This window comes from Bacillus sp. OV166 (genome assembly GCF_900177675.1).
Lineage (GTDB): Bacteria > Bacillota > Bacilli > Bacillales > Cytobacillaceae > Neobacillus.
In genome coordinates this window covers 1,831,444-2,292,816 of the sequence record NZ_FXWM01000001.1, presented here as the reverse complement: position 1 = coordinate 2,292,816, position 461,373 = coordinate 1,831,444, and the positions used below count along the sequence as shown (strand labels likewise).

Below are 461,373 nucleotides of genomic sequence, written 5' to 3'. Positions count from 1 at the left end.
GGTAAAGCCCGAAATCTATGATTTCGGGCTTTTATTTAATGGATTCGAAATGGTAAGGGTTGAATAAAAGTGGGCCTATATGTGATTTTTTAATCTCTTTTCCATCAGTTCTGCCATTTGTTTCGAATTTGAATTTCCTTCATTTTGTAATTTATCTATGATGTTAATATAATCCGTTTCATTTCGGTTCTGACTTAATTTATATGCAGCCTGGATTTCTTCCACTTTAATTTTAAAACCAACAATACCTTTTATTTGATTTTCTAATAGTTTAGGAGAAAGTTTGTCCCATAAAACAGGATTTTTACGATTTTCTTCATATTTTTCCAGCATTATTGTTAATTCTTCTATTAATTCATCTTTCTCTAAAATGCTTGCTTTACCATATACATGGACGGCTTGATAATTCCATGTTGGAACTTCTTCATGCCCATACCAAGAAGAGGAAATGTAAGCGTTCGGTCCCTGAAACATAACAAGCACATCTTCACAGGTTTCAAATGTTCTCCACTGAGGATTTCCATAAGCCATATGCCCAGTAATATAGTAATCATCACCTTTTTTATTTAACCCCAAAGGCAAATGAGTGGCAATTGGTTTCCCTTGTTCTGTTGTGACAATCGTGCCAAAAGAGTTATTTTGAACAAAATCCCAAATTTCATCAACCTTTGTGACCTTAAAATATTTTGGAATATACATAATAATCCGCCCTTCATAAAAAGTTATATGAGTGTTTTGGTCATTATTAAGTCCGTTTGTTCTTCATCACCCATATAAAACGAGTGGGCTCCAGTTTGAACAAACCCCATTTTCTTATAAAAAGCAATAGCATTTTCATTTTTTCCCCATACGCCTAGCCAGATTTTCTTTTTATTACGTTCCATCGCAATCTCCATAGCTTTATTTAGCAGATATTTACCAATCCCATGTTTTTGAAATTTGTTCTTTATATAAATCCTCTCGATTTCAAGTGATTCATCACCCATTTCTTCAGACTGAGCATCATTAGTATTGACCTTTAAATATCCAGCGACTTCATTATTAAAATAAACAAAAAAGAATTGCGAAGAAATATTGGATAATTCTTTTTCTAATTGTTTTAAGTTAAATGCCCTTTCCAAATAGGCATTCATATTTTCGGGTGAATTCTGATGCTTAAATGTCTCATTAAATGTTTCATAACTAATTTCTTGAAGTTTGAGTGAATCTTCAAGGGTACACTTTTTAATATTTATAGTCATTTAAATATGTCGCTCCTTTATATAATCAATAATTTCTCTTGTTTCCCTTTTTTACAAATTCCCAGTCTTTTTCTATATTTTTTCTTACTCTTTGAAGAAGATTGAAAATGGTTTCTACTTCTCTTTCGGAAAATCCCTCTAATGCAACGCTATTGGAATAATCATTTTCTCTTTTTATAAAAGGATAAACATTTTTCCCTTTCTCTGTTGGAAAGAGCTTTTTTATTTTTTTGTTATGTTGATCTTCTTTCTTTTCAATAAAGCCATTCATTTCAAGTTTTTGTATCGCACGAGCTGCTGTTGTTCGATCTACTTTTATCATCTCAGCTAACTTTTCTTGAATGATTCCTGGGTTTTCACATATTCGCACCAGGTACAAATACTGCCCTTTTGTAAGATCATATTCTTTAAATTCTATATTACTTATAGAATCTAATGCCCTTGCTATCATTCCAATTTCACGAAGAATTTCCTTCATAATTAACTCCTTAACCCATTCTTTTTGTTGCATTTACTATAAAATTGATATAAATTAAATTTAACCTAATTTTATTGCATTTGCAACAAAATAACGATAGACAATTTAATTTAAAAGGACTGATAAAAATGAATGCAAAAAGAGCAACGATTGATGAAAATTTAAGGGTAGCATTTGCAATAAGGAAAGAAGTATTTGTGAAAGAACAAGGCGTACCACTAGAGGATGAATTTGATCAATTTGATACACTGAGTGGACTTTGCGAACACATATTAGTCCATTACAAGGAACAACCAGTCGGAACGGGAAGGATAAGGTTTATTGATGGAGTTGGTAAATTGGAAAGAATCTGCATCCTCGAACCTTATCGTAAATTTGGACTTGGAAAAATCATTATTAAAGCGTTAGAAGAAATCGCGGAAGAACGGGGAGCCTCGCAGGTTAAATTACATGGACAAACACAGGCGGAAGGTTTTTATAAAAAACTTGGTTATCGTACTTCATCTAGTATCTTTATGGAAGATAGTATCCCACATATTCTAATGCTCAAAGAATTGTCTAGTAAATAATGATAAAGAGGTCGAGTAAAGTGAAATATGTTTTTTATGTATTAGGAATTTTAATATTAACTCTTGGTATTTCTTTCACTATACAATCAGATCTTGGAACTTCACCTTTTGATGCACTTTTGGTAGGACTGTCCAGAAATGTGGGGCTTTCTGTGGGAAGTTGGGAAATAATAATAGCTTTACTATTGATAGGTTGTAATTCATTTTTAAAAAGACAAAGACCAGAAGTTTTGGGGTTGTTAACAGCTTTTATAACGGGTATTGGTATTGATATGTGGCTTTTTTTATTGCACAATTTGATATCACCTGAACTATGGTACAGCAAAGTTGTTTGTTTTGGAATCGGCTTAGTTGTTATAGGATTAGGAACCGCAACATATTTAAACACAAATTTTGCACCGATTCCAGTTGACCGATTAACCTTAATCATACAAGAATTAACTAGAACAAATATATTTTTTTGAAAACGTTCATTTACCTCGTATTCTTAATGATGGCAATGTTTTTAAATGGACCAATTGGCGTTGGGACTTTATTAACCGTTTGTTTAGGGGGGCTAATACTTAATTACTTTATGCCATTTACTGAAAAAGTATTAGACCGCATATTAACACACTCAAGTACATCACCAAATTATGATAAAGATAAAAACCATTCAATATAGGATGGTTTTTGTTGTTCTTGTTCCACTAACCAGCCCTTTGTTGAATAAAAAATGCCAACCCATACAAGGCTGACTCAATGCATGATGTCCACTTAGTGCAAAACCTTGACTCCGACAACACTATCGAATGTTACCCGCTTAAATTCTCCAGAATTAACCTCTATCCTCAGCTCATACGTTAGCGGATCGACGTAATGAACACGGCCTGTAATGTCGTGAGTATATCTTCATCCCAAACGGTAAGATTTACCGCATGATTGTATTCTGTTGCGTATGCTTTACGCAGGTCGAACTCTTCCGACTGATGTTCGTCTAATAATGGCTTATAAGTCCGGCTTGATCGTTGAACATTTGGCTGGTCATTTCGAATCGGTATGAAAGAGGCCGACTGCCAATTCATTAGCTTTTCCCCCAAAATTCAAAACTCCTCCTAAATTTATATGTGACATATATTCAAATGCTGTTGCTCCATATACGCTTTTAAAGTGTTTGTTCAAATGGGGTAAATCCACAAAACCAAATTCAGTTACTGCTGCATATATATCTCCATTTTTTTCTATTATCTGCTTTGCACGTTCTATCTTACAGTTAAGAAAGAATTGGTATGGTGAAATTCCAGTATGACTCTTTGTGAGCGTGCCTTTTATATGTAAAATCAACCGGAATTTGCATTAGGTGTATATGGCAATTAAAAAAATACTGTTAAACAGTATCTTTTACAATGTAAAAAAGCCAAAATACGCAAGTAGTGCATAAAAACTTGCATATTTTAGGCCCTTTTAATTTTATTCCTTATTATATTAATGCCTCCGATAGTTGAAGAATGGAATCAAAGCCTTCCCCAGGTGTTCCGTTCCAAACTTAAATTTAGCTGTCTGTGAAAATTTAGACCCTTAGCGAGCCACGGAACCCTCTGGCAGCATAGTAAGAGTCCGCACCGTTGTGATACACGAAGACGTGCCCGAAGCGACGATCGCAAAAAAGGGCACCGCCGAGTTCTCTAATATCAGAGGGTGTTTGCACCCAGCTAGACGTTTTCATATCGAAATTTTCAAGTTTTTGCAACGCTCGATATTGTTCTTCCGTTAATAGTTCAATGTCCATGGCAGTTGCCATATCAATAGCGTTATTTTCTGGTTTATGATTTTTCCTTGACTCCAGCGCTTCACGGTCGAAACAAACACTTCTGTGACCTTTAGGACTTTCCGCTGAACAATCATAAAAAATGTATTCGTCCTTCTTTTTATCATAGCCAACAACATCCGGTTCACCGCCAGTTCTTTCCATTTCATTGAGCGACCACCGTTTTTCAGTATTAGCTTCCAGCTTTTCTTGGACTTTAGCCCATTCAAGACCTTTATGGCGGTTCATGTTTTTCTCAAAACGGGCTTTCAATGCTCTGAGTAATTCTTCAGGTTGTTCAGATGCATACTCCTTTTTATTGCTGACTTCATTACTTTTTGTCATGTTAGTTTCCTCCTTATTGTTTTTACCTCATAGTGGTTTAAGTATATATATAAATATTGGTTTATAATAAATCGTTTTCTGAAACTAGTTGGAAGAATCACCATATTAGTGCTGATTATGATTTTCAACTTAATCTAAACTGTACCTTTAGTTTAAGTGTTTTTCTTCACAATCTAAATCTATTTCACAAACTAATCTCTTTTAATAAAATTCAAAAACATTGCCTTTTCCTATTTTTTAGTAATATGTATACCTTCGAATGTCATTAAAAAACCCCCTAAACACAATGAATTTTCCATTGTGTTTAGGGGGTTAAGTCAAGGTAAAAAAACATCAACAATTAATATATTTTTTATCCCCTGCAAAATACTATTTTATTATAATTGACTTCATTTTGCCGGGATATAACTTAACTTCTAATAGTTACTAAACTTCAAAAAATCACCCAAATATCATGTTCAATGCTAATACTCCAAGTATTCCATAAATAGCAACAAGGGTATACATGAAACACACAGTTTTAACTGTTTGTCCAATGGTCAAGTTAAGATATTCTTTAGTCATCCAGAAAGATACATCACTTGGTGGAGCCCAAGCTATGGAAGCACTTCCAATTGCTAGTACCATCAATTCAGGACTAACACCAGTAGCTGTTACAATTGGCAACATAATTCCTGCGGTGGTTAAAACTGTAACTGTTGCAGACCCCACGGCGATCCGTATGATAAGGGCAATAATCCATGCTAATATAAATGGTGAGATATTCCATCCACTTGTAAAATCAGCAATATATTCTGCCATTCCGCTATCAAGAATTACTTGTTTAAATGCACCACCTCCGCCGAGAATGAAAATGATTCCTCCCATGGAGATCAGTGCTCCTTCTACAATTTTCATCAATTGAGGCATCGTCTTTCTTTTTTTATGTAAACCAAAGACGTATACTGCGATAAAAAGCGATATAATCAAAGCCATATCAGCATTACCAATAAAGGTTAAAATTTTATTAATTATAGAAGTTTTAGGTAATGAAAATTCTGCAATTACCCCTATCAAAATCAAAATAACTGGTGACAAAGTGGTTAAAAGGGAAGTTGCAAAGGATGGGACTTCATCCATGTTGAAATCTTTTTTTGATACTAAATGCATTGGAATCTCTATATCCCAATTTTTATATAACTTAGTAAATAGCAGTCCAAAAATAAATGCTGCTGGAATTGCTAGAATCAAGCCATACCCCAGAACAACGCCTAAATTTGCCCCTAAAGCACCTGCAATAGCAGTTGGTCCTGGATGCGGAGGTAAAAAGACGTGTGTTATGGATATTGCTGCTAGAAACGGGATACCCACTTTCAACAGCTTCACCTTTGCTTCAATTGCAACTGTATATACGATTGGAATTATTAGAATGTAACTAACTTCATAGAATAATATGACCCCCATAAGGAATGATGCTATGCAAATGGCCCAATCTACTCTTTTTTCGCCAAATACCTTAATTAGAGTGGTTGCAATTCTATTCGCTCCACCACCTTCAGTTATGATTTTTCCAAAAATGGCACCCAACCCAATAATGATGGCTAAATGTCCTAGAGTACCTCCAAGTCCAGTTTCAATGGATTTGACAATTGCTAATGGTTCCATACCTAGGATAAGGCCTACGGATATAGCTGATATCATTAGAGATAAAAAAGCATTAAGCTTAAAAACTATAATTAAAATAAATAATATAACGATCCCTAAAGCCAATGCTATAAGTGGCATAATATAAACACTCCATTCCTTGATTAATTTATGTATTTTCTTCTCCACTTCCGTGCCTAGAAATAAGTATTTGCAAGGAAAGTCCTGTGGTAAAAATTAATATAAAATGCCAATAAAATCCACAGATTCGAATTCATTTTCATGCTATAGTCCCTGATACCGTTTACCTTACTCCAACCAGTTCTGGCGCAACCTTAAATTGCGCTTCTGTTTTTTCTTTTACTTCATCTAAAGTAACACCGTCTATGGTTTCAACAAGGATCATACCTTCATCTGTAAAATCAAAAACCGCGAGATCTGTAATTAATCGATCTACGACTCCTTTACCCGTTAGCGGTAACGTACATTCGCACTTAATTTTTGATTCACCATGCTTGTTTACATGTTCCATTACAACGATGACCCGTTTTGCTCCATTGACAAGATCCATCGCTCCGCCCATACCCTTTACCATCTTTCCTGGGATCATCCAGTTAGCCAAATCACCATTTACTGCCACTTCCATACCGCCTAAAATAGCTAGATCGATATGACCTCCGCGAATCATGGCAAATGACGTGGCGCTATCAAAGAATGAAGACCCCGGTACGCAAGTAACTGTTTCTTTTCCAGCGTTAATCAGATCCGGATCTTCTTTTCCTTCGACTGGATAAGGTCCAATACCAAGCAATCCATTTTCTGACTGCAAAAAGACGTTAAAATCAGACGGAATCTCATTTGCGATTAGCGTCGGCATACCAATCCCAAGATTAACATTCATGCCATCCTCAATTTCCTTTACTGCGCGTTTAATAATAGTAATTCTTTTATCTATCATCTTGATTTTCTCCTTTATCGTGCGGCCACTACGGTCCGGCGCTCGATTCGTTTTTGATAATCGGTACCCACAAGTAAACGCTGTACAAAAATACCCGGTGTATGAATTTCATCCGGGTCTAGTTCACCCAGCTCAACAATTTCCTCCACTTCTGCAATCGTGATTTTCCCTGCCATCGCTGCAAGTGGATTAAAATTACGAGATGTTTTCCTAAAAACAAGATTTCCGTATGGATCGGCTTTCCACGCTTTTACTAGAGCAAAATCCCCAATAATACCCTCTTCAAGTAAATAGGTTTTTCCATCAAACTCTTTCGTTTCTTTTCCTTCAGCAATTGGTGTACCAACTCCCGTTGCTGTATAAAATCCTGGTATACCTGCGCCACCCGCCCGAATTCGCTCTGCAAGGGTTCCTTGTGGCGTCAATTCTACTTCCAATTCTCCACTTAAATATTGTTGTTCAAAGATCTTATTTTCTCCGACATAGGAAGACACCATTTTTTTTATTTGACGGTTTGCCAGCAAAAGACCAAGGCCCCAGTCATCCACTCCGCAATTGTTGCTGACGACCGTCAACTCTTTTGTCCCTTGCTCTACGAGTGCCTGAATCGTTAACTCTGGTATCCCACATAAGCCGAATCCTCCGACAACTAATGTTGAACCGTCTTTAATATCCTTAACTGCTTCATTAAACGAATTCATCAATTTAGTATTTTTCATAGAAATCACTTCCCTAAGTTTTTTTAAGATATCATCACAGCATCATAGGATTTATTTATCAAGAGTTATACTAAAAAACACGAGACTTTTGGAAAAATGTTAGCTATTTTGACACTACGATGTTAGTAAACAAATAAACTGGAAAAATTCAAATTTTCAAATATGTTTTTTTACATTTATCCCAATAGGGAAGGTCTCCCTATTAGGAATATATATCGCCAACTGTAAAATTTACGGTTGAAGTTTTTTGAACGTTATTTTCACTAAATTTTTTTAACTATTATTTAGTTTATTAATTTGGTACTTCTTCTTTGATGGACGATCTATCGATATAAAACTCAGATGCTTTAAGTTGATGGATCAGCTTTTCAGCAAACCTTTTCTTAACCGCAGATATTTCATCTTTTTTATATTCGTAAAATCCTTCTCCAGATTTCATGCCTAGTTTTCCTTTTGCTACTTTTTGCCTTAACATTTCATTGGCATGTTGAGAATTATCCATAACCTTTAACAAGTTATCACCAACTGTACACCAAATATCTAAACCACCTAAATCGGTAATCTCTAATTGTCCAGTTGTAGCATATCTGAAAGCTGGACCAAACTTTAATGCTTTATCAATATCATCTGGGGTTGCGGCCCCCATTTCAATGAGAGAGAAAACCTCCCGCGCAATGCCTTGTTGAATTCTGTTAGCTATAAGTCCTGGTATATCCTGTAGAACTTTAACAGTTTGCTTTTTTATGGAGTGATATAATTGTTCTACTTCCTTAAATAAATCATCTGGCATATTCCCAAAATATGATAGTTCTACGAGGGGCATCAAGTGACCTGGATTATACCAATGGTTTACGATCATTTGCTCTTTCCGTTTATCACTGATAAGTTCCATCATACTAGTTAAAGGCAGACTCGATGTATTACTTGCAAATATCGTATGTGATGGACAATATTCATCCAATTGCTTAAAAAGATTTTGCTTAAGCTCTAATATTTCAGGGACAGCCTCAATTACATAGTCACGATCTTCAACAGTTTGCTTTAAATCCGTAAATACCGTAATCCGCTCGAGAGTTATCCCTACAGACTGTGACTCGATAAAGTTCGCTTCAACTAACATTTTTAGTTCTTCTTCAATTACTTTTATAGCATCCTTTAATTTATTCTCATCAGTATCATACAGATTAACGTCATATCCATACATCGCAAAAGCCTCTGCAATGCCATGCCCCATGGTCCCTGCACCTAAAACAGCAATTTTATTAATCATGGTCTATCACCGTACTAATAAACTAGGATCAAAATGTTTGATATTAGATGTGAACTCTGGAGGACAACCATTATTCTCAGATTCTTTCACTAATTTTACAACAAGATCATTGTAAGGGGTTTTTATTCCTACTTCCCTTCCCTTTTTACAAACGAAACCGTTGATATAGTCAATTTCTGACTTTCTATTCTTCTCCAGGTCTTGTAGCATGCTCGCTTTGGTATTACTATGTGGTCCCCATACTTCTTGATAAAAATCCATTTTATTCGGTATATCATTTTCGTCTTGGAGTTCAAGAAATTCCATATCTTTTCCTTGCATCACTTCTAATCTAATTCCATGTGCTCGTGCAACCTTTATGGTTTCATCTGCAATATGTGCTAAACTAAACATAGCTGTCTCACTAGATAAAACTTCACCAAAACGACAGCCTAATGCAGCTGACATGCCACTAAATGTTGCATTCATTAATAGTTTTGACCACTTTATACCCATGATGTTATCTGAGATATGACAATGACCAACTAAATCCAAAATCTTTTTTACTTCTTCGAGACGAGAAGTCATCGTTCCATCTAATTCTCCAATGTCAAATGCATAATTTTCTAAAGTATGTTTTTCTGTTGCGAGTTCAGAAACACCCGGTCCTAACCATGTTGCCCCAAATCCTACTACGCCTCCAATGGTTCTTTCGCGTCCTATATAAGAAGAAACAAAATCTTCAGGGATACCATTTTGTAGCGTACAAACGATACTATCGGGATTAAGATGAGGAATCAATTGTTCTAAAGAAGTTTGGTTATATACTTGTTTGGTCAGCAAAAATACCAAATCGTACTTACCAGTCATTTCATTGGGCAACAATGCTTTTACAGGTACACGGAGATCCATAAATCCATTAATTTGTGCACCAGAATGATTTAGTGCCTCTACGTGTTCCTTATTGATATCAATTAAATCTACTTCTTGTCCACCTGCAGTAATCAAAGCCCCTATTATAGTACCTAAGGAACCCGAACCCATTATGGCAATTCTCATATGTATTCCTCCTTTGAATGTGATTGACGGGTTAATAAATCCACAACATTTCCAGATTACTTAACGACACCAGTCACGTTATTCAGTGCTTTAATATTTCTTGATTGAACCAGTCCTAAAATTTCTCTTGCATCGTTTGGTGTCGCAATTTCTCTTCCCAAAGTTCTAGACAAATCTACAATTCTTTCAACAAATTGAGCATTTGTTTTAGCTAATTCACCCCGTCGATAATAAACACTGTCCTCCATTCCTACTCGGACATGTCCCCCCAATAGAATACTCATTGTATTGATAGCTAATTGCTCTTTACTCGCTCCAATTGCTGACCAGGTTGAACCGGGCGGGATATTTTCCGTTAAATACAATAAATTTTTTGGAGTAGCCGGCATCCCGCCATGTATGCCTAATACAAATTGGAAATGAAATGGAGGGTCGATCAGGCCCTTTTTGACAATTCGCATGGTATTTTCAATCATTCCAACATCGAATATTTCAATTTCAGGTTTTATCTGATATTCTTTCATTTTTATGGCCAATCGCTCTAAAAAATTGGGTGTATTGAGAAATACATCGGATCCAAAGTTCATTGAACCAGCATCAAATGTTGCCATCTCAGAGCCCAATTCACATACTCGCAGCCGATCTTCATCGTTCATAGCCACTCCGCCAGCCGTCGTTAAGTTGATAATGATATCACATTTGTCCTGTATACGATTAACTACATCAATATAAGTATCTAAGTTAAGGGTATTGTTACCGTTTTCATCTCTCACGTGAATATGGGCTATGGACGCTCCTGCTTGCCAAGCTTCATAAACGGAATCTGCGATTTCCTTTGGTGAAAGTGGCACATAAGGGGTATGTTTGCGAGTTGTCTGAGCTCCGGTTGGAGCAACTGTAATAATCAATTTTTCCAAAATAATCCCTCCATCTAGTTACCTTAAATTGATTTTCTAGCGAAACGTTTCGTTAGGAATAAAAAATAATAGTTTTTTACAAAGATAAAAAACATCTACTTCTATTGGTCCCAAAGCCCATTTTCCTATACTTCAATAGGTTATCTATTAACTTTTAAAAATTTAAATAGACTCCTAACTTGTAAAAATAGACACCCAAAGTAATGAAACCGTTTTATCGTATCCTTTTATCGAAACGTTTCGCTACAAATATAGTATAAATAGAATTAATTTTAAAATCAATAGTTTCTTTCTGAATATTGTAATAGTATTTTATTAAATTCATCTATCTAATATTTGGAACGAGAAGCGATCACGAAGTCAAATCTTTATCTATTTTTATAGTCTATTTGTTATCTTTTGAAGGTAAAGGAGAACAAAACCTTGAGTAAGTCGGTAAAATACTTTTCTTTTAAATGTACCATTATGAGACAGAAGGTAAAACTTTCCTCTATACCGAGAAATAGTCCATCGAAAGGTTGTCAAAGTAATTAGAATAGACATTACTCAAGCGATTTCAAATAAATTTAACCCCTCTCAATGTTGCTGTCTCACTTTTTACCTGCAGATAATCAATTATTGATCTTATTTCTCGTATACCCGCAACTTTCGCGAACAACTAAAGATGGAGTAAGTATTACTTGTCTAGGCACAGTTTCATTCTTTTCCTTGATCAGTTGTAAAAGCAACTCCATCGATAATTTCCCCATTTCATAAGTAGAGTGATCAACACTCGATAGTGGAACAAGAAAATTTTCGGAAAAAGTGCTATTATCATTTCCGATGACAGCAATATCCTCCGGAACACGAATCCCAGAATCTCTAAGTCCCTTGATAACTCCGAAAGCCACTACGTCGCTTACTGTACAAATTGCGTCTGGTAATTTTTCCACTTGTTCGAGCATCTTTTTCACATTGTTATATCCCGATTCCAAGGTGTATTCCCCTTCAAAGACAAGCTTCGGATCCACATCTAAACCATGAAGAGTCATGCAACTAATAAATCCTGCTTTTCTTTCTCTTGCGGTGTTTATTGCCAAATTACCTCCAAAATATGCAATTCTTTTATATCCCTGTGCAACTAAATGATTAACAGCTATTTCAGAACTGAGTGGATTATTAACTCCAACAAAATTTTTATCATAGAATGGGGGTTTTCTATTTATTAGAACATATTTTAATCCTGATTTTTCAATTTCAATTAAATCATCCGATAAAGCAATATTAGCTAAAAGGAGACCGTCAACTTGTTTTTCCAGCATTAGTTCTAAATAAGCCAAAATTTTATTATGTTCATTTGATGTATTACAAAGGATTACATTGAAATTATTATTAAACGCTACATCTTCAATACCTTTGATCATTAGCGGATAAAAGGGATTTAAAATATCTGTCACGATGAAACCAATGGTGCTAGTGCTCTTCTTTTTCAAACTTCGTGCTACTGCATTTGGTCTGAAATTTAGTTCCTTGATTGCCTGCATCACTCTATTAGTAAGTTCCGGACTGACATATGCTGAATGATTAATTACAGCTGAAACTGTAGAAAGTGAAACATTAGCTTTTTTTGAAACATCTTTCATTGTAGCCATTTAAAAACCTCCACTAAAACGTTTAGATATCTGTAATCTATATTAAATTTAGATCATAAGCAATTCAATAACCTTATCTTTTAGAAACAATAAAATGATTTTCCCCAAAATTTATTAAACTGTCCATTTTTTCTGATATCTTTTCGCATAAAAAAAACCTCCAAATATTATTATTTAATGGCTCTGAACATACCCAGTATATACTTCGCGGTATCCTACAGTGTCGTTCAGAATGAACAAAGGACCGTGGAGGTTGGAAGTTATGTAAATGATTGAAAAAGTTATTTTGGCGGGACTGCGTGGGAATCGAACCCACCAGAGACCTGGCACGCAGGTCTCTAGCAGTTCTGAAGACTGTGGAAGACACCATTGGTCAAATATTCCGTTCAAACGTAATAATATCTCCTACTTTTAATGGCAAATAAATATCCTCCTGAAGGTTTTATACAGTATGGTTAATAATAATCGAATATTACATTTAGTTATGTGAGAAAATCTTGAGGTTTCCAATCTTTCGGCTTTATGTTCTCATTCATCCAATTCTTTTGTGGTGTTTGGTATGGGGTGGAGGCGATGAAATGATTATTGTGCCAGCTTGCTGCTCCGGAACGAATCATTTCATCGAGCAGGATTGGAATAAATTCTTCTGGCTGAAGCTGAAAAGAATAACGTGCAAAATCATGGAACCAACCACACTTTAGTAGGTAGTTATCGATTTCTTCTTTTGCCAATCCATTTTTTATGATTAATGTGAATGAAAAAATCCTCTTGCAGGCATGCCAAGAAATTTTTTCTGGCATCCTGAGCCACTTTTCAAACCGTTTCCTTGCTGCATCAATGGCCGACATAGGATTCTCCATATTAGGTCCATGTCCTGAATATGCCTGCCTGATCCGGAGCATCGACAACCGATCCAAACTTTCCATCGATCGTTGGATAGATGAAACACCCTCTCGAAAGATATTTAACCATCCGATATCATTTTTGTGAAAGAGATCTCCGCAAATTAATATCTCTTCTTCTGGTTCATATAAAGAAATATGCCCTAACGTATGTCCCGGTGTGTGCAAGACTTTCAAGGTTCTACTTCCTGTGTTAATCCCATCGTTATCTCTGAGCTTTGTGTCGACTCGATAAGGTTTTACAGGCTGATCTAACCATTCTGCACTACAGGCTTCAGAGTCACAGGAATTAATTAAATCGGCGTCCCATTTATGAGCAGCAATCGTAATACCATAATTTTTTTGAAGATGAAAATTGCCTCCTACATGGTCACTATGGTAGTGCGTGTTCACAATAAGGTGTAATTCTTCTGGTGAAACGCCGGCTTCTTTAATTAATTGCTCTGTTTCTTTCGCATCACTCCCAAAACCAGTATCAATAAGGATCGGGAGCTGATCCTTGATAAGGATCATATTTGCACTTGGAAATTTTCTTTCAAAGAAAATTGTATTGGATTTTTTCATAGGCTATCCCTCCTTATATTTCAATGACTAAACAAAAGCTTCTTCTCAATTTAGATGTGACATATATTCAAATGCTGTTGTTCCATATACGCTTTTAAAGTGTTTATTCAAATGGGTTAAATCAACAAAACCACATTCAGTTACGGCTGCATATATATCTCTATTTTTTTCTATTAACTGCTTTGCATGGATAATATGACGATATTAGTAGGTCCTGGTGTAAAAGTAACAATAATACAGTAAATTAAAAAAGATGTAATATTCATGACGAAAACTCCTTTCTAGTATTCTCATAGAATTATACATCTAGAAATTAAATCGCTTATAGTATATTATTGCATGATTATATAAAACTCCTGTAAAGTTAACTCTACAAATTTAGCCTTAATTTAAAAATTCTCTTCTTATTAAACCTGACCTGTTTGGGCACTTTAGAAATTAAAGAAGCTTTTCTAATTCAAGTTTATGCCGTGTACATTCCACCTGTTCAGGTTAGACCACAGTATCCTTGAGCAAGTACCTCCCCTTCATCTAGCTTCATAAAAGATCTTTCTCGCCATACTCATCCCTCTTCACCTGCCGTAAGGTCTAGTTTAAATCTACCTGGAATAGGTCTTCCGGCAGGAAACGATTCGGTTGATTGCCTATGCTTTGGTGCGCAATTTTTACTCTCATAAAAGGAATCAATTTCTTCTACGGTCTGTAAGGAGTCATTTACCCAGTTTTTCAGAATCCCAACCACATAACTCAGCTTTCGCTTGTTATTGGCACAAGCAATATTCATCGCTTTTAAAATCACACCTTTCGGTTGTAAAAAGATAGAATGATCTAACCAAGATAGTAACCGTTGTTTGGCATTCACGTTCGAAAAACCAAATCCATTGTTGTCCCAAAACTCAACAATTTCTTTCACATCTTTTTGATTATTCTGTAATGGATTCTCGATGACTGGATTTTCCTCTATATTTGTATGAAAAGGTTCTTGTTGTTGTTTTTTAATTACTTTATTATTATTTCCTTTTTCTTTTTGTCCCCGTATCGTATAACGAGGCGTGAACGGATCATCTAACTCTTCGCACTCAGTATCGATATATGTATCTTTTTCTTCTTCTTCAATCATATCATTGCTGTTAAACATGTCTTCTTGTCCACAAAAAGATTCAAATAAGCTGAGAATTTCCTGTTTATCAATGGATTCCGAAACATAAAGGATAAGCGAGAGATCCTCGATATCTTTTAATTCCGAATAAATACAATCCATAACCGGTTTCCCGCCTTTATGGAGGTTGTATTTCCCCCAGTTTTTAATCGCGAGCTCTCTCGTTTCCGGATTGTAACGAATCACCTTGTGGAGCTCGATGAATCGTTCAATTAACGCATGAACACTTTCAATCGAATACCCCAAGTCAAAAGCCATTTGTTTTTTGGTAATTTAATAGATGCCAATTTGGGTCGTATGTGGATTGGTAAGAAGATACAGATAAAAGTATTTGTCCTCGGGGCTCATCTCTTCTAAAACAACCGGATTCTTCCAAAAATCAGTACGCACCATTCTATATTTTTCCATCCTCGACCACTGCCTTTCTTCTAATAAAATTCCTTCATAATTGATATAGAATGAAATGATGAAAATGGTCATAGGTTTTTCAGATATAATGTGTAGATTTTATGACAAAATAATTTCGTGGTACCGATCACTTCCCTGTTACTATAAAAAGAATGGTATGATGTACTCTTTTCCCCAAACAAAAAAACATTCACAAACATTTAGAAAACAACATTTGTGAATGTTTAGTGTTATTAAAGAAGTATTTCTCCAGTCGAGGTTAAATCAATCGTGAGCAGCGGGACTGCGTGGTAATCGAACCCACCAGACCTGGTACGCAGGTCTCTGGCAGTTTTGAAGTTTGCTGGCTTCTGTTTTTCTAGTATCACTATGTACCCTCAAGTACTGATAAATCAAGCCTTTTTGCTTCCTAGTGTTTTCTGGTGATTTGTAATTTATAAAATTTGGGCACCAAAGCAACTATGCAGGAGGATCTCCAGTGATAATTTGTTGTTTATCAGCAACTAGCAATTGTTAAAGGAGGAAAACCATCCATATCGGGACCATCGTAAAAAGAGCAAGCAGTTTATTCCGCACTGTTTGCCCTTAATAAATATTTTTCTATTATAAAATAAATGAAGATTTGAGCACCTAAAAGTACACAGTGATGATTTAGAAATATCTAAGTAACTCGAATTCTACCAACTCTTCTATTTCGATTACGATCTTTATTATTCAGTGCTATTTGAGATTTAGGAATACCTGGAAATGACATGAGGCCAGCCTTAAACAGGGCATATCCGATAAAGGTAGCAAAGAACGTACTTCCGATCAGAAACCAGATGAGTCTTCTGCCAACATTGCGTAACATGATTTCACCTCTTTAACCTCTCATTGATGATAAATATGATGAAATCATCTTTTTTATGTCGTCTTATTCAACTCTGCCATCATTCTTCCTGCCCGAGAATTCTAGAGTTTTGCTGTAGATTTCTGAGTACTTCTTGAACCTTTTCGCTGAGATTTCCGAACGGACTGCATAAAAAAATCCACCTTTCTTAAGAATTTGGTGGATTTGAAACATTAGTACACCTAAAATCAGTCGCACTAGTACTATGTAATTTTTTAAAAAAATACTGGTGAATTTTTGCTTTCAACTAACTGTTTAAACAGTCGGAAAAACAGAGCTAATAAACAGTGGAAGCCCTTGATATTACTGGGTTTAATTGGCGGGACTGCGTGGGAATCGAACCCACCAGACCTGGCACGCAGTTCTCAGGCAGTTTTGAAGACTGTGGAGGACACCAGTGGTCAAATCAGCTTCAAATTTCCCAGTAATATCAAGGGGCCTCGGCAGTCTCTTGATAGGTTTTTAGACCGTTTTCCCTAAACCTCTACAGTCTTCATTTTAGAATAAATATTTACTTAAGACAATTTAAAATATTATCCAAAAGCTCAATTTATTAATATCTCATGCTGGAGTTTATACTTTTTTAAAAGTCACTAATACGTGATTTAATTATAGTATCTTGTACTTAATTTTATGAACAGACCGCTTTTCTGAACCACATCAGCGGCTGCACTAAACAAGAAAATTTTTTGTAAATTTTTTTAAAATTTTAAAAGACTCGGATGTAAAGATCATTTTCCAGTTGGACCAACATACTGAGCCTAAAACCTTTACAATAGTAGCTATCACAAAGAACTATAGTGGCTTGCCAAAAAGAGAAATCTGAACTTCCGCGAGTTAATTAAGCTTCATAGTTACTACCCCTTCTTCCTTATAATTCGATAACGTTTTCAATCATTTTGTTACTTTGCACTAAATGAAACTTCAGAAAATTTATATTAAATTTCTGAACAACTAAAGTAGTAGAGAAACTTTCTTTGTTGTTCAGTAAGAATTATACAAAAACAGGTTGTTCTTCCTCTTCTAATAGGCGCCTTTTGATTTCTTCTCCATTGACATATTTTTGTGATACTCCTGTTACTATTGCAGCGTTCGCAACAGCTGCTGCTACATTAGCCACTACTCGCCGGTCAAATGGATCTGGAATCACATAATCCGCGTGAAGGTCTTCATCTGAAATCAATCCAGCAATGGCATAAACGGCAGCAAGTTTCATTTCCTCATTAATTGCTTTTGCACGAACGTCTAAAGCACCACGGAAAATGCCAGGGAATGCGAGGACGTTATTCACCTGATTGGGGAAATCAGAGCGTCCAGTTCCTACTACGAGTGCCCCCGCTTTTTTTGCCTCTTCCGGCATAATCTCAGGTATCGGATTGGCCATGGCAAAAATAATAGGATTCTGATTCATAGAACAAACCATTTCCTCCGTAACAATACCTGCAGCAGATACCCCCACAAACACATCAGCCCCAACAAGAGCATCTGCTAATACACCTTGTTTTTGTTCGCTATTGGTGATGCATGCCATTTCCTCTTTAAATTGATTCATTCCAAACGGGCGGCCTTTATAAATGATTCCTTTGGTATCACATAAAATGACATCTTTTACACCCATTTGAAGAAGCAGCTTAACAATCGCCACCCCTGCAGCACCCGCCCCGTTTGCTACAACACGAATGTCTTCAATCTTTTTTTCAGCTAATTTTAAAGCATTGATTAACCCAGCAGCAGTTACAATGGCTGTTCCGTGCTGGTCATCGTGGAAAATAGGGATATTACAAACTTTTCGTAATCGATCTTCAATTTCAAAGCAATGCGGTGCTGCAATGTCTTCTAAGTTCACTCCGCCAAATGTCGGCTCCAATAAAGTAACGACCTCCACAATCTTGTCCGGGTCCGTTGTATCTAAGCAAATCGGGAATGCATCGACACCCGCAAACGATTTAAATAACAAAGCTTTTCCTTCCATGACCGGCATGGCCGCTTTCGGACCTATATTTCCAAGACCGAGTACTGCTGTTCCGTTCGAAACAACAGCTACCAGATTTCCCTTCATGGTATATTCATAGGCTTTGCTTTCATCTTCATAAATGTCCAAGCATGGCTCCGCTACACCTGGAGAATAAGCAAGACTTAAATCTTTTGCATTACGTACGGGAACTTTTGAATGAACACCAAGCTTTCCTCGATTTTCCTTGTGCATCTTTAATGCTTCTTTACGTAAAGTTGACATATAATGTCTCTCCTTAATTTAATAGATGTTTGTTTTAGTAAACAAATAGTTAAAAAATTCTCAGACCTCTGAGTAAGATCTTAAACAGTAGCTAAGCAACATAATGATCATTAAAGTAAACAACCTCGGAAAGAATCTTGCATCCTTGAATATTCTTGAAAGCTTCCCTTGCTTCATTTTCTGTGTCAAATTCAAACATCGAAGTATTTTCCTTTGAATAGACTGTGATTACCCACATATAAAATTCCCCCAATAAAAGATTACTTTTCTCTTTTCCCATAGACTGATTGATAGTTTCTAATACTGTAGGTTTAATTTATATAAGGAACTACATAATCATACGTAAAAATACAACACAAATTAAAATTTTCAAAATATATTTTGCATTACGTACGGGAACTTATGAATGAACATCAAGTTTCCCTTGATTTTCCTTGTCCATCTTTAATGCTTCTTCACGTAGTGTTAACATATCAAAGTCTCTCCTTTTGTAATACCGTGTTCCTTCTATCATATACCCCAGGTAGGTATATTCGTAATATCCTCTATAATTCCGTCAAATAAATAATATCAAAAAGGAAAACGCTTACAACTTGGCGAATATATACTTTGAGTTACTAATAGAAGTACACGGAGGGATGTCTTTTGATGAACTGCAAAAAATGTGAAAAAGAGTTTTATTTCCAAGTTACGGAAATGAATGTCCCTGGAGGCAGAGAGCGTGAGTATATAAATTGCCCCCATTGCGGTGAAACAAATGGTTCAGTTGTAACGAGCGGTGTCGTGTATATTCATAAAATTGAGGAAAACTCTAAGAATTAATTATCGATACTTTACACGACAATTGGGCCCTTGAACATAGGGCTTTCTTTTATTTTTGTACAAATAAAAACGCCACCCGTTAAGGTGACGCAATTGGTAAACGTTATTTAAATACATAATTCAGCGTAGGTGCCCTAATCGGCTTGAAGCTTTTATGTATCGGCTCATAAATCCACGCCTTATCCTCGTAACAATAGCGTAAGAAAGCACGCATAGTCCTGACGCGAATGTTAACAGTCCCTGGCTTATAGTTCATTTCTTCGATCATATACGTAATCCATCCGACGAATAATTCGGTAGTCATTTCCTCCGCAGTATGTTCTTTTCCGATATATGTCTTAAAATATCCGAAATTATTATAGTGCTCTTGAATAGTCCGTTTCGCCAGTCCTTCGCCCTTCTTTACAAGCATATACTCCTCAAACATCTCCGTTATAGTAAGCGAAAATTCAACCGGAACATGCCGTTGTTTTCGTCGAGTTAAACCTTTCCGCATCATAAATAAAAAATCCCCTTCCGCAAATATGGTAGCGTAAGAGGACGAATAGTTTTCGGCAACTATCAAAACAGTTTTACCCGTCAGCCTTAAACAGTCTTATAACGAGACTGGGCGGAAACTGTGAAAGTTAACGGATCAATCAACGGCAACAATCACCGAGTCAATCATCGTCAAACCCTTGCGGGAGTATAATCGTTGGCGGGACTGCGTGGGAATCGAACCCACCAGACCTGGAACGCAGGTCTCAAGCAGTTTTGAAGACTGGACTTTTATTTTATGATTTTTTCTTGTAATTGAAACAGAATAATCCCCGCCATCTAAAGTTAAAATGGGTTTTAAGAGGAAAGTGTCATCAGTATTATTCAATTAAATCACTAGTACTTTTGTCAAATCCATTAATATCATTTTACTTTAATCATTAGTATTTTAAAACAATCTGATTTAAAAAGTCCTCCAACTAAAAGTAAATAGATCATTATGTTTGACCCAATAGTTATCCTCAATTCAACTATAGACCCTGTTCAATAAGAAAAAACGATCAAATAATTTTGAAACATAAAAAAGAAGTAGCATAAATATCTGCCACTTCTCTCCTATTTGTTGTTATTTTAAATAATCAGGTTCACGTTTTTCTAGAAATGCAGAAATCCCTTCTTCTCCCTCGTTACTACATGCTCTTTCAGCAAGAAATAAAGACTCCATACTCATTTGGGACTCAAGTGTTTCTTGTATAGAATGATAAAATAATTTTTTGGTTGCTCCAAATGCGTTCATTGGTCAATTTGCTAGTGTCTCGGCTAAATCAAGGACACCAGCCATTAATTTATCATTAGGAACTACATGATTGACGATTCCCCACTCATTTGCCTCTTTCGCACCCAATAATCGATTTGTATACATTAACTCTAATGCTCGTTTCATCCCGACAATACGAGGTAAAAAATAACTTCCTGATCCATCGGGTGTTAAACCTATTTTATTATAAGCCATTACAAATTTTGAATTTTCCGAAGCATAGACAAGATCACAAGCACATGCAAGACTCATTCCTGCACCAGCAGCTACTCCATTAACGGCTCCAATTAACGGTTTATTCATTCTTACTAAATATGAAATTGCTTGGTGTAAATAAGCAGTCACACTTTTCAGATGTGAGCTAATTTCATCACCTTCATTAGCAAAACTTTTTAAATCCCCACCAACTGAAAACTTATTTCCAGCTCCAGTAATAACCACTGCTCGTATTTTTTCGCTTTCCGAACAAAAGATAGCTACATCCATTAATTCCCTTGCCATTTGCAAATCCAATGCATTCCCTACTTCTGGACGGTTTAAAGTTATAATTCCAACATGATTTTCAATTGATAGATGTACACTGTTATTTTCCATTTGTTTTACCCCTTTTAAAGAAAACCATTAAGCCCTAACTCCCTTCTAAATCTGTTAGTCATCTATATTGACATCTGGCTCTTATATAATCCCCAGTTGTTTTGTTTGCAAAGGTGTCCGTGGGGGTTTAAAGGATTAGCAGAGTTATAAATAGGTAACATTGAAAAAGTGAAGAGAATTAATTATCTGGTCACCTTTTTATCATAATTTTACAAGTGTTCTTCCTCGTGCTTGACCTTTAAGTAGAGTAGGTAGAACATCTGGAAGTTGGTGAAGTGTTACCTCTTGTTGAATGAATTCTTCTAGGTTTGATGGTTTGAAATCTGTAGCTAAACAATTCCATACTTTCAATCGTGTTTCCATCGGGCAATAGACAGAATCGATTCCTAGTAAGTTTACACCCCGTAAAATAAAGGGGAAGATGGTTGTCGAAAGCTTTGTTCCTGCTGTTAACCCACTTACAGCGACTGAACCCCCATATTGTATTTGACTTAATAGAGATGCTAATGGTTCACCACCAACTGGATCGACGGCAGCTGTCCATTTTTGTTTGCCTAATGCTCTAACTTTCCCATCAAAGACCTCATCACGTGAAACAATTGAAGTCGCTCCAAGTTTTTTCAAATACTCTTGTTCAGATTCTTTACCTGTACTTGCTTCAACTTGATAACCGAGAGTTGAGAGAATAGAGACAGCAAAGCTACCAACGCCACCAGTGGCACCTGTGACAAGCACCCTTCCCTTTTCAGGAGAAACATTATTTTCTTTTAGTCTCTGGACGGATAATGCAGCAGTAAAACCAGCTGTTCCGATAATCATTGCTTCCTTTAACGTAAGACCTTTTGGAAGTGGAACAATCCACTTAGCCGGAATACGAGCATACTCACTATAACCTCCGAAATGGGAAACACCGATTTCATAGCTAGTAGCAATAACCTCGTCACCTTCTTGAAATCGAGGATCTTCAGATGAAACAACGACACCAGCTAAATCAATTCCAGGTACAAAAGGATAGGTCTTGACGATGTTACCATTAGGAATAGTAGCGAGACTATCTTTATAGTTCACACCAGAATAACGGACGGAAATCAATACTTCTCCCTCTGGTAGATCTTGAATCGTTAACTTTTGAAGTTCCACAGAAAATTGTTCTTCTTGTTTATTGACTACTAGTGCATCAAATGGGCGCATGATCGTTATTACTCCTTTCGATTTTAAAAAAATCTCATAAAATGATTTATACAAAAAGGGAATCATTATCATAGAATGATTCCCTATAGGATTCAGTAGATGGAGCTTTACTCTTAAAGATCGGGTCTTCTTTTGCTGTAATATTGCTTATACAATATAGAAGTTTTTTTGTGGAAGGAATCCACGTTTGACAGCGTCGAAAGCGAGTTGTTCCCTGAATTTCGGATGGGCAATGTTGATCAGGGCTTCTGTACGCTCCTGCACGGTTTTGCCTTTTAGTTCGGCTTTCCCATACTCAGTCACAATGATGTCAACGTCATTTTTGGACGTAGTCACAACTGCACCATGTGGCAGTGCAGGAACAATTTTTGAGATGGTATCATTTTTCGTTGTAGAATACAGACAAATGATTCCCCGGCCATTTTCGGTAAGGCGAATTCCTTTTGTGAAATCTCCCTGACCCCCTGAAGAAGAATAGTATTTTCCGTTAATCGTTTCAGAGTTGCACTGGCCAAGGAAATCAACCTCAACGGTGGTATTGACAGATACAAGGTTGTCCAGTTGGGCAATATTGCGGACATCGTTGCAGACATCACATGGCAGCATGAGAATATCCTGATTATTGTCCAAGAAATCGTACAATTTCTTGGAACCGAGGGCAAATGTGGCCGTTGTTTTCCCTTTGAAAATCTTTTTATTCGCATTTGTAATGACGCCTTTTTCATATAAGTCGACTACTTTGTCAGGGAGCATTTCTGTATACACCCCAAGGTCACGGTGGTCTTTCAAATACTCCATAACCGCGTTAGGCATCGAACCAAAACCAATTTGGATCGTGTCACCGTTGTTAATTAATTCTGCGATTGTCTGACCAATCTTCATGTCTTTTTCGGTAAGTTTAGGATCAGGAAGGGAAGGCAATTCGAAATCGTTTTCGATTAATGCCGTTACCTGGCTGATATGAATCCGGTTTTGCTCCCCGAATGTCCGCGGCATATTTTTATTCACCTCAACAATGATGGACTTCGCATCTGCGAGTAATGGTCCAACATAGCTGACGCCTGTTCCGAGTGAAAAATATCCTTCTTCATCCATCGGAGAAACCACTGCCATAATGACCGGGTTGGGTGTTTGACGCTTCAATAATGAAGGAATGTCGGAAAAGTGGTTGGGAAGCAAATCGATTGTTCCCTCGCTGAAGCCTTTGCGGTCAAGGCCACTCAGGAAAATGGAAACTTGCTTGATTTTTTCCGGTTCAAGATCAAGAACTGGTAAGGCAGGGAGCATACGGAAAAGTCTGTTCCCTAAAAGTCTTCCGTTAGACGGAAGGGCTTCCAACAAGGCGGGTGGTTCACCAGTAATCGGAATAATGATTCCATCCCCTGGCTCAACAAAACGCACAGCTTCTTCTGCAGAAAAACGCTTAGCTTTATAAACTTCTTGGTAACTCATTACTTTTTCCTCCTTCTTTATATGTAAAAAGATATAAAATCTGTCCATCTATAAGTTTTGCAATCTGCCAATAGTCTTTCACAGACAATTCGGCCAACTTTTCTATTCCTACTCCCCTTTAAACGTAACCTTCCGTTTTTCCAAAAATGCCGACATTCCTTCTTTTTGATCTTTAGTGGAGAAAAGCGAACCGAATAATTCAGCTTCAAGGGATACGGCCCGTTCAATGTCCAGGTTTACTCCCTCATTAACAGCTTTTTTGGTAAAGCAAACTCCGAGCGGTGAATTGGCAGCAATTTTTTGCGCCATTTTTATTGCTTCAGAAAGAACTTCAGACGAATCGACGATACGGTTAACTAGACCAATTTCATTAGCCCGTTCGGCGTTAATCATTTCACCGGTAAACAAGATTTCTTTCGCAATCCCAAAACCTGTAAGACGAGCAAGCCGTTGGGAACCGCCGAATCCTGGCATGATGCCAAGTGTAATTTCAGGCTGGCCAAATTTTGCTTTGTGGCCGGCAATCCGAATGTCACATGCCATTGCCAATTCACAGCCGCCCCCGAGAGCATAACCATTTACAGCCGCAATGACTGGCATTTTTAAATTCTCTAATTTAGAAAATGCCTTATTTCCCAAGGACGAAAATTCACGGGCTTCTAAGACATTTTTATTTTGCATTTCCGAAATGTCTGCGCCGGCAACAAATGCTTTTTCTCCGGCTCCAGTCAAGACGACTGCGCGGATGGATGAATCTGCATCGATGATGTCAACAACTTCCGATATTTCTCTTAGTACATCTGTGTTTAAAGCGTTTAAAAACTTGGGTCTATTGATGGTGATCACAGCTATATTTTCATCAACGGTAAAAAGAAGCGTTTTAAATTCCTTCATAATTGGTCTCCTTTATTCATAGACATAGAATCCGCGTCCGGATTTAACTCCGAGCCATCCTGCTTCCACATACTTTCTAAGGAGCGGGCACGGGCGGTATTTTGGATCCCCGAATCCTTGATACAGCACTTCCATGATTGCAAGGCAAGTGTCCAATCCAATATAATCAGCGAGAGTGATCGGTCCCATCGGGTGATTGGCACCGAGCTTCATTACTTCATCAATGCCTTCCGGGGTGGATATCCCTTCATAAACAGCAAAGATTGCCTCGTTAATCATCGGAACAAGAATCCGGTTTACAGCAAAACCCGGAAAGTCTTTGATGGACACAGGCACCTTTTTCATGCTTTTAGCCAGGTCTTCAATGATGGAAAATGTATCTTCAGATGTAGCCAATCCGCTGATTACTTCCACCAGTTTCATTACCGGAACAGGGTTAAAGAAGTGCATCCCGATGACCTTTTCAGGCCTTTTTGTAACCTTGGCAATTTCTGTAATTGGCAGAGACGATGTATTGGTGGCGAGGATTACATTTTCCGGTGCAATTTCATCCAGCTTACGGAAAATCCCCAGCTTAATCTCCTTGTTTTCTGTTGCTGCTTCAATCACCAATTGGACATCTTTTGTGTCCTCCAGATTGGTCGAAGCCTGGATTCTGGAAAGAAGCGCCGCTTTTTCTTCTTCCGTTTTACGTCCCTTTTGTAGATCACGGTTCAGCTGCTTCGTGATTTTATCCAATCCTCTTTGGACAAATTCTTCTTTTATATCATTCAAGACAACCTGGTAACCTGTTTCTGCCAGCACCTGTGCGATTCCGCTACCCATTTGCCCAGAACCAACTACCATGACTTTTTGAATTTCCATTGATAAACTCCCCCAGTACTTTTACATGAGAATGAAATTCCCTAATCCATCTGAATATAAGGAAATAATATGTAATCGGTCACAATTAAATTATAATAAAATACTAAATTTTCTTGTTTTAAAATTATCTTCTCATTATTTTAATTATTTTGCTTTTTTGTTTTTGGCTGTTTTCGCAAAGATTGTGGTTTTTCGTACGATATGTCTAACCCGCATGAATTAACGGATCATCGACACCTTCAAATTCAGAGCCATTTAATTGCAACAACTCTTTAATAATTAAAATAATCGTTTGAAAAATAATAAGTTTTAAAATTATCTTCTTTTCAATTTCATTTTTCTGCTCGGTTCCCGAGTCTTCATCGTCAAAAAAAGACCGTCCATTCTACGAATCGGTCTCTGAAAACGTACACATATTCCTGTATTCTTTTGGAGTTTGTCCTTCCTTGCGTTTAAAACTTGTTGCAAAATAGGCCGCGCTTCCAAACCCTGTGAGGTTTGCTATGGTTTCAATTGGCATCACTGTAATCTTTAGGAGATGCTTTGACTTCTCCAGACGGTAATCGGTTAATAATTCAACAAAAGTCACTCCCGTTTCTTCTTTGAATAAACGGCTGAAATACGATGGACTGAGGTAGACCAAATCGGCTGCTTCCTTTAGATGAATAGGCTTATGATAATTCAGGTGGATAAATTTAATGGCCGTTTGGATCGGGTTTCCCAGGTCAGTTTCCAATTCTCCTGCATCAGGCTCCTTCTTCGTTTCCAAATAAGGCAATGAATCATGGAGCAGTCGGGCAGTATAAAGGCGGTCAAGGGTCTGCAGCAATTCCCCGTTGGCAATAGGCTTCAGCAAGTAGGCTGAAAAACCAGCATTCATGCAGGACTGGACGGTTTTGAACATTTGCAGGTGCGTAACAACAATAACATGGAGGGTTGGATGGATTTCCTTCGCTTTTTTTCCGAACTCGATTCCGTCCATATCAGGAAGTGACAATTCCATCAATAGAAAAGCAGGACGCTTTTCCTTAATGAGCTCGATCCCCTTATTTGCCATTTCTTCCTTCCAAATGGGAGTGTCCATAAATTGGCTGTTTTCTATGATGGATTGGACAGCCTCCCATGTTTCCCTATCATCATCCACAATTAAGATTCCGTTCAAGAAAACACCTTCCTTTTCTTTAAAAATTTTGTCAACAGAGCAAAATTTTTAAAAAGCTACTTCACCATAATTCCCTTCCTTTAGTTGGCGCCGCAAAATTTTCCCCGCTGAATTTTTAGGGATTTCCTTAATGAATATATAATTTCGCGGCCTTTTGTAATTCGGCAGCCGTTTATGCATTTTGCAAAAATAGTCGAGCGCCTGAGGGGTCAATTCTTTGTCATCCGAAACGATAAAAGCTGTAACAATTTGTCCCCACCGTTCATCATCCTCACCAACCACCACAGCCTCCCTTACACTATGGTGTTCAGCCAAAACTTTCTCGATTTCCTGCGGGTAAATGTTTTCCCCGCTGGAAATGATCATGTCATCAACCCGTCCCACGACATGAAGATCCCCTTCCTCATCTATAAACCCGACATCACCGGTAAAGTACCAGCCATCCTTGATTGCTTTTCTTGTTACGTCAGGCCTGTTCCAATATCCTTTAAAAGCCTCCGGTGAACTTATATCAACAAGGATTTCACCTATTTCACCCTTCTCCGTTAACCAGACAAGCGGTTTTTTCCATTTGCTGTTCGGATTTACCAGCCTGATCCGTTGATGGATCCCTGCTTTCCCAGCGCATCCTGGTTTCTTTCTAACATCTGGAAAGGTGCTGAAAGTATAGATTTCTGTGCTCCCGTATTGGTTAACAAAAAAGTCGGGAGCCATAAGTTCCCCACATTTTTGGATCAGGTGGCTTGGCATCGGACCGCCGGAGTATACAATCGTGTGGATTGTGGAAAAATCAACTGCTTTTGCATATGGGTGAGTGACAATATCATGATACATAGTCGGAGTCAGGAAGAGGCAGCTAATCTTCTCTTCTGGAATCATTTTTAGTGCTTTATAGGCATCAAAATCTGGAAATGGAACATAAACACCATTGAGGAACGTCATTGCCAAAAGGGAACGAAGCCCAATGGTATGGGACAAAGTTGGTATTCCATAGGTCCTCTCAAACGGCTGATAGCTGCACTGAATAATATGGGCCATGGTTGAAGCATATTCATTTATGTGGGAACGTGGAACTCCTTTTGGCTTGCCGGAAGTACCGGATGTATACAAAATAACAGCCAGGTCGTCATCATGTGCAGGATAAGGCTCTACCTCCACGATAACTTTGTTTAACAGCTCCCCGTAACTCATGTCACCCAATGAGTCTTCCAATCCGATCAATAACGGACGCTCAACATACTTTTGGTTTCTTATTAGATGTTTACTTGCGTCTTCAAACACGATGAATTTGGTTTCAAGGTCATTTACACAATAAAGGATTTCTTCTGTTGATGAACGTAGATTAATGGGTGCGAAAACGGCTCCTAATTTTTGTATAGCCCAAAAGACAACGGCCGTTTCCATTCTATTTTTCAAAAGGACCATGACGCGGTCCCCACTCTTTAATCCAAGCCTGTGGAAAGAGGAAGCAACCTGGTTCACTTCTTCTGAAAGCTGGGAATATGTGGTTTTCCTATTTCCATGGATCAAGGCTGGATAGCTTGGATAACGAGCGGCAGAAAAAGAGAATAGTTGGTATAAATTCAAAGCGATCAGGTCCTTTCATTCAATTTTCTACCAGGAACAAGTATTTTTTATTCACAAATAACCATCAATGTAAAGAGTTATGTATTCTTTTTAAAATAAAATGATTGTCTACTACTATATCACACATCTATTTATTTCGATTTAACTTTAAAAATTTCTAATATCAATATTATAAATATTCGAACGTTATATTTGAATCCAATTTTTTGTCCCGGCTATTTAGAACTTCATAAAATGCGCTCACCAGTTCCACGATGCTCGATGTCGTTCATTTTCAAACGAGACCCAATGTATTGTTATTTCTGTAGAATATAGCCTCGCACCTGAACACAAATCAAATTTCTAGTTGGAATGGAAGATGTCTATCTTGCTACCAAATGGTTATTTAGCAAACAAGAGAAAAGAGCCGTCAATCAGTAATCAATTGTGATTCTATTCGTGGATCGGGCCCTAATTTGGTACAAATAGAACAGTTCTAATTATATTCTGATAAAAGAAAACAATAAGAAGGAGTGTAAAGTAGGTGAAAAAAGTTAATGTTAGTTTACGGCCCATTGTTATGCGGTTCCAATTTGATGTACCCACTCTTTAAATCTACATTACTTCTCCTCATATTAAGAAGTTCTGATATTCTTACCATTGTATCTAATAATACATAGATCATGACTTTATCTCGAAACCCAACAAACCTTGAGTCATCAATTTGGTTCAGTAGTGCTTTTATTTCAGCTGGTGTAAAGGATTGTATTTCATCTTCTGGAGTTTTAATCGGCTTAAACTTTTCGTGAATTGGAATTACAATCCATCCTTCTTGATAACAATGTCGTAAGAAAGCTCGATTTGTTCTAATCCGTACATTAAAAGTAGTTGGTTTTAAACCTTGGTCATTGAGCATATAGCCAATATAATTTCGAAACTAATCAACCGTAACTTCTTCATTAGGAACATCCCCTCCCAGGTAATTATTGAGATAATGAAAATGTTCATAATAGCCTTGAATTGTTGGCTTTGCTAAACCCTCAATTTGTTTGAAAACCATAAATCGCTCAAACATTTCAAACAGAGTCATTTTTTGTTCAGTTTGTTTGAACCGTTTAATATTCTGTGTACTTCTTAATAATACTTATTTGAAATAGAAAAAAGCTGACTATTCAAAAATAGCTCTCTTTTTATGATTTTACGCTTATGTATTTTTTCTAAAGATGTATCATTCCACTTTCTAGGGCAACAGCGACCGCTTCTGTTCTAGTGTTAACACCAAGTTTATTGTAAATATTCGTTAAATGTGCCTTAACGGTTCGTTCGGCAATACCCATATCAAAGGCTATATCTTTATTTCGGTATCCTTTGGCTGTTGCTTGTAAAATAAACAGTTGCTTTTCAGTTAGTTTATTGGCTTCAAAGGGAGCTATAACCTTGGATTTCTTTTCTTTAGCTCCAATTAGTTTGGCCATGATTTCTGGTTGTAATAATGTTTCACCCCTGATAGCAGATTCAATCGTTCGAAACAGATCTTCCCGGCCTGTATCGCAAGGGATGTGAAGTTTGCGGAAGACTGTGCAAACTTCATGATTTCCAATGGATGGTTTGAGGAACCGCCAAGTTCCGTTGATCGGCGAGAATTATCTTAGTGAAACTTCACAATAACTGCGATTTTACGAAGTACACAAAACCCCTTGAGCACCAAGGGGTTTTGTGTACTTATCAATTATCCATGCAAGTACATATTGCTGAATTAGCGTCTTAGTGCTAAATTAATTTTCTACACTTTACGAATATTCTAACCATTAAATATAATTTACCTATCTTTTTAAAAAATTATAGAATGTTTCCTCCTATACTTGGAACAATACCATTGTATTTACGTAGAAAGGTGGGTAATTAGAAATGGATATTCAAAAATTAGCCGATCATGAGTCATTGGATCTACATGAAGTTATTAATTTTAAAACCCTTTGCTTAGCGAAATCAAAACTAATGCAAGGACTGGTATTTGATCATGATTTGAGAGCATTAATGCAAAAAGATGTTGAACAATCCATGCAAGCGCTTGGAGAATTACAGGCAATTTATCAACGTGCACCTTTTGAAGCTCCTGTTCCTCAAAACCGGCCAACACCAATAATAAATTGAAAAGGTGGCAAATTCATTGAATCATGACTATTTAGACCCTATAAACTCACTACACGTACCAGAGCTAGCAGATACCACATTTGCGATGGATTTACTTCTTCGTGCCAAAGAAGGTGTTCGCAATATTGCTGTCGCATTAACGGAGTCCGCATCACCTGATGTTAGAACCCTCTTACGAAACCAGTTAATGCAAGGGATTGCCATGCACCAAGAAATTACAGAACTAATGATTAATAAAAAATGGTTCCATCCATACGAACTAAGTGAACAATATCAATTAGACCAACTCTCTGCCAACAATACATTGATGATTGGCAAAATGAATCTATTTCCTGTTGAGACCAATAGAAAGGGTATGTTTGACCGGACACCTGATGAACACTAACACTGGAGGCTGTATAGCATGAAGGCAGTAACGTATCAAGGTATTAAAAATGTTGTAGTCAAAGAAGTTCCAGATCCAAAGATTGAAAAACCAGATGACATGATTATTAAAGTAACGAGTACAGCTATATGTGGGTCTGATTTACATTTAATTCATGGCATGATTCCTAACCTGCAAGAAAACTATGTTATTGGCCATGAACCAATGGGAATCGTCGAAGAAGTTGGTCCAGGTGTGACTAAGCTAAAAAAGGGAGATCGAGTAATTATCCCCTTTAATATAGCATGCGGTGAATGCTATTACTGTAAAAACCAGTTGGAAAGCCAATGTGATAATTCTAATGATAATGGTGATATGGGTGCCTATTTCGGATATTCTGGTACGACGGGTGGCTATCCAGGTGGGCAAGCTGAATATTTAAGAGTGCCGTTTGCCAACTTTACTCATTTCAAAATTCCAGAGACTTGTGAAGAACCAGATGAAAAGTTAGCAGTTATTGCCGATGCGATGTCTACTGGTTTTTGGAGTGTTGACAATGCAGGCGTAAAGGATGGAGATACAGTTATTGTTCTTGGCTGTGGTCCGGTTGGTCTTTTTGCTCAAAAATTCTGTTGGCTAAAAGGAGCAAAGCGTGTCATTGCCGTAGATTATGTAGACTATCGTTTGCAACACGCCAAACGTACCAACAAAGTTGAAATTGTAAATTTCGAACACTTTGAAAATGTGGGAATGCATTTGAAAGAAATGACGAAAGGCGGCGCTGATGTTGTCATTGATGCAGTTGGTATGGACGGTAAAATGACTGATATAGAATTCCTTGCGAGCGGAATGAAGCTTCAAGGCGGAGCATTCGGTGCGTTTATCATGGCTTCACAAGCAGTGCGTAAAGGCGGGACAATCCAAGTTACAGGCGTTTACGGTGGCAGATATAATGGATTCCCAATGGGAGATATTATGAACCGAAACGTCAATATCCGCTCTGGGCAAGCACCTGTGATTCACTATATGCCATATATGTTTGAATTAGTTTCGACCGGAAAAATTGATCCAGGAGATGTCGTGAGTCATGTACTTCCACTTAGTGAAGCAAAGCGTGGGTATGAGATTTTTGACACAAAAATGGATGATTGTATAAAAGTCGTGTTGAAACCTTGAGGAAGGAGGTATAAAAAATGAACTACGCCTTACATGAAGTTCTTGAGGTCCATGAGATGGCTGCATTTAAGACCACTTGTTTGACTAAGTCCAAAACGATGAAAGGGTTAGTTACAGATCAGCAATTAAAAGATATTATGCAGCGAGACATTGATGTATCTACGAGACAATTACAAGAATATGCTTCTATCCTTTCCAACGCTAAGCAGTAAATTAGGAGATGAATGAACATGAATCCAATCATTGAAAATTTAACTGGCATGAACGCACTATCGGATCAAGTGGTTACAATGGATTTATTGATTTCAGCTAAAAGTGGAGTTAGAAATTATGCCATGGCAGTTACGGAAACAGGAACGCCCGAAATTAAAGAAATGCTCACTCGCCATTTAATGGAAGCTCTTGATATGCATGAACAAATTTCCTCATATATGGCAGAAAAAGGATGGTATCATGCTTGGGATACAAACGAACAAATCAATTTAGATTTAAATAATATCAATACAGCATTGAACTTACCCACTCTATAAAAATAAAATAGGAGCAGTTTAGCATTACCAACCTAAACTGTTCCTAATAAACCATTTATATTTAAATGATGTAAATATACGATTTCCCTCCTTTTGCGACCACCATTTTCTTTTACAATTACAAATTTGATGTCTTTTCTTTTATGAATAGAGCTATATTAAGCTAATTAAGACCTATTGGCTCCATGCTTACCAGTTCAAATTTCACAAAAAAATGAACCAACTATTTTTATTATCAAATGGTAGGAGCAGGAAATTCATCAATTTTCATACGAAGTAAACTATAAGGTTTTTGTCGCAGGTCTTTTCCATAATGAAACCTTGCCTGCCGATGTAATTGGTTCACAATGACATATAAGTTTTCATCCGGACCAATCGAAAAAGTATCCGGCCATAAAATTCTCGGATCATGTGCGATGGTTTCCATTGTGCCATTTGGCAATATCTTTCGAATACTATTGTTCTCATAATCTCCAGCATAAACGGCCCCTTTTGCATCTGTAATCATTCCATCAGACGCACCTTTTTCTCCCCAATACTCCACATGATAAAGTAAATCCATGTCCGGTATATTTCTGTCTCTCAGGGCTTCTGTTGAGATCGAGAACAGATGACGACTTGTTAGTGGACAAAAAAATAATACCTTTCCATCAGGAGAAATCGCAATACCGTCAGACGCCAATCTAAATGGAGAAGTCCCGCCATCTTTATTTCGATTCATCAACACTTTTCCTTCTACTTTCGGTATAAAATAGGGATCGGGTGAAGTTGAATTTGCTCCATTTAACCGTCTAAACGCGTTTCCATTTTCTAAATCTACGACGATAATAGCTCCTGGTCCTTTGGAAGAAGAATCCGTTATATAGGCATAACCTGCATTTCCAACACGCAAATCAAATCGGACATCATTCAGGTAAGTTGTTGGCAGGACAACATCTTCTGTAAAGGTATATACTCTTCTAATTGTATTGGTTTTTAAATCAACAGCGACTAATTTTGCCCCACCTTTAATAGGTTCAGAAAAATTGGGTGCCGCTGTATCTAATACCCAAAGCGTTCCCCTTCCATCAGCAACTACACTTTGGACACTGATGAAAGTCATTGTGATATTCTCGGGGTTAACCAAATTGTTTTGTAAATTAGGATAAGGCTGCAATTTATCCTCAACAATTTCCGCCACCGTAAATTTAACATCGTCTCCCCATTTCGGAAAACAAATGAAAATACGACCAGTTTCCGAAACACTAACACCTGTAGGCATAGTACCATAAAATGCATAAACTAGTTCTAACTTACCGAAATATTTTTCAATAGGTAGCATAGGTTTCATGATATCCTCCTCAACCATTTAAACGGGATATCACCTATATATGATTTATATTTTTTCTAGTGCATGTTTCTTAATAAGTTTTTCTATACGAAAAGATGATGGAATTGATTGTTTTCGAAATTTAAAAAGTCTGTCAGGCGAAACTGCGTATGCTTTAAAAGCAAATGACAAGATGAAGAAATTCAGGTATTAAACAGCAGCATCATCTGGTTCCCAGCTTCGCACTAAAGTATATACCCTTTTGATAAATACCACTCCCCCCTGTAAAGAATATCTGTATTTCGATATTTTTTCACCTACAGGAGTGGGGTATTTTCATAGTCAGTAACCCGCATAACCTAAAAGTATATATCCCTCCAACCTGTTTTCGATGGATAATTAAGACCAACAAAAAACATTCCTTCAATGAAAAGTGCTATAAATAAATGTTCTTCCCTTACATATTAGCAGCTTGTACTTAGCTTGATTTACAACATCTTCAACAGCGTTTGGTTTCTTTGTTTAGTTGACAGCCATGTTTGTGGAATATGTCGGACCATCAAATTAAATATTTACCACACTGACCACCCTATCCCTCCCATTCAAAAATTTCCTCTTGTAATAAAAATCCACTTTCCTCGCAATCTAAAACTTTTATATAAAAATAAGGGGAACACCCGTTTAAAATGTACCCTTTGTAAAGGACATTTAAAAAAGGGTTAGGCAGGTATATGGAACTCGAGAAGATCATCAATTTCAATATGACAAGGAAAATGACGAGGTTACATGCCCTGCAGACTTGCATCTTTAAAAGCGTCCCACATCGCAAAAAAGTAAACACATGGATAAAACATAAGCCATTGATATTTTGTATGGTCAATGGCGTTTTCAATTCACCGTTAAAACTAAGCATGATTAATTCATTAAAATGAGAGCGGACATTAATCACAAATTCTAATGAAATAAAAAGAATCCCTTTGAGGTATTTCCCATTAAGTAATTGACCAAACCCTTGAAGGGCTATACTCCATAATAATTTTTCTTTTGGATTCACATTTGTCTAACCTTTTTCTTTTGGATTTTAAAAAATAAATGTTAAATTATTACTGAATTTGGAAAGGGTTACTCATCGTTGGCTAACAAATTTCTATCAACTGCAAATGGTGGTTGTTCCATCCAACCGTTTTCTATCATTATTTTTGCTGCTTCTTCAACAAATTGTGCTATAGTCATTAATGACTTTGTATACATGAGTCCAATATCGTGTCTACCGTCTACAGCCGCAGAGTTTCCATAAGCCCTAATTTTCATGGAAAACATATCCGCCTTATGGTATAACATTATTTTATCCGAAAAAGGAGAAAATGTTGATTTGGTGACCAAATGGTCAAGAAATGATGGTGTAGGTAAATCTTCTTTATGTAGTTTTGCCATGTAGGTTTCAATGTGTTTATGAGTAAAATCCTTGCCTTTTAAAAACAAATTTCGTATCTTTTCAGATTTAACCACTTGACTAAATGCCATTATCAGTGCTTTGCTTGTCACATTATTTTCAATATTATCGTAAAGATGGGTAATTTCTAATGCATGTAAGGGTCTTACATCTCCAAAAAAACCATTTAAAAATTGGTGCTTTACAAATTCAACTTTGTCGGGAACGGGAATAATAGGTGGTTTAATGATTAAACCTTTATTCATTAATATTTCTTTGATTTGTTTCATCAAGGCCATCGTGGAATCCATACAATAAATAAAAAACTCTTCTACATCCCTCCTATAAACAAGTGGTATAGCAACGTTATAAATACTCATTCCCGCTTTTGCAGCATACCTTAAATAGTGTACATAATATTCATCTTGAAATAACCGAGGGGCACCAAGATTAACGTCTTCTTGTTCCGAAAAACCTTTTGGTATTGGGAAATCTTCTTTCTTGAAAATCTCTTCCGTGGTTTTTAAGAACTCTGTGCTTAATTTTAATGCGTTTTCTAATAATGCTTTAATATCTTCATTCTCAACATGTTGAAGGTAATACTTTATAATGCATTTTGCCATGCTGTTTCCCATATAAGTCGCCCACAGTTTCGCCATTTCGGCTGCGGTTAGTTCTTCTTTTAGGTCTGATTTTGTAGAACCAACTTTAATTGGTTTGATCGTGTCCATAGAAAAATCTCCCTTTTATTGTTTTGCATAGTATTTTCCTTCAATCGAAATCATATTCTGCCTAAAATTTTTCGTAAAATTGTCTTTCACTTTATTCAACTAAACCGCCACGTTAGTCGAATAGGAAAAAGGCTGCCGCAACAGCCTTACTTTCTTGAATTCAAGCACCCATTAGCCACCCATGAAGCGCAAAAATAAACGCTTCACCACAGAGAATGAAAATGGTTTTAAACCGTCAATACTGATTCTACGGCTGGGAGATGAAGGTCGATGAACTATGGTGCGTTAGAGCCCATCCGTTAGTCTGACTCCAACGACCACGGTGCACAACTGACTGTCGCTCCCTTACGGGAAGCACACATGGTAGATTAATCCTATTCAGGTTACTGCACCAGCCTCCAATATATTGTGAGCCGTAGAAAGGATGTTTTCAATGGAAGTTGTCATTGAAAGAGCATGCGGTATGGATGTCCATAAGGACAATATTATTGCCTGTATTTCGACACCCGAAGGAAAGGAGATTCAAACGTTCTCTACTAAAACTGTATTTCTTTTACAGTTTGTTGACTGGATTAAACAACATAATTGTACCCATGTCGCCATGGAGAGCACGAGTGTTTATTAAAAGCCTATTGTGAATTTACAAGAAGCTGAGAATATTGAGTTTTTAGTGGTGAATGCCCAACATATGAAGGCAGTTCCAGGACGAAAGACAGATGTGAAGGATGCAGAATGGATTGCCAAACTTCTTCGCCATGGACTACTTAAAGCCCGTTATATCCCTGACCGAAATCATGCGTGAACTCGTTCGCTATCGTAGAAGTATTATTCAAGGAGCGTGATAACCGAATCCAAAAGGTGTTAGAAGGCGCGAATATTAAGTTGGGGTCGGTTGTTTCAGATGTGTTGGGTGTTTCAGCACGAGATATGCTTGATGCCATTGCCGATGGTGAAGAGGACCCTGAAAAACTAGCAAACTTTGCACGCCGCACTATGAAAAAAAAGAAAGAAGAAATAGAACTTGCCCTAAAAGCTATATCAATTCACATCAACGCCTTCATAAAATTGACCGTTTGGCAGATCAACAAGAGACATACCTAATATTGTTCATGAATTACAAGAGAAAAACATCGGTGTTGTATTCATCAAGGAACAGAACCACTTTTCAACTCCGGCTGGAAAGCTCATGTTTACCCATGATGGGGGCTATTGCTGAATTCGAGCGCGATCTCATCAATGAACGGACCAAAGAAGGGCGAGAACGAGCGAAAGCACAAGGGAAACACTTAGGAAGAAAAGGACAGGACACTACAAAGACGGTAGTATTTACGGACCAGGCTTAACGGATTTTCCTTATTAAGAAGGCGACTATGTAACGATTGTTGTCCGCTATTGGACTAATAAAGAAGTTGAAGATGATCTATATTATCATGGACATATAGCACAATTAGAGGACGAAAGAGTAGGTTTTTGGGCTGTTTTAGATGATGACCCCGATCCAGGAAGAATTTTTCCACTTTGGAGATATAGAGGCCGTGTTTGATGGAGATAAAATTCCCTTCTTGGGTGGCTGGACTAAACGTATTAAACTTAAAGAATAGTTGCGTTAAATAACAAAGCCTACTCAATTATGTTGGAGAAAGGCTCTCAGACAAAATTAGATTCAGTTCTTTGGGTAGTTCTGCGAATAAAAAGACAGAGGTGCCCCTGCCACACTTGTTTTAAAAATTGAATAAATCCTATCTGTTTCCTTGGATAGAATTTAACATTCTGATTATGATAAGACTATAGATACTTGTAAGAATGGCACTCCCAATGCCAAACCATGCTATAAATTCTAAGGTTTTTTCCTCTTTTTTAAACAACAGTAATAACCCCCTTTCCATACTTTCTGCAGAAGCAATAAATAACTATGTTCTATTCCCTGGTGAAGTATTCTCGTTTAATAAAGTGGTTGGAAAAAGAACTGCATAAAAACGATATAGACCTGCAACCGTGATTATTAAAGGAGAATTTTCCGAAGATATTGGCGGTGGAATTTGTCAAGTATCTACCCCCTTTTCAATGCTGTCGATAATGCGGGAATAAATGTGATTCAACGCTCCTCACGCAGCAGGGAAGTTTCATACGTTCCTCCTGGACGAGATGCCACAGTGAGCTGGAATGGGCCTGATTTAATTTTTAAAAATAATTACAACCAGCCTATCCTCATTCAGGCGAAAACACTAGAGGACAGATTGTTAGTTAATGTTTATTCTTCTGATGTCATTACTTATAGACCTAAAAATGTTCCATCTCTTCCAAAGGATCGAAATTACATGCCCAAGTGAGGTTACTCACTTGGGTTTTTATAGAAAATTTAATCTTAGAGTGTTAAGAAGGATATCTCACCACTACATGTAACACGGCCTCTTCATCACCGATATTCTTATAAAGATGTTTGCTCGCAGCTTCAAACTTAATGGAATCAAACTGTTTGAGTTGGTATACCCTCTCCTCTACTTTAAAGCTGATATTTCCCCTCATTACCGTCACAAATTCCATTGCTCCTTTATGATGCGGCTCCGGCGAGTACATGGCTTGCGGTTCAAGAAATGCTCGATATATTTCCATTGTTGGTCCATCTGTATTCCGAAAAACTGTCTCTACTCTCCATGTTTGGTCTGGCCCATAAATCATAAAGCCCTCTCCACATCTCGAAAGATCGACATGATCGTCCATTACTAAAATTCTTGTTAAAGGGATCGATAACCCTTCTGTAATTTTCCATACAACTCCTAATGTGGGATTCGTTTCTCCCCTTTCAATCTTTCCTAACGTGAGCTTGCTAACACCTGTTTTTTCGGCAAGCTCCTCGAGGCTCAATTTTTGTTCGCTTCTAATTTTCCGAAGCAGCCCGCCCATTTGTTGAATTAATTTTCTTGTTTGTTCATCCTCTAATCCCTTCATTCGGTCCTCCATATTTTTTGTATATTTTTATATACATTTAATCAGTTTTAATATATTATACTATACTGTAGCCTGTTTTAGGAGTGAGTACTTTGTGGAAGAAGAATATTGTTGAATTTCCCCGATTATTATCGATTGGAAATATTTCAAATGGTTTTGTGGCCTGGCTATTCGGCGCAACTGGACCATTACTGATTGTTTTACAAGCAGCTTCGAAAGGCCACCTATCTGATTCAGGGATTACATCCTGGATCTTTGCTATTTATGGAATTGGAGGATTGCTATCGATTGGTCTCTCCTTTTATTACCGCCAGCCGATTGGATATGCTTTTTCGATTCCTGGTGCAATTCTTGTCGGAGCATCCTTATCTCATTACACATTTAGCCAGGTAGTTGGTGCCTATCTCGTGACAGGCATCGTCATTTTTCTTTTGGGAATATCTGGAATGATCGATAAATTAATGAAGGTCCTTCCTATGCCAGTCATGATGGGAATGGTTTCCGGCGTCCTTCTTCCTTTTGGTACAGATATGTTTCGTTCTGTTCTCAACAATCCCTTGTTAAATGGAATTCCTTTTCTAGTATTTCTTGTTCTTTCTTTTTTCGGAAAGCTGTCAAAAAAATTTCCTCCCATTGTTGGGGCTATTCTCACATCTATTGTTTTATTAAAAGTATTACCAGGAATTCAAGTTCATGGTGTATCATTTTCTTTGGCGGTACCGCACGTGGTCTTTCCTTCCTTTAATCTATCTGTGATGGGAGAACTGGTTATTCCGTTAGTGCTTACGGTCATCGCAATACAAAATGCTCAAGGAATTGCTGTTCTGGAGAGTTCGAATTATCTCCCGCCCATTAATTCTATGACGCGTTGGAGCGGGATTGGATCGATTCTCAATGGATTTATGGGCGGCCATTCTGCTTGTATTGCCGGTCCAATGACTGCCTTATTAGCAAGTAAAGAATCTGGATTGAAAGAAAATCGTTATGCCGCTGCAATCGTATTAGGAATTTTGTCATGTTTATTAGCTGTTTTTGCACCAATGGCGGCAGCCGTTCCCCATTTGATTCCCTCCTCATTAATTAAAATGCTGGGCGGGCTGGCAATGATTAATGTCCTGATTGACTCTTTGAAGACGAGCTTTTCAGGGCGTTTTAAAACAGGTGCTTTATTTTCATTTTTGATTACGATTTCTGGAATTTCTCTCTTTCATATCGGGGCACCTTTTTGGGGATTGGTTGGAGGAACCTTAGCTTCCTTCTTCTTAGATCGAACAGATTTAAAACCTTCTGCTTCACAGGATCAAACAACTCAATCGGTTTAATAGTCACAAAAAATGGCTTGGAGTTTCCTCCAAGCCATTTACCATTATTCCCCTTTTGTAATATCTGCCAAAATTTCATAAGAACAAAGGCGGGCTTGGTGATCATACACCTGGCATCGCCATAATTTCATCGGCCCCGCTTTCCTCTATAAAGTTCTGAAGCTTTTCTTTCACTGTTTTAGGGTGTAAGCGTCAAGTACATTTGAACAATTTTGCTTATTAAATTTGAACACTTTCTTCTTTAAAAATTGTTTCGCGATGTTTCATCCTATAACTTGAATCATTAAAATGAACAATTTCTGCTCGTTGAATGAGACGGTCCAAGATAGCTGTGGCCACACCTACGTCACCCAGTAACTCGGTCCACTCTTTTGGAGAACGATTAGAAGTTAAGATAATCTATGAATTGTTATATAAGTCATTAACCAACTGAAAAAACAAATTAGCTTCCCTTGGATTCATCGCTGTGGTACATCAAATCATCAATGATAACTAAATGTGATTCTTTTATTCGCTTAATCCTAGTTTGGGACTTCCTCGTTATGTCCATGGTTTTTAAGGTATGAACCAAGTCTCCCATTGAAATAAAGGAGACTTGGTAACCTCATTTAATAGCTTCTAATCCCAGTCCAACTTCCATGTGTGTTTTCCCTTTATGCAAAGCTTTACATAAAGGGAATTATCGAAAGTTTTTGTTTATGGTAAGAAATAAAGTATATGCCCTATTTGAATTGAAATATACGTTTATTTCTTTCCATAACACCTCACAATAGATTTATTAAATCTAGGAGGTGCCATATGGAAAATCGAATTCCCATTGAAGAATTAGTTTCAAAAGTTTTATCTGAATTAGATAGGCTAAATTATGCTTATAACACTATTTGTGGATATCGTGCTTTTTACAAAAGAGTTATTTCATTTGCAAAAGCAAGAGGTGAAATCTATTTTTCAGAAGCGTTAGGAAGAGACTTTTTGACGGAAACTTACAATTGTACTGTTAACTATTATCAGGAGGCTATGCCTAAAGGACTCAAAGGCCCCATTAGAAGAATAAGAGTCTAGGTGATTATCAACTCCATTGTGTGATTATCCGAAGAATCGTAAAAAAGCCAGGATATGTTAAACCACTACAGTTTGAATCAGAACTTACTGTAGAGTCTAGTATATTTCGTAATCATTTCTGCGGTAATATCATTCGAATTCTGAACATTTCTCCTGTCAAGATAATCTATGAAAAAGAACACACGCTGCATACGTATACGTAGACCTCTTTTGGAGTACTCGTTATTTTTGCATTCCTTTTCATAGGCACTAAGCAATGGAAAAAAGGCTGGAGGAGGCGGTCTTTCTGCACAATCAGTGAAACACCATCATCGTCTTATTTTTAAGGCTTTAAAAGATGCAGTAAAATGGCATTTAATTGTAAGAAATGTCGCAGAAGCGGTAACTCCACCGAAAACAAGAAAAGTTGAAATGGAAACATGGGATAATGAACAAGTAAAAATCTTTTTGGATGTAAGTAAAGATTCTTCTTATTATCCAATTTTTTTAACAGCAATTAATACTGGAATGCGTCGTGGTGGAGTCCTAGGGTTAAGGTGGCAGGATATTGACTTTGATAATAACATAATTTATGTTCGACAATCCTTACAAGAAGTAAAAAAGGTAGGTTTAACATTTAAGGAGCCTAAATCAGGCAAAAGTAGGTCTATTTCTATAACCCCTTCCCTTGCAAAAGAATTAAAAAAAATATATAAGCAACAATTAACAGACAAGCATTTATTTGGTCAAGGATATCAAGATTTAGATTTAGTTTTTGCTCAAAAAAATGGAAAACCAATTCAACCTACCGAAATGGCAAGAAATTATCGTAAGATGGTAGAAACAAGTGGATTACCATATATACGATTTCATGATTTAAGGCATACACACGCTACTTTAATGCTAAAACAAGGGATACATCCTAAGGTTGTTTCCGAAAGGCTTGGACATTCGACCATAGGGAACACAATGGACACTTACACTCATGTGTTACCAAAGTAAAGATTTTGAGTTGTTCGCGAACAATTTACCACTCATTCTAACTTCTCTGAAACCCTCAAAAACCGTAATATATCAAGGTTGGCGGGACTGCGTGGGAATCGAACCCACCAGACCTGGCACGCAGGTCTCAAGCAGTTTTGAAGACTGGACGCCTTAATTGTAAATTAATTGATGTTTATGAAATCAGGAGAATCCTCTCAAGATCAAACTCAGATGAGTTTGATAAAGATATAATCACAAGTATTTTTCTATTTAAATCACTAGTATATATGTCAAATCCATTAGTTTTATTTTATCATACCTTTTACCCTTTGAAGGGAAAATATCCCATTGTAAAAACATTAAAAGGTTATTAAATTAAAAAACACCGTTGATTTTCAGACTGCGCTTCTTGCAAAAATAGTAAATTTTATTGATAGGCAAATTTAATATATATTGTTGGAACTTTTGGAAAAATATTTTTTCTATGGAAACGCCTACACAATTTATTGAAGCCCCGGTATTATAAAAAATATTTTGGATTTTAGCCGTAAAAAGAAGATTTTATTGATTAGAATTTAACATCATTAAAATCTATAATTAGTTTAAATTATTGGTTAGTTGTAATTTTTACATAAAAATGAAAGCGTATTAATTCAGCCGCACGGAATGTTTTTTTTGATATCATAATATAAAAGGAGCTCATTTTTTTAAATAAGGAAGTGATGTTATGGATGATGAACAACTTTTAACCTTTATTACTGTTTTTGAGTTAAATAATTATTCGCGTACAGCAGAGCACTTGAATTTAACACAGCCCGCGGTAACGGCAAGAATTCAAAAATTAGAAAATGAGCTGGACTGTAAATTATTTTACCGAGAGGGAAAAAAAATCCTATTGACTAAGGAAGGAACTGCCCTCCTTCCATATGCACGTAAAATATTAAACTATGTAAAAGAAGCAAGACAGGTGATTGAAGGTATTAAAATCCCAACAATTACCATTGGATTATCACCTGCCATCTCAGTTTCAATTGTCTTAGAGGTTTTATCACATCTGCGCAGAACAAGTGAGTTTTCTTTTGAACTAGTGGAAGCAGCGGACTCTGTAGAAGTTTCTAAGATGATTAAAGATGGGTCAATCGATTTAGGGCTTGTAAGAGATGTAATCCCATTTACAAATCTAGAATCAGAATATATTTTTCATGAAAAACTTGTTTTTATTGTTGGAAAGAACCATCCATTAGTTGGAAAAGCTGAAATTTTAAAAGACGATCTTATTGACCAAACGATGATTTGCTATCGTAGGGAAACAGCCTTATGGAGAAAAATTGATGAAAGATTAATCGGAGTAAGAAATCTAAAACGAATTGAAGTTGGCGGATTCGAAATGGTAATATCGATGATTAAAAATAACTGGGGTTTTAGTGTCGTACCAGAACTAATTCTAGCTAATCACACAAATAAACACAATAAAGATTTATGTACCGTCCCTTTTGCTGAATTTAAAGATCTCTCTTATAATGTTGCTGGAATATATAAAAAGGATTCTCCAAAATTAGAAAGGATTCTTCTGTTTCTTCATACTTTTGAAGCTATTTTAAAAAATTTAAAATCTATTTAAATAGGTATAAGCTATGGATTAGTAAGAACAAAGGACATTCCATTTAAACAGAAATGTCCTTTGTTATAAATCTATACTGTTTCTTTAATAACACTGTGGCTTTATTTAACCCCAGAAACTCTAAGCATTTTCTCCAAGCATTTTTTCTTTTCCTCATCCAACACGTTTTCTAACATTTCGACTAAATTTCCTGGTGGCGCTTCTCGCAGCAAAAATGTCTAGTCAGTACTCATGATGATGGGATCAGCCCCCAATTTTTCAATCATAAATTTAGGTTGTGCTAGTCATAGACTAGTATATCGTAATAAATTTTCTTCGCATAATTGCTTGGCGGCTGGTCCGTTGTACGGATATGCGGCCATACTTCCCAAGCTTGATCGATCCTTGGTAATAAATAGGGCAGGGTTCCTCCACCATGGGCAAAACAGATTTTTATATCTGGATACTTATTAAAAATGCCGCTGAAGATTAAACTTCCTGAAGCAAGCGCTGTCTCGGAAGGCATCCCGATTGAATATATATTATCTTCAGGCATTCTCTCTTCGCCAACTGTCGCCCAAAGATGGACTAAAATCGGAACATCCATTTTTGCCGATGCTTCTAAAAATCTTTGGAATCTCCGGATCATCAAGACTTTTGCCGTTTGCATTGCTACTGATTTCAATACCAATCAGCCCAAGCTCTTTTATAACTCTTTCCATTTCTGCAATTGCCAAATCGGCATCCTGCAATAGTACCGTTTCAGTGGATTTCTAACGAAATAATCTTTGTTTTTGCGCCTCAATTCAAGATTTTAGTTATATTCATAAGGTTATTAAATGTTACACAAACTTATAAAAAATCAAAAGACCGACAGATATATCTCGACGGTCTTAACATTTAAATTATTTGTTTGAGTTAGTTCGTTTTCAATCTTCTTTGTTATGCTTTTTCCATAATGACTTTGGACTTTGGACTCTGTACTTTGCTATAAATTTTATTATTAATCGTTTTGTTCTCTCACTAAACTATCATTCTCAATTATTAATGGTTTTTCTACAAAATTAATCTTTTTCATTATTTTTTGTATTACTTTCGGAAAAAAGTAAGCTCCAAAAAAAGCGCAAATAAAAGCCTGTGACCAAGTTTTTAACCATGCATGTAAAAATGTTCCATTATAACCCCTATTTATTAAGATTAATATTAATGAAATAAAAAAGGACATACTAAAAGCCATTAAAAATACAAAAATGATATTTTTATATTTAATATTAATATTTATTATTACTCATCTCCTCATCATTTAATTTAACTACATTTTTATCTTACGAATACCTTCATACATATTGTTTCAAGTAAGAACAGAACAAATAACAGATATTTCCTGATCTATAGAACCTATAGGTCAAGATAAAAGAACATTCCTATCAAAATGGAATGTTCTTTTATTTGGCCTATTCCGATTCTTTAATAAAACTCTCTTTATTTAATCCAAGAAACTTAATCGCATTTTCTCCAAGCATTTGTTTCTTTTCCACATCCGAAATATTTTCCAACATTTCAACTATTTTTCCCGGCGGTGCTTCCCGCAACATGAATGGATAATCTGTACCCATGATAATATGATCAGCACCAAATTTTCTAAGCATAAATTGGAGATTGCACGGATCGTAAACGAGCGTATCGTAATAGAGTTTCTTCGCATAATAGCTTGGCGGCTGTTCCGTTGTGCGGATATGCGACCATACTTCCCAGGCTTGGTCGATTCGCGGTAATAAATACGGCAGGGACCCTCCGCCATGAGCAAAGCAGATTTTTAATTTTGGAAATTTATCAAGAATACCGCTGAAGATTAGGCTTCCTGCCGCAAGAGCTGTTTCGGACGGCATTCCGATCGAATACATAAAGTTATGGTTTGGCATTCTCTCTACTCCGACCGTGGCCCATGGATGAACTAAAATGGGTACATCCATTTTTGCCGCTGCTTCCAGAAATCTTTGAATCTCCGGATCATCGAGGGTTTTTCCATTGGCGTTGCTGCCAATTTCAATCCCAATCAGCCCCAGCTCGTTAACTGCTCTTTCCATTTCTGCAATCGCCAAATCCGAATTCTGCAAAGGTACCGTTCCAAGGCCAACAAAACGATCAGGATATTGGGCTACTACCGAAGCTATAAAATCATTTTGTGCTTTCGACAGCTCTAAACACTTTTCTACATCTGCCCAATATGTAAACGTAACCGGAATCGGAGATAAAACTTGGACATTGACACCTTCTGCATCCATTTCAGCGATGCGTTTTTCAGGATTCCAGGCATTCTCGTCAACTTTTCGGAATGACTTTCCATCCTTGTAAATTTCAGCTCCACAGCTGCACGTATGCTTTAAAATCGGAAAACGATCATCCGCATATTTTTCCGCAAAATCAGGAAAATTCTCAGGAATAATATGGGTGTGAAAGTCAACACGGAAATTCTCACCTTTTGACACGATTCTGCCTCCTTAAAGGATAATTATTGATTGATTATTGATTAACTTTTTCCAGGTCTTCCTTTATCAATTTACCAACTTTTCCCCATCCTGGTTTAGGTCTTCCTCCCCATTCATCAAGGGTATGCATGGTTGGTTCTAGACGGCGAGGCTCTCTTGGATTTTCCTCCGGAAATTCTTCCATTCCTTGACTATACTCAATCGTTAAGCCGTCAGGATCCGCAAAATAAAGGAAAATGCTGCCCGATGGGTGATGTTTTCCTGGCCCAAATAGAATCGGAACATTGTTATCCTTTAATCTATTAACTTGAATCCCCACATCATCTACACGTTGAGCTTGATAAGCAAGGTGATTCAATTTATTTTCTTTTCCTTTTGTCAGGGCAAAATTATGGTGAAATGGAGTTCCAGCTGCCCTTAACCAGGCCCATCCCGTTTCCCTTCCTTGGATATCTGAAATGTTGAAGTTCAAAACATTCGTAAAGAAATCAAATAATTCGTCAAATTTATTAGTTTCATAAACGACATGAAGAAGTCTCGTAATTCTGGCCTTCTTAGGAACAAATGGTGTACCCATTTGCATAATTTGCACATAGAATTCATACGTTACCCCTAAATATGGATCTTTAAAACGCAATGTTCTACCTTGGGCCAAATTTTGGCACTCCTCTGCGCTTAATTCGACAGGATTTACACCTTGTTTTGTTAAATGGTCAAACACTGCTTGAAATTGGTCTGCCTTTTCAAGCTCAAATGCTACTCTTTTTAACCCAGGTTCTTCTCCTTGTTCAAGGATTAAATTGTGATGGTCCCCGCTGCATCGAAGGTATGCCGCATCAAGAACCCGTTCAACAAATTCCAAACCAACAATATTTTCATAAAAATCTACCGATTTATTAAGATCAGTCACGCTTAACACAACATATCCCAACTTTTTATAACGAATCATTCAAAAACCTCCTATATTATAGTAGAGGGTCTGACCCTCATAGCTTAACCGCGTTAATGTGTTAATTCGTATGAACCCAATCAAAATCTGACTTCATATTATAAAATGATACTTACTTTTCCGTGCGGGCGGAGACTGTCCAATTTGAGAATGACTTTCTTGGATTGAATCTTTAATTCACCATTTTCTTTTACTAAGATGTATTCGTTGACCCCGACATAATTGTCCAGTACTTCACGTTTCGTACGGTAAGTAGAGAAATTGCATCTGACTTTTACGGCATCCTCTTCATTATTAACGATTCTTACATTTGTCACATTGTGAAGAGTTGTGGAGTGCGGGTATTCTACATGGGCTTCTCTTTTCAGTAATCGTAACGCCCGCTGTTCTAAACGGGGACGATCATCATGAACAAAGAAAAGCGATTTTTTAAAATCCGCATCAGGATTTCCGATGGGCGGAATCACATACGTTCCATTGCTTGCGAATAATGCAGCCCACTCCTTTAACTTAAACTCATCAAGAAGCTCCGCCTCATGAAATAAAAAATCTTCAATTTCCTGACGTGTTATGTTCATACTTCCACCTTCCCAGCTTCTTCTTTTTTGTTTTCTGCTGCTGTCATCCGTTTATCCCATTCACGCCAAAAGGCACGCATTTGTTCTTCATCCGTCGCTTGGGGAATTTCCCTGTTCATTCCTTTGGAAATATCATTCCATCCGACTTCTTTAGTATTTAAAAAGCCTTCCTGGCATAGTTCAAGTGCTTCATTATCATCAGGAGTCGCAAAACCGCCTGGCCCTAAAAACTCTAAGTAGCTGTCATTCCGTACCTCTCTGAAACCGTCTGTTTCATTTATAGGAGATAAAGCATAGGCGGTTACTTGCATATAACCCGGTTCAATCGGATAAAAGGTTCTGATTGCAATCGCCATGATATCATTGATGACCAGGTTAGGGAAAATTAAAATATTACGGTTCTTTTTCGAAATGCGGTGGGCTCTTTCTTCGCCAAATTTTTCTACTAAGCGGGCATTGATTTTATCGATAATTTCTTTCGCTTCTTCACCGTAACCTTCAATCCATTTTCCGATTGGTCTTGGCCACGGGGCATAATATTCCATTACGGCATGTCCATTCCCCAGAGCGCGCGCTTCCCCTGCAAGACTGTCTTTTTCCATTATTCCGCCGCGGGTCGCAACAATATCAAAATAGGTTTTATGGGTTGGTACCCCGTGGTATAAATCAAAACTATTTTCACAAAGTAATTTCCAGTTCGCTCGTACACTATATTCTTGGGGATCCTGCAAAACTTCCATTCCAACTTCTGTTTGATCTGCCACCAAGTCGAGATACTCTTTGGCACCTGCCAGGTATTCCTCTAATGATATGGCGTTGTCATCAAAGTTAACGAATACGAAACCGCGGTAACTTTCAAGTCGTTTGACAGCCAGCATATTTTTGGAACCATCGCAGTTATGGTCTTCCAAGAAACCAAATTTATCAGGTAATCCGACTAATTCCCCTTGCGTATTAAAGCTCCACGCATGATAGAAGCAGCGGAATACTTTTGAGTTTCCTTTTCCTTCACGGCATACGAGCGCACCCCGGTGTGGACAGGAATTATATAATGCCCTTATTACCCCATCACTACCGCGGGTAAATAAAAGGTTTCGTCCACCAACTTTTCTTCTATGAAAATCGCCTTTATTCGGTACTTCTGATTCATGCCCGATATATAACCAGCATTTATCAAAAATTTCATTGCGTTCGCTTTCTAAAATTTCCGGATTAATAAAAACTTCACGATTTACTTTAAATAAACACTTCTGTTGATCATCCTTAAGATAATTGCTCATTGGCTTTCCCCCTAAATAAGTTTTTTTAGTAAACCTGCTCATCATCTGTGTCAGTTCTGAAAGAGGTTATAGAAAACATTAAAATCATTTTTATTGCATCGTGCTTCCGCCATTTACACTAATCACTTGGCCCGTAATAAAAGTCGCCTTATCGGAAGCAAGGAATACGACGGCATCCGCCACCTCTTCCTTTTGGAATGATGTTAATATAGCGATCTACCAACCCCGTATCTCTCTTTCTGATCACATCCAGCAGTTCCCCCTCTACTGCCGGGGGAGCGATGACATTCGCGGTAATATTATTTTTGGCGAATTCTCTTCCTGATCCGGAAACAATGGCATGGACCCCGCCCTTTGCAGCATTATAGGCTGCATGGTCCCATAAACCATTGCGGACAGAATCTGTTATGGCTTTTTCAACCATCTGGATAACGTTTTCATCTTTTGATAGATTAACAATAGAGTAGTCTGTTTCCCGTCCTGTTAATTGGTCCACTTCCTCGGAGACTTTCTTCAAACGTTCGGGATTGGTTCCTGTAACCAATACAGTCGCACCTGCTTGTGATAAACCAATTGCAACCGCTTTCCAAATTCCTGTGAGGAAACTGTTACAACGGCTACTCTCCCTTCCAATAGATAGGCTTGTGATTGACTCGACAAGCTAAAATCTCCTCCTTTCCTTGTAAAAATGGTCTGTTTCCTTTTTGTCGCGCAACTATCCATTGCACAAAAACTAGCATCTATCCGGATACCTCAGCTAAATGTAATCGCATCCAAAACTTAACTCAGTGTGCTTAGGTAAACAGCGTTTAATGCATTTTTCCAGATAATATCTGAACATATTGACACTTAAAATATCAGAATATTATCTTAATTGATTTAATTTTAAATCTTTTTTTTGTGAAAATCTAATCGAAATATTCTTACTTTTAGCGCCTGAATTCAAGATTATATTTATATATAATCATTATGAATACGCTGTTAATTCGCGTGCAAAGAGATGATTTAAGAGGGATAATTAAAAGATTTCGTTTGTCCTGAGTAATTTCTAAAGACATTTAATGGGCATGACATAATAAAAAAAGGGTAAGGGGTGCTCAAAATTATAAAAAGAATAAACTAAAAGAATCTTTATATTTGTTTTTGATAATCTAGATTTGAGGCACTTTTATACGATTTGATCACATAAAAAATGAGCCATATGATTTCCAATTCTATTAACCTCTCTTATGATAGGAAGTGACTAAACTTACTTCATATGAGAGGACGAATAGGATGATCGAAATGGCTAAATTTCAAAATATCAAATTCTTAAAAGAGGTTGAAGGTTTATCGCAAAGGCAAATTGGGGCAAAACTTGGGATTTCACGTAACACTGTTAGCAAATATCTTAAAAATGATACTTTATGATAACTACGAATCTAGAATTTACTGAATGGACGTCTATATTTGGAGCTAAAAAAATGACCGCAGCCCTTCTAGATCGACTAACCAACTCTGATACAATCTATTTTCTAAAATCACTTGAAAACTTTACCATATTAAAAAACCCCTTAAGTTGGATTATTAGTCCAACTTAAGGGGGGCACTTCATTAAGTTGCCTTTTTCTAATGCTAAAATATTGTTTATTACAGTGTTATTTACTGTTAAAAAAGTTACCTTCCCTACGAAAAGAGAACCCGTTACTTTTCCTCCTGGCTCCTTTTTGTTGAAACTGGATGAATTACATAATAGAATCCTAAAATACTTTCAATTTCTCCTATGTCTAAATATTCATCTGATGAATCTTTAAGCACTATCTGTGCATCTTGAATATCCAATTTCTCTAGTTTTTCAATGAGTTCAGATACTGTCATTTTTTATTTTCCTCCATTAAAATGAAAAGCTTCCTTTGGAAATTTGCTGACAATTGGGGATTCTAGCATGATTGGAACTCAAGTTATTATCAACCCTGCCGGGATTTCCGGATTCATTCGGCTTGCGGGGTCCCGCTTCCATTTGTCAGCTACGGGTAAATTTTCTCTAAGTGCGAAACCAATTAAGCAATTCCCACTTGGTTCTATTTCATATTTGTAAAATCTTTTAAAGAAACCTTTACCGATGTCTGCAATGTTTTTATAAGAGTTTGCACCTGGAAAATAGACCTGAAAACAATGGATTATCATGATAAAAAAATTCGTTAATGTAACATTTAAATCAGACAGATATAAAAAATACCAATTCAACAAGATGAATGGGTATGCCTTTAAATCTATTTCTACTATGGCTAATCATAAAGATATGAGTGAATAACAAGAAGAGGTGTAGAACCTCCCTTAGGGGATGTTAGTACCTCAGGTATATCGACAAACCCGAATATTTTCGAATTTGTCGACAGTCTGAACTCCCTTTCAAAAAATATAGGAAGTTATAATTTTTTATTTCTAAGGTTGTGAAAAATTACCTTATAAAAACAACAAATAGTTTGTCAATTTTCTAGAATACAGTTACTAGACTCATGCTTATTCGTTTATTTTCTTTCAGAAACCGGTACACCGGCAACTCCCCAATGTGTTTTTGGCATTTCATTTACCAATACTCGAACGCTAGTTTTTGGTACAACTAGTGTTTCAACAACAGTATCAGTAATATTTTCAATTATTGCTTTTATTTTTTCAGGTGGTCTGCCTTCCATAATATTTACTTGAATAAGTGGCATGATAATTCCCCCTTCATAAATTATATTTTCCTATTGTAATATGTTTTAAAATTGCTCATTTATTCACCAACAGAGAAAGTTACTTCGCCCAGGCCATCAAATTTACCTGAAACAACGTCGCCAACTTTTAACAATATTGCACTTGTTAAGGCTCCCGATAAAATGATTTCGCCTTTTTTAATTTTATCTCCTTTTCTGGCAAGCATGTTTGCCAATACTGCAATGGAATTGGCAGGATGTCCTAAAACGGCAGCGCCAGCGCCCAATTCTTTAATTTGGCCATTAATCGATAAAGTTGCCCCTACTAATTCAAGTTCAAAGTCATTTGGTTTTCGAAGTGTATTACCGAATACGACCCTTGATGTAGATGCATTATCAGCAATTACATCTGTGTGAGTAAAGTTAAAATTTTCATAACGGCTGTCAATAATTTCAAGTGCAGGTAAAACAAACTCTGTTTTAGCTAACACTTGTGAGCCGGTAATTCCAGGTCCTTCAATATCTTCACCAATCAAAAACGCAATTTCTGCTTCCACTTTTGGATGAATCAGATCAGAAAATGGAAGAACACCACCGTTATCGATCAACATATAATCAAACACAAATCCGTAAATTGGCTCAGAAACGCCCATTTGTTCCCACTTCGCCTTACTTGTTAATCCCATCTTAGGGCCAATGATTCTTCGGCCCTCGTCTAATTTTTTTTGAACAAGCAGTTCCTGTACCTGATAAGCTTCCTCAACTGTTAAATCAGGTTTAAACGTCTTAGTTACCTTTACAACTTCACGTTTTTCTACTTCCGCAGCAACTAAGTAATCAGCAATTTGTTTAATAATATCAATTGCCATTCCTTTTCCTCCTTTAATCCAGATTCAGTATCTATTTAAGTCAATTATTTAAAGTTAACGCTTACTTGACCAAGATGAGCAAATCTTGCTGTAAAATTGTCGCCCGGATTAACGACAACCATGCCTGAAAGTGCACCCGAAAGGATTACTTCACCTGCTTTAAGAGTAATATCATAATCTGCTAAACGATTCGCCAGCCATGCAACACAAGTTGCCGGATTTCCTAGTGCAGCGGCTCCAACACCAGTATTCGCAACTTCACCATTTTGCAAAAGTACCATGCCCATTAATTCCAGATTAATATCTTTAATTTTTGTAGGCTTGCCACCCAATACAAATAATCCGGATGAAGCATTATCAGCGACCGTGTCTGGTAGCTTAATTTTCCAATCTTGTATCCGACTATCAACAATTTCTAAAGCAGGAACAACATAATCTGTTGCTTGCAGCACATCAAGAACAGTCACATTCGGACCTTTTAAATCTTTCTTTAAAATAAATGCAATTTCACCTTCTACTTTCGGCTGAAGCATGGTTTCACAAAAAATAGTACCTCCATTTTCAACGACCATGCTGTCTAATAGATGTCCATAGTCAGGCTCATCAACACCCAACATTTTTTGTACGGCAACAGAGGTTAATCCAATTTTTTTGCCAACAATTTTCTGTCCTTCAGCTAGCTTCTTTTTAATATTTTCCAATTGAATATAATATGCCTCATCGACAGTAATTTCTGGATCTACCATAGTTAGCGGATTAATTCCAACGCGTTTTTTTTCAGCTTCTAATAATTTAGCAGCAAACTTTTCAATTTTACTAGTCAATTGAATATATCCTTTCTATAATAAATGTATTTTCACACTGTTTAGTATAAGCTGAGAAACATTCAAAAAAGTTGCACGGTATATCTTATTAAAACCTTGCAACATATCCATGTTAAAAACTAAAATTAAAGTTTAACACAAATATTAGTTATTTCAGTGTAGAATTCCCAACTATGACTTCCGCCAACACGACCTAGTCCACTGTCTTTCGTACCTCCGAATGGAGTTCTAAGATCACGTACAAACCAGCAGTTGATGTAAGATAAACCTGATACAATTTTTTGGGCTACACGGTGTGCACGACGGATATCGTTAGTCCAGATTGTGTTACTTAAGCCCATCCGAGTATCGTTTGCTGCCGCAATAACTTCTTCTTCTGTGTCAAATGGAATAACTGTAACAACCGGTCCAAAGATTTCTTCACGAACACAACGAGATCTGTCATCTAGACCAGTAATGATGGTTGGTTCTATGAAATATCCTTTATCCAAACCATCAGGGCGCTTACCGCCTGTAACGAAATTACCGCCTTCTTCTTCAGCAATTTTCAAGTAGCTCATTACTTTATCATAGTGTATTTTGGCGACTAATGCGCCTTGATCATTACTCATATCAAATGGATCGCCAACTTTTAATTCTCTTGTTTTAGATGCAAATTTTTCTACGAATTCATCAAAAATTTGGCGTTCAACATAGATTCTTGAACCGCAGACACAAACTTCCCCTTGATTTGTAAAACTTGATCTAATGGTTGTTGCCACTACTTCATCAATATCCACATCTGCAAAGATAATGTTAGGGTTTTTACCGCCTAATTCGAAAGAAAGCTTTTTTAGTGTAGGCGCAGCTTCTGCCATGATTTTAGCACCTGTTGATACTTGCCCGATAAAACCGACACCTGCAATGTCAGGGTGTTTGTTGATTGCACTTCCAGCACCAGGTCCAAAACCGTGAACCAAGTTTACAACTCCATCCGGAACACCTGCTTCTTTAAGAATTTCCATTAATCTTGTTGCAGTCATTGGGGTTAATTCAGATGGCTTAATCACTACTGTGCATCCTGCAGCCAAAGCTGGAGCTAATTTCCATGTTAATAAGAATAATGGAAGATTCCATGGCTGGATTAATCCAACTACTCCAATCGGGCGGCGATATCCGTAGTTAAGCGCATTGTGTGTTTCATCTTGGTATGCCTCTGTTCCTATAGAAATCATGTAATCAGCAAAAAAATGGAAGTTTGCTGCTGCACGAGGAGCATCAACGTGACGTGAGAATTTAAGGTGCTTACCAGTATCTAATGATTCTAATTGTGCGATTTCTTCTTGTCTTGCTTCAAGAATGTCACCAACTTTGCGGATAATTCTTGAACGTTCATTTACAGTCATTTTTCCCCATGGGCCTTCTTCAAAAGCACGTTTAGCAGCTTTAACAGCTAAATCAATATCTGCCGCGCTTCCTTCTGCAACTGTACCATAAACTTCCTCAGTTACAGGATTCACGTTATTAAACGTTTTTCCATCTACAGATTCAACAAATTTACCTTCGATATAATGTAAACAATCAAATGGTTTTACGATAGGTTCAACTACTGTTTTAGTTTCGACTTGCACCATTCATAATTCCTCCTTGGTTTTGATTTTAATATTTTCTAAATATAGCGTTAATGCTTACATGTTTTATGTTAATGCTAATTTGTTAGTGGAACTTTCCACTTCACTTAAAAGAGTTAAAAAAGTGTGCGTCTGACCCAACCTAAATTATAAGATAATGCTTACTTTTCTGTGCGGACGGAGACTGTCTAGTTTTAGAGATGACTTTCTTGGATTGAATCTTTAATTCTTCTTTTTCTTTTACCAAGATGTATTCGTTGACTCCGTCGTAATTTTCGAGCACTTCACGTTTTGTGGGAAAGGTTGAGTAAATTCAGCTTACCTTACGGCATCCCCTTCATTACTAACGATTCTTACATTCGTGATATTGTGAAGAGTGGTTGAGTGCTGATATTCTACATGGGCCTCTTTTTTCAATAATCGTAACGCCCCTGTTTTAGACGGGCTCGATTATCATGAACGAAGAAATTTTTAAAAGTCCCCATCAGAATTTCCGATGGTCGGAATCACATACGTTCCATTGCTTGCGAATAATGTAGCTCACTCCTTTAGCTTAAACTCATCAAGAGGTTCCCCCTCATGGACTAAAAGATCCTCAATTTCCTGACGTGTTATGTTCATACTTTCACCTTCCCAGCTTCTTCATTTTTGCTTTCCGCTGCTGTCCTCCGTTTATCCCATTCACCAAAAGGAACGCATTTGTTCTTCATTCGTCGCTTGGAGAATTTCCCTGTTCATTCCTTCTTGTCGTGACTATCAAATGCACGGAAACTAGCATCGAACCCGGGCACCTCAGCCAAATGTAATCGCATTCAAAAGTTAAGCCAATGTGCTAAGGTAATCAGCGTCTAATGTATATTTCAGATAATATCAATATCTAAAAATGTTAATATTTAAATATATCGGAATATTATCTCGATTAATTTAATTTTAAATCTTTTGACCATGTAATTCTAATCGAAATTATCTTTCTTCTAGCGCCCGAATTCAAGATTTTATTTATATATAAACACAATGAATACGCTGTTAATTCTAATGCAAGGAAATGTTTTAATAGGAATAATGACTAGACTTCGTTGTCCTGAGTGAGTTCTAAAAAACATTTAATTAAAAAAGGGTAAGCGGAGTTGGAAATAAAAATAAAACCACGAATAAACAAAAAGACATCTTTCTATTTAAATCATTCCAAATTTATTTTTTACCAAAAAAAAAGCCGTTCTCCCTATAAAATGTACCCTAATAGAGTACTTAAAAAAGTCTACCTAGAGGGTACATTTTTGTATAATAAAGAAATACAACTCAGCGAACTAAACATGGAAACGGAGTAATTATGAGTAAAAAGTTCTTCACAGAGAAAGAGCTCAAGTTGCAATTAGCTAATAATTACGTTAAATCTGTAAGCTCAAAAGGAATCACTTATACTTATCAATTTAAGCATATATTTATTGTGGAAAAAGAGAAGGGCAAATTCGCAAGAGACATTTTGTTGCTGTTTGTAACATCTTGTTTTCTCCTCCTAATATGGCTTAATTTTCTAAATAAGAATTATTAATCAATACAGTAATATTTTCTCCTTATAGATCCCGTTTTTGACTTACAACTATAAAAAATATTTTTAAAAAACCGCCTTTTAATAAATTATATTCTATTAGATATTTCAATAGCTATTAATTACAATATAAACATTCGGAAAATTCCCATATATCTAAAATACTTATTTTCTGAATGTTTAAGACAAAGGGAATTCTTTAAGTTATTGGAAGATTTAGGGTTATTTAAAAAAGGGGGGCAATGAATAAGCCATTATTAATGGTTGCACTTGGAGTTATTCTATTAATTATTTTAATCACGGGCTTCAAATTAAACGCTTTCATATCATTGATTATTGTTTCGTTTGTTGTGGCGCTGGCATTAGGGATGCCGCTAGATGACAAAGTCACTTCAGTAGAAGCTGGATTAGGCGGTACTTTAGGACACATAGCGCTAATCTTAGGTTTCGGAGCGATGATTGGTCGTTTGATCGCTGATGCAGGTGGAGCCTATCGAATTTCAATTACATTAATCGATAAGTTTGGAAGCAGGAATGTGCATTTGCGACATTTACGATTCTTTCATCAGTAGCATCAATTGTTGGAATTATTCTTTCTTAATGGATACTTCTTACATATTAGCTGGTGTAACCATTGCAGCTATCCTAGTTGCTGCAGTTGATATTCACATGATTGAAGGGTCTGGAAGCAAGAAGAAGCAAATTAAAAATATTTCTGTTTAATCTTTATATATTTACATAACACCAAGAGAAAGCTATCTGATAAATTCCTTTCACAATGAAGTTACTACTATAAAAATAATTAGCAAGATGCTTCCTATTTTTAATAGACTTTCTATTCTAATTATGAAAAGTGAAGAAAATATAATACGAAATGGGGTTTTTAAATGAAGATCATCACAGTACTTGGTGCAGGTATTATGGGTCATGGCGTTGCTCAATTACTTGCTCAAGCAGGATATATTGTACGTATTCAAGCTAGACGCGATACATCATTGGAAACAGCAAAAAAAATGATTACGAACAGCTTAAAAATTATGGTTAATAAAGGAATGCTGTCACAAGAAAAAATGGAGCAGACTTTGGTTAATATTATATATACAACAGATTTACTTGAAGCGATCCAGGATACTGATTTTATTCTAGAATCTATTCCAGAAGTGCTTGAGACAAAATTAGATACTTACGAGATTATTGAAAGCATTGTCTCTGAAAAAACGATTATTGCATCTAATACATCTACTTTCCCATTAAAAGAATTAACACAAAGAGCAAAACATCCAGGAAGATTTATCATTACACACTACTTTAACCCTCCACAACTTGTACCAATTGTAGAAATTGCTAAATTTGAGAAGACAGATGAAAATGTCGTAAAAGTAACTTATGACCTAATGAAAGAAATCGGTAAAACTCCAGTGGTACTGAAAAAAGAGATTACCGGTTTTATCGTTAACCGCATACAAGTAGCTTTTCTACGGGAATGCTTCAACTTAATTGAATTGGGAGTCTGTACGGCAGAAGATATTGACATCGCTGTAAGAGGATCCATGGGCTTTAAATGGGCTTTTTGCGGACCAATGGAAAGTCAGGATTTAGCAGGTCTGCAAACAACACAAGCTATGGTATACAACATCGAGCAGGATTTATCGAATACAAGAGAAGTTCCTAAATTCTTAAATGAAATGGTCGAAAAAAGTGAACATGGTATTCGTTCAAATAAAGGTTTCTATGAATACGATGATAATGGGGCAAAAGCAATTTATACACGTGATGATAATTTCCTAGATCTTCTAAAATTAATTCAAGATAAAGAAGCAAAGAAGGAAAAAACAGCATCAGCAGTTAAATAAGCAATGTGACAGTTTAAAAATAGTGAGAAAGAAGTTGGTTTAGCCGGCTTCTTTTTTTTGCTCCGTACAGCGTCTCCTATTCTGGGATAGAAAAAGCTTTTGTTGATTAACTTAGATTTACCCCCTCGGACCCAAGAAACAATTATTTTAAGTTCAACTCTACTGTTACTTGAAGAAGAAAAAGGCTACTGAAGAATCATTTCCTTCAAAGGCGAATTCCCTTCTTAGTTCAAAAGCTATTTATTATTTAGCGTTTTCTTTAGTCCTTCTAGTTCTGCCAATGCACCTGTTGCTCAATAAAATTTAATCTTATTTTCTAATATCTCTTTTTCCTCTTCTAAACTTAATTCCTCCACTGTATTAGTTACTCCCTTTAACAATAAGGGCAAGAACCAAAATGAAAGTGTGTATAACCCGCGATTAAATTTTCTTTCATATTGCCCTCTTTTTTAATCCTTGCATGCCCTTCGTATAGTAAGCATACGGAATTTCCGTTTTTGGAACAAAGGTGGAATAGTGAAATTCATGCCCTTTCACTTTTAGGTTTTTAGCTAATAGAAAATTTCCTTCTATTGCTGTAATTTCCCGATATCCCAAAATTGCACTTGATATTAAATCATCTTTGCTCTTGATCATCAGTATTTAAGACGTTACTTGGAACAGCAAAGACAAAGACTTAAACAAAAAAGAAAAACAACATATTGAATATCAAGAAAACAAGGACTCTAATTCAAGGAGTCCTTTTTAAAATGGAGGAGGAATTTGATAATGAATAAGAAAAATGACTGGTTCGTTAAAAAACAAGAGAAGTTCTTTTTCTGTTACTCAGAGAAAATTGCTTCATTTCTGATTGAGGAAAAAGGTCTAAGTTTCATTACTGAAGCTTTTAGTCTTCATGGTCACAAGTTCGTTCTTTTTGAAACGAGTGAACAGCTTGACAAGGCTCTTAAAGAATATCAGCAAATGAAAAATTAGTTACTTAAAGGAGTTATGTAGGTTATGAACAACAAATTTCACCTAATGTTTCCATTCAAAATGTTCTCTTACAGTGACAAAAGCTGTTTCATTTAGAACTCCGACGCTTTGGAGAGCAACCTGGTCAAGTGCACTAATACTATATTGATGCATAAACGGACGGGCTTTCACTCCAATGAAACTAATACGAATATTTGCTGTTGTAGGCTGTAGCCCTTTTTCATTTATCATAAAGCCTATCCTTTCAAGGAAAACCTCAAGAATCTTTTCTTCTCTAGACAAATCTTGCTCCAAATAATCTAGAAACCATTTAAAATGAAGATGATATTCTTCCAGTGTCCTAGGGATAAACCTTCCGACTGCAAGTACCAAATAAATCGCTCAAACATTTCCGTCATTGTTATTTACTTTAGTAACCTTTTTAGTTGCTGTCACTCTACCATACTTTCTGACACATTTACGCAAACAAAAAACCTCCAAATTTTAGTAATTTGAAGGCTCTGAACATACCCAGTCTTCACTTCTTGGTCTCCCACAGATTCGCTAAAAAAACAAACACTGTGGAAGTGATAAGTTATGTAAATGATTGAAAATCTCATTTTTTGTTATTCATCTCAATTGCTCCATTAAATTATTGAATAATAGTTATTATGATAAACTCATTGGTTCGTTCCCCTTTCAAGGTAGAAGGTCTTCACCCAATTAAAATAATTACAAAAGACCGATGTCCTTTATAGAAATCGTTCTTTACAGTCTTTATTCTGTTTCAATATTCAAGCAATATTATACTGTAACAAGTTCTTTTTGACTTTGCTCTTCGTACCGACTAATTATTTGCCATATTGGCAAAAGACAACCTAAGAAGTAGACGTCCTATTTTGACGCCTCTTCTGTTAAATAAAAGATATCGTTTACTGGTCGCTTTATCTTTTCGCTGATCTGTAAAGCCACCTCGAGCGTAGGCTGCCTGGTACCTCGCTCGTAACGATTGTATTGGTAAATGCTAATCCCGAGAAGTTCAGCAAACTCCGTTTGTTTCATACGGTGATCGTGACGCAAGTCTTTTAGTCTGTTGCTAACTGGCATAGAAGTCACCTCGTCCATGAAGAAAAAGGCAATGAGAATGAAAACGTAATATATTACGGTTTCTGATTTGCTGGAGGTTGTGTATGTTAGAGGGAATTTTCTACGTGAATTATCAATTGGATAGAATAAAGGAACTCCAGTAACTGAAAAATAATCACCAAGAATGTGAAACAAATACCCAAGGCTTATACCTAGTGTGAATGGATTAGGAACCAATAATAGTAAAATAAATAATAGGGCCAGCCAAATGCTAAGTGAATGTGTAATACCTCTATGACCGAACCTTCTTTTAATGACCTTTGCTAAGCCAAATGATGGCTGCCAATAAAAGATTGAGGTTCATCAATGTCTGGCAATTAACTCCCTAATGACACACCAGCAAAAAAACTAATTGTAAAAGGATAAGAAACAGCCGAGACTATTGTGGAGCTTAGGGCAATAGATGTTGCAAGATGTGTTTTATACATCATAAGGAACACCCACTTATCTTATTGAAGATGCCTGTCTATTTAACATAATAGATATGCTTGATTCTAGAGATTCATACCACTGGGAAAAGTGTAAAAAAATCCGAGTTCCCCAACAATAAGGACTATTGAGGACGAAATCACCTTAAAAACCAGAAAAAAATGTCCTCAATAAGCGCTATTGAGGACAAAACCCACATCGAAGTGGTTTATTGCCAGCCATCGGCCAGGTTTAGATCTAATGAACTTACTTCATTGCCATCTACAAAAAGTTTCCCATCTGAGATGGTAAACTGTTTATTTAAGTAATAAGTACCATTTTGGAAATCTTCCACTGCTGAAATCTCGTATTGCCCATCCGGCAGGCGACCTTGATAAAGGCCGTTTTGGATCCAGCTAGGATAACCGGCTGTCCAGTTTCCATCCAAAGAAGTGATTGCAACGTAACCATCGGGAACAAGGTTTTCCCCATTATACACAGTACCTGATAAGGTTACAGGGGCAACGGCAATGTCAAGCTGCTCCGCTTGTTCACCATTTACATATAATTGTCCTGATTCGATAGTGAACTCTGTGCCAGGACTGTAAGCTGTGCCATCATTAAGATAGATATCATAGACTTTGTATGTGCCATCTGGCAGGCGGAATTGGAATCTGCCATCCTCAGTGGTTAAGCCCCCCGCTTGGACAGGATTATCTGCATCGCCAGTTTCCATGATGTACATGTTCCCCATGATCGGATTTCCATTTTCCGTTAACGTTCCTGTCACCGTGACCGCAGGTACAGTAACCTCAAGCAAATCCGTTACCTGACCATTCACATATGTCTTCCCGTCCACAACTGAAAAAGCGAAATCCATAGACGCAGCGGTTCCATCATCTAAACTAATTTCTTTTACTGAATAATCTCCATCTGCTAAACGCAGGGAGAAGGTTCCATCCGGGTTTAGGTTTTTCCCATTAGAGTAGCTTCCGTCTGCTGAACTAATCCACATGAAGCCATATGATACAGCAGCATCTCCATCTTTCACTAATCCATGCACAGTAACTGGCGGAATCTGCAACTCTAGTAAGGATTGCTCATTACCATCGATGAATAGCTTGCCGTTAACAATTTCAAACTTCTTATTAAACTGAAGGTTTTCGCCTTCATCAAATAGAAACGTGTTGGTGACTTGATAGCTGCCATCCTTCAAGCGCATCGAGTAGATTCCACTTTCATCTGTTACGCCATCATAGTACTCCGTCGTTCCGTCTTCAGAAATTTTTTCAACATTAATCGCACCTTGAAGGGCAGTCCCTGATTCGACAAGCTTCCCTTGGAAGGAAACAGTCGGCAGGTTAATGTCTAAAGTTGAAGCTGGCTCTCCATTTTGAAGGAGTTTTCCATCACGTATTTCAAATGGAATGTCAACCCTATTAAATCGGTTTTGTTCATCAATAGTCCTAATGGTATACTGGCCGTCCGGGAATCGATACTCAAAGTTCCCATTTGCGTCAACAGGTGTCCCGAACATATAAAAATCTGTCTCGGACTTCTGCCATTCAAAATTGACATACGCATTCGTCAGGGACTGCACACCATCAGAGACTGTTCCTTTTACGTTAATATCGGGAACAGTAATGGTAAGTAATGAAGTCTTCTTCCCATCGATATAAATAGCTCCGTCTACGATTTCAACGGTGATAGGATCTACTGAAATATAGGTTGGGTGATAAACACTAATGCTATAGGTTCCATCCGCTAATTCCCTTAACGAAAATTCCCCTTTTTTGTTTGTTAACACACTTTGAATAAATTGAATATCATCTTCCAGGCGTTTTTCTACAAGAATCGTAGCCTCAGTTAATGGAGTAGTAGAGTCTGCTGCCTTCCCTGCTATTTTGTTGACAGGGATGGTGATGGATATACTCGTTTGCTGTTCATCTCCAACATATACCTTGCCATCATTGACTGTGAATGCTAACTGATAGCGATAAGAGCCATGATCCACTTCTATGTCAAACAGGAAATATTGCCCATCTGGTAATGAAGCTGAAAAGCTTCCATTGCCTTTTGAGGATACTGTATAAATATCTTCTTGATATTCATTATATTTTGAGATAATTAAATCTGCTTTTAAGCCCTTTTTTCCTTCCTTTAAAACACCGTTGAAGTTACCGGATGTTTCTGAAGGAGTTTTTCCCTTTTTCGTATTGGAAAGGTTGATTTCCCCTCCGGTTGAACCTTGAATCTTACCTTTACTTACGACAAAACTTTGGTTTGTACTATACCAGGAATTACTTTTGTCCTTGATCCCTTTTACCGTATATGTACCGTCAGCCAACTTTGTTTTAAAGGCTCCGTTTGTGTCTGTAATCGTCTGAATCCACTTTAACGTTCCTTGTTCCTTAATCATAACTTGGGTATTCTTTAACGGTTGGCCGTGCTCTTTAATCGTCCCCTTCACCACATCAGCTTTGGCTTTGGTTGGTGCAGCGGCGTTTACAGGACCGTTTGATACACCCAGGATACATACAATTATTAATAGCATGTACATTAGTTTTTTTCTCATTTCTAATCCCCCTCTTAAAGTATTTTAAAAATATAGTCTCTTCTTGGAAACTATCATTTTTTTCCAACTAAATTAATTCGATTTTTTCTAAATAACTCCTCTAGGTATTTTGGCATATATTTTATACTTGATGGAAATTTTCGAGGAAATCAATTAAAAGGAGCTTTTCGTTCATAAAGTTGTCGAAAGGAATAAAATGAAACCTGTCGAAAATTCCCTAATAAGGAGGTGAATTTATGGCAACAAAACTAATAACTGTTCCAAGACGCAAGCTGAGATAAGAAGGCTTCAACAGTACATAACTTTGGTAGAGGAATATCAAGCAGATACCACTTTCTTCTTAAATGACAAATGCTATTCCAATTACATAATGTAGATCATTCATTTTAATATAAAATAGAAAGAAATAATATATTCAAAAAGGCTTTAGATCAACATTTTCAGGAGATTTAACTTAAATATTTTAAATATGATATAAAACATCGGAGGACAAATAGGAGGACACTTGAGGACAATTTAGATGTAATAAAGTATAAAGCCCTTCTCAATTGAGTGGGCTTTTTCTTGTTCAGTAGACCATCCTTCTTCAACTAACGCTACCCGTTTGTTTAAGTAGAAATCTTCACAATCTAATTAAGACCTACTTTTGTAAGAAGTAACAACTGTACCAAATAGCCCTCCAACTAATATAGGGACTAAATTATCCCACTCAAAATTCCCTTTAAACAAACTAATAATAAAAAAAGTTACTATCGCACCTAAGCAAAACTTAATAAAAAAATTAATATTCACTGAGAAACCACCTTAAAGGAAATATTTTACTTAAAGTTATTCTTCATTTTTCGGTTAATTTCCTTCTTCCACTAAAATGCCCCTTTAGTTTAAGTAAAAATCTTCACAATCTACTTTGAAAAGTATTCTAATTCCACCTGATCTCTTTAATAATATAGCCGTATGTCCAAAAAGCCTCCCGGAATAGACACTCTATTTCAAACACAAAAAGGCTCTAGGGATCATACCTTAGAGCCAATTCTTTAAGAACTATACAAACTTATTTAACAGCTTCTTTTAATTCCTTGCCTGGTTTAAAAGCTGGAACTTTAGAAGCAGAAATCTGAATTTCTTCACCAGTTTGTGGATTACGACCTGTTCGAGCTGCACGCTCACGCACCTCAAATGTGCCAAATCCAAATCAACTGGATTTTCTCTTCTTTTGCAAGAGTATTAGAGATGGTTTCAAACAATGCATCGACCGCATTTGCAGCATCTTTCTTTGTTAACTCTGTTTGTGGTTACAACAGCATTCACTAATTCTGTTTTATTCATATTCAAACACCTCTTCTGTTTATTTTTAAATTATGTAGGGATAAAAACATAACATATGTTCTACATGTTTGTCATTAAGTTTGTCATTAAATAAGATTAGATAAAAGAAAGGTATATTCCTGCTTTTTCATGAAGATTAATATTAAAACTGGCTTTTTGGCGAAATAAAATGCATTATTCTCTTTTTTTTCAAATAATTCTCCTTTAACTAAACTGCTTCGTTAGTGGACCAAAAAAAGGGCTGACTTAGCAGCCAAATATTGTTGAACTCAAGCACCCGTTAGTTTAAGTGCAAAATTTCACAATCTTTGTTTAAGATAATAAATAAGCCAATTGAAAGTTTTCGATCAGCCTCCATTAATTCTTATTGATTAGCTTTTTTCACCCATTCTGCAACTGTAACTGTACGTTTGGCTTGATGTTTTACAGTTGCTTGAACAGCTAAAACGTCTTCAGCCATTTTTCCATCTTGATTAACAGTAACACTTGTGCCGTATGGGTTACCACCTGCTCCAAAAATAACTGGGTCTGTATATCCTGGAGTTGCAACTATCGCCCCCCAATGATACATGGTTGTATAAAGAGATAAGATTGTTGCTTCTTGTCCACCATGAGGATTTTCTGCTGAAGTCATAGCACTTACGACCTTATTCACAAGTTTTCCATTAAACCAAAGACCACCTGTGAGATCAAGGAATTGTTTCATTTGGGATGGCATATTGCCAAATCGAGTTGGAACGCTTTAAATGATCGCATCTGCCCATTCTAGATCACTTAATGTAACCTCTGGTTCATCTTTTGTAGCCTCAAAATGGGACTTCCAGATTGAATTTCTTTCAATCTTGTATTGATAATCAATCCCTCTGTATCCTAATTTATCGTATACATCAAGATAAACAGGTACTTTTAATATTTTTGCTTCGGCTCCATTTTCTCTTCCACCCTCTGCTGCCCATTTAGATAAATAAGAAAAGGCAGCCGTAGCGACCCTAGGGGAAGAATTTGACTGGCTTTGCTTACGATAAACACTATTAGTGTTATCCAATGATGTACAACTAAGTAATATATGTTCAGTTTTTTATGTACAGTTTTACGGTGAAAAAATGTACATTTATCGTATTTATGTACATCGCCGAATATATGTACAGGGACATATAGTTGGTTGATATGCATATTAATACTACGTTTTGATGAAGAAAAATCAATATGTACATAAATAGAGAAGGAGATATATCCGTCCTGGAACAATGATGGGGAAGCTGTAACAGGACTTGACCTTTGTTTCCTTCCAATGGATGGGGAAATCAACGAGCTTGGAACAGATATAATTGTGAAATTTCTAAAATGATATTATACTGTTTTATCGAATAAACCGGAGTCTTGGTACTCGATGATTGAAAACTTGGAAGCAAAAGAAAAAGTGGCATTATTATATTTTTAATCATTGTGCCCATACAAGTAGGGTTATCCTAGAGTATTAACAATAGAGCCTGGCATAAGAGGAACATGTGTGTTCCTTACTTTTGCTGGGTTCTTTTTTATTTAGGAAATTTAATATTTTCCTCATTTTATATATTTTTAAATTAATTATTCATAAAAATTCTGTTTTATCCATCTATTATTCTCTTTCATCCTCAAATAGAATGTTATATCCAAAAATTCAGACAAGTGCAATAAATCTATTATAAAATAATCTCAAATAATCAGTCTGTTATAAGACAATAGTTCAGAAAGGCGGACATTGATTAGGAACAAGTCATATCAAAAGATTTCTAGTTTGATTTAAGTTGAACCCTTAGTGATTTTGGATAGTTTACTGCAAATAGAAAAGTATCTTTTGAAGTAACAATATAAAAGATAAGGAAGACTTATTATGAGCGAACAAGAAATGAAGGAACTGAAAGCTTCTAATCATAAAAACTATCAAAAACTATTTCCGCCAAGTGTTTGCTTCTATTGTGGTTCCATTATAGAAGATGAACATGAATCGTCCATGACGAAGTGCCAAAATTGTTTAAGTAAGGAGAAGAGTAGATAAAGGAAAAACACTAACTTGTTTTGAAAGCGCTTGATTTAACAAAACTATAGAGATGTTTCCTTAGAGAAAGGTTAGTACATTTAATAAATTCAACTAAAGGAGATGAATTGAATGTCCAAAATTCTTGTAGTTAATGCTGGAAGTTCCTCATTGAAATATCAACTATTGCACATGCCAGAAGAATTTATAATAACAAAAGGTATGGTGGATCGGATTGGTTTAAAAGATTCAATGTTTACTATTGATGTTCACAACAAGAAAATGAAATTAGTTCAAACGATTAATGACCATCTGGAGGCAGTTAAAATCCTATTGCATAAGCTGATCAATTTAGAAATTATTTCATCGCTTGATGAGATCGATGGGATTGGTCATCGAGTTGTTCATGGGGGCGAAAAATTCAGTGAATCGGTACTGATCAACGATGATATATTAAGAGAAATTGAGGAAGTATCGGAGCTCGCGCCGCTTCACAATCCTGCCAACCTTATCGTGATAAATGCGTTTCGTGAAATATTGCCTGATGTACCTTCAGTAGCAGTATTTGATACTGCTTTTCATCAAACGATGCCAGAACAATCTTTTCTTTACAGTTTGCCATACGAGTATTATCAACAATATGGCATTCGTAAATATGGATTCCACGGGACAAGCCATCAATATGTATCACAACGTTCCGCAGAGTTGTTAAAACGTCCAATAAGAGAGCTTCGTCTAATTTCCTGCCATCTCGGAAATGGAGCAAGCCTTACAGCGATAGATGGAGGTAAATCAATTGACACGTCGATGGGATTTACGCCGTTGGCAGGGGTGACCATGGGAACACGTTCAGGTAATATTGATCCAGCACTGATCACCTATATCATGGAGAAAACAGGTCAGAGCGCTGAGAAAGTGGTGAGCATTTTAAATAAGGAAAGTGGCTTGCTCGGGATATCTGGTTATTCAAGTGATCTCCGAGATATTCAGGAGGCAGCAGAGAAGGGACACAAACGGGCAGAGCTTGCGCTGCAAGTGTTTGCAACAAGAATTCAGGAATATATCGGGATGTACGCGGTAAGGATGAAGGGTCTTGATGCGATTATCTTTACTGCTGGTATTGGAGAAAACAGTGACCTTATCCGCGCTCGTGTTTTGGAAGGTCTAGAATTTATGGGAGTGTATTGGGATCCTAGCCTTAATAAAGTAAGCGGCAGAGAAACGTTCATTAGTTATCAGCATTCACCGGTCAAAGTGATGGTCATTCCGACTAATGAAGAAATCATGATTGCAAGGGATACGTCTCGTTTAGGTATTCGTGAAAGTTTACTGGTTGTATAGAATTTTATAATATAAAAATATTTTTTATCTTGTTTTCGGTAAACTTGTAATCTACCAGATGAAAAAGCTAGCGTAAAGGATTTCCAATTCATCAGTTCATACAAGGAGGATTATGATGGTAAAAACGAAGGGCTTAGAAGGCGTCGTTGCAACAACTTCTTCTGTCAGTTCGATTGTCGATGATGTGTTAACGTATAGGGGGTATTCAATTGATGAACTAGCCGAATATACCGATTTTGAAGAAGTTATTTTTTTATTGTGGTATGGCAATCTTCCAACATTGAAGCAGTTAGAGGCATTTCGAAAAGAACTAAATGAAAATGCATTACTTCCAGCCGAATTAATTACACAATTGAAAAGTTATCCTGCCAAAAATATTCATCCTATGGCAGTCTTAAGGACTTGCGTATCGGCACTCGCACTGTATGATGATGAAGCCGATGACAACGATGAACAAGCGGACATTCATAAAGCAATCCGTATACAAGCGAAAGTACCGTCGATTATCGCGGCTTATGCTCGAATTTGTGAAGGGAAAGAACCTATTTTACCAGATATTTCACTGAGTTTTGCTGCCAACTTTCTGTATATGTTAAAGGGGTCAATACCTGATCCAACGTCGGAGGTAGCTTTTAACAAAGCACTTGTTCTTCATGCTGACCATGAACTAAACGCCTCAACCTTTACTGCTCGTGTATGCGTTGCCACATTGGCAGATATGTATTCAGGGATTACGGCTGCAATTGGAGCACTGAAAGGACCGCTTCATGGAGGAGCTAATGAGCATGTAATGAAAATGCTGGCTGCAATTGATGACATCGATTCTGTTGAGCTTTATCTGCACCGAGCATTTGCAAACAAAGAGAAAATTATGGGTTTCGGGCATAGGGTTTATAAAAATGGCGATCCGCGTGCGAAACATTTACGGGAAATGTCGCGGCTTTTATCCAAGGTGACAGATGAAGATAAGTGGTATAACATGTCGATAAAGATTGAAGAAATCATCATAAGAGAAAAGGGATTGTTGCCAAACGTTGATTTCTATTCTGCGTCGGTTTATCACTGCTTAGGGATAAAACAAAACCTTTTCACACCTATTTTTGCGATGAGCCGCACATCAGGCTGGATCGCTCATATTTTGGAACAGTATGAAAACAATCGCTTAATTCGCCCTCGTGCTGAATATATCGGATTGAAACACCAAGCATATGTCCCGATTGCGGAACGTTAGTTGACATGGCTTGACTATAAAACAGTCAATCTATAAAATTCTGGAAATAAGCATGAAGATTCTTTCTTTCGAGCTTCAATTAATACTAGCTAATCTTTAAGAACGGAGGACTTTCTGTGAGTGAGCAAGAAGAAACGTTGATTTTTAAAACTTCTATCATTCTGGGAAAAGATACTAGTCAAATGCCGTTAAACGATATTATTCAAGAACTGGTTCATGTTATCAAGACAGAAATGAACGACGATTAATAATAATAAATAAGATTATAAATAAGCTAGATAAGACATTTTTTAATAATGTGTTTTGTCTAGCTTTCTTTTGTCTAGTTTGATTATCTTAAATTTTATAATATACCCGTTAAAAATTGAGCTTTAGTGAGAGCTTTTTAGTTGAAGAAAATTATTTTCTAATAATCTTCCTTTAATTGTAAAAAATGTGAGAAAGTCTTTAAAAAGGACTTTCACACATTTTTTTTGGACTATAAACTACCCTTAATCTTAGCTACTTCATTGAAGACATGGATGACGATTTATGAAGTAAAGGATTTACCTTAATTATGCTTAATTGGACAAAAAACCAGCCATACAATATGTATACCTAGAATCGCTAAAAGAATGGCTGAACAAATACTAGCTGAAGTGGGAACCGATGTTAAAAATACAATTCCAAACTGCACCAGAATTATGTTCATGGGCAGCTCTTGTACCTGGACATAACGAAAGTGCAGGAAAAAGGAAATCGACAAAATCAAAAAAAGGCAACAAGTATTTAAAATCTGCTTTAACAGAAGCAGCTCATTTAGTAGGTGCATCAAAAAACTACCTTGGTGCATTGTATAGACGAACACTAGCACGAAAAGGTAGAAAAAGAGCAGCCATTGTCGTCGCACATGCCATGTTAAGATTTGCTTTTTATCTTCTGACGAGAAAAGAAATGTATGTAGACTTAGGCGAAGACTACTTTGACAAACAAAAGCAAGTATCCATTGTACGACATTCGGTTTGCAGACTGGAAAGTCTAGGGTATACCGTGACAATTACAGAGTCTTCTTGATCCATCAATCTCATTAAATATCATAGGAATCAGGCGCTGCCACTTTTTTAAAAAATGAATGAGCTACGTCTTCTTTAGTATTGCCATTTTCCAACATTTCAGAAGTTAGTTTTCATGGTAGTTTTAATCCTTCTTATTCCACTAAACTGCTTCGTTAGCTGAACAAGCAAAAAGACCGCCGCAGCCATCCCATCTTTAACATAAGCACCCGTTAGCTTAATAAGGTATCTATTTTATTTCATTTTTTGGTCTCAAAAATAACGATTTATCAAGAACTAAAGATAAATCTATTTGTGGAAATTCACGTTGTATTAGTTCGTACATTTCCTTTATTATTACTTCTAATTCTCTTACAGAAACCTTTGGGTCTTCAAGAAAAATAGACTCTAAGCGGCTTGTTATATTTTTAGGAGTGATTTCCATTGAACTAAGTGTATGTCTTTGCCACTTAAAGGCTGGATGGTGTACGAATTGACGGTTTAAACCGAATAAAACTCCCATTATATTGGTTTGAACGTCTACCATTACTTTATAAAGCATTAACCAATCTTTTCGCTCAAGTAAAGCTTCACGATTATTCCATCTATTACCTAAAAAAATATTCTCCTTTACCATAGCCACACTTAATTCATAAGGGTATTTACTTACTTTCTCTTTCATACTATTAATAACTAAATCACCGCTAAGTGTAACTCCGTTATAAACCGTTGCTACAATACATTGCTTATCTAAATCCGTATCATAAGATATAATCACATCACTTATAACTTTGTTTATTGTTTCTGTTAAAAAATTGCTTATTTCTAATTTTACACCTTGAGTTATGTATGTTTCTGACCATTCCTCATCTTCATATGGGTGAAAGTCGATAATATTACCATTTAATTCTATGATTGGAGCCTTCCTTTCCTCGTCAGTAGGAGCTCCTTTCCAAAAAACAAATAGTTCAATATCCGAATGTTCATCTTGCCAATTTCGTGATACAGAACCTCCTAATAAAACGGCTTCAACTTTTGGATTTTGTTGATAGATATTTGCTATTTCTGATGCTAATATTTTTAAATCCACATAACCTCTACCTTTCGAAAACTTCTTTGATTATTCCGCTAGTCGAGTAGAAAGGAACCTCTCTACCTTACGGTAGATTGTGTTCCTCTCCCTCACAGAACCGTGCTTGCGATATTAACGCACACGGCTCCTCCTAGTTACCATTCACAAAACCTTGCTAATCTCTTAGGTTTAGATTTTGCTAATTCTGCTATCCTTACTAGTTTTGTCTCCATTTATTATTCCTACCTCTGTGTGTAGGAAATGGGTCCCTAGCAAGGGTGATAACTGGTAGCTAGCCTTTCCTCCATCGGCATTACCCAACTTCATTGGTACTACGCTGCTATCCGACTCCCTACACCGGCATTTGGTTTCCTTACTTTTTATCGCTTGTACACCATACTCTTCTAACAAGAAAAGACCGGTAGGGTCTCCCGAGTTGCCGTATCATATCAATGTGTAACGTGCCAAGGTCTCTGACTCCAGAGAGGTTTTACCCATCTTGCCTTAAACGAAGGATAAAATGTAGCTTTCTGCTGCAGGTAAAGCATCAGCCCTCTCGATTTACTAACATTATGGAGCTCAATCCCTTCAACCATTTGGCTTTCGGCCCGCCACCTAACTGTCTACGCTTAAAGACTAAAGTTACCTTTAGCCCTCCAAGACTCGCTACGAGCGAATGGCTAGTTCTTACTCGACGGGAATCCCACCCGCTATATGATACGACCTATGCTCGGCCGCACACGCACCCGTTACTTTAAGTGCATTTTATCACAAAGTGCCTTTTCAAGTTTTTATCGATTCTACCCTTCTTTGCAGATGAATATCTTTGTTATAATTGAAAAAATGACAAAAATATATAAGGAGTGGGAGGATGGAGAAGGAAGAGATCCTAGAAGACATGGTTTCCATGCAAGTTAGTTGCGCCCTATTAACAGTTTTAGGGTACTTTCCACACGTGATAACCAGCTGGAGTGATAGTGACGAAATCTTTATTCCTGAGTATTTACTTTTCTATTCATATCATGGCTTTATTCTGACATTTGTAGTAAGCGCCATAACCTCATGGATATGTTATGGAATAGGTAAATATAAGATCATCAGATGGATAATTCTGATTCCCTTCTTTTGGATCTTCTGGGGCGCCTTCTGGTTTATTATTGTGGAATCTTATTACTGATACTTCGAGGGTAGCCAATTTGTAATGGTTTCTGTTGTCATCAGCATTTCAAAAAAGGGTGAACCACTATTTCCTAAACCATGTAAACAAACAATTGTTGGTTTACTTTTTTTCTCCCCATTCATCAAAAGTAAACACTATTATCGATAATTTAGACATAATTCCTTCATTTTGCCCTCCCAGTTTGCTTCTTTTTTAACTTGTTTATTTCTTTAAAAGTGTGATATTCCTTATTAAACTCCCTCAGCTTAATACGATTTTCTCCCGAATACTCGCTTATTCGCAGGATTTCATAACCATTGATTAGGAATAACAAATGAATCGAATGAGCTCAGATTATTATGGCTTCGTGAAGGCATAGTTAAATAGAGGAGTATAGTTCAACTCCACAATTTACCATATAATGTACATGCTCCACGCCGCCCCTGGAGGCTTTCCCAGTGGCCTTTCACTTTGGAATCAGTCTATTAAAAAAGGACATTGGATAGTTCACACTAGCGACATTTTAGATGGCTTATTTCCTTATTCCCAACAACATATTATAAAGCCAACCTATAATCTAACCCACACATTAAGAAGCCATGCAGCAATCGAGTGGCATAAGTGGGTAGAAGATCTATTTCAATGTCATTTTTCAGACTTAAAGGAGTCAACTTCGTTTGTCATACAGAATGGATTAAATCTTTATGTAACACGCAGCGTAGAAAAAGCACGGACAATGGTTCAAAGTGTATATCAAGATACCACAAAACAGTATGGTAACTTAGTTTCATCAAAGGGATTTCGAAGAGGAACACTTCCTATTCTGGAAGATAAATCGCATTATGTATGCTTATTTCAATCATCCCGATTCAGCTTATTTTTCGTCAAGATTGAATCACTATGCTACAGAATTCCAAACACAGAGGCTTGAGTTAGATTTAGGGATTCTTCTATGGGGATATGATTTCCGTATTGAAAATGGACAATGGGTGAACTATTATCAAGACCGCCGATTGAAAAACCCTTATCAAATTCGAAAAAATAGTTATCGTGTCCTGCTTACACGAGGAAGAGACGGCACTATATTAGTCATTCCAAATGACCCAAGATTAGATGATACATACGATCTATTTGTTTCTCTTGGAGTTCCTGTACTTAAGTAAAATCTTCAATTAAACAAATTCTATAGTAAAGCCAATACCTAAAAGCATTGGCTTTTCTTTTTCTTCATTGCTCCAGAAGTATGAATGACTTCCCTCTAATAGGGTTGCTTTATAATGTCAAGTTGGTGGCAAAAACTTAATCATATTTCCACCAACTACATCTGTTTAAACTATACATAGGAAAAAAGAAGTCTATTATAATGTTTGGCCTTTTTTAGGTGTACACTTTTATTTTCTGTCTCAAGCAGTTTTGAAGACCCCTTTTATGGTATTGATATGCCGACAAAAGAGGAGTTATTTGCTAACAGACATGAACATGAACATGAACGAGCAATTGGAGAAGTAATTGGCGCGGATTCATTAGCGTTTTTAAGCACTGAAGGTTTATTGGAGGCGGTTGATGTAAATCTTGCAGAAACCAGCAGCCGTTGTGTTTCCTGTTTTAGCGGAGCTTATCCAACTAAATTATATTTGAAATGAATAGTATCACACACCTTATATGAAACAAACTGCCCCCCAATTGTTAGACAACCTAACAATTGGAGGAGCAGTTTTTCTATGGGCGGAAATAAGCAATTCCGAAGAACTGCTTATCTTGATTTTTTCTATTCAAGAAATAATTTCTTTGACCAGCAGATTTATTCGATCGTTTTCAGCCTATTCCTTGATTACTTTTTATTTGCTCGTAAACTTTTTGGTATGTAGCTGCTTCTTTTACCATTCCTTTATGTTGATACATACGACTTATTTTCTGTACAGGATTAGGGTCCTGTGGTTGAAGTTCCATTTCCCAGAAAAAGCAATCAATAGCTTTATCAAATTGTTTAAACTCTGCATAATAATCCCCCAATTCCATCATCTGATCAGGGTCCTCTAATAATGCTAACATATTATTCATTTTTCGAATCACCGCTGAATAGGGGTGTATTTTTTGAATAGGTAAAAGTTTTTCGTGAACCTCTTTGAGATCATGCTCTTCAAGCAGGATAACAGCGAGTTGAAAGATTTTTTGTTCCAATAGTTTAGAGTGATCTTCGGGGACTAGCTGTTGAAACATAAAGATGAAATCGTCTAGGTGAGATCCTACAAATCCAGCATTCAAATTCCCCCATAATGAATTCAGGATAGCATCATAGGAAGTTGGCAGATCATGGATGAAATTTAATAAAAATAAGGCCGCTGTCTCGTAATTATCTTCTTGAATCATTTTTTCAATAATGGACTTTGCCTCAGGTAAAACTCGATACGGATTGATATTTACCTCTCCTAGTATGAATATCCATTCTTTCATCGTAACAAGTTATAGAGCAAAATCTGTGTACTTTTTAATCGATTCAGCCTTTGGAGATTCAATCCAGAGCACTAACAACTCCAGTACAGTAAACAATCCTGTTTTGTAAATATATCTTCTAAAAAAACACGCATTTCTGGATTTGATCTATTTTGGAAGCAAAGTAGTTCAACAAATAGTGGATCCTTTTTTAGGATGGAAGGTAAACTCGAGGATTTGTAAAAATCATGATATGAATTGAATTCTTGTGAATTTTGACGTTCATTTGCTGATTTTAATGAAGGTACAAAATCATGTAAAATTTGAATAATCTGAAATGACTTCATAAATTTTCCGCTTCTTCTATAGTGAAAAAAGACCTTGTCAATAATTTTTACAAGCTCATCCTTATCAAAAAATGAGTCAAGTGTTGTCGCAATATAGGCTATTTCCTTTAAAGAATAATGAATTTGGAGTTGAGTGAAGAGTTTATTTTTATTTTGAATAGAAACGGATTGATTGGGGATTAATGCATTTAATATTGGATGAGGAGATTCAATCACAATACCTTCATGAAATGCTTTATTGATAAATGATCCTTCTTCCACCTTATCTAGTTTATCACCATATATTAATGAATTTTTAAAGTATATAAAATAAAATCTTTCGTTATCTGCTGTTAAAACTTCGATTACATTGGTTCTTGCAAACACCGCAGCCCGGATAACATTACCTTTTACTTTATACTTTTTATCTTTTATGGATATTTCAGTTGGTCTTATAAGCTCTTTATACATTCAACTTAGCCTCCTTGCATAATGTATACACTGATTTTCTAGCTTTCGTGGTTAATTATTAACATACTTCCCAAAAAAGCTACTGTTCACAGTGATCCCAAAGTTTTCCCTCCGGAAGTAAAACAAATAAAGGTGCCAATCACCAAATCCAAGTCTGGTGCTTGACACCCTAAGTTATAAACAACTTAATCCTGCTTTATGCTAATCCAATCCATTCCATTCAATTCGATACAAATCATGTCGTCGATCGCGTAATTGGCGCAGCGAACCAGAATTCCGAGAACGTCTCAGCTTCTCAAGGTCTACGTCACCAACAACTACGGTGTCAATGTTAGCATCACATTCCCCTACAATCCCATCCCTTGCAAACTCAAAATCGGAAGGCGAGAAAATTCCAGATTGTGCGTACTGAATATCCATATTCTCAACATGCGTTAAGTTGCCCACGGTTCCAGCAATACAGGTATATACTTGGTTCTCAATCGCACGTGCCTGGGCACAGTAGCGAACACGGAGGTACCCCTGACGATCCTCCGTACAAAAAGGTACAAATATAATGTTTGCACCCTTATCAACAGCAATCCTTGCGAGTTCCGGAAACTCGATGTCGTAAGAAATGTGGATAGCAATCTTTCCGCAATCCGTGTCAAACACATGAATTTCGTTTCCTTCTGAAATGCCCCACCACTTTTTCTCGTTTGGTGTGGCGTGAATTTTGGACTGTTTTTCTATCGTGCCGTCGCGACGGAATAAAAAACCAACATTGTAGACATCCCCATTTTCTTCAACAAAATGTGATCCACCAACAATGTTGATGTTATATCGTACTGCGAGTTGCGTAAACAGTTCAATATATTGATCTGTATAGGTTGCCAGTCGTCGAACTGCCTGATCCGGCCGTTTTTCTTCCAGAAATGACATCATTGGGTTGTAAATATCTCCGGAAATACAACAAAATCAGATCCGAAATCAGCCGCGACGTCGACATAGTACTCAATTTGACGATTAAAATCCTGAAACGAGTCAATTTTTTTCATCATGTACTGAACCGCACAGATTCTAACCGGGAACGATGTGCGATAAATTCGCTTATTCTTTGGACGATAATCGATGTTGTTCCATTCTATCAAGGTAGCCATAGAATCAGATGCTTTGTCATCTGGCAGGTAGCTTGTGTTGATACGTTTAATAGTAAACCCCTGCAGGAGCTGAAAGGACAAAACTGGGTCATAAATACTGTGCTTCTCAACTGCAGCAACATACTCACGAGCCGTCATTTCATTCTTGTATTTGTGGTAATTTGGGATTCGTCCGCCGATAATGATGCTTTGAAGATTTAATCGAACAGCGAGTTCCTTGCGCGCCTCGTAAAGACGGGCACCTAGTTTCATGCGCCGGTATCCTGGATCGACCATCACTTCAATCCCGTACAAATTTTTCCCGTTGTGGTCGTGATTCGTGATATACCCGTTGTCCGTAATAACGTCCCATGTGTGCTGGTCGTCATATTCTTCAAAATTGACGATTAAACTTGAACAGGAACCTACAATCTTGTCCTCATATTCCACGCAAAATTGACCCTCTGGGAAAATTCGAATGTGACTAACCAATTGCTCCCGCTTCCATGGGTCCATGTTAGGGAAGCAAACTTTCCCTAACTCTATAATTTCATCAATGTCTTCGATTTGTATGTTGCGAATGATTATTTTCTTCTCGTATTTCGACATATCTGTCTCTGACACGTTCTCACACCCTCGTTCTAGTTGTAAAGCTATGTAGTTTCCTTGAAAATATCCTAGCTTCTATTAAAATGCCATTATTCATTTATGATTCCCTTTAATTACATAATTAATGATGCATATAAAAAGTTATTCTGAGTCAAAATTTCCATTTTCCCCTTAACTTTGCGAATGATTGATTTTTATAATAACTCCGTCTACTAATACCTCACACTTGGTGACATCATCTCCTTAGCAAAAGCAGTAGGTTGGTGCTTATTCCACCGCTTATGTCATTCCAATTGTAATGAATAGATACGTTATTAAGAGTAATCCTGTTTTAATTCTTTGTCACGTTAAACGAAAGACTGTAAGTTAAGCCATTCCACAGCATGGTTGAATTTCAAGATTTAATGAACGCAATTGAACCGATACGGATTGCTTGCTCAAGCAGTCTCCAGACCCGCTCTAGTACGCTCTGAGATTATGTTACGTTTCATCTCAGCTAGGACAAATAATTGAAAAAAACGACAAAAAAAGAAAAAAATGGATTAATTTTTCTTTTATATTTTCATAATTAGAAGTATAATAGTTTTCCTCATCAAGTGATCCATGACTAAAAACTCTCATAAGATTCATTTTATATAGCAGTGAGGGGAGGAGAACCCTTGAATAATCGATTATTCGTTTTACGCAATTATGAAACAATCGTAAGTTAGTTTGTTTGTTGTATCTGCTTACCTTGTGTTTTATTTAAATATGAATGGAGTGTATTTCATGATTTTCAGCCAACAGGATTTCAATGTAAAAAAATTAAACTACTCGATTTGATCTGCTATTAAAAGAGACGCAAAATATTTGTCTAAATTAATATTACAGATTAATGGAGAAACCAAAAATATGGACCTTGAACAGGGAGAGGCGTTCATAGACCATAACTTTATCTCGGAACAACGAAGGTCGACTCGTCAAATTCGTTGAACGGAGTTTTAATTTCAGTAACAGTTTAAGATTCAATAGTGTCTTCTTCTGTCTTCATTGGCTTAAACTTATCATGAATTGAAATATGAAAAAGGTTTTCAAGATAACACCAACGCAGAATACTCTCAGGTTCTTACACCAATATTGACTGTTATAGGTTGAAGACCTTTATCGTTGAGCATAAAGTCAACTCACTCAAGGAACACTTCAAGAGTCATTTGCTCTCTTCATAAGTCTTCACCAAGATAATCTAGTAACCATTGAAAGTGAATCTGAAAATCTTCAATAGTACGAGGAGCTAAACCCTCCGTCTGTTTGAACCACATGAATCGCTCAAACATTCAGTCATAGTCAAGATCTCAGTAACCTTTCTTATGCCTGTGACTCTTCCTTGTTTTCTCAATCCTTACGCATACAAAAAACCTCCAAATAATATATCTGAAGGCTCTGAACACAAATGGTTTTGGCTTCTCGGTTTCACACAGTGTCGTATAAACTTAACAAAAGACTGTAGTGGTAAGATGTTATGTAATGGATTGAAAAGTCATTATTGGCGGGACTGCGTGGGAATCGAACCCACCAGACCTGGCACGCAGGTCTCAGGCAGTTTTGAAGACTGTGGAGGACACCAGTACCCCATTCAGCCCCATGGATGTTAAAATATCTAAGATGTTTGGACTACAGTAACACAGTCTTTTGGCGAAAGAAACAAATTCCTTCGCTTCCCTATCATTTGATATCATATTACTATGGAATATGGTGATAATCAATAGAATCAGCGTATTTGTCTTTTTTTCGACAAGCTTTTCATCAGTAAACTACGGAACCATTACCTGTTTAGTGCATTCACTATGATTCGATTCTTGATTAAAATCTTAAGTATAATTTCATTCAATTTTGTCCAATACTTGTCTTAATTCATAAAATCAGACTATAATAAGAAGAAAAATAGTTATCTTGTAGGTGAATAGATATGCTTCATGGTTGGTTTCTATGGTTTATCCTGTTCTGGGTATTTTTCCTAGTTGGGTCATTTGCCATCGGAGGATTTTTTATGTTCCGTAAGTTTTTGAAGAAGATGCCGAAAGAAGACGGAAAGTCAGTTATGGATTGGGAAGAACATTATGTAAATGAATCGCGACACTTGTGGGGGCCTGAGGAGAAAGAACTCCTAGAGGATTTAGTCAGTCCTGTTCCCGAATTATTCCGTGATGTTGCCAGACATAAGATTGCCGGAAAGATTGGCGAAATCGCCCTTCGAGAAAAAGCTCCAAAAATTACTCAGGACCTCGTTATTCGTGGATATATTCAAGCCACACCAAAAAGAGATCATAAATTTTTACGAAAAAAGCTCTTTGAAAATAGAATTGATGTTGCTCCTTTTGAGCACTTATTTTAACCATCTAGCTAATAGATGGTTTTTTTATTTTGTCATCAACGGACACCATTGGATACATTTTTCATAGTTCTTTCCTAAAATTTGTCGTCAATAGCCCTCATTGGCGACACTTTTCTCTGATTTTCACTGACTTTTGTCGCCAATAGCCCGGAACTATGCAAACATTTTCGACCAATATTTCAAACTCATTATTTAACAAATCCTAAAAAGAAAAACTGATCCAATAAAGGACCAGTCTATCACATAATTATAATTGCTTATCACCATGAAGTTGCCTAAACAGCTTTTTGTAGTCCATATACATCGCAATCCGCCAGGGGACAATCATACAATAGGCAAGGAAAAAGAACATCCCACTTAATTCTCCCAAATCAATGCTTGCACTTAGTACCGACTTCATAACAAGGCGAACAACTAATAGACCAATTAAAATAAAGAAAAATGCCTTGGATCGCTTTAGATAAATATCGTTATCGCGGATCTCAAACTTTGAGGTTTTAATTAGTAAGATAGAGAATAGCATCCCAACAATCGCTGCCTCGATCATTTCTGCTCCAGTTAGTCTAAATTGCGGATCTATATACATTAAAGCCCCACTCGACATGAAAAATGGAGGTAGAATTATTTTACGAGCATTCGTGGGTTTCTTTGCAGCTTTCATACGGACAACCAAGGCAAGGCTGCCCATAAAAACCGCTCCAATTGAAGAAGCAAGAACTATGTTCATTAGATTCATTCCTTATCTAATTTATTTACTAACCCATTATATCGCAAATAAATTCATTTGAAAAAAATTAACTCATGATAAAATGTTCCCATTTCTAACACACAGGTGATCGATACAAAAAAAGGAAAAAACCTCCTAAGGAAGTTCCCTTTCAAAAAATATAATATTTTTATATATTTATCATTTTCGAGTTTAAATTAGAACCCCGTAAAGCCACCAAACATTCCTGAAAAAATAGTAATGATTTTAGTCATCCAGTCAAAGAAGAGGACAACCCCCATTACAATCATTATGTAACCGCCAATTTTAACAATTTTTCCGCTGTTCTTCTTAATCCAAGTCATGCGTCCAAGGAAGAACGAAAGGATAAAGAATGGTATGGCAAAGCCTAGACAATAGGCAATCATATACATCATACCTGAACCTGGATTTGTGGCTGCCAGGGAAATAACAAACGATAGAATCGGACCTGTACAAGGCGTCCAACCAGCTGCAAATGCCATCCCAATTAAGACAGAACCAAAATAACCTGAAGGACGATTTTTAAATTCAATGCGGCGATCCTTCATCAAAAACTTCGGATTTAATATTCCTACGATCACTATACCAAAGAAAACAATAAAAATTCCGCCTAGTTGACGAATAAGATCTTTATACTGTAAGAAAAAGCTTCCTAGAAACGAAGTTCCAAATCCAATCGCAATAAAAATAATTGAAAAGCCTAAAAGGAAAAATAATGTGTGGAGTAAACTCCGCTTTTGAAGCATGGCATTTTCACTTTTTAGTTCCCCAACAGACATACCTGTGATGTACGAGAGAAATGCAGGATAAAGCGGTAAACAACAAGGAGAAATAAAGCTTAAAAATCCTGCCCCTAAGGCTAAAAATATATTTACATCTGACATATTAACACTCCCACTATAGTCGATACGTTTATATTCTAACAAATGTTTGATATAAATGATAATGGTTAAATTGAATATTTTATGTCGCCGCCTTTTTTTGTTCCACTGAAATGCCTCTTCCATAAAATATATACATAAATTCGTTGGATATTTATTTACAAATGCCTTTGTAAAAATTTACATCATAGGTTATACTAGTAAAACCAATGTCATTTTGATATATTAGTAGTCTATTTGCACCATAATTTAGGGGTTACTCCGGAAAGGACATCGGCCGTGACAAAAAATGATTTAGTTACATTAATTGAAGAAAAACGAGCTGAATTAATTCAAGTCGCCATCACCAACGGCTTGACATCCTCCGTTGCAATTCGTTACAGCCAGGAACTTGATCATCTCTTAAATGAATATCATAGAATATATATAAACAAGATGCCTTCATCAGCTAGTTAAAAGAAAGTCCTTGTATGTCGTCATCATTAGAAATAGACAATAGACCTATATAATGGAAAAAAGCCTGGCGACTCCGCCAGGCTTTTTTCCATTAATTCACAACATCCTCAAGTCGTTCTACCCCTCCGTTTTGCAAAAGGAACATTTTATGGTACAAGCCACCCAGAGCAAGCAGTTCTTGATGGGTTCCCCTTTCAACAATTTCCCCCTGATGCAATACTAAGATTAAATCAGCATCCTGAATGGTGGACAGGCGATGCGCAATGGCAATAGTCGTTCTACCTTTTCGCATTTTGGCGAGTGCGGTTTGAATGGCTTCTTCTGTTTCTGTATCAATGTTGGCGGTCGCTTCGTCGAGAACCAATATTTTGGGATTAGCGGCGATCGTTCGGGCAAAAGCGATTAGTTGCCTTTGACCGCTTGAAAATGTGGTACCACGTTCGACAACCTTATGTTCAAAGCCATCCTCCAACTTTTCAATAAAGGTGTGGGCTTGGACAAACTTTGCTGCTTCTTCGACTTGTTCATCCCTCATGTCATTCGAATGAAGACGGATATTATCCTTCACCGTGCCGAAGAACAAGAATGGATCCTGTAAGACTAAGCCCATTTTCTCCCTGAGTTCTGTCTTTGTGAAGTTCCGAATCGATTGACCATCAATCAAAATGTCCCCCCGTTCATATTCATAAAAACGCATTAACAAATTGATAATCGAGCTTTTTCCACTTCCAGTATGGCCAACCAGTGCGACTGTCTCACCAGGATTTGCCTTAAAGGAAATAGATTTTAGCACATCCCGTTTTCCATCATAGGAAAAACTTAAATTCTTAAACTCAATCATTCCTTTTTCAATGGAATTGGTCCGCTCTTCTTTTTGTATTGGTGCTAATTCTTCCTCATCCAGCAGTTTAAAAACACGGGAGCCAGCGACAATCGCTTGTTGGTACAAGGATAGCCTCATCATCATCTGATTAACCGGTTCGAAAAAACGATCCAAATAATTTATGAAGGCATATAACACGCCGATTTCCACCACATGGTTAAAAGACGTTATTCCAAAATAACTTAATACAATGATTAAGCCCAAAATATAAATTAAATCAATCGCTGGTCTTAACAGAAGGCCATCTATTTTGATATTTTTCATTCCTGCCTGATAGTGTTGGTCATTAATAGCTCCGAATTCTGTCCGGAGTCTTTTTTCCTGCCGAAACACTTGAATAATCCCCATTCCTGATAAAGATTCACTGAGCTTGGCATTCAATTGGCTCAGCCGTTCGCTCATATCAAGGTAAAATCGTGAACTTAATTTTCTGTATAGGTTCATGACAAACAATAATAACGGAAGGATCACGACACATAATAAGCCAAGTTTGATGTCCAGAATAAACATCGCAATAAAAATACCTAGTAATAAAAATCCACCTTGGATAAACGTTGCAATAACGGTAACAAACATGTCTTTAATGGCTTCGGTATCATTGGTCACCCTTGAAACGATACTTCCTGCTGGGGTCTTATCAAAATACTTTAACCCGAGCGACTGTACTTTAGAAAAAACATCAATGCGCAGCTGTTGGATAATTTTCAAAGCCAGTTCCTGGAATTTAACCAATTGAAAAAACATGAGAATCGCTTTAATGATTTGGATTGACATGTATGTGGAACCTAGGATCAATAGTGGCTGAAACTCTAGCTGCCCAGGAGTTAAATAATCATCGATAAATATTTTTACGATAATCGGTAAAACAATATCGCCAATCGTTGTTAATAGTAAGAAGATAAATGCTGTGACAATCGTTTTTTTATGTGGTTTCGTATAAGAAAGCAAACGGAATAAAATATTTCTTTGTTCACGATCTGTAAGCTGAAATTTCTCATCCATCTTAATGCCCTCCATGCTCAACCAACTCTTCTAGCTGCTGGCGTAAATACATTTCCTTATACCATCCACCCGACTCCATCAATACTTCATGTGTACCTCTTTCCACAATCTTTCCATCCTCAAGAACGAGAATGAGATTTGCATGTTGAATGGCACTTAATCGGTGTGAAGTGATGATGGTTGTTTTTCCTTCCCTATTCTGTTTCAATGCTGAAAGAATGGCTTCCTCTGTTTTTGCATCTACTGCAGATAAGGAATCATCGAGTACTAACACTTCTGGCTTCATCAAAATAGCCCGGGCAATCGAAATCCTTTGCTTCTGCCCGCCCGATAAGGATACCCCACGCTCTCCAACAACCGTTTGATAGCCTTCAGTAAATTGAAGGATATCAGTATGGATATTGGCAAGCTTAGCTGCATTCTCGACTTCCTCTATTGATCCCCCGGAGTTCGTAAAGGCGATATTTTCACTAACAGAGGCTGAAAACAAGAAATGATCTTGCGGTACATAACCAATGGCCTCGCGTAATTTTTCAAGCTTGTATTCCTGCAGAGATTTCCCTCCAAATCTAATTTCACCTTGATAACTATCAAACTCACGAATGAGCAATTTTAAAAGCGTGGTTTTACCAGCACCTGTTTTACCAACAATGCCCACCGTCTCGCCGGTATATATCGAAAAATATATATCCTTTAAAACCGGTGTGGTTTCTCCAGGATAAGTAAAGCTAGAAAGATTGTATTCAATATCACCCGCGGGCACCACGTTTATGGCCCCTTCCTTATCGGTTATATCTTCTTTTGCTTGAAGGAGCATGGAAACTCGGTCATAGGAAGCACTGCCTCGCTCAACAATATTAAATAACCAGCCAAATGCAAGCATCGGCCAGATGAGTAAACCTAAATATGTAGTAAACGAGAGTAATTGCCCGATTGTTAGTTCCCCATTAATCACGTATTTTGCACCAAACACAATCGATAAGAAAAAGGAAATACCAACAATAATCGAAATCGTCGGATCGAAAAGAGAATCAATTTTTGCGACGGTGATATTTTTTTGGACGACATCTTCTGATTGCTTCCGAAAATCCTCGATATCTTCATTTTCCTGGCCAAATGTCTTAATCACTTTAATCCCAGTAATACTTTCCTGAGTTTTATCATTTAATGATGAAAATGCTTCCTGTGCCTGATAAAAGGTTCGATGGAGCATTGTTCCAAACCAGCTCGTAAGGATTACCATAAAGGGCATCGGAATTAAACAGATTAATGTTAATTTCCAGCTAATCGTAAATGCCATGGCACAGATGACAAACCCACCAGTTGAAAGAGAATCAACGAAGGTTAACACGCCGACGCCCGCTGTTTGTTGAATGGCTGACAGATCGTTTGTGGCATGTGCCATTAAATCCCCAATCCGACGTTTTTGGTAAAATGATGGCGACATATTTGTAAAATGATGATATAGCCGATTTCTAAGCAACTTACTTAACTTAACTGATGATCCAAAAATCATAATTCTCCAGTAGTACCTAAGGAAATACATTGCAAGGGCAACAATAACTAATACGGCCATCCACTGCAAGAGAATTCCCGTTGTCATAGTCCCATTCTTAATTTGGTCAGCAATGATTCCTATGATCTTAGGCGGCACTAGTTGCAATATTGCTACAAGCATTAGGAGGAAAATCCCGGATATATACGCTTTTTTCTCCTGTTTAAAATACCAGCCTAATTCTAAAAATACTTTCATTAAACCGCCTCCAAATACGAGTAATCGATCTACCAAAAATTGAATACGTTGATAATTGAAGTTATTCGGAAAAATAATCCAACGGACTGAGGTTTAATTTTACCAAATTTTTATAAAATAATAAAGATTTAGAATATTTTTATCAGCACGAAAAAAGCACCCATCTATATGAGTGCTAGTCCGTTTTATTTTGATTGTTGTTTGTTCATGGCAGCCATCATTTGGTTGATCTTCTTTTGTGATGGTTTTTGTCCCATTTGCATCATCATCATTTTTAACATTTGTTCATTGATTGGCGGATTTTTCTTTAAGTAGCTCATCATATATTTACGAGCAATGAAAAATCCTAGTGCTACACCAGCTGCTAATGCTAGTATACCAACTAGAATGTAATAACCCATATTCAACTTCCTCCTTCATGTTGTCTACCATACAGTGTACTAAATAAAACACGATTAGACAATATCTGCAATTAGATAAATTTTCTTTCCTTTATCGGCTTTAACCAACCGTATCGCTGATGTTCAAGGTCTAGTGCCAAAAAGGAAGACTCACATTTTCTTAGAACTTCAAAAAAAGCCGTCTCTGCTTCATAGCTGCCTTGTGCCTCGATTGTAATTAAGTCTTGAAAAACCTCTAATTTTGCCGTACTTAGTTTTCCACTTAATTCAATTGAATATGCACCATGCTCAGCTTTAAATCCCTTGATTTTTCCAAGCTGCTTTTGGGTAAGTTGATGGATCTTTAGAACCTCAACCTTTTTTGTTATATAGGAAATTTGTTTTTGTGTAATAAATTTAAATTCGCCGTTTGCTTTTCGATGTTCCTGAAAAAGCTGAAAAAACAATCGTTCTCTTCCGAAGTAATGGGTCGCAAATTCATCTTCTATTAAATATAGCTGATATTTTCTCACCACTGTTCTCTCCTTCGTTGATTACCCTTTTTACTATTATAAAAAAAGATTAACGAAACATATGTCTTACGGCGGCAAAAACTTTCACTATTTTTGTCGATTAGCAGGAATCTAAACTATTCTTCTATAAATTCTGTAAATTTGTTGAATTTTCCTGCAAATATTAACCTTGTGCATAATATTGTTGAAATTTGTACTCTTTGAACCATCAAAAAAGGAGAACGGATGATTTCCGCTCTCCCTAAAATTTCATTATTTTATTTTTGCAAAAGTGCTTTTATACGTGCAACTACGTTGTTTACAGTGAACCCGAATTCTTCCATAATCTTTTCTCCTGGTGCTGAAGCTCCGAAATGATCAATAGCAAGAACATCGCCTTCGTCACCAGTGTATTTATGCCAGCCAAATGATGCTCCCACTTCAATTCCAAGACGCTTTTTCACACTTTTTGGCAGAACAGAGTCTTTGTACTCTTGAGATTGCTGCTCGAATCGATCCCATGAAGGCATACTTACAACCGAAACATGAACACCTTCTCCAGCAAGGGCTTTTTGAGCTTCCACTGCAAGGCTTACTTCTGATCCAGTTGCTAATAACAACGCATCTGGAGTTTCTCTTTCTGAAGGAGACACTACATATGCCCCTTTAGAAACTCCCTCGTACGCATTGGTATCGGTTCCTTTTAATGTAGGTAAATCTTGACGAGTTAAAACAAGTGCAGTTGGTTTGTTGGTAGACTCCACTGCAAGTTTCCAAGCAGCTGCCGTTTCATTACCATCTGCAGGACGAATGATTGATAATCCTGACATGGCACGTAATGCTGCAAGCTGTTCAACTGGCTCATGTGTTGGTCCATCTTCCCCTACAGCAATACTGTCATGGGTAAAGACATAAGTGACAGGTAATCCCATTAAAGCTGCTAGACGAATGGCAGGACGCAAGTAGTCAGAGAAGACAAAGAATGTTCCGCCAAATACTTTTACACCGCCATGAAGAGCAATACCATTCATTGCCGCACCCATCGCAAATTCACGCACACCAAACCAGATATTGCGGCCTTCATACGAACCAGGCATAAAGTCTTTTGTATCTTTAATCATTGTTTTATTCGAACCAGCAAGGTCTGCGGATCCACCGATAAAAATAGGTAGATTCTTAGCAATACCATTTAATACTTCCCCTGAAGAAGCACGGCTTGCCAGGCTTTTCCCTTCAGGGTATACAGGGATATCTTTATCCCATCCTTCAGGAAGTTCATTATTTAATGCTTGTTCAAGCTGAGTAGCTAATTCAGGGTACTCTTTTTTATATTGAGCGAACAAATCATTCCACTCTTTTTCCTTTTTCTCACCATTTTCAACTATAAGTTTCTGGAAGTTATCATAGACTTCTTGCGGCACATGGAAATCTTCTTCAAATGTCCATTTATAAGCCTCTTTTGTAAGTTTTAATTCATTCGCTCCAAGTGGTGAACCATGAACACCTGAAGTTCCCGCACGGTTTGGTGAACCGTATCCAATTACTGTTCTTACTTCAATCATCGTTGGTCTGTCTAAATCATTTTTAGCTTCTTCAAGAGCTTTTGCAATTTCTTCTAAATTATTGCCGTCTTCGACACGGACATATTGCCATCCGTATGATAGGAAGCGATCTTTGACACTTTCTGAGAACGACTTATCTAAGTCTCCATCAAGTGAGATATCGTTTGAATCATAAAGGACTACCAATCGCCCTAATTTCAAGTGTCCTGCTAGCGACGCTGCCTCAGCAGATACACCCTCCATCAAATCTCCATCTCCACAGATACTGTATGTAAAATGGTTCACAAGTTCATATTTATCTTTATTATAAACACTTGCAACATGGCGTTCTGCCATTGCCATTCCTACTGCCATTGCAATCCCCTGTCCAAGTGGACCAGTAGTTGCTTCTACACCTTCAGTGTGGCCATACTCTGGGTGTCCAGGCGTTTTAGAGCCCCATTGGCGGAATTGCTTTAAGTCATCCATTGTTAAGTTGAAACCAGACAAGTGAAGCATGCTGTATAACAACGCTGAACCATGACCTGCTGACAAGACAAAACGATCACGGTTAAACCACTGTGGATTCTTTGGATTTTGGTTCAAGAAACGAGTCCATAAAGTATAGGTCATTGGCGCTGCACCCATCGGCATTCCTGGATGTCCTGAGGTTGCTTTTTCGATCGCATCAATGGAAAGCGTTCGAATGGAGGTAACAGATAAATCATCAATAGTATTAAACATGAATTACATCCTTTCCTAATCACAAGGTTACTAAATACATTTTCAATTTTATATCGCTACCGTTTTTTATTCAACAAATAGCATAATAATAAGAAACAAAAGTCACTATTTTTTATATTTTTACACAAAAATAGTCAGTATATGTAAAATAGGAATACAAAAAATGTATTCCTGAACTTTTAGTGAAGTGTATTTTTTTTCCTAGCCTTGATTTTTTCCGGTGTAACGTCATTTCCTTCCGGATCAATAAACTTGGTGTTGGTAAGGGTATCAAGCATATTCGAACGAAAAGTAGCCAAATATTCACTTCTTAATTTAGTTTGCTCTTTCGCTTCTGTTTCAGTCAATCCTGTTGCTTTTGCTTTTCGTGCCAGCTCATTAATTCTAGCCATCTTTTCTTTTGAAAGCATTTAAACACCTTCCTTTCAAACTATTTACATGACACCTGATTTTACTAAAAAAAAAACCTAATGACAAGGCAAAAGGTCTACTCTTCTTGTGATTCAATGTATTCCTGGAATCTTCTATGAACCGTGGCTTTAGAAATGTTATAGCCAAAACCTCTAAGTGTAGCAGCTATTTCTGAAAAAATTAATCCATTTTTTCTTAATCGGACAATTTCTCCAATTGGAACCTCAATTTTCTCGCGTCCAGAGGATTCTCCGAGATTTTTTAAGTTTTTTTCTGGTTTATATCCATTCTGGACTGCTCGCTTCATTCCACGTTTGATTTTTGCATTATGTAGTTTTCGTTGGTACTCTTCAACCATACTTACGATGTTCAAAACCATGGAATCCGATTCTGAAAGCTGTAATTCTCCACTATGGGAGATACTATAAAGTTTAATATTTTCTTTTAATATGCAATGCAAGAGTGCAATTTTGGCGTTACCTCTACCGAGTCGTGTTTCATCCTGAATTAAGAGGGCTTGTACCTGCTTATCTCTAATTCGTTCTAATAATTGAAAAATCCCCTCACGATTGAAATCATAACCACTAGCCTTTTCTTTAATTACCCTATCAATCTCAAAGTGATAGGTGTTAGCTAGTTGCGTTAATTCCTCTTCCTGGCGCTTTAACGAAGATTCTTGTGTTTCCTTATTTGTGCTGACACGGCAGTATATAATTGCTTTCATAAAAATTCCTTTCTATTCACTAACGGCGCTAGCAAATTCATTCGTAGATGAGACTTCTTTACTCACCGGAATGATAATTTCTTCACCAGGAAAAATTTGATCATCATCTAATTCATTATGCTTTTTTATCCAAGCAACAAATTCCTTGTTTGATAATGAATGTTGACCCGAGAATTGATCAGAGATTTCCCATAGTGAATCTCCTTCTGTGATTGTAACCTTTAAATAATCATCTTGCGCGTTCGAATGATGTTGGAATGATAATATGATTGAAAGTGAACAACTTAAAATAATAAGAGTAATAGCATAGGAGTATTTGTTCCATAATTTTTTCATAAATAACACCTCTATAAGAATGTACGTTCGATTTGATATTTTCATTATAAACCGAACGTTTGTTTGTTGTCAATCATATTTTCGAACTTATGTTTGTATAAAAAATGCGAACATGTTATAATAAAGTCAACATTAACCAGGCGAGGTGGATTTTATCATGGCTAAAATATCAAAGAGGCAGCAAGATATCTTAGACTTCATTAAAAGTGAGGTTAAGAGTAAAGGATATCCCCCTTCAGTAAGGGAAATTGGAGAAGCGGTTGGACTCGCATCCAGCTCTACTGTTCACGGACATCTAGCAAGATTGGAAAGTAAAGGACTTATTAGACGAGATCCTACAAAACCAAGAGCAATTGAAATATTAGAAGCAGATGTTTCTGCACATATACCAAGAAATACAGTTGTCAATGTTCCAGTGGTTGGGAAAGTAACGGCAGGACTCCCAATTACAGCGATTGAAAATGTGGAAGAGTATTTTCCACTTCCAGAAAGTCTTGCACCTGCAGATGAACAAGTGTTCATGTTAGAAATCATGGGTGAGAGTATGATAGAAGCTGGGATCCTAGACGGGGATTATGTAATTGTGAAACAGCAGCCAAACGCTAATAACGGGGATATTGTTGTAGCAATGACCGAGGAAGATGAAGCCACCTGTAAAAGATTTTTCAAGGAAAAAGATTACATACGCCTGCAGCCGGAAAATTCTACAATGGACCCTATTATATTAAGGAATGTTTCGATTTTAGGTAAAGTTATTGGGGTTTACCGACATATTCATTAAGTTTAAGAGAGTTGGCATATACGTGCCGACTCTTTTTTTGTTGTGCAAATTAACCTCAAGCTGAAGGAATTACAGAAGCCGGGGTAGAGGCGGCCTACGTGACCGTTCCAGAAGAATCTCTGCGAGTTGGGGCACGTAGAGGCGGTCTACGTGACCGTTCCAGAAGAATTCCTACGAGTTGGGGCACGTAGAGGCGGCCTACGTGACCGTTCCAGAACAATTTCACAGAGTTGGGGCACGTAGAGACGGCCTACGTGACCTTTCCGGAAGAATCTCTACGAGTTGGGGCACGTAGAGACGGCCTACGTGACCTTTCCGGAAAAATTCCTACGAGTTGGGGCACGTAGAGACGGCCTACGTGACCTTTCCGGAAAAATTCCTACGAGTTGGGGCACATAGAGACGGCCTACGTGACCTTTCCGGAAAAATTCCTACGAGTTGGGGCACGTAGAGGCGGCCTACGTGACCGTTACAGAACAATTTCACAGAGTTGGGGCACGTAGAGACGGTCTATGTCACCGTTCCAAAGAAATAACAATGAGGTCGTTTCCTATTGTCTCTATGACAGAAGAGCTGCATTATTCAAACTAAAAAGGAGCAGCCATACGCCACTCCTTTATCTTCCTAATTCACTATTCTTGCTTGTATTTCAGATAGTTTCACCTTAAAAAGCACTTTATATACTTTCGTGTCCCCTTCATTAAAACTGGAATGTGTAACATACGTTCCTTTCAAGGTCTTGCGCTGTTCATCAAATAGAAAACATTCCTGACCTTTTGTTCCTGATTCTATCAAACTTAAAATAAGATCAGGCTTCTTATACGTCTTTTCTCGTAGTATTTCTTGGGTTAGAGCATTACAAATTTGCAGTTTATACAATTTAGAGCACCTCCCAAATGTTTACAACTTAAGCATATATTATTTAGGATTAAGTAAACCGTAAAAATTGTGAATTTTTAAAGAACATCAAGCACCTCTTCCTTTCTATTCTATTCCTATTAATTTTATTTAGAATGATCGAAGATGCCTAATTGGAAAAAGAGCCATTGTATGTATTGACGTCCGAGGTCGTTGAGAAAGAGCAATTTGGGTCGTCAATCGGGCTTATTGGCTACCGTAATTGTTGTAATGGAACAAACCTGGTAGCCAATGGGATAGCATTTTTCACTGAGAGAATTTTAGAAAAGAAGCGCGACATAGAAAAACCCTGACGCTAGGCGCCAGGGCTTTGATGAGATTAATACATGCTCATATATTGATCGCGTTCCCATTGGTGAACGACTGTGCGGAACATATCCCACTCGATTTCTTTTGCTTCAACAAAGTGTTCCATAATATGCTCTCCAAGACCTGACACAATTACTTCGTCAGATTTTAGTTGATCTAATGCTTGAGCTAATGTTGCAGGAAGATCGACGATACCTTCTTCGATTCTCTCTTCTTTACTCATTACATAGATGTTTCTGTCAACTGGTGCCGGCGGAGTTAACTTGTTTTTAATTCCGTCTAAGCCAGCCTTAAGAAGAACAGCCATTGCAAGGTATGGATTAGCAGATGGGTCTACACTTCTTACTTCCACACGTGTACTTAATCCACGAGAAGCAGGAATACGAATTAATGGTGAACGGTTTCTAGCTGACCAAGCCACATAGCATGGTGCTTCATAGCCAGGAACAAGACGCTTATATGAGTTTACAGTTGGGTTTGTTACCGCTGTAAAGGCTGGAGCATGTTTTAGAATTCCAGCGATAAATTGACGAGCATTATCACTCATTTCTAGATCACCAGATGGTTCGTAGAATGAATTAACTCCATCCTTAAACAATGAAAGATTCATGTGCATTCCAGATCCATTGACACCATACAATGGTTTTGGCATGAATGTCGCGTGCAAACCATGCTTACGTGCAATTGTTTTTACAACTAGCTTGAATGTTTGAATTTGGTCACAAGCTGTTAGTGCATCTGCATATTTAAAGTCGATTTCATGCTGACCTGGTGCAACTTCATGGTGGGAAGCTTCGATTTCAAAGCCCATTTCTTCTAATTCAAGCACGATATCACGGCGGCAGTTTTCGCCAAGATCGATAGGGGCTAAATCAAAATATCCGCCTTTGTCGTTTAGGTCTAATGATGGTTCGCCTTGTTCGTCTAATTTAAATAAGAAGAATTCTGGCTCAGGCCCTAAGTTAAAGCTAGTGAATCCAAGGTCTTCCATTTCTTTTAATACTCTTCTTAAGTTATTACGAGGGTCACCTTCAAATGGTTTTCCTTCTGGAGTATAAATATCACAAATTAAGCGGGCAACTTTCCCTTTTTCTGCTGTCCAAGGGAATACAACCCATGTGTTAAGGTCAGGATATAGTAACATATCAGATTCTTCAATACGTACAAAACCTTCAATTGAAGAACCGTCAAACATCATTTTGTTATCAAGTGCTTTTTCTAATTGGCTAATTGGAATCTCCACGTTTTTGATAGTTCCAAGGATGTCTGTGAATTGCAAACGAATAAATTTCACGTTTTCTTCGACCGCTAATCTTTTAATATCTTCTCTTGAATACTTTGCCATTTTCTTACCCCCTATTTTTTAAAAAGAAACTTCCACATTAATGAAAGAATCTTGACATATCTCCTTGACGTAAAGAGGATCGATTGTTTCGACCTAAATGCATCATTTCGTTGCGTAGCAACTTTCTAAGCTGTTCATCTGTTAATTCGCGCTTAGTTTTTTCTGTTTGTTGCTCAAGAATGTTTGATTGTTGCTCTTTTACTAGGAACAATTGTTTAATGCCTGCCATATTGACACCTTGATCAATTAAATCCTTAATTTCTAGAAGCCTATCAATATCATTTAAACAATATAGCCGTCTATTCCCCTCGGTTCTTGCTGGAGAAATCAATTGGTGTTCTTCGTAGTAACGAATTTGCCTGGCTGTAAGTTCCGTTAGTTGCATGACTGTTCCGATTGGAAACAGTGGCATGGAACGGCGAATTTCCTTTCCACTCATCTAATTCCTCCTCCCCTCGGGTTATTTATAATACTATTATATTTCGTGTTAGAAAAGTTGTCAATGATATGTTAGGTTTTCTTACATTAAAATTTTTAAAATAATTGGACACTTAGCTGTTCTCCTAAAACAATTCGATTAATCCTTTATCCGTTAATTGGTCTATGGCCAGACAAACAGCCATCTTTACATGTGCATAGGTTAATCCACCTTGTACATAGGCAACATATGGTGGTCTAATCGGTCCATCTGCGGTGAGTTCAATGCTCGCCCCCTGAATAAAAGTACCTGCTGCCATAATCACATCGTCCTCATACCCTGGCATATAGCTGGCATGGGGTGTGACATAAGAATTAATCGGTGATGCAAATTGAATGGCCTGACAAAAAGCAATCATTTTATCTCGGTCATCAAACTGGACAGACTGAATTAAGTCAGTCCTTTTAGCATTCCATTTCGGAGAAGAATTCATGCCTAATTTCTCCAACATCGCTGCTGTGAAAACGGCCCCTTTTAATGCCTGGCCAACCACATGGGGAGCAAGAAAAAAACCTTGATACATTTCTTGCAGACTATAGAGGGACGCTCCTGCTTCGGCTCCTATCCCTGGTGAAGTCATTCGATATGAACATGCCTCCACCCACTGTTTTTTACCAACAATATAGCCGCCAGTCTTCACAATCCCTCCGCCTGGATTTTTGATAAGTGACCCTGCGATTAGGTCCGCACCAACATGACAAGGCTCGATCTCCTCAACAAATTCCCCATAGCAATTATCTACAAATACGATCACATCTTGTTTAATTTCTTTGACAAACCTGATCATTTCTCCAATTTCTGCAACCGTAAATGATGGTCTTGTCGCATAGCCCTTGGAACGCTGAATGCCAATCATTTTTGTATTCGGTTTTATTTTCTTTGAGACAGCCTCCCAATCAATTCCACCTTGATTCGTCAGAGCTACACTATCATAGGAAATTCCAAATTCCTTTAATGAGCCAACCCCGTTCCCACGAAGTCCAACAATTTCTTCAAGCGTATCATAGGGTTTGCCCGTTATATATAGAAGTTCATCCCCAGGTCGAAGAACGCCAAATAAGGCAATGGAAATGGCATGTGTGCCCGAGATTATTTGCGGACGAACAAGTCCTGCTTCTCCCCCAAATACATCTGCATAGACCATTTCAAGTGTATCTCTGCCATGATCGTCATAGCCATAGCCGGTCGACGGATTAAAATGTGAATCACTCACTCTTTTGTTTTGAAAGCTTTTTAATACCCGAAATTGATTTGTTTCGATTCTATTGTCTATTTCTTTATGTACTTTAGTGATTTGTTGTTCAACTTCCTCAACCATCGGCTGAAGCTTTTCCCCATTTTTTAACTGTTGAAACATGTTGTGACTCCTATCTATATTGTGAATTTCTTTAATTGTCCTGTAATTTGATGATCCTGAAGTGTATATCCTTTGCATCGATAGAATTGATCTTCTTCATCAAATACAAGCTCTCTTAATATTGTCTCATTTTTTAATAAAGAAAGCAGCTTTCCTTCAGTGGACGGAATCTGAACTTCGTAAGAATCCATCATTTCCATAACTACCTTCTCCATTTGCTGCTTCAAGGCTTGACGGTCCTCTGCATCAAATGCGCTAATAAACGCGGTCGGTGTATCAGCGGTTGGGACAAAATCTGAATGCTGTATATCTTTTTTATTATATACTGTTATTTGCGGGATATCTTTAACTTCCAAGTCTTCAAGCAGCTTTTTAACTGTTTTTTCGTGATGGAAATAATCTGGGTTGGACATATCGACCACATGAAGAAGCAAATCAGCTTCCTTGACTTCCTCAAGCGTCGATCGAAATGCAGCAATAAGTGTTGTCGGTAAATCTTGTATAAACCCAACCGTATCGGTAATCAAGGCTAGGAAACCACTTGGTAAAATCAATTTTCGTGTCATTGGATCTAGTGTTGCAAACAATTGATTTTCCTCGTACGACTCTGCTTCGGATAAACGATTGAAAAGACTGGATTTACCGGCATTGGTATAACCGACAATCGCGACCTGAAAGGTTTTATTTTTCTTTCTTCTTTCTCTGTATCGATCCCTGTGCTGAACGATGACGGAAAGTTGGGTTTTAATTTCATCGATTCTGCGACGGATATGCCGGCGGTCTGATTCTAACTTTGTTTCACCAGGTCCTCTTGTTCCTATCCCAGCACCCAAACGTGATAATGCAGTTCCCTGACCAGCAAGACGAGGAAGCATGTATTGCAATTGGGCAAGTTCAACCTGTAATTTACCTTCTTTGGAGCGAGCTCTTTGTGCAAAAATGTCTAAGATGAGCTGGGTTCTGTCGATTATACGAGCATTTAGGTCCGTAGAGAGATTTCTTTTTTGACTTGGTGAAAGCTCGTCATTAAAAATGACTATATCTGCCTCCAATTCATCCACCAGGACATTAAGTTCCTCCACTTTCCCTTTACCTATATAGGTAGCTGGGTGGCGCCGGTCCCTTTTTTGAACGACTGACATCAATACTTCACCCTGAGCGGTTTCTGTTAGTGCACCTAACTCTTCCATTGAATAATGAAAGCGCAAATCAGTATCCCCATTGGTCTGACAGCCAACGAGGATCGCCTTCTCTTTCGTGTCTTTTTGTTCCATAAGGCATCGTTCCTTCCGTAATCTTCTATCTCCCATCATAACAAAAAAAGGTTGTATACTCTAATTTGCCCAACATTAGAAAAAACTTATTGTAATTTCCCCATATCTTGATATAATCTTACTGTTTTCTAATAACATTTTTATTACTATTTTCATAGAGTTAAATAAAATAAAGATTTCAAGGAGAATTCGGATAGATGACATGGGAAGTTTTAAGTATGATCGGAACAATCGCCTTCACCGTTAGTGGGGCCATTGTTGCGATGGAAGAGGAATATGATATTTTTGGCGTATACATTTTAGGTATTGTCACCGCTTTTGGCGGTGGGGCGATTCGAAACCTATTAATCGGTGTACCTGTATCAGCACTTTGGGAACAAGGGTTATTTTTTCAAATTGCCTTATTATCCATAACTGCTGTGTTTTTATTTCCAAGCAACCTTTTAAAACACTGGCAAAAATGGGGGAACCTATTTGATGCGATTGGCCTTTCAGCCTTTGCAATCCAAGGTGCTCTTTACGCCGTTAAAATGAATCACCCGCTTAGTGCTGTTATTGTTGCAGCTGTGCTAACCGGAATCGGTGGCGGGATTATTCGTGATTTATTGGCAGGAAGAAAACCAATCGTCTTACGATCGGAAATCTATGCAATATGGGCAATATTGACTGGCCTTTTCATCGGACTTAAGATCGTGACGGATTCTTGGGAATTGTATTCTCTCTTTTTCATTGTGACGGTTTTACGCGTCCTTTCCTATACCTTTGATTGGAAGCTCCCGATACGTAAATTTGAGGCCAATTAATAACTAATCCAAATAGAAACGGCAGATTGCTTAGAATCTGCCGTTTTTTTGTCTCTAATCTTCTTCAAACACAAGATCATTACTTCTAATTGTCATTAATTCATGCCTGTCATAACTATTTAACATGAGCAGCCTCATGGCCTGGGCGCGGATCGATTTTTCAATGATATTTCGTACATACCTTCCATTTGAAAAACTATTTGGACTTAATACCGCTTTAACCCATATTAAATGTTCTTTTAACTTTTTTTCCGCCTCATGGCTAAACGTGTATTCTCTTTCGATTAACATCCTTGCCGAAATTTCCATTAGTTGATTTATATTGTAGTCAGGAAAATCAATAACTAATGGAAAGCGTGAATGGAGCCCAGGATTAAGTGTCAAGAAATACTCCATTTCACGAGAATATCCAGCAAGGATAAGAATAAACTCATGCTGCTTATCTTCCATATGCTTAACCAGTGTATCGATTGCTTCTTTGCCGAAATCCTTCTCACCGCCGCGCCCCAATGAGTATGCCTCATCGATGAACAAAATTCCCCCTTGGGCCTTCTTGATTAAATCCCTTGTCTTCTGTGCTGTATGACCAATATACTCCCCCACGAGGTCCGCACGTTCCGCCTCAATTAAGTGTCCTTTAGTTAAAACGCTCATTTTTTGAAATAACTTACCTATTAATCTAGCGACTGTCGTTTTACCTGTTCCAGGATTTCCTTTAAACATCATATGGAGGGCTTGTTTTCTTGCTTTCAAACCCATTTCCTCACGTTTTTTATTCACGTAAATCCATGCATAAATTTCCTTTATCATCTTCTTCATTTCTTCCATGCCAACAAGAGCCCCTAACTCCTCTTCAATTTCCTTTAGAGCCGAATGCTCAGGTGGAATGTCCTTTGGAACCACCTGAAAGTCAGGTAACTCTTTTGTCATCGTTTTCCCTATTTGCGAATTGAGAACTACTCTTATTTGGCCGTTACTTTTCATTCTGATGGGTTGGTCCAAAGCTTTCACCTCTCATTTTTACCAACAGTTTATATGATGCGTTTTTATGGCCACTCAGAATTTACATTCTGAACTGATTATTTGTACAAAGGAATGCATAATCCTTCATTTTATATGTATTCAAACTCCCTGAATTTCATTAAAAAAGTTTTTTAAAATAAATAGCAATGTTAAATTTCCATGTTGATTTCAGCTTCAGGCGCTTCGATTTCATCTCCAATCAACATGGTGCCAATATCAACAATGAGCTTTAACAGAGCAATATAAATAAAAAAAGCCCAATGTTTGGGCTTCTAAAAATGACTTATTGGTTATCCAGTTCAAGCTGCACGTTTCTTTGCGGTGCAAAAGTTGAAATTGCATGCTTATATACTAATTGTTGCTTTCCTTCTGATTCAAAAAGAACTGTAAAATTATCAAAGCCCTTAATTTGGCCTCTTAATTGAAAACCGTTAAGTAAAAAGACGGTAACATGTATGTTATCTTTGCGGCACTGGTTTAAAAATTGGTCCTGAATATTGATTGTTGTTTTCATTTAAATTTCCTCCTCTTTTATCTCTACTAATATGTATTCGATTTTACTTTAAGCTTTCCTTCAACACAACGTGAAATTTCCGTTATTTTTTTTGAGGTGTCCTCCACATTGGTCATATCAAACCATGATACCTCCATTTTGTTCCGAAACCAAGTTAATTGCCGTTTTGCGTATCTTCTTGAATTTTGTTTTAAATTCTCAATAGCCGCTTCTAAAGGTACAATACCTTCTAAATAGGCATACATTTCTTTGTAGCCAATTGCTTGGATCGATTGACAATCGCGCAAACCCCTTTGATACAAACCTTTTACTTCCTCGATAAGCCCTTCCTGCATCATTAAATCCACTCGATAATTAATGCGCTCATAAAGTTTCTCGCGTTCCATCGATAAACCAACCATTGCTGTATTGTACAAAAGATCTGGTTGTTGAGTGCTTTGGAATTCTTGCATCGTCTTACCTGTAAGATGGAAGATTTCAAGTGCGCGAATGACTCTTCTTACATTATTTGGATGGATTTGTGAAGCACTACCTGGATCCACCTCCACCAATTCTTTATAAAGTGCCTCATTCCCTATTTTCTTGGCTCTTTCCTCTAGCTTAAGACGATAAGTCTCATCGCCTGATACATCAGAAAATTGATAATCATAAATGACGGACTGTATATACAACCCTGTTCCACCGACAATAATGGGCAGCTTTCCCTTTTTAGCAATCTCACCTATTTTAGCCCGAACAAGGAGTTGAAATTCAGCAACGGAAAAATTTTCAAAAGGCTCTTTAATATCAATCAGATAGTGAGGAATACCTTCCATTTCATCTTTTTTGATTTTTGCCGTCCCAATATCCATGCCACGATAGATTTGCATAGAATCTCCGCTGATAATTTCACCATTATAGCGTTTAGCCATTTCGATACTTAACTTTGTTTTTCCGACGGCGGTTGGTCCAATGATCACTAATAATTTTTGTTTTGAATCCAATATTTTCACACTGCCTTATCCCATTTTCAGTGAAAGCAGGTTTATGATTCCACTTCCACCCCTTTATCGTAACATAATTTTTAAAAGCAGTAGAACATCAAACTAGTATATACATAAAAGTTCATTTCTATGCCGTTAATTGGACATGAATTTATTTTATCCATTTTTCTTCCCAAATAGGAATATTTTTCATGTTAATTTACAAAAGGATAACGGTTCATTTACAAAAGGCTTTCTACCCCCAAATTTATGGTAGACTAACGCGTAGCTTATTTTGAATGAAAAATAGGGAAATTAGGTGAAATAATATGTTATCTACTTTTGATATTGGTATTGATTTAGGAACTGCAAATATACTAGTTTATAGTAAAAATAAAGGAATCGTTATTAATGAGCCTTCTGTTGTGGCGATTGATACAGTAACAAAAAATGTTGTAGCTGTTGGTACAGAAGCAAAGGAAATGATAGGAAAGACACCTGAAAAAATCGTCGCCATTCGTCCCATGAAGGATGGGGTAATAGCAGATTATGATGTAACCACTGAATTGCTAAAACACATTATGCGCAATGCATCCAAAAAGATTGGTTTTGCTGTGCGTAAACCAAATGTCGTTGTTAGTATTCCATCTGGTTCCACAAGTGTTGAGAGAAGAGCGATCCAAGATGCAGTAAGACAGGCTGGGGCAAAAAAAATCAGCTTAATTGAGGAACCAGTTGCTGCCGCAATTGGTGCTGGATTACCTGTCGATGAGCCGGTTGCCAATGTGGTAGTGGATATTGGCGGCGGCAATACTGAAGTAGCGATTATTTCCTTTGGCGGGGTAGTTGCATGCCATTCGATTAAAATTGGCGGTGACCGCCTCGATGAAGACATTATTCAACATGTTCGGAAAGAATATAATATCCTAATTGGTGAAAGAACTGCGGAAAACATCAAAATGGAAATTGGTTTTGCTCTCATTGACCATGAAGAACGTTTCATGGATGTCCGCGGACGCGACCTTTTAACTGGACTGCCAAAAACGATTAAACTTTCATCCTATGAAATTCGTGTGGCGATCAAGGAAGCACTATTGCATATTTTAGAAGCCATTCGTGCAACCCTAGAGGATTGCCCAGCAGAGCTCAGTGGAGACATTGTCGACAGGGGCGTAATTCTGACTGGCGGTGGAGCATTATTGAATGGCATGGAGGCATGGCTAAGTGAAGAGATAGTTGTTCCTGTCCAGCTTGCCCCAAACCCTCTAGAATCGGTAGCCATTGGAACTGGAAAGGCCCTAATGTATATGAGCAAGCTCCCAGTAGCTGTGAAATAAGCAACTTTGGCGGCAAGATCATTTCCAGAGATTGCACTCAAATTAATAGTAATATCAAAGCTGCAGAAAAATCCTTTTCTGCAGCTTTTTTCTTTTGGGTTGTCATGAATAGCATGTCTACGTTACCCGATTCTTTATTTCCCCTCGGTTTCGGGCACGTAGAGCCTCTCTACGTTACCGGGTTCATTGGTTATCCTCGGTTTCGGGCACGTAGGGCCTCTCTACGTTACCATATTCAATGTTTACCCTCGGTTTCGGGCACGTAGAGCCATCCATCTTTTCAATAAAATCACTTAACCAACACTCAAAATAAAAGAACGCTCCTAATAAAATAGGAACGTTCTTCTTAGTTACATAACCCGTTTAAACATTTTCTCCATTTCATAAACCGAATAATGCACAATAATCGGTCTGCCGTGCGGACAAGTAAATGGATCAGATGCTTTCCTCAAATCATCAAGGAGTGCTTGAATCTCATCATTTCTTAAATGCCGATTTGCTTTTATGGATGCCTTGCAGCTCATCATAATCGCTGCTTCTTCACGTAGTTTCTTAATATCCACCTTTTTCATCAATAAAAGCTGTTCAATCATGTCTTCTATGATTTGTTTTTCTTCCCCTTTTGGGAACCACTGTGGATGAGAACGGACAATAAAACTATTTAGTCCAAATTCCTCAAGAAACACCCCGACCTTTTCAAGCTCACTTTGGTATTCATTTATTTTCAAAAATTCATCCGTCGAGTATTCAAAGGTTAATGGCACAAGCATTTCCTGCAGTTCTGATTGGACTTGCCCAACTTTCTCACGGAAATACTCATACTTCAACCGTTCCTGGGCCGCATGCTGATCAATGATATAAAGGCCATTTTCATTTTGAGCAAAAATGTAAGTTCCGTGCATTTGTCCAATCGGATATAACCGTGGAACTCTGCTCTCGACCGAGACATTTCCTGTCTCAACAGTATCCACATTAAGTTCAATCGTTTGATTACTAACATCAGGTTCGTCATCTGATTCACTAAATGGATTAATAGATTGCCAACTGTCTCTTCCACCTGTCGCTTCATCACGCTGGAAACTAGGTAATTTTTTTACAGGTGTCTCAACAGGCACTTCCAGCCATGGACGGTTCTCCAGGATAGTTGCTGCTGCAACTGGTTGATTCCATTCAAACTCTTTCTCATCAGGTGCTGGTCTTGTACCTTCATCCAGAACCAAAGAAGTTTGTTCTTCCTTCGGTACATCCTTTTTCACCGCTGTATATGCTGTTGGGATAAGGATCTTTGATTTAAACGCTTCTTTTATAATCGAAGTGACAAGCTCATTCAGTTCCGCTTCTTTACTAATGCGGACCTCCATTTTCGAGGGGTGAACATTGACATCAACGAGTAAAGGGTCCATTTCAATATTAAGGAGCACAATCGGGAACCTGCCAATCGGAAGCAAGGTATGATAGCCTTCTTGAATTGCCTTGGCTAATGGATAGTTCTTTATAAATCGGCCATTAATCATCGTCGAAATATAGTTTCTTGAGGCTCTCGTTACCTCAGGCATCGATGCAAATCCACTAATTTTGTAATCAAGTGATTGACCGGTGATTGGAACTAACTGCTTGGCGATCCCCATACCGTAGATCGATGCCAGCACCTGACGAACATCCCCGTTACCATTCGTTTGCAGCAGTTTGCGATCATTATGAATGAGGCGGAAGGCCACCTCTGGATGTGAAAGGGCCAGTCGATTCACGACATCTGTAATATTTCCAAGCTCAGTATGAATCGTCTTCATATATTTTAAACGGGCAGGTGTGTTGAAAAATAAATCAGTAATCGAGATATCAGTCCCGCGCCTGCTTGAAGCTTTTTCAAACGTTTCAACTTTGCCGCCTTCAATCACCAATCGATTTCCGGCACCTTCACCTGTAGAAGTCTTCATCTCGAGCCGTGAAACCGAGGCAACACTTGGCAGGGCTTCTCCACGGAACCCGAGAGTCCGGATGCGGAACAAATCATTTTCATTTTTAATTTTGGATGTGGCATGACGTTGAAAGGCGAGTAAAACATCCTCTTCCTCGATGCCATTTCCATTATCAGTAATGCGGATTTTGGCGAGTCCCGCTTCTTCTACCTCAATTTCAATCACGGTGCTTCCGGCATCAATCGAATTTTCAACCAACTCTTTTACAACAGAGGCAGGCCGTTCGACTACTTCCCCGGCCGCGATTTTATTAGATAAGGCATCATCTAATTGAATAATTTTACCCATTCGGATTCACCCCCTACTTTAACTTTTTCTGGAGCTCGTACAACAGGTTGATGGCCTGAAGTGGTGTTAAATCCAATATATCAAGTTCCTTCATTTTCTCTATGACTCTTTTCTCCTTCGAAGAGAGATCTTGCTTTTTCACTTCTTTTGGTTCATCAAAGAAAGATAGTTGGGCAGGTTGTTCTTGTACCTCCACTACTTCCACTACTTCCACTACTTTTACCACATCTTTTTTTGGCTTGTCTGGTTGGATATCAGACTGCTCGAGTGCGGTTAATATTTCATTGGCACGGCTGATTAATTCTGAAGGCAGGCCTGCAAGCTGGGCAACATGAATCCCGTAGCTCTTATCAGCCGGTCCTTCTTTAATTTTATGAAGGAAAACAACTTTTCCATTATGTTCAATCGCACTGACGTGAATGTTTTTTAACTTATCCAGTTCTTCCTCTAAAACCGTTAATTCATGATAATGGGTGGAGAATAGAGTCTTTGCCCCAATCTGGGTGTGAATATATTCAATGATGGCTTGAGCAAGTGCCATTCCATCATAAGTAGATGTACCGCGCCCAATTTCATCAAACAAAATTAAGCTGTTTTGTGTCGCATTTGAAATCGCATTTTTGGCTTCCAACATTTCAACCATAAAGGTACTTTGTCCTGAGATCAAATCGTCAGCGGCACCGATGCGGGTAAATATTTGGTCAAAAATCGGCAGAACCGCTTCTGTGGCCGGAACATTACAGCCAATTTGGGCTAATATAGAGATTAACGCGATTTGGCGCATGTACGTACTTTTCCCTGACATGTTCGGACCCGTTATCAACAAGACTTCGCGCTCGCCGTCCATGAAGCAATCATTCGGAACATATTCTTGGGCGTTTAATACCTTTTCAACGACTGGATGGCGGCCTTCCTTTACAACGACCCGGCCTTCCATAGAAAACTGCGGTTTTATATAGTGCCGGTCTTCACTTACTTGAGCAAAACACTGCAAGACATCAAGCTCACTAATCGTTTTTGCCAAGGACTGTAGGCGCGGGATTTGTTCCTTCACAATTTCGCGAATTTCGGTAAACAACTCATATTCAAGCTCACCGCATTTTTCTTCAGCTTGTAAAATTAATGCTTCTTTTTCCTTTAAATCTGGAGTGATAAACCGTTCTGCATTCGATAAGGTTTGCTTCCGTTCATACTGACCCTCTGTTAAAAGATGCAGATTCGCCCGGGTAATCTCAATATAGTAACCAAATACACGATTATAGCCTACTTTCAACGATTTAATACCGGTTTTCTCGCGCTCTTCACGTTCGAGTTGGGCAATCCACGTTTTCCCGTTCCGGCTGGCATCACGATATTGATCGAGCTGAGCATTGTATCCATCACGAATCATATTGCCTTCTTTTAAGGAAAGCGGTGGATTTTCAACAATCGACTGCTCCAATAGATCTGTGATCTCTTCACACGGGTCAAGAAGATCGGCAATTTGGCTCACCTTTTCATTTTGCATGCCTGAAAGGATTTGTTTCAAGTAAGGGACCTGCATTAATGAACGCTTTAATTGGACCAAATCACGGGCATTAATATTGCCAAAGGCTACTCTTCCCGCTAATCGTTCTAAATCGTAAACTTCTTTCAGCTTTTCACGAAGTTCCTGACGCTCGAAATAATAAGACATCAGGACTTCAACGATGGTTTGACGTGATTCAATTTCATTCTGATTGATTAACGGTCGGTCGATCCAGTGTTTTAACATCCTGCCGCCCATTGCGGTCATCGTCTCATCCAGGAGCCATAATAATGAACCTTTCTTTCCTTTGGAACGAATCGTTTCCGTAAGTTCAAGATTGCGCTTTGAATAGTAATCAATTTTCATATATTGATGGATTTGATAGGTAGTGACTGGCTGTAGATGGTCCAAACTTCTTTTTTGTGACCGGTATAAATAGTTAAAAAGTCTTGCGATGGATTGCTTTAATTTTTCTTGATTCAAATCTTGAAGTAAATGCGAATAATTGATATCTATTGAACTATTATCTTCAAACGAAATCGCTAATACATCGCGTTCACGAAGTTTTTTTTGTAGTTCTCCGTCAAAACTGCTAGAGACAACGACTTCCTTTGCACTTAATACGGCTAACTCATTTAAAACTTCGTCAAAATTATTTGATAATAACGTAACCCGGCTTTCGCCGGTTGAGATATCATTGTAGGCAAAACCATAGGTTTGGTCATCAAAGCTTGTGATCGAGGCAATATAGTTATTCTCTTTATCATTTAATCCCTTGCCCTCCATCACTGTACCCGGTGTGATCAATTGGACAACTTCCCTTTTTACCATCCCTTTGGTCAGTTTCGGGTCTTCAACTTGCTCACAAATGGCCACTTTATAGCCTTTTGAAATAAGTTGTTCAATATAGTTCGGTGCCGCATGGTAGGGAACGCCGCACATCGGAATCCGGTCATCGCTGCCACCTTGTCTGCTCGTTAAAGTTATTTCTAATTCTTGCGAAGCTCTAATCGCATCGTCAAAAAACATTTCATAAAAATCGCCTAAACGAAAAAATAAAAAGGCATCTTGGTAATCTGCCTTAACTGTTAAGTATTGCTGTATCATCGGCGTATATGCAGCCATAATGACCTCCACTAAATAAAGTCTTTCGATTTTCTTCGACAAATTATTATACCATAATTGGAGAAGACTTTATTAGGAAGAAAAAACCTAATCATAATCAAAAAGGAAATAATAAAAATTTCTTAAGAGGAGTAAAAGCAAATCCCATAGAATATAATTATTAAAGTAAAACTAGCATTAATTTACAATTGATAATTGTTTTGATTATTGTCTACAGGGGTGGTGGTAATATGGATGGAGTGTTTGGCCGCAGTAACAAAAACTTTGATTTTGAGATGTTTTCTGCAAGTCACTTTGTTATTATCTCTATCTTACTCTTAGTTTCAGTCTGCCTGTTCCTGTTTAGAGATAAATTGAAGGCTAATGAATGGAGACGGACTGAAATCGGGGTCGCTATTTCACTAATCATTATGGAATTGACTTATCATTTTTGGATGATTGTGAATGGAAGTTGGGATGTGAGTCACGCCATCCCTTTAGAATTGTGCAGCATCAGTCTGATATTAACCGTCATTTTATTGCTAACTAAGAAAAAAATAATCTATGAGATTTTATTATTCACTGTATTATTAGGCGCATCTCAGGCGTTATTAACCCCATCATTAAATTATGACTTCCCGCATTTTCGGTTTTTCCATTTCTTTTATACACATTTGATGGAAATCTGGGTGCCGCTTTATTGTACATGGGTAAAGGGATACCGACCGACGATATGGTCAGTATTAAAATTATGTATCTTTTTGAATGTGTTAATGCCGATTATTATGTTGATCAATAAGCTGGTGGACGGAAATTATATGTTCTTAAGTCATAAACCGGACAGTGCGAGTTTATTAGATGTTTTAGGACCTTATCCATGGTACATTTTATCGCTAGAAGGTCTATTAATTGGGCTTAGTATAATCGTCTGGTTGATTTTCCGTGAGAAGGCTGCAAAAAAAACCGAAATGGCGAGAGACCTGCCAATTCAATAATCTCAACTTTTTATTGACCTTTTAGAATTAACAAATTATAATAAATAACGTTCCTATTTGATTTGTCTCAGTAGCTCAGTAGGATAGAGCAACAGTTTCCTAAACTGTAGGTCGGAGGTTCGAATCCTCTCTGGGACATCTTCGTTATTAAAGCGCTATGTATCGCGGTTTGTCATCCGTCAATCAATACGGTGACAATGCGGTGACATAGCGTTTTTTTGTAGTCTGTAGGACGTGGTTTTTGACGCTGTAGGACATCGAATGGTGAACGTAGGACACTTGCGGCTGAATTACAGAAGGAGTTAAAACCGTATGAAACGTAAGTTTATTGGCGAAAGAGGAGCAACAGTAGCGCCCCAAGTCCAAAAGCCTCGGGAAGTCTTATATACCATTGAGGAAGCCATCGAAATCTTTATTCGCGCTAAAACAGCGGAATGAGTTCGGCCGGGAACTCTCACCGGATACCATGATATTTTCCGTTACTTTCGGCAATGGTTAGACGAGCACATCACGAATGTCAATGATATTACCGCGGACAATATTCGCAATTATATTAATTACCTTCGCACGGAAAGGACGCCTTATGCCGAGGACCCTCAACGGAAACGTAGCGGTAAAGGATTATCGGTACACACTATTAATATACGGATTCGCGGACTAAGTACGATGTTTCGTTTTCTATTTAACGAAGGTATGATTCCGAATAATCCAATGCAGAATATTTCGCAAGTACGCGACGATGCCCATGAAGAAGTTCCAGGCATTCCGGACGAGCAAATCGATGCCATTCTCACCTCTTATGACGATCGGCAATTTGCACAATGGCGTGATAAGACTCTTATTCTATTGTTATTGGATACCGGCCTACGAATCGGTGAGGCATTGTCATTAACCGCAGCTCAAATTGATTTCAAAGATTTAACGGTCACTGTGCCGTCTCAGATTGCAAAGAGTCGGAAGTCTCGCGAGATACCTATTAGCCGAGAGGTCGCTAAGAGAATGCGACATCTTTTATAATTCCGTCAAATGAATAACATTAAGAAAGAAAACGCTTACAACTTGGCAAATGTATACTTTGAGTTACTAATAAAAGTACACGGAGGGATGTCTTTTGATGAACTGCAAAAAATGTGAAAAAGAGTTTTATTTCCAAGTTACGGAAATGAATGTCCCTGGAGGCAGAGAGCGTGAGTATATAAATTGCCCCCATTGCGGTGAAACAAATGGTTCAGTTGTAACGAGCGGTGTCGTGTATATTCATAAAATTGAGGAAAACTCTAAGAATTAATTATCGATACTTTACACGACAATTAGGCCCTTGAACATAGGGCTTTCTTTAATTTTTGTACAAATAAAAACGCCACCGGTTAAGGTGACGCAAAGCAATCAATCAACGACCTTAACTCCGACAACACTATCGAACGCCACCCGCTCAAACTCTCCGTCTTTAAATTCAATGCGTAGCTGATGGTAATAGGATCCACGTGATGTATATGTCCGGTCATCTCCGTAGTAAAGCCGTCCTCCCATACCGTAAGCCTCACCGCTAATTTGAACTCTATCGCGTAGTCTATCCGCTGGTCAAACTCCTCCGTATCGAATTCGCTTAGCAACGGCCATGGCTGGCGTTCTTGATCCTTGAACATTTCGCGCTGCTGCTCGAATACTTGCGGCATAAAGGACGCTGCATTCCATTTAATTAAACCGCGATCTTTTATCGTCATTACGGTCAACTCCTTCGCTATTATTATACGCGAACTAACGTTCTGTATGTAGATAAAAAAAATCTATTGTAAATCTTTTCAGCATATTAATTCAAAATTGCGTATATTGTCGAAATTTTCTCATTCTTAATAATAAACAAATATGGTACTATTTTCTTATAAGCTTTAAAGCTTTAATACAGTAAAGGAAAATATCTAGATCGGGCTTCAAAGCTTCATGCCTAAGGTTCTTCACTATGGTAGCTTAGCTATCAAAATATTTCAGGAGGATAGATGGATACAAATTTACCTAATGAAAAAGAACTAGATAGTGAATGGATAGACCTGATTTTGGAAGCCCGAAATATAGGGATTTCTATCGAAAAAATTAGAGATTTCCTAATGCATTCTGCTTAGACCGTCAAGGGTCTTTTTTTTCTAAGCTATCTAATTTAGATTTGTTTAGTACGATCGTAAAACAATTATTCACTTACTTTTTTATTTATTGTCGTATATGACATAAAAAATGACCAACACACTGCAAAGAGAACCCTTATGTACACTGTGATTGTGAACATTTTAGTGAGAATGAGAAGTACACAAAATGTCAGATTTTAGACAAAAAAGCAGCTAACAACTTTATTTACATGTAAACTCTGGAATTATTCATGAACGTGCTTTCTAACCATTGTCAGCTTAGGGATTGTGTATATTAATAGACTTTGCTTAAGGAACATTTGCTCGACAAATTGTATACATTCTGTCATAAAAAGCTCAATAATTCCGCTGCTAATTACTTACGGACAGAGCTTAAAAAATTGCTGTGTACAGTGAACCAATGACTTAGGCAAAAAAAGAAGGTCAACCAATTTGGTTAACCTTTTTCAGAACGTTCCTTCAGCATACTATAAAGTTCTTCTTCGCTGACTCCAGTCATTTTAGTGATTCCTTCAATTTCCCAATCCCAGTCGTATAAATCCAATGCACTTGGATGGTCTTCTGGATTTACCTCTATCCTTCCTCTGGCTTTCTCAAGATCAGTTTTTGTTCCTTCCAGTTCTGCGATAACTCCAATCATATTGAACATAGCCTTTCCAACTGGAGTTGTTGTGTCGATTGAGTCACAAATGCTCACCAGATTGACTCCAAGCTCCTCTAGTTTCTCACTAAGCTCAATTAAGTGTTTGATATTACTTACAAGTCTATCGAGCTTGTAAACAATGAGTATATCTCCAGAGCGTAACACGTCTAGACAACGGTCTAGTTCTGGAAGGGCTTTCTTTGTTCCAGACACTTTCTCTGTAAAGAGTCTTTCAACTCCAACTTTCTCTAGAGCCTCCAATTGTAAGTCCAAGTTCTGTTCCATTGTTGAACCACGAGCATACCCAATTTTCATTCCAAGCCCTCCACTTATTGGGGTTTTGTAAACAGTTAATAAAGGTATATGCTGACACATTAATTTAGAGACCACTGCTTATCTTAGTAATTTTCGTAAATTCAACTAATGTAACAGAATGTAAATTATGTTACATTCAGAACCTTATCAGACCAACATTCTCTTTATACAAATTCTTATACATTTCACAAACTTTGGATTCTAATTGATTCCAAAATGACCTTTTGAATAAAACCAACCGTGATAAGTGTTGGTTTAGAAACATTCTTACTGTATGACATTGAATAAAAATACAATAGAAAATTACGTAAAATGTCGATTATCTGTAATTTTGTAACCATATCTGTAAAAAACTCCTTCATTCCGACCTGCCTTTTTATAACGATATCAACAAAGTTTTCCATCTTTCAAGAATTTTTAGTTAAACCTAATTTAGTTGCAATAATATCGCCAAACCCCTTTCTCCATTTCCTTTTTAATTTCCCCTTGTATTTCCAGATAATCTAGATATCCAATAATTTCTGACATCACATTGAAAAACTGCTTTTCATACTTTTCTTTATATCGAAATTGGGCTATTTCACTTGCGGTTGAAATTCCAGATATGATCATGTTTTGGTATTGGTTGGCTTTTTCATCTATCTCTTTTAATCTTTCATTTATTAAATCAACAGGATTGTCTATGATCATACCATGACCTGAAAAAACGAGTTCAACATTCAATGATAAACATTTCTCTAGTGACTGCTTTTGTTGTACTAGGGATTTTATACGGGTCCCATCATAATTTGGTTCAATGAAGGCATTGCTTGTTATATGTTCAATTAATAAATCTCCAGTAAATAGCCACTTACACTCTTTCTGATAGAAGGCAACCTGGTCTGGTGCATGCCCTGGGATTTCCAAAATATCAAAGCCAAAAAGTTGGTTGTTGGTTATTTCTTGGATTTCGCAATGGATTTTCTTATCCTCATCTAAAATTATTGGATGATGTAAATTAGCTGCTTGCTTCTTACCAATTTCACCACATCCCATCTCTTCGTACAGCTTCCTGAAAAAATCTACCCTCATTTTTATATATTCAGTGTCTCTTTTCAGCACCTTTATGGCATAAGGATGCGCGTATACTGGAATGGAATGGATGGAGGCAATTCGGTTGAGTAAGCCAATATGGTCTGTGTGATGATGCGTTAGTAAAATCCCTCTGATATCAGAAAGTGTATAATCATGATCACTTAATGTCTTTTGTAAGGCATTCCAGCAGCCATCCGAGTTCAATCCGGTGTCAATTAACGTTATGGAATTCTCCTGTTTTACTAAGAAAAAGTTAAAACTCTTCAATTTATTGGAAGCCGGAACGATCACAGGAAAAACTTCCACTTTGCTTTTATTAATCAAAGACAAAGAATCCCCCTCCTTCTATTTCAAGATAGTGAATTTTTGAAAAAAACTTGTAACTTTGGTATAACAATTTATACTTAACAATAGGAGGATTATGAAAACCTATTAAAAGAATGTTAGTAGGTTTTCATAATCGTAGGAAATTCAGAAGAGAGTACAAGCCCCCACACAATACATCCAGAGTATTCGACTATCTTGAATGAAGGAGGACAAAAAATGCAGGACAAAAAACATACGATTGATCGCAGCTCTGGGATTCCCATTTATAAACAAATCAAGCAAATCTTGATTGAGGAACTGCAGGCTTCTGAAGGTGAGACGAGTCGACCCTTCAGTACTGAGCAGGAGCTAGTTCAGCGCTTCCACGTGAGTCGGGCACCTGTTCGCCAGGCATTAAAGGAACTCACCACTGAGGGATATGTGTACCGGGAGCGTGCGAAGGGCACCTTCCCAGTTCAGGGGATACCCGTTCGCCCTCCAGGTCTTGAACTAGGCGGGCTGGTCGACTACTTTCGCAAACAGGGAATGGAGGTTAACTCGAAAGTCTTGGACGTCGATCGGGTCCCTCCCCCGAAGAATCAGCGTTCTTTACTTGGCTACGAGCCTAACGACGAGGTACTGCGCATCTCTCGTCTGATCTGGTTCAAAGATAAGCCGCTTGTATGGACGCAGACCTATCTAAGTGTCCCGGAAGACTTCCAACCAGGCGCTCGGGAACTTGAGGAAGTCGGGAATGTCTTCTTTCTCCTCGAACGCGATCTGGGGATCTCCCTGTCCCGAGGTGAACATCAAATTTGGGCAACAAGCGCAAGTCATGAGGAGGCGCAGGTCCTGGGCGTTACACCCGGGGATCCGATCCTCGTAATGGAGACAACTATGTACACACGGAATGACATCCTTATTGGCTGGAGAAAAGCTGTTCACAGGGCCGAAGACTACAAGTACGCCTTCATGGTCAATCGATAATCGTTAAAAATCGTTTGATTTATGATTAACTGCCATCGTATTCAAAAATTTTAGAAGGTTTAACTATAAAACGGAAGTGACCAAACGCAACGTTTTTGGTTTTCGTCGCTAGGCTCACTTCCGTGGAAATACTATTAACCTATTGAAATGAATAGTTTAAGCTCATGTTAGAGTAGGTTAACATCCTCGCATCCTTCCAAGAAGAGTTGTTAATGAACAACTAAAACTAAACTTGGACACTACTTTTGATTTCTGGTCCCTTGGTTAATTGTACTTTAGATGGTGCTGTTTCTTTGAAGAAGAATGAGAATAGTAATGCCAACACAGCAGCACCGGCAGCTACGAATAATGGTGTTTGAATACCATATATATCTGCTAAAGCACCATTCACCATTGGATTTAAGAATCCACCGATTAATTCACCAATACCGATTGTTAAACCGATTGCTAGACCTGAGTATTGTAAAGGAACAGACTCAACCGGAATAACTGACATCGACATACCAATTACACCTGAACCAGCCGAACCAATGAATAAAAGCAGCATCATTAATGGAATGGAATCCACAAAAACGATAGCTAGTGGTATGAGAATTAACAACAAGCCGGAAACTAAAGAAGCCGGTTTACGTCCGGTACGCTCTGAAATGGCTGGGATTAAGAAACCGAAGATTGCAAATCCAACTCCAAATGTAGCCATGACGAAACTCATTTTTGTTTCAGATAAACCTTTTGCTTGGACTAAATAGGTTGGCCCAAAAATTTGGAATGCCATAAGTGTGGTCATAACTAAACTGAAAACAACAACTGATAACCAAATATTACGGTGCTTAAGGACATCTTTCACTTTCACTTTTTCAGACGATTTTGTCGCATGCATAGCATGGAATTTCGCTGGGTCTGGATTTTTAACGGTTTTGAGGATGACAAAGCTTAAAATAATCCCAGGAATAATCGTTAAATAGAAGGCAGTGTGCCAGTCAAAATTTGTTGCTAACGCAACGATGACTACAGGTGCTAAAATACTGCCGAATAATGCGTTACTTGTGTTCATGGTAAAGCCTAAGTTAAATCCTTTACGACGCTCCGAAGATTCCATTGCTAAAATCGATTGTGTTTGCGGAATCAGTGGACCTTCTACAATACCCATTAATAGACGTAGGACGAATAACATGGCAAATGATTGTGCTAAACCGTGCGCTAATGAAATAAGCGAGAATGCGAGTACTAAAATTGCTAACATTGATTTCTTACTCTTAACTTTATCTGAAATGAATCCACCTAATGGACCGGATACTGACCAAGTTAACGCAAGAGCTGCTCCAAGTAAACCTAATTGCGTGTAGTTTAGTCCTAAATCAACAGAAATCATTGGGAATAGGTAGTTTATCGCTAAACGGTCAAAGAAAACGAACCCGATTGTGAAGAAGACGATTACCACTAACTTATTTTCATAAGTCCAAAACTTTTTATTTTCCATAAAATTAAACACCCCTTTAAATTTTAATTATAGTTCTGAATATTTTGAATATTTTTGACAGTCCTATTCCATCCACCCCGATGTTTAGATTTCCAGTCATCCTTTTAACCGTCCATTTTCACCCCCTTTAAGCTATTAACAACAAAGGTTAAAGACTTACACGCTAAAACGGAAGTGATCAAACGCTTTTGCCTTTGGACCGCCGCGATGACCACTTCCTGGAAATGTCTGTTAACCTATCAATATTCTCTACTTGGTACTCAAAAATTCCGCTGTACGTTTATAAATGTCTTTATATTCATCAAGATGTGTGAATTTACCTAAGAACCCATGAGTAGCGCCTTCATATCGTTTTCTTTCAACAGGGACACCACATTTTTTTAAATTCCCCGCAAATAGTTCCCCCTCATCTCGCATTGGATCATATTCGGCTGTAATGACTAGTGCTGCCGGAAGATTTTCTAAATTTTCTTCTCGTATTGGTGAAACAAGCGGATGATCCGTATCTACATTTCCAACTAAATAGAAGGAGTTATATTCAGCTAATTGATCACTTTCTACGAAATAGCCCTTTCCATTTTCCACCTGTGATGGGTAACGAAATTCACTGACATCAAGGTCCAAGGATGGATAATAAAGTACTTGTTTCGTAATGGCAAATTCCTTTTTGTCACGGGCCATAAGTGAGACAGCTGCAACTAAGTTACCGCCCGCGCTATCACCTGCAAGAGCGAGATTCTTGCCATCCCATTGCAATTCATCCTTATGTTCTGTTGCCCATTTTGTTACGTTATAGCAATCTTCTAATGGAGCTGGAAATGGGTGTTCAGGAGCAAGACGGTAACCTACTGAAATGACTTTGTATCCAGATTCCAAGCAAATCGGGCGAACAATTTCATCATGACTTTCTAAATTTCCCGAGAAAAATGCGCCACCGTGAAAATACATGAGAATTGGATAAGAATCTGCTTCCTTCGGTGTATAAATTCTTACTGGGATATCCGCTTCAGCAGTAGGAATAGATCTTTCTTCAACAGAATAAACTTGGACACGTTGTTCAACCGGTAAAATAGGTGCATCAAACATTTTCCTATGTTCTTCTGGTATTATTTTTGTTTTAGTATCGGACGATGGAATAAAATCCAATATTTTTTTTATCTCGGGATGTACAGGCATCTATTCAACCTCCTTTTTATTCATTACTCAGTTACATTCTCAAGGAATTCTTTTTCAGGGAAAGCCGTTTCTTCCTTGTCAGTATGGAACTGGCGAGATAAATTTTGAAATAATGTTCCAAGTGGTTTTCTTAGAGACTCATATTTTTGTAAGGCACTTTCAACGCTATCAGCTTCAAGTAAACATTCAGCCATTACCCCTGCATCTTGGATCGCCATATTTGCACCTTGACCTTGGTTATGAAGCATAGAATGGGCGGCATCCCCAAGCAGGGCGATACAATTATTTGTCCACTGTTCGACTGGATCGATATCGTATAGTGCTCGAACATCAAAGTTATTGATATCTTCAGCAATCTTCTGAAGGTTAGGATGGAAATTCTTTAATTGGTTAAGCATATCTTCTTTCGGTACGTTTGGTCTGCCTGATCGGTCTTGGTGTGGGACTGTAATATCAACTGAAACTTGTTTCCGATATTTTAACGGCAGTAAATAGTAATTGACTTTATCATCACAGAAAATTCTCAAAGTGTCTTCAGATGCTAAACCATAGGTTTCATCCTCATTCACAAGAGCCCGATAGGCATGGTAACCGTGGAAAACCGGCTCAGCATGACTGAAAAATAGCGACCGAGTAAGGGAACGAATACCATCGGCAGCAATAACTAAATCGGCTTCGACTTTGACACCATTTTCAAACTCAATTTTTGCATAATCTTCATGGCGAACGATATTTTTACATTTGTGATTCAAATGGATGAACTCAGAAGGTATGGCATTAATTAACGTGTCTAAACAGTCTGCACGATGAATTAATCTCGCCCATCTTTCATTTGGGTCATCTGTTAGCGCAGGCCATTTTTCCTCAAGTACTACTTCTGCTTTATCTGTAAGGATTTCCATTAAAACGCTTTTATGGGTTACTCTTTCAATTTCATCCAAAAGCCCCCATTTCTTGAAATAACGGATCGATGGCGGACGCAAACCGATACCTGCCCCTACCTCAGTTATAGCTGATGCTTGCTCATAGACGCCCACATTGAATCCCGCATGCCGTAAAGCCACCGCCGTTGCTGCCCCTCCAATTCCACTACCGATAATAGCAATTCTTAAAGACTCTGATTTCATATACCTTTCCTCCTAAGCTATTAATTTGATCTCTACACCTAATATTTTCGAAGTCCACTTTATCCCTTGATCGCGAAGGAAGCCAACTAGTCCTCCTAACTCTACCCCTGGAGGTCGTACGGGGAGTTCCTGAACGGGGAAGGTCCCCTGCTCACCGATGAACTGCGTTCAATGGCTGGTTTTTTCGAGTGCTTAATCATTAATTTGCAAAGTCTCTGATTCAATGTCATTGGTCGCATGATTCTTAAGCGGAGCTGCTGTGCGTTCCTGCAAGTATTCAAACGTTACACCAGGAGCCAGTTCTTGGACGACAAGGCCGTCATCTGTTACGTCAATCACTGCAAGATCTGTATAGATACGATCTACACAGCGAGGCGCAGTCAATGGATAGGTACATTCTTCCACAATTTTCGGCGTTCCCTTACTCGTATGCTGCATACAAAGGAAGATACGCTTGCTCCCAACTGTCAAATCCATGGCTCCTCCAACACGTCCAAGGGTTGTGTTAGGAAGCTTCCAACTAGCAAGATCCCCGTACATCGAGACTTGGAATGCTCCGAGCACTGCGGCATCGAGGTGACCGCCACGGATCATGGCAAAAGAGTCTGATTGTGAGAAGAAGCTCCCACCCGGCTTTAATGTGATCGGTTCCTTACCTGCATTGACAAGATCCATATCTTCTTCACCTGGTTCAGGTTTTGGCCCCAGCCCAAGAAGACCATTCTCACTATGCAGAATAATTTCTCGTTCTTCAGGAATCACATCGGCCACAAGAGTAGGAATACCAATACCTAAATTCACGAACCAGCCATCTTCTAGGTCTTGAGCTACTCGAGTAGCTAACTCGATCTTTGACCATCCAACCTTTTGTTGATCTTTACCCATTTACTAACACCGTCCCTTCACGCTGCGGCTCTAATTTGACTAAACGATGTACGAATACGCTCGGTGTGACAATGATCTCTGGATCAATTTCTCCGACTTCCACGATTTCATCTACTTCGGCAATGGTTATTTTCGCTGCTGTCGCCATTACCGGGTTAAAATTACGCTGCGTCTTATTGTAAACAAGATTCCCCCAGCGATCTGCTCGATGTCCCTTGATGAAAGCGTAGTCACCTGTGATGGCTTGCTCTAAGAGATGCAGACGATCATTGAACACACGTGATTCCTTGCCCTCTCCAAGTTCAGTGTGCGCTGCCGTCGGTGTATAAAAGGCTGGAATGCCCGCGCCGCCTGCACGGATACGCTCTGCTAATGTTCCTTGCGGGACGATTTCTAACTCGATCGTGCCGTTCTGAAGACGCTCAATCAGCTCGTCAGCGTGTGGACCGACAGGGAAAGAGCAGATAATTCTCCGTACCTGATTGTTGCTGATCAGTGCGGCAACACCATCGCTTACCGCTCCAATATTATTTGATACAACTGTCAGATTCTTCGCTCCTTGCTCAACTAAAGCAGCCACAAGCTGGGACGGTAGTCCGCTTCCCCCAAATCCTCCGACAAGCAACGTTGCTCCATCCTTAATATCTGCAACAGCTTGTGCTGCATTTTCAAACTTCTTCTGAATCATTTAGAATTTCCTCCTCTCATTTATTGTCAGTATCAATAAGTTCTTCTTTATAAGCATGCATCGTCACAAAGAACGCACAAGGTAAGTTCCGAGGATCCCCTGTATAGCCAATTTCAGCAGCAACCCAGCCAAATGGTCCAAAGAGTTCATGCTCTTCAGTAGGAAGTCCATTCGTTAAATGGCGCCGCACGACATCACGTAATTGGGCATCCCGATCAAGACTTGCTTGTAACACAGCTGCTACTTGTTCCCCTTCAAGTTGTGCACTTTGCATATCGCCATTGCTATTGCGGAATGGATGACCTAAGAATAATCGTTTAGGACGAACTTCATCTAACAAGCGTCGTACACTCTTGCGATATAGAGATGAGTCTTCAATCGTTGGTAAGCCGCCTGCACCGCCATACATTTGAACTGCATCCGCTGCAAACGCCCAGTCTTGCCCATCCAATACAAAGGTTACAGAACCAATGGAATGACCCGGAGTTTCAATCACTTTTAAAATGATATCGCCGCCAAGATGGATAGTATCACCATCAACTACTTCTGAGTATGGTTCGATATTGCCGCCAATATCTGTTTTTAACATGGTGATATGTTTTTCTTGGATGGCTGGATCAGTGATGTATTTACCTTGCAGTGATTTGTAATCAAAGATATGTTCATTCTTATCACGCAAGAGGCGAGCTTCTTTTTTGGGAATGACTACTTTTGCCTCCCGTCCTGTTTTTTCCCATACTTCATATGCACCACCGAGATGATCCACATGACCATGCGTCAATAAAATCCAACGAATATCTTCGATTTGGATCCCATGTTCAGCTAAGGTTGGTTCAATGTCTTGGCTTGCCGAGACATTCACACCGGTATCGATAATTGCTGGTTCTGGTCCATCCACATAATATGCAAATGCAGAGATTGGACCAAATTTACATTCAATCGGGATAACACGTACTGCATTTGCCATGTTGTTCACTCCTATAATCTAGTAAATTAGCAGATTATTTATTGGTAACATCGAATTGTTTTGGAATAACTGGTAAAACTAAACGTGATGGATGATCTGCATCACGATAGATTTTGTGAGTTGTTGCACGCCCGCTTGGTAAATGGTAGCTATCTGGCGGCAATAATTTTGCATCTTCTCCATCAAGTGGTTCGTTACATGCAAGTTCTAATTCAATCCGATTTCCTGGTTTAATTAAAAATGAGAATGGATATAAGCGAATCGCATACTCCTTGATTTCACCAGGTGTGACTGGTACCACACGGTTATGCGGGTGCCATGGCTCACCGTATGTTGATTTCTCTTCATTTAATTCACGATGAGATGCTTTTAAATAACCGGATGTCATTAATGTACGTTTGCCGCTTGGATCTACATCATAAAGCTTGGCAATGAAGTTTGTATCATCCGTATCGATTTCTGCATGAATGTACAATGCCCCTGTACCTGTCATTTCTACAGCCTCCAGGAATTTATCACTAGTCCATTTGATCTTTTCTGATGTTGTTGTTACGGTTAATGGTGCTTGGTAGAAGCCATCCGGATGTGCATATTCAGATGTTAACGGCTCGCTTTTTTCGCTAATTTTGTGGCGAGGACGTAAATAGAACGCTTTCTTTTCTTCATAGGGCAATGGCCAGTGATCTTCATTGCGCCATTTGTAAGAACCTTCTACAGAGAACTGCACGGTTGGTTCATCCATAATGCCATTATCAATGCCTTTTAACCAGTAATCATACCAACGGAACATTTCGTCATGACTTTCATGGAATGGACGCTCTAACATTGGCGGCAGCGCTTGGATATCAAGCTTTTTAATTCCTGATACTTTGTGGAAGCATTCGATTGTGCCTTCAACGTTCCAGCCGCGGCCCCATTTTGCTTGGAAGTATGTTGGGATAGTTACTTTATGTGCCACATCTATCGCGCTGTCTTTTTGCCAGAACGGGCCATCAAGTGGATTCAATAAGTAATCCATCCATAATTCGTGACGGTCTTGATAATGTAACAGGTGAACAAAGTCGGACCAATGGGCAATATCTGGGTCATTTAAGCGTTCTTGCGTCTTCTCTTTAAGCTCTCCTGGTGAGAATACTTTTGAGCTCTTACTTGCTACGTTATTGAAGGCGTTTCCGCTATCGCCGCCGCGTCCTTCGCGAGAAGCACGAGGCATTAACCACATAATTCCGCCGTGATAACAAAGTTCATAAAGATCGAAATGCCCGCCGTTCGCAAAGATGGCTTTTAAGTGTGGCGGCTGCTCCGCTGCACCTAAAATTTGAACCGATGCAAAGTACGAAATACCGATCATCCCGATGTTGCCATCACACCAATCTTGCTCAGCCATCCATTCAACAAGATCATAGATATCTTTACCGTCGCCATGACCGCCTGAGTTATAGTTGCCGCACATTTGACCTTCTGAACCACCTGTACCGCGTACATCTGCGATAATATGTGCATACCCGCGAGATACTACTTCACGAATATCACCTGCTTCAATTGCTCCGTTCCAAAGATGGCTTGGGCGAGCTTGTGGAGGTAATGTTAGCGCTTGTGCTTGCAGTTCCTTACCATACGGGCTCAGCGCAAGTAATGCCGGTACTTTGACTGCTCCATCAGGAAGATAGATATCAGCAGCAATATGTACTCCATCACGCATAGGAATCCGTACGTCCTTAATGATTCTCATTTTTATTCGCTCCTCTCTTTAGTCCTTCTAAGTATGTTAAAAGTTCTTACTCACCATCAACAGGTGTAAAGCAAGGTATAAAAGAACCCGGATTATCTTGATCGCCGCTTTGCTTAAATACCACTTTTACTCTTTGATCAATGTGCACTGCATCGAGATCACAATCTACGATATTTGTCATCATCCTCGGACCTTCATCGAGCGTAACAAAGGCGATCGCATACGGAACTCCTTTTCGCATGACACTATATGTGTAGATACGTCCAGTGCCTTTCGCTTCTTTCCATGTCGTCTTATCGTTCATACAATACGGACATAGTACTCGTGGGTAATAATGATACTCACCACAGGATTCGCACTGCTTGATCAGAAGCTTTCCTTCTGCAGCGGCCTGCCAAAACTCTTGATGTTCCGGATGAGGTTCAGGAATCGTCATCTTTCTTGATTGATACAGAGTTGCCATTATCTACACCCTCTCCAAGATCAATGTTGCACTGCCATGACGACTTGCCAGCCCGCCGCCCGTACCATGAACTAGTGCTAGATCACAATTTTCCACTTGTACCTGCGGTTGTGCCTCCCCGCGCAGTTGGCGCACAGCCTCTAGCACTTTAACCATACCGCCTCGGCTCGCCGGGTGATTGTTATTCAACCCGCCGCCATCGGTATTGACTGGAAGTTTTCCGACTCCTGAAATCAAGTTTCCATCAGCAACGAACTTCCCGCCTTCGCCTTTCTTACAGAAACCTAAATCCTCGAGCTGCATTAATACCGTAATGGTAAAGCTATCATAGATTGATGCGTATTTTATATCATTTGGTGTAACCCCGGCTTCCTCAAAGGCTGCTGCCCCGGACCATACCGCACCACTATATGTAAGATCTACTTTACCGCCCATTAAACCTTTAGGAGATTCTCCGGCCCCCATGACTCGGACAAGCGGTCGTTTTAGACTTTTTGCGATTTCAGGGCTTACCACTACGAGAGCACCGCCCCCATCACTTACTACACAGCAATCCAAACGGTGTAAGGGATCAGCAATCATTGGAGACTCAAGTACGTCCTGAACCGTCACTACATCACGCAGCATCGCGTTTGGATTGTACTGTGCATGATGAGAAGCTGCGACTTTAATCCAAGCTAGTTGTTCATTTGTTGTACCGTATTCATGCATATGGCGCATCGCAGCCATTGCATATTCATTTACAGCTGTTGGTCCATAAGGAAGTTCAAACGGTGTATCAGGAACATTGGCACCAACCAGCTTCTGTTTCACACCGCTTCTGCCTTCGGAACGCGGGCGGCCTCCCATTGTGATCAACGCTACATTACATTTCCCTGCTACAACTGCCTGTGCGGCATGTGAAACGTGAGCAATGTAAGAAGAACCACCTGTATCAGTACCATCGACATGGCGTACATTAAGTCCTAAATAATCGACCATAGATAGTACGCCGCCCGGTGCATCACCGGCACAGAAGTAGCCATCTACATCTTTAAATGAAAGCCCGGCGTCTGCCAATGCACCCCTGGCACATTCAGCATGGATAACTGCAACAGACTTGTCCAGGGCCTTACGTGTTGGGTGCTCAAACGCACCCGCAATATAGGCCATTCCTTTAATACTCATATCACTTAACCTCCCGTTAATGTTGTCAACCATTTTCCGAAATCACATTCTTCCGTTTTTTCGAATTAACGAGGTTCTTGCAAAGTTAGGAAATTCGCAGGAGTATGGAGTAAAAGTTGCTCAAATACTTCTTCACCGACACCTGCTTTTCGAAGATCCGGAATAAACTCTTCAAATAGATAATTGACAGAATGCCCCTTTAATCCTGGCCAGCCTAGAGCACAGCAGTTAGCATCTGCTGAAATAACGGCGCGGTCTAGAAAACCTTTGTCAAGGAAGCGAAGGAAATGATCCACACGGTCTTGCCGAGGACGTGACCAATATGGTGCGTTTTCCATCTCTGTGTCATATCCAATTGTATCGAATCCTACGTAACCGCCTCGGCTCGCGATCAATGCATCACGTTCATCATCAGCGTCTTGCCCAACATCGGCATGACCCATTAATACGCGGTCAAGAGGCAGGCCTTCTTCTTCAAAAATTTCAAGAGCAGTCATTGGATCCGTTGATAAGTGTGTAATAATCGGAGCACCCGTTTTTACAGCAGCCCTTGCGGCAGCACGATAGATTCTTTTATCTAGTTCACTTAATTGACCACCGCGGCTTACACCTACTTTAAGGGCACCTGCTTTTGCACCTGTACCGTCAATACCCACTGTAATTTCATGGACGAATAAATCTGTAAGATACTCAACTGATTTGTTTCGGAAATATGGCAGTGCTGAGTCTCCAGCCACAAAGCCTGTAACCGCAACTATATGAACACCCGTTCTACGTGATAGTACTTGGAAATATTCGATATCGCGCCCGTTTCCAATCCCTGTACAGTCTACGAATGTTTTACCGCCGTGTTCACGGAAGCGGCGTAACTTTTGAATGGTAACTTCAAACGCTTCTTCAGGTTTTTTCCACCATTGTGTATCTAAGTCACATCCCGGCAGACCGAAACCAATATGTTCATGCATTGCTGTGATTCCCAAATCTTCTGTCGCAACTGGGCCTAGAACTGTATTAACCTTACCCATCATTCATTCACTCCTCACCATTACTTTTGGTCTGCTCCTCCAACTGATTCCTTATCTGTAACTACTCGGCATCAACAGCAAGTACACGTTGTGGATTTTCTTCTAATAAAATACAAATTTGTTTCTCCGTCACACCTGCTCTACGCATGATTGGTACGAACTTTTCTAGTAAGTAATCAAAGTTAAGATCTTTTGCTTCATGACCTTTTGCACAACCAACGGCATTCGTTGAAATCAGTACACGTTCACCAAGACCTTTTTCAAATAGATCTACAATTAACTGAGCACGGTCTGTATCATTTACGTAGCCTTCAGTTGTAGACCAGCCAACATGATCTAATGCAACATACGCACCGCGTCCTGCAACAGCGAATGCTTCTTTTCGTTCTACAGCATCTAATCGGTCAAGACCTCCGATGATCACACGGTTTGGTTCAAGGCCTTCACCTAGTATGACTTCTAGATCGTTTACAGCATCTGCACCGTATTGTACTGATACAGGTACGCCTGTAGCTAGAGCTGTTTGTGCAGACCCACGGAAAAGGTTCTCTTCGATTTCTGCAATACCGCTTTGAGTAGCGATTGACGTTACCAGGCCAGCTTGACCTGAACGTTCAACACGTGGTACAACAATTCCTTCAGTTGCCTCTTTTATGAACAAACGAGCAAATTGTTCTGCTGGCCACGGGGTAGGCGGATGCGTTTGCGGGGTAGTAAAGTACCCGCTTAACATCTTCTCAGGTCCTAAGCCTGTTGAAGCTACAATATGTACACCAGTTGTTTTAGAAAGTGTTTCGTAAAGCCATATATCACGACCATGGAACATCCCGCTGTGGTCGACGATGGTCTTACCGCCTAGTCGGCGGAAATCAGTAAGCTTTCTTTTTAGGACCTCAAAGATCTCGCTCTTATCCATATTAATCTCAGGTGCAAATTCCGCACCAGGCACTACAGAAAGTAGTGATTCATGAATGAGCACAACACCTAAATCTTGAGCTGCCACTGGTCCAAGAACAGTACGAACAACACCTGAACTTTTTTCTTGTTTTTTATCTGGCATTGTAAAACCCCCTATCATTTAATAGTTCCTCATCTTAGAGATGGGGAAGACGTTGACTTAGTTAAATAGAGAATTGTCTAAACAGACTGGTTGGTTTGTAAAGTAGAAAATTGTCTAAACAGACCGGTTGGTTTAGAGATTTCAAAAATTAATACAACATACCCTTTTGCATTCCTCAACTAAGTAAAAAACTGACATGGAAAAGTAAGGGGGTTGAATTTTCCTTACCTTCCCCAGAATGCACTTTTTTCGATGTAATCGCTTACTCTTTCAATAAAGCAGTGATGCATCTCTATGTTGTTAGTTTTATATTATAATATTGTTATACCAAAGTCAAACATTTCTTAGTTTTCTAAATAAATATAATATTAATATTATAGATTAAAAAAGAGCTGCCCACAAAGTCAGGAAGACTTTGTGACAGCTCTGCCTTTAATACAGAAATTATGAAACGATCATGTTATGATTAATTGTTTTTCGCCTGTTTTCTAACTTCTTCTTCATCAAATTTGTTGATCTCATCGAGAAGTGAGTAATCAAAAAGTTTTGTCACGTCTGGAATTTTAGCTGATAAGCCATTATTAGCAACAAATTTCTTCCAGCGTTCTTCCGAAATAAAGCCCCATTTACCATCTGACGCCGGACTAAAATTACTTACTGTTACACCTAACGAAACTTTAGCTTCCTTTTTAGCCTGCTCTTCTGATTTATCGGTAGGCTTAGATGCAGGATACATCTCCCAGTTTACATCCACTGCCTTATCCGGATTTTCTTGAGCGAAAATCGCTGATTTTACAACAGCACGAATATATCGAGAAATCGCATCTTTTTTCGCTCCATCCGTATCCTTCCGCATAACAAATCCTGCTGCAAAGCCCTCTTCAATTTCTGATGGGAAAGGTAAAATTTTTGTCTCTTTACCAGTTACTAGCGAAGAAATAGCTATGTCACCTTGATTTCCTACATAGGCATCTATATCTCCTTTTCCTAACGCCTCCATTGCCGCGGCCCCACTGCCAATCGTAACAGAATCAATTGTTGAAGGGTCCCCTCCATCTGCCTTTACATTTGCCTTCAAGAAAGTTTCAAATGGTGCACCTAACGCAGTCATGGCAACTGTTTTGTTTTCAAGTTGCTTTGGAGACGAAATATCACTGGATTTTTGTACAGCAATACCGAACACCGGTTTTTGATAAGGTGTGAAAATCCAACTTAGTCCCTGATCATTTCCCTGTGCCAAAGGAAAAACAAGAGCGTCAGGTTGAGAAATGGCGATATCAGCCTTGCCGGCAACGACAAGTCCAATCGCCTCTGCCGGTTTTCCGGCCAATGCGACAATTTCAACATCTAATCCTTCCTCTTCAAAAAACCCTAATCCTTCCCCAAGCCACAAATATGCTCCACTCGGTGCTCCCGGAACAAACGGAATAGCTACTGTAACTTTATCTTTTGACTTACTTTCAGAACCTGATTTTTTGTCTGATGATCCATTGCTTGAAGAACCATTACTACTTTCAGAACATGCACTAAAGACTAGTAACACCGCTAGCAACAAGGTAAACATGAATATTTTTTTAAAATTCAGAATTTTAGACATATCAACTACCCCTTTTCCTTCATTGATATTTAGATTCCTTTTTATATCTACAGCTGAGTTTTTCATCTCGCTTATTTCCTGCTTCGCTCTGCATCAGACCAGAACACTAACTTTTTTCGTATATGGTTCAGGATCATTGTTAAAAGCCAGCCAAGTATAGCAAGAACGGTTAGGACACCGAAAATGCCACCAGTATTCAACACTTGTTCCATTTGAATGATGAGAACCCCCAGCCCTTGTCGACCAGCAAGAAACTCTGCAACAATGGCTGCTGTCATTGCTTGAACTAACGCAACTTCAAGCCCCGCAAACAAGAATGGCAGCGACCCTGGCAATACCAGTTTGCTAAAGATTTTCCATTGCGAAGCACCAAGTGAACGCATTACCGCTAAACGCTCTGGTTCCACCGATTTGAAACCGCTTAAACCGTTTACTAGTACTGGGAAAAAGACAATTAGAATGACAAGAGCAATTTTTGAACCTACCCCAAAACCAAACCAAATGATAATTAGGGGCGCAATGGCAATTTTAGGAATACTTTGAAATGCCACAATAAACGGTTTAAATACACGTTCAAGTAGTGGAATTTGAGATAACATTAAAGCAAGGATGATACCAACAATTGCACCAATTACGTATCCAGAAAGAACTTCATAAAGGGTACTAAGGATATGAGCATAATAATTTAGAGGACTTTCTGGGTTTAAACCACTTATAAAATTTTGCCACACGGCTAATGGTCTTGGAAGAATCACTGACCGAATGTCAAAAATAGTAATAAACAAGTCCCATACAGCTATAAACGCAACAAACACAGCAGGTATCAATAAATAATCAGGACGAAAGCGACGCAATTTCATATCAGTAGATTTTTTTTGAGAAGTTACTACTAAGGGTTTTTCCAATGGTATTTCTCCTTTCTCATTTTCATGCTAGTCCCCAATTGTTGCTCCAAGCAAATGACGAAGATGCCCGGCCGCCTCACTGAATCCCGGCGTTGACATGACGTCAAGATCTCGAGGACGTGGAAGATTAACTTTGAAGTCTTCTGCTACTCTTCCTGGGCGAGGTGACATAACTAACACACGATCTGCCAAGAAAAGGGCCTCAGTCACACTATGCGTTATGAATACAACTGTTTTGCGTTTCATCTCCCAAATACGCAAGAGCTCTAACCCCATGGTTTCTCGTGTTAAAGCATCCAAAGCGCCAAATGGTTCATCCATAAATAGAATCTCAGGGTCGTGCATGAGAGCCCGAGCGATACTAACACGTTGCTGCATCCCGCCGGATAATTCATACGGATATAGTTTTCCTGAATCTCCTAAACCCACTAATTCTAGTAATTCTTGTGCACGTACCTTCGCTTGAGACTTTTCCAAACCTAGTACTTCAGCGCTCAACATGACATTATCTACTACCAATCTCCATGGAAAAAGCGCTGGTCGCTGAAACACGATGCCGATGTCACGGTTCGGACCTTTCACATCTTTCCCCTTTAATTGTACTTGTCCTGATGTTGGTTTAACCAAACCCGCCATAATCTGCATCAATGTACTTTTACCACAGCCGCTTGGTCCGAGAATTGCCAGAAATTCGGTATCACCTATACTGACATTAACATCATCAAGTGCCACAACTGTGTTGCCAGAAGTAGTCTTAAATCTTTGGTCTAGATTACATACTTCAATGATCGGTTCCCGCACTGACAACGTTTTTTCTAGAACGTTGCTATTTAAGGCATTAGTAGTCATCGTCATTCATTCCTCCTATCCATCATTGAATGCCATATTTTTCATTGTAATCGCTTTCTTTTTTTAAAAAAAGTAATGTAGTCTCTAAGTTGATAACAAAATATTATAATATTGTTATACCAAAGTCAAACACTTTTCTGATTTTTCAAAATAAAATGGATATTCAATTTAAAAATTTAATAGTTACATAATACGATACAACTACTTATGATGATGTTCTGTATGATTTTGATCTGTATTATAAAGGTTAGAGTGAGTCTTATAGAATGAACCCACCACAATAAACGAACACAACGCCACAGTGAGCAAGGCAATTAGAACAGATAAGCTTTTAATTTGCCCTTCATTAGACTCCGTTTGTTTTAAGCTGCCTGTTTCTTGTTTAATAGCATTACTAAGCAGGCTAATAGAAAATAAAAATAGAGCGATTAAAATGAAGCTTAAGATAACAATAAAATTGGGGTCTAACATTTCACCCAACATTGCTCCCATCAACCCTCCCATAACCCCTGCCATCATACCTTCCAGAACAGTCAATGGATTAAAAGGTAATCCCATAATAATCCCTATACCGATCCCAATAATCATCGCTACGATTGTATTGATAGAAAAGCTAAGATTAACAGCCAGAACAGTCCCCGTTAATAGACCTCCCATCGACCCCATCATCATGGCAGCCATCATAGCAGTTGAACAGGAAAGTTCTTTGCGTACTGTAAAGACTAAACGATATACCTTTACCGTGCCAATACTGATTACGAAAAATACAATGGCTTGTGTAAGCAAAGATACCATGATTTTCCCCTCCTTTTCTGAAGCATAATGTAACTTTTGATAAGCTATGAAACAACATGGCCGATTATATTATCCATTTAGTTGATTAGCTTGGTCTTTTTCCAAGAAAGCCGGTTCAGCATCTTGTGTTGGTGCCATCCGGGATAATTCTTGATATCTATCGGTAATTGGCTTTCTGATTGCCTGATAGTTTTGTAACGCTTCCGAAATGGAACCAGCTTCACTTAAACATTCAGCCAAAACTCCTGCATCTTGGATAGCCATATTTGCTCCTTGACCTAGATGATGTTGCATGGCATGGGCAGCATCCCCTAGCAGTGTGATACAATTTGAATGCCAACGATCGATTGGATCGATATCATAAATGGATCGGCAAGTGTACACTTCTACACTTTTTGCCGTCTTCCGGATGTTAGAGTCAAAGTTTGCTAAATGTTTTAAGATATCTTTTTTCTCTACAATCGGCCTCCATGCTGAGTCTTCTGATTGTAACGTAACATCAAAAGAAACTTCCTTTCTATGGTGTAACGGTAATACATATATTTGGGTACTGCCATCTACGAAAACTTTAAATGTGTCATCAGGAACCAAATCAAATGCCTCTTTGTTATTCACAACCGCTCGGTAAGCATGGGTTCCAGAATAAATAGGCCCTTTATCGCTAAATAACTGCGACCGAATTGAGGAACGAATACCATCTGCTCCAATTACTAAATCCGCTTCAATTGAATGACCGTTCTCAAAATGGATTTCCGCATGATTTCCATGATCGATTATCTTTTCCAGCCTGTGACTTAAATGTATCGAGTCAGGTGGTAATTGATTCAGAAAAGTCTCGATTAAGTCTGCACGATGAATTAATCTTGCCCATGTTTCATCCGGATTATCAGTTAAAAGAGGCCATTTTTCATTTACTATGACATGCCCATCAGCTGTCACCACTTGCATCCAATTACTCTCCAAACTCTTACTCTTTAATTCTTCATAAATCCCCCAATTTTCGAAAAAGTACACGGTTGATGGACGCATACCAACACCTGCACCAACCTCTTTTATAACCGGGGCTTGCTCATACAGATCTGCACGAATGCCTTCACGTCGTAAAGCAACCGCAGCTGCCGCACCACCAATACCTCCACCAATTATAGCCACTCTTAATTCTGATTTTGATTTCACAAATATTTCCCCCTTATTTTTTTGGTAATAGTTTCTCACCTATTTTGGTATAGTGATGCTTTTTTTTCTATCTGAGTCATGTTTTTTACTTATTTTTCAACAAATTTGGACGTTCCATTGACTTAATATTATTTAAATTTAGATTATTTGTAAAATATATATTTCATTACTTATTTATATCTATCACATATAAATGATTTCTATTACAATAGAACTAGTAAAATAAAATACGTATGAAAGGGATGTTCAATAATGGATATTCGACACTTAAAATATTTCATTACGATTGTAGAAGAAGGGAAAATCTCACAAGCTGCCAAACGCTTGAATATGGCACAGCCCCCTCTAAGTCAACAGCTAAAGCAATTGGAAGATGAACTGGGTGTTACCCTTTTTGAAAGACATACCCGAAAAATGATAATAACGGAAGAAGGAATGCTCTTTTATCAACGCGCTAAAGAAATAATGGAATTAATAACCGGAACGATTGAAGAAGTGAAAGAATTTTCACAGGGTACAAGAGGGACATTATCGATTGGGACAATATCCGCACTCGGTGCCCAAATTTTACCTGAGAAAATACGTGATTTTCAAATCCACTATCCCGATGTTCAATTTCAAGTATGGGAAGGAGATCCCAATCGGATTATGGAGTTAGTAGAAAACCGTATTATAGAATTGGGGATTGTTAGATTACCAATTGATAACAGTATTTTCGACATGATTCATTTACCTGATGAACCGATTGTTGTTGCGATGAGTAATAAATGGAATTGTGACGATGATAGGCCTTTTATTATGCTATCTGAACTTGAAGAGAAGCCATTGATGTTACTTAGAAGACAGCAAGGCACATCGATGTATAACCAAGATATGTATACAGGAGACGTTGTGAAGACCGCATGCTTAAACGCAGGATTTGAACCTAAAATTATTTGTGAAAGCAGTGATATCATGACGCTATTAACATGGGCTAATCATGACATTGGGATTGCCTTAGTACCAAAATCCGCATTAAATCTGATCCCGAACACTCAGCTTATTATTAAAGAAATTATCCAACCTTCCATCATGGCGAGACCGTCAGCCTTAATCTGGTTGAAGGGAAGATATCTTTCTTCTATATCCAGAAAGTTTATGGAATATTTCTCGGATGAACGGACACCTATTAAAAGTTAATTTCGAGTCACTTCCAAACATAAAATTGGATGCATACGAAAAGGAGCTGTATGTATCACAACTCCTTTTTAAGTAAATCTACAATTCTACAACACTTCAGCATTTCAGATTAACGAGGATCTTGCATCGTTAAGATTTTTGCAGGATTTTGTACTAAAAGTTGTTCAAACACTTCTTCCTCTACACCGGCTTTACGAAGGTCCGGTAAGAATTCTTCAAACAAGTAGTTTACAGAATGCTCTTTTAATCCCGGCCAGCCCAGAGCACAACAGTTCGCATCAGCTGAAATCAGTGCACGGTGGGCAAAACCTTTATCAAGAAAACGAAGGAAATGATCCACGCGTTCTTGACGAGGACGTGACCAATAGGGTGCACCTTCCATCTCACTGTCATAGCCAATTGTATCAAAGCCTACCCATCCGCCTAATTCTGCAATCATCGTATCGCGGTCTTCATCAAGAGAAAAGCCATCATCAGCATGACCCATCAGTACACGATCAAGTGGTAAACCTTCTTCGTTGAAAATGTCAATCGCCGTTTTTGCATCTACAGATAAATGGGTAATGATTGGAACACCCGTTTTTACTGCAGCTCGTGCAGCTGCGCGATAGATACGTTTATCGAGTTCACTAAGTTTACCACCGCGGCTAACACCTACTTTAAGCGCACCTGCTTTTGCGCTCGTACCGTCAATTCCCACCGTTACTTCATGTATGAATAAATCGGTAAGATACTCGACTGGTTTATTACGGAAATATGGAAGAGCTGAATCACCTGCTACAAAGCCTGAAACAGCAACAATTTGAACACCTGTTTTTCGTGAAAGTACCTGAAAGTACTCGACATCCCGTCCGTTCCCGATTCCTGTACAGTCTACAAATGTTTTGCCGCCATGTTCGCGGAAGCGGCGCAACTTTTGAACGGTCACTTCAAACGCTTCTTCTGGTTTTTTCCACCAATGGGTATCTAAGTCACAACCTGGCAGACCGAATCCGATATGCTCATGCATTGCTGTGATTCCTAAGTTTTCTGTTGCGATAGGACCTAATACCGTATTTACCTTACCCATAAAAATTTTCGCTCCTCTCCTTTAATTTTGCTCTGCCTTTAAAGCAAAGGAGTCAGACCCCACAATTAACTATCTAGTAAAGATCTATATCTATCTTTACTAGATTGCGAATTATTTGTGGTGTCAGACCCCTTATGAGACTGATTGCATAAAAAGTTTCTTACTTTACCTGAGTTTGTTTAAAGGTGATGCCCTCCGCATGAACATGCATCGCTAATGTTTGGCACCTTCCAGAGCGGATTATTACAATATTTTGGATCAGCTCCTACCATACTCATAAACATCGGATGATAGTTTTCACAAATATTTAATTCCGAAAGTACCCATTTCTCAGGATCTTCCGCATAATGTTTCCAGTAGTCTCCAGTCATGTTCAGACCGGGAACTGCCGGAATCCAAGATTCAGATAATAATAGATCCGGGTCTCCATATTTTGCGGCAATTTTACGAATCTCCGGATCATCCAATGCCATTAGATGTCCATCCTTTATAAGGGTTTCCGTTCCTCCGCCGATCATTTCACATGTCATCGTTGGAAAATACAGATGAACATGCCAGTGACCAACAGGCAATCCCATATTTGCAGCCTGACGCTCTGCAGAACTTGAAATAACCGTTCCAAACCCTATATGAATAACACCACTGCGCATACGCTCATAAAGACAGTTTAACCATCCATTAAGGAAACCTTTTCTTGGACGATGAATATGAGGGTTTGTACCAACGGAAGCCTCCCACCAACGGAAAAGTCCTTTATCCGGGAAACCGGGATACTGTAGGTGATCCGTCTCGGCTTTTAACTTTCGGAGTTTTTCTCCAAATTCTCCACCCTCATGGATTTCCGATATTTTCCCATTATCAACCTTCAACCCAATCCAAGGAACAGGTCCGATATGGTTGGAAGTACCTGCGATATAACCCGTTGCGTCTTCTTTCGGAAGATACATCCATGGCCGGCCTAATATGTGGCCCGGCAAGTATGTTTTTCCAAACTCTTCATTCCCTTTATAAAATATATCCACCAAATCCGGGTTATAAAACTCTCGTTTTGAATCCCAATATTCATCATGATTCGTATAGCTTAAATCCGTTCCCTCCGGGTCTGTAATGTGAACCCTGCGGGAATTGCGAATTCGATCCCATGTCCATTTATCAAGTGCTTCAATAATTTCATAAGGAATCGTGTGAGCCGGGGTGGCTGTGAGTTCAGGTGTAATAAATGGCATCCGTTGAATCTTTATGTTTGCAGATCTTAATACGGGACCGCCATATCCCATTAAAATCTTATCGTAGTTACCATCCTTCTCCATTTGCTCCCATTCATCCATCCACTCAGCCAACTCTTTAGTACGAGCTAAATAATATTCAACTTCGTCGTGGCCCTTCCATTTAATGATAGGCCCCTTATCAACGTACTTTATTTCATATTTTGTATTGTACTTTTCGAGTATGAGCTTACAAGCATCAATTACCATTGGATCATGCCAGTTATCTACGCGAAGAAGTACCCGTTCACCTGGTTGTAAGTCCCACCCTGCATGTAAGCCATGATTATATGGTCGTTTGGCTACTGCATCTAAATAGGGAATCAATTCCTCCGCACTTTTAATATCAACCATTGGCGGGCAGCGAGGTGTTTGTTTTTCGATTAACGGCGGACTTGTAAAGTTTGGTTTTTGTGGTAAAGTTGTGCTTTTTTCTATCTGAGTCATGTTTTTTACTCCTTTTTCTACAAATTTGAATGTCTCAATATCTTAATATTATTTAAATTTAGATTATTTGTAAAATATATATTTCATTGCTAATTTATATTTACTTCATATAAATCATTACTCCACTCGATGCTTCATTAAACTTGATTCAATCCATTTGACCGAACTTTTAATTAAGATTCCCATAATAATTATGACAATGATGCCTACAAAAACACGGTCAACAGTAATATTGGCTGATGATTGTGCCACAAAATAACCAATTCCTCCGGTAGAAACGAACATTTCAGCGGCAATAACCCCAACAACCTGAAAAGGTTAGTCAGCTTGAGGATGATTGCGGTCTCTTACAAGAGAAAGAAATTGCCTTTGCAAGGGAACCACTGGTTTCATCCTTGTCATCTGTATCCATCCCAATATTAAACTATAAGAAAAAACTGCTTGGAGCCGTAACAGTAGTGGGCTTTTCAGAGTTTATCCCTCAAAATGAAGATAACGAACTAGCTCATTATTTAATCCAAATCAGCAAAGATATTTCAGGTAGTTTCGGGTATATTTCACCTGTGGAATAGGAACTAGGATATATCAGTAAAAAAAGAGGAATAAATCTGATGAGGGACAAAACGAGGTTCGATTATAGAAGAAATGTCCTTCATCAAGCCGATGAAAGACAAAACTTGATTCGATCGCAGTAGAAATGTCCTTCATCATGCCGATGAAGGACAAAACTTGGTTCGACTATAGAAGAAATGTCCTTCATCAAGCCGATGAAAGACGAAACTTGATTCGATCGCAGAAGAAATGTCCTTCATCATACCCCTGAAAGACAAAATTAGTTAGATAGTAGAAAAAGTGTCCTTCATATCGACTATGAAGGACTTTTCCAACAAACGGTTAAGCTTATTTCATCATTTGTTTAACCAATTCTCTATTGCGCTTCTTAAAGAGATCATTGTGGGAAGAGACCATCCCGATTTTACTTGCGTCAGGCTGAATAAATTGTTTTGCTTTATTTACTGCGTTCGCTGCATCTTGGAAGGCACCCCGTTATTAAATTTACCTTACCATCATACATAAGGATATCACCGGCAGCATAAAGCCCCTCAATGGATGATTCACTCACTGAATTACCAGCAATATAATAATTGTCTGCTAGCTTTATATTTAAACTACTGTTTTCCAGTAATGCAGCGTCTTGTTCATATCCATGATTAATAATCACTTCATCAATTGGCAAATAAGAAACCTCTCCTGAAACATGGTTTGTCAGTTCCACCATTTCAATGGCTTCATGATTGCTGCTGGCAATCAGTTTGGTAATCGAGGTGTGAAATAAACAAACAGCCGAACTTTTCATTAACTGAGTTGCTTGTGCCTCGTGACCTTTTAATGCATCTTTTCTATAGGTTACATAAACTTTTTTGGCAATCGACTCTAACTCATTCGCCCAATCAATGGCTGTATTTCCACCACCTGAAATGATGACAGTCTTATCTTTGAAATGTTTTAATGACTTGACTGTGTAATTTAAATTAGATACCTCAAATCTTTCAGCCCCTTCAATGTCCAGCTTTTGTGGGTTCAAGATTCCACTGCCGATTGCGACTATAACCGTTTTCGAAAAATGCATCTGGCCGGAAGCTGCTTGCAATACAAAAATACCATCTTCATTACGTGTAATCGACTCAACCTTTTCGTTTAACACTACGGTTGGATTAAACGTTAATCCCTGTGCAACCAATTGTTCTATTAATTTGGCTCCAGGAATGGGCATTTGCCCGCCAACATCCCAGATCATTTTCTCTGGATAAACATGAATTTTCCCACCTAATTGCGGCTGGAATTCGATGATCTTAGTTTTCATTTCTCTAAGGCCGCTATAAAAAGTAGAATAAAGCCCTGCTGGTCCCCCGCCAATTACGGTCACATCAAATAATTCCTGCTGCTCCATCTTTAAACACTCCCTGCCAAGAAAATCTTTTTATGAATAATATGTAGTAGATTCATTACCATTTCGCGAATCACGTTCACAGACATGTTCAAAAGGACAAGATTCACAATCTTTTTCATTGTATACCTCATTAAATCTTGAAGAATTACCTAGTAAATGATTCATTAATTGCAAATAACGGATGCCTTCATCAATTCTTTCAGGTGTAGGAAAATAGGTATGCTTCCTTCCATCCAATAAAGTTGTCACTTCAATTCTACTAGGGATTTTATTAAATACCTTTTTTGAAAATACTGCGATTAAATAGTTATATATTATATAGCATTAGCATGTCTTTTTCTGCGTCAACCAAGTATTTTTTAACAACAAAGGAGGAATTGGACCATTCCGCCACATCAATAGTTAACGAGAGATCCATATCTAGTTCTTGTATAGTGGATGTAAATTTTTCAAATAAAAACAAAGGCGGGGCTGAATCTGTTTCTGCGGTCAAATTTTGCATTAAGTAATCGGTAATTTTAGCTGTCACCGTATAATATTGAATTCGAGACTCAAATATTTGAGGAGAAATGTTGGACCAATATCGTTCAACCAATGAAAGTATCTTCGTTGCTGACCGCTGTTCAATTGGGAGTCGAAAATAGGAAAAAACGACATGATTTACCACCTGTTGCACCATATGTCTCCAGTCCTTTGGTCGTTTTTTCTTCTCAATATATTCATAATAAAATTTATAAGGACAAGTAATGAACACTTTTAAATTTTCTTCTGTCAAATATTTCATTACGTTCAGCTGGCTCTTCATGTCAAAGCCCCTCCCCAAAATCAATCCCACTCTGCTAATTGATAAATATTATCACTTAATCCTATTTTAATTGATAACGATTATCAATATCAAATGTTTTTTTTATTTTTTTGAATTTTTTTATTAAATTATAAACATCCACTCCGTCCTATCAACGATTTCCCACTCTTTTCACAACGATTCTCTGAAAAACTAAAAAAATAGTTATTGACAAGAAATAAATCGACCGAATATAGTTAAGCGTGAAAATGATAATCATTATCAACAACATGTTGTTACTAACTCTTGTTTAAAAGGAGGTCAATAATGGTTCGGTTATATACAGAGGATTTAAACATTAGCTATGATGAACAATTGATTGTTAAAAATCTCAGTGTGAAAATACCCGATCGTAAAATTACAACCATCATCGGATCTAATGGCTGCGGGAAGTCTACATTATTGAAAGCAATCACACGGATTATTTCGCAGCAATCTGGAACCGTTTTGTTAGATGGGAAAGATATCTCAAAGGAAAATACAAAGATTCTTGCAAAAAAAATGGCCATTCTCCCGCAATCACCTGAAAGTGCCGGTGGATTGTCAGTGGGTGAGCTCGTTTCCTATGGCCGCTTTCCCTATCAAAAAGGCTTTGGACGCTTAACGAAAAAAGATTATGAAGTTATTGACTGGGCACTTGAAGTCACAGGTTTACTAGACTTTAAGTTTCGTTCAGTCGATTCCTTATCTGGAGGCCAACGCCAACGAGTTTGGATTGCCATGGCTCTTGCTCAAGAAACGGACATCATCTTTCTGGATGAACCAACCACCTATTTAGATATGGCCCATCAACTGGAAGTACTAGAGCTTCTTCAACGGCTGAACATTGAACAGGAACGTACAATTGTTATGGTCCTTCACGATTTAAATCATGCTGCGCGTTTCGCTGACTATATAATTGCTCTGAAAGAGGGCCATATCATCAAGGCAGGAGATTGCGAGGAAGTTATGAATCCTGAAGTGTTGAAAAAAGTTTTCCAAATTGATGCCCAAATTGGACGAGATCCACGAACAAATAAGCCCATGTGTATTACTTACAACTTATTAAAAGGAGAAATTAATAATGAAAAAGCTACTATTTCCGTTTATCCTGCTCTTAGTGTTAATTATTAGTGCCTGCAGTAACGAGACCTCAGGAAAAGAAGAGAGTTCCAGTAAAAAAGAAGAACAACCAAAAACCATTACATATCAATCAGAAAATGGACCAATAGAAGTCCCTGCCAACCCAAAACGTGTCATTTTGCTATCAGGATTCACCGGTAATGTCATTGATTTAGGTGTAAATATCGTTGGTGTAGATGTTTGGTCTAAAAATAATCCCACTTTTAAAGAAGAATTAAAAGATGTCGCAGAAGTATCTGATGAAAACCTAGAAAAAATTATCGAATTAGAACCAGATTTAATCATTGGGTTATCCAATATTAAAAACCTTGATAAATTAAAAGAAATTGCTCCAACCGTAACTTATACTTGGGGGAAAGCCGATTATTTAACTCAACACCTAGAAATCGGAAAATTGTTAAATAAAGAGAAAGAAGCCCAAGCTTGGATTGATGACTTCAAAACACGGGCCAAAACAGCGGGAGACGAAATTCGTTCAAAAATTGGTGAAGATACAACGGTTTCAGTCATCGAAGCTTATGATAAGGATCTATATGTATTCGGCAATAACTGGGCAAGAGGAACGGAAATCTTATATCAGGCCATGAATTTGAAAATGCCTGATAAGGTGAAGGAAATGGCATTGAAATCTGGTTACTATGCGATTTCAGCAGAGGTACTTCCTGAGTATGCTGGGGACTATGTGATCCTTAGTAAATACGCTGATGCGGATCACTCATTCCAAGAAACAGAAACATACAAGAATATTCCAGCCGTTAAAAACAATCGTGTCTTTGAACTAAATGGAAAAGGTGCTTCCTTTAGTGACCCAGTTACATTAGATAAGCAATTAGACTTTTTTAAGAAGTCATTTCTCGGAAATTAATAATCTATGAGGGATTCTTATTCAAGAATTCCCTCTTCCCTTATTCTAGGAAAGAAAAGATGAGAGACTGATGACAAAAGAAAATTTCCCCTTTGTATATAAAATTATCGCTGCTTTCCTTGTTTTTGCTGGTATGACCATTGCTGCCTGTATTTTTGGAGCGGCAGATACTACTGTCAAGGATGTATGGCAAGCCTTAACTTCAAATGTAAGTGATAATGCCACTTCGATGCTCCGTGAAATCCGATTTCCAAGAGCAGCGGCAGCCATTTTTGTTGGTGCTGCTCTTGCTGTTTCAGGAGCAATCATGCAAGGACTGACGAGAAATCCACTAGCAGATCCTGGTTTACTTGGATTAACAGCTGGTGCGAATGCGGCACTTGCCATAACCATTGCGTTTATCCCTTCTGCCAATTATTTCAGCTTGACGATCGCTTGTTTTGTGGGAGCTGCTGTTGGAACATTGATGGTTTTTGGTATCGGTTCCATAAAAAAAGGGGGCTTTTCTCCGCTTAGAATTGTTATAGCTGGAGCAGCGGTCTCTGCCTTCCTTTATGCAGTTGCAGAAGGAATTGGGATTTATTTCAAAGTTTCCAAAAATGTTTCTATGTGGACTTCTGGAGGGATGATTGGGACTTCGTGGAAACAGCTTCAAATCATCGTCCCATTTATTATTATTGGAATTCTTGTGTCACTTTTTCTCTCCAGACAGCTTACCATTTTAAGCTTAAATGAAGAAGTTGCCGTTGGACTAGGTCAAAAAACAACTCAAATAAAGACGATTCTATTTATAGTGATCATTCTATTAGCTGGTGCTTCGGTGGCACTTGTCGGGAATATGGCTTTCATCGGCTTAATGGTTCCCCATTTGGTTCGCGCAATCGTCGGAACGGATTACCGTTTCATCATTCCAATGTCCGCTGTTTTTGGAGCCACTTTAATGCTTTTTGCTGATACCCTTGGCCGAACAATTAATGCTCCTTACGAAACACCTATCATTGCAATAATGGCTGTAATGGGGTTGCCCTTCTTCCTTGTTATTATTCGTAAAGGAGGAAGAGTATTTTCATGATTCAACCTTCTTTATTAAAAAAACAGCGATTGCTTTTATCTATTTTATTAGTACTCATATTGATTTCAAGTATTATTGCCATGGGTTTGGGCTACTCCTCCCTATCCTATGACAGACTCATACCAACCCTTCTCGGACATGGAAAGTTTAAAGAAGATTTTGTTTTATTTTCTATCCGCTTACCAAGAATGATTATTACATTGTTAGCAGGGATGGCCTTGGCCTTATCTGGTTCTATTTTACAAGGAATCACACGAAATGATCTTGCTGACCCTGGTATTATTGGGATAAACTCTGGAGCAGGTGTTGCTATTACCGTTTTCTTTTTGTTTTTCCCGATCGAAGCAGGTTCATTTATCTACGTGCTTCCCCTTGTTGCTTTTTGCGGTGCGATACTAACTGCCGCACTAATCTACCTATTTTCATATAAAAGAAGTACTGGCATGCAGCCGGTTAGATTAGTTCTAGTTGGGATTGGTTTTTCGATGGCACTTTCTGGGGTAATGATTGTCCTGATTTCATCTGCCGAACGGGAAAAGGTAGATTTTATTGCTAAATGGTTAGCGGGGAATATTTGGGGAACGGATTGGCCATTTATTTGGTCATTCTTACCTTGGTTATTGATTCTAATCCCCTACACATTATTCAAGGCTAATCGATTGAATCTTCTCGGACTAAGTGAACCTGTAGCCATCTGTGTGGGTGTTTCGATTGAAAAGGAACGGATCGTTTTACTAGTAACAGCCGTGGCACTTGCTGCTTCTGCCGTTTCAGTTACGGGAGGAACTTCCTTTATCGGATTGATGGCTCCCCATATAGCAAAAGCGTTGGTAGGACCTAGAAATCAACTATTTATTCCCTTAGCCATTCTAATAGGCGGTTGGCTCCTACTCATTGCTGATACAATTGGACGGAATTTGATTGAACCCAATGGTATTCCAGCTGGTATAATGGTTGCCTTAATCGGTGCTCCGTACTTTATGTATTTGTTATTGAAAAAATAAGAAACAATGAATCCCAATATTTGAGGGATTCATTGTTTCTTTATACTTCCTTGCTCATGCTCGAATTGTCCTCTTTCTGAATTCCTTCGGTGTCAGTCCATATTTCCCTTTAAAAATCCGGTAAAAATAACTGATATTATCATAGCCAACCTGCTCCACAATTGAAGCAATCGCCATGTCGGTTCCTTCCAATAATTCTTTCGCTTTGATAAGTCGCCTCTCTTGCAGAAGCTCTTTGAATGTGTGGGAGGTAGCCTTTTTTATGGTTTTACTTAAACCATAGTGAGATTGTTTCAATCGATCGGCTAATTCATATAACGAGGCGTCCTTAAACTGTTCTTCAATATAATTAAGTGACTCTACTACCAAATAGTGATTGATAGATGCCTCTTCTTTTCTCTCCACCTTATCAGAATTTTTAATCAGTTCAATCAAGAAAAGCCCCATATACAGTTTAATGGTTGACTCTGAGAAAGCAGAAGGATGCATGATTTCCTCAATCATTTTTCCAATCATATCCTGAATAGCAGGTACATCAGCCACTTTAAAATAAAGGAATTGACCGTTCTGCGTGTTGTTATATAAGCTATTAAGCAGAAAATCACTGATTATATTTTCCGAACTTAAAAAGGAAAAAATAAAGTCGAAGAAAGAAGGACGAATGATAAAATTAATGACAATGTCTTCTTTGGCACAGGCATTGATCTCATGTTCAATATGCTGATTTAATAAGAGAAGCTCTCCCTTTTTCAGGGTTAATTGTCTGCCGCCAACTGTTTGATTCAATTCCCCGTTATAAACATAATTGACTTCTATATAGTCATGTTTATGTAAGGGGAAATCGACAAATCTAGTGTGCTTTCGAACCATGATCATTTTGTCTTTGCTAAGGAATTTTTCGCTTTCAATAATAAAATTTGTCTTACTTGTGTAGATTTCTTTACTTACTTCCGTTTTTTGCTCAAGGATGCTTTTCTCTTCATCCGTAATCTGTAAAAGTTCATTTAGAAGGTCATAGTTCATACAACTCACCTTTTTCCTGTGTTCTCTCCCAGCGTTGCATTCGTTAAGTCAAATCATATCATATTTCTCTTCACTCCATAGAACAAAAGACATGTTCCTTATTTCAGGAACACACCTTTTGTTTACTTCTGATTAAATAAACAAAAACAGACCTCAAAGGTCTGTTTTTGTTTGGTCTTTTAGAATTAAACTAGCAAATCAATAAGATTTATCCTTCTAATAATAAAGAGTGCGGATCTTCCAACAATTCTTTCACTGCAACTAGGAAGCTAACAGCCTCTTTTCCGTCGACAATTCGATGATCGTATGACAGGGCAATATACATCATTGGTCGGTTTTCCATTCGTTCACTGTCAATCGCTACAGGTCTTGTTTGGATTTTATGCATACCGAGAATCCCCACTTGCGGGCTATTCAAGATTGGCGTTGACATTAATGAACCGAAAACTCCGCCGTTTGTAATCGTAAATGTTCCACCTTGTAAATCATTTAAAGTAAGGGCATTATCACGAGCTTTTTTACCGAGATTACTGATTTCTTGTTCGATTTCAGCAAAGTTTTTCTGGTTAGCATTGCGTACAACCGGTACGACCAACCCCTCTGGTGCTGCCACGGCAATTCCGATATCATAGAACTTCTTCAAAATCAATTCATCGCCTTGAATTTCAGCATTTAAAAGCGGGAATTGCTTCAAAGCTGAAACCACGGCTTTTGTAAAGAACGACATGAACCCAAGACGAACCCCATGTTTTTCGAAAAAGGCATCTTTCCGCTTCGTGCGTAAATCCATAACAGCAGACATATCCACTTCGTTAAATGTGGTCAACATCGCCGCTGTATGCTGGACTTCTACTAAGCGCTTAGCGATGGTTTGACGCCGGCGGGACATTTTCACACGTTCTACTGGTTTGTCAAACTCTTCATCTATTTGTTGTACGACAGGTTTTGGGCTGGTCTTTTCCAACTTTGGTTCTTCTTTAACCGCAGGTGTATGTGTATATGCTTTTACATCCTCTGTTCTAATTCTGCCAAGTGGATCACGGCTGCTTACTTGGTGTAAATCGATTCCCCGTTCTCTTGCCAATTTTCTTGCTGCTGGTGAAGCAATTGGACGTGCGGCTATCGAAAGTTCTGGCTCAGGTTGGTTGCTTTGTTGATTAAAAGTTTCTTCTGCCGGTCTTTCCGGAGCTGCATCTGGAACAGTTGGAGTGCCTGGAGTGGCTCCTGCAGCCGTATTCTCTTCGATAATCGCAATTACATCGCCTACTTCGACGATATCGCCCGTCTCTTTTAATAATTTTGAAACTATACCTGAGTATTCGGTATTTAATTCGATATTCACTTTGTCTGTTTCCAGTTCAACAACACTATCTCCTTTGGTCACTTTATCACCAATGTTAATGAGCCATTGTGAAATGGTACCTTCTGTAATGGATTCTGCCAGTTCTGGTACTTTTATTTCTATCATGTGGTGTATCCTCCTAGGTATGATGGTAAGTCTCCTATTATGCAAGTATTTCAACTATCGTAATTTGTGAGTGATGATGGTTAGTTAGAACTAAACTCTCTTTCTTGTTTCTGAGTATCTTCCAGACTCTATATAGTTCAAAGCCTGTTGGATAATGCGTTCTTGTTCCTTTTTATGAACGATTGGATCGCCGCCTGCCGTACTTGAACGCTCCTGACGTCCAATGTAACCAACTGTCAGGCTGCCGGAAGCAAGATCAAAGAGAATTGGGGCGATATAGTGCCACGCACCCATATTTCTCGGTTCTTCCTGTACCCAAATGATTTCCTTCAAGTTTGGGTAACGCTTCAAGATTGCTTCTACTTTTTCCTGAGGAAATGGATACAACTGTTCGATTCGAACGATGTGTAACTCTTCTAAGTTTTGATCTTCTTTCTTTGATTCGATCTCTACAGCAAGATCGATGGCCATCTTACCAGTTGTTAATACTAAACGCTTTACCTTGTCTGTCTCTTTTCCGAGCTGAGGCTGTTCCACTACTGTTTGGAAATGGCCTTCGCTTAGCGCAGTACCTGTAGAAGCAACCAACGGGTGACGAAGCAGACTCTTTGGTGTCATAATAACCAATGGCCGAACAAACTCTGTACCTAAGATGGAAGCTTGACGGCGTAAAATATGAAAATATTGGGCCGCACTTGTCAGGTTGGCAACTGTCCAGTTGTTTTCAGCTGCTAACTGTAAAAAGCGTTCCGGACGGGCACTTGAATGCTCTGGACCTTGGCCTTCATACCCGTGAGGCAACAGGAGAATAAGCCCTGATTTTTGCCCCCATTTCGCTCTTGCGGATGAAACAAATTGATCATAGAGGGGTTGTGCTGTGTTGGCAAAGTCGCCATATTGTGCTTCCCACATGACAAGTGTTTCAGGAGCAAATACATTATATCCATATTCAAAACCTACAACCGCTGCTTCCGACAGCGGACTATTATGAACCGCAAACGAAGCCTGTGCTTGCGGAAGCTGGTGCAGTGGTGAATAGGTATCGTTTGTTTCGGAGTCGTGTAGCACAATGTGTCGCTGCGCAAACGTTCCACGCTCAGAATCTTGGCCGGTTAGACGAATCGGCGTACCATCTTTTAACATCGACGCAAATGCCAACACTTCTGCTACCGCCCATTCTACTTTCCCGTTCTCTTCTAGTGCCGAATTACGGCGCTCCAGAATTCGTTTTAACTTTGGATATACATGAAAACCTTCCGGCCATTTCAATAAATCTTGGTTTAATTCACGAAGGGTACCAAGGGGCACGCTTGTTTCTACCGGTGGAATTCCTTTGGCGATCACCCTCGGAACCTCTACTTCTGCAAGGGGTTCACTCTGCTTCTTCTCGGACGCTTTTTCAAACTCAGCCTGCAACAGTTCTTGCACGCTGCGGTTAATGTGCTCAACTTCTTCTTGTTTGAGAATGCCACTATTTTGCAACTGTTTGGAATACACCGCTCTTACCGTTGGATGGTTCGCGATTTTTTTGTAAACCTGTGGCTGGGTGACTGCTGCATCGTCCATTTCATTGTGGCCAAATCGCCGGTACCCAACTAAATCAATCAAAAAGTCCTTTTGGAACCGAGTTCGGTATTGATAAGCCAGACGAACGGCGACCAGACATGCTTCTGGATCGTCCGCATTTACATGTACAATCGGAATCTCAAATCCTTTTGCTAAGTCACTCGAATATCTCGTTGAACGAGAATCGTGGCTATCTGTCGTAAAGCCGACCATGTTGTTGGCAATGATGTGGATGGTTCCACCTGTTCGATATCCTTTTAACCCGCTTAAATTCAAGGTCTCCGCTACAATCCCCTGGCCCGGAAAGGCTGCATCACCATGGACCAAAATCGCAAACGCCCTCTTAACATCCTGCTTAGGGTAACCGGCAGACTTTCGTTCTTCTTGGGCAGCTCTTGCAAAACCTTCGACTACCGGATCTACAAATTCAAGATGACTCGGATTATTGGCTAAAGTAATACGTGCGCGAACGTTTCCGGGGCCTTCCATGAATCGATTTCGGCCTAAATGGTATTTCACATCTCCAGTCCAGCCCTCACTTATGTCGACCAAATCTTCTGACGGACCCTGTTGTTTGGCAGACGAGTGCTGAAATTCAGAGAACATTTTTCTGTATGGTTTGTTTAACACATGCGCAAGAACACTTAGGCGGCCGCGATGCGCCATTCCAATCACTACATTACGTGCTCCATCCCCGACACCTTCGTGCACGGCTTCATTCAGCATGGGGACAAGCATGTCAACGCCTTCAATAGAAAATCGCTTTTGACCGACAAAGGTCTTATGCAAAAATTGTTCAAATCCTTCAACCTCTGTCAGACTCTGTAACAAGTTCGTTTGTTCTTCTTTAGATAAGGAGCGATGCAAAGAACCTGTTTCCACCATTTGAGTTAACCATGCTCGTTCATCCATATGTTGCACATGGTTAAATTCATAGGCCAGTGTGGAGGTATAACTACGCTTTAAATGGTTGATAGCATCCCATGCGGTTTGAATACTTGCTGGTGCCTCCTCCCAAACAAGTTTGGATGGAATCGCTTTCAGGGCTTGCTCACTTACCCCATGTTTTTCTGGATTAAACAACTCTTGATTTTGTGGATTCCCCTCTAATGGGTTCATGTTTGCCGCTAAATGACCGTTTGAACGAATATCTTCAAGCAGTTTTACCACTTTAAGTACTTTCTGTATATTTATGGAATTATCAGGATTAACAGATTCATTATTGATGGTTTCTTCGGTATGACTTGATTCAAAAGACAAAGGGGAGCCCCATTTAATAAAAAGCTCTTTTAATTTTGGATCAAGGGTGTCTTCACCGTTCGTGTACCGCTCATATTGTTCGATTACATAGCCCAGGTTTGGACCATTAAATTTCCGCCATGGATTATGTTCGTTTTTTTGTACTCCCATTCCCAATTCCCCCATTGTTGTGTTACTTTATATGTTTTGTTTCGGATTATTTAGTGAAGTAATTATCAATTGCTTTAGGATAAGGATAATGTAATAATTGAAATAAATAAAATGCTAAAAAATTATATTAATCTATAAAAAATATTTATATCAGATAGATAGGTGGAAAAATGGATTACCGTGACTGGGAAATACTAAAGGTGCTTTATCATCAAAAGAATCTAACAAAAACAGCTCGCCTCTTATTTCTTACTCAACCCGCGTTAACGACTCGATTAAAGCATATGCAGGAAGAACTAGGCGTTAAAATCGTAACTCGTGAAAGCAGAGGAGTGCATTTTACCCCACAAGGAGAATATCTTGTTCATTGTGCTGAGGAGGCCCTTGCTCATTATGAAAAGATTAAAGAAAATGTCCAAAATATGAGTAATAACGAAAGTGACGAAGTGGTAGGTACGTTGAAATTGGGGGTATCCAATTTTTTCGCGAATTATGAACTTCCCTATGTTTTGAAATTATTTAAAATGCAATATCCACATGTGGAATTCAAAGTGGTTACAGGGTGGAGCAGAGACGTAACTCAACTTATACACAATAAGGATGTTCATATCAGCTTTGTTCGAGGAGACTATGGTTGGCGGGGATTATCAAAACATCAATTATTTGAGGAAGACATATGCATTGCGTCAATGGATGAGATTGATATAATGGATCTCCCTCGTCTTCCTAGAATCGAATATAGAGGAGATTATTTATTAAAATCAGTAATTGATCATTGGTGGGGTGAAAATTATTCGCAAGCGCCCTTTATTAGTATAGAAGTTGACCAAGTTGATACGTGTAAGGAAATGGTTATAAATGGTTTAGGCTATGGCATCCTGTCCAGCAGGGTACTTACCGGTATAGAAGATTTACATAAAATCCACCTACTTGATCAAGAAGGAAATCCTATATTGCGAAGAACGTGGATGTATTATCATAAGGAATCTCTGGAATGGAATGTTGTTAAGGCATTTGTACGCTTTATTGAAAACTTTGATTGGAAGGACAATTGAATTTAACAAGCTCAGTGGAGAATTTATTGAGCAAACAGGTTCCTAAATGTCAATATCGCTGACAATGCAAAAAAAAGAGTATATCGACAAAAAAAACCAGCCGGAAACGCTTCCTGGCTGATTTTTGTTTCGTAACTATATTAAAATATATAATATTTTCAAACTTTCAAGGGAAGATAACTGTATAGATTAGATCCTTGACATCCTGACTGCCATGTATTGTCTGCCAGGGAGCTCGATTCGGAATTTTCCTTCATAGATTTCTTCCAATTCGTTAATTGTCATATTCCACGTATCAATTACTTCTACTTTATACTTCGTCCCTGGCTTCATCCGATATTCTCTGAAGCGAGGCTGGTTAAAGCCGTAATAGAAAAGATAATATTCGTCCGGTATTCCTGCCGCAGGTGCATCCCATGACATTTGCAAAGGATTCAATCCATCTTTTGGACCTTCTTCCATGATGCCCCTTAAGAATGCAATACGATCGGGACTGCTTCCATACAGTTTGCCGCCTTTAGACCACCATAAAACCTCATCTGGACGCAGGTATGTTTCACCATGCCCAACATATCCTCCTCTTAAGGCACCTTCCCAGAATCGGCGTGTCATTTCTTCACCAGGAATGTTGCCCCAGCCTTGATCAATGTCTCCTTCATATGCACATTCGTCTATAACAATTGGCTTATTCCATTGTTTCCGCCACTCATCAGTGCTCTCGGCCGTCTTGTACACATCAACGCGTTGAACGCTGCAATGAGTAATCCATGGCCGGTTGTAATCATAAAATTGTAAACAGTTGTGGATAGAGATCAAATGATTATAAGGGTCATTTTCCGTAATAATTTTTGCAAAACGTTCCCAATCATCTATTTCCTTTGACCACATTAAATCGTACTCATTGGCCAAAGACCACCAAACATGCCGATAGGCGGAAAGACGGGCAACGATGTATCGCAAATACCGATCGTCAGCGCCCTTTTTCATATCCGCAAATCCCCATCGATCATATGGGTGGAACAAAATCAAATCTGCTTCGATACCAAGCTTTCCGAGATCGATAATTCTTTGTTCCAAATGTTGAAAGAACAATGGATTGAATCGAGCATTATCCCAACCTTCCTCAATCGATCCCTCATACGGGTAAAAGGGAGGTTCGTTGGTATTGAAAGAATACGATTTCGGAAAAACACACATACGCATTTTGTTGAAGGGAGATGTTCCAAGCGTTTCCAGTGTTTGCTTAATCAAATTTTCCTCCTGATGGACCCAGGCATAACAAGTCGTACCGACCGGAATATACCTTGTTCCGTCCTCATGAGCAAAATGAAAGGTGTTTTGTACACGAACCGGACCCTGATTCCCTTCCAATGCTTCCTTACAGACAAATTGACCTTCAATGCTATCAAGTGATCTGGCGGAGCTTTTCGTCCGGAATGCCCAGCTGCCTTCAGTGTCAGGCATAAATCGAATCCGGTAAACGCCTTCTCCGTCATAGAAACCTAGTGTTTCCAGTGTTCTATCTTCAAAACTAAATTCAGCACTTAGAGCTACGTCGACAAACGGATTTCCGTGATCCGGGCCCTGCAATTTCAACTCGAATACGCCCCACTTGTCGACATGATCAGGCAGTGTAATCGCCGCCGAACCTCTAGGCACCGATTCATTTTCATAATCAGTAGCCGGTGTAATCTCACCGCTGTCCTCCGACTCCTCCGAGACCTTTGCCAAATCCTGCTGCAGTGCTGTTACAATTTCCGACGTCAGTGTTAATTCTGGAATATACGAAGCAAGCTGTGGTAAATCAGCTAACCTAATAAATGTACCTAGACTTGGATCAAGCATTAAATCAAAAAGTTGAGGAATATGTTTTTCCAATATGCCCCTAGCTTCTTTATTAGACAAAACACTACCTAGTTTCGTTTTTTCTGTAAATTCCAAAATGATAACCTCCAGCTGGTAGAATTATTTAATATACTAAAACACCATTTACTGACTGCTTCCACCCTTGATAATACTTATCTCTTACATCACTTGTCATCAAAGGGCGATACAATTCATGATCCTGATTAAGTTTATTTATTTCATCTTTAGATTTCCAAATTCCGACTCCTAAACCCGCTAAATAAACAGAACCCATTGAAGATAGTTCGGCTACTTCTGAAGCAATAACATCGCTATCCAACATATCTGCTTGATATTGCATTAAGAAGCGGTTGCTTGTTGCGCCTCCATCCACTTTTACACTTTTTATTTGAATATTGGATTCTGATTGCATCAGTTCAATAATATCCTTAACCTGATAAGCGATACTTTCTAATGCTGCACGCACGATATGTGGTTTTCCGGTATTGCGGCTCATTCCCATAATTGCGGCACGAGTGTACGGTTTCCAGTAAGGAGCTCCTAAGCCTACAAAAGCTGGTACAAGATAGACACCCTGATTATCTGATATAGAACTTGCCAACTGCTCAGCCTCATCAATTTCATCAATCAATTCGAGCTGATCCTTCAGCCATTTAATCGTGTCACCGGTACTATTAATAATCCCTTCCAGTGCATAACTTACTTTCCCATTCATTCCCCATGCAATGGAAGTGACTAAACCATTGGTACCATCCACCAATTCATCAGTTTGCATCAGTACGGAAGTGCCTGTACCATATGTCGCTTTGGCCATGCCCGGCTCAAAACATTTCTGCCCAAATAAAGCACCTTGAGAATCTCCAATTATCCCTGAGATAGGAAGTTGTGTGAACGGAAGAGCGGGATCCTCGGTAACACCAAATAGTTCATTGGAATCTTTTACTTCAGGAAGCATTTCTTTTGGGATACAAAAAAGTTCCAACAACTCATCATCCCACTGAAGGGTATGAATATTAAATAGAAGTGTTCGGCTTGCATTCGAATAATCGGTTGCATGGACTTTCCCGCCTGTTAATTTCCAGATGAGCCAGCTATCAATCGTTCCAAGTAGGAGCTCGCCTTCTCTTGCTCTTTCTTTGACGCCATCTACATGATCCATTATCCATTTTACCTTAGATGCAGAAAAATATGGATCTGCCTTTAACCCAGTTTTTGATTGTATAAGATGTTCATATCCCTGCTCTTTTAACTCTTGGCATTTGTCAGACGTTCTTCGACATTGCCAAACGATAGCATTATAAACTGGGATTCCTGTTTCTTTATCCCAAACGACTATCGTTTCTCGTTGATTTGTAATCGCTAAAACAACTAAATTTTCTTGTGAGACGACAGATGTTTGAACCATCTCTTCCAACAGTGTTTTAACATTTTCATAGATTTCAACCGGATCATGCTCTACCCATCCTGGGTGTGGATAGTATTGTGTATGACTTAAAGCACATTTATGAATTATTTGTCCTCTCGTATTAACGAGCAATACTTTTGTTCCCGATGTACTTTGATCAATCGAAAGAATATATTTCTCGTTTGTCATAGGAACACCTCATCCATTATTCACCATCTGCATGGCAATCTTCCTAACATTGGTTACACTTAATCCATAGTGTTCAAACACTTCAGCTGTTTTTCCTGCAACAGCTGGTTCGTCTGGCAGACCAAGAATCTTGACAGGTATCGGGTGGCTTTGTGAAACAACCTCAGCTACCGCTGAACCTAAACCGCCATAAATGCTATGCTCTTCGATGGTGATAATTCTTCCTGTTTCCTGAGCAGCCCTTAGAATTGCTTCCTTATCTAACGGTTTGATCGTATGCATATTGATAACCCGACAATCGATTCCTTCCTGTTGAAGGGCTTCTGCGGAATCTAATGCAATTCTGACCGTCTCGCCAGTTGCAATAATGGTTATATCTGTTCCTTCTTTCATCGTCACTGCTTTACCAATTTGAAACTCATAGTCTTCAGATACATATGAATCTTCAACTGGATTGCGACCAATCCGAAGATATACCGGTCGATCATATTCAACTAATGCTTTAATCATTTTTTTCGCCTCATGACGATCCGCTGGCATCATTACATCTAGACCAGGAATAGCACGGGTCACAGCGAGATCCTGGAGAGAATGGTGAGACATGCCTAGTGCACCATAACTAACGCCGCCGCTAATGCCGATTAGTTTCACATTTGTATTGGAATACGCAACATCTACTTTGATTTGTTCAATACTTCTCATGCTTAAAAAACAAGCAGGTGATGCAACAAATGGTTTTTTACCAGAAGCCGCCAAGCCCGAAGCAATCCCAACGAGATTTTGTTCTGCAATTCCGACCTCTACAATTTGATGCGGTAATTCTTTCCCAAAATTCACAAGAGAAGCTGATCCTCTGGAATCACTGGTTAAGACTAAAATATCTCTATTTTCTTTCGCTAATTCTTCTAAAACCTCACTGATAGCTTGACGATTAGCGATCATATTTCCTTTTACACTTTTTAAAGCCTCTTTAGTCATTGTAGCACCTCCAGTTGCTTTGAAAGTTCTTCCATTGCTAATTCATATTCTTCTTTATTAGGTACGTAATGATGCCATTTTGCTACATTTTCAGCAAATGAAATTCCCTTACCTTTGACTGTATTGGCAACAATCATCGTTGGTTTTCCGCTCACTCTAGGCGTATTGCTCAAAACTTCTACTAACTGTTCGATATTATTTCCATCTACTTCTACGACTTCCCAGCCAAACGATCTCCATTTATCCCCTAACGGTTCAAGGGACATAACATCCTCGGTACTTCCTGTTATTTGCAATCTATTGCGATCAATAATAGCGACTAAATTATCCAGCTTGTACTGTGAAGCAGCCATAGCCCCTTCCCAAACTGACCCTTCTGCCTGCTCGCCGTCCCCCATTAAGGTATAGACTCGGTACGATTTTTCATCCATTTTGGCAGCCAAGGCCATACCAACTGAGATTGGCAACCCATGTCCCAACGCACCTGTATTCATTTCTACACCAGGCACTTTATTGTTCGGGTGACCTATTAATCTTGTATTAAATTGAGAGAATGTTTTTAATTCCTCTTTTGGAAAAAAACCCTTATCTGCTAATATCGCCCAGTATGATTCAACGGCATGCCCTTTACTCTGTATATATCGATCACGATTTTCCCATTTAGAATTCTTTGGATCCACATTCATAATATGATAGTAAAGAACCGTTAAGATATCGGTATTGGAAAGAGAGCCACCTGTATGACCGGTACCCGACTCATAAATCATTTTTAGCAGTTCCATTCGAATTTCTGTTGCTTTACGTTTTAGAAACTCAATTTTACTCATCCTTTTTACCCCCAGCTTTATTTATTAAGGTCGCTCCCACGAAGCCATGCTCTAATTTCACTTTCAGTTGGATCTACTGGATCAGGATTCAACCCAGGAATATATTCACATGCATCAAACAGGACCGGGATAACGTTCGCGTGGACACCTACTGAGTGGTGAATATATGGTCCTTTCACTAACTTTTCTTCCCATAATGGCCAGTCATTTACTTCCACCCAAACGTATGAACCTCTGGTGAATGGACCTTCAATGCCCTTTGCTTTTCCAAGAAAGATAGAATATTCACCATGATCTCCGTCAAAACGTGCAAGCGTCATTTCTCCACCCTTTATTTCTCCTTCATGAGTTCCTGGAGAATGATCATCAAATAAGAAATGTTTGTTTAGCTTTGGCTTTTCTTCTACACTTAACGATACAGGGAAATTTCCGCAGTGGAATAATAACTCTCCATTTGGATTTTCAGGATGACGTACTGTAATATCTGCGAAAAACGTTGGTTTTGTATTTAATGTAGCTGCTTGAACCATAATGGAAGTTATCGCACCATGTATATCTGTTTCACAGGTTACTGGGATTTGTTCGTCTGTCAAAATCGCATTTGCCAAACATGGCATAATGCCAATAATATCTTGTAAGGTTGACCAGCATTGAATCGCAATCGCTGTACTTCCTGTATCTGCAGCCATTTGTTTCATCGCTACTTTTAATGAAGCGATTCGCCGGACATCCTGTTCTGTTACTCCACTCCAATCAAGCTTTTCCTTGATATAGCCAATTGCTTCATCTAATTCTGGGCTATCAGACTTTTCTATCTTCAATGTTCCTTTTTTCAACTCTTCGAGAGTGATCGGATGAATTTGTATTCCAAACGTCTCTAACAATTCACCCTCATTGCAGATAACAGACCAAAAGTCAGAGGGCCTAGTCGATATTTGCAAGATTCGTAGATTAGTAAATTGCTTTACAACATTGGCTGCACCAATAAAATTCTTAAACCCGCGTTCAAAAACAGGGCTATCCACACTGCAATTCGTAATATATGTAAACTTTACATTAAATCTTCTTAGCACTTTACCAGTTGCAAAAATTCCGCATTGTGAATCACGAAGACGCATCCCATCTTCCAGTGGAGCCTCATCCCTTGGACCCCAAAGTAAAACAGGTTTTCCAATTGCTTTTGCTACTCGTGCAACAATATCCTCTGTTCCAAAGTTACAGTGTGGGAAGAATACAGCATCCACTTCTGCATCTCTAAATCGTTTAATAATGGCCGGTTCTTCTAATCGTTCATGCAACAACCCTTCTTCATTAATCCCCTCTAAATCAACGATTTCTATTTCCAATCCAAAGCTCTCTATTTTTTCTCTTATTAATTGTTTAAACTTCAATGCATCTTCTTTACTAAATACAAATCTTCGAGTGGGTGCGAATCCAAGCTTAATCTTTTCCATTTCCTATGCCTCCTAAGCAATTTCACATCAACTAAAATTCAACTAAACATACTAAAACACTCATTTTATATAAAGCGCATTCAAAAAACAAAAATGTTAAATAAACTAAATTTATTTATCTTATATAAACTACTTGAGTCAATAATATCAACATTTAAATTATCAGTCAATTGTTTTGATAAATTTATTTAGTTGTTTTCTTAGTTTTATATAATTTTTTTTATTTAAGCAATTTTAAGAACTTTCTCTTGAAACGTATAAATACTACCGAATTACTACTGAATATTTGTATATAAATTGATTTATTTTCACTAAACATCCACTGAAAAAACTTGTCTTATGCTATAATCAAATGAAATAAGTTTATAAAACAGATCAGTACTTTTATCAACTAGGTAGGTGTTATATTTATGAAAATAGATGATATTGCTAAATTAGCCAATGTCTCAAAATCCGCTGTCTCTCTGGCGTTGAATGGAAAAAATGGGGTAAGTCAAAAAACGCGCGAGAAAGTCTTACGAATCGCACAAGAACATGGATACATTCCGCGCCCTATTATTAAAGCTGATCAATATTTTCAGCCAAACACAAAATTATTGAGATTTATTGCTTGCACAAATGCAGGAATAGTAACAGAGCAATATGAATCGCTCCCTTTTTTTATGGAGTTAATTCATAATCTTGACAAACAAATCGGCTCCAGTGGTTATTCTCTGTTGGTTTCATCTATCAGTATAGAAAGCCTTCAAGAAGAAGTATCGAGGCTCGAACAAGAACAAAAATCGGCAGGCATATTATTGTTAGGTACCAACTTAACGCCAGAGCAAATTAATCTAGTTGCAGACATACAGCCAAATATCGTTGTCCTGGATACTTGTTTTGAAACGTTAGATGTAAACTTTGTCGTGATGAACAACGTATATGGTGCGTACCAGGCAGGACAATATTTAATGGAGTTGGAACACCAGCAAATTGGTTATGTAGGGTCAAATACAAGAATGTATAATTTTGACATGAGGAAAAAAGGCTTTTTGCAAGCACTCACTGAAAACGGTTTAAAAATTGCCGAAAGTAATTACTTTTCATTATCCCCAACAGTGATTTCATCCCAAGATGCTTTTAAAGAAAAAATCAATAAACGGATGGGTCAATTACCCACTGCCTTATTTTGTGAAGCGGATTATATGGCCATTAGCGTAATTAAATCGCTCACTGAATTAGGTATAAAAGTCCCGGAGGACATTTCTGTTATCGGCTTTGATAACATTTTTGAATCACAAGTGATTACTCCTGAACTAACGACAATACATGTAAAAAAAGACAGGATCGCATTACTATCAGTAGAAAAACTAATTAGACAGATTGAAAATAATGACTCTGATAAAATAAAATTGTTTGTTGATACAGAACTCATTGAAAGGAATTCATGTGCAGTAAACAAAGAAACAAACTAGGAAGGATTAAATCAAAATTTGGTTTTAATACAACCTCTATTCGGAACTTTACAGACTCCGATTGGTGAATTTTGAACCCCTGTTGGTTGCCATGGCAAAAACCCACGGAATGTAATTTTCCGTGGGTTACTTATTTTTAAAATAAACTTGTGAGACAGCTTAAATTTGTTTTTTTTAATGCGGTTATTGTAATCCTTTCCATTAGGATTTCTTTGGGTCAAGCAAAAATTTTTCCTGCTACTAAACACGCTAAACAAATTTTAGTTTATATAATGAATTCTTTTCCTTATAGAAACTTTAAGCAGAGTAATTTGAACTAAAATATATCTTATTTATTTGCCCCCCTACTCAGTGAGAAGGGGCGCAAATAAGGTGTAATCTACTTATTTCTTAACAAAATTAGTTTCATTACTACCCGAGAATCGATTTAATTCGTCCATCAGATTTGTTAGCATTTCTTCTGTAAACGCACCCATGCTGAAGTTGACTAATGCACGAAGAGGCATATATTTCATCATGGCTTCCATCATTTCGGCAGCATCCCCTTCATTTGCTCCTAAATTCGGGAATGGATTGTGTTTATTTAATAATTCCGTCGCTAACGGTAGTAAAATTGGATCTGCCAGCAAATCACCAATTAAGGTATTGCGGTGAACCTGCTTTCTAATGGAAACTGTTGATTGAACAACGATGATATCTTTAAGGACAATCTCTTGCGACGATTCTCCTACTAAAATTTCAAACTCTCCTGTTTCCACATGCCAGTCTTTCATTTCCACATTATAGTAAGCAAATGCTCGCTTATTTAATAAGAACGTAACCGTTTTTTCCTCACCTGGCTGCAAGTCTACTTTTTCAAAGCCTTTCAGCTCTTTTTCAGGTCTGTTGACACTGCTCTTAACATCTTTTACGTAAAGCTGCACAATCTCTTTTCCAGCACGATCACCTGTATTTTTAACGGTTACACTGACTGCCACCGTTTCGGTATCTTGAATCTCTTTTTGACTGATTGAAAGATTGCTATATTCAAAAGTAGTGTAGCTTAATCCAAATCCGAACGGGAATTGCGGTTCAACTTTTTTGGTATCATAGTAACGATAACCGACAAAAATACCTTCCTTGTATTCCACTTTGTCGCCTTCTCCCGGGAAGTTCAAGAAAGAAGGGTTATCGCTTAATTGTTTAGGGAACGATTCTGCCAATTTTCCGCTCGGATTTGCATCGCCAAATAATAAATCTGCGATGGCACCTCCAAGTGCTTGTCCGCCTAAATAAGCTTCAAGTATACCTCTTACTTTTCCAATCCATGGCATTTCAATCGGTGAGCCGTTGCTTAACACGACAATGATATTGCGGTTCACTTCCGCTACTGCTTCGACTAATAGACGGTGGTTTTCTGGCATGCGCAAATGTTCGCGGTCATAGCCTTCCGATTCATACCGATCAGGAAGCCCGGCAAAAAGGATCACCGTATCAGCTTGAGCCGCCACTTCTTTTGCTTCTGCAAGAAGCGTTCCGTCAATTTCGTCAGAGTCGAGACTGTATCCTTGAGCATATAACACATTCGTGTTTTTACCAGCAGTTTTTTCGATTTCTTCCACAATGTTTTCAAGCTTTGTCGGTTTTACATGAGAACTTCCCCCGCCTTGATATCTTGGCTTTTTAGCAAATTCTCCAATAACGGCAATGGTTCCTTCTTTTTTCAGCGGAAGAATTGCTTCTTCATTTTTTAATAACACCATGCTTTCCCTTGCCATTTCTCTGGCAAGCTGGTGATGGGCATCTTTGTCATAGACAGCATTTTCTTTTTTATGATCAACGGCCATAAAAATAATCCGCAATAATCGTTCAACTGCTTTATTGAGTTTTTCTTCAGACAGTTTACCACTCTTCACAGCGTCGACAATCTTTTGGTCACCGATGCCATTACTAGATGGCATTTCAAGTTCCAATCCGGCTGATAATCCTTCTGCACGTTCATTCACCGCACCCCAGTCGGAAACGACAAAGCCTTCAAAACCCCATTCATCTTTCAGAATCTCATTTAACAAATATTCATTTTCAGAGGCGTATTCACCGTTTACTTTGTTGTAGGAGCACATAACTGTCCATGGCTGGGACTGTTTGACCACGCCTTCAAAACTGGCCAAATAAATTTCGCGTAATGTTCTTTCATCAACAACAGCATCCGTTGACATCCTGCGGTGCTCCTGGTTATTAGCTGCAAAGTGTTTCAAAGATGTTCCGACTCCCTGGCTTTGAACCCCTTTAACATGGTTGGCCGCCATTTCTGAAGCTAAATAAGGATCTTCAGAGAAATACTCAAAGTTTCTTCCACAAAGCGGTGAACGCTTAATATTCACTCCTGGTCCAAGTAAAACCGCAACATCCTCTGCCTGGCACTCCTCACCTAGAGCTATCCCTACTTTTTCAATGAGTTCGCGATTCCAAGAGCTGGCCATTCCGGCAGCTGACGGAAAACAAGTGGACGGGACACTGTTATAAATCCCTAAGTGGTCTGCACCCTGTGCCTGCTTGCGAAGACCATGCGGCCCATCTGTCACCATAAGAGATGGAATCCCTAGTCGTTCAATCCCTTTTAAATGCCAGAAATCTAATCCAGAGCATAGGCTCGCTTTTTCTTCTAATGTCATTTGTGAAATTAATTGTTTGATATCTCGCATTGTGAACCTCCTAGTATGGTTAATAGAAAACGCTTTCTATTTTTATATTGTATTAATTTCTCGTTGTTAGTTATGGTAATATTTATCGAAAAATAGTATTATCTTATTAACTAAATTAAATAATATTGAATTCGTTTACTTTAAAAGGGGAACTAACTAAGCATGCCATATCTTAATAGAGACCACTTAGAGTATATTTGCAGGCATATGAATGAGACTTTGAAAATTCCTTTTTACCTATTTGATTCAACCGGTGAATTACTTTTTGAATCCTCATCAGGTTATAGACAAAACCCACTAAACCTTGCAAAAATAGACTATTTAAGACAGCTAATGAGGAACGATGATTCATCAGAATACCCGATCATCAAATCGACTAAATTACTTGAAAATTACTTGATTGTTAATTTACAGGGTGGAGATACATTCCAAGGGAGTATTATTGGCGGTCCATCCGTTTTTACTAATTACTCTGAAGACATGATAAGAAGGATGAATCATGACCTTGGATTTTTTATCGATCAAGAATTCATTATTCTTTACTATCAATCACTTCCAGTTATGAAGCTACATGACTTGACACGTGCCGGTATCCTTGTCCACTATATGATCTATCATCAATTACTGGATACAGAAAATGTTATCAAACAAAATCAAATAATGGAGCATCAGGAGGTTCTTACTGAAAGTCCCGACTTGGAAATATCTTTAAGACGTCAAAATACTAAATTCCATCATGATTATTTAATTGAAAAGAAACTTTTTGGAGCAATAACAAAAGGAAAAAAAGAGGAACTGTTAAACTATTTGAACATCGCTAATGAGGAATTTGAATATGGAGTCCTATCAAAGAATAGCCAATTAAGAAGTGAAAAGAATTTAACCATTTCAGGCATTACCTTAGCCACTAGAGCTGCAATGGAAGGCGGTTTATATCCAGAAATCGCCTATTCCTTAAGTGATTTATATATTCAAAGACTCGAAGAATTACAGGATATTCATGAGGTAAAGAAATTAATGGAAAAAGCATTTGGTGACTTTGCTGAAAGAGTTCACACAAGCCAAATTGAACAGTATTCTAAACCTATCTCACTCTGTCAGAATTTTATTTTTAACCATGTATATGAAAACATTACATTGTCTCAATTATCAGAGCAGGTACAATTGACTCCAAATTATTTATCCTCGCTTTTTAAAAAAGAAACAGGAGTTTCTTTGAGCGAATATATTCAAAAAGTGAAAATAGATGAAGCAAAAAATTTATTAACATTAACTTCCTATTCTCTTTCCGAAATTTGTACTCTATTAAACTTTACGGATCAAAGCTATTTTATAAAAGTGTTTAAGAAATTTACAGGTGTTACCCCCAAGCATTTTAAAGATAATCCTATAAATTAAAGAGACCGTGTATGTCTGCCACGGTCTCTTCAAAAATTATAAATGAATTTAGTAATCAGCTATCTGTTCATTTACGTTTTGCTCGTCTGGCTTCTAATTCAGCAATAATTTCATGATGCGGCTTTTCCCATTTATAGACAAAAGCCATAATAAGGATGGATACAACACTAAAAATAATTGGCAGCCAAAGGTAGCTAAGAGAAATCATTTGCAGAGTAGTCTCTGTTTGCTGTTGATTAGCAACGTAACCACCGGCAGCCAGTAGCCAAGCAGGAATCGCACCACCCAGTCCAGAACCTAATTTAATTCCAATTCCTGCAGCTGATACAAGGATCCCCTGGGCACGGACTCCTGATTTCCACTCACCATAGTCAACAGTATCTGCCATTAAGGTAAACAGTAACCCTGCTGGCAATCCCATACCTATTGATCCTATGATCGTTCCAGCAATAATTATCGATACATTATCTCCACCCATAAAAATGATTAATTGACCAATGATATTGATAACAATACCTGTATTAATTAATAGTACTTTACTAAATTTCTTTGTTAAGAATGGTACTGCCAAAATACCAACAAGTGAAAACATTGCAAGGGTGTTGACCGTAGAAATGATGTCAGGTTTACCGATGTTATAAGTCATGTAATAAATACCTGCAGACAATTTCATGATATACAACATGAAGAAGACGATTCCTAATAAGGAAACAGCCATCCATGGGCGATTGCCTTTAATTGCTTTTAGACTTTCTTTTACAGGAATAGCTTCGTTACCAGATATATTTTGAACACGTTCTCTTGTGTTTAGGAAGGTAACAAAGAACAAGATTAAACCAATAACAGAGAATAGTGTCATCGCATAGAAGAAACCTTTTTGCTGATTGCCAGCACCAAAATAAGCAACGAGTGGTAATAAAGATAAGTTAACAATTAATCCGCCCACCTGTCCGCCTAACATACGGAACACATTGGCAACGGTTCTTTCCTGAACATCGCTTGACATACTTGGAAGCATTGTTGTTAATGGGTTATTAACGGCTGCATATAACACATTGGCTGTAATATAAAATATGTAAGCGTAGGCCAATTTACCGGAAGCGCTTAATTCCGGTCCCATAAAGAGAAGGATGGAAACAATCGTAAATGGAATACTAGACCACAATATCCAAGGTCTTGATTTTCCCCATTTAGTATTTGTCCTATCGATCAAGACCCCAAAAATCGGACTATCAATCATATCTACAAATCTTGCAATTAACATTAAGGTACCAACTGCAGCGGCCCCAATTCCAAAAACATCCGTAAAGTAATACGTTAAATAAGTGGTTATAACCGTATAAATTAAGTTTGAACCTGTATCTCCCAAACCGTAACTAACTTTTTCTAATAAGGACAGCTTTTGATTTGTACTTGAAGTATGGTTTACTTTTAGTAAATCTTGTTCTCTTAATGCCATGGTTTTTCCTCCTTAGATAGTTAAAACGTTTTCATTTTTGTTGATTTTTAATTTGTCATACTCTTTTCAACATGAGGTAAAATAATAAATTAATTTATTTTGTATTTTTAAAGCGCTTTATTTATTTATAGTATAAATAGATAGGAAGCTAGTTTATGGTATTATTTTAGGATAAATAGTATTTTTTAACTTTTATCAAAAATAAATAAATATTCTGAGATTACCTTATAAGGATAGTGAAATTACATAAAAATGGTCCAGGATAGCACCTGGACCATAGAAGAAATAATTATAGCTCAATTCTTAAAATGACTACACTATAAGCAGGGATTTCATACATATTACTATCCAACTGCAATACAGTTTCAAGAGGAATTACCTTGTTAGGGTCTTCCATTGTATTTGTATTGTTTGGATCGTCAGAGGTTAAAATAATCTGCTTACCCACTAGTTTCTCTTTCCCCTCAATATCAATCAATGTTCGTAGATTAAACTCAGAGGCATTAACTAATTTGACGATTACCACATTATTCTTTTCATCAAGGGTGGTTACGGAAGTGAGATACGGTATGGTTACTATTTTATACTCATGCACCAGCCGACCATCAAGATAGCAATAAATAGAATCATTTGTAACTTTGGCACATAAATGATGAGCACCATCTGGATTAACATTCACAGCTTGATTAGGGGTCAGCTTCACTCGAGACCATCCATTGATATGAAGTAACCGACTCTCACCATTTGAGTCTAACTCCCAAAGAATATAGTTTTGCTGCCATTCTTTTGTGCTGTCAAGCAGTCGAATTTTTAGCCCCTGTTGCCCTAGCGTTGCATCCATAGTAACTGTATATTCTTTCCAAGAAGGTTCGCCAATCCGCAGTACATTCCATTCAAGGCGAGTTAATGAGTTATCTTCTGTTAAGTTTTCACTCTTAAATAGAAGTTGGTCACCACTTGTAATGCTTATTTCTTTAATCTTCTGAAGGTCATTTTGTGTGATTGCTACTTCACCTTTAAATGAAGGGAAGCGACTTTCTGTTTCTACTTTACTTTCTAGGACTATATCTCCCCTGTTTTCTGCAAACAATTTTTGAACATGATAGGATGGCGATACATACGAATCCGTTCCATTAAAATAAATGAGATTAGGTGTCCAGTTAATATGATTGACATTTGCAAATAATGGAGCGTAGGAAGACATCACGACAATATCCTGATTTCGTTCCATCCCTGTCATAAACGCAGCTTCACTTATCGCTCCTTTGAGAGCGCCCGCTCCATTGCCAAGTATCATTGCATATTCCCCAACATAGATCTTCGGACCATTCCGATCATAACTATCATACATATCGTGATACATGACATAATAATCAAAATCAGCATAAAAATGCTCATCTACTATTTCGACCGGCAAGCCTTTCGTCTCTGTTCCTACCTCCCAATGTGTATTCCAAATTGTGATAATTTCAGGATATTTTGCTTTTACTGCCTCATAAAACAATTTGTAGCGGACATTGTATTCGGGTCCAAAATTTTCATTCCCTATTTCGATATATTTCAAATTAAAAGAAGCTGGATGGCCGTTTTCAGCACGAAGAGAACCCCACTTGCTTGTAACAGGTCCATTCGAATACTCGATCGCATCCAGCATGTCCTGAATCCATTCATCAAGATCTTCTATTGGGACCTGCTCTCCTGGTCTTCCTTGACAAGTGAGCCCGCAGTTTACGACGTACATAAGCTCTAAGCCAAGATCCTCTGCCATTTGTAAATACTCATGGTAGCCTAAACCATTTGTTGACCGGTAATGCCACAGCGTCCAATGAGAACTCCTCTCGGTTACATCCCCTAGCGTTTTCTTCCAGCGAAAAGCCGTTTCCACTGAGAAACCTTCTACAAAGCACCCACCAGGAAATCTCAAAAAATTCGGCTTAAGGTCTGTAACCCTGTCAACTAAATCTGGTCGTAAGCCATTTTTCCTTTCCATAAAGGTTTTTTGGGGAAATAATGAAACAAACTCAAGCCAAAAAGTTCCTCTTTCATTCGTAGAGAATGCTAGAATTCCTTCTGACTCCTCGCCGTTACTTTCTAATACCAGCTCATATTTCTGCCAATTTTCGGATACTATTTCACAAGGTTTTGAGAACAATTTTACACCTTTTTTATTTTCAAGAGTGATTTCCAAATCTCCCGAAAATGTGGCGTCCTTTTTTGCATAGAAAGATAAATTGTATCTTTCATTTTTTTTCAAGGGGATTCCCCAAAATCCTTCATTATATACTGAAATCCATTTATCCAATGATTCTTCAATCTCTACCCTGAGAGAAAGAGGATTTTCATTATTAATAGGGTCATTTCTATCTAGGGAAATGCCTGCTTTACTATTCGGATCATCCGTGCGGAGATGCCAGCCTGGGATTGATCCCGGGGCTTCTTCAAAAGGTGAAACCCACCCTGCCGGTGAATGCAATTCACATCCCTCTACTTCGCAGCGGTCAGGAATGATCGTATCCTCAAAAGACCTATTTCGAATTAACTCCCCATAAATTCCTCCATCACCAGCACGGTTAATCTCCTCGAAGAAAAGACCATATAATGATGGACTTACAGGAAATTTTTTAGCTTTCGTATCAATGATTACTTTTGCTGACTTATTCAACAAAATCCCTCCAACTGAACAATTTCTTCATAATTTTTTATTGATTTTTAACTATTATTAATGATAAAAAAGGTGACCCCGGTATTAAAACCGGAGTCATTGGTTTACTTTAGAACAATCGTGTTAAAAGATTCAGGTTTTAAATCAAATTGATAGGATTTGCCTTGATATTCAAATACTAATTCCCGTTGTTTTTTTAGTGGATTGTTCACAATTAATACAATGGAATTATCGGGATTTTGGAAAGCTAGCGAATGGGCCGTAAGATGACCGTTTGTTTCTAGTCTGACTGCTCCATTTTTCACAAAATGAGAATGGTGTTTTACTACATAAAATTCAGGATTATATGTGAAGTTGTTCGTTTCTGGATCCACGGTGATCATGGAATTTTGTTCCCAGCCCCAAGTGCTGCGGCCTTTAGGCTCTAGAACCGCATTCCAGTAAACATATCCATTAGCCCCATTGACAAAGTAATGGCGGAACAGGTTGCTGACATATTGAGCGTATTCCCAAGTATTTTTGCCGTTTCCACATTCATTTTCCGTTTGCAGAAAACGTATTTCAGGGTAGCTCTCTGCTGTCCGCTGGATCGCATGTTTTCCAGCCCATTGATAGCCAACACCACTGATATACTTATAGGCTTCAGGATCACTGAGTACAAGACCTGCGTACACATCAAAATCAGATGTCGTATCCGTCATTAACTCTTGCCAAGGTTCGGGTGCATTGATGGTCCCCAGCCAGATTTCTGTTGCAAGATTGTGCTTTTCAAAAGCGGGTCCAAGATAGTCTCGAATAAATTCCTGTAATTGTTCCCCTGTCCACTTACAAGAAGGAAATTTCTGGTCAGCCATTACTTCGTTTTGCACATGAATTTGGTTAATTTTTATTCCTTCGTTTTCATACGCTTGGACAAATTTAACGAAATAAAGCGCGTAAGCCTCAAGTACTTTTTTCTCCCAGCGCAGTGTTCCATAATTATAAGCTTTCGGAAATTTCAGCCAAGTAGGAGGGCTCCAAGGTGAAGCGAAAAATTTCATATCCGGATTTCTTTTTTGTGCCTCACGAATGTATGGGATGAGATATTTTTGATCCCTTTCAATCGAGAAATGCTCCATCTCATAGTCGTCATCGGTTTCATTATGACTATACCATTCCAAAGCATAATCACTTGCACCGATTGGCAGGCGGCAAAGCGTAAACTGACAGTCTCCATCTGTCGCGAATAAAGAATCTAGCACTCTTGTACGATCCTCTTCAGACAGGGATTGAAGCGAATACATTCCTAGTTCATTAAAACAGCTGCCAAAGCCTTCAACGACACGGCCTTTATTAGCTGTTATGATTAAATTACGTTGGTTATCAGTAGTTTCAACAGGTTCCTTCGTTTGCCAATAATTATCACGAGTGGATTCAAACCATAAAACACTTTTTTCAGTCATGAATTCCATTCCTTTCAATTGCTAGTTTTAATTTATGTAAACGGTTTAATACTTGTCAGTTTATATCTTTTTTTAAAATATTTATGGTATTTTTTACGGAAAAATAGTATTTATCTTAGTCTATTGTCGAACAAGAACTAGTTTTTTATTTAACTCATCTAATTTTTCTGAAGAAGCAAACGAAGTGAATAATGGGAAATTAATTAATTCTTCCAATGATTTTTCAATAAATTGATCATTTTTTACAATCGGGTTATTTACGATTTCTGGCAGATTATTATTAATAATTTCTTTTGTTTCTTCATTGTTTAGAAGCTCTTTTAAACTACTGTTTGTGCTATAAGTTAAGATATAAGATTTTGTCGGTAGATATTGAAATACATATGTGCCTGCAGTAAGCTCACATAGAACTTCCTTACTATCCTGCTTAGCTTCCAAACCTCGATTAACGAGCAAGTCGCCATTTACCTTAATAGTTTCCAAAGCAGCATCAGGCAGGAAAACTTTAGCTGAAGTATTGAATGGTACAACAAAGCTAAAAGTTAACGACCCATCCTCTTTTAATTCCCAGCCGCTCTCAATATATCCAGACGGAGAAGAAAATTTCGCCTTGGCGTAGGATAATTTTCCATATGGTTTAGGACAAAGTTTAATCTTTCTAAACCCAGGTGCATCTTCAACCGGATTGATTCCGCACATATAACGATACATCCACTCAGCAATCGAACCATAAGCGTAGTGATTTAATGAGTTCATTCCTGTTCCACTAATGCTTCCGTCTGGAAGCACTGAGTTCCATCGTTCCCAAATCGTTGTAGCACCAAGTTTGACCGCATATAACCAACTTGGAAAATCATCATTTAACAATAAAGTATACGCATAATCATTAGCTTCATTTTCAGATAATACGTAACAGAAATAGGGCGTACCGACAAATCCTGTTTGTAAGTGCATTTTATCCTCACGAAGCTTAGCCTTTAAATCTTCTATTAACCTTAGCCGAAAGCTTTCTGGTACCAGGTCCATATATAAGGCAACAATCATGGCGGTTTGAGTATTAATCGCACTTCTGCCATTTGGCGTAAAATATTCCTTCATGATTGCTTCTTTAATTTCAATTGCTAGATTGTCATATTGTTTCGCCATTCCAGTGTTACCCAAGACCTTTGCTGCTTTTGCCACTAGCTGTGCCGAATAACAATAATAAGCGGAAGCAATATAATAAGAATCGGTTCCACCCATAGGGCTTTGAGGATCCTTTCCATCTAATGCCAGCCAATCACCAAAATGGAAACCAACCTGCCACAGTCTCTTTGCACCTGATTCATCATCCACTTTTTTGATATAATCCACCCAGTCCTTCATTGCATCGAACTGCTGACGAAGAAGCTCTTTATCTCCATAGTACGTATATAATGTCCACGGAATAACAGTCGCAGCGTCACCCCATGCAGCTGACCCACTACCTGAAATAAAACCGTTTCCATCCTTTGGCTTTACGACAGGTACTGTGAAAGGTACGGAACCGTTTAACCTTTTCTGTTCTTCATGTAAATCAAACATGTATTTTTGGTAAAATGCAGGCGAATACATATTGTAGCAGGCTGTAGGGGCAAACACCTGTGCATCACCTGTCCAGCCCATCCGTTCATCGCGCTGTGGACAATCTGTAGGTACATCAAGAAAATTTCCTTTTTGTCCCCATAACGCATTTTGGAATAATCGATTTACCATTGGATTTGAAGTTTCAATTGTTCCCGTTTGTTCAATTTCACTGTAAATAACACTGCCAGTAAAGTCATCCAGGTTTATGTCTCCTTCAAAACCAGTAAGCTTTACATATCGGAAGCCATAGAAGGTGAAGTGAGGCTGGACCTCTCTTACACTTCCGTCAGAAATATAAACATATTCAGCTTTGGCCTCTCGCAAATTTTCGCGATAAAAATTTCCATTTTGAAGAATTTCACCGTATTGGAGCTGTAATATGCTTCCTTTCGGTGCATTGGTTTTAAAACGCACCCAGCCGGTCATTACTTGACCAAAATCAAGAACCACTTCTCCAGCAGGTGTATGTATAATCTCCATTGGTTTTCTTTCTTCCATGATTTTGATAGGCAAATTTCGTCTGGCTGTAAAACATTCTGTATTGATTTCCGTTTTCCTTACACTAGTCCATGTACTGTCATCAAAATCAGGCAGCGTCCAGTTTTTACTCTCTAGATTTGCATCATAAATCTCACCATCATAAATGCCGCTAAATGTGATCGGTGCTGGTGCGCTCTTCCAGTCTTCATTCGTAGCAATGATGATGGTAGTTCCATCTTTTAGCGTTACAACGATTTCACCAATGCAAGCAAATTCACTTCCATATAATTCATGATATCCGCCTTCAAATCCAAAACGGCCTTTGTACCAACCATTGCCAAGCATAATACCAATCGCATTTTCCCCGCTCTTCAATACGTCCGTCACATCATAGGTTTGATACTGAAGCCAGAAATCATAAGCATTATAACCCGGAGTAAAATATTCCTCTCCAATTCTCATTCCGTTTATTTCAACATCATATAGACCCACTCCACAAAGATAGGCTCTAGCTGATACAATATCAGCAGGCAGTATAAAGTTTGTTCTAATCAATGGGTGGATTTCCTTATCCAATTCAGGCGTAATCCAATTTCCTTGCCATGACTCATTCATTTTTGCTGTTTCAAACCAGGCAGTTTCACTTGTTTCCACGTCACCAGCATTCCCCCATATAGTTACCCGCCAAAAATAACGAGAACGTGGTTTCAGCTGTAGGTCCGGAGTGTACCCTAAATTATCAATCTCTTGACTTTTCCCGCTATCAAAAAGAATCGATTCGAAGCCTGGATCAGCAGCTATTACCACTCTGGCGGCTGTTTGAAAAACAGAAGGGCTCTCCCCTGACTCGGTCACCCATGAAAGACTTAATCGATCGAATTCAAATCCGAGCGGATTCACAACGTGATTTGTTCTTAAATTACTAATCTCCATTTTTTTACCTCCTAATAAATCGTTTTAATTTCTTCGCATTGGCTTTTGCCTCTAATATTAATTTACTTTAGTACTGCTTCTCGCAACGGAAAAATTAGTAGCTTTATTCATTTTTATAAATACATAGTTACAAATCCACATAAGTAAAAATGCAATGAAACTCCCGCTGAAAAATGGAAGAAGTCCTGGTAATTTTATTAATATAAAACAAAGGAATCCCGTCAGAATTCCCATACAAAACGTCGCCATAGGGTTAACAGTCATTAAAATAAACGCATTTTTAATTCCCTCTGCCAGGCTGACATCAAAATGGACAAACACTGGAAAAATATAAAAGAGAGTAAGTAGAAATATGAAAATAACAATCACATTTGGTATATAAAGTAGTTTAAGCTCATGTACCGTAGTGGCTTCCACGATTCTGATATTAGAATACATAAAAATACCAACTAAAATAATGACAAGTCCTAATAGATTGCTTTTTACAAATTCTTTTTTATAGGTGAACCAAAAGGTTTTCAAGACTGGAATATCGGACTGCTTCAAAACCCATTTACGAACTACTGTAAACATTGCTGTAGTGGCAGGAAAAAAGCCAAAAGCGATAAATCCAAGCAAGGAAAATGAAATCCAAAGAATATTCACATAAGCAAACTTCATGATCCACTCCGAGATACTATAAAAGCCCCGCATAAAACCTTCCATCAGTTATTCCTCCTTTGCTTTTACTCTTATCCTAGGAATATATCATTGGAGGGCCATTGCTTTGCAATCGACCCTCCATGTGATTAATATAATTAAATCATCCTTTAACAGATCCTAAAGCAATCCCTTTTACCAAATATTTTTGGAAGAATGGATAAGCAATCAGTATCGGCAGGACACCGATAACAGCAATCGCCATCCGTACACCAGTGGTTGGAACTTGCGAAGCAGCCTGGCTTGCGTTTGTGCCTAGATTGCTGCTTGCTAAAAACTGAATGTCTGACAGCATCCTGTTTAAGATGTTTTGGATACTAAATAATGACGGTTCAGTGATATAGATCAGTCCATTAAACCAATCATTCCAATATATGATCGTTTGAAGCAATCCAATCGTGGCCAGAATTGGCAATGAGAGCGGCAGAATGATAGAGAAGAAGGTTCTAAATTCACCTGCACCATCCATGCGTGCTGATTCAATAACTGGCTCTGGAATAGAAGTCATAAAGAATGTCCTCATCAACAATACGTTAAACCCGTTCATGAGTAACCCTGGAACTATTAGTGCCCAAATGGTGTTTTTAATATCAAATACTTGGGTATAAACAAGATAGGTCGGAACAAGTCCGCCATTGAACAATAGAGTAAAGAAAACCAGAAAAGCAAAAACGTTTTTATAAGGTAAATCGCGTCGAGAGAGCGCATATGCCAAAAACGAAGTAATCGCCAAGCTTACAAAGGTGCCAAATACCGTAACAATGATGGTGATTCCATAAGCCCTTAATATACTAGATGAATTATTTAGCAGGTAATTATAAGCATCAAAGCTAATCTCCTTAGGAATAAAGGAATATCCCTCTTTCATGATGGCTGCTTCACTGTTCAGAGAAGAAGATAAAAGAATGATAAACGGAATGATGCTTCCTGCCGCAAGTATGATTAAAAAGATATGAGATACCCATTGTGTAATTCGATCAGATTTATACATCTTCTTCGACCTCCAGCTTAAAATAATGCATTATCTTTACTTTTTTTACGTACGAGATAATTTGATAATAATACAAGGACAAATCCGACGATCGATTGATATAAACCTGCTGCAGCTGACATCCCGATATCCCCAAGCTGCATTAATCCACGGTAAACATAGGTATCAATAACATTCGTTGTGTCATAAATAGCACCTGAATTCATTGGCACTTGATAGAACAAGCCGAAATCGGAGTAAAAAATGCGTCCTATCCCCAATAAAGTCATCATGATAATCACAGGCATAATTGAGGGAAGGGTAATGTGAATAATTTGCTTCCATTTGTTTGCCCCATCTAAAGTGGCTGCTTCATAGTATTCTTGGTCGATCCCGATAATCGCAGCTAAGTAAATGACGCACAAGAAACCGACACCTTTCCACATATTGATGAAGGTTAAAATATATGGCCAAAATTTTGATTCGTTATACCACGAAATACCATCAAGCCCAAGTAACGGTAAAATTGTTTTATTCAGATAACCAACATCTTCGCTAAGGAAGGCAAAACCTAAATAACTGACAATAACCATTGAGATTAAGAATGGCAATAGGATGACACTTTGGTAAAAGCTTTTCGCCAGCTTATTTTTAATTTCATTTAACATGATCGCTACACCGATGGCCAATATCGTATTTAAGATAATAAATCCTCCATTGTAGAGAATGGTATTCCGGGTAATAACAAAGGCATCTCTTGTACTAAACAAATATTCAAAGTTTTTAAATCCAATCCAATCACTGCCGAATATTCCTTTAGCGTAGTTAATATCTTTAAAAGCAATCAAAAGGCCAAACATTGGTAAATAATTATTGATCAATAAGTAAATTAAGCCAGGCAGCATCATAATAAATAATGGCAGATACCTTTTAAATTTCATCATTCTAACACTCGTTTTTTTCCCAGTTGCAGCATGGACGTCCGTACTTAACGGCTTTACTGTAACTTCTGACATCCTCATTCCCCCTTGTTCTAATAAAATGTTTCCGCTTACAAAAACTATCCTTCCTGCTTATATATTTATTCTATTAGACTAGTAAATTTGTTACTATCCATAATACGACTTCTTATTTTCGTTTATCCGACTTTTCAGAATATATTTAATTTAGTTTATCAGCCATTTTAAATCTATGGATTTATAAAAAAAGAGAACTAGATCTACACTAGCTCTCTTCTCTTCGTTCTTATTTCTTTTCTTCCCACTTATCATACTGTTTTTGTTTTTCTGCAATAATTTTATCAATGCCGGATGCTTTAAGTTTCTTATTAAATTCCTTTAAACTTTTCTCTGGATCTAAAGTACCAGATTCAATACCTAATTTATACTGATTTAATACGTTCGTCGATGCCGCAATTTCTGTTTTCACAGGATCTGGATTAAATGTAAAACCAAATGCCGGAGAAAATATCGCTGAATCATTATGTTTTTTCATAACTTCCCAATAATTCGCTGGATTTCCTTCCCAAGGGTATGTCAGGAAGTTATTACCGATTTGCCATTGGCCAAATACATATTTTGATTCTTTTACACCTTCTGGCAATGTAATGACACCATCAGATTTAACTGCATAATGTTTCCCTTCAATACCGTTATCCAGTAAATTCATAATCTCTTTATCAGTGTAAAGTAAATTGATAAATTCCATTGCTTTTTCAGGATTCTGACTGTTTCTGGCAATGGACAAATTAAAGCCTGTTGCAGCATCGGTATACGAATATACATCCGTCAATTTTACAGATACCATTTCATGTCCAGTAATACCTTTTTCTTGTACTTCAAAGCCTGGTTTCATATGAGAGAAATAGCCAAATCCTTTATTAGCCTTCACAATGTTCGCTGCAACTTCTTGTGACGTTGCTGAATCCTTCATGATATAACCGGCTTTGAACCACTTTCTGGCTAACTGGACCGCGTCAACATATTCAGGTTCTTCAAACATATTGTCGATTTTCTTGTCTTTAAAGGATACTACTCCTAGGTTGTCCCCAAGAATGTCAAATTTTCCACCTGCAATGACGGAAGCAACCGATACAGTTCCTGCGTTTACAATCGGAGTTAAAGTTGGTTCTTTTTCTTTGACAATTTTAAAAACACTTTCCAAATCAGCAAATGTTTTTATTTGAGAAAGATCAATTTTATATTTATCTACTATATCTTTTCTCATAATAAATCCATAAAAAGAGCCCCAGTCTCTAATACTAGGAATTCCATATATTTTACCGTTTACCTTGTTACCCTCTAAAAGATTTTTTGGAACAACTTCCAAAATACCTTTTCCATTTGATTTAAGCAGATCATCTAATGCAACAAGTTGTCCTTTTGTGGCTTGTGTGTTGTAACCAAAAAAAGCTGACGAAACAACCAAATCAAGTTTTTCGTTTCCAGTCAGCATTAAGTTTGTTTGCTGTTGATAGTTCGCTGCATTAATCGGGACTAATTTCACAGTAGCATTAATCTTCTTTTTAGCAATTTTATTAATTTCTTCCTGAACTAAAGGAAGATCTTCTATATTCGTAAAGTTCATATACGCCATGTTAAGCTCATTTGGCTGCCCCTTCGGGTTCGTATCGTCCTTTGAACTTGAACTACTTTCCTTTGAACTACAGCCAGCCAATAGTAAAACTGCTGACATTACAATCAGTATAAACCTTGAAAATGTCTTAAAAAATTTCATCCATTCTTTCCCCCTTATGATCTAGTTGATTCTATGATAACTCTTGTTGAAAGCGTTACCACTCATCTAGTTTTAGTATAGAGGTTGGCTTAAAAAACACTTACTAAAAATACGACCTATTATTTTTGTTATTCCGACTTTTCTGAAAAAAACGACTTTTTTCGATATTCCATCGGATTTAATTGGGTTGATTTCTTGAATATAGTAGAAAAATAGGAAAAATTTGAATAACCTGCAGATAATGCCACTTCACTTACAGGCAGATTGGTTTCTATTAACAGTTTTTTGGCGTATTCAATACGCTTCTGCTGCAAATAGTCCGATATGGATAAACCTGTTTGTTTTTTAAATATTCTTGTTAAATAATCAGGATTTAAATAGACATAATTGGCAATTTCATCACGAGTTAACCGCTGTTCTCCTAGATGATGATTAATATAATTTTTTACTATGTCCACCACTGATCCTTTTTCTTGAGGCTGATGGAGCTGGTTCATGGCAACATCGGCAATATATATGACCCATTCTTGGAGCGAGTTCAATGATTTCAATACTCTTTTTGGTTTTTCAGTCAGCAAATTTTGTGAATAAACCTGATTGGCTTGAATTCCTTTTACCTGAAGAACATAAAAGATTAATTGCAAAAAATCTTGATAAAACAAATGAAGGGATTGAGCGGTTATATTTCCATCCGATTTTTTCCAATCAGTAAAATACTGATTGACCGCATCTATAAACTTTTCTTTTGGACCATTTTTCATTAGACTCGTCCATTCTGCAGAAGGAAGCAGCGGGGAAGTGCATAAACATTTTTTCTTATTGTTACATTTAATCGTCTGGTTACTTACCGTTACATTATTGCGATCAAATTCCTGCAAAGTATGGACCATCCCTACTAATTCTTCAATCGGAACCTGATTTCCAATGTAGCCACAAAGTTCACAAGAAAAAAACTGAGCGAATTGTGAAATAAAGTGATTACAATTTTCATTAAATTCCTTCAGGTTGATTGGCTCTACCAATGCAATAATCACTAAGACATAGCCAATTTCTACATTAAGTACATAACCATCCATATTATTCTTTTCGATTACTTCACCCAGTGCTTTATGAAGAGCATATTCGCTCACCTTTTCTTCATGGACAGATAGTTCCTCTTTCCATTGCTGAACATGAAATAAAATGGGTAGAAAAGTAGTTAATTCTGAATAGGATAAATGATAATTCTTCATTTGTTTTTCAATTTGATCTTTGGTTGTTGGGATAACTTGATTAATAAGATCTAACCAGAAACGTTCTTGCATGACTGAATGGTGGGACTTTTTCAATTGAAGGTAAGATTCCTCTACCATTCTTGTTTCTTGATCCTTTTTGATTTTCTCCAATGCGCTATGAATAACTTCTTCAAGTTCTTGGTAATCGACGGGTTTTAATAAATAATTAAAGCTTTTCAATTGCAGAGCTTGCTTTGCATAAGAGAAGTCTGAATGACAGGTTAAAAAAATCGCTTCAGTCATTGGGAAGTGTTCGCGCACCCACTTTAGCAAATCAATTCCAGAGCCTCTAGGCATTTCAATATCACATAATAACAAATCAACTTTGTTATTTAAAAACACTTCTTGAGCTTGTCTTAAGTTATTGGCTGTATAAACAGAAGAGATATCATGCTTTTCCCAATTGACACCAGCCTGAACACCCCTAATGGAATGAATTTCATCATCAACTATTAGAACCTGAAATTGATTCATAAACCCTAACCACCCTCTTGACTTAAATTATATTGTTCGGAATTCGTATCCGAACAGTCGCCCCTTTGCCTGGTTCATTCGAAAATTGGATATTTGATTTTTCTCCATATAACAAACTTAGTCGTTGTTTAACGTTCCATATTCCAATGCGCTCGCCTTCAGCATTTGTTAAAGATTCGTCTTCTTTCAAACTGCGTAAAACATCGTCAGGAAATCCATCACCTGTATCCTGAATTTTTATACTTATAAACCCAGGGTCCTCATTCTTTTTTACCACTATTAAAATATCAAGCGGGTCATCTAGATTAAAGGCATGTTTAATTGAATTTTCCACCATCGTTTGAATGACAAGCGGAGGAATCTTACATTCTAAAAGCTCTGGTGGTGATTCAACAGAATACTTAAAAGTATCGGGAAATCTGAGCTGTTGAATTTTTAAGTAATTTTCCGTATGCTTTAGTTCATCTTCTAAGCTAACAAAATATGAATTACTCCGAAACATAAAACGAAAGTAATTGGCCAGACATTTTGCCATCTCTTGGATGACTGCAAAATCCTTAACTGTAGCTAGATTATAGATAATATTTAATGAATTAAGGAAAAAGTGGGGGTTGATTTGCAGCTGTAAGTGTTTTAATTCCGCTCTTTGAAAATTTAGCTTTTCCTCATATACATTTATTTTAAGATCCTTAATCTCAGAAATCATATGATTGAAAGTACCATTCATCACCTCAAACTCAGTAGAATTTCGATGGATGGGAAGGCGGATATCCAAATCACCTTGTCGTAGTTTTTTCATAGCGGCGACAATTCGATTAATTGGTTGAAGAAATACCTTTCTCATGATAAAGATAAAATATAGTAAGAACAAAACAGCTAAAAAAGTAATAACCGACGATATTCTTTGTAAAAATGGTAGTTTCTCTAGGATTTCTCTTTCAGGTATCAATGCTGCAAGATAGAAATCACTTTGTGATGATTTTTTTTTCATTAAAACAAAACGGTTATCTTTCCCAGTAATAATATACTTTTCCTTCTTAATCGATAAATCTATTTTTTCCTTTTCAATAAATTTCTTATTTGTAATCGGTTTTAGGTCTGAAGTTGCCAACAAGGCTCTTCCTGTTTCTCCAAAATCAATATATTTAAACGGAGTAATAAGCTTGTCCATATTCACCCAGGCGCCTACATATACTCCATCTACTTTATAATATTGAAGCAAGTAATAATTTTTTGCACCCTTCCAAATATTCCATTTCCCTTCTCTAAGCTGCTCCGGGTTTTTCTCAAACAACTGGTAAATTTCGTCTCTTGCTTCATAGCGTTCAAAATAATTGTCACCGGATTTTTGTGTAAATAGGAAATCCTTATAGGCATCCGAATAAATAAAAATGGAATCGATGGCAGTGTAGAAATAAGACTGATTGGTAATAGAATTAAATAAACGTATTTTTGCTTCTTCATAATCATTGGGATCTATCGTTTCATTATATTGAAGAAAATATAAATCTGTATTGTTTTGTGTAGTTTGAAAGATATAGTTTCCAACACCCTCCAAACTTCGGTCAATTTGGTCCATATAAATATTCAGCATATTTTTGTTTGACTGGGCCACCTGGCTCCTGATAACTTCGACCGCATAGTAGTTATTTACAATGTGAACGACAATTAATGGTCCAATAATTAAAAACACACTCAAAAAGAGTTTAAACAGTAACGAATTGAAAACTAGTTTCATTTTTCCCATAGTGATCCTCCAGTTGTAAACTCTCTAAAATGTAATTCCAATTATACAATATAAATTAAAAAATATTCTGAAAAGTCCATTTTAAAAAAAGGCTTACTAAGGGAATCCTTCTAAAATAAGTGATAGTCAATAATAAAAGGCCGAGAGCTATTTTTTACTCACGGCTATTAGTTACGATCGAATTAATAGAAAGCGTTTTCAGATTTACAATCTAATTATATTAATTTCTAACTTGATGTATGGTAATATTCATCGAAAAATAGTAATATTTTATTATATAAATAAAAAAAGAAAAAGAATTTCATAAAAGAATCATACTCTTATTATTATAGGAATTTAATGAAAAACAAAAAGCCTTGAGCTAATTTTCACCCAAGACTTATTTTATAGAAGTTTTTTTAGGCTCAAAGTGCTCCATAAATAACAGATCGTAGTCTAGGCTGCTGAGAGTCCTCAAAGTTTGGCAGCATTTGCTGCATATAAACAGCAGAAAGATTTTCTTTTGGACAAATCGTTACCCATGTTCCTGACATGCCGTTCCAGCCGAATTCACCAACAGGGCTGTTGCTGCCTGACAATGGAGGATTCATCATTATCTGCACTCCAAGACCATAGCCATACCCGGCCAGGCGATCCCAATTATAATCAACTGAATTCTCCGAGTTTAGATGATTCATTGACATTAGTTCGATTGTTTTTCTTCCTATAATTCGATTTCCATTCATTTCCCCGCCACTGGCTAACATATGAGCAAATTGACTATAATCACTTAGCGTAGAGAATAGACCTCCGCCACCACTTTCAAAGCGAGTCTTTACTTTTGGAAACATATCCGAGCTTTTTATCAGGCTGCCTTCCTCATTCCGTATGTAAAAGCTGGAAAGGAAATCTTTTTTCTCATCAGGCAGATTAAAGAAGGTGTTATTCATTGATAAAGGTTGGAAGATTTCATCTTTTAAGAATTGGCCGAGAGTCTTTCCGGATACCACCTCTATTAATGCTCCCAAAACATCATGACTATAACCATACTTCCATCCGGTTCCGGGATCAAACGCAAGAGGAATCGTACTTAGTGCTTTAGAAAGTGTTCGAATATATGTTTCTTGGGTAAAATCATCCTGACTATTTAATCGTTCCTCTACTCTTCTTACCTCGCTTTCCTGTTCTGTTGTTCCCCAGCTATAACTTAAACCGGATGTCATCGTGAACAGGTCTTTGATCCTGATAGAATTTGATGCAGGCGTTATAATCTGTTCTCCTTCTTTAGCAGTCCGGTAGACATGTGGATTTTTGAATTCAGGTAAATATTCCTCGAGCGGGTCATTCAACAAAAACAGCCCTCGTTCATATAAGATCATGGCAGCTGTACATGTAACGATCTTTGTCATGGAGTGGATCCGGAAAAGCGTATCGGTAGAAACAGGTTTTTGAGTTTCTAAATCAGCATAGCCAATGTACTCTTCAAATACCTTTTCTCCATGGTGCATAACAGAACAGGCGCAGCCAACAGGCCCCCTTTCCACAAAACTTTTTAATAATGGGCTTAAGTTTTGAAACGACTTCATACGGCTTTCATCTCCTCTTCATTTTTCGAGTTTCATTCTTAACTTTTTTCTTTGTTGTTTAGGTTACTTTTTTCTATTTGGTTTTTTGATATTTTTTTGTTCTATCATCTTGAATCCTACCAGCCCAGTTAAGACCAAATGCGAAGTCATACACATGACCTTCAGAGTCTGCATGACACTCCATGTCATGGGCCACATCTTCCAATTGATCTTCGACGGTTTTCATGTTAGCAGGCATTTGCATTGGTAGAAGACCCGAAGGCTCAGCTCCGTCTGTTAAAATATCAAAAATAGCTTGATCCTGAACCCCAAAATTCGTAATAATAGCATCGACATTCTTTTCAAATTCATCCACCACTGTCGGGTTCGATAGGAGAAGCGAAACAATTACCGGTTTTCCTTTCATTACTTCAATTGTTTCTACCACCATATCCAAATCCTTGGTATTACTTGGAGTCACCGTTTTTCCTTTGTACGATCGGTTTAAAACATCACCCTCACGAGCGTCACCAGCAAGACTTTTTTCTCGAGCATAAATCGCCGTATAGGGTTTGTATTGAAGGCTGATTGGTACATATCCATTTCCACCTTCCTTTACATCATCATGACTATAACCAGTTCCGGACTTAGGAGTGCTAATAAAGACCAATCCAAAATCTGCATCTTCAGGGTTATCCGTTACCTTAAAATATTTCCTAGCAACATCGATATTAACTGGATATTCGAATTTTTCAGGTGTTGGATTACCAAACCAATCTTTGCCTGCAGGTGTATATTTTTTAGGGATATAGACGACTTTTTCTTTATTTAGTGGCAGGATGCTATTCCTATTTTTCAACATAACAATAGACTTAAGCTGCGCTTCATATCCTTCCTGCATATACTCTGGTTTCCCAACCTCATGAACACTTTCTTCCACTTTTATATAAGGATTTTCAAAGATTCCTAGACGGAAGATATTTTTTAATAAACGTACTGCTGATTCTTCAAAGCGCTTGCGCATCCATGCCTCACCAAATTCAGCAATCCCCATTTGGTACGCTTCCAGGATTGGACCCGCTTCATTATTCCCTCCGAATTGATCGACCCCAGCTAAAATTAATTTATAATGCCGCTCGGCAACGGTCAGATTTTCAACACCCCATGGCTTCCCGCCGACAAACGTATCAATATTCTCTGGTTCATCGGCAGTAATGATCCAATCCGTGCAAACAACACCATCATAACCATATCTTTTTCGAAGCAAATCATTTATTAAGTAAGAATTGTAAGAGTTACCAACATTTTCTCCATTTACCGGATCTTGTTCCACTGAAATAGTGTAATAAGGCATAACCGCAGAAGCCATCTTTGTTTTTCCAGGTAAGTTAAAGGCACCTTCAGTAAATGGAATTAAATGTTCTTCAAAGTTGCCGCCTGGATAAACGGCAAACTTACCATATCCATAGTGTGCATCCCTTCCACTCTCGCCAGAGCCGCCTCCCGGCCAATGTTTTACCATTGCATTAACACTGTAATAACCCCAGCCTTCAGTAATTTCTTTATCACCTGCTGAATTCTGAAAACCTTCCACATAAGCTTGAGCCATATCAGCGGAAAGCTGTGAATCTTCACCAAAGGTTCCATTAAAACGGAACCAACGCGGATCTGTTGCAATATCAATTTGCGGCGATAATGCAGTTGTAATGCCTAAAGCCCGGTACTCCTTTGAGGCTATTTCTCCAAATCTTTCTGCCACTTCTGGATTAAATGTTGCCGCAAGACCAAGTGGCTCAGGCCACATAGAAATGTTGCCTCCCGCTCCTGCATTAAATTCTGTACTAGAATCTGAACCATGGCGTGGATCTGAGCTGTTGTTTGCTGGGATACCAAGCCCTGTCCCTTCTGCAAAAGCCTGAATATTGTTATTCCATCGCACAGCAGACTCAGGGCTTTCGACCGTAGTTACGAGGATATGTCTTAAATTATCTTTAGAAAGAAACTCGATTTGTTCATCGTTTAAGTCCCATGGATTCGCACCGCTTTCTTCGTAGGACTTACCCCCGTACGTACCAGCAAACCAACCCTTACTCCCTGCAGGAACGGCTTGATGCCTACTATATAACATGAGTCCCGCGATTTGCTCAATTGTCATTTTAGATGCAAGGTCCTTTGCTCTCTCCTCAGGAGTTAATCTCCAATCTTCATATTTATCTATTTTTCCATCTTTGTTTAAATCCTTAAAAAAATGGCCATCTTTTTGGATGATCGTAACTCCAGAAGTTTCGGAATATCCTAACGTTGGTCCACCTTTATTTTCCACATATTTGATATGATCTTCAGTATCGATTTTTGTTTTAACATTTTTCATTTATAATCCTCCAATGAAAACAGTGTAGTAGTGACCATCTTCATTTCCAAAGTTGCTCACAATATTCAATTTGCTCTTTTCTGAATTCTCACCATGTTTTGTTTGTTTAAAAATAATACGGAACAATAGACAAGGAGAAAAAATACCATTACGAAGGCTGAAAACAAATAAATAGAACCATAATTTGTTTTTGCCGCAATCAAACCAAGAACGGCAGACCCTCCTCCAATTCCTAAGTCAAATGAATTAAAAAACATGGCGGTTACTTTCGTATACCGTTCAGGCTTCGTATTATTCAGTGCCCAGGCCTGGAGGGAAGGGAATAATGATCCTGTACCCATCCCATATAGGATTGCAGCAATGATTAAATCACTTAAAGTAGTAGTTTGATATATTAATACAAAACCAATTATGACTGAGATCGAACTTGGAACTAACACCCAAGCATGTCCTTTACGGTCAAATACTTTTCCTGAAATGAAACGGATTAAGAATCCACTAACCGTATTTACGAAATAAAACCATTCTACACCTTCTATCTCTAACTCTTTTGCATAAAGTGCCATAAAACTAATGACTCCGCCCATGCATATGCCAAATAAAAGCATCAAGTAGCTAGGAAAAATAGCAGAAGGTTCAATCAATGATTTTAGGAATGATGTTTCTTTTTGATTGGAATTGATCACACTTTCGGGGAAAGAAATGAAACTAATACAAAACAGGAAGATTAGTAAACTAGCTCCTGCGGTACCGAATAATATGATTGGATTATAGGAATTAAACAGCCATATCCCAACAAATGGCGATAATGCTAAAGCAATCGTTGTACCATTCCCAAGCATACCCATCCCTTCGCCCCTTCTTTGTTTTGGAATAATCTCCGCTGCTAAAGTGGAAAGAATCGTGACAGCAAGACCAAAACCGAAACCATGCAGAATACGAATGGAAAGTGCAAGGATGAAGTTTGTCCCAAAATAATAACCTAGAGAGGAGATTAAACAAATAAGAATGGAGACTACTAATGTTTTCTTTTTTCCAAATTTATTGGTAAAGAATTCAGTAAAAGGACGAATGATAATGGCTGAAAAAGTAAAACTCCCGATAATTAATCCTATTTGGGATATATCGAGTCCCCCATGTTTTGCCAAAAAGAGTGGGAGAGTTGGCAGCAATATATCAAATGCGAAAAAAGCAAATGCATTAGCAAACATGATAATAAAAAAGGTTTTGTTCCATAACGATGGTGTATTCGACACGAATTTTTTACTCCTTTAATTAGAGGATCACCTTTTTGCTCAGAAACAGGTAGGAAAAAGGAGGATCTAAAATCCCCCATTTTCTTATTCTTGATTGCCCGTTTATTAAAAGTCTATTGTTTTTCCTGTCTTTGCTGAGGTATATATCGCCTCTAAAATTTGTGTGACAACTAATGCTTGTTCCGGTTTAACAAGTGGTTCTGTATCATTAATAATGCATTCCAGCCACTGTCTCGCCTCTTTTACTCCAGGCTCCTCTGCCCCTGCATCAAAATAAGCAATTCCTCCGCCTGTGGCAGGTTTCGTTTCAACCAACTTTCCGTATTTTGTGCCATTGAAAACTAACTCACTTGTAGGTGAATTTGGTAATGCTTTCATTTCAGCACCACCTTCTGTGCCACATAAGGTTGCCATTGCTTCTCGAACATCCGTTGTATTTAATGCCCAAGAACATTCTAAAATGATCGTGGCCCCATTTTCCATTTTAATAAATCCAAACGCTGAATCTTCTACCCTATATGTTTCTGGGTCCCATGGTCCGAACAAATTTCCTTCATGTTTATCTGCAAGCTTATGGAAAACGGAACCTGTTACAGATTGCGGTTTGTAATTGTCCATACACCAAAGCGTCAAATCCAATGCATGTGTACCGATGTCGATTAATGGTCCGCCACCTTGTTGTTCTACATCAAGAAACACCCCCCATGTAGGAACCGCTCTTCTTCTAATGGCATGTGCCTTAGCAAAATAAATATCGCCGAATTCACCTTCACTTGAAGCTTTGTACAATACTTCCGAGTCATCACGAAAACGGTTTTGGTAACCTATTGTAAGCTTCTTTCCTGTTCGATTGGCTGCATCAATCATTTCTTCGGCTTCTTTTGAATTGATGGCCATTGGCTTTTCGCACATGACATGCTTTCCTGCTTCTAGTGCATCAACAGTGATAAAGGAGTGTTGCAGATTAGGAGTAAGTACATGAACAACATCAATCGAGCCATCCTGTAATAACTCCTTATAATTGGTATAAACTTTTGCCTCTTCTGTGCCGAATTGCTGTGCTGCTTTAACGGCTCTATCCTCTACCACGTCGCAAAAGGCAGTCATTTCTCCTAAATGACCAAGCTTTGCCAATGAAGGCATGTGCTTTTGATTGGCAATTCCGCCACAGCCGATGATTCCAATATTTAACTTTTTAGACATTAGGAACACTCCTCTTAATTAATTTTTGATAAGACCTTTTATAGATTTCTCCATTACTGTTAAATCCCCCGAAATGCTTGTAAATTTATCTCCTAGATGTCCTTCGTTTTCCACAATTGCATAACGGATGTATCCTAATTCATTAAGTATTTGATAGGTTTCTTGAAAATTAACGATACCAGTTCCGAGATTGACAAAATCATTTGGCTTCACATACTCTGTATATATTTTCATCAGGTCATTGCTTTCTTCTTGGCTCGATGCGGTAAATATACTAACTGGATTTACATGTTTGCCTAAGTCCTTCTGATGGATCATGTCGCAGCGACTCCCCAATTTCTCAAGCAATGCAAGAGGATCATATCCGCCTCTCATAACCCAAACGAGGTCCAGCTCAAATTTCACGTTCGCTGGATCGGTATTTTCAACTAGAAGTTCAAATAAGGATGTTTCTCCTATTCTCTTAAACTCATGCGCATGGTTATGATAGTAAAAGTTCATCCCCGCTTCTTTGCACTTTTTTCCTATTTGATTTAGATGTTCGGCTGTTTGAAGGGTATCCTCACGGCCTGATATAAAAGCCATCGGGAAAACAATAGACTGACATCCAAGTGTTGCATTTTCTTGAATAATCTTATCCCAATCAGCATCTAGTAACGCTTTACCAGGGGCAACACCTTCATGTGCTGCAAACGCTTTTAATCCTAGCTCGTCAAACTTCTGTTTGATGACTGGTAGGGAAAAGGTATCCGAAAAGCGCTCGCCTGTAGAAAAATTAACAGAAATCAACTCTATATTTTTGTACCCTATTTGAGCTACCTTTTCTAACGTACCGAAATAATCCTCGTTTAAATCTCTAAATACTGAAAATAAATTTAATCCAATTTCCATTGTCATTTTTACTTCCCCTTTTTTTATAGATTCGTCGTTTAAAACATTCATTGGCTGATAACTTTATTAGTTATTAATCTACTGATGCACCTATTAATGCTGTTAGTAAATCAGTTTTTGAATCTTCACCTCGTACATAGTTAAAATAATCAAAATGGGCAGGTGCAGTAGAAATCTTGCCATTTCCAGTCGCATACATTCCAAAAAATAAGCCCGTAAAACCCCCAGCAACTTCAGTCGCAAGTATAGAACTTTCCCCTTTACCCAAAGTGATTTTTTCTCCACTCGAGGATGTAATAGAAAAGGTAAAACTAAAGTCATCTGCTTGAATTCCAAAGACAACGGTCGGCTCGTCATACTCTACTTCTGCTTCTACCTTCCACAGGCTGCCAATTCGGCGGCGGAATAATATAATAGACTTTCCTTCCTTAAGTGCTCTAGCAATTTCATAATGATAATTCTCGTTCATAAATACGGTAAGTCCTGCTTCCTCTCCATCTTCATTTGGGATAAATTCCATAAGGGCCGAAATCTCACAGTTAAAATGCTGCTGCCTGCGGCCAACAAATGTGGGAGATCCTGAATCATTCAATGTGGAAGATTGACCATATAGTGTTAACCAACCAGATCGTTCCGTTACTGACCAAGAGCCTGCCATCGGATTACGGTAAAAATTCCAAACCGGCGAAAGGAAAGCGTTATCAAAATTTTCTTTTTCCTGCCATGGATGGGATTGATCTAATGGAAGTAATCTGGCTTCATTCACCAATTCTGCTCGACCTGCTGCTCCAATAATGGGCCACCCTTCCTCTGTCCAATGGACTGAAGCAAGATTGGTTTCACGCCCAAGGTGATGACGTTTTGGATAGCCCACAGGTCTGATCCCTAGAAACACAGACCACCAAGTACCGTCCTCTGCTTGGACCAAATCTGCATGACCGGTGGCTTGAATTGGTTCATCAGTACTCCGATTCGACAGGATTGGATTATTGGGATTGCTCTCAAAAGGCCCGTAAGGGCTTCTGCTTCTTGCAATCGTTACCATATGGCCATATTCTGTACCACCCTCTGAAATCATTAAATAATACCATCCATTGATTTTATATAGATGCGGCCCTTCCGGAGAGCTGCCCCCTGTTCCTTTCCAAATTAACTGACGCTCTGTTAACAGCTGTCCAGACTCAATATCAAGCTCAGCCTGATAGATTCCTACAGGTTCACTGGAACCAAAAGAGCTTGTTCCACTCAAATAAACTTTCCCATCTTCATCGAAATATAAGGACGGATCAATTCCACCCCAGCCCTCAACGACTATTGGCTCAGACCAAGGACCTTCTGGCTGTTCGGCATGAACATAAAAATTCTTATTTGTTGAGATATTGGTTGTAATTACATAAAAGCATCCATTATGATAACGGATTGTTGGAGCAAATATTCCTTGTGAAGGTCCCATTCTATGAATGCGGATGAGCGGAAGCTGACTTTCACGCGTCAATACATGGCCAATCTGTTTCCAATTGACTAAATCGGTACTATGAAAAATCGGAATTCCTGGAAAAAATTCAAACGAACTGGTAACCAAATAATAATCTTTGCCAACCCTGCAAACACTTGGATCAGGGTGAAATCCGCTAATAACTGGATTTGAATATTTCATTTCATTGTCACATCCTCTTTTCATTACGAATCTTATTTTGTAATGATTTATTTGCAGGAGAAATTTTAGATAGTTTGTTCTATATTAAAGATAAAACAAATGAAAACCCTTTCCTACTGTAAATCCGACTAATTTCTTTCAAAATTCCGACTTTTTAAAAAAATAAAAATAACTCACAGAGACAAATCAAACAAGCCATACACGTTTTAATGTTTGGCTTAAAGTGTATAAAAAAGCAGACCGGACTTGGCCTGCTAGTTGATAATTACTAACTTTATCTTTTTTTCTTCCAACTCGATTCTAGTTTCTTCATTTATATTTGAATCGGTAATAATGCAATCGATGTTAGAAACTGGTGAAATATGCGAAAAAGCACGTGTCCCAAATTTGCTGGAATCAACCATTAGAATGGTTTCATCGGCTATTTCCATCATCTGCTTTTTTAATAACGCTTGCAATTCATTTAAATCACTTAGCCCTTTATCAAGGTGTACCCCTTTGCAGGAAAGGAAGACTTTGTTAACGTGATACATGGCAAGGGAGCGCTCTGCAAGTGGTCCAACATATGAAAGAGATTGTGATAGTAAAGTTCCGCCAGTAGAAATCACTTTTATTTGTTCCTTTTTACTAAGCTCAATGGCTACCTTTATTGAATTTGTAAGAACGGTTAAAGGCATATCTGGCAGTTCCTTTGCGACATACCATGCGGTAGTACTTGCATCCAAAACAATTTGGTCACCAGACTCAATAGATTGAACGGCTGCTCTTGCTATCGCTTTCTTTTCAGCAGCATTCGTAATCTCTCTTTCCAAATAGGAGGTCTCCGATTGATCTTTCTCAATACTAACCGCACCGCCATGACTGCGCATTAATAAATTTTCCTTTTCAAGCTTTTCAAGATCACGACGAATCGTTTCCTCTGTTACAGAGAAAATCTTGCTAAGCTCCGTAACCCGAATACTTAATCGTTCATTAACCAATTCGACAATCTTTTTTTGTCTTTCTGCAACAAGCACTTGTTCTGCCCCTTCCTGCCCCGCTATTTTTATTTATGTTGTTTTGTATTTGTTTTTTATTCATTCTCACTATAACTATAACATATATTTTTGAAAAACAAACATGTAAAAATTAAAAAAAGAAGACCCAAAAAGGAGTCTATAAATCTCCTATTTGAGTCTTCCCCTAATAAATCCACTTATCTTTTTAATAAAACCTCTTGCTCATACGCTTTTACTTCTTCTAACCAAGATTCTTTTACTGGAGCGCCCATTTTTTCACAGTAAAAATCCCAAACTGCACCAAATGGATAGGTCTTGAATTCTTCCATTAACGCTAATCTTTCAGTGAAGTTGCCTTCTTCTTGAAGCTGTTTCAAATATTCATTTGGAACCAGCATCGCATAAAGCAATGCTTTAATCATGTTACGTGTACCTATTGTCCAAGCAGCCACACGATTGATGCTTGCATCAAAGAAGTCAAGTCCGATGATGACACGGTCTAACGCATCATTACGTACAATTTCTAAGGCAATTTCCTTTAATTCATCATCAAGGATAACTACATGGTCACTGTCCCAACGTACAGGTCTTGAAACATGCAGGGCAAGCTTTTCGCTAAATAATAACATCGATGAAATTTTATTTGATACTGTTTCTGTTGGATGATAGTGCCCTGTATCCAGTAAACATAATTTTTCATTTTTCATTGCATAATTTAGATAAAATTCATGAGAACCAACTACATAAGATTCGGAGCCAATTCCAAACACTTTACTTTCTACTGCATCAAGATTAAATCTTTCATCTACATCAACGGCAAAAATTTTATCTAATGATTCTTTTAATCTTTTTCTTGGAGTCAGGCGGTCACTTGGAATATCCTTATAGCCATCTGGAATCCAAATATTTGTTAAGGCAGGTGTACCTAGTTCTTTTCCGAAATACTCACCAATTTTCCGGCTGCCAATACAGTGATTGATCCAGAATTCACGGATTTCTTCGTTTGGATGGGAAAGTGTCAAACCGTCATCTGCTTTGGGATGTGAGAATAGCGTTGGGTTGTAATCCAAGCCTAATCCATTTTCCTTTGCCCATTTTACCCAATTTTCAAAATGCTTTGGTTCTAGCTGGTCTCTTTCTACCACTTCTCCATTAGTTTCCGCATAAATGGCATGTAAATTGACGCGATGTTTACCTGGAATCAAGGAAAGTGCTTTTTCTAAGTCTGCTCTTAATTCTTCAGGTGTCGTTGCCTTACCTGGATAATTTCCAGTAACAGAAATTCCACCAGATAATTCTTTAGGGTTCACTTCAAATCCACCGATATCATCACCTTGCCAGCAGTGAACCGAAATCGAAATATTTTTTAAGGTTTCGATTACTTCATCAACATTAATTCCCCATTTTTCATAAGCCTTCTTAGCAAGTTCGTAGTTTTCTTTAGTAGACATAAATATCTTCCTCTCCAAGGTTAGTTTGTAATCGGTGCAGTTGGCAAATATTTCTTTACCTCAAATGATTTTTTAACAATCGTGCGTGCTTCTTTCATATCTTGAATTTCATCGAGTGCCATTAACTGAGCGACGATATTACCGATCGCAGTCGCTTCAATAGGTCCTGCATATACTTCTTTCTTCGTTACATCAGCGACAAGTTGATTTAACATTTCATTTTGACAGCCGCCGCCGATGACATTGATTTTTTCAAATCTCTTTTCAAAAATTTCTTCAATTTCTTGAACGGCATCCTGATAGCTAACTGCTAAACTATCATATACGCACTTCGCGACTTCTCCAGGTGTGCTAGGAATTGGCTGATCCGTTTCCACACAATAATTCATGATTTCCTGGACCATGTTCTCAGGTTTTAGGAAACGGTCATCATTGACATTAACCACTGCCTTAAAGTCCTTAGCCTCTCTAGCTAAATCAACCAGCTCGGCAAAAGAATATTCATTATTGTAGTTGCGTTTTACCTCTTGAATCATCCAAAGTCCCATAATATTTTTTAAGAAGCGGTATTGATAATCGATTCCGCCCTCATTGGTAAAATTGTAGTCCAGTGCTTTCGTTACACAGATTGGGAAGTAGTTTTCAACTCCAATCAACGACCATGTTCCTGAACTGATATATATCGTTTCATTTTCTTCAGGTACGGCAATAACCGCTGAACCTGTATCATGTGTTGCTGGAAGAATCACTTGAAGGTCAAAGCCTAACTCTGAAACTAGTTCTTCTTTTAATGTTCCAAGAACAGTCTTCGGTGTCTTAATTTCATGGAACATTTCCTTATTTATTCCCAATAGATCCAATAAGTCATGATCCCACTTTTTCGTAAAAGCATTTACAAGTTGGGTGGATGTAGCATTTGTATATTCATTTGCTTTTTTTCCTGTCAGTAAATAATTGAAGTAATCTGGAATCATTAAGAATGATTTTGCTTTATCTAGGATTTCTGGAGAGCTTTGTTTAATCGAATACAATTGATAGATGGTATTAAACTTTTGGAACTGGATGCCTGTTTCTAAATACAGACGCTCTTTCATGATTTTTTCAAAAACCTGTTCCATCACCCCGTCTGTTCTCGGGTCACGATATGAGACAGCCTCTGTTAATGGTTGATCGTTTTCATCCAATAACACAAAGTCGACGGCCCACGTATCAATTCCGATACTATCTGGTTTTATGCCAAGCTCATTGCACTTTTTTAATCCATTTTTGATTTCTTGAAAAAGCTTGTCGGCTTCCCAGCAATAGGAGTAACCTTTTTTGACAATTTTGTTATCGAAACGATGAATTTCATCTAGTTTTAATAACCCATTTTCTAAATATCCTAGTATTAGCCGGCCGCTTGATGCACCAATATCAACAGCAATACTGTATTTTGTCATTAACATCACCTCTCGGTTGGAAACGCTTACTGATAACTCTATCTTACTAGAAAAATACGATTTTCCTATAACGTAATTCGACCAATTTGTTGTCCTTATTTGCCAACCTTAATTCTTAAATACCAAAAAACACCACAGAATTTTTCTGTGGTGTTTTCATCTCATCGTCCCTTTCCATTTCTCAGGATGTATTGATAGTTTTTGTGAAAGATCGACCTTTTAGACCAATCAGTGGGAAGACTCTTTACATTACCGCTTTATTTGACCCAGTAGAAACCACGGTTTTTACCGATGGCATATTTGCAATAAATACGCCTAGTAATACCAAAATACCGCCAATGATTTGATTCAGCAAGATATGATTCCCTAAAATAAAATGAGAGGCTATGATGGCGACAAACGGCTGGATATTCATGAACATTGAAGCTGTACCTGCACCAACTTTAGCTACGCCTTTATTCCACCAAAACCCAGCAATACCTTGAGCCATGATCCCAGCAAAAATTAACAAAATCCACATAAAAAGAGAATGGCTGATGACAGAGCCGCTCACAAAGTTTTCGACTCCGGCAGCAGGAATCATTAGTACACTTCCTAGTACGGTTGAGTATATCGTAATAATAAATGTGTTCATAGTTTTTGATAAACCTCGGATAAATAATATACTAATCGAGAGGCAAAGCATGGCGATTAGTATGTTAAAATCTCCCCATGAGATTCCCAAACCGCCATTTGCAACACCAATAATTGAAAAAACACCAATTAAACTAATAATGGCTCCTGCCGATTTTTTAATGGTAAACTGGACTTTAAAGATGATTCGTTCCAATAGAATTGTCGCTATCGGTGCCAAGGAAATTATTAATGAGGCGTTAGCTGGGGTTGTATGATGGAGACCCGTAAAGTAGAAGGTTTGATTTAACAGGGTTCCAAAGATTCCAACACCAATGAGGTATTTCCACTCTGAAATGGTGGGACGCTTCATTCCTTTATGAATCATGGCAACGATTATCAAAAAAAGTGAGGTAAAGCAAATTCGAACGGTTGATAAAAAAACAGGTGAAAATCCTTGCAGTAAATAGGAACTGACCGGATAATTGCACCCCCATAAAACAGAAACCAAAAAGAGACTAATAAAAGCTTTTATCATACTACTCGACATTTACCATAGACAACCCTTCTCAAAATGTTTTTGTTGGTGACTTTTATTAGTATAGCATGGTATTTCGCTTATCGAAAGAATTATCAAAAGGAATTTTCATTCCTCTTTCCTAACACTTCGTTTTATAGAGATTGATGGCGTAAAGGATCACGATTGTGAACTTGTTATTGCTTGGAAAAAAAAAATATAAATCCATCTATTCAACTCTTTATAGATGTTATGACAAAAAGTTGACCCCTCTTATGGAGTCAACTTTTTATGTTAATTAATCTTAAATTGCTTTCTATCTAACTCATAAACTATTAAATCAATAAAGTCTTGTTGTAAATTTAACTCAATGGCTTTATTTAATGTTTCCAGCAATTGTGCAATGCTTAGTTTCTTCATTATATTTTCATTCCAATTAGTTTTCACATAACTATCTTACCTCGTAAACGCAGCTGGCACTCCGCCATCCACCGTTAACATACATCCAGTTGTTCTATCTGATTTTGATGAGGCAAAGAATGCGATTGATTCAGCGATATCTGAAGGATAGATATTAACTAATAGAGTTGTACGTTTGCGATAGTGATCTTCTAATTGATCAGGATCAATTCCATATGCTGCAGCACGTTCTTCACGCCATCTTGATCCCCAAATAGTAGATCCTTGAAGAACGGCATCAGGAAGGACAGAATTGACACGAATGCCAAACTCGCCGCCTTCAGCAGCAATACATCTTGCCAAGTGTGTTTCAAGTGCTTTTACAGAACTGTAGGCAGCTGCATTTTTTCCAGCAAATACAGAGTTCTTCGATCCGATAAACACCATGTTTCCACCAATGCCTTGCTGTTTCATTTGCTTGAATGCTTCGCGGGCTACTAGGAAATAACCAGTTCCTAGTACATTCATATTTAAGTTCCACTCTTGAAGAGACGTTTCGTCAATTGGACTTGATGTAGCAAGGCCAGCATTGTTTACAATGATATCAACCCCGCCAAACGTAAGTGCTGTTTGATCAAAGGCTGATTCAACTTGCTCTTCTTTGGTTACATCCATCTTCACAGCAAGGGCACGATTTGCTCCGTACTTTTCATTAATTTCAGCGGCAACCTTTTCTGCACCTTCAAGATTCAAGTCTGCTACAACTACATGTGCTCCTTCAGAAACAAAGCGACGGCAAGTTTCACTGCCAATTCCACCAGCTCCGCCAGTAACAAAAGCTACCTTTCTAGAAAACTCAGCTTCAGCTGGAGCAAGCGATAATTTATATAATTCTAATGGCCAATATTCTACGTTGTAGGATTCATTTTCACTTAATGAAACAAAGTTTCCGAGTGTAGTAGAACCTTTCATTACCGCAATTGCACGGTGGTATAATGCACCGCTGACTCTAGAGTTGCTAACATCCTTTCCAGAGTTCACCATACCAATTCCAGGGATTAAGATAACACGTGGAGCTGGTTCAAACATTTGATCGCCTTCGTGTTTGTTGCGGTCAAAGTATTCTTTGTACTGTGCTTTGAAATTGTCAATCCCTTCTTTTACACTAGCAATTAAGGCTTCTACGTCCTTCGTTTGTGGATCCCAATTGATATAAAGTGGAACCATTTTTGTGTGGACGAGATGGTCTGGACAGGCCGCACCTACTTGAGAAAGCTCTGGTGCTTGGTGACTGTTTACAAATTGAATAACATCTTCACCACGGTCAAACGTTAACAGCATTTTCTTTTCATCACTTACTGCTCCGCGGATCACTGGCATTACTTTTGCTAGGATGCTAGTTGCTTCTTCGTCGGTAAGAGATTCATATTTTTGACCACCAAAAACGGTTCCTTCATTAATTCTTTCATTTATATATTGTTCTGCTTCATTAATAATTTCGATTGTTTTGGCATAGGACTCTTCTGAAGTTTCTCCCCACGTAACAAGTCCATGTTTTTCCATTAAGACAAGCTCCGCATTTGGGTTATTTCTTACTCCTTCTGCGATCATTTTTGAAAGTGTAAAGCCTGGCCGTACATATGGAACCCAAACAAAACGATTTCCAAAAATCTCTTCAGCAAGCTGCTTCCCATTATCAGCACAGCATAGGCTAATAATCGCATCTGGATGTGTGTGGTCTACATGGTTATATGGTAAGAACGCATGTAATAATGTTTCGATCGATGCTCTTGGATGTTTACTGTCAATCATGCAATGTGAAAGATAGGACACCATATCCTCATCTGTCATTTCATCACGTTCAAATAGTGGACGGATATCTTCTAGAATTAGGCCTGTAAAGTTATGAGCCTTCATTGTTGCCAAATCGGAACCGCTTCCCTTTACCCACATCACTTCTATATCACGACCGCGAAAATCCTTTTCAGTTGTCTTCATCGATGTATTGCCGCCACCCCAGTTACATACGGCACGATCTGATCCAATCAAGTTGGACCGATACACTAATTCTTCTACTCCTTTTAAAACTTGTGAAGCCTTTTCAGTATCCCAAAGATTCTTTACCATCTGAATTCCCCCGTTTGTTTATTTATGCGTTTATTATGTTCTGTTTTTTATTATAAATCATTTTTGTTTATTTTTGAATATACAAAATACAAATTTTTATTTTTATTTATTTCTGTTTGTACCTTTTTCTTGCAATGAATAACCCAACATCATGTCGAAGGATTAAAGCGGACTCTAATTTATCTGCACGATTTTCGACATAGACAAAACATAAAGAAAGACCCCTACCAATTAAAGATAGCGGTCTACTCTTATTTATTAAGGTAAATTATGATGATTTGTTTTTATTATAGATATCAAAAGCTACTGCAGCTAATAATACAAGGCCTTTGATACCTTGCTGCCAATCTATTCCTAAACCTAGTATGGACATTCCGTTATTCATGACACCCATAACAAGACCACCAATAATAGCCCCTGGAACCGTACCTACTCCACCATATGCTGATGCCCCGCCAATAAAACATGCTGCAATCGCATCAAGTTCAAAAAGATTTCCTGCTCTAGGTGTTGCAGCATTTAATCGAGCAGCAAACAGTAGCCCAGATAGAGCTGATAACACTCCCATATTTACAAAGACCCAGAATGTAACCCGCTTTGTTTTGACCCCTGATAAACTGGCTGCTTTTTCATTTCCGCCTATCGCATAAATGTGACGCCCTGCAATTGTTTTTGTTGTAATAAATTGATAAGCCAATATTAATAAAGCCAAGATAACTAAAATATTAGGAATTCCTTCGTAAGTAGCAAGAACGTACACAAATACATTAATTAAGGCAACTATTGCAATAATCTTCAAAATGAAAATTCCTATTTGTGAAACATCTAAATTGTATTTTATTTCAACTTTTCTAATTTTCAATTCATTGAAGATTAGAATGACAGATAGCAGAGCTCCAATGACAAGAGTTAAAATATGAAGGTTCGCTCCACCAAACACATCTGGAATGAAACCTGAGCTAATTTTTTGAAATGTTTCAGGAAATGGGGCGATTGATTTGCCCTCCAACACAACCATAGTCAATCCTCTAAACAAAAGCATTCCTGCTAGAGTAACAATAAACGCAGGAATTTTGACATATGCCACCCAAAATCCTTGCCAAGCGCCAATAAGTGCACCAATTAATAATGAGATTATAATTGCGGCTGAGATTGGAACTTCATAATTAACCATTAAAATAGCAGATATAGCTCCGACAAAGGCTGCTATTGAACCAACCGATAGATCAATATGTCCGGTAATAATAACTAAAATCATCCCTATTGCCAATACTAAATTTTATAAAAGCCCTTACATTTCAATGATTGGAAGATTCATTGAGCATAAGTTTCAATTATTGCATCATTACTATATTCTTAGCTAATAGCTGATTTATTTTTACTAACTCTGGATTCAAAAGTTCTTTATCTTTGCCATATCATACATTTTCCTGCGATAACTCTCAATACTTTTTTCTTTAAAAAATGCTTTTCTCAAAAATCTTTAACCCTTTTATCCCTGCATACATTTTGGCCATATCAAAAAGAAGCTTTGTTAATTCCCCTCTCAGGAAATAACAAAGCTTCTCAGATACTAGTAGGAGTCAGACTTATTTTTACTCTTGTACAATCTGGTATAGTTCATTTCGATCAATGATGCTGCCGGTAAATTCATGCGTCAACTTTCCATCCTCGTTAAAAATAAAGGTTTTATTATCATGTAAAACTTCCGAATTCTTTTTTTCAAAATGTTCACCAAGCGTGTCTGCCAAGTTTTGAATCTCATTCATATCTCCTGTCAGCATTTTTAAGTAGGACATATCGAAATTCATTTTCTTTGCGTGTTCCTTCATGGCTTCTGGTGTATCATTTTCAGGGTCAAGGGAAACGGAAACGAGTAAAAGATTATCTGTATTGTTTCCCTTCGATTTCAAATCCTGTTGCAAGTTGCTAAAGTTCCCCAACAAAACCGGACATGCATTCGGATCCACGCAATTCACATAAGTAAAGGTCAAAACGACGGTTTTTCCAATCAGATTTTGTTTTGTGACTGAATTCCCATTTTCGTCGATTAACTTAAATTCAGGTAAGGTAACTTCTTGGGTCACTTTATGAGCATTCTCCAAAGTTTTTGCTTCGACAGTGAATTGCTTTTCTTCTTCAACCATTTCCCCGTCGTGTTCCACTTTAATTGAAGCTACCCAGTCACCGTTCATCGCTAAATTAGCAGTTCCTATATATTTGCCGTCACCTAATTCTTCCACAGTGACAGGAGTTGTCCCGTGATCCATGTTTTTCATATTTAAATTGGCATTCACTTCGGCACCCTCAATCGGATTTCCCTTATTGTCGACTACGGTAAATTGCATCGCAATTATTTTTCCTGGGGTAAATGTTTTTGGCGTGATAAGTTTCACAGTTAAATTATTGGATGCCCCACAGCCCGCGATAAATATGATAATAAGACTCATTATAAAGACAGAAAATCGGTTCATCTTGCCAAACCTCTCAGTCAGATAAATTTTAATATCTCAGCTCCCTTTCACTATATACTACAATCTTCATAAAAACTGTGAAGTATTATACAGTTTCAACCAAAATGAAAAGGTAGTTACCTGCGCTTTTCGAATTTTTTTTGAACATTATTAAGACAGTATCAATTCGCCAAATTTCTCCACATCATTATACAAATTTCTACGATATTCATTGCTATATTTTATGACAGTACCAGATTAATAGTCTTTTATATAGGGAGGGAATTTTTATCGAGCTTGGAGAAGAACTAGATATGCCGATGAGTGTTTATTAATGCGGTGTTGGCGCATGAATTATTCATGCGCCTTTTTCAATCATCAATAGGCCTTGAGTTTATCTTTCTCATCAACCTGTAGTCTAGAAAGCATCGGCCTGTTGTTCTTCCACTCCACATGAACTGGAAGATTGAAAAACGCCGTTAGTTTTTGACTAGATATCAATTCACATGTCTTTCCATCTGCAAAAACTTGTCCCTCTTTTAGTAATAAGGTTTTAGTGAAAACTGGTAAAATTTCTTCGATATGATGTGTTACATAAATCAATGTCGGAGCACCGGAATTTTCTGCAATTTTTTCAATCGATTCTAACAGTTGTTCGCGCGCGATAAAATCCAATCCATTCGTAGGTTCATCGAGAATGAGCAAAGAAGGTTCAGCCATCAACGCACGAGCAATTGAGACACGCTGCTTTTCTCCTTGTGATAATTTGTCGTAATTTCGGTTCGCATACCTTATACAACCAAGTGATTCCAATAGTTCAACAGCCTTTTTTCTCATTTCATCTGTCGGTGTTTCGTAAAGACCGATAGAAGCAAAGGCACCGCTTAAGACAACCTCAAACGCATTATCCCCTGGATGAAATTTTTCCTGAAGGGATGAAGAGACAAATCCGATCTGTTTACGCAGTTTCTCACTTAGATAGGTTTTCCCAAATTCCATCCCCAGTACAATTACTTTTCCTTTTGTCGGGAAATTATAGGCATTTATTAAATTTAATATGGCTGTCTTACCCGAGCCATTTAATCCAAATAAAACCCAGTTTTCGCCTCTATTAATCTTCCAATTTACATCTTGTAAAATCCAATTTCCTTCTCGTAATAAAGAGACATTTTCAAGCTTTAAAACCATCATTTTTACTCCTTTCTATCATTCGTAGGTTGAATATAAAATTTTGGCAACCCCATTGTACCAAATTTTCAGAAAACAAAAAATAAGTCCTACCAAAATGAGGACTTAAAATAGGATTTTGAATCTTTTAGCTGAGTCTTCCTTAAACAAGGACCTTTTTCAGTTTCTCCGTAAGTGCTGGTATCACTGTCTTGTAGTCGGCGATTACACCGAGATTGGCCCGTTTAAAAATGGGTGCTTCTGAATCTGTGTTGATGGCAACAACGGTCTTTGCACTGGTAATGCCTGCTAGATGTTGACTGGCACCGGATATTCCGACCGCAATATAAAGGTCTGGAGCAACAACAGCTCCCGTTTGTCCTACCTGCAGGTTAGAAGGAACCCATCCAGCGTCACATGCTGCCCTTGAAGCACCGACTGTCCCGCCCAGTAGTTCTGCAAGGGACTGCAAATCTTGAAAGCCTTCAGGTCCGCCAAGACCTCTACCGCCGGAGACAATAATTGTAGCATCCTCAAGACGGATATCTGACAAGGCAGACTGAATCTTCACCACCAGTTTTGTTAAAACAACTTCCTCTGGAACGGAGTAATCAACAGAAATGATTTCACCTATGCGCGTTGAATCAGGTACAGCCAGTTCCTGACTCTTTTGGCGAATGCCAACAACCACCTTAGGACGTGTAGTTGAATACTCCCCATATGCTTTATCACCATAAATTGGGCGCACCCATGTCAGCTTATCGCCTTCAGTTCTAAAATCAGTCACCTCTGTTATGGCAGATGCGCCAATGCGTGTAGCCAGTCGACCTACAAGATCCTTACCCATTCTATCGAAGGAGAGGAGCAGCGTATCGGCAGCAGATTGTTGGAAAACAGTGAAGAGGCAATCCACGTAAAGTTCAACCTGATATTCAGAAAGTAAAGGATTATTAATGGTATATACTTTGCTTGCTCCAAAGGCAATTGCTTCCTTTGCACCAGCCTCAGTCGCGGGTCCAACCAAGACAGCCTCCACACTTCCGGCGGTGGCACTTGCCAATCGACTGCCGAATGCCAGTGCTTCCTTGGCACCAGGGCTTAGTAATTCTTCTTGCTGATTTGTAAAGATAAGGATTTTGGACATAGTTTGAGACCTCCTATAATATCTTGAGTGCCAAGAGCTTGTCAGTCAATTCAGCTGCGAGCTCTGAGCCATCGCTGCCAGAAAGGATTTCGCAATTGACATCTCTGTTTAGGACGTAGGCCCGCTCCAATTTAACACCCGGCTGACACCGCACATGCTCTAAATCAATATCATCTGATTCAAATCGAGTGATTGGCTTGCTCCTCGCAAGTCGGATATCTTTAACCTTTGGGAGGCGAGGGACATTTGCCTCAGAACTGATAATTGTAAAAACAGCTGGAAACGGAACACTCGCCACAGTATAACCGCCTTCTGCTTCGCAAGTAGACTTTACACTGCCTTCATCCAGTTCAAGTTCGGAGACAAGCGTCACACAAGGAATCCCAAGTTCTTCAGCCATGACTGGTCCAACAAGGCCTTCCTCAATGTCACTTGCTTGATATCCGGTCAGTACAAGCTCCGCACCACCAAGGGTTTTGATAGTTTCCGCAAGGATATGCCCAACGGCCTGACCGTCGAGATTTTCCCACTCCGAATCCCAAACTCGTACGGCAGCGTTTGCCGTGAAGGCAAAGGCTCGGCGCAGAACTTCCTCCGAGGATTCGTCACCCAGGCAGATGGCAGTCACCGTAGCACCCGGTGTTTTATCTCGAAGTTGAATAGCCAATTCAAGCGCGTTCTCGGCAAAAGAGTCCAAAACCATGTCGGAATCTCCATTCACCGGACAATTGGTCTCTGGGTCAATTTGAAAATAACGCGGAGTAATTTCCGGATCAAGAACATGCTTTAGGCATACGACGATATGCATCTCTAGTTCACCTCTTGTCTTTTTATTTGGTTAACCTTTTACTTCTACTCCTGCCCTTACTGCTAATCCTCGCTGGTTAGTAGGATTTGGGTATGGGTCTAATCCGTACATTTCTCGTAATCTTGCAACCGCTTCTGCTGGTGGTTTTGAGTTGTAGTAACCGCTCCGGGTCATATATACTCCTGATACTCTTTTTAGGTCCGCTAGTGATTCGCACATCTTGATTCCGGCACCAAATGAGTCAACGACAGGTACGTCACCAATCCTTGAAATCCCGAAGGTTGCAAGGAAAACGTTCATCGGCCCCTCGCCTGGGACAATCACATCGGCTCCTTGAGAGATGGCAGTCTCGGCTGCTCTTTGAAATGCCGCAATAACTGGCTCAGGATTACTGAAGCCTGCGAGCACATCATCAAAGCTTGATTCCAGCGGCACAATTGGTCCGAGCTTTTCGCCGAGGCCGTACCGGGCGGCGTTTTGTCTAAGTTCGTCTGCCAATGGGGTTAAAAAATTGACTACTCCGATACGGTCTCCAAGCATGGATGCCATATGGAAGGAGGCTTGCCCATAACCAACCACAGGGATATCAACGAGCGTGCGTGCCTCCAAAAGACCTACGTCAGGAATGGTCCCAATAAACATCGCATCGTATCCTGCGGCTTCAGCCATTAATGCAGCACGAACGAACTGCTCCCGGTGCAGGTTCTGCAGGTAGGAATGAGTAATAAAATGCCCGGGGTAATGTGTGGGATATGTCTCTTCAGACATGCCATGTAGAACGACCTCCACGTCTGGTCGTGCAATCTTCCGCACATGGTTCATGATTGCATCTCGGTATTGAGGAACCCGGTCAATCGTGGTTAGGCTCTGATGCCAGATTTTCATAAAATTTACCTCCTTTTTGTGCCCTTTTCGAAAAAATATATAAAAAGAGCGTTTTTGTTATTAGATTTGTTTGGAAAAAGTGTATCGATGTTTATTTTTGCGGAAATTCATCGTTTGTTAGTGAAATTTAATAGTCTATGAGCGAATTCTCAAGCCATATCAGCGTATTCCCCGGTTCTATCAGCGGATTTCCGAGTTCTATCAGCGAATCCAAATTTTATGAGCGAATTTAACCATTTTATGGGCGAATTCACCAATCTTATGAGCGAATTTTTTACCTTTATGGGCGAATTCAACCATTCTATGAGCCAATCCTAATCTGAGCCTTTCCACTCCCATGCAATTCAATTATTTTACTGTTACCTCTTTCAATGCCTCTTGGACTGCTATCCGTCCAAACACCGCACATTTCCCTAAAGAACTTCCGGTCATGTAACCTGCACCGTGGAATCCACCTGTCACCTCTCCAGCTGCATACAATCCTGGAATGGGCTCACCGTATGGATTCACCACTTGTGCCGCTTTGTTCACCGACATCCCTGCGTATGTTGCCAGCATCGCGACTGTCGACTCAAATGCATAGAATGGTGCCTTCTCAATTGGTGTTGGTTTTCCATAGTTATGTGTTAATGACTTCCTGCCGAATTGAGGATCTTCTCCGTCTTCAATCCCTTGATTGTATCTGGAGATTGTTTCTTCCAATACTTCATGCGGCACATCAATACAGTCAGCCAATTCCTCCAGTGTGTCCGCTTGATATAGAAGCCTGCGCCGCTTCAGTAATTCCAAATCATAGAGAGGGTCATCGTGAACACTCTTGTTCATAACCGTTTGGTCCCAAAGCTGGAAACTCACTTGATCAAGCTGCTCGAAAGCAGCCTTTCCTAATAGTTTATAAGAAATAGACTCGTTAACGAACCGTTTCCCAAATTGGTTGACCATGATTGCACCCTTGTAGAAGGCTAACCCTTGAGACTTTACTGGTCCTGCAGCTGTAGGATGAAATCCATAGGTCCCATTCAAGTATGGTAAATCCTTTAACCAGGCCCCATGCTCACATGCCATCCGTATTCCGTCCCCATGATTTCCACGGCCGCCAATCCTTAGTGCTCCCTTTAATTGGGGGGCAAACTGCCCTAATAGATCCTCGCTTTTTGCAAACCCTCCAGATGCAATGATTACCCCTTTGGAGGCATGCACAAATCGCTCTACCCCTTCGGCCACATATAAAACACGATCAATCCAACCATCGTCATTTTTCAATAGTCTTCGTGCTGGAGCATTGAATCGAATGGTCACGTTTGACATCAGCTTAACCCTTCGCTTAAGTGTTTGAATCGCTTGGTGTGGGTCAATAATATGTCCGCGGGGAACACTGTGACCGCTAACCGCTTCGAGTGAGCGGAACTCAACACCGTGCTCAATAAGCCAATTATATGTCTCTAATTGGTGCTGGCCATAAGCTTCAACAAGTGCCTGTTCATTCACCCCGCCGCCGACCTCAATCATGTCCGCCAATAAGGTCTCGGTTGAATCGATGATACCTGCCTTCTCTTGCATATCTGTTCCGGCAAAGGCCATATAACCTGAACTTAGAACCGTACTGCCGCCTAGTTCATCCTGTTTCTCCAGGAGAAGGACGTGTGCACCCGTTTCACCTGCCTCAACTGCAGCACTCATCCCCGCTAACCCGCCGCCTAAAATAATCAAATCATAGGTTTCCATCCATCAACACCCTCTTACTCTAGGTTATTTAGCACTTCTAATGCTGCCTGGCAAACCTGCATATCGTGAGTATAATGTCCGCCACTAACCCCAACACCACCAATCAGTTCGTTATTGATTTTGATTGGATAACCACCGCCAAAAATAATCAATCTTGGAGTGTGAACAATCCCATGCAGCAATGGTGGATCATCCTTTAATCTGTCGTACCATTCGTGTGTTGCTCTATTATAAGTGGCAGCAGAAAATGCTTTATTTTGAGCAATTTCCAAACTTAATACCGGTGCACCGTCCATGGCGGCAAACGCTTTTAGGTTCCCCACACGATCAACGATTGAGATGCTAAACGGCATACCTAGTTCTTTTCCCTTAACAAGTGCCGCCTCTAACATTTTATTAGCAAGTGCTAGACTGATATTTTTTGATTCAATAGCTGGAATTAATTTTTCCATTATGATTTCCCCTTCCAACTTTTAGAAATATTTATAAATTTACTGGTCGTCCGTAACCAAATGCTTCAATCGCGGTAGCAGTTACAGCTTGACTCTTTGGCAAACATAAATCGACGATGACATTAGCAAGGTCTATTGGATGCAACCAATTGTCTTTATTCACATCAAAATCGTCCATCATCTTTGTATTTACTGGACCTGGGCAGACCGCATTCACTCTAATTTTGTAAGGCTTTAATTCTTCACCCAGTGCTTTGAAAAATCCGAGACATGCGTATTTGGAAGCAATGTAGGCACTTCTGTCAGGACCGCCTTTTGTTCCCCAAATCGACGATAGATTGATGATCACACCGTGTCTTTTCTCCATCATTTGCGGCACGACTGCTCGAGTACATAAATAGACTCCACGAATATTAACATCTTGTACAAAGTCCCATTCTTTAACCGTCATTTCATTGAACGGCTTAAGGAGCATGACACCCGCATTATTGATTAATATATCAATCGAACCCAAACTTTCTTGTGTTGTCTGGACTGCTTGATTTATATCCTCTTCTGAACGAACATCCCCAGTAAGGGCGATTGCTTCGCTCCCAACCATCTCAGAAATATAGGAAGCAGTTTCTTTGCTTTCAGATTCATTGTCGGAAAAAACAGCAACTTTAGCACCTTGTTTCGCTAAGAGAATACAGGTCTCTCTGCCGATTCCTCTTCCTCCCCCAGTTACTAACGCCACCTTGTCTTTTAATTCCAAAAAACCTCACCCTTTCTCAAGAAAACCCTCTACTAAACCTCTAATTTCTTTGAATCAGTTACGTAAGCAACAGCATGACCACCGGCACGGCGGCCAAACGCAAGACCCCTTAGCACAGATGTCCCGCCTGGATATTTCCCGTAATAAAGACCAGCCGTTTCACCGACTGCATATAAACCTGGAATCGGATCATGATCTTGAGACAGAACACGCCCATTCGTATCGGTAGCTAATCCACCATTGGTGAAAACATTGGAGCAGACAATTGGATAGGCGATAAACGGAGCCTTATTAATCGGAATCGCCCAATTGGACTTCGGCGGCGTAATTCCAATCGCCTGTTTTCCATCTTTTTTATCCCAATGAAATTCACCCGGTTGAACAGCAGCGTTATAGGATTCAACCGTAGCCGTTAATTGGCCGACAGGCACACCAATCTTCTCCGCCAGTTCTTCGATCGTATCAGCAACAATGGCCGGTATATCGGTTTCCACAGCTCGTTCATAGTTTGGAATTTCATACATCTTTTGATCGCCGATCATATAGGCAATATGACCAGGAAGATCGTGGAATATTGTCCGTGCAACCTCTTCATATTGCTCATCGACTGTTGTTTTCCCCTCATCAACGAAACGATTTCCATTCTGATCGACTAGAATAAAGTAAGGGTATGTCATTACAGCAGCCTCTTCCCGTTTACTTCTTGGGTCGACCGGTTCAGCATGGAAAGAATCAAATTGACCAGCCGTTTTTGCCCCTAGCTCCATTGCCATCCGGATTCCTTCACCTTTGTTAAACAATCCACCCTCGGCTACTGTCCGAACTTTATGAGCATCTCTGCCAACATATTGTGCCATCATCTCCTGATTTCCCTGAAATCCACCTGACGCTAACACAACAGCTCCCACTTTTAATTGAAGGGAAGTGCCACCTTTAACCCGCACCATCAGTCCATTGACGGAACCTTCGTCATCAAGAAGTAATTTCCAAGCAGTAGCCTCGTAAATAATCTCTACGCCAAGTCCACCTGCACGGCGGGATAGTGTGTCAACGATGGCACGACCGCCGCCTACTGGAAGTAAACGTGGCTTTGATGCGGTTAAAAACATTGTTGGCAGGTAGTCGAACTCAACCCCTTTTTCCTGGACCCAGCGAAGTGTGCTGCCAGCATCCTTGGCGAGAGTTTCTATGTACTCCCGATCGGAATAGTTGTCTGAAAAAGCGAGCATGTCTTCTACGAAATTATCAGCCACTTCATCGAGATTCTTCATCCGCATATAGGAGGCAGTCCAACGAGAATTTCCACCCCTATGGTCATAATCAGCTCGTTCTAAAATAGCTATTTTTAAGTTCTTATTTTCCTTTTTAGCCGTTTCAGCGGCAGATAATGCGGCTGAGGTCCCGGCAACTCCACATCCAATGACTATAATGTCGTAATCTACTTCTCTCCCCACAACTAAGTCCTCCTTTAAAGTTCTTAATTTATTAAAAAAGTAAAATCACTTTTTAATTAATGACTGATTTTCTCCATACTTGTTTTCCCACTCTTTAATCTGATTGAGTTTAAAGAGTGATTGTCGCTCTTCCCACGTACAAATTAACTCGTGAACATTTTCGTGTGAACCTTCGGATTTTAATATTCTTAACGACTCTGTGATTCCTTTGATGGCAGAGCGAAGAACAGTATTAGCGCAAAGCATGATTTTAAATCCGATCTCTTCTGCTTCTTTCAAGGTAATCAGCGGGGTTTTACCGCCTTCTACCAGATTTATTACCTGTGGTATCCCTTTTAATGAGCTGGTAATTTGCTTTAATTGTTCCATGGTTGTCGGCGCTTCAACAAAAATAATGTCGGCTCCAGCTTCCGCATAGGCATTTGCCCTGTCCAATGCATCTTCCATGCCATTTACGGCTAATGCATCCGTACGGGCGATGATTGCTAGATTTTCATCTCTCCTAGTGTCAACAGCAGCTTTGATTTTCCCGACCATTTCATCTTTTGAAATAACATCTTTCCCATTGAAGTGGCCGCATTTCTTAGGTGAAACCTGGTCTTCCATTTGAATCGCTGCTACACCTGCTCTCTCAAACTCTCTTACAGTACGGATAACATTAATCGCATTACCAAAGCCTGTATCGGCATCGACGACAATCGGAATCGTCGTCACATCCGTCATCCTTGCTACAATGTCAACCACTTCTTTTAAGGAAGTCAGGCCTACATCCGCCCACCCTAATTGAGCATTAGATATTCCAGCACCAGTGGCGTATATCGCTTGAAAGCCGATTTCTTCTATTAATCTAGCAGACATTGCATCATAAGCACCTGGTAAGATAAATGAACCAGGTTGGTGTAATAGTTTTTGGAACTCTTTCGTTTTATTCACTTTTTATAGCCCCTCTTTTTTAAAATTATCTTTTATTAAAACTTCTGGTTATCCGATTTGAACAACTCCTTGAATCCACCCATGCTCTTGATAAGAATTTTTCACTTTTCCGAGGATTTGTTCGTGCCAAATGATAGAAAGAACACCATTATCATTGGATGTTAACTCTGAAACTAATTTTAGCGGAATCAATTCTTTTTCTTTTGTAACAATCATTTCTAGCACTTGTGATTGATTTGCTCCTCTTACTGTGACTACATACTTTCCCGGAGCAGGCAATGTATAATGAGGCCTTACACTTAGTGAAGTACCGTCCCATTCACATGCCACTTCATAGGGACGTCCTAAAAATGCTGGCAGATCCTCAATATTTCCACTGGCCAATTTTTCACGAATGCAGGTTGAACTAATTTTCTCCCCCTGGTATTCCACTTTATCTACCTTTGTCACTTCGAGGATCCCGCCTGAATCACTTATCAAGCGGTCCATATTTCCAACTCCACGAAAACCATAGGTATAATCAAAGCCGGCAACTGCATGGACGACACCAAGATCAACTAAATACTTAGCTGCAAACTTTTCTGGGGAAAGTGACGCAAATTCTCTATCGAATTCAACGATATAAAATATGTCGACCCCCAGTTCACAGAATATTTTTTCCTTATCAGAAAGCGGCATCAGATAATCAACATGTGTCTTTCCAATGGATAAAACTGTTTTCGGATGTGGAAAGAAACTCATCACAGATAGTGAAAGATTCCTTTCTTTTGCTTTCTGAAAAGCTGTTTTAATCACTTCACGGTGTCCATTATGAATACCATCAAAAAATCCTAGGGCCATGACGCTGAGGCTTGCTTTTTGCTGATAGTCCGCTAGATTTTCCGGGTTCAAATAAATCGTTTCCATGCAGTTCCCTCCTAATCATTTAATCTACGCCTCAATCATTATTAAATATTTTTCGTATTGCTTGAAAGACCACATAATTCTCGGCCAAAGTTTTCTTTGGATGTAATTGGCGAAACTGTTCTGTGGGTGTATAGAGCAGCAAAGTCACGTCCGATACTTTGCATCGGGTTCCCATTGCCCACATAGGCCGAACCCGTTGCAAGGATTAAGATATCGATGGCTTCCTTACAGGACTGCACCGCATAGCCGATATTGGCCAATGCCTTGACTCTTTCAAATTTGCTCATGTACTCGCCACTTGTAGCGCAAGCATCAAGGCGGTCAGCAACTTGGTAAAAGTGCATGGCAGCGGTTTCAATTTTTAGCGATGCTTCTGCCGCTTGATGATGAGTGGTAACGGCATCACTTAGGTATTCAACCCCCAAATTCGCCGCTCTTCGATTTGGCAATTTTTCCATGAATAATTCTAAAGCTGCCTTCGCCATTCCTAAGCCCGGAACACCGATTGACATCGCCAGCGCAGGGAATAGTGCTGTATTATAGAGTGGAATATCTCGAAAATGATCAGATTGAAACTTTCCAGCAATGGCGTCTGTAAAGGATACAACCCGGTGATCTGGAACAAAAACATTTTTCATATTGATACTGTTACTTCCTGTGCCGCAAAGTCCCATTACATGCCAATCGTCCGTAATTTCCACTTGGCTCATTGGTAAAGTAATCAAGCCTTGATCAACGACGTTTCCATCTTCATCGATAATTGGCATTCCGAAGTATCCCCATGTCGCATGAAGGGAGCCAGAGCAAAACGGCCAATAACCTTCTTCAATGATGTAACCGCCTTCAACCTTTTTCACCTGAATCTTTCTTGGTTCAAATACACCTGAAAAAACAATATCATCACCAGATCCGTAAATTTCCTGATGCGTCATTTCAGAAAAGGATTCCGATATCATCAATTCCCGAATACAACAAAGGGCAACAATCCAGCCGGTTGATCCACAGCCACGGGAGATTTCCGTCACAATATCCGTATACGTTCTCATGTTTGTTTGGTAGCCGCCAAATTGTTTTGAACGAAGGATATAGAAAAGGCCAGACTCTTTTAATTCGTTAATTGTGGCATCTGGAATTCTCCGAATTTCCTCTGTCTCTTTTGCTCGTTCGCGTAATCTTGGTACAAACGATCGTGCCTTTTCTACCAGTTCAGTCTGTACATCCAAGATAGTACTCGTCATCATCGCATCTCTTCCCTTCCCATTTGATTTAGCCCATCTATTTTAGTAAGTATTAAATGAAGTTTTGTTCATAATTAAATTTTAGAAAATTCGGTAACTTCAATCTAGAGTAAAAATCGTTTGAGTTAGCGCAGTTTTTAGATAGTTTTTATTGGTTTTTTTATTTGCATGAAGTTTGTATCGAATTTTGATCTCCTTTTTTCGTTATTTATCCATAAAAAAACACCTAAAATTTGATTTAGGTGCTTATCTGGCGGATAACCTTCCATTACTGGCGAATAGCTGCTATTTACTGGCGGATACGCATCTTTTACTGGCGAATAGCGCCTTTCTTCCTAGTACCTAAGGGCATTCGATTCCAATCCTGCCAGAACCCGTCCGTAGTTTTCTTTTGTGATCGTTGGTGAAAGCGAGCGGTGTGAATACAGTGTCCAAAAATCACGGAAAATTCTTTGTAGAGGGTGTCCCTCATAAACAAACCCTGATCCACTGGCGAGCATCAAAATATCGAGAGCCTCTTTACACATTTGATTTGCATAACCGATATCTGCCAATGTCTTTACTCGTGCGTGACGATCCATGTGTTTCCCGCTTTCCGCCCAGGAATCAATCTCATGAACGACACGATAATAATGCATTTCAGCGGTATCAATTTTTAAAGAGGCATCAGCCAACAGAAGATGGGTGCTTGTGGCATCTTTGGAGTATTCAACCCCAATATGACTAGCTCTTCGATTGGGAAGGAATTCCTGGAAGAAATCCATTGCAGCCTTCACCACCCCTAAGCCAGGCAAACCTAATGATAAGATCAGGGATGGAAAGAGTGCCGAATTATATAGTGGAATATCACGCAAGTGCTGTGAATTAAAATTTCCGTTCAAAACTTCAGAAAATGAAACGCAACGATGTTCTGGAATAAAAACATTGGTCATTTTAACACTGTTGCTGCCTGTTCCTTTTAAGCCCATTGTATGCCAATCATCCATGATTTCTAACTCATCAAATGGCACCGTCATTAAAGCTTGATCGACTAATTTTCCGTCCTCATCTGTAATCGCCATCCCAAAGTATCCCCATGTCGCATGAAGGGAGCCAGAGCAAAACATCCAAATTCCTTCTTCAACCAAATACCCGCCATCCACTTTCTTCGCAATGCATTTTCTTGGTTCATAAACCCCAGCAAATAGAACATCTTCCTCATTTTCTCCAAAAATCTCCAAATGTGTTTTTTCAGTAAAAGATTCAGCGACCATTAATTCCCGAATCGCACAGAGCGCTACAATCCAGCCAGTGGAAGCACAGCCCCGGGAAATCTCGACAATACAATCGGCATAGGACTTCATATTGGTTTGTAAGCCGCCATATCGTTTCGGACGGAGCAGCTTGAACATACCTGCTTCCTTTAATTCCTTTATTGACGCTTCAGGGATTCGACGAATTTCTTCCGTTTCCGTCGCCCTTTCCCTTAATTTCGGAACTAGTGAGCTAGCTTTTTCTACAAGAATATTGTCAAATTCTTTAAGTTTCGGCATTAAAACATCTCCTCTTTTTCTTTTACTTGGGTAATAAAACGTGAGGCGTTTTCACCGGCAATTTTCCCAAATACCGATCCTGCCATTAAGCCAGCACCACCAGGGTAATTAAAGTAGAATAGGCCGCCTACCAGTTCACCCGCAGCATATAACCCGGGAATCGATTGGGACATTACATCTTGAACTTCGGTATTGGTGTTTATTTTTAAGCCGCCAAACGTAAAGGTGATTCCGCATGTGACGGCATATGCCTCAAATGGACCTTCATCTAATGTATTGGCCCAATTGGATTTCCGCACCGCTAACCCATCTGTACAACGGCCATCCTTAATATTAGGGTTGAATGGTATATCTTTACGGACAGCCTCATTGTATTCCGCTATCGTCTTTAAAAAACCTTCCTGATCCACATCGTCAAGCTTATCAGCCAATTCTTCTAAGGTATTCGCTTTTACCTTTGTTACCTTTCTTCCCCGATATTCGTCGCGTAAGAGCTTGGCTACTTTAGCATCGAATATCTGCCATGCAAATTGTCCTGGCTGCTTGAGGATCAATTTCCCATATCTCGCATAGGTATAATTGCGAAAGTCAGCCCCTTCGTCGACAAACCGTTTTCCTTCGGCGTTTACTAGGACTCCAAACGGATAGCTGAGTTTTTGGAACCCTTCTGTAAATTCAGGTAAATAACGATCTCCGCCAACTGAATGACAGCCTGACCAGTTTCCAGCTGCAAGAGCTCCAATATTTAGCGCCATTTGAATACCCTCGCCGGTGTTAAAACGGCTCCCTCTTGCTTTAGCTAAATCCCAATTTGGACCCAAGTATCGAGTTCTCATCTCCTGGTTGGCATGAAAACCCCCAGATGCTAAGATAACTGCTTTCGCATGGACTTTTGTTGTTTTTCCATTATGTTTAAAAACGACCCCATGCACCCCATCATCATCGTGGATGAGTTCGGTCGCCATAGCATTAAATAATACTTGAACACCTAAATGTTCAGCTTCCTCGTGGAGTGCACCGACTAACCCTGGACCTCCACCAACAGATTCAACAATCATTCCGCCCCAAAATTTAAAGATGCCCTCCACTTTAAAGGCTTGGCGACCGTAAATCGGAACCCACCTGACTTTATGGGACTGCATCCATTTCATCGTTTCAAAGCTTTTACTTGTTAAGAGGGAAGCAAGCTCTGGGTCGGTTCGATATTCCGTTATACGGCACATATCATCAAAAAATTCTTCCTCCTTATAGGAACCAAAATCTGTCATATCTATATCTTCTTGTGTAAGGTCAGGCATAATTTGCTTTAACTCATTGACATCCTTGTAGGCAAAACGAATAGAGCCATGGGTAAACGTGCTATTGCCCCCTTTTTCAACCTCTGGAGCTTTTTCAAACACAATGACATTGGCACCATTTTCCCGTGCAGCTATTGCAGCACACATTGCGGCATTCCCTGCCCCTACTACAACAATATCAGTTTCATAGATTTTGTTTTCCTTCATAAGACTGTCCCTCGCTTTCAAAAAAGCTGACTCAAGCTATTTCCTGAGTCAGCTTATACATCACGCTTCGATCGTTGGTTTATTCATTTCCTTATCGCTTACGGTTTCTCCCCAATAGGTGTTAGCAATCGAGTGTTCTTCCTCCGTCCACTCGACCGGTTCCCAGTCTGGTTCAAAAATTAAATAGGATCCGCTAAATAATTCCACACGGCAGCCGCTGCCAGGGTCACATACATAGAGATAAAATGCTTGAGATACCCCATGTTTACCAGGACCAATGAATTTAATGCCTTCTTCTGCAAGAATATCAGCAGCCCTTAGGATATCTTGGGCATTATCGAGCCAATAGGAAATGTGATGAAGCTGGTTCGGTGTTTCGGCTTGCGGTCTTGAAATAACTGCAATATCGTGAACTAAAGGAGTAACGCTCATCCAGCCTGCGACAGTCGTTTTTTTATGGTATTTCACATATTCACGTAGCTTAAACCCTAATTGGCTGCCTAAGTAATCTAGTATTTCACCGACATCCATGGAAGTAGCAATATTTACATGGTCAAATCGCCTTGGGGAGCAGCCGCGCGCCCATGCTTTGTATGTTTGATTTTTTAAGACAGAACGTCTTTTTTCATCTGCTTTAGGTTTTTCTACATCATAGTAAATTTCAAAAGAATGCTGGCTTGGCAGTTTAAAGCGTATCGCCCTTCCTTGGCCGGCTTCTTCGCCCGCTTCAATCCAGTTAACCTCTGTTCCAGCTTTTTCAAGCAGTTGGGCAAATCCCTCCACATCTTCCGGTCGTTTCGTTCTCCATCCAATATGATCAACGTACCCTTTATCTCCTGCTGTTAATGAGAGGGAATGATGTTCAAAGTCACCCCATGCACGTAAGTAATAGGTTCCGTTTTTTTCTTCTATTACTTCTAATCCAATAACATCCCTGAAAAACCATAAAGATTTTTCCAAATCCGGTGTGACGAGTGCTACATGTCCTAACTTTGCAATCTCTGGTAAAGTCATCTTTATACCTCCGCTCCTAATGTTTTTTAGATTGTACTAGAGAAATAGTTTTTAATTAAATTATTAAAACTTTCTTGGTTCTCAATTTGCGTCCAGTGGCCGCATTGACCGTATACATGCAATTGAACATTCTGGAGATGTGAGAGTAGGTAATAGCTAGATTCAACTGAGCAAACCATGTCATCACGTCCATGAACAAGTAAGATTGGGTTTTGGATCCGTTTAAGTGCTGTTACTGGCACAGGGACAGCTGCTGTTGCAAAGATGGATTCGTTGGAAAGATGGATTTCTGGACGCATCGCTGTCTCATATCGAGTAGCAGCAAGTGAGTCAATTTCTGGGGCAAGTTTTTCCACATCATACACGAACCAGCCCATAATTTGACGCATTTTCTTTTCGGATGGATTGTCGTAGAAGCCCTTTGCCCGAGCTAGTTCAGGACTTAGCTTTGTATTCGGTGTCCCTCCAGGTCCCATTAAGACAACACGGCCAAAACGTTCAGGATATTCTACTAATAGTTCCAATGCAATGGAACAGCCTAACGAATTCCCAACCACGTGAGCCTTTTGTATCCCGTAGCGATCCAGCAGTTCAATCAGCTGATTTACCCATAGGTCCATCCATCCCTGTCTGTTCTTTGGAAGTGATTCAGGATGTCCACTCTGTCCGAAGCCAAGCAGGTCTGGAGCAATACAGTCATATGTTTCACCGCACGCATTTAATGCGTATCGCCAGTTAGCCCATGCGAAAACACCTGGTCCTGAGCCATGTAAGAATAATATAGTTTCAGAATTCCCCTCACCCGAGCGATTTACAAATGTTTCAAAGTTTTCCGTTTTAACTAATTGTTGAGTAATGTTTGCCATTTTGAAATTCTCCCCCTTCTGTAAATAAAACAATCATGGGAACATCCAATAGAATGTAACCCTTTTCATATTTTAATCCTATCTAAATTTTAGAAAATTCAATAATTTTAATCTAGAGAAAAAATCATCTGACTTCCTACTATTTTTAGATAGTTTTTATTGGTTTTTTAATTATATTTCTACGACTATTTTGTCTTCCATTTCATTCTGATCTTTCTTCGATAATTTAAGTGTTGTGAGTGTGATTAAACTGATAAGCAGGAATCCAGCTATGATAAACATCGCTTGTTTAAAAGTGAAAACACCCATTATATAGGGTCCAACGAAACCGCCTAATGAGGAAAGAGTGCTTACTAAAGCAATGCCAACAGGTGCAGTAGATTCTGAGAAGAAGAAAGTGATATATGCATAAAAAGTACCTGATATACCATATAAACCAGCGGAGGTAATGGAAAGCATTAAGACCATAAATGGAACGCTTGATACAAAAGCACAGCCAATGAATCCAACCATGGCAATAAACACACTTGCTCCTAAATGCAATTTGTGAGAGTTCGTTCGATCTGCATTCCATCCCGTAAAAAGAATCGACGGAATCGCAACAATCGATGGAATCATAGCTAACCAGCCAATTTGTAAGTTAGTTGTTGAAGATGAAGATAAAGATTTAATAATGGTTGGCATCCAATAAGAGAGTGCATTCACTGCGATAAAACCAGCGATATTAAATAAAGCTAATTTCCACAATTTTGACTCTTTCAACATGCCAAGATGAGAGGTTTTATTTAACTTGGCACTTAATTTTCGTTCCTTATCTAATTCTCCCTCAAGCCAAGCTTTTTCTTCCGTCGTTAACCATTTTGCGTTAGCAGGTTTATTGGTCAAATAAAATATAACCACAACCCCTAAAATAACAGCTGGCAAACCTTCTAAGATAAACATCCATCTCCACCCCGCCAAACCACTCCATGAAATTGTATCCATGATCCAAGTTGACAACGGGGCACCGATCAACGCACTTAATGGCAAGGCAACAAAAAAGAGCGCTGTTGCTTTCCCGCGTTCCCGTGCCCTAAACCAATATGTTAAATATAGTATGATCCCTGGGACAAATCCTGCTTCAGCTGCACCCAGTAAAAAGCGTAATATATATAAGTGGGTTGCTGATTGGATAAAGCCCTGTAACACAACGACAATTCCCCAAGTAACCATAATACGGGCAATCCACAACCGTGCCCCCACCTTATTCAAAATCATATTACTAGGAACTTCAAAGAGGAAATAACTGATAAAAAATAGACCAGACAACAAGCCAAATACTTCAGCTGTTAATGACAAATCCGCATTCATCTGTAAGGCTGCATACCCCATATTAACTCGGTCTAAAAAGGCAACCACATACAAAAGCAAAATAAATGGTAAAATTCTTTTCATTGTTTTCTTCACCGTGCTTTTTTCAATCAGATTAATAGATTGTCCTTGATTCAAATAAATTCCTCCCTATAAATAGCTCGAATTTGAAAGTGCTTACATTTTTATATTTTAGAAAATTCCGCATATTGTATCTAGAGTAAAAACTATTGGAATTTACACTATTTTCAAGTTGTTTTTGTTGGTTTTTATCAAATGATGAACTCAATAAATTAGAGCAATCCGATTAGGACTGCCCTTAGTTGTTTATATATTTAGCTCTCCTAATGCCATCAGTGAGTCAAGAATTAGCAAGAGCTGATAGCTTTGGGAAGAATCCCGCAAATCTTTATTGATGAGCGCTTCAATCTTATTGATTCGATACATTAGACCACTCATAGATAAGGAAAGGTCATCCATCGTCTGCTGAAGTTTTCCACCATTGGATAAAAAGACATAGAGTGTTTTCAGTAACTCTTTTTGTTTCATATCATTTAATTTATATAGTGGTCCTAATTCTTGTTTTGCGATTTTCTTAATCCCGCTTACATTTTTTGAATTTATTAGGACACCAACTATCCCTAAATCTTTAAATCCATTAATTTTTTTTTCTGTGGACATCCGTAAGGCAATTAATGACTCTTCGAAATAATCCAATATACTCTCAATATCCTCGGATTTATCGCTTATCCCGACTTTATAATGATAAGATGAATACGTTGTTTCAATATGTTTCAGGATTTTTTCCATTACAGCGATAATATTTGCTGTTTCGGGTATCAGCATTATAATCTGACCCTCATACTGACCAATTAACGCTTTATATCCTTGGATATCGAGATACTTGGCAATAGTCTCTAATATTTGGTCATAGTGATCAAAGCTATTCTGGGTGGTCATTCCCTTCTCTTTATAATCAATTGCGGCAATATAATAAGGGTTCTCAAGGTTAAATCCCATATGCCAGCCACGCTTGATAATTTCCTCCTTGGAGGAATATTGCCCCTTAAGGATTTGTTCTAAAAAATACCCCTTCATTTTTTCTAGTGCTTCAAAACTTGTTTTTTCGTTTAAAAGGTACAATGAGGCGGCATTGGCAACCCTCTCTATAAACATAATATCCGTTTCTGCGCTTTTCCCTAGGTCATTTATATAAAAAAAGGTACAATATCCAATTACTTTTTTTTGGACAATAATCGGCGTAATCAAACGTTCCTGATTTTCTGTCTTTATTCTAGTCGTTTCATTAAATAATGGCAGCAGGTTGTGATTATTCCTATTTTTTCGAATTAAATTCTCTTTTAGGTTGTGATTAAGACTAATATATTGCTCATCTTTCAGCCCTGAGTAAACAATTTTTTGGAAGCTCAAATCTTCAATAGAAATTGGGATTCTCAATAATTTAAAAGTGCTATCAGCAATATCCTGAAGATTGCTTCCATTCGAAACACTTTCCGTTAATTTCTTATGAAATTTAGATACGGTTTCGATAAAATTCCGCTGCTCTAACAATTGCTCATAAGTATACTCCAGTTCATCAATGATATTACTTTCATGATAGAATTTAAGTTCCTCTTGAATTTCATTTCCCCAATCCTCTTGCAGTCTTGCTTCGAAGCAGCATTCAGCATCTCCCATAGCAATACAGCTAATTTCCTTAACAATGACACTCTTCCTGCAGACAGTTGACATATAACCGCTTGCATATCCTGTCAAGGTATGACAAACCGGTGCTTCTGATTGGCCATGGTGCTTGATATGCTCCATTGCTTCAAATGAGTCAATCCATTTTCCTTTGCCAAGGATCGATTTAATGGTTTCTGAATCACTCATTTCGATTATTCTTTCGGACTTCATGTCTCTAAAATGTCCCGTGCTTAAATGAAGAATCGATGCTTGATTAAGAAGGTCATTGATCGATGAACTTGTTTTCATTGCTTCTTCTGCATCACTAACACCTAAATTCCAACCATAACGAAGTAGAAACCCTTTTGCTCTTTTAGTCCCTAGATTCTCTATTAATCCTTTCCTTAGGAGTCCAAAAGCAGCAGAAGTTGAAAGGATTTTTTTATTTCCATCTTCTCTGGAGCTAGGTTTATATGATTGGGCTAAGTTACTCAATATTAATTCCCCCTCTCAATTTAAGGGTTAAAAGGAGTTTACATGGCTTTTCTTTATACTTGGAACGACTTTATTTATTTGTTCGCCAAGATCGATTAATCCATTTGAGCTACGAATTTGGCAGCGAATGACATCGCCGTCCTTCAGGTATTTGCCACTGATTAATTGTCCTTCTTCAAGTAAATCCAACTTTTGTTGATAAGGAATAGCCATGTTTGATAAAAGTTCCAATACTTGTGGAGTTAGATTTAGAGCAACCCCGCCTGCAGTTCCAGTAACTATCAGATCCCCTGGGGATAAATCCATAATTTCTGAGAGCTCTGTAAGGGTTTCTGCCGGTTTGTAAAGCAGTTGATTTGAATTGGCAGATTGCCTTAATTCATCATTCACCCAGAGATTTAACTCAAGATCATGAAGCAATGGCAGCTCTTCCTTGTCAAGCAAATAAAGATAAGGACCTGTTGGACAAAAAGTTCGGTAGCTCTTACCTTTCAACCATTGCCCCTGAGAAAGCTGAACATCTCGCGCAGAAACATCATTAACAATCACGAGCCCAGCGATATACTGATGAAGGTTTTCGTCAGTTATATCTGACTCCTCTGAGATTTCTGTTCCAATTACGAGACCAAGCTCCAATTCATAATCTAGTAGTTTAACATCGCGCGGCCTTACAATTTCGCTAGTGGCGCCGCAAAGGGAACTGTCAGCTTTGCTAAAAATCATATTAAATGGAGCTCGTGCAGCTTCCATTCCCGTCTCAGCACGATGCTCTGAGTAATTGACTCCCTGACAAATGATTCGTGCTGGCTTTGTCACTGGACTCAAAATGGTCGCTTCATTTAATGCAACACATTCTGTATTACCTTGAACATTGATGGTACGAGCTTCTTCTTTCCCATGCTCCAAAAAATCAGCTAAACTTTGGTATGTACCTGATAAAAGGCGGATTTGATCTCCTGATACCACTCCCCATTGCTCTTTTTGTTCCTTTTTGAATCTAACAACTTTAATACCCATTTTACTACCCCTCATTTTATGGAATTTTTTTTCTTACAATAAAGACTCCTCACATAACGATATACAAGGAGTCTTCAAACATAAATCGTACTAGTGTTTTATTTATTTTTAACGGTTTCTTTTGAAGCTCGCTGATACTGAACCCATATGTTCAAATTCTGCTGTGAATGTATCCCCATCCTCTATGACTATCGCCTTTGAAAGAGCTCCAGCTAGAATAACTTCACCAGCATATAGAGAGATACCGTAATTACCTAGGGCATTAGCAAGCCAGGCAACGGCCTGAGCAGGATTCCCCATTACAGCTGCACTTACAGCAGAGTCCAAAAATTCATTATTCCTAAATACATTCATGCCAATTTTGGTGAGGTCAAGCCCATCTATCTTAGCAGATGTTTTTCCGATAACCGCCCCTGCTGAAGAGCCATTGTCTGCTACCGTATCTTCGAACTTGATTTGCCAGTCTCTAATCCGACTGTCAATAATTTCGAGTGCCGGTACGATGTAATCGGTTGCTTCAATGACGTCATTTATTGTTACTCCAGGACCCTTTAAATCTTTTTTTAAGACAAAGGCGATTTCGAATTCAATCTTTGGCTGGATAAACTGATTTAGTCCAATCGTCTCTCCATCCTCATATATCATGTCATTAAGAAGGTGCCCATAATCAGGCTCGTTCACATTAAACATATCCTGCATTGCTTTACTTGTGAGACCGATTTTTTTCCCAACAATTACTGCACCTTTATCCACTTTATGATGAATTTGGTGCAGCTGAATTTGGTAGGCTTCATCCACAGAAATTTCTTCTGTGGATGAAGTAAAGGGAGCAATCGGCTGTTTCTCACTTTCCGCTTCCATTAGTGCTGTAGTAGCTTTTTGAATATCCATTACCATTGCTCCTTTATATCGATGCTATTAAAGCATGGTTGTGATTTTTTTAATTTGATGTAACACTTGATTCCTCTAATAAGGTACGATAGCGTCCGCTATAAAAAAGAAGTGGTTCAGCATCTTCAAGCTTAATATCAGTCACCTTGCCGATAAAAAGGGTATGATCCCCTTCTACGTGCTCAGCAGATACTTCACAGGCAATTTGGGCGACGGCACCAGCTAATACTGGTTTCCCATCAAGACGATCAAAAATGACTTCCCGTGGCTCTTTTATTTGTCCAGCAAAAATCATTGAAAGTTCCTGTTGATCTGCAGCTAAAATATTGACTGAAAATATTTGACTTTGTTTTATTTTCTCAAGGATTTTAGCTTTTTCCCCAATCGAGATGACAACTAGCTTTGGACTAAGTGACACTGACATGAAGGCATTTGCAGTCATTCCGTGCACATCACCCTCGACATCTGTTGCAATAACGGTTACACCTGTTGCAAATTTCCCCATCGCAGTTCTAAATAATCGATCATCCATTCTAATGACCCCTTTCTGCTTTTCCGATTGTATTATCTTAAGTTATCTATTAAACTCTTAGGCTTCGATCGTCGGATTGTTTTCTGGTAGTGTGTCCGTTTGGTCGCCCCAGAAGGTAAATCCAACATCCATTTCATCCAAAGTCCACACGATAGGTTCCCAGTCAGGTTCAAAGATTAAATACCCATTGGTAAACAACTCAACACGTACCCCGCTGCCTGGGTCTACGACATATAAGTACATCGCTTGCGAAATGCCATGCTTACCAGGACCTTTAAACTTTATTCCCTGTTCAGCTAAGATATCAGCTGCACGAAGGAGATCTTGGGCATTATCCAACCAGTAGGCAATATGGTGGATTTGATGTGTTGTTGGTGAAAATGGATCATGACTTACCGCAATATCATGAACCAAAGGTGTAACACTTAACCATGCACCAATTAATGATTCATCTGGTGCTTGCACGCACTCACGCATTTTAAATCCTAACTTTTCCATTAAATAATCAGAAATGACATTTGCCTTTAAAGATGTCAGAATATTGACATGGTCAAATCTTCGAGGAGAAACGCCGCGCGCCCATGATTTATACGTCTGATTCTTTAACACGGACCGTTTGGAAGGCTCTGCTAATGTTTTTTCCATGTCATAATAAATTTCAAAGCGATGCTCACTTGGTAATTGAAAGCGAATCGCTCTTCCTTGGCCCGCTTCTACACCAGCTTCAACCCAATTTACTTCTGTCCCTGCTTCCTTTAGAAGCTGGGCAAATCCTTCAACATCTTCCGGTCGTTTTGCCCGCCAGGCAATGTGGTCTACATACGACTTCTCTCCTGCAGTAATTGAAAGCGTATGATGTTCAAAATCACCCCATGCACGTAAATAATGGGTACCGTTAACTACTTCTGTTTCTTCAAGACCAATTAACTCTTTGAAGAACCAAAGTGATTTGTCAAGATCCGTTGATACTAATGCAACGTGCCCTAATTTTGCGATTTCTGGTAAACTCATACCATATACCTCCTTGAATTTTATGAAAATTATCAATTAATCTAATTTTAGTACTAGTCAGATATTTAAGGTTGCACTTATGAAAAGATTAGTAGAAGGATATTAAACAAAATAAGTATTCGGTTCTTGTCCACACAAGACTCTACCATAAGTTTCAATTAAACTTGATGGAGTGATGAAGCCATGTAAGTGCATGGTTAGAAAATCTCGATAAACTCTTTGAATTGGGTTTGTCTCATACGTGAACATCGAGCCAACCCCAGCAACTAGGAGATCAATCGCTTCTTTACATAATTGGTTCACATAACCAAAGTCTGCTTTTATTTTGACAATTTCATTTTTATCCAATACCTGTCCACGCTCGGCATAGGAATCAATTTTGTCTACAGCTCGATAAAGATGCATCTCAGCTGAATCAATTTTCAGCTGCGCTTGGGCAACCTGGTGATGTGTTATTGGTGCCTCAGCTTGTTTGTTATAGAAAGTATTTCCTATACCCGCTTTTGGAAGCCTTTCCATAAATAAATCCATTGCTGCCTTTGCGAGTCCCAACGCAGGAGCTACAATCGACAAAGTTAGTGAAGGAACAAATGATGACCTGTATAAGGCGACATCTTTTAGTGGCTCAATGAGATAATGGCCTTTACTGGCTAGACGATCTAATGAGACACGGTGATCTGGTACAAACACATTTTTAATATGACAGCTATTACTGCCTGATCCTTTTAAGCCCATTACATACCAGTCGTCAAGGACCTCTAATTCGTTGCGAGGAATAACCATAATGGCCATTTCTACGCCGCCGTTTTCATCAAAGATTGGAAACCCAAAGTAACACCAGTCAGCATGTGGACTTCCTGATACAAACGGCCACTGCGCTTCCTCGATCAAATAGCCGCCATCTACCTTTTTGATTTCACATTTGATTGGCTTAAAGTTTCCTGCTAGGACGACATCTTCTCCTTGTTTGTAAATTTCGCTTAAAGCTTTTTCTCCAAACGTATAAGAAATCATATAATCCCTAATATTACTAAGTGCGACAAACCATCCTGCCGACCCATTTCCACGAGAAATTTCAGTGACAACCTCTGTATATGTCCGCATATCTGTTTGATAACCGCCAAATAGATGTGGACGTAATACTTTTAACGTACCTTCATTTTGCATATCATCAATAATAGCTTTGGGTAATGAATTAGTCTTTTCAATTTCTTCCCCATATTCACGTAATTTTGGAATCAGAGACCTGGCCTTTTCTACCAATTCTTTTTTTATATCCAACACGCTTTGTTCCATTAGAGTACCCCCTGCAAAATAGTGGTTGTTCCTTTTTTCATTAGCCCGTGGAATTAGTTAAATACACGTTGGTTTAAATCAATGTCCTGATATTTTTCTCCTACAAGCTTAGCTACTCGACGCATATGTTTCTCCATTAATCTTTTGGCCATTTTACTGTCCTTTTCTCGTAGACTATAAAAAATAATCCAATGCTCCGTTTGAGACTGTTTTCTTCGCTCATCCGTGAATAATTCTTCTGGGTTTCCTACAAAATTCAGGTAATCCCAAAGTGTCTTCGCGAGATTAAAGGTATAAGTTAACTTTGAGGCTTCATAAATGGTGCGATGAAAATCAATATTTAAGTTGGAGTATTCATCAGCTGATAACCCAGAATTATCCATTTTTGTTAAGATTTCTTCCAAAAAATGAAATTCCTCTTCGTTCAGATTTAATGCAGCCTGCTCAGTCATTAATGCATCTAAATTGGCACAAACCAATAATCGTTCTAAAACCTCTTCTGGGTCAGGTCTTTTTACAAAGACACCAACCTGCGGAATAATTGTGAGAAATCCTTCTTGCTCAAGTTTAGATAATGCCTTGTGGACGGGTGTCCGGCTCATATTTAGTTTTTCCGTAATCTCATTCACATTTATCGAGGTTTCTGGTTCCCAGATTCCTTCAATGATTAATCTTTTAATATAGCGATAAGCCTTATCAATTTTCATATCATACACCTGCTATTTTCTAGGATTAGTTACCCCTATAATATGTTAATTCACTAGCGAGTGTCTATTGTCACTTTAGGATATACTAGAGTTTTATCCTAATCTACTATAATGACGATCAAGGGTGCGTTAGTTTTAGTTTATAGGTCACCATTGAAAAAATCCGATGTTAATTTGATAAATCTTTCTTTTTGTTCGACTTGCGCCCAATGTCCACAGCGCTTAAAGACATGCAGCTGTGCATTTGGTAAATAGTCCATTACATATAGGCTGCTTTGGAGTGGTACAAAACGGTCAGCATGTCCGTGAATTAGTAAAATAGACTGGTCCATTTGTTTCAGTGCTGAAGGCGGGATAAGCATATCCGACAAATGTGATTTCGAGAAATTCTCCTCATATGATCTACGAACTTCGGGCTTTAAAAATAGCTCTAATCGCTCAGACACAATGTTCTCCAATTCATCTTCAAGGATGCTTTTATCAAATAAGAACCAGCTTAATAAATTTTTGAATGCAACTGGATCTGGGTCTTTATGGAAGTTTGCTAGTTTTGCAAGTTCTGGAGTTGGTTCTGTTAAACCGCCGCCAGCCCCCATCAATACTACTTTATCAAATCGATCCGGTGCATACATGAGCAGATGAAGGGCAATGACACCACCGAGGGAATTCCCAACTAAGTTGGCCTTTTCAACCCCTAAATTATCCATTAACAGCAATACCTGTTTGATCCGCTCATTCATCCACTCTACACCATTTTTCGGATAGGTCTCAGGATGATCGGTATTGCCAAAACCGAAAATATCAAGTGCCACTACGTGAAATTTCTCATTAAAATGTGGTAATATGTGCTGCCAGTTTGATTTTGCACTTACCCCTGGTCCGCTTCCATGAAGAAAGATGATCGTTTCGGAGGAGTTGTCACCACCTTCATGAATAAAGGTTTGATAGTTTCCTGTTTGAACCTTCTTTGTTTCAACTGCTGTCATATTCGTTATCCTCACTTTGTAAAATAATTTTTATCATTAATTCTCTTTGACATAAAATTTCAGTATCGTATTATCACTATGAATATAGTGGATAAAATAGTAATAAAAGCGCTTTCTTTAACTAACTATAATTTTACTTTGGTTTATTTAACCTTGTCAATAAATTCTGAATATTTTTTTATTTAGAATTTGGTGAATTCTCCTAAATAAAAAAGAGGATGTCTTAAGCTTTTTGACATCCTCTATTAAATCTTCTATATGTTGGCTCTGTTAAAGTTGCCTGTTGATTTCCGCTCCAGGCACTTCGCTTTCCGCGGGCGGTCCGGGGAGCCTCCTCGTCGCTGCGCTCCTGCGGGGTCTCCCCTGCCCCGTCCTCCCGCAGGAGTCTTCGTGCCTTCCACTCCAATCAACAGGGTGCCAAAATCAACAATAAGCTTTAACACAGCCTATATTTTAGAAATTATTCCAGCAATCTTGCACCAGCCATTGTGCCGCCGTCAATTACTAATTCCGATCCAGTTACGAAGGAAGATTCATCTGATGCTAAGTAAAGAACACCATATCCCACTTCTTCAACTTTTCCAAAACGACCAAGCGGAAGTTGATCCATTAGGTTTCTGCGGACAATTTCATTTTCAAGCGCATCTTTTACAAGGTCAGTCATGATAAGTCCCGGATAAACGCTATTGACTCGTATATTGTCCCGTGCATATTCAATAGCCGCTGTTTTCGAAAGTGATCGTACGCCCCCCTTTGCTGCACTATAGTGAGCAAAGCTCCCTCCCCTAAGAGCGGCAATCGAAGCTATGTTAACAATCGAACCACTGCCATTTTTCTTCATATAAGGGATAACAGATTGGATACCAATAAAAGTTCCAGTTAGATTTATTTCAATCATCTTATTCCATTCTATTAATGTGATGTCTGACATTGCTGTTTCCTTATGTATTCCAGCATTATTTACTAGAATATCAATTTTCCCAAAGGACTCAATTGTTTTTTCTATTACCACTTTCCAATCAACTTCTGAAGAAATATCATGTTGCATCGCGATTGCGGTGCCATTACTGTTATGGATTTCCTTGACAATCTTAGCTGCACTTTCAAAGTCTATATCTGTGACAACAACGGACGCTCCCTCTTTGGCGAATAATTCTGCTTCAAACGCTCCCTGTCCATTACCGGCGCCCGTGATTATAGCCACTTTACCTTCTAATCTCTTCAATCAACTCTCCCCTTTCTGCACAGTCTATCATTTATTAACCTGTTTATTTTCTTCGGATGATAGGAAGGTAGAATTATGGGATATGATGTTACCCATGCCACCGCCAACAAAGATTTTCTGCCCTGTCACATAGTCAGATAATCCTGACGCTAAGAATAAACACACACCTGCAATATCCTCAGCCGTCCCCATTCTGTGCATCGGAACTTCTTTTTTGGAAAGTGCTGCTGTAAATTGATCTCGTTCAGGACCAGGAGACATTAATTCATCCCAAAAAGGAGTCATAATCGGACCTGGCGAAATGACGTTAACATGGACTCCTAGCGGCGCAAGTTCAAATGCGAGATTATGGGTAAGACTCTCCACCGCACCTTTGGCAGCATGGTAATGCAGTACAACCGTATAAGCATTAAATGCCCCCATCGAAGAGAAATTAACGATTTTTCCATATCTTTGTTTTTTCATGTACGGTAAAATTTCCATAATTGGATTAAGGGTACCATTAAGATTTAACTTTATGGTTCTGTCCCAATCCTCCATGTTAATATTTTCACTGCTCCCGTTAGCACCAAAGGTACCTCCTGCACAATTTACTAAAATATCAATTCTGCCAAATTCCTCCATCGCCTGATCTACTGTTGCTTTAATCGTTAATTGATTAGTGACGTCTACCTGATTATAGGCGCGAGCTTGTCCTCCGGCTGTTTGGATGTTATCAGAAACGATCCGGGCAGCATTAAAATCCAAATCGGCAATGACTACGGTCGCGCCTTGTTCGGCGAATTTTTTAGATGTAGCTTCTCCCATGCCCTTTGCTCCACCAGTTATGACGGCTATTTTATCTTTTAACAGCATTTTATATCCCCCTTTGCTTTTTGGATTGATGTCTATATTCCTCTTACACCGCCATCAGATACGATGGATGTACCAGTCATATAGGATGATTCATCAGAAACCATGAATAAAATTGTTTTTGCCTGTTCTTCTGGTGTGGACATTCTGCCCAATGGGATGATTTTTTCCATGTGAGGGGTATTCGGATTATCGGCAATCATTTCCGTATAGACGACACCCGGCAATAAGCAATTCACCCGGATGCCTTTTCCGGCATACTCAGCAGCCACTACCTTTGACATATGGGTGATTCCTGCTTTAACAAAACTATAGAGTGCATGGGTAGGCATGACACTGACCGCAGCTAAAGAGGTCACATTGACAATGTTTCCTGAAGACCGTTTTTCCATATGCGGGAGGACCAACTGCATGGCACGGAAATAAGAATACGCATCAAGTGCAACGAATTCATCCCAATCACTGGTTGTTAATTCAATAAATGGTTTTTCAATAATTCTCCCTGCATTATTGATAAGAATATCAATTTGACCAAATCTCTCTAACGTACTATCTACTAAATTTATGATTTGTTCTTCGTCCGTCATATCTGTCTGTACGAAAATCGCTTCTCCTCCCTGGCTATTGATGGAATCAACGATTCTTTCTCCGTTTTCTCTTCTTCTTCCGACAACTACAACTTTTGCACCCTCTGCAGCAAATAATTTAGCAGTTGCATCGCCAATTCCGGAGGTACTGCCCGTTACAATCGCAACTTTATTTTGTAATCTTTGTAATGAATTCCCCATCATACGTCCCCTCTCATGTAATAATTTTTTTCATATAAAAAGCTAAAATGATGAATTTTCTACTCATCATTTTAGCTTTTTCTTTGTCATTGACTTAGAGTAGCCTCAATATCCCTTTTCGGCTTCATTACCGAAATAGCCCAAATGATTGCTAATGCAACTAATCCAATTGCACTAACTGCTAATGGAAATCTACCTATATCTTGGTTAAATATATTTTGAATCACTTGAAATCCAAAAGGCCCTAAAATCCCTCCAATCCCTTGCCCTGCAACCACTAAACCTACATTTGAAGGAGCACCTACTGGAGTTAACTCAGAAACCCTAGTAAATACTCCTGGAATGCCAATACCCATCGCAAAGCCACCGAATACACTTCCAATTAAGATCATTGTTAGAGTTGGAGAGTAGTAACAGATGGCCATTCCAACACCGGTCATTAAAACAGCAAGCGGTAAATACATGGTTGGAAGTTTGTGTTTTATCTTCCCAAAAAGGAAACCAGCTATTAAAGTACCAAAAGTAAAGATGGATATAGCCAAACCAGCTTCTGTGGCATTACCTAATTTATCCGCTTGGATGACAACTGATATATTTACTACATAGCCAAAAATTAGCGCTGAATAAAAGACCTGTCCGAGACTTACCCAATAGATTGCTTTTGGCAATTTAATCTTTACGGCTGCCTGTTTACTATCGACTATAGCTACCTGTTTCTTCTCAGGCTCGGGCAGGTAAAGAATTGTAATAGCAAGAATCCAAATAGGGAACAGGTAGGTTAGGAAACCATAATGCCACCCATAAGCATCCGCTAAGATCCCTCCAACCAATTGGAAGAAAATTGCTCCGATACAGGCAATCGTTGATGTACCAAATCCAATCAAGAAATCTCTTTCTCTTCCATCAAAGAAATCTGTAATAACGTCCACCGATAACGGCATTGTAATCCCGACACCAAGCCCTAAAATCCCTCTCATAGCAATTATCAACCATAGGTTATCAATAAATGTTGGAAGGACTCCTCCGATGATGAAAAGGCTTAAGCCTACAAACAATAGTGTTCGCTTCTTGAACATTTTGGAAAGTTTACCATAAAAGAGAGCAGGAACAATTTGTATTAATCCTGGAAAAGTAGCAACTAACATAACAATTGTGGGGTCATATTGTGGAAATGCCTTAATGATGTCAGCCATTATTGATCCTGCTACCCCTGCAGCAACATCTTGGAAAGCAAGAATAACAACCAAAAACTTAAGAAAATTTCTGCTGATGGTCTTTACTGCCATTGTTAAACCTCCCATATCATTTCATAAATGTTTTGAAATAGATAATGAATCCGCTTTCAAAATAAAACAAAAATTTCGAGCAGGTTGTTTTGTTGGCCATCAAAACAACAGAACTAAAATTTTAATTTTACGTTTATTACTTTTTTAATTGTATAAAACGGTAAAAAAGCGCTTTCTTTTACTAACTGTAATTCTACACACCAAATAAATACTTGTCAATATATTCTAAATATTATTTATTTTTGGAATTATAGTCGTTATTTCGCGAAAACACTAAAAAATGCCCTGAAAATTTCAGGGCATTTTTTACATATCGTTATCAAGTAAAATTTTACTGATAATCTTTGCTTATCGAGTCTATTTTATATAATCTTTTCAAAAATTAGTAAAAAACTAACCAATCTGCTTAACCCACCAATTACTCTTCTGCTAACAATCGGTATTTTCCACTAAAATAGATTAATGGCTCAGAATCTTCAACTTTAAGATTGGTTACTCTGCCAATAAAAAGTGTGTGATCACCTTCATCATGCTCCGCTGATACTTCGCAAACAATTTGAGCAGTTGCTCCTGGTAAAACTGGTATACCCTCGAGGCGGTCAAACACAATTTCTTGTTGATTTTTCGACTGTCCCGCGAAAATCTTTGATAATTCTTGTTGATCTGCCGCAAGTATATTGACTGAAAAGCTTTTACTTTGTTTTATTTTTTCAAGCATTTGTGCTTTTTCAGCAATTGAGATTACGACAAGTTTTGGATTTAGAGAAACAGACATGAATGCATTCGCAGTCATTCCATGGACATTTCCAGCCACTTCCGTTGCGACCACCGTTACCCCTGTTGCAAACTTTCCCATTGCGTTTCGAAATTGACGATCATCCATAATTTCACCTCGCTAATTTTTATTTTTCTTTATTGCCTTTTTTTTCAAACGACGATACATCCGATATCCTTTTCGCACCGCATCGACGATAAAAAATGGGATAGGCGGATGATATTTATATATATATGGTAAATAAATCTTGTAATAAGCTTTTTTTAAATCTTTCCATTTTTTGCAGTACCCTTGTTTATAAAAATCAGAAATATCAACAATATAACCTCTCCCCTCAAACATGACGACATTCTTGCCGTGAACATCATAGGGATTTAATCCAACCGACCTCGCATAATCCAAACCTGAATCAATATCCTTTATGACAGCCTCAGGGATTGGAACTCCCTTTACCACAGCATCAAACAAGGTAATACCGTTAAGCTTTTTTAAGATTAAATAATTTTCCCCATAATCATAAAGTGAAGAATAACTTTTATGATTTCCTAACCTCTTGTAAACATCAATTTCTTTTTTAAGCTCCTCGGGGCTTCGACCATAAACTTTTACCACCCACTCTGGATGAGCATCAAGTGTAAAGACCCCAGCATAATTGCCGCTCCCGATCGTTTTCCATAACGGTGACATATTTTTTACAATGATGGGGTCAAACGGACTATCAGACGTTAATTGTATTCTTGGTAATAATTCTGTTTCTATTAAATTTATATACTCTGCTTTTTGCATTTGCACACCTTCTAATCTATTAGGCATTCATTTTTTGAAAAGGGTTAATCTAAGAAATGATTTTCTCCACACATCTTACCACTATGTTAGATAAAATGTTCAACTAATTTTATTCAAAATTTAATGGAAATTTCTTATAAGCCATTATACACTATTAGTTAACAGAAAAATTTAGTATTCATTTGGAAATCCCCTTTTACCGCTCTTATTGAGTATACAGGTAAAGGGACAAATAGAGAGGGTTGCCATGACTTTTCCCATTTTAAATACGAAAAGACTTAAATTAATTGAACTAACACATCAGCATGTAGATTATCTATACGAGATTTTATCATTAGAAGAAGTGACCCGTTTTTATGGAACAAATCGTTTTACTTTACCTGTCGAAGCTTCAAGATTAATTGATATGTTTCATAAGAACCTGGTTGATAAACGTGGAATCCGCTGGGGTATCAAATTAAAGGAAAATCAAAGGATCATCGGCACTGTTGGTCTTAATGGTTTACATCTAAAAAATAAGCGCGCAGAAATTGGTTATGAGCTTCATCCCGACTATTGGAGGATGGGCTATGGTTCAGAGGCGATTAAAGAAGTGATCCGCTTTAGTTTTAATCAATTGGATTTATTTCGAATTGGAGCTATAGTTTACCCTGAAAATATGTCATCCGTAAATTTACTAATTAAGCTAGGCTTCACGAAGGAAGGTTTACTACGAGGGTATATCAATCAAAATGAGCAATTTCATGATACGTTTGTATTATCATTATTAAAACCAGAATGGAAGAAAAGCCAGGTTTAATATCCTGGCTTTTCTTATTCCTGAAAGTATTCCTTCATTGCTTTAGCATTTTTTACTTCCGTATCATGATAATACGGATTATTTTCTGAAGTATCTTTTGGGTCAAGATTTGTTTTAATAACTAACATTGGCGAAGGAGAAATTTCAGCGATAATTCTGTCATTTAATTGTTCAAAATCAGGCATATTTTTATTTCCAGGCTGTCTGGGTTCCATAGTAACACCTCCTTAAAATAGCTTGCTGATTTTAGCATCTAATCATTCTTAAATCAGAATTTTTCCATCCTTTTTCCGAAAAAAGAAAAAAACTAGGAAGTAAAAACCTCCTAGTTAGTTTTATTCTTCTTCTGAGCCGACTAAGAAATCAGGATTTAACTCCTCGAATTCTTCATCGTCTACGTCCATTCCCCACTCATCGTCATTGTCCTTGCAGCCTTCAGAACTGACGCGAACACAAACCTTAGTCTCGCCAATCACCTCTACAAGGAATTCCCTTTCGACATGGACGATGATTCTGTTACCATTAGGGGAAATGACCGCTTCACAGCAATTAGGCTGCTGTAGCACTCGAGCACTTATTTCATTGTCATCGAGGCAGTCATGGTCACGATACTTTAACTTAATGACATCTGTATATTGGACACGTTCTGTAACAACTTCTGTTTTGGTATTGTCATTAAATGAATACCAAACATTGATGTCGTAAGAGCCATGTATCTCTACAGTCTTGCCAACCTTTTTCGCATTGTATTTATGGTTGATGATCCAACAGCCAAGTATACTTGTTGGACTATGCGCCGGGCTAATCGTATGATTGGACTGGGTGAATTTACGTCCTTTCGCTACTACGGCCTTGGTAATTATCTCTCTATAGTCTCCCATTTCGCGCGAACCCTCCTCATTCATTTTCATTTCATCGTATGCATGATATAAGACTAGTGTGATATTTATTTTGATGAGTGCTGGATAAAAGTTTAGTCATAGTTCATTTTATGCGGGATTTATAGGTGTGTGCCTTCCTAGCCTGTACTTAAAACGAAGGTTAATAAAATGGCAGGAATCAGGGGAATATAAAAGTGGATAAGATTTATAAAAATGGCTCTGTTCAACTTGGCTGTTGATTTTCGCTCCAGGCGCTGCGCTTTCCGCTCCAATCAACTTACTTGGTTATAAATCAACATTGACCTTTAACAATGCCTAAAAAAAGCCAGGCTTTGTTAAAAGCCTGACTAGAATATTAATGATCGTGATCGCAATCGTCGTGACCTTCACAAGCACCGCCGCCATTTTGCATGCTAGATCCAGTTTCTCCTAACAATACATCGCCGCCCGTTGAAATGATAATTTCATCGGTTACAGTATTCGAAATGGTTGAGGCAATGATTTGTAGCAATTCATTCACTTCTAATTGTGATTGCTTGAAATCCTGGACCACAGGTATTTCATCCAACTCTTGCTCAATTGAAGCAATTTTATCTTCTACCTTTTTTAGTGCTTCTGGTTTTCCATAATGCTGAAGGTTTACAGCCTGCTTTTGCAATCCCTTAATGTCAGCTATTAAGGTATGAACTTTCTTATTTTCATTTAATTGAGCCTCTGCTCGTTTAAAAAAGTCAACTTCTTCTGTTTCTGCAATCATCCGTGCTAAATCAGTTGCACGTGCAACGATATCGTCTTTTGTATATTTCGCCACTTTACTTCACCTCTGCTGGTTCTAGTTCTTCCACCATTTCTCCATTTAATGACCATGTTTTTGCTTGTGTAATTTTCACTTTTACAATCTTGCCAATCGCTGATTTTGGTGCAACAAAGTTTACAAGCTTACTCCTAGAAGTGTAGCCTGCAAGAACATCAGGATTGTTTTTACTTTCCCCTTCAACAAGAACTTCAAGGATTTGGCCTTCATGTTTTTTCATAGCTTCTAATGAAAGCTCATTCACAAGAGCGTTTAGGCGTTGTAAACGTGCTTTCTTCACTTCCATCGGAACGTTATCCTCCATTTTTGCAGCTGGAGTACCTTCACGCGGAGAATAAATAAATGTATATGCTAATTCATAACCAACTTCACGATAGAGGGACATCGTTTCTTCAAACTGTTCGTCTGTTTCGTTTGGATAACCAACGATAATATCCGTTGTTAAAGCAACATTCGGAATGGCCGCTTTGATTTTTTTAACAAGCTCTAAATATTGTTCTCTTGTATATTTACGAGCCATGATTTTTAACACATCAGTTGATCCTGATTGCACTGGCAAATGGATATGATCCATTAAATTGCTGCCTTTGGCAAGGACCTCAATTAGACGATCATCAAAGTCACGCGGATGGCTTGTTGTAAAACGAATCCGTGGAATATCAATTTTTCGCAATTCATCCATCAGTTCACCAAGTCCATAAGTTCCGTCCTCTAAATCTTTTCCATAGGCATTCACGTTTTGACCAAGCAAAGTAACTTCTTGGTAGCCTTGTGCTGCTAGATGACGAACTTCTTGGATAATTTCTTCTGGACGTCGGCTTCGTTCTTTCCCACGTGTAAAAGGTACGATACAATACGTACAGAATTTATCACAGCCGTACATGATGTTAACCCATGCTTTAATATTTCCACGGCGTACTTTTGGAAGGTTTTCAATCACGTCGCCTTCTTTTGACCATACTTCAACAACCATTTCTTTTGACATATATGCTTCATGCAATATATTTGGTAAACGATGAATATTATGGGTACCAAAAATCATATCGACCTGATGGTAGGTTTTGAGAATCTTATTAACTACAGATTCCTCTTGAGACATACATCCACAAACACCGATAAGTAAATCAGGCTTTTCCAATTTCAAGGACTTTAAATGGCCCAGTTCACCGAACACTTTATTTTCTGCGTTCTCTCTGATCGCACATGTATTTAAAAGAATGACATTGGCATCCTCCGTGCTGTCGGTTGGTTCATAGCCTAATGCTAAGAAAATCCCAGCCATTACTTCAGTATCATGTTCGTTCATTTGGCAGCCATAAGTACGGATATAAAATTTCCGCCCCTCGCCCATTCCACGAAATTCTTCAGAAATAGAAAAATCATTATGGTACTTTACTTCTTCTTTTCCGCGTTTCTTCGCTTCTGTTAAAGAAGGTGCAGTAATTACTTGTTCAAAGTACTTGCTGTAATCCTTGGCGGATTTTTTGTCCGAAGAATTAACAGACTCGACTTTCTGACCTTCTAAACGTTGTTTTTCATTCATTTGTTCAAATGCCCCTTTCTTTTCATATTACGTAATTCATCTATTAAATTTTTAAGATTTTAATCTGTGCAAAAGATGAATGAAGACTTCAGACTTTCTCCGCACATTATTATAGTATAAAGGTTAACTTGATTGAAAACAATAGAAAATCCCGTGACGTCAAGTCACGGGATTTTGCTTGTATCATTAAATAAATTCAGAAACTAATTTATCAAAATAATTTTGGTCAAGATTAAGGTCAGCTTTAGATAACGGTGCTTCCGAGTAGCCCGTGATCAGTTCTTGATAAGACTTACGCTCAGTATTTTGATAAATAAGTCCTGTAACAAGACCATTATGCTTCATTAATGTCTGCATCGCATCTTCGCGATTTGAAGGGTCATAACCCTCTATATCACTAAGTTTTGTTAGATTTTCTTTAAACCAATCATAGGTGTTCACTTTATTATAAGTAACACATGGGCTGAAAACATTGATTAAAGAAAATCCTTTGTGTTTTAAACCGGCTTCAATTAAAGCAGTTAAATCTTTTAGATCTGTAGAGAAACTTTGTGCAACAAATGTTGCTCCTACAGTCAACGCCATTTCCATCGGAGAAATTGATTGCTCAATCGACCCCATCGGAGTTGACTTTGTTTTAAAGCCAGTAGCTGAACGTGGAGAAGTTTGACCTTTAGTCAAACCATATATTTGGTTATCCATAACGATATAAGTTATATCAAGATTACGACGAATGGCATGAATCGTATGCCCCATCCCGATCGCATAACCGTCACCGTCACCACCAGAGGCGATAACAGTTAAATCACGATTAGCCATTTTAACACCTTGTGCGATTGGAAGTGAACGACCATGAATCCCATGGAAGCCATATGAATTAATATAACCGGAAATACGTCCTGAACAGCCGATTCCAGAAATTACAGCTAAGTTTTCTGGCTCTAAGCCTACATTTGCTGCCGCACGTTGCATTGCCGCTTGTACGGAGAAGTCGCCACAGCCAGGGCACCAGTTCGGTTTTACATTGTTACGAAAGTCTTTAAAAGTGGCCATTTAGAACAACTCCTTACATTTTGTATATACTTCGTGTGGTAGGAACGGATTACCATCATATTTAAGATGCTTAGTAATTTTTTCAGCATGTCCAACATTCATTTTCATAATATTGGCTAATTGTCCAGTTGCATTGTTTTCCACTACAACAACTTTCTTCGCAGAACGAACAAGCGGAAGAACTTCGTCAGTTGGGAACGGATGGATCAAACGAATATGGGCATGATTTACTTTTAAGCCGTCTTTCTCTAAACGAGTCATTGCTTCTTCAATAACACCACGAGTCGAGTTAAAACCTACAAATAGTACATCAGCATCTTCGTGCTTAACATTTGTATATACTGGTGTATTAAAGCGGATATTTTCGACCTTCCGGAAACGCTTATCCATTTGCGCAATTCGGTTTGGAGCAGATTCCGATGGTTTACCAGTCTCATCATGCTCGACACCTGTTACGTGATGAATACCATTTTTCATACCAGGGATTACACGTGGAGAAACTCCGTCCTCTGTTACTTCATAGCGTTTAAAATATGCATTGTTTTCATTAGCGGGTATGTCTTCTGTTACTAATTTTCCACGTCTGATTTCAACCTTGTCATAATTTAATGGTTCAACCGTTTGTTTACCCAAGGATAATTGTAGGTCAGATAAAATAATGACTGGACATTGATATTCTTCTGCTAAATTGAATGCTTCAGCTGTATCATAGAATGCTTCTTCAACAGTGCTTGGAGCCATTACAATTTTCGGAATTTCACCATGTGTTCCATAAATCATCGCCATAAGGTCTGATTGTTCTTGTTTTGTTGGTAATCCTGTTGATGGACCGCCACGTTGCGTGTCAACAATTACTAGTGGCGTTTCAGTAATACCTGAGAGGCCAATTGCTTCCATTTTTAAAGATAATCCTGGACCTGCTGAAGCAGTAATTGTACGAACACCGCCGTAGTTTGCTCCAATTGCCATTGTACATGCAGCAATTTCATCTTCGGTTTGAATTACAGTTCCACCTAGTGCAGGTAGCTTTTTAATCAAATATTCCATTATTTCAGAAGCTGGTGTAATTGGGTAGGCTGCCATAAAACGGCATCCGCCTGCAATAGCTCCAAGAGCAATAGCGTCATTTCCTATCATGAACATCCGCTTTTTGCCATCAGCCTTTTCAAGCTCCATTGTTTGGATGCCAACTGCAAGATTTTCCTTCATTTTATCAAAGCCAGCTTTGATCGCATCCATATTTTTTGCAACTACTTGGTCGCCTTTTTTACCAAAAATCTCGCGAACTACTACTTCAAATACATTAATATCTAAGTCTAATACAGCAGAAGTTGCACCAATTGCAACCATGTTTTTCATTAGAGAAGTTCCGAGCTCTGTGGCAATTTCAGTAAATGGAACCGCATACAATGTAGCTTCAGTATCTTCCGGCTTCTTTGGATTGAATTTTGCATCAGCAAGGATTACTCCTTTACTGTGTAATTCTTTGTAGTTTACATCAATAGTTTCCTGGTCAAATGCTACAAGGATATCTAAGTCATCAGAAATAGAACGAACTTCTGTAGTACTAACTCTGATTTTATTGTTGGTATGACCACCTTTAATACGTGAAGAAAAGTGACGATAACCATACAAGTAATATCCCAGGCGATTCAGTGCAATAGCAAAGATTTCCCCAGTACTTTCAATACCTTCCCCTTGTTGTCCTCCAACTTTCCATGAAAGTTGATTGATCATGACTTACACCCCTTTGGATATGTAAAAATAAGTAGTTTTGATGATCCATTTATTAGTTTAGCACTATTCCGAGTAAATCACTAAAAATTAGCCCATTTTATATAAAAAGACTAATAAAAAGTAGAAAGGATATGTACTAAACGCTTACAATTCTAGACCTATGAACTAAAAATTGCAACCCTTAAAAGCGAAATAATGTTTAAAATATGAATATTTTTTTATTATTTGAAATATACTTGCTTTCTACAAGATAACAAATAAAAAAACATAATTTATCCGCATTATACGGCGTTTTGCAATATTAATTCAACCTATGCACATTCATGATTTGAAATTTAAAAATTATTAAAGGTTATGGTAGAATAATACTTTAATAAGTAAATATCATTTAATACCAATTAGTGAGAAATAAAACCTAAAAAATACCTGCTTGTAAAACAAGCAGGTAAAGGTAAATGTCCTTTTGTTTGATCGCCTATAAATAGTCTATCTCTTTCAACGTGGTTCTACAATTAGCTTGATAGCTGTGCGTTCTTCCCCGTCAATTAAAATATCGGTAAACGCAGGGATACAGATTAAATCAACTCCGCTAGGTGCTACAAATCCTCGAGCAATCGCTACTGCCTTTACGGCTTGATTCAATGCACCCGCCCCAATTGCCTGTATTTCCGCTGCACCTCTTTCACGCAGAACCCCGGCAAGCGCACCAGCTACAGAATTAGGATTAGATTTTGCTGAAACTTTTAATATATCCATTTCTAGCTCCTCCTTAGAAAATCCCGATCCCGCATGAGCAGTTTCATGAACAAATCAGGTTATAACATTCCACTGCTACTATATTCATTTGTCAAAAAACATATTCCGGCTTGGACAAAAAAATTAGAAAAGCGGAGGCGCCCGGTTAGCAGCGGATGGACTGGAGCGCTTTGACTGAGATAAAGGAAACACGGAGAGCGAAGCCATTCGATGTTGACTTATCGTAGGGAAAAGAGCGAAGTCCACTAGCTGCTGGGCGCTTGAGCTAGACACTGTTCAAAGATATTTAGTAACAAAAAAATAAGAGCAAATGAAATTTGCTCTTAAGAGTAAAACGGATGGTCATCATTTATTAAAATGGGCTGTATCTTTTTTGTTAAGCCTGTTTTACGATCTAATTCAATCATAACTGCACTTAATTGATTTCTTCCTGCGGTTGCCACTTCAAACCGGACTGGCAGGCTGGTTAGGAATCTTTTAAGGACTGCTTCTCTCTCCACCCCTAAAATGCCATCATACGGCCCTGTCATCCCTACATCAGATAAATATCCTGTGCCTCCCGGTAAAACCCGGTTATCGGCCGTTTGAACATGTGTATGTGTCCCCACAACGGCAGATACCCTTCCATCTAAATACCAACCCATTGCCTGTTTCTCACTTGTTACTTCCGCATGAAAATCCACAAAAATATATGGGGTTCTCTCCCTAGCAATTTCAACTAATTCGTCAGCTTTCTTAAAAGGACAATCCAATGGAGCCATAAAGGTTCGTCCCTGCAGATTTATAACAGCAACTTCTAAATCATTGACTTTAAAAAAAGCCATACCTTTCCCTGGTGTTCCTTCTGGAAAATTCGCTGGTCTAACCATATTTTTTGCAGAACCGATAAATTCAAAAATTTCACGATTATCCCATGTGTGATTACCCAGTGTTACCGCCTGTGCCCCATACCCTAAGAATTCACGATAGATTTTTTCAGTAATCCCCTTGCCTCCTGCTGCATTCTCCCCATTGATAATAGTAAAGTGAGGACGATATTTTTCTTTTAATTTTGGCAAATATTCCTTCACCATGTCCCGGCCTGGTGAACCGACAACATCACCGATAAAAAGTAGATTCATTTTGGTCCCTTTCGTTAAAAAAATTGTTATTGTATAAATTGTATCACATTCAGACTTTATTTAATCCGATAAGGTGCTGCAAAAAATAAAGCGGTGCATGCGCACCGCTTTATTTTGCGTATTCAACAGCCCGTGTCTCACGAATAACTGTCACTTTAATATGACCTGGATAATCAAGCTCTTCTTCAATGCGCTTACGAATATCGCGTGCTAATCGATGAGCAGCAAGATCATCAACTGAATCCGGTCTAACTATAATACGTACCTCTCGACCTGCTTGAATGGCAAAGGATTTCTCTACACCTTCATAGGATTCCGAAATCTCCTCTAACTTTTCAAGACGGCGAATATAGTTTTCAAGCGTCTCACTACGTGCACCTGGTCTTGCAGCTGATAAGGCATCTGCTGCTGCAACTAAAACGGCTATGATAGATGTTGCCTCTGTATCCCCATGATGGGAAGCAATACTATTGATTACTACCGGATGTTCCTTGTATTTAGTTGCAAGTTCAACACCAATTTCAACATGGCTGCCTTCTACTTCATGGTCAATGGCTTTCCCAATATCATGAAGCAAGCCCGCACGACGTGCCAAAGTTTCATCTTGGCCAAGTTCAGCGGCAAGTAAACCAGACAGTTGCGCAACTTCCATTGAATGCTTTAATACGTTTTGCCCGTAACTAGTACGGAATTTTAAGCGACCAAGAATTTTGATCAGATCTGGATGGAGTCCATGAACACCCACTTCAAAGGTGGTTTGCTCACCCACTTCACGGATATACTCATCTACTTCGCGACGTGATTTTTCTACCATTTCCTCAATTCGTGCCGGATGGATACGCCCGTCTTGGACCAATTTCTCCAGTGCTAAGCGAGCCGTTTCGCGACGAATAGGATCAAAACCTGATAAAATGACAGCTTCAGGAGTATCATCAATGATTAAATCAATTCCTGTTAACGTTTCAAGCGTACGAATATTTCTTCCTTCACGGCCAATAATACGGCCCTTCATTTCGTCATTTGGCAGGTTGACGACAGAGACAGTCGTTTCCGCAACATGGTCAGCAGCGCAACGCTGGATTGCTAACGAAAGTATTTCCTTTGCTTTCTTGTCGGCTTCCTCTTTTGCACGATTTTCGCTTTCCTTGATCATTATCGCAGTGTCAGTGATAAGTTCCTGCTCCATTCGATCAATAATGATTGTTTTCGCTTCCTCGCGCGTTAAGCTCGATATTCGTTCGAGTTCAGTTTGTTGTTTTCGTACTAACTCGTCCACTTTGCTTTCCATCTCTTCAATATGCTGTTGTCTTTGGTTTAGAGAATCATCCTTCTTTTCTAAAAGATTTTCACGCTTGTTTAACGTTTCCTCTTTTCGATCTAAATTCTCTTCTCTTTGCAGTAAACGGTTTTCTTGTTTTTGCATTTCATTTCTTCGTTCACGAACCTCACGCTCTGCTTCAGTCCGAAGCTTGTGAATTTCATCCTTTGCTTCTAGCAAAGCTTCCTTTTTCAATGAATCAGCATCACGTTTAGCATCTTCAAGAATCTGCTCTGCAGCATTCTTTGCACCTGCTACTTTTGCATCAGCAATGGATTTATGAACAAAATAGCCAACAACGGCACCGACGATAAGGCCAAGCAAAATGGAGATGATTGTAATTGGTTCCATCGTTACACCTCCTCTTGCTATGAACTTTTGTTACATTTTTTAAGTGTCGGCATGTACATTGTTTAGACTCAACATACAGCAAGCACCAAGGCTTTTTTCGAATTGTAATAATACCAAAAATGTAAAATATACATGTTAATTGTAAAGGTGGGAATATTCATTGTCAAGGCTTAGTCCTATTGGCTTTTTGAAATATTTAGAATAGGACATCATTTATTCCTCCTAAAGGCTGAAATCCATTGTATTTTAACAATTGGCTCTGTTAAACTTGGCTGTTGATTTCCGCTCCAGGCGCTTCGCGTTCCGCGTTCCGCGGTTACTATCCGCCTCCTCGGCGCTATGCGCCTGTGGGGTCTCCCTGTCCCGTCCTCCCGCAGGAGTCTTCGCGCTTTTCGCTCCCCAATCAACTTACTATAAAAATCAACAATAGGCTTTAACAAAGCCTAACTAATAAAACTTTGTTTAAAAATAACATTATGTAAAAAAAGAGCAAAACCATAAATAGCTTTGCTCATCTACATTAGTCTATTAATTCAAATTGTTCATCATCGTCTTTCTCAGTGACAAATTTTTCACCATCTAAACCATAATGTTCACGGATTTTCCCTTGAATTTCGAGGCGAACATCTGGATTTTCCTTCAAGTATAGCTTTGCATTTTCACGGCCTTGACCTAATCTTTCAGAATTATAGGAGTACCATGATCCGCTCTTTTCAACGATATCTAATTCTGCGCCTAGATCAATGATTTCACCTTCTTTAGAAATCCCTTCACCATACATGATATCTACTTCAGCCGTACGGAAAGGAGGAGCGACTTTATTCTTAACTATTTTTATCTTTGTCTTATTACCTACAATATCATTTCCCTGCTTTAACGCCTCTGCACGACGAACTTCAATACGGACGGTGGAATAGAATTTCAATGCACGTCCACCTGGTGTTGTCTCGGGGTTTCCAAACATAACGCCAATTTTTTCGCGAACTTGGTTAATAAAGATGGCGATGGTCTTCGATTTATTGATGGCTCCAGATAATTTACGTAGGGCTTGCGACATCAAACGAGCCTGTAAGCCCATGTGAGAATCTCCCATTTCGCCTTCAATTTCCGCTTTTGGAACTAATGCTGCTACTGAGTCGACTACAATAATATCAATTGCACCACTTCGTACTAATGCTTCTGCGATTTCAAGCGCTTGTTCACCCGTATCTGGCTGTGATAGCAATAACTCATCAATGTTAACACCTAATTTTTGGGCATACGCTGGGTCAAGGGCATGTTCAGCATCTATAAATGCTGCTTGTCCGCCATTTGCTTGAACTTCAGCAATCGCATGCAAAGCAACCGTGGTTTTACCTGAGCTCTCAGGACCATAAACTTCGATAATACGCCCTCTAGGATATCCACCCACTCCAAGTGCTGCATCAAGTGCTAACGAGCCACTCGGACTCGTTAAAATCCTCGTATCTGTTTTCTCTCCCATTTTCATGACAGAACCTTTACCAAATTGCTTTTCTATTTGCTTTAACGCCATTTCTAAGGCCGCTTTACGATCATTACTCACGAATCTTTTCCTCCCTTATATAAACACAAGCAAATTGCTATAATCTATTAAATTAATTCCTACTAATAATATAACCGCTTTTCGGATATTTGTCGAGTAAAAAAACGAACATTCATTCGTTTATTTTCAAAACAAAATCGTTGTAAAAAAAGGAAAATCCCCCTGACTTTTGTATCATTTTGCATTTTTAGTAGTCCGAAAAGGATAATTTCCTCTATTGTCAGACTTTTTTCTAATCCTAGTTTATTAAGAAAAGCGCAATCGCCCTGTTCAGCGGCGTATGGCCTGGAGTGCTCCAACTGAGATAAAGGAAACACGAAGAGCCGAAGGCGCATTCGTGCTTGACTTATCGTAGGGTGGAGAGCGAAGGACACTAGCCGCTAGGGCGCTGGAGCTGGACAATTTTCAAAGTCGAAATTTAAACTTTCTTATCTTGTCAAAAAAGTCACAGAACGCTAATTAGCATTCTGTGACTCTTTTAAAATTCGAAGGAGAAAATAGCAGCCAAATTTCACTGCACGGCTCCTGTTCGCTTCCCTTGTTCCGCCAAGTGTGATCTTTTCTACAATTGTCGGCCTTCCCTTCATTGCAATCCCTACATAAATTGTACCAACTGGCTTGCCTTCAAATTCTTCAGGACCAGCAACACCCGTAAAACTAATCCCAATATCGGTTTTAAATACCTTTGAAGCATTTTCGGCCAGCTCTCTAGCACATTGTTCACTTACCGCACCATGTGTTTTAAGCGTTTCTTCCTGTACATGTAATAGCTGTCGTTTCACTTCATTTGAATAACAAACTACACCACCGTAAAACACTGAACTTGCACCCGAAATTGATGTTAACTCTTGCTGGAATAGTCCTCCTGTTAAACTCTCAGCGGCAGTAATAGTTAAGTTTCTTTCTTTTAAAGATTTCATTACTTCTATCAAAAGCGACGTATTATCATAGCCATATAAAAATGCACCAAGACGCTGATTTATCGTCTTTTCTAGTTCATCCAGCATAGCCTGTGCTGCATTTTCGTCCACATGTTTTGCTGTCAGTCGTAAAGTAACCTCCCCATCTCCTGCAAGCGGGGCTATCGTTGGATTGCTTTGCGCATCAATTAAATCAATAATTTCTGTTTCCAGAGCTGCTTCTCCAATTCCAAAAAACCTTAACACCCTTGAGACAATTTTCTCGGTGGACTTGTTTCTTTTAGAAAGAGCCTGGGACCCATACTGGAGAAACATCGGTTCCATTTCCTTTGGCGGGCCAGGCAGCAGCATATACGTATGACCGCCGGATTCTACAACCATGCCCGGCGCCATCCCATGATCATTTGGGAGAATGTGAGATCCTGCTAATACGAGTGCCTGCTTTCGATTATTTTCTGTCATGACACGATTGGTCCGCTTAAAAAAAAGTTCAATCGATGCTAACGCCGTTTCATCGATAACGAGTTCTTTACCAAGCTGACGTGCAATCGTTTCCTTCGTCAAATCATCCTTTGTAGGCCCAAGCCCGCCAGAAAATATTATAATCTCTGCACGCTTTTGGGCTATTTCAATTGCAGACTTTAGCCTGTCAGAATTATCACCAACAACTGTATGAAAATAGACATTAATACCAAGCCCAGCTAATTGCTGAGACAGAAATCTCGCATTCGTATTCACAATTTGACCGAGCAATAACTCCGAACCAACTGCAATAATCTCAGCATTCATAGCAATACATCTTCCTTTACAACATAGTAGAATTAAGTTTACTTTGAATTTTTAAGGACATGACTATTTTTTGCAAAATAATCCCAGCCAGACCAGATAGTAAAAATTAAAGCCACCCATAATGACACTATATCAAAACGGAATGGTATCATTGCAAAAATTATATTATGTAATAAAAGCGATGATATCGCGACAATTTGCGCCCATGTTTTAATTTTGCCGAGCATATTAGCCGCAACAACTTCGCCTTCCCCTGCAAGCAAGAGGCGTAAACCTGTTACTGCAAACTCCCTGCTAATAATAATAATAACTAACCATGAAGGTGCATAAACATCATTCAGTTCAACTAAAACGATAAGTGCAGCCGATACGAGTAATTTGTCAGCTAATGGGTCAAGAAATTTCCCCATATTAGTGACAAGGTTATATTTACGGGCATAATGTCCGTCAACCCAGTCAGTTGCAGAGGCTAAAATGAAGATCAATGCACCGACAAAATGGGTAACTGGAAGGACGGTCCCAAGAAGTTGCATGTCGCCCCATTTAAAAGGAGCAAGCATAATAATCAAAAATATTGGAATTAATAATATTCTTGATACCGTTATTCTATTCGGAATATTCATAGTTTTCCTCCGTTTATTTATTAAAAGTGAAAAATAGTCATCTACAGATGACTATTCGTCTTTCAGAACATATTGAATCGTTATGTTCTGAACATTCGCAGTCGCTGGGACTGCATACTCGAGCTTTTGGTCATTCACATAAATTTCAGTGTCAGCAGCATTTCCAACCCTGATCACAGCCATACTTTCTGCTGATAAATCTTCTGTCTGGCTCTCAGTTGTACCTGTTTTTAGTGTTCCTTGAAAAAAGGATTTCCCTTTCCCATTTTTAATACTAACCCAGGTTTGACCTTTAGAAACCAACTTCACAATAAATTTATCTGCATTTTTTAATTCATAGGTTGAATTCCTGCCACTGCTTTGAACTGCTGTAATTTCTTGTTTAGGTGTTTCTTCTACCTTTGTTTGTTCCTCTTCCTGTACTGCATTATCCTTCTGTTCCTCATTTACTTTCTGATTATCTTTATCATCTGCTTTTTCTTTTTCAAGATTCTTCGATGTAACAATTTTAACGGGTTCATTCTGCTTACTAATTGATTCATTTGAATTTCCACTAGCATGATTTGATATAAAGTAATATAAAAGGCTTGCTGCACCAATTACAAAAACACCGATTAATACCTTTGGCAGAATATCAAATATTTTGGAATTACCTTCAGTAATTGTTTTGTGTGTTTTCACTCTAGACAATTGCTGGGGTAAGTCATCATTATAGGTAGCAGGAATTTCGCCTTTATAGGTTTCAAAGATTTCATCAGGATTGAGGCTTAAAGCCTCTGCATACTGTTTAATAAATGCACGCACGTAGAAATTTCCAGGCATGCTCGCATAATTTCCTTCTTCAATACCAATTAAATACCGCTTTTGAATTTTGGTCATGGATTGGACATCATCCAAGCTTAATCCTTTAGCTAATCGGGCTTCTTTTAGTCGATTCCCTAATTCAGTCAACTGTTAACACCTTCCAATTTATTAAAAATCAAAATCACCAAAATCTGATCCGGAGAACATGTTATGCTGATCAACGACTTCATATGTAATCTCTTCTTCCGCGTCATTCCTAAGCTCAATAATATAATCAAAATCATCGAGTGTGTATTCTGAGTTTTGTACAAAGACATCAGGGTGCTCGATTACTTTTACTGACGGTAGACGCATGATTTCTCTGACAAGCTGCCAATGACGTTCATTTGCTCGTTTTGTTGATACTATTCCATCAAGAATAAATAGATTATTTTCGTTGTACTCATCTTCAATTAATTGATTGCGGATTGTTTGTTTTAACAGTGTCGATGAAACAAATAACCAACGTTTATTTGCACAAACACTCGCTGCAACTAATGATTCTGTTTTACCTACCCGTGGCATTCCACGAATACCAATCAGTTTATGTCCCTCCTGCTTAAATAATTCTGCCATAAAATCAACTAATAAGCCAAGTTCATTCCTTACAAAGCGAAAGGTTTTTTTATCATCAGCATCTCTTTGAATATATCGGCCATGTCTAACTGCAAGCCTGTCACGCAGTTTTGGTTCCCTAAGTTTAATTAGTTTTATTGTGTCCATAGTATGTAAAATTGACTCTAGTCGTTTAATTTGATCATCGTCTTTTGCTAAAATGAGCAAACCACGTCTTCCTTCATCCACACCATTAATCGTCACAATATTAATAGAAAGCATACCCAGTAGGGATGAAATGTCACCCAATAGCCCTGGACGGTTCTTTTGAATCTCATATTCTAAATACCATTCTTTTTTCACGATAATATAAACCTCCTATAAAGAAGTTTCGACACTTTTCTGCATTTCCTCATCTAACCCCTATAATAAATGATTTTGGATGAAGATGAAAGTAAAAACACAGATATTCGTTTCTTTAATGGTGTTTATAGATTTATACATACAAAAAGAGAGGAGAAGCCTCCTCTCTTTTAGCGGGCACCATTATTTTGAATCAATTTAACCATGATATTTGCAATAGCTTGTTGTTCTTCTTTATCAGCAACAGACCAAAGATCAGCAAGAATTCTTTCTTGCTCGTTTTTTGGCTCTACTTGGCTTGATAAATAATCCCCAATTTGAAAGGCAAGATTATTAATTGCTCCCTCACTCATACCTTCATTTTGTGCATGGTGAAGACGTTCAGCAAGAAAGTCCTCCCACTGTTTCCAGTTATCTAAAACAGACATTGTTTTCCCTCCTTTAAATTAGTACAAGTTTATTTTGCGATGAAGTGAAGGGAACTATACATGAATAACTTGTGAATTTTATGTATACCAGCCACCATTTAACGCAAGGACTTGCCCGGTCATATAGGAAGATTCATCTGAGAGCAAGAAAGCGACACACCTCGCTATTTCTTCTGGCTGACCAAGTCTTCCCATAGGTATCTCATAAGAAATCTGGTCCATCTCTTCTTGTGAAAAACCTTCCATCATTGGTGTCGCGATCGCACCAGGGGCGATCGCATTAACGCGAATGCCATTCAATGCTAATTCTTTACTTAATGCCTTTACGAAGGCAATTTGTGCACCCTTTGCGGTAGAATAGGCCACTTCACAGGCCGCACCTGTTTGACCCCAAATGGATGTAATCACGACAATGTTCCCTTTACCTTTAACAAGTAATTTCGGCAGGAGCTCTTTGGTCAGCATTAATGGATTTAGTACGTGAACATTCATTAATGCCTCTGCTTCAGACTGTAGCAAATCAATAAGAAGTCCATATTGACTGTTTCCACCGCAATGGATGATGGCGTCTAGCGAAAAAACCTCAGAGTAGACTTTCTTATAACCATTAGGGCCGCCAAAGTCTGCTTGGATAGGAATATACTCTCCACCGTATGGCAGCAGTTTTTCGACTAGGTCTCGAATCGATTGTTCATTTTTATTATAATGCAGATACAAATGATAGCCTTTTTCAGCGAGGTTAAGCGCAATGGCTTGTCCTATTCCACCACTTGCCCCAGTGATCAGTGCATATTTCATTTCTTCACTCTCTCTCTAATGAAAAACTTTTATACGAAGAAAAAGCGCCGTTTTACGACGCTTTCACTTTTCTATTTTTTCTTTGGAACTACTTGGCAAACTGAAAAGCGTTCTTCCGAGATCACCTCAGATGCTAGTGATTGTATATCATTTAAGGTGATTTTTTCAAGTGTTGGAACAACATCAAAAAGATTCATATCATTAAATGCATAGCGAGTAAATTGATTTGCAATATATTCAGGTGAATTAATCGCTCGTAGAAATGCCCCTATCTTCTTTCTTTTCGCTCTTTCCAATTGTTCTTCATCAAAAATCATTTGGCTTTTAGCCATCAGAAGCATTTTTTCTAGTGTTTCAGCCAGCTTATCAGGTTCACCTGTATCCCCGCCAATCATCGCAAACCCAAAGCCTTGTTCCTGCGTGTAATCAAAGGAAAAGGTTTCATCAATTAAACCTTCATTATACAACTGATTATAATTTTCGGAGCTTTTTCCAAACAATAGATCCAGTAATACATTCATTGTTAATTCATTTTTAAGCAATTCATCGCCTGTTTGGTCGACATGAAGTGCTTTAATACCTAGTAAGCATTTTGACGTTTGAACATTCATTTCAAGTACTTGTTTCTTTTCAGCTGCTTGTGGGGGTTCTGTTTCAAATTTTCGCTTGATTTCAGGCATATCCTTGTATTCTTTTTTTGCTTGATTTTCTTTCACTTGGTTCATGAAACTGTTGGGGTCCACTGGGCCAACAATAAATAAAAGCATGTTGCTCGGATGATAGAAGGTGTTATAGCATTCATATAGCCAATCTTTTGTAATATGTGAAATAGACTCAATGGTACCTGCTATATCAATCTTAACTGGATGGTTCTGATATAGATTTTGGATTAATCCAAAGTATAAGCGCCAATCTGCATTATCATCATACATTGTGATTTCTTGCCCAATAATCCCTTTTTCTTTTTCGACCGTTTTTTCAGAAAAATAAGGATCCTGAACAAAATCAACGAGTGTTTCAAGGTTCTTTTCAACATCAGAGGTGCTTGAAAATAAATAAGCAGTCCGCGTAAAGGAGGTAAAAGCATTTGCGGATGCCCCTTGACGGCTAAATTGCTGGAAAACATCACCGTCTTCCTTTTCAAAAAGCTTATGTTCTAAGAAGTGGGCTATGCCGTCTGGTACTTTAACATACTCCTCTTTGCCTAATGGAACAAATGTATTATCAACAGATCCATATTTCGTCGTAAAGGTAGCAAAGGTTTTATTAAAACCCTTTTTAGGCAAGATATATACATTTAGTCCATTGGCTAGTTTTTCATGATAAAGCTCTTCCTGAAGCTGGTCAAAAGTTATTTTCTCCATCTATTTGCCTGCCTCCGTTCCAGTTAAGAAGTAAATGGTATCAATTTCGATTTTTTTTGCAACTTCTACAATTTCTTCTTTCGTAACCTTTTGCATTTCTTGAAGCCATGTATCCAAATTAATATTTGCATCGGCCACGACGTTATGATATAGAATTTCCGTAAGTCCTCTTGATGTGTCTATCGTCTCAAGAATTTGATTTTGAATCACTGCCTTGGTTTGTACGAGCTCTTGGTCTGTGAAATCACCATTTTTCATTGCCTCTAATTGATCATGGATAATGCCAACTGCCTGGTCATAATTCTTTAAATCAATGCCTGACATAACCATCATCAAGCCTTTGTGACTTTCAAGACGGCTCGCTGCATAATAAGCAAGGCTTGCTTTTTCCCGCACATTAATAAATAATTTGGAATGCGAGAACCCCCCAAAAATGCCGTTAAACACCTGCAAGGCAAAATAATCTGGGTCCCCATAGACGATATTTGTCCGATAACCAATATTTAATTTACCTTGTTTTACATCTTGTTCTTCTTTTATTTCCTGTACCTGACTATTTCTGTTTATTTCCTGTGGTACTACCTTTTTCGGTTTTCTGTCCTCAAAATGTAAAAGTTCAGCAGCATAATTCTTTACCTCTTCTTCATTTACATCCCCGATGATATATAAATCCATTTCATCATTAATAAAAGCGTTTTTATAATATTCATATAGATTCTCAGCCGTAATGGCATCGACATCTGCTGCATCTCCATTTACCTCTAAGGCATAAGGTTCGCCTTTACACATTTCTTGTATTAGTCGGACATTCGAGTAGTGCATTTTATCGTCAAAAACTGATTGGATCCTTTGTTTTTGTGTCCGCTTCTCCTTTTCTACAGTATCATGGTCAAATGCAGTTCCCTTAATATTTGGATTGGTTAATATTTCGGCTAACAATTCGAACCCTTTTTTTAATAATGGGCTTGGATCACTTAAGAATTTTTCATTGGCAATTTCGATAGAGAAACTCATTATATGGTTTTCACCTTTTTTCGAGAGGTCAACAAAAAAGGTGGCACCATATAATTCATCGAGATACGAACGAAGTGCCGTGGTTGTAGGGTACTTTTTAGTGCTACTTTGCAATACTTGAGGGAGAAGAGCCCGTTTGGTAACATCCTCCTTAGTTAATGGTGCTTTCATCTTCCAAATCAATGTATTGGTTTTATATTTTTCTGTTGGTATAAAGTGTAAGTTATACCCCTTAAGTGGTGTTATTTTTTCTGTAGCAGTGGCCATTTACATTCCTCCTTAACTATTCAAAGGTCATACTTAACAATATGTAAACATTTTTCTTTATATCTTTTCCTTTGAAATAAAACCTATACTTATTACTATAATTTGACATGCTTGGTCATTACAAGCAAATACTCTTTGTTTCAAAAAAAAGAACCTCTGAAATAAAATCAGGGGTTCTTTTTTCAACCTATTATCGATTACCTTTGATGTAGTGGGTTCCACTAGCTTTTGGTGCATCGGCACGACCGATGAATCCAGTTAAAGCTAATATTGTTAACACATATGGAGCAATTAACAAGTATACATTTGGAATTTCCTTTAAGAAAGGTAAACTTGATCCAATGATACTGATACTTTGCGCGAACCCGAAGAAGATTGCAGCACCTAATGCACCAAGTGGATGCCATTTACCGAAAATCATTGCGGCTAACGCCATGAAACCTTGACCACTGATTGTCGAGTGGCTGAAGTTAGACGTAATGGATTGTGCATAAACTCCACCACCGAGACCACCAAGAGCTCCAGAAAGGATGACACCCAAATAACGCATTTTGGTGACATTTATACCCATAGTGTCTGCCGCCATCGGATGTTCACCGACTGAGCGGAGGCGGAGACCAAATGGTGTTTTGGTAACGATAAACCACACTAAAATGGCAACCAAAATTGCTAAAAACGATGTCCAATACGTATTTTGGAAGAAGATTTTACCGATAACAGGAATATCCTTTAAAACAGGAATATCAATTTTGCTAAACCCCTTACTGATAATTCCAGTTTCACCTTTATCATAAATGAGTTTTACAAGAAAAAGGGTAAGCCCTGTTGCGAGTAAGTTAATCGCCACACCGGAAACCGTATGGTCCGCCCGGAAGGTAATTGCCGCAACCGCGTGTAATAAGGAAAAGATTGCTCCTGCAGCCATTGCTATTAATAATGCTATCCAAGGTGTAGCACTGCCAAATGTATCAAATGTAGTTAAGTTAAACACGATCGCCGAAAATGCCCCAATTACCATTAAACCTTCAAGTCCAATATTAACTACCCCAGAACGCTCCGAGAAAATACCGCCTAATGCAGTGAAGACAAGAGGAGCAGCCCATAATAAAGTGGATGGAATAAGAATGATTAAAATATCCATTAAACTCAACTTACTTCCCCTCCTTCTTACTGAATCGGTCAAGAAATACTCTTATTATATAGCTTGATGCAACAAAGAATACGATTAACGCAATAATGATATCAACTAATTCATTTGGTACTCCAGCTTCAAGCGGCATGTTTAGTGCTCCTACTTTTAGAACACCAAATAGTATCGCTGAGAAAAATACACCTAGAGCAGTATTACCACCTAGTAATGCCACAGCAATTCCGTCGAAACCAACGCCTGAGAATCCACCCTTAACAGCGGCATATTCGAATGTTCCTAGTCCTTCCATAGCACCAGCTAAGCCAGCAAAGGCTCCGGAAATAACCATTGAAAGGATAATATTTCTATTCACGTTCATGCCCGCATATTGTGCGGCATGTTGATTAAAACCTACTGACCTTAATTCAAACCCTCTTGTTGTTCTTTCTAATAAAAACCACATTATAAAGCAAGATATAATAGCAAGAATAATACCCCAGTGAAGTCTAGAATAGTCAGTTAGACTTTCTAACCAGCCAGATCGTAACGTTGCCGATTTATGAATAGGACCTGAATTGTCCCCATGATTTGTGATTACATTACGAATAAGATAATTCGATACATGTAAGGCTACATAGTTCATCATAATGGTTACAATTACTTCATGCACACGAAAACGTGCTTTTAATAGACCAGGAATAAATGCCCAAAGCGCACCTGCAACTATTGACGCTAAGATAGCAAGTGGTAAATGAATAATACGAGGCAGGTCAAAAGCTACCCCTACCCAAACCGCTGCAAGCCAGCCTACTAAGAATTGCCCCTCAACCCCGATATTAAATAAGCCCACTCGGAAAGCAAAAGCAACAGCTAATCCGGCTAAAATATATGGGGTAAACTGTCTTACTACTTCCCCGATATAATAGATATCTCCAAATGCGCCATTCCATAGTGCCGTAAAGGCAGCAATTGGATTGTACCCACTAAATAACATGATAATTGTTCCAACAATGATGCCTAATAAAACAGCAATAATTGGTGTTAAAATACTTTTAAACCGTTTAGACATGGTTTTGTTCACCCGCTTCCTTTCTATTCGATCCAGCCATCAACAATCCAAGTTCCTGCTCAGTCGTTTCCTTTGGATTAACTACAGCCACGATTTTCCCCTCATAAATAACCGCAATACGGTCACTAACATTCATAATTTCATCCAATTCAAAGGATACTAGCAAGACACCTTTCCCATTATCGCGCTGCTCGATTAAGCGCTTATGAATGAATTCAATTGCCCCAACATCCAAACCGCGAGTTGGCTGTGCCGCAATGAGTAGGTCAGGGTTACGGTCTATTTCACGTCCAATAATCGCCTTTTGTTGATTACCACCAGAAAGGGCACGTGCCAATGTGTATTCACTTGGTGTACGAACATCAAACTCACTTATTAGCGATTTAGCCTTTTTATAGATTTCACTAAAGTTTAAGATTCCGTTCTTTGAGAATGGCTTTTTATTATACGTTTGTAAAACCATGTTCTCTCCAATTGGGAAATTCAATACTAACCCGTGTTTGTGGCGATCCTGAGGAATATGACCTACGCCAGATTCAGTAATTTGCCTTGGAGTATGATTGATCAATTCTTTGCCATTTAATTTTACACTGCCAGTTTCAGCTTTTCGTAATCCTGTAATTGCTTCAATAAATTCAGATTGTCCATTTCCATCAACTCCAGCGATTCCGACAATCTCCCCAGCATGGATAGAAAGATTAAGACCATTAACAACCATTACACCACGAGGGTCTTTAACAACCAAATCCTTGATTTCAAGTACTTCTTGTTTTGGGGTTGCTTCCTTTTTATCCGTTTTAAAGACAACCTCACGTCCAACCATTAGGCTCGCAAGTTCATTAGGGTTTGTTTCGCTTACGGTTACAGTTCCAATCCCCTTACCTTTACGAATAACGGTACAACGGTCTGAAACTTCCATAATCTCTTTAAGTTTATGGGTAATGAGAATAATAGATTTGCCTTCTTTAATAAGCGTTTTCATAATTTGGATTAATTCTTTAATCTCTTGTGGTGTTAATACGGCTGTAGGTTCATCGAAAATAAGAATTTCTGCCCCACGATAGAGTGTTTTTAAGATTTCAACCCGTTGCTGCATCCCCACCGAAATATCGGATATTTTCGCTTGCGGGTCAACCGCTAGACCATAGCGCTCTGAAATTTCACGAACTTGTTGTTCTGCCTTTTTAAGATCAATTCGACCAGCTGAGGTTATTTCTCTACCAAGGATAATATTTTCAGTGACAGTGAAGGTATCAACCAACATAAAGTGCTGATGGACCATTCCAATTCCAAGATCATTAGCGATATTAGGGTTTGCAATGTTAACCGGTTTCCCTTTCACACGGATTTCACCTTGTTCTGGCTGATATAAACCAAAGAGAACATTCATCAAGGTTGATTTTCCTGCACCATTTTCTCCAAGCAAGGCATGGATTTCACCCTTTTTTAATTGAAGGGTTATGTTATCATTCGCAACGAAGCCATTAAACTCTTTACGGATGTTTAGCATTTCAATTACATATTCCATCTTTTCTCACTCCCTGTGATAAGGTAAAAGGAAAAATTGACCAACAGTAGTAAGAGGTCAGACCTTTCCGAATTTTAAAAAAACAGGGAATTCCTCCCCACTAAAATCTTAACTGAAGTGTAGAATATTTATTCTACACTTCAGTTAGGATTCCTTAGAAAGGAATAAGCGAGCACTTTTTAAATCCCGCTTATTCCTCATAAAAATTATTTTACACTAAAAGTCTTTAATTCAGCACGAGTTCCTGGAACCTTTACTGCACCTGATTTAATCTTTTCAACCCATTCTTTTACTGCAGCTTCAATCGCATCTTTTTTATCAGCTTTTGCGTTGATTGGCGCTACGCCCACTCCATCTTCAGCTAAACCGTATAATGCAACTTCTCCACCAGGGAAATTGCCATCCATTGCTTTTTTAGATAAATCCTGTACCGCTACGTCAACACGTTTTAGTGCAGATGTAAGAACAATATCTGGACCCATGTCGTTTTGGTCACGGTCTACACCGATAGCCCAAATTTCTTTACTAGGATCTTTTGCTTTTCTGTCAGTTGCTTCTTTGAATAGACCGTTCCCAGTACCACCAGCAGCATGGAACACTACGTCCGCACCTGAAGAATACATTTTAGATGAGATATTTTGACCTAATTCTGCTTTATCAAATGCACCTGCATACTGAACATCCACTTTCACTTCAGGTTTTGCAGCTTTAACGCCTGCAAAGAAGCCAGCTTCGAAACGTTCGATAACTGGGATTTCCATCCCACCGATGAATCCAATATGGTTAGATTTTGTTTGAAGTGCAGCTGCTACACCAGCAAGGAATGCTGCTTCTTGCTCTTTGAAAAGAACACTTGCAACGTTTGGTTGTTTAACTTCAGCATCAATAATTGCAAAGTTTGAATCTTTTTGTTGCTTCGCAATTTCTTCTACTGCAGCTTGCATTAAGAAACCAATTCCGTAAACTAAATCAAAATCTTGACGTGCAAGAGTATTTAAGTTAGTTGAATAATCAGCATCAGATTTTGATTGAAGGTAATCATATCCACCTTTACCTTTTGTTAAGCCATTGTCTTTACCGAATTTTTGAAGACCTTCCCATGCAGATTGGTTAAATGATTTGTCATCAACACCACCAACATCAGTTACCATTGCTACAGAGAATTTATTTGCCTTTTCTCCACCTGTAGCTGGTTCTTTACTTGTATCATCACTTTTTCCACATGCCCCCAAAAGTGTACCAGCAGCTAGAACTAGTGATAAAGCCATTCCAATTTTAAGCTTCTTCATGGTATTGACCCCCTATGAATATGGTTTGATTTAGTAAAAATGTTTTTATAGCAAGACTGGTTGCGTTTTCAAAAAGGATAAAAAATTAAATTCTTTTCCTTAAAACATGAAAACTAAACTTGTCCGCTTTAAAATAGTTTACCGAAAACAGGATTGGTTCATCCATTTCATCGAAATGCATTTGTTTTAAAACTAACAAAGCAGTTTCTGGTTCGCATTCTAGAATTGGGGAAATTTTTTCATGATAGCCAATTGGCTCGATTTGAGCAACCGCGTATGTAATCCTTCGGTTTGCCTTATCTTCCAAAATACTGAAGAGAGATTCTTCTGTATGGGAAAATGTTTCTGGCAATATGCGTTCTGGTACCTTGTCGACACAGTAGACGACCGGTTCTCCATTTGCGGTTCTTACCCTCTCCATCACGAAAATCTCCTCACTTGTAGAACAAGAGAAACGACGAACATCCTCTTCGGTCGAACCTTGCGTTGATGAGCTAAGGAAAATTGTTCCTGGTATCATTCCAGCTTGCTCTATCATGGCAGTGACACTATTAAGTTGTTCAATCCCTGAAGTAAACAATGGCTTAACATTAACAAAAGTTCCAACACCGTGGCGTCTTATGATAACGTTTTCTTCTTCAAGTATTCGCAATGCTTCTCGAAGGGTGGCCCTGCTTACACCAAGCTGTTTAGCAAGATCAAACTCAGAAGGTAATTTTTCTTTTTCTTTATATACCCCATCAGCGATATCTTGTTTTAACCGATCGATTACTTGTAAGTATAAATGCCGGTTATCTGATTTTATAGACATGCTGTTTCCTCCAGCCTTATTCCTTAGACATCAGACATCTGATATCATTTCTACTAATCGAAATTATATTAACACTTTTTTGGGGATAAATAAATAGCTATTAAAAAATTTGTCGAAAAAGGCTAAAAGGTAATGTCACAAATATAACTAGGAATTTTCGCCCATTTTCTATTTAGAATCCCGGGGGGGGGATATGTAGGTATTATATTTATTATGATGAGACTTTAGTATCAAGTTCTACATTGTTGTAACCTCCTACTATTTTAGTATTTTATTTGACTCATTATTCATAGTATAAAAAAGCCTTTATTATGAGTTGTATACTTCAACATAATAAAGGCTGTGTTATAGATGTTAATTAACCTGTTCCGGACTTTCAATTATACTTTTAAATGATAACTTCTTATTCAATTATGAACTTTGTTCTTCTTTATCTTTAGGTTTTGGCTGTAAAACAGAACGTGGCTTACTGCCCTCATATGGACCAACGATACCGCGTGCTTCCATTTCATCAATTAACCTTGCAGCTCTTGTGTAGCCAATACGGAACCGTCTTTGTAACATGGAAACAGATGCTGTTTGCATTTCAATAATTAACTCAACTGCATCATTATATATATCATCATCGACCGCACCTGTTACTTCAGGAATGTCATCAGGAATCATCTCATCTTGGTATTGTGCTTTCTGTTGGGAAATAACAAATTCAACCGTGTCCTCGACTTCTTGGTCTGACAGAAACGCACCTTGAACACGAACTGGTTTGGATTCTCCAACCGGAAGGAACAACATATCCCCTCTTCCCAAAAGTTTTTCCGCACCACCCATATCTAAAATTGTCCTTGAATCGGTTGCACTTGACACTGCAAAGGCAATTCTGGAAGGAATATTCGCCTTTATTACCCCAGTAATTACATCTACCGATGGCCGCTGCGTGGCAATGATTAAGTGAATTCCCGCTGCTCTCGCCATTTGAGCAAGGCGGGTAATCGAATCTTCTACATCCGACGAGGCAACCATCATTAAATCTGCCAACTCATCAACAATTACCACAATGAAGGGCAGTAGTGGCTGTTTATCATTTTCCTCTAAATTATGCTTTCTTACGTGGTCATTATAGCCCTCAATATTACGTGTACCCGTGTAGGAAAACAATTCGTACCGTCTTTCCATTTCATTTACCACTTTTTTCAAAGCTTGTGATGCTTTTTTTGCATCCGTTACAACAGGTGCTAACAAATGAGGAATTCCATTATAAACATTGAGTTCAACCATTTTCGGGTCAATCATCATTAGTTTCACTTCATGGGGCTTTGCTCGCATTAAAATACTCGTGATAATGCCATTTATACAAACACTTTTTCCGCTACCGGTTGCACCTGCAACAAGTAAATGGGGCATTTTATTTAATTCAGCTAAAACAGCTTCACCTGTAATGTCCCGGCCTAAGCCAATTAAAAGCTTGGAGTCAGGCTTGTCATTTTGTGTTGCTTCTAATACCTCGCGAAGCGAAACTACAGCAACCTCAGAGTTAGGAACTTCAATACCAATTGCGGATTTACCAGGAATTGGCGCTTCAATTCTTATCCCCTTAGCAGCTAGTGCTAAGGCTAAGTCATCACTTAAACTGACAATTTTACTTACCTTTACACCTACGTCAGGATGAACTTCATATTTTGTTACAGCTGGTCCTAAATGGACCTGTGTTACTCGCGCTTTCACGCCAAAGCTTTGAAATGTCCTCTCTAGCTTTGCCGCATTTGCATGAATTTGTTCATATTCTCCACTCTGATCTGTTTTCTTTGGCAAATTGAGCAATCGAAGTGGTGGCAGCTCATAGGCAATATTCTCTACTTCCGTAAAGGTGATTGGCGGGATACTGTCCTCATTTTCTTCAGAAGTTCCTTTTCCATCCTTTGTTTCTTCTCGGTGATTCTTATCCTTGGCATCTTCTTCCACATATGCCTTATCGGCAAAACTTGATATAATTGGCTCAGATGTTCTAATTTCCTCTTGGAGTGGTTGAGTTTCTGCATTTAAGACAGGCTGATTTTGTTCACGATTTTCCTGCTCTTTTCTTTTTTGTGTGATTCTTTCTGCTTTTCGCTCTCGTTGTTTTTGTTTCCAATCTGTCATATCCGTTTTAAAGGCATCCCATTGACTTTTTGAAAAATCAACCATCACAATCATGATTTTCCCGATGAAATCTCCAAATGATTTACCGGTAAGTAAGATAATTCCAATTAAAATGAAAATAAATGCAATAATTTTAGTACCTGTTTCAGCGAATAAATAATGGAATAAGGCAAATAAAACTGCCCCAAGCATTCCCCCGCCAAGATCGGTGGTGCTTGTTTCACCTCTAAGTTCCATCATAAACAATTCCCAGGTATTACTGATAACACTTGGATCTTTAAATTTCCCATCATTTGTTAGCAAATGAAAAAGGGTGACATGGCTTAAAAGCAGAATAGCAGAAGTAATAAAATAACTTCCAACTAATCTAATATGGAAGAAAAAAGGAATAGTCCGTTTCCACATCAAATAAACGCTTAACACAACAAGCCCAATTAAACTGAGCATATACCATTCTCCCATCCAAAAACGGAAAAAGATAACGGTTGCCTTCCCAACTGCACCAAGCTTAGCTATTGATATGATCGCAATAGCTAAAAGAGCCAGTGCGGATAATTCAAATTGAACGGTCTTTTTCAAATGGTTATCTCTCTTTTTTGGTTGTCTTCTTTTTTTCTTTGCCATCTAATCACCTTGTTGTTTCATTATGGTATATTTAATCCTTTAGTAAAAGGAGTTAAAAGGAAGAAAGCAGCCATTCAGGCTGCTCTTTTATCTTACCCTGATTATACCATAATCTTCTATTCCAATGCGGACAATCCTTCCAGGCTCGCGAAAGAAATTTTTGCGCCTGGGCATATTTGATTATCCATATAATGCTGTGGATCCGTGCTCAGAATTCGGATAACTTGAACATTTTGCCCATCTATAGACTCGACTAAGAGTGGAATTCCTTGATAGCTTGCCATTTGTTGATTGCCAGGTGAACTGGCCTCATATGGAAAAATGAGTTCTGGTGGCATCATCGTATAAAGAATCATTGAATCAACACTTCATTCTTTTCTTTATGAAGATCTATCAATTCATTTAACTTTTTCATTGCCTGCCCAAGTCCGCCAACTTCATCGATGAGACCTGTTTTTACGGCATCAACTCCAATGACATTTGTACCTATGTCTCTGGTTAAATTACCTTTAGCAAACATTAAATCTTTAAATGTTTCTTCGGTAATTTTGGAATGCTTTGTTACAAAGTTGACAACCCGCTCTTGCATTTTATCCATATATTCAAAGGTTGCTGGAACTCCAATCACCAGGCCAGTCAATCGGATCGGATGGATCGTCATTGTTGCGGTTTCCGCAATAAAGGAGTAGTCACAAGAAACAGCAATCGGAACCCCTATCGAATGCCCTCCTCCTAATACAATTGAAACAGTCGGCTTTGATAGGGTAGCTAGCATTTCGGATATCGCTAGACCCGCCTCAACATCGCCACCAACCGTATTTAAAATAATAAGGACCCCCTCAATTTTTGGATTTTGTTCTATTGCAACGAGTTGAGGAATTAAATGTTCATATTTTGTTGTTTTATTTTGTGGCGGCAGTGCTAGATGTCCTTCAACTTGACCGATAATGGTCAGACAATGAATTTTAGAATCAGTTGAAAGCTGTGGAACATTGGTTTGTCCTAGCTGCTGAATTTTTTCTATCAATGCAGAAGAAGGTTTATCCTCTTTTTGAGGCTCACCGCCTTCTTGGTTTTCAGATTCGTTTTTTTGTATATCGTTATTCATCCTAATACTCCCTTCAAGCATGATATAGATTAGTATTTACCTGTAGGAGGTGATTTCATGCTTAAAATAAAAAGCACTGGATCGCCCAGTGCATTTTAATATGAGTAATATAGCATTTATGATATTTAGGTTAGCTTTTTAGATTTCCATAATTATCGGAAGAATCATTGGTCTTCTTTTTGTTTTTTCATATAAATTTCGGTTTAATTCTTCTCTAATATCCTGCTTTAAACTTGACCATTCAAAGGAATCTTTAGCTATATTTCTTTCTACAATGTCTCGAACTAGTTTTGTTGAATCATCCATCAATTTTTCGGATTCGCGAACATAAACAAACCCTCTTGAGATAATCTCTGGTCCCGCAGCTATTTTCCGATCTTGTTTTGTTAAGGTCACTACCACAATTAGAATTCCATCCTGCGATAATAGTCGTCGGTCGCGAAGGACTATATTTCCAACATCACCAACACCAATACCATCAATGAGTATATTCCCAGATGGAACCTTGCCAGCAAGGGCAAGGTTCCCTTCTTTCATTTCAAGGATATCGCCACGGTCTGGAATAAAGATTTGTTCATCGGTAAGTCCACATTCCATAGCCAATTTTCGATGTGCCTTTAGCATCCGGTATTCACCGTGAACAGGGATTAAATATTTGGGCTTCATCAAGTTAATCATAAATTTTAATTCTTCTTGGCTTCCATGACTCGATACATGGATGGTTCTTTTACCTGATATAACATTTGCCCCGGCTCTAAAGAGCATATCAACAGTCTTGAATAAAAATACTTCACTACCCCTAAGAGGTGAAGCTGCGATTAAAACGGTATCTCCCTTTTGAATATTAACCACTTTATCAATTTGCTTTGCCATTTTCTGCAATGCCTCTATAGGTTCACCTTGACTTCCAGTCATTAATACGACTATTTCTCGGTCTTGATAATTTTTTATCTCACTAACAGGAATGATTAAATCCTCTGCTACTTCTAAATATCCTAAATCAAGGGCAATATGATAAATTCTTTCTAGACTTTTCCCTACCACTGCGACTTTACGTCCATTCTCATTTGCTGCATTAAAAATATGCTGGATTCTATTTATATCTGAAGCAAAACAAGCAGCAATAATCCTCCCCGGTGCATTATAGAAAGCATTTGACATTTCACGCTCAACAATTGCTTCAGATGCGGTGTACCCCGGCTTTTCTGCTTCTGTACTATCAGACAACAAACATAATACCCCTTGTTCTCCGATAGATGCCATCTTCCCAATTTCTGGTTTATAAAGCTTTGTAGCCGCTTGATCAAATTTAAAATCACCAGTATAAACGATGATCCCTTCAGAGGTATGTATACAAACACCAACAGAATCAGGGATACTATGATTGGTTTTAAAGAAGCTTACATCAACAGCATCCAAGTTAATAATCGTATCCGAATCCACCTCAATAAAATTTGTTTTACCAAAATAATCTTGTTCTTTAAGTTTAGCATTTGCAAGGGCAAGTGTAAGCTTGGTTCCATAGACAGGGATATCTAATTGACGAAGTACATATGATAAAGCTCCTATATGATCTTCATGGCCATGAGTTAAGAAAATTGCTTTTACCCGGTCTTTATTTTCTTTTAAATATGTAATATCCGGAATTACTATATCTATGCCAAGCATTTCTTCCTCGGGGAACATTAAGCCGGCATCTATGATAAATATGTCCTTGTCCACCTCAACAAGATACATATTCTTTCCGATTTCTCCTATACCACCAAGTGTAATTAACTTAATGGAATTATTTATTTTCTGTACCAAATTGTAAATCCTCCTAAGTTGAAACGAGTATACGCCGTTAACATGCGCTTCCGCTTTTTAATTTCCGATCGAGATCAGTTAGAGTTATTATACTAGATTTCTGAAAACCTTTCCAACATTTATAATAATAATGATAATTCTAAACAAAAAAAAGCCAACCGAATGATCCTTCGGTTGGCTTTAGGTAGTCAGTATAACTTATTTAATAAAGTAATTAACGCTGCACGTTCTTGTTCTGTTAGCCCTACGAGAGGAAGCCTAACTGATCCAACGTCTAATCCAGTTACCTGTAAGGCTGTTTTAACAGGCGCAGGACTAGGAGCAGTAAATAAACCTTGCATGAAAGGGAGGAGATGCTGATGCAATCTTGCAGCCTTTTCATTCTCACCATTAAAGAATGCTTTTACCATTTCTTGCAATTGATTTCCAATCACATGTGAAGCAACCGAAACAACGCCTGCACCGCCAATGGAAAGAACAGGGATTGTCAGGCTATCGTCCCCACTATATAATACAAAATCATCATCTGTATTGGCAATGATGTGTGTCATTGCATTTAAATCCCCGCTTGCCTCTTTGACTGCAACAATATTAGCTAACTTAGAAAGTCTAATGATCGTCTCGGGAAGTATGTTAACTGCTGACCGGCCAGGGATGTTGTAGACCATAACCGGCAGGGATGTAGCTTCTGCAACGGCTTTAAAATGCTGATATAGACCTTCCTGATTTGGTTTATTATAATAGGGTGCGACAACCATTATAGCATCCACGCCAAGTTGCTCAGCTTTTTTTGTCAATTCAACAGATGCATAAGTATTATTGCTTCCTGTTCCTGCAATTACGGGAATCCGCTTTTTTACCGTTTTTACAACATGATCAAATAATGCCAACTTTTCTTCCTTAGTTAACGTTGGTGATTCACCAGTAGTTCCAGCAACCACAAGTGACTCTGTTCCATTTTCAATTAAAAAATTCACTAATTGCGTGGTCTTGGCAAAATCAATATGTCCTTTTTTATCAAAAGGGGTAACCATTGCCGTCGATACTCGCCCAAAATGAACCATATTCTTACTCCTCTCAATACAATCCAGCATACTAAAAACACTCATTTTCTCTTCCGAATTCAATATAAGGATTTACCATTGAATTGGTGAAATCATCTATAAATCTGAAAGATTAAATTCAAATGATTCTTCTTCTAATTGAAAAGCATCATGAAGGGCATTTACGGATTTAACCAAGTCCTCCTGCTTTACAAGTACCCAAATCGTAGTATGACTATCTGCAGATTGTAGTATACGAATTCCATGATCCGATAAGGCCGTTACGATTTTCGAAGTAACTCCAGGAACTCCGGCAATCCCTGCACCAACAACAGAAACTTTTGCACAATGACGCTCTACGACAGGATCATGACCTAATTCGTTTAAAACCTGTATTGCTCGATCGGTCATTTCCTCTGTTACTGTATAGATTACTCCGTTTGGCGAAATATTGATAAAATCTACACTGATTCCTTCATTGGCCATCGCCTTAAATACTTCTGCCTGCAAGTAATATTGATCCTTTTTAGCGAATACCTTTATTTGCGTAACATTTGAAACGTGAGCGATGCCAGTTACAACTCGTTCCATTATGTCACTGCCACGATTATTTTTATTTAATGAGGTTACCAAGGTTCCTAATTTATCTGAGTAGGTTGAGCGAATCCGAATTGGTACTTTTGCCTGCATTGCGATTTCAACTGCTCGTGGATGAATGACCTTTGCACCTTGATAAGCCATATTACACACTTCTGTGTAAGTTACTATGGGAAGTGGTCGTGCATTTTCTGCAATGCGTGGATCGGCTGTCATAATTCCTTCCACGTCGGTAAAGATATCTATCCATTCTGCATTAAGGGCAGCACCTAAAGCTGCAGCTGAGGTATCACTTCCGCCACGGCCAATTGTGGTAATATCGCCATTTTTTGCAGCTCCTTGAAAACCGGCAACCACAACAACATCATTTTTCTCTAACTCAGTTAGCAACCTGTCACATTTCATTTCATTGATTTTTGCATTTGTGTGGTCATTGTTTGTTCGGAAGCCTGCTTGAGCGCCAGTTAATGCAACAGCATTAATACCATGTTCCAATAACATATTTACAAAAACGACACTAGAAATAATCTCTCCGCAGGACAATAATAAGTCGTGTTCCCGTTTTGAGATTTTGCTTAAGTTCCCATCGATTAATGAAAGTAATGTGTCCGTAGCATAAGGGTCACCTTTTCTTCCCATCGCACTGACAACGACAACCACTTTATAGCCATCAGCTAAAGCTTTCTCGATATGGCCTTCCGCATATTTCCTACCTTTTTCATCTCTTACAGATGTACCGCCAAATTTTTGAACAATAATTTTCATGGTGACACCAAAACCTGCCTTTTTGATGTAACTTTATTTTACAATACCTAATTTAACTAAACTTTCTGCGATTTGAACAGAATTCCAAGCTGCTCCTTTGAGTAAGTTATCAGAAACCACCCACATATGGAAACCACGAGGCTCGTCAATGTCTTTTCTAATCCGTCCAACAAATACATCATTTTTCCCAACGCAATTCGCAGGCATAGGATATATTTGGTTTTCCGGATCATCCTGCAAAATAACACCGGGGGCATCTTTTAATAATGCTTTAATGTCATTCGCACTTATGTCATCCGCTTCAATTTCAAAATAAACAGATTCAGAATGACCTACTGCTACTGGTAGTCTTACACAAGTAGCGGAAACCTGCAATTCTGGTAAGTGCATGATTTTTTTTGTTTCATTAATCATTTTCATTTCTTCAAATGTATATCCATTGTCTTGAAATTTATCAATTTGTGGAATCGCATTAAAAGCAATTTGATAGTGATTTTTATCTGATTTGACAGGTAAAATCTTAGGCTCATATGCTTCACCGTTTAAGATTGAACGAGTTTGTTCCATTAATTCCTCGACAGCAGCGGCACCAGATCCTGAAACAGCTTGATATGTTGAGACAATAACTTTTTTCAAACCAAATTGTTGACGGATTGGCTCAAGTGCTACAACCATTTGGATGGTAGAACAATTGGGATTAGCAATAATACCATTTTGATGGTGAAGGTCCGCTTCGTTCACTTCAGGAACGACTAATGGTGTATTCTCATCCATTCTAAAAGCGCTAGTGTTGTCCACCACGATAGCACCACGTTTAACAGCTTCTGGACCAAGTTCCTTGGATACACTACCGCCCGCACTGAATAAGGCAATCTCGACCCCTTCAAAACTCTCAGGCATTGCTTCTTCAATGATATATTCCTGACCATTAACCTCCACTTTTTTACCAGCTGAACGTGCTGATGATAATAAAGTAAGTTTTCTGATTGGGAAGTTCTCTTTTATTAAAGTGTGAATCATTTGTTGTCCTACTGCTCCTGTTGCTCCAACAACAGCAACGTGAAATCCATTTTGTTGATTCATTACAGGTTCCCCTTCCATACTAGCTGGTCATTATATTTCAAAAAGGAATTGGCCTTTATATAGTTGCCAGCATGTTATTCATATTTTTTATTATCTCATCAGTGGGTAATGAAACTCCCCACTGATGATAGAATAATTTATTTTACCATATTCCTTTAAAGAAATAACCTTTTTTGATGAATGAGGGGGGGAGAATTAGTCAGAATCTTTATATCTTTCTACTAACACTGGTTGAATTTGTTTCCCTTCGATCGCAGCTTCAACTGTTTCTGTGAGTAACGTCATTCTTGCTACCATTGAATTTGGCTTTTTTATTGGGTCATCCTGGCCATAGGGAATAAAATAAATATTCTTTGTTGCCATTAGCCTCATTAAGTTTACTCCATTTAATCCAAGTGCATCGTTAGTCGAGATTCCGAGTACAACGGGCTTTAAATTTCTCAAAGTTGCTTTCGCAGCCATTAATACTGGACTATCGTTCATTGCGTTGGCAAATTTACTCATTGATACACCGGTTAATGGAGCAATGACCATACAATCAAGAGGGATTTTGGGTCCCAGCGGCTCGGCTTTGACGATCGAATCAATGACTTTATTTCCTGTTAAATCTTCAATTCGCTGGATCCAATCCTCTCCTTTACCAAACCGGGTGTCTGTATTTTTAACTGTAAAAGTTACCACAGGCATTACTTCAGCACCGGCTTGAACTAATTTTTCTATTTCAGGGAATACTGCATCGTACGTACAATGAGAGCCAGTTAAGCCAAAGCCAATTCTTTTCCCCTTTAAACTCATTTCACTTTCCCCTTTCGCTTTCGTAAATCATCTTGGAGCAGTTGAGCAAGAACATTTGCCAGAATTTGCCCGGCTGTTTTTGGTGCAACAATCCCTGGCAATCCCGGGGCAAGCAATGCTTTTATCCCTCTTTTCTCCGCATATCTAAAATCAGTTCCTCCCGGCTTTGATGCAAGGTCAATAATGAGCGTATGTGATGGCATTTTAGATATAACCATCGCTGTTACGATTAAATGTGGTGCTGTGTTAATTAATATATCAGTATTCATTACTTCATTTTCCAAATCCTTCAAATGAAACGGCGCTAAGCCCATTTCAGTGATTCTTGCCAAATGTTCACTTTTCCTAGCCCCTACCTTAACTTTTGCTCCAAGGGCTGCAAATGTTCTCGCCACACTCATACCAACTCTGCCTAACCCTAGAACCGTAATATTCGACCCATGTATTGTAAAATCAGTGTGTTGGATCGCCATCATAATCGTCCCTTCTACTGTAGGGATTGAATTATAGATGGCCACATCATCCCTTTCAAATAACTGAATAAGAGTCCGTTTAGCTTGCTTGGTAATCCCATTTAAATAAGCATTGCTGATTCCTGAATAAATCGCACAATGTTCTGGAGTCTTAGAGAGTAAATCCCCTGTCAAAATAACCTTTTCATTTGAAAAGATTGTTTCTACCTGCCCTTCTAAATTTGTACCAGGCACTGGCAAGATCAGGGTATCCACTGTTGAAAAGTCCACCTCATCCAGCTTTTCCTTGACCGCACCTGTAAAAGCATGATCAAGCTGTTCAAAACCAATAAGCGATAATCTCGCATCTAATTCAGTTAACTTGCGGATGATTTCCAGCTGTCTGGCATCCCCGCCAATCACGGCAATCTGCATCCCTGTCAGCATGAAAACATTCACCTTCTTCTTTTTAAAAATCCTACTAAGAATTCCTTTTCTGTATATCACTTCACCATCTTATGTAGGTTATCTTCATTCGGTGAGTTTTCCATACGTACTAAATAAAAAAGCCCAAGCAAGTTGACACTCGCTTGGGTTTTTTATGCTGAAGTGTATTAATCTTCATCCGGTACATCGATTATTATCATATCTGATCCTATCTTTTTAATGTGCTGCCAAGGAACCCTGATTTCTTCCCCTTGTTTTCGGAAACCAAACCATTTTATTGAAGGTATTAGCAGTGCTTGAATTTGTCCGGTGCCTTCATTAATTTCTAAATCGGTTTGTCCAAGTACACCTAGCCGTTCTGCCTTTTTTACGTCAACAATTTCCTTTCCGCTTAATTCACTTAACCTCAATACAAGATCCCCCCTTCATTTGCCCCTTATTAATAGTTTATAAGTGGAAGTCCCTATTTAGACTAAGAAATGCACAAGCGCTGTTAAGTGGACCTTTAGTATCTAGGACAACAAAAAAAGAGGTAATCCATCAGCATGGAATACCTCTTTTCATTTACGATAATGTATTCGGAAATTCTCCGTCTGGACTAATTAATGTCACGGAATAGTTGTCTGTAAAAACGGACTTTGTCATTTCGTCCACACTTTTTTTGGTAACTCCATCAATCTGATCAATAATTTCATCTAGTGAACGATGACGTTTTAATAAAAGTTCATTTTTACCATTACGACTCATTCTGCTATTTGTACTTTCAAGACTTAGCATCAAGCTGCCCTTAAGCTGCTCTTTACTATTAGTTAATTCCCTTTCAGTAATCCCTTCTTGCTTTAATTTATTAAGTGTTTCTTGGATGGTTTCAAATAGTACATTCAGCTGTTTAGCACCTGTTCCACCGTAAACCGTCACAATCCCACTATCTTGATAAGCTGAATGGTAAGAGAAAACTGAATATGCTAAGCCCCTTTGCTCACGGACTTCCTGAAATAATCTCGAGCTCATGCTGCCACCCAATATATTATTTAAAGTAATTAAGCTGTAGATGTCTTCATGCCCAACCTTTAATCCTTCAAAACCAATACATAAATGAGCCTGTTCCGTATCTTTCTTTCGTGAAAGTCGATTGGAATGGAAGGTAGGAATATTTTCAATTGCTTGGTTGTTAGCACCTTTATAGGATCCAAAATACTTTTCGACTTCTTTAATAAATGTTTCAGATACATTGCCTGCGATTGAGATAACAACATTTTCAGGAGTATACCTTTCATGAATATATTCCTTTAACGTTTGGCCAGTAAACGTATTAAGTATTTCCTCTGTGCCTAGGATTGGATACCCTAGTGGATGATCTCCATACACTGCTCTGCTAAGTAAATCATGAACAATATCGTCTGGAGTATCTTCGTACATTTTTATTTCTTCTAAGACTACATTTCTCTCTTTGTTTAGTTCCTCTTCCACAAAAGTGGAGTTAAAGAACATATCAGCTAACACATCTAGTGCAAATTGGGAATGTGTATCAAGGACTTTTGCATAATAGCAGGTATACTCCTTTGAAGTAAACGCATTCACCTGTCCGCCAATACTATCAAAGGATTCGGCAATTTCCTTAGCAGACCTTGTGGTAGTACCTTTAAAGAACATATGTTCCAGAAAATGCGAAATACCATTGTTTTGTGGGTTCTCATCTCTTGAACCCGTACCAATCCATACGCCTATTGCAACTGAACGTACAGTAGGGATATTTTCTAAAACAATTCTAACTCCATTTTGGCAAGTATATTTATTAATCATCGACTTCCTCCAGTCTATATACAGAAGCTGCTATTACTCCATCTATCATTATACTTAGTAAAATGTTTTTTCTCCAATTTTCAGTATATCTTACTGTGATTATTACTCAACTCTTTCTTCGCTCATTAACTCAGAAACTGTTCCAATTTCAAGGTTTTTTTGTTTGATCTGCGTGATTAAGCGATCGAGCGATTTCGCAGTTGCTTCTGTTGGATGCATAAGGACCATTGAGCCATTATTAATTTTTGTCATTACACGATTTATAAGTACATCTGGTGATGGTTTTCTCCAGTCAACCGTATCAACGGTCCACATAACCGTCATCATTTTTAATTCGTTGGCAACTTTTATTGTCTCATCCCGAAAACTGCCACTAGGCGGGGCAAACCAAACACATTTCACTCCTGTAGCTGCTTCTATAATTTCATTCGTTTTCACCATTTGTTCCCTTGCTTTTCCAGCCGTCAATTGTTTCATATCAGGATGAGAATAGGAATGATTCCCCACTTCATGACCAGAACTGACTATCATTTTAGCAAGATCGGGATTTTTTTTGACCCAATTTCCTTCTAAAAAAAAACTAACCTTTATATTATGTCTTTTTAGAGTAGCAAGCATCTCCGATAAATATTCATTCCCCCACGCTACATTAATAATAAACGTTACCATTGGTTTATTAGGGTTTCCTTTATAAATTGGAGCTGGCGGCAAATCTTCGAGGTGAACCTTTGGCTTTTTCTGGGTAAAGACAAGGTTCTTTTCATTAAAAACACCTTTATCTTTCATATGCTTATAGGAAGCTGCAATGTTAACCTCTCGCCCACTATAGCCCGGAATTGCCTTCCAGACCCTATCAATAGTCGCATCTATAGGCGGTATTTCATATGTATGGGCATTTTTAACAATACTTTGATAAAGAGGGTCTGACTCTTTTGCTGTTGGCAGAGCTGATTCCTTTTTTATAAAAGGATTACCCACAGCAATCCAAACTGCTAAACAAATACCAATGAAAATAAATACCTTTTTCATTAACTTTCCCCCTTTCCATACAGATTATGTATAAGAGGGACAAGGTAGAACTTCAGGATACTGTTAGCGGCTGATTCTAATGAACATAGAGCGAATTTATAAAACGATCATACATGGAAAAAGCCAGGGTTTGTCCCCTGACTTCCTTATCGTCTCAGAATAAATGTCCCGAGTCTCTTGTTATTGATTTTCAGCCTTTTCACGCTGTTCCTTTAAAATAGCTTTACGTGAAAGGTTTACACGGCCCTGTTTATCAATTTCGGTTACTTTCACTAGAAGTTCGTCCCCGATCTTAACAACATCCTCCACTTTACCTACACGTTCTTCGGCAAGTTCAGATATATGAACGAGACCATCTTTACCTGCAAAGATTTCCAGGAAGGCTCCAAATTTTTCAATTCGTTTTACCTTACCAAGATACATTTCGCCTACTTGAACTTCACGAACAATATCTTCGATGATTTTCTTTGCCATTTGGTTCATTTCTTGATTTGTAGAGGCAATAAATACTGTACCATCCTGCTCGATATCAATCTTAACGCCAGTTTCCTCAATAATCTTATTGATTTGTTTACCGCTCGGTCCGATAACGTCCCTGATCTTATCAGGGTTAATTGACATAGTTAAAATCTTAGGTGCAAACTGAGAAAGTTCTGCTCTTGGTTCAGTAATAGTAGCAAGCATCGAATCTAAAATGTGCATTCTGCCAACTTTTGCCTGTTGTAGTGCTTCTTCTAAGATTTCACGAGAAAGACCTTCAATCTTAATATCCATTTGAAGTGCAGTGACCCCTTTAGCAGTACCTGCTACTTTAAAATCCATATCCCCAAGATGGTCTTCCATTCCTTGAATATCAGACAAAACAGTATAATGTTCTCCAGATTTTACAAGTCCCATTGCAATTCCTGCTACAGGAGCCTTAATCGGAACACCTGCATCCATCATCGCTAATGTACTAGCACAAATACTTGCCTGCGAAGTGGAACCATTAGATTCAAGTACCTCAGATACAAGTCGAATGGTATATGGGAAATCCTTTTCAGATGGAATAATCGGTTCAAGGGCACGTTCACCAAGGGCACCGTGACCAATTTCACGACGACCAGGTCCTCGGATTGGGCCTGTTTCACCGACACTGAATTGAGGGAAGTTATAATGATGCATAAAGCGCTTTTCTTCCTCAATTCCAAGACCATCAAGAATTTGTACATCACCCATTGCGCCGAGAGTACAAATGCTTAGGGCTTGAGTTTGTCCACGTGTGAAAAGTCCAGAACCGTGGGTACGTGGTAAAATACTTATTTGTGAAGAAAGCGGACGGATTTCATCAATTTTTCGGCCATCAGGACGAACCTTCTCCACTGTTATTAAGCGGCGTACCTCACCTTTTACAATCTTGTCCAGTATTTGCTTTACTTGCTTCATATCTTCATCTGTAGCTTCTTGTTCCACAAATTTGGCAATCACTTGGTTTTTGACTTCTTTAATGGCATCTTCACGGGCATGCTTTTCTTGGACCTGAATGGCTTTTACCATATCAGCTTCGCATATTCCCCTTACTTCTGCCTCAAGTTCCTTATCTATTTCGTAAAGATTGATTTCTCTTTTTGGCTTGCCAATTTCAAGGACAATTTTCTCTTGGAACTCAATTAACCGTTTAATCTCATCATGGCCATACATAATAGCTTCAAGCATAGTTTCTTCAGGAACCTCTAACGCACCTGCTTCTACCATGTTGATTGCATCTTTAGTACCAGCAACAGTTAAATGGATATCACTTTTTTCAGCTTGTTCTACAGTTGGGTTAATAACAAATTCATTGTTAACCCGTCCTACGATCACACCAGCAATCGGTCCTTCAAAAGGAATATCTGATGTACTAAGTGCTAACGAAGATCCGAACATTGCAGCCATTTCAGTAGAACAATCCTGATCCACACTCATGACAATACTAATAACTTGTACATCATTACGAAAGCCATCAGCAAATAGCGGACGAATCGGTCTGTCAATTAGTCTGCTTGCCAAAATTGCCTTTTCACTCGGACGACCCTCGCGTTTAATAAAGCCACCTGGGATTTTTCCGACAGCATATAAACGTTCCTCATAGTTAACTGTTAATGGAAAAAAGTCTAAGTTCTTTGGTTCCTTTGAAGCTGTTGCCGTACTCAATACTGCTGTATCTCCATAGCGTACCAAGACTGCACCGTTTGCTTGCTTTGCTAATTGTCCAATTTCGACAGTTAATTTACGGCCTGCCCAAACCATGGAATATTCATGTTTCAATTGTTCCATATTTTTACCCCTCTCTATCTAAATCACTTAGGAGGATGATGCGAAAATTTTCACTTTCGCTGTACTCATCATACTAAATCTAACTATTATTAAAAAGCTTAGAAAGCTATTGTTTAAATGCGAAATCACCTTAATAGTATGCACAAAAAAGTCATGACTTAAAAATATGTATAAAAAATTCTTTATTTTCTTTTCCTCTTTTTAAAGCTAATAAAAAAGCGGGAATAATCCCGCTTCTGTAAACTAACGACGTAGACCAAGCTTATTAATTAACACACGGTAACGTTGAACATCTTTGTTACGTAGGAATGTTAAAAGATTACGACGTTTACCAACCATTTTCAAAAGACCGCGACGTGAGTGGTGATCTTTTTTATGAGTACGTAAGTGCTCATTCAAATTGTTGATTGATTCTGTAAGGACAGCGATTTGAACTTCTGCAGATCCAGTGTCGCTTTCATGAGTTTTAAACTCATTGATAAGTTCATTTTTACGTTCTTGAGTGATTGCCATCCGGATTCACCTCCTAAATTTTACAAATCCCCTGTTACCGAGCAAGCGTTGGTGATTCGTCTTGCCAAGTAGAGGTTATTTTTAATACGTTAATAAGAATACAACTTTTCACATCAAAAAGCAAGGCTATAACGAAGTTTATTGTAGGAAAAACGCCTTTTATAAGTGAGAATGTGGAAGATTGTCTTGTTTTTTAAAATAATCTAGTGAATTTTGCTTATCTCTTTCAATTTGTGCAACGAGCTCTTCAATCCCTGAAAATTTTTGTTCCTTACGTAAGGGAAGATGCCACTCGATGACCACTTCTTCACCATAGATATCTTTATTAAAGTCAAATAAATGAACTTCAACAGAAGGATGTAAGGCTTCCTTATTAAAGGTGGGTTTATAACCAATATTACAAACTCCATTGTACCATTGGGTTTCAACTTTCATTCTTACTGCATATACACCAGTCGGCGGGATCATGTAATCGTCATTTAAGTCAACATTCGCCGTTGGAAAGCCAATCGTCCTGCCTCGTTTATCACCATGAATGACTATGCCCGATGTTGTATAAAATCGTCCAAGAAGTGATAAAAGCGCGTCTGTTTTTCCTTCTTTAAGCAAGGTTCTAATTCTAGTTGAACTAACCTTTTGATCACCTTGTGTAAACTTTGGAACGACCGAATAAGAAAATTGATTTCTTGAATGGAAGGGTAATGTTTCCATCGTCCCCTTTCCCATACGCCCATAGGTAAAATCAAAACCAGCAACTACGTGCATTACGTTTAGTCTAATAACATATTGATCAATGAATTCCTGAGGAAGCAAATTGGCAAATTCAGAAGTAAAGTTAATGATAAATAAATAATCAATACCAAGTTCTTCGATAATTTTTATTTTTTCAGATAATGGAGTAATATATTGTATCTGCTGTTCCGTTTTTCCTAATACTACCGAAGGATGGGGGTCAAATGTCATGACCGCACTGCAAATCCCTTTTTCTTCAGCATGCTTTTTAGCCTCAAGAATTACCTGTTGATGGCCACGGTGCACTCCATCAAAGTAGCCCATTGCCATTGTTAGGAGCGGAAATTCAACATTTGTTATATCGTATGGAAATCTAAGCTTAATTACTTCCAATGAAACTCACCTTTTCTATACCGTACCTTTTTCTTCTAAATCATTACGTAACACTTTAACTGGTTTAAAGAGGTCTGGCTTGCTTGGATGTTTTGAATAAATAGCAAGAGCTAGTCCTTCAGCAGTTTCAGTGACAATCGGTCCGTTACTAGATTTTAAATGCTCTGGCATTTGTAATAATGCGCCATTTTTCACTTTCTCTGCTACTTTATCATTAATTAGTAATTTCGGCAAATGAGAAAGTGCTGTTTCTAAAGGCCTTAGTACACTTGAAATTGTCCCAGCCTCCATATGTTTTTCAATTTCATCAAACGTCAAACAATCCTCTAATGAAAAAGCAGCAGATTGAACTCTTTGTAAAAAGGACATATGTGCAGGGAAGCCCAGAATTTCACCAATCATTACCGCTAAGGTCCGGATGTACGTCCCTTTACTGCAACTGACCTTAAACCTAAACTGTACAGTTTCACCGATAAATTCATCACGGTCATCTAATAATTCAATGGAATAAATCGTTACCTTTCTAGTGGGACGTTCGACTTCTATACCCTTCCGTGCATATTCATAAAGACGAACTCCTCCCACTTTTACTGCCGAGAACATAGGCGGTGTTTGTTCAATTTCACCGGTTATTGAATGAAAAACTTGGAGAATCTCTTCTCGTCGAATGGTCCGATCCACTGGTTTCTGCTCCACTATTTCACCAGAAGCATCTTCAGTAGTAGTCGAAAAACCAATTGTTACTTCTCCCTCATACGATTTACCAGCATCGGTTATGTATTCAGCAACTTTTGTTGCTTTCCCTATACAAATTGGAAGCACTCCTGTTACGTCTGGATCAAGAGTACCCGTATGCCCTACCTTTTTTGTTTTTAAAATCTTCCGCAATCTAAACACACAATCATGGGATGTCAAACCCGCAGGCTTATATAACGGTATTATTCCTTCCAATTAAAATCCTCCAATCAAAAAATTATCGAAAAAAAAGGATAGACAATGTCTATCCAATTATTCTTCTTCACTTTTTTCTAAAGGCTTTTCATCCTTATGCAGTTGATGAAGAAGTGTATCAATTCGATTCCCGTAATCGATAGATTCATCCCATTCAAAGATGATTTCAGGTGTTTTACGAAGGCGAATACGGTGGCCAATTTCGGTCCGAATAAAACCTTTTGCTTTGGCCAGCCCTTTTAAGGTATTTTCCCTTTGCTCTTCATCACCTAATACGGAAATATACACTTTCGCCTGTTGTAAATCTCCTGTTACTTCAACGTCGGTAACCGTCACAAAACCAATACGTGGATCTTTGATTTTGCGACCTATGATGTCACCTAGTTCTTTTTTCATTTGTTCTCCAACACGATTTGCTCTGTGGCTCATCACATTCACCTCTTAACTTAAAGCCATTCAATCTCGGTGATCGTTCTCTCTATTTCTGGAAATGAGTCGATTAATTTCAAAGCATTTTGCAACTCATGTTCCGTCGATACACGCGTGGAAGTTACGACAACTATGGCAATTTTCGTTCGTTGCCACATATCCTGAAAGCCAACTTCTGATACAGAAACATTAAATTTCTGTTTTAAGCGTGTAAGGATTCGTTGAAGGACAGCCCGTTTCTCTTTTAAAGAATGAGCATCATAGATCATACATTCACATTCGGCCACACCGATGATCATTTACGTTCAATTTCTTCCATTACATATGCTTCAATGATGTCTCCTTCTTTAACATCATTAAAGTTTTTAATTGTAATACCACATTCGTAACCTTGGGCAACTTCTTTTACATCATCTTTAAATCGTTTTAACGCATCAATATTACCTTCAAAAGTGACAACACCGTTACGAATTAAACGAATACCGCTGTCGCGGGTAATTTTACCATCCGTTACATATGAACCAGCAATTGTTCCTACCTTTGAAACTTTAAAGGTTTGACGGATTTCTGCTTGACCAATTATTTTTTCTTGGAATTCAGGATCAAGCATACCTTTCATTGCTGCTTCAATCTCTTCAATCACTTTATAAATTATACGATGAAGACGGACGTCAACTTTCTCCGCTTCTGCTGCACGTTTCGCATTTACATCAGGGCGAACGTTAAAACCGATGACGATGGCATTAGATGCAGCAGCAAGACTAATATCCGACTCATTAATCGCTCCAGCACCGCTATGAATAATTTTGATGTTAACACCTTCAACATCTATTTTTTGAAGAGAAGCGGCAACGGCTTCAGCAGACCCTTGTACGTCCGCTTTAAGGATGATGTTTAAATCCTTCATTTCACCTTGCTTTAATTGATCAAAAAGCGTTTCTAGACTAACAATGGATTTTTCACCACGTTGGGCTACCAGTGCTGTTTGAGCTCGTGATTCTCCAACTTGACGTGCAGTTTTTTCGTCTTCAAATACAACGAAACGATCTCCAGCTTGTGGCACGTCATTAAGTCCAGTTATTTCAACAGGAGTTGAAGGACCTGCCTCTTTGACACGGCGTCCTTTGTCATTCACCATTGCACGGACACGGCCAAAGGTATGACCAACAACAATTGGATCACCAATTTTTAGTGTACCGTTTTGTACTAGTAAGGTTGCAACGGATCCACGACCTTTATCTAATTGTGCTTCGATAACAGTACCAACAGCTTTGCGATTTGGATTCGCTTTATATTCTTCTACTTCACTAACGAGTAATATCATTTCTAGAAGGGTGTCAATGCCTTCTCCCGTTTTTGCAGAAAGTGGTACAAAGATAGTATCTCCACCCCATGCTTCTGATACTAATCCATGTTCAGTCAACTCTTGCATTACACGGTCAGCATTTGCAGCTTCTTTATCCATTTTATTAACTGCTACAATAATTGGAACCTCGGCAGCTTTTGCATGGTTAATCGCTTCAACAGTTTGCGGCATAACACCATCATCTGCAGCTACTACTAGGATGGTAATATCAGTTATTTTAGCACCACGTGCACGCATTGTCGTAAAGGCAGCGTGTCCTGGTGTATCAAGGAAGGTAATCTTTTTCCCGTTTTCAACCACTTGATAGGCACCAATATGCTGGGTAATTCCCCCCGCTTCACCCTCTGTAACCTTTGTGTTACGGATGGAATCTAGCAAGGTTGTTTTACCGTGGTCAACGTGACCCATTATTGTTACAACAGAAGGTCTTTCCTCTTGAGAATCATCTGAATCTTCAGTAAAGTATACTTCAAGATCTGTTGTATCTACTTTAATTTCTTCTTCCACTTCAACCCCATATTCGCTTGCAATCAATTCAATCGCATCTTTATCTAAGACTTGATTAATTGTGGCCATGACACCTAATAAAAAGAGCTTTTTAATAATCTCTGAAGGCTCACGGTAAATTTTCTTTGCTAATTCGCCCACAGTTAGAGATTCACTGAAAGTAATTTTCGCTGGAAGCTCCTTCTCTTTTTTCTTCTGTGGCTGGGCTTGTTGAACTGGCGTATGAGTTTTTTTCTTATTTTTATTATTATTATTACGATTTTGATTATTATTATAAGGCTTGGCTTTAGCTTTATCAGCATTGCTGAAAACCTTATTTTCTTTGGATTGATATTCCTGGTTTTGCTTTTTGCCTTCGACCGTCTTTGGAGGAGAAACAACTTTTACCTTGCTAGGAGCGGCATTTTTATCAGCTGCTTCTTCAAATGCTTTAGGAGTTTTCGTCTGAACTTGCGGCCTTTGCGTTGACTGTGCAGGTCTTTGGTTTTGACGCTGCGTTTGAGTTGGACGAGAGTTTGTTCGTTGTTGCTGCTGTCCATTTTGTTTATTCTCTGTGTTTTGCTGTGGAGACTTGTTATCCTTTTTACTGAATGTTTCGTCAAGCTTTTTAACTTCTGCGTCTTCTATTGTTGCCATATGATTAGAGACCTCTATATTCATTTCTTTTAGTTTTGTGATGATATCTTTACTTGAAATGTTGTGTTTTTTTGCATATTCATATACACGTATTTTACTCATCTTTTCACCCCCGCTAGATTTAATCGAGCAACGTTACCATTTTTTTGGCAAATCCATCATCCAGTACAGCTACAACAACGCGGGCTTCCTTACCAATCGCTTGGCCAAGAAGATGACGATTTTCCACAATTTTATATGGAACCTCATACGAATTACACTTATCAGTAATCTTTTTTGTCGTATTTGCAGAAGCATCTGCGGATAATAAAATGAGATGCGCCTTTCCGCTTTGAATCTGCTTCACGGTAAGCTCCTCACCTGATATGATTTTGCGTGCTCGATTGGCCAAGCCAAGCAATGACATCCATTGATTTTGTTTCATTTGGATTGTCAATTCTCCTTCTCTATAAGCTCAAGTAGCTCTTCGTATAACGAATCATTTATAGAAACCTGTAAGTGATTAGATAGGGTATTTTTTTTCTTGGCAAGTAAGACAGCTTCCTTGTCCCTTGAAAGGTAGGCACCCCTTCCGGATTTCTTCCCCGTCAGGTCGATGGATACCTCCCCTTCCTTTGAGCGAACGATGCGAACAAGTTCTTTTTTCGGTTTCATATCACCGGTTGCAACACACTTGCGCATAGGAACTTTTTTCTGATTGTTCATTCATCATTCACCTCACTTTTTAGTCCAACTCTTCTTCATAATCGAAATCAGTATCAACTTGATCATCAAAAAGCCTAATGGTTTCTTCACGTGGATAAATTCCAATCTCACGTGCTTCAGTTTCTGATTTAATATCAATTTTCCAGCCTGTTAGTTTTGCTGCTAGGCGGGCATTTTGTCCTCGTTTCCCGATTGCTAATGAAAGCTGATAATCAGGAACAACAACTGTTGTTGCTTTTTCATTCTCGTTAACCATAACATCTAATACTTTTGAGGGACTAAGTGAGTTTGCCACAAACACTACTGGGTCCGCTGACCACTTAACAATATCGATTTTTTCACCCTTTAATTCATTAACAACAGCTTGAACCCTCGCACCCTTAGGTCCAACACAAGACCCAACTGGATCTACCTCATTATTATCCGAGTGGACAGAAATCTTCGAGCGATCCCCTGCCTCACGGGCAACTGACTTAATCTCAACGGTTCCATCATAAATTTCAGGAACTTCAATTTCAAACAAACGTTTTAAGAGACCAGGATGTGTCCGAGATACGAATATTTGCGGCCCCTTGGTGGTCTTTTCAACTTTTGTAATAAATACTTTAATTCGATCATGAGGCTTATAACGTTCATTTGGCATTTGCTCGTTTACAGGTAATAATGCCTCGATTTTCCCAAGACTTACATAAATGAATTTAGAATCGAGTCTTTGAACAATACCAGTCATAATATCTTCTTCACGGTCAATAAATTCCGAATAAATAATTCCGCGTTCAGCTTCTCTTACACGTTGAGTAACCACTTGCTTGGCAGTTTGAGCTGCAATCCGCCCAAAGTCCTTGGGTGTAACTTCCATTTCAACAATATCTTCAACTTGGTAATTTGGTGTGATTTGTCTCGCATCCTCTAAGGAAATTTCGAGACGAGGGTCAAATACTTGATCGACCACTTCTTTTCTAGCAAAAACGCGCATTGATCCTGTCTGTAAATTTAAATCAATCCGAACATTCTGGGCTTGATTAAAATTTCGGCGATATGCCGAAACAAGAGCTGCTTCGATCGCTTCAATTAAAACATCTCTGGAAATACCTTTTTCTCTTTCCAGTATTGTAAGAGCATCTAATAATTCGCTGCTCATCTTTTTGTATCCCCCTATCCTTTATCTATAATTTCATTACGAAAAAGTAACAGCTAATCGCGCGTTGGCTACTTTTTCATAGGGAATTTCAATTGTCTTCTTCCGGGTTTTAATCTTCATTTCGATTTTTAAATGTTGACCATCAAATTCTAATAATGTCCCTTCGAAGCTTTTCTCCCCATCAATCGGTTCATAAGTTTTGATAAAGACACTTTTACCTATTGCCTTTTGGAAATCTTTATCTTTTCTCAATGGACGCTCTGCTCCAGGTGAAGAAACTTCAAGAAAGTAGTTATGGGGAATCGGATCAAGCTCATCGAGTTTTTCGCTGAGTTTTTCGCTAACGAGTCCGCAATCCTCAATATCAACACCGTTGTCTTTATCGATATATACGCGAAGAAACCAGCTTTTCCCTTCCTTCACATACTCAATTTCCACTAATTCCAAACCAAGCTCTTGAAAAATAGGCGTAGCAAGCTCTTCTACAACTTCCGTTACCTTGCTCATGCTTTACCTCCTTTTCCGAAAATTTCACCCATATTGTATGTAGTTCACGGAGAGTTTTATCAAGTTACTAAGAAAAAAGATTTATACAAAAACGAAAGAGCGGGTTTCCCCACTCTTGATCACGAGAGTATTTCTTAGTATTTCCAATAAAACTATACCATAACCAACATTTTAATGCAAATAGCGCCCAAAAGCGGAAGCGCCTTGATCAGGGGCGACCAGCATAAGACAAGCGCTGACAGAAGGCGCTTTTTGCCTTCCGAAGCGATTGGCTTATGACTCGAGCCCGTAGGCGCTGGAGATAGAAGATAATCCAAGTTAAAACAGAGAAAGCTGGTTTTGCTCTGGAAGGGATGATAGGCACCCTTGTTTGTCTAAATATTCAAGGATAGTCTTAGATACCTTTCCTCGTTGCTGTAAATCTTCTTTGGATAAAAATTCTCCTGATTCCCTTGCCTTGACAATATTATAGGCCGCATTCGTTCCTAAGCCTGGAATCGAATTAAACGGCGGTATTAAGGTATTGCCTTCAATGATGAATTCAGATGATGAAGATTTATATAAATCGTAGTTCTGGAAAACAAAGCCCCTTTCAGTCATTTCAAGTGCTAGTTCCAAAACCGTTAATAAGTTTTTTTCTTTGTTTGATGCTTCTAGGCCTTTTGCATTTATTTCTTCTATTTTTGCACGTATCGATTCTGAACCGCGCGACATTGCTTCAATGTCAAAGTCTTCCGCGCGGACAGTAAAATAAGCGGCGTAATAAAGGAGCGGCAGATGTACCTTGAAATATGCAATTCTAACTGCCATAAGTACATATGCAGCAGCATGGGCCTTTGGGAACATGTATTTAATCTTCTTACAAGAGTCGATATACCATTCTGGAACTTCGTTTTTCCGCATCTCTGCTTCCATTTCTTCACTTAAGCCTTTACCCTTACGAACTGATTCCATAATTTTAAAAGCAAAGGATGGGTCCAGTCCCTGATAAATTAGGTAGACCATGATATCATCACGACAGCCAATAACTTCACTAAGATTACATGTTTGATTATGGATTAATTCTTGGGCATTCCCAAGCCATACATCGGTACCATGTGATAACCCCGATATTTGAACAAGTTCAGAGAACGTTGTTGGTTTCGTATCCTCAAGCATTTGCCGAACGAATCGAGTTCCAAACTCTGGAATACCAAGTGTTCCAGTTTTACACATGATCTGCTTTTCAGTTACGCCTAATGACTCGGTCCCGCTGAAGATTTTCATGACTTCAGGATCATCTGTAGGGATTGTTTTCGGATCCATTCCGCTCAGGTCCTGAAGCATCCTAATAACGGTCGGGTCATCATGTCCGAGGATATCTAGCTTTAGGACATTATCATGGATGGAATGGAAATCGAAATGTGTTGTCTTCCATTCTGAATTTCTATCATCTGCCGGGAATTGAATCGGTGAAAAATCATAAACATCCATGTAATCAGGTATAACAATAATACCACCTGGATGTTGACCCGTTGTTCTTTTAACACCTGTACAGCCTGAAGCAAGGCGTTCTACTTCGGCACCACGCAGTTGTAGATTGTTATCCTGTTGATATGCTTTAACATATCCAAAAGCGGTCTTGTCTGCGACTGTACCAATCGTCCCAGCGCGGAATACATTATCCTCACCAAACAGGACCTTTGTATAATTATGGGCCTTCGGCTGGTATTCACCAGAGAAGTTTAAATCGATATCAGGAACTTTGTCCCCTTTAAAGCCAAGAAACGTTTCGAACGGAATATCGTGCCCATCCTTATGGTATTTTCCACCACATTGTGGACAATCCTTATCAGGTAAATCAAAGCCTGAACCGACAGAACCATCATTAAAAAACTCTGAATGCTTACAGGTTGGACACACATAATGAGGTGGTAGTGGATTTACCTCGGTAATTTCTGTCATTGTAGCTACAAGTGATGAACCCACAGATCCCCTTGAACCTACAAGGTAACCATCATCCAAGGACTTTTTAACAAGCTTATGAGAAATCAAATAAATTACGGCAAATCCATGCCCAATAATACTTTTCAATTCCTTTTCTAACCTGGCTTCCACTATTTCCGGCAAGTTGTCACCGTAAATTCTCCGCGCCATTGCATAACTCATTTCACGCATTTCTTCATCGGCGCCTTCAATTTTCGGTGTATACAAATCGTCTTTAATTGGTTTAATGACTTCAATCATATCCGCAATTTTATTCGTGTTAGTTACAACAATTTCTTTTGCTTTCTCTTTTCCTAAAAATGAAAAAGCATCAAGCATTTCATTAGTTGTCCTAAAGTGAACATCGGGAAGTTCATGGCGATTTAGCGGGTTAGCTCCACCCTGGGAATTAATTAATATTTTTCGATAAATTTTATCATTTTCATTAAGGTAATGGACATTTCCAGTTGCAACAACTGGCAATTCTAATTTATCACCAAGCGTAATGATTTTCGCAATAATATCTTCCATTGCTTTTTCATCGCTCACCAATTCCATTTCAATCAACGGTGCATTTACTTCTTTCGGCATGACTTCAAGATAATCATAAAAACGGGCAGCGCCTTCCACTTCCTCTGGGGATTTTTGCATCATTCCTTCAAATACCTCACCTTTATTACAACCGGAGCCAACTAAAATCCCTTCTCTGTATTTTTGCAAAACAGATCTTGGTAATCTAGGAACTCGATAAAAATATTCAAGGTGTGATATAGATACGAGTTTAAAAAGGTTTTTTAATCCCGCTTGTGTTTGGGCTAAAAGTGTACAGTGATAAGGACGTGCCCGTTGGTAGGCATTTCCTTTCCCCATATTATCATTGAACTGGTCATGGTATTCAATTCCTTTTTCGAGGGAATCCTTTAACATTTTCAATAGGAGATAACCGGTTGCCTCTGCATCATAAATGGCGCGGTGATGTTGGGTTAATTCAATATCAAACTTCTTAGTTAGTGTATTTAAACGATGGTTTTTCATCTCTGGATAGAGAAATCGTCCAAGTTCAAGTGTATCAATAACAGGATTCTTTGCCTTTTCAAAGCCTATTTTTCTATATCCGACATTGAGGAAACCCATATCAAAGGAAGCATTATGGGCTACAAGAATAGCATCACCAGCCCATTCACTAAAATTCCGAAGAACTACCTCAATTTCTGGGGCGGTTTGGACCATATCATCGGTAATTCCAGTGAGGTTGATCGTTGTTGCCGATAAACGGTGATGAGGATTGGCAAAGGATTCGAAGCGGTCAATGATTTCACCGTCATGTATTTTCACAGCAGCAAGCTCAATAATTGTATTGTACACCGCTGATAGTCCCGTAGTTTCAACGTCAAATACAACATAGGTATCCTCAGCTAGTTGACGATGTGCATCATTATAGGCAATTGGCACCCCATCATCCACTAAATTTACTTCAACCCCATAGAGAATTTTAATATCATTTTTCTTCCCAGCACCATACGCTTCAGGGAATGATTGTGCAACCGCGTGATCGGTTACTGCAATTGCTTTATGTCCCCATTTTTTTGCCTGTGCAATCAGTGCGCTAACAGGTGTGACTGCATCCATTTGGCTCATTGGTGTATGAAGATGGAGTTCTACACGTTTCTGATCTTCGGGTGCAGTATCCTTTCGGCCAACAGGCTTAATTTCATTAATATCATTTCCAATCATCACGAGGTCACGAACAAAGGTATCATTCTGAATGCTGCCTCGAACTTTTACCCACATTCCTTTTTTGACAAGCTGGAACAGGGCTGCATCCTCTTTATCGCGTGAAAACATTTTTACCATAATAGAGCTTGTGTAATCAGTTATTTTGAAGGTCAGCAGGGAACGGCCGCTCCTGAGTTCACGTATTTCCGCATCAAAGATAAACCCTTCTACAGCTATTCGTCTTTCTTCATCAACAATATCAATCAGACTTCGGAAGTCATTATTATCCTTAATGGTAAGTCCAATAGTAAGCGGTCCAGATGGAAGATCACCAGATGCCTGATCCTTTTCAGCTTCTTTTCTCTGCAATTCAACCATTGCTTGAAGTCCGCGTTCTTGATCTTCCTTTTGCTTTGCAAGAAGAAATTGTTGATATTCTTCATTTTTCTCGTTACTTTTTATTACTGTCTCAATCGATAAATTGGGAAATCCAAATGATTGATAGATCTTAGCGATCGTCTCGCCATATTTCCGCTTTAGTGCTTGTCCCTCAGTATCATTACGAACTGAAATTGTAAGCTTATTACCGTTCACTTCGGGAAGTTGTTCATGTAATAGTTTTAAAAGCGGCGGAGCAATTCCATCAATTTGCTGAATGCTATAACTCCAATAATCTCGTAATAATTCCGGTGAAATAATTTGATTTGTTACATTTATATGGAAGGAAATCGTTGCAATGTTTGAAAATGTCCGTTCAAGCTGTGACGTAAACATTACATAAACATTATAGGGAAGTATATTTTCAAATAAAAATTGAAAATGCCACTTTCTAGCTTTTTTTTCCACTAATAACCTTTCAATTTGCGCATTATTGAAATGCACTACAACAGCATCCTCGATCAATTGCAGCTGCTGGAGCAAGAGTTGGAATCGCTCTTTTTTGCCTAGGGCATGTTCGCTCATCGTTCTCTCTCCCATCTATTAAATATCGCTTTTTTTATCTCGTCAAAAAGTAATTATATCATATGACTCAAAATGATTCGGCTTTATTCGACAGAAAAATTTCTCCATTTTAGTTAAATAGTTTTCTTTAAAAATAAGAATAGGGACCGTATTTAACGGCCCCCAAAATAAATTAAAGATTACATACTACAAGAAAAACCTTTGAATGTCATTCCAAGTTACAACAAGCATGAGCAGCATTAAGAGGGCGAATCCTATAAAATGAACCATACCTTCCTTTTGACGGTCAATCGGCTTGCCTCTAACAGCTTCGACAGCAAAAAACATTAATCTTCCACCGTCAAGAGCGGGAATAGGTAATAAGTTCATAATACCTAAGTTAATGCTTAAAATCCCTGCCCATTTCATTAAATAATAAATACCCGATTTAGCTACAGAATCTGTTGCTTGGTAAATACCAACAGGACCAGAAAGTGCATCAATTGAAAATTGGCCAGTGACTAATTTACCAACCATTACAAAAATCTGTTTCGTCCAAAAATAGGTTTCTGTGAAACCTGCCTTAATTGCTTGAATAGGAGACTTTTCAACAGGACTATAAACACCAATAAGCCCAATTTTCTTTCCTTCAACCGTTTTTTCAATTGGGGTTACTGTGATATCTAAATCCTTTTTGTCACGGAGAATAGAAAAGTCGAGCTTTTCATTTGGATTTTTCCGAATGACCTCCACTACATCAGACCAACTCGAAATTTCTGAACCATTAATCGTCTGGATGAGATCACCTTTTTTAAGACCAGCAGCCATCGCTGCCCCATCAGGAGTTATTTCACCTAACTTAGGTTCATTCGTAGGTACCCCCTGTATAAAAGCAATAATAATAAATAAAATGAATGCAAGTACAAAATTCATCATCGGACCAGCAAAAATAGCCATCGTTCTTTGTCCTAATGTTTTTGATCCGAATTGACGATCAATTGGAGCAATCTGTGACTCGATTCCATTTTCCACGATGACTGCTTTTGGGTCAATGATAAAGGTTTTTAATACTTCATCTTCATCTTCAGGAAATCCTTTAATAACTAAATCCTTTTCGATATCGGCATATTCCACTTCTACGATCCGACAATTAGGAAACTTCTCTTTATTATTTAAGATGATTTTATTTACTTTTTCATCCTTATCTAACAACAAGCCAATACGATAACCAGGCTTTATTTCAATCATTTCCGGATCTTCGCCAGCCATGCGCACAAATCCACCAATCGGAAGTAACCGAATGGTATATGTTGTCTCCGCTCTTTTATGGGAAAATACTTTTGGGCCAAAACCAATTGCAAATTCACGGCATAAAATACCAGCCCTTTTTGCGAAAATCAAATGACCTAATTCATGAAAGAATACGAGTGCGCCAAAAATCACTATAAAGGCAATAACTGTAGTCAAAATAAAACCACCTTTTTTTTCAGGATAAGAGAGATTCTTTTACTTGCGCTTCCGTTTTTCTTACAGGAGTGAATGAACATATTCTCTTGTTTCTTTGTCTATTTCTTGGATTGAAGTTAGGCTAGGGTGTTCCGTGATTTGATGGGCGGTTAGGGCTTTCTCAATCAAATCTTCAATCTGCAAGAACCTAATTTTCCCTTCTAGAAAAGCTGCCACGGCCACTTCATTCGCTGCATTCAATACCGTTGGCATCGATCCACCTTTTTTCCCAGCCTCATAAGCAAAACCAAGACAGCGGAATCTCGCGGCATCCATTTCCTCGAAATGCAATTTCCCAATCCTTGCCAGATCCAAACGTTTTGATGAAGGCAATGGCAAACGATCAGGATAGGTGAGCGCATATTGAATTGGCACTCTCATATCTGGCGTTCCAAGCTGAGCAATGATACTGCTATCGTGAAACTCAATCATTGAATGGATGATGCTTTCTTTATGAAGCAGTACATCAATTTTTTCATATGGCATATTGAAAAGCCAATGAGCTTCAATTACTTCTAAACCTTTGTTCATCATTGATGCCGAATCAATTGTGATTTTTGCCCCCATCGTCCAATTTGGATGGTTTAGTGCTTGCTCCACGGTAACATTTTTCAATTCTTGCCTGGAGAGGTCACGAAAGCTCCCGCCGGAAGCAGTTAGAATTAATCTTTCAATGTTTTTCTCCTTTTCCCCCTGCAAAGCTTGAAAAATGGCAGAATGTTCACTATCGACCGGAAGGAGTGGTACATTATTTCTTTTAGCCGCATCCATAACTAAATGACCTGCAGTAACCAGTGTTTCTTTATTGGCAATCGCGATTATCTTCCCACATTCAATCGCTTGTAAAGTCGGGTTTAACCCCACACTGCCAAGAACTGCGTTGACAAGAATATCGGCTTTTTCATAAACTGCTGTCTCGATTAGTCCTTCCTGACCAAAAGTGAATTTAATATTAGGAAATTCTGCTTTTAATGTATTACAGTCATGATAGTCTTGTACAGAAACAAGCTCAGGCTGAAATTCAACAATCATTTTTCGAGCCAAATCGATATTTTTACCCACAGAAAAGGCTGCTAATTTAAATTCAGATGGATGCTCACGGATAATATCTAAGGTTTGGGTTCCTATCGATCCGGTTGCACCCAATAAGCTAATGGTTTTCAATAAAAAGTCAACTCCTAAATGTGAAGCGCACGCGCTCTATAACCAAAGGTGAAAAAAATGTAACAAGGGCCAAACAAATAATAGGCTGTCAAATCGATCAAGAATTCCACCATGACCTGGCAAGATTGTACCAGAATCTTTGACATTAAAATGACGCTTAAAGGCTGATTCAACTAAGTCACCAATTTGTCCAAAAACGGAAAGGACGATTGTAATTCCCATTAATGTTAATAGACCGACGTTAATGTTTGAGAGGAGAACAAAGATGACAGCCACAACAACTGCACAGGCGATTCCGCCAATCGACCCTTCAACTGTCTTATTCGGGCTAATTTCGGGCCATAGCTTTGTTTTACCAAGAGCTTTTCCAATAAAATAAGCACCTGAATCAGTAGCCCAAATCATAAATAAAGAATATAAAATATAGACAAGTCCCCCATCCTGCCTCGTTTCAAAGAAAAAGTAAAAGCCAATACCTACATAAATGGCTGATAGGATAGAAAAAGAAACGTCTTCAAATGTAAATTGATTTTTGGTAATAACGGTGTAAGTTAATAACAAAAGAACTAATGCAATACATATCTCTATTTTTGAATAATAAAAGGAATCTAATATGGGATAATATTTTTCGGGAAAGAGCAACACCCACAGAAATAAAAGTGCTAACACACCATTAACCGAAAAAATAGTAAGTTTTTTCATTTTTAATAACTCATACAATCCGATCGTCGCTAAAAAGTAGGTTAATATTACAAGTGGAAATCCACCATAATAGACAATTGGTAAAAATAGTGCAGCTGCAACGACTCCTGTAATGATTCTTTGCTTCATCTAATATTTCATCACCTTTGTTGTTCTATATGCCACCAAACCGACGCTGTCGATTCTGGAACGTTTCAATTGCTTCAAGTAAATGTTCTTCATTAAAGTCTGGCCATAAGACATCTGTAAACCAAAACTCTGAGTAAGCCAACTGCCAAAGCATAAAGTTACTCAAGCGGATTTCACCACTAGTTCGGATTAAAAGATCTGGGTCTGTAAAATTAGCAGTCATTAAGTAGGAAGAAAAGACTTTTTCGTCTAACTCCGTCTCGTTTAGTTTACCACTTTTGCTGTCATTTAAGACTTGCTTCACAGCATCAAGAATCTCAGCCCTGCTCCCGTAATTTAATGCAAAGTTTAATACTAATCCATCATTATTTTTTGTTTCTTCTATAGCTTTTTCTATTGCACGCAGTGTATGTACTGGAAGTTGATTTTTATAGCCCATCATTTTCACTTGAACATTTTCCTCAATTAAATCTGGCAAAAATGTTCCTAAAAATTCATCAGGCAGACTCATAATATATTCGACTTCATTTTTTGGCCTTTTCCAATTCTCAGTTGAAAATGCATACAATGTTAAGGTTTTAATGCCGAGCTTATTTGCTAATTTCGTTGTTTTCCGAACAACCTTCATGCCCTCATGGTGACCAGCAATACGTGGTAATGCCCGTTTCTTAGCCCAACGTCCGTTGCCATCCATAATAATCGCCACATGCTCAGGAACAGGCGATTTTTTTATTTCCTCTATTTTATTTCGGAGTGTGGAAGTGTTATTTCGGTTCTTCCCAAGCCTTAATTTATTAAACATAACATTGCTCCTCCAATTAGTTAATCATTTCCTCCGAAAATTAAATCATATATCAATTCCATTGAAGCATGTGTGTTGTTATGTAATGGACATTTCGGGGTAGCATGTTTTTATCATACCAAAAAAGCAAAAAGATATCTCTAATATTTAACTTATGTAAAAAAACAGAGATTAAGAATAATGTTCAGACAACTTTCAGGGAACAATCAAAAATCCCCAAAATACATAATAAAATAGTGAAAAACCCCCTAAACAGAGGGTTCTTATTTATTAATTAGACTTCCAAAATTTCCTTTTCTTTGTCTTTTGTAATTTGATCAACTTTACTAATATATTCGTCGGTAAGTTTTTGGATATCCTCCGAATGACCGCGAAGACTATCCTCAGTAATATCACCATTCTTCTCTAGCTTCTTCAATTCGTCATTACCATCTCGACGGATATTACGGATAGCTACCTTCGCTTCTTCTGATTCCTTTTTGACTAATTTTACTAACTCCTTGCGGCGCTCCTCAGTCAATTGTGGAATAGCAAGGCGGATTACCATACCGTCGTTGGTAGGATTTAATCCTAAATCAGATTTAAGAATTGCTTTTTCAATATCCCCAAGGGTGGATTTATCATATGGTTGAATAACAATAAGCCTAGCTTCAGGTGTTGAAATTCCAGCCATTTGGTTGACAGGTGTTGGTGCACCATAATAATCAATTGTAATTCTGTCCAATAACGAAGCGCTTGCTCTCCCCGCACGGATGCTGGCAAGCTCACGCGAATATGACTGAATGGCTTTTGTCATACGATCTTTAATGGTAGAGATGACTTGTTTTGGCATTAATGTTTCCCCCTAACAATTGTTCCTATTTTTTCCCCCATAACGGCTCGTTTAATATTCCCCTGCTCCATAATCGAGAAAACAATCAATGGAATATCATTGTCCATGCATAAGGAGGAGGCAGTAGAGTCCATAACTGCTAATCCTTCTTTAAGAACATCTAAGAAAGACAAATCTTCATATTTAGTAGCACTTGCATCTAATCGAGGGTCTGCAGAATACACTCCATCGACATTATTCTTCGCCATTAAGATTACTTCAGCATCGATTTCCGCTGCTCGGAGTGCAGCGGTTGTATCCGTTGAGAAATATGGATTTCCTGTACCCGCCGCAAAAATGACTACCCGTTTTTTTTCTAAATGCCTAATTGCACGGCGTCGAATATAAGGCTCTGCCACCTGGCGCATTTCAATAGAGGTTTGCACCCGTGATTCAATTCCTAAGTGCTCCAAACTATCTTGCAGTGCTAAAGAATTCATAACCGTTGCAAGCATCCCCATATAATCGGCAGTTGCCCGGTCCATACCCATTTCACTGCCAATTTTTCCGCGCCAAATGTTACCGCCACCGACAACGACAGCAACTTCTACACCAAGCTCTGCTATTTCTTTAACTTGAATGGCAATCGATTTGATCACAGAAGGTTTAATTCCAAAGCTCGATTCACCTGCAAGTGCTTCTCCGCTCAACTTTAATACTACGCGTTTGTACTTAGGACCGCTCATATAAACCTCCATTTATGTAATTAATTCTTTTTAAAAAAGGGAACACACCGTGTCCCCTATTTAAAAACCTATTTCATTAACATTCCCTTAAAACTATTTTGTTTTAATGCTAGAGAATAGTTTTTGATTATTTTTTGATTTGATTCATAACTTCTTCAGCAAAGTTATCTTCGCGTTTTTCGATACCTTCTCCGACTTCGTAACGGACGAACTCACGGATTGTAGCACCCTTAGATTCAACAAACTGACGTACTTTTTGATCAGGGTTTTTAACGAAAGTTTGATCAAGTACACAAACATCTTCAAAATATTTTCCAAGACGGCCTTCAACCATTTTTTCAACGATTTTTGCAGGCTTGCCTTCGTTAAGTGCTTGTTGTGTTAATACTTGACGCTCATGCTCAACTTCTTCTTGAGAAACTTCGTCACGAGAAACATACTTTGGTTTTAGTGCTGCGATATGCATTGAAACATCCTTCGCAGCATCCGCATCTGTTGTACCTTCAAGTACTGATAAAACAGAAATGCGGCCACCCATATGAATATATGCACCGAAAGCATCATTGTCTGTTTTTGATGTAACAGAATAGCGGCGAAGTGTTAATTTTTCACCAATCTTAGCAATAGAAGCATTGATATGATCTGCAACAGTAGCGCCATTCTCCATCGTTTGAGTAGATGCTTCTTCAACAGTTGCTGGCTTGTTCTTTAGAAGATGTGCAGCTAGATCTTTTACAAGAGCTTGGAACGCTTCATTCTTCGCAACAAAGTCAGTTTCAGAGTTTACTTCTAGAATAACTGCATCGTTACCTTCAGTTACAACATATGTTAAACCTTCTGCAGCAATACGGTCACCCTTCTTAGCAGCTGATGCAATCCCTTTTTCGCGTAAGAAATCAATTGCTTTGTCCATATCTCCATCAGTTTCAGTTAGTGCTTTTTTACAATCCAACATACCTGCACCAGTTTTTTCACGTAGTTCTTTAACCATTTGAGCAGTAATTGCCATAATGTAAATTCCTCCTTTATTTTACTATGTATCCATATCTTAGCCAATGACAGCTATTCTAAAACTTTCCAATAAAAACCTTCTTTAAAAAAAGGTGATAAAGGGTCTCCCTCTTATCACCTTTTGATTTAATTAAGCCTGAACTTGTACTTCTTCACCTTGTTTAGCTTCAAGGATAGCATCTGCCATTTTACCTGTTAAAAGCTTAACCGCACGAATCGCATCGTCATTCGCAGGAATAACTACATCGATTTCGTCTGGATCACAGTTTGTATCAACAATACCTACGATAGGAATGTTCAATTTCTTAGCTTCTGCAACCGCGATACGCTCTTTACGAGGGTCAATAATGAAAAGTGCATCTGGAAGTTGTTTCATATCTTTGATACCGCCTAAGAATTTCTCTAGACGCTCTTGTTGTTTCTTTAATTGAACAACCTCTTTTTTAGGTAATACTTCAAAAGTTCCGTCTTCAGACATTCTTTCGATATCTTTTAAGCGGCCAATACGCTTTTGAATTGTTTCAAAGTTTGTTAAAGTACCACCTAACCAACGTTGGTTAACATAGTACATACCAGAACGGCCCGCTTCTTCTTTAACAGAATCTTGAGCTTGTTTTTTTGTACCAACAAAAAGAACTGTTCCGCCGTTACCAGCAAGTTCCTTTACCCAGTTATAAGCTTCTTCAACTTTTTTAACTGTTTTTTGAAGGTCAATGATATAGATACCGTTACGCTCTGTGAAGATATATTTCTTCATTTTAGGGTTCCAACGGCGAGTTTGGTGTCCAAAGTGTACACCAGCTTCAAGCAATTGCTTCATAGAAATGACTGACATGATTTTTCCTCCTAATGGTTTGTTTTCCTCCGCTCACCTCATCTTTAAACAGAAACTGTTATGAACAGCACCATCTGATTAAATCAATGAGCGTGTGTATTAACACCATGAAATAATATAGCATATGTAATAATAACAATCAAGCATTTGTTTAATAAAAAACAAAATCCCCAGTTAGCTGGGGATTAGTTATGATTAATTAGATCTTAATTTATCAAGTTCCATCAGAAACTTATCATTTAAAACTTTGATATATGTTCCTTTCATCCCTAGTGAACGTGATTCAATTACCCCTGCACTTTCAAGTTTTCTTAGTGCGTTAACGATAACAGAACGAGTAATACCAACACGATCAGCTATTTTCGAAGCAACCAATAAGCCTTCACGGCCATTTAATTCTTCAAAGATATGTTCAATCGCTTCAAGTTCACTATATGATAATGAACTAATAGCCATTTGAACCACTGCTTTGCTTCTAGCTTCTTCTTCAATTTCTTCAGACTTTTCTCGTAAAATCTCCATACCTACAACTGTTGCACCATATTCTGCAAGGATTAGATCATCATCGTGGAACTTTTCTTGTAATCTTGCAAGAATTAACGTGCCAAGGCGTTCCCCGCCGCCAATAATTGGAACAATCGTAGTTAAACCTTCTTTAAATAAATCTCTGTTTTCTACTGGAAAAGCAGTATATTGGCTTTCAACATCAAGATTTGATGAGGTTTCTTGAATATTAAATAAACCATTTGTATATTCCTCAGGGAATTGACGATCCTCAAACATCTTTTTCATTCTTTCATTTTCAATTTGCTGATAAATTGAAAAACCAAGTAGTTTCCCGCGACGGCTGACAATGTACACATTTGCTTCAATTGTTTCACTCAATGTCTCGGACATTTCCTTAAAGTTAACCGGTTTTCCTGCTGCCTTTTGCAATAATACGTTAATCCTTCTAGTTTTTGTAAGTAAATCCATCTGTTTCTTCCTCCTAATTAACTACAACCATTATTAAATTATTAATTAATCTTCAAATACTACATTTTAGGGTATTTAAAAATGAACATTTCTTCTTACATGGGATTATCAGACGTTCATTTTTATAAGATAAACTGACTTAAATCTTTATTTTTCGAAATAGCACCAAGTTTATCGTCGACATATTGTGGTGTAATAGTTATCTTCTCCATCGAAATTTCTGGAGCTTCAAAAGATAAGTCTTCTAAAAGCTTTTCGAGAATCGTATGAAGACGTCTTGCACCAATATTATCTGTATTTTGATTCACTTCAAATGCAACTTCGGCAATTCTACGAATAGCATCGTCAGAAAATTCAATTTGTATACCTTCTGTTTCCAATAATGCCTGATATTGCTTAATAAGGGCATTATCTGGTTCGATTAAGATTCTGAAGAAATCTTCCACAGTTAGCTTTGTTAATTCTACACGAATTGGGAAACGCCCTTGAAGTTCTGGAATTAAATCGGAAGGTTTCGCCATGTGAAATGCTCCAGCAGCAATAAATAATACATGGTCGGTTTTTACTGACCCATATTTGGTCACTACTGTTGAACCCTCAACTATAGGCAAAATATCTCTTTGAACCCCTTCTCTGGATACATCTGCAGAAGATCCTCCCGAATTTTTACTAGCGATTTTATCAATTTCATCGATAAAAATAATTCCAGCTTGTTCCGCACGATAAATGGCCTCAGAATTTACTTCATCCATATCAATAAGCTTAGACGCCTCTTCACTAGTCAGCACCTTGCGAGCTTCACGGACAGTCAATTTTCTCTTTTTGCGTTTTTTCGGCATAAAGCTGCTTAGGGCATCCTGCATATTCATTCCCATTTGTTCAATCCCTGAGCCTTGCAGCATATCAAACATGGATGGAGCTTGCTCATCTACTTCAACCGTAACGATTTCATCCTCTAGTTGACCAAGTGCTAATTTTTCTTTGACAATTTTTCGTTTTTCAGAAATCGAAAAATCCTCTTGATGTGTTTCTGGTTCAGTTGATGTATTCCCGCCTCCGAATAACATTTCAAGCGGGTTTTTATAGTTACTCGTTTTTTTGGCTGATGGCACAAGCAAATCAACTAGCCTGCTGTTGGCATTTTCTTCTGCACGTTCCTTCACACTTTGCATCCGTTCCTCTTTTACTAAACGAACAGAGGTTTCCGCAAGATCTCTAACCATGGATTCTACATCTCGCCCAACATAGCCTACTTCAGTAAACTTAGTTGCTTCCACCTTAATAAAAGGGGCACCCACAATTTTGGCAATCCTTCTGGCAATTTCTGTTTTCCCAACTCCAGTCGGACCTATCATCAATATATTTTTGGGGATAATTTCATCCCTAAGTTTTTCATTTAACAAACCTCTTCTATAGCGATTTCTTAAGGCAACAGCAACCGCTTTCTTAGCATCCTTTTGTCCAATTATATATTGATCAAGTTTTTCAACAATTTGACGAGGGGTTAAATTAGTTGTTTTTCCCATGATAATTAGTCTCCTTCCCGTTATAGCTCTTCAACAATAATGTTATGGTTCGTATAGACACATATTTCAGCTGCTATTTCTAAAGAAGCTTTTGCTATTTCCTTTGCAGATAAATGGTCTCCTGAGTATTTCTTTAAAGCACGTCCAGCAGATAATGCATAATTTCCACCTGAACCAATCGCAAGAATTCCATCGTCAGGTTCAATTACTTCTCCAGTTCCTGAAACAAGCAGCAAATATTCACGATTCATAACAATTAGCATCGCTTCAAGCTTCCTGAGCACTTTGTCACTTCGCCACTCTTTGGCAAGCTCAACAGCAGCTCTTTGAAGGTTACCATTAAATTCTTCTAATTTTCCCTCGAACAGTTCGAAAAGAGTAAAAGCATCTGCAACAGAACCTGCAAAACCTGCTAATACCTTTCCATTAAATATCTTTCTTACTTTTCTCGCTGTGTGCTTCATCACTACCGCATTACCAAATGTCACTTGTCCATCACCTGACATTGAATATTCACCGTTATGATGGATTGCAAAAATCGTTGTCGCATGAAATTGGTTCATTAAGATGAGCCTCCCTTTGGAGTGATTTCTATTCACATTACCTCGCAGATAAGTATGTAACAGGTGAACTACCATTTACATGAAAGTTATGAAAACTGACTATGTTAACTGGAATATTTGACCTCATTACTTTATGGGTTATTACCACCATGTAGATAAGAAATTTTACTGATGTCATGTTGATTAGGTTCAAGTGTATATTTTGAGTAATTAAATTCTATTTGTAAATACTCAATAATTAACTTTAAAAAAACATTCACATTTGTCATAATATTCACCTCGCAAGGGCTACTAAATCGTAACATACTTCGTATTCCCTTGCAATAAACTTTACAAAACTTTCACAAAGTTCTGAATTGTTTCTAACGCTCTATTTGCGTGTTCTAAATTCCTCTCCTGCTTTCCTTTAATTCTTACCGGCAGCTCTGGAAATAAACCAAAGTTAGCATTCATTGGCTGAAAATTTTTAGCGTTCGTCGTAGTAATATATCGGGCCATGCTTCCAATCGCGGTCTCTTCTGGAAATTCAAGCGGCTCCATCCCTTGTATTAAACGCACTGCATTTATACCAGCAACTAAACCGCTAGCAGCAGATTCTACGTATCCTTCAACTCCAGTCATTTGACCAGCAAAAAATAAATCTTCACGATTACGGAATTGGTAAGTTGCTTTTAGTACCTTGGGAGAATTGATAAATGTATTACGGTGCATCACACCATATCGAATGATTTCCGCATTTTCTAACCCCGGTATTAATTGTATAACTTCCTTTTGGGCACCCCACTTTAAATGTGTCTGAAAACCGACAATATTAAAAAGTGTGCCAGCGGCATCATCTTGACGGAGTTGTACTACGGCAAATGGACGTTTTCCTGTTTTGGGATCCTCTAACCCAACTGGTTTTAACGGACCGAAAAGCATTGTTTTCTTTCCCCGTGACGCCATCACTTCGATTGGCATGCACCCTTCGAAAAAGACTTCCTTTTCAAATTCTTTTACTGGAACTGTTTCAGCGGATATAAGCGCTTCATAGAAACGGTTAAATTCTTCTTCAGTCATTGGGCAGTTAAGATAGGCTGCTTCCCCTTTATCATAGCGGGATTTTAAATAAACTTTCTCTAGGTCTATGCTTTCCTTTTCAAGTATCGGTGCTGCAGCATCATAAAAATAAAGGTAATCCTCACCGGTTAGCCCTTTGAGCTGCTCTGAAAGGTCTGGACTTGTCAGCGGCCCCGTCGCAATGATTGTTGTTCCCTCTGGAATTTCAGTTACTTCTTCATTAATAACCGTAACATTTTCATGGTTTTTAACCAAATCTGTTACTTTGGCGGCAAATTCATGGCGATCAACAGCTAACGCACCGCCTGCTGGAACAGAACAAGCATCCGCTGCAGCGATAATAACGGAATCAAGCTTTCGCATTTCTTCCTTTAACACCCCTACTGCATTTGTTAGTGTGTTGGCACGTAATGAATTACTACAAACTAATTCTGCAAATTTATCTGTATGGTGTGCAGGTGTTTGCTTCACTGGTCGCATCTCATATAAGCGAACCTTTACTCCACGCTTCGCAATCTGCCATGCTGCTTCACTTCCCGCTAATCCCGCACCGATTACGTTAATTGTGACATCTTTCATTTAGAATCCTCCTAATAGATACCATGGTTTTATGTAAATAAAAGGTAGTGCATGTACCTATCAATACTTTTCCCACTTTTAAGTCCAACTTGCATTGTACTATACGAATGAAAAAGAAAAAAGTTTTATGCAAATAACGAAGAGAGTGGACTATGCCCACTCTCACTTTAACTTTGCGGTTCTTCCTTGTAATCACATTTAACGCATTGAACTTGAACACCTTTTTTTAACTTCTTTTCAACAAGCTGCCCTTCACATTTTGGGCATTCCCTCGGTAATGGTTTATCCCAAGAGATAAACTCGCATTCAGGGTATTGTGTGCAACCGTAAAAGAGTCGCTTTTTCTTACTTTTACGCTCAATGATCTGTCCTTCTTTACAATTAGGGCAGGTAACACCGATTTCTTTAACAATCGGTTTTGTATTTCGGCAATCTGGGAAATTGCTGCAAGCCATAAATTTTCCGTAGCGACCCATTTTAAAAACCATAGGGTTTCCACAATTCTCACAGTCTTCACCAGCCGGTTCATCTTTGATTTCAACAGACTGCATCTCTTCTTCTGCTTTTTTTAAATGAATTTCAAAATCTTGATAAAACTCACCGATAATATTGACCCAAGGTACTTTTCCATCTTCGATATTATCTAAGCCCTGTTCCATTTTCGCTGTAAATTCGACATCTAGAATATCTGGAAAAAACTCTAAAATCAACTCATCGATAATTTCACCGAGCTCGGTTGGAACAAATCTTTTATTATCGAGTGCCACATAGCCCCGCTTTTGAATCGTGTCAAGGGTTGGTGCGTATGTAGATGGGCGACCAATACCAAGCTCCTCAAGTGTCTTAACAAGTCTTGCCTCCGTATACCTTGGCGGTGGTTGAGTGAAATGCTGCTTTGGCTCGATATCCTTTTTAAACACTTCATCCCCTTCTTTAAGGTCAGGAAGCATTCTGTCTTTTTCATCCACTTGGTCATCTGATCCCTCAACATAAAGCTTTATGAAACCAGGAAACTTAATTTTTGAACCATTTGCTCGGAAAAGGACATTACCATTTTGTAAATCTACGCTCATTGTATCCATGACGGCCTGAGCCATTTGACTAGCTAAAAACCGATCCCAGATTAATTTATATAATCGGTGTTGGTCTCTTGATAAAAATGTTTTTAAACTATTGGGATCCCTTAAAGTACTGGTTGGTCGAATCCCTTCATGTGCATCTTGGGCATTCGATTGTTTTTTCTCTTTTCTTTGTTCATCTTTTAAATAATCTTCACCATATTCTGAGCGGATGTAATTAGCCGCCTCTGTTTGAGCGACTTCAGAAATCCGTGTTGAATCCGTTCTCATATATGTAATGAGACCAACCGTACCCTCTTTGCCAAGCTCAATCCCTTCATAAAGCTGCTGTGCAAGCATCATCGTTTTCTTTGCTCGGAAGTTAAGTTTTCTGGCTGCTTCTTGTTGCAATGATGATGTAATGAAGGGAGGTGCCGGGTTCCTCTTTCTTTCCTTTTTGGTAACAGATACCACTTTGAATTTATTATCATCCATTTGTTTTAAAATGGTTTGGACATCTTGTTCAGATTTCAGTTCAAATTTTCCTTTGTCAGCTAAAGAAAAATATTGGGCACTAAAATGGTCTTTCCCCTTTAAAAATTCTCCATCAATCGTCCAATATTCTTCAGGGACAAAGGCTTTGATTTCCTTTTCCCTATCAATAATTAAATGGACGGCAACAGATTGTACCCGGCCTGCACTTAGACCTTTCTTTACCTTCTTCCAGAGCAACGGGCTGATATTATACCCAACCAGACGATCAAGAATCCTACGAGCCTGCTGAGCATCCACCAAATCCATATTAATTGGCCGAGGATGTTTAAACGACTCTTTTATCGCATCTTTTGTGATTTCATTAAAAACCACCCGGCAATCTGAATTAATATCGACAGATAAACTATGGGCTAAATGCCATGCAATTGCTTCCCCTTCGCGATCAGGGTCAGCTGCCAGATAGATTTTTTTTGCTTTTTTTGCCGCTGTTTTTAAGTCTTTTAAAACAGGACCTTTACCGCGGATTGTAATATATTTTGGTTCATAGCTATTTTCTACATTGACCCCCATTTGGCTCCGTGGCAAATCGCGAATATGTCCCATTGATGCTTTTACTTTATATTTATTCCCTAAATATCGTTCGATCGTTTTCGCTTTTGCTGGCGATTCAACGATTACAAGAAAATCTGCCATTTAAAAATCCTCCTTAAGAGGGAAAGTGTAGAAGCGCCCCGAATCTGGCAAATGCTGTTTCTAAGGTGCTAATCATTTGAGAAGCTTTCCTAAATTCCAGTTTTACCTAATTAGACCGGAGAAAATACTTTACAAAACTGCCCTATCCCAAGTTTTTCTTTATGTATTAATATGAATTTTATTTATTCCATTTCCAAATATTCTTTTTTTCGAACATCTGTTGGAAAATGTATAACAAATTAGAAAATAATGCAACCTTTTTTAGCTAAATTCTCCGTTTATTCATAAAAACCTTCAAAATTAACAATTTTTAAGCAAAATTTCTTTAGATAAGAGTCTTATCTAATTTCCTCTAAAATATCCTCTGCACCGGTTACAAGTTTAGCTCCTTGTTGAATTAATTCATTAGCCCCGATAGAATATGGATTAAAAATGCTTCCAGGCAAGGAAAATACATCTCTTCCTTCATTTACTGCAAAATTAGCCGTGATGAGTGATCCGCTTTTTCGTTTTGCTTCTATAATAAATGTCCCTTTTGACAAACCGCTAATAATTCGATTTCTAGATGGAAAATGCCATCTAAGCGGCTTAGTATCTGGAGGGTATTCCGAAAGAACTAGCTGGTTTTTCATCATTTCTAGGGCTAAGCTCGTATTTTCCTTTGGATAGATATGATAGAAACCACCAGCAATCACAGCTATTGTTTTTCCTCCATTTTTTATTGCATATTCATGTGCAAGGGCATCAATTCCCCGTGCTAAGCCACTAACAATTAGAACACCTTTGTCAATTAAACCTGGAAAAATCAACCGAATTGCATTTTTCCCATATTGAGTCGCTTGCCGTGAACCAACAACCGCAAGTTTGGGGTCTGTTTCAAGTAGCGAGAGATCACCCTTGGTAAACAATGCCCATGGCGGCTGATATATTTCTTTTAATAATGGTGGATATTCCTTATCTAAAATAGTAATGACTGTAATCTCATTTGTTTTGTATTGACGAATTTGATCACGAATAATGTCAGGATGAAGAGGTGCGCTAGAAGACTTTTCTGAAGGGTTATTGGTGGTAGTGGGTGGAAACAAGCATGTTTGCTGAGGGGATTGCTTTTGTAACTGATATAAGTTCTGCAGTGTCGGGTCTTTTTTTAGCATTTGTAAAACGGTGTTCCAGGAGATATTGGGGTAATGCAGCAAGGAAATTAGTTTTTCTTTGAATTCATCCATCTAAATATTTGCCTCCCTATAGATATAAAATTAGAATAAATAGCCCCTCGTTTTTGAGGGACTATCTGAAATTATCTAGTTGCACAATTATTAGTGGGTTTTACACTTTTCGTACAAACCTTGTTCTTTTAATACTTCAATTAATGTGTCACCCATCACAGATGGAGTGTCAGCTACCTTAATACCGCATTCGTTCATAACGCGGATTTTTTCATCTGCAGTACCTTTACCACCTGAAATAATCGCACCTGCGTGTCCCATACGTTTTCCTGGAGGCGCAGTACGTCCACCGATGAAGCCAACAACAGGCTTGGTCATGTTTGCTTTAACCCACTCAGCAGCTTCTTCTTCGGCAGTACCGCCGATTTCACCAATCATAATAACAGCATATGTTTCAGGATCTTCATTAAATGCTTTTAATACATCGATGAAGTTTGTTCCGTTTACAGGATCGCCGCCGATACCAACAGCAGTTGTTTGGCCTAATCCGGCTTGTGTTAATTGGTGAACCGCTTCGTATGTTAATGTTCCAGAGCGTGATACAACACCCACATGGCCTTTTGTATGGATATAACCAGGCATGATGCCGATTTTACACTCATCAGCTGTAATAACACCAGGACAGTTCGGACCGACTAAGCGCGTCTTTTTACCTTCCATATAACGCTTAACTTTAACCATATCCAATACCGGAATATGTTCAGTGATACAGATAGCAAGATCCAATTCTGCATCAACCGCTTCGATAATCGCATCTGCAGCAAATGGTGCCGGTACGTAAATAACGGATGCAGTTGCACCAGTTGCTTCAACAGCATCTTTAACCGTGTTAAAAACAGGCACACCTTCTACTTCCAACCCGCCTTTTCCTGGAGAGGTACCGCCAACAATCTGTGTACCATATTCAAGCATTTGCTTTGTATGAAACAGGGCTGTTGATCCTGTAATCCCTTGAACAATAACCTTTGTATCTTTATTAATAAAAACGCTCACGTTAATTCCCCTTTCTTCGATCCTATTTCACTAATGAAACGATTTTTTGTGCGCCGTCAGCCATGGATTCAGCAGCAATAATGTCTACACTTGACTCTGATAGGATTTTCTTACCTAAGTCAACATTTGTTCCCTCTAAGCGAACAACAAGTGGAACACTAAGTCCAACCTGCTTAGCTGCTTCTACTACACCCTCAGCAATAACATCACACTTCATGATTCCACCAAAGATATTGACGAAAATACCTTTTACGTTTGGATCAGAAAGGATAATTTTAAATGCCTCTGTAACCTTTTCAGCTGTCGCGCCGCCCCCAACATCAAGGAAGTTTGCGGGATCGCCGCCGTAATGTTTAATTATATCCATCGTTGACATGGCAAGTCCTGCGCCATTAACCATACAGCCAATGTTTCCATCTAAAGCAACATAGCTTAAATCATATTTAGATGCTTCAATTTCCTTTGCATCCTCTTCTTCAAGGTCACGGTACTCAAGTACATCTTTCTGACGATATAGGGCATTTGAGTCAAAGTTCAATTTTGCATCAAGTGCCATTACCTTACCGTCACCTGTAACAACGAGCGGGTTGATTTCCGCAATCGAGCAATCTTTCTCGATATAGGCACTATAAAGAGCCGTCATAAATTTTACAGCTTGATTAATTAATTCTTTTGGAATATTAATATTGAACGCAATTCGGCGAGCTTGGAATGGCTGTAATCCGACGACTGGATCAATTTCTTCTTTAAAAATTTTCTCTGGAGTCTTTTCAGCAACCTCTTCGATTTCCGTTCCGCCTTCTTCAGATGCCATTAGGACAACACGTGAAGTAGCGCGGTCTAATACTAAACCAACATAATATTCTTTTTTGATGTCACAGCCTTCTTCAATAAGCAGGCGCTTGACTTCTTTTCCTTCAGGACCTGTTTGGTGTGTTACAAGTGTTTTGCCGAGGATTTCGCTTGCATATGTACGAACCTCATCAAGGTTTTTCGCAACTTTAACACCACCGGCTTTCCCCCGTCCGCCAGCATGGATTTGTGCTTTTACCACACAAACCTGTGTGCCTAGTTCTTTTGCTGCTTCCACTGCTTCTTCTACAGTGAATGCTACTTTCCCATTCGGAACTGCTACCCCGTATTTTCTGAGGATCTCTTTCCCTTGATACTCATGGATATTCATTTCCCATCCTCCTATTCAAACTCTTCTAAAAACTGACTCCGTTTTCATTTTATATAATGACAGTTACCTTGTCTACCATTATGCTAAAAAATTATATACGTCTTTAAAAAAATTCAGAATAATCAATCATTTGTTTTGGATAAACCAAGGGAATCTACACCTTATTTGGTATAATTTGTTTTCTACAATAATAAAAAACAAGCAGTGCCTGCTTTTTATTATTGTGTTTTATAATTAAACAAAATCCTTTATTGGTGCGAAACTTTTTCTGTGATAAGAGGTTATTCCGTGTTTTTGGATGGCTTCGATATGTTCCTTTGTTCCGTAGCCCATGTTCTGTTGAAATCCATAGACTGGATAGGTCTGTGAAATTTCCTTCATCAAATCATCTCTTGCTACTTTCGCTATAATCGAAGCGGCGGCGATAGAGATACTTTTTGAATCACCCTTAATAATAGACTCAGAGGTAAAGGGGGTTTCCAGCTTCATTGCGTCAATTAGCAATAAATCCGGCTTTGGATCTAAGGATGAGATGGCAGCTTTCATCGCTTTTTTTGTAGCTTCATAAATATTAATTTCATCTATTTCCTTGGCATGGATCATTGCAATACTGAAGGCAATCGCTTCTTTTCTAATAATCGAATCGAATTCCAAGCGTTTTTTTTCAGAGAGCTTCTTAGAATCGTCTATCCCTGCTAAGTAAAAGTCTTTTGGCAAAATGACAGCTGCTGCAACCACCGGACCTGCAAGCGGCCCTCTACCCACTTCATCGATACCGGCAATCTTTTCATATCCTCTTTTGCGCCATTTATGCTCATAGACATTCATTTCAACAAACTTTTCTTTTAGTCGATGATTCTCCGCAAATTTCTTACTCCATCTATGTACCAGCTGTTGGACACCCTTCCGCTCATCTTGAAGAATACCCAACAAGAAAGGATCAGTTTCTACTGATATATTTTCCAATTGTCGTTCAATTTCTGCGATTGTTAATTGTTTCATTTTATCACCCGTTGTAATAATACCTTGTCAAATTTGTAAAAACAATAAAAATAACACCCAATATTCCAGATAAATTGGGTGCTGTTTCACTCTTTTCTTAGGCTAAAACAAAGTCTTTAAGTTTAAATGTTTTGTTCGTACCAAAAATTTCTTGTTCAAGTCTTCTTCCTGTCGGAGTTGCTGCAAGTCCACCCTCTGCAGTTTCCCTTAAGGAAGATGGCATGGATTGGCCAATTAAGAACATCGCATGAATGACCTCATCACAGGGTATTCTGCTTGTAATGCCAGCTAGTGCCATATCGGCTGCAGTAATGGCATTGGATGCGCCCATTGCATTTCGTTTCACACAAGGAACTTCAACAAGGCCTGCTACAGGGTCACATACCAATCCCAGCATATTCTTCAAAGTAATTGCCATCGCCTCTGCAGCCTGCTTTGGTGAACCGCCAGCAAGTTCTACAATTGCAGCGGCGGCCATTCCACTTGCTGAGCCTACCTCTGCTTGACACCCGCCAGCCGCACCAGAAATGGAGGCATTATTAGCGACAACGAAACCGAACGCTGCTGAGGTAAATAAAAACTCTATCATTTCTTCTCTTGTTGGATTTAACTTTTCTTTTACTGCAAATAATGTACCAGGTACAACGCCTGCTGAACCAGCAGTTGGCGTTGCACAGATTACGCCCATTGCGGCATTTACTTCATTGGTTGCCACCGCTTTACTGACGGCATCTAATAAAATGTTCCCGCCAAGTGCCTTGCCGCTTTTAATATAGTTTTGGAGCAGCACAGCGTCTCCACCGGTTAGGCCTGTATGGGAATGCACACCATTTAGACCTCTTTCCACTGCTTGTTCCATGATTGTTAAATTTTTATCCATTTTTCCGATTACTTCTTCTCTACTAAGACCTGAAACTTCTATTTCTTGACGAATCATTATTTCAGCTATTTTTACTTGATTGCTTTCTGCAAGTTGTACTAGTTCTGCTACATTTCGAAACATGAATATTCCTCCTGATGGGTGACAAATTTATCACTAAACAACCATGCGAATGATTTGTGTTACATTTGAAAGATTTTTTAATTCCTCAATAACTATATCCTCAATTCTCTGGTCGACTTCAATTACCATTAAAGCCATTTCACCTTTTTCTAACCTTGAAACCTCCATATGGCCGATATTAATTTCATAGGTTGATAAAACATTGGTTACTGCAGAAATGATACCAAATCGGTCTTGATGAACAACCAAAATGGCGGGATGTTCGCCCGACAGCTTTAACGGGAAAGAATTTAATTCTGTAATTTCAATGGTTCCGCCGCCAATAGAAATCCCCACCATTTCAAGCTCGTTTGCCTCATCATATAGATTAATTTTGACAGTATTGGGATGATCCACCACTGCCTCTTCAGTTTGAAATACTATTTCTAATCCAATTTCATTTGCTATTTCCAAAGATTTAGGCAATCGTTCATCACAAGTATCAAAATCTAATAGACCTGCGACAATTGCAAAGTCCGTTCCGTGTCCCTTATATGTTTTTGCAAATGAACCATACAATGAGATAATGGCTTTCTTTGGTAATTTTCCGAACAAGGTCCTTGCCACCCTGCCAATTCGTGCTGCACCTGCTGTATGAGAGCTTGACGGGCCAATCATAACCGGGCCGATAATATCAAACGCGGATCGATATTTCATTTAAAACGCTCCTTTTACCTCTAGTTGATAAATAGTAAAATTTACTATTTGGCTGCTTTTTTCTACAACATTTATTTCTTGTAATTCCTTAATTGTTTTAATTGGGTATTTTTTAAAAATAATCGAACCCTGGAGCTCCTATTACTTTGATGTGTATTACCGTTTTTCCCTTATTTTTAAAGTCTCATCAATTTGGTAATCATTGTGTGTTCGGATTTTTTGAAGATAATTGTAGATTGTAAACTTTGACACACCCAATACGCTAGCCAAGTACTCTGTCGAACCTTTTATCAAGAAAGCCCCTTTTTCTTCTAATCCACGAACACATTCAACCTTTTCGTCAAGGCTCAATAACCCTGGAGCTTTTTTAAATTCATGAATGACTTGATCCACCATATTCTGAATGACATCTTGGACAGTAGAATAAAAATTTTCAGATTTGGTATGTTCCAAATCATAGCTAATGAACTCTTCTAATTCCCCTCCAACTTGCATCAACAGAGAAATATCGTAATTCATACATAGGGCACCTATCACCTTTTGCTCATGGTCACGCAAAAAAACCGTTGAAGATTTCAAAATATTACCTTTACTTGATTGTGTTTTATAGTTGGGAATATCATGTACTTCAGAATAGGGCTTAGCTAGTTCTGTTAAGACTAAATCTGTTATAGGCGAGCCGATTTTTCTTCCTGTTACGTTACCCGCTAAATAAACTAATGACTTTTTCAAATCACTAAAATCATGAACCGCAACCTCACAGCGGCTGCCAAACATTTTCACTAGCATATCAGCCGTTCGAAAAGCTAAATTAAAAACAGGTTTATTACTGTCCTTCAATATTTTCCCCTCCCATAACTGAAAACGATTACAAAAGCATAAAATTAATTAGGTATGTCGTTTTTCAATTACATCAACAATCAAGATTGTATCATAGATTTCCTGACTTTAAAATAAAATTTTAATAGCTACAAAAAAATTGTAATAATTGAATTTTCATTAAAAATTGAAAATCAATAAGGATTGATGACAAAAAAATAGGCTCCCCAATTGGAGAGCTCGATTAAGACCTTATTCTTTATTCAACAATAAAATCTGCAGGTCGTTCAAATGTAATCCGACCAAACTTTTCTGACCTAATTTCCTTGATGACCAATTCTGAAACCTTATCATAATCAACGATACCACCAGCCATAAGACATCCACGCAGTACTCCTATTTTGTCAAACATCTCTACAACATCCTCAGGAAGGGTATCAAGATTGTACCGTTCTTTTAAACGATCTGGATATGCTCGTTCTAAATACTTTAGGGTATAGACAGTAAGATCCTGGAGATTTAATAACGTATCTTTGATTGCGCCTGTAACGGCAAGTTTTTTGCCGACTTCTTGGTCTTCAAATTTTGGCCATAATATCCCCGGGGTATCAAGCAGTTCCATTTCCTTCCCCACTTTAATCCATTGTTGGGCCTTTGTTACACCAGGCGTATTTCCTGTTTTAGCGATATTTTTCTTTGCCAATCGATTGATTAACGTCGATTTACCAGCGTTAGGAATTCCAACTATCATCGCTCGGATCGCTCTTGGATTGTTGACACCTCTAGCTCTTAAACGGTCAAACTTTTCCTTCAATATTTCCTTTGAAGCGTTGGCAATGTCTCTCATGCCTTCTCCCGCATGAGAATTTATTGCGAGTGCTTTAATACCTTTATTCGCAAAAAACTCAATCCATTCCCTTGTTGCTTCTTTATCCGCCATGTCAGCCTTATTTAATAAGACAAGCCTTGGCTTATGCTGAATGATTTCATCTATCATCGGATTTCTCGAGGAATAAGGAATCCTCGCATCCACTAATTCAAAAATAATATCTACTAATTTTAACTTTTCCGTGACCTCTCTGCGAGCCTTAGCCATATGGCCTGGAAACCATTGGATCGTCATAGCTGGCCACCTCCCAAACTCTATTTCACTGTTACGATATGTGCATCATTTAAAGGCCAGTAAACGAAACTGGTTTTACCGATAATTTTATCATAGGAAATGGTCCCAATATGCCGACTATCTTTACTGAAGCGGCGATTGTCACCCATAACAAACAATTCACCTTCCGGAACTGTTTTTCGTCCTATTTTTTCTTCCAAGGTAAATGGATCTGTTAACGGCCCATCCTCTACTTCTTTTTTATATTTATCCAAATATGGCTCTTTATACGCTTTTCCATTAACATATAATGTATCATCTTTATACTCAATTGTGTCGCCAGGCAATCCAATCACGCGCTTTATGTAATCCTTTTGTTCTGGTGCATGAAAGACAATGATATCAAATCGCTTTGGCTCACCAATATTATAACTAAACTTATTTACAATCATTCGATCCTGATCCTTCAATGTCGGCATCATCGATAAACCATCGACAACGATTGGAGCAAAAAGGAAGTACCGGATAACTGCAGCTAATATGACAGCAATCAAAAGGGCCTTTGTCCATTCCCAGAGTTCATTTTTCTTTTTTGTCATAACAATCCCCGCCATTCTACGTAAAAAAATGTTTTATAAATTTATTTTACATAACTTCAATAATTTTAACACGATGGGATCATATTTTTAATCAAACTTTAATAATTTGTTAAAAAATCAGCACCAATTTATAAACTCATAATTTAATATTACAAGGGCATCAAATTGATAATATAAAAAAAAGAGCCTGCTCCCGAGCAAGCTCTTTTTCTTTTCATATTATCGAATCTCTTTAATTCTTGCTTTTTTACCACGAAGGTTACGCAAGTAGTAAAGCTTAGCACGGCGAACTTTACCGCGACGAAGTACTTCTAGCTTCGCAATTTTTGGTGTGTGTACTGGGAAAGTACGCTCAACGCCTACTCCGTAAGAAATTTTACGAACGGTAAAAGTTTCGCTAATTCCACCACCACGACGCTTAATTACAACACCTTCAAATAACTGAATACGCTCACGAGTACCCTCGACAACTTTAACGTGTACACGTACAGTGTCACCAGGACGGAAAGCAGGAAGATCAGTACGAAGTTGTTCTTTTGTGATTTCTTCAATCAATTTTTGCATCGTTTTCAACTCCTTCCAACAGACGCTCATGCACATCAAACTCTTAATTATATTGCAGCGGAACATCGTTATAAGACCACAATCTGATTCGTATCAGCTCAAGTCACAAGTAGTATCATAACATAATTGCTAAACTCGCGCAATACTACTCGTATTCTTTTTTTACTTCTTTAAGCCATTTTTCCTGTTCATTAGTCAATTCTATTTTCTCAAGTAGGTCTGGACGTCTTAATATTGTTCGACGTAACGCTTCTTTATTACGCCATTCTTCTATTAATTTATGATTACCTGATAATAGAACTTCTGGAACCTTCAGTCCCCGGAAATCAGCAGGTCTTGTGTAGTGAGGATGCTCAAGCAGTCCTGTGCTGAAAGAGTCCTTCATATGAGATTCTTGATTTCCCAGCACTTCTGGTAAGAGTCGGACTACACTATCAACGATAACCATCGCACCAAGTTCACCGCCAGTTAAGACATAATCACCAATTGAGATTTCATCTGTTACTACATGTTCACGAATTCGTTCGTCATAACCCTCGTAATGCCCACAGATAAAAATCAAATGCTCTTCCTTTGCCAATTCCTCCGCTTTCCGCTGCTCATATCGTTCACCCTGCGGACAAAGAAGAATCACCCGTGGATTCGTACTTTTTGCTTTTTCCTTGAGGACTGTTACAGCATCAAAAATGGGCTGCGGTTTTAATACCATACCAGCTCCGCCGCCGTAAGGATAATCATCAACAGTTGAATGTTTATTATCAGCAAACCCGCGAAAATTGACGACGTTATAGTTGACCGCAGATTTCTCAGCAGCCTTTTGCAAAATCGATTGTCCCAGTACCCCGGTAAACATCTCCGGAAATAAGGTGAGAATATCTATTTGCATCATGAAAGTAACCCTTCGATTGGATCGATTAGTATGACTTTTTCTTTCACATCTACTTTCTTGACCACATCATGGATATAAGGGATTAGTATTTCTTTGCCGCCTTTACCTTTAACCACCCAAACGTCATTGGCACCAGGAGATAGAATTTCAGAAACTTTTCCAAGCTCCTCGCCTTTTGTTGTAGCAACAAGGCATCCAATAATCTCATGGTAATAAAATTCATCCTCATTTAATGTACCAAGCTGTGTTTCAGGTACTTTTAGAATTCCATCCCTAAATTTTTCTACTTCATTGATATTGTTATAACCTTCAAATGTTAGTAATTCAAAATTTTTATGGGTTCGGCGGCTTTTAACTGTTAGTTCAATCGGCGAACTAGAATTAGGCATAAACAAATATAATACATTTCCTGCCTTATAGCGTTTCTCAGGGAAGTCAGTCTTTGATATAACTCGGACTTCACCCTTTAGCCCCTGTGTGTTTACAATTTTTCCGACATTAAACCATTTTTCCATATCTTTACACCTCTAGCGAATATCTTCTATTATTCCGTCTTTTATGATAATTGTAGGTTGCCCAATCCGCCCGTCCCATATGTCACCTATCTTAATTTCAACGAGGGCTTGTACTTCCTTTTCCTTTAACTCACTGCCTAATGGCAGCATATGTAATTGTTCGATTTGAAACTCAATAAGCTTTTCTTTTTCCAAACGTTTATTGATTTCTTTTTCAAAATGATTCTTTAACGCTCCAGGGGAATATCCCTTGGTTTTTTCCAAACGCTTCAGCTCAAATTGAAGCTGACTAATCTCCCTTTGGTACTGCAGCTTTTGTGCCTCGTATTGGTCAAATAATCTTTTCTTACTATTTTCCGTTAGAATTTGTTTTACCACAACAGTTTGAATGATTTGCAAAGAAATGCCTCCCTCGTTCATTGAACTTTGAGAACTGTCTAGCTCCAGCGCCCAGCGGCTCCGCTTTTCTTATAGCAAAAAAGGGAGGAAATAATTCCTCCCTTTTATCTAGATGCAAAAAGCTATTCACCAATTTCTAGAAAAATTTTCTTTTGTTGTGATGATCCTGCTGCATAAACAACAGTTCTAATGGCCTTTGCAACGCGCCCCTGCTTACCGATAACTTTTCCCATATCTGTTTTATTAACAAATAACTGATAGGTTACACGGTTGTCGTCTTCCACGACATCCACACGAACGTCTTCTGGAAAATCAACTAGGGGCTTAACAATCGTTTCGACTAATTGCTTCATCGTCGTCCCTGAGTTACTTACTTAATTTTGCATTATGGAATTTTTCCATGATGCCTTGATTAGAGAAAAGGTTACGTACTGTATCAGATGGTTTAGCACCGTCTTGTAACCATTTAAGAGCTAATTCTTCGTTGATGTCAACTTTAGCTGGTTGCGCAACTGGATTGTAAGTTCCTACAACCTCAATGTAACGTCCATCACGTGGTGAACGAGAATCTGCTACTACGATACGATAGAAAGGAGTTTTGTTTGCTCCCATACGTTTTAAACGAATTTTTACTGCCATTTTAAATAAGCACCTCCGAATAGTTTCACACAAGATAGTATAATATCAATTCTTTTATAGTTTGTAAAGTGTTTTTTCTTTACATACAGTATTACCAATTTTCTACAGCTTAAAACGGCTTGAAAGGAAGTTTAAATCCACCTTTTTTCTTACCTTTTGCCTGCATTCCAGTCATTTGTTTCATCATTTTTTTCATATCTTCAAACTGTTTCAACAAACGGTTTACTTCAGTTACAGAACGACCGCTGCCTTTAGCAATTCGGTTTTTTCGTTTGGCGTTCAAGATTTCTGGATTATTTTTTTCAAGAGTCGTCATTGAACGGATGATTGCCTCAACATGAGCAATTTGCTTTTCATCAATTTGAAGATTATTTAACCCTTTAATCTTATTTGCACCAGGCATCATCTTTAATAGTTCATCAAGCGGTCCTAAATTACGAACCTGACCAAGCTGATCCAAAAAATCCTCAAGCGTAAACGTAGCTGTCCGCATTTTTTGTTCCAACTCTTTAGCCTTTTCTTCATCAACATTGGCTTGTGCCTTCTCAATCAAAGTCAGCACGTCACCCATACCAAGGATTCTAGATGCCATACGTTCAGGGTGAAAAGGTTCAAGTGCATCTAACTTCTCGCCTAGACCGACAAATTTAATTGGTGTTTGCGTTACTGCCCGGATTGAAAGTGCCGCCCCGCCTCTGGTATCACCATCCAGCTTTGTTAACACAACCCCAGTTAATCCGAGCTGTTCGTTAAAGCTTTGGGCCACATTGACTGCGTCTTGACCTGTCATGGCATCAACGACTAGGAAGATTTCATCAGGTTTAGTCAGTTCCTTAATGTCCTTTAACTCACCCATTAATGCTTCATCAACATGAAGTCGGCCGGCGGTATCAATAAGGACATAGTCATGATGCTCTTCTTTTGCTTTCGCAATGGCTTGCCTTGCAATTTCGACAGGGCTTACTTGATCACCAAGTGAGAAAACTGGCATGTCTAATTGCTTTCCTAGCGTTTCAAGTTGCTTGATCGCAGCAGGCCGATAAATATCTGCAGCAACAAGCAATGGCTTACGGTTATACTTTTTGCGAAGCAAGTTGGCAAGCTTTCCGGATGTTGTTGTTTTACCAGCACCCTGTAACCCGACCATCATAATGACCGTTGGCGGACGATTAGACACGGCGATTTTGCTTTGTTCTCCACCCATTAATTCCGTCAATTCTTCATTAACGATTTTAATAATTTGCTGTCCAGGTGTTAAGCTTTTCAGTACTTCCTGCCCAACGGCACGTTCACTGACCTTTTTCACAAAATCTTTAACAACCTTGAAGTTTACGTCTGCTTCTAGTAAAGCTAGACGTACTTCACGCATCATTTCTTTTACATCCGCTTCTGAAACTTTCCCTTTTCCGCGGATTTTTTGAATTGTATTTTGCAGTCGGTCGGCTAATCCTTCAAATGCCATTCATGCCGCCTCCTAATCTAAATTCTCCAACTCGGCAACAGCTTCTAACATTGCCTGCTTTGAAGGGTGATCCTCATTGAGCAATTCTTTTACATTTCTTAAAAGTTTGCTGCGCCCTTGAAATTTCTGAAATAATAGCAGCTTTTCCTCATACTCCTCGAGCATTGCCTCCGTCCGCTTGATATTATCATAAACGGCTTGGCGGCTTACATCATACTCTTCGGCTATTTCTCCTAAAGAGTAATCATCTAGATAATAGAGAGACATATAGCTTTGCTGCTTTGGGGTTAACAACGAATGGTAAAAGTCATAAAGATAGTTCATTCGTGTCGTCTTTTCAAGCATGCAATCCCCTCCAATGCGCATGTTAAGTGAAAAGCCTTTACATAAGTAGTTTACAAGGTCAGAGATTATCTGTCAAGATAATACCTTTACATACATTAATCTGCTTTTTCCACTTCATCTGCAAATAAACCATACACATATTTTTCCGCATCAAATTCTTGAAGGTCATCCATTTTTTCGCCAAGACCAACAAATTTCACAGGAATTTTTAATTCATTGCGGATGGCAAGGACGATTCCGCCTTTTGCCGTTCCGTCTAATTTTGAAAGAACAATTCCACTAACATTTGTCACTTCTTTAAAGGTTTTTGCCTGGATCAGGGCGTTTTGACCAGTTGTTGCGTCAAGGACTAAAATTACTTCATGAGGGGCCCCGGGAATTTCTTTTTCTATCACACGTTTTACCTTTTCAAGCTCCTTCATTAAATTTACTTTGTTTTGCAAGCGGCCAGCTGTATCACATAACAAAATATCTGTTTTCCGAGATTTAGCTGCCTGTATGGCATCGTACATAACCGCGGCAGGGTCCGACCCTTCCGATTGCTTAATAACATCGACGCCGACTCTTTCTCCCCAGACTTCAAGTTGTTCAATTGCACCAGCACGGAAAGTATCTCCTGCTGCTAATAGTACTTTCTTTCCTTCTTTCTTAAACTTGAACCCAAGCTTACCGATTGTTGTTGTTTTTCCAACCCCATTAACTCCAACAAATAGAATGACTGTCAGCCCGTCCTCTTGAATATTTAATTTTGAGGATTGTTCTTCACCCGCATTGTAGATATCAACCAACTTCTCGGATATTACACTTTGTACTTCCTGTGGGTCTTGGATGTTCCGGCGTTTAACTTCCATTTTCAACTCTTCAATCAGTTTCATCACTGTATCAAAGCCTACATCAGCCTGGATCATGATTTCTTCTAATTCTTCAAAAAAGTCTTCATCTACTTTACGGTACCTAGCAACAAGGTCGTTAACTTTTCCTGAGAAATTATCCCTTGTTTTTGTAAGACCTTCTTTAAACTTCTCTGTCACTGTATCCGTGGATTTTGTCATTTTTTCTTTTAATTTTTTAAAAAAACTCATTTTTTTCACTTCCTAATTTTAAGATTCAACAAGCTCTTTTGTTTCCTCTAAGCGAACAGATACAAGCTTTGAAACACCTGATTCTTGCATAGTTACCCCGTAAAGCACATCTGCTTCCTCCATTGTTCCTTTGCGGTGGGTAATTACAATAAATTGCGTCTCCTTACTATATCGTTTTAAATATTGGCTGAAGCGTTGGACATTGGCTTCATCCAATGCTGCTTCTACCTCATCAAGGATACAGAACGGAACAGGCCGTACCTTTAAAATAGAAAAAAGAAGCGCAATCGCAGTTAATGCACGTTCACCACCTGATAATAAACCTAAATTTTGCAGTTTTTTACCTGGTGGCTGAGCAACAATTTCGACACCTGTATTTAACAAATCACCTGGGACAGTTAGAACGAGGTCGGCTCTCCCACCACCAAAAAGGGTTCTAAAAACCGGCTCAAAATGTTCACGAATTCCATTAAAGGTCTGTTCAAAGCGTTTCTTCATTTCTTCATCCATTTCGTCAATAACCATATAAAGGGTTTCTTTAGCTTCCTGGAGATCGTTCTTCTGTTCATTAAGGAACTCATACCGTTCTGAGACACGCTCATACTCTTCAATCGCACCAATGTTGACATTACCAAGTTCTTCAATGGCCAGTTTGATAAGTTTGACCTTTTTTCTCGCTTCTTCAATCGATATCGTTAATGGATATTGTACCTTCGCACCTTCAAACGATAAAAGATATTCTTCTCTTAACCGTGCAAAACGGTTTTCAAGATCGACATCCAAGCGGTTGATTTTTACTTCCTCGTCTTTTAAAACAACAATCATTCCTCGGTGGAGTCTTTTTAGTTCTTTAACTTCCAATTCTAAGTCTTCTAAGGCCGACTTTAAGGACAATCGTTCTTCTCTTCTAACCGTAATTAACTGTAATGCTGCTTCTTTATCCTGTTGTTTTCTAATTGCAGCTGTTTCTAACTGTTCTTCACCTGATGAACTGTTTGTCATTTCCGAACTTAACAGATTAAGATCTTCTGTATAAAGAGCATTCTTTTGTTCACTCTCTTCTAAATCTGCTTGCAGAAGTGTCAACCGTTCTTTTGTGCTCATATACTGTTCATTTTTAGAAGCAAACGCTACTTTTAAATCATTTATTTCAATAGTTAGAGTCTCTTTCGAGGTCAAATCACTCGACTTTTGTTCGGTAAGCTTCGCTATTTGCGCCTCAAGCTTATCTATCGTTGTTTTGTATGTCTCCATTGCAATGGCTAATTCTTTTTTTCTATTTGTTAAGGTTGTTTTCTCATCAGAAAATTGCCCTTTTTCAAGGTCATAAATAGCTAAACGTTCATTGATATTTTTTTCTTCGAGCTCTGCTTGGCGAAGGTCACCCTTCAATGAAAGTTCATTTAATCTCAACTCTTCGCCATCTTTGCGCATTTCTTCAAGTTGTTTTTCTGTACGATGAACGTCTTCTTTTAATGACTTTACAAGTTGTTCTAGATAGGTGGTTTTGTCATCCATCACAACTAATTTCTCTTTTAATTCCTCAAGTTCTCCTTTACGAGTTAATAAGGATGAGTTTTTTTGTTTAATAGCACCACCTGTCATTGAACCGCCAGGATTAACGATATCACCATCAATCGTTACCATTCGGCAGCGGTATTGAAGAATTTTCGCTAATTCATTGGCGCCTTTTAAGTCTTTTGTAATGACAACATTCCCAAGCAGACTACTCATAACCTCCGAGTACTTTTGATCAAATTTAACTAGACTTACGGCTGTTCCAATAAAGGATGAATGATTTTGGATGGAAGCTATTTGCGCGAAAGACAACGGTCTTCCCTTAATGACACTTAATGGTAAGAAGGTTGCACGGCCAAAAGAATTCTGTTTCAAATATTGAATTGCTGTCCGCCCATTTTGTTCATTATCAACGACGATATGCTGCAAAGCCCCGCCAAAAGCTGTTTCTAAGGCAGTTTCATACTGTTTCGGAACAGTCACAAGCTCGGCAACGGCTCCCTCAATTCCCTTTAGGTTTTTCCCACGTGCTTTAAGGATTTCTTTTACTCCCTGAAAAAAGCCTGAATAATCTTCTTCCATTTCTTCGAGCATTTCTTTTCTGGACTTTGCCTGTTGGAGAATTTGGTAAGCCTGATAGAGTGTCTTTTCTTGTTTTTGATAATTATTTCTTGTGGTTTCAAGCTTATGCTGCTTTTCTCGAAAAGCTCCTACTTGATCTTCTATTTTTTGTTGTACTTCGTCTAATGCTGATTGGATAGTTGCTTTTTTATCCTTTGCAATTTGCCGTTCTTCAATAAACTTGTCATTCTCAACATCAAGTCGTGAACTTCTTCTGTCCTGCTGTTCCAGTTGCTGTTCAATGTATTTTATTTCATTTTTTGCGCCCGCTTGATCGTTTAGCCATTCGATATATTCACTTTTTAAACTCTCTATTTTATCTTCAATATTTTCGGTAAATAACTGCAGTTTCGCCTGTTTTCCCTTTAATTGAGCTTGTAATTGGGTAACCTGCTTACCAAGATCCTCGGCAGACATTGAAAGGATGTCGCGATTCATTTCTAGCTGGCTAATCTTTTCCGTTAGTTCCGAAATGTTCGTTTGAAGCTGTTCTTTATTTTGTGAAGCATTTTTCTTTCGTTCCTTTAAGACTTCTTTTCGGCCTTCCAGTTTTTCTAACTCCTCTGTAGCATGAAGAAGAACATTCTGTAGGTCGGTGATAGACTCATCAAATGCTGTCATTTGATCTCTTTTTTCAACTATTTTTGCTTCCTTTACTTGCAATTCAGAAGAGATTTTAAGTTCTTCCTCCTGATGTTCGTTCAACAGCTTGGAAAGGCCCTCCCATTTTTGATGAAGATCTTCAATTTCATACACTGTTAAGGCAACTTCAAATTTTTCAAGTTCCTCTTTCTTCTCCAGAAAATCTTTTGCCATTGAGGCCTGAATTTTTAATGGTTCTACTTGGCTTTCAAGTTCGTGTAAAATATCATTTACACGGTTTAAGTTGTCTTGTGTTTCAAACAGTTTTACTTCTGCTTTTTTCTTTCGATGTTTATACTTAAGTACTCCAGCTGCCTCATCAAATATGGTTCTTCGTTCTTCTGCTTTACTATTTAAGATTTCTTCCACTTTTCCTTGGCTGATAATCGAAAATGCTTCTCTTCCCAGCCCAGAATCCATGAATAAGTCGATAATATCTTTAAGTCGACACTGTTGCTTATTTATCAAGAATTCACTGTCACCTGAACGGGATACTCTCCTTGTGACACTTACTTCGTTATAATCAAGTGACACGCCTTGATCCTGATTATCCAAGGTTAAGGTTACTTCAGCAAAATTTAGGGGTTTTCTGGTATCGCTTCCCCCAAAAATAATATCTTCCATTTTACTGCCTCTAAGCGATTTGGCCGACTGTTCACCCAATACCCAACGAATAGCGTCGGTAATATTACTTTTCCCACTGCCATTTGGACCTACCACAGCCGTTACTCCTGGAACAAAATCAACTCCAATGCGATCAGCGAAGGACTTAAATCCAATAATGTCCAACCGTTTTAAAAACATTTCTTAATCCTCCCCATGCAGGCAAGCTGGACTACTTGCAAACATTTTGTCATTTCTAAGTTGTTTTTTCCCTTAATATGTCGAGAGCCATTTGGGCGGCATGTTGTTCGGCTTCCTTCTTTGATTTCCCCGTACCTACACCTAATTCCTTGCCATTCAACGAAACTTTCGATACAAATTCTTTATTATGGGCAGGCCCAATTTCTTGAAGGACGCGATATTCAATAGCGCCTGTCCCATCCCGTTGAATGAGTTCCTGTAGCTGGCTTTTATAATCCATCACATGAGAAAAAGCACCGGCATTAATTTTAGGAAAAACTATTTTCTCGAGAAATTTAATGACTGTTTCAATTCCTTGGTCTAAATAAAGAGCTCCAATGAACGCCTCAAAAACATCTGCTAGTAAGGCGGGACGCTCTCTTCCGCCTGTCATCTCTTCCCCTTTACCCAACAAAACTAATTTTCCGAAATTCAGTTCGTTGGCAAATGATACAAGAGATGGCTCGCAAACAATTGCAGCCCGAAGTTTCGTTAATTCTCCCTCTGTCATCGTAGGATATTTTTTGTATAGGAATTGTGAAACAGTTAACTCAAGAACGGCATCTCCTAAAAACTCAAGCCTCTCATTATCTTCAAAAGGCTTTCTTCGATGCTCATTCACATAAGATGAATGAGTAAAAGCTTGTTTTAATAATTTCTCGTTTTCAATCGTAATACCAATCGTATTTTGAAAACCCTTAAATAGATTTTCTTTTGCGCGATTATTTAAATCTTTTTCATTATTATTTCTGCGCATATAAAACGTCTCCACCTTGCATTAAATAATTTACACACCACTCAAGTATAAGTTTAAAAAAAGTATTTAGCAAAACGCAAAGAAACTTGGCATCACAGTTGGAAGCCAAGTTCTATTTTACAGAATAAAGCTCCGTTTGAAAACGGAGCTTTTGTGAATAAATCCAACGATTACTTTGTGCTTTGTATGTAATTAACAGCGTCACCAACTGTGCTAATTTTTTCAGCATCATCGTCAGAAATTTCCATATCGAACTCATCTTCTAATTCCATAACTAGTTCAACTACGTCAAGGGAATCAGCTCCAAGATCATCTTTAAATGAAGCTTCAAGTTTAACTTGAGATTCATCCACGCCTAAGCGGTCAACGATGATTTTTGTTACACGTTCTAATACCTCTGCCATGCCTGTTCACCTCCCCTCAAGCTATTATAGAGTATTTCAACAAAATAATACACTAAGTTTTTATTAAAATTGCTTTGAACTTTTATTACTGTCTAGCTCCAGCGCCCAACGGCTAGTGGTCTTCGCTCTCAACCCTACGATAAGTCAACATCGAATCTTGTGCAGCTCCGTGTTTCCTTTATCTCAGTTGGAGCGCTCCAGTCCATACGCCGCGCAAAGGAAGCGTGCTTTTCTGATTACATTACCATGCCGCCATCAATATGAAGCGTCTGCCCTGTCATATAGGCAGAATCATCAGAAGCAAGGAATGCGGTGATTTTGGCGATGTCTTTAGGCTCTCCTAATCTTGCTAAAGGAATCAGTTTTAACATTTCTGTTTTTACATCTTCAGGTAATTTATCGGTCATATCCGTTGTGATGAAGCCAGGTGCAATGGCATTTACGGTAATATTGCGAGATGCCAGCTCTTTAGCCGTTGTTTTTGTTAAACCAATGACCCCAGCTTTTGCCGCCACGTAGTTTGCCTGTCCCGGATTCCCACTTACACCAACAATCGATGCAATATTAATGATGCGTCCTACCCGTTGCTTCATCATTTGTCTTGTTACTGCTTTTGTACACAGGAAGACACCTTTAAGATTGATATTAATAACGTCGTCCCATTCTTCTTCTTTCATTCTCATTAATAAATTATCTCTGGTAATACCCGCATTATTGACGAGAATGTCAAGTTTCCCAAAGCGGTCTATCGTTCCCTTAACCATTTCTGCAACTTCTCCTGAGTTTGAAACATCACATTTTACAGCGAATGCCTCTCTCCCAAGTGCCTTTATTTCATCAACAACCTCATTTGCTTTGGCTTCACTGCCGGAAAAATTAACCGCCACATTTGCTCCTTGTCGTGCAAGTTCAAGAGCGATTTCTCTGCCAATACCTCTTGATGCACCTGTTACAAGGGCTGCTTTTCCTTCAAGATTCATAGTCTTTCCTCCTTTAACGCATCTATTACAGCTTGTGCGCTTTCCTCGTCCGATACAGAATACGTTGACACTGTTTTATCAATTTTTTTGATTAAGCCTGATAAAACTTTCCCAGAACCCACTTCAATGAAAGTATCGACACCCAAATCAATCATTTTTCTTACGGAGTCTTCCCATTGTACCGGGGAATAAAGTTGTTCAATTAACTTATCCTTAATTACTGAGGCAGAACTGATTGGTTCGGCAGAAACGTTTACCACGATTGGGATCCTAGCATCCCTCATTTCAATATCGTCCAATACTTCACGCAATTGAACTGCTGCTGGCTTCATTAACACGGAATGAAAAGGACCGCTTACATCTAATGGAAGCACTCTTTTTGCCCCTGCTTCTTTCGCTTTCACGGCTGCAAGTTCTACCCCTTTTTTCAAACCTGAAATTACAATCTGACCTGGGCAGTTTAAATTTGCTAAAGACACAGGAAAACCAGCATCACTGATTTCTGACGTCACATTTGATAGCGGAGCGCGATCAAGACCCAGCACAGCCGCCATCGATCCTTCCCCATTAGGGACAGCACTTTCCATAAACTCGCCTCGTTTTCTAACAGCATACACCCCTTCTTCGAAAGTAAAGGTGCCCGCTGCAACAAGGGCCGTATATTCACCTAAACTGTGACCAGCAACAAAATCAGCTTTAATCCCAGATTTTTGGAAGTATTCCAATATAGCAATACTTGTTGTTAAAAGGGCTGGCTGTGTATTATAGGTAATTGTCAATTCTTCTTTTGGTCCCTCAAATATAAGTTTACTCAATTGAGTGTTTAGCTTTTCATCTGCTCTCTTAAAATAATCCATTACCTCGGAGTGTTTCTCTGCTAACTCTTTCCCCATTCCTACGGCTTGTGACCCTTGACCTGGAAACACAAATGCTATTTTCTTCATTTCAATACTCCTTTACCGTTCTACTTTGGCAATACTCGCTTCTTCTGTTGAAATTTTAATTGATCCAACAACATCGTTACTTACCATTTCCCTCGTTTGCCGGATGGCGCTAAAAATAGCTTGCCCATTCGAAGATCCGTGAGCCTTAATTACAGGTGCATTTAAACCAAACAGTGCAGCACCGCCATATTCGGAATAATCCATTGTATTCTTTAAAGTTTTAAGATTCGGTTTTAACACAGCGGCAGCTAGTTTACTTGTAAAACTGCTCATTAAAGCCGTTTTTAACATTTTAAACATGGAGAGTGCCGTTCCTTCAATCGACTTTAGCACCATGTTACCCGTAAATCCATCGGTAACAACTACGTCAGCTGCACCATCAAGTAAATCTCTTGCTTCCACATTACCGACAAAATTGATATTAGCCGTTTTTAATAGTTCAAAGGCCTGCTTGGTAAGTTCATTCCCTTTCTTTTCCTCTGTGCCAATATTTAATAGACCCACTCTTGGTTGTGTAATTCCTCTTACTTTTGCACTATAAATGGAACCCATCAATGCATATTGCAATAGATGCTCTGGTTTGGCCTCTGCATTGGCCCCGACATCTAGTAAAAGGAAGCCTTCACCGCCAATGGTCGGAAGTGTTGGTGCTAAGGCCGGACGGTGTATCCCAGTTACCCTGCCAACCACAAAAAGGCCTGCCGCGACTAAGGCACCTGTATTTCCTGCAGAGATACACGCATCTGCCAAACCATCTGCTACCTGCTGGGCCGCTAGTACCATGGAAGCATTCTTTTTGCGGCGAACTGCTTTTACAGGCTCGTCTGTTCCGAGAATCACTTCGGTTGTATGTATAACAGAAATCCGTTCATGATCAGTTAACGTTTCTTTAATTTTATTTTCATCCCCGACAAGGGTAATATGTATATCAGAAAATGCTTGTACAGCTTTTAGTGCGCCTAAAACGATTTCCTTTGGAGCATTGTCGCCGCCCATTGCATCAATTGCTAGGTTCATTTTTTTCCTCATCCTTTACCGATTTTTCGAACGGTACATTTCAAATTCTCCGGTAAAAACAAGTTCATTATTTACAAAACTTGTCACTTCGACACTTGTTCTGCCTAAGTTCCCATCGATTTTTGTTACTCTTGCCTTGGCTATGACACGCTCATTTAATTTTACCAAACGCTTAAATTGAATATTCGCCTTTGCTGTCAACGCCAATTCATCGTTAATGACGGCTACTGCTAGGGAATTTGCCTGTGCGAAAACATGATGGCCACGGGCAATGTTATTACGAATAAACACATGTTCTTTTTTTACATCAAAAATCGAAATGGCATTTTGATCCAATTCTATATGAATAATTTCACCAATGACTTCTTCAAGCGGAAGGGAGCGAACCTCATCATCAAATCGTTTTTCAGCAACAGTCTTAATTCGTTCCCTTAATTCCGGGATTGATAACTCTAACCGATCAAGACGGATTGTTTGTACACTTACTTGGAATTTTTCTGCTAAATCTTCATCAGTAATAAATGGATTATCTTTTATTGTAGAGGTTAACAATTGCTGGCGCTCTTTTTTACTTTTTCTCATGAATTTTTACACCGTCCGAGATCTTATGACTAGGTACTAATAGTAGTATAAAATTTGAAATAGCAGATTGCAAGAGTTTGTTTTTTATACATAGCATCTGTTTTTTTATTCTGGAATTCATTTAATGGGAAAAAAACTTTATTAATCAAGCTTTTCCCCTTCTAATACACCTGATTCTTCAAGCATTTTTCTTAAAAATTGATATTCTTCCGCTGTCCAAAAGGTTTTTGATTGGATAAGCATCATCGCATCACTTCTCGCTGTTTCTAGTGCCCGATAATCATGAACCATATCTGCAACCTTAAATTCAGGAACACCGCTTTGTTTTCTGCCAAAAAAGTCTCCAGGACCTCTGAGTTCTAAATCCTTTTCACTTAGAACAAATCCATCGTTTGTTTCTGTCATGATCCGCATTCTTTCTTGGCCCACTTCTGATTTAGGACTAGCAAGCAAAATACAGTAGGATTGATCGCTGCCACGTCCAACACGTCCACGCAGCTGGTGAAGCTGAGACAGGCCAAATCTTTCAGCATCATAAATAACCATCATAGTCGCATTTGGTACATTAACACCGACCTCAACAACTGTAGTTGAGACAAGCACCTGTACTTCGTTGGTACTAAACGACTTCATTACGGAGTCTTTTTCTTCCGAACTTAAGCGCCCGTGCATAAGGCCCGCTTTATAACGGTTTTGAAAGTAGTGACTTAGAGTAGTAAATACATCAATAGCGTTTTGGACATCAAGCTTTTCGGATTCTTCAATAAGCGGGCAAATTACATAGGCTTGGTGTCCTTTTTGTAATTCTTTTTCAACAAAGGCAAGTACACGCTCAAGCATTTCCGGCTTTGCCCAGTAAGTTTCAATTGATTTTCGGCCAGCTGGCATCTCGTCAATAATGGAAACATCCATTTCACCAAACACAGTGATTGCAAGCGTTCGAGGAATCGGTGTCGCTGTCATAAACAAAACGTCAGGATTCTCGCCTTTTTCCCTGAGCACTCTTCGCTGCTCGACCCCAAATCGATGCTGTTCATCGGTAATAACAAAACCGAGTCTTTTGAAGGTGACCTCATCCTGTATGAGGGCGTGCGTACCAATTAATAGATCCACGTTCCCTTCTGCCAGTTCATGAAGGATTTCCTTTCTCCGTTTACCCTTAATAGAACTCGTTAAAAGCTCGCACCTGACATCAAATGGTTCTAGCATGCTTTTTAAGCTTTGTGCATGCTGCTCTGCTAAAATTTCTGTTGGTACCATTAGAGCACCTTGGTAACCTGCTGTTACACTGGCATATAAACCAATTGCAGCCACTACAGTTTTCCCCGAACCAACATCCCCTTGCAACAATCGATTCATACGCAGGGGTGATTTTAGTTCCGCTAACAATTCATTGACAACCCGTGTTTGAGCATTTGTTAACGGAAATGGAAGACTATTGATAAAACCCTCTACCTGAGTAACGTTATAGTTTTGGCAAATTCCTGGGGAATGTTCCCGTTCAAATTTCCTTAAGGCCTGCATTTTTAGTTGAAACATAAGAAATTCTTCATAAACAATGCGCCTTCGTGCCTGTTTCACATCCTCTTGGCTGCTCGGAAAGTGCATTGCTTCAATCGCACTCTGTCTATCAAGAAGGCGATACTTTTTTAAGAATGTTGCTGGCAGTGTTTCTTCAATAAAGTGTCCATATTGCTGGAAAGCAATGCTGATAAATTTTCGTATTCCCTTTGTCGTTAATTTCCCTCTTAATGAGTATACAGGCTCAAAATCCTTTGTCTTGGCGTTTGTGCCTGACTGCATTTCATTTGCAGTGATCGTTTGCCGATGGGCATCCCATTTCCCTGTGACCGTTATCGTTTCATTAATAATGATTTTATTTTTCAAATAGGGTTGGTTAAAAAAAACTACTTTGATTAAATGAGAACCAACGAAAAGTCGGATCATTAGTTTGGATTTCTTCCTTCCATAATAGACAAGAGAAGGCTCGCTATGAACCTTCCCTTCCACTGTTACTTTCTCATCATGCTGTACCTCTGTTATTTCACGAAGGCGATAATCTTCATAACGATAAGGAAAATATTCCAATAAATCTTGTATCGTAAAGATTTTCATTTCTGAAAAAATCTCAGCAGTCTCTTCACCAATTCCCTTAATGACAGTTATTGATTGATTAAGATGTGGATTCACTATTACACGACTCCCCCACTAAGCGCTGTTTTATCTATTAATATTGTTTTAATATACTTTTTCTAACTTCTTTTTTACAAAACAGGCTGTGTTATACATACCTGTTGATTTCCGCTCCAATCAACATTGCTACAAAAAAAAGAAGGGAACTCCCCTTCTATTTTAGCGGTTCATTATTCAATTGAAAAGATAAATGAATACAACGGTTGCCCGCCGTTATGGATTTCTACTTCTACATTTTCATAAGTCTCTTCCACAAACTGTGTCAGTTGATTTACTTCTTCTTCGCTAACGTCTTCCCCATAAATGATAGTCAAGATTTCTGAATCGTCCGCGAGCATTTGTGAAAGTAATTCTTCAGCTACTTTTCCTTTGTTCTTGTTCTTTACCACAATTTTCCCTTCAGCAATACCCATAAAATCATCTTTCTCGATTTCTAAACCATCAATCTGGGTATCTCGTACAGCGAAGGTTATTTGACCAGTCTTTACGTGTTTTAGGGCATCATTCATTGCAGACTCATTGGCGTGAAGTTCCGCTGACGGATTAAATGCTAAAAGAGCTGAAAGTCCTTGAGGGACAGTTTTGGATGGTATGACATAAATATCTTCTTCTGCCACATCGGCTGCCTGCTGGGCTGCCATAATAATGTTTTTATTATTAGGTAAAATAAATACCTTTTTAGCATTAACTTCCTTAACAGCCTTCACGATATCCTCTGTACTTGGATTCATCGTTTGCCCGCCTTCTATTACGGCATGGGCGCCAATACTTCTAAATAAATCTGCAATACCTGCTCCCATGGAAACCGCTACAATTCCGTATTCTTGCTGCTCTTTTGGCGGCTTCTGTTGTACAGCAACGGGTGCAATATGTGTTTCACCAACAATATTGGTATGTTGTTGACGCATGTTTTCAATCTTCATATTTATTAAATTTCCGTACTTTTGCCCGTAGCTTAGTACTTCGCCAGGCTGTTCGGAATGTATATGGACTTTTACAACGTCTTCATCCGCTATGACTAATAAAGAATCACCTAATTTGCTGAGGTCATTTCGGAAAACCCCTTCACTGAAAGGATGCTTGGCTGTCTTTTCCTGTTCAAAGCGAACCATAAATTCGGTGCAGTATCCAAATTCAATATCTGCCGTGTTAATATGTCCCTGGACATTTTTGTGGTGTTCAGTATTAACCAATTCATCCATAGAAAGAGATGCAGAAGGTGTATCGGGAAGTTTTTCGCCTTTTAGGACCGCAAGAAATCCTTCGTAAACAAACACAAGACCTTGTCCGCCACTATCGACAACACCGACTTCCTTTAACACCGGAAGCAGATCAGGAGTGCGCTTTAATGAAGCTTTTGCTTCTTGTAAAACTTCTTCCATAATTACAATAATATCATTTGAATTCTGGGCAGCTTGTACGCCCTTTTTAGCTGAATCCTTTGCAACAGTTAAAATGGTTCCTTCAACAGGTTTCATAACTGCTTTATACGCAGTTTCTACTCCAGCCTCGAGGGCATGGGCAAAATCATTCCCTGAAATTTGCGCTCTCATTTCTACTGCCTTAGAAAAACCACGGAACAACTGTGAAAGGATCACTCCTGAATTTCCGCGAGCCCCCATCAGCAATCCTTTAGAAAGGGCTACTCCAACTTTACCTATATGTTCTTGAACATTATTTTTTACTTCTTTCGCCCCTGATGTCATTGATAAATTCATGTTTGTTCCAGTATCACCATCGGGCACGGGAAAAACGTTTAGAGCATCAACCATTTTTGCATTTGCAGCCAAATGATTTGCACCTTGAATCACCATCTCGGCAAAACGTTTTCCATCTAAAGCTGTTATTGACACAAACTTTCCTCCTCTACTTGAGGTTCGTTACACGAACTTAAGGGTTCGTCACTCGAACTCCCTGAACGTAAATATTAACCGAGTCAACGGCAAGTCCAACAGTCTTATCGAGGGTGTATTTAACCTTTGATTGCACGTTGTGGGCAATTTCGGAAATTTTCGTTCCATAGCTAACAATAATGTACATATCAATATGTAATGCCTCATTTTCTTGGCGGACGATCACGCCGCGAGTGAAATTTTCTCTTCGTAGTATTTCCGTAATTCCGTCTTTAATTTGATTCTTTGAGGCCATACCGACAATTCCATAGCATTCGATTGCCGCTCCTCCAGCGATGGTCGCGATTACTTCGTTTGAAATATCAATTTGTCCGAACTTTGTTTTTAATTCAATGGACATGAATCGTTCCCCCTCTTGAAAAAATTGCTCCTTGACTACAGTCATTTTACTATAGTCAATGCAATATTGAAAGTTATTCCTGACTGTTTAATATAAGAGCATTTAAATAATAGGGATGTCAAGGTTTTTTTCTTGAAAGGTAACTATTGCAATCAAATAAGTTGTATGATAAATTATTAAGGTATCTCAAGTCTAGAAAATTTGTTCAAACAATTTTCTTTTTTCAGATGAGGATCTTAAAGATAGCTGTATAAAGCTTTTGGTAGTTAAGGAGGGAAATCATTATGCCACGTCAATGTGTTGTAACTGGAAAGAAAACAACAACTGGTAACGCACGTTCTCACGCTATGAACGCAAATAAGCGTACATGGGGTGCTAACCTACAAAAAGTACGTATTCTTGTTGATGGAAAGCCTAAACGTGTTTGGGTTTCTGCAAGAGCGTTAAAATCAGGTAAAGTAGAACGCGTTTAATATGGAAAAGGCATCCGATGAGGATGTCTTTTCTTTATATACAAAAAGTACAATTACTCTACAACCCTATTATTCCCTATTTAACCAAATAAAAAGCACCCAAATTAAAAGGGTGCCATTCGTTAATGAAAAGATTATCTAGATAAAAACCCATGCTATTCGTTCTTTTTAAACGCCCCAATCATCGCACGGACAAGTCCGCCTAAAAATTTCGGCAGTTTAATTGTATAGAATTTCATACTGTCCCTCCTCACAAATCTCCCCAGCTTATTCATCTCAACTTTTTTCGAACGCCCTACCATTTTATTCAAACGAACGAAATCAGTACCAAATTGTATTGCATATTAATCGTGACTTCTTATCACTATTAATATGCCTTCAGAAAATGAAAAAGTACCATATTCACTAATAAGTTCATTACTAATACATAGTGTTGACCCGATTGAAATATGACGATTTTCCAAAGGAAATTTAAAGCCCCTTAGGGTGAGATTGCTGACATTTAGCGTTAAAGGAACAAAGGAAATATATTTTTTTTTGTTTATTTTTTCAATTGTATAGTGCCCGGGTTCTTTAATAAAAATGATGTTATAGCGGTCAATCAAGCAGATATCAGCCGATTTTTTGGCTTTGAACTGATTCAGCAATAAGTGAACATTGGCAAATAAATGATCAAGCCTCCCCCCAGTTGCACCGAACATACAGATCATACTTGGATTCTGATCAAGTGCCCAATTGAGGGCTAACTCCATGTCTGTTTCATCTTTTTCCGGCTTATACTTCTTCAATTCTACTACCCGTTCTTCAATAAACATTAATTCCTCAGATGATACTGAATCGAAATCCCCAAAGGCAATGACCGGAGTTATATTTCTTTTTAACAAATGATAGACACCTCGGTCAACTCCGACCCAAATTGTATCCTTCTGTAGATACTCTGTTAAATCAGGTAATAGGCTTTCAGGTCCTCCGGCTAGAATATTAATTATCATAAAACTAACTCCTTTTCCATATGCAAAAAGCCAGCGCTAAAGCTGGCTCTTATCATTAACCTCTTATTTGCGAAATTGCCTTGGCATAATCTTCTTCATTATAAATAGCCGAGCCTGCAACAAGTACATTTGCACCGGCTTCCATGCATAGCTTTGCCGTTTCTGAATTAACACCGCCGTCAATTTCAATCTCAATGTCTAAGCCTTTTTGTTCTGCCATTTCTTTAACTTTTCTTATTTTCGGAAGTACCTCTGGTATAAATTTTTGCCCACCGAACCCTGGATTAACCGACATTAATAATACCATATCAATGTCTCCAATTATGTGCTGAATGGATTCCACGGGGGTTGCTGGATTTAAAACAACACCCGCCTTGATACCAAAGGATTTAATATTTTGGACTGTGCGGTGAAGATGGCGACATGCTTCCACATGTACGGTAATAAAATCGGCTCCAGCTTTGGCAAATGCCTCAATATATTGATCAGGGTTTTCAATCATTAAGTGTACATCAAGTGGCAGCTTCGTAATCGGACGAATGGCCTCAACAATGAGCGGACCAATCGTAATATTTGGTACAAAGTGACCATCCATGACATCGACATGAATATAGTCTGCTCCACCTTTTTCAACAGCAATAATCTCTTCACCTAATTTCGAAAAATCGGCGGAAAGAATCGAAGGTGCTATTTTTACCATCTTTAATACCTCGGCTTTCTATCTTTTATCTCTTGTAGGAAATCCAGATAATGTTCATATCGGTACCTAGGGATTTCACCTGATTCAACTGCATGTTTCACACCGCATTTCGGTTCGGTCCCATGCAAGCATCCTCGGAATTTACAATTCTCACTTGCTCTTTGCATTTCAGGAAAACATGAAGTCAAATCTTCGGCTTCAATATTGGTAAATTCTAATGAACTGAAGCCTGGTGTATCTGCTATTAATCCATTTCCAATCTTTATTAACTCCACATGTCTTGTCGTGTGTTTTCCACGGCCAAGATGCGACGAAATATCATTTGTTTTCAAATCAAGATCAGGTCTAAGTACATTTAGCAAAGATGATTTTCCTACACCTGACTGACCAGCAAAAACAGATATTTTATTATCAATGTGTGGACTTAACAGTTCAACCCCCGCTTCTGTTTCGGAAGAAGTTAGTATTACTTTATACCCTGCAGACGAATACTGCTCTGCATAAATCTTAATCTTCTTTTGCTGCTCTTCGTTTGTGAGGTCCATTTTAGTGATACAAATAAGCGGTTCAATCCGATTAAATTCAACTAGCACAAGGAAACGATCTAAAAGAACAGTACTGAAATCTGGTTCAACAGCCGAAAACACAAGAATCGCTTGATCTACATTCGCAATGGGTGGACGTATCAATTCGTTCTTTCGTGTCTTCACTTCCATAATGTAGCCTTCCAAGTCATTTTCTGCTTGAAAAACAACTTCGTCTCCAACAAGTGGGGTAATTTTATTCTTTCTAAATACCCCTCTACCACGGCATTGGATCAACTTGTCATCATCAAGAACATAATAGAATCCGCTTAATGCTTTAACAATTTTCCCTTCAGGCATAGCCACACTCCTTGTCATTCATTTCGAAAACATCAACTAATCATTCAAAATTCTGTTAACTGATTTGATAAAGAGCATATTAATATTAATTACTCTGTTTCTGGATAGTTAATTACATCCTCTGCTATCACCTTGCTGTCACGAATAATCTTATAGCCCGCTTTTCCGCCATATGGAATAGTGAGTTCTATTTGTTTTTTTGTCGTTTCAGTTATAAAAAATGATTCGGCAGGTTCCGTCATACTATGATTCATATCTTCGATGTAGATTAAAACCTCTTGTTTTTGTACAGGATCTCCTGGCACTGGCACTGGGACAGTCGGTTCATAATCAATTGTTATATCTTTAACTACCGTTTTTGGCGGTTTTTCTTCTTTTCCTTTTGAAATGATGACTGATACCTTATCGCCTTTTTTCAGTTCTGTTCCAGACTTTGGAGTTTGTGAAATCACCATGCCAGCAGGAATTTTTTCATCATATTTTTCTTCTGAGACATCTAAAGTCAGCCCTACTAATAAGGCATAATCCTCGGCCCCTTTTAAATTGTATTCGGTTAGGTCCCTTAGGACAATTATTTCAGGTCCTTTACTGACTTCAAATTCTAATGCAGTATCTTCAGGAATAATTTCTTCGCCTCCTGATGGGTTTTGGCTAATAATGGTTCCTGGTTCACTCTCATCGTATTTCTCAGTTTTCAGAATATCTTTAAAACCCCTGTCTTCTAATAAACGGAAAATATCATCATATATCCGGCCTACATAATTTGACAGCTCAATTTTTTCTTTTCCAGTACTAATATATAAATTAACCTTTGCGTTCTCCTTGACTGTACTGCCAATTTCGGGGTCGGTCTTGATAACCTTTCCTTCAGCCACCAGATCATCAGGAATTTCAACCTGTTTGTCAACCACTATTCCGCTGAGCTGAAGCTCAGAAATCGCATCATCAACATCCATTCCACTTACGTCAGGAATTTTGACGTCCTTAGCAGACAATAAATCAGGTAAAAATGTAACCGTTAATAGTCCGAGAATGGAAAGTATAAGGAAAGTCGAAATTAAGATCATCGGCCATTTTTTCCGCTTTTTCTTACTAGTTTTCTCCTTATTAGGTGTATCATTTTTGGCAGGCAATATTTTATCATTACTATGCACTAATGTTTCATCAAGGTTTTTATGTGGACGGTCATTTGTTATGATTGGAATGGCTTTTGTTGCCTCATCATCAATTAGAATAATAAACTTTGGTTCATCCATTCTTTCAGGATTTAGCGCCGTCCTTAAATCCTCCTCCATTTCATCGACACTGTTATAACGATGGAATGGATCCTTTGCCGTTGCTTTTAGGACGATATTCTCTACACTTTGCGGTATAGTTGAATTCCACCTTCTAACAGAAGGTGTTTCTGACTGGAGATGTTTCAATGCAATCGAAACGGCTGATTCCCCTGAGAATGGAAGCCTGCCTGTTAAAATTTCGAACATGACAATCCCAAGTGAATAAATATCAGATTTCCGATTAGCCATTCCCCCACGAGCTTGTTCCGGTGATAAATAGTGGACAGAACCTAACACAGAATTTGTTTGGGTAATGCTTGTCGCACTTAAGGCCATGGCTATCCCAAAATCAGTAATTTTCACACTGCCATTAGGATCAATTAGAATGTTATGCGGTTTTATATCACGATGAATAATATGATTTTGATGGGCATGGGAAATTGCAGATGTTAATTGCATCATTATGTCTAATGCCTTTTCTACACGGAGTGACGAATGCTGGTTTATGTATTGCTTTAATGTTTGCCCATTCACATATTCCATAACAATATAGTAAAGAGAATCCTCTTCACCCACATCATAAATACTAACGATATTTGGATGGGTAAGACTTGTGGCAGATTGTGCTTCTCTATGAAAGCGTCGAATAAATTCTTCATCATTGGCAAAGTCAAGGCGGAGCATTTTCACGGCAACTTCTCTGTCTAGTATCATATCATGTGCTAAATAGACATTGGCCATTCCGCCTCCGCCTATCATTTTAAGAATTTTATAGCGGCCGCTGATTCTTTTCCCAATAATCACTTCTCATCACCCAATTCAAAATCATTAGCATATTCTAATATGATCAGGGTAATATTGTCTTCTCCACCGTTATCATTTGCAATATTAATTAATGTGGAAGCCTTTTGTTCAAGTGATTCTTCATTTTGAAGAATTTTAACCATTTCTTGTTCGTTGACTTTATTTGACAACCCATCAGAGCATAAAAGGAGAAAATCTCCTTCTTCGAACATTATCGTTTTTAAATCGATTTTTACATCCTGTTCTGTTCCTAACGCTCTTAATATCCAATTTTTCCTGGGATGATGTTCTGCATCCTCTTTAGTGATTTGTCCAGTTCGGACTAACTCATTCACAAGTGTATGGTCCTCCGTTAGCTGCTTGAAGCCTGTATCATTTAAGATATAACAACGACTATCCCCCACATGTGCAATCGTTGTAAAATTTTCAGAAGCAATCACTGCCTCTATAGTAGTACCCATACCTTCACATTCCACGTGACTTCTTGAATGGTCAAACAATAATTGATTAACCTGGAGAACATGGGTTTTCAGCCATGCTTCAGCTTGATCTGCTGTACGAATTCCTTCAGATTTCTCCCACATTTCTTGAAGATGCGAAACGCTCATGCTACTAGCAACATCACCGGCAAGGTGACCGCCCATGCCATCTGCTACGATGGCAAGACGGTGTCCATCCCGATTAACAAAAGTACCACCACTATCCTCATTATTCTGGCGAACTCTACCCTGGTCCGTTTTAAAAACAGCCTTCACTTTTGTCACCTCGTCTCCTCTTTCCGCTCCTTTGCACGAAGTTGCCCACATGCTGCAGCGATATCTGAACCTTGCTCCCTGCGAATGGTTACATTAATACCTCGGTTTTTCAATGTTTTTTCAAAAGCAAAAATTTTGTCTCTTGGAGTCCGTACATAATCTCTTTCAGGAACATAGTTTACAGGAATTAGATTCACATGACATTTTAATCCTTTTAATAATATAGCTAACTCTTCAGCATGCTCGACTGAATCGTTTACACCGCCAAAAAGACCATATTCAAAGCTTATTCGACGACCTGTCTTATCGATATAATACCTTACTGATTCCATTAAGTCATCAAGTTTATAAGCCTTATTAATAGGCATTAGCCTTGAACGTAATTCCGTATTGGGAGCGTGGAGAGAAATAGCAAAATTAATTTGTGTATTTTCATCTGCAAATTGATAAATTTTCGGAACGATACCACTTGTTGATACGGTTATATGGCGTGCTCCGATATTAAGAGCCTTTTCATGATTGATTATTTTTAAAAATGATAACATGTTATCATAATTATCAAATGGCTCACCAATTCCCATGATAACAACTGAATTTACACGCTCATCTGTTTCATCAAGTGTTTGCTGAACTTTTACAACTTGTGCGACAATCTCTCCTGCCTCTAAGTGTCTTTTTAAGCCGCCTAATGTAGAGGCGCAAAAAGTACACCCTATTCGGCAGCCTACCTGTGTCGTAACACAAACGGAGTTTCCATAATCATGACGCATTAGCACCGTTTCAATCGAGTATCCATCTTGAAGTTCAAAAAGGAATTTTATGGTTCCATCAGATGATGTTTGTTGAATCGCCGTATTTAATGTTGTTAATTCAAAATGGCTAGCAAGCTTATCTCTTAATCCTTTTGATACATTACTCATATCCTCAAACGATGTAATTCGTTTTTTATAAAGCCATTCATAGATTTGTTCGGCACGGAATGCCTTTTCAGCATTTTCAGTTAGCCAATTCTTTAATTCGTTAAGCTGCAATGAATAAATTGATTTCTTCTTAATTTCCTTAGCTGTGTTTGTCTCAGTTGTATTTAATTGTTCCAACTGTTACACCTTCTTCCTTAAAACTGCAATATAGAACCCATCAGACCCAAGATCTTGTGGGAATATCTGTAAATCAAAACCTGTAATCAATGGTTGGATAGCTTCAGGCATCCTGTTTTTAAATGATAAATCTCCTTCGAATTCAGGGTTATTCTCTAGGAATGTCTTAACCGTGTATTCATTTTCCTCTTTATCTACAGTACAAGTACTATAGACAAGTATGCCATCCTTTTTCAATAAAGGGGATACGGACATTAATAAGTCTTGTTGAATCGTACTTAACCGTTCAATATCCTTCTCTGTTTTTGTGTATTTCATATCAGGTTTTCTCCGCATTACTCCAAGACCCGAGCACGGAGCATCCAGAAGGATACGATCAAATGATTCTTTGTTGAATTTTTCCTGTATTTGTCTGGAATCAGAAACGCTTGTTTTTATATTTTCTAACCCTAGTCGCTTGGCATTATCATTGATTAATCTGACTTTGTGCTGATGGAGATCAACCGATATGACTTCTCCCGTATTATCCATTTTTTCAGCGATATGTGTACTTTTACCACCTGGTGCTGCACAAGCATCAAGGATAAATTCGTTCTGCTTTGCCCCTAATGCATAGGCGGCGAGCATCGAGCTTTCATCTTGAATAGTAAACATTCCATATTTAAAAGCAATGGTAGACGCTAAATTCCCCTTTAACGATCTGATCGCCTCAGGAATAATTGGACTTTTTTCGATTTGAAAACCATCTTCTTCTAAAATCGCAACACATTCATCTCTTGAAATTTTCGTGAGATTAACTCTAGCTGTTTGCAATGGTGCTGTTAGGTTTACTTCACACATTTCTTTTGTTTTTTCATAACCAAATTGGTTAACCCATCGGGTAATTAGCCATTCAGGGTGGCTAGTTTCAAGTGATAGTCTTTTGGTTGGGTCCGAGACTTCCTCCATGGATGGGAGCCCTTCTCTTTGAATACTCCGCAATACTCCATTTACCAAACTTGCTATACCCTTATGACCACGACTTTTGGCAATTTCTACAGCTTCGTAGATCGCTGCTCTGTCCGGAATTCGATCGAGATAAATCATTTGATAAAGCGTTAGTCTAAGTAAATGATGAACCCAATTGGCTAATTTTTTATTATCTTTTACAAAAGGCTCTAAATAAAAGTCAAGTGCCATTCTTCTTTGTAAGGTTCCATACGTCAATTCCGTTAACAGTCCGACATCTTTAGGAGACAATTCGTGTTTTTCAATTGTATTATTAAGAAGTAAATTGCTGTAAGATTGGTTTTTCTCAATAGCAACTAAACTATCCATTGCGATTGCCCGTACATTATTTATTGTTGAAGTCATTTTATTCTCCCAGCTTGGTGCCTATTGAAATTTTTGAACCCCGTAAAAATTGTTCACTCATCATTTTTGTTTTTCCAGAGGGCTGAAGCTCAATGATTTTGATTGCCGTTCCATTACCGGTTGATACCGAAAAGCTATCCGATTCTATATTAATAATTGTTCCAGGTACTGCCACTTTCTGTCCAGATTCCTTTTCAGCCCGCCATATCTTTAAGACCTGACCATTCAAGGTTGTAAACGCAACTGGCCATGGATTTAGAGCACGGATATGATTAAAGATTTCTTCACCTGTTTTTGCCCAATTAATTTTTTCTTGTTCTCGCTTAATATTGGCAGCAAATGTGGCTTCTTCATTGTTTTGAGGCTTAGGCGTCAGACGGCCTTCCAATAGAAGCGGCAAAGTTTCTGCCAACAATTTAGCCCCGGCTGTACTTAATTTAATATGCAATGTACCAACATTGTCCTCTTCAGCAATTGGGACTTCAATCCTTGTTAAAATATCCCCAGCATCTAATTTTTCAACCATATACATGATGGTAACACCTGTTTTTTGTTTTCCTTGCATAATTGCATAATGAATAGGGGCACCACCACGAAGTTCTGGGAGCAGGGATGCATGAACATTTATACAACCGTATTTAGGCGCTTCTAACAGCTTATTGGGTAGGATTTGCCCAAAAGCAGCAGTAACAATTAAATCTGGATTCAAGGAAAGGATTTTTTCAAGTTCTTCTTCTTGACGGATTTTTTCTGGTTGAAAGACAGGAATAGAATGTTTCAAGGCTTCTACCTTAACCGGGGGAGGTGTTAAAATCTTTTTTCTTCCCACTGGTCGATCTGGTTGTGTAACTACTCCAATGACATCATATCCATCTTTAATCAGTTGTTGTAAGATTGGCACAGAAAAATCTGGAGTACCCATAAAAACAATTTTGGTCATTCAACTTCTACTCCTTTTAACTCATCTTCCTCGAGATATCTCGTCACTTTAGATGTAAATAAAATCCCGTCCAGATGATCGATTTCATGTTGAATCGCCCTTGCTAGGAATTCTTCTGCTTCTAATGTGTATTTTCTGCCTTTTCGGTCAAATGCCTCAATTTTAACAAAATTGGGCCTTGTCACTTCACCAAATAATCCAGGGAAACTTAAACAACCTTCTGGTCCAGTTTGTTCACCGGATGTTTCTAATATTACTGGGTTAATCATTTCGATTGTCCCTAATTCATCATCGATATCAACAATTGCGATGCGTACGTCCAATCCAATTTGCGGAGCAGCTAGTCCCACCCCATCATATTCAATCATCGTGTCATACATATTATCAAGTATTTTTGCAAGCTTTTTATCAAACTTAATCACTGGCTTGCAAGTCTGCTCAAGTATCTCAGCAGGGTAATTTATTACTTTGAGTATAGGCAAATTATTTCCCCCATTAATTCCATTCTTATATAGGCGTTTTAAATTTATTAATTGCTTACATTTTCACCAAAAATGCGAAATAATAACCTTTGATGACCAGGTTACATTTGGCTAACTTACATTAATATAAATGGATTTACATCTATTGATACCAATAAGCCGCTTTTAGTATCTTTCTGGTGTTGATCCAAGATGGTTTTTAACATTTTTGTCAAGTTCGGTTCCCGCTTGTATTTTATCAGACATTGATAGCGATATCTATTATTAATCCTAGGAATCGGCGAGGCTGCGGGTCCTAAAACGACGGCATCCTTTGAAACCTGCGAACGTACATAATTAACAATTTTCTCTGTCGCTGTAACGACAGTCATCAACTGCTCATGACTGACTGTTATGAGTGATAGATAATAGAAGGGTGGATAATGATGGGTTTTTCGAATCATCATTTCTCTTTGGTAAAAGAGATCATAATCCTGTGTTCCTGCAAGTTCGACACTATAGTGTTCAGGGGTGTAGGTCTGAATGATGACCTCCCCCGGCAATTGATGACGTCCCGCTCTTCCGCTTACCTGTGTTAATAATTGAAAGGTTTTTTCAGACGCACGGAAATCAGGTAAATGCAGCATCGTATCAGCCGAAAGGACACCAACTAAGGTGATATTTGGGAAATCCAGCCCTTTTGCAATCATTTGAGTCCCGAGGAGAATATCTGCTTTGCCGTTCTGAAAATCAGTTAATAATCGTTCGTGTGAGCCCTTTCGACCAGTTGTATCAACATCCATCCGAATAACCCTTGCTTCTGGGAGAATTTTACCAAGCTCGTCCTCGACCTTTTGAGTACCAGTCCCAAAATACCGAATATAATCACTGGAACACTCCGGGCATTGCTTTGGAACATGGCTTTCATACCCGCAATAATGGCATTTCATTTGTTCATTTACTCGGTGGTAGGTAAGCGATATGTCGCAGTTAGGGCAGTTCATCACATAACCGCAGTCCCGGCACATCACAAATGACGAATGACCCCGTTTATTTAAAAATAAAACAGATTGTTGTTTTTTTTCTATTCGGTCCTTAAGCATATCAAAAAGCTTACGTGAAAACATTGACCGATTTCCGTCACGAAGCTCCTCACGCATATCAATGATCTCTACTGAGGGCAGGGTTTGATTATTCATCCGGTTAGGGAGCGATAATAGATGATACACCTTCTTTTGAGCCCTGGCAAACGACTCGAGTGATGGGGTAGCGCTTCCGAGCACAACCGGACAGTTATACGTTTTAGCTCTTTCAACTGCAACATCCCTAGCATGATATCGAGGCATATCCTCCTGCTTATAACTTGTTTCGTGCTCTTCATCAATAATAATAATTCCTAAGTTCTCAAATGGGGCAAAAATCGCTGATCTTGCTCCTACAGCTACTTTTACTTCTTTACGTTGAATCTTCCGCCACTCATCATATTTTTCTCCAGCTGACAAACCGCTGTGCAAAACAGCCACTAAGTCCCCAAATCTTCCTTTAAAACGATTCACCATTTGGGGAGTGAGTGAAATTTCTGGTACAAGCACAATTGCTTCCTGTCCTCTTTCAATAACTTCTTGAATGGATTGGAGGTAAATTTCGGTTTTTCCGCTTCCTGTTACACCATAGAGCAAGAATACCTCATGTCGATTTGATTCAATCGCGTTTAGAATCGGCCCAATCACGGTCTGTTGAGAATTTGTTAATGGTAAGGGCTTTGTTCGTTTAAAGGTCCTATGTTCAAACGGATCGCGGTAAACCTCCATATCATACTCAGTAAGAAGTTTCTTTTCTACAAGTGCCTTAACAGTTGAGGATGTCGTATTTAATTCAGCTACAAGCTGCCTCAATTCGACTGGTTCGAAATGATTGATAAAATAGCTCAATACTAGTTTTTGCTTTTCAGCCTTTGCTGGAAATCGGACTACTTCATCTTTCAATTCAGCAAGCGATACAAGTGGGCGGACATACTTACGCTGTTTCTTTTTGACCTTCTCCTTAACGATGTAAAGGACTTCAAGTTTACCTTTTGCTGCTTCCTTTTGTAATAAGGGAACCACTCCATTATTCAAAGCTTCTTCCCAGTCTATCATTGGATTGTTTTCAAAAAGAGTTTGAAGGGGTTCGGATAAATCAGCAGCCTCCACCCCTGCAGTAATCTTCACTTTTTTTTCGTATTTAGCTTTTAACGCGGCTGGAAGCATAACCTGAAAAGCAAAGATTTTAAAACAAAGTGTATTCTCAGTTAGCCAGTCACCCAGGTCAAGTAAATCCTTGTTTAAGATTGGCTCAAGATCCATGGGCTCGATAATTTCTCTTAATTTTTTAAATTCAGATTGTGTTTTAAGCGAAGTGACAAATCCTTGGATTTTCCTCGGACCAAACGGAACGATTACCCTCATGCCCGGCTGGATTGTTCCCCACCACTGCTCTGGAATTAAATAATCGAACGCTCTATCCGTTTGTTTTGCCGGTACATCCACAATCACACTAGCTATTTCCATTTTCATCCATATCCTTCAATAGGGAAGTAATTTCTTCGATAATCCTTTTTGCTACATCACTTTTTGACATAATCGGTAAATCTATATTTGAGCCAGACCGTTTGAAAAGTGTGACAATATTTGTATCTGTCCCAAACCCTGCCCCTTCCGCTTTCACATTGTTTGCAACGATCATATCTGCATTTTTCGCCTTTAATTTTTTCCTTGCATATTCTTCAACATTTTCCGTTTCAGCTGCAAAGCCTACAAGCACTTGGTTCCTCTTTCTCTTACCCAACTCTAGCAGGATATCTTTCGTTCGTTCCAACTCTATACTCGAGTCACTGGCTTGTTTCTTTACCTTATGATCATATGCAGTTTTTGGACGGTAATCGGCAACGGCGGCTGTTTTAATGACTACATCCGCTGAGTCATAATACTTCAATACTGCATTATACATTTCTTCAGCGCTCTCGACCTTCACTACTTCCATACCTAATGGAGCTGGCAACCCCACCGGTCCCGAAACTAATACAACATGGGCACCTTGTTTTTTTGCCTCAACAGCAAGGGCATAACCCATTTTCCCTGTTGAATGATTGGAAATAAAACGAACAGGATCAATCTTTTCCCGTGTTGGCCCCGCTGTAACCACAACTGTTTTTCTACTTAAGGTTTGTTGGAATTGATCGGTAAAAAATTGTTGTACGAGCTGGACGATTTTTTCCGGCTCTTCCAATCGGCCCTTTCCTACATATCCACAGGCAAGATAACCTTCACTAGGTTCAATAAATTGATATCCGTACTCAGCCAATATTGAGAGGTTCTTCTTCACAGCAGGATGGTCGTACATATGCACATTCATCGCAGGGGCAATCCAGACTGGTGAGGTTGCTGCAAGCAGGACCGTTGTTATCATATTATCGGCTATTCCACCAGCTATTTTTCCAATCGTATTTGCTGTAGCAGGCGCAACAAGGATTAAATCTGCCCAATCAGCTAAATCAATATGAGCAATGACACGTGGATTTTTTTCGTCAAAGGTATCAACATATACTTCATTACGGGATAACGCCTGGAAAGTTAATGGGGTAACAAATTTCTGTGCAGATTCACTTAAAATGATTTTTACATGAGCACCAGCCTGAACAAGCTTACTTGTTAGTGCCGCTGCTTTATAGACGGCGATTCCGCCTGTAACACATAATAATATTTTTTTATCCTGTACCATTATTGGATTCCCCCGCTTCTCGTCATTTCACTCTTTCTTTATTATGCTAGAATGAATGCAATTTTTCACCTTTTTCCACTCGTAATTCGACAAATTCTACATAACGAGGATAACCAAAATAAAAAAGGCTGACATGTAAGGATTTCCCCTTTTGTCAGGCCTTCTCTCAGAAATTTACTGTCAATTAATACCTATTTAAGACTACTCAGCAGATGTGTCTGCTTTTTTAGAAATTCGGTAGGTTAGTTCACCACTATATATTTCCTCTAGTGCTTTTCCAACATGTTTATGGGAAACGTATTTTGGCAATCTTTCATCTCTTACCTGAGACATCACGCGAGCGCGCTTCGCAGCTACGGAAACAAGCGAGTATTTCGAATCAATTTTCTCAAGCAGCGAATCAATAGAAGGATATAACATTATAATTCAACCTCCAGCAATTTTTTATAGCGGTGTTCAACACGTTCTCTGCGGCAATGCTCCGCAGTAACGATGGATTTCACGCGTTCACAGGCGTGCTCCACTTGATCATTTTCAACAACATAATCATATAATTCCATCATTTCAATTTCTTCGCGAGCTGAAAGCAGGCGGTTTTGTATGATGTCATCTGTTTCCGTTCCTCTTGTTACAATCCGGTTTTTTAGTTCAGATAAACTTGGCGGCATAAGGAAAATAAATAAACCTTCAGGGAACTTTTCTCGTACCTGACGGGCACCCTTTACTTCAATCTCTAAGAAGACGTCTTTTCCAGCATCCAAAGTGGAACGTACATAGTCAACAGGGGTACCGTAATAATTCCCGACAAATTCGGCATACTCTAACAATTTGCCTTGTTCAATTAATTGTTCAAACTCTTCTCTTGACTTAAAGAAGTAATCCACTCCATCAATCTCCCCATCTCGTGGTGAGCGGGTTGTCATCGAAATGGAGTATTCAAAAGCTGTATCCGGATGGGAAAAAATTTCTTTCCGAACAGTTCCTTTTCCAACCCCGGAGGGCCCAGAAAGTACAATCAGCAATCCTTTTTCCTGCATTTTCAGAAATCCTACCCTTCATCAATTATTTCATCACGATCAGCTAAGCGGTGCGCTACCGTTTCAGGTTGTACAGCTGATAGAATAACATGATCACTATCCATAACAATCACCGCTCGTGTCCGCCTACCGTATGTGGCATCAATTAATGCTCCCCGGTCCCGGGCATCTTGAATAATTCTTTTTATTGGAGCAGATTCAGGGCTGACAATTGAAATAATTCGATTGGCAGAAACGATATTTCCAAATCCAATATTAATTAATTTTATCGACATGGGACTCATCCAATCATTAATAATATATTTTGACCGTCTCAAACAGTTTCTAAACAAGGATCACTCGATATTTTGAACCTGTTCTTTTAGCTTCTCAAGTAGACTTTTAATATCTACAACCTTTTTAGCAATGTTTGAATCGTTTGCTTTTGAACCAATGGTATTTGCTTCTCTGTTCATTTCCTGGACGATAAAATCCAATTTTCTTCCAATCGGTTCCATACTCTCAAGGGTTTGCAAGAATTGTTGAAAATGGCTTTTTAATCGTGTGACTTCTTCATTTATATCTGCTTTATCAGCAAAAACGGCTACTTCCGTCAAGATCCTCGTTTCGTCCAATTGCCCATTAACAAACTCTTCCATTCTTTTTGTTAATCGCTCTTTAAAGGATTGAACAACGAGAGGAGCAAATTTCTGGAGTTCAAAAACATGTGATTCTAATTGAGATAAAATGGCGAGCAAATCCTTTTTTAATTCTTCACCTTCTGCCATCCGCATTTGTGTTAAATACTTGGCAGCTTCTTCTGTTGCAGCCAGAACTAGATTATCAAGCTCTTCATTTCCAGCTTCACTTTCTTCAATATGTAAAAGTTCACTTCTACTTAGCAAATTCTGAAGTGTTAACGTTCCTTCAACATCATATTTTTCACGAGCCTGTTTGATAAATTGATAATACTCATCAAGCAGTTTCCAATCCACGTGGACTTTGCGGGTCACGACGCCTTCACCCTCTAAGCTAACATAAACTTCTACCCTTCCACGGCGGATATACTGATTAAGTTTCTTTTTCATTCTATCTTCTATTTTTAAAAGCTGCCTTGGCATGCGGATATTCATTTCACAGAAACGGTGGTTCACTGTTTTTACTTCCACATTGACAGAGAAGCAATCTGATTCTGTTTTAGCTCTTCCAAAGCCTGTCATACTTATAACCATTATGTGCACATCCAATCTTCTGAAAAATTGATCGGCTAGCTATATTTTTCAAAAAAGACAAAAGGTAATAGAGTGGAATCTATTACCTTTTGGATTATAACACACTTTATTTTGTTTTTCTTAACAAAAATGACCCGGCTAGTAAAAAAGTTGGTATCGATGATAATCCAACAATCAACAGCCAATCCTTAGCTTCTACCGGCAGTGTGTGAAAAATAGGCTGTAATGGCGTGTAATAAATAACGACAAACATCAATGCAAGTGAAGATAAAACTGCCCAAACAAGGTACTGATTTCCGAAAGGATTTCTCGAGAGCACTGATTTCTCACTGCGGCAATCAAACACATGAATCAGCTGAGCCATGACAAGTGTTGCAAAGGCAACGGTTTGTGCATATTGCAACTTGGCAGGATCGTTATTGTAAACAATCATAAAGGATAGTAATGTTACCAGCCCTATTAGGAAGCCACGTGACACAACCTTCCAGCCCAGCCCTCGCGAGAAAACACCTTCATTTGGACTGCGGGGTTTACGTTTCATTACATTTTCTTCAGGTCGATCGAGCCCAAGTGCCATAGCCGGCAACCCATCAGTAACCAAATTCACCCAAAGGATTTGGATAGGAATAAGCGGCAGTGGCAGCGCTAAAACCATTGCAAACAACATGACCAAAATTTCACCAACATTAGAAGCCAACAAGTATCGAACAAATTTACGAATATTTTCATAGATATTTCTGCCTTCTACTATCGCAGCCTTGATCGTGGCAAAGTTATCATCCAACAATATAAGAGAGGAAGCTTCTTTGGCGACATCTGTCCCGGTAATCCCCATTGCGACTCCAATATCAGCGGCTTTAATAGCTGGAGCATCGTTCACACCATCACCCGTCATTGCGACAATATGTCCGCGATTTTGTAATGCTTTGACAATTTTCAGTTTATGCTCTGGTGAAACCCTAGCAAAAACTGAAACATCATCGACTATTTCTTCAAGCTCTTCGACTGTCATTTCAGATAATGCATACCCATCAATGACCTTGCTTTTATTCGTTATAATTCCAAGTTGGGAGGCAATCGCTTTTGCAGTGATGACATGGTCACCGGTAATCATGACAGTTTTAATACCTGCTTCTTTACATTCCTTTACAGCCTTTTTCACTTCAGGTCTCGGCGGGTCAATCATTCCCTGAATACCAATAAGCGTTAAATTTTTCTCAGCTTCTCGTTCACTTAAAATAATCGTATTAGCCTGTATTGGTTTAAAGGCAATCGCGATCGTTCGAAGTGCCTTTGATGCGAGTCCATTTATTGCCTCCTGAACCTTCCCTTGTGTCTCTTTATTTAAAAATTGTGTCCTCTCGTCCCAAAGAACGGATTCACTAATATCTAAAATGACGTCCGGTGCCCCTTTTGTGACAATAAAATGCCGTCCCTGCTTGTCTTTAACGTGAACACTCATCATTTTTCTGGTTGAGTCAAATGGGAATTCATTTATGATCGTAAACTCGTCTAATAATTTGGGACGATCAAAACCTGCTTTCATTGCACTTACCAACAGCGCCCCTTCGGTTGGGTCTCCGTCAAGAATATAATCATCATCCTTAATGACTAAATCTGAATGATTACATAACATCCCAAAAATCAGCATTTGTTGCAACGCCTTTTCATCTTTAGGATTAATATTGCGTTCATTTCTATAGAAATTTCCTCGCGGCTGATACCCTACCCCATCAACTGTCCAAGTTTGACCCCCACTCCATAAATGGGTAACCGTCATTTTGTTTTGTGTCATTGTTCCCGTTTTATCTGAACATATGACCGAAGCACAGCCAAGTGTTTCTACTGCGGGCAATTTCCGGACAATGGCATTTTTCTTAATCATTTTTTGCACACCGAGGGATAATGCCACTGTCACGATAGCCGGCAGCCCTTCAGGTATGGCCGCAACTGCAAGAGAAACACCTGCTAAAAACATCTCATATATGTCGTGTCCTCGTAAAACTCCAACCACTACAACCAGAACAGTTAACAGTAAGGCTACTGTAATTAGTATTTTTCCCAGCTGCTCTAAGCGGCGTTGCAATGGAGTATCTTGCGCCTCTGCATTTTGAAGCAAATCTGCAATTTGTCCCATTGCTGTTTTCATACCTGTTGCAATGACGACTCCTATCCCGCTTCCCCTCGTAATCATCGTACCCATAAATGCGATATTCTCCATATCTCCTATGCCAGGGTTAGGGTTAGTCAGGATTTCTATATGCTTGGAAACAGGGACGGATTCTCCTGTAAGCGCTGATTCTTCAATTTCTAAACTTTTTGACTCAATCACACGGACGTCGGCACCGATGCGGTCCCCACTGACAAACTTCAAAATATCCCCTACCACAATTTCCTTCGAAGGAATTTTGATCCACTGACCATCCCGGAGCACAGAGACCTGTGGTGCAGATAATGCCTTTAATGCCTGAAGTGATTTCTCTGCCCGCCTTTCTTGAAAAAAACCAAGAAAGCCATTGATAATTACGATGGCAATAATAGCAATGGCATCAATATATTCGCCAAGCAATCCTGAGATTAAGGTGGCTGCGAGAAGAACTAAGACCATAAAATCCTTAAATTGACTAAAAAATAAGAGTAAAGCTGATTGCTTTTCTCCTTCGTCCAACTCATTTAGTCCGTGCAAATTAATTCTCTTTTTTACTTCTTCCTGTGATAATCCAGAAGAAAAGTCGGTTTCTAGAGACTTTTCTACTTGTTCTATCTGCATTTCATGGAATTTCATCCGACCATCTCACTTCCCCCTTTAAATACCTATAAATACCTGCTCTAAAGAAAGCTTATTCAGGGTCGTCCAAAAAAATGCTATGATATAGTGAAAGATAAATTAGATAATAAATGGAACCCTATTGATTGGAGCGGAAATCAACGGGCAAGTTTAACAGAGCAAAAATAAGACAGTATTTTTTTAGTAGGATATAATAAATTCAATGATTGTAGTAAAGGATGTTTTCCATGTCATTTGATGGTTTATTTACAAAAGCAATGGTCGATGAACTTGTTCGTTCCTTAAAGGGCGGACGGATCAATAAGGTTCATCAACCCTATAAAAATGAAGTAATTCTCACGATTCGTGCGAATGGAGTTAATCAAAAGCTGCTTTTATCAGCACACCCAAGCTACGCGCGGGTCCAATTCACGAATGAAGCTTACGATAATCCTAGTGAAGCCCCAATGTTCTGTATGCTGCTTAGGAAGCATATTGAGGGGTATATTTTAGAGGATATATATCAAGTAGAAACAGATCGGATGATAGTACTAGAAATAAAGGGCAGAAATGAAATTGGCGATATCAGCTATAAACAATTAATTATTGAAATTATGGGCAGACATAGCAATATCGTCCTGGTTGATAAAACACGAAATGTCATACTTGATAGTATCAAACATGTCTCCTTTGCCGTCAATAGCCACAGGGCCATTTTGCCAGGACAGCCTTATGTATTTCCGCCAGAACAGAATAAGCAAAATCCGTTTCATTCGAGCGAAGATGATCTATTAAGAAAAATTGATTACAATGCAGGAAAACTCGACCGCCAATTAGTTGAGCAATTTGCAGGGATCTCTCCCCTTTTTGCCAAGGAAGTTATATTCCAAAGTGGTCTTGCCAATCGTTCTACAATTCCAGGAACGTTTAATCGTATGATTAAAAAGGTGGAAACAGGTGAGATTTCTCCTTCGATTATATCGTCTGGCGGTAAGGACGCTTTTTACTTATTTCCCCTTGAGCATCTAAAAGGAGAAATAAAGACCTTCCACACACTAAGTGAAATGCTTGACCGTTTTTATTTTGGCAAAGCGGAAAGAGACCGGGTCAAGCAGCAAGGAAATGATATAGAACGATTTATTCAAAATGAAAAAGAAAAGAATGAAAAGAAAATTAACAAACTGAAGGCTACTCTGAAAGAAGCAGAAAAGGCTGATCAATATCAACGCTCTGGCGAGTTGTTAACTGCCAATTTATATGCTGCTAAGAAAGGGATGCGTGATATTGAAGTTCTCGATTATTATGATGAATCTGGTGGAACGATATTAATTCCGCTTGACCCCAGAAAGACACCATCTGAAAATGCCCAAAAGTATTTTTCAAAATACCAAAAGGCAAAAAATGCAGTTGAAATTGTCGTTGATCAAATTGAAAAGGCACAAGTCGAAGTAGCTTATTTTGATAATTTACTGCAGCAGGTACAAGCTGCCTCACCAAAGGATATTCATGAGATTCGTGAAGAATTAGTTGAGGGTGGCTATATCCGCGAACGGCAGAAAAAGAAATTGAAAAAGTCTCAGAATGCTAAACCAATTTTAGATCACTTCTTATCTACAGATGGGACGGATATCATCGTTGGAAAAAATAATAAACAAAATGACTATTTAACAAATAAGATGGCAGCAAGGGATGAGATTTGGCTCCATACGAAAGATATTCCCGGCTCACACGTGGTGATTCGCAGCAAGGAACCATCTGATGAGACGATTCGGGAGGCTGCCGTTTTAGCCTCTTATTTTAGTAAAGCGAGGAATTCAAGCTCTGTTCCTGTCGACTTTACGAAGGTCCGGTTTGTTAAAAAACCTAGCGGTGCAAAGCCTGGATTTGTGATTTACGACAATCAACAGACGGTTTATGTAACACCGGATGAAGAATTGGTGCTGAAATTGAAGAAATAGAAGGAAAAGAGGGCACCCGGTAGAACTTGGATGCCCTCTTTTTCTATTTATCAGCGGATATTACCTGTTTATCAGCGAATTTCACAATTCTCTGGGCGAATCTCAAATTGAAAGATATCCCACTTCCTTATTTTATTAAAGAGTAACCTCATCAAATTGTTTACTCCATTCAGAAGGTGCCTGACTCCACGATAATAAACTCTCTTGATCCGTTTCCATTATGTAGCCTTTTTCAATCGCTACCTTTACTAATGCAGGAAAGTTAGTCAGTGACAGACTCTTAATATCAGCTTGTTCAAATGCTTCCTTTCCCTTTTCCAGCCCATATGTAAAAATGGAGACAACTCCAAGCACTTCACAGCCTGCTTCCCGTAATGCTTGAACTGCCGTAATCACACTGCCCCCTGTTGAAATTAAATCCTCAACAACGACAACTTTTTGACCTGATTCAACCTTGCCTTCTATCTGATTTCCTTTGCCATGCCCCTTTGCCTTTGAACGAACATAGCACATTGGTAAATCCATTAGTTCACTCACCCATGCTGCATGCGGGATCCCTGCTGTCGCCGTACCAGCAATAACTTCAGCTTCTGAAAAATTCTCAAGGATGAGTTTTTGCAAGCCAGCAGCAATTTCTCTTCTAACAGCCGGGAATGAGAGAGTTAGCCGATTATCACAATAGATTGGTGACCGGAGCCCTGATGTCCAAGTAAATGGATCCTGTGGCTTTAAGGCAACCGCATTAATTTCTAATAATCTTTCAGCAATCACGTGTTTCATTGTCGTATCCCCTTCCATACTTCCATCCATTTTTCATAGCTTTTCACGGGGTCAACTGACCGAGTAATCGAACGCCCCACAACAATAGAACTTACCCCCGAATTTCTCGCAAAATCCGGTGTAGCCACTCTCTTTTGATCTCCAACCTGATCAGACTCCATGCGAATTCCTGGGCATACGGTCAAAAACGATTGCCCAGCTTTCTCCCTAATAAAAGCAGCTTCCCATGCAGAGCAGACGATACCGTCCAGGCCAGCTTCTTTTGTAAGTAACGCATAATGTAAAACGGATTCTTCCAATGAAACAGGAATGAGCTGTTCTTTATTCATTTGCTCTTCTGATGTACTCGTCAACTGTGTTACCGCGATGCAATCAGGTCGTTTACGTCCTGCAGAAGTCCCTGCCTCCAGTCCTTCAAGTGCAGCTGCCATCATCTCTTTTCCCCCAGCAGCATGAACATTAACTAAGTCACATTCCAATCGGGCAAGCCCCTTCATCGCACTTTTCACAGTGTTCGGAATATCATGAAGCTTTAAATCCAGAAAAATATGATGACCTTTTTCTTTTAATTGATGAACGATTGAAGGGCCTTCCTGATAAAATAACTCCATGCCGACTTTCACAAAAAGCTCTCTGCCTTCAAAACACTGCAAAAATCGATTCACTTCGCTGCCATTGGCAAAATCAAGCGCGATGATAAGCGAGTTGTCCATCTTCCTTCCAGCTCCTTCCTGTACATTCACTGATGTGTTCAAAGCCTAATTTTTCTAGTAAAGCTGGTAATTCCTCAATAATTGTTGGACATACGAAGGGATCCACAAAATTTGCAGTTCCAACTGCTACGGCACTTGCGCCTGCATAGAAATACTCAATCACATCGGCAGCCGACTCAATTCCACCCATGCCAATAATCGGAATGGATACAGCCTGACTGACCTCATAAATCATCCGAATGGCCACAGGTTTAATAGCTGGACCTGATAAGCCGCCTGTACGATTGGCTAAAATCGGTTTGCCCGTTTTTAAATCAAGCCTCATCCCAACAAGTGTATTTATCATGGTTAAACCATCGGCGCCCCCAGCTTCCACCGCTTTCGCCATTTCCACAATATTAGTGACATTCGGTGACAGTTTCACATACACTGGCACTTCAGAAACTTCCTTTACCTTCCGGGTTAATTGCTTAGCTACTTCAGGTATTGTACCAAATGCAATCCCTCCCGTTTTTACATTTGGACAAGAGATATTTAGTTCCAATGCATGCACATTTGGTGCTTTTGATATTCTTCGAGCAACCTCCACATAATCCTCTTCGAGTGACCCTGCAACATTTGCGATAATCGGGACATCGTACCGGGAGAGCCAAGGCAGCTCTGCGCCTAGTACTTTTTCAAGGCCTGGATTTTGCAATCCGATTGCATTTAACATCCCTGATGTTGTTTCTGCTACCCTTGGGGTTAGGTTTCCGAACCGCGGTTCTACTGTTGTGGCTTTAATCATAATCGCTCCCAATACACTCAAATCATAAAATTGGCTGTACTCCCGTCCAAATCCAAAACAACCCGAGGCAGGCATGATAGGATTTTTCAGTGTTAAACCCGGCAAATCGATGTTCAAACGGCTCATATCAATACCTCCCCGGCGCGAAAAACGGGCCCATCGCTGCATACCTTTTTATAGGAAACTCCGGTTGGGTCATCTTTACTTTTACACACGCAGGCAAAGCATGCCCCAATTCCGCAGCCCATTCGTTCTTCTAATGATAAAAACATTTTTTTATCTGAATAACTTTGTTCAATTGCCTTTAACATTGGTGTTGGTCCACATGTATAAATACAATCAAATCGTAATTCCTTCATGACATCTGTTACAAATCCTTTCCTTCCATAGGAACCGTCAACAGTAGTTACGTAGGTTTCACCATTTTCTAAAAATTCCTTTTCGTAAAAAACCGCCGCTTCCGTTTGAAAGCCTAGGACATGGATAACCTTTACACCTTTTTCGACTAATTGATTAGAAAGTTCATATAGTGGCGGAACACCGATTCCACCGCCAACAAGCAAGGCCGTCTCACCTCTGCTGACTTCATCGACAGGAAAGCCATTGCCGAGCGGCCCAAGGATGTCAATTTGCTTCCCTGGACCCAATTCTGCTAGCATTGTTGTTCCTCTTCCTTCCTTGCGATAGATCATGGTCATGCTTTTTTGTTTTTTATCGAAGGAAGAGATACTAATGGGCCTTCGTAAAAGCGGGTCCCACCCATTTGAGACCCTAATATGCACGAATTGACCCGGGGCACTAATTTGTCCGACCAATTCTCCTTTAACAGTAAGCTCATATATGTCTGCAGCAATTTCTTTTTGGCTGCTGATTTTGCATAACTCTTTTCTAATCAAGCAAAGACAGCCTCCTTTTTTACTGAATCCATCGCTTCAGCCGAGAAGTTCATCGACTCAATCACTTTAAGGATAGCATCTGCTGTGTCTAATGATGTTAAACACGGAACCCCATTTTCAACAGCTTCCCGGCGGATTCTAAACCCATCGCGTTGCGGTTGTTTTCCTTTAGTCAGTGTATTAATAATGAATTGCGCCTCTCCATGTTGAATGACATCCAAAAGCGTCTTTCCTTCCGAACCAATCTTTCCAACCTCTTTGACTCTTAGTCCAGCCGCCTCTAAGACAGCTGCTGTACCGCTCGTTGCCATTAAACGATAGCCGTTAGCGGAAAATCGCTTCGCCAGCTTTAACGCTTCCTGTTTATCTTTATCTGCTACAGTAAACAATACCGTACCAAACTTTTGGATGTTCATTCCTGATGCAACTAATCCTTTATAGAGAGCCTTTTCAAGCGTTACATCCTTACCCATTACTTCCCCTGTCGATTTCATTTCAGGTCCTAGGGTTATATCCACACTTTTGAGCTTAGCAAAGGAGAAAACAGGAACCTTTACGAAAACCCCTTCTTTTTCAGTAGCAAGACCAGGAATGTACCCTTGATCAACAATCGATACGCCTAAAATTGCTTTAGTGGCTATTTTCGCCATTGGAAGATTCGTTATTTTACTTAAGAATGGAACCGTACGGCTTGAACGCGGATTGACCTCAAGCACATAGATTTGATCCCCTGCCAGAACGTACTGGATATTTAATAATCCGATAATGTTTAAGCCCTTTGCTAATTTCTCTGTATACTCCACAAGTGTTTGTTTTACTGTCTCAGTAAGAGTTTGCGGCGGATACACAGCAATCGAATCACCAGAATGGACCCCCGCTCGCTCGATATGTTCCATAATTCCAGGTATGAGTACATTTTCTCCATCACAGATGGCATCTACTTCGATTTCTTTTCCTGTTAAATAGCGGTCAATCAACACTGGATGATCTGGATTAATTTTTACAGCATTTTTCATGTAGTGAAGTAATTCGTCTTCATGGTAGACAATTTCCATTGCCCTTCCCCCAAGAACATAGGATGGGCGGACTAGAACGGGATAGGCGATTTCGTTGGCAATTACCACCGCTTCTTCCACTGATAATGCTGTTTTCCCTAACGGCTGCGGAATATTTAATTGTTGAAGAGCATGTTCAAACTTATCTCTATTTTCAGCACGGTCTATATCTTCAAGGCTTGTTCCAAGTATTTTGACCCCATTTTCAGCAAGATCTGCGGCAAGGTTGATAGCTGTTTGCCCGCCAAATTGGACCACAACCCCAATTGGATTTTCTAACTCAATAATACTCATGACATCTTCGATCGTCAGCGGCTCGAAGTAAAGCTTATCAGAAATACTGAAATCGGTGGATACCGTTTCAGGGTTATTATTAATAATAATTGCTTCATATCCTGCTTCCTTAATAGCTTTAACCGAATGAACAGTAGCATAGTCAAACTCAATTCCTTGACCAATACGGATGGGTCCCGACCCGAGAACAATCACACTTTTTCTGTCCGTTACCACCGACTCGTTTTCCTCTTCGTACGTACCATAGTAATAAGGTGTTTCCGATTCAAATTCTGCTGCACAAGTATCAACCATTTTATAAACAGGGATAATCCCTAAGCTCTTGCGCAGGTTAAAAATCTCTTTTTCAGTACTATTCCAAAGTTCAGCGATTTTTTTATCAGTAAAACCTTTTTGCTTTGCTTCAAAAAGGATTTCGTTATCAAAAGGATTAGCAGCGATATTTGCTTCCAGACATATAATCCCTTCCATTTTCTTCAAGAAAAATAAATCAATTTTACTCCATTGATGCAAGGTTTCTATGGTTAGTCCTCGTTTTAACGCCTCTGCAATGTAGAAGAGACGCTCATCTCCTGCTTTTCTAATCCGCTTCTCGAGTAATTCATCATCAATTTCCTCCGCACCATTTAATTCAAAATGGAAGACGCCCGCCTCAAGGGAACGAATGGCTTTTAATAGGGATTCTTCAAACGTCCGGCCAATCGCCATAATTTCTCCGGTTGCTTTCATTTGCGTCCCTAGTGAACGATTCCCTGATTCAAATTTATCAAACGGCCATCTAGGGATTTTTGTTACAATATAATCGAGAGCTGGTTCAAAACTTGCGTACGTTTTCCCAGTAACCGGGTTCAACATTTCATCCAGCGTTAAGCCAACGGCAATTTTTGCAGCAAGCTTGGCAATTGGATAACCAGTGGCTTTTGATGCTAATGCCGAAGAACGGCTAACACGTGGATTAACTTCGATTATATAGTAATTGTAGCTATCTGGATCTAAGGCCAGCTGAACGTTACAGCCCCCTTCAATCCCTAAAGCACGAATGATTTTTAGTGATACATTCCTTAACAGTTGATATTCTCGATCACTTAGGGTCTGACTTGGTGCAACCACAATGGAGTCCCCAGTATGAACACCCACCGGATCAATATTTTCCATGTTACAAACGACAATTGCATTGTCGTTTCCATCGCGCATAACTTCGTATTCAATTTCTTTGAAACCGGCAATACTTTTTTCGAGCAAACATTGATTCACAGGACTATGCTTTAGTCCGCTAGCAATGATTTCCTCAAGTTCTTCTGTATTATGACAGATGCCGCCTCCCGTTCCACCTAGAGTATAGGCAGGACGGACAATCACAGGGAAACCAATCTGTTCAACAAAAGCCTTAGCTTCAGCTAATTCATGAATGATTGCACTATCAGGTACCGGTTCGTTTAACTCATTCATTAAGCTGCGGAATAGGTCCCGATCTTCTGCTTGTTTAATCGCGGAAAGTTTAGTACCAAGAATTTCAACCTCGCACTCAGCTAAAACTCCGGATTCAGACAACTCAACGGCCAGATTAAGACCTGTTTGTCCGCCGAGAGTAGCTAGAAGGGAGTCTGGACGTTCTTTACGAATAATTCTGCTGACAAACTCTACTGTTAATGGTTCGATATACACAGCATCAGCAATTTCTGTATCTGTCATGATGGTTGCAGGATTAGAGTTTACTAGAATAACACGATAGCCTTCTTCTTTTAGAGCGATACATGCTTGAGTACCAGCATAGTCGAATTCTGCAGCCTGCCCAATGACGATTGGACCCGAACCAATTACTAAAATGGAGTTGATATCTGTACGTTTAGGCATTTGCTGTAACCTCCTGTTTGTTCTCTTCCATTAGGGCAAGAAACTGATCAAATAAGCCGTTTGCATCTTCAGGTCCTGGAGATGCTTCCGGATGATACTGAACAGTAAATGCCGGATAATCTAGGTGTTTTAGTCCCTCAACCGTTCCATCATTTATGGCAATATGAGTAATTTGTAATCTTGTGCTTTTGATTGACTCTTCTTCAACTGTATATCCATGGTTTTGTGCGGTAATCGCAACTTTCCCTGTAGATAAGTCTTTGACAGGTTGATTGGAACCGCGATGACCAAACTTCATTTTTTCGGTGTTCGCCCCGCAGGCCAAGGCAAATAACTGATGGCCAAGACAAATTCCGAATAATGGGACTCTGCCTAATACTCCTTTTAACATATCGATTGCTTCTGGTACATCCTTTGGATCCCCAGGTCCATTTGACAGCATAATTCCGTCTGGACTTAATTGAATAATTTCTTCAGCAGTAGTGTGATATGGTACAACGATCACATCACAGCCGCGCTGATTTAATTCACGTAAAATTCCATGCTTCATTCCAAAATCAACAAGTACAACTCTTTTCCCACGTCCAGGACTAGGATAGGCATTTTTAGTTGATACTTGGCGTACCTGATCGATTGGAAGTGATGTTCCACGCAATTTTTGTAAAACCTCATTTGCATCTTTTTCAATACTGCAAATTGCTCCTTTTAGTGTTCCATATTGGCGGATAATTCTTGTCAATTTTCGTGTATCAATCCCAGCAATCCCAGGGATTTTTTTCATTTCAAAATATTCGTCTAACGTACATTCACTTCTCCAATTGGACGGAAATTCAGCCGCTTCTTTAACAACGAATCCCTTTACAGCCGGATTGATCGATTCGAAATCATCACGATTAATCCCATAGTTACCAATTAGCGGATAAGTTAGTGTAACAATTTGTCCACAATAGGATGGGTCAGAAAGGATTTCTTGATAGCCAGTCATACCTGTGTTAAACACCACTTCACCAATCGTTTCAGTATCACTGCCAAATCCTTTACCGATAAAAATTGTACCGTCTTCTAAGATAAGCTGTTTTTTCATGCTAGTACACATCCTTTTTCCCAAGCAATTTGCCCTCCAGCAATGGTCATATCAGGCCACCCTTTACATTTCCAACCGCCAAATGGAGTATTTTTTCCTTTTGATAAGAATTCTTCTGGTTTAATTTCATATTCATCATCGAGGTTCAAGATTACTAAATCTCCTGGTGCGCCTACTTCTATTCTTCCATATGGAAGCCCGAATGCTTCCGCTGGTTTTATTGTTAAAAATTCAATTAATTGGTTAAGCGTGATGATATTTTTTAATACAAAATGTGTATACAGCAGTGGGAACGCAGTTTCTAGTCCAACAATTCCGAATGGAGCGAGAACCATTCCTTCACTTTTTTCTTCTGCTGTATGCGGCGCATGATCGGTTGCAATAAAATCAATCGTTCCATCTAGAAGTCCTTCGATTAGGGCCGTTCTGTCATCTGCACCACGAAGCGGTGGATTCATCTTGAAATTCGTATCAAGCCCTGGAATATCATCTTCAGATAATAATAAATGATGCGGTGATACTTCTGCGGTTACATTAATGCCTGCTCGTTTTGCATCCTTTACCACCCGGACGGATTCCTTAGTACTAATATGGCAGACATGATAATGACAGCCTGTGGCTTCGGCTAAGAGGACATCTCTTGCAATCTGAACTGATTCACAGATGGAAGGAATACCATTCAAGCCATGTTTCTCTGAGAAAGAACCTTCATGGACACAGCCTTTATTAATTAGCGTGTTTTCTTCGCAGTGTGCAACGATTGCCATATTATTAGCAGCCGCTTTCCGCATCGCTGCTAGCATCCTCTCAGCCGACTGAACACCGACACCATCATCGGTAAAGGCAAATGCCCCCGCTTCTTTTAATGCCTCAAAATCTGTTAGTTCCTGGCCAAGCTGTCTTGTCGTAATCGATGCATATGGCAAAACCCTTACCTTTGCTGTTTCATTGATTCTGTTTTGCAACCATTCCATTTGTTCCTTGGTGTCAGGCACCGGTCTTGTATTTGGCATCGCTGCTATTGTTGTAAACCCGCCCCTAGCTGCGGCAAGTGTCCCTGTAGCGATGGTTTCCTTTTTTTCGCCGCCAGGCTCACGAAGATGAACATGTAGATCAATAAATCCTGGTGAAACTAACTTCCCAGCTGCATCCACTATCCGATCCACAATCGCATCAATGTTCGATTCAACCTTTGCGATAATACCATTTTCTACCAATATATCAGTTTGTTTTGTTTCCCCATTAGATGCTATGTAGCATGCGTTCTGAATAAGAATGTTCATAATTTTTTCCTCCTTCAAGACTTTCAATTGATCTCTTAATTGCTGCCATTCTTACATATACACCGTTTTCCATTTGCTTAAAAATTCTTGACCGCTTGCACTCCACAAGACTATCAGCTATTTCTACATTTCTATTTACTGGAGCAGGATGCATAATGATACTGCCCGGCTTCATCATTTTTTCTCTTTCTAAAGTGAGCCCAAATTGTTTATGGTACTCATTTGCTGTAAAACTGCTTTTATTATGGTGCCGTTCGTGTTGAACTCGCAGCAGCATTACTACATCTGCTTCTTGTACTGCCTGATCAATAGGCCTATACCTAGATATATCTACACTCCTAGTATCAAACCATTCTTCTGGTCCAGAAAAAACCACTTCCGCTCCCAGCCTGGTCAGAACATCTGCATTGGAACGCGCCACCCTGCTATGTCGGATGTCTCCAATAATGGCAATTTTTAATCCTGCAAATTGGCAAAATTCTTGTTGGATGGTCAATAAATCTAGAAGCGATTGTGTTGGATGATGTCCGCATCCATCACCGCCATTGATGATTGGGATGTTAATCTTCCCAACTAACTCATCAAAGTATCGATCCTGATCATGACGAATGACAATCGTATTTACGCCAATTGATTCTAAGGTCTTCACAGTATCATAAAGTGTCTCCCCTTTTTGAACACTTGAGGTTAGAACTTCAAAAGGGATAACTTCTAATCCTAATCTTCTTTGTGCAACTTCAAAGCTGCTCTTAGTTCTTGTGCTTGGTTCGAAAAATAGATTGGCAGTAAACATTTGCCCTTCAGGATGCCACTTCATTCCGTTTTTGAATCCATGAGCATCTGCTAAGATTTGATTAATCTCCTCCACCTTTAATTCATTTGTGGTTAGTAAGTGATTTATCATCAGTCTTTTTCCCGCCTCTCATTTTGATAAAAAAACACCCTGACCATTGGTTGGTTCAGAGTGTAAGAATTCACGACTTAATCCATGAGATTAAAATCATGGAATCAAGCTTACACCCTTATAAATCTCACTGGATTTATTTAAAAAGTTGAAACTTTATTATGCAGTTTTCCGCTTTTCTGAGGATTGATTCTCCTCAAGCATATTTTCATTAATTGGTTCTTTGCCAGGCAGGATGAGATTTAAGAGAACCCCGCAAATTGCTGCCAATGCCATACCTTGGATTTGCAATGATTCAGATACTTTTATCACAGCGCCACCGATTCCAATCACCAGGATGACAGAAGATATGACAAGGTTACGCTTGTTTCCAAAATCAATTTTGCTATCAACCAGCATTCGCAACCCTGAAGAAGCAATAATTCCGAAAAGCAGAATCGAAACTCCGCCCATAACTGGTGTTGGAATGGTCCCGATTAAGGTCGTTATTTTTCCAATAAAACCAAAGATGATAGCGAAGACTGCTGCACCAGCAATGACATACACACTGTATACTCGTGTAATGGCAAGGACACCAATGTTTTCACCATAAGTTGTTTTTGGGGGGCCGCCAACCAAGGCAGAAATAATTGTTGCTGTTCCATCACCAAGAATCGAGCGGTGCAAGCCGGGTTCTTTAATATAATCACGACCAACTACTTTACTTAGTACTAACTGGTGTCCGATATGTTCCGATAAAGTTACAATTGCAACTGGTACCATTAACAGGACTAAATCCCAAGTGAATTTTACTTTATAGCTTACAAATGGAAGGATAAATTCAGGCATTTCAAACCATTTAGCATCTAATACTGGTGTGAAATCGACGATCCCAACTAATAGTGCATAGATATATCCCACAATAATCCCTGCTAAGATAGGTATCATGCTTAACATTTTTTTGGCATATATCGAAAAAATAATTGTTGCTGCCAAGGTTACAAGTGCGACGGAGAAATGAAGCAAACTGTACTTTCCGCTTGCAGGATTATTCATCGCCATATTCACTGCAGTTCCGGATAGAGCTAATCCGATAACAATGATAACTGGGCCGACAACAATTGGCGGCAGCAGGTTCATGATCCAGCGATGCCCCACCTTGCTGATGACAAGTGCAACAACTCCGTAAACTAATCCTGCGAGAAAAGTACCGACCATCGCACCACCAGGGCCACCTGCTGCTTTGGCAGCAATGACAGGTGCGATAAAGGCAAAGGATGAACCCAGATAAGCTGGAACCTTGAATTTAGTTATTAATAAAAACGCCAATGTTCCAAGTCCACTTGAAATAAGTGCAATCGCTGGGCTTAAACCCACTAGGTAGGGAACAAGTATTGTTGCACCGAACATAGCAAACAAATGCTGTAAGCTTAATGTTATCCATTGAAAGGGTTTTGGAATCTCTTTTACGTCTAAGATAGGCTTATTGTTCATTTGGATTTCCCCCATTTAATCTACTGCTTTATTTTAGTATCTATTTTTTTCATAAAAAAAACCCTCTTTGCCGGTAAGGGTACAAAGAGGGTATGGAAATGCCTTAATGAAGTCTCATGTTGGCATATTCCCCTTTGTCAGCCTCACAGGACTAAATTTAAAAGGGTTGCTATTTATTTTTCAAATATACTTACTTGATCAACCTTATCCACTTCGGCTAACTCAACAACGATTTTTTCGTCACTTGAGGTTGGGATATTTTTCCCGACATAATCTGCCCGGATTGGAAGTTCACGATGTCCTCGGTCGACTAATACCGCAAGTTGGATAACTGATGGGCGTCCTATATCCATTAAGGCATCCAGTCCTGCTCTGACTGTTCTTCCCGTATATAAAACATCATCAACAAGAATTACTTTTTTATTATTTATACCAACCGGAATATCTGAGCCTTTAACAAGTGGTTCTTGACTTTCCGTCTTCTTAGTTAAATCGTCTCGATAAAGGGTAATATCTATCTCACCTATAGCAATCGACTTGCCCTCAATCTCTTCAATTTTTGCTGCAAGTCGATCCGCAAGATAGATGCCTCTCGTCCGGATACCAACCAGAATGCAGTCTTCTATACCTTTGTTTTTTTCAATAATTTGGTGGGCAATTCTAGTCAGCGCTCTACTGATTGCTTGTTCATCAAGGACAACAGCTTTTTGGTTCATATTACACCTTCTTCTTTAGTAAAAATAAAAAACCTCTCACCCAATTCTGGTGAGAGGATAACAAGTTAATTTATAGATATGGGCATAATTTGCCCATTATCTTAACCGTTTCCTTCTCAGCCTCTCGGGACTGTTTTAAAGGCTTATTAAGCTAAAATCATCTTACTTTAAATAAACGACTGTGTCAACGATTATTTCGAAGCTGAGTTAGCAACAATTCGATATCTTCTGGAAGTGGAGCTTCAAATTCTAAATATTCGTTAGTTCTCGGGTGGTTAAATCCGAGCACACCTGCATGCAAGGCTTGTCCTTCTATGTCCAGTGTTTTTTTCGGTCCATATTTTGGATCACCAGCGAGCGGATAGCCAATATATTTCATATGAACACGAATTTGGTGTGTTCGTCCAGTTTCTAATTGGCACTCTACAAAAGTAAAGTCTTTAAACCGTTCAATCACATGGAAATGAGTGACAGCATGTTTTCCGTGGTCAACAACTGTCATGCTTTGGCGATCTTTTGTATCCCTGCCTAGCGGAGCATCAACAGTTCCAAAGTCATGTGGAATGACACCATGGACAATCGCTTTATATTTACGAGTAACAGTTTTAGCCACCAATTGATTGACAAGGCTTTCGTGAGCCATATCATTTTTGGCCACCATCAACAGCCCAGTAGTATCTTTATCAATCCGGTGAACAATCCCGGGTCTTAATACACCATTAATACCCGATAAATCTTTACAGTGGAACATTAAACCATTGACTAATGTACCTGACAAATGCCCTGGTGCCGGATGAACAACCATCCCTCTTGGTTTATTTACAACCAATACATCTTTATCTTCATAAAAAATTTCTAAGTTTAGATCTTCAGGTAAAACATCTAGTTCTTCTGGGTCTGGTATTGTGATCTCAATTTGATCATTTGTGCTGCATTTATAATTGGTTTTAATCTGTTGTCCGTTCACAAGGACATTACCTTCTTTTATCCATTGCTGTACTTGTGTTCGGGACCATTCTTCATCAAAGCTTGAGATCACCTTATCAATCCGATCTCCTTTTTGCTCCTCAAGAATGGTGTGTTCCATTTTCTCCATATGATTTCTCCTTTGATTCTCTCTCTTCTAACAACACTTGTATCATTAACATGATGACACCGATCACTAAAGCTGAGTCCGCGATATTAAAGACTGGGAAATTATAGCCAAAAACATACGTATGAATGAAGTCGACAACTTCCTTACGAATCACACGGTCAATAAAATTGCCTATGGCGCCTCCGAGCATTAATGCTAACGATAACCCTAGCAGCCATTTTCCTTTTACTGCTTTGTAAAGATAATACATAATAGCAACTATTACAATGACAGTAATTACATAAAAAAGCCACATTTGACCTTGTAATATCCCCCATGCAGCTCCACGATTACGATGAGAAGTAATATAGAAAATTTTATCAATGATGGTAATACTTTCTCCTAGATACATGTTGCTTACAATTAACCATTTCGTAATTTGATCTAATAAAATAACAAAAAGAGCGATTAAGTAATAAAACACTAAGAAATACCTCCACATCAACCTAGAATTACGATTCTAGGTGCTTTCGCTTTTCATACTTCTTAAGCATTTTAGCATACTTTTTCGCTAAACGAAAATGGAACATTATTAATTAAGAATGGTAAATTGATTTTTTGAAGTAACTTTCCAAATACTCTGAGTCTCTTTGTGATTTTAATGTCGGAATCATGTTTAATAAATCAGCGGATAAAAATTCACCGGAAATTTCACATTGCCCAAAATTCCCATTTTCCAATTTTCGGATTGCTGTAATAGTATCTGACAATTCTTCTTCCAAAATGGTTGTAAACCAATTTTTTACTTGTTTATTTTTTAACGAATACTCGATTTCTTCTTTCGTTTGACGGAGTTCAAAGAACAGCTTTTCCTGCGTGGCATTCATAGTTGTTACCTCCGTTACTCATTTGTCTTATTATTTCCGTCAACTATTTCTTAACTCGGAAAAACATTTGACAACAACTACAACAATTAACGGAGAAGGAAAAAATTAAAAGCCCTGTGCATTTTGCACAGGGCTTCGTTTTATTTATGCTAAATGGGTATAGTTTTCTTTTACTACGTCGGCACAACGGTTGCAAAGTGTGGAATGTTCTGGATTTTGACCCACTTCTGGTGTAACAATCCAGCATCGATCACATGTTTCTCCCTCAGCTTTCGTAATAACAATGGCTGCAGTTTCTAATTTCACCGCATGATCAGGTGCTTCCTCATATGTTCCCGCCACTTCGAAGCCTGAGATAATAAACAACTGTTTCATATTTTCATCAATAGAATCTAATAGCTGTCTCGATTTTTCATTAACATAAAGGGTTACTTTTGCGGTTAACGATTTTCCAATCACCTTTTGATTACGGGCTTCTTCAAGTGCTTTTAACACATCATCACGCAGATTCATGAATTCAGTCCACTTTTCTTCCAAAGCATTTGCATTGCTCAACTCCTGGTATTCTGGAAGGTCAGTCAATTGAACACTTTCTTCTGTTACAGATGGAATGAATTTCCACACTTCATCAGCTGTATGGGACAGAATTGGCGAAACCAACTTAGTTAAAGCGAGAAGTGATTCATATAAAACTGTCTGGATCGCACGACGCTCATGATTATCTGTAGCCTCAATATAAAGGACATCTTTTGCAAAATCTAGATAGAATGAACTTAAATCAAGGGTACAGAAATTATTAATCGCATGATAAATACCTGCAAATTCATAGTTTTCATAAGCATTACGAACATTTTTAATCAGCTTATTTAATTTAACAAGCATGAATTGATCGACTTCCCGTAGATTTTCATAAGGAACTCTATCAGCAGGGGTAAAGTCTGCTAAATTCCCCAATAAGAACCGGAAAGTATTACGAATTTTACGATACACTTCAGCAACCTGTTTCAAAATAGCATCGGAAACACGAACATCTGCTTGATAATCAACGGAAGCAACCCAAAGGCGTAAGATATCTGCTCCTAATTGATTCATCACTTTTGCAGGGATCACTACATTTCCGATTGATTTACTCATCTTTCTACCTTCACCGTCAAGAGCAAAGCCGTGGCTTAATACTCCTTTATAAGGTGCTTCACCTGTCACAGCTACCGCAGTTGATAATGACGAGTTAAACCAGCCACGATACTGATCAGAGCCTTCAAGATAAAGGTCGGCAGGTCGAACTAAATCATCTCTTTCAAGTAACACTGCTTGATGTGATGAACCTGAATCAAACCACACGTCCATGATATCCGTTTCCTTTGTAAATGTTCCGTTTGGACTTCCTTGATGGGTAAAGCCCTCCGGAAGTAAATCTTTTGCCTCACGTTCAAACCAAATATTAGAACCAAACTCACGGAATAAATCTGAAACATGATTGATCGTTTCATCAGTGATGATTTCTTCCCCATTTTCTGCGTAAAAAACAGGAATTGGTACCCCCCAGACACGTTGACGGGAAATACACCAGTCCCCACGGTCACGCACCATATTAAATAACCGCGTTTCTCCCCAGGCAGGAATCCACTTAGTTTCCTTCACCGCATCGAGTAATTCATTGCGGAAATCCTTAATAGAAGCAAACCACTGGGCTGTAGCACGGAAGATAACCGGCTTCTTCGTTCTCCAGTCGTGCGGATAAGAGTGAGTTATAAACGAAAGCTTAAGTAGTGCACCTGCATCTTCTAACGCTTGTGTAATTGGTTTATTAGCTTTATCGTAAAATAATCCTTCAAAGCCCGGTGCTTCACTTGTCATCACGCCTTTATCATCTACAGGGCATAATACTTCTAAACCGTATTTTTGACCTACATAGAAGTCATCTTCCCCGTGGCCTGGTGCAGTATGAACGCATCCAGTACCGGCATCAGTTGTTACATGTTCACCTAACATGACCAATGAATCACGACCATATAGAGGATGGATGGCAAGAATATGCTCTAATTCATTTCCTTTTACCTTCTTAATAACTGTTACTTCTTCCCAGCCAATAAGCTTCGAAACTTCTTCCAGAAGAGCTTCAGCAACTAGGTATTTGTTTTCATTTGCAGATACCACCACATATGTTAAGTCAGGATGCACTGAAATTCCTAAGTTTGCAGGAATTGTCCATGGAGTAGTCGTCCAGATAATAATTTGGGTATCCGAGTCAAGAACGCCTTTTCCATCCTTAACCTTAAAGCCCACATAAATGGATGCAGACTTCTTGTCCTGATATTCAATCTCTGCTTCTGCAAGTGCTGATTCACTTGAAGGGGACCAATAGACAGGCTTAAGACCTTTATAAATATAACCTTTTTTGGCCATTTCACCGAAAACCTTAATTTGTTGTGCTTCATATGCTGGGTTAAGAGTAATATAAGGATTTTCCCAGTCGCCACGTACACCAAGACGTTTAAATTGTTCACGTTGATTATCAATTTGTTCAAGAGCATATTTTGTACAAAGTTGACGGAATTCTGCAACCGTCATTTCTTTGCGTTTCACTCCCTTATTGGTTAACGCCTGCTCAATAGGGAGTCCATGTGTATCCCAGCCAGGTACGTATGGTGCATGATAACCACTCATAGATTTATAACGGACAATTATATCTTTTAAAATTTTATTAAGGGCATGGCCCATATGGATATCACCATTAGCATACGGAGGCCCATCATGTAAAACAAACATAGGACGTTCTTTGGTCCGTTCCTGTACTTTTTTATAAATATTCATCTCTTCCCATTTTGCCTGAATCTCAGGTTCTCTTTGTGGAAGATTACCACGCATCGGAAATTCAGTTTGCGGCATTAATAACGTATTTTTATATTCCATCTTTTCTTCCTCCTGTAATCCTCTTCATATAACAAAGAATAGCCAATAGACAAACAAAAAAACCTTCTCATCCCAAAATAGGGACGAGAAGGTTTTTTTCCCGCGGTACCACCCTGATAAATAGTACGAAATAATCGTTCTATCCTCTTAAACATTCGTAACGTGAATAAAACGCCTAAGCCTACTTTCCTTAAAGAAGGAGGTTCGACCTGGAACTCGAGGGTGATTTTCCAATTTCCAACTTTACCGGGCTTCCACCACCCCCGACTCGCTTTTAAAAAGCCATAGAAAATTGTACTTTCCCTTTCATCGTCATTGACCATTCTTTATAACTGTTAAGAAATTATATGCTAAAAAAACGCATTTCGTCAAGCTAATGAATCTTCTTCTTGATGAATTTTTAGCTCTGTCGCATCTACCTCATACTCTAATAAATGATCCCAATCATCCGTGTTCAACATATCAAGCTGAGCTTCAATCAACATTTTAAAACGAGTTCGGAATACTTTTGATTGTTTTTTTAAATCCTCGATTTCAAGAGCAATTTTCCTTGCTTTTGAAAGTGATTCATTGACAATTCGATCCGCGTTTTTCTCTGCTTCCTTAATGATTAACTTCGCTTCCTTTTGGGCATTACGTTTTACATCTTCCCCAGCCTCTTGAGCAATGATGATTGATTTATTCAGAGTATCCTCAATAGTAACAAAATGACCAAGACGCTCATTCATATCGTTTAAGCGTTCTTCCATTTCTTTTTTCTCTCTGAGTACTAATTCATAATCTTTGATGACTTGATCGAGAAATTCGTTCACTTCATCTTCATCATATCCTCTAAAACCCTTATTAAACTCTTTATTATGAATATCCAACGGTGTTAACGGCATTGATGCCACCTCCATACATTCTCTAATTCTATATGTATAAGCATTTATTCGACAACATTCTTCGAATTTCCTTCTTTACTTATGTTGTTATTTTTGTTTACCGACATTTATTCGCCATTTTTCTTTTTTTGTTTTCCCTTCGATGGCAAGAATTTTTGCTCTGCCGTATCCTCTAACTGAAATCATATCACCAACATCGCATTCAAATGAAGGATTTTCGGTTAATGTCCAATTCACTTTCACGAGCCCTTGTTGAATAAAAAGTTGCGATTTTTGCCGTGATACATGGTAAATACCTGAAATAACAGTATCCAATCGTAGTGAAGATACTGTTAAATCACTATCGACCAATAATTCATTGATACGGATGGCATTCTCGATATCGGTTTCAGTTAGTTTAACGCCAGCCCTGCCAATTGTTTCAACATTAGTTTTTATATAGTCGCTTATTTCCTTTGCAGCGAAAAATTGGCATTTATCATCCTTATTAAGGATATCACCAAATTTCCCTCGCTTTAGCCCTAAAGACATTAACGTACCCAATACCTGTCGATGTTCGATCGTGACGAACTTGGTTGGATAATGGATTTCAAAAAGACTGATTTGAAATTCTTCTTCCGTGGCGGTTAGATAATCTGGAAAGATTAAGGCTCTTTTTCGTTCAACATCCGGGCTGCCGCCAAAAAGTTTATAATTTACTTGGCCATGTTCACCAATTAATATTTTTAGAATATGCTGTTCCCTTGGATCAAGAAAATCTGTTAACTTAGGAGTATATTGCGTCTCGACATAATCCTTCCAATTTAACACTTGGTCAATATATTCTCGTTCTTCTGGCCGGAAATGCTGGTAAATATTCATTTTTCAAAACACAACCTAGTTTCAGTATTCTTATGCAAGCCAGCGATATACACTGCCTAAACCACTGCTAGCGAAGTTTAAAACAAGAAATGCAACTATAGGTGATATATCCATCATACCAAGAGGTGGGATGATTTTTCTAAATGGCTCTAAATAAGGTTCACAAACTTTTGCTAAAAATTGACCAATAGAGGACTCTCTAGCATTTGGAAACCAAGACATTAAAATATAAATAATTAATGCCCACGAATAAACTTGAATTAACTGTTGTAATAAACTAAATACAAATGCCATTTAACATTACCACCTCATATTTTGATTATCAAAGTCAGGAATCAAATCGGATATATTTCCTGACACCTCAACATTATCAGGAGTACATAAAAATATACTTAAACCAATTTTTTGAATGTCACCACCGAGGGCATAGACAACTCCGCTTAGAAAATCAACAATTTGCCTGCCTTGTTCACTATCAATCCGCTGCAGGTTCACTACAACTGCCCGGCGATTTTTTAAATGGTCTGCAATATCAGTTGACTCAGAATATGTCCGTGGTTCAACTAATATTACCTTGGATGACTTTGATGAAGTGGTAGTTTTTTGGACGCTTTGCAAGCTAACAACATTTTGGTTTTTTACCACTGGCAGATGCTGTTGCTGTTGCTTTTGCTTTACGGGAGCCGGTTCAACTGTTTGTGCATAATCATCATTATTATCATCATATTCATCATCTAAAAAGAAAAATGTTTTTAATTTTGATTTAATCGTCATTATCTTCTCTCCTAACCATCTTCACCAACAAGCGCTGTGCCTATTCTTACCATTGTTGACCCTTCTTCAATAGCAATTACATAATCATTAGACATACCCATCGAAAGCTCTGTGCATGGGGCGTAATCCAAATTTAGGGCTTGAACTTGATCGCGAAGTTCTCTTAATTTGCGAAAACATTCTCGAATTTGGTCTTCATCATCCGTTAATGGGGCCATTGTCATTAAACCTTCCACGCTAATCCTCTCAAATTTGCGAAGCGATTCAATAAAAACTATCGCATCTTCAGGAGTTAAGCCGTGCTTAGATTCTTCCCCAGAGACGTTGACTTGAACCAGGCATTTTACCTTTTGTTCTGCTCGTTTATTGATTTCTTCTGCAAGAGAAATCCGGTCCAAAGAATGAATATATTCAACTATATTAATAATATTTTTTACTTTTCGCTTCTGAAGCGAACCGATGTAATGCCAATTAGGCTTGTCCTTAAGTACTTCCCACTTTTGAAGGAGCCCCTCATCACGATTTTCACCTAAATTTATTATGCCAGCTTGTAACGCTTCGATAGCTCTCTCCGTACTAACATATTTCGTAACGCCTATCACTTTCACTTCTTCAGGGTCCCGCTCTACTCGAAGGCATGTCTCAATAATTTGTTGTTTTATTTGTTCAAACTTTACTGCAACCCTCATAAACTTTTCATAATCTCCTTCCAGCCAATAAAACTTACCATTCTTCCTGTCCTACCTTGATCACGGCGGTGGGAAAAAAACTCTTTATCACAACTAGAACAAAAACCAGTCATCTGAATATTAGTATCAGGTACACCTGAATTGACAATAATTTGTCTATTTACTTCACGTAAATCTAAAGAGTATTGGCCATCATTAATTAAATTATAGGGTAATGTTTCGACATCTACTAGAGTATTTTCAACTAAATTTATAACTCGTTGATCAACAATATAACATTTTTCACAAATTGATGGGCCAATTGCCACAAAAATCTGTTGGGGATTAATTCCTTCTCTTCCCCATGCGTTTATCATTTCCTTGGCAATTTGACCCACGGTCCCTTTCCAGCCAGCATGGGCAATTCCAATCATCCTTGATTCAGGTGCAATAAAAAAAAGAGGGACGCAGTCGGCAAAGCAAAGCGATAAAAGAATACCCTCCTCATTCGTATAAAAACCATCAGTGTCTTTAAAAGAATCTTCATAGGAATTGGACCCTTTACCTCGATCTGCTTTTGAAATTTTCTTAAGATGAATACCATGTGTTTGTTCTGCCCCAACCCAGGTGTTTAGAGGAAACTTCAGAAGTTCAGAAACTTTTCCTCGGTTGATGCAAACATCTCTTCTGTCATCTCCAACATGAAAGCCAAGGTTTAGGGTTTTGTAATTCCCTTTACTCGCTCCTCCATTTTTGGTTGTCATACCCGCAGCCAAACCAGGAAATTGCCTTATCCAGCTTTCTATTGAAAAAAATGACTCATTCTTTAAAACAAAGGGTTCCATTTCCATACCTCTTTTGTTTTTTTCTATAGTTTACCATGAAACGAAAAAATGGTCACCGCAAAAACTATTGTCAATCCTCTGTTTCCGATGAAAATCTCTCTTCACTTCCTTTATACCTTACCAAAATTACGTCCTGACCAATTTTAATGATATTTTTCCACGGAATAACCACGTCATCATCTTTTCCAAAAAAGCCGAGGACTCTGCCGCTGCCACTAATCACGACGGCATCAATTTTACCTGTGGTTAAATTGATCTCTATATCACCTATATTACCAAGCCTTTTTCCGTCTGATACATTAACCACATCTTTTATTTGGAATTCGGAAATTTTCACCATCATCTCTCACTCCCAGTTTTATTACTATAGAAAATATATGATTGTTCATATCATTTTAGTAAAAAGAATAAAAATAAAGCTGCCCAAAGGACAGCTTAACTTTGAATATTTTTATTCATTTGCCTTATGGCCGCTTTCTCTAGTCGAGAAACCTGAGCTTGAGATATCCCGATTTCATCCGCGACTTCCATTTGTGTTTTTCCTTGAAAAAATCGTTTACGTAAAATTAATTTTTCACGATCGTTTAACCTTCGCATTCCTTCTTTTAAAGCAATTTCTTCAATCCAGTGGATATCTTTATTTTTCTCGTCGCTTAATTGGTCCATTACATAAATTGGGTCGCCGCCATCATTATAAATTGGCTCGAAAAGGGACACTGGGTCCTGTATGGCATCAAGAGCGAACACGATTTCTTCGTGTGGAACTTCTAAGACCTTTGCGATTTCTTCTGCAGTGGGTTCACGTGAAGTTTCGCTCATCAATCGCTCCCTTACTTGGAGGGCCTTATAAGCTATATCCCTCAAGGACCTTGAAACGCGAATTGGATTATTATCACGTAGATACCTTCGAATTTCTCCAATAATCATTGGTACGGCATAAGTCGAAAACTTTACGTTTTGACCTAAATCAAAGTTATCGATTGATTTCATCAGTCCAATACAGCCAACCTGAAACAAGTCGTCAACAAACTCACCTCGATTGTTAAATCGTTGAATGACACTTAATACGAGTCGTAAATTACCGTTGACGAGCTTTTCTCTGGCATAAATATCGCCCTCTTGCATTTGCTTGAAGAGTATTCTCATTTCTTCATTTTTTAATACAGGAAGTTTTGCTGTGTCCACACCGCAAATTTCAACTTTATTTCGAGTCAATCCTTTTCCCTCCTCACAGGAGTTGCTGTACAAAAAACAGTATTTCCTTGAGAAGGAAAAATATGCACTTATCCACGATGGTGGACAAGTGCATATTTGTCGAAAAATGTAATTAAGTCGCGCATTTCTTAGGTTTTTCGAATGAAAAAAATTTTCTTTTCTTTAAGTTCTGTAAGGGTGCATGTTGATTTCCGCTCCAGTCGCGTGCGGTTCGCGGGCGGTCCGGGGAGCCTCCTCGGCGCTAAGCGCCTGTGGGGTCTCCCCTGCCCCGTCCTCCCGCAGGAGTCTCACGCCTTCCGCTCCAATCAACATGGTGCCAAAATCAACAAAAGCCTTAAATATTGCTTTTCTTACACCATCTTATTAAATTCTTTCCGTAATCTTTTTATGATTCTTTTTTCTAATCGTGAAATATAGGATTGGGAAATTCCCAGCATGTCGGCTACGTCTTTTTGGGTTTTTTCTTCCCCGTTTGTCAGACCAAACCGAAGCTCCATTATTTGTTTTTCACGGTCTGTAAGCTGATGCAGTGCTTTTGTCAATAACTTTCGGTCCACATTGGCCTCTAGGTCTTTTGTGATAATATCATCATCTGTTCCTAATACATCAGATAATAAAAGCTCATTTCCATCCCAATCAATGTTCAAAGGTTCATCAAATGATACCTCTGATCTGATCTTATTATTACGTCGTAAGTACATGAGAATCTCATTCTCGATACATCTAGAGGCGTATGTAGCAAGTTTTATTTTTTTCTCCGGATTAAAGGTATTTACGGCCTTAATCAATCCAATGGTCCCGATACTAATTAAATCCTCGATATTAATACCTGTATTCTCAAATTTTCTAGCAATATAAACAACTAGACGGAGATTTCGTTCAATTAATATCGACCTTGCGGCTTTATCACCACCCGGTAGTTTTTTTAACAACAACTCTTCTTCATCTTTACTCAAAGGAGGCGGTAATGCTTCGCTGCCACCAATATAATAAACTTCATCTGTTTTTAAGCCCAATTTCATTAATAGTTTATACCAGTAGTAGGATAGGCGAAGCCTCCATTTTTTCATGCGTGTTCCTCCTTCTAAAATATGTTTTTCTGAGTATAGTAATATTAACTCACCTTAACAGTTTCAGTTTGCTGTTTATGCCCAGTTAGCATTTTTGGATGAACAATACATTGAAATGCATCCTCACTAGAGAGTTGCTTTATTGTGAAAGATACAAGGCCTTTTTCACATAAATACTGAGTGCCGTTATGTTCGATCAATATGCTTTCAGGTTTAACCGCTATAATAAGCTGATGCTCTTGTCCAATCACGCGAGTAGGGATGATCCTGAGCCTGCTTTGCCATTCATCTGGGATTTCTCCACTCCCTTTTAAAAGTATTTCTGGATCATCCGCAAGTTTCTGTATCGTTTCTGGGATTGTATCTAGTTGGTTTTTAATTGAGACGAACATAACAGGAAGCTTTGACAACGGATCATAAAGTTGGTTTCCACTATCCACTAATCCTTTAAAAGTAAGTGTTTCATTGTCAATTTCCACGGTTACTTTAACAATTTGATCAAATTGAATTTTGGTCATCTCCATACTTTCTACATTTTTTCTTGAGAAATGCCAGGCAACTGGAAAACCAATAAGAACGAATACCCAACTAATTGGGTCTCCAAAACCTTTTACACTGGTCATTAGGACCTTAGTTGTCAATTCAGAGTCATATTGAATAAAATAATGTGCCCCCATTAATGCCCCGCCAATTAAAAAAGTTGAAACATATAGCGTCATTAAGGCTTTAATGAAAAAAGTCATTCGCTTATACCCAAAGGTAGTTAACACCATCAAGATTGAAAACATGAATTTTGAAATTGGATGGCTTGTATAGACATTTAATGGTGTAAAGGATAATAAAATTATCATTGAACCAATAAAACCGCCAGCAAGTAGTCTCCCTAATTTAATTTCTCTTTTTAGAAAAATAGCTGTTAAATACAGAAGCAGGCTATCAAATAACAAATTTAGTGCCCAAATCACATCTAAATAAATAGTCAACCAGCTTCCTCCCTTTAAATTGTCAGCTTTTCCTTTCTGTTTACGAAAAAGTATAACGTACTTGCATGGCTGAAGTGTGTCACTTTCTGTAATCAAAAAAACAGAATTTTCCACTATTCACAACGGATTTTGTCAGATAGATTTTGTTGCAATAAATAAAAAAAGACATGACCCATAATTGGCCATGCCTTTCTTAGATGTTTCGTTATTTATCTTCTCCGATTTCGGTTACGTAAGAAGGTTGGAATATCCAAAGTTTCTTCTTGGGAAACTTGGGTGTGGCGAACGGGTTCTTGCTGAACCTCTTCGCGTTTTGGCTGCTCTCTCTTAACATTGCCAATTGTCGGCTTGGCTTGTCCAAAAGTCGGACGAGTAGCTTTTGGCTGCATTCCTTCTTCTTTAAAGCCGGTTGCGATGACAGTAACAATAATTTCATCTTTAAGCGTTTCATTGATAACAGAACCAAAAATCATGTTAACTTCCTGGTCTGATGCGGTTGCTACAATATCGGCAGCTTCTTGCACTTCGTAAAGGCTTAAGTTTGTGCCACCTGTAATGTTCATTAGTACTCCTTGTGCTCCATCAATAGAAGTTTCTAATAAAGGAGAACTTATTGCTTTCTTAGCGGCTTCTGCTGCACGATTTTCACCGGCAGATACACCGATACCCATTAATGCTGAACCCTTATTAGACATAATTGTTTTTACGTCTGCAAAGTCCAAGTTAATAAGACCAGGGACAGCAATTAAATCTGAAATACCTTGTACACCCTGCCTGAGTACATTGTCTGCTTCACGGAAAGCTTCAAGCATTGGCGTACTTTTGTCAACGATTTCTAGAAGACGATCATTAGGAATCACAATTAGTGTATCTACAGCTTCCTTCATCGCACCGATTCCGCCTGATGCTTGACCAGATCGTTTTTTACCTTCAAATGTAAACGGACGTGTGACAACACCCACCGTCAATGCACCTAAGTCACGAGCAATCTGAGCAATAACTGGTGCAGCACCAGTTCCTGTGCCTCCGCCCATTCCAGCTGTTACAAATACCATATCTGCTCCGCTTAATGCCGCTTCAAGCTGTTCTTTACTTTCTTCGGCTGCCTTCTTCCCCACATCAGGATTAGCACCTGCACCTAGTCCACGAGTAAGTTTTGCGCCAATCTGCATCTTAACTTCTGCTTTAGAAAGATTTAATGCTTGAGCATCAGTATTTACAGCGATAAATTCTACCCCTTGAACGCCATGTTCAATCATTCGGTTTACCGCGTTATTACCACCTCCGCCTACACCGATTACTTTTATTGTTGCAAGAGAATCTAAATTTGTATCAAATTCTAACATGACAATCCTCCTAATTCGTCGCTTCCTTTTTTGATTTTCCTATTCAAAAAAGTAACCAAGGAATTTTTTTACTTTTGATGACATCTTTTCTTCCGGATGTTTTTCTACTTTTGCTTTAGGTTGTTGTTGATGTTGTTGTTGTTTTGGTACTCTCTTTTCTACAGGTTCAGAAATGGTCGATGAACCGATGGTACCACCTGGTAATCTAGCATTCTTGTAGGCATATTTAATTAAACCGACAGCTGTAGTATATTGTGGTTCTCTCACACCAATATAGTCAGGGACGGCAATCCGAACTCGATTTTGTAAAATCACCTGGGCAAGTTCTAGAACACCTTGCATATTTGCCATGCCGCCAGTTAAAACATAACCGCCAGGAAGATCACTTAATCCTAGGCGTTTCATTTCATGTAAAACTAGTTCAAAAATTTCTTCCATTCTTGCTTCAATAATATCAGAAATCTCAAGCTGATTAAATTGTTGATGCTGATCACTGCCGATTATAGGAACACTGAATACTTCATCTTCTGAAGCCTCATCATAAAATGCGTGTCCATGTTTTACTTTGATTTTTTCTGCATCTTCTGTAGAAGTCCGTAACCCTACAGAAAGATCTTTCGTGATATAATCTCCGCCAACTGGAATGACACTCGTTTGGGTGATAAATCCTTCTTCGAAAACAGCAATCGTTGTAGATCCTCCACCAAGGTCAATAAGAGCTACCCCGAGGTTCTTCTCATCCTTTGACAATGCATAATCTCCAGCTGCCAAAGGCTGAAGGACAATGTCTACAATCTCAAGTCCAGCGCGTTCTACACAGCGAAGTGTATTAATGATGATCGATTTGGATCCGGTAATGAGTGTTCCATCCATTTCCAAGCGAACCCCAATCATACCGCGGGGATCATTGATTTCATCTTTACCATCCAGTATGAATTGTTTTCGAATAACGCCAATGTTCTCTCTCTCAGGCGGGATAGAACCAACGTGGGATGCTTCAATGACACGAATGACATCCTCATTCGTAATCTCTCGGTTTTGGCTTGAAACAGCTACAATACCATGACATTGTTGAAGCATAACATTGTTTCCAGAAATGCCAACCACCACATCTCTGATTTCCATCCCAATCATTCTTTCTGCTTGCTCAATTGCCCTTCTAATCGAATGAACGGTGTCGTCCATGTCCACGATCGACCCTTTGCGCAATCCTTCAGATAGCACATTTCCAACACCAATTATATTTAACGAGTCTTTACCCGAGTCATTGACCATTTCACCAATGATAACTTTCACACTGGATGTACCGATGTCAAGACTAACATATATTTCATTGCTGTTCATTCTTTGGCACCTCCTTTAGATTTCCTTAAGTTGAACAACAACTATTTTTTTTGTTCAATAAAAGTTTCCATAGTAATATTTAAATTATTCGTCACAACTAAATGATTCCCTTTAAAAAATTTCAATTTTTTTCTACTTTTTCTTTGTTTGTTGACCATTTCGTCAATATTATTCGCCTTATTACGGCAATATTCTGAAATAATCTGACACCAAACGCGAAAACTGCCGCTAAATACAAGTCTACACCAAGATGAACACCGAGAAAAGCTAAACTTGCAGCAAGCATTATATTAAAAAAGAATCCTGAAACAAACACCTTTTCATCATATATATTTTGCAGGTATGCCCTTATGCCGCCGAAAAGTGTGTCGAATGCTGCTAAGACAGCAATCGACAAATAATTGGAATATTCTTCAGGTATTCGAATCTCCGTTAACAAACCAAGTATGATTCCAATTATTAATCCAATGAATGGAAGCCACATTAAGAATCGCCTCCTTCTTTTGTCGGTTCCATGTAGCGGATACGAATGGAATTATCATAGGCAGGTACCGTGACGTTCGGATTTGGTTTTGAAATGGAAAGTCTGAGATTTTCAATAAAAAATTCTTCCGTAGATTTAGATACTTTCATCCGATTGTATAATTTTTCAGCTGTATTATTATCATCTACACCCACGATAACTTCTATCGGCAAACTATTAATTGTATGTCCATCGATTTTTGTTTCCCGATTGATGTCCCGAATGACAGTCGTATTAATAATTCTTCGTCCATCAATCGCTACATATTTTGCTTCGTACATATTCAATTCATTGAGTAATCTTTTTAAAAGTTCTGGTGAAACCACCCTATTAACTGGAGTACCCGGCTTTATTTCTTCGATTACTGGCTCAATATGTAAGGTAATTCCAGGAACAGTAATTTGGGATAATCCAGCTTCAATCTTTAATTCATCTAATGTATCCTTTAAAGCTTGTTCCTTACTTTGTTTTCGCTTAGATTCATAGGCTGCCAGCTTTTCTTCATTTGAACGAATTTCACTTAATAAATTGGATTGAAGTTCTTTTTCTTTAAGTAACGCTTCACGAAGCTGCCATATATCGCGTGTGTCACGTTCAGCAGGTTTTTTTACTGTTTGAAATTGGATCGCAATCATGAAACCGACCAAGATTGCTATCAATGTAAAACTTGCATTAATTTTTTGGTTGTCCACATTTTTTCACCTAACCTTTTATATAATCATCCCGTGGACACTACTTTAAAAATGGCTAACTTCCTAGAATTGGATTTAGGACAATTTCATCATTTTTTTCTAATGTAAAAACAATATTATCGTTAACTAGTTGATCCTTAACTCCTCCAACTAAGTTTATTGATGATGAAAGGACGTCAGGGTCTCCGATTGCTGTAATAATAAATGGTGCTGGATGTTCAATTCCATCTACAGTAATAACCGGTCCATTACAAATAATATAAGAATGACTTGTCAGCCTTTGCCCATTTATAGCAACAGCTGCTGCTCCTGATATATATAGTTCATTCACCACTTTAAATACATGGTGTTCATGAACAAGGTAATTATTAATATTGTCTTCTTTTGGGTCGTATGCACCGTCAGTGAGAGTAATCTTAACCCCTTTCCCCTGTACCTTCACCTTCCCCAAGAACATACGATATTTTTCGGCATCCTCAGCAAGATTAAGAAAGACCTGTGCTTCCTTTGAGAGGTCTTTTTCATTTTTAAGAACCAAATCTTGTTTTTGATGTAACTCCTTTTGCAGTTCTCGATTACTCTTTTCTTCTGCAATTAATTGATTTCTTAATGCAAGTGTCTTTTCCCACTGTTTACCCGATACATTTGGCTTCTCATTTTTATTTTCTATTTGCGTCAAATGATAAGAAAAGGCAATCATAAATCCTAATACAAGGCAGACGAGGGACAAGATAACATGTTTACCCTTCACCTTTATCTTGCTCAACTTCTTTTTCCTCCCCTTCTGTTTCAAAAGCCTTAAAGTAAGATCCTACTTCTAAGTCAATAATTCCCTTTTTGTTAGGATCTAATTGGGAGATAATTGAGGGATAATGCACCATTTTTTCTGAAAAACTTCTTAATGTCGCACTCACCTCGAATCCGTCATTCATAAATAAGGATATATGAAATGGATCTGTTTTCTTGGGAGTATAATGGATTTCAGAGATCGAGTTTGAAATTTCTCTAGGAAGTTTTTCTAACTCTTTAACCAATTGATTGAGGGCTGCCCCTTCTTTAAACTCAAATAAAATTGGAGAATTAACAGGAATTTTATTTGCTTCTCGATTTTTTAAAATTTCCCCATTATCCATAACTGGAAGGAAATTATTCCCTTGTTTTAGGTAGGCAATTCTTTTATATTCTTTTACTTGAATAATAACTGTACTAGGCCAGTGAATCTGAATATCAGCTTTTTTGATCTCGGATAATCGCTGTAATTTTACAATGGTTTCTTCCTTCTTTATTTTCCAAATATTCGTATTATTCGAAAGGCCGCTCTGACTGACTAATTCTTCAGCGGAATACACTCCATTGCCTTTTATTGTTATCGTCTTTACATGACTTAATGGTGATTGTGAGTAGGCGATAACTACTATCATTGTAAAAAACAGAATTAACAGGAGTACAAGGCGTCTATTCGCTTTTCGTCGTCTTTGCTCTTTAAGTTGAGGGATACGATCCTCGAGAGCAACGATTTTACCTTTTTCCATTTATTATTCCTCCAAATAAAAAGCAGCTGCCTCAGGAATAGCTAACTAAGCCTGTCCAAACATTCGATAGTTTACCTTGAAAAGAGAAACAACGGCACGAAAAATCATGCCGTCAGTTACTTTTCGAGGTTGCACCTATAATATTATCAGTAATTATAACACAATATTTGTCATTCGTACGATTATTTTCTTTCTTATTTCCGTCCGATTATTTCTACCTCTGTTTCCATTTTTACATTATAAAGGCTGTAAATGGTATCCTTTACATGTTGAATTAAGGCAAGCACATCTCCTGCAGTAGCATTTCCAGCATTTACTATAAAATTCCCATGCATTTCTGATATTTTTGCACCGCCAATACTATATCCCTTTAACCCAGCATCTTCTATTAATTTTCCTGCGTAATTCGGAAGCGGGTTCCTAAATATACTGCCAGCACAGGGAAAATTCCATGGTTGGGTATCTTTTCGATAATCCTTATTCTTGACCATTTTTGATACAATGACGGATTTATCACCTTCGACAAGTTGAAATGCAGCTTCTACAACAATGCCTGGTCTAATTTTCTGCAAGACAGATGTTCTATAAGAGAATTTCATTTCGTCATTCGAAAGCCACTCCATCGTCCCATCTTCAAATAAAATATGAGCCCTTGTCAGTATTTTGCTAATATCTGAGCCGTGTGCACCAGCATTCATATAAACAGCACCGCCAACAGATCCAGGGATTCCACTGGCAAATTCTAATCCGGCCATCCCTTTCTTGCTAATAAGTGTAGCCAAACTTATCAGGGAATGTCCGCCTCCCACTGTAATCTCTGTGCCATTAATTTTAAGTCCATCCACTCCAGAGCCAAGTTTAATTACCGCTCCTTCGATGCCTTTGTCAGAGACTAAAAGATTAGAACCTCTGCCAATCGCCCGCCAATTTATGCTGTGTTTTTTTACCAAACCCATCGCCTGTTTTAAATTTTCAACTGATGAAGGCTCAATAAAAAGATCAGCAGGACCGCCGATTTTGATTGTGGTGTGGTTGACAAGAGGTTCACTTATTTTCACTTTTCCTATATTTGAATTTTGCAATTCCGTTATTATTGCGTCCATATTTACCACCTATCTTTCGAAGATGCATTTATTTCAGTTTATGCTAAAAACAATTATGGGCTACCTTTGATTTGTATTTACAAGCTCTTGCATTAAGGAATACAGTCTAATAGCTGAATCAGGCACACCCATTTTTTTAGCTTTTAGCTTCATTTCCTTTAAATTTTCTTTATTTAAGAGAATACGATCGATGTGGTTCACAAGACTTTTATTATTTAAATCTTTTTCTAATAGTAATTCTGCCGCACCATGGTCACTTAAAGATTTAGCGTTTTTCTCTTGATGATTATTTGTAACATACGGGCTAGGAATAAGAATGCTTGGAATACCGAGCGAGGTAATCTCTGCTAGTGTCGTTGCTCCTGCTCTTGAAACGACTAGATCAATCCCCGCAAGGACCTCTGGCATATTATGAATAAATGGCTTAATTACTACATTTTTTGGGTTTCCAATTAGATCTACTTCTTTTTTAACATCCTCAAAATGAACGTCTCCTGTAATATAAAGAATTTGATATGGCTTTTCAGCCAATTCCCCAAATGCCTTTACAACAGCCTCATTAATTGGCCTGGCACCACGGCTGCCGCCAAAGATTAAAACTGCTGGTATTGTTGTACTAAGCCCAGCTGCAAGACGTCCTTGAATCCCATCCTTGCCAATTACTTCGGATGCACGAGGATTACCTGTGAAAACAGTCTTCTCTTTCGGAAAGAATTCTTTGGCTTCTTCAAAACAAATCGCAATTTTATTTACATAACGGCTTAAAAATTTATTGGTAAGTCCAGGAACACTATTTTGTTCGTGGATAATCGTTGGGATACCGAGCTTTGATGCAGCATAAACAACAGGTCCGCATACATATCCGCCTGTTCCAATGACAATATCAGGTTTGAACTCTTTTAACATTCTTTTACTGTCTTTTACCCCTTTTAGAAAACGTAGAACAGTTTTTATATTTTCAAAGGAAAGCTTTCTTTGAAAACCAGTAATATGAATTGCTTTAAAAGGAATATTCTCCATCGGAACAAGCTTACTTTCCAAACCATTTTTAGTCCCAATATATAAAAATTGTGCATCCTTATTCTGTTTTTGAATTTCTCTAATTAGTGCGAGAGCAGGATAGACATGTCCGCCAGTCCCTCCACCGCTAACAACTATTTTCATTTTTCCACCTCATTAACTATTTAACACCTGATTGCCATAACTATCTTACTATAAAAACGAACGAAATAATGCATATGAAAAAAGAATGTTATCTAATTGTAACCTTATGAACTAGATATCGCTTAAAAATAAAAAGAACCCTGCTGCTAAACAGGGGTAAGGTTCAAAATCGAGAATACCTGCTAATATTAAGAAGAACACCGACCGCCATCAACATCAAGGTCAATGAAGAACCCCCATAGCTCAAAAATGGCAAGGTAATGCCCGTAACGGGCATTAGCCCTGTGACAACTCCAATATTAATCATTACCTGAATAGCTACCATGGCGATGATCCCTACGGCTAAAAAACTGCCATATAAATCCGGTGCACCTAGGGCGATTCGAATACCTCTCCATAACAACAGTGCAAATAATAGTAATATAAATGAACCACCGATAAAACCTAATTCTTCAGATAGTATTGCAAAGATAAAGTCGGTCTGTGGTTCTGGTAAGTAAAAAAACTTTTGTCGGCTTTCGCCAAGTCCAAGTCCAAACAATCCGCCAGGTCCAATTGCAAAAAGCGATTGAATCATTTGAAAGCCACTTCCCTGCGGGTCGGACCATGGATCTAAAAAGGAAGTTATCCTTTTCATTCGATAAGGTGCGGAAGCAATTAAGCCGACAAACCCTGCTATACCCAACAGTCCAAGGAAAGAAAAATGGCTAATCCGTGCTCCAGCAATAAAAATCATGACGACACAGGTTCCCATCATAACTGTTCCCGTACCTAAATCAGGTTGGAGCATGATCATTGAAAAGGCTAAAAAGGCAAGCCCTAATGATGGAACAAGACCTTTTTTAAATGAAGTAATGAGCTTTTGCCGTTCGGACAGATATTTTGCCAAAAAAGCTATCATCGCCAGTTTCATAAATTCTGAAGGTTGAATCGAAAAAGCCCCTACACCAATCCAACTTCGAGAACCATTTCTTTCATTACCTATTCCCGGAATTAAAACAAGAATAAGTAGGACAAAACAAATAATGATAAAGGTTTTCGACCAAGTCCTCCACGTCCAATAGTTGATGTTCATAATAAAAAACATAGCAGCGACTCCTACCCCTGCAAAAAGAGTTTGTCTTTTCGCAAAGAAAAAGGAATCATTAAATTTATATTCGGCCCAGATAGCACTTGCGCTGTAAACCATGATAAGCCCTATTGCCAGAAGCGTGAATGTTACGATCATTAAAATAAAATCGGGAGTTGTTTTTTTTGTCGGCACTACAATACACCTCAACTGCTAGTTTTAGGGCTTTGCAGAACCACGAAGCTATCTGGCTCTAGCTCCCAGCGACTAGTGTACTTCGCACCCCTCCTACGATAAGTCAACATCGAATCACTTACGCTCTTCGTGTTTCCTTTATCTTATTCGAAGCGCTCCAGTCCTGTCGTGCGCTAAACGGGAACTTCCGCTTTTCGTTGGTACAAGCCCTTACTTAAGCTTATGCACCGCTTCGATAAAAATGTCTCCCCTGACCTCAAAAGTTTTATATTGATCCCAGCTCGCACAAGCAGGAGATAACAATATTACGTCACCTGATTCGGAGTATCGATAAGCTTCAGGCACTGCCTTGTCAACATTATCGACACGGATGATTGTTTTTATTCCAGCCAATGTCCCGATCCGTTCCATCTTAGGAGCGGTTTGCCCAAATGTAATCATTGCTTTTACATTTTTTAAATAAGGCAGGAGCTCATCAAACTCGTTACCGCGATCCAAACCGCCTGCTAGCAGAATAACTGGAGCTTCAAACGCAGCTAAAGCATTAATGGATGCCAGAATATTCGTCGCTTTAGAATCATTATAGAATTTTCTACCGTTCACTTCTGTAACGAATTGCAGGCGGTGCCTGACACCAGTAAATGTACGAAGAACCCTTTGAATCGCGCTATTTTCTACCCCTGAAAGCTTTGCCGCAGCCATAGCAGATAAAATATTTTCAAGATTGTGGTTGCCGGGTAGAGCTATTTTCTCAATTTCCATCACTTTTTCTCTATTAAATATAATCCAGCCATCAGAAATATAAGCACCTTCCGACAGTTTCTTCTTTGTAGAAAAAGGAATGATGCTGGCCTTAGAGTGACGAGCAACTTCTAAGGTTTCTTCTTGATCCGCATTGACAATTAGATATTCAAGTTCTGTTTGATTTTTTGTTATGTTTGCCTTTGCTGTAATATATTCTTTTTTTGTCCCATGATAATCCAAATGGGCATCATATAGGTTTGTAAGAATGGCAATTTTAGGATTAAAATTGACAATTCCCATTAATTGAAACGAAGATAATTCAATGACAATCGTATTGTCTGCTGTTGCTTCCTCCGCAACACCTGATGCCACAGTACCAATATTCCCTGCAATTAGTGGGTTCTTTTCATCCTCTTTCAACATTTCATAGACTAATGTTGTCGTTGTTGTTTTCCCGTTTGTTCCTGTAATAGCAATAAACGGGGCTTCCGAAACCTCATACGCAAGCTCTACCTCGGTGATTACCGGAATTCCTTTTTCAATAGCTCCAGCAATCATTGGGTTGTTATAAGGAATACCTGGATTCTTAACGATCAGCTCGAAGCCTTCATCAAGAAGTTCAATAGGATGTTCACCACAAATCACTTTAATCCCTTGTTCTAATAGCCCTTGTGCCTCAGGATTTTCCGAGAATGGCTTTTTATCATTAACCGTCACAAATGCTCCAAGCTTATGTAATAGAGCGGCTGCTGTTACCCCGCTTTTCGCCAAACCAAGGACAAGAATTTTTTTATGACTGAAAGTTTTAATCTGTTTCAATTTATAACCACACCTCTATATAGATTCCTAGTATCGCAAGGATTAATCCAACACTCCAAAAAGTGACGACAACACGCCATTCCGACCAACCTACTAATTCATAATGGTGATGCAATGGGCTCATACGGAAAATCCGTTTACCGGTTGTTTTGAAGGAGATAACCTGTAAAATAACGGATAATGTTTCAATGACAAATACTCCTCCGATAATGATCAGCAAAATTTCAAGTTTGGTAAGAATTGCGATAGTGGCAATTGCCCCTCCAAGAGCAAGTGAACCGGTATCTCCCATGAAAACCTTGGCTGGATGGGCGTTAAACACCAAGAACCCTAACACAGCTCCTACAACCGCCACAGAAAATATCGCAATTTCTATCTGTGATTGATTCCAAGCAAGTACTGCTAGTGCACCAAAAGCAATTGCTGCGGTACCTGACACCAGGCCATCAAGTCCATCGGTTAAGTTGACCGCATTTGAAAAGCCAACTAACCAGAATATGATGAAAAAGATGAAAAACCAGCCTAAATCAAATGTTGTATCAGTAAATGGGATACTAATTTCGGTCGAGAAACCTTGTTGTTTATAGATAAGATAAAAGATAATTGAAATAATGATTTGACCTGCTAGCTTTTGTTTAGAGGTTAATCCTAAATTCCGTTTTAACGCGACTTTGATAAAATCGTCTAAAAATCCAAGCAATCCAAATCCGAGCGTTACAAGAAGCAGCAAATATGTTTTAACGGTCGGTTCAGAAAATTTTCCAGTCATTACAAGTGTCGTAATAACGATCGAAAACAAGATCATCACACCGCCCATGGTAGGTGTACCAGATTTTTTCTGGTGGGATTTTGGCCCTTCTTCACGAATGCTTTGTCCAAATTTCAACCTTCTTAAGAAGGGAATAAATACAGGAGAAAGCAATACTGATATAAGAAATCCCATAATTATTGTGAAAAAAATAACTTGCTCGAGCATTTTATTCCCTCCTTTCAGGTTCGTTTTTATTAATTACCTCGTTTAATAACACAGATATATCATATGTTTCGTTATTTTTATTAAGAAGTTTTTTATTTGAAAATTTAAAGTTAGTTATCGCCATAATTTTGTCTGTTTCTCCATTTAATTTTTCAATATATCTTTTTAAAATCGTTACAATTGCATCAGCAGGATCGTTTGTAAAAAATACTGGAAAATGGTTCGGAGTATACCTTGGAAGATCGTGTTCTTGATTCCAAATAGCTGCAATTGCTCCATTTGCAATCGCTTCTGAAAGCTCACCATACATTCCGTTAAATGACACAAATAATCCTTTTGGCTGCGCTTCGTTTGCTTGGTCGCTAACCGAAGTAAACATAAAATCATCTTGGATTCCACGGCTAGAATCAAATAGACCTTCCAAGTCTTTCAAAGCTAAATACATAGCTATCTCCCCTCAATCGCTTCCCGTGCTACCAGCCTGTCATCAAAATCGTGAACGACATTGCCAATAATTTGATATGTTTCATGGCCCTTACCGGCTATTAAGATCACATCTCCTGTTGTTGCCTGTTGTATTGCTGTATGAATCGCTTCTTTACGGTCAGGTATGATCTTATATTTCTCACCCTCAACCCCCGCTTCCATTTCCTTCAATATTGCTAATGGGTCTTCACTTCTAGGGTTATCTGAAGTGAGGATAGGATCTGTGGCCAATTGACAGGCTATCTGAGCCATCAATGGCCGCTTCGTACGATCTCGATCTCCACCGCAGCCTACGATGACGAAGATTCTTTTTTTGGCAAAATGCTGAACCGTCTTTAATACATTTTCAAGGCTGTCAGGTGTATGGGCATAATCAACAATAACCGTGAAATCTTGTCCTGCATTTACAAGTTCAAACCTTCCTGATACACCTTCTACACTTTCAATGGACTTGATAATTTCATTAATTTCGACTCCGGACACAAGTGAAGCAGCAATACTTGCTAAAACATTATAAACACTGAATTTCCCAATTAATTGCATTTGGATCGGAAATTTTTCCGTTTCGACAAAGAGATTGAAATGAGTACCAGAGGAAGTCATTTGGATGTTTTTCGCTTGAATATCGGCCTTGTTGTCGATTCCATATGTAATTACATGTGCGGCAGTTGACCTGCTATACATATCAGAGGCAGGGTCGTCTGCATTTAAAACGGCAAATTTTGGTTTATGATGATCAAATGTATTACCGAGCTGGGCAAATAATAAGCTCTTCGCACGCTTATATTCATCCATTGTCTTATGATAATCCAGGTGGTCTTGCGTTAGATTTGTAAACACAGCCACATCATAATCGCAGCCATGGACCCTGCCAAGGTCTAAGGCATGCGAAGAAACCTCCATTACGGCAGTATTTACCCCTGCTTCAACCATTTGCTGAAAGGTTTTTTGAAGTGTCAAGCTTTCAGGTGTGGTGTTTTTGGTTTCAATCGTCTTTTCAGCTATTTTAGTGTACATCGTGCCAATCAAACCGGTTTTTTGACCAGCATCTACCATTATTTTTTCAATTAAATGACTGGTGGTTGTTTTTCCGTTTGTTCCTGTGATCCCAATTAAATGCAGCTTTTTAGTTGGCTGCCCATAAAGAGTATCAGCTAACACAGCCATTGCCCTTGTTGTATCTTTTACAAGAATAACAGGCACATCAAGTGATAACGGACGTTCCGCAAGTATGGCTGCTGCGCCGTTTTTTACAGCTGATTCTGCAAAATCATGACCATCAACTGTATAACCTTTAATACAAATAAATAAGCTCCCTTTTTGCACCTTCCGATTATCGTTTTCGATCGATGTAATTTCCAGATCTTCACCTTTAAAAGGAACTAAAAGATGCAAATTCTTAAGCAGCTTTTGTAGCTTCATTTCTCTCAAATCCTCTCATGACCGTACATACATATTACCAGTATTTACCTCAAAATTCTTCTTAACGAAAGTTCCATCTTATTTTACATTAAAATATTTTATTTTGCTATTTAGTTATATAAGCTTAAAGAAAAAATTAAGCGGCGGAAAACATTCCGACCGCCCTAACAATAAGAAGTTCAACTCGAGTTATTCTTCTTTACCAAAATAAAGCCTAATTTTTGACCCTTCCTTTACTTTGGTTCCGGCTACTGGAGATTGCCTAATAACCACATCTCCCTCCCCGCTGGCATCTACCTTTAAGTTAATAAGCTGATCCATTAACTCCATTTTTGTTAAACCGGTAAAATCAGGAAGTTTTATTAAAGGAGTATCTGGCCATTTTAGTTCTTTTTCAATTTGATCCTTTCTCGGCTCAACCCCCATTGCTTTCATGCTATCCTTCATAATATTACCTACAATTGGAGCGGTAATGGTTCCCCCAAATGCCGTTACTCCTTTTGGGTTATCAACAGCAACATAAACGACAATCTGTGGGTCATCAGCAGGGGCAAAGCCCATAAAAGAAACAATAAAGTTATTTTCTAAGTATCTGCCGTTTTGTGCTTTTTGTGCAGTCCCTGTTTTACCACCAACACGATAGCCTTCAACAAATGCCCTGCCACCTGTCCCTTGGGCCACTACACTTTCAAGTGCATGGCGGATTTCCTTTGAAGTCTTCTCGGAAATTACTCTTCTTTTTTCAACAGGAGAATTCCTCATTACAATCTCTTGGGTTACAGGATCAATTAACTCTTTCGCAATGAACGGCTTGTATAATATTCCACCATTGACCGCTGCTGACACTGCAGTTACCTGCTGAATCGGTGTTACAGATACTCCTTGTCCAAAGGCAGTTGTTGCCTGTTCAACAGGACCTACTCGGTTCAAATTAAATAAAATCCCTGTTCCTTCACCTTGTAAATCAATTCCAGTTTTCTGCCCAAATCCAAAATCCTTAACATATTTAAAAAGCTTTTCTTTTCCTAGTCGTTCGCCTAATTCAACAAATCCAGGGTTACACGAGTTTTCAACAACTTCTAAAAATGTTTGATCACCATGCCCGCCCCGCTTCCAGCATTTTAACCTTGCACCTGCTACTTGAACCGACCCAGAATCATGGAAATGTTCCTTTTCCAAGTTAACCTTTCCTTCATTCAATGCTGCAGCAAGAGTAATTATTTTAAAAGTTGAACCAGGTTCATAGGTTGACCAAACTGGCAGGTTCCGATTATAGACCTCTTGGGGTACATTCCGGAAATTAGCAGGATCAAAAGTTGGTCTGCTCGACATCGCTAAAATTTCACCACTATTTGGGTTCATTGCAATGGCGATTATACCATCTGGGTTGTATTTTGCCTCAGCAATATCTAGTTCTCTTTCGACAATGGTTTGTATCTTTGAATCAATTGTCAGCTTCAAATCGAGACCGTTGATCGGCTGCTCATAATCATCTGCCATATCGTTCATTCTTTCACCTTTAGCATTCGCATAGAACTTAACTGAGCCCCTTTCACCACTTAGCTCTTTATCATAATATTGCTCTAGTCCCATCAACCCCTGGTTGTCCACTCCTGCAAACCCAAGTACATGTGAGAGATAACTCCCCATGGGATAATGACGCTTGGAGTCTTCCCCAATATAGACCCCTTCAAGACCCAGGGATCTGATTTCCTTAGCCTTTTCATGAGAAATTTTTCTGCCTTCCTTAATACGAACAATTCTCTCCCTTAATGTGATATCCCGGTATGCCTTTTCTTTTGACATATTTAAAACGGAAGCCAGCTTTTCCGCGGTTGTTGCTGGGTCCTTTATTTGTCTTGGGACTACCCAAACAGTGGGGGTACTTATATTCGTTGCCAACGGCACCCCATTACGGTCTACAATTTCTCCTCGTTCAGGTTCGAAAGGGATATTACGACTCCAAGAGTCTTTTGCTCCTGCAGTCAACCAATCACCCAAAACAAATTGAACATACCCAAGCCGCACATCAATAATTAAGAAGGTTAGAATACCAACGAATAGAGCAATCATTAATCGTTTACGGACAGTTACATTTGAAACTCGCATATTTTGAACGACCCTCCTTTTTCTATCGTTCATTTATATGCTTGTACTTTTTTTATTAGAACGCAGACAACCGGTAATAAATAAGAGAAAATCCCGCTCTAGTAAGCGGGATTAACGTTTAATCTTGAACTATTTCTTCAATGTTTTCTTCTGATTGGTCTTGGCCATTTGAATTAGCCTGATTTTCTTGAGTCCACTGTTCTTCAGGGGTTTTTAAATCAACTATTAAGAAATCACCGTTTCGCATAATCGTTTTTGGTTTGATATTTTGCTGAGTTACGTAGCCTTGTCCCTTTGAATTTAGTTTTAAGCCAGCTATATTAGCTACTTTCATTACATCTCTAAGTGACCAGCCTGTCATATCTGGGGCTAGTTTATCTCCATTTGTTTGGATGATTACCTTTTCCCCCTCTAAAACAGTCGTACCTGACTCTGGTAGTTGTCTGACAACTTTTGTTCCTTTGCCTATTACAACCGTTTCAATGTCCTTTGCCTTAAGTTCTTTTTCTGTTGCCTCGACCGACTTCCCGATAAAATCTGATAGTTTATTTAATTGTGCTTTTTGACTCTTAGAAGGTTGGATATTTAAATATTGCAAGCTGTTTTTCATGACAGGATTAAAAATTGCCGAGACAGGAAGGGCACCTAAGCCGGTTCCATCAAGATCAGGCTGCTGAACAGCAACATATACAATCAACTTCGGATCATCCTTAGGTGCCATGCCTAGAAACGAAAACATATAGTTATCTGCCCCTTGTAAATATCCTCCGTTCGGTCCTGGGATATTAGCTGTCCCCGTTTTACCAGCGACACTGTAGCCATCAATTTTGTAACGGCCACCCGTTCCTTTAGGTGAGGTAACCACGGTTTCAAGGATATCACGAACCTGTTTGGCAGTCTCTTTTGATATAGGAGTTGAAACGACCTCAGGAGTGGTTGATTTAATCGTTTCTCCTGTGTCATGATTGACAATTTTTTTGACTACATGCGGCTTTATCATTTTCCCGTCATTAGCTATCGCTGTTGCCGCTTGAATTTGTTGAATCGGTGTAATTGCCGTTCCCTGTCCATATGCAGTTGTAATTTTTTCAATCGGATAAGTAAACTGAATCTTTCCTGAGGTTTCATCGGGAAGATCAATACCCGTAGGTTTATCAAAACCAAATTTTGTTAAATATTCTCTTAACTTTTCAAAACCCAACTTCTCCTTCGCAATCTTAGCAAATGCAACGTTTGATGAACGTTGAACACCTTCAAGATAGGTGATGGTTCCCCAGCCGGAGTAATTATGGTCATGAATTGCTTTATCCTTTTTGGTAACTTGATACGAACCAGATTGATAGGTTTCATTCGGATTAAAAACCTTTTCTTGCACCGCTGCTGCAAGTGTAAATATTTTCATTGTCGATCCAGGTTCAAATGAGGTTTCAATCGCTTCATTATGCCAGCCTTTATCAATTCCTTCTTTTGTTATTGGATGGAAGGACGGTCGTTGCCCCATCGCTAATATTTCTCCTGTTTTCGGATCGGCTACAATCGCAATAATTTTTTGAGGTTTATATTCCTTATCTACCTTGTTCATTGCATCTTCTAAAAAGGTTTGAATTTTTTGGTCAATGGTCAAATAGACATCATTACCATTTTGAGCAGGAGTAATTTTTTCCTTCTCGTCCGGAAGTATATAGCCCCACAAATCACTCTCAAAATTTAATTTACCATTTTTTCCTGTTAATTCATCATTTAGAATTTTCTCGATTCCCATTTTCCCAATTGATTTAATCGTTTTATCCTTTTGCTCAATCCGGTCTGCATAACCAACTAAATGTGAAGCAAAAACTCCGTTTGGGTAAAAGCGTTTGGACTCACGGAGAAAAGTTATTCCAGGCAACTTTAAATCTTCTATCTTTTTCTTTGTCTGATTAGTAATATCTTTGCCTTCCTTGCCAAACTCAACCTGAAATTTCTTATTTCTTATTCCTGTAGTTAAAATACTATAAATCTCTGACTCATCCATTTCTAAGTATTTAGCTAATTCCTTTGCTGTTTTGTCTGGGTTTTTTACGTGTTGCGGGTTTTTGGGATTCGTCGTCATCTTCTTATCCAAAATAGCGATTAATTTATAGGCATTCGTATCTTCAGCAATTACCCCGCCATTCCGGTCTAAGATATTGCCTCTTAATGCCGCCAAATTCCCTTCCCTGCTATATTTTTCTTGAGCTTTCGCAGCAAGAGGCTGCCCGTCTACTTCTCCCGAGATTTGAATCGAAAAATACCTGAAGAGTAATACAAAAAAGAGCAAGCCAAATAATCCAAATAAAATGGCTGCTCCTGCATTCATATATGGTTGTTTCTTGTTCATTTTAATGCACTACCTTGACATTATTTTCATTTTTAATAAGGCCCATTTCCTTGGCCTTTTCATAAATTCGATCGTAGGCACTTAATTCGCTTACCTGAACCTGTAAATCACTATTTACCTTCTGTTGTTCGGACACCTTTGCTTCGATAACCTGGATGTCCTTATTGACCTCGTAAATTTTAGATTGGTTCGAAATAATGTGAATGGCCCCAAAACATACAAATCCAGCAAAGGCTAATCCAATTATTTTTTCTCCTGGAGTAAGCCAGGATTTTTTGATAATTACTTGACCTTTTTTTTGGACTTTCTGCTCTGTTTGTTGCTGCTCTAGATACTTCCTGGCAAGATTACTCAAACGCTTCCCCTCCAGATTTTATTCATTTTCTACCACCAATGCCTAGGTGATGGTATTTTTTATAATTTTTCTGCAATACGGAGCTTTGCAGATCGGGCACGATTGTTTTGTTCTAATTCTTCTTCAGATGGAAGAATTGGTTTCCGTGAGATTAGCTTTAAGATCGGTTTATACTCATCTGGAATGATTGGTAAACCTGGAGGTAAATTAGGGGTTTCACTTGCTTTCTTAAGGGCTGCCTTGCAAATCCTGTCCTCTAGAGAATGAAAGGTAATAACACTTATTCTCCCCTCTGGGTTTAATAAGTCAATTGCCTGATTTATCGACTTTTCAAACACAGCTAATTCATCATTAACAGCAATTCTTACTGCTTGAAAAACTCGCTTGGCAGGATGTCCACCTTTTCTTCTAGCAGGTGCTGGAATAGCATCCTTAATCAATTCAACTAATTCTGCCGTTGTTTCAATTGGTTTTGCAAGTCTTGCCGCTTCAATTTTACGTGCTATTTGTTTAGAGAATTTTTCTTCGCCATAGCGGAAAAAGATGCGGACCAAGTCTTCATATGGCCAATGATTAATCACATCATAGGCAGAAACATCAGCATCATTATCCATCCTCATATCGAGTGGTGCATCATGATGATAGCTAAAACCTCTTTCTGGTGTATCCAATTGTGGTGAGGATACCCCAAGATCGTATAGGACTCCGTCAACTTTAGCAATTCCTCGATCATTAAGCTCTTCTTTTAAATATAAGAAATTGCTTTTTATTATCTCTAATCGGTCTCCATATTGTGCCAACTTCTCTTTAGCATGTGCAATAGCTGTTTCATCCTGGTCAAATGCAAATAGTTTACCGTGGGCTCCGAGTTTTGAAAGGATCAAGGAGCTGTGTCCCGCCCCACCCAAAGTACAATCAACATAAATACCATCTGACTTAATATTTAATCCATCAACAGCTTCCTTTAACAACACAGTTGTATGTTCAAACATGTAGTAACCACCTTTTCCAATCGAACGATATATAACAGAAAATATATTAACATAATTTATCCATTATATATCAAAGCCAATCATATTTTCTGCAATTTCCGCAAAAGATTCTTCAGACTGTGAAAAATAGTCTTCCCAAATCTGTTTACTCCAAATTTCAATTCGATTGGAAACACCCAAAATTACACATTCTTTTTCTAGCTTTGCATATTGCAATAGTGGTGCAGGGATATTAATTCTTCCTTGCTTATCAAGTTCACTCTCTGTTGCTCCAGAAAAGAAGAAGCGGGTAAAAGCACGGGCATCTTTTTTTGTCAGAGGTAAGCCTTTTAACTTTTCTTCAATAAGCTCCCACTCTGATATGGGGTAACCAAATAAACATTGATCCAATCCACGTGTGATAATAAACATTTCACCAAGCTCATCACGGAATTTGGAGGGCACAATCATGCGGCCTTTATTATCAATGCTGTGATGGTATTCACCCATGAACATCCCCATGACCCCCACTTTCTATTAAAAATGTACCACATTCCCCCACTTTCCACCACCTATTTTATAACTATTCGCTTTAATTCTTTATAATCCTGTTTCATTATGTTATTTTTTTACAAAAAAAAGAAAAACTCCACAATGTAAGTGAAGTTTTTCTATATTTTCATGACCTTGTGCCTTCCATCAAATTCGAATCTTCCAGTCATTAAGTCATTAATAAAATTCAATCCATATTGATTTAGATAATAAAATACATTCCAAACCCTCTCTTGCGGAAAACCATCAGGTCTTAAAGCAAGATCAACACGCGCATATTTTTTGATCATATTATCGTGCTTTAATCTTACTGCTTCATCAAGTTTCTTTTTCAAAAAATCGATTTCTTTTAATAAGTAACCTTCGTTTTTCTTAAATAATGGTAATAGGCCGCGGTCTAACTCAGCTGTTTTTGCTTCAATTTGTCTATATTGCTTTACTAATTGGTCTTTAGTAATTGAAAATAGTGACTCCACTTCTTTGTCTTTTATCGCTTCTAGAAATTGGTGTCTTCCTTTGTCCGTTCCAATGCTCAAAACCTCTGCTAAATTTAGATGCAATTCTGCAACATCTGTTTCCACCGATCGATCAAGGATGGTAATATTCAAACGGGGAACGATCGGCGGCATCTTCATATCAAAATGCTCAAAAACTAGTTTGAGTTCTGCCCAATATGATATTTCACCTGGCCCTGCAATGAAAGCAACAGTCGGAAAGAGCCATTCCTGCATTAACGGACGCGTCACCACATTATTGCTTAAATTTGCCGGACTCTCCTCAGCTAGCACCACTAATTGTTCTCTCGTAAATGCCAAGGTCCCATTTTTCCCCACAAAACGATCATTTCCTCGATCGTACTCAAGTAGAATCCGTTCACTCATTTTCTGATCATAGTAGAATAGGTTGGCATTTTCTTCACCTGCATCAAGCGTAATTGGAAAACCATTTTTTCCAATTTCCCTTTGTTGCTCCAATAATTTGTTTGTTATCGCTTCATGGTGAAGAATTTGACTTTTTAAAAATTCTTTCTGCAGCAAACGAAACTCTCTGTTACCTGAATCAACAATTAATAACCCATAATCCTTGAACAATTCCATAATAATATTTGCGAAGAAATCGACGAAGGTTGTTGATATGGATATTTGTTCTTTCGCAAATTCTAATAGTGTATTCGTATGCTCTGTCTCACCGAAATTCTCAATTAGATTATTAACCCATGCTAGACAGCTTTCTTTGTTTAACTGAATATCGGAGACCATTTTCTTATTAACCACTCTCTCCGGATAGGTCCATTTATCTACCTTTCGATTAACTGGCACAAACACATGATTAACTTCTTGGAAATCATGATCTTCGCCTGCAATCCAAAATACTGGAACGACTGGTACTCCAAGCTGCTCTTCCTTTTGCTCTGCTAATTTAATAATTGAAATGACTTTATGTATTGAATAAAGCGGCCCTGTGAGGATCCCTGCCTGCTGACCACCAATAACTACGAGGCTATTATTTGTTTTAAGTTTATCTACTGACTTGATAACAGCTTCAGACGATGGAAACTGCTTCATAAAGCTCTCAATGTGTTCAGCAACCTCTATGCGAGGAAATGACCGGTTACTTAGTTCAGAAACCCTTTTGGCATCATCGGTTAATTCATTAAACCTGTAATGAAAAAAAGGCTCGATTTCAGTAGACTGTTCCAAATAATTCGAAGCAAACCGATTTGTTGCTGGTAAAGAGAGATTTAAAATCTCCATTCATGTACTTCCTTTCTGATCACCCAAATTCATTCTTTTAAGAGTATACCACTACCAACCGGATTTGAAAAAAACTTTGGCTTGAAATCAGTTGGAAAAGGTAAATATTAATGCACGATGAATTAATCCATATAGCGTTAAGGTGATGTATGCAAGGAGAAAGAGGATAAAATTAAAACGCCAAAAACCCTTCATCACTTTTTTCAAAACAATTTCTTCTTTTACCTTCCAATGAACAAATACAAAAATCATCGCAATTAAAAGCATTATTAGTATTATTAACCAAAAAAGTGATTTACCCCAAATAGTAGCGATTAAAAAATGAACGGAAATAATAAATAATATCGTTGTATAATCAAGTGCCATGTGGACTGATTTTCGCGTATTGTTTGTCACCAGTTTTGTTATAAAAAAAATGATGAATAATCCTAAAAATGGTAAAGTGAAGAAAATAGTTATAATGGAGGATAGAAAAGTAATCAAGAGTTCGCCTCCTTTAACACTTCTTTCCCCTTTATTAAATAATAAAGGTTCTCAACCTGAGGTACGGTCATTTCCTTAAATTGTGCTTCTTCTAAAATATACCCTAAGATTGCATCTACTTCTGTCATTTTGTTCGCTTCAATATCCCTAAGCATGGAGGAGCGGTTTTCGGAGGTGTTTTTACATATATCAATAATTTGTAGTTGATGTACTTCAGCATTTTTCAAATTTAATACCGTAGCAATTTCGGAAAATAAATTTTTTAATACATGAAAATAGTATTGATTTTTTATTAATTCGCCATTTTTAACCTGAAGAATTGCCGTTAATGGATTAATGACTGCGTTGACAATTAATTTATTTTGCAGCATTTGAAAGTAATCCTCTTTGAGAACAAGTGGAAATTCGATTGGTGCTGAAAAAATAAATTCACTCAAAAGTGTTGGATCTCCCTTGAAAACAGCAACATTAGTTATACCTTCACCATTATGGGATACAGTATATGAATTTTCTTTAAGGGCTCCGTGCTCCACTGATCCCACATAAATATTAGTAAACGGGATTGTTTCAAGCTGTTTTATATGCCCCATGCCATTCTGTAAAAATAAAAGATTGTTAGGAATTACTGGTAATTGATTTATTTTCTCAATAATTGGATAAAGTTGATACTGTTTGACCGTGATAATTGTTATATCCTCTACTCCCTTCCACTCTGTAATGGGCAGGGCCTGTACAAAGGATATTGTTTGTTCTCCTTTTTTCTTTAGTACGATTCCATTTTTATTTATCTCAGATGTTTGCTCTGTTGATCTACAGTATATCGTAACCTCAAACACCCTACTAATATAAGCGGCAAATAATAAGCCAATTGATCCAGCACCTATAATTCCAACCCTCATAGTAACCCCTCTTTTTAGTCATCTTTACCCATATTTTATCAGATGCAGTCGATAGTTTGTTAGAAAGATTAGAAAAAACAAGCCCTATTCGACAACCGCCGAATAGGGTCTATTAAATTATACGGGGTAAACCGGATGCTTTCGCATACTGAAATTTAATTCTTTCGTTTCATAGTAAGAATAGCGTTGAATAAGTATATTTCGTAATTCAGACGGAGCGACGATTTCATCGATAATAAGCTCTGAAGCAAGTTTGTAAATGTCGATATGCTCTTTGTATTCATTCTGTTTTTCTTGGACAAAAGCAATTTTTTCTTTCGGGTCGGTTATTTCATTAATTTTGTTTGAATAGACCGCATTGACAGCGGCTTCTGGACCCATAACGGCAATTTGTGCGGTCGGAAACGCGATGCAGCAATCAGGTTCAAAAGCGGGACCTGCCATCGCATAAAGACCAGCACCATAAGCTTTCCTAACAATTACCGATATTTTTGGAACAGTGCTTGAGCTCATAGCAGCAATTAATTTTGCCCCATGACGGATAATTCCTGCACGTTCAACCTTTGTTCCAATCATGAAACCAGGTACATCTGCCAAAAATAATAGCGGAATATGAAAAGCATCGCAAAGCTGAATAAATTTTGCAGCTTTATCAGCGGAATCAACAAACAAAACGCCGCCTTTTACTTTTGGCTGATTAGCAATAATACCAATAGCTCTTCCATCGATTCTAGCTAATCCCGTTATCAATTCTGGGGCAAATAATTTTTTAATTTCATAAAAGCTATCTTGGTCCACAAGTTTATCAATACATTCATACATATCAAACGGTGCGTTTTGGTTTTCTGGAATGATCGCTTCTAGTTCCCGGCCTTGTTTCGCTGCTGTGCCTTCAGTCATCTTTGGTTTTTCTTTAAAACTGCTTGGAAAGAAACTAATATACTTTTTAGCTGATTCAATCGCATCTTCCTCACTATAAGTGAGAACATCTCCACAGCCGCTGACAGAACAATGCATCCTGGCGCCGCCCATTTCCTCAAGCGTTACCTTTTCGCCGATAACCTTTTCTGCCATACGAGGTGATCCCAAATACATCGAAGCATTTTGATCAACCATAATAACAATATCGCAAAATGCAGGGATATAAGCCCCACCAGCAGCGGACGGGCCAAACAGAATACATACTTGGGGAATCATCCCGGAAAGCTTCACTTGATTATAAAAAATTTTCCCCGCACCTCGTCGATTTGGAAACATTTCTAATTGATCTGTTATTCTTGCTCCTGCTGAATCGACCAGATAAAATAACGGAACTTTTAATTTTTCCGCTACTTCTTGAATACGGATTATTTTTTCAACCGTTCTTGCTCCCCATGACCCTGCTTTGATTGTTGAATCATTTGCCATGACACAGACAGTCTGACCTTTCATTTTACCAATTGCTGTTACGACACCATCTGCAGGAAGGTCACCTGCCTTAAAATTGGCGAATTTACCATCTTCTTCGTATTTTCCTTCATCAAACAATAATTGAAGACGCTCACGAACAAAGAGCTTTTTTTGTTGTTTAGCCTTCTCATGATATTTTGGTTGTCCGCCGGATTCAATTATTTTACGGTTCTCGTTCAATTGATTATTCAATAATTCTCCTCCTTAAAAAACGTCCGTTAATATGTTTCATCCTCATTTTCTAAATTTCCTGCAATCTTTGAAAACGCTATCTGAACTAATTTGAAGAATTTTTTAAGTTTTTGTTATATAATGAAGGTAATTCATTTGAATAATGCAAATTTAATTTCATATCATGTTATTCAGGAACAAATGAATATATACAATATTATGAGGTTTTCATATTTAGGAGGTCGACTATGGCAGTTAAAGTGGAAAGACTAAAAGTAAACTTTAAAACACTAGAAGAGTTTAAAAAGTTTAAAGAATATGGGATTCAAGAATTGTCAATGCTGGAAGATCTTGAAGCAAATATGGTTGATAACAATAGTGACTCACCATTCTACGGAATTTATTTCGGGGACAAACTAGTAGCACGAATGAGTTTATATCAAATTGATGCAAAATTTGACCGCTACTTCTATCCGCCGCAAAGTTATTTAGAAATATGGAAGCTCGAGGTATTGCCTGATTATCAAAGTAAGGGGTATGGCAAAGTGCTTGTAGAATTTGCAATGAGCTTTGGTCTCCCGATTAAGACGAACCCTAGAGTTCAATCAAGGAGTTTCTGGGAAAAAATGGACTTTGCCAATGTAGAATACGATATGGAGCGTGACCGTGGAGAAAATCCATTGGTTTGGTATCCTAAAGGCGTCGAACCACAACATAATAATTAAAAAAAATGAAAAAGCGGACATTAGGTCCGCTTTTTCTACTTTTCTACTCTTTCAAGGTTCCCGTTTTTATCCATTTGGAATTTAACCTTTTGTTGTCGGTCCTCATCCTGAAGGACGACCATTTTTCGAGCTCTTTCCATAATTTCAATTAATGATCGATAATCCTCTTCGATTGCCTTTAAATTTTTGGATAATCTTTCATTTTCTGCAGCTAAATAGAATGCCTTCTTTTCCAACTCTTTGATTTTTTCAAAAGATCTCTTCCTGTCTGCTTCAAAATCGGTTGAAACTTGCGCTTTTTGATGAAGACCCTCTAAAAATTGAATAACAGCCGAAAACGTAATTGTGCTGCTTGGCACATTTCCTTTTGGTGAAGGAACGCTTTCTACTTTAACTGCTTCCTGAATAGTCTCTACTTCAGTCGAGACTGGCTGCTTTTTCAACTCTTTACGCTGCTTTTTGGCAAGCTCTATTCCTGATTTATATTGTTTTCTAACAAATGAATTCCAGCGAAAGCCACAGGCTGCAGAGGTACGCGTAAGCTGCTTCCCTACTTCTTCAAACGCTTGCAGCTGTGTCCCGCCTTCACGGATGTGCCGTAACACAACTTCAGCAAGCAACAAGTCTTCATCTTGGGACCATGCATCTTGTCGAGTTGGTGACATTAAATCATCCCTCCTAGTGTTTTTATAATACATATGCATCTACTAGAAAAGATAGACTTAATCAAAAGCGGTGTTTTAATCTTTATTCATTGTTTTTGCCTATAAAAGTTTTTACATATTGATGATGGTCATCACTTTCCCACAGTAAGGAACAATTTCTTACCTCTTCTTCTATTCTTTCAAGCAGTTTAGTTTCCTCCCACTTTCTAATCCAAAGCATTTTATAGGATTTCAGCACGCTTCGATCATTTGTTAACATTTTCTCAAGGTATGCATCACAAGCCTTAAGAGAGTTACCCCTATATAAAGCATCGATAAAACCCATTTCGTTTAAATATGACGCTGTTTGCAGTTCAGCTTCCATTAAAAGCTTCATAGTAACTGAGACTGGGAACTTTTCTGATAAAATTGAACCTCCACCCCAGCCTGTTGTTATCGCTTGCTTGCCTTGTACAAACCCTGCCTTTATACCTTCTCGCGCAATACGAAAGTCGCAAGCAGCTGCAAGTTCGCACCCGCCGCCAATCGCTGTTCCATTTATGAGAGCCATGGTTGGAACTGCTAAGGTTAGCAGCGAATAAAGAATATTTGCCATTTTAGAAAGCATTGGATACGCTTCTTCCTTTGTGTGAAGCTTGTGAAAAACAGATAAATCTCCTCCCGAACAAAAAGCACGGTCGTCTTTTCCGGTAATCACAAGTGCCTTTATATCTGATTCAGAGGCTCTTCTTATCGCTTCAGCTAAGCCTTCCATCACGTCAAAATTAATAGCATTTCTTTTTTCAGTTCTATTAATCGTAAATAATAAATAACCCTTTTCCTGTTTTTCAATCGAATAAGACAATCTATCTCAACCTTTCATTACTTATTTAGAGTATGTATTTTTTTTAAAACGACAAAAGCACAAGGGCTTTAACACCCTTGTGCTTTCTATCTTACCTTAAAATTAGTCGTTCACTACGTCTTTTCCTTTGTATGTTCCGCAAGCTTTACATACGCGGTGTGAAAGTTTCATTTCACCACAGTTTGGGCAGCTTACCATACCAGGTACGTTTAATTTAAAATGAGTACGACGTTTTCTTTTTGCAGTTTTAGAAGTCCTTCTAAAAGGTACAGCCATTCTTCCCACCTCCTTAAAGAGTATTAAGAAAGTAATGAAGGCCAGGAATTCTGGTTCTTCACTTTGCTTCTTAGATTTGTCGATTATGATTCGGAAGAAGAATTGTTTTCGTCAAAAAACTTTGCGAGACCAGCAAGTCTCGGATCCATTTTTTTAGATCGATCTTCCTCATGAACAACTTCCCAATCCTTGCCAGACTGTGGAGCAGCGTCTTCATGATTAACATCGTCACAAAAAACTTGCATTGGAACTTCAAGTAAAAGAATCTCTCGAAGGATTGGCATTACATCAATCACATCACTATTTACTTGATATGCTTCCTCTTCAGTTTCATAAACTGAACCTTGCAAGAGGAACGTTTCAGTTGTTTCGACATTAATTGGAAGTTTTACATCCACTAAAGTACGAGAACAAGGAAGTATTAAGTAACCTTCGATTTTTAAATGGAATGTCACTTTTGTTGAATCGATATCTCCCCGACCAGTAATATGCATCGGAGAAACTTCTCGGATGGTTGGATCATCTTGTTTGATCTCATCCACACGAACCATCTCATCAATCATAAAATCCTTGTTTCGATATTTTTGTAATTGACTTAATGTCCATTTCAATTGAATCACCCCAAGGCAACAAAGGTAATTATAGCCTTCGATAAATTTTTTGTCAATGTTTTTTCTTTACACCCCGTCAGGTGATTAAAAGCAATCGCTCATATAGGTTTCCTATTCTAGTTTAACCAGATAAGCTATTTGCAAACATCTTTAATATCTTATCATATAATTTGATTGGTTTCCTTAAATTATTGATATAATGTTAGTAGTTTAAAAAAAAAGGGAGAAAATAAATGAAATCTGTTGGTTTAATAGTGGAATACAACCCTTTTCATAATGGACATGCCTTTCATTTACAAGCATCAAAGGAGGCTGCAGAGGCAGATGTTGTCATTGCAGTAATGAGCGGAAACTTTTTACAACGTGGAGAACCGGCACTTGTTTCCAAATGGCAGCGCACCAAGATGGCATTGTTAAATGGGGTAGATATTGTCTTTGAGCTTCCCTATCGCTTCGCTACTCAGAAAGCGGAAACGTTCGCAAACGGTGCTGTGTCAATTTTAGATGCTGTCGGCTGCAACTCTCTCTGTTTTGGCAGTGAAAGTGGAGATTTATCCTCCTTCATTCAAACTATCGATTACTTAAAAGAACAACAAAACTCATTTAATGAAAACATCAAATGGCACTTAGATACTGGTGTCAGCTATCCTAAAGCTCTTTCCTTAGCTTTTAAACAATTGCCTGATGCAAATAATTATTTGGATTTAGCAAAACCAAATAATATTCTTGGACTTGAATACATAAAAGCAATCCAACGACAAAAGAGTTCAGTCAGTCCGATGACAATCCCACGAAAAAACGCTGACTATCACGATGAACATTTTGCTTCTGCAACAATTGCAAGTGCGACGAGTATTCGTAAAGCCATTTTTACAGATAACGAAGGCCAAGCAGAAATTGATCAATATGTACCAGAGCAAACAAAACTTTTATTAAAAGAGTATGAACAACAATTTCAGAGATTTCACCAATGGGAAAATTATTGGAGCTACCTTCAATTTCGCTTGATTCATTCTAGCCCAAGTGATCTCAGGGAAATTTATGAGATGGAAGAGGGACTTGAGAATCGACTTCAAGGAGCAGCACTTGTATCTGATAACTTTCACAAATTTATGCAGCAAATTAAAACAAAAAGATATACATGGACAAGACTGCAAAGGTTATGTGTTCATATTTTAACGAACACAAAAAAGAGGAAATGACGAGACACTCGGAAAAAGCCTCTTATCTTAGACTTTTAGGAATGACCAGTATGGGCAGGGAATATTTAAATAAGAAGAAGTCGCACCTTGGTCTCCCACTTATTTCAAAACTAGCCTCATTTAAAGAAAAAGAAATAAACCTTGATATTAAGGCAGCTCGGATTTATTCTCTAGGGATTCCTAGTCATTTAAAAAACAAAATGCTTCGGCAGGAATTTGAGCAACCGCCTATTTATATACAGGAAAAATAAAAATGATGATGCATACGCACCATCATTTTTATTTTCCCTTTAGCTTTTCTAAATACCTAACTGCGTCGTCAAATGTATCAATTGGAACGATCTTCATTTTGGTTTTTATGTCCCTTGCAGTTTTTACTGCATCCCGGTAATTGGAATTCTTTATTCCTTTTTCATTAGGGGCTAAAAAGTACTCCGCCCCCGCCTTGTCAGCAGCTACGATTTTTTGTTCAATTCCTCCAATAGGTCCGACTGTTCCATCCACATCAATCGTCCCGGTACCAGCAATTTGATAGCCCTTAGTTAAGTCTCCTTCTGTTAACTGGTTATAGATTTCTAATGAAAACATGAACCCAGCAGATGGTCCCCCAATTTCATCTGTCTTTACTTTAACCTTTGGATTGACAACTATTTCTTTATCGTCCACTAGAGAAATCCCTATCCCCACCTTTTGAGGATTCTCTTTAAAAGGCTGAAGTTCTAATGTTACAGTCTTTGTACTTTTATTACGCAAGTAGGTTAATTTCACCTTATCCCCAGCTTGTTTTTTGCTTACGTAATCAATAAATTTTTCCGAAGAAGGCAATTGCTGCCCATCCACTTTAAAAATTCGGTCACCCGTGGAAAGCTTTCCATCCGCAGGCATTTCTGGAATCACCTGCATGACATAGATCCCCTTATATTTATAATTTACAGGCAATCCCGCCTTACGGTAGGCAACTTCTATTGCATTAAGTTTTGAGCCAGCCATCAGATGGAGCTGTCTTGCATTGTATTCTTCCTCTGTTTCTTTTTTATTTAAAATCATATCTAATGGATACAGTTCTTCATAATTTCGTATCTTTGCTTCTAAATAGGAGTAAATATTTGCTCTACCCATTCTAACTGTTGTAAGCATAAAATTACCTTTATCTTTATCGCCGCCATCAACCATAATGATTGGTCCAAGTTCTTTCGCCATTCCAGGTTTTGAAACATAATAAGGCAATGAATAGAACATTCCCCAGATAAAAAAAATGGCAACGATAAGTGCAGAACCTATATATAATTTTTTGCGCATCGCATTTTCTACCCCTTCCACTGTTCAATCACGGTTTTTATTTGCTTTAGATGTTTTTTCGCTTCTTCCTCACCAAGATTAATGATCTCATCAATATTTGTGAAGGCTCGTGAACTATAAATTTCAACAGGGGGTCGAATCATTACATTAGCAGCGATCTCTCTATTGTTAATTATTTCCGCTTGCATAATGTCTATACTCTGCATAATCACATCGTAAATAGAGGTAATTTCTGCGTTCCTTTTCACTCTGGAGACATCTACTGCGATAACTATATCCGCCCCCATCTCTTTAGCCACAGAAACAGGAATACGGTCAGATACACCACCATCTACAAGGATTCTCCCATTATATTTTTCTGGAACAAAAATCCCCGGGATGGAAATACTTGCTCTTACAGCATCAGCAACCGGCCCCGTTTGAAAAACAACCTTTTCTCCTGTCAATAAATCAGTTGCGACGATACCTATTGGAATAGACAAGTCCTCAATGTTTTTTCCATGAGTAAAAACCTTAATAAATTCCTTTACTTTTTTTCCTGAGATAAATCCCATTTTCGGAACAGTAAAATCCAAAAAGTATTTTCTTTTAAAAGCTGTGGATAATTTATATAACCGATCCATGTCAATTCCTGCCCCGTAAAAACTTGCAACCAGCGCCCCCATGCTGCTGCCTGCAATCAGATGAATCGGAATTTCAGCATCTTTCAATGCTTTTATGACTCCTAAATGAGCAAACCCGCGTGCACCACCCGAACCAAGCGCCAAGCCTATTTTAGGGTGCTCCATTACTAAAGACCTCCTATTTAAACCTATTAGATGTTTTTTCTACCGTAACAGACAGGACTTCCCGAAGCCAATCCACAGAAATAAGAAATCTCGTTCAATCTTATGGTCTAAATAAACGTTCTATGAGTATATTTGTTTTATATGAGGACAAGTCAGGATAAGAATATTTCTTATTTTACCATTCAATTAATTGATTGCACAGTTTCATCGATCCCTCTCGGAAGGAGGTTCCTTCATTGTTTCGTTCCAAACTAAAAACTATTTTTTTATCTATATCCGTCACTATTTTAGCTGCCTCCCTTATTTCTTTTCCTCAAGAGTCATTAGACGCTTCTATACGAGGACTAAATATGTGGTGGGAAATTGTCTTTCCATCCCTATTACCTTTTTTTATTGTTTCTGAAATGTTAATTGGCTTTGGGGTTGTCAAATTTATCGGCGTATTATTGGAACCATTAATGAGGCCTCTCTTTAAGGTACCTGGTGTTGGAGGGTTCGTTTGGGCGATGGGTATGGCTTCAGGATTCCCTGCTGGAGCAAAGTTTACCGCAAGATTACGTCAGGAAGGCCACTTAACACGAATTGAAGCAGAAAGACTTGTTTCTTTCACAAATTCTTCTAACCCTTTATTTATCTTTGGGGCAGTATCTGTAGGTTTTTTCTATAATCCTCATTTAGGTGTTATTCTTGCATTAGCCCACTATTTAGGAAATATTTGTGTTGGATTAATCATGCGTTTTTATGGGAATGAATCCCCTGACGAAATTAGTAAGAAAAATAAAAAGTTCAAAATCCGATTGGCTTTATCCGCTTTGCATCAAACAAGATTAAAAGATAATCGACCAATTGGTAAACTTCTTGGTGATGCAGTTAATTCTTCTATTCAAACTTTATTAATGGTTGGCGGGTTTATTATTTTATTTTCTGTGATTAACAAATTACTTTATCATTTACATATCACAGCGACACTTGCAAAATCAGTGGAGATCTTGTTATCCTCATTGTCTTTCCCTGAAATGTTAAGCATTCCTTTTATATCTGGTTTATTTGAAATCACATTAGGCAGCCAACTAACGAGTCTGGTTCAAGATGCTACTCTATTACAAAAAGCAATGATTACCAGCTTTATCCTGGCATTTAGTGGATTTAGTGTCCAAGCACAGGTTGCAAGCATCCTGGCACAAACAGATATCCGATTTAAACCATTTTTTATTGCAAGAATCCTTCAAGGTATATTTGCAAGCTTGTTTGCATTGATTTTGTGGAAGCCAGTTTACTTGCGTTTCAATAATCAAGAGCAACCTTCTAACGCATTACCTGTTGGTTTTTTTGAAGACGGTTCATGGGCAGATCATTTTTATCATAAAATGATGGAAGTTGGTCCGCTTATCACCATTTTCTCCCTTTTAGTGTATGTGCTAATTTTGTTTTCCCGCGTAAAAAAACAATAAAAAAGAGCTGACAAAGCTCTTTTTTATTGTTTTTTAAACTTCTTTTGTAATTCTTTTTCAACAATTGGTGGGACGAGCGTTGATATGTTCCCATTATATTTTGCCACTTCTTTTACAATACTGGAGCTTAAGAAGGAATATTGATTATTGGTCATAATAAAAAAGGTCTCGATATCTTCATTTAGCACTCTATTCATCGAAGTGATTTGCATTTCGTACTCAAAATCTGAAACTGCCCGTAATCCACGGATGATAGCATTAGCATTAACAGCCTTTGCATAATCAACAAGTAACCCAGAATGGACATCTACCTTAACATTAGGAAGATCTTTTGTTACAGCCTTGATTAGATTCATTCGCTCTTCAACACTGAATAATGGATTTTTAGATGAATTGTTTAAAACACTCACATAGACAGTATCAAATACTTTGGCACCTCTTCTAATAATATCTAAATGACCATATGTAATTGGATCAAAGCTTCCTGGACAAACGGCTATTCCTGTCAAATTGACTCCCCCTCACTCAATATTTGTTCGTAAATAAATAGTTACCGCGATCATTCCATACTTTTCATGTTTTATTTGGATAAACCGCCCAAATGATTTTGGTAATTCAACATCGAAGCTATGCTCACAGACAACGCATCCATCTATTTTTACTACATCCTGTTTATCCATTTTTTCCATTAAACTGACGAGTTGTTGTTTTTTATACGGCGGGTCTAAAAATATGAAATCAAAGCAGATTTCTCTTTTTATGAGAGCCTTTAATGCTCTATCGGCATCATTGCGATAGACTTCCGTTTGGTCCTCAAATTTACAAGCTTTAATATTTTCCTGGATCACTTGAATGGCCTTTAATTCTCTGTCAATAAAAATAACTTTATCCAATCCCCTACTAAGTGCCTCCAAACCTAATCCACCGCTTCCAGCAAATAGGTCCAATCCAATGCCGCCATCAAAATAAGGACCAATCATATTAAATAAAGCCTCTTTTACCTTATCAGTTGTCGGCCTCGTTGTATTACCTGGAACAGCTTTCAAAGGTCTACCTTTGCAAATCCCTGAAACCACTCTCACTACCATATCACCACATTTTTTCAGAAATAATTTTCTTAATCCATCCTACCATAATATACAAAAAGGAGACAATTAGTAAGTGAATATCTTTTCATTAGAGTAATGATTTACAGAATATGATTCTTTCATCAGGAAAATTTATTCGAAAGTACGTATAAGCTTTTAGGTTGTGGAAATAATGTAATTAACAACATCAATTCGAGGATGTTGTTGCCAACCGCGGAGAAGACTTACGTTTCCCCATAAGTTCTTCCTCCGGTTTCTCCTCTCCCTTTGCCTTCTATCCTTTATGAGGATATGGAAGGAACCTGCAGAATTTTCTGCAGGTTTTTTTTTACTTATTATTCAAAAGATCGGAAATTAGTGATAGAGTATTCTTGAAATAAGCCATTTTAAAGGAGAGTTTTCATTGATCCAGCGTTTTATTGAATTAGGAGAAGGATATTCAGATATATATGAACTGATTGAGCTTACAAATGCAAATCAACACCGTCTTCAACATATGCTCGCACTGCACACAAAGATTGATGATCAGGAACGAACCTCATTGGTTGTCGTATTAAAGCCAACAGACCCAGGAAAATTTCAAGCCCTATATATTTGTCGTGAGGGTATTCCAAACCCAAAATTTATATCAAATAAGAGGTATGATATATTTGCTTCTACTGCTGAAAAACATGGTAAGCAAATACATGAGCTATCTGTTAAGCCGTCAACCATTTTTTATGAAAAAGAGCTGTATTACCAGCACTTAATCGGCATTCTCCGTCTTAATCATTATTTACTTCCATTACAATAGGAAAAGCGCAAGCGCCCGTTTAGCGGCGTATGGACTCCTCGAAAAAGCTAACGCTTTTCCTTCGTGCGATGCTTATGCTGCCGAAGCGTTCCTTGTGGAGCGCTTTGACTGAGATAAAGGAAACACGGAGAGCGTTAGCGCATTCGTGCTTGACTTATCGTAGGGAAAAGTGCGAAGTACACTGGGCGCTGGAGCTAAACAATAGGAAAAGGTGAGGGAAACGCCCTCACCTTTTTAAATACCCATTTTATAATCATATTCCTTTGCTTTATCTGGCGCCGAATTCTCATACTCCATTCTTAAAAATGGTTTATATGAAGGTTCTACTTTCTTTACAAACGAAAAAGAATTTAACTTTTCCATTATTTCATTCAGCTCTTCTTGATTACAATACAGAACAACATACTTCAACTTTTTTGAAACGTAATGAACGTTTCCGAAACGCCGAAGCATTTTAGCTTGTTTTAACGAGTAAAGCCAAACAACCAATCCTTGTCTTTGAACAAACATACTTTTTTCCCCTTCAACAAACCATCATTTTACATAAGTCTAGCATATTAAAACGTTCCTTTTCAATTCAAACTTTGCTACTTATTCCAGATAAGTGCTTAAAATCTGAAAAAATTGACATTACAAAAAAAAATCAGCACAATTCGCTGATTTTTCAGCCGCACCCACAGCTTCCTCCACCGCCACAACCACTAACGTGGCTGGTTTTCGTTTCAAAAAACTGATTTCCTGTTGGAACTTTTATATGTTCAGAGACCGCACCGCCTACAATAATACTAATTGCATCTAGTAGGTCTTGCAAATCATTCTCAGCCAATTTGAATTCTGCTACCAGGGGATCCATATCCATTTCCCTTTTATTTTCGCGGATTTGTGTCATTACCTTTTTATAATCAGGATGGTATTTACCAAACCGCTGGACCTCGTCATATAACTCCTTTAGACGAACGAATTGATTTATTTTCCGCTGTGTTTCCTTGTTATTTTGCAATTTATATAAACATATTTGATATTGTTCGGCTATTTCAGATTCTAAAACCATCTTTGCCAATTGCTCAGCTTGTTCCAATAATTCGACTCTCTCTAACGTAGCAAGCATTTTACGCCCACCTCCAAAGATATTTTAACATGAAAGTGACAGTAATGTGAAAATTTCAGTTTATCTAGGGATATTTACCATAAATTCTTTCGCTAATCCATACGGTTCATTATTTGGATTGACAACTTCTAACTTTACCTTATGGGTTCCCGGTGAAAAACCTTTAATTATAAAAGCTGCCGCTTTAACCTCGCTATTTTTCTTTCCATCCACCCAAACAACAATCTTCCCGATTCTTCCTTTTGAAGGGTCTGCGTCACGGAAGCTGATTCCTGTAACAATACAATTAATTAAAACTGTATCACTTTTGATCTGGTGGTGGACATAAAGTGAAGGAATTTCAGTTCTAGGTAAGACATTATTAAATCCAGTAAGGATTCCAATCAAAAAGATCATTAGGACTAATTGCGGAACTAGCTTTTTCATTTAAATTCACTCCTTCTTTTGCTTGTATTGTTCGCCTCCTTTTCTTTTTTTAGTCTTACTCCGCTATGACAAATAAAAAAAGCCACAAAATAAATCCTGTGACTTTGTTTAATTTTGATTTTTCATCGCCTGAAACATGTTATACATCATCGAAGCCATTTGTACACTATTCGAAAATTTATTCACTTGGTCAGGAATTGTTTTCTTATAATAGTGTAAGGATTCAATTTCAAGCGATTGCAAATCATATGGATTTCTTGACAGCTTTCTATACCATATTGGTTGTTCGCGAATGAATTGTTTTAAGTCCTTTTGACTTTCAATATATTGCAGTAAATCTCTTCGCATAAGTTAAAGTTCCTTTCCATCAATCTTTTCTAAATAGAAATGGATGTTTAGGTCCTTCTGACGGCTTAACAGGACCTGTACCAGGGTTTTCTCCTTGAAATTGTGAAATTACACCTTGGATCGCCCCCAGAGCTTGACTTAGGTTATTCATGTGGTTTTGCATTTGATTCGGATCCATTTTCTTAACCATTCCCATAATATTAGAAAGCCAATCACCTTTAGACTCTGTGCTCGTTTCATCCACTGATCCAGTATCAGATCCCATCGATTCCCAGCGGCTATCTTCTTCACCTAATAAATACCAGTCTTCATATAGTTCCTGCCAAGTTGCCTGCCCTTTCCGTACTTCTTTAATTAGTTTTGGATTGTTTTTAACAAATTCTTTGAATTGTGACACGGAAGGGTGTAATTTTTTTTGTGTCATTTATCTCACCTCAGCCCAAATTAGTCCCAATAATACAATATGAAAGAATTTTACAAATGTGAAAGAACACCGCGATTAAAATATTTAATATTTGCCTTGTAAATGGTAAGATGTCAAAAGACAAAGAAATGAAAGAGGTAAGTATAATGAAAGATGAATTACGTCGATTATTAGAAACATGTATTGAAACTGGTTCAGAGGCTGATTTAAATTCTCTTGCCTACCTTTTATCGGGATTCCAAGTAAAAATTAAACAAAAGCGAAGTACATATATTGACGGAATTCTACAAATGGATAGAAAACTAAATGAGAAAACCTGCGAAATTACGATTCCTTTAGACCCAACTCTTAATAACAACCTAGATATTGTCCATGGCGGGATTACTGCGACGGTTCTTGATACAGCAATGGGGAGTCTGGCTAATTATCTTCAACCAGAAGGTTATGGAGCCGTAACAAATCAATTGAATATCCATTACACAGCACCAGCTATCGGAGAAACACTCTACTGTAAAGCGGAAATTGTTCATAGAGGCAGCAAAACAATGGTCATCTCAGGTGAAGCATATCGGAGTGACGGAAAAAAAATCGCCTATGCCACAGGAACATTCTTTATTATAAAAAAATAATAAGCGGAGGTGTGATCAATAATGGTCACCGCCATCGTAATCCCAATTATTTGCCTTTACTTTTTTTGGCTTACAAAAAAAGAGATGAAGGAGCACGATACAAAGTGGCTTGATACTTGCCAAGTACAGCAAGAAGCAATCATAACAGGTGAAATTAAAAGTATTGTCGAAGAAAAGCAACGGTTTTATTATCATCGCTACATTTATGTTCAGTCCTTAAAACTACAAACAGAAACAAAAATAGTCACCGCCCAAAAGATCACACCCATTACTAACAATTTCAATAAAGTGTCTTTTAATGTGGGGGATGTGATCCGATTATACGGGAAATGGGAGCAAAACAGATTTATATTTAATCAATATAAGATTGAAAAAAGGTGACATATTCGTCACCTTTTTCATTGTTCTGTTTTTGATATAAAGTTTTGGGTATAGTACTTTTGGAACACCCCTACACCAAGATGAGAGTATTCCTTGTTTAACAGTGACTCACGGTGTCCTTTACTATTTAGCCAACCCTCGACAACAGCTGGTCCATCTGTATAATTTGCCGCAATATTCTCGCCTGCAGCCTGGTAAACCACATGGGCCGTTTTTAATCGTTTGGTAAGATCTCCAAATTTTTTGGAAGTATGTGAAAAGTCGTTGTTTACTGACATATCCTTACTGTGCTCAAACGCGGCCTCTGCCGTATTCTCATCCCATTTTAATTCCTTTAAATTATGTCTTACTCTTAAGACATTCGTTAGGTCAAATATCTCTTGTTCTGTATCTTCTTCAATGGCACGCCGCATTTCTTCACTAGGTTCAGGTGCTTTGATTAAATATCCACTATAAACAAGTTCATATGGCCTTTGTTTAATTAGTGTTTCTGCATTAAGGAACCGAACACTTGAAAGATTGCCAGTAAATTTATCTATGTAGAGCTGGACAAAGACATCACCCAATTGCACCATTGGCCGTAGATTTAAATCAGCATCATTCAATTCAAAATGATACGAATTACCATTATAGTCAATCTTAATATTTGTATCAATATAATGCGTATTAAAGATTTCCTCAACCGGCTCTCCTATTTCAAAAGGTGCTACATCAAGATTTTGGCCTATCGCGAAAATCGTAACTACACGTTTATTTTCAACACCCACTTGGACATACTTTTTATCTTCTTGATTATAAATATACCACTGGTAACCATACATTGACTCATCGATCCGATCTGGTGAACCAAGCATTTTTTCTAATTCCCCTTCATTTTTCCCAATTAATAAAGCCAAACCTTCTTTCGGTTTTTCCGAGACTATTTTTTTACTTGGCTTATTATCAGGATTTTGTGAAATAGGTTGTTTCATTTCTGAAGTACGATCTTCTTTAATTAAAATATTACTATCGTTATTTTCGTTTATACTCACATAAAAACCGATAGTTAAGAAAACTGCTGAAAGAATAAGAATTCTAGTCAGTGTACGCAGAGGCATTCACCCTCTCTATTACTTTCATGTATCATTATATATATAGATAAAATTATTATATCATCAATATCTTGAATAGTAATAGTCATTATCAAAAATGTCAGACAAATGAACTGATGAAAAGAAAACAGGCACAATGAGTACCTGTTTTCTAAAGGTAAAACTATTTTTTTATATAATAATTTTTAATGTTGTGCTCCATTATAATTTTGCTCAGATATTTCCGTTAATGCCTCTTTTGCTTGGTCGTCAGTCAATTCGCGGATCGCAAAATCACCAAGGGAAACAATTCCTATTAACTTACCTTCCTCTACCACAGGTAAACGTCGGATTTGATGCTTTGCCATTAATTTTGCTGCATCTTTACTGGAAGAATCAGGAGTAACAGTAATAAGGTTATTACTCATGATATCTTCTACTTTTGTTGAACCAGGATGTTTTTCAGCAACACCTCGAACAACAATATCTCGGTCTGTAATCATTCCGACAAGCTTTTCCTGATCAATAATTGGTATAGCCCCAACATTTAATTGCTTCATCTTTAAGGCGACTTCATAAACATTATCTAGTAACGTACAGCATTCTACATCTTCAGTCATTATATCTCGGATTTTTTCCATTTTGCTGCCCCCAAAGTTTATTTAATTCCTCTTACCATTATTTTAGGGTTTCCAACCAAGATTGTTTTATTCGCTGAAGGTATTCATTGCAAGTTGAAACATTTTCAACTATTATTAAATTGAATTATTATTGCTTTCCTACTTAAATAGGAAACATAGGGGCAATGGTATTGTTTTTAGGAGGGATTCATTATGAAATTCGAGAATACTGAAATTGAAAAGTTAAGGGCTGACTTAAACCGTTTAGATGAAGTAATGCTAGATCACGGTTTAGTTCGCGAAGGACAATGGGACTACGAACGAGTTACATACGACCGCAAGTTTGAATTAAAAGAAGAGGTATTTTACTTGCGTGTACGTGGTCATGCGGTTGAGGGCGATATTGGCGCTGATAAAGCAACTATTCAATTAATGACACCGCTTTTAGGCAAACATTATTACCCGCATGGTGTAGAATATGGTGAAGGCGAAAGCTTCCCAACCTCTCTTGTGAATCAATGTAAAAAAATTCTCGATGAAGTTAAGGCAGAAGTAAGTAAGTTTGCATTATAATCGAAAAAAGACGCATGGTTCTCATGCGTCTTTTTATTATTAGGAAGCGATAAATTTTTACAGTCCAAGTATTGCTTTTAGCAAAGATGTTGTCTGCCCGCCTCGATAAAATACATAAAGCAATAAGTATACGGCAACACCCGTGATCGCAGTAAAAAACCAAATGAAACTAGTTATCGGGCCCAGCTTACGATGGATAGAAAGTTTGTTTTTGTATCCTGTCATGATAGAGACTATCCCGAATACAGCTCCAGTCGTCGCAAGTGTAATATGGAAGATTAAAAATATTGTATAATAAATTTTAATATTATCTGGCCCACCAAACGAAGTATTCCCAATAAAGAGGGTTCTAGAAGCATAGATAACAAAAAAGATTACAGCAAAAATAGCAGCCAAAAACATTGTCTTTTTGTGGGCCTCAATATGTCTTTGCTTAATTTGCCACCATCCAATAGCAACAGTTATAGCACTTAATACAATAAATGAGGTACTAATAGTAGGTAAAATCGGTAAGGAATTCATATAGGCGTCCTCTCTTTTCTTTTATTCTACAATAATAGTAGTTCAACGATCCTTATTTTTCAAACGATACCCAAGAAATTACGGCTTATCAGTAAAAAAATCTCCCAGGAGTATGGGAGATTATTTAATGAGCAACGGATTTAATGGTTGCTTCATTTCCTTTTCAGTGTCTGATTGATCTTTACGATACCATTCGAAGAAAACATGACCAAGAATGACACCATATATAATTTCTTGAATAATTTTCATTAAAACTCCACCAAGCTGCTGATCATGTATTAATGACATCGAACTAAAAAGTTGTGGACCACTCAAATTTAAGCTATCGAAGTTAGCTGGTCCAACACATAGGCTCATCACTTGTCCCCAAACATGGGGATCAGAATAGGTTGCATACATAGGTGTATCTGCAAAAATGATTAAGGCACAAGCTGGTGTTAACAGAATACCATCCGCAAAAATATAACCAACCTTTTTCAGTCCGCTTAAGGTCTGATGTTCTGGGAGCTGATTAAGTAAAGGCCACCACATAAAGGTTGCTACAACAAATAAAAGGATAGAGTATCCAGCATGCATCCACCCATTTTGCATAACATGATCGAAAATAATAGGTACATGATAAAAGGAAAATAATCCATTAAAGACTACCAATGCAATAAGTGGCTTTGTTAATAAAGTAAATACGGAATTAATTGCTCCGATACTAAAAAATTTTCTCCAAACCCAGTTAGGGATACTTATGATAAAAATAGGTGGAACGACTAAAACTAAAGCAGCCATTTGAATCATATGGACCCAAAACATTAGGTGTGCTAATAAATCAATAGGAGATCCTTTAATGGCATAAAGGAGAACCATCGATAAAATAAACAAAGCACTTTGTGTTTTCTTTAATGGTTCACTATCTGGAAACAAACTTCTGTATTTTGTGGTAAGGACAAAATACCCTACAGTTATGACTATCAAGATTAGTAAAAAATACGGGCTCCAAAGTGCTTTAAAACCGAATATATCTAATGCAAGCACCCAAATCACCTCATTAAGATTTAAAAGTATTATTGGCTAAATTATACCCTTGGCCAAAACGAAAAGCAAAGAAAATGGAAACAACCCTTAGATAGGTCAAAAAAGAAAATCGGCCATAAGCCGATTTTCTTTTTTGAACATATTACCACCAAATAATTGTAGTAAAGGCAAGGAGGGTTATTGCTCCTACCAATACTCCAGAGTAAAGAAATAATGATGGAGCTTCATGACCTTTATGACTCATATGCATGAAATAATATAGTTGGAATATTACTTGGACCACTGCTAAAAGGATGATAAATGGAACAGTAAACCATGCAGTAAACCCTTTAATAGCTACGGCCGCAAACGCAATGAGAGTTAAAAAAATCATCAATGCAAAAGAAACCAGTTGATATCTCATCTCTTCTGCATTTTTCTTGCGACGATATTCAATGTCAACTCTTGGGTTACCTGAATTTAGTTGTTGATTAGCCATCAGTTTATCCCACCATTCCCATTAAATATACTACTGTAAAGATAAATACCCAAACAACATCGATAAAATGCCAGTATAAACTAAATACATAGAATTTTGGAGCGTTGTAAAGGTCTAAGCCTCGTTTGGAATTTCTAAACATTAATGTTAAACACCAAAGTAAACCAAATGCAACGTGGCCTCCATGAAAACCAACTAGTGCGTAGAAGGCAGATCCGAAAGCACTGCTTGTAAATGTATGTCCTTCATGAACATAATGGGAAAACTCGTAAACCTCAAGTCCTAAGAAACCTGCACCTAATAGAGCAGTAAGACCGAGCCAGACCATCATTTTTTTGAAGGCAAAGTTCTTCATGTGGTACATTGCGTAAACACTTGTTAATGAACTCGTTAAAAGGAGCATTGTCGCTACAAATGTTAATGGTAATTCAAATAAATCCTTAGCTAGATGGTGACTTGAATCAGGAACTTTATCCTTCAATGCAAGGTAAGTGGCAAATAGGGAGGCAAAAAGAACCGTCTCTCCCCCTAAGAAAAACCAAAAACCTAAGAATTTATTTTTTGATTCAAGGGTTGATTTTTCCGGCGCAGCAGGCCATGTTTCATAAGTAAATTTTTCATCTGCGTGCATTATGCCTTAACCCCCTTATCATCCTCATCGATTAAATCCTCTTTATGAATATGGAATCCATGATCATCCTTCACTGAACGTAAGAACATGGAGCCAAAGGTTACTAATAATCCGATGATCAATACTGGTAAAGCCCAAGCCTTATCATTCACATGGTACATTGCACCAAAGGCTGCAATGAATAATCCTAGTGCCATCATAAACGGTAAAAATGATGAATTTGGCATATGAATATCACCAAGCGGCTCTGCCGGAGTCATCCCTTTTTTACCATCCATTTTTTCTAACCAGTAAGCATCTAAACCGCGAACGAGTGGAAGTTGCTTAAAATTATAAAACGGTGGTGGAGAAGGGATTGCCCATTCAAGTGTTCTTCCGTCTCCCCATGGATCATTTCCAACTTTGACATTTTTCACAGAAGTCATAATGATGTTATATAACATTACGATAACACCTAAGCCCATAAACGCAGCACCTATAGAACTAACCATGTTAGCAGTGTCAAATCCTTGACCAGGAAGGTATGTGAAAACGCGTCGCGGCATTCCCCATAAACCTAAGAAATGTTGGATAAAGAATGTTAAGTGGAACCCGATGAAGAACAACCAGAAAGTAATTTTACCTAAAACTTCATTCAACATTGTTCCAAACATTTTTGGCCAATATAGATGTGTACCTGCAAAGACTGCAAATACCACACCACCCACAATTACGTAATGGAAATGTGCAACAACGAAATAAGTATCATGATATTGATAGTCGGCTGCTGCGGAGGCAAGCATTACCCCTGTTACCCCACCAGCAAGAAATGATGGAATAAACGCCATTGCCCAATGCATCGGAGTAGTAAATTTTACACTTCCTCCCCACATTGTTAAAAGCCAGTTAAAAATTTTAATTCCGGTCGGTACACCAATCGCCATTGTAGCAACTGCGAAAATGGCATTTGCAACAGGACCTAAACCTGTTGTAAACATATGGTGAGCCCATACCATGAAGCCTAAGAAACCGATTAATACAGTTGCAAATACCATGGAAGAGTATCCAAATAAACGCTTTCTTGAGAAAATCGGAAAAATCTCTGAGAAAATCCCGAAAGCAGGAAGTATTAAAATATATACTTCTGGGTGACCGAAAATCCAGAAAAGATGTTCCCAAATAATTGTATTTCCACCCATAGTAGCATCAAAGAAATTCGCTCCAAACAAACGGTCAAACATCATTAAAACTAAACCAACTGTTAATGGAGGAAATGCAAACAAAATGAGTGCTGAAGTGACAAAAGTTGTCCAAGTAAACAACGGCATTCTCATATAGGTCATACCTGGTGCACGCATGTTAATGATAGTGACTAGGAAATTAATACCACCAATCAAGGTTCCAATACCAGATATCTGTAAACCTAAGATATAAAAGTCTACACCATGTCCTTGTGAATGAAGTGCAAGTGACGCGTAAGATGTCCATCCTGCATCAGGTGCTCCTCCTAAGAACCAAGAGAGGTTTAGGAATATTCCTCCAAAAAAGAACAACCAAAATCCTAATGCATTCACAAATGGAAACGCTACATCGCGTGCTCCAATCTGTAATGGCATTACTGCATTCATAAAAGCGAAAACCAGCGGCATCGCAGCTAAGAAAATCATTGTTGTTCCGTGCATTGTTATAATTTCATTAAATAATCCGGCACTCACAAAATCATTATTAGGCACTGCAAGTTGGATACGGATAAATACTGCTTCAAGTCCGCCCACTAAGAAGAAAAATCCACCTGCAATGAGATATAGGATGGCAATTTTTTTATGGTCAACAGTTGTTAAAAAGTCCCATAAAGTTGCGCCAAATCCCTTTTTTTGAGCATAGGTACTCACAATTTTACCTCCCTTTCAACCAATTCCCCATTTATTGCTGGGCCTTTAAGCCCATTAAATAGTCTGCTAAAGCATCTAGCTGTTTTTCAGACATTTCCGGGTATTTTCCTGTCATCATGTTACCTGGTTTGTATGTTTCTGGATTACGAATCCAATTTTTTAACTCTTCTTTATTATGATCCAAAACACCGGCTACACGAGATCGTTCACCAAAGTTTGATAAGTTTGGTGCTAGACGTGCTGTTTCAGGCATTTTGTTTGATGGTGTTACAGCATGACAGCCAATACAGCTTTTATTAAATAGTTCTTGCCCTTGTGCCGCAGAAGCTGTCTGGGCTTTTTGTGGTTTTTTAACATTCTGCATCGAAGTTACCCAAGCGTCAAATTTGTCCCGGCTAATAGCTTTTACTTTAAAATCCATTAAAGCATGGGATGGACCACAAAGTTCTGCACATTTTCCATAGAAAAGATTTCCTGCTTCGTTTGCTTTTTTATCGTCAAACTCTAACCAGAATTTATTAATATTCTCAGTATTAGTATCTAACTTTCCACCCACTGCTGGAATCCAAAATGAGTGTTTCACATCAGATGACTTCAAGTTAAAATATACCTTTTCATTTGTAGGAACAACAAGTTCCTGGCTTGTAACAATCTTTTTACCTGGATATTCAAAGTCCCACCAATATAAGTGTGACCGAACATTAATTACAAGTGCCTTTGTATTTTTCTTGTCCATTGGAGATACATCTGCAAGTTTAAATGTTGCGGCCACAGTCGGAACAGCAAGAATTAATAGTAAAAGAATCGGCACAACAGTCCAAATAATTTCTAATTTGTGACTTCCTTCTACTTGTTTTGGTATTCTGTCATCCCTTCTTTTAAAACGAACCAAAATCAAAACGAAAATAATCGCAACAATAACAATAACCCCAACCATGATTAAAGTACTTAACTTCATTAAATCATATTGCGTTTCCGCAACTTCACCGGCAGGACTTAACGTGGAAAGGAACGGTTCGCCACATCCGGAGAGTACAAGCGCTAAAATCGCAAATAACGAGATTAAACGCCACTTTGCAAGCCTTTTCATAGCTTAATCAAACCCCTCTTTCACTAATAAAATTATTTAAAACATTTGGTTGATCAAAGAAGTATGTAGTATGATTGCTTCCATTTAAGCAAGAAACAATCATATGCAAAACTAAATTAATGTAACTATAACCATTGCTACAAAAATAATAGTTAAATATTGCAAAGAGTAAACAAACATTAGTTTTGCCCACTTTATGTCATCTTTGATTCTATATCCATAAATCCCTAATGCAAGCCATCCGATATTTAGTACGATAGCAAGTATTAGAAATGGGATTCCTAATTTGGTAAGAAAAAATGGGATTGGCTGAAGTGCTGCAACCCAAAGGATGATGTGAATTTTTGTGGTTTTAAAACCTTTCACTACTGGTAACATTGGGATCCCAGCTGCTTTATATTCTTTAACCCTTCTCATCGCAAGCGCATAAAAATGCGGAGGCTGCCAAACAAACATTAGCACAAACAATGACCATGCCATAATATCGAGATTAGCATCTACTGCTGCCCATCCGATTAGTGGTGGAACTGCTCCTGATATGCTCCCAATAATAGTGTTGGACACCAATTGCCGCTTTGACCATAATGTGTACAGGAAAACATAGCTAAAAACTCCAAGCAGTCCAATTACTGTTGCAGTCATCGTAGTAAAGAATAAAGACAGTGTTCCCAGTCCAATAAGTAAAATACCTAATACGAGAACTTTTATCGGAACTACTTTCCCGGTTACAGTAGGTCTTTCTTTTGTTCTTTCCATTAAATGGTCAATGTCACGATCAACATAATTATTGATTGCACATGAGCCTGCAATGATCAGTGAAGATCCTGCTACTGTAAAAAACACGATATCTAAATTGTTTAGAAAGCTTTGTCCTGAAAAGTGAAGCGCAAGCCATAACCCCGTAAAGGTGGTAATAAGGTTGGAATTTACAATCCCAATTTTGATAAGAGCCATAAAGTCTTTCCATGCAGAGGTTTTTATATTGGCTTGCAAGCTCGCAGCGCCATTATCAATAGCAGCTTCTCCGAAGGCCTTAGAGTTCGACATTTGGTTTCTCCTCCTAAACCTAAATAACAAATATTCATCATTTAAGTAAGTGATAATTGATACTTAATTTATATATGCCCTCATTTGTAAAAAAAGGAACGATGATAGAAAAGTTATATTAATTTTTTTCGATTAATAAACAATCAACTTAAAAAGATAGTGATTATTAAAACACTTTCTCTGTATATTAAATCACACTTTTAGATATTTTTGTGAACTTTTTTTGAATAATTTTAGACTAAATTGTGACAAAGTTCATTTTATCGTTACTATCTTAGATTTTTATGGATGTATAGTTCCATTTATACAAATTATCCCCTAAATTTTAAAAAAATCCTTGTATTCACATGATTTAAAGTTAATTCCTCTTACACCTAAAAAGGTATAATTCTAATTAAACTAACACTAATATATTTCTAACAGACCATTTGCTAAGTTTCTGCGGTTTTCACTATAATAATAGTGAAAACTATTTATTATTCCGCATCTGTTTTTATTGATTTTAGTTATCTTAAAATCTATACTTAATTTCTGTTCTTTTTCAACTTTATTCGTTATGATTAATAGGGAATTTAATAATCAAATTACTTTCCAATCTATTATACTGTCAGGTTTATCCAATGACAAATTATTGAACTTTTTTAAGAGGTGAATTTTTTGCGACGATCTTTGAAATGGTTAGCTGTTGCTACTACCATCGGAATGATATTTATCTTAATTGGCGGAGCACTAGTCACAAAGACTGATTCTGGAATGGGATGCGGGAGATCTTGGCCGCTTTGTAACGGTAAATTTCTTCCGTTGGAAATTACTCCAGAATTAGTTATTGAGCTAGCCCACAGACTTGTTTCTGGTGTAGTAGGAATGATGGTTCTCGTTCTTTCTGTTTGGTCATGGAAGGCGGTAGGACATATTAGAGAAACGAAATTCCTTTCCTTCCTGTCCTTTTTCTTTTTACTTTTACAAGCATTAATCGGGGCTGCTGCAGTAAAATGGGGACAATCTGGTTTTGTACTAGCATTACATTTTGGTATTTCACTTGTATCTTTTTCTGCTGTGTTATTATTAACACTTCTAATATTTGAAATTGATAAGAGATTTGATGCAGAAAAACTATATATCGATAAGAGAATGGGGTTTCATATTGTCGGTGTTTCCATTTATAGTTATCTTGTCATCTACACTGGCGCACTCGTACGTCACACTAAGTCAAGTCTGGTTTGTCGAGACTGGCCGCTATGTTTAAATGACGCTCCTTCCTTGCCTTCCAATATGTACGAATGGGTGCAAATGGGACACAGAGCCGCTGCTGGATTAATCTTTATCTGGATTACTTACATTCTTTATTTAACTGTTCGCCATTACAAAAACCAAAAAGTTCTTTATTGGGGCTGGATTATTTCATTCATCCTTGTTTTATTACAAGTGATTGCAGGAGCTTTGATTATTTTTAGCAGCTTAAATCTGTATATCGCCCTGCTGCACGCCTTCTTTATAACTTGTTTGTTTGGTGTCCTAAGTTATTTCCTTTTGTTATATTCTAGATCTAAAAAAAATAATCTATAAAAAAGCTGCCAGGGATACCCACTCCCTGGCAGCTTTTTTTATTACGCTTTTGTTAATTCAATTAAAAGGTCACCGGTTAATATTGCCTCACCACTTGTGACATAGATATCCTTTACAACGCCTGAAAAAGGTGCTTGAACCGTAGTTTCCATTTTCATCGCTTCGGTAATTATTAAATGATCGCCACGTTCAACCTTTTCCCCTTTTTCAACGACAACTTTGACCACAGTTCCCGGCATCGAGGCTGCAAGGTGATTTTCGTCTTTTGGGTCTGCTTTCAGCCTAGATACCACCGTAGATTTTATATTCTCATCTTTAATGAGGACTTCACGCGGTTGACCATTTAACTCAAAATAAACGACCCTCGTGCCATCAGCTTGAGGATGACCCATAGAGACAAGTTTTACAATTAACGTTTTTCCCGTTTCTATTTCTACCTCTACTTCTTCACCCAATCGCATTCCATAAAGGAAAGTAGGAGTGTCTAGTACTGAAATATTTCCATACTGTTCATCCGTTTTAATGTAATCCATAAATACCTTTGGATATAAAGCATACGAAATGATCTCAAAAGCCGTTACCTGTCTGCCAAGTTCTTTATACAATTTTTCCTTCAATTTTTCAAAATCAACCGGTTCAAGCAATTCACCTGGACGAACTTCGAGTGGTTTTTTACCTTTTAATATTATTTTTTGAAGTTCCGCTGGAAAACCTCCATATGGCCTGCCAAGAAATCCTTCAAATAATTCAACGACAGAATCAGGGAAATCTAACATATGCCCCTTTAAAAGCACATCTTCCTCACTTAAATCATTTTGAACCATAAATAGAGCCATATCACCTACGACCTTTGATGAAGGCGTCACTTTTACAATATCACCGAACAGATTATTTACTCGTGAATACATTTCTTTAACTTCATCCCAACGCTCACCAAGGCTTACTGCTCTTGCCTGTTGTTGGAGATTGCTATATTGCCCACCCGGCATTTCATGTTGATATACTTCAGTGTGGGGGGAAATCATTCCGCTTTCAAAATCCTGATAATACTTACGGACATCCTCCCAATAATACGACAATTTTTCTAATGCTTGGATATTTACTTTTGGTTTCCGAGGATTCCCTTCAAGTGCATAAAATAACGAATTAGCACTAGGCTGAGAAGTTAAGGCTGCCATTGTACCCAATGCTGTATCAACAATATCCACTCCACCATCAATTGCACGAGCATAGGTATATAGGCCATTTCCACTTGTGTCATGAGTATGAAGATGTATAGGAATATTGACGGTTTCCTTTAACTCAGAAACCAATCTGTACGCTGCTTCAGGCTTCAATAAACCTGCCATATCCTTAATTCCTAGGATGTGGGCACCTTGTTGTTCCAGCTCTTTGGCTAAGCTTTTATAATAGTGAAGATTGTATTTCATCCTTGTCTCATCTAAAATGTCCCCTGTATAACATATCGATGCTTCGGCAATTTTACCGCTTTGACGCACCGCATCAATTGCAACTTCCATACCTTTTACCCAGTTTAAGCTATCGAAAATTCGAAAAACATCAATTCCAGCTGAAGCAGATTGGTCAACAAATTCACGAATCAAATTATCAGGATAATTTTTATATCCTACAGCATTGGCCCCACGTATTAACATTTGGAACAGTACATTTGGAATTTTCCTGCGTAGAGTTACCAATCTGTCCCAAGGATCTTCTTTTAAGAACCTGTAGGCAACATCAAAAGTTGCTCCGCCCCACATTTCAAAAGAGAATAAATCAGGTAAAAGTTTTGCAGAGGGCTCAGCTATATGAAGAATATCAGTCGTCCGCATACGGGTTGCTAATAGTGACTGATGAGCATCTCGAAATGTTGTATCCGTTAATAAGACCTGCTTTTGATTCTTGACCCATTCCACAAGTCCATTGGCACCATACTTGTCAAGAATTTGCTTCGTCCCCTCTTGATACGTTAAATCGTAGGGTAAATTAGGAATTCTTGGCTTCGGAAATACGGGTCTTTTCTTCTTTTCAATACCTGGAAACCCATTAACAGTGACCGTGCCGATGTATGACAGCATTTTAGTTCCGCGGTCCTTTCGGAATGGGAAAATGAACAGTTCCGGTGTTGTATCAATGAATGAAGTATCGTATTCGCCATTCCTAAACTTCTCATGCTTAACAACATTCTCTAAGAACGGGATATTTGTTTTAATCCCTCTAATCCTGAATTCCTGTAAATTTCGAACCATTTTTGATGCAGCTTGTTCAAAGGTTAAAGCCCATGTAGAAAGCTTTACTAATAAAGAGTCATAATACGGTGTAATAACAGCTCCTTGAAAGCCATTTCCAGCATCAAGACGCACCCCAAAGCCGCCCCCTGAGCGATAGGCCATAATTTTACCGGTATCAGGCATAAAATTATTAAGCGGGTCTTCTGTTGTTACCCTTGACTGTATAGCAAATCCATTCATTTGAATTTTTTCTTGCTGTGGTATACCGATAATTGGACCATGTAATTCGTGCCCTTCTGATACCAAAATTTGCGTCTGCACGATGTCGACTCCTGTTATCATCTCTGTTACAGTATGTTCCACTTGTACACGTGGATTTACTTCTATAAAATAAAAGTCATTTCCTGAAACCAGAAACTCTACCGTACCTGCATTTAGGTAATCAACATTTTTCATCAATTTTACGGCCGATGCACAAATCCTTTCTCGCAACTCATCAGAAATAGACACACTTGGAGCAACCTCCACTACTTTTTGATGGCGTCTTTGAACAGAACAATCGCGGTCAAAAAGATGAACAATATTCCCATGCCGATCACCAATGATTTGCACTTCGATATGCTTTGGACTTTCAATTAATTTTTCAAGATAAACTTCATCATTCCCAAAAGCGGCTTTCGCTTCCGACTTTGCTCGTTCAAATGATTCTCGGATTTCCTCTATGCGTTTAACAATTCTCATTCCGCGCCCGCCTCCGCCAAGAGCGGCCTTTATGATTATTGGTAACTTGTGTACTTTCACAAAGTCTTCAACATCACTTACCTCTGTTACGGGACCAGGACTACCAGGAATCACTGGTATTCCAGCAAGCTCTGCTTGATGCCTTGCTTTTACCTTATCTCCAAACATATCAAGTTGTGTAATGGACGGACCGATAAAAATAATCCCTTCTTCTTCACAGCGCTTAGCAAAATGAATATTTTCTGACATAAACCCATAACCTGGATGTATGGCATTTGCACCGCTTTTTTTGGCTATAGCAATGATGCCATCAATGTCTAAATAGGCATCAATTGGTTTTTTCCCTTCCCCAACCAAATAAGCCTCATCCGCCTTATAACGATGATAGGCCCCAGAATCCTCTTTCGAATAAATTGCAACCGTTCGAATATTCAGTTCAGTACACGCGCGAAAAACCCTTATCGCTATTTCTCCCCTATTGGCAACCAACACTTTATTTATCTGTCTTGTCATTTAAAGCACCTCATATTCTATGTATTTTTAAAAACGCGAAGAAGCAAATATTGTCCTTCGCGTTTTGATTAAATATAGAAAACCTTGCCATCTTGTGATTGATTCCTATTAGTGACTTGATCTTGTTTATTTTTATATTTTTTTTCATATTTCGTGAACATAGAAACATTTACAAGTATTCCTGTCGCTCCCGCAAGCATCAAGAGTGATGATCCTCCGTAACTAATATATGGCAGCGGTACACCAGTCAGTGGAATTAGCCCAGAAACTCCTGCTAAATTGATAAAGGTCTGAATCCCAATCATACTCGAAATACCAATAGCAAGCAGACTACCAAAAGGGTCCTTACATTGTAAGCCAATATAAATTCCCCTTAATACAATATAAAAAAGGAGAACGATAACGAATCCTACACCCCAAATCCCTAATTCTTCCGCAATTACAGCCATTATGAAATCCGTATGTGATTCCGGCAGATAACCAAGCTTTTGAATACTTTTCCCGAGACCCAACCCATTTACTCCACCAGAACCAATGGCGATATAGGAGTTTGCCAAGTGAAAACCTTCATTATTTACATATTTATCATTAAATGGATTATCTAATACAGCAAAACGACTTAGTTGTTCGTCTGAAAAAAACTTCCCCCAGGAAACTAAAATAAGCGGCAGAAGGACGATAAGCGCCAAAATAAGTAATTTACCGATACTTTTAAAATTCATCCCAGAGCATAAAACAATCATACAAGCTATGGCTATGATAATAGATGCTGTACCGAAGTCAGGTTGAAAAATGATAAGTGCACATATGATAAAAAGATATACTAAAGGCGGGAGAACACCTTTGTTGAATTGATTGATATAGGCTTGCTTTTTCGCATAAACGGCTGCTAAATAAATGATGGCTGCAAGCTTGACAAACTCCGATGGTTGGAATAAGAAAGTGCCAATTGAGTACCAGCTTTGCGCATTATTTTTTTCTACCCCAAATACAAATAATCCTAATAGAGATAAAATAGATGATAGCACTATCAATACCAGAACTTTTTTGAACATCATGATCTTATATGGAATAATTGCTGCGATAAGGAAGATCAGAGTAAAAATCATCAGCCATACTTTTTGTTTTTGGTAAAAATAATCAGGTGGATAACCATACCTTTGAACTGCGGAAGCCATGCTTGAGCTATAGATCATAACAAGTCCAAATGTACACAAAAGGATGGTGGCAATAATTAATGAATAATCATATGATTTCAATATTTTTTTCAGCATTTAAAAAGTCCTCATTTTCAATATTGATTTATATCACTCTATTATAATAGAAAATAAACAATTTTACTTGAGGAAAAGTTAATTTGTTACAACAATTTAATAAAGAATATTCTGAAATAAGGAAAGTGATGGAGCCCGTTTTTGTTTTCTTGAAATAATAAAAAACCCAAACAATAAACATGGATTGTTTGAGTTCCTTGCTACTATTTCCTTAACGATGAATCGTGAAGCGCTGATAATTCTCTTTCTAATGTATCGAGAATTGCCTTACCGTCTTTACTATCTATTAAGCCTAACCGAACAGCAAAATCTATTTCTCTTGATAAACCAAACATTTGTGTATCCAATACCTCTTCATAAAGAGGGCATTGAGGCATCGTGAGATTGTCCATTTGCACTTTGATTAGCTTTAATATTTTTTCAGCGTCAGCCTGAAGTAAGGCATATGCTTTTTCCTGGTGATTCACGATCATTTCAGACGCCAACATTGATCCCCCCATTTCAGAGCGATAATTCAACTTATCTATAAATTTTACCGTTTACAAAGGAAAATTGCAAGAACTATGAAGTGGATTGCACAAAGGAGTTTATTTAAAACGGCAGCTATTCAGACAGGTTCTATCTTCTTACGGAACCTCCTTTTACTATTATGACATTTTGCCCAAAAAAAGTTATACTAATTATGCAAGGGTTTAGGGGGAATGAAAAATGGAAAATATCATTATCATATCTGGAAAAGTGAAATATTCGATCACACTTGATCCAGGTGTGTGGATTTTCGACGACCGACGAGTTGATTTAACGACCTTTTTTTCAACAAAATTAGAGAGTACCAATTCATTAGATGAATATACTAAAGCTGTTTCTAAGCATTGGGACCGTGAAATTATGGAGGGTGCAATTTATCCTCCTACATTGAAATCTGAAAAGAAATTCGAGAAGGAAAAGGTGTTAACTGGTACCTTTGGTATTCCATTGAAGCCTTTTTTATTAAATTCGGAGCCTTCTCGTGATGCTCACACTTTTGTAATTCAGAGCACAGAGGGTGAATATGAGTACCCTCTTGAAACAGCCTATGATTTTATATTGGGTTTCTCCGATAAAGGTAAACCACTTACGTTAGATGGTCCCGTTCATGTCTATTTAGGTGATGGTTCAAATCAACAAAGTCCCATTAAAAATATTAAGAGTTTTATCATAAAATAAAACGGGTGCCTTGGGCACCCGTTTTACTTTTAAGGATTATTTACAGCAAATCAGCTGCCAATAGTGCCAATCCTGACCTTTCCCCTTTCATTAATTTAACATGTCCGGAAATGACTTGATCCTTGAACTTTTCTACTACATACGTTAAACCGTTGTTATAGGCATCAAGATATGGATGATCTATCTGTTCTGGGTCACCCATTAAAACAATTTTACTGCCTTCTCCGACACGGGTAAGGATGGTCTTTACTTCATGCTTCGTTAAGTTTTGTGCTTCATCAATAATGATAAACTGCTTTGGCAAACTTCTGCCTCGAATATACGTTAATGCCTCTACCTCAATCGAACCCATTCCTGCTAAAATCGCATCAAGTTCACCAGGCTTTTTAGTATTGAAAAGATATTCTAGATTATCAAAGATTGGCTGCATCCATGGTCTTAATTTCTCTTGTTTTTCTCCCGGTAAAAACCCTAAATCTTTTCCCACAGGTACAATTGGTCTAGCCACTAATAGTTTTTTATATTCCCTGAAATCTTCCGTTTGCATTAATCCTGAGGCTAATGCAAGAAGCGTTTTCCCTGTGCCTGCCTTCCCCGTTAATGTAACTAGATGAATATCCTTACGAAGTAATAATTCAATAGCCATTGTTTGTTGTACATTTCTTGAATGAATCCCCCAAACATGCTCTTGGTTTAATGCTAATTTTTTTACCTTCTTACTCGTTTTATCTACCATTCCTATCGCTGAAGCAGAACTACCAAGAGCATCTTTCATTACTAGAAATTGGTTTGGATAAAATGGGTGATTGGCGATCTCAGAAAGATTTAACTCCCCTTTTTCATAAAAACGACCTAGTAATTCTATTGGAAGAAATACTTCAAAAAAACCTGTGTAAATATGATCGATTTCTACAACACGGTCATTTAAAAAATCTTCAGCATCTAAACCTATGGCATCTGCTTTTACCCTAACTAGGGCATCCTTACTAACGAGAATGACTGGCTTTCCATTTTCCTTTGTTTGTTCTTCTAAAAATAAATTTTTTGCCACAGCAAGAATACGATTATCATTTGTTTTTTCAACAAATATATCCTGAAGCTCATGAAAGGTACGATGATTCAATTCAATTCTGATGGTTCCACCGTTTTCAAGCGGGATTTTCTCGTGGAGTTTTCCTGAGGCCCTCAGTCCATCAATTAATCTCGAAACATGTCTTGCATTTCTCCCAACTTCATCCATATATCTTTTCTTTGAGTCCACTTCTTCAAGAACCACTGCAGGAATAACAACTTCATTATCTTCAAAGGAGAAGAGGGAATACGGGTCTTGTAACAAAACATTTGTATCTAACACGTATATCTTACTCAAAGCAACGCCTCCTGCTTTCCTTGTTGTTAGGTTTGTTAAATTGCGGAACAACCCTTTTGCTAGATTGGACTTTGGTAAAATATATGTTTATTGGAATAAAGATAGAAGGAGTTCCGCACAATAAATGTTAGTGAGACCATTCAATAATTCGTATGAAGAGGTTTAATTTCAATTATTTATAAGTAATGCGGAGGTGGATAATAAATGAAGAAAACCTTAATTATTACTGCGTTATGTCTGATCCTAACCGGCTGCAGTACAAAAAGGGAACTAACAAACAATGAGAACGCATCATATGTTAAGGTAAAAAACAGCTACATTGAAAGTGTTGACCGAAAAACGGGGCAGGAAATCTCCAAACGATTAGTTAAGCTGGCGACAAGTATCCCAAATGTTAACGATGCAACTGCAGTGGTATTAGGAAGATATGCGATTGTCGGAATTGATGTAAATGCGAAAATTGATCGTTCCCAAGTGGGATCAATAAAATATTCTGTAGCAGAAAGCTTAAAAAAGGATCCTTACGGGGCAAAAGCAGTGGTGGTTGCTGATGCTGATACTACACAACGTTTAAAAGAAATACAAGTAGATATAAATAAAGACAGGCCTATTCAGGGCATTATGGAGGAACTAGCAGATGTAGCAGGTCGATTAATGCCTGAGATACCTGGAGATTTAATTACTCCAAGCCCTAAAAATGCCACCGAAAAATCTGATAAAAAGCTTCCTGAAAAGGATAAAAAGAAACTAGAAAAGGAACAAGAAGACCAATCTAATCACTATAAATAAAAATGAGAAAAGCTTAGGGATTCCTAAGCTTTTCTCATTGCTTCCATAACTTGATTGTCTAACTTTTGGGCAGCGTTTTTATCATATGTTTTATCATATTGAACTTCAGAGACTATTTTAGATCCATAAAACATAACATCCCTTACTGCAGTTATCGCTACTTGTATCAAAGCCAGCTTTAATGGTACATCTTTAAGTCTCTCTTCTATTATCTGGGCTGTCCCATGAATTGCGTATGTAGATTCATTAGCAATTATATTAATAACGACTTGATTGTTATTAATTAAATTTTCAAGAATTCTGGAACGATTATCTACTGCAAAATAAATGGTACTTTCATCTTTTGCTAATACCCAAGAAATAGAACTAATATTTGGGCCCCCTGTTTCATGATCTACGGTTGCCACTGTCACGAACCGTTCCTTTTGCAGTTCATCATATAAAGGCTTGATTAGCCTTGGTTCCACTTGGTTTGCCATTAAAACATCCCCTTTACTTATTCCTTCACCCTGTTAAAAACAGATATTCTCATATTACTACTATCCCATGCTTTCATCAAATTAAACCAATTGATTACATTCAAACTTTCTGCCATGATATACTAGAGGAAACAGTCGGTTATTAGAAATAGTTAAAGAGGTGTCTTAATGAGAGTTAAATGCGTAATTTGCGATAAAATTGAAGCGATTGAAGATGAATCGTTTGAGGCCAAGCGTCTACGGAATCGTCCCATCCATACATATATGTGTAAAGAATGTAAGACAAGAATAACTGAAAAAACAAATGCCAGATTTGAAACAGGCAATTTTCGATTATATCGTGCGAAATCTGAAGAAGATGATTGGTAAAACGAATAGCGGAAGCGTCCCTAGGCGCTGGTGCTGGACAAGCAAAAACCATCATGCTCATTCCAAAGTGGAATGAACATGATGGTTTTTTTAATCTTCAATTGGGTAATTCTCGTACTTTTCTGGCTCTTGATTGATTTGGTTTAGCATAACCTCAATTAATTCCTGAGGATAACGCGTTTTTTTTGTTTCTTCTCCTTGCTGATAGGAAACATAATACATGACATCATCTTTTGTTACCTCAATGTTTGAGAGCTGAAGATCAGCTATCATTTCTTCAAAAAGGTTTAGTGTATCTCGTGCTGCTGTGTCATCAGGCCTTGCGTCGCATACAACCTTAATAGTAAGCCAATTATATAGTGTATCCTGTACGGATTTCATTTAATTAAACCCCCGTTATTTCGCTTCAGCCTGATGCTTTTTCGTTTGATGTAAGCGTATTTTATAGATGATCAATAACACCGCCGCACCTGCAAGTCCTTCTGCAATTGGTAAGGCATAAGAAAAAATAAGCATTACAAAGCATCCAATTAAGAGGCAAATATAGATCACGATGTTTTTCAAAAGAGGCAGTTTTTTTGCAAAGCCTAACTTATATACAATTGCCGCTAAAATTACAATATATAAATACTGTAACCACACAGCAGTTTTTACATCTGTTAGTTCAATGAAAAATCTAAGACTAGGAGAGAATCCTTCCATCTTCTTGCACTCCTTTTACTTAACTCTGTTCAGCATATTTTTTCTTTTTAGCTGCTCTTTCACGTTCGTTTTTATCAAGAATTTTTTTACGAAGACGAATCGATTCTGGAGTAACCTCACAATATTCGTCATCATTTAAATATTCTAATGACTCTTCTAATGTCATGATACGTGGTTTTTTAATAACAGATGTTTGGTCTTTGTTAGCTGAACGAACATTTGTCGCCTGTTTCATTTTTGTAATATTAACGGTGATGTCATTTTCACGAGTGTTTTCGCCAACGATCATCCCCTCGTAAATTTCCGTACCTGGTTCAACGAAAATGGTTCCGCGGTCTTCTATTTGCATGATACCGTATGTTGATGCTTTCCCGGATTCCATTGACACAAGTACACCTTGGTGTCTTCCGCCTACTTGACCTGGCAACATTGGCTGATAGCTATCAAAGGTATGATTAATAATTCCATAACCTCGAGTCATTGTTAAAAACTCGGTTGTGTAACCAATTAACCCACGTGCTGGTACATTAAAGATTAAGCGAACTTGACCAGAACCATTGTTTATCATATCAATCATTTCACCTTTACGGGCACCGATTGATTCCATCACTGAACCAGTATGTTCTTCAGGCACATCAATTTGAACTCTTTCAACTGGTTCGCTGCGAACACCGTCAACAACCCTAACAATTACTTCAGGTTTTGAAACTTGAAGCTCATAGCCTTCACGGCGCATGTTTTCAATCAGAATTGATAAATGGAGTTCCCCACGGCCAGAAACGATCCATGCATCTGGTGAATCTGTATTTTCAACACGTAAGCTGACATCTGTTTGCAATTGGGCAAGAAGTCTTTCTTCTATTTTTCTTGAAGTTAGATACTTACCTTCTCTACCAGCAAATGGGCTATTGTTTACAACAAAAGTCATTTGTAGTGTCGGTTCGTCAATTCGTAAAATTGGTAGTGCTTCCTGATGTTCAACAGGACAAACTGTTTCACCAACATTAATGTCCTCCATGCCAGAGACAGCGATTAAGTCCCCAGCTACTGCTTCTTGTATTTCTTGGCGTTTTAATCCAAAGAAACCAAAAATTTTAGTTACACGGAATTGTTTAACCGTACCGTCTATTTTCATTAGTGCTACTTGTTGGCCAACTTGCATTGTCCCACGGAATACACGTCCAATTCCGATTCTGCCAACATAATCATTATAATCGAGAAGGGCAACCTGGAATTGCAACGGTTCTTCACGATTATCAACAGGGGCAGGGATATATTCAACAATTGCATCATACAAGGATTGCATGTTTTCGTCTTGCTTTTCCGGATCAGTACTTGCAGTACCATTAATCGCTGACGCGTAAATAACTGGGAACTCTAGCTGATCTTCATTTGCGCCAAGTTCGATAAACAAATCGATCACTTCATCGATTACCTCTGCAGGTCGAGCGAAGTCACGGTCAATTTTATTAACAACAACAATTGGAGTTAAATTCTGCTCTAACGCCTTTTTAAGAACAAAACGAGTTTGTGGCATACAGCCTTCATAGGCATCAACTACTAACAATACACCATCAACCATTTTCATAATCCGTTCAACTTCTCCGCCAAAATCAGCGTGTCCCGGTGTATCCAATATATTGATTCGTTTATCTTTGTATTGAATAGCTGTGTTTTTCGCCAAAATGGTGATTCCGCGTTCTCTTTCTAAATCATTGGAATCCATTGCACGTTCTTCTACATGTTCATTAGTACGAAATGTACCTGACTGTTTTAACAATTGGTCAACCAATGTTGTTTTACCGTGGTCAACGTGGGCAATAATTGCAATATTACGTATATCATCTCTTAATTTCAAACAATTCCACTCCTACCTATATTTTAAAAATAAAACTATTTATAGTTTCTCATTTATAACTAAAACATTATACCACAAATAAAGTGGAAACTCCTAACCATTTTATTGTAGAATAAAAATATACTTAAAACAGTGGGCCTTTAACTAGCTGTATTTCAATGAAAAAGGGGTATAAAATAATGAAAAACGTGAAGTGGCCTTTACTTGTGTATGCCATCCTTGCAGCCGCAAGTATAATGGGGATTGGAATCGCAATAAGCGAAAAAAGCGTAGTAGGAGCAATTGGTTGTTTCGTTGCAATTATTGTAATAATGGGAATGGGCTTTAAAACAAAAAGAAAAATGCGCGAGAACGGTGAGTTATAAAAAGAAGCCTCGATTGGCTTCTTTTTTACCATTTTCCCTCTTTTAAGTAATCCTTTAAGATTGATTGGTGTAGGCCAGGTTTAGCTGTTAGTAATGAATCCTGCGAAAGGAAATTCAGCTTATCTCCCTTTAAATTTGTCACTATACCACCTAGTTCTTCAATTATTACTGCACCAGCAGCAATATCCCATGGTGATAAACGCATGGAAATATAGGCATCCACTCTTCCTGTTGCCACAAAAACCATTTCGAGCGCAGCAGAACCATAAGACCTTGTTCCTCTCGCTGCTTTAACAAGTGGAATCATTAAATTGTGATCGATCCGATGATTTTCCATCACCCATGTGGCATTGAGTGCGATGATGGATTCCTTAACGGTTGTTTCCTTTAGTACATCTAGAGGCTTTTCATTTAAATAGGCCCCATTTCCTCTTTTAGCATGATACAATTCGTCATAAACCACATCATATATGAGTCCTATCTTTCCAACACCATTTTCATACACGCCAACGGAAATAGCAAAATTTCTTTGTTGATGGACGAAATTCATCGTCCCATCGATTGGATCAATCATCCAAACAATTCCCTCAAGACTATCAAGTGAATCACCAAATCCCTCTTCGCCCATTATTTTATGATCTGGATACACTTCTCTAATTTTACTAATAAAAAATTGTTCAATTTCTTTATCGATATTTGTCACAAGATCATTAGCGTTCGTTTTTGTTTCAATACTTAATGTTTCATTAAAAGATAACCTGATTTTAACCCCTGCCTCATTTACCCATTCCTTTGCATGAGCATATATTTGATCCCAATTCATAATTCTCCTCCAAATATCTTATTTCCTCATTTGATTTCATGTATGTAGTATGATGCTTGACAAATTAGATGATGTACCTTTAGCTTAATCAAATTGTTGTAACACAGCAACTTTTTGGCGTATTATAAGTTCCAATTATAGAAAAGGACAATAATAAACGAACCCCCCTCTTTTTTGCTGGAGTTCGTTTTAGATAAGTTCAGGATGTATTCTATTTCGATTCATTCTTATTTATTTCTCCTTGGATAAAAAAACCGTCTTATTTATCAAAGAGCTTTTAATCGTAATAATTCTTGGCGGATTTTTTCTAATTTTTGTTTGCAATCCTTCATTTTTTTCTCGTTCTTTTCCTCAATCGCTTCGAATAATGTAGCTAATTCATAATCCATTTCCAATCGCAAAACTGCAGTTCTTTCCTTTTCGCCTGCTTTTTTAAGTGAGGTATTCATAAGTTGTTTCACGTTTCTCCTCCCCTTCCTAAATTTAACTATTTTTTCAGATTATTTTTTTTACTGTATAATATGAGTCAGGGAGATATGTTGCAACAAATATGTGCTTTAACCTAGAAAGCATCTCACTACTCGTCTGTTAAGCGGTATGCTACAATTAAGTACAATTGTTTTGTTGGAGGTTTGGTATATGAGCTTTAAGGGATTTACAAATGAGGATTTTGATGTTTTTTTAATAGATGGTTTAGAGGCTAGAATGGCAGCTCTTAAAGAAATAATTCGTCCAAAATTAGAAGATTTGGGAGAATACTTTGCCCCTTCAATATCTTTATTATCAGATGATGAAATGTTTGTCCATGTCGCCAAACATGCAAGGCGCACTATTAATCCACCAAAGGATACTTGGGTCGCATTTTCAAATAGTCCTCGAGGTTATAAAATGCTTCCGCATTTTCAAATTGGCTTGTGGAATACCCATTTATTTATATGGTTTGCCGTTATTTATGAAGCACCCCAAAAAGATAAGATTGCTGCAAGATTTTCAAAAAAAATCACTAAAATTTTCAAAGATACACCAAAAGATTTTGTTTGGTCTATTGATCATACAAAACCAGAAACAATTGAACACCGTCAACTAACAAAGGATGATCTTCATTCGCTGTTTGATCGGCTGCAAAACGTAAAGAAAGCAGAATTGTTATGCGGCTATACAATCGATAGGGAGCAAGTCATCCAATTAGGTTCAGATGGGCTAATTCAACAAATTGAGGACGTTTTTAATAAAGTAGCCATACTCTATAAAATCTCTCTTAATAAAAAGTAATAAGAAGAAGCTCCCAGACCAAATAGTTCGGGAGCTTCTTCTTATTTCATTTTAATTTTATCCCCAGATGAAGCCTCTTTTGCTTTTTTTATGGTCCGATAAGACGAATAGCCACTCATATCTTCAAATTCACCACAAATAGTTTTTTCTTCCGCCTTGCTTGGGACGATTTCTTTAAAGCGACGATACGCCTTCATTACCGCATCACGTTCAATTCCGTTTTCATACGCCTTCTCAATGGTTTCAAAAAATGCAATTACATCAACAATTTCATCTGTGCTCCAATGATAATCAATGGGATATTGGTATTCCATTCTTTCACCTACTAACTATTTTAACTAAAATGAATCATACATTTAATTTCCCCACTTTGCACGAATTTGTTCAGCATCTTTCATCATTCGATCGAATAACTCATGAACCGAAGGGACATCTTTAATTAATCCCATCACTTGTCCTGCCCACGCAAAGCCTTCTTCAGGAACACCATCATATATGTAGCGTTGGTTAGCCATTCCACTAATAAAATCTTTTACCTGACCATAACCTCCATTGTTCTTTTCTAACTCGAGAATTTTTTCTGTCCAGCTGTTAGCAAGTGCTCTGGCGGGAGCTCCTAGAGTTCTCTTGATGACAACCGTTCCAGATTCATTTCCTTCCACTAAAGTCTTCTTATATATCTCGTTTGCATGAACACATTCCTTAGTCGCAATAAATCTCGTACCCATTTCAATCCCTTCAGCACCTAAGCTAAGGGCTGCCATGAGCCCTCTGCCATCACCTATTCCCCCAGATGCAATAACAGGTATAGAAACGGCATCTACCACTTGAGGAACTAAAACAATCGTACCGACATCATCGCGTCCCAGGTGGCCTCCCCCTTCTTGACCGACGACCATAACTGCATCTGCACCGAGTTCTTCTGCTTTAACAGCCTGTCTTCTTGCCGCTACAAGGACAAGCGTTTTAATCTGCGTGCCTTTTAATTGTTCAAATATGGGGGCAGGATTCCCTCCTGTCATTGAAACAACCGGGACCTTTTCATCAATAGCCACTTGGAGAAAATCAGCAAATGGCCTCCCATGCTGTCCAATCGCAAAATTAACCCCAAAAGGATTTTTCGTCAACTGCTTCACCTTTCGTATTTCGGCTCTAAGCAGTTCAGGTTCACCTAAAGACATAGCTGTGATTTGACCAAGACCTCCGGCATTAGATACCGCTGCTGCCAATTCAGAATAGGCTAGATAAGCTAGACCCCCTTGAATAATAGGAAATCGTATATTTAATAATTCAGTAACACGTGTTTTCCATTCCATTTTAAACCCTCCTAAAAACTTTCTATTTGTTATTTCGTCTCTTTAGGGTAATTTTCCTTTCTAAATGGGAAACTATCGTAAACCGACTAAGTAAAAACATTTATTTCTTTGCAATGAAAGGTATTAGTGCTATAATTCCTTTGTTTTTATGTTTTTGGATGACATTATTAGAGTATTTTTTATAAAGAGGTGTGGTTATAAATTGTCTCAAAATCAAACACCGCTATTTAGCGGTTTATTAGCACATGCGAAAAAGAACCCCATTCAATTTCATATTCCTGGTCATAAAAAAGGAGCTGGGATTGACCCTGAGTTTCGAAACTTTATCGGTGATAACGCCCTGTCTATTGACCTAATTAATATTGGTCCACTAGATGACCTTCATCAGCCAAAAGGAATCATTAAGCAGGCTCAGGATTTAGCAGCTGAGGCCTTCGGAGCTGATCGAACATTTTTTTCAGTACAAGGAACAAGCGGAGCAATCATTGCCATGATTATGGCTGTTTGTGGTCCAGATGATAAAATTATCGTTCCAAGAAATGTTCATAAGTCAATTATGTCTGCTATTGTCTTTTCTGGTGCCATCCCTGTATTTATCCAGCCTGAGATTGATAAGGAATTAGGAATTTCTCACGGAATAACACCCGATGCAGTAGGAAGGGCTCTAGAGCAACATCCAGACGCCAAAGCTGTTTTAGTAATCAACCCAACATATTTTGGCATCTCCGGAGATTTAAAAAAGATTGTTGAAATTTCTCATTCCTATCATATTCCTGTTCTAGTTGACGAAGCCCATGGTGTTCATATTCATTTCCATGATGACCTTCCACTTTCAGCTATGCAAGCCGGTGCAGATATGGCGGCTACTAGTGTCCACAAACTAGGTGGATCGATGACCCAAAGCTCGATTCTAAATGTGAAAGAAGGACTTGTGTCCGCAAAACATGTTCAGTCGATTCTAAGCATGCTTACTACTACCTCCACTTCGTATTTATTACTTGCATCACTTGATGTCGCACGGAAGCAATTGGCTACGAAAGGAAGGGATTTGATCGATAAAACCATCAATTTAGCGCAATCCATGCGGAAAAGAATTAATGAGATTGAAAATCTGCATTGTATCGGTGAGGAAATTCTAGGGTCAGAAGCTACCTTTGATTATGATCCAACCAAGCTTATCATTTCGGTTAAAGAACTAGGATTAACTGGATACGATGTTGAAAAATGGTTAAGAGAAAAACACAATATTGAAGTGGAACTTTCTGATCTTTATAACATTCTTTGTATCATCACGCTTGGAGACACAGAAGTGGAAGCCGACTTGTTAATTAATGCCTTAAAAGAATTGGCAGACGAGTGTGAACATCGCACCGAAAGAATTGAACCTGTTCAAGTTCTTCTTCCTGAAATTCCTGTCCTTGCCTTAACACCAAGAGATGCGTTTTATTCTGAAACAGAAGTTATTCCTTTTGAAGAATCTGAAGGAAGAATTATTGCAGAATTTATTATGGTATACCCACCCGGTATCCCAATTTTTATTCCTGGTGAGATTATTACTAAGGAAAACCTCCATTACATTCGAAAAAACCTTGAGGCAGGTTTACCTGTACAAGGTCCAGAAGATGATGAAATTAAGTCCATCCTTGTCATTAAAGAGTACAAGGCAATAAAATAAAACAACAAAAATAGAGGATTCCGATATCGGAATCCTGTTTTAATTTATGTTTAGTTATTATAAATCTTCCTCTGTACGATGATCCACGCAACAATTGCATTTAGAATAAAGCACCGTTACCTTTTCATCTTCAAAATGATCAATAGTAGAGTTACAAGTTTGACATACTAAAGTACCCATTTGTACAACCCCCTTTTCATTATTGAATAATCACAAAACGAAGTATTTATATATCATTAATGTAATAATAATATATCACATTAGAAACATCAAGCCTAAATTGTATGTCACATTAAAAATTTAGCTCATTTATACTTAGCTATGTTGATTTCCGCTCCAGGCGCTTCGCTCCAATCAACATAGCTACAAAATTATGAATGACGTTTATCACAGCCAAAAAATAATAAAAAAAAGACCCTATAGGGCCTTCTCTTTATAAATTATTCGTACTGAGTCTCAAACGGGATGGTTGGTAGTGTTTCGCTGAAAAACTCAGCTAAATCTGCTGCTTGCTGTTGATCAGGGATACGGAATACGGTTTGAAGGTAATCAATATCTTCGATGTCTTTTGGGTCGAGGAGAGTGGAACGGCCAGTCTGCATGCAGACAACTAGAGGTTTTCCGAAAAACATGCTGGTGTAAATTATGCCGAAATCATAACGGGTATGTTCCGTTGTAAATCCAATAAACCTTACCTTCGCATTTTCATGTTCATCATAGAGCTTATCAAATAATTCCATAAGGCTCCTCCTTTTTTCTGAGAATGTTTAGAATATTATTATAATTCATTTTTACTAAAGAAACAAGAATACTTCTACTTTTATTTAAAGCTATAGTTGTCATAAGATTTTATTAAATGCTAGAATAGAGGGGCATATATAATGGACTAATAGGGGGGAATGATGATGGCTGTTAATGCATATATTAAGCTAGTGCCTTCATCTGCTAAACAAACAGTAACAATTGAAGAAGTTAAAGAATTATTTCATGAGTATAAAAATAACACTACAAAAACTGGTAATCAAATAGGTTGGCAATATGGAGAGTCAGCTTTTCCCTATGTAATTAAAGAAACAGCAGAAGCGGACGGAAAATGGTTCTATTTACACTCAAACGATGACCGCTACTATGCCATTTTATTAGGTGTAGACCGGGAAACTATTCTAAATGAAGAAGGACAAGAACTAGAACAAACATACATACAAGTGACATTACCCGAACAATCTACCTATGGAGATAAGGGTAAAGCAAATGAATTTTGTAAATACCTTGCGAAAAAGCTGCAAGGGGAACTCCACCTTTTTAATGAGAGAATCATGTATTATTATCCTCGTAAATAAAAAAAAGCTCCTGTTGGGGATGCTCAGATTGTCGAGAAAGGTTCATTTTCTCGACAATTTTTCATTTTGTCTGATCCAAAATCCCGATTTTTATTAATTAATTATCCCTGCTAACTGCCCTGTTAATTGGAGCGGAAGGCGCGAAGACTCCTGCGGGAGTACGGGGCAGGGGTGACCCCGCAGGAGCGAAGCGACGAGGAGGCTCCCCGGCACGCCCGCGAACCGTACGCGCCTGGAGCGAAAATCAACAGACAAGTTGAAAATCCTATAAATCAATGTGATTTTAACAAATTAACGCGGTGTATTATTAAAGAAAGAGAATAAAATAAAAGGCTATCGAAATTTTTTCGACAGCAAGAAGAGCTCCTTCAGGGGCTTTTTTTAGTGAATAAACAATTCCATGGTATAGTGAATCGAAGTATATATAACAAGGCTTAAAGTAGTGATAAAAAGCGTTTTACGCACTGATTTTGTGACCTGGTTTCCTATTAAAAATGCTAAATAAAAGAACACAAAAAACATAATGACTTTATAAATTAGCTGGTCATGTTTTGATAACCATTCAATAAATGTATATCCGCTCCAAATGATAAATTGCAGTATCACCACAATATAGACCCTCATATTTATCACCACTCTTAATACATTCACTTCTTTTTAGAATGCTCGTTCTTAAGTATATGTTCTAAAAGCGAGAGATATATTTTGTTTTTAAGTTGACAAGGATTTTTTTGCTTTTATCTTTGTATAAATACAATTCGGTAAAAATAGTAAAAGTCCTTTCCGTTAGTTAACGAAAAGGACTATATATTTATGAATTATTTCATAATGTGGATTGGGCTTCCTAAGGCAACTTCCGCCGCTTCCATTGTGATTTCTCCAAGTGTTGGATGAGCATGAATAGTCATGGCAAGATCTTCAGCAGTCATTCCAGCTTCAATCGCAAGTCCCAATTCTGCAATCATATCTGATGCATTTGTTCCGGCAATCTGCGCCCCGATGACAAGTCCATCCTCTTTACGAGTAATTAATTTCATGAATCCATCACCACTGTCGAGTGATAATGCACGACCATTAGCTGCAAATGGGAATTTAGCCGCATTTACAACAATTCCTTCTTCTTTTGCTTGGGCTTCTGTATATCCAACTGAAGCTAATTCAGGATCAGAGAAGACAACAGCAGGAATACCTAAGTAATCAATTTCAGACGTGTGACCAGCAATTGCCTCTGCGGCAATTTTAGCTTCATATGAAGCTTTATGTGCCAATTGAGGGCCAGCAACAACATCACCAATAGCATAAATATTGCTAAGATTTGTGCGACATTGTTTATCGATTTCAATTAGTCCACGCTCAGTTAATTTAACACCAACTTGTTCTAAGCCCATTTCATCTGTGTTAGGACGTCGTCCGACCATTACAAAAACGTAATCAGCTTCGATTTTCTTTTCTTCGCTTTTTGTTTCGAACCTTACTACCACGCAATTTTCAGTTTCTTCAACGCCCTTGGCAAACGCCTTTGTAAAGAACTCTGCACCTTTTTTCTTCATGCTTCGTTTTACGAGAGCAGCCATTTGCTTATCAAAAACACCAAGACCTAATATTTCTTCTGCACCTTCTAAAATGGTAACCTGACTGCCAAAGTTTGCGTATGCACCGCCAAGCTCAATCCCGATTACTCCGCCGCCAATAACGACGATTTTTTCAGGAATTTCATTTAAGTTAAGTGCCCCAGTAGAATTCAAAACACGTTTTGAATATTTAAAGGCAGGCAACTCAATCGGACGGGATCCAGTAGCAATAATAGCATTTTTAAAGGTATAAGTTTGAGCTGAATTTTCATCCATTACACGCAGCGTATTGGCATCAACAAAATATGCTTCACCACGGACAATGTTTACTTTGTTTCCTTTTAATAATCCTTCAACGCCGCCAGTTAATTTATTTACAATTCCTGATTTAAACTCTTGAACTTTTGTGAAATCCACTTTTACATTTTCAGCAGTAATCCCGAAGGATTCAGAATGCATCGCTGTTTCATAGCGGTGACCTGCTGAAATTAGTGCTTTAGAAGGGATACATCCAACATTTAAACAAACGCCGCCAACATATTCTTTTTCAACAATTGTCACTTTTTGTCCCAACTGCGCTGCACGAATAGCTGCAACATATCCCCCTGGGCCTGCTCCGATGACTATAGTATCTGTTTCAATTGGGAAATCTCCAACGACCATTATATTACGCCTCCATTAACAATAGTTCTGGATCGTTCAATAAACGTTTAATATGATTTAATGCATTTTGTGCTGTTGCACCGTCAATCATGCGGTGGTCAAAACTTAATGAAAGTGCTAAAACCGGTGCAGCAACAATTTCACCGTTTCTAACGATTGGTTTTTCAGCAATCCGGCCAACGCCCAAAATTGCTACTTCAGGATGGTTAATAACTGGTGTAAACCATTGCCCGCCAGCTGAACCGATGTTTGAAATTGTACAAGATGCGCCCTTCATTTCGTTAGGTGCAAGTTTGCCGTCACGTGCTTTTACAGCTAATTCATTAATTTCATTTGAAATTGAGAATACTGACTTACGGTCTGCATCTTTTACTACAGGAACTAGCAAGCCTTTTTCTGTGTCTGCTGCAATTCCAATATTATAATAATGTTTATGAATGATTTCACTAGTAGCATCATCAAGTGAAGTGTTTAAAGCTGGGAATTCGCGTAATGCACTTGTTAATGCTTTAACGATGTATGGTAAGAAGGTAAGCTTAATGCCTTTAGCAGATGCCACTTCTTTGAATTTCTTCCGGTGTGTAACAAGTTTAGTTACATCGATTTCATCCATTAATGTAACGTGAGGAGCAGTGTGTTTGGAATTAACCATTGCTTTAGCAATTGCCTTCCTGATCCCACTCATTTTTTCGCGAGTTTCTGGATATTCACCTTGTGGAATAGCCACGGCTGTTGCTTGCGGTGCCTCCACTTTAGCTGTTTCAACTTCTACAGCTACATTTGTCGCAGCTTGTGGTGCAGGTGCTGCTCCACCGCTTACAAATAGATCGATATCACCCTTCAGTATCCGTCCATTATTTCCTGTTCCAGCTATTAAATTGATACTAATACCTTTTTCGCGAGCATATTTTCGAACAGATGGCATAGCAATAATCCGACGATTTGGATCAACATCTGCTTGTGGTGCCACTGCTACTGCTGCTGCTGGTTGTGGTGCTGCATCTTGTTTAACCTCAGGTGCTGGAGCTGATACTGCTGCTTTTTCTTCTTGTTTCGGTTCATCAGCATGTTCATCGCCTTTAAATTGTAGGTTTTCGTACCCTGGGGCATCAAAAGTGACTAAAACCTGTCCAACTGTAGCGACAGTTCCTTCTCCAACTAGTACTTCAAGAACTGTCCCTTCAACTGGGGACGGAATTTCTACCACTGCTTTATCATTTTGAATCTCGCAAAGTACATCATCTTCTTGAATTTTGTCGCCTGGCTTTACAAACCATTTAACAATTTCGCCTTCATGAATACCTTCACCGATGTCAGGCATTTTAAATTGAAATGACACTAGGATTCATCCTCCTAAATTACATGTATTTTTGAGCATCGAAATTATAGTAATTAGAGCGGCCAATTACATATTTAATTAAAATGTTAAAACTTTTTTAGCTGTTTCAATTACATCCTTATAATTCGGCAGCCATGAAGCTTCCGCTTGCGGGAATGCAAAAACGGTATCAGGTGCAGCCACACGCAATACAGGTGCTTCTAAGCTTAAAATTGCGCGGTCGTTAATTTCAGCAACAACGTTTGCAGCAATTCCTGCTTGTTTTTGAGCTTCTTGAACAACGATCGCACGACCTGTTTTTTCAACTGAAGCAATAATCGTTTCAATATCGATAGGACTTACTGTTCTTAAGTCAATAACTTCTGCAGAATGACCTTCTTTTTCTAGTTCCTCTGCGGCTTTTAATGACTCGTGAACCATTGCTCCATAAGTAACGATAGTAATATCAGTTCCTTCACGTTTTACTTCGGCTTTTCCTAGTGGAATTGTATATTCCCCTTCTGGAACTTCCTGACGGAACGAACGGTATAACTTCATATGCTCAAGGAAAATAACTGGGTCATTATCACGGATTGATGAAATGAGAAGTCCTTTAGCATCATATGGAGTTGATGGAATAACGACCTTTAAGCCAGGCTGTTGTGCCATAAGTCCTTCTAAACTGTCTGCGTGCATATCAGGTGTATGTACGCCGCCTCCAAATGGCGAACGAAATGTTACTGGAGCATTAAATTTGCCTCCAGTACGATAACGAAGACGAGCTGCCTGACCAGAAATTGAATCCATTACTTCATAAACGAAACCAAAGAATTGAATTTCTGGAACAGGACGGAAGCCTTGTAAACTAAGACCAACCGCTAATCCACCAATTCCAGATTCAGCAAGTGGCGTGTCAAAAACACGATCTTCGCCAAATTCATTTTGCAACCCTTCGGTTGCACGGAAAACACCACCGTTTACACCCACGTCTTCACCGAAAACTAATACATTCGGATCATTGCTTAATTCCACACGCAATGCATCTGTAATTGCTTGAATCATTGTCATTTGAGCCATGGCTTACTTCGACTCCTTTTCTTTATATATTTCATATTGCTCTTTTAAGTTTTGCGGCATTTCTTCATACATAATTGACATTAAATCAGTAACCTTTTGTTTAGGCGCTGCATCAGCTTTTTTAATTGCTTCTTTAATGTCTTCTTTTGCTTGTTCGATTACTTCATTTTCTTTTTCTTCCGTCCATAGACCCTTGTTTTCAAGGAATTTTCGGAAACGTACTAATGGATCTTTCTTTTCCCACTCATTGTCAAGGTCTGCTGTACGATAACGTGTTGGGTCATCACCAGCCATGGTATGAGGACCATATCTGTAAGTTAATGTTTCAATGAATGTTGGGCCTTCACCGTTAATTGCACGCTCACGTGCATCACGAGTTGCAGCATATACCGCTAAAGGATCCATACCGTCAACTTGAATACCAGGAATACCTGCTGCAACTGCTTTTTGAGCTAGAGTTTTGGCAGCTGTTTGCTTGTCAACAGGAGTTGAGATTGCGAAACGGTTATTTTGAGCAATAAAGATGGCTGGAGCTTTATATGCGCCTGCAAAATTCATTCCTTCATAGAAATCCCCTTGAGATGTACCACCGTCACCTGTATACGTAATTGCAACTGCTTTTACTCCACGCTTTTTCATTCCTAGTGCTACACCAGCTGTCTGAACATACTGTGCACCGATAATGATTTGCGGGATAGCTATATTAACGCCCTCAGGAATTTGTCCACCTTCAAAATGACCTCTGGACCATAAAAAGGCTTGGTATAAAGGTAATCCATGCCAGATAATTTGTGGAACATCACGATATCCCGGTAGGATAAAATCTTCTTTTTCTAATGCAAACTGTGAAGCTAATTGAGATGCCTCTTGTCCAGCAGTTGGAGCGTAGAATCCTAATCTTCCTTGGCGATTTAAAGAGATAGAGCGCTGGTCAAGAATTCGTGAATATACCATACGGCGCATTAATTCCTGAAGCTGTTCATCTGTAAGGTCTGGCATCGCAGCTTCGTTTACGACTTCACCAACTTCATTAAGAATTTGAAGTGTTTGAAATTGTTCCTCTACAACTTCTAGTGTTTTCTTCGCATCAAGCTTGGCGTTCTGAGTTTTAGAAACCATTTAGGTCACCTCTTCCTTTCAATTCAAAACTTAATTTTTTTAAATATTATCCACTAAGTTAGAATACCCAAAAACTTAAGAATAAAAGACAGATGGACAATGTCATCCATTTTTTCTTTATCATTTGGATAAACTCTTGATATTACACTCGATTTTGGTAAGCATAGTACATGAAACATACTTTCAAATAGTTTTTCACATAAACGAAAAGTTAAAACAAAATATCTTTCACCTTACCAACATCTTATTCTGTACCACTATTTTATGTAACATCATTGATACAATTAATTAACACTTTTTAAGTTTACATCATTAGTTTTTGCACGTCAAATACTATGTTTTAATATTTTTCACCACGCTCATATTGCTAATATTATAAACATTTTTTCTTCTGTATTACTTTTTTTTGATATCTGTTATATATAATACCTCATTTAATTTATTTGTTATAATATACAAAAAATCGGCCTATTCAGCCGATTATTTTGATGAGATAATATTTATTTGCTTGTTTTAAGCCCTGTTTGTTTATAAAATAACAACTTTTTATCATTGTATTGTTCTGTTAACATATTAAATTTTTCATTGGCATTATAGACTCTTTTATACGTTTCATTTAACTTATTTACCTGTGCTTCAAGGTCTTCAAGTGGAAGATTTTTATTTTTAAACATTTCATACAATTCTTTATCATTTTTCAGTGCTTCATTATACTCTAGGTATAACGCTTCATGCGCTTTATATCTTTCCATCATTATCTCATATAGTTCATTAGCCAATTTCGTTAAATCGCGATCTGCTAATTTATCCTTAATATCCCTGGCCTTTATGAATTCTTTCTGGGATTCTTTAATGCTGTTCGTTTCTTTCTCCATCAGCGCTTTTCTTTCATCAGCTAATAATATTGCTTCATCTGAAAGTTTTACGATTTGAGCATATTCTTTCATGCCAAGTTTGATAATCTGGTCATAAATTTCTTTTTCTTTTTTTTCATGTGTAACAAGGGGATTCTGTTGTTCCTCAAATTCTTTTTCGGCTGAAACGACTTTTTCTAACACATCATACATTTTTTCGACTGGAGACTTTTCTTTCGTACACCCAGCAAAAATAACAATCAAAACGGATAAACATAAAATCAAACCATACTTTTCTTTTAAAGACACATTATAAACCTCCTGCCTATTCCAATTCCTACTATATCGACACCTGGTTTGTTTGACAATACAATACCCCATAAAAAAAGGATGCAAATCAGTTACCTGAATCAAATATTAACTTTTTATCAATTGTCTGATAGACTATTTATTATTAATAATTTTAGTTTAAGCACAGGAGTGAGTGGAATCATGATTACGATGGAAGATATCATTCGAGATGGTCATCCTTCCCTTAGAAAAGTGGCTGCAGAAGTATCCATGCCGCCATCAGAAGAGGATAAACAAATATTATTTAGCTTATTAGAATATGTAATTAATAGTCAAAATCCTGAAAAGTCGGTACAATTTGGTTTACGCCCTGGAATAGGATTGGCTGCCCCGCAAATAAATATTCTAAAACGGATGATAGCCGTGCATCTTACTGATGACACAGGCACTCTTTATAGTTACGCATTATTTAATCCTAAAATTATCAGCCATTCTGTTGAAAAGTCGTATTTACAAGCTGGTGAAGGCTGCCTTTCAGTAGATAGTGCCATTCCAGGATACGTCCCTAGATATGCAAGGATTACTGTAAAGGGAACAAACCTTAACGGTGAAGAAGTGAAACTACGATTAAAGGGACTTCCTTCTATCTGCTTTCAACACGAAATCGATCATTTAAATGGTGTTATGTTTTATGATTATATCAATCATGAAGACCCGTTAAAACCAATCCAAGGTGCCATAGCTATCGAAAGGTAATCAAACAGGAGCTACATTGATTTTGGGCTACAGATGTATAAAGAACCGGCCCTTACTTGGGTCGGTTCACAATTTATATTAGCTGTAGTTCCTTTAACCCATTCCAGATACCATCTTCGGAAACATCGCTTGTAATAAGATCTGCAAGTTCTCTGGCTTCAGGGACACCATTTCCCATGGCAACGCCTGTTCCAACTGCCTTCAACATTTCTAAATCATTTAAACCATCTCCGAATGCATAAACATCCTTCAGCTCAAACCCCAAACGTTCGATCATTTTTTTTATTCCTTCTGCTTTTGAACCACCCTTTGGTAAAACATCGACAGAAAATGGATGCCATCTGATAAAATCAAATTGGGGATAGTCAGAGAAATATAAACTTTCATCTTTATTTTCACAAAAAAGGAGGCTTTGATACATTTTTCGATTGACATAAAAAGAATCATCTTCCTCAGGATGAGGAAAATTTAGGCTCCCCATGCTTTTTTCAACAAATGGATGATGCTTAACACTTGCCTTCATTGTTTTTTCATTCATAAACACTAATGGATGATTGTTTGACTTCGTATGGTTAAATAATTTATTTAGCTCATTTTCATTCAAAGGGTTCTCATATATAACTTCATTCTCAAAAACTACAAATTGACCGTTAAAGCTCACATAGGAGTCAATTCCAAGTACATTCCGCAGGCCTTCAAACATAAACGGAGCTCTGCCAGTGGCTATTGCGACAAATACATCATTCTTCTTAAGTAAATTGATGGCTTTTAACGTGCTTTCGGGTAGGTTTTTTTCATGATCGAGCAATGTGCCATCTATGTCAAAAAATACAATTTTCTTCATTTAATATGTACTCCTTTTTGTCGAATCCTCTAAACTGTGAAAATATACTCCCCGCAGTTCTTTATTCTTTAAAACACTAAACTTTATATTAAAAAAAGTCAATTTATAATTTGTCAATGTAATTCCATGTTTAACCATGATTGAATCACCAATTTCATCATATAATATAGTAAAAATACTCTTATTTTAAAAAAACTTCAATAATCTGCCATCGCTTACTTTACTTTGGACAAGGATTGTATAAAATAAGAGGTAAGGAGATGATCCACTATGTTAAAGAAGCTAAGGAAGAAGCTTTTAAAACAGTGGAAAGAATTACTGCGAAAGAAATCCATTGCCTAAATTTTTTTAGGGCCCTTCAAACTTGCGAAGGGCTCCTTCATTATTGTAAATTGTAAAAACAACGATTCTTTTTTACATACTTTTCATATAAGACTGATGGTTTCCAAAGAAAATAAATGAAAAAGATGAAAATGTTTTATATAATAGAAAAAGTTATGATTCAGTTAGGAGCGAAATTGTAATGATATTTAAAGTATATTATCAGGAAAACATCAAAGAAGTACCAGTCAGAGAGAATACAAAAACCCTATTTATTGAGGGAGAATCGGTAAGAGATGTCCGCTCAAAAATTGCCGACCGTGGGTTTAATGTTGAATTTGTTCAAGAAGTTAAAGGAGCTCATTTAAAATATGAACTTCAAAATGAAGACTATAAAGTATTGGAGAAATGATAATTTATGAAATTTGTTAAGAATGATCAAACTGCGGTTTTTGCCCTAGGTGGTTTAGGCGAAATTGGCAAAAACACGTATGCGGTTCAGTTTCAGGATGAAATAATATTAATTGATGCCGGAATAAAATTTCCTGAGGATGAGCTATTAGGTATTGATTATGTTATTCCTGATTATACCTATTTGGTAAAGAATCAAGATAAAATAAAAGGATTATTTGTTACACACGGACACGAAGATCACATTGGCGGTATTCCCTATTTATTACGCGAGATTAATGTTCCAATTTATGGTGGGAAACTCGCTCTTGGATTAATTAAAAATAAACTAGAAGAACACGGCTTATTAAGAAATGCTAAGTTGATAGACATTAAAGAAGACGATATCATCAAATTCCGCAAAACATCGGTTACTTTTTTCCGCACCACCCACAGTATTCCTGATTCTTATGGGATTGTAGTTAAAACTCCGCCAGGTCAAATTGTCCATACTGGAGATTTTAAATTTGATTTTACCCCTGTAGGTGAACCTGCCAATCTAACCAAAATGGCTGAAATAGGTAAAGAAGGCGTTTTATGTTTACTATCAGATAGTACAAATAGTGAAATACCTGAATTCACCATGTCAGAACGTAGGGTAGGCGACAGCATCAATGATATTTTCCGCAAAGTGGACGGGCGTATTATTTTTGCTACCTTTGCATCTAATATCCATAGATTGCAGCAAGTGGTAGAGGCAGCAGTAGTATACGGAAGAAAAGTAGCGGTTTTTGGCCGAAGCATGGAAGCAGCTATCAATATCGGACTTGAATTAGGGTATATTAATGCACCTAAAGAGACTTTTATTGAAGCGAATCAAATAAACCGTCTTCCTGCTGATAAAGTTACGATCCTTTGTACCGGAAGTCAGGGCGAAGCTATGGCTGCTCTTTCAAGAATTGCTAATGGCACACACAGACAAATTCAAATCATTCCTGGTGACACAGTGGTATTTTCATCTTCACCTATTCCAGGGAACACAATTAGTGTGAGTCGAACGATTAATATGCTCTATAGAGCCGGCGCGGAAGTTATTCACGGTAAACTAAGTAATATTCATACTTCTGGTCATGGTGGGCAGGAAGAACAAAAACTAATGCTGCGTTTAATTAGACCAAAGTTCTTTATGCCAATCCACGGTGAATATCGAATGCAAAGAATGCACGCTAAGATCGCGGTTGATTGCGGAGTACAAGAAGAAAATTGTTTTATCATGGACAATGGTGAAGTGTTAGCTCTTTCTGAGGATACTGCTCAAGTTGCTGGAAAGATTCCATCTGGTTCTGTTTATATCGACGGCAGTGGTGTTGGCGATATAGGAAATATTGTCTTACGTGACCGTAGAATTCTTTCTGAGGAAGGATTAGTTGTTGTGGTCGTAAGTATTAATATGAAAGAATTTAAAATTGCTTCAGGCCCTGACCTAATTTCTCGAGGATTTGTTTATATGAGAGAATCCGGTGATTTAATTAACGATGCTCAAAATCTAATCACCAAGCACTTAAATAAAGTGATGGAAAGAAAGACAAGCCAATGGTCTGAAATTAAAAATGAAATTACAGATACATTAGCGCCTTTCCTATACGAAAAAACAAAGCGCAGACCAATGATTTTACCGATCATAATGGAAGTGTAAGAATAAATAAAGCGGAAGCGCTTCGAGCGCTTCCGCTTTCCTTATTGACTAGCTCCAGCTCCTAGGGGCTCGGGGTCATAAGCCAATCAGTCATGAAGGTTAAAGAGCAACCTTCACGCCTGCTCGTCTTATGCCTGTCGCCCCTGTTCAAGGCGCTTCCGCTTTCCTTATTGTCTAGCTCCAGCGCCTAGGGGCTCGGGGTCATAAGCCAATCAGTCATGAAGGTTAAAGAGCAACCTTCACGCCTGCTCGTCTTATGCCTGTCGCCCCTGTTCAAGGCGCTTCCGCTTTCCTTATTGTCTAGCTCCAGGCCTAGGGGCTCGGGGTCATAAGCCAATCAGTCATGAAGGTTAAAGAGCAACCTTCACGCCTGCTCGTCTTATGCCTGTCGCCCCTGTTCAAGGCGCTTCCGCTTTCCTTATTCTAATACTTTTTTTTCAAATCGATTGATGTCTTGGTCGGTTCCAATCACGATTAAAACATCATTAACTTGAAAAGTTTCTTTGGCTTGGGGAGAAACAATAATTTCTTCTCCTCTTTTTATGGCGACAATATTCAAACCATATTTCTTGCGAATATCCAAATCCATAATCGTATGATCACTAAGTTTTCCATTCGCAACAATTTCAACGATACTGTGTTCATCTGATAGTTCAAGATAGTCGACAACATTACTCGAAGCCATATTGTTAGCAATCCGTTTTCCCATGTCTCTTTCTGGGTGAACAACACTATCTGCACCAATTTTCCTCAAAACTTTTTCATGGTAATCGTTTTGAGCCTTAGCTGTAATACGCACTACACCCAATTCCTTAAGAATTAGAGTTGTAAGTATACTTGATTGAATATCATCGCCAATAGCTACAATCACATGATCGAAGTTACGTATCCCAAGGCTTTTCAAAACTGCTTCGTCTGTTGTATCCCCTACAACCGCATGAGAAGCAATCATTGCATATTCATTTACTCGTTCTTCATTTTTATCGATAGCAAGAACTTCCATCCCCTCATCGGTAAGAGTTCGGCAAATACTTCCACCGAATCGACCAAGCCCAATGACTGCGAAACTTTTCTTCATAAATAACTCCCCCGGTAAAATTAAAATCATTATCTTATTATGATTTTAGCATCATTCGTCAGATTTAAATAGAGAGAGCTATCCCTTCTTATTCCTGCCTCTGTCTGGACTTCCTCTTTTTAAGATAGTAAAGAAGTAAAAATACTATAATAAATAATATGGCTAGAACTGGCAGGTTACCAACGGTAAAAACAACCAAGCCTGATAAACCAACTAATAACATATTGATGCTGTTCATGAATTGTTTTTTGGTTTTCTCCCAAGTATTTAATTTATCTTTATTAATAGTAGGTACAACTACGCTTTTTTCGTAAAGGGTTATGTTAACTGTCGAAAGGGAGGTTTGGTTTTCTAAAAACTTCATCTTTCCTTCAATGATTTCAATTTCCTCTTGTACTGATGCTAAATCAGCAGAAATTTTCAATAAATCTTCTGTTTTTACTGCACTTTTCATAAAAGTGAGTAACCGTTCTTCCACCACCTTTTTTGATTTTAATCTGGACTCAAGATCAACATATTCCTCGGTTACATCCTGCCCTGTTATACTTCTTTGCAAAACCTCTGCTGCTTGACTCTCAGCATCATGTAAAAAGGTCTGAAAGTGCTTTTGTGGTATTCTAATTTTAATGCTGCCACTTACCTGCTCGTTGCCCTCTTTTGACACATTGGACTCTGCTATATAGCCCCCATATTTTAATACTTTTTCTTCAAGGATACGGACAGTCTGATCAAATTTCTTTACTCGCAATTGTAGATCAGCTTGATAAATGACCATTTGGTTTTGAATTTTTATATTTTCAGCTGCGGAACTTTTTTCAGCCTTTTCTGTTTCACCCGAGTAAAAGTCTGCTTGCTCCCCGCTGTCAGATTCGGCTGTATCCATAGATACATCATTACTTTCACTCATTTTTGCACTTTTATCTTCGCTGTTGGAACTGCACCCAGTAATAAAAATTAATAGGATAATGAAAAAAATAGAAAACAAACGTTTTGGCTTTTTCAACTTTTGACACCCCTTTTTTCTCTAATGGTTAAAGCTAGGTATATATAAATACCGACGATTAAAAGGAGGCAAGGTTACAGGTAAAAAAAAATAAAAATGCTGCCCGTTGAATATAACGGACAGCACTTAGGTTGTTTTTTATTCTGTTTTTTCCAATTCATCCAACACTCGGTTTACACGCTTCTCGAGCATTTTCATGCCACTTCCGCCTGCTTGGAAATGGCGGAGCTTGCCTTCTTTGTCAAATACATAATAAGCTGGTACATATTGATTTTCAAGGGCTTCTGTCAACTTGTGATCACTGTCGACAAAAATCGGTTGATTGATTCCATGCTCAGCTGCCACTTGTTTAATTTCATCTAGGTTAAGGTCGTTTTCAGAACGCGGCATATGAACAGCAACCACATTTAACTTGTCCTTAAAATCATCCCGGAATTGATTTACCTGCGGCATCGCTTCCTTACAAAGATGGCAGCTTATCGACCAAAAATGAAGCAATGTTGGTTTTTCTCCGATTAGGTCTGCTCTTGTCACTTCACCGTTTAACCATTCAGTTGCCCCAGTTAACTCTGGCATAGGTTCACGTAATTTCATCGATAATCCCCCTATTAAAAAGACCTAACACTTTAAAAGGTTAGGTCTATCTGTTTTGTACAAATTATACATTCAATGTAGCTTGTCCAGGCTTCCAGTTTGCTGGGCAAAGACCGCCAGTTTGTAACGCTTGAAGAACACGTAAAGTTTCATCCACGTCTCGGCCGATATTGTTGTGATTTACAACAGAATACTTTAATTCACCCTCAGGATCGATAATGAATAAACCGCGAAGTGCGATACCTTCTTCTTCAATTAATACTCCATAATCACGAGCTACCACGTGGTTAGTATCTGCAGCAAGAGGATAGTTTAAATCGCCAAGACCATTTTCTTTGCGATCTGTTTTAATCCAAGCAAGATGAGTGTGGATTGTGTCAGTAGAAGCACCAACGATAACTGCATCTAAATCATCAAACTCTTCATAACGATCGGACATCGCTGTAATTTCAGTTGGACAAACAAATGTAAAGTCCATTGGATAAAAGAACAACACAGTCCATTTATCGTTTTTCATGTTTTCTTCTAAACTTACTTTTTTAAATTCTTTGTTTGGCATTACAGCATCCATTTCAAAGCGTGGTGCTTGTTTACCTACCATACGTTCTGGCATTCAAATCCCTCCAAATAATTAATAAATGAGTATTTATAGCATTTCTCATTTGCTATCCTTTTCACAATTCTAATTATAGGACACATCTTATTTTGAGTCAATATTAAATTATAATTAATTTAATTAAATACTTATTATTAATTATAACCTTATTTCCCCTTCATAAGTTTTCCCTAATTGTGTGATAATAATCGACGATATGTAACAATTTCCCTTATAATTCTCTTTAATTTTATCATGATTGCTAAACTGAACAAAATAAAACGCCTTCTTATTTAAGATTTAATCTATTCCCTAGATTAGAGATATAGCTTGTCATTACTTTAACAGCTACTTCAATCGCACCTTCTTGTGGATTTAATTTTGAATGGTGTAAACCATAGGGCGAATCCACACCCAGCCAAAACATAAGCCCAGGAATCTCTTTAAGCATATACCCAAAGTCTTCTCCCGTCATCGCTTCCTTGCACTCGATTACTTCAACATTTGTTTCGTTTTGAAGATATTTCATAAAATCTCTTGTAATAGATTCAGTATTATAGACTTGATGATACATCGAACCATAATCAATGACAGTTTCACATTCAAAACCTGCCTCGATTCCCTTCACAAGCGCCTCAATGCGATGTTTAACCTTTTTCATCGATTCAGCAGAAAGCGTCCTGATGGTTCCCTCAAGCCTTGCATTTTCAGCAATAATATTTTGAACGGTACCGCCAGTGATTTTTCCAATCGTTATAACCGCACTATCTAAGGGGTCGACATTCCTTGACACAATCGTTTGCAGCTGATTTACCAATGTACATGCTGCGACAACCATATCATTCGTTTCGTGAGGTCTAGCGGCATGCCCGCCCTTACCCTTTAGATCAATAAACAGTTCAGAAGTATTAGCAAATAGTAACCCTTCCTTAACCGCGATAGTTCCAACAGGATACTCTGGTGCAATATGTAAGGCAAAAATCAGGTCAGGCATCCATTCAAGCATTTCTTCTGATTTTAACATCGGTTCCGCTCCGCCAGGTCCTTCCTCTGCAGGTTGAAAAACAAACAAAAGGTCGTCTGCAATTGGGTTATTCGTAAAATAAGTTAGTACCCCAAGAGCGATGCTCATGTGGAAATCATGCCCACATGCATGCATCTTTCCATCGTGGGTCGATGCGAAAGGTAATCCTGTTTCTTCGCTAATTGGAAGTCCATCGATGTCTGTTCTATAACCAATCGTTTTTTGGGGATTTAAGCCATGAACCTTTACAAACAACCCTGTCTCCCATTTTTTTATCGTGATACGATCTTGTGGTAAAGACTCAAGGTAAGACAATAAATAGGCTTGTGTCTCAAACTCTTGAAATCCTATTTCTGGAATTTGATGAAGGTCACGGCGGATTTTAATCAATGGATTCATTTATTAACTCTCCTTTTAAAAAAGAAGCGTGGATATGCTCCACGCTTTTCTGCTTATACTTAGAGAACTATCTAGCTCCAGCGCCCAGCGGCTAGAGTACTTCGGGCAAAGGAAGCGGGCTTTTAAAGTTGACGAAGTTCCTGCATTATTTCAGTTTTTGACTTCGTTTTTTCATCAATATCTTTAATTTTTCTTGCCGGCATCCCTGCTACAACTGTATAAGGAGCAACATCTTGAGTGACTACTGCACCTGCAGCGACTACTGAACCTGTTCCAACTGTAACCCCTTCAAGAACAACGGCATTCGCTCCAATAAGAACATCATCCTCAATAATAACAGGCTTCGCAGATGGTGGTTCAATAACACCGGCCAAGACAGTTCCCGCCCCAATATGACAATTCTTCCCGACAGTAGCCCTTCCACCTAGAACAACACCCATATCAATCATCGATTTTTCACCAATAACGGCACCGATATTGATAACGGCTCCCATCATAATAACGGCATTATCACCGATTTCCACTTGGTCACGAATAGTAACACCTGGTTCAATTCGGGCATTAATATACTTATTATCTAACAATGGGATTGCAGAATTACGACGGTCATTTTCAACCACTTGATCTTCAATTTTTTCTTTATGTGCTTCTAACACTTCATTAATTTCAGACCATTCACCAAAAATGATACCCGTATTTCCATTAATAAAAGTTTTTGTATTGTTTCCAAAATCAATTCCTGCTAATTCACCTTTTAAATAAACCTTTACAGGTGTAGATTTTTTACTATTTTGAATAAAAGAAATAATTTCATTTGCATCCATCATCTTCATTATTTTACCCCCTATGTATTCGTACTAAAAAATACTTTAACAAACAAAAGAAACGAAAACAAGAAAAACTACCCTAATCTCCTGAAGATTCAGCGATATGCTCCTTAATTAATTCCACAAAGGCTGAAACTTGCTTTAATTGAAAGGCCGATTCATAGCCTAGTAGCCATGTATCACGCTTTAGAGGTTCATTATACTCATTTAAAAGCGGTATTTTGAAAATTTCCTTTTCTGCTTTAGTTAATGTTATGGCGGGCAGGATGGCGTAGCCAATGCCATTGAAAGCCATCTGCTTGCATGTCTCAATTTGATCAACCACAACGGTCCTCTTGGGTGAAGTCTTAAAATTGCGCATCCACCAATCTTGAATTTCTTGGAAATAATTAGAATCACTTTTAAATTGAATGAAGGGGCGGTCCGTATTTAAAACTTGTTCCGGACTAGTAATTTCCCTGTCAACTAAATATAGAGGATCGTTAAATAAATGAACCTTAATTCCTTTCCAATCGGGTGTACCACGGATAATCCCTATATGAACTTGATCATCATATAAGCATTTTAATATTTCGCTGCTCCATCCAGTTACTAATGAAATTTTGGCTTGAGGATATCGATCAATAAATTTCTTTAAAACCTGTGGGAGCCAGTTTTGGCCTACAATCGAAGCAACAGCAATCTTCAAAGTACCTGACACACCTGATTGAAGGGAATGAATGGTTTCACGCACCTTTTCTTGCTTAGTTAGTACTTCATTTGCAAATTGGATGACATGCTCACCTGAGGGGGTTAGAGCTAGACCTTTTTGCGAGCGAATAAATAATTTCGTTCCCCAATCTTTTTCGATAGTTTGCAATCGTTGCGAAAGGGCTGGCTGTGACACAAACAGCCGTTCCGATGCCTTCCGCATATTCATCTCCTGCGCTAAAACGGATAATAATTGAAATTCTGATAATGAGGACAAGATTGTTCCCCTCCTTAAAAAAGCTCTGTGAAGTTACACAGAGCTATCGTTCTTTTTCGGTATAAAAAATATTAACAGTAAACTTATGATTGCCAAGGCGAAGACAACATAATAAACAGAGTGAAGGGAAAAGGTTAGCCCATTCTGCAAGAAACTCCGGACTGATTCAGAGAGATTTTCTCGCTCAGCAGATTTTAAGAGTAGATTGACATCATCTATTGATAAGGAATGATCATTCTCGCTTAAATATTGACTCAACCTGTTATTAAGGATTCCCCCCAGTAATGCTGCACCAATTGTATTTCCAAGATTTCTCATAAACATATTAGATGCAGTTGCGATGCCTCTCTGTTCCCAACCTACCGTACTTTGAATCGAGACAATAAAGGCAGTGGATGTTAAGCCCATCCCTAATCCAACGAAAAAAGAACCCACTGCTGCCCATAAAGGCCCTGAGGAGGCTGACATCGTCAAGAAAGCAATGCTGCCAATGATTAACGAGACACCACCGATAATAGATGTTTTTCGATAACCCATCGTTATCAATAACCGTCCCGCAAGTGTGGATGCTATTGGCCAACCAATTGACATAGCTGTCAACGTAAAACCAGCAACAATGGGTGTTTGTTCCATAACACCTTGCACAAATGTAGGTAAAAAGCTCGATATTCCAATTAACATGATTCCCGTAGTAAGCGACGTAGTATTGGCAATTAGAATGGAGCGTTCCTTCCAAATTGAAAATGGCATAACCGGTTCACTAGCACGGGCTTCCTGAAATACAAACCCAAGTAATGTTACAGCGCTGAAAGCAAAAAAGCTTAGCGACTGCCAAGATCCCCATGCAAAGCGGCTCCCACCTTCTACAAGGATAAACATTAACGAAGAAATAGTCATCGTTAACAAAATAGCACCTAAATAATCTATTTGATGTTTTTTCCTTTGGACATTTTCATGTAGAAACAGCCATAGGCCTACTAAAGAAAGAATCCCCAGCGGAATGTTTATCCAGAATACATAATGCCAACTTACATATTGGACAAGTAAGCCGCCGACAGCAGGTCCAGTAATCGCGGAAATACCCCATACACTAGCTAGGTAACCCTGAATTTTAGCCCGTTCTTCTGCAGTATAGATATCGCCAATTATTGTTGTTGCAATCGGTGTGACAGCACCTGCTCCAAATCCTTGAATCAAACGAAAAATAATCAACATTTTCATTGATGTGGCGAATCCACAAAGAATGGATCCAAATAAAAAAATTAATATTCCAATCGTAAGAATTGGTTTTCGACCAAATAAGTCAGATAATTTACCATAAATAAGAACGGTTACAGAATTCATTAACAAGTACGCAGAGAATACCCAGCTATATAGTGTAAAACCGCCTAAATCAGCGACAATTGCCGGCATTGCGGTTGAAACAATCGTTGCTTCAATCGCCCCCATAAACATCGCTAACATTACGGCGGCTAGAACTAGTGGTTTTTTTGTTTGCCTGCTGTTGGACTTTCCTTTGGATATCTTCTCAGTAGAAGTACTCATATTTACACCTCAAACTTAAAAAAAATCAAGCCCCCTGCTTGGGGGCCTAAATACATCATTTTTCATTTTTTTTTATTATTTTATTTAATTGATTTAATAACGTACTTCTTGGCAAAATTCCTTCAAAGTATCCATCTTCAGTCTCCACACAAAGAAATGGTTGGTTAACAAGTAATTCAAGACATTTTTTTAAGGATGCAGTAATTTTAACTCGTGGAATAGAGCCTTTCATGACCTCTTCGACACGTTTTTTCTCAAGTTGTTCAAATTCAATTCTTTCTAGTCCTAGGATAGAATCCATAATAATCGGGGTGCTAATTAACCCATGAAGCTTGTAATGAGGGTCTAAGACCGGTATAGCCGTATACCCGCTTTTTGTTAAAACTAATAAGGCATGTTCGAGATTATTACCTATTTGGACATGCGCTACCCGTTCGGAAGGGATCATTAATTCTTTTATTGTTAATTTTAAAAATTCACCGTTGGGAAGACTGATCATCGCCGAAAACTCCTCAAAATTTGTTTTTCTACAGTTACATTCTACCATAGTATTCGGGAGTCTGTGCTAATTTTGGTAACGTATAATTAGAAACCTAAATACAACCTCCGTAGTCGTTGACACGAAAAATAAAGGAACCCTAAAGGTTCCTTATTGAATCAAATCAAAAATTTCAATTGTAATCATATCAACATTATCAAATTGATATCTTTTTGGTTTTTCCTTCTCATTATATACTTCTAATTCAAATGTCTCCGTTTTCGGATGAAATGTTACTTGACACTTTCTATCACCGTTTACCTCGAAATAGCGTTGTGCTGGCTCACCACTATTAGCTTGTTCCTGAAGATTTTTTAATCTTGTTAATATACCTTGAAGCTGTGACATATGCTCCGTCTCCTTTCAAACCCAAAAAAACATCTACAATTATGTTTCTCATTTGGCATTTTTCTATCCGAGTGGATTACTTTCATAATTTTCCAACCGCAATATTTTTATGCCAATATTAAAAGAATAAAATAACGCTGTCCATTTGTCCAAGTAAAAATAAAAAAATAAGGAATTTTTTAATACACTTCCCTAAAAAAGAAGATAAAAGCTAGCAATTTCTGTCTATTTTAAAGTAATTGATCATGTTGGAATAAATATTGATAGGATATATCGATAAACAAATAATCCTCCCCATTCATTGGGAATGAAAAAGTACGAATCGTTTCCCCAGTATCAATATCACAATATAAATCAGATAAGATTCCTTTTCGTTCATTTCTCATTTTGATAATATTTTCTAAAAAGTAAGGACGCCAACTCCAATTTTTTTGAATGTACTCGGATTGAATGCTCCAACCCTCTTTTCCTTTAAATATATTGGCAGATTTCTGGAAGCCGTCCTCATCACAAACATACATTCTAAAGGCAATCTGATCCAATTCTTTTATTAGTACTTGAAAAAGGTTTTGATAAGTGGCATTTCTGTTCTTAATAACAATTTCTTGAACTTTTGCTTGAAAAAATTCTGCAGTGGTATAAACTGCTTCTAATTTCTTTTTTTCATATGAGATAAAGTCATGAAACTTCTCTTTTAAGCGATCCTTTAGGAAATCACGTTGAATGAACTCTGCTGCTGGCGGGTGTAAATAATAACCTTGATAATATCGACCGCCATTTTTCCATGCAAACTGCAGTTGGTAGCTCATCTCTATATTTTCAAACAAGAGTGTAGCACCTATTTTCCTTGCCAAAAGAGACAAAGTAAACAAGACATCGTGATAATTTATACCTGTTGACGTCGATTTTAAGGCCTGTAGGTTAATTTTCAGTATATCTGGTTCAAGTTGTCCTATTCGTTCAAAATAGTTACTTTCACTGTCAATTCTTGCTATCGCTATTTTAATCCCATAAGTTCGATAATATTGCAATAAGTGATCAAATTGGTCTAAATCCCCTGTATAATTTCGATCTGAAATTTCCAGAACTATCCGATTTAACATCAAGCCCTTTTTTTCAAATGAGAGGAGCTCTTGTAAAAAGGGTTCACCATGTCCATACATTAATAAATCAGCATTCCGGTTCAGAAAAATACTTACATCCTCATCTAGATCTAATGCTTTTTCAAGTGCCATTTTGACTATTAACAAATCCACTTCATACTTATATTCATCTGGAATTTGATCATCCTGAAAAAAGTTCCCTAAACTAATAATATTCCCTTCAGATTCATATCTCCCCAATACCTCATAAGCAATTATGCGTTGTTCATCGGCACTAATAATCGGTTGAAAATAGGGAAATACATTTTCAAGATCCGATAGTATTTCCAATGCATCCATCCAAGTACCTCCAAAATTTTTTTCTCATTATACCATACGCAAAACGACGGATTCTCGTTCTTTTCCAAAAGGATACCATTATAGTCGCTTATAAACAATCATATCCTATACCTACGCTGTTATATAAGGAGGATAAGTATTGAAAAAACTTTGCTTATTAGCTTCGATCCTTCCCATGCTTGGATGCAGCCACTTTAATGCTGATACACATCCTAGCACAGAAAGTAAACAGCCTCTTTCCACGATATCCGTGAAAGAGAATACTCAATCCACATCATCCGTCGATTTTGAAAATAAACGATTTACAATAAAAGAACTTAATCAACAAGTGATTTATGGAAAAAATGAAGTCAATAAGAGTGATTCGGTTAGTACTACTCCCAAAAAGAATTCTGCTATGCTAAATGTGGTATTAATTAAGCAAAACCCTGAACTTAGATACGGCTGTGAAGTCACAAGCCTAGCAATGGTGCTAAATTTTGCAGGTGTTAAAACAAGTAAAATGGATTTATACCGGTCTATCCGAAAGGATGTAGACCCGCTCATTAGATCTCCAAAGGGAGATATAGTACGTTGGGGAAACCCAGCAGATGGTTTTGTTGGGGATATGACAGGCAGAAGAGCAGGGTATGCAGTCTTTGACCAACCGATGATTGCCCTAATCAACCAAAAGCTCCCTGGAAGAGCCATTAATTTAACAAACATGCCATTTGAACGGGTCTTAGAGCATGTTTCTGCCGGATATCCAGTGGTTGTATGGACAACCGGGGATTACCGTCTTCCAGACCGTTGGGAGGGCTGGTATCACGGGAAACAATACATTAAAACACCGCTTGATCTACATGCTGTCGTCTTAGTTGGTTATGACACGAATTATATCTATTTAAACGATCCACTTTCTGGAAAAAAACAAGTAAGAGTAGGTAAACAACAATTTATTTCTTCTTGGAAAGCATTAAAAAGCCGTGCCGTAAGTTATAAGTAGGAAAAGCAGCCACATTGTTGCCTGCTCAGATTGTCGAGAAAGGGTATTTTTCTCGGCAATTTTTTATTCTCAGCATTTAATTATTCATTGTACCTGCTAATGGGCCTTTTGATTTCCGCTCTAGGCACTTCGCTTTCCGCGGGCGTACCGGGGAGCCTCCTCGTCGCTGAAGCGCCTGCGGGGTCTCCCCTGCCCCGTACGCCCGTAGGAGTCTGCGTGCCTTCCGCGCAAATCAACAGACATGTTGCAAAGACTATATATTAATAACATTATAACGAACTAACGCAGTGAATTGTTAAAGTTATTGTAGAAAATATGAGGCTGTCGAAAGTTTCTCGACAGCCTGAGCAGCCACATTGTTGGCTGCTTTTTATGCATGTTTTATTTTTTATTGAATAAGAAATAACAATGGACCTTTTCACTTGCATTATCGAAAGTTTTTAATGAAAATACAAAGGGACCCTTCTTTTTTTGAAGGCGAATAAAAGATAGGTTGGTTGAAAAAATGGCTAAAAATCAGACGAGGAGAACCTTTCTAAAACGAACATTGGGTTCATTTCTTACCGTTCTCGGATTAAGTTCGGGAGGCTATCTTTATGCCAATCGAATTGAACCCTCATTACTCGATATTCAAGAACTTCAAATCAAACATCCACTAATCCCTAACAGCTTTGATGGAATAAAAATGATTCAATTTAGTGATACCCACCTTGGTTTTCAATATAATCTTCATCAATTTAATCAATTAGTTAAAAAAATTAATAGTCTTAAGCCAGACATTATTTTATTTACTGGAGATTTAATGGACGAGCCAAACCAATATACAGAAATTAATAAACTGATGCCTATTTTGAAGAAATTACAGGCTCCGCTTGGAAAATACTGCATTTTTGGTAATCATGATCATGGCGGCTATGGCTCTGATATTTACCGAAATATTATGGAAACAACTGATTTTTCCGTACTTTTGAATGATTCAGCACCAATTAAATTAAGTGATGGAAGCATAATCTATCTGCTTGGGATTGATGATGCGATGCTAGGGAATCCTAATTTACCTTTGACTTTAAAAAATGTGCCTAAAAATTCGTTTAAAATATTATTATCCCATGCACCCGATCTTGCAGAAACAGCTTCATTGTATCCAGTCCAATGGCAGCTAAGTGGTCATAGCCATGGAGGACAGATTAAAATCCCATTTTTAGGGGCTCTTGTGACTCCTCCCTTTGGCCAAATATATCCAGAGGGTCTTTATTCAATCGGTGAGCATAATCCCCTCTCACTATATGTAAATAGAGGAATTGGCACAACACGTCTCCCCTTTCGCTTTATGTCAAAACCTGAATTAACTGTCTTTACTCTAAAATCAGAAAAGTAGAAAACGAAAAAACCTTATCAGCAATAGATAAGGTTTTTTTATACAGCCTAGCATTCTATTCCATCGGTGCTTTCACAAAAAGAGCTTTCTTGAAAAGATCTTATAATTTACAAATAATGTTTTTACTTTCTTTTATTTCTATTTTACAATTAAATTTTCTGAAAGAAAGTAATTTATAGAAAATAAAGATTATTTCACGAAAATTTCTTTTAATTCTTTTTATAGTGTAGGATTAGGTTAACAGTCTAAACTTTCTTTTATTCGTAAGATTAGAAGAATTTTTATCATTTTCTTATCATAGTAGCCAAAAAGATGCACTGGATTATTCCTATTTCTTAAAAAAAGGGGTATAATATAGATGTTTTATATAACTGAAAGGAGAACATATTTTGAATTATGATCAGAAAGGCCCCCTAATAAATTTAAATCTAACCATCGAAAACCTCGCTCAAGCTATCTTTATTGTGAATCGCCATGCAAAAACGGCTACAAATCCCAAATTATTGTACAGATTGAAACAAGAAACGTTAAAAAAATTGATTGAAGAAGGCAAAGCAAAAAAAGTTGGTCTTCATTTTTCAGGAAATCCGCGAAATAGTCAGCAGCAGTCTGATGTCCTTGTTGAATGTGGAAGATACACATTTCATATTCCTCCAACTAAATCAGATTTTCTTGAACTACCTCATTTTGGAAAGTTAGATGAACGGGTGCGAAATCCAAAGGCAACACTCTCACTTAATTCATCAAAAGCCTTACTTCAACTATATACTGGCATCTCAGAACTCGATCAACCCCCAAGCAATCATAAAAAGAGCAAAACTTACCAAAAACCTATTTTTAAAAAATTAGGCGAAAGGTACTCTTAAAAAGCAAAAAAGCCATCCTTGGCTTTCAGATTGTCGAGAAAGGGTATTTTTCTCGGCAATCTTTTATTCTCAGCATTTAATTATTCATTGTACCTGCTAATGGGCCTGTTGATTTCCGCTCTAGGCACTTCGCTTTCCGAGGGCGTGCCGGGGAGGTAATCAACCTAAAGAATTGCAACACACTTTTTCTAGCCTTGCTAATTGTGTTGCAATCTTTTTCATATTTTGGCAGGCTACCGTAAGGAGAGCCTGTTCGCTTGCTTTCTTCAATCCCCGTAACCGGCAATAGCGAAGCCCGTTCCCTTTCCTATAACGGCTTTTTTCCGTGAGCTAATCTGTCCTCTTCTACGGCTTTATTCAATTCATCAAAATATTCACGAGTCTCTACTTCAATTTCTTGTTTTGTGAATTTATGTTTATTAGCGTTAGCCTTTAAATGAGTAGAATCCGAAAATAAGACACGACCACCTACCATCTTGTGATTCATTGCCAGGAGAACAATCTCATCAAATATTTCCTGAAAGATATCGGAACCTTTAAAACGATGTTGGCGATTCCAACTAATCGTTGAGTGATGTGGAACAGGATCCTTAAATTTCAGGCCTAAAAACCAGCGGTAGGCAACATTCATTTCAATTTCTCTTTGTAATTGTCGCTCGGATCGGAAGGGCGTCCGTTATCATCACTATAATAAGGACGCATCTTTTCAAGAAGAAATGAAAGATCAATATATTTATCGATTAAACGAAGAAGGTGATTGTCAGGAACCAATTCATCAAGAGAAACAAATTCATATTCACTTTGGGTAGATACTCTTGGTTTAAACATAGATTTCACCACTTAATTTTTTATTGATTGGTTGTGTTTAGAGCAGTGCATTATTGATTTTACAGCTCTGTTGATTTGCGCGGAGGGCACGTAGACTCCTGCGGGAGTACGGGGCAGGGGAGACCCCGCAGGCGCTTCAGCGCCGAGGAGGCTCCCCGGCACGCCCGCGGAAAGCGAAGTGCCTGGAGCGCAAATCAACAGACATGTTGCAAAGCCTATATATTAATAATATTATAACAAATTAACGCGGTGAATTGTTAAAGTTATTGTAGAAAATAAGAGGCTGCCGAAAGTTTCTCGACAGCCTGAAAGCCATCCTTGGCTTTTTTGATTTGTCTTATTTTTTCTCATGCTTCGTGATGATTTTGTGAACAACCTCACTAATATATAGACGGTAAATAAATGCGGATTTACAATATAGTTATAAGTCAAATAATCTTTAGTTGAATATACTTTTAAAAGAGGTGCTTGACCAATGAAAGGAACAGCGATTCTTTTTCAGGAACAAAACGTTACATTTATTGAAGATGTTGATCATTCTATTTATGAAGAAATTAAAGAGCAATGTGGCTGCGAGCATTGTACTTGTATGCTGGAAAGTAAAATAGTTAATTTTGGTTCTGTGTCACCCGTTTTTTTGCACGAGGACGAAGTTGACTGGGACTATGGTTATTAAAAAACTTTAATTTGAATGAAACTCCCTTTCCCCAAAAAGCGGTCTGATAAAAACTCAGATCGTTTTTTATTTCTACATAGTGGTAACTTTAGATAAAAATAGTCTATAATCATTATATTCATAACAGATAAAACCCTGTCGGAAGGATGGACAATATTGGAGCATTTAATTAATCAACGAGTAAAAGATATTGAAATCTCGGGAATTAGAAAGTTTTTTAATATGGTTGCGCATGTTGATGACCTGATTTCATTTACAATTGGACAACCTGATTTCCCGACCCCAGAACATGTAAAAAATGCAGGTATTGCAGCAATTGAACAAAACTTTACTTCCTATACCCATAATGCAGGGACGATTGAATTAAGGGAAGCGGCGTGCAATTTTGTAGAAAAAAAATATGGTTTGCATTATAAGCCTGAATCAGAAGTGATTGTTACTGCAGGGGCAAGTGAGGCAATTGATATTGCTTTTCGGTCTATTTTAATAGAAGGTTCCGAGGTCATATTACCTGGTCCAATTTATCCAGGCTATGAACCAATTATTCGAATGATGGGGGCAACTCCAGTGCATGTCGATATTCGCCGAAACCAGTTTCGCTTTACATTAGAAATGATCAAACCATTTATTACTGAGAAAACTCGCTGCATTGTACTCCCGTACCCTTCGAACCCGACTGGAGTCAGTCTCTCAGAGTCAGAGCTAAGAGAAATAGCAGAATATATTAAGAATAAAGATATCTTTATCCTTGCTGATGAAATATACAGCGAACTTACTTATGATCAGCCACATCAATCGATTGCTTCCTTTCTAAAAGAACAAACCATCGTAATAAATGGGTTATCCAAGTCCCACTCAATGACAGGATGGAGAATTGGCTTTTTATTTGCACCTGAAGGTATCACCAAACATATTTTAAAAGTCCATCAATATAACATTTCTTGTGCCACTTCGATTGCGCAAAAGGCAGCTTT

At 38.3% G+C, this 461,373-nt stretch carries 432 protein-coding genes, 2 tRNA genes, 22 pseudogenes and 1 other annotated feature (1 of these 457 only partly in view); of the genes and pseudogenes, 82 read left to right on the top strand and 374 right to left on the bottom strand.

Annotation, left to right across the window (positions count from 1 at the left end; all coding sequences use genetic code 11):
• Positions 1-75: 75 nt before the first annotated feature.
• From CCK98_RS10970 to CCK98_RS10960, 3 genes are read right to left on the bottom strand one after another with little or no spacing between them, the layout of a single operon-like run.
• Positions 76-699, bottom strand: coding sequence for an FMN-binding negative transcriptional regulator (locus CCK98_RS10970; protein ID WP_088086609.1), 624 nt, complete (start codon positions 697-699; stop codon positions 76-78).
• A 23-nt stretch (positions 700-722) separates the two neighbouring features.
• The gene (locus CCK98_RS10965; RefSeq protein ID WP_088086608.1) at positions 723-1,241 is read right to left on the bottom strand and encodes a GNAT family N-acetyltransferase; all 519 of its coding nucleotides are present in this window, start codon (positions 1,239-1,241) and stop codon (positions 723-725) included.
• Between the two features lie 25 nt (positions 1,242-1,266).
• On the bottom strand, positions 1,267-1,719 hold the full coding sequence (locus CCK98_RS10960) for a MarR family winged helix-turn-helix transcriptional regulator (protein ID WP_088086607.1): 453 nt from the start codon (positions 1,717-1,719) through the stop codon (positions 1,267-1,269).
• Between the two features lie 128 nt (positions 1,720-1,847).
• Here CCK98_RS10960 and CCK98_RS10955 point away from each other — a divergent pair, with 128 nt between their 5' ends.
• Both CCK98_RS10955 and CCK98_RS10950 read left to right on the top strand, forming a co-directional pair.
• Entirely contained in the window at positions 1,848-2,288 is a 441-nt protein-coding gene (locus CCK98_RS10955) for a GNAT family N-acetyltransferase (RefSeq protein WP_088086606.1), read from the top strand.
• Positions 2,289-2,308: 20 nt separating this feature from the next.
• Positions 2,309-2,952, top strand: a pseudogene (locus tag CCK98_RS10950) (YitT family protein).
• Between the two features lie 178 nt (positions 2,953-3,130).
• On the opposite strand, the gene CCK98_RS10945 reads toward CCK98_RS10950, so the two are convergent.
• The 18 genes and pseudogenes from CCK98_RS10945 to CCK98_RS35245 form a co-directional block, all read right to left on the bottom strand.
• Positions 3,131-3,352: a YolD-like family protein gene (locus CCK98_RS10945; RefSeq protein ID WP_256942312.1), complete on the bottom strand. Its 222-nt coding sequence runs from the start codon at positions 3,350-3,352 to the stop codon at positions 3,131-3,133.
• A 37-nt stretch (positions 3,353-3,389) separates the two neighbouring features.
• Positions 3,390-3,587: pseudogene (locus tag CCK98_RS10940) on the bottom strand (helix-turn-helix domain-containing protein); the annotation flags it as partial.
• A gap of 250 nt (positions 3,588-3,837) precedes the next feature.
• Complete coding sequence (locus tag CCK98_RS10935) at positions 3,838-4,419, bottom strand: DUF4256 domain-containing protein (RefSeq protein ID WP_088086605.1); 582 nt, start codon at positions 4,417-4,419, stop codon at positions 3,838-3,840.
• Between the two features lie 441 nt (positions 4,420-4,860).
• On the bottom strand, positions 4,861-6,231 hold the full coding sequence (locus CCK98_RS10930; RefSeq protein WP_256942311.1) for a gluconate:H+ symporter: 1,371 nt from the start codon (positions 6,229-6,231) through the stop codon (positions 4,861-4,863).
• A 115-nt stretch (positions 6,232-6,346) separates the two neighbouring features.
• Complete coding sequence (locus CCK98_RS10925) at positions 6,347-7,000, bottom strand: 3-oxoacid CoA-transferase subunit B (RefSeq protein ID WP_088086603.1); 654 nt, start codon at positions 6,998-7,000, stop codon at positions 6,347-6,349.
• Between the two features lie 14 nt (positions 7,001-7,014).
• Positions 7,015-7,701, bottom strand: a complete 687-nt coding sequence (locus tag CCK98_RS10920; RefSeq protein WP_373408527.1) for a CoA transferase subunit A — start codon at positions 7,699-7,701, stop codon at positions 7,015-7,017.
• Positions 7,702-8,011: 310 nt separating this feature from the next.
• Positions 8,012-8,989, bottom strand: a complete 978-nt coding sequence (locus CCK98_RS10915) for a 3-hydroxyacyl-CoA dehydrogenase family protein (protein WP_088086601.1) — start codon at positions 8,987-8,989, stop codon at positions 8,012-8,014.
• 6 nt (positions 8,990-8,995) lie between these two features.
• Positions 8,996-10,027, bottom strand: a complete 1,032-nt coding sequence (locus CCK98_RS10910; RefSeq protein ID WP_088086600.1) for a ketopantoate reductase family protein — start codon at positions 10,025-10,027, stop codon at positions 8,996-8,998.
• 56 nt (positions 10,028-10,083) lie between these two features.
• The gene (locus CCK98_RS10905; RefSeq protein WP_088086599.1) at positions 10,084-10,944 is read right to left on the bottom strand and encodes a 3-keto-5-aminohexanoate cleavage protein; all 861 of its coding nucleotides are present in this window, start codon (positions 10,942-10,944) and stop codon (positions 10,084-10,086) included.
• 611 nt (positions 10,945-11,555) lie between these two features.
• Positions 11,556-12,575: a LacI family DNA-binding transcriptional regulator gene (locus CCK98_RS10900; RefSeq protein WP_088086598.1), complete on the bottom strand. Its 1,020-nt coding sequence runs from the start codon at positions 12,573-12,575 to the stop codon at positions 11,556-11,558.
• Between the two features lie 482 nt (positions 12,576-13,057).
• On the bottom strand, positions 13,058-14,041 hold the full coding sequence (locus CCK98_RS10895; protein WP_088086597.1) for an MBL fold metallo-hydrolase: 984 nt from the start codon (positions 14,039-14,041) through the stop codon (positions 13,058-13,060).
• Positions 14,042-14,086: 45 nt separating this feature from the next.
• A pseudogene (locus CCK98_RS36165) lies at positions 14,087-14,236 on the bottom strand (AraC family transcriptional regulator); the annotation flags it as partial.
• Positions 14,230-14,307 (bottom strand): annotated as a pseudogene (locus CCK98_RS36160) (LysE family translocator); the annotation flags it as partial. The pseudogenes CCK98_RS36160 and CCK98_RS36165, both read right to left, overlap by 7 nt.
• A 296-nt stretch (positions 14,308-14,603) precedes the next feature.
• Complete coding sequence (locus tag CCK98_RS10885; protein WP_306298931.1) at positions 14,604-15,446, bottom strand: DnaD domain protein; 843 nt, start codon at positions 15,444-15,446, stop codon at positions 14,604-14,606.
• Positions 15,447-15,473: 27 nt separating this feature from the next.
• The gene (locus CCK98_RS36790; protein WP_306298930.1) at positions 15,474-15,608 is read right to left on the bottom strand and encodes a hypothetical protein; all 135 of its coding nucleotides are present in this window, start codon (positions 15,606-15,608) and stop codon (positions 15,474-15,476) included.
• 661 nt (positions 15,609-16,269) lie between these two features.
• Positions 16,270-16,458: a hypothetical protein gene (locus CCK98_RS10880; RefSeq protein WP_088086596.1), complete on the bottom strand. Its 189-nt coding sequence runs from the start codon at positions 16,456-16,458 to the stop codon at positions 16,270-16,272.
• A gap of 1,033 nt (positions 16,459-17,491) precedes the next feature.
• Complete coding sequence (locus CCK98_RS10875; protein ID WP_088086595.1) at positions 17,492-18,733, bottom strand: NADP-dependent malic enzyme; 1,242 nt, start codon at positions 18,731-18,733, stop codon at positions 17,492-17,494.
• 91 nt (positions 18,734-18,824) lie between these two features.
• A complete protein-coding gene (locus CCK98_RS35245; RefSeq protein ID WP_179195760.1) occupies positions 18,825-18,971 on the bottom strand; it encodes a hypothetical protein in 147 nt (48 codons plus the stop codon).
• A 407-nt stretch (positions 18,972-19,378) separates the two neighbouring features.
• Between CCK98_RS35245 and CCK98_RS35240 the strand changes: the two genes are divergently transcribed.
• Positions 19,379-19,555: a hypothetical protein gene (locus CCK98_RS35240; protein ID WP_180247431.1), complete on the top strand. Its 177-nt coding sequence runs from the start codon at positions 19,379-19,381 to the stop codon at positions 19,553-19,555.
• A gap of 103 nt (positions 19,556-19,658) precedes the next feature.
• On the opposite strand, the gene CCK98_RS10870 is transcribed toward CCK98_RS35240, so the two are convergent.
• The 9 genes from CCK98_RS10870 to CCK98_RS10835 form a co-directional block, all read right to left on the bottom strand.
• Positions 19,659-20,054 (bottom strand): phage integrase SAM-like domain-containing protein, encoded by a 396-nt coding sequence (locus tag CCK98_RS10870; protein WP_256942310.1) that lies wholly within the window; start codon positions 20,052-20,054, stop codon positions 19,659-19,661.
• 603 nt (positions 20,055-20,657) lie between these two features.
• On the bottom strand, positions 20,658-20,828 hold the full coding sequence (locus tag CCK98_RS35960; protein ID WP_218780150.1) for a hypothetical protein: 171 nt from the start codon (positions 20,826-20,828) through the stop codon (positions 20,658-20,660).
• A 3-nt stretch (positions 20,829-20,831) separates the two neighbouring features.
• Complete coding sequence (locus tag CCK98_RS10865) at positions 20,832-21,443, bottom strand: enoyl-CoA hydratase/isomerase family protein (protein WP_218780149.1); 612 nt, start codon at positions 21,441-21,443, stop codon at positions 20,832-20,834.
• Positions 21,444-21,644: 201 nt separating this feature from the next.
• On the bottom strand, positions 21,645-22,634 hold the full coding sequence (locus CCK98_RS10860; RefSeq protein WP_373408490.1) for an acryloyl-CoA reductase: 990 nt from the start codon (positions 22,632-22,634) through the stop codon (positions 21,645-21,647).
• Between the two features lie 147 nt (positions 22,635-22,781).
• Positions 22,782-24,086, bottom strand: a complete 1,305-nt coding sequence (locus CCK98_RS10855; RefSeq protein WP_088086594.1) for an acetyl-CoA hydrolase/transferase family protein — start codon at positions 24,084-24,086, stop codon at positions 22,782-22,784.
• A gap of 108 nt (positions 24,087-24,194) precedes the next feature.
• A complete protein-coding gene (locus CCK98_RS10850; RefSeq protein WP_088086593.1) occupies positions 24,195-24,980 on the bottom strand; it encodes an enoyl-CoA hydratase-related protein in 786 nt (261 codons plus the stop codon).
• 12 nt (positions 24,981-24,992) lie between these two features.
• Positions 24,993-25,844, bottom strand: coding sequence for a 3-hydroxybutyryl-CoA dehydrogenase (locus CCK98_RS10845; protein WP_088086592.1), 852 nt, complete (start codon positions 25,842-25,844; stop codon positions 24,993-24,995).
• Between the two features lie 385 nt (positions 25,845-26,229).
• A complete protein-coding gene (locus tag CCK98_RS10840; protein WP_088086591.1) occupies positions 26,230-27,006 on the bottom strand; it encodes a helix-turn-helix domain-containing protein in 777 nt (258 codons plus the stop codon).
• 48 nt (positions 27,007-27,054) lie between these two features.
• Positions 27,055-28,593, bottom strand: coding sequence for a class I adenylate-forming enzyme family protein (locus CCK98_RS10835; RefSeq protein WP_088086590.1), 1,539 nt, complete (start codon positions 28,591-28,593; stop codon positions 27,055-27,057).
• 229 nt (positions 28,594-28,822) lie between these two features.
• Between CCK98_RS10835 and CCK98_RS37025 the strand changes: the two genes are divergently transcribed.
• Complete coding sequence (locus tag CCK98_RS37025) at positions 28,823-28,939, top strand: alpha/beta hydrolase fold domain-containing protein (RefSeq protein ID WP_088090364.1); 117 nt, start codon at positions 28,823-28,825, stop codon at positions 28,937-28,939.
• Positions 28,940-29,137: 198 nt separating this feature from the next.
• Here CCK98_RS37025 and CCK98_RS10825 read toward each other — a convergent pair whose 3' ends face one another.
• Both CCK98_RS10825 and CCK98_RS10820 read right to left on the bottom strand, forming a co-directional pair.
• Positions 29,138-29,488 (bottom strand): tyrosine-type recombinase/integrase, encoded by a 351-nt coding sequence (locus tag CCK98_RS10825; protein ID WP_088086589.1) that lies wholly within the window; start codon positions 29,486-29,488, stop codon positions 29,138-29,140.
• Positions 29,489-29,789: 301 nt separating this feature from the next.
• Positions 29,790-30,122 (bottom strand): annotated as a pseudogene (locus tag CCK98_RS10820) (response regulator transcription factor); the annotation flags it as partial.
• A gap of 358 nt (positions 30,123-30,480) precedes the next feature.
• Between CCK98_RS10820 and CCK98_RS10815 the strand changes: the two are divergent.
• From CCK98_RS10815 to CCK98_RS10795, 5 genes are read left to right on the top strand one after another with little or no spacing between them, the layout of a single operon-like run.
• On the top strand, positions 30,481-30,726 hold the full coding sequence (locus CCK98_RS10815) for a hypothetical protein (RefSeq protein WP_024030851.1): 246 nt from the start codon (positions 30,481-30,483) through the stop codon (positions 30,724-30,726).
• A 16-nt stretch (positions 30,727-30,742) separates the two neighbouring features.
• Positions 30,743-31,111 (top strand): spore coat protein, encoded by a 369-nt coding sequence (locus CCK98_RS10810; RefSeq protein ID WP_088086587.1) that lies wholly within the window; start codon positions 30,743-30,745, stop codon positions 31,109-31,111.
• Positions 31,112-31,129: 18 nt separating this feature from the next.
• Positions 31,130-32,266: a zinc-dependent alcohol dehydrogenase gene (locus CCK98_RS10805; RefSeq protein ID WP_088086586.1), complete on the top strand. Its 1,137-nt coding sequence runs from the start codon at positions 31,130-31,132 to the stop codon at positions 32,264-32,266.
• A 17-nt stretch (positions 32,267-32,283) separates the two neighbouring features.
• On the top strand, positions 32,284-32,478 hold the full coding sequence (locus CCK98_RS10800) for a hypothetical protein (RefSeq protein ID WP_088086585.1): 195 nt from the start codon (positions 32,284-32,286) through the stop codon (positions 32,476-32,478).
• Positions 32,479-32,496: 18 nt separating this feature from the next.
• Positions 32,497-32,796 carry a spore coat protein gene (locus CCK98_RS10795; protein ID WP_088086584.1) on the top strand — a complete coding sequence of 100 codons (300 nt, stop codon included), beginning with the start codon at positions 32,497-32,499 and terminating at the stop codon, positions 32,794-32,796.
• Between the two features lie 235 nt (positions 32,797-33,031).
• On the opposite strand, the gene CCK98_RS10790 is transcribed toward CCK98_RS10795, so the two are convergent.
• The 3 genes and pseudogenes from CCK98_RS10790 to CCK98_RS10780 form a co-directional block, all read right to left on the bottom strand.
• Positions 33,032-34,126 (bottom strand): L-dopachrome tautomerase-related protein, encoded by a 1,095-nt coding sequence (locus tag CCK98_RS10790; protein ID WP_088086583.1) that lies wholly within the window; start codon positions 34,124-34,126, stop codon positions 33,032-33,034.
• A gap of 779 nt (positions 34,127-34,905) precedes the next feature.
• A pseudogene (locus CCK98_RS36155) lies at positions 34,906-35,159 on the bottom strand (hypothetical protein); the annotation flags it as partial.
• Between the two features lie 68 nt (positions 35,160-35,227).
• Positions 35,228-36,268 (bottom strand): DUF3231 family protein, encoded by a 1,041-nt coding sequence (locus CCK98_RS10780; protein ID WP_088086582.1) that lies wholly within the window; start codon positions 36,266-36,268, stop codon positions 35,228-35,230.
• Positions 36,269-36,701: 433 nt separating this feature from the next.
• Between CCK98_RS10780 and CCK98_RS34805 the strand changes: the two are divergent.
• From CCK98_RS34805 to CCK98_RS10755, 4 pseudogenes are all read left to right on the top strand, one after another.
• A pseudogene (locus CCK98_RS34805) lies at positions 36,702-37,306 on the top strand (transposase); the annotation flags it as partial.
• A gap of 55 nt (positions 37,307-37,361) precedes the next feature.
• A pseudogene (locus tag CCK98_RS37020) lies at positions 37,362-37,406 on the top strand (hypothetical protein); the annotation flags it as partial.
• Positions 37,387-37,611 (top strand): annotated as a pseudogene (locus CCK98_RS10760) (recombinase family protein); the annotation flags it as partial. The pseudogenes CCK98_RS37020 and CCK98_RS10760, both read left to right, overlap by 20 nt.
• A gap of 520 nt (positions 37,612-38,131) precedes the next feature.
• Positions 38,132-38,598 (top strand): annotated as a pseudogene (locus tag CCK98_RS10755) (VanW family protein); the annotation flags it as partial.
• A gap of 43 nt (positions 38,599-38,641) precedes the next feature.
• On the opposite strand, the gene CCK98_RS10750 reads toward CCK98_RS10755, so the two are convergent.
• Complete coding sequence (locus tag CCK98_RS10750) at positions 38,642-39,217, bottom strand: helix-turn-helix domain-containing protein (protein WP_026576175.1); 576 nt, start codon at positions 39,215-39,217, stop codon at positions 38,642-38,644.
• A gap of 92 nt (positions 39,218-39,309) precedes the next feature.
• Here CCK98_RS10750 and CCK98_RS10745 point away from each other — a divergent pair, with 92 nt between their 5' ends.
• Complete coding sequence (locus CCK98_RS10745; RefSeq protein WP_179195759.1) at positions 39,310-40,539, top strand: benzoate/H(+) symporter BenE family transporter; 1,230 nt, start codon at positions 39,310-39,312, stop codon at positions 40,537-40,539.
• A gap of 219 nt (positions 40,540-40,758) precedes the next feature.
• Here the strand turns inward: CCK98_RS10745 and CCK98_RS36785 are convergent, their stop codons facing one another.
• A complete protein-coding gene (locus tag CCK98_RS36785) occupies positions 40,759-40,878 on the bottom strand; it encodes an ATP-binding protein (protein ID WP_306298929.1) in 120 nt (39 codons plus the stop codon).
• Positions 40,879-41,337: 459 nt separating this feature from the next.
• Between CCK98_RS36785 and CCK98_RS10735 the strand changes: the two genes are divergently transcribed.
• The 3 genes from CCK98_RS10735 (at position 41,338) to CCK98_RS10720 (ending at position 44,185) form a co-directional block, all read left to right on the top strand.
• A complete protein-coding gene (locus CCK98_RS10735; protein WP_088086578.1) occupies positions 41,338-41,601 on the top strand; it encodes a hypothetical protein in 264 nt (87 codons plus the stop codon).
• A 297-nt stretch (positions 41,602-41,898) separates the two neighbouring features.
• The gene (locus tag CCK98_RS10725) at positions 41,899-42,582 is read left to right on the top strand and encodes a site-specific integrase (protein WP_088086576.1); all 684 of its coding nucleotides are present in this window, start codon (positions 41,899-41,901) and stop codon (positions 42,580-42,582) included.
• Between the two features lie 709 nt (positions 42,583-43,291).
• On the top strand, positions 43,292-44,185 hold the full coding sequence (locus tag CCK98_RS10720; protein WP_088086575.1) for a LysR family transcriptional regulator: 894 nt from the start codon (positions 43,292-43,294) through the stop codon (positions 44,183-44,185).
• Positions 44,186-44,465: 280 nt separating this feature from the next.
• Here the strand turns inward: CCK98_RS10720 and CCK98_RS10715 are convergent, their stop codons facing one another.
• From CCK98_RS10715 to CCK98_RS36150, 8 genes are all read right to left on the bottom strand, one after another.
• On the bottom strand, positions 44,466-44,849 hold the full coding sequence (locus tag CCK98_RS10715; protein ID WP_142292145.1) for an amidohydrolase family protein: 384 nt from the start codon (positions 44,847-44,849) through the stop codon (positions 44,466-44,468).
• Positions 44,850-45,167: 318 nt separating this feature from the next.
• A complete protein-coding gene (locus CCK98_RS10710) occupies positions 45,168-45,401 on the bottom strand; it encodes a DUF2798 domain-containing protein (RefSeq protein WP_256942309.1) in 234 nt (77 codons plus the stop codon).
• Positions 45,402-45,618: 217 nt separating this feature from the next.
• Complete coding sequence (locus CCK98_RS10705; protein WP_088086572.1) at positions 45,619-46,653, bottom strand: amidohydrolase family protein; 1,035 nt, start codon at positions 46,651-46,653, stop codon at positions 45,619-45,621.
• Between the two features lie 34 nt (positions 46,654-46,687).
• Positions 46,688-47,602 carry a VOC family protein gene (locus tag CCK98_RS10700; protein ID WP_088086571.1) on the bottom strand — a complete coding sequence of 305 codons (915 nt, stop codon included), beginning with the start codon at positions 47,600-47,602 and terminating at the stop codon, positions 46,688-46,690.
• Positions 47,603-47,700: 98 nt separating this feature from the next.
• On the bottom strand, positions 47,701-48,180 hold the full coding sequence (locus CCK98_RS10695; RefSeq protein WP_088086570.1) for an aromatic-ring-hydroxylating dioxygenase subunit beta: 480 nt from the start codon (positions 48,178-48,180) through the stop codon (positions 47,701-47,703).
• Entirely contained in the window at positions 48,177-49,460 is a 1,284-nt protein-coding gene (locus CCK98_RS10690; RefSeq protein WP_088086569.1) for an aromatic ring-hydroxylating dioxygenase subunit alpha, read from the bottom strand. The genes CCK98_RS10695 and CCK98_RS10690 overlap by 4 nt, the downstream gene beginning before the upstream one ends.
• A 90-nt stretch (positions 49,461-49,550) precedes the next feature.
• Entirely contained in the window at positions 49,551-49,643 is a 93-nt protein-coding gene (locus CCK98_RS10685; protein ID WP_256942308.1) for an SDR family oxidoreductase, read from the bottom strand.
• Positions 49,609-50,004 (bottom strand): SDR family NAD(P)-dependent oxidoreductase, encoded by a 396-nt coding sequence (locus tag CCK98_RS36150; protein WP_142292144.1) that lies wholly within the window; start codon positions 50,002-50,004, stop codon positions 49,609-49,611. The genes CCK98_RS10685 and CCK98_RS36150 overlap by 35 nt, the downstream gene beginning before the upstream one ends.
• 731 nt (positions 50,005-50,735) lie before the next feature.
• On the opposite strand from CCK98_RS36150, the gene CCK98_RS10680 reads away from it, so the two are divergent.
• Both CCK98_RS10680 and CCK98_RS37015 read left to right on the top strand, forming a co-directional pair.
• A complete protein-coding gene (locus tag CCK98_RS10680; protein WP_373408489.1) occupies positions 50,736-50,870 on the top strand; it encodes a helix-turn-helix domain-containing protein in 135 nt (44 codons plus the stop codon).
• Positions 50,867-51,040: pseudogene (locus tag CCK98_RS37015) on the top strand (ATP-binding protein); the annotation flags it as partial. The gene CCK98_RS10680 and the pseudogene CCK98_RS37015, both read left to right, overlap by 4 nt.
• A 103-nt stretch (positions 51,041-51,143) precedes the next feature.
• Here CCK98_RS37015 and CCK98_RS35230 read toward each other — a convergent pair.
• The gene (locus tag CCK98_RS35230) at positions 51,144-51,317 is read right to left on the bottom strand and encodes a hypothetical protein (RefSeq protein ID WP_155928745.1); all 174 of its coding nucleotides are present in this window, start codon (positions 51,315-51,317) and stop codon (positions 51,144-51,146) included.
• Between the two features lie 67 nt (positions 51,318-51,384).
• On the opposite strand from CCK98_RS35230, the gene CCK98_RS35225 reads away from it, so the two are divergent.
• Positions 51,385-51,537 carry a hypothetical protein gene (locus CCK98_RS35225; RefSeq protein WP_179195758.1) on the top strand — a complete coding sequence of 51 codons (153 nt, stop codon included), beginning with the start codon at positions 51,385-51,387 and terminating at the stop codon, positions 51,535-51,537.
• Between the two features lie 433 nt (positions 51,538-51,970).
• Here the strand turns inward: CCK98_RS35225 and CCK98_RS10670 are convergent, their stop codons facing one another.
• The 4 genes from CCK98_RS10670 to CCK98_RS10655 form a co-directional block, all read right to left on the bottom strand.
• The gene (locus CCK98_RS10670; RefSeq protein ID WP_088086566.1) at positions 51,971-52,159 is read right to left on the bottom strand and encodes a 4-oxalocrotonate tautomerase; all 189 of its coding nucleotides are present in this window, start codon (positions 52,157-52,159) and stop codon (positions 51,971-51,973) included.
• Positions 52,160-52,218: 59 nt separating this feature from the next.
• On the bottom strand, positions 52,219-53,007 hold the full coding sequence (locus CCK98_RS10665; protein WP_088086565.1) for a 2-keto-4-pentenoate hydratase: 789 nt from the start codon (positions 53,005-53,007) through the stop codon (positions 52,219-52,221).
• 44 nt (positions 53,008-53,051) lie between these two features.
• Positions 53,052-53,831 (bottom strand): 2-keto-4-pentenoate hydratase, encoded by a 780-nt coding sequence (locus CCK98_RS10660; RefSeq protein WP_088086564.1) that lies wholly within the window; start codon positions 53,829-53,831, stop codon positions 53,052-53,054.
• Positions 53,832-53,956: 125 nt separating this feature from the next.
• Positions 53,957-55,444, bottom strand: a complete 1,488-nt coding sequence (locus tag CCK98_RS10655; RefSeq protein ID WP_088086563.1) for an aldehyde dehydrogenase — start codon at positions 55,442-55,444, stop codon at positions 53,957-53,959.
• 1,327 nt (positions 55,445-56,771) lie between these two features.
• Between CCK98_RS10655 and CCK98_RS36140 the strand changes: the two are divergent.
• The 5 genes and pseudogenes from CCK98_RS36140 to CCK98_RS10630 form a co-directional block, all read left to right on the top strand.
• Positions 56,772-56,924: pseudogene (locus CCK98_RS36140) on the top strand (IS3 family transposase); the annotation flags it as partial.
• A 308-nt stretch (positions 56,925-57,232) separates the two neighbouring features.
• Positions 57,233-57,529, top strand: a pseudogene (locus CCK98_RS10640) (gluconate permease); the annotation flags it as partial.
• Between the two features lie 61 nt (positions 57,530-57,590).
• On the top strand, positions 57,591-57,713 hold the full coding sequence (locus CCK98_RS36135) for a hypothetical protein (protein ID WP_256942306.1): 123 nt from the start codon (positions 57,591-57,593) through the stop codon (positions 57,711-57,713).
• Between the two features lie 164 nt (positions 57,714-57,877).
• Positions 57,878-58,843: a 3-hydroxyacyl-CoA dehydrogenase family protein gene (locus CCK98_RS10635; RefSeq protein ID WP_088086559.1), complete on the top strand. Its 966-nt coding sequence runs from the start codon at positions 57,878-57,880 to the stop codon at positions 58,841-58,843.
• Between the two features lie 768 nt (positions 58,844-59,611).
• On the top strand, positions 59,612-59,818 hold the full coding sequence (locus tag CCK98_RS10630) for a hypothetical protein (RefSeq protein WP_088086558.1): 207 nt from the start codon (positions 59,612-59,614) through the stop codon (positions 59,816-59,818).
• Positions 59,819-59,860: 42 nt separating this feature from the next.
• On the opposite strand, the gene CCK98_RS10625 is transcribed toward CCK98_RS10630, so the two are convergent.
• The 6 genes and pseudogenes from CCK98_RS10625 to CCK98_RS10605 all read right to left on the bottom strand — a co-directional run bounded on the left by CCK98_RS10625 (position 59,861) and on the right by CCK98_RS10605 (position 66,297).
• A complete protein-coding gene (locus CCK98_RS10625) occupies positions 59,861-60,190 on the bottom strand; it encodes a hypothetical protein (RefSeq protein WP_088086557.1) in 330 nt (109 codons plus the stop codon).
• A 501-nt stretch (positions 60,191-60,691) separates the two neighbouring features.
• Positions 60,692-60,904, bottom strand: a complete 213-nt coding sequence (locus tag CCK98_RS34775) for a helix-turn-helix transcriptional regulator (protein ID WP_142292142.1) — start codon at positions 60,902-60,904, stop codon at positions 60,692-60,694.
• A gap of 48 nt (positions 60,905-60,952) precedes the next feature.
• Positions 60,953-61,198: pseudogene (locus tag CCK98_RS37010) on the bottom strand (metal-dependent hydrolase); the annotation flags it as partial.
• A gap of 382 nt (positions 61,199-61,580) precedes the next feature.
• Complete coding sequence (locus CCK98_RS10615; protein WP_088086555.1) at positions 61,581-63,926, bottom strand: carboxypeptidase-like regulatory domain-containing protein; 2,346 nt, start codon at positions 63,924-63,926, stop codon at positions 61,581-61,583.
• Between the two features lie 1,051 nt (positions 63,927-64,977).
• A pseudogene (locus CCK98_RS10610) lies at positions 64,978-65,252 on the bottom strand (HU family DNA-binding protein).
• A gap of 364 nt (positions 65,253-65,616) precedes the next feature.
• Positions 65,617-66,297 (bottom strand): annotated as a pseudogene (locus CCK98_RS10605) (NAD(P)H-dependent oxidoreductase).
• 183 nt (positions 66,298-66,480) lie between these two features.
• Between CCK98_RS10605 and CCK98_RS36130 the strand changes: the two are divergent.
• The 6 genes and pseudogenes from CCK98_RS36130 to CCK98_RS10585 all read left to right on the top strand — a co-directional run.
• Positions 66,481-66,693, top strand: a pseudogene (locus CCK98_RS36130) (GNAT family N-acetyltransferase); the annotation flags it as partial.
• 432 nt (positions 66,694-67,125) lie between these two features.
• Positions 67,126-67,290: a hypothetical protein gene (locus CCK98_RS35220; protein WP_179195757.1), complete on the top strand. Its 165-nt coding sequence runs from the start codon at positions 67,126-67,128 to the stop codon at positions 67,288-67,290.
• 111 nt (positions 67,291-67,401) lie between these two features.
• Entirely contained in the window at positions 67,402-68,610 is a 1,209-nt protein-coding gene (locus CCK98_RS10595; protein WP_088086554.1) for an acetate kinase, read from the top strand.
• A 115-nt stretch (positions 68,611-68,725) separates the two neighbouring features.
• Entirely contained in the window at positions 68,726-69,841 is a 1,116-nt protein-coding gene (gene citZ, locus CCK98_RS10590) for a citrate synthase (RefSeq protein WP_088086553.1), read from the top strand.
• A gap of 116 nt (positions 69,842-69,957) precedes the next feature.
• Positions 69,958-70,089, top strand: a complete 132-nt coding sequence (locus CCK98_RS36125; protein ID WP_256942304.1) for a hypothetical protein — start codon at positions 69,958-69,960, stop codon at positions 70,087-70,089.
• 400 nt (positions 70,090-70,489) lie between these two features.
• A complete protein-coding gene (locus tag CCK98_RS10585) occupies positions 70,490-70,894 on the top strand; it encodes a transposase (RefSeq protein ID WP_256942303.1) in 405 nt (134 codons plus the stop codon).
• Between the two features lie 228 nt (positions 70,895-71,122).
• Here the strand turns inward: CCK98_RS10585 and CCK98_RS10580 are convergent, their stop codons facing one another.
• Positions 71,123-71,962, bottom strand: a complete 840-nt coding sequence (locus CCK98_RS10580) for a DUF4037 domain-containing protein (RefSeq protein WP_088086552.1) — start codon at positions 71,960-71,962, stop codon at positions 71,123-71,125.
• Positions 71,963-72,815: 853 nt separating this feature from the next.
• On the opposite strand from CCK98_RS10580, the gene CCK98_RS10570 reads away from it, so the two are divergent.
• The 4 genes from CCK98_RS10570 to CCK98_RS10560 all read left to right on the top strand — a co-directional run bounded on the left by CCK98_RS10570 (position 72,816) and on the right by CCK98_RS10560 (position 74,746).
• Positions 72,816-73,121, top strand: a complete 306-nt coding sequence (locus CCK98_RS10570; protein WP_088086550.1) for a hypothetical protein — start codon at positions 72,816-72,818, stop codon at positions 73,119-73,121.
• Positions 73,122-73,524: 403 nt separating this feature from the next.
• Positions 73,525-74,034: a DNA/RNA helicase domain-containing protein gene (locus CCK98_RS37005; protein ID WP_142292141.1), complete on the top strand. Its 510-nt coding sequence runs from the start codon at positions 73,525-73,527 to the stop codon at positions 74,032-74,034.
• Positions 73,946-74,266 (top strand): DNA/RNA helicase domain-containing protein, encoded by a 321-nt coding sequence (locus CCK98_RS10565; protein ID WP_088086549.1) that lies wholly within the window; start codon positions 73,946-73,948, stop codon positions 74,264-74,266. The genes CCK98_RS37005 and CCK98_RS10565 overlap by 89 nt, the downstream gene beginning before the upstream one ends.
• A 204-nt stretch (positions 74,267-74,470) precedes the next feature.
• Complete coding sequence (locus CCK98_RS10560; RefSeq protein ID WP_088086548.1) at positions 74,471-74,746, top strand: hypothetical protein; 276 nt, start codon at positions 74,471-74,473, stop codon at positions 74,744-74,746.
• Between the two features lie 172 nt (positions 74,747-74,918).
• Here the strand turns inward: CCK98_RS10560 and CCK98_RS10555 are convergent, their stop codons facing one another.
• From CCK98_RS10555 to CCK98_RS35215, 4 genes and pseudogenes are all read right to left on the bottom strand, one after another.
• Positions 74,919-75,557 carry a M48 family metallopeptidase gene (locus CCK98_RS10555; RefSeq protein ID WP_088086547.1) on the bottom strand — a complete coding sequence of 213 codons (639 nt, stop codon included), beginning with the start codon at positions 75,555-75,557 and terminating at the stop codon, positions 74,919-74,921.
• 71 nt (positions 75,558-75,628) lie between these two features.
• Positions 75,629-76,333: a hypothetical protein gene (locus CCK98_RS10550; protein WP_088086546.1), complete on the bottom strand. Its 705-nt coding sequence runs from the start codon at positions 76,331-76,333 to the stop codon at positions 75,629-75,631.
• 201 nt (positions 76,334-76,534) lie between these two features.
• A pseudogene (locus CCK98_RS10545) lies at positions 76,535-78,075 on the bottom strand (GNAT family N-acetyltransferase).
• A 1,508-nt stretch (positions 78,076-79,583) separates the two neighbouring features.
• Positions 79,584-79,680 (bottom strand) — tRNA-Sec (locus tag CCK98_RS35215).
• Between the two features lie 325 nt (positions 79,681-80,005).
• On the opposite strand from CCK98_RS35215, the gene CCK98_RS10540 reads away from it, so the two are divergent.
• Complete coding sequence (locus CCK98_RS10540; protein ID WP_088086545.1) at positions 80,006-80,431, top strand: DUF2621 domain-containing protein; 426 nt, start codon at positions 80,006-80,008, stop codon at positions 80,429-80,431.
• A gap of 247 nt (positions 80,432-80,678) precedes the next feature.
• Here the strand turns inward: CCK98_RS10540 and CCK98_RS10535 are convergent, their stop codons facing one another.
• Together CCK98_RS10535 and CCK98_RS10530 are read right to left on the bottom strand one after the other, a co-directional pair.
• Positions 80,679-81,158 carry a CcdC family protein gene (locus CCK98_RS10535; protein WP_088086544.1) on the bottom strand — a complete coding sequence of 160 codons (480 nt, stop codon included), beginning with the start codon at positions 81,156-81,158 and terminating at the stop codon, positions 80,679-80,681.
• A gap of 197 nt (positions 81,159-81,355) precedes the next feature.
• On the bottom strand, positions 81,356-82,063 hold the full coding sequence (locus CCK98_RS10530; protein ID WP_088086543.1) for a cytochrome c biogenesis CcdA family protein: 708 nt from the start codon (positions 82,061-82,063) through the stop codon (positions 81,356-81,358).
• A 276-nt stretch (positions 82,064-82,339) separates the two neighbouring features.
• Here CCK98_RS10530 and CCK98_RS10525 point away from each other — a divergent pair, with 276 nt between their 5' ends.
• The gene (locus tag CCK98_RS10525; RefSeq protein ID WP_088086542.1) at positions 82,340-82,516 is read left to right on the top strand and encodes an aspartyl-phosphate phosphatase Spo0E family protein; all 177 of its coding nucleotides are present in this window, start codon (positions 82,340-82,342) and stop codon (positions 82,514-82,516) included.
• Positions 82,517-82,607: 91 nt separating this feature from the next.
• Here the strand turns inward: CCK98_RS10525 and CCK98_RS10520 are convergent, their stop codons facing one another.
• The 8 genes from CCK98_RS10520 to CCK98_RS10485 all read right to left on the bottom strand — a co-directional run bounded on the left by CCK98_RS10520 (position 82,608) and on the right by CCK98_RS10485 (position 90,802).
• Positions 82,608-84,401: an ABC transporter ATP-binding protein gene (locus tag CCK98_RS10520; protein WP_088086541.1), complete on the bottom strand. Its 1,794-nt coding sequence runs from the start codon at positions 84,399-84,401 to the stop codon at positions 82,608-82,610.
• A 1-nt stretch (position 84,402) separates the two neighbouring features.
• Positions 84,403-86,154, bottom strand: coding sequence for an ABC transporter transmembrane domain-containing protein (locus CCK98_RS10515; RefSeq protein WP_088086540.1), 1,752 nt, complete (start codon positions 86,152-86,154; stop codon positions 84,403-84,405).
• A gap of 185 nt (positions 86,155-86,339) precedes the next feature.
• A complete protein-coding gene (locus tag CCK98_RS10510; protein ID WP_088086539.1) occupies positions 86,340-86,555 on the bottom strand; it encodes a YneF family protein in 216 nt (71 codons plus the stop codon).
• A gap of 71 nt (positions 86,556-86,626) precedes the next feature.
• Positions 86,627-87,067: a sporulation inhibitor of replication protein SirA gene (sirA, locus tag CCK98_RS10505; RefSeq protein WP_088086538.1), complete on the bottom strand. Its 441-nt coding sequence runs from the start codon at positions 87,065-87,067 to the stop codon at positions 86,627-86,629.
• A 257-nt stretch (positions 87,068-87,324) separates the two neighbouring features.
• A complete protein-coding gene (gene tkt / locus CCK98_RS10500; RefSeq protein WP_088086537.1) occupies positions 87,325-89,331 on the bottom strand; it encodes a transketolase in 2,007 nt (668 codons plus the stop codon).
• Positions 89,332-89,510: 179 nt separating this feature from the next.
• Entirely contained in the window at positions 89,511-89,741 is a 231-nt protein-coding gene (locus tag CCK98_RS10495) for a DUF896 domain-containing protein (RefSeq protein ID WP_088086536.1), read from the bottom strand.
• A gap of 77 nt (positions 89,742-89,818) precedes the next feature.
• Positions 89,819-90,466, bottom strand: a complete 648-nt coding sequence (locus tag CCK98_RS10490; RefSeq protein WP_088086535.1) for a recombinase family protein — start codon at positions 90,464-90,466, stop codon at positions 89,819-89,821.
• Positions 90,467-90,478: 12 nt separating this feature from the next.
• The gene (locus tag CCK98_RS10485) at positions 90,479-90,802 is read right to left on the bottom strand and encodes a LysM peptidoglycan-binding domain-containing protein (RefSeq protein WP_088086534.1); all 324 of its coding nucleotides are present in this window, start codon (positions 90,800-90,802) and stop codon (positions 90,479-90,481) included.
• 157 nt (positions 90,803-90,959) lie between these two features.
• Between CCK98_RS10485 and lexA the strand changes: the two genes are divergently transcribed.
• Positions 90,960-91,583: a transcriptional repressor LexA gene (gene lexA, locus CCK98_RS10480; RefSeq protein WP_088086533.1), complete on the top strand. Its 624-nt coding sequence runs from the start codon at positions 90,960-90,962 to the stop codon at positions 91,581-91,583.
• Between the two features lie 624 nt (positions 91,584-92,207).
• Here lexA and CCK98_RS10475 read toward each other — a convergent pair.
• The 5 genes from CCK98_RS10475 to hflX form a co-directional block, all read right to left on the bottom strand.
• A complete protein-coding gene (locus CCK98_RS10475) occupies positions 92,208-92,462 on the bottom strand; it encodes a hypothetical protein (protein ID WP_088086532.1) in 255 nt (84 codons plus the stop codon).
• Positions 92,463-92,820: 358 nt separating this feature from the next.
• Entirely contained in the window at positions 92,821-94,155 is a 1,335-nt protein-coding gene (glnA, locus tag CCK98_RS10470) for a type I glutamate--ammonia ligase (RefSeq protein ID WP_088086531.1), read from the bottom strand.
• A gap of 37 nt (positions 94,156-94,192) precedes the next feature.
• Positions 94,193-94,594, bottom strand: coding sequence for a MerR family transcriptional regulator (locus CCK98_RS10465; protein WP_088086530.1), 402 nt, complete (start codon positions 94,592-94,594; stop codon positions 94,193-94,195).
• Positions 94,595-94,718: 124 nt separating this feature from the next.
• A complete protein-coding gene (locus CCK98_RS10460) occupies positions 94,719-95,990 on the bottom strand; it encodes a methionine gamma-lyase family protein (protein WP_088086529.1) in 1,272 nt (423 codons plus the stop codon).
• A 14-nt stretch (positions 95,991-96,004) separates the two neighbouring features.
• Positions 96,005-97,264, bottom strand: a complete 1,260-nt coding sequence (hflX, locus tag CCK98_RS10455) for a GTPase HflX (RefSeq protein ID WP_088086528.1) — start codon at positions 97,262-97,264, stop codon at positions 96,005-96,007.
• Between the two features lie 197 nt (positions 97,265-97,461).
• On the opposite strand from hflX, the gene CCK98_RS10450 reads away from it, so the two are divergent.
• The gene (locus CCK98_RS10450) at positions 97,462-98,067 is read left to right on the top strand and encodes a trimeric intracellular cation channel family protein (protein WP_088086527.1); all 606 of its coding nucleotides are present in this window, start codon (positions 97,462-97,464) and stop codon (positions 98,065-98,067) included.
• A 54-nt stretch (positions 98,068-98,121) separates the two neighbouring features.
• Here the strand turns inward: CCK98_RS10450 and spoVK are convergent, their stop codons facing one another.
• The 3 genes from spoVK to miaA form a co-directional block, all read right to left on the bottom strand.
• Complete coding sequence (gene spoVK / locus CCK98_RS10445; RefSeq protein WP_088086526.1) at positions 98,122-99,069, bottom strand: stage V sporulation protein K; 948 nt, start codon at positions 99,067-99,069, stop codon at positions 98,122-98,124.
• 304 nt (positions 99,070-99,373) lie between these two features.
• Positions 99,374-99,604 carry an RNA chaperone Hfq gene (gene hfq, locus CCK98_RS10440; protein WP_088086525.1) on the bottom strand — a complete coding sequence of 77 codons (231 nt, stop codon included), beginning with the start codon at positions 99,602-99,604 and terminating at the stop codon, positions 99,374-99,376.
• 26 nt (positions 99,605-99,630) lie between these two features.
• Positions 99,631-100,587, bottom strand: coding sequence for a tRNA (adenosine(37)-N6)-dimethylallyltransferase MiaA (gene miaA, locus CCK98_RS10435; protein WP_088090363.1), 957 nt, complete (start codon positions 100,585-100,587; stop codon positions 99,631-99,633).
• 308 nt (positions 100,588-100,895) lie between these two features.
• On the opposite strand from miaA, the gene mreBH reads away from it, so the two are divergent.
• Positions 100,896-101,903: a rod-share determining protein MreBH gene (gene mreBH / locus CCK98_RS10430; RefSeq protein ID WP_088086524.1), complete on the top strand. Its 1,008-nt coding sequence runs from the start codon at positions 100,896-100,898 to the stop codon at positions 101,901-101,903.
• A gap of 350 nt (positions 101,904-102,253) precedes the next feature.
• On the opposite strand, the gene mutL is transcribed toward mreBH, so the two are convergent.
• Together mutL and mutS are read right to left on the bottom strand one after the other, a co-directional pair.
• Positions 102,254-104,170 (bottom strand): DNA mismatch repair endonuclease MutL, encoded by a 1,917-nt coding sequence (gene mutL / locus CCK98_RS10425; RefSeq protein ID WP_088086523.1) that lies wholly within the window; start codon positions 104,168-104,170, stop codon positions 102,254-102,256.
• A 13-nt stretch (positions 104,171-104,183) separates the two neighbouring features.
• Complete coding sequence (gene mutS / locus CCK98_RS10420; RefSeq protein ID WP_179195755.1) at positions 104,184-106,802, bottom strand: DNA mismatch repair protein MutS; 2,619 nt, start codon at positions 106,800-106,802, stop codon at positions 104,184-104,186.
• Between the two features lie 230 nt (positions 106,803-107,032).
• Here mutS and CCK98_RS10415 point away from each other — a divergent pair, with 230 nt between their 5' ends.
• From CCK98_RS10415 to CCK98_RS35205, 6 genes and pseudogenes are all read left to right on the top strand, one after another.
• On the top strand, positions 107,033-107,776 hold the full coding sequence (locus tag CCK98_RS10415) for a TIGR02206 family membrane protein (RefSeq protein ID WP_088086522.1): 744 nt from the start codon (positions 107,033-107,035) through the stop codon (positions 107,774-107,776).
• A gap of 64 nt (positions 107,777-107,840) precedes the next feature.
• Positions 107,841-107,914: transfer RNA gene (locus CCK98_RS10410), tRNA-Arg, on the top strand.
• Positions 107,915-108,088: 174 nt separating this feature from the next.
• The gene (locus CCK98_RS36120) at positions 108,089-108,214 is read left to right on the top strand and encodes a hypothetical protein (protein WP_256942302.1); all 126 of its coding nucleotides are present in this window, start codon (positions 108,089-108,091) and stop codon (positions 108,212-108,214) included.
• Positions 108,215-108,229: 15 nt separating this feature from the next.
• Positions 108,230-108,481, top strand: a pseudogene (locus CCK98_RS36115) (phage integrase SAM-like domain-containing protein); the annotation flags it as partial.
• On the top strand, positions 108,470-108,793 hold the full coding sequence (locus CCK98_RS10405) for a tyrosine-type recombinase/integrase (protein WP_306298984.1): 324 nt from the start codon (positions 108,470-108,472) through the stop codon (positions 108,791-108,793). The pseudogene CCK98_RS36115 and the gene CCK98_RS10405, both read left to right, overlap by 12 nt.
• A gap of 94 nt (positions 108,794-108,887) precedes the next feature.
• Positions 108,888-109,064: a hypothetical protein gene (locus CCK98_RS35205; RefSeq protein ID WP_180247431.1), complete on the top strand. Its 177-nt coding sequence runs from the start codon at positions 108,888-108,890 to the stop codon at positions 109,062-109,064.
• Positions 109,065-109,143: 79 nt separating this feature from the next.
• Here the strand turns inward: CCK98_RS35205 and CCK98_RS10400 are convergent, their stop codons facing one another.
• A complete protein-coding gene (locus tag CCK98_RS10400; RefSeq protein ID WP_256942301.1) occupies positions 109,144-109,500 on the bottom strand; it encodes a YolD-like family protein in 357 nt (118 codons plus the stop codon).
• A gap of 273 nt (positions 109,501-109,773) precedes the next feature.
• On the opposite strand from CCK98_RS10400, the gene CCK98_RS10395 reads away from it, so the two are divergent.
• A complete protein-coding gene (locus CCK98_RS10395) occupies positions 109,774-109,896 on the top strand; it encodes an anti-repressor SinI family protein (RefSeq protein ID WP_088086520.1) in 123 nt (40 codons plus the stop codon).
• 457 nt (positions 109,897-110,353) lie between these two features.
• On the opposite strand, the gene CCK98_RS10390 is transcribed toward CCK98_RS10395, so the two are convergent.
• Together CCK98_RS10390 and CCK98_RS10385 are read right to left on the bottom strand one after the other, a co-directional pair.
• Entirely contained in the window at positions 110,354-110,875 is a 522-nt protein-coding gene (locus tag CCK98_RS10390; protein ID WP_088086519.1) for a recombinase family protein, read from the bottom strand.
• A gap of 432 nt (positions 110,876-111,307) precedes the next feature.
• Positions 111,308-112,279, bottom strand: coding sequence for an MBL fold metallo-hydrolase (locus CCK98_RS10385; protein ID WP_256942300.1), 972 nt, complete (start codon positions 112,277-112,279; stop codon positions 111,308-111,310).
• A gap of 213 nt (positions 112,280-112,492) precedes the next feature.
• Between CCK98_RS10385 and CCK98_RS10380 the strand changes: the two genes are divergently transcribed.
• Complete coding sequence (locus tag CCK98_RS10380; protein ID WP_088086518.1) at positions 112,493-113,242, top strand: GntR family transcriptional regulator; 750 nt, start codon at positions 112,493-112,495, stop codon at positions 113,240-113,242.
• A 226-nt stretch (positions 113,243-113,468) separates the two neighbouring features.
• Here CCK98_RS10380 and CCK98_RS10375 read toward each other — a convergent pair whose 3' ends face one another.
• From CCK98_RS10375 to CCK98_RS10300, 16 genes are all read right to left on the bottom strand, one after another.
• Positions 113,469-114,722 carry an MFS transporter gene (locus CCK98_RS10375; RefSeq protein WP_088086517.1) on the bottom strand — a complete coding sequence of 418 codons (1,254 nt, stop codon included), beginning with the start codon at positions 114,720-114,722 and terminating at the stop codon, positions 113,469-113,471.
• 249 nt (positions 114,723-114,971) lie between these two features.
• Complete coding sequence (locus tag CCK98_RS10370) at positions 114,972-115,898, bottom strand: alpha/beta hydrolase (RefSeq protein ID WP_088086516.1); 927 nt, start codon at positions 115,896-115,898, stop codon at positions 114,972-114,974.
• A 23-nt stretch (positions 115,899-115,921) separates the two neighbouring features.
• A complete protein-coding gene (locus CCK98_RS10365; protein ID WP_088086515.1) occupies positions 115,922-117,025 on the bottom strand; it encodes an NAD(P)/FAD-dependent oxidoreductase in 1,104 nt (367 codons plus the stop codon).
• 192 nt (positions 117,026-117,217) lie between these two features.
• Positions 117,218-117,910 carry a 3-oxoacid CoA-transferase subunit B gene (locus CCK98_RS10360; RefSeq protein WP_088086514.1) on the bottom strand — a complete coding sequence of 231 codons (693 nt, stop codon included), beginning with the start codon at positions 117,908-117,910 and terminating at the stop codon, positions 117,218-117,220.
• A complete protein-coding gene (locus CCK98_RS10355) occupies positions 117,903-118,598 on the bottom strand; it encodes a 3-oxoacid CoA-transferase subunit A (protein ID WP_088086513.1) in 696 nt (231 codons plus the stop codon). The genes CCK98_RS10360 and CCK98_RS10355 overlap by 8 nt, the downstream gene beginning before the upstream one ends.
• 16 nt (positions 118,599-118,614) lie before the next feature.
• Positions 118,615-119,565, bottom strand: coding sequence for an MBL fold metallo-hydrolase (locus CCK98_RS10350; protein ID WP_088086512.1), 951 nt, complete (start codon positions 119,563-119,565; stop codon positions 118,615-118,617).
• A 34-nt stretch (positions 119,566-119,599) separates the two neighbouring features.
• Entirely contained in the window at positions 119,600-121,297 is a 1,698-nt protein-coding gene (locus tag CCK98_RS10345; protein ID WP_088086511.1) for a CocE/NonD family hydrolase, read from the bottom strand.
• A gap of 46 nt (positions 121,298-121,343) precedes the next feature.
• Entirely contained in the window at positions 121,344-121,760 is a 417-nt protein-coding gene (locus CCK98_RS10340; protein WP_088086510.1) for a Zn-ribbon domain-containing OB-fold protein, read from the bottom strand.
• A 3-nt stretch (positions 121,761-121,763) separates the two neighbouring features.
• The gene (locus CCK98_RS10335) at positions 121,764-122,927 is read right to left on the bottom strand and encodes a thiolase domain-containing protein (RefSeq protein ID WP_088086509.1); all 1,164 of its coding nucleotides are present in this window, start codon (positions 122,925-122,927) and stop codon (positions 121,764-121,766) included.
• A gap of 65 nt (positions 122,928-122,992) precedes the next feature.
• Complete coding sequence (locus CCK98_RS10330) at positions 122,993-123,955, bottom strand: phosphotriesterase (RefSeq protein ID WP_256942299.1); 963 nt, start codon at positions 123,953-123,955, stop codon at positions 122,993-122,995.
• A gap of 58 nt (positions 123,956-124,013) precedes the next feature.
• Entirely contained in the window at positions 124,014-125,012 is a 999-nt protein-coding gene (locus CCK98_RS10325; protein WP_088086508.1) for an aryldialkylphosphatase, read from the bottom strand.
• A 466-nt stretch (positions 125,013-125,478) separates the two neighbouring features.
• On the bottom strand, positions 125,479-126,675 hold the full coding sequence (locus tag CCK98_RS10320; protein WP_088086507.1) for an ABC transporter substrate-binding protein: 1,197 nt from the start codon (positions 126,673-126,675) through the stop codon (positions 125,479-125,481).
• Positions 126,676-126,680: 5 nt separating this feature from the next.
• Positions 126,681-127,514, bottom strand: coding sequence for an ABC transporter permease (locus CCK98_RS10315; protein WP_088086506.1), 834 nt, complete (start codon positions 127,512-127,514; stop codon positions 126,681-126,683).
• 27 nt (positions 127,515-127,541) lie between these two features.
• Positions 127,542-128,369, bottom strand: a complete 828-nt coding sequence (locus tag CCK98_RS10310) for an ABC transporter ATP-binding protein (protein WP_256942298.1) — start codon at positions 128,367-128,369, stop codon at positions 127,542-127,544.
• Between the two features lie 195 nt (positions 128,370-128,564).
• Positions 128,565-129,158 (bottom strand): hypothetical protein, encoded by a 594-nt coding sequence (locus CCK98_RS10305; protein ID WP_088086505.1) that lies wholly within the window; start codon positions 129,156-129,158, stop codon positions 128,565-128,567.
• Positions 129,159-129,227: 69 nt separating this feature from the next.
• Complete coding sequence (locus tag CCK98_RS10300; RefSeq protein WP_256942297.1) at positions 129,228-130,334, bottom strand: FAD-dependent monooxygenase; 1,107 nt, start codon at positions 130,332-130,334, stop codon at positions 129,228-129,230.
• Positions 130,335-130,586: 252 nt separating this feature from the next.
• Here CCK98_RS10300 and CCK98_RS10295 point away from each other — a divergent pair, with 252 nt between their 5' ends.
• The gene (locus tag CCK98_RS10295; protein WP_088086504.1) at positions 130,587-131,513 is read left to right on the top strand and encodes a LysR family transcriptional regulator; all 927 of its coding nucleotides are present in this window, start codon (positions 130,587-130,589) and stop codon (positions 131,511-131,513) included.
• Positions 131,514-131,622: 109 nt separating this feature from the next.
• Here CCK98_RS10295 and CCK98_RS10290 read toward each other — a convergent pair whose 3' ends face one another.
• The 6 genes and pseudogenes from CCK98_RS10290 to CCK98_RS10270 all read right to left on the bottom strand — a co-directional run bounded on the left by CCK98_RS10290 (position 131,623) and on the right by CCK98_RS10270 (position 137,050).
• Entirely contained in the window at positions 131,623-132,582 is a 960-nt protein-coding gene (locus CCK98_RS10290) for a phosphotriesterase (RefSeq protein WP_088086503.1), read from the bottom strand.
• A gap of 179 nt (positions 132,583-132,761) precedes the next feature.
• Positions 132,762-134,294, bottom strand: a complete 1,533-nt coding sequence (locus tag CCK98_RS10285; protein WP_088086502.1) for a hypothetical protein — start codon at positions 134,292-134,294, stop codon at positions 132,762-132,764.
• A gap of 117 nt (positions 134,295-134,411) precedes the next feature.
• Positions 134,412-134,579, bottom strand: coding sequence for a hypothetical protein (locus CCK98_RS35200; RefSeq protein WP_179195753.1), 168 nt, complete (start codon positions 134,577-134,579; stop codon positions 134,412-134,414).
• 615 nt (positions 134,580-135,194) lie between these two features.
• Positions 135,195-136,245, bottom strand: a pseudogene (locus tag CCK98_RS10275) (NAD(P)/FAD-dependent oxidoreductase).
• A 30-nt stretch (positions 136,246-136,275) separates the two neighbouring features.
• Positions 136,276-136,494, bottom strand: a complete 219-nt coding sequence (locus CCK98_RS34760; protein WP_142292139.1) for a hypothetical protein — start codon at positions 136,492-136,494, stop codon at positions 136,276-136,278.
• Positions 136,495-136,552: 58 nt separating this feature from the next.
• Positions 136,553-137,050, bottom strand: a complete 498-nt coding sequence (locus CCK98_RS10270) for a hypothetical protein (protein WP_088086501.1) — start codon at positions 137,048-137,050, stop codon at positions 136,553-136,555.
• A 306-nt stretch (positions 137,051-137,356) separates the two neighbouring features.
• Between CCK98_RS10270 and CCK98_RS10265 the strand changes: the two genes are divergently transcribed.
• From CCK98_RS10265 to CCK98_RS10250, 4 genes are all read left to right on the top strand, one after another.
• Positions 137,357-138,202, top strand: coding sequence for an ABC transporter ATP-binding protein (locus tag CCK98_RS10265; protein WP_088086500.1), 846 nt, complete (start codon positions 137,357-137,359; stop codon positions 138,200-138,202).
• Complete coding sequence (locus CCK98_RS10260) at positions 138,153-139,076, top strand: iron-hydroxamate ABC transporter substrate-binding protein (RefSeq protein ID WP_088086499.1); 924 nt, start codon at positions 138,153-138,155, stop codon at positions 139,074-139,076. The genes CCK98_RS10265 and CCK98_RS10260 overlap by 50 nt, the downstream gene beginning before the upstream one ends.
• A 70-nt stretch (positions 139,077-139,146) precedes the next feature.
• Positions 139,147-140,148: an iron ABC transporter permease gene (locus tag CCK98_RS10255; RefSeq protein ID WP_088086498.1), complete on the top strand. Its 1,002-nt coding sequence runs from the start codon at positions 139,147-139,149 to the stop codon at positions 140,146-140,148.
• Positions 140,145-141,152 carry an iron ABC transporter permease gene (locus CCK98_RS10250; RefSeq protein WP_088086497.1) on the top strand — a complete coding sequence of 336 codons (1,008 nt, stop codon included), beginning with the start codon at positions 140,145-140,147 and terminating at the stop codon, positions 141,150-141,152. Before CCK98_RS10255 ends, CCK98_RS10250 begins: the two co-directional genes overlap by 4 nt.
• 54 nt (positions 141,153-141,206) lie before the next feature.
• Here the strand turns inward: CCK98_RS10250 and CCK98_RS10245 are convergent, their stop codons facing one another.
• The 3 genes from CCK98_RS10245 to CCK98_RS10235 all read right to left on the bottom strand — a co-directional run bounded on the left by CCK98_RS10245 (position 141,207) and on the right by CCK98_RS10235 (position 146,619).
• The gene (locus tag CCK98_RS10245; RefSeq protein ID WP_088086496.1) at positions 141,207-142,175 is read right to left on the bottom strand and encodes a helix-turn-helix domain-containing protein; all 969 of its coding nucleotides are present in this window, start codon (positions 142,173-142,175) and stop codon (positions 141,207-141,209) included.
• A 208-nt stretch (positions 142,176-142,383) separates the two neighbouring features.
• Positions 142,384-143,643, bottom strand: coding sequence for a 2-oxoglutarate dehydrogenase complex dihydrolipoyllysine-residue succinyltransferase (gene odhB / locus CCK98_RS10240; protein WP_088086495.1), 1,260 nt, complete (start codon positions 143,641-143,643; stop codon positions 142,384-142,386).
• Positions 143,644-143,733: 90 nt separating this feature from the next.
• Entirely contained in the window at positions 143,734-146,619 is a 2,886-nt protein-coding gene (locus CCK98_RS10235) for a 2-oxoglutarate dehydrogenase E1 component (protein WP_088086494.1), read from the bottom strand.
• A 170-nt stretch (positions 146,620-146,789) separates the two neighbouring features.
• Between CCK98_RS10235 and CCK98_RS10230 the strand changes: the two genes are divergently transcribed.
• On the top strand, positions 146,790-147,674 hold the full coding sequence (locus CCK98_RS10230; RefSeq protein ID WP_088086493.1) for a LysR family transcriptional regulator: 885 nt from the start codon (positions 146,790-146,792) through the stop codon (positions 147,672-147,674).
• Between the two features lie 189 nt (positions 147,675-147,863).
• On the opposite strand, the gene CCK98_RS10225 is transcribed toward CCK98_RS10230, so the two are convergent.
• The 5 genes from CCK98_RS10225 to CCK98_RS10205 are packed head-to-tail and all read right to left on the bottom strand — an operon-like array spanning position 147,864 to position 154,393.
• A complete protein-coding gene (locus tag CCK98_RS10225) occupies positions 147,864-149,615 on the bottom strand; it encodes a DUF5605 domain-containing protein (protein WP_088086492.1) in 1,752 nt (583 codons plus the stop codon).
• 28 nt (positions 149,616-149,643) lie between these two features.
• Entirely contained in the window at positions 149,644-151,134 is a 1,491-nt protein-coding gene (glpK, locus tag CCK98_RS10220; protein ID WP_088086491.1) for a glycerol kinase GlpK, read from the bottom strand.
• A gap of 9 nt (positions 151,135-151,143) precedes the next feature.
• Positions 151,144-152,112, bottom strand: coding sequence for a transketolase family protein (locus CCK98_RS10215; protein WP_088086490.1), 969 nt, complete (start codon positions 152,110-152,112; stop codon positions 151,144-151,146).
• Positions 152,109-152,939, bottom strand: a complete 831-nt coding sequence (locus tag CCK98_RS10210) for a transketolase (RefSeq protein WP_088086489.1) — start codon at positions 152,937-152,939, stop codon at positions 152,109-152,111. The genes CCK98_RS10215 and CCK98_RS10210 overlap by 4 nt, the downstream gene beginning before the upstream one ends.
• Before the next feature lie 17 nt (positions 152,940-152,956).
• Positions 152,957-154,393: an L-fucose/L-arabinose isomerase family protein gene (locus tag CCK98_RS10205; RefSeq protein WP_088086488.1), complete on the bottom strand. Its 1,437-nt coding sequence runs from the start codon at positions 154,391-154,393 to the stop codon at positions 152,957-152,959.
• Positions 154,394-154,803: 410 nt separating this feature from the next.
• Between CCK98_RS10205 and CCK98_RS10200 the strand changes: the two genes are divergently transcribed.
• Positions 154,804-155,847: a LacI family DNA-binding transcriptional regulator gene (locus CCK98_RS10200; protein ID WP_088086487.1), complete on the top strand. Its 1,044-nt coding sequence runs from the start codon at positions 154,804-154,806 to the stop codon at positions 155,845-155,847.
• Between the two features lie 383 nt (positions 155,848-156,230).
• On the opposite strand, the gene CCK98_RS10190 is transcribed toward CCK98_RS10200, so the two are convergent.
• Positions 156,231-158,531 carry a glycoside hydrolase family 3 C-terminal domain-containing protein gene (locus CCK98_RS10190; protein ID WP_088086485.1) on the bottom strand — a complete coding sequence of 767 codons (2,301 nt, stop codon included), beginning with the start codon at positions 158,529-158,531 and terminating at the stop codon, positions 156,231-156,233.
• A 162-nt stretch (positions 158,532-158,693) separates the two neighbouring features.
• On the opposite strand from CCK98_RS10190, the gene CCK98_RS10185 reads away from it, so the two are divergent.
• Positions 158,694-159,929 carry a helix-turn-helix domain-containing protein gene (locus CCK98_RS10185; RefSeq protein WP_088086484.1) on the top strand — a complete coding sequence of 412 codons (1,236 nt, stop codon included), beginning with the start codon at positions 158,694-158,696 and terminating at the stop codon, positions 159,927-159,929.
• Positions 159,930-159,996: 67 nt separating this feature from the next.
• On the opposite strand, the gene CCK98_RS10180 is transcribed toward CCK98_RS10185, so the two are convergent.
• The 54 genes from CCK98_RS10180 to CCK98_RS09915 all read right to left on the bottom strand — a co-directional run bounded on the left by CCK98_RS10180 (position 159,997) and on the right by CCK98_RS09915 (position 227,394).
• On the bottom strand, positions 159,997-161,388 hold the full coding sequence (locus tag CCK98_RS10180) for an MFS transporter (RefSeq protein ID WP_088086483.1): 1,392 nt from the start codon (positions 161,386-161,388) through the stop codon (positions 159,997-159,999).
• A 289-nt stretch (positions 161,389-161,677) separates the two neighbouring features.
• Positions 161,678-164,050 carry an alpha-L-arabinofuranosidase C-terminal domain-containing protein gene (locus CCK98_RS10175; protein WP_088086482.1) on the bottom strand — a complete coding sequence of 791 codons (2,373 nt, stop codon included), beginning with the start codon at positions 164,048-164,050 and terminating at the stop codon, positions 161,678-161,680.
• A gap of 104 nt (positions 164,051-164,154) precedes the next feature.
• Positions 164,155-165,492, bottom strand: a complete 1,338-nt coding sequence (locus tag CCK98_RS10170; protein WP_088086481.1) for a glycoside hydrolase family 30 beta sandwich domain-containing protein — start codon at positions 165,490-165,492, stop codon at positions 164,155-164,157.
• A 120-nt stretch (positions 165,493-165,612) separates the two neighbouring features.
• The gene (locus CCK98_RS10165; RefSeq protein WP_088086480.1) at positions 165,613-168,510 is read right to left on the bottom strand and encodes an alpha-L-rhamnosidase; all 2,898 of its coding nucleotides are present in this window, start codon (positions 168,508-168,510) and stop codon (positions 165,613-165,615) included.
• A 57-nt stretch (positions 168,511-168,567) separates the two neighbouring features.
• Positions 168,568-169,215 carry a YesL family protein gene (locus CCK98_RS10160; RefSeq protein WP_088086479.1) on the bottom strand — a complete coding sequence of 216 codons (648 nt, stop codon included), beginning with the start codon at positions 169,213-169,215 and terminating at the stop codon, positions 168,568-168,570.
• Between the two features lie 97 nt (positions 169,216-169,312).
• Entirely contained in the window at positions 169,313-170,200 is an 888-nt protein-coding gene (locus tag CCK98_RS10155) for a carbohydrate ABC transporter permease (protein ID WP_088086478.1), read from the bottom strand.
• 17 nt (positions 170,201-170,217) lie between these two features.
• On the bottom strand, positions 170,218-171,123 hold the full coding sequence (locus tag CCK98_RS10150) for a sugar ABC transporter permease (protein ID WP_256942542.1): 906 nt from the start codon (positions 171,121-171,123) through the stop codon (positions 170,218-170,220).
• A 301-nt stretch (positions 171,124-171,424) separates the two neighbouring features.
• On the bottom strand, positions 171,425-172,915 hold the full coding sequence (locus CCK98_RS10145) for an ABC transporter substrate-binding protein (RefSeq protein ID WP_088086477.1): 1,491 nt from the start codon (positions 172,913-172,915) through the stop codon (positions 171,425-171,427).
• Positions 172,916-173,043: 128 nt separating this feature from the next.
• Entirely contained in the window at positions 173,044-174,663 is a 1,620-nt protein-coding gene (locus CCK98_RS10140; protein WP_088086476.1) for a helix-turn-helix domain-containing protein, read from the bottom strand.
• Between the two features lie 22 nt (positions 174,664-174,685).
• On the bottom strand, positions 174,686-176,410 hold the full coding sequence (locus CCK98_RS10135; RefSeq protein ID WP_088086475.1) for a sensor histidine kinase: 1,725 nt from the start codon (positions 176,408-176,410) through the stop codon (positions 174,686-174,688).
• Between the two features lie 404 nt (positions 176,411-176,814).
• Positions 176,815-177,975: a serine hydrolase gene (locus CCK98_RS10130; protein ID WP_088086474.1), complete on the bottom strand. Its 1,161-nt coding sequence runs from the start codon at positions 177,973-177,975 to the stop codon at positions 176,815-176,817.
• Between the two features lie 73 nt (positions 177,976-178,048).
• A complete protein-coding gene (locus tag CCK98_RS10125) occupies positions 178,049-180,325 on the bottom strand; it encodes a glycoside hydrolase family 3 N-terminal domain-containing protein (protein ID WP_088086473.1) in 2,277 nt (758 codons plus the stop codon).
• 65 nt (positions 180,326-180,390) lie between these two features.
• Complete coding sequence (locus tag CCK98_RS10120; RefSeq protein ID WP_088086472.1) at positions 180,391-181,581, bottom strand: MFS transporter; 1,191 nt, start codon at positions 181,579-181,581, stop codon at positions 180,391-180,393.
• A 105-nt stretch (positions 181,582-181,686) separates the two neighbouring features.
• Positions 181,687-182,784, bottom strand: a complete 1,098-nt coding sequence (locus CCK98_RS10115) for a Gfo/Idh/MocA family protein (RefSeq protein ID WP_088086471.1) — start codon at positions 182,782-182,784, stop codon at positions 181,687-181,689.
• An 18-nt stretch (positions 182,785-182,802) separates the two neighbouring features.
• Positions 182,803-183,681: a sugar phosphate isomerase/epimerase gene (locus CCK98_RS10110; RefSeq protein WP_179195752.1), complete on the bottom strand. Its 879-nt coding sequence runs from the start codon at positions 183,679-183,681 to the stop codon at positions 182,803-182,805.
• 67 nt (positions 183,682-183,748) lie between these two features.
• A complete protein-coding gene (locus CCK98_RS10105; RefSeq protein WP_088086469.1) occupies positions 183,749-185,332 on the bottom strand; it encodes a glycoside hydrolase family 43 protein in 1,584 nt (527 codons plus the stop codon).
• A gap of 254 nt (positions 185,333-185,586) precedes the next feature.
• Entirely contained in the window at positions 185,587-186,348 is a 762-nt protein-coding gene (locus CCK98_RS10100; RefSeq protein ID WP_088086468.1) for a DeoR/GlpR family DNA-binding transcription regulator, read from the bottom strand.
• 179 nt (positions 186,349-186,527) lie between these two features.
• Entirely contained in the window at positions 186,528-187,781 is a 1,254-nt protein-coding gene (gene rhaA / locus CCK98_RS10095) for an L-rhamnose isomerase (protein WP_088086467.1), read from the bottom strand.
• Positions 187,782-187,801: 20 nt separating this feature from the next.
• The gene (gene rhaB / locus CCK98_RS10090; protein WP_088086466.1) at positions 187,802-189,220 is read right to left on the bottom strand and encodes a rhamnulokinase; all 1,419 of its coding nucleotides are present in this window, start codon (positions 189,218-189,220) and stop codon (positions 187,802-187,804) included.
• Positions 189,221-189,464: 244 nt separating this feature from the next.
• Entirely contained in the window at positions 189,465-190,382 is a 918-nt protein-coding gene (locus CCK98_RS10085; protein ID WP_088086465.1) for a DMT family transporter, read from the bottom strand.
• 261 nt (positions 190,383-190,643) lie between these two features.
• On the bottom strand, positions 190,644-190,796 hold the full coding sequence (sda, locus tag CCK98_RS10080; protein ID WP_088086464.1) for a sporulation histidine kinase inhibitor Sda: 153 nt from the start codon (positions 190,794-190,796) through the stop codon (positions 190,644-190,646).
• A 9-nt stretch (positions 190,797-190,805) separates the two neighbouring features.
• Positions 190,806-192,875 (bottom strand): bifunctional aldolase/short-chain dehydrogenase, encoded by a 2,070-nt coding sequence (locus CCK98_RS10075; protein WP_088086463.1) that lies wholly within the window; start codon positions 192,873-192,875, stop codon positions 190,806-190,808.
• 268 nt (positions 192,876-193,143) lie between these two features.
• A complete protein-coding gene (mmsB, locus tag CCK98_RS10070; RefSeq protein ID WP_088086462.1) occupies positions 193,144-194,133 on the bottom strand; it encodes a multiple monosaccharide ABC transporter permease in 990 nt (329 codons plus the stop codon).
• A gap of 337 nt (positions 194,134-194,470) precedes the next feature.
• Positions 194,471-195,349 (bottom strand): SCO family protein, encoded by an 879-nt coding sequence (locus tag CCK98_RS10065; RefSeq protein ID WP_088086461.1) that lies wholly within the window; start codon positions 195,347-195,349, stop codon positions 194,471-194,473.
• Positions 195,350-195,706: 357 nt separating this feature from the next.
• Positions 195,707-196,516, bottom strand: a complete 810-nt coding sequence (locus CCK98_RS10060; protein WP_088086460.1) for an ABC transporter ATP-binding protein — start codon at positions 196,514-196,516, stop codon at positions 195,707-195,709.
• A gap of 142 nt (positions 196,517-196,658) precedes the next feature.
• Complete coding sequence (locus CCK98_RS10055) at positions 196,659-197,639, bottom strand: electron transfer flavoprotein subunit alpha/FixB family protein (protein ID WP_088086459.1); 981 nt, start codon at positions 197,637-197,639, stop codon at positions 196,659-196,661.
• 13 nt (positions 197,640-197,652) lie between these two features.
• Positions 197,653-198,342 carry a hypothetical protein gene (locus tag CCK98_RS10050; RefSeq protein WP_256942541.1) on the bottom strand — a complete coding sequence of 230 codons (690 nt, stop codon included), beginning with the start codon at positions 198,340-198,342 and terminating at the stop codon, positions 197,653-197,655.
• A 135-nt stretch (positions 198,343-198,477) separates the two neighbouring features.
• Positions 198,478-199,332 (bottom strand): aspartate/glutamate racemase family protein, encoded by an 855-nt coding sequence (locus CCK98_RS10045; protein WP_088086457.1) that lies wholly within the window; start codon positions 199,330-199,332, stop codon positions 198,478-198,480.
• Positions 199,333-199,680: 348 nt separating this feature from the next.
• Complete coding sequence (locus tag CCK98_RS10040; protein WP_088086456.1) at positions 199,681-201,057, bottom strand: flavocytochrome c; 1,377 nt, start codon at positions 201,055-201,057, stop codon at positions 199,681-199,683.
• A gap of 14 nt (positions 201,058-201,071) precedes the next feature.
• A complete protein-coding gene (locus tag CCK98_RS10035) occupies positions 201,072-201,509 on the bottom strand; it encodes a heme-binding protein (protein ID WP_066252865.1) in 438 nt (145 codons plus the stop codon).
• Positions 201,510-201,540: 31 nt separating this feature from the next.
• On the bottom strand, positions 201,541-202,263 hold the full coding sequence (locus CCK98_RS10030) for an SDR family NAD(P)-dependent oxidoreductase (RefSeq protein ID WP_088086455.1): 723 nt from the start codon (positions 202,261-202,263) through the stop codon (positions 201,541-201,543).
• Between the two features lie 32 nt (positions 202,264-202,295).
• Positions 202,296-203,717: an FAD-binding protein gene (locus tag CCK98_RS10025; RefSeq protein ID WP_088086454.1), complete on the bottom strand. Its 1,422-nt coding sequence runs from the start codon at positions 203,715-203,717 to the stop codon at positions 202,296-202,298.
• Between the two features lie 45 nt (positions 203,718-203,762).
• Positions 203,763-204,650, bottom strand: a complete 888-nt coding sequence (locus CCK98_RS10020) for an oxaloacetate decarboxylase (RefSeq protein ID WP_088086453.1) — start codon at positions 204,648-204,650, stop codon at positions 203,763-203,765.
• 48 nt (positions 204,651-204,698) lie between these two features.
• The gene (locus CCK98_RS10015) at positions 204,699-205,556 is read right to left on the bottom strand and encodes an FAD synthetase family protein (RefSeq protein ID WP_088086452.1); all 858 of its coding nucleotides are present in this window, start codon (positions 205,554-205,556) and stop codon (positions 204,699-204,701) included.
• Positions 205,557-205,597: 41 nt separating this feature from the next.
• A complete protein-coding gene (locus CCK98_RS10010) occupies positions 205,598-206,797 on the bottom strand; it encodes an acyl-CoA dehydrogenase family protein (RefSeq protein WP_256942296.1) in 1,200 nt (399 codons plus the stop codon).
• Between the two features lie 332 nt (positions 206,798-207,129).
• On the bottom strand, positions 207,130-208,326 hold the full coding sequence (locus tag CCK98_RS10005; protein WP_088086450.1) for an acyl-CoA dehydrogenase family protein: 1,197 nt from the start codon (positions 208,324-208,326) through the stop codon (positions 207,130-207,132).
• A complete protein-coding gene (gene tcuA / locus CCK98_RS10000; protein WP_088086449.1) occupies positions 208,326-209,831 on the bottom strand; it encodes an FAD-dependent tricarballylate dehydrogenase TcuA in 1,506 nt (501 codons plus the stop codon). Before tcuA ends, CCK98_RS10005 begins: the two co-directional genes overlap by 1 nt.
• 60 nt (positions 209,832-209,891) lie before the next feature.
• Positions 209,892-210,845 carry a VOC family protein gene (locus tag CCK98_RS09995; RefSeq protein ID WP_088086448.1) on the bottom strand — a complete coding sequence of 318 codons (954 nt, stop codon included), beginning with the start codon at positions 210,843-210,845 and terminating at the stop codon, positions 209,892-209,894.
• 26 nt (positions 210,846-210,871) lie between these two features.
• On the bottom strand, positions 210,872-211,711 hold the full coding sequence (locus CCK98_RS09990; RefSeq protein WP_088086447.1) for an alpha/beta fold hydrolase: 840 nt from the start codon (positions 211,709-211,711) through the stop codon (positions 210,872-210,874).
• Between the two features lie 171 nt (positions 211,712-211,882).
• On the bottom strand, positions 211,883-213,199 hold the full coding sequence (locus CCK98_RS09985; protein WP_088086446.1) for an MFS transporter: 1,317 nt from the start codon (positions 213,197-213,199) through the stop codon (positions 211,883-211,885).
• A 189-nt stretch (positions 213,200-213,388) separates the two neighbouring features.
• A complete protein-coding gene (locus tag CCK98_RS09980) occupies positions 213,389-215,242 on the bottom strand; it encodes a XylR N-terminal domain-containing protein (protein ID WP_088086445.1) in 1,854 nt (617 codons plus the stop codon).
• 27 nt (positions 215,243-215,269) lie between these two features.
• Positions 215,270-216,259, bottom strand: coding sequence for a fumarylacetoacetate hydrolase family protein (locus tag CCK98_RS09975; RefSeq protein WP_088086444.1), 990 nt, complete (start codon positions 216,257-216,259; stop codon positions 215,270-215,272).
• 108 nt (positions 216,260-216,367) lie between these two features.
• Positions 216,368-217,150: a 2-keto-4-pentenoate hydratase gene (locus CCK98_RS09970; RefSeq protein ID WP_088086443.1), complete on the bottom strand. Its 783-nt coding sequence runs from the start codon at positions 217,148-217,150 to the stop codon at positions 216,368-216,370.
• A 49-nt stretch (positions 217,151-217,199) separates the two neighbouring features.
• Entirely contained in the window at positions 217,200-217,682 is a 483-nt protein-coding gene (locus CCK98_RS09965) for a flavin reductase family protein (RefSeq protein WP_088086442.1), read from the bottom strand.
• Positions 217,683-217,739: 57 nt separating this feature from the next.
• Complete coding sequence (locus tag CCK98_RS09960) at positions 217,740-218,693, bottom strand: VOC family protein (protein WP_088086441.1); 954 nt, start codon at positions 218,691-218,693, stop codon at positions 217,740-217,742.
• A 102-nt stretch (positions 218,694-218,795) separates the two neighbouring features.
• Positions 218,796-219,989: an acyl-CoA dehydrogenase family protein gene (locus CCK98_RS09955; RefSeq protein WP_088086440.1), complete on the bottom strand. Its 1,194-nt coding sequence runs from the start codon at positions 219,987-219,989 to the stop codon at positions 218,796-218,798.
• Positions 219,990-220,042: 53 nt separating this feature from the next.
• Positions 220,043-220,696, bottom strand: coding sequence for a GntR family transcriptional regulator (locus tag CCK98_RS09950; RefSeq protein ID WP_088086439.1), 654 nt, complete (start codon positions 220,694-220,696; stop codon positions 220,043-220,045).
• A 140-nt stretch (positions 220,697-220,836) separates the two neighbouring features.
• Complete coding sequence (locus tag CCK98_RS09945) at positions 220,837-221,682, bottom strand: alpha/beta fold hydrolase (protein ID WP_088086438.1); 846 nt, start codon at positions 221,680-221,682, stop codon at positions 220,837-220,839.
• 460 nt (positions 221,683-222,142) lie between these two features.
• Positions 222,143-222,907, bottom strand: coding sequence for an SDR family NAD(P)-dependent oxidoreductase (locus CCK98_RS09940; RefSeq protein ID WP_088086437.1), 765 nt, complete (start codon positions 222,905-222,907; stop codon positions 222,143-222,145).
• Positions 222,908-222,934: 27 nt separating this feature from the next.
• Positions 222,935-223,762 carry an SDR family NAD(P)-dependent oxidoreductase gene (locus CCK98_RS09935; protein WP_088086436.1) on the bottom strand — a complete coding sequence of 276 codons (828 nt, stop codon included), beginning with the start codon at positions 223,760-223,762 and terminating at the stop codon, positions 222,935-222,937.
• 32 nt (positions 223,763-223,794) lie between these two features.
• Positions 223,795-224,550, bottom strand: coding sequence for an SDR family NAD(P)-dependent oxidoreductase (locus CCK98_RS09930; RefSeq protein WP_088086435.1), 756 nt, complete (start codon positions 224,548-224,550; stop codon positions 223,795-223,797).
• An 83-nt stretch (positions 224,551-224,633) separates the two neighbouring features.
• Positions 224,634-225,833, bottom strand: coding sequence for an MFS transporter (locus tag CCK98_RS09925; protein WP_088086434.1), 1,200 nt, complete (start codon positions 225,831-225,833; stop codon positions 224,634-224,636).
• A gap of 418 nt (positions 225,834-226,251) precedes the next feature.
• On the bottom strand, positions 226,252-226,716 hold the full coding sequence (locus CCK98_RS09920; protein WP_088086433.1) for a flavin reductase family protein: 465 nt from the start codon (positions 226,714-226,716) through the stop codon (positions 226,252-226,254).
• Between the two features lie 12 nt (positions 226,717-226,728).
• Positions 226,729-227,394: a serine/threonine protein kinase gene (locus CCK98_RS09915; protein ID WP_088086432.1), complete on the bottom strand. Its 666-nt coding sequence runs from the start codon at positions 227,392-227,394 to the stop codon at positions 226,729-226,731.
• 247 nt (positions 227,395-227,641) lie between these two features.
• On the opposite strand from CCK98_RS09915, the gene CCK98_RS09910 reads away from it, so the two are divergent.
• On the top strand, positions 227,642-228,193 hold the full coding sequence (locus tag CCK98_RS09910; RefSeq protein WP_088086431.1) for a GNAT family N-acetyltransferase: 552 nt from the start codon (positions 227,642-227,644) through the stop codon (positions 228,191-228,193).
• A gap of 14 nt (positions 228,194-228,207) precedes the next feature.
• Here CCK98_RS09910 and CCK98_RS09905 read toward each other — a convergent pair whose 3' ends face one another.
• From CCK98_RS09905 to CCK98_RS09470, 88 genes are all read right to left on the bottom strand, one after another.
• Positions 228,208-228,408 (bottom strand): hypothetical protein, encoded by a 201-nt coding sequence (locus CCK98_RS09905; protein WP_088086430.1) that lies wholly within the window; start codon positions 228,406-228,408, stop codon positions 228,208-228,210.
• 120 nt (positions 228,409-228,528) lie between these two features.
• Positions 228,529-229,074: an outer spore coat protein CotE gene (locus tag CCK98_RS09900; protein WP_088086429.1), complete on the bottom strand. Its 546-nt coding sequence runs from the start codon at positions 229,072-229,074 to the stop codon at positions 228,529-228,531.
• A 355-nt stretch (positions 229,075-229,429) separates the two neighbouring features.
• Positions 229,430-229,885, bottom strand: a complete 456-nt coding sequence (locus CCK98_RS09895; protein WP_088086428.1) for a RicAFT regulatory complex protein RicA family protein — start codon at positions 229,883-229,885, stop codon at positions 229,430-229,432.
• A gap of 1 nt (position 229,886) precedes the next feature.
• Positions 229,887-231,431 (bottom strand): tRNA (N6-isopentenyl adenosine(37)-C2)-methylthiotransferase MiaB, encoded by a 1,545-nt coding sequence (gene miaB, locus CCK98_RS09890; RefSeq protein ID WP_088086427.1) that lies wholly within the window; start codon positions 231,429-231,431, stop codon positions 229,887-229,889.
• A gap of 186 nt (positions 231,432-231,617) precedes the next feature.
• Positions 231,618-232,484, bottom strand: coding sequence for a 2-oxoacid:ferredoxin oxidoreductase subunit beta (locus CCK98_RS09885; RefSeq protein ID WP_088086426.1), 867 nt, complete (start codon positions 232,482-232,484; stop codon positions 231,618-231,620).
• Positions 232,485-234,221, bottom strand: coding sequence for a 2-oxoacid:acceptor oxidoreductase subunit alpha (locus tag CCK98_RS09880; RefSeq protein ID WP_088086425.1), 1,737 nt, complete (start codon positions 234,219-234,221; stop codon positions 232,485-232,487). It abuts the gene before it with no gap.
• A gap of 495 nt (positions 234,222-234,716) precedes the next feature.
• A complete protein-coding gene (gene spoVS / locus CCK98_RS09875) occupies positions 234,717-234,977 on the bottom strand; it encodes a stage V sporulation protein SpoVS (RefSeq protein ID WP_026566505.1) in 261 nt (86 codons plus the stop codon).
• Between the two features lie 323 nt (positions 234,978-235,300).
• Positions 235,301-236,098, bottom strand: coding sequence for a TIGR00282 family metallophosphoesterase (locus CCK98_RS09870; protein ID WP_088086424.1), 798 nt, complete (start codon positions 236,096-236,098; stop codon positions 235,301-235,303).
• Between the two features lie 109 nt (positions 236,099-236,207).
• Positions 236,208-237,767, bottom strand: coding sequence for a ribonuclease Y (gene rny, locus CCK98_RS09865; RefSeq protein ID WP_088086423.1), 1,560 nt, complete (start codon positions 237,765-237,767; stop codon positions 236,208-236,210).
• Between the two features lie 520 nt (positions 237,768-238,287).
• On the bottom strand, positions 238,288-239,331 hold the full coding sequence (gene recA / locus CCK98_RS09860; protein ID WP_088086422.1) for a recombinase RecA: 1,044 nt from the start codon (positions 239,329-239,331) through the stop codon (positions 238,288-238,290).
• A 455-nt stretch (positions 239,332-239,786) separates the two neighbouring features.
• Entirely contained in the window at positions 239,787-241,040 is a 1,254-nt protein-coding gene (locus CCK98_RS09855; protein ID WP_088086421.1) for a competence/damage-inducible protein A, read from the bottom strand.
• 38 nt (positions 241,041-241,078) lie between these two features.
• Positions 241,079-241,663, bottom strand: a complete 585-nt coding sequence (gene pgsA / locus CCK98_RS09850; RefSeq protein ID WP_088086420.1) for a CDP-diacylglycerol--glycerol-3-phosphate 3-phosphatidyltransferase — start codon at positions 241,661-241,663, stop codon at positions 241,079-241,081.
• 51 nt (positions 241,664-241,714) lie between these two features.
• Positions 241,715-242,614 (bottom strand): RodZ domain-containing protein, encoded by a 900-nt coding sequence (locus CCK98_RS09845; RefSeq protein ID WP_088086419.1) that lies wholly within the window; start codon positions 242,612-242,614, stop codon positions 241,715-241,717.
• Between the two features lie 21 nt (positions 242,615-242,635).
• Positions 242,636-243,427, bottom strand: a complete 792-nt coding sequence (locus CCK98_RS09840) for a DUF3388 domain-containing protein (RefSeq protein ID WP_088086418.1) — start codon at positions 243,425-243,427, stop codon at positions 242,636-242,638.
• Positions 243,428-243,594: 167 nt separating this feature from the next.
• Complete coding sequence (locus CCK98_RS09835) at positions 243,595-243,852, bottom strand: DUF3243 domain-containing protein (protein ID WP_088086417.1); 258 nt, start codon at positions 243,850-243,852, stop codon at positions 243,595-243,597.
• A 78-nt stretch (positions 243,853-243,930) separates the two neighbouring features.
• Positions 243,931-244,650, bottom strand: a complete 720-nt coding sequence (ymfI, locus tag CCK98_RS09830; protein WP_088086416.1) for an elongation factor P 5-aminopentanone reductase — start codon at positions 244,648-244,650, stop codon at positions 243,931-243,933.
• Positions 244,651-244,721: 71 nt separating this feature from the next.
• On the bottom strand, positions 244,722-246,014 hold the full coding sequence (gene yfmH, locus CCK98_RS09825; RefSeq protein WP_088086415.1) for an EF-P 5-aminopentanol modification-associated protein YfmH: 1,293 nt from the start codon (positions 246,012-246,014) through the stop codon (positions 244,722-244,724).
• Positions 246,015-247,295, bottom strand: coding sequence for an EF-P 5-aminopentanol modification-associated protein YfmF (gene yfmF, locus CCK98_RS09820; RefSeq protein WP_088086414.1), 1,281 nt, complete (start codon positions 247,293-247,295; stop codon positions 246,015-246,017).
• A gap of 190 nt (positions 247,296-247,485) precedes the next feature.
• Positions 247,486-248,445: an ABC transporter permease gene (locus tag CCK98_RS09815; protein ID WP_088086413.1), complete on the bottom strand. Its 960-nt coding sequence runs from the start codon at positions 248,443-248,445 to the stop codon at positions 247,486-247,488.
• A gap of 1 nt (position 248,446) precedes the next feature.
• The gene (locus CCK98_RS09810; RefSeq protein WP_088086412.1) at positions 248,447-249,493 is read right to left on the bottom strand and encodes an ABC transporter permease; all 1,047 of its coding nucleotides are present in this window, start codon (positions 249,491-249,493) and stop codon (positions 248,447-248,449) included.
• Positions 249,486-251,021 (bottom strand): ABC transporter ATP-binding protein, encoded by a 1,536-nt coding sequence (locus tag CCK98_RS09805; protein WP_088086411.1) that lies wholly within the window; start codon positions 251,019-251,021, stop codon positions 249,486-249,488. The genes CCK98_RS09810 and CCK98_RS09805 overlap by 8 nt, the downstream gene beginning before the upstream one ends.
• Before the next feature lie 206 nt (positions 251,022-251,227).
• Complete coding sequence (locus CCK98_RS09800) at positions 251,228-252,310, bottom strand: BMP family protein (protein WP_088086410.1); 1,083 nt, start codon at positions 252,308-252,310, stop codon at positions 251,228-251,230.
• An 85-nt stretch (positions 252,311-252,395) separates the two neighbouring features.
• Complete coding sequence (locus tag CCK98_RS09795) at positions 252,396-253,121, bottom strand: GntR family transcriptional regulator (RefSeq protein WP_088086409.1); 726 nt, start codon at positions 253,119-253,121, stop codon at positions 252,396-252,398.
• A 411-nt stretch (positions 253,122-253,532) separates the two neighbouring features.
• Positions 253,533-255,881 carry a DNA translocase FtsK gene (locus CCK98_RS09790; protein WP_088086408.1) on the bottom strand — a complete coding sequence of 783 codons (2,349 nt, stop codon included), beginning with the start codon at positions 255,879-255,881 and terminating at the stop codon, positions 253,533-253,535.
• A 116-nt stretch (positions 255,882-255,997) separates the two neighbouring features.
• Positions 255,998-256,237 (bottom strand): YlzJ-like family protein, encoded by a 240-nt coding sequence (locus CCK98_RS09785; protein WP_088086407.1) that lies wholly within the window; start codon positions 256,235-256,237, stop codon positions 255,998-256,000.
• On the bottom strand, positions 256,234-256,989 hold the full coding sequence (locus tag CCK98_RS09780; protein WP_088086406.1) for a ClpP family protease: 756 nt from the start codon (positions 256,987-256,989) through the stop codon (positions 256,234-256,236). Before CCK98_RS09780 ends, CCK98_RS09785 begins: the two co-directional genes overlap by 4 nt.
• Positions 256,990-257,127: 138 nt before the next feature.
• Entirely contained in the window at positions 257,128-258,795 is a 1,668-nt protein-coding gene (locus CCK98_RS09775; protein WP_088086405.1) for a ribonuclease J, read from the bottom strand.
• Positions 258,796-258,983: 188 nt separating this feature from the next.
• The gene (gene dapA / locus CCK98_RS09770; protein ID WP_088086404.1) at positions 258,984-259,859 is read right to left on the bottom strand and encodes a 4-hydroxy-tetrahydrodipicolinate synthase; all 876 of its coding nucleotides are present in this window, start codon (positions 259,857-259,859) and stop codon (positions 258,984-258,986) included.
• A 96-nt stretch (positions 259,860-259,955) separates the two neighbouring features.
• Positions 259,956-261,200, bottom strand: coding sequence for an aspartate kinase (gene dapG / locus CCK98_RS09765; RefSeq protein ID WP_088086403.1), 1,245 nt, complete (start codon positions 261,198-261,200; stop codon positions 259,956-259,958).
• Positions 261,201-261,233: 33 nt separating this feature from the next.
• A complete protein-coding gene (gene asd / locus CCK98_RS09760; protein ID WP_088086402.1) occupies positions 261,234-262,283 on the bottom strand; it encodes an aspartate-semialdehyde dehydrogenase in 1,050 nt (349 codons plus the stop codon).
• A 195-nt stretch (positions 262,284-262,478) separates the two neighbouring features.
• Entirely contained in the window at positions 262,479-263,078 is a 600-nt protein-coding gene (dpaB, locus tag CCK98_RS09755) for a dipicolinate synthase subunit B (RefSeq protein ID WP_026566481.1), read from the bottom strand.
• Positions 263,075-263,977 carry a dipicolinic acid synthetase subunit A gene (gene dpaA / locus CCK98_RS09750; RefSeq protein ID WP_088086401.1) on the bottom strand — a complete coding sequence of 301 codons (903 nt, stop codon included), beginning with the start codon at positions 263,975-263,977 and terminating at the stop codon, positions 263,075-263,077. The genes dpaB and dpaA overlap by 4 nt, the downstream gene beginning before the upstream one ends.
• 167 nt (positions 263,978-264,144) lie before the next feature.
• Positions 264,145-264,387, bottom strand: a complete 243-nt coding sequence (locus CCK98_RS09745) for a YlmC/YmxH family sporulation protein (protein WP_088086400.1) — start codon at positions 264,385-264,387, stop codon at positions 264,145-264,147.
• A gap of 154 nt (positions 264,388-264,541) precedes the next feature.
• A complete protein-coding gene (locus tag CCK98_RS09740) occupies positions 264,542-265,780 on the bottom strand; it encodes a pitrilysin family protein (protein ID WP_088086399.1) in 1,239 nt (412 codons plus the stop codon).
• A gap of 102 nt (positions 265,781-265,882) precedes the next feature.
• Positions 265,883-266,809: a polysaccharide deacetylase family protein gene (locus tag CCK98_RS09735; RefSeq protein WP_088086398.1), complete on the bottom strand. Its 927-nt coding sequence runs from the start codon at positions 266,807-266,809 to the stop codon at positions 265,883-265,885.
• 180 nt (positions 266,810-266,989) lie between these two features.
• Positions 266,990-269,104 carry a polyribonucleotide nucleotidyltransferase gene (gene pnp, locus CCK98_RS09730; RefSeq protein ID WP_088086397.1) on the bottom strand — a complete coding sequence of 705 codons (2,115 nt, stop codon included), beginning with the start codon at positions 269,102-269,104 and terminating at the stop codon, positions 266,990-266,992.
• Positions 269,105-269,347: 243 nt separating this feature from the next.
• Positions 269,348-269,617, bottom strand: a complete 270-nt coding sequence (rpsO, locus tag CCK98_RS09725; RefSeq protein ID WP_026566475.1) for a 30S ribosomal protein S15 — start codon at positions 269,615-269,617, stop codon at positions 269,348-269,350.
• Positions 269,618-269,776: 159 nt separating this feature from the next.
• Positions 269,777-270,742 (bottom strand): bifunctional riboflavin kinase/FAD synthetase, encoded by a 966-nt coding sequence (ribF, locus tag CCK98_RS09720; protein ID WP_088086396.1) that lies wholly within the window; start codon positions 270,740-270,742, stop codon positions 269,777-269,779.
• A 15-nt stretch (positions 270,743-270,757) separates the two neighbouring features.
• A complete protein-coding gene (gene truB, locus CCK98_RS09715) occupies positions 270,758-271,693 on the bottom strand; it encodes a tRNA pseudouridine(55) synthase TruB (RefSeq protein ID WP_088086395.1) in 936 nt (311 codons plus the stop codon).
• A gap of 57 nt (positions 271,694-271,750) precedes the next feature.
• A complete protein-coding gene (gene rbfA / locus CCK98_RS09710) occupies positions 271,751-272,122 on the bottom strand; it encodes a 30S ribosome-binding factor RbfA (RefSeq protein ID WP_088086394.1) in 372 nt (123 codons plus the stop codon).
• A 17-nt stretch (positions 272,123-272,139) separates the two neighbouring features.
• On the bottom strand, positions 272,140-272,421 hold the full coding sequence (locus CCK98_RS09705; protein WP_088086393.1) for a DUF503 domain-containing protein: 282 nt from the start codon (positions 272,419-272,421) through the stop codon (positions 272,140-272,142).
• Complete coding sequence (gene infB / locus CCK98_RS09700) at positions 272,418-274,733, bottom strand: translation initiation factor IF-2 (RefSeq protein WP_088086392.1); 2,316 nt, start codon at positions 274,731-274,733, stop codon at positions 272,418-272,420. Before infB ends, CCK98_RS09705 begins: the two co-directional genes overlap by 4 nt.
• A 19-nt stretch (positions 274,734-274,752) precedes the next feature.
• Complete coding sequence (locus CCK98_RS09695; protein WP_088086391.1) at positions 274,753-275,055, bottom strand: YlxQ family RNA-binding protein; 303 nt, start codon at positions 275,053-275,055, stop codon at positions 274,753-274,755.
• A gap of 8 nt (positions 275,056-275,063) precedes the next feature.
• Positions 275,064-275,336, bottom strand: coding sequence for an RNase P modulator RnpM (rnpM, locus tag CCK98_RS09690; protein ID WP_088086390.1), 273 nt, complete (start codon positions 275,334-275,336; stop codon positions 275,064-275,066).
• A gap of 19 nt (positions 275,337-275,355) precedes the next feature.
• Positions 275,356-276,477, bottom strand: coding sequence for a transcription termination factor NusA (gene nusA / locus CCK98_RS09685; protein WP_088086389.1), 1,122 nt, complete (start codon positions 276,475-276,477; stop codon positions 275,356-275,358).
• Positions 276,478-276,513: 36 nt separating this feature from the next.
• Positions 276,514-276,984 carry a ribosome maturation factor RimP gene (gene rimP / locus CCK98_RS09680; RefSeq protein WP_088086388.1) on the bottom strand — a complete coding sequence of 157 codons (471 nt, stop codon included), beginning with the start codon at positions 276,982-276,984 and terminating at the stop codon, positions 276,514-276,516.
• A gap of 318 nt (positions 276,985-277,302) precedes the next feature.
• Positions 277,303-281,628: a PolC-type DNA polymerase III gene (locus CCK98_RS09675; protein ID WP_088086387.1), complete on the bottom strand. Its 4,326-nt coding sequence runs from the start codon at positions 281,626-281,628 to the stop codon at positions 277,303-277,305.
• 186 nt (positions 281,629-281,814) lie between these two features.
• Complete coding sequence (rseP, locus tag CCK98_RS09670; protein ID WP_088086386.1) at positions 281,815-283,074, bottom strand: RIP metalloprotease RseP; 1,260 nt, start codon at positions 283,072-283,074, stop codon at positions 281,815-281,817.
• A gap of 60 nt (positions 283,075-283,134) precedes the next feature.
• Complete coding sequence (dxr, locus tag CCK98_RS09665) at positions 283,135-284,277, bottom strand: 1-deoxy-D-xylulose-5-phosphate reductoisomerase (protein WP_088086385.1); 1,143 nt, start codon at positions 284,275-284,277, stop codon at positions 283,135-283,137.
• 36 nt (positions 284,278-284,313) lie between these two features.
• Complete coding sequence (locus CCK98_RS09660; RefSeq protein WP_088086384.1) at positions 284,314-285,108, bottom strand: phosphatidate cytidylyltransferase; 795 nt, start codon at positions 285,106-285,108, stop codon at positions 284,314-284,316.
• A gap of 25 nt (positions 285,109-285,133) precedes the next feature.
• Complete coding sequence (locus tag CCK98_RS09655; RefSeq protein ID WP_088086383.1) at positions 285,134-285,910, bottom strand: isoprenyl transferase; 777 nt, start codon at positions 285,908-285,910, stop codon at positions 285,134-285,136.
• Positions 285,911-286,184: 274 nt separating this feature from the next.
• The gene (frr, locus tag CCK98_RS09650) at positions 286,185-286,742 is read right to left on the bottom strand and encodes a ribosome recycling factor (RefSeq protein WP_088086382.1); all 558 of its coding nucleotides are present in this window, start codon (positions 286,740-286,742) and stop codon (positions 286,185-286,187) included.
• Complete coding sequence (gene pyrH, locus CCK98_RS09645; protein WP_088086381.1) at positions 286,742-287,467, bottom strand: UMP kinase; 726 nt, start codon at positions 287,465-287,467, stop codon at positions 286,742-286,744. Before pyrH ends, frr begins: the two co-directional genes overlap by 1 nt.
• A gap of 127 nt (positions 287,468-287,594) precedes the next feature.
• Positions 287,595-288,476, bottom strand: a complete 882-nt coding sequence (tsf, locus tag CCK98_RS09640; RefSeq protein ID WP_088086380.1) for a translation elongation factor Ts — start codon at positions 288,474-288,476, stop codon at positions 287,595-287,597.
• A gap of 132 nt (positions 288,477-288,608) precedes the next feature.
• A complete protein-coding gene (rpsB, locus tag CCK98_RS09635) occupies positions 288,609-289,313 on the bottom strand; it encodes a 30S ribosomal protein S2 (RefSeq protein ID WP_088086379.1) in 705 nt (234 codons plus the stop codon).
• 195 nt (positions 289,314-289,508) lie between these two features.
• Positions 289,509-290,288 carry a GTP-sensing pleiotropic transcriptional regulator CodY gene (gene codY, locus CCK98_RS09630; protein WP_088086378.1) on the bottom strand — a complete coding sequence of 260 codons (780 nt, stop codon included), beginning with the start codon at positions 290,286-290,288 and terminating at the stop codon, positions 289,509-289,511.
• A 122-nt stretch (positions 290,289-290,410) separates the two neighbouring features.
• On the bottom strand, positions 290,411-291,814 hold the full coding sequence (gene hslU / locus CCK98_RS09625) for an HslU--HslV peptidase ATPase subunit (RefSeq protein ID WP_088086377.1): 1,404 nt from the start codon (positions 291,812-291,814) through the stop codon (positions 290,411-290,413).
• A 20-nt stretch (positions 291,815-291,834) separates the two neighbouring features.
• On the bottom strand, positions 291,835-292,377 hold the full coding sequence (gene hslV, locus CCK98_RS09620) for an ATP-dependent protease subunit HslV (protein ID WP_088086376.1): 543 nt from the start codon (positions 292,375-292,377) through the stop codon (positions 291,835-291,837).
• Positions 292,378-292,707: 330 nt separating this feature from the next.
• Complete coding sequence (gene trmFO, locus CCK98_RS09615; RefSeq protein WP_088086375.1) at positions 292,708-294,015, bottom strand: FADH(2)-oxidizing methylenetetrahydrofolate--tRNA-(uracil(54)-C(5))-methyltransferase TrmFO; 1,308 nt, start codon at positions 294,013-294,015, stop codon at positions 292,708-292,710.
• A 167-nt stretch (positions 294,016-294,182) separates the two neighbouring features.
• Complete coding sequence (topA, locus tag CCK98_RS09610) at positions 294,183-296,261, bottom strand: type I DNA topoisomerase (protein ID WP_088086374.1); 2,079 nt, start codon at positions 296,259-296,261, stop codon at positions 294,183-294,185.
• A gap of 338 nt (positions 296,262-296,599) precedes the next feature.
• Positions 296,600-297,487 (bottom strand): DNA-processing protein DprA, encoded by an 888-nt coding sequence (gene dprA / locus CCK98_RS09605; RefSeq protein WP_088086373.1) that lies wholly within the window; start codon positions 297,485-297,487, stop codon positions 296,600-296,602.
• Positions 297,488-297,577: 90 nt separating this feature from the next.
• Positions 297,578-298,480 (bottom strand): succinate--CoA ligase subunit alpha, encoded by a 903-nt coding sequence (sucD, locus tag CCK98_RS09600; RefSeq protein ID WP_088086372.1) that lies wholly within the window; start codon positions 298,478-298,480, stop codon positions 297,578-297,580.
• A gap of 22 nt (positions 298,481-298,502) precedes the next feature.
• Positions 298,503-299,663 carry an ADP-forming succinate--CoA ligase subunit beta gene (gene sucC, locus CCK98_RS09595; RefSeq protein ID WP_088086371.1) on the bottom strand — a complete coding sequence of 387 codons (1,161 nt, stop codon included), beginning with the start codon at positions 299,661-299,663 and terminating at the stop codon, positions 298,503-298,505.
• 234 nt (positions 299,664-299,897) lie between these two features.
• Positions 299,898-300,665 (bottom strand): ribonuclease HII, encoded by a 768-nt coding sequence (locus CCK98_RS09590; RefSeq protein WP_088086370.1) that lies wholly within the window; start codon positions 300,663-300,665, stop codon positions 299,898-299,900.
• Between the two features lie 97 nt (positions 300,666-300,762).
• On the bottom strand, positions 300,763-301,668 hold the full coding sequence (sdaAA, locus tag CCK98_RS09585) for an L-serine ammonia-lyase, iron-sulfur-dependent, subunit alpha (protein WP_088086369.1): 906 nt from the start codon (positions 301,666-301,668) through the stop codon (positions 300,763-300,765).
• A gap of 33 nt (positions 301,669-301,701) precedes the next feature.
• Entirely contained in the window at positions 301,702-302,364 is a 663-nt protein-coding gene (sdaAB, locus tag CCK98_RS09580; protein WP_088086368.1) for an L-serine ammonia-lyase, iron-sulfur-dependent subunit beta, read from the bottom strand.
• 156 nt (positions 302,365-302,520) lie between these two features.
• Entirely contained in the window at positions 302,521-303,204 is a 684-nt protein-coding gene (locus CCK98_RS09575) for a transcriptional regulator (RefSeq protein WP_256942295.1), read from the bottom strand.
• Between the two features lie 238 nt (positions 303,205-303,442).
• The gene (gene ylqF, locus CCK98_RS09570) at positions 303,443-304,306 is read right to left on the bottom strand and encodes a ribosome biogenesis GTPase YlqF (protein WP_088086367.1); all 864 of its coding nucleotides are present in this window, start codon (positions 304,304-304,306) and stop codon (positions 303,443-303,445) included.
• 20 nt (positions 304,307-304,326) lie between these two features.
• A complete protein-coding gene (lepB, locus tag CCK98_RS09565) occupies positions 304,327-304,884 on the bottom strand; it encodes a signal peptidase I (protein ID WP_088086366.1) in 558 nt (185 codons plus the stop codon).
• A gap of 219 nt (positions 304,885-305,103) precedes the next feature.
• Positions 305,104-305,448, bottom strand: a complete 345-nt coding sequence (gene rplS / locus CCK98_RS09560; RefSeq protein ID WP_026566443.1) for a 50S ribosomal protein L19 — start codon at positions 305,446-305,448, stop codon at positions 305,104-305,106.
• Positions 305,449-305,593: 145 nt separating this feature from the next.
• The gene (gene trmD, locus CCK98_RS09555) at positions 305,594-306,334 is read right to left on the bottom strand and encodes a tRNA (guanosine(37)-N1)-methyltransferase TrmD (protein WP_179196011.1); all 741 of its coding nucleotides are present in this window, start codon (positions 306,332-306,334) and stop codon (positions 305,594-305,596) included.
• Positions 306,334-306,852: a ribosome maturation factor RimM gene (rimM, locus tag CCK98_RS09550; protein ID WP_088086364.1), complete on the bottom strand. Its 519-nt coding sequence runs from the start codon at positions 306,850-306,852 to the stop codon at positions 306,334-306,336. Before rimM ends, trmD begins: the two co-directional genes overlap by 1 nt.
• Positions 306,853-306,864: 12 nt before the next feature.
• Complete coding sequence (locus CCK98_RS09545; protein ID WP_088086363.1) at positions 306,865-307,251, bottom strand: YlqD family protein; 387 nt, start codon at positions 307,249-307,251, stop codon at positions 306,865-306,867.
• Between the two features lie 122 nt (positions 307,252-307,373).
• Positions 307,374-307,604, bottom strand: coding sequence for a KH domain-containing protein (locus tag CCK98_RS09540; protein WP_088086362.1), 231 nt, complete (start codon positions 307,602-307,604; stop codon positions 307,374-307,376).
• A 13-nt stretch (positions 307,605-307,617) separates the two neighbouring features.
• Positions 307,618-307,890 carry a 30S ribosomal protein S16 gene (gene rpsP / locus CCK98_RS09535; RefSeq protein WP_088086361.1) on the bottom strand — a complete coding sequence of 91 codons (273 nt, stop codon included), beginning with the start codon at positions 307,888-307,890 and terminating at the stop codon, positions 307,618-307,620.
• Positions 307,891-307,999: 109 nt separating this feature from the next.
• Positions 308,000-309,352 carry a signal recognition particle protein gene (ffh, locus tag CCK98_RS09530; RefSeq protein WP_088086360.1) on the bottom strand — a complete coding sequence of 451 codons (1,353 nt, stop codon included), beginning with the start codon at positions 309,350-309,352 and terminating at the stop codon, positions 308,000-308,002.
• A 12-nt stretch (positions 309,353-309,364) separates the two neighbouring features.
• The gene (locus CCK98_RS09525; RefSeq protein WP_088086359.1) at positions 309,365-309,697 is read right to left on the bottom strand and encodes a putative DNA-binding protein; all 333 of its coding nucleotides are present in this window, start codon (positions 309,695-309,697) and stop codon (positions 309,365-309,367) included.
• Positions 309,698-309,792: 95 nt separating this feature from the next.
• Positions 309,793-310,779: a signal recognition particle-docking protein FtsY gene (ftsY, locus tag CCK98_RS09520; protein WP_088086358.1), complete on the bottom strand. Its 987-nt coding sequence runs from the start codon at positions 310,777-310,779 to the stop codon at positions 309,793-309,795.
• 18 nt (positions 310,780-310,797) lie between these two features.
• Positions 310,798-314,364, bottom strand: coding sequence for a chromosome segregation protein SMC (smc, locus tag CCK98_RS09515; protein ID WP_088086357.1), 3,567 nt, complete (start codon positions 314,362-314,364; stop codon positions 310,798-310,800).
• A 55-nt stretch (positions 314,365-314,419) separates the two neighbouring features.
• Positions 314,420-315,160 carry a ribonuclease III gene (rnc, locus tag CCK98_RS09510; protein ID WP_088086356.1) on the bottom strand — a complete coding sequence of 247 codons (741 nt, stop codon included), beginning with the start codon at positions 315,158-315,160 and terminating at the stop codon, positions 314,420-314,422.
• Positions 315,161-315,330: 170 nt separating this feature from the next.
• On the bottom strand, positions 315,331-315,564 hold the full coding sequence (gene acpP, locus CCK98_RS09505) for an acyl carrier protein (RefSeq protein ID WP_026566432.1): 234 nt from the start codon (positions 315,562-315,564) through the stop codon (positions 315,331-315,333).
• 236 nt (positions 315,565-315,800) lie between these two features.
• Positions 315,801-316,544 (bottom strand): 3-oxoacyl-[acyl-carrier-protein] reductase, encoded by a 744-nt coding sequence (gene fabG / locus CCK98_RS09500; protein ID WP_088086355.1) that lies wholly within the window; start codon positions 316,542-316,544, stop codon positions 315,801-315,803.
• Positions 316,541-317,488, bottom strand: coding sequence for an ACP S-malonyltransferase (gene fabD / locus CCK98_RS09495; protein ID WP_088086354.1), 948 nt, complete (start codon positions 317,486-317,488; stop codon positions 316,541-316,543). The genes fabG and fabD overlap by 4 nt, the downstream gene beginning before the upstream one ends.
• A gap of 12 nt (positions 317,489-317,500) precedes the next feature.
• Positions 317,501-318,505, bottom strand: a complete 1,005-nt coding sequence (gene plsX, locus CCK98_RS09490) for a phosphate acyltransferase PlsX (protein ID WP_088086353.1) — start codon at positions 318,503-318,505, stop codon at positions 317,501-317,503.
• Between the two features lie 15 nt (positions 318,506-318,520).
• Positions 318,521-319,087: a transcription factor FapR gene (gene fapR / locus CCK98_RS09485; RefSeq protein ID WP_088086352.1), complete on the bottom strand. Its 567-nt coding sequence runs from the start codon at positions 319,085-319,087 to the stop codon at positions 318,521-318,523.
• 141 nt (positions 319,088-319,228) lie between these two features.
• Complete coding sequence (recG, locus tag CCK98_RS09480; RefSeq protein ID WP_088086351.1) at positions 319,229-321,277, bottom strand: ATP-dependent DNA helicase RecG; 2,049 nt, start codon at positions 321,275-321,277, stop codon at positions 319,229-319,231.
• A 173-nt stretch (positions 321,278-321,450) separates the two neighbouring features.
• Positions 321,451-323,133 (bottom strand): DAK2 domain-containing protein, encoded by a 1,683-nt coding sequence (locus CCK98_RS09475; protein ID WP_088086350.1) that lies wholly within the window; start codon positions 323,131-323,133, stop codon positions 321,451-321,453.
• A 37-nt stretch (positions 323,134-323,170) separates the two neighbouring features.
• Positions 323,171-323,533 (bottom strand): Asp23/Gls24 family envelope stress response protein, encoded by a 363-nt coding sequence (locus tag CCK98_RS09470; protein WP_088086349.1) that lies wholly within the window; start codon positions 323,531-323,533, stop codon positions 323,171-323,173.
• A gap of 284 nt (positions 323,534-323,817) precedes the next feature.
• Between CCK98_RS09470 and rpmB the strand changes: the two genes are divergently transcribed.
• Entirely contained in the window at positions 323,818-324,006 is a 189-nt protein-coding gene (rpmB, locus tag CCK98_RS09465; protein ID WP_026566424.1) for a 50S ribosomal protein L28, read from the top strand.
• A gap of 155 nt (positions 324,007-324,161) precedes the next feature.
• On the opposite strand, the gene spoVM is transcribed toward rpmB, so the two are convergent.
• From spoVM to CCK98_RS09380, 17 genes are all read right to left on the bottom strand, one after another.
• Complete coding sequence (spoVM, locus tag CCK98_RS09460) at positions 324,162-324,245, bottom strand: stage V sporulation protein SpoVM (RefSeq protein ID WP_035445740.1); 84 nt, start codon at positions 324,243-324,245, stop codon at positions 324,162-324,164.
• A gap of 105 nt (positions 324,246-324,350) precedes the next feature.
• Positions 324,351-324,998 carry a thiamine diphosphokinase gene (locus CCK98_RS09455; protein WP_088086348.1) on the bottom strand — a complete coding sequence of 216 codons (648 nt, stop codon included), beginning with the start codon at positions 324,996-324,998 and terminating at the stop codon, positions 324,351-324,353.
• 55 nt (positions 324,999-325,053) lie between these two features.
• Positions 325,054-325,698 (bottom strand): ribulose-phosphate 3-epimerase, encoded by a 645-nt coding sequence (gene rpe / locus CCK98_RS09450; RefSeq protein WP_088086347.1) that lies wholly within the window; start codon positions 325,696-325,698, stop codon positions 325,054-325,056.
• Between the two features lie 2 nt (positions 325,699-325,700).
• Positions 325,701-326,582 carry a ribosome small subunit-dependent GTPase A gene (rsgA, locus tag CCK98_RS09445; RefSeq protein WP_088086346.1) on the bottom strand — a complete coding sequence of 294 codons (882 nt, stop codon included), beginning with the start codon at positions 326,580-326,582 and terminating at the stop codon, positions 325,701-325,703.
• Positions 326,583-326,671: 89 nt separating this feature from the next.
• A complete protein-coding gene (gene pknB / locus CCK98_RS09440; RefSeq protein ID WP_088086345.1) occupies positions 326,672-328,663 on the bottom strand; it encodes a Stk1 family PASTA domain-containing Ser/Thr kinase in 1,992 nt (663 codons plus the stop codon).
• The gene (locus tag CCK98_RS09435) at positions 328,660-329,418 is read right to left on the bottom strand and encodes a Stp1/IreP family PP2C-type Ser/Thr phosphatase (RefSeq protein ID WP_088090355.1); all 759 of its coding nucleotides are present in this window, start codon (positions 329,416-329,418) and stop codon (positions 328,660-328,662) included. The genes pknB and CCK98_RS09435 overlap by 4 nt, the downstream gene beginning before the upstream one ends.
• Before the next feature lie 5 nt (positions 329,419-329,423).
• Positions 329,424-330,515: a 23S rRNA (adenine(2503)-C(2))-methyltransferase RlmN gene (gene rlmN, locus CCK98_RS09430; RefSeq protein ID WP_088086344.1), complete on the bottom strand. Its 1,092-nt coding sequence runs from the start codon at positions 330,513-330,515 to the stop codon at positions 329,424-329,426.
• A gap of 3 nt (positions 330,516-330,518) precedes the next feature.
• On the bottom strand, positions 330,519-331,868 hold the full coding sequence (gene rsmB, locus CCK98_RS09425; protein WP_088086343.1) for a 16S rRNA (cytosine(967)-C(5))-methyltransferase RsmB: 1,350 nt from the start codon (positions 331,866-331,868) through the stop codon (positions 330,519-330,521).
• A gap of 1 nt (position 331,869) precedes the next feature.
• The gene (gene fmt / locus CCK98_RS09420; protein WP_088086342.1) at positions 331,870-332,808 is read right to left on the bottom strand and encodes a methionyl-tRNA formyltransferase; all 939 of its coding nucleotides are present in this window, start codon (positions 332,806-332,808) and stop codon (positions 331,870-331,872) included.
• Complete coding sequence (gene def, locus CCK98_RS09415) at positions 332,805-333,290, bottom strand: peptide deformylase (protein ID WP_088086341.1); 486 nt, start codon at positions 333,288-333,290, stop codon at positions 332,805-332,807. Before def (CCK98_RS09415) ends, fmt begins: the two co-directional genes overlap by 4 nt.
• Before the next feature lie 116 nt (positions 333,291-333,406).
• On the bottom strand, positions 333,407-335,818 hold the full coding sequence (gene priA / locus CCK98_RS09410; RefSeq protein ID WP_088090354.1) for a primosomal protein N': 2,412 nt from the start codon (positions 335,816-335,818) through the stop codon (positions 333,407-333,409).
• Positions 335,805-337,028: a bifunctional phosphopantothenoylcysteine decarboxylase/phosphopantothenate--cysteine ligase CoaBC gene (gene coaBC / locus CCK98_RS09405; protein ID WP_088086340.1), complete on the bottom strand. Its 1,224-nt coding sequence runs from the start codon at positions 337,026-337,028 to the stop codon at positions 335,805-335,807. The genes priA and coaBC overlap by 14 nt, the downstream gene beginning before the upstream one ends.
• 201 nt (positions 337,029-337,229) lie before the next feature.
• Positions 337,230-337,448, bottom strand: a complete 219-nt coding sequence (gene rpoZ, locus CCK98_RS09400) for a DNA-directed RNA polymerase subunit omega (RefSeq protein ID WP_088086339.1) — start codon at positions 337,446-337,448, stop codon at positions 337,230-337,232.
• Positions 337,448-338,065 (bottom strand): guanylate kinase, encoded by a 618-nt coding sequence (gene gmk, locus CCK98_RS09395; RefSeq protein ID WP_088086338.1) that lies wholly within the window; start codon positions 338,063-338,065, stop codon positions 337,448-337,450. Before gmk ends, rpoZ begins: the two co-directional genes overlap by 1 nt.
• A gap of 11 nt (positions 338,066-338,076) precedes the next feature.
• Positions 338,077-338,340, bottom strand: a complete 264-nt coding sequence (gene remA, locus CCK98_RS09390) for an extracellular matrix/biofilm regulator RemA (protein WP_026566410.1) — start codon at positions 338,338-338,340, stop codon at positions 338,077-338,079.
• Positions 338,341-338,400: 60 nt separating this feature from the next.
• The gene (locus tag CCK98_RS09385; RefSeq protein WP_088086337.1) at positions 338,401-339,276 is read right to left on the bottom strand and encodes a YicC/YloC family endoribonuclease; all 876 of its coding nucleotides are present in this window, start codon (positions 339,274-339,276) and stop codon (positions 338,401-338,403) included.
• A 106-nt stretch (positions 339,277-339,382) separates the two neighbouring features.
• The gene (locus CCK98_RS09380; RefSeq protein ID WP_088086336.1) at positions 339,383-342,061 is read right to left on the bottom strand and encodes a calcium-translocating P-type ATPase, SERCA-type; all 2,679 of its coding nucleotides are present in this window, start codon (positions 342,059-342,061) and stop codon (positions 339,383-339,385) included.
• 230 nt (positions 342,062-342,291) lie between these two features.
• Between CCK98_RS09380 and CCK98_RS09375 the strand changes: the two genes are divergently transcribed.
• Positions 342,292-344,001: an NFACT RNA binding domain-containing protein gene (locus tag CCK98_RS09375; RefSeq protein WP_088086335.1), complete on the top strand. Its 1,710-nt coding sequence runs from the start codon at positions 342,292-342,294 to the stop codon at positions 343,999-344,001.
• A gap of 135 nt (positions 344,002-344,136) precedes the next feature.
• Here the strand turns inward: CCK98_RS09375 and pyrE are convergent, their stop codons facing one another.
• The 46 genes from pyrE to CCK98_RS09140 all read right to left on the bottom strand — a co-directional run bounded on the left by pyrE (position 344,137) and on the right by CCK98_RS09140 (position 392,553).
• Positions 344,137-344,781: an orotate phosphoribosyltransferase gene (pyrE, locus tag CCK98_RS09370; protein WP_088086334.1), complete on the bottom strand. Its 645-nt coding sequence runs from the start codon at positions 344,779-344,781 to the stop codon at positions 344,137-344,139.
• A complete protein-coding gene (pyrF, locus tag CCK98_RS09365) occupies positions 344,778-345,494 on the bottom strand; it encodes an orotidine-5'-phosphate decarboxylase (protein WP_088086333.1) in 717 nt (238 codons plus the stop codon). The genes pyrE and pyrF overlap by 4 nt, the downstream gene beginning before the upstream one ends.
• Positions 345,466-346,407: a dihydroorotate dehydrogenase gene (locus CCK98_RS09360; protein ID WP_088086332.1), complete on the bottom strand. Its 942-nt coding sequence runs from the start codon at positions 346,405-346,407 to the stop codon at positions 345,466-345,468. The genes pyrF and CCK98_RS09360 overlap by 29 nt, the downstream gene beginning before the upstream one ends.
• A complete protein-coding gene (locus CCK98_RS09355; protein ID WP_088086331.1) occupies positions 346,404-347,177 on the bottom strand; it encodes a dihydroorotate dehydrogenase electron transfer subunit in 774 nt (257 codons plus the stop codon). Before CCK98_RS09355 ends, CCK98_RS09360 begins: the two co-directional genes overlap by 4 nt.
• Positions 347,174-350,380 carry a carbamoyl-phosphate synthase large subunit gene (gene carB / locus CCK98_RS09350; RefSeq protein ID WP_088086330.1) on the bottom strand — a complete coding sequence of 1,069 codons (3,207 nt, stop codon included), beginning with the start codon at positions 350,378-350,380 and terminating at the stop codon, positions 347,174-347,176. Before carB ends, CCK98_RS09355 begins: the two co-directional genes overlap by 4 nt.
• Positions 350,373-351,464: a carbamoyl phosphate synthase small subunit gene (locus CCK98_RS09345; protein WP_088086329.1), complete on the bottom strand. Its 1,092-nt coding sequence runs from the start codon at positions 351,462-351,464 to the stop codon at positions 350,373-350,375. The genes carB and CCK98_RS09345 overlap by 8 nt, the downstream gene beginning before the upstream one ends.
• Positions 351,461-352,747, bottom strand: coding sequence for a dihydroorotase (locus CCK98_RS09340; RefSeq protein ID WP_088086328.1), 1,287 nt, complete (start codon positions 352,745-352,747; stop codon positions 351,461-351,463). Before CCK98_RS09340 ends, CCK98_RS09345 begins: the two co-directional genes overlap by 4 nt.
• Positions 352,707-353,648, bottom strand: a complete 942-nt coding sequence (locus CCK98_RS09335; protein ID WP_088090353.1) for an aspartate carbamoyltransferase catalytic subunit — start codon at positions 353,646-353,648, stop codon at positions 352,707-352,709. Before CCK98_RS09335 ends, CCK98_RS09340 begins: the two co-directional genes overlap by 41 nt.
• 162 nt (positions 353,649-353,810) lie before the next feature.
• The gene (locus CCK98_RS09330) at positions 353,811-355,124 is read right to left on the bottom strand and encodes a solute carrier family 23 protein (RefSeq protein ID WP_088086327.1); all 1,314 of its coding nucleotides are present in this window, start codon (positions 355,122-355,124) and stop codon (positions 353,811-353,813) included.
• A 173-nt stretch (positions 355,125-355,297) separates the two neighbouring features.
• On the bottom strand, positions 355,298-355,840 hold the full coding sequence (pyrR, locus tag CCK98_RS09325; RefSeq protein ID WP_088086326.1) for a bifunctional pyr operon transcriptional regulator/uracil phosphoribosyltransferase PyrR: 543 nt from the start codon (positions 355,838-355,840) through the stop codon (positions 355,298-355,300).
• A gap of 184 nt (positions 355,841-356,024) precedes the next feature.
• A complete protein-coding gene (locus CCK98_RS09320; protein ID WP_088086325.1) occupies positions 356,025-356,936 on the bottom strand; it encodes an RluA family pseudouridine synthase in 912 nt (303 codons plus the stop codon).
• A complete protein-coding gene (lspA, locus tag CCK98_RS09315; protein ID WP_306298928.1) occupies positions 356,908-357,417 on the bottom strand; it encodes a signal peptidase II in 510 nt (169 codons plus the stop codon). The genes CCK98_RS09320 and lspA overlap by 29 nt, the downstream gene beginning before the upstream one ends.
• A 94-nt stretch (positions 357,418-357,511) precedes the next feature.
• Positions 357,512-357,802 (bottom strand): hypothetical protein, encoded by a 291-nt coding sequence (locus tag CCK98_RS09310; protein ID WP_088086323.1) that lies wholly within the window; start codon positions 357,800-357,802, stop codon positions 357,512-357,514.
• Between the two features lie 144 nt (positions 357,803-357,946).
• Entirely contained in the window at positions 357,947-360,715 is a 2,769-nt protein-coding gene (gene ileS / locus CCK98_RS09305) for an isoleucine--tRNA ligase (RefSeq protein ID WP_088086322.1), read from the bottom strand.
• 76 nt (positions 360,716-360,791) lie between these two features.
• Positions 360,792-361,034, bottom strand: a binding site (T-box leader).
• 49 nt (positions 361,035-361,083) lie between these two features.
• A complete protein-coding gene (locus CCK98_RS09295) occupies positions 361,084-361,599 on the bottom strand; it encodes a DivIVA domain-containing protein (RefSeq protein WP_088086320.1) in 516 nt (171 codons plus the stop codon).
• 87 nt (positions 361,600-361,686) lie between these two features.
• Entirely contained in the window at positions 361,687-362,460 is a 774-nt protein-coding gene (locus CCK98_RS09290; RefSeq protein ID WP_088086319.1) for an RNA-binding protein, read from the bottom strand.
• Positions 362,461-362,490: 30 nt separating this feature from the next.
• Entirely contained in the window at positions 362,491-362,754 is a 264-nt protein-coding gene (locus tag CCK98_RS09285) for a YggT family protein (RefSeq protein ID WP_088086318.1), read from the bottom strand.
• Between the two features lie 6 nt (positions 362,755-362,760).
• Positions 362,761-363,234: a cell division protein SepF gene (locus tag CCK98_RS09280; protein ID WP_088086317.1), complete on the bottom strand. Its 474-nt coding sequence runs from the start codon at positions 363,232-363,234 to the stop codon at positions 362,761-362,763.
• Between the two features lie 11 nt (positions 363,235-363,245).
• Positions 363,246-363,923 (bottom strand): YggS family pyridoxal phosphate-dependent enzyme, encoded by a 678-nt coding sequence (locus CCK98_RS09275; protein WP_088086316.1) that lies wholly within the window; start codon positions 363,921-363,923, stop codon positions 363,246-363,248.
• Positions 363,920-364,747: a peptidoglycan editing factor PgeF gene (gene pgeF / locus CCK98_RS09270; RefSeq protein ID WP_088086315.1), complete on the bottom strand. Its 828-nt coding sequence runs from the start codon at positions 364,745-364,747 to the stop codon at positions 363,920-363,922. The genes CCK98_RS09275 and pgeF overlap by 4 nt, the downstream gene beginning before the upstream one ends.
• 70 nt (positions 364,748-364,817) lie before the next feature.
• Entirely contained in the window at positions 364,818-365,087 is a 270-nt protein-coding gene (locus CCK98_RS09265) for a YlmC/YmxH family sporulation protein (RefSeq protein WP_088086314.1), read from the bottom strand.
• A 95-nt stretch (positions 365,088-365,182) separates the two neighbouring features.
• Positions 365,183-365,962: an RNA polymerase sporulation sigma factor SigG gene (gene sigG, locus CCK98_RS09260; protein WP_026566385.1), complete on the bottom strand. Its 780-nt coding sequence runs from the start codon at positions 365,960-365,962 to the stop codon at positions 365,183-365,185.
• Positions 365,963-366,312: 350 nt separating this feature from the next.
• Entirely contained in the window at positions 366,313-367,032 is a 720-nt protein-coding gene (gene sigE / locus CCK98_RS09255; RefSeq protein WP_088086313.1) for an RNA polymerase sporulation sigma factor SigE, read from the bottom strand.
• Positions 367,033-367,076: 44 nt separating this feature from the next.
• On the bottom strand, positions 367,077-368,015 hold the full coding sequence (spoIIGA, locus tag CCK98_RS09250; protein ID WP_088086312.1) for a sigma-E processing peptidase SpoIIGA: 939 nt from the start codon (positions 368,013-368,015) through the stop codon (positions 367,077-367,079).
• Positions 368,016-368,224: 209 nt separating this feature from the next.
• Positions 368,225-369,361 carry a cell division protein FtsZ gene (gene ftsZ, locus CCK98_RS09245; RefSeq protein ID WP_088086311.1) on the bottom strand — a complete coding sequence of 379 codons (1,137 nt, stop codon included), beginning with the start codon at positions 369,359-369,361 and terminating at the stop codon, positions 368,225-368,227.
• Positions 369,362-369,400: 39 nt separating this feature from the next.
• On the bottom strand, positions 369,401-370,705 hold the full coding sequence (ftsA, locus tag CCK98_RS09240) for a cell division protein FtsA (RefSeq protein WP_088086310.1): 1,305 nt from the start codon (positions 370,703-370,705) through the stop codon (positions 369,401-369,403).
• A 121-nt stretch (positions 370,706-370,826) separates the two neighbouring features.
• Complete coding sequence (locus CCK98_RS09235; RefSeq protein WP_066252602.1) at positions 370,827-371,189, bottom strand: small basic family protein; 363 nt, start codon at positions 371,187-371,189, stop codon at positions 370,827-370,829.
• The gene (locus tag CCK98_RS09230) at positions 371,189-371,920 is read right to left on the bottom strand and encodes a DUF881 domain-containing protein (RefSeq protein ID WP_088086309.1); all 732 of its coding nucleotides are present in this window, start codon (positions 371,918-371,920) and stop codon (positions 371,189-371,191) included. The genes CCK98_RS09235 and CCK98_RS09230 overlap by 1 nt, the downstream gene beginning before the upstream one ends.
• A 55-nt stretch (positions 371,921-371,975) precedes the next feature.
• A complete protein-coding gene (locus tag CCK98_RS09225) occupies positions 371,976-372,686 on the bottom strand; it encodes a DUF881 domain-containing protein (RefSeq protein WP_088086308.1) in 711 nt (236 codons plus the stop codon).
• The gene (locus CCK98_RS09220) at positions 372,661-373,452 is read right to left on the bottom strand and encodes a cell division protein FtsQ/DivIB (RefSeq protein WP_088086307.1); all 792 of its coding nucleotides are present in this window, start codon (positions 373,450-373,452) and stop codon (positions 372,661-372,663) included. The genes CCK98_RS09225 and CCK98_RS09220 overlap by 26 nt, the downstream gene beginning before the upstream one ends.
• 194 nt (positions 373,453-373,646) lie before the next feature.
• Positions 373,647-374,555, bottom strand: coding sequence for a UDP-N-acetylmuramate dehydrogenase (gene murB / locus CCK98_RS09215; RefSeq protein WP_088086306.1), 909 nt, complete (start codon positions 374,553-374,555; stop codon positions 373,647-373,649).
• A 60-nt stretch (positions 374,556-374,615) separates the two neighbouring features.
• Positions 374,616-375,719, bottom strand: a complete 1,104-nt coding sequence (gene murG / locus CCK98_RS09210) for an undecaprenyldiphospho-muramoylpentapeptide beta-N-acetylglucosaminyltransferase (protein ID WP_088086305.1) — start codon at positions 375,717-375,719, stop codon at positions 374,616-374,618.
• 163 nt (positions 375,720-375,882) lie between these two features.
• Positions 375,883-376,983, bottom strand: a complete 1,101-nt coding sequence (gene spoVE, locus CCK98_RS09205; protein WP_088086304.1) for a stage V sporulation protein E — start codon at positions 376,981-376,983, stop codon at positions 375,883-375,885.
• Positions 376,984-377,193: 210 nt separating this feature from the next.
• Complete coding sequence (gene murD / locus CCK98_RS09200; protein WP_088086303.1) at positions 377,194-378,546, bottom strand: UDP-N-acetylmuramoyl-L-alanine--D-glutamate ligase; 1,353 nt, start codon at positions 378,544-378,546, stop codon at positions 377,194-377,196.
• Between the two features lies 1 nt (position 378,547).
• Positions 378,548-379,522 carry a phospho-N-acetylmuramoyl-pentapeptide-transferase gene (mraY, locus tag CCK98_RS09195; RefSeq protein ID WP_088086302.1) on the bottom strand — a complete coding sequence of 325 codons (975 nt, stop codon included), beginning with the start codon at positions 379,520-379,522 and terminating at the stop codon, positions 378,548-378,550.
• Between the two features lies 1 nt (position 379,523).
• A complete protein-coding gene (locus CCK98_RS09190; protein ID WP_088086301.1) occupies positions 379,524-379,967 on the bottom strand; it encodes a hypothetical protein in 444 nt (147 codons plus the stop codon).
• A gap of 2 nt (positions 379,968-379,969) precedes the next feature.
• Positions 379,970-381,430 carry a UDP-N-acetylmuramoyl-L-alanyl-D-glutamate--2,6-diaminopimelate ligase gene (locus tag CCK98_RS09185; RefSeq protein WP_088086300.1) on the bottom strand — a complete coding sequence of 487 codons (1,461 nt, stop codon included), beginning with the start codon at positions 381,428-381,430 and terminating at the stop codon, positions 379,970-379,972.
• A gap of 189 nt (positions 381,431-381,619) precedes the next feature.
• On the bottom strand, positions 381,620-383,539 hold the full coding sequence (locus CCK98_RS09180; RefSeq protein WP_088086299.1) for a stage V sporulation protein D: 1,920 nt from the start codon (positions 383,537-383,539) through the stop codon (positions 381,620-381,622).
• Between the two features lie 118 nt (positions 383,540-383,657).
• Positions 383,658-385,898 carry a penicillin-binding protein gene (locus CCK98_RS09175; RefSeq protein WP_088086298.1) on the bottom strand — a complete coding sequence of 747 codons (2,241 nt, stop codon included), beginning with the start codon at positions 385,896-385,898 and terminating at the stop codon, positions 383,658-383,660.
• Between the two features lies 1 nt (position 385,899).
• Positions 385,900-386,253, bottom strand: coding sequence for a cell division protein FtsL (gene ftsL, locus CCK98_RS09170; RefSeq protein WP_088086297.1), 354 nt, complete (start codon positions 386,251-386,253; stop codon positions 385,900-385,902).
• A gap of 59 nt (positions 386,254-386,312) precedes the next feature.
• Positions 386,313-387,245: a 16S rRNA (cytosine(1402)-N(4))-methyltransferase RsmH gene (gene rsmH / locus CCK98_RS09165; protein WP_088086296.1), complete on the bottom strand. Its 933-nt coding sequence runs from the start codon at positions 387,243-387,245 to the stop codon at positions 386,313-386,315.
• Positions 387,246-387,308: 63 nt separating this feature from the next.
• The gene (gene mraZ, locus CCK98_RS09160) at positions 387,309-387,740 is read right to left on the bottom strand and encodes a division/cell wall cluster transcriptional repressor MraZ (protein WP_066252575.1); all 432 of its coding nucleotides are present in this window, start codon (positions 387,738-387,740) and stop codon (positions 387,309-387,311) included.
• 155 nt (positions 387,741-387,895) lie between these two features.
• Positions 387,896-389,530, bottom strand: coding sequence for a bacillithiol biosynthesis cysteine-adding enzyme BshC (bshC, locus tag CCK98_RS09155; protein WP_088086295.1), 1,635 nt, complete (start codon positions 389,528-389,530; stop codon positions 387,896-387,898).
• Between the two features lie 87 nt (positions 389,531-389,617).
• Positions 389,618-390,013: a DUF3397 domain-containing protein gene (locus tag CCK98_RS09150; protein WP_088086294.1), complete on the bottom strand. Its 396-nt coding sequence runs from the start codon at positions 390,011-390,013 to the stop codon at positions 389,618-389,620.
• On the bottom strand, positions 390,010-390,912 hold the full coding sequence (locus CCK98_RS09145) for a 2-dehydropantoate 2-reductase (protein WP_088086293.1): 903 nt from the start codon (positions 390,910-390,912) through the stop codon (positions 390,010-390,012). Before CCK98_RS09145 ends, CCK98_RS09150 begins: the two co-directional genes overlap by 4 nt.
• A gap of 117 nt (positions 390,913-391,029) precedes the next feature.
• A complete protein-coding gene (locus CCK98_RS09140; RefSeq protein ID WP_088086292.1) occupies positions 391,030-392,553 on the bottom strand; it encodes an acyl-CoA carboxylase subunit beta in 1,524 nt (507 codons plus the stop codon).
• A 227-nt stretch (positions 392,554-392,780) separates the two neighbouring features.
• Here CCK98_RS09140 and CCK98_RS09135 point away from each other — a divergent pair, with 227 nt between their 5' ends.
• Positions 392,781-393,257, top strand: a complete 477-nt coding sequence (locus tag CCK98_RS09135) for an N-acetyltransferase (protein ID WP_088086291.1) — start codon at positions 392,781-392,783, stop codon at positions 393,255-393,257.
• Between the two features lie 35 nt (positions 393,258-393,292).
• On the opposite strand, the gene CCK98_RS09130 is transcribed toward CCK98_RS09135, so the two are convergent.
• From CCK98_RS09130 to CCK98_RS09115, 4 genes are all read right to left on the bottom strand, one after another.
• Positions 393,293-393,922, bottom strand: a complete 630-nt coding sequence (locus tag CCK98_RS09130) for an RsfA family transcriptional regulator (protein WP_088086290.1) — start codon at positions 393,920-393,922, stop codon at positions 393,293-393,295.
• An 82-nt stretch (positions 393,923-394,004) separates the two neighbouring features.
• Positions 394,005-394,766, bottom strand: coding sequence for an enoyl-CoA hydratase/isomerase family protein (locus CCK98_RS09125; protein WP_088086289.1), 762 nt, complete (start codon positions 394,764-394,766; stop codon positions 394,005-394,007).
• Between the two features lie 102 nt (positions 394,767-394,868).
• A complete protein-coding gene (rpmF, locus tag CCK98_RS09120; RefSeq protein ID WP_026566356.1) occupies positions 394,869-395,042 on the bottom strand; it encodes a 50S ribosomal protein L32 in 174 nt (57 codons plus the stop codon).
• Positions 395,043-395,125: 83 nt separating this feature from the next.
• Positions 395,126-395,653, bottom strand: a complete 528-nt coding sequence (locus CCK98_RS09115; RefSeq protein WP_088086288.1) for a DUF177 domain-containing protein — start codon at positions 395,651-395,653, stop codon at positions 395,126-395,128.
• Positions 395,654-395,886: 233 nt separating this feature from the next.
• Between CCK98_RS09115 and CCK98_RS09110 the strand changes: the two are divergent.
• Positions 395,887-397,106, top strand: a pseudogene (locus CCK98_RS09110) (nucleotidyltransferase).
• A 28-nt stretch (positions 397,107-397,134) separates the two neighbouring features.
• On the opposite strand, the gene CCK98_RS09105 reads toward CCK98_RS09110, so the two are convergent.
• Together CCK98_RS09105 and CCK98_RS09100 are read right to left on the bottom strand one after the other, a co-directional pair.
• The gene (locus CCK98_RS09105; RefSeq protein WP_088086287.1) at positions 397,135-398,154 is read right to left on the bottom strand and encodes a SepM family pheromone-processing serine protease; all 1,020 of its coding nucleotides are present in this window, start codon (positions 398,152-398,154) and stop codon (positions 397,135-397,137) included.
• 8 nt (positions 398,155-398,162) lie between these two features.
• Positions 398,163-398,942: a patatin-like phospholipase family protein gene (locus CCK98_RS09100; protein ID WP_088086286.1), complete on the bottom strand. Its 780-nt coding sequence runs from the start codon at positions 398,940-398,942 to the stop codon at positions 398,163-398,165.
• Between the two features lie 236 nt (positions 398,943-399,178).
• On the opposite strand from CCK98_RS09100, the gene ylbJ reads away from it, so the two are divergent.
• Positions 399,179-400,393 (top strand): sporulation integral membrane protein YlbJ, encoded by a 1,215-nt coding sequence (ylbJ, locus tag CCK98_RS09095; protein WP_088086285.1) that lies wholly within the window; start codon positions 399,179-399,181, stop codon positions 400,391-400,393.
• 23 nt (positions 400,394-400,416) lie between these two features.
• Here the strand turns inward: ylbJ and coaD are convergent, their stop codons facing one another.
• Entirely contained in the window at positions 400,417-400,902 is a 486-nt protein-coding gene (coaD, locus tag CCK98_RS09090) for a pantetheine-phosphate adenylyltransferase (protein ID WP_088086284.1), read from the bottom strand.
• 12 nt (positions 400,903-400,914) lie between these two features.
• Positions 400,915-401,475 (bottom strand): 16S rRNA (guanine(966)-N(2))-methyltransferase RsmD, encoded by a 561-nt coding sequence (rsmD, locus tag CCK98_RS09085; RefSeq protein WP_088086283.1) that lies wholly within the window; start codon positions 401,473-401,475, stop codon positions 400,915-400,917.
• Between the two features lie 409 nt (positions 401,476-401,884).
• Here rsmD and CCK98_RS09080 point away from each other — a divergent pair, with 409 nt between their 5' ends.
• Positions 401,885-402,274 carry a methylthioribose kinase gene (locus CCK98_RS09080; protein WP_088086282.1) on the top strand — a complete coding sequence of 130 codons (390 nt, stop codon included), beginning with the start codon at positions 401,885-401,887 and terminating at the stop codon, positions 402,272-402,274.
• 234 nt (positions 402,275-402,508) lie between these two features.
• On the opposite strand, the gene CCK98_RS09075 is transcribed toward CCK98_RS09080, so the two are convergent.
• The 5 genes from CCK98_RS09075 to CCK98_RS09055 all read right to left on the bottom strand — a co-directional run bounded on the left by CCK98_RS09075 (position 402,509) and on the right by CCK98_RS09055 (position 404,580).
• Complete coding sequence (locus tag CCK98_RS09075; protein WP_088086281.1) at positions 402,509-402,784, bottom strand: YlbG family protein; 276 nt, start codon at positions 402,782-402,784, stop codon at positions 402,509-402,511.
• A 154-nt stretch (positions 402,785-402,938) separates the two neighbouring features.
• Entirely contained in the window at positions 402,939-403,382 is a 444-nt protein-coding gene (locus tag CCK98_RS09070; RefSeq protein WP_088086280.1) for a YlbF family regulator, read from the bottom strand.
• Positions 403,383-403,442: 60 nt separating this feature from the next.
• Positions 403,443-403,808: a hypothetical protein gene (locus CCK98_RS09065; RefSeq protein ID WP_088086279.1), complete on the bottom strand. Its 366-nt coding sequence runs from the start codon at positions 403,806-403,808 to the stop codon at positions 403,443-403,445.
• A 108-nt stretch (positions 403,809-403,916) separates the two neighbouring features.
• A complete protein-coding gene (locus CCK98_RS09060) occupies positions 403,917-404,156 on the bottom strand; it encodes a YlbE-like family protein (RefSeq protein WP_088086278.1) in 240 nt (79 codons plus the stop codon).
• A 19-nt stretch (positions 404,157-404,175) separates the two neighbouring features.
• On the bottom strand, positions 404,176-404,580 hold the full coding sequence (locus CCK98_RS09055) for a YlbD family protein (protein ID WP_088086277.1): 405 nt from the start codon (positions 404,578-404,580) through the stop codon (positions 404,176-404,178).
• Positions 404,581-404,726: 146 nt separating this feature from the next.
• On the opposite strand from CCK98_RS09055, the gene CCK98_RS09050 reads away from it, so the two are divergent.
• The gene (locus tag CCK98_RS09050; RefSeq protein ID WP_088086276.1) at positions 404,727-405,209 is read left to right on the top strand and encodes a PaaI family thioesterase; all 483 of its coding nucleotides are present in this window, start codon (positions 404,727-404,729) and stop codon (positions 405,207-405,209) included.
• 21 nt (positions 405,210-405,230) lie between these two features.
• Positions 405,231-405,590 carry a hypothetical protein gene (locus CCK98_RS09045; RefSeq protein WP_088086275.1) on the top strand — a complete coding sequence of 120 codons (360 nt, stop codon included), beginning with the start codon at positions 405,231-405,233 and terminating at the stop codon, positions 405,588-405,590.
• A gap of 17 nt (positions 405,591-405,607) precedes the next feature.
• Here CCK98_RS09045 and CCK98_RS09040 read toward each other — a convergent pair whose 3' ends face one another.
• The gene (locus CCK98_RS09040; protein ID WP_088086274.1) at positions 405,608-406,687 is read right to left on the bottom strand and encodes a CAP domain-containing protein; all 1,080 of its coding nucleotides are present in this window, start codon (positions 406,685-406,687) and stop codon (positions 405,608-405,610) included.
• Positions 406,688-406,866: 179 nt separating this feature from the next.
• Complete coding sequence (locus tag CCK98_RS09035; RefSeq protein WP_088086273.1) at positions 406,867-407,301, bottom strand: CBS domain-containing protein; 435 nt, start codon at positions 407,299-407,301, stop codon at positions 406,867-406,869.
• A 192-nt stretch (positions 407,302-407,493) separates the two neighbouring features.
• Between CCK98_RS09035 and CCK98_RS09030 the strand changes: the two genes are divergently transcribed.
• Positions 407,494-407,853 carry a YugN family protein gene (locus CCK98_RS09030; protein ID WP_088086272.1) on the top strand — a complete coding sequence of 120 codons (360 nt, stop codon included), beginning with the start codon at positions 407,494-407,496 and terminating at the stop codon, positions 407,851-407,853.
• 57 nt (positions 407,854-407,910) lie between these two features.
• Here the strand turns inward: CCK98_RS09030 and CCK98_RS09025 are convergent, their stop codons facing one another.
• From CCK98_RS09025 to cyoE, 7 genes are all read right to left on the bottom strand, one after another.
• On the bottom strand, positions 407,911-408,375 hold the full coding sequence (locus CCK98_RS09025; RefSeq protein ID WP_088086271.1) for a DUF420 domain-containing protein: 465 nt from the start codon (positions 408,373-408,375) through the stop codon (positions 407,911-407,913).
• Between the two features lie 120 nt (positions 408,376-408,495).
• Positions 408,496-409,401, bottom strand: coding sequence for a cytochrome c oxidase assembly factor CtaG (ctaG, locus tag CCK98_RS09020; protein ID WP_088086270.1), 906 nt, complete (start codon positions 409,399-409,401; stop codon positions 408,496-408,498).
• A gap of 142 nt (positions 409,402-409,543) precedes the next feature.
• Positions 409,544-409,879, bottom strand: a complete 336-nt coding sequence (gene ctaF, locus CCK98_RS09015; RefSeq protein ID WP_088086269.1) for a cytochrome c oxidase subunit IVB — start codon at positions 409,877-409,879, stop codon at positions 409,544-409,546.
• A gap of 4 nt (positions 409,880-409,883) precedes the next feature.
• Positions 409,884-410,510 (bottom strand): cytochrome (ubi)quinol oxidase subunit III, encoded by a 627-nt coding sequence (locus CCK98_RS09010; protein WP_088086268.1) that lies wholly within the window; start codon positions 410,508-410,510, stop codon positions 409,884-409,886.
• Positions 410,510-412,381, bottom strand: a complete 1,872-nt coding sequence (ctaD, locus tag CCK98_RS09005) for a cytochrome c oxidase subunit I (protein WP_088086267.1) — start codon at positions 412,379-412,381, stop codon at positions 410,510-410,512. Before ctaD ends, CCK98_RS09010 begins: the two co-directional genes overlap by 1 nt.
• Positions 412,382-412,412: 31 nt before the next feature.
• Positions 412,413-413,471 carry a cytochrome c oxidase subunit II gene (gene coxB, locus CCK98_RS09000; protein WP_088086266.1) on the bottom strand — a complete coding sequence of 353 codons (1,059 nt, stop codon included), beginning with the start codon at positions 413,469-413,471 and terminating at the stop codon, positions 412,413-412,415.
• A gap of 111 nt (positions 413,472-413,582) precedes the next feature.
• Positions 413,583-414,518: a heme o synthase gene (gene cyoE, locus CCK98_RS08995; protein ID WP_088086265.1), complete on the bottom strand. Its 936-nt coding sequence runs from the start codon at positions 414,516-414,518 to the stop codon at positions 413,583-413,585.
• Between the two features lie 657 nt (positions 414,519-415,175).
• Between cyoE and CCK98_RS08990 the strand changes: the two genes are divergently transcribed.
• On the top strand, positions 415,176-416,084 hold the full coding sequence (locus CCK98_RS08990) for a heme A synthase (protein ID WP_088086264.1): 909 nt from the start codon (positions 415,176-415,178) through the stop codon (positions 416,082-416,084).
• A 41-nt stretch (positions 416,085-416,125) separates the two neighbouring features.
• On the opposite strand, the gene pyc is transcribed toward CCK98_RS08990, so the two are convergent.
• From pyc to CCK98_RS08975, 3 genes are all read right to left on the bottom strand, one after another.
• Positions 416,126-419,569 carry a pyruvate carboxylase gene (gene pyc / locus CCK98_RS08985; RefSeq protein WP_088086263.1) on the bottom strand — a complete coding sequence of 1,148 codons (3,444 nt, stop codon included), beginning with the start codon at positions 419,567-419,569 and terminating at the stop codon, positions 416,126-416,128.
• Positions 419,570-419,637: 68 nt separating this feature from the next.
• Positions 419,638-420,843 (bottom strand): FtsW/RodA/SpoVE family cell cycle protein, encoded by a 1,206-nt coding sequence (locus CCK98_RS08980; protein ID WP_088086262.1) that lies wholly within the window; start codon positions 420,841-420,843, stop codon positions 419,638-419,640.
• 203 nt (positions 420,844-421,046) lie between these two features.
• Positions 421,047-421,328 (bottom strand): YlaN family protein, encoded by a 282-nt coding sequence (locus CCK98_RS08975; RefSeq protein WP_088090352.1) that lies wholly within the window; start codon positions 421,326-421,328, stop codon positions 421,047-421,049.
• Between the two features lie 223 nt (positions 421,329-421,551).
• On the opposite strand from CCK98_RS08975, the gene CCK98_RS08970 reads away from it, so the two are divergent.
• A complete protein-coding gene (locus tag CCK98_RS08970) occupies positions 421,552-422,049 on the top strand; it encodes a hypothetical protein (protein ID WP_088086261.1) in 498 nt (165 codons plus the stop codon).
• 40 nt (positions 422,050-422,089) lie between these two features.
• Here CCK98_RS08970 and CCK98_RS08965 read toward each other — a convergent pair whose 3' ends face one another.
• Positions 422,090-423,418 (bottom strand): PhoH family protein, encoded by a 1,329-nt coding sequence (locus tag CCK98_RS08965; protein WP_088086260.1) that lies wholly within the window; start codon positions 423,416-423,418, stop codon positions 422,090-422,092.
• Between the two features lie 204 nt (positions 423,419-423,622).
• On the opposite strand from CCK98_RS08965, the gene CCK98_RS08960 reads away from it, so the two are divergent.
• Entirely contained in the window at positions 423,623-424,207 is a 585-nt protein-coding gene (locus CCK98_RS08960; RefSeq protein ID WP_088086259.1) for a YhcN/YlaJ family sporulation lipoprotein, read from the top strand.
• A 23-nt stretch (positions 424,208-424,230) separates the two neighbouring features.
• On the opposite strand, the gene CCK98_RS08955 is transcribed toward CCK98_RS08960, so the two are convergent.
• On the bottom strand, positions 424,231-424,686 hold the full coding sequence (locus CCK98_RS08955) for a pyridoxamine 5'-phosphate oxidase family protein (protein WP_088086258.1): 456 nt from the start codon (positions 424,684-424,686) through the stop codon (positions 424,231-424,233).
• A 168-nt stretch (positions 424,687-424,854) separates the two neighbouring features.
• Between CCK98_RS08955 and CCK98_RS08950 the strand changes: the two genes are divergently transcribed.
• Positions 424,855-425,055 (top strand): YlaI family protein, encoded by a 201-nt coding sequence (locus tag CCK98_RS08950; RefSeq protein WP_088086257.1) that lies wholly within the window; start codon positions 424,855-424,857, stop codon positions 425,053-425,055.
• A 90-nt stretch (positions 425,056-425,145) separates the two neighbouring features.
• Here CCK98_RS08950 and CCK98_RS08945 read toward each other — a convergent pair whose 3' ends face one another.
• From CCK98_RS08945 to typA, 3 genes are read right to left on the bottom strand one after another with little or no spacing between them, the layout of a single operon-like run.
• The gene (locus tag CCK98_RS08945; RefSeq protein WP_088086256.1) at positions 425,146-425,436 is read right to left on the bottom strand and encodes a hypothetical protein; all 291 of its coding nucleotides are present in this window, start codon (positions 425,434-425,436) and stop codon (positions 425,146-425,148) included.
• A 15-nt stretch (positions 425,437-425,451) separates the two neighbouring features.
• Positions 425,452-425,757 carry a YlaH-like family protein gene (locus CCK98_RS08940; RefSeq protein WP_088086255.1) on the bottom strand — a complete coding sequence of 102 codons (306 nt, stop codon included), beginning with the start codon at positions 425,755-425,757 and terminating at the stop codon, positions 425,452-425,454.
• A 19-nt stretch (positions 425,758-425,776) separates the two neighbouring features.
• The gene (gene typA / locus CCK98_RS08935; protein WP_088086254.1) at positions 425,777-427,615 is read right to left on the bottom strand and encodes a translational GTPase TypA; all 1,839 of its coding nucleotides are present in this window, start codon (positions 427,613-427,615) and stop codon (positions 425,777-425,779) included.
• A gap of 179 nt (positions 427,616-427,794) precedes the next feature.
• Between typA and CCK98_RS08930 the strand changes: the two genes are divergently transcribed.
• Complete coding sequence (locus CCK98_RS08930) at positions 427,795-427,980, top strand: YlaF family protein (RefSeq protein WP_088086253.1); 186 nt, start codon at positions 427,795-427,797, stop codon at positions 427,978-427,980.
• Positions 427,981-428,005: 25 nt separating this feature from the next.
• Here CCK98_RS08930 and CCK98_RS08925 read toward each other — a convergent pair whose 3' ends face one another.
• Both CCK98_RS08925 and CCK98_RS08920 read right to left on the bottom strand, forming a co-directional pair.
• Positions 428,006-428,806: an inositol monophosphatase family protein gene (locus CCK98_RS08925; protein ID WP_088086252.1), complete on the bottom strand. Its 801-nt coding sequence runs from the start codon at positions 428,804-428,806 to the stop codon at positions 428,006-428,008.
• Between the two features lie 263 nt (positions 428,807-429,069).
• Positions 429,070-429,264, bottom strand: a complete 195-nt coding sequence (locus CCK98_RS08920; RefSeq protein ID WP_088086251.1) for a hypothetical protein — start codon at positions 429,262-429,264, stop codon at positions 429,070-429,072.
• A gap of 178 nt (positions 429,265-429,442) precedes the next feature.
• Here CCK98_RS08920 and CCK98_RS08915 point away from each other — a divergent pair, with 178 nt between their 5' ends.
• Positions 429,443-430,075, top strand: coding sequence for a YktB family protein (locus CCK98_RS08915; RefSeq protein WP_088086250.1), 633 nt, complete (start codon positions 429,443-429,445; stop codon positions 430,073-430,075).
• A 41-nt stretch (positions 430,076-430,116) separates the two neighbouring features.
• Here the strand turns inward: CCK98_RS08915 and CCK98_RS08910 are convergent, their stop codons facing one another.
• Together CCK98_RS08910 and CCK98_RS08905 are read right to left on the bottom strand one after the other, a co-directional pair.
• On the bottom strand, positions 430,117-430,389 hold the full coding sequence (locus tag CCK98_RS08910) for a UPF0223 family protein (RefSeq protein ID WP_088086249.1): 273 nt from the start codon (positions 430,387-430,389) through the stop codon (positions 430,117-430,119).
• Positions 430,390-430,431: 42 nt separating this feature from the next.
• On the bottom strand, positions 430,432-431,391 hold the full coding sequence (locus tag CCK98_RS08905; protein WP_088086248.1) for a nitronate monooxygenase family protein: 960 nt from the start codon (positions 431,389-431,391) through the stop codon (positions 430,432-430,434).
• A gap of 202 nt (positions 431,392-431,593) precedes the next feature.
• Between CCK98_RS08905 and CCK98_RS08900 the strand changes: the two genes are divergently transcribed.
• Entirely contained in the window at positions 431,594-433,066 is a 1,473-nt protein-coding gene (locus CCK98_RS08900) for an aminotransferase class I/II-fold pyridoxal phosphate-dependent enzyme (RefSeq protein ID WP_088086247.1), read from the top strand.
• Between the two features lie 57 nt (positions 433,067-433,123).
• Here CCK98_RS08900 and CCK98_RS08895 read toward each other — a convergent pair whose 3' ends face one another.
• Together CCK98_RS08895 and CCK98_RS08890 are read right to left on the bottom strand one after the other, a co-directional pair.
• Complete coding sequence (locus CCK98_RS08895; RefSeq protein ID WP_088086246.1) at positions 433,124-433,246, bottom strand: GapA-binding peptide SR1P; 123 nt, start codon at positions 433,244-433,246, stop codon at positions 433,124-433,126.
• A 260-nt stretch (positions 433,247-433,506) separates the two neighbouring features.
• Entirely contained in the window at positions 433,507-433,806 is a 300-nt protein-coding gene (locus CCK98_RS08890; protein WP_088086245.1) for a DUF3055 domain-containing protein, read from the bottom strand.
• A gap of 165 nt (positions 433,807-433,971) precedes the next feature.
• On the opposite strand from CCK98_RS08890, the gene CCK98_RS08885 reads away from it, so the two are divergent.
• Positions 433,972-434,406, top strand: coding sequence for a DUF1885 family protein (locus CCK98_RS08885; protein WP_179195750.1), 435 nt, complete (start codon positions 433,972-433,974; stop codon positions 434,404-434,406).
• A gap of 818 nt (positions 434,407-435,224) precedes the next feature.
• Here CCK98_RS08885 and lpdA read toward each other — a convergent pair.
• From lpdA to CCK98_RS08855, 5 genes are all read right to left on the bottom strand, one after another.
• Positions 435,225-436,640, bottom strand: coding sequence for a dihydrolipoyl dehydrogenase (lpdA, locus tag CCK98_RS08875; RefSeq protein WP_088086242.1), 1,416 nt, complete (start codon positions 436,638-436,640; stop codon positions 435,225-435,227).
• A 4-nt stretch (positions 436,641-436,644) separates the two neighbouring features.
• Positions 436,645-437,979: a dihydrolipoamide acetyltransferase family protein gene (locus CCK98_RS08870; RefSeq protein ID WP_088086241.1), complete on the bottom strand. Its 1,335-nt coding sequence runs from the start codon at positions 437,977-437,979 to the stop codon at positions 436,645-436,647.
• A gap of 78 nt (positions 437,980-438,057) precedes the next feature.
• Positions 438,058-439,035 (bottom strand): alpha-ketoacid dehydrogenase subunit beta, encoded by a 978-nt coding sequence (locus tag CCK98_RS08865; RefSeq protein ID WP_088086240.1) that lies wholly within the window; start codon positions 439,033-439,035, stop codon positions 438,058-438,060.
• Between the two features lie 3 nt (positions 439,036-439,038).
• The gene (pdhA, locus tag CCK98_RS08860; protein ID WP_088086239.1) at positions 439,039-440,154 is read right to left on the bottom strand and encodes a pyruvate dehydrogenase (acetyl-transferring) E1 component subunit alpha; all 1,116 of its coding nucleotides are present in this window, start codon (positions 440,152-440,154) and stop codon (positions 439,039-439,041) included.
• A gap of 500 nt (positions 440,155-440,654) precedes the next feature.
• Positions 440,655-441,317, bottom strand: a complete 663-nt coding sequence (locus CCK98_RS08855; RefSeq protein WP_256942294.1) for a YkyA family protein — start codon at positions 441,315-441,317, stop codon at positions 440,655-440,657.
• Between the two features lie 183 nt (positions 441,318-441,500).
• Here CCK98_RS08855 and def (CCK98_RS08850) point away from each other — a divergent pair, with 183 nt between their 5' ends.
• A complete protein-coding gene (def, locus tag CCK98_RS08850) occupies positions 441,501-442,055 on the top strand; it encodes a peptide deformylase (RefSeq protein WP_088086238.1) in 555 nt (184 codons plus the stop codon).
• A gap of 73 nt (positions 442,056-442,128) precedes the next feature.
• Here the strand turns inward: def (CCK98_RS08850) and CCK98_RS08845 are convergent, their stop codons facing one another.
• Positions 442,129-442,899, bottom strand: a complete 771-nt coding sequence (locus CCK98_RS08845) for a Cof-type HAD-IIB family hydrolase (RefSeq protein ID WP_088086237.1) — start codon at positions 442,897-442,899, stop codon at positions 442,129-442,131.
• 523 nt (positions 442,900-443,422) lie between these two features.
• On the opposite strand from CCK98_RS08845, the gene CCK98_RS08840 reads away from it, so the two are divergent.
• Positions 443,423-443,632 carry a DNA-dependent RNA polymerase subunit epsilon gene (locus CCK98_RS08840; protein WP_088086236.1) on the top strand — a complete coding sequence of 70 codons (210 nt, stop codon included), beginning with the start codon at positions 443,423-443,425 and terminating at the stop codon, positions 443,630-443,632.
• A gap of 6 nt (positions 443,633-443,638) precedes the next feature.
• Positions 443,639-445,306 (top strand): ribonuclease J1, encoded by a 1,668-nt coding sequence (rnjA, locus tag CCK98_RS08835; RefSeq protein WP_088086235.1) that lies wholly within the window; start codon positions 443,639-443,641, stop codon positions 445,304-445,306.
• A gap of 418 nt (positions 445,307-445,724) precedes the next feature.
• Here rnjA and CCK98_RS08830 read toward each other — a convergent pair whose 3' ends face one another.
• From CCK98_RS08830 to CCK98_RS08780, 11 genes are all read right to left on the bottom strand, one after another.
• Positions 445,725-446,384 (bottom strand): TrkA family potassium uptake protein, encoded by a 660-nt coding sequence (locus CCK98_RS08830; RefSeq protein ID WP_088086234.1) that lies wholly within the window; start codon positions 446,382-446,384, stop codon positions 445,725-445,727.
• Positions 446,385-446,472: 88 nt separating this feature from the next.
• On the bottom strand, positions 446,473-447,387 hold the full coding sequence (locus tag CCK98_RS08825) for a DUF4349 domain-containing protein (protein WP_088086233.1): 915 nt from the start codon (positions 447,385-447,387) through the stop codon (positions 446,473-446,475).
• Between the two features lie 138 nt (positions 447,388-447,525).
• A complete protein-coding gene (locus tag CCK98_RS08820; RefSeq protein WP_088086232.1) occupies positions 447,526-447,981 on the bottom strand; it encodes a TlpA disulfide reductase family protein in 456 nt (151 codons plus the stop codon).
• A gap of 64 nt (positions 447,982-448,045) precedes the next feature.
• On the bottom strand, positions 448,046-448,594 hold the full coding sequence (locus CCK98_RS08815) for a peroxiredoxin (protein ID WP_088086231.1): 549 nt from the start codon (positions 448,592-448,594) through the stop codon (positions 448,046-448,048).
• 271 nt (positions 448,595-448,865) lie between these two features.
• Complete coding sequence (locus CCK98_RS08810; RefSeq protein WP_088086230.1) at positions 448,866-449,999, bottom strand: N-acetyldiaminopimelate deacetylase; 1,134 nt, start codon at positions 449,997-449,999, stop codon at positions 448,866-448,868.
• Between the two features lie 122 nt (positions 450,000-450,121).
• Positions 450,122-450,832 (bottom strand): 2,3,4,5-tetrahydropyridine-2,6-dicarboxylate N-acetyltransferase, encoded by a 711-nt coding sequence (dapD, locus tag CCK98_RS08805; protein ID WP_088086229.1) that lies wholly within the window; start codon positions 450,830-450,832, stop codon positions 450,122-450,124.
• Positions 450,833-450,905: 73 nt separating this feature from the next.
• On the bottom strand, positions 450,906-451,793 hold the full coding sequence (locus CCK98_RS08800) for a LysR family transcriptional regulator (protein ID WP_088086228.1): 888 nt from the start codon (positions 451,791-451,793) through the stop codon (positions 450,906-450,908).
• Positions 451,794-451,826: 33 nt separating this feature from the next.
• Positions 451,827-453,338 (bottom strand): MDR family MFS transporter, encoded by a 1,512-nt coding sequence (locus CCK98_RS08795; protein ID WP_088086227.1) that lies wholly within the window; start codon positions 453,336-453,338, stop codon positions 451,827-451,829.
• A 55-nt stretch (positions 453,339-453,393) separates the two neighbouring features.
• Positions 453,394-453,837: a cyclic-di-AMP-binding protein CbpB gene (gene cbpB / locus CCK98_RS08790; protein WP_088086226.1), complete on the bottom strand. Its 444-nt coding sequence runs from the start codon at positions 453,835-453,837 to the stop codon at positions 453,394-453,396.
• 150 nt (positions 453,838-453,987) lie between these two features.
• The gene (locus tag CCK98_RS08785; RefSeq protein ID WP_066252435.1) at positions 453,988-454,224 is read right to left on the bottom strand and encodes a YkuJ family protein; all 237 of its coding nucleotides are present in this window, start codon (positions 454,222-454,224) and stop codon (positions 453,988-453,990) included.
• A 230-nt stretch (positions 454,225-454,454) separates the two neighbouring features.
• Positions 454,455-455,666 (bottom strand): EAL-associated domain-containing protein, encoded by a 1,212-nt coding sequence (locus tag CCK98_RS08780; protein WP_088086225.1) that lies wholly within the window; start codon positions 455,664-455,666, stop codon positions 454,455-454,457.
• Positions 455,667-455,805: 139 nt separating this feature from the next.
• Here CCK98_RS08780 and CCK98_RS08775 point away from each other — a divergent pair, with 139 nt between their 5' ends.
• The 3 genes from CCK98_RS08775 to CCK98_RS08765 all read left to right on the top strand — a co-directional run bounded on the left by CCK98_RS08775 (position 455,806) and on the right by CCK98_RS08765 (position 458,895).
• Positions 455,806-456,651 (top strand): C39 family peptidase, encoded by an 846-nt coding sequence (locus CCK98_RS08775; protein WP_256942293.1) that lies wholly within the window; start codon positions 455,806-455,808, stop codon positions 456,649-456,651.
• 505 nt (positions 456,652-457,156) lie between these two features.
• Positions 457,157-458,029: a metallophosphoesterase gene (locus CCK98_RS08770; protein WP_088086224.1), complete on the top strand. Its 873-nt coding sequence runs from the start codon at positions 457,157-457,159 to the stop codon at positions 458,027-458,029.
• 389 nt (positions 458,030-458,418) lie between these two features.
• Positions 458,419-458,895: a YkyB family protein gene (locus CCK98_RS08765; RefSeq protein WP_088086223.1), complete on the top strand. Its 477-nt coding sequence runs from the start codon at positions 458,419-458,421 to the stop codon at positions 458,893-458,895.
• Between the two features lie 310 nt (positions 458,896-459,205).
• On the opposite strand, the pseudogene CCK98_RS08755 reads toward CCK98_RS08765, so the two are convergent.
• Positions 459,206-459,723, bottom strand: a pseudogene (locus CCK98_RS08755) (transposase); the annotation flags it as partial.
• A gap of 475 nt (positions 459,724-460,198) precedes the next feature.
• Here CCK98_RS08755 and CCK98_RS08750 point away from each other — a divergent pair.
• Together CCK98_RS08750 and CCK98_RS08745 are read left to right on the top strand one after the other, a co-directional pair.
• Complete coding sequence (locus CCK98_RS08750) at positions 460,199-460,399, top strand: hypothetical protein (RefSeq protein ID WP_088086222.1); 201 nt, start codon at positions 460,199-460,201, stop codon at positions 460,397-460,399.
• 156 nt (positions 460,400-460,555) lie between these two features.
• Positions 460,556-461,373, top strand: partial view of an aminotransferase A gene (locus CCK98_RS08745; RefSeq protein ID WP_088086221.1) — the 5' portion only. The gene runs 337 nt beyond the window's last position; only the first 818 of its 1,155 coding nucleotides appear in the window; the start codon lies at positions 460,556-460,558; the stop codon falls past the right edge of the window.

Bases quoted from the DNA above. Each gene is read 5' to 3' on its own strand.
- CCK98_RS08795 (WP_088086227.1), bottom strand. From the start codon at position 453,338: ATGAGTACTTCTACTGAGAAGATATCCAAAGGAAAGTCCAACAGCAGG.
- CCK98_RS10215 (WP_088086490.1), bottom strand. From the start codon at position 152,112: ATGACTAAAGAGGCTTTAAAAAGTGTAAAAGGAAATATGATCGCTAAT.
- CCK98_RS10825 (WP_088086589.1), bottom strand. From the start codon at position 29,488: ATGCTCAATGACCAAGGTTTAAAACCAACTACTTTTAATGTACGGATT.
- CCK98_RS09290 (WP_088086319.1), bottom strand. From the start codon at position 362,460: ATGAATATTTACCAGCATTTCCGGCCAGAAGAACGAGAATATATTGAC.
- CCK98_RS10190 (WP_088086485.1), bottom strand. From the start codon at position 158,531: ATGCGAGATATCAAACAATTAATTTCACAAATGACATTAGAAGAAAAA.
- CCK98_RS09805 (WP_088086411.1), bottom strand. From the start codon at position 251,021: ATGGAATATGTAATTGAAATGCTAAACATCCGTAAAGAGTTTAATGGC.
- CCK98_RS10255 (WP_088086498.1), top strand. From the start codon at position 139,147: ATGACAAAAGAAAATTTCCCCTTTGTATATAAAATTATCGCTGCTTTC.
- CCK98_RS10180 (WP_088086483.1), bottom strand. From the start codon at position 161,388: ATGGCATTAAGAGAACAAGATTTACTAAAAGTAAACCATACTTCAAGT.
- CCK98_RS09470 (WP_088086349.1), bottom strand. From the start codon at position 323,533: ATGTCCATTGAATTAAAAACAAAGTTCGGACAAATTGATATTTCAAAC.
- rpsP (WP_088086361.1), bottom strand. From the start codon at position 307,890: ATGGCAGTAAAAATTCGTTTAAAACGTATGGGAGCAAACAAAACTCCT.
- CCK98_RS09220 (WP_088086307.1), bottom strand. From the start codon at position 373,452: ATGGAAAAAGGTAAAATCGTTGCTCTCGAGGATCGTATCCCTCAACTT.
- CCK98_RS09675 (WP_088086387.1), bottom strand. From the start codon at position 281,628: ATGAGCGAACATGCCCTAGGCAAAAAAGAGCGATTCCAACTCTTGCTC.
- pyrE (WP_088086334.1), bottom strand. From the start codon at position 344,781: ATGAAACACGTGATTGCTGAAAGATTATTAGAAATTAATGCGGTTGCC.
- CCK98_RS10050 (WP_256942541.1), bottom strand. From the start codon at position 198,342: ATGGTTTTGGACTCTTTTGCCGAGAACGCGCTTGAATTGGCTATTCAA.
- miaB (WP_088086427.1), bottom strand. From the start codon at position 231,431: ATGAATGAAAAACAACGTTTAGAAGGTCAGAAAGTCGAGTCTGTTAAT.
- CCK98_RS09800 (WP_088086410.1), bottom strand. From the start codon at position 252,310: ATGAAGAAGCTTAAAATTGGAATGGCTTTATCACTAGTTCTAGCTGCT.
- CCK98_RS09375 (WP_088086335.1), top strand. From the start codon at position 342,292: ATGTCATTTGATGGTTTATTTACAAAAGCAATGGTCGATGAACTTGTT.
- CCK98_RS10460 (WP_088086529.1), bottom strand. From the start codon at position 95,990: ATGTTTCAACAGTTAAAAAATGGGGAAAAGCTTCAGCCGATGGTTGAG.
- CCK98_RS35245 (WP_179195760.1), bottom strand. From the start codon at position 18,971: ATGTGGGTAATCACAGTCTATTCAAAGGAAAATACTTCGATGTTTGAA.
- tcuA (WP_088086449.1), bottom strand. From the start codon at position 209,831: ATGAAGGAAAACAAAATCTATGAAACTGATATTGTTGTAGTAGGGGCA.
- CCK98_RS09590 (WP_088086370.1), bottom strand. From the start codon at position 300,665: ATGAAACAATTAACAATCGCAGAAATTGAACGACAATTGGAAAATATA.
- CCK98_RS09740 (WP_088086399.1), bottom strand. From the start codon at position 265,780: ATGATTAATAAATATACTTGCCAAAATGGAGTTAGAATTGTTTTAGAA.
- CCK98_RS10965 (WP_088086608.1), bottom strand. From the start codon at position 1,241: ATGACTATAAATATTAAAAAGTGTACCCTTGAAGATTCACTCAAACTT.
- CCK98_RS09320 (WP_088086325.1), bottom strand. From the start codon at position 356,936: ATGGAGAAAATGGAACACACCATTCTTGAGGAGCAAAAAGGAGATCGG.
- CCK98_RS09975 (WP_088086444.1), bottom strand. From the start codon at position 216,259: ATGGGTATTAAAGTTGTTAGATTCAAAAAGGAACAAAAAGAGCAATGG.
- CCK98_RS09070 (WP_088086280.1), bottom strand. From the start codon at position 403,382: ATGCTTGCTACGTTAGAGAGAGTCGAATTATTGGAACAAGCTGAGCAA.
- CCK98_RS10510 (WP_088086539.1), bottom strand. From the start codon at position 86,555: ATGGGTTATTACATTCTAGTTGGTATACTAGCATTAGCAGCTGGTGTA.
- mraZ (WP_066252575.1), bottom strand. From the start codon at position 387,740: ATGTTCATGGGTGAATACCATCACAGCATTGATAATAAAGGCCGCATG.
- CCK98_RS09900 (WP_088086429.1), bottom strand. From the start codon at position 229,074: ATGGGAGACTATAGAGAGATAATTACCAAGGCCGTAGTAGCGAAAGGA.
- fabD (WP_088086354.1), bottom strand. From the start codon at position 317,488: ATGAAGAAAATAGCATTTGTGTTTCCAGGTCAAGGGTCACAAGCCGTA.
- CCK98_RS09945 (WP_088086438.1), bottom strand. From the start codon at position 221,682: ATGACAGCAGTTGAAACAAAGAAGGTTCAAACAGGAAACTATCAAACC.
- CCK98_RS10110 (WP_179195752.1), bottom strand. From the start codon at position 183,681: ATGACAATGGAAATTGGATTAAATTTATTTTCAGTATTTAGAGATTTA.
- CCK98_RS10265 (WP_088086500.1), top strand. From the start codon at position 137,357: ATGGTTCGGTTATATACAGAGGATTTAAACATTAGCTATGATGAACAA.
- CCK98_RS35220 (WP_179195757.1), top strand. From the start codon at position 67,126: ATGAGCGAACAAGAAATGAAGGAACTGAAAGCTTCTAATCATAAAAAC.
- rimM (WP_088086364.1), bottom strand. From the start codon at position 306,852: ATGGAAAAATGGTTTAATGTCGGAAAAATTGTAAACACACAGGGGCTA.
- CCK98_RS10615 (WP_088086555.1), bottom strand. From the start codon at position 63,926: ATGAGAAAAAAACTAATGTACATGCTATTAATAATTGTATGTATCCTG.
- CCK98_RS10805 (WP_088086586.1), top strand. From the start codon at position 31,130: ATGAAGGCAGTAACGTATCAAGGTATTAAAAATGTTGTAGTCAAAGAA.
- pyrR (WP_088086326.1), bottom strand. From the start codon at position 355,840: ATGAACCAAAAAGCTGTTGTCCTTGATGAACAAGCAATCAGTAGAGCG.
- CCK98_RS10900 (WP_088086598.1), bottom strand. From the start codon at position 12,575: ATGGCTACAATGAAAGATGTTTCAAAAAAAGCTAATGTTTCACTTTCT.
- def (WP_088086238.1), top strand. From the start codon at position 441,501: ATGATTACGATGGAAGATATCATTCGAGATGGTCATCCTTCCCTTAGA.
- CCK98_RS10850 (WP_088086593.1), bottom strand. From the start codon at position 24,980: ATGAAGGAATTTAAAACGCTTCTTTTTACCGTTGATGAAAATATAGCT.
- CCK98_RS09855 (WP_088086421.1), bottom strand. From the start codon at position 241,040: ATGAATGCTGAGATTATTGCAGTTGGTTCGGAGTTATTGCTCGGTCAA.
- CCK98_RS09175 (WP_088086298.1), bottom strand. From the start codon at position 385,898: ATGAACAAGAAACAACCATATATGAATGCAGGAGCAGCCATTTTATTT.
- CCK98_RS10295 (WP_088086504.1), top strand. From the start codon at position 130,587: ATGGATATTCGACACTTAAAATATTTCATTACGATTGTAGAAGAAGGG.
- CCK98_RS08890 (WP_088086245.1), bottom strand. From the start codon at position 433,806: ATGGAATTATTTGATAAGCTCTATGATGAACATGAAAATGCGAAGGTA.
- CCK98_RS10465 (WP_088086530.1), bottom strand. From the start codon at position 94,594: ATGAGTGGAAAGGAAATTCGCCGTTCCATGCCACTGTTTCCAATCGGA.
- CCK98_RS08785 (WP_066252435.1), bottom strand. From the start codon at position 454,224: ATGTCACAGCTTCAAGGTATATTAACAAGATTAAAAAATCTTCAGGAA.
- priA (WP_088090354.1), bottom strand. From the start codon at position 335,818: ATGGAAATAGCTAGTGTGATTGTGGATGTACCGGCAAAACAAACGGAT.
- murG (WP_088086305.1), bottom strand. From the start codon at position 375,719: ATGAAAATAGTTGTTAGCGGTGGAGGGACTGGCGGACATGTCTATCCT.
- ffh (WP_088086360.1), bottom strand. From the start codon at position 309,352: ATGGCATTTGAAGGATTAGCCGACCGACTGCAAAATACAATTCAAAAA.
- CCK98_RS35960 (WP_218780150.1), bottom strand. From the start codon at position 20,828: ATGAACGCATTTGGAGCAACCAAAAAATTATTTTATCATTCTATACAA.
- mmsB (WP_088086462.1), bottom strand. From the start codon at position 194,133: ATGATTTTAGTTATTATTACCGGACATATTGATCTATCGGTTGGTTCA.
- CCK98_RS09040 (WP_088086274.1), bottom strand. From the start codon at position 406,687: ATGCCTCTGCGTACACTGACTAGAATTCTTATTCTTTCAGCAGTTTTC.
- rpsB (WP_088086379.1), bottom strand. From the start codon at position 289,313: ATGTCAGTCATTTCTATGAAGCAATTGCTTGAAGCTGGTGTACACTTT.
- CCK98_RS10380 (WP_088086518.1), top strand. From the start codon at position 112,493: ATGCAGGACAAAAAACATACGATTGATCGCAGCTCTGGGATTCCCATT.
- CCK98_RS09345 (WP_088086329.1), bottom strand. From the start codon at position 351,464: ATGAAAAAACAGCTTATCTTAGAAGACGGTACAATTTTTATCGGTAAA.
- dapA (WP_088086404.1), bottom strand. From the start codon at position 259,859: ATGGTTCATTTTGGGCGAGTATCGACGGCAATGGTTACCCCTTTTGAT.
- CCK98_RS10115 (WP_088086471.1), bottom strand. From the start codon at position 182,784: ATGTCTAAAAAGTTAAATATTGGAATCATCGGCTGTGGCGGAATTGCC.
- CCK98_RS10290 (WP_088086503.1), bottom strand. From the start codon at position 132,582: ATGGGTAAGGTAAATACGGTATTAGGTCCTATCGCAACAGAAAACTTA.
- CCK98_RS10555 (WP_088086547.1), bottom strand. From the start codon at position 75,557: ATGAAAGAATGGATATTCATACTAGGAGAGGTAAATATCAATCCGTAT.
- CCK98_RS10945 (WP_256942312.1), bottom strand. From the start codon at position 3,352: ATGAATTGGCAGTCGGCCTCTTTCATACCGATTCGAAATGACCAGCCA.
- pyc (WP_088086263.1), bottom strand. From the start codon at position 419,569: ATGACAAGACAGATAAATAAAGTGTTGGTTGCCAATAGGGGAGAAATA.
- CCK98_RS10780 (WP_088086582.1), bottom strand. From the start codon at position 36,268: ATGGACACGATCAAACCAATTAAAGTTGGTTCTACAAAATCAGACCTA.
- glpK (WP_088086491.1), bottom strand. From the start codon at position 151,134: ATGACAAACGAGAAATATATTCTTTCGATTGATCAAAGTACATCGGGA.
- CCK98_RS09130 (WP_088086290.1), bottom strand. From the start codon at position 393,922: ATGTCACCAACTCGACAAGATGCATGGTCCCAAGATGAAGACTTGTTG.
- CCK98_RS09810 (WP_088086412.1), bottom strand. From the start codon at position 249,493: ATGTCTAAACGGTTTAAAAGTATTTTAACACCAATTATTGCTGTTTTA.
- CCK98_RS08895 (WP_088086246.1), bottom strand. From the start codon at position 433,246: ATGGGTACTTTAGTATGTCAAACTTGTAACTCTACTATTGATCATTTT.
- CCK98_RS10920 (WP_373408527.1), bottom strand. From the start codon at position 7,701: ATGAATTCGTTTAATGAAGCAGTTAAGGATATTAAAGACGGTTCAACA.
- CCK98_RS08940 (WP_088086255.1), bottom strand. From the start codon at position 425,757: ATGGAAGGATTCTCTCCTAGTCTTAGATTTTTCATTGAACTAACAGAT.
- rpmF (WP_026566356.1), bottom strand. From the start codon at position 395,042: ATGGCTGTACCTTTTAGAAGGACTTCTAAAACTGCAAAAAGAAAACGT.
- CCK98_RS09540 (WP_088086362.1), bottom strand. From the start codon at position 307,604: ATGAAGCAATTAGTCGAAACGATTGTTAAGCCCCTAGTTGATTTTCCA.
- CCK98_RS09995 (WP_088086448.1), bottom strand. From the start codon at position 210,845: ATGACTTTACCAGAGATTGCAAAGTTAGGACATGTAGCACTCGTCACA.
- CCK98_RS09990 (WP_088086447.1), bottom strand. From the start codon at position 211,711: ATGGCAAACATTACTCAACAATTAGTTAAAACGGAAAACTTTGAAACA.
- CCK98_RS10035 (WP_066252865.1), bottom strand. From the start codon at position 201,509: ATGGAAAAATTAATTCCAGCTATTGAATCAAAAAATATCAGTCTAGCA.
- CCK98_RS10880 (WP_088086596.1), bottom strand. From the start codon at position 16,458: ATGTTACGCAATGTTGGCAGAAGACTCATCTGGTTTCTGATCGGAAGT.
- pyrF (WP_088086333.1), bottom strand. From the start codon at position 345,494: ATGGACAACTCGCTTATCATCGCGCTTGATTTTGCCAATGGCAGCGAA.
- CCK98_RS10165 (WP_088086480.1), bottom strand. From the start codon at position 168,510: ATGGAGATTAGTAATTTAAGAACAAATCACGTTGTGAATCCGCTCGGA.
- CCK98_RS36135 (WP_256942306.1), top strand. From the start codon at position 57,591: ATGGATACTTCTTACATATTAGCTGGTGTAACCATTGCAGCTATCCTA.
- lexA (WP_088086533.1), top strand. From the start codon at position 90,960: ATGGCTAAAATATCAAAGAGGCAGCAAGATATCTTAGACTTCATTAAA.
- CCK98_RS10515 (WP_088086540.1), bottom strand. From the start codon at position 86,154: ATGAAAGTATTTTTAGAATTAGGCTGGTATTTTAAACAGGAGAAAAAA.
- CCK98_RS09880 (WP_088086425.1), bottom strand. From the start codon at position 234,221: ATGATCAATCAACTTTCATGGAAAGTTGGAGGACAACAAGGGGAAGGT.
- CCK98_RS10875 (WP_088086595.1), bottom strand. From the start codon at position 18,733: ATGTCAACTTTACGTAAAGAAGCATTAAAGATGCACAAGGAAAATCGA.
- sigE (WP_088086313.1), bottom strand. From the start codon at position 367,032: ATGAAAAAATGGAGGCTTCGCCTATCCTACTACTGGTATAAACTATTA.
- acpP (WP_026566432.1), bottom strand. From the start codon at position 315,564: ATGGCAGAGGTATTAGAACGTGTAACAAAAATCATCGTTGACCGCTTA.
- CCK98_RS09060 (WP_088086278.1), bottom strand. From the start codon at position 404,156: ATGCGAAGAGATTTACTGCAATATATTGAAAGTCAAAAGGACTTAAAA.
- CCK98_RS10910 (WP_088086600.1), bottom strand. From the start codon at position 10,027: ATGAGAATTGCCATAATGGGTTCGGGTTCCTTAGGTACTATAATAGGG.
- CCK98_RS09055 (WP_088086277.1), bottom strand. From the start codon at position 404,580: ATGACACAAAAAAAATTACACCCTTCCGTGTCACAATTCAAAGAATTT.
- CCK98_RS36120 (WP_256942302.1), top strand. From the start codon at position 108,089: ATGAAACGTAAGTTTATTGGCGAAAGAGGAGCAACAGTAGCGCCCCAA.
- tkt (WP_088086537.1), bottom strand. From the start codon at position 89,331: ATGTTTAATACTATTGATGATTTATCTGTTACCTCCATTCGAACGCTT.
- CCK98_RS10815 (WP_024030851.1), top strand. From the start codon at position 30,481: ATGGATATTCAAAAATTAGCCGATCATGAGTCATTGGATCTACATGAA.
- CCK98_RS36790 (WP_306298930.1), bottom strand. From the start codon at position 15,608: ATGGAAAAATATAGAATGGTGCGTACTGATTTTTGGAAGAATCCGGTT.
- ftsZ (WP_088086311.1), bottom strand. From the start codon at position 369,361: ATGTTAGAATTTGATACAAATTTAGATTCTCTTGCAACAATAAAAGTA.
- CCK98_RS09735 (WP_088086398.1), bottom strand. From the start codon at position 266,809: ATGAAAAAGGTATTTATTTTCATTGGTATTTGTTTAGCAGTTTGGATT.
- CCK98_RS09695 (WP_088086391.1), bottom strand. From the start codon at position 275,055: ATGAAACAAAATCAATGGATGTCATTGCTTGGCTTGGCCAATCGAGCA.
- rhaA (WP_088086467.1), bottom strand. From the start codon at position 187,781: ATGTCTACTAAAGAAAACTACGAACTTGCTAAGAAGGCTTATGAAAAA.
- CCK98_RS09035 (WP_088086273.1), bottom strand. From the start codon at position 407,301: ATGGAAAAAATCCGAGATATAATGACTGAAGATGTAGAATGCTGTACG.
- tsf (WP_088086380.1), bottom strand. From the start codon at position 288,476: ATGGCAATTACTGCTCAAATGGTTAAAGAACTACGTGAAAAAACTGGT.
- CCK98_RS09285 (WP_088086318.1), bottom strand. From the start codon at position 362,754: ATGGCATTTGTATTTAGTTTATTACAACAGTTAATTCAAGTTTATTCG.
- CCK98_RS10230 (WP_088086493.1), top strand. From the start codon at position 146,790: ATGGATTACCGTGACTGGGAAATACTAAAGGTGCTTTATCATCAAAAG.
- CCK98_RS10400 (WP_256942301.1), bottom strand. From the start codon at position 109,500: ATGACGATAAAAGATCGCGGTTTAATTAAATGGAATGCAGCGTCCTTT.
- lspA (WP_306298928.1), bottom strand. From the start codon at position 357,417: ATGTGGAGGTATTTCTTAGTGTTTTATTACTTAATCGCTCTTTTTGTT.
- CCK98_RS09045 (WP_088086275.1), top strand. From the start codon at position 405,231: ATGGTCACCGCCATCGTAATCCCAATTATTTGCCTTTACTTTTTTTGG.
- CCK98_RS09030 (WP_088086272.1), top strand. From the start codon at position 407,494: ATGAAATTCGAGAATACTGAAATTGAAAAGTTAAGGGCTGACTTAAAC.
- CCK98_RS09180 (WP_088086299.1), bottom strand. From the start codon at position 383,539: ATGCGAGTTTCAAATGTAACTGTCCGTAAACGATTAATGATTGCTCTA.
- murB (WP_088086306.1), bottom strand. From the start codon at position 374,555: ATGGACGCAATAATAACGGAATTGCAAAATTCAAATATAGGAAAAGTG.
- trmD (WP_179196011.1), bottom strand. From the start codon at position 306,334: ATGCAAATAGATATTCTCACCTTATTTCCGGAGATGTTTACCGGGGTA.
- coxB (WP_088086266.1), bottom strand. From the start codon at position 413,471: ATGAAAAGGCTTGCAAAGTGGCGTTTAATCTCGTTATTTGCGATTTTA.
- hslV (WP_088086376.1), bottom strand. From the start codon at position 292,377: ATGAACCAATTTCATGCGACAACGATTTTTGCAATCCATCATAACGGT.
- ymfI (WP_088086416.1), bottom strand. From the start codon at position 244,650: ATGAAATATGCACTGATCACTGGGGCAAGTGGTGGAATAGGACAAGCC.
- rpe (WP_088086347.1), bottom strand. From the start codon at position 325,698: ATGGTAAAAATAGCACCTTCGATTCTTTCCGCCGATTTTTCGAAATTA.
- CCK98_RS08840 (WP_088086236.1), top strand. From the start codon at position 443,423: ATGATATTTAAAGTATATTATCAGGAAAACATCAAAGAAGTACCAGTC.
- infB (WP_088086392.1), bottom strand. From the start codon at position 274,733: ATGAGTAAAATACGTGTATATGAATATGCAAAAAAACACAACATTTCA.
- CCK98_RS10330 (WP_256942299.1), bottom strand. From the start codon at position 123,955: ATGATGGGTAAGGTTAATACAGTTCTAGGCCCAGTTGCGACAGAAGAT.
- CCK98_RS10145 (WP_088086477.1), bottom strand. From the start codon at position 172,915: ATGAAATTTTTTAAGACATTTTCAAGGTTTATACTGATTGTAATGTCA.
- CCK98_RS10200 (WP_088086487.1), top strand. From the start codon at position 154,804: ATGAAAATAGATGATATTGCTAAATTAGCCAATGTCTCAAAATCCGCT.
- ileS (WP_088086322.1), bottom strand. From the start codon at position 360,715: ATGGAATATAAAAATACGTTATTAATGCCGCAAACTGAATTTCCGATG.
- CCK98_RS08780 (WP_088086225.1), bottom strand. From the start codon at position 455,666: ATGGATGCATTGGAAATACTATCGGATCTTGAAAATGTATTTCCCTAT.
- rbfA (WP_088086394.1), bottom strand. From the start codon at position 272,122: ATGAGCCACAGAGCAAATCGTGTTGGAGAACAAATGAAAAAAGAACTA.
- rsmH (WP_088086296.1), bottom strand. From the start codon at position 387,245: ATGTTTGAACATACAACTGTGTTGTTAAAGGAAGCTGTTGATGGATTA.
- dprA (WP_088086373.1), bottom strand. From the start codon at position 297,487: ATGGATGAATTCAAAGAAAAACTAATTTCCTTGCTGCATTACCCCAAT.
- CCK98_RS34775 (WP_142292142.1), bottom strand. From the start codon at position 60,904: ATGCCAGTTAGCAACAGACTAAAAGACTTGCGTCACGATCACCGTATG.
- CCK98_RS10065 (WP_088086461.1), bottom strand. From the start codon at position 195,349: ATGAACCGATTTTCTGTCTTTATAATGAGTCTTATTATCATATTTATC.
- CCK98_RS10150 (WP_256942542.1), bottom strand. From the start codon at position 171,123: ATGATGAAATTTAAAAGGTATCTGCCATTATTTATTATGATGCTGCCT.
- CCK98_RS08815 (WP_088086231.1), bottom strand. From the start codon at position 448,594: ATGCCAGAACGTATGGTAGGTAAACAAGCACCACGCTTTGAAATGGAT.
- CCK98_RS09910 (WP_088086431.1), top strand. From the start codon at position 227,642: ATGACTTTTCCCATTTTAAATACGAAAAGACTTAAATTAATTGAACTA.
- CCK98_RS10305 (WP_088086505.1), bottom strand. From the start codon at position 129,158: ATGGTATCTTTGCTTACACAAGCCATTGTATTTTTCGTAATCAGTATT.
- CCK98_RS10045 (WP_088086457.1), bottom strand. From the start codon at position 199,332: ATGAAAATCTGGCATCAGAGCCTAACCACGATTGACCGGGTTCCTCAA.
- citZ (WP_088086553.1), top strand. From the start codon at position 68,726: ATGGTAAAAACGAAGGGCTTAGAAGGCGTCGTTGCAACAACTTCTTCT.
- CCK98_RS10140 (WP_088086476.1), bottom strand. From the start codon at position 174,663: ATGAATCAATTTCAGGTTCTAATAGTTGATGATGAAATTCATTCCATT.
- CCK98_RS10335 (WP_088086509.1), bottom strand. From the start codon at position 122,927: ATGAGTATTAAAGGAATGGCCTATATTGCGGGTGCGTTTGAGCACCCA.
- sucC (WP_088086371.1), bottom strand. From the start codon at position 299,663: ATGAATATCCATGAGTATCAAGGGAAAGAGATCCTCAGAAAATACGGG.
- CCK98_RS09525 (WP_088086359.1), bottom strand. From the start codon at position 309,697: ATGCTTGAAAAGACGACACGAATGAACTATCTTTATGACTTTTACCAT.
- CCK98_RS09360 (WP_088086332.1), bottom strand. From the start codon at position 346,407: ATGAGCCGTTTGAACATCGATTTGCCGGGTTTAACACTGAAAAATCCT.
- CCK98_RS10350 (WP_088086512.1), bottom strand. From the start codon at position 119,565: ATGGCAAATGCAGTACGTGTTATCCCGATTGAATGTAAATTTGGTCCA.
- CCK98_RS09795 (WP_088086409.1), bottom strand. From the start codon at position 253,121: ATGTCTATAAAATCAGATAACCGGCATTTATACTTACAAGTAATCGAT.
- CCK98_RS09920 (WP_088086433.1), bottom strand. From the start codon at position 226,716: ATGGATGATCGTCAATTTCGAAACGCAATGGGAAAGTTTGCAACAGGG.
- ctaF (WP_088086269.1), bottom strand. From the start codon at position 409,879: ATGGCTAATCAACAACTAAATTCAGGTAACCCAAGAGTTGACATTGAA.
- mraY (WP_088086302.1), bottom strand. From the start codon at position 379,522: ATGCTCGAGCAAGTTATTTTTTTCACAATAATTATGGGATTTCTTATA.
- CCK98_RS10710 (WP_256942309.1), bottom strand. From the start codon at position 45,401: ATGGCTTTTAGTATGTCCTTTTTTATTTCATTAATATTAATCTTAATA.
- coaBC (WP_088086340.1), bottom strand. From the start codon at position 337,028: ATGGTACAGGATAAAAAAATATTATTATGTGTTACAGGCGGAATCGCC.
- CCK98_RS10535 (WP_088086544.1), bottom strand. From the start codon at position 81,158: ATGAACATAGTTCTTGCTTCTTCAATTGGAGCGGTTTTTATGGGCAGC.
- sdaAA (WP_088086369.1), bottom strand. From the start codon at position 301,668: ATGTTTCGAAATGTAGCAGAACTAGTACAACTTGCAGAAAGCAATCAA.
- hflX (WP_088086528.1), bottom strand. From the start codon at position 97,264: ATGGAACAAAAAGACACGAAAGAGAAGGCGATCCTCGTTGGCTGTCAG.
- CCK98_RS10260 (WP_088086499.1), top strand. From the start codon at position 138,153: ATGAAAAAGCTACTATTTCCGTTTATCCTGCTCTTAGTGTTAATTATT.
- CCK98_RS10670 (WP_088086566.1), bottom strand. From the start codon at position 52,159: ATGCCACTTATTCAAGTAAATATTATGGAAGGCAGACCACCTGAAAAA.
- glnA (WP_088086531.1), bottom strand. From the start codon at position 94,155: ATGGCAAAGTATTCAAGAGAAGATATTAAAAGATTAGCGGTCGAAGAA.
- CCK98_RS10970 (WP_088086609.1), bottom strand. From the start codon at position 699: ATGTATATTCCAAAATATTTTAAGGTCACAAAGGTTGATGAAATTTGG.
- CCK98_RS08820 (WP_088086232.1), bottom strand. From the start codon at position 447,981: ATGAAATTACGTGAACCTATGCCAGAGTTAACTGGGGCAACTGAATGG.
- CCK98_RS10170 (WP_088086481.1), bottom strand. From the start codon at position 165,492: ATGACTGAAAAAAGTGTTTTATGGTTTGAATCCACTCGTGATAATTAT.
- dpaA (WP_088086401.1), bottom strand. From the start codon at position 263,977: ATGCTGACAGGGATGCAGATTGCCGTGATTGGCGGGGATGCCAGACAG.
- CCK98_RS09915 (WP_088086432.1), bottom strand. From the start codon at position 227,394: ATGCAAAAAGCAGAGTATATAAATTTAATAGAAACAGAATTATTACCA.
- CCK98_RS10010 (WP_256942296.1), bottom strand. From the start codon at position 206,797: ATGATGACGAGTACTATCTTGGATGTACAGACTGAACTGGTAGAAAAG.
- pgeF (WP_088086315.1), bottom strand. From the start codon at position 364,747: ATGGAACCCTTTGTTTTAAAGAATGAGTCATTTTTTTCAATAGAAAGC.
- CCK98_RS09780 (WP_088086406.1), bottom strand. From the start codon at position 256,989: ATGAATAACGATATACAAAAAAACGAATCTGAAAACCAAGAAGGCGGT.
- CCK98_RS10135 (WP_088086475.1), bottom strand. From the start codon at position 176,410: ATGGGAAAAATGAAACTAGTTTTCAATTCGTTACTGTTTAAACTCTTT.
- CCK98_RS10320 (WP_088086507.1), bottom strand. From the start codon at position 126,675: ATGAAAAACTCAGCTGTAGATATAAAAAGGAATCTAAATATCAATGAA.
- CCK98_RS35230 (WP_155928745.1), bottom strand. From the start codon at position 51,317: ATGACAGTATCTGAACTCATTGAAAAACTAGAGAAATTGGATATTCAA.
- gmk (WP_088086338.1), bottom strand. From the start codon at position 338,065: ATGCAGGAAAAAGGATTGCTGATTGTACTTTCTGGGCCCTCCGGGGTT.
- CCK98_RS10125 (WP_088086473.1), bottom strand. From the start codon at position 180,325: ATGAAAAATGTTAAAACAAAAATCGATACTGAAGATCATATCAAATAT.
- CCK98_RS10585 (WP_256942303.1), top strand. From the start codon at position 70,490: ATGTTAAAAATACAATTCCAAACTGCACCAGAATTATGTTCATGGGCA.
- CCK98_RS10630 (WP_088086558.1), top strand. From the start codon at position 59,612: ATGAATAAGAAAAATGACTGGTTCGTTAAAAAACAAGAGAAGTTCTTT.
- CCK98_RS09905 (WP_088086430.1), bottom strand. From the start codon at position 228,408: ATGGAACCCAGACAGCCTGGAAATAAAAATATGCCTGATTTTGAACAA.
- CCK98_RS10790 (WP_088086583.1), bottom strand. From the start codon at position 34,126: ATGAAACCTATGCTACCTATTGAAAAATATTTCGGTAAGTTAGAACTA.
- CCK98_RS10005 (WP_088086450.1), bottom strand. From the start codon at position 208,326: ATGCCGAAACTTAAAGAATTTGACAATATTCTTGTAGAAAAAGCTAGC.
- CCK98_RS09935 (WP_088086436.1), bottom strand. From the start codon at position 223,762: ATGCTGTTAAAAGATAAAATAGCCGTCATAACTGGTGGAGCAAAGGGC.
- rimP (WP_088086388.1), bottom strand. From the start codon at position 276,984: ATGAGCAAGGTAACGGAAGTTGTAGAAGAGCTTGCTACGCCTATTTTT.
- CCK98_RS09330 (WP_088086327.1), bottom strand. From the start codon at position 355,124: ATGAACAATAAGCCTATCTTAGACGTAAAAGAGATTCCAAAACCCTTT.
- CCK98_RS10695 (WP_088086570.1), bottom strand. From the start codon at position 48,180: ATGAACATAACACGTCAGGAAATTGAAGATTTTTTATTTCATGAGGCG.
- CCK98_RS10075 (WP_088086463.1), bottom strand. From the start codon at position 192,875: ATGGTAAAGAATCTTTGGGATACTGAAAAGGCTTCACAAGTTTTAAAA.
- dpaB (WP_026566481.1), bottom strand. From the start codon at position 263,078: ATGAGTTTAAAGGGGAAAAGAATTGGCTTTGGCTTAACTGGCTCTCAT.
- CCK98_RS09025 (WP_088086271.1), bottom strand. From the start codon at position 408,375: ATGAATTCCTTACCGATTTTACCTACTATTAGTACCTCATTTATTGTA.
- CCK98_RS10375 (WP_088086517.1), bottom strand. From the start codon at position 114,722: ATGGAAAATAAAAAGTTTTGGACTTATGAAAATAAGTTAGTGGTAATC.
- CCK98_RS10370 (WP_088086516.1), bottom strand. From the start codon at position 115,898: ATGCCTGTACATCCCGAGATAAAAAAAATATTGGATTTTATTCCATCG.
- rhaB (WP_088086466.1), bottom strand. From the start codon at position 189,220: ATGACAAAATACAGTATTGCTGTTGATATTGGTGCATCAAGCGGCCGG.
- CCK98_RS35200 (WP_179195753.1), bottom strand. From the start codon at position 134,579: ATGTTCGTTTCTACCGGAGGAATTGGTTATTTTGTGGCACAATCATCA.
- CCK98_RS10870 (WP_256942310.1), bottom strand. From the start codon at position 20,054: ATGATGCGGAAAGGTTTAACTCGACGAAAACAACGGCATGTTCCGGTT.
- rny (WP_088086423.1), bottom strand. From the start codon at position 237,767: ATGGAACCAATTACAATCATCTCCATTTTGCTTGGCCTTATCGTCGGT.
- CCK98_RS09265 (WP_088086314.1), bottom strand. From the start codon at position 365,087: ATGGTGAAAATTTCCGAATTCCAAATAAAAGATGTGGTTAATGTATCA.
- CCK98_RS09010 (WP_088086268.1), bottom strand. From the start codon at position 410,510: ATGCACGCAGATGAAAAATTTACTTATGAAACATGGCCTGCTGCGCCG.
- odhB (WP_088086495.1), bottom strand. From the start codon at position 143,643: ATGATAGAAATAAAAGTACCAGAACTGGCAGAATCCATTACAGAAGGT.
- trmFO (WP_088086375.1), bottom strand. From the start codon at position 294,015: ATGAAAGATGTCACAATTAACGTAATCGGTGCGGGATTAGCGGGAAGT.
- CCK98_RS10750 (WP_026576175.1), bottom strand. From the start codon at position 39,217: ATGAAGGGATTAGAGGATGAACAAACAAGAAAATTAATTCAACAAATG.
- CCK98_RS10570 (WP_088086550.1), top strand. From the start codon at position 72,816: ATGGAGAAGGAAGAGATCCTAGAAGACATGGTTTCCATGCAAGTTAGT.
- CCK98_RS09965 (WP_088086442.1), bottom strand. From the start codon at position 217,682: ATGGATGATCGATTATTTAGAACTGCGATGGGGAAATTTGCAACAGGT.
- carB (WP_088086330.1), bottom strand. From the start codon at position 350,380: ATGCCTAAACGTACAGATATCAACTCCATTTTAGTAATTGGTTCGGGT.
- bshC (WP_088086295.1), bottom strand. From the start codon at position 389,530: ATGGAGATTTTAAATCTCTCTTTACCAGCAACAAATCGGTTTGCTTCG.
- CCK98_RS09870 (WP_088086424.1), bottom strand. From the start codon at position 236,098: ATGAATCTACTTTTTATCGGTGATGTTGTCGGTTCACCAGGCCGGGAC.
- CCK98_RS08915 (WP_088086250.1), top strand. From the start codon at position 429,443: ATGAGCTTTAAGGGATTTACAAATGAGGATTTTGATGTTTTTTTAATA.
- CCK98_RS09135 (WP_088086291.1), top strand. From the start codon at position 392,781: ATGGCAGTTAAAGTGGAAAGACTAAAAGTAAACTTTAAAACACTAGAA.
- CCK98_RS10015 (WP_088086452.1), bottom strand. From the start codon at position 205,556: ATGGAAACGATTTATTTGAACCCGGAAAATCTAGCGGACTATCAGCAA.
- CCK98_RS10365 (WP_088086515.1), bottom strand. From the start codon at position 117,025: ATGAAATCAGAGTCTTTAAGAATTGCTATTATCGGTAGTGGAATTGGA.
- CCK98_RS09105 (WP_088086287.1), bottom strand. From the start codon at position 398,154: ATGCGCAAAAAATTATATATAGGTTCTGCACTTATCGTTGCCATTTTT.
- CCK98_RS08845 (WP_088086237.1), bottom strand. From the start codon at position 442,899: ATGAAGAAAATTGTATTTTTTGACATAGATGGCACATTGCTCGATCAT.
- CCK98_RS08955 (WP_088086258.1), bottom strand. From the start codon at position 424,686: ATGGCAAACCAAGTGGAACCAAGGCTAATCAAGCCTTTATATGATGAA.
- CCK98_RS08980 (WP_088086262.1), bottom strand. From the start codon at position 420,843: ATGCTGAAAAAAATATTGAAATCATATGATTATTCATTAATTATTGCC.
- CCK98_RS08885 (WP_179195750.1), top strand. From the start codon at position 433,972: ATGGCTGTTAATGCATATATTAAGCTAGTGCCTTCATCTGCTAAACAA.
- ylqF (WP_088086367.1), bottom strand. From the start codon at position 304,306: ATGACGATCCAATGGTTTCCAGGCCATATGGCTAAGGCTCGCAGAGAG.
- CCK98_RS09235 (WP_066252602.1), bottom strand. From the start codon at position 371,189: ATGTGGCTTCCATTCATTGGATTAATAATTGGAATCATACTTGGTTTG.
- rpoZ (WP_088086339.1), bottom strand. From the start codon at position 337,448: ATGTTATATCCTTCTATTGATTCGCTGCTTGAGAAAATTGATTCGAAA.
- topA (WP_088086374.1), bottom strand. From the start codon at position 296,261: ATGGCAGATTTTCTTGTAATCGTTGAATCGCCAGCAAAAGCGAAAACG.
- yfmF (WP_088086414.1), bottom strand. From the start codon at position 247,295: ATGGCCACTGCTACAGAAAAAATAACACCACTTAAGGGGTATAACTTA.
- lpdA (WP_088086242.1), bottom strand. From the start codon at position 436,640: ATGGTCGTTGGAGATTTCCCAATTGAAACAGATACTATAGTCATCGGA.
- CCK98_RS08950 (WP_088086257.1), top strand. From the start codon at position 424,855: ATGAGAGTTAAATGCGTAATTTGCGATAAAATTGAAGCGATTGAAGAT.
- CCK98_RS10405 (WP_306298984.1), top strand. From the start codon at position 108,470: ATGATTCCGAATAATCCAATGCAGAATATTTCGCAAGTACGCGACGAT.
- CCK98_RS10270 (WP_088086501.1), bottom strand. From the start codon at position 137,050: ATGAAGAGCCAGCTGAACGTAATGAAATATTTGACAGAAGAAAATTTA.
- CCK98_RS10680 (WP_373408489.1), top strand. From the start codon at position 50,736: ATGATCGAAATGGCTAAATTTCAAAATATCAAATTCTTAAAAGAGGTT.
- cyoE (WP_088086265.1), bottom strand. From the start codon at position 414,518: ATGTCGAACTCTAAGGCCTTCGGAGAAGCTGCTATTGATAATGGCGCT.
- CCK98_RS10390 (WP_088086519.1), bottom strand. From the start codon at position 110,875: ATGAAAATTGGGTATGCTCGTGGTTCAACAATGGAACAGAACTTGGAC.
- CCK98_RS10490 (WP_088086535.1), bottom strand. From the start codon at position 90,466: ATGAAAGCAATTATATACTGCCGTGTCAGCACAAATAAGGAAACACAA.
- asd (WP_088086402.1), bottom strand. From the start codon at position 262,283: ATGAATCAACAAAATGGATTTCACGTTGCTGTTGTTGGAGCAACAGGA.
- CCK98_RS10665 (WP_088086565.1), bottom strand. From the start codon at position 53,007: ATGGCAATTGATATTATTAAACAAATTGCTGATTACTTAGTTGCTGCG.
- rsmB (WP_088086343.1), bottom strand. From the start codon at position 331,868: ATGACTTCAACAATAAATAATGTACGGGCAATCGCAATGGATAGTTTA.
- CCK98_RS10735 (WP_088086578.1), top strand. From the start codon at position 41,338: ATGGAAAATCGAATTCCCATTGAAGAATTAGTTTCAAAAGTTTTATCT.
- ftsA (WP_088086310.1), bottom strand. From the start codon at position 370,705: ATGAACAGCAATGAAATATATGTTAGTCTTGACATCGGTACATCCAGT.
- CCK98_RS10340 (WP_088086510.1), bottom strand. From the start codon at position 121,760: ATGGCAACTCTGTATCAATCAAGAAAGATGACGATTCCTGAACCTCAT.
- CCK98_RS37005 (WP_142292141.1), top strand. From the start codon at position 73,525: ATGTACATGCTCCACGCCGCCCCTGGAGGCTTTCCCAGTGGCCTTTCA.
- CCK98_RS09885 (WP_088086426.1), bottom strand. From the start codon at position 232,484: ATGGCCACTTTTAAAGACTTTCGTAACAATGTAAAACCGAACTGGTGC.
- CCK98_RS10795 (WP_088086584.1), top strand. From the start codon at position 32,497: ATGAATCCAATCATTGAAAATTTAACTGGCATGAACGCACTATCGGAT.
- CCK98_RS10845 (WP_088086592.1), bottom strand. From the start codon at position 25,844: ATGGAAATTCAAAAAGTCATGGTAGTTGGTTCTGGGCAAATGGGTAGC.
- CCK98_RS09380 (WP_088086336.1), bottom strand. From the start codon at position 342,061: ATGAAATTCCATGAAATGCAGATAGAACAAGTAGAAAAGTCTCTAGAA.
- rnc (WP_088086356.1), bottom strand. From the start codon at position 315,160: ATGCGCAGAAATAATAATGAAAAAGATTTAAATAATCGCGCAAAAGAA.
- CCK98_RS08960 (WP_088086259.1), top strand. From the start codon at position 423,623: ATGAAGAAAACCTTAATTATTACTGCGTTATGTCTGATCCTAACCGGC.
- CCK98_RS10055 (WP_088086459.1), bottom strand. From the start codon at position 197,639: ATGTCCAAAATCCTTATCTTTACAAATCAGCAAGAAGAATTACTAAGC.
- CCK98_RS08910 (WP_088086249.1), bottom strand. From the start codon at position 430,389: ATGGAATACCAATATCCCATTGATTATCATTGGAGCACAGATGAAATT.
- CCK98_RS10550 (WP_088086546.1), bottom strand. From the start codon at position 76,333: ATGTATAAAGAGCTTATAAGACCAACTGAAATATCCATAAAAGATAAA.
- CCK98_RS10635 (WP_088086559.1), top strand. From the start codon at position 57,878: ATGAAGATCATCACAGTACTTGGTGCAGGTATTATGGGTCATGGCGTT.
- CCK98_RS10495 (WP_088086536.1), bottom strand. From the start codon at position 89,741: ATGCTTTCAAAAGAAAAGATGGCTAGAATTAATGAGCTGGCACGAAAA.
- CCK98_RS09955 (WP_088086440.1), bottom strand. From the start codon at position 219,989: ATGGAACAAAGCGTGTTGGATATAAAAAAAGAATTGGTAGAAAAGGCC.
- CCK98_RS10530 (WP_088086543.1), bottom strand. From the start codon at position 82,063: ATGTCAGATGTAAATATATTTTTAGCCTTAGGGGCAGGATTTTTAAGC.
- frr (WP_088086382.1), bottom strand. From the start codon at position 286,742: ATGCCAAAACAAGTCATCTCTACCATTAAAGATCGTATGACAAAAGCC.
- CCK98_RS10690 (WP_088086569.1), bottom strand. From the start codon at position 49,460: ATGAGCAATTATCTTAAGGATGATCAACAGAAGTGTTTATTTAAAGTA.
- CCK98_RS09075 (WP_088086281.1), bottom strand. From the start codon at position 402,784: ATGTTTGTTCAAAGACAAGGATTGGTTGTTTGGCTTTACTCGTTAAAA.
- CCK98_RS10915 (WP_088086601.1), bottom strand. From the start codon at position 8,989: ATGATTAATAAAATTGCTGTTTTAGGTGCAGGGACCATGGGGCATGGC.
- CCK98_RS10540 (WP_088086545.1), top strand. From the start codon at position 80,006: ATGCTTCATGGTTGGTTTCTATGGTTTATCCTGTTCTGGGTATTTTTC.
- CCK98_RS09050 (WP_088086276.1), top strand. From the start codon at position 404,727: ATGAAAGATGAATTACGTCGATTATTAGAAACATGTATTGAAACTGGT.
- spoVM (WP_035445740.1), bottom strand. From the start codon at position 324,245: ATGAAATTCTATACAATTAAACTGCCGAAATTTTTAGGCGGACTTGTC.
- CCK98_RS10595 (WP_088086554.1), top strand. From the start codon at position 67,402: ATGTCCAAAATTCTTGTAGTTAATGCTGGAAGTTCCTCATTGAAATAT.
- fapR (WP_088086352.1), bottom strand. From the start codon at position 319,087: ATGAGAAAAAGTAAAAAAGAGCGCCAGCAATTGTTAACCTCTACAATA.
- CCK98_RS09925 (WP_088086434.1), bottom strand. From the start codon at position 225,833: ATGGCAGTAAAGACCATCAGCAGAAATTTTCTTAAGTTTTTGGTTGTT.
- CCK98_RS09310 (WP_088086323.1), bottom strand. From the start codon at position 357,802: ATGAATGCCACGCAGGAAAAGCTGTTCTTTGAACTCCGTCAAACGAAA.
- CCK98_RS10185 (WP_088086484.1), top strand. From the start codon at position 158,694: ATGCCATATCTTAATAGAGACCACTTAGAGTATATTTGCAGGCATATG.
- mutL (WP_088086523.1), bottom strand. From the start codon at position 104,170: ATGGGTAAAATTATTCAATTAGATGATGCCTTATCTAATAAAATCGCG.
- CCK98_RS09835 (WP_088086417.1), bottom strand. From the start codon at position 243,852: ATGTCTGTTTTAGATAACTGGAAACAGTGGGAGGACTTTCTTGCTGAA.
- CCK98_RS09185 (WP_088086300.1), bottom strand. From the start codon at position 381,430: ATGAAGCTACAAAAGCTGCTTAAGAATTTGCATCTTTTAGTTCCTTTT.
- plsX (WP_088086353.1), bottom strand. From the start codon at position 318,505: ATGAACCTAGCAATTGATGCAATGGGCGGCGACAATGCTCCAAAGGAA.
- CCK98_RS10395 (WP_088086520.1), top strand. From the start codon at position 109,774: ATGGATACAAATTTACCTAATGAAAAAGAACTAGATAGTGAATGGATA.
- rpsO (WP_026566475.1), bottom strand. From the start codon at position 269,617: ATGGCAATCACTCAAGAACGTAAAAATGAACTTATCAATGAGTTTAAA.
- fabG (WP_088086355.1), bottom strand. From the start codon at position 316,544: ATGAATCTTGAAGGAAAAGCAGCCCTTGTAACAGGTGCATCAAGAGGT.
- CCK98_RS10060 (WP_088086460.1), bottom strand. From the start codon at position 196,516: ATGGTTTTAAAGCTTGAAAATGTCTCTTTATTACGAGAAGGAAATTGG.
- pdhA (WP_088086239.1), bottom strand. From the start codon at position 440,154: ATGGTTTCTAAAACTCAGAACGCCAAGCTTGATGCGAAGAAAACACTA.
- CCK98_RS09950 (WP_088086439.1), bottom strand. From the start codon at position 220,696: ATGAAAATTGATAAGGCTTATCGCTATATTAAAAGATTAATCATTGAA.
- CCK98_RS10520 (WP_088086541.1), bottom strand. From the start codon at position 84,401: ATGGATGAGAAATTTCAGCTTACAGATCGTGAACAAAGAAATATTTTA.
- CCK98_RS09295 (WP_088086320.1), bottom strand. From the start codon at position 361,599: ATGCCGTTAACACCGTTGGATATTCATAATAAAGAGTTTAATAAGGGT.
- CCK98_RS09705 (WP_088086393.1), bottom strand. From the start codon at position 272,421: ATGATCATCGGTGTGGCCGAATGTGAATGTATGATCTATGATGCTCAT.
- smc (WP_088086357.1), bottom strand. From the start codon at position 314,364: ATGTTTTTAAAACGGTTGGACATTATTGGATTTAAGTCCTTCGCTGAT.
- CCK98_RS10160 (WP_088086479.1), bottom strand. From the start codon at position 169,215: ATGGAAGGTTTTATGCGGGGCTTTTATAGTATCTCGGAGTGGATCATG.
- CCK98_RS10285 (WP_088086502.1), bottom strand. From the start codon at position 134,294: ATGACTCAGATAGAAAAAAGCACAACTTTACCACAAAAACCAAACTTT.
- rpmB (WP_026566424.1), top strand. From the start codon at position 323,818: ATGCCACGTCAATGTGTTGTAACTGGAAAGAAAACAACAACTGGTAAC.
- CCK98_RS35225 (WP_179195758.1), top strand. From the start codon at position 51,385: ATGATTGGAACTCAAGTTATTATCAACCCTGCCGGGATTTCCGGATTC.
- CCK98_RS10895 (WP_088086597.1), bottom strand. From the start codon at position 14,041: ATGAAAAAATCCAATACAATTTTCTTTGAAAGAAAATTTCCAAGTGCA.
- CCK98_RS09385 (WP_088086337.1), bottom strand. From the start codon at position 339,276: ATGGTTATAAGTATGACAGGCTTTGGAAGAGCTAAAACAGAATCAGAT.
- CCK98_RS10925 (WP_088086603.1), bottom strand. From the start codon at position 7,000: ATGATAGATAAAAGAATTACTATTATTAAACGCGCAGTAAAGGAAATT.
- CCK98_RS10360 (WP_088086514.1), bottom strand. From the start codon at position 117,910: ATGGGTAAAGATCAACAAAAGGTTGGATGGTCAAAGATCGAGTTAGCT.
- CCK98_RS08810 (WP_088086230.1), bottom strand. From the start codon at position 449,999: ATGAATCCATTGATTAAAATCCGCCGTGACCTTCATCAAATTCCAGAA.
- CCK98_RS10865 (WP_218780149.1), bottom strand. From the start codon at position 21,443: ATGGAAAATAACAGTGTACATCTATCAATTGAAAATCATGTTGGAATT.
- dapG (WP_088086403.1), bottom strand. From the start codon at position 261,200: ATGAAAATTATTGTTCAAAAATTTGGCGGTACATCTGTAAGAGATGAA.
- CCK98_RS08970 (WP_088086261.1), top strand. From the start codon at position 421,552: ATGGAAAATATCATTATCATATCTGGAAAAGTGAAATATTCGATCACA.
- yfmH (WP_088086415.1), bottom strand. From the start codon at position 246,014: ATGGAGAAAATAACTTTTGACCAGCTTCAGGAAGAGCTTTATCATGAA.
- CCK98_RS08830 (WP_088086234.1), bottom strand. From the start codon at position 446,384: ATGAAGAAAAGTTTCGCAGTCATTGGGCTTGGTCGATTCGGTGGAAGT.
- lepB (WP_088086366.1), bottom strand. From the start codon at position 304,884: ATGACAAAAAAGAAAAATGAACTCTGGGAATGGACAAAGGCCCTTTTG.
- pgsA (WP_088086420.1), bottom strand. From the start codon at position 241,663: ATGAATATTCCGAATAGAATAACGGTATCAAGAATATTATTAATTCCA.
- CCK98_RS10210 (WP_088086489.1), bottom strand. From the start codon at position 152,939: ATGAGTAAAATTGAGTTTCTAAAACGTAAAGCAACAGAAATTCGAATG.
- CCK98_RS10345 (WP_088086511.1), bottom strand. From the start codon at position 121,297: ATGAGAATCATTAAGGACGTACGGATTCCTATGCGTGATGGAGTACAT.
- CCK98_RS10085 (WP_088086465.1), bottom strand. From the start codon at position 190,382: ATGTCGAGTAGTATGATAAAAGCTTTTATTAGTCTCTTTTTGGTTTCT.
- CCK98_RS10325 (WP_088086508.1), bottom strand. From the start codon at position 125,012: ATGCCAGATAAAAAACAAGAAAAAAGTTCAGGTGTTGTTCGTACTGTT.
- cbpB (WP_088086226.1), bottom strand. From the start codon at position 453,837: ATGATCAGTCTTCCCAACGGTGAATTTTTAAAATTAACAATAAAAGAA.
- rplS (WP_026566443.1), bottom strand. From the start codon at position 305,448: ATGCAAAAATTGATTGAAGAAATCACAAAAGAACAACTTCGTACTGAT.
- CCK98_RS09340 (WP_088086328.1), bottom strand. From the start codon at position 352,747: ATGAACATTCTTATTCAGAACGCATGCTACATAGCATCTAATGGGGAA.
- nusA (WP_088086389.1), bottom strand. From the start codon at position 276,477: ATGAGCAGCGAATTATTAGATGCTCTTACAATACTGGAAAGAGAAAAA.
- fmt (WP_088086342.1), bottom strand. From the start codon at position 332,808: ATGACCAAAATTGTTTTTATGGGTACTCCAGATTTTTCTGTGCCAATC.
- mreBH (WP_088086524.1), top strand. From the start codon at position 100,896: ATGTTATCTACTTTTGATATTGGTATTGATTTAGGAACTGCAAATATA.
- codY (WP_088086378.1), bottom strand. From the start codon at position 290,288: ATGGATTTACTTACAAAAACTAGAAGGATTAACGTATTATTGCAAAAG.
- CCK98_RS08945 (WP_088086256.1), bottom strand. From the start codon at position 425,436: ATGAAATCCGTACAGGATACACTATATAATTGGCTTACTATTAAGGTT.
- CCK98_RS09785 (WP_088086407.1), bottom strand. From the start codon at position 256,237: ATGATTCTTTATACGATGATGCCACCAGAACTCATTTTTCCATATGAG.
- hslU (WP_088086377.1), bottom strand. From the start codon at position 291,814: ATGGGAAAAACAACTAATTTAACCCCTCGTCAAATTGTTGAAAAACTT.
- CCK98_RS09655 (WP_088086383.1), bottom strand. From the start codon at position 285,910: ATGTTTAATAAATTAAGGCTTGGGAAGAACCGAAATAACACTTCCACA.
- CCK98_RS10860 (WP_373408490.1), bottom strand. From the start codon at position 22,634: ATGCGCCCATTTGATGCACTAGTAGTCAATAAACAAGAAGAACAATTT.
- CCK98_RS09275 (WP_088086316.1), bottom strand. From the start codon at position 363,923: ATGAGGGTTGCAGTAAAGTTTGAACAAATAAAACAACAAATTATTGAG.
- CCK98_RS10105 (WP_088086469.1), bottom strand. From the start codon at position 185,332: ATGAAATATTCAAATCCAGTTATTAGCGGATTTCACCCTGATCCAAGT.
- rnpM (WP_088086390.1), bottom strand. From the start codon at position 275,336: ATGAACAATCAGAAAAAAGTTCCTATGCGCAAGTGTGTTGCAACCGGT.
- pnp (WP_088086397.1), bottom strand. From the start codon at position 269,104: ATGGAACAATTGAAACATGAATATTCCATGGTTTGGGCAGGCCGTAAA.
- CCK98_RS10655 (WP_088086563.1), bottom strand. From the start codon at position 55,444: ATGGTGCAAGTCGAAACTAAAACAGTAGTTGAACCTATCGTAAAACCA.
- CCK98_RS10450 (WP_088086527.1), top strand. From the start codon at position 97,462: ATGACATGGGAAGTTTTAAGTATGATCGGAACAATCGCCTTCACCGTT.
- CCK98_RS08750 (WP_088086222.1), top strand. From the start codon at position 460,199: ATGAAAGGAACAGCGATTCTTTTTCAGGAACAAAACGTTACATTTATT.
- pyrH (WP_088086381.1), bottom strand. From the start codon at position 287,467: ATGAGCGGTCCTAAGTACAAACGCGTAGTATTAAAGTTGAGCGGAGAA.
- CCK98_RS09660 (WP_088086384.1), bottom strand. From the start codon at position 285,108: ATGAAGCAAAGAATCATTACAGGAGTCGTTGCAGCTGCACTATTTTTA.
- CCK98_RS08930 (WP_088086253.1), top strand. From the start codon at position 427,795: ATGAAAAACGTGAAGTGGCCTTTACTTGTGTATGCCATCCTTGCAGCC.
- rsgA (WP_088086346.1), bottom strand. From the start codon at position 326,582: ATGCCTGAAGGGAAAATTGTTAAAGCATTAAGCGGATTCTATTATGTT.
- CCK98_RS10205 (WP_088086488.1), bottom strand. From the start codon at position 154,393: ATGGAAAAGATTAAGCTTGGATTCGCACCCACTCGAAGATTTGTATTT.
- CCK98_RS08865 (WP_088086240.1), bottom strand. From the start codon at position 439,035: ATGGCTCAAATGACAATGATTCAAGCAATTACAGATGCATTGCGTGTG.
- CCK98_RS09960 (WP_088086441.1), bottom strand. From the start codon at position 218,693: ATGAGTTTACCAGAAATCGCAAAATTAGGGCACGTTGCATTAGTATCA.
- CCK98_RS09930 (WP_088086435.1), bottom strand. From the start codon at position 224,550: ATGATGGGGAATTCATTACAAAGATTACAAAATAAAGTTGCGATTGTA.
- CCK98_RS10960 (WP_088086607.1), bottom strand. From the start codon at position 1,719: ATGAAGGAAATTCTTCGTGAAATTGGAATGATAGCAAGGGCATTAGAT.
- CCK98_RS10130 (WP_088086474.1), bottom strand. From the start codon at position 177,975: ATGAAGTCGTTTCAAAACTTAAGCCCATTATTAAAAAGTTTTGTGGAA.
- CCK98_RS09790 (WP_088086408.1), bottom strand. From the start codon at position 255,881: ATGGCAAAGAAAAAAAGAAGACAACCAAAAAAGAGAGATAACCATTTG.
- CCK98_RS10245 (WP_088086496.1), bottom strand. From the start codon at position 142,175: ATGAACTATGACCTTCTAAATGAACTTTTACAGATTACGGATGAAGAG.
- CCK98_RS10355 (WP_088086513.1), bottom strand. From the start codon at position 118,598: ATGATTCAGAAGAAGTTTGAAAATGCAGCACAAGCTGTTGCAGATATT.
- CCK98_RS09280 (WP_088086317.1), bottom strand. From the start codon at position 363,234: ATGACGATTAAATCAAAATTAAAAACATTTTTCTTTTTAGATGATGAA.
- hfq (WP_088086525.1), bottom strand. From the start codon at position 99,604: ATGAAAACAACAATCAATATTCAGGACCAATTTTTAAACCAGTGCCGC.
- CCK98_RS09970 (WP_088086443.1), bottom strand. From the start codon at position 217,150: ATGGATATTCAAAAAGCTACTACAGCACTAATGGAAGCGGAAAGTGAG.
- spoVS (WP_026566505.1), bottom strand. From the start codon at position 234,977: ATGGATATATTAAAAGTTTCAGCAAAATCTAATCCTAATTCTGTAGCT.
- CCK98_RS09065 (WP_088086279.1), bottom strand. From the start codon at position 403,808: ATGAAAAAGCTAGTTCCGCAATTAGTCCTAATGATCTTTTTGATTGGA.
- CCK98_RS10935 (WP_088086605.1), bottom strand. From the start codon at position 4,419: ATGACAAAAAGTAATGAAGTCAGCAATAAAAAGGAGTATGCATCTGAA.
- CCK98_RS09100 (WP_088086286.1), bottom strand. From the start codon at position 398,942: ATGGAGCACCCTAAAATAGGCTTGGCGCTTGGTTCGGGTGGTGCACGC.
- CCK98_RS10855 (WP_088086594.1), bottom strand. From the start codon at position 24,086: ATGAGTTACCAAGAAGTTTATAAAGCTAAGCGTTTTTCTGCAGAAGAA.
- CCK98_RS10700 (WP_088086571.1), bottom strand. From the start codon at position 47,602: ATGATTCGTTATAAAAAGTTGGGATATGTTGTGTTAAGCGTGACTGAT.
- CCK98_RS09190 (WP_088086301.1), bottom strand. From the start codon at position 379,967: ATGTATTTAGCTTTGAAAGACTTGGAAGGTCTATTTGATTCTAGCCGT.
- CCK98_RS10485 (WP_088086534.1), bottom strand. From the start codon at position 90,802: ATGAAAAAATTATGGAACAAATACTCCTATGCTATTACTCTTATTATT.
- CCK98_RS10565 (WP_088086549.1), top strand. From the start codon at position 73,946: ATGTATGCTTATTTCAATCATCCCGATTCAGCTTATTTTTCGTCAAGA.
- CCK98_RS10415 (WP_088086522.1), top strand. From the start codon at position 107,033: ATGGATGGAGTGTTTGGCCGCAGTAACAAAAACTTTGATTTTGAGATG.
- CCK98_RS08770 (WP_088086224.1), top strand. From the start codon at position 457,157: ATGGCTAAAAATCAGACGAGGAGAACCTTTCTAAAACGAACATTGGGT.
- CCK98_RS10235 (WP_088086494.1), bottom strand. From the start codon at position 146,619: ATGGGAGTACAAAAAAACGAACATAATCCATGGCGGAAATTTAATGGT.
- CCK98_RS09145 (WP_088086293.1), bottom strand. From the start codon at position 390,912: ATGAGGGTTGGAATTATAGGTGCTGGATCAATTGGCTTATTATTTGCC.
- CCK98_RS10310 (WP_256942298.1), bottom strand. From the start codon at position 128,369: ATGACGATGACTACTAATGCCTTAAATAGCAACGTTCTAGAAAAAACG.
- ftsY (WP_088086358.1), bottom strand. From the start codon at position 310,779: ATGAGTTTTTTTAAAAAATTAAAAGAAAAAATGACAAAATCCACGGAT.
- CCK98_RS10720 (WP_088086575.1), top strand. From the start codon at position 43,292: ATGGATGATGAACAACTTTTAACCTTTATTACTGTTTTTGAGTTAAAT.
- CCK98_RS08905 (WP_088086248.1), bottom strand. From the start codon at position 431,391: ATGGAATGGAAAACACGTGTTACTGAATTATTAAATATACGATTTCCT.
- mutS (WP_179195755.1), bottom strand. From the start codon at position 106,802: ATGGCTGCATATACGCCGATGATACAGCAATACTTAACAGTTAAGGCA.
- CCK98_RS09455 (WP_088086348.1), bottom strand. From the start codon at position 324,998: ATGATAATTAATATTCTAGCCGGAGGACCTGAAAGCCTATTACCTGAT.
- CCK98_RS10955 (WP_088086606.1), top strand. From the start codon at position 1,848: ATGAATGCAAAAAGAGCAACGATTGATGAAAATTTAAGGGTAGCATTT.
- rnjA (WP_088086235.1), top strand. From the start codon at position 443,639: ATGAAATTTGTTAAGAATGATCAAACTGCGGTTTTTGCCCTAGGTGGT.
- CCK98_RS10250 (WP_088086497.1), top strand. From the start codon at position 140,145: ATGATTCAACCTTCTTTATTAAAAAAACAGCGATTGCTTTTATCTATT.
- remA (WP_026566410.1), bottom strand. From the start codon at position 338,340: ATGTCGATAAAATTAATTAATATTGGATTTGGAAATATCGTTTCTGCC.
- CCK98_RS10155 (WP_088086478.1), bottom strand. From the start codon at position 170,200: ATGTATAAATCTGATCGAATTACACAATGGGTATCTCATATCTTTTTA.
- sdaAB (WP_088086368.1), bottom strand. From the start codon at position 302,364: ATGAAATATCGATCCGCGTTTGATATTATCGGCCCGGTTATGATTGGC.
- dapD (WP_088086229.1), bottom strand. From the start codon at position 450,832: ATGAAGATGATGGATGCAAATGAAATTATTTCTTTTATTCAAAATAGT.
- CCK98_RS10800 (WP_088086585.1), top strand. From the start codon at position 32,284: ATGAACTACGCCTTACATGAAGTTCTTGAGGTCCATGAGATGGCTGCA.
- CCK98_RS10040 (WP_088086456.1), bottom strand. From the start codon at position 201,057: ATGGAAACCTATGATTTGATTATTTTAGGCGGCGGGTTAGCGGGGATG.